A 461,373-nucleotide genomic window follows, 5' to 3' on the forward strand; every position below is an offset into this window, starting at 1 on the left:
AGGCCGAGCCGAGCCTGGTGCGCCTGGAGGATCTGCCGCGCGCCGTCTCGCGCGCCGGGCTGCGGCGCTGGATGGAGGAGGCCGCACCCGCACGCGGGACGTGGTATGCGCCGGAAAAGCCGCTGGCCGATGCGGCCTATGCAGCCGTTGTTGAAAACTGCGGCATGGAGGAATTGCCGCTTCGAAATACCGTGCGCTATGGCGTCGCGGTGCGCCGTGCTGATCTGCGCCTTTTGCCGACGGAGGACGCCTGGCTCGATACGCCGGGGGATGTCTGCTACGACAGCCTGCAGGCGACGGCGGTCGATCCGGCGGAGCCTCTGGCTGTATGGGCGGAGAGCCGGGACGGCAGGTTTTTCTTCGTTTCCATGCGCTATTACCGCGGCTGGCTGGCGCAGGAGGACGTCGCCCTTTGCTCCCGCGAGGCATGGCTTTCCTATGTGAAGCCTGCGGACTTCCTCGTCGTGACGGCGAATCGCTACGAAGCGCCCGAAGCGGCAGGCGGACAGATCTATCAGCTCGGCAGCCGCATACCGCTGGCAAAGCGCGGCGGGGCGCTGCTTGCCCGTCTGCCGCAGAGGGCGGCGGACGGCAGGCTCGAGGAGCTTTTTCTGCCGCTTCCTTACCGTGAGGGGGATGCGCAAGGCGTCGACAGGGCGGCGGACGATCCCGCTGCCCTGCCGCTCCATCGCGGTTTCCTGCCCTATACGGCAAATAATGTCCTGCGCTCGGCCTTTTCTTGCCTCGGCGATGTCTACGGCTGGGGCGGGCAGGACGGCAGCGTTGACTGCTCGTCCTTTGTCGCCGATGCTTACCGCACGGTGGGCATCGAGCTGCCGCGTGACGCCGACCGGCAGGAAGCGGCGTTTTTCGGCGCGGCGTCCGACACGGAGCCGGACGGCAGGAAGAGCGCTGTTTTCCCGTGCGCCGTCGATCTGGAAAATCTCTCCTCGAAGGCGCGGACAAGGGAGCTGCTCGCCGCGCCTCCGGCAAGCCTTCTCTTTCGCTCGGGGCATGTGATGCTGCTTCTCGGCGAGGATGAGGGAAAGCCGTACATCATCCACTCCTTAAGCGGCTGCTGGGAGAGAACGCCGGCAGGCATCGTGCGCCGCCGCATACGGCGCGTGCTCGTCAGCGATGCGTATTTTCTCACGGGCAGCGGCGGCACGAATCTCGACGCCTGCACGAGCATCGGCAGTTTCGTTTCAAGAGAGGGGAAATAGCTGCGCCGATTGTCTTGTATGGCAAAGGACCTTTGTGATACAATAAAATAGGTTCTTATATATTTATTGTATCATAAAGGGGATGATCTTGATGAAGAAATGTGTGGGATGCGGGATACCTTTGCCGGACGACACAAGCTTTTGCAGCGAATGCGGCGCTGCCCAGACGGCGCCTGCGCCGCAGGCCGCGGATGCCGCGCCTGCGGTGACGCATTGCCCGCAGTGCGGCGCTGCCGTGGAGCCGGGGGCGAAGTTCTGCGCCAGCTGCGGACAGAGCATCGCAGCCGCAGCGGTGCCGGCTGCGCAGCCGGCGATGGGGAATGCGGCGCAGGGCCAGGGCGCCCGTAATTTTGCGCCGCAGGGACAGCCGCCGCAGGGCGGAGCGCAGTCCTTCGGTGCGCCGGGACAACCGAAGCGCTTCGATGCGCCTAGTCAGCCCCATCGCTTTGGCACGCCGCCTGAAAGCGGCCAGCCGCAGCGCTTTGATGCACAGCCTGCCGGGGGACAGCCGCAGCGTTTCGGTGCGCCGCCTGCAGGTCAGCCGCAGCAGTTTAGCGCACAGAATGCGCAGGGCGGCATGGGCGGGCGGCCTTCTTCCAACCCGCTGCCGGGCGGAGCGAACATCGATGCAAATTCCATCAAGGAAAAGCTCTTCTCCTTCGAGGGGCGTTTGAACCGTCAGCCGGCGATTCTGCGTTTTCTGGCTGTAATGTTCGCCACCATGGTTGTCACAAGTATCGTTTCCGGGATTTTCTATGTTATCGCCGGTATTGCGGGAGAGGTTCTGTCGAGCGCGGGGACGGCTATTGAAATCCTTAGAGCGCTGATTGTCTTTGTGCTTTACATTCCGGCGATCGTCATCAACTTCTCGCTCGCCGTCCGCCGCTGCCATGACATCGGGCTTTCCGGCTGGCTGACTTTGATTTTCCTGATCCCTGTGGTCGGCACCTTCTTCCTGCTGTTCCTCTGGATCAAGCCGGGAACGCCGGGCGATAATCCGTATGGTCCGGATCCTTTGCAGCAAAGGTTCTAACCGCGCAGTTTTGGCGGGCGGCTCTTTTTCTGCCGCCCGCATAGGAAATAGCCGCGCGGTTATGGGATGCGTGCCCGCTCGGCTGCATGGAAGCGAGGGAAAAGAATATGCCTAAGTTTTGCACAAAATGCGGCGCTGCCCTTGCCGAAGGCCAGCGATTCTGCAACAGCTGCGGCGCTCCGCTCGCCGGCGCGGGCGTGCAGACCGGCAGTGCATATCCGCCTGCGCCGGGTCAGCCGGGTCAGCAAAGCGGCTATCCGCAGCCTGACGCACAGCAGGGCGGCTATCCGCCGTATGACGGACAGCAGACGCAGCGGCAAGGTGCGCCTGCCTCGGGATCGAGCAAGACGCTGTTTCTGCTGGGCGGTGTTGCGGCGCTTTTGGTACTGCTTCTCCTCGCCGGCGGAGGCTATGCTTTTTATGCGTACCAAAAGCAGCAAACGCAGGATTCGCCTGTGGTGATTGATCAGGAAGATCCGAAGAAAGCCGATGAGACGCCTTTGGACAACAACGTCGCTGTGCCCGTGAAAGACATCCTGCAGGCATCGCAGGAAGAGCTGGAGGCCTGCGGGGATACGCTCGAGGGGGATATCATCGCTACTTCTTATGGGCACAGCCCGGACGGCTTTCTCGCCGTGAAGCAGCTGCCCAGGACGCCGATCTTTGTCCTGCTTGACCGAAAAAATCACCGCGTCCTGACCTGCTGCCCCGTGAACATGAGCCTGCGGGAATTTGCCAAAAGGCGCGAACAAAGGAATCCCGCTCCCCTGATCGTGCGTTTCGGCGCGTCCAAGCCCGATCTGGGCAGGGATCGGGACAAGGGGAAATGGGAGCATTTCAACCACCACATGGATATCCTGGCGAACTACGAATACGACGGTGCGGGCGAACTCGTCTACGGCATGCAGTATTCCGAGCACGGCCTCCATCACACGAGCTACGATGTCCCACTCTATGAGCAGAAACATGTCGATATGATGAATCTTTTCCTCGCCGAAGCCTACGAGCTTTATAAGCGTTCGCAGGGCACGTCCGCCGATGCGGCGATGGATTTGCAGCGGAAGTAAGAGGAAAGAAATAAAAAGAAAGGCTATGCATAGCCCGTTCGGCTTATGCACAGCCTTTTTCTTATGCTCCGCCCGTTCCGGCCAGGCGCTCGACTTCTTCCAGCGGCAGCTGCGTCGCGGCGGCAATTTGGGAAAGCGTGAGTTTGCCCAGCCCCAGCAAAGCCAACGCCGTCCCACGGGCAGATTCGAGGCGCCCCTCGGCACGCCCGGCCTCACGTCCCTCGGCACGCCCAACCTCACGTCCCTCGGCACGCCCGGCCTCACGCCCCTCGGCACGGCCCTCTTCCAATTTCCTCTCACCGAATTTCTCCATCAGTTCGCACATGGCGTTCACCCCCTCTGGTTTTCCCTTAAAGTAATCCATCCGTTTGGCAAGCTCTTCATAGTGCATTCGTTCGGGGCTCTCGCAGAAAAAATCCTGCATGAGCCTGCCCAGCGGCGTGTCCTCGCGATTTGCCCCGTTGACATAGAGAATATGCGCCCCGTCGTCAAAGGTTTGCTGAATTTCCTGCACCATTCGCTCCACATGATAGAGCGGGTATCCGGCATGATAGATATCGTTTTCCGTGATGAAAATCACCCATGTTTCCGGCAGGTCGGAGAAATCCGCCCCCTTTGCCAATTCACGCGAATCCATCATACTGCTATTATATCGCGCCCGGCGCGATATTGCACCCTCGTTTGCCCGTTGGACTTCGCAATCGTAAAGCTTCCCGTCGCTGTCCTCTGCCAGCACATCAAAGCGAACACCGCGTCCGTAGAGATTGTCCGCGCTCTGCTGTGTGACCACCTGCTTGACAATAAGATCGTCGCGCCCGAGGAAAATGCGCAGTAAAAGCTGCATTCCCTCGATGTTGTCGTCGAAACATACATTGAAAAACGTGTCATCGATCAAACGGAATTTTTGGATCAAGGCAAGATATTCGCTCGGAACGCCTCCTTTAAGCATGCTCATGGCATCCGCTCCCTCTCTCTGTGATACTATCATATTATGTGCTGTGGTAAGCGTTGTCAATATATGCTTTGCCTGCTGCTCCCTTCGGATTACTTTTCCTTGCATTGCAGGACAATTCGCTTTGACAGAGAATCTTAATCTTTAGCAGAAGAAACGATGTTTGCTTTTTGACGTGGGGAACAAGATCGGGGGAAAATGATGAAATATTGCAGAAACTGCGGCACGGCGATTCCCGAGGGGTCTGCCGCCTGCCCGAATTGCGGCACGGGCGTGAATCTTGTGAAGCCGCAGAGCGCACCGCAAGGCGCCGTGCAGCAGAATTGGCAGCAGGGCGCACCGGGGCAGCCGAACCGTTATCCGCAGCAAGGCGCACCGGGTCCGTCGCCGAACGGCTATCCGCAGCAGGGGGATTCATCCGGCAAGAAGGGGCTTTTGCTCGGCTGCGGCATCGCGCTTGTGCTCGCCTTCTTTTTGTTCGCTGCGGGCGGCATCGGCTACTATCTGTATCGCACGAACAGCGATGCGGACACGGCGAAGACGCCGCCGGCACAGACATCGCAGCCCCCCGCACAGGAGCCGGCTGGCGCCCCGTCCGGGCAAAGGAAGTTGGAGACGCAGCAGAATGCGGCGGCATGGAACGATCTCGTGCGGGAAAAAGATGACATCGACATTGCCATCGGCGAGGTGGCAAGCCGCGCCAATCGTCATTTGAGCGCCTATCCGGACTTTCGCAACGCCCCCGGCCTGATGAACGACGCACGGGCCGTCATGGAGCGCGCGCGCAAAGCGGAGAGCCGCGCGAGCATGCTCGAAGGCGTAGATCCGGCGAGACGCAACGCGCTGCGCTCTCTCTTCGCGATCGAGGTGCATCGTGCGCAGGGACTTTACAAGGGCATGGTCGACAGCTCGAACGGCGGCGACTACAGCTACGGCTTCGGCGACGGCACGACCGCCTCGTACGCTTTCGATGAGGCGAACGCGCAGTTCAACAGCCTTTACCGATGAACCGGAGGCACGATAAAAGGCGGGCAGCTGCAATGGCTGTCCGCCTTTTATCGTGCGGTGCAAGGAATGAATTGCTGCCGGAAAAATGCAGCGACATACGCAAGAACATGGGAGATGAACTTGCCGCGGCTGATATGCTCGGCAAGCGGAGCCTTGGGACGTCAGCCTGTAATGGCCACGTGCAGGTCGATTTCCTTGATCAGGCCCTGCTCGTCGACGACGAAGGTCATGCCGTATATTCCATCAAACCAATACGTATGCTGCGGGCTGGCGCTGTTCGATACACTGCCCTCGCCGTACATCGCCCGAACGTTCTCGTAGGGGTCTCCGACGCGGAAGCCCGAAGGCGTCTTGAGGGATCGAGACCGGCACAGGATGGAAGATATGGGCAGATCGCCCGACGGCCCCTTATGGCTTTTCAGATGTCTCCCTATGAACGTGATATCGGGATACTTGTACTTGTAATATGCGACGCGGAAGTTTGAAATCTCCCTCTCCTCTTCCTTGAAGTCCCTGCCCAATACGGCGCTGGCCTTTTCGAGCGGCATGTTGATCTTGAACTCGGCCGTGAACGCCCGGCTCCCCTGCGCAAGGGGGTAGATCAGTACCGCCTCGGATTCGGGCATCGTATGCGCACTCGCCGCGCCGCCGCCAAAGACAGCGCCTGCAAGCAGCAGGACGCCGCAGAAACAGATGCGAAACAGTTTTTTCATTTTCCTTAAATCCTCCTCTGCACATAAAGCTTCCGGCAAAATCTTTCTGCCGCTTCCATACACCATATATTATACTGGATGGACGCCCATTTCATCCTGTACAAAATGACAGGATGAAAAGAAAAATCATACCGGCTTGCACGCCATCGATGCGGAGCAGCCGCTTTTTCCTGCCGTAAATCCGCGAAACCCTCAAAAACTTGCCGGCGTCTGAGGAAGCGTTGATAAATTCAGCACCGGCATCTTGGTGCATCTTTTCCGCCCTGCCTGCGTCGGCAAATCCTCCGCATAGCCCCGCTATGCGTCCGGTTTTCCTCCTTGGCAAGTCGAAAAATCTGCACCAATCTGACGGACTTTATTTTATCAGCGCTTCCTTGACAGGCAATTGTTTCGTATGATATACTTTTCCCGTGGGGTTGAGGAATTTGCCGAAAACGGCCTCACCCTCAGGTTTTTTACGTGGACAAATGTTTCCTTGCTGTTATTGGCTTGAAAGGACTTTTTGGGGGTGCTGTTGAAACAAAAAAATTCCCGTCACTTTACAAAATCGGCCCCAAAAGCCGGAAGCCTCAGAAATCCGTTTCTGAGCCCAGTGTTTTCAAGGGCTGCGGGGGACAGTCTTACATGTACATACATACCGCTTGCGGTATTGAAACAAAGCATTTCCAGCTTTTCCAGCTTCCGGGAAGCGGCTTACATGTACATACATACCGCTTGCGGTATTGAAACGGAAAAGTTCTTCCCGTTCTTCCTCTTCTTCTTGCTTACATGTACATACATACCGCTTGCGGTATTGAAACTATTCGAAGCACTCCCCAAACGCCAGCACTTTCCATCTTACATGTACATACATACCGCTTGCGGTATTGAAACCTTCCGAGATGAAGCCATTCCTGCAACGCTTTTCCCACTTACATGTACATACATACCGCTTGCGGTATTGACAGCAAAGCCCACCGGCGATTTGCCGGTGGGCTTTGCTTTTGCATATCTATTCTGCTTTGGTGTCAGCGATGCCGCTGATGCGTCAATACTGCTGCATGTCGTTTAGGAGTGCGAGCTTCATTTCATAATAGGCGGGGCTCATGTCGAGATAGTGGGTATGGGGGTTCTCGAAGCGCTGTTCTTCCTGCCAGATCTCTTTGTCGAGCTGCTCTTTCACATAGCTGCGGATTTCCCCGAGGGACGGCCGCTGTGCCACGCATTTGCCGTCTTTTATGACGTCGTGCTGCAGTTCGCGCGCTGTGCAGTTGGTGAAGAAGCGGCTCTTCCATGGCTTCTTGGGGTCGATATAGCGGTAGGGCCGGCTCATATCGACGGTTTCTTCCGCCAGGGCGATGAGATCGGCGATGGCATGGCCTGCTTCGTCGTAGATGCGGTAGATTTTCTTCCGCCCGGGGTTCGTGATTTTTTCGACGGTTTCGGAGACCTTGATCTTTGGCAGGGTCTTGCCGTCTTTTTCTATGGCGGCGAGCTTGTAGACGGCGCCGAAGACCGGCTCGCTCTTTGAGGTGATGAGCCTTTCGCCTACGCCGAAGCCGTCGATCTTGCCGCCCTGCGCGTTGAGGATCGAGGAAATCGTGTACTCGTCAAGGCTGTTCGAGGCGATGATCTTGCAGTCTGTGAGCCCGACAGCATCGAGCTGGGTGCGCACGCGTTTCGAGAGGTAGGCCAGATCGCCCGAGTCGATGCGCACGCCCTTGAGCCGCTTGCCCAGCGGGGCGAGCACTTCTTTTGCCGCGCGGATGGCGTTCGGGACGCCGGAATGCATGACGTCGTATGTATCGATGAGGAAAACGGCGTTGTCGGGATACGTCTCGGCGTATTTTCGAAAGGCTGTGTATTCGTCCTCGTGGTACATGATCCAGCTGTGCGCCATCGTGCCGCTGACGGGGATGCCGAAGAGCTGGCCTGCGAGCACGGTCGCCGTCGAGCCCGCGCCGCCGATGTAGGCCGCCCGCGCGCCGTAGACAGCGGCGTCGACATTGTGCGCCCGCCGCGCGCCGAAGTCGGAGACGCCGCGTCCGCTCGCCGCACGCACGATGCGGCGTGTCTTCGTCGCGATCAGCGACTGGTGGTTGATCTCGGCGAGAATGGCTGTTTCGACAAGCTGCGCGTCGATGATGGGAGCCGTCACGGTCAATATGGGCTCTTCGGGGTACATGATCGTTCCCTCGCGAAAGGCGCGGATGTCCCCTGTGAAGCGATAGTCTGCGAGATAGTCGAGAAAGTCCGCGTCGAAGAGGGAGAGATCGCGCAGGTAGGCGATGTCTGTCGCCGAAAAGTGCATGTTCTCGATATACTCGATGATCTGCTCGAGCCCGGCGAAGATGGAAAAGCCGCCGCCGTCGGGATGGCGGCGGAAAAACACATCGAAGGAAGCGCGCGTCTTTCGCGCCTCTGCACCTTCACGGAAGTAGCCATACGCCATGGTGAGCTCATAGAGATCCATCATCATCGTGATATTGCGTGATTCAAACTGTGCCATTGCCGTGCGTCCTTTCCTGATGGAAAACGCCGGCTGCGGCGCATATTTTTTGCGCCTTTCCAGCCAGCGTTTTCTTCTTGTTATTTCCTCTGAACGAATATCCTGTCCTTTTCCGTTTTAGAGCCTCCGGTCCACACTGCCGGGGCTTCGGACGGGCGCAGGGGATGTCGGAGCCGCGCCTCCTGCGAGGAGGTCGATGAGCGTCGGCATTTCCGTTTTGCCTGCGATCTTGTAGGAATCCGCCATCGAGAGCAGGACATCCACGCCCTGCCTGCCGTAGTTGTTCACCCTGCCGTTCGCACCGCGCAGCTTCGCTTCGCGCTCGTTTTCGGGAAGCTTTTCCCAGGCTTTGGACGAGGTGAATTCGCGCCATTCGTCGGCAAGCGCGCGCAGGACGATGATATAGGTGTCGTCGAAGTCGCATTTTGCGTTCTTCGCGTTTTCCAGCTCGTCCATTGCGCGGTTGTAGCTCGCCTTGAGCGCGGCGAGGCGCTCTTCGAGGAACGAAGGCTTCTTCTCGCCGACGGCGTCGTGCGCCTTGCCGTCATGCGCACCGTCTTTTGCCGCTGCGCTCTCTGCGCCTGCGGTCTGCGCGCCGGCCGCGCCCGACGGCGCCTCCTGTACGCTCGCCGCATCTGCGGCATTGGCTGCCGGGGCGGCGTTGGCCGCGGCTGCTTCGCCCGTGCCTGCAAGGGCGGCGGGTGCGGCTCCGTCGCTGAAGCTCGACGCGCCTCCTGCAGGGGCGGAAGCCCCGTCTGCTGCGGCTGCTGCGCCCGCTTCGCCCGAAGCTGCGCCGCCCGCATTGGCTGCGGCGGGTGAGAGACCGGCCGCATCGCTTCCCGACAATGCCTCGATGGCGACTTTCAGCTGCGCTTCCATGAGGATGCGGCGTGCAGCTTCCTTCGTTTTGGCGCGCTTCAGCGCCGCCTTGAGTTCCTCGCGCGCATCGTCCGCTTTTTTCGCCTTCTGATAGAGAGCATCGTCGTTTTCCTTCAAGAGACGGAGCTCTTCCGGCGTGAGCTTCTTGCCGCTGCGCGCCTTCTGCGAAATGATGGCGAGCCGCGTCGTGTCCGTGACCTTTGTGAGCGTGCCGGCGGATTGCGGCCGTCTTTGGCGCGCTTCCTCCGCGATCTGCTGCTTGCCGTCGCGCAGAGAGATCGCCTGCCCCGTGCGTATGCGATAGTTGGCTTCCTTCTTCAGGCGCCACATCGAGGTATAGTCGCTGATCTTCCCGATCCATTCAAACATTGCGTGCCCCTCCTTGGGTATGCATGGATATATCCCTATATCCTCTTTATCGGTGGGGAAGGACGACGGCTTAACCCTCCGCCGAAATTTCCTCTTGTCCGATAGGAAATTTCTTCCCGGGCAGGGCGCTTTTCGGCAGCCGGGTTCATTCCTCGTCCTCGATGAACTTGCCGAGCACGTAGAACGTGCCGTGCGCCTTGGCATAGAGCTTGCCCTCAGCGTCGACGATCTCGCTCTCCAAGGTCATCGCGTGGCTGCCGTCGTGCAGACAGATGCCCGTCGCCGTGATCGTCTTGGCGAGCGGCACGGCGTGCATGAAATCCATGGAGAGCGACATCGTCACGACCTTCTTGTTGCGTGCGAGTGCAGCCGCGCCCATCGCTGTGTCCGCGAGCGTCATGAGCACGCCGCCGTGCACGATGTTGTAGAGGTTTGTATGCTGCTGCTCTATCGTCAGCCGCAGCTCCACGGTCCCGTCGGGCAGCGGCACGACTTGTGCGCGGATATAGTCGATGAAGGGATTGTGGTGGTAAAAACGGATGATCTCTTTCTGTCGCTCCGTCAAGGGAAAATCCATAAGATCACCTCCTTTGCTCCGGGGCAGCCTTGTCCGCTTCGGCATCTTCCACGGCAAGCGCCCTGCCATGCCGCCGGGGCGCGGGCGTCCGCGTCACGAGGTAGGCCGTTGCGTAGGCCGTAATCGGGATGGCGAAGAGCAGCCCGATGCTGCCGATCAGCGAGCGCACGATCTCCGTCGCGATCATATCGAGGTTTACGACATGCACGAAGGAAATGTTCGGCTGCGCCGAAAGCAGCAGGATGAGCGGCAAAGCGCCGCCGATATAGGCGAGAATCAGCGTGTTCGCCATCGTGCCCATGACGTCGCGCCCTACGGTCAGGCCGGAAGCGACGAGCACCCGAAACGTCGTCTTGGGCGCGAGCAGCTTCATTTCGTGCTGCGCGGATGCGATGGAAACAGCGACGTCCATGACGGCGCCGAGCGCACCGAGGACGATGCCCGAGAACAGGAGCTCGCGAAAATCGACATCCTTCAGATAGAGTGCCTTGAGCATACCCGCCTGCTCCTCGGCGATGCCCGTCAGATAGGTGAAATGAATCGCGGCGAGGGCGAGAAGCCCCGCGACGAAGATGCCGCCGATCGTGCCGATGATCGCACCGGCGGATTTGACATTGGCGCCGTTGACGACGAGCTGCGTCGCGAGCGTGATGGCCGAACCGATGAGGAACGTCCAGAGCAGGATGTGCGACGGCGAATAGAGGATGAAGGCGATCAGCCCCTTGGCGATGAGCAGGACGGCAAAGAGCAGCACGAGAAGCGACCGAAGCCCCGTCATGCCGCCGAACAGGATGAGCACAAGCGCGAAGCCGAAGAGCAGCCAGAGGACGCCGGGCAGGCGGTTGTAGTCGACAATGGCATAGGAGCCGGCCACCTCGCGCACGATGACCGTCTCGCCCTCTTCGGGATGAATGTCAAAGGCCGGATTGTTGAGCGTCTGATGGACGATCTTTACCTCCGATCCCTCTGCCGGACCGGAGGCAAGGCGAAGCGTGACACGGTACTGTGCGCTGCCTGGCGCAAAGGCCTTTGTGGAAGGCGCCATTTCCTCGACGGAGAGGATCTCCGCCTTGTACGTCGGCGGATCGTCGTCCTCCCCGGCCGGCAGGTGAAAAAGCCCGTAGACTGCGGCGATGAGGCAAAAGCAAAAGACGAGGAACAAAGAAAAACGGCGCGGCTGTATTTTCATGGAGACATCTCCTAACGGCAGGGGCGGCGCGGCTGAGGAAAATCTATGCCGGATTTCGGACAAAAGATGCAGTGCCCCGAGGATTCATAAAGTTGCTTTATATTATAGCAGATCCGGCGGAAAATTTCTTGCCTGCCGGCGTCTTTGTACTGCGTATATGGACGACAAAGGCGAATTTGTGCGGAATGTGCAGAGCGCACGGACGCTTCGGCGCGGCGATGCTCATGCATCACATCAAAAGGCAGCTCACCGCACGCGCTCTGACAGCGTGAAGATTAGGAGCGCCGCCCAGATGCAGGCGCAGGCGGAGAGCTGCGCTGCGCCGAAGGGCTCGTGGAAGAAGAATATGCCGAGGAGCAGCGCGATGGTCGGGCTGATGTACTGGAAGAAGCCGAGGACGTTCAGCGGCAGGAGGTTTGCACCGTAGGAGAAGAGGATGAGCGGCGTGGCGGTGGCGGCTCCGGCGCCGATGAGGAGGAGCGTCGTCTGCGGCATCGCCCAACCAAACTGGCTTGTCGGCTCGCCGGAGAGCCAAACGGCGTAGGGCAGGAATACAGGCAGGACGAACAGGGTTTCGAGGGTGATGCTCGAAAAGGGATGCAGCGCGAGCTTCTTTTTCATCGCGCCGTAGAGTGCGAAGGTCACGGCGAGCACGAGCGATACCCACGGCAATTTGCCGAGCTGCATGGTCATGAGCATGACGCCCAGGAAGGCGAGAAATACGCTGAGGCGGGTGGAGGGGGTGAGCCGTTCCTTGAAGAGGACGACGCCCAGAGCCACGTTCATCAGGGGATTGATGTAGTAGCCGAGGCTCGTGTCGATGACATGCCCGTTGTTCACCGCCCAGATGTAGGTCAGCCAGTTGAGGGTGATCATGACGGAGGCGCCGAAAAGGAGCAGCGCGCGCCGCCTATCTTGGCGGAGCGCGCTGCAATCCTGGAGAAAAGCCTGCCAGCGTTTGGAAGCGGCGAGTACGAGCAGCATGAAGACGAAGGACCACGAGATGCGGTGCGCGAGGATTTCGGCGGCGGAGGCCGCCGAAAGGAGGTTCCAGTAGAGCGGAAGGAAGCCCCAGATCAGATAGGTCGATATGGCGGCGGTTATGCCGCGCTTTTTTTGTTCCATGAGATGAAAAACTTCCTTTGTCGGAGGTGAAGCGTGGATGCGGCGAAAAGGGTCAATGCGCGCGCGGCATTGTCCGTCGATCCATCGCAGCCATGAGCCGTTCTACGGGCAGCACCTTCAGGAGTGCAAAGCAGATAAGGCATTCGGGTACGAGGTATGTCGCGTTGAAGGTCAGCGAGTAGATGAGCGGGCTGGTGCCTGCGGGTGCGTAGGAGGCGAAGAAGACGACGCCGCTCACGATATGGCAGAGAAAGCGCGCGAGGAAGGCGAGCGCCGTCGAGGCCATGCGGTGCGCGGGAAAAAGCGCCGCGAGCGAGAGCGCCATGTAGGGCAGCGGATAGTCGAAGAGCACCTGGATGGGGTGCAGCAGGTAGGGATCCTGCATCATGTTGAAGAGGCCGTAGAGGAAGCCGGCGAGGCAGCCTGTGCCGACGCCGTAGCGATAGGAGACGAAGAGCAGCGGCACCATCGCGCCGAGCGTCACGCTGCCGCCCTGCGGCATGTGGTAGAGGCGGAACTGGTGCAGGATGATCGTCATCGCGAGCATGAGGGCGATGGTGACGAGCATCGGCGTCGTGAGGCGCACGCGGCGGAAATAGAGGTGCGCCAGGATGGCGAAGAGCACGACGAGCAGAACGACGAGGCTCGTCGGATGTTCGAGTACGGTTGCGGCATTTTGTATCAGCGTGTCCATAAGAGCTCCTTTCATGTAAGGGAGGCGCACAATGCCCGCAAGGCGGATGTTCGTGCGTGTCGTTTATTTATGGTGCGGTCCGCCGAAAGGACGGTTTCCGAATTCATTATACTGCATGACGCTTTATTTGTCTGCATATCCTAGAGAATTGGCAGTTTCTCTGCCGCAGTCTGCGGCCTTGCCCTTGCCGCCGGGCTTGCGCAGGAGCTTTGGCGGGCGAGGCGGCGGCTTGCCAATTGGCAGGATTTTCCCTTGCTGAAAGCGTTTCTTTGTGGGATAATGGTGAACGCAAAGGAGAAGATGGCTATGGCATATTATGTCGGACAGGACGCGGCGGCGCGGCAGATCCAGGGGATTGATGCGCTGCGGACCCTTGCGATTGTCGGGGTCACGCTGTTCCATATGTTTCCCGATGTGGTGAAAGGAGGATACCTGGGGGTATCCTTGTTTTTTGTTCTCACGGGCTACCTGCTCGCCTACACTTCTGAGAATGAGCGTCTGGCGGGTGATTTCCGGCTCTTGCGCTATTATGGGAAGCGCATCCGGCGCATGTATCCCGCGCTTCTTGTCATGATTTTTGCTGTCGCAGGCATCTATGCGATTTTCCAGCCGGAAGCCGTGGGCGACATCCGCGAGGAAGCGATTTCCGTTGTGCTCGGCTACAACAACTGGTGGCAGATCGCGCAGAACGCGGACTACTTCGCGCGCATTGCCAACGCTTCGCCGTTTACGCATCTCTGGTTCATGGGCATCGAGCTGCAGTATTGCCTTCTTTGGCCGCTCTTTTTCCTGCTCTATGTCGTGCTTGCCCGTGCCTTTGGGAAAAATGCCGGCGTCGCCGTATTGGCGCTCTTCGGTCTCGGTACGGCGCTCTTCATGCCGCTTCAGTACCGGCCGGATCTGGATGTGACGCGCCTTTACTACGGCACGGATACGCGCATCTTCGCCCTTTTGATGGGGGCGGCGATGGGGCTTTGCCATGCGGGGCATTCCGCGCCGAAGATCCGTGCGCTCTGGCAGGAGGTGCTGGAATTCGCGGCGTTTGAGTTCCTTCTCATCGCGGTGCTCGTCGCCTACGCGCTTCTCGGTGGGGAAAGCGCCTTTTTGTACCAAGGCGGCATGTTTTTGCTGACGCTTGTATTCTGCCTCCTGCTTGCCGTCACGACGGACAGGGGCATGACCATAGGAAAGTTTCTCGATGCGAGGATTTTTCGCTGGATCGGACGGAGAAGCTACGGCATTTTTCTCTGGCAGTACCCCGTGATCTATTGGTTTCAGCAAAAGGGCTGGGACAGCCGCCCGGACTATCCTTTCTGGGCGCTCCTCCTCATCGTGCTCTTAGCGATGTGGACGGAGGCGCTGACGAAGAGCGTCATGAAGCGGGAGTTGCCCGCTATCGGCGGCCGCCTTGTCTATTTGCAGGGCGTGTTTTTTCTTGCCGTCACGATGGGCGGCGTGCTTTTGATGGGCTTTGGCTGCAGGGGACTGGCGGCGCCTGCAGGCTACAGCGCGCGAGCGGAAAGCCAGGCGGAGCTCAAGGCGAGGCTCGAGCAAAACGCGGCGGAGCTGGAACGCCAGAAGGAGGCAGCCGCCAAGGCTGAAGCTGCGAGGGAAGCGGAGGAAAAGGCGGCTCGTATGCAGGCTGTGCGCCTCAATGATGCGGCCTGCATCGGCGATTCTGTCATGCTTTCGGCGGCGGGGAGCCTGCAGGAGGTTCTGCCCGGCTGCGCGGTTGACGCTGAGGTGTCGCGCTATGTGGGCGGCGGTATAGAGGCGGCGCAGAATTTGGCCGCGCAGGGGCGGCTCGGCAATCTCGTCGTCGTTTCTCTGGGCACGAACGGCCCGATTTCCGGAAATGAACGCTATGAGGCGCAGACGAAGCAGCTTTTGGCTATGCTCGGCCCTAAGCGCCGCATCTTCTGGGTCAATGTTTACTGCCCGCATCTCAAGTGGCAGGATCCGAATAATGCCTATATCAATAAGATTGCCGCCGAGCACAGCAATGTAACAGTGGTCGATTGGTACGGCCTGATTTCGGGACATCCCGAATGGCTCTCCGGCGACGGCGTCCACCCGAACAACGCAGGCGTCGAGCAGTACGCAAAGCTCATCCACGACACGATGGCCGAGACGCTTGCGGCGAGGAGATAAGGCAGACAATCGCTGCGGACCTGCAGCGATTGTCATTTGATTTAGCCGTTGATGGGAACGGTGCTTGCGACATGGTGTTAAATATGGTACCATGTAGAAGGGGAAGAAGAAATTGAGCAGATGGGAGAAACTTATCGCACGCATCCGCAATAATCCCAAAACCGTATCTTTTGATGAAGTGGAAAAAATACTGCTGAGGCTTGGCTACTGCAGGAGGCAGCCGGGAGGCGGCTCCAGTCATTATATCTTTCGGAAACAAGGATGTCCGATTATTACGATTCCTAAAAACGAACCCTATGTGAAAGAAATGTATGTCAAATTGGTTATTGAGGCGCTTGCGATGTTGGAAAAATAAAACAATAAGGCAGTTTAAAAGGTTTGAATCATAATGATGGAGGGATCGGCACGTGAAAAAAGATATGCGGTATTATATGGCGCTTCCGTATCGCGAGATTATCGAGGCGGATCCCGCCGGAGGATATGTGGGACATATCATGGAGCTGAAGGGCTGTATTACGCAGGCTGAAACAAAAGGTGAGCTTCTTGTCATGCTGGATGATGCGAAAAAATGTTGGCTGGAAGCGGCGCTGGAAGAAGGAATAGACATTCCAGAACCGATGAAAGAGGAGAATTTCAGCGGCAGGTTCAATTTGCGTTTGCCGAAGAGCCTGCACCGGGATTTGGCGATGAGCGCAAAAGCGGAAGGAGTCAGCCTGAATCAACTGGCTATGTGTTTGATTGCCAGGGGCCTGCAATCCCCTGCAGCAAAGTGACGAAAGGATTTTTTATGGGGAAGATTCTTCTTGTTTGGCGGATGTTTCGCGACGATTTGCTTGTCATGCTCGTGGCGCTCCGGCATCGCGGGACGCCGCGGGCTGTCAAGGCGGCATTTGTCGCCGGGCTGATTTATTTTTTCAGTCCCATCGACCTCATTCCGGATACGATCCCATTTTTCGGGATGCTCGATGATGCGGCGGTTTTGCCGGCAGCTGTCTTTGGCCTCAGCCGGCTGCTGCCCTCGTATGTGCGTCGGGAGTGCGAGGCGGATGCGGAGCGGCTTGCCCGCCGTCTGCCGCTGATCCTGCTCGGACTTTCGATGTTTCTCATCGCCTGGGCGGTCTTCCTCGTCTGGGGCATCATCGCCATGCTGCGCTGAATGGGAAAGTATTAGCCAATGCAAAAGGCTGCACACAAGCCGGATTCGGCTCGTGTGCAGCCTTTTGAGTTTGCCCGCGCCATCTGCCATTCTTGTCGCTCCCGTGTGGATATAGTATAATATGGATGAGAGGTGGCAAGTGCATGAAGACGACAAAGCGCAATTATAAAGATTCGCTTTTCCGAGATATTTTCAACAATGTAGAACGCCTGCCGGAAATTTATGAGGCGCTTCTCGGCAGCAAGGCGACGCCTGACGATATAATGCTCACTACAATTGATGGAACACTTTTCACGGGCGTCAAAAATGATGTCAGTTTCATCGTTGCGAAGAGGCATGTGCTTCTTACCGAACACCAAAGCACCCTCAATGCGAATATACCATTGAGGCTATTGATGTATCTTTCAGAAATTTACCGTCGCTATGTGGATCATGATGCCGTTTATAAAAAAGAATTGCTTCCGCTTCCGGCGCCGAAATTCTATGTATTCTACAATGGAGAGGAAGACATGCCCGATGATTGGGCATTGCATCTGTCCGACGCTTTCGCAGGACGCAAGGGGGATTTGGAGCTTGCCGTTAAAGTTTTTAACATCAACGATAAGACGAATCGTCCGATTCTGGAAAAATGTCATGCTCTCAAGAGCTACAGCGTATTCATCGCCAAGGTACGAGAGAATGTCAAAAACGGCAGTACGCTCGAAGCTGCCGTGGGCGAAGCTGTACGCTATTGCATTGCCAATGACTATCTGGGGGAATATTTTCGTCAAAAGCACAAGGAGGAGGTTTTCGATATGTTGAATTTTGCCTGGGATCAGGAAAGAGCCTTGGAAGTTCGCGCCAAAGAGGCACGGGAGAATGGCCGGCAGGAAGGCTTGTCGCAGGGTGTGCTCGAAACGACGATTGCCTCCATCCGCAATGTGATGAAAAGCATGAATTTCTCCGTGGAAAAGGCGATGGATGTGCTGCAGATTCCCATGGCAGAGCGTGAAAAGTATGCAGCTTTGGTCAGCGGCGGTCAACGTTAGCCAATCACGCTTCACCTTCGGTTCGCGTTCTTGGAACGTTTTCGCATACGACCTATTGACCAATCCGCTGCGCCCTGCGGGCTTGCTTCTTGGATAGGCCAGCAGCGGTCAACGTTAGCCAAATGCAAAAGGCTGCACACAAGCCGGATTCGGCTCGTGTGCAGCCTTTTGAGTTTGCCCGCGTGGTTTTTATTCGCTCAGGTAGTATTCGATATGCACGTCGGCGCTCATTTCGAGTGTGCCGGGAGCGATCGGGGTGGAGGCTGCCTCGGAGGAGAGCATCTTGCTGTTGAGGCTGCGATTGGCGAGCGGATAGGTGCTCTCGGAGACGGATTTGAGACCGACGACGCGGCGGCCGAGGGCGGCGGCGAGCTCATCGGCCTTGGCACGGGCGTCGCGCACGGCGGCGTTGAGCGCGTCCTTGCGAACCTTGCTCGTGTTCTTCGCGCTGAACTCCAAAGAGGAGATGCTGTTTGCGCCGTTGTCGAGGGCGAGGTCGATGACCTTGCCTACGGCCGTGATGTCTTCGACGAGGACGGTCACGGTGTTTTCAGCCTGATAGCCTGTGATATCGTTTTCATGGCCTCTCTGCTGGCTTTCGTAAAGCGGATGGAAGTAATAGCCGCGCGTCTGGATATTGGCCTGCGGGATGCCGTTCGCGACGAGGGCGGCCTGGATGGCGGCGGCCTTTCGGGCGTTTTCGGCCTGCGCTTCCTTGGCGTCTGCCGACTGCGAGACGACGCCGACGGAGATGGTGGCGCGGTCAGGGGAGACGACGGCTTTGCCTGACCCGTCGACCATGAGGACGGGCGGCTCAGCCGGAGCGGCTTGGGCGGCTGCCGGCAGCAGGAGTAGGAGACCTGCAAAGAGGGCAAAGAGTACGGCGTTCTTGTTCATGATGTTCTCTCCTTTTCGGACTGATTTCCCACTGCGGCGGCTCTGCGGCTGCATGAGCTGTCCATAGGGACGCCGCGCTGGGATATGCTTCCATTATAGCACAGCGCTCCGGCAGGGTGCGTTAGAAGTTTGTTGGAAAGGCGCATGGGCGGCGGCTTGACGGCATGGATAAGGAAACGTATAATGACCTCAGATACAGATATGCCCGGAAGGAGTGGATGGGGCGATGAAGGTTCCCAAGGATGCATTGTTGGCAATCGGGATCGGCTTTGGGGCGCTGTGCCTTTTTATCGGCGGCACGATTTACGGCCTTTATTATTTTTTCACAGGCGGCTGCGATGAGAACAGCGAGCCGTATACGGCGTACGAGGTGCGGCAGATGATGGAGGAGGAATATGCTCTTCCCATGGATCTGGAATACCTCGGTGAGACTGTCGTGAAGGATAAGCCGTGGAAGCGCGTGGACTACAGTTTCCGCGACAAGGGGCGGGATTTTGTTTTTACCGTCCATGCGAACGTCAAGCATATGCAGGATCCCTTTGACGTGCGGGGCGGGCGCTTCTGGTACTCGGACTATCCCAGCCGCTGCCTCGACAGCTTGAACGGCAAGGTGCAGAGGCTGGCGCAGAAGCACGGCGTGCGCTTTATGACGCCGGAGGAGAAGGCGGCGCGTCCCGGCTATGACAGCAGCGAGGATATGATCCTCGTTTCCAATGAGAGCCAGCTGCCGGGGGCGGCGGAGCTTTTCCTCGAAATCGCTGATCTTTACGATGTGGGGCGCTTCGGCGAGGACGGCGCTTGGCGCGATATTGCCGTATGCTATCTGCCGCCGGGGGAAGACGACCTGGACAAGGCGCAGCTGCTTGAAGTGCTTTTGCTGCGCGGCAAAACGGATGTTTACGAGGCGAATGACATCTCGGAAAGGACGCTCACGCACAGCCAGAACCCGTCGGAGCCGTTCCTGCACATGCTGATCAACGGCTGGGAGGAGAAGGATTGGCCGGCGGGGGCGGGCAGCGGCAGCCTGGACGATGCCTCGCCCGCTCCGCTGCAGCCGGCTCCGGGCGGCTCGGACGCAAGGAGGAGGCCGAGCCGGGTCTGACCGCAGAAGCGTGCTGTGCGTCGGGCAACCGCACTTTCGCCGTATAGCCGTGGCTCTGCAATCTATGGTATAATGGAGGGGAAACAGCCGCTTGTTCGTATGGGCAGGCGCTTTTGGAGGTGAGGCAACATGCAGGAGTTTTCCTTTTGCTGCCCGACGGAAATCGTTTTCGGGCGGGGGACGGAGGAGCGTACAGCGGAACTGCTGAAAAAGTACGGGGCGCATCGCGTATTCGTCATCTACGGGGGCGGCAGCGTCGTCCGCAGCGGTCTTCTGGCGCGCGTCGAACGCGTGATTACGGCGAACGGTCTGGCCTTTCGCGTGATGGGCGGCGTGCGGCCGAATCCAAGGCTTTCGCTCGCACGGGAGGCAATCCGCGAGGCCATTTCCTTTGAGGCGGATTTCATCCTCGCTGTGGGCGGCGGCAGCGTCATTGATACGGCAAAAGCTGTGGCGCACGGCACGGCAAACCCACAGACGGACATCTGGGAATTCTGGGAGGGCAAGGCGAAGCTGGAAAAGAGCCTGCCCATCGGCGTCGTGCTGACGCTTCCCGCAGCGGGCAGTGAGACGAGCGATTCCGCCGTACTGACGAATGAGGAGGCGGGCAAGAAGGGCGGCCTCCATACGCCGCTGAACCAGCCGGCCTTTGCCATCCTGAACCCCGAGCTGGCCTTTACGCTCTCCTCGCCGCAGCTCGCAGCGGGCATCGCGGATATCATCATGCACACGTTGGAGCGCTACATGACGCATGTCGACGGCAACGAGCTCACCGACCGCATCGCGGAGACGCTCCTTTCAAACGTCGTGAAATATGCTCCTGTGGTTCTCGCGCATCACAAGGATTATGAGGCGATGAGCGAGATCATGTGGAGCGGAACGCTCTCGCACTGCGGCCTGACGGGGCTGGGCCGTCCGAAGGATTTCTCCGTGCACAAGCTGGGGCACGCGCTTTCCGCACGCTACGATACGAACCACGGCGAATCCCTGACGGCGCTCTGGGCTTCGTGGGCGCGTGCCGTCTACGAGAAGCGGCCGGAGCGCTTCGCACGCTATGCGGAAAAGGTTTGGGATGTCGATGCAGGCTCGCCGGAAGAGCGGGCGCGGGCCGGCATCCGAAAGACGGAAGAATTTTTCCGCTCGCTGAAGCTGCCGGTTTCCCTCGGCGAGCTTCCCTCCGGCGTTCTGGACAAGGCCGCGCTCAAGGCTCTGGCTGATAATGTGACGGACGGCGGCAAGAAAACGGTCGGCTCCTTCCGCCCGGTGGACAAGGCGCTCGCACTGCAAATATACGAAGCGGCGAACCATTGAGCACGAAGTCGCCGCTCTTTTGCCCGCTTCGGGGTCTTCAAAGAATTTAGCTTTTGTTTAGGAAGACGTTATGGCACTTTAAGGAATCTCTGATAAACTATACGCACAAACGTCCACTTTGTGGACATTGTGCGCCGTCCTTACAGAAACCTAACCAATCGGTCTGCGCCTTCGGCTTGACCTCTTGGGGCTTCATGGTAAAATAAAATTTGTCAGATTGATGCTTTGCTGACGCCATCGCCAGAAGCGGCATTGAAAGAGAAACCTGCCGTTTCGCGCGGCGGCTGAATATATGTCCTGAAGGGATTCCTTGAGCGATAGCTTCTATAAGCAGGCTATGGCTGTTTTAGGATAAGTTGATGACAAGAGAGGAGCGAATGATGATGAAAAAGAAATGGTGGATTGCCGTCCCTGCGGCAGGCGTTTTGACGCTGGGCGCCTTCGGTGTCTATGGCATGGGGCTCTTTTCCGCAGCGCCGGCGGTTCCGGCTGCCGGACAGGGATCCGTTGTTGAGCAGCTCCGGCCTGTGGCTGTCGCAGAGGCTGCCGCGGAGGTTGTTGCACCCGAAAAGATCTACGTCACCTACCAGGAGGTGAAGGCGAAAGCATTCGAGCAGTCGGGCTTCAAGGAAAAAGACATCACGAATTACGAAATCAAGTTCGACAGCCGGGGCTTCATGCCCATCTATCAGGTCGAAGTGGAGACGAACGCAGGCGGCGTCGACTTGCAGTATGACGCGAGGACAGGCGAGCTGCTCGGCACGCAGGAATCGACCTGGAGGCATACGCGCACGAAGAAGCTCATCCGTGACAACAAGGTCATCGGCGACGACAAAGCCATGGCACTTGCCCTGAAGGATGCAGGCGTCACACAGGAATCGCTCGACCGCTACGAACTCAAGCTTCGTACAAAGAATAACGAAATGACCTACGAAGTCGAGCTCCACATCGGCCAGCAGGAATACGAATACGACATCCGCGCCTCGGACGGTGTGATCTTGAAAAAAGAATACGATATGGACTGAGGGAAGCATTTCTTTCGCTGCGATGAATGGTCGCGGTTATCACAAAAGAAGCGCATTTCCAAAGCACAAAAACACCCGGCAAATTTTTGCCGGGTGTTTTCGTCTGTTCAGGATGATGCAGGAAAATATGGGAAGTTCCTGTATCTGTCGAGTTTTACTCGGGAACATTCGTCAGGAGCTCCAAATTGCGTTCTTCGTTCATCGTGCGGCACATTTCGATGAAGGTGTCGAGGGGGACGTCTTTGAGCTGCTCGTTTGTGCCGCGCACGTTGATGGAGACGGTGTTTTCCGCGGCTTCCTTGTCGCCTAAGACGAGGATGTAGGGATCCTTGTAGTGCTTGAAGCCTTTGATCTTCTCGCGCATGTTCTTGTCGGCGTAGTCGACTTCGAAGCGGATGCGGCTCTTGAAGAGCTTTTGCGCGACCTTCTTCGCGTAGTCGTTGTGCTCGGGGCGGATCGGCACGATGCCGACCTGCACGGGGCTGAGCCAGAAGGGGAACGCGCCTTTGAAGTTTTCGATGAGGACGCCGATGAAGCGCTCCATCGAGCCGAAGATGGCGCGGTGCAGCACGACGGGCTGTTTGTGGCTGCCGTCGCTCGCGATGTACTTGAGGTCGAAGTTCTGCGGCAGCTGGAAGTCGAGCTGCAGGGTGCCGACCTGCCACTCGCGGCCGAGCGCGTCCTTCATCTTGAGGTCGATCTTCGGGCCGTAGAAGGCGCCGTCGCCCTCGTTGACTTCGTAATTGCCCTCGCCGTACTTGCGGTCGAGGATCGCCTTGAGCTCTTTTTCCGCGACGTTCCAAGTCTCGATGTCGCCCATAAAGTCGTCGGGGCGCGTCGAAAGCTCCGCTTTGCAGCTCATACCGAGCGTCGAATAGATTTCGTCGGCGATGTCCATGATGTCGCCCATCTCAGCGGCGATCTGGTCTTCCATGAGGAAGGTGTGGTCGTCGTCCTGGCGGAAGAGCTGCACGCGGAAGAGGCCGTTGAGCTCGCCCGATTTCTCCTTGCGGTGGATGACGTCGACCGTGTTGTAGCGGATCGGCAGGTCGCGGTAGGAGCGCGTCTTGCGCTGGTAAATCTTGATGGCGTTCGGGCAGTTCATCGGCTTGATGGCAAACGTGTCATCCGCCTCGATGTCGCCGTCCGCGCCGGGAATCAGGAACATGTTTTCCTTGTAGTGCGCCCAGTGGCCGCTCGTTACCCACAGGCGCTTGTTGTTGATGACGGGCGCGGAGATCTCTTGGTAGCCGTGCGCTTCGTGAATGCCGCGCCAGAATTCCAGCAGCGCGTTGAAGAGTTTCCAGCCGCGCGGCAGCCAGTAGGGCATGCCGGGCGCCGTTTCGTCGAACATGAAGAGGTCGAGCTGTGGCCCGATCTTTTTGTGGTCGCGTTCCTGTGCGTCCTTGATGAAAGCGAGGTGCGCCTTGAGCTCTTCCTTCGTCGGGAAGGCGTAGGCGTAGATGCGCGTGAGTGCATCGCGCTTCTCGTCGCCGCGCCAGTAGGAGCCGGACATGGAGCGAAGCTGCCAGGCGGCAGACAGCAGTGCGGCGGAGTTCTCGACGTGAGGACCGCGGCAGAGGTCGACGAAGTCATCGCCCGTGCGGTATGTCGTGAGAGTTTCGTCGTCGGGCAGATCCTCGATGAGCTCGACTTTGAATTTCTGATCGTGGAAAAGCGCGAGTGCGTCCTTCTTGGAAATCTCCTCGCGCTTCCAATCTTCCTTGCGCTTCAAGATCTCCTTCATCTTCTCTTCGATGGTCTTGAGATCGTCGTTCGTCGCCGCACGCGGCAAGAGAAAGTCGTAGTAGAAGCCGTCGGCAATCTCCGGCCCGATGGCGTACTGCGTCTCTTTGCCGAAAACTTCAATGACGGCCTTTGCAAGCACATGCGCCAATGAGTGGCGGTAAACGTGCAGGAATTGTTCTTTGTCCATGATGTTTCATCCTTTGCTAGACATTTGCAGGCTGCGGTGCGCATAAAGTAGGCGGCCTGCATAGTTTCTTCTATTATAGTGCAAAATGCAGAATCTGTCACGAAACACTTTAGGCATGGGGTTCGAGGCAGAGATGATTCAAGGGAAAAGAAAAGCCCCTGCGCGGGCAGGGGGCGGACTAGTCATAAGGACCTTTGCAGGCGGCGATATAGATGTTGTTGTCGTCGAAGCGATAGATGAGACGATCTTTCTCGGTGATGCGCCTGCTCCAATATCCGGCGAAGTCGTGGCGGAGGGCTTCGGGCTTGCCGATTCCTTCGTGCCCGTTTCGTTCGATGTCGTTTAGGAGCGCATCTACCTTACGGGCGATCTTGCGGTCTTCCTTGACCCATTCCATGAAATCGCTCCATGCAGTGCGCGAGAAGATTCTATTCGTGAAGCAGTTTCGCCATTTCTGCAACGGATTTCGTTACGGTGGCAGAGGCTTCCAGTTCATGGATTCCGTTCAAGATGTGCTGACGATTGGCGGCGTTCTTCATGAGAAAGACGTTTTCCATCAGGTTATTGTAGGTGTCCATACCCATCATGACCAGGTTCTTCTCGTTTTTGCGCGTGATGATGATCGTTTCGGCATCGTCCGTCGCGCGGTCGCAGTAGGTTTTCAGATGGCTGCGAAGGGTGGAATAGTTCACGGCTACCATGTTGTCACATCCTTTCTTTTTGATTGTACTATATTTTGTACAAAAAAAGGAAGTGCGATTTATGCGTTGAAGTGCGATTTATGTGTTTATGAATGTACCCGTGCTCCCTTTATTTTAGAGCAGCTAGCGCGAGTATGAGAAGCAGCAGGACGAGCAGGCCGCCGCAGCCGACGCGACGATTCGTCGGCGATGTCGGCGCGATGCTGCCGGCGGGCGGCTGCCCTTGCGGCGGCGCTGCATGGGCGGCTGCGGGCTGCGGCGTCTGCTGAATCAAGGGCTGCCGGCACTTGGGGCAAGCGTCCCATTGCTTGCGCATACGGTGTCCGCAGTAGGGGCATTCGGTGGTGTTCTGCCCGACGGGCTGATCGAGTCGGGTGGTGTAGGAAAGCCCCGTGCCGGGGATGCCGGCCGATAGGTTCGTCCCGTTCTTGCCCATCGTGATATGCGCGCCGCGTGTACCGATGGATACGCTCGAAAAGCCTTCTTTGCCGATGTTTACCTTGACGCCCGGCAGAATCTTGATCGATTTGCGAAATCTCCATCCCATAGATAAGACGCTCCTTTCAGATGCTTCGGTATCTCTTTCTATGATAGCAGATTCTCCGGCATAATGGGAGGGGTTCCTTATGGATTGCACACATGACGGCGAAGAGGGAGGCGCGCACGGGCATGGCGCCAAAGCATGCCGGCGATTCGCGGCGGCAGGGGAAAGCGTATACATCTTAAACACACAAACGTCCGCTTTGTAGATATGGCGCGCGGGCTTTACATGTATACATAATACCTCGGCAAAAGAGTATACATTTTCTTCCTCATGCGTTATTATATATGAGTGCTAAGGGGCACGATAGTTTTTCTTTATGAAGTTTCAAAGCAAAGGGGTAAATACGCATGACGGAAATGCAGCAGTATGTAGAGGATATTCTCGCTTATGTCGAAAAGAAGGATCCGCAGGAGAAGGAGTACCACAATGTCGTTAAAGAAGTCCTGACGTCGATCGTGCCGGTCTTGGAGCAGCATCCCGAGTACAAGAAGCACAAGATCCTAGAGCGCATGGTCGAACCGGAGCGCGTCGTGATGTTCCGCGTGCCCTGGGAGGACGACAAGGGTGAGGTGCAGGTCAACCGCGGCTACCGCGTGCAGGCGAACAGCGCTGTCGGCACCTACAAGGGCGGTCTGCGCTTCCATCCGAGCGTGACGCTCTCCATCCTGAAGTTCCTCGCCTTCGAGCAGACGTTCAAGAACTCCTTGACGGGCCTGCCGATCGGCGGCGCGAAGGGCGGCTCGGATTTCGACCCGAAGGGCAAGAGCGACAACGAGGTCATGCGCTTCTGCCAGAGCTTCATGACGGAGCTTTACCGTCATATCGGTTCGATGGTGGATACGCCGGCGGGCGATATCGGCGTGGGCGGCCGCGAGATCGGCTACCTCTACGGCCAGTACAAGCGTATCGTCAACTCGTTTGACTCCGCCGTCCTGACGGGCAAGGGGCTCGGCTACGGCGGCAGCCTCGCGCGTACGGAGGCGACGGGATACGGTCTGCTCTACTTCATGAAGGAGATGCTCGAGGACAACGGCCAGAGCCTCCAGGGCAAGACGGTCGTTGTCTCCGGTTCGGGCAATGTCGCAACGTATGCGATCGAGAAGGCGATCGAGTTCGGCGCCAAGCCTGTGACCTGCTCCGACTCGAACGGCTACGTCTACGATCCCGACGGCATCGACCTCGCGCTCGTCAAGGAGATCAAGCAGGTGCGCCGCGGCCGCATCAAGGAGTATGTCGAAAAGCGCCCGAACGCCCAGTACCACGAAGGCTGCAAGGGCGTATGGACGGTCAAGTGTGATATCGCCCTGCCGTGCGCGACGCAGAGCGAGCTTGACATCGACGGCGTGAAGGCACTCGTGGCGAACGGCGTCATGGCCGTCGGCGAAGGTGCGAACATGCCGACGACGCTCGATGCGACGGAATATCTCTTGGAAAAGGGCGTGCTCTTCGGACCTGCGAAGGCTGCAAATGCCGGCGGCGTCGCCGTCTCCGCGCTGGAGATGAGCCAGAATTCCGAGCGTCTGCACTGGACGTTCGAGGAAGTCGACGAGCGTCTCAAGGGCATCATGAAGAACATCTACCGGAACTCCAAGAAGAATGCGGAGAAGTACGGCCAGAAGGGCAACCTCATCGCCGGCGCCAATATCACGGCATTCCTCCATGTCGCCGATACGATGATCGCTCAGGGCATTGTCTGAGAAAATAAAACAGGACAGCTGCTTTTATAAAAGGAAGCGGAAGCAAAGAGAAATCCCCCTGCCGCAGATATTGTGCGCAGGGGGATTTTTCCTTTGCCGGCGGCGCATCTTTGCGCCTGGGGACGTGCAGGAGGGCGGCAGAAAAGCGCGTTGCGTTTGGGCAAGGTGCAAAAAAACAGCCCATCCTCATGGACGGGCTGCAAATGTGTCGTTATTTCTTTGCCTTATGGACGGGCGGCACAATCATGGAGCAGGCGTTCTTTCAGAAGAAGAGCGAGAGCAGCGTGCCGACGTTGGCATAGGAATTCATGCTCGTCAAAGAGCCGGCGGATGTGTAGGCAAGCGCGCGCTGGTAGTTCTGCCCGAGCATCTGCTGTGCGGAGGGGAAGATCTTGTCGCGCTGCGTCTTAGCGAAGTCGACTTTCTTTTCTGCGGCTCCGGCAAGGCCGTTCTTGCCGAGGATGTTCTCGACGCGGTTCGGCTCTTCCTTCAGCGCCTTCGTCAGCGCTGCGTCGTTGACGGCAAGCGTGCCTGCCGTGGAGTTGACCGTGATGCCGATCTGCTTCAGCGTGTCGGCTTTGTAGGAGGCGTCCCCGAAGAGTTTCTGCATGCCGGAGGCACGGCTCGAGACTTCGGAGTAGTCGCCGAACATTTTGATCGTGTCGTTGTAGTCCGATACGAAGTCCTTGACATTCTTCAGTGCGGCTTCCGTGTTCTTTTTTGTGTCATCCTCTGTGGCGCCGACGACATGGTAGTCCATCTTCTTGAGCGTCGCGGCGCTCTTCGAGAGTTCGTCCATCGCCGTATCGAACGTCTTGTAGAAGCCTTCCGAGGCCTCTTTGTAGGAATTCAGGACGGCGCGCGTATGAGCCTTGAGGTTGAATACGGAATACATGCTGCTGCCGAAGCCCTGTGAGCCGAGGAGGGACGAGAGGCCGCCTGTGGCGCGTGAGGTTTTGCCGCCAAACAGCGGGTTTGTACCCTGTGGGCCGTTGCTGCCGCCGAAGAGCGCGTAGCCGCTCTTTTGGGCAAAGCGGTACAGGCCGTAGTTTGTATTTGTCATGGAATATATCGTTGGCATGATGAGCCGCTCCTTTCGAGGATGCAAAAATTTTCAGCGAAAACAATCCATTTCATACTATATCGAAAGATGAGCGGATTTTCTTTAGGTTTTTTGAAGCAGAAAAGTCCGTCCATCCATTTATAGGTTCGCCGGAACGGTTTATCCATCGGGAATTCCCCTTGCGGAGCGCTGTTTCTTGTGATATAATCACTTAGTCACAGGACAGTTGGTTCGAATTTTATTTTGAGCCTTCCCTGCTCCCGTTAGGGAACTGCGGATGAAAGGAAGCCCGTGTCAGAGCGGTGCTGCCTCATTCGTGCTTCCTTAGGAGCCACAGACCATAGAGGAGGTGTTTTTGTGAGGAAATACGAGGTTATTTTCATCGTGAAGCCGATGGAGGAGGATGCGACGGACGCAGTGATCCAGAAGTTCGTCAAGCTCATCCAGACAAACGGAGGCGTCATCGATAAGGAAGACCGTTGGGGCAAGAAGCGTCTGGCCTATGAAATCAAGGACTATACGGACGGCTACTACTGCTTGCTCAATGTCACGGCCGAGCCGGCCTGCATGAAGGAGTGCGACCGCGTGATGAAGATCACGGACGATCTCTTGAAGCATATGATCGTTCGTGCCGAGGAGCTCGCCGCCGCTACCCAGGAAAAGGCTGACGAGGGTGCAGAGGCAAGCGAAGCAGAGTAAGCTTTCAGGGGAGGAAATGCCATGAACAAGGTTCTGTTGTCCGGCAATCTCGCTCGTGACCCCGAGGTGCGCTATACGCAGAGCGGCAAGGCCGTTGCGTCGTTCCCGCTCGCGGTGAACCGCCGTTTCGGCAGGAACAACGACCAGCAGCCGTCTGCCGATTTTATTTCCATCGTTGCATGGGAGAAGACCGCGGAGTTTTGCGGCAATTACCTGACGAAGGGAAGCCGCATCCTCGTTGAGGGGCGTTTGCAGGCGAGAAGCTACGATGCGCAGGATGGCTCGAAGCGCTATGTGACTGAAGTCGTTGCGAACGATATCGAGTTCGCCGGTTCGCGTCCGCAGGGCGCAGGCGGCTCCGATGCCGCGCATGCTCCCGTGCAGGGCGGTCCGCCGCCTGCCGGGCAGGAATCCTTTGGCCCTCCCGTAGCCGAAGAGGAGATCCCATTCTAAACAGGGGAGGGAATTGATTTGATCAGACGTGACAGAGGCAGACGTTCGCGCCGCAAGGTTTGCACGTTCTGCGTGGATAAGGTAGAAGTCATCGACTATAAGGATGTTGCGAAGCTGCGCCGTTTCATCACGGAGCGCGGCAAGATCCTGCCGCGCCGCATCTCGGGCAACTGCGCGAAGCATCAGCGCCAGGTGACGCTTGCCATCAAGCGTGCGCGCAATATCGCGCTGCTGCCGTTTACCGCGGAGTAAGGTAAAAGAGAGCCGAAAGGCTCTCTTTTTTATGTTTTGGCCGGATGTTCATTTTTGTTGGGGGTGGGAGTATGCCGGAGAATATGGGACGCGCGCTCGTCTGTTTGTCTGAGCCGGCGCATTTTCGCCTGCGCCTGTTTCTGGACGGGCTGTTGATCGGCGCTTTGACCGGGGCGGTCATCGCCCTTTACCATGTGCTTTTGGAAGGAGCCGACTGGCTTCGCCCCGAAGTCTATGCGTTTTTGCGGACGGCAGGCCCGCTTTGGACCGTGGGGTGGTTCCTTTTCCTCTGGGGGCTGTCCTTTATCGTTTGGCGCATGATGCGGCTGGATTCGATGGTCGGCGGCGGAGGGATTCCGGATATCAAGGGGATTTTGCGCGGGGAGACGCGGCTTCGTTGGGCGCGGGTTCTCGTGGGGAAGTTCGTCGGCGTCGTACTGAGCATCGGTGCGGGGCTTTCGCTCGGGCGCGGCGGGCCGAGCGTGGAGCTTGGCGCTTGCGTGGGCGCAGGTGTGAGCCGCACGGCCGGACGCTCGAACAGCGAGGAGCGCTTCCTCCTGACGGCGGGCGCTGGGGCGGGATTCGCCGCCATTTTCAACGCGCCTTTGGCGAGCCTCGTCTTTTCTTTCGAGGAGCTGGCGAAGAACTTCTCGCAGCAGGTGCTCATGGGGGTGCTCGGTGCGGCGATTGCGGCGGGTTTCGTGACGCAGGAGGTCTTCGGCGTCGGGCCGATGTTTGCGGTCGGCCCTGTTGCGGCTGTGCCGCTTGGTGAGATGTATCTTTTGCTTTTTGCGCTCGGCATTTTTTCGGGCGGCCTAGGACGGCTCTTCAACGCTTTTTTGCTCCGCTCGCTTGCCGCCTGGGCGCGGCTGCGCGTTCCCGACTGGCTGCGCGTCGCTCTGCCGTTTCTGGCGGCGGGGATCCTTGGCTTCTTCTTGCCGGATATTCTTTCGGGCGGCAATTTCCTCGTCAACCGTCTCGTGTTGGGACAAGTCATGCCTGCGGCGCTCTTTTTGCTGCTGATCGGCAAGTTCCTTTTCACTGGTGTTTGCTATGGTTCGGGTGTGCCGGGCGGCATCTTCCTGCCCGTGCTCGTGCTGGGAGCGCTTTCGGGCGCAGTTTTTGCGGCGGGGGCGGCGGCGCTCGGTTTTTTGCCGCCGGATCTCTGTCCGACGTTCATCATTTTTGGCATGGCGGGCTTTTTTTCGGGCAGCATCAAGGCGCCGGTGACGGGCAGCGTCTTTATCATGGAGATCACGGGCTCTTTCGAACATCTTCTGGCTGTCGTCTGCGTTGCTGCCGCCGCCGTGCTCGTGAACGACCTGACGGGAGGCAGGCCTGTATATGATGAGCTTTATGAGCGTTCGCGCCGCCTGTGCGAGGGTGAGGCGGCGAAGCGGGGACGACACGTCATGGCGGAAATCCATGTCGGTGCGGGAAGCCGTCTTGCGAACCGCACGATCGCGGCAATCCCGTGGCCGCCCCGGGCGCATGTCCTCAATGTGCGCCGCGGCAGTGAGGAGCTTTTGCCGCAGGGAGCCCTGCGTCTTCTGGCAGGCGATTTCCTCTATGTGCTGACCGACGAGGGAGATTTGCAGACGCTGGAGCAGGCGGCTGCAGAGGGAAGTTCGTTGGCGCAGGGCAGCGCAGAAAGGCACGGCGAGGAGCTGTAGGAGCGCGGCGTTGTCGAAGGGATGGAGGTATGGGATATGGAAAAAACGATGTCCGGGGATAAAGGGGGCGAGAAGGTTCGCTTCCTGGGGCATCTCGATGAGGAAACGGGACGCGAGCAGCTTTTGCGCGACCATCTGACGGGCGTTGCCGATCTTGCGGGACGCTTTGCCGCCGCTTTCGGCGAGGAGGCGATGGGGAGGCTCTTGGGCTTGTACCACGATATCGGCAAGTATTCGCACGAGTTTCAAGCGTATCTGCGCGCGGACGAGGAGGAGAAGAAAAGGCGCAGGGGGCGCATCGACCATTCGACGGCAGGGGCGCAGGAGATCGTGAAGCTGCGGCAGAGAGCGGATGATGAGCAAAGCAGAAGGCTTGCTAGAGGCATGGCGCAGGTGATGGCGTTCTGCATCGCAGGGCATCATGGCGGCATACCGAATCAGGGGACGCCGGCAAATACAGCGGAAGAAGGCACGCTTTTGGGCAGGCTCAAGCGACGGAATCTGCCCGATTGCCGTGCTTATCACGAGGCCGACCTGCCGCAGACCCTGCCGCCGTCGCTCCTGTTGGCGCAAGCCGCGCGTGCGCCGCTTTCCGCGATGCTCTATACGCGCATGCTGTTCTCCTGTCTCGTCGATGCGGATTTTCTCGATACGGAAGCTTTCATGTCGGCGGGGAATGTCGAACGGGAAGGTTTTGCTTCTTTGGAAACATTGCTCGGACGTCTGCAGAAGAGCCTTGAAGAGAAATTTTTGCAGCCGAAGACGGAAAAAGAGAAGCGGAAGTTGGAATTGCCGATCAACGAAAAGCGCTCCGCGCTCCTCGCCGAGAGCATCGCCGCGGGCAAAGAGGCAAAAGGGAATTTATATCGGCTGACCGTACCGACAGGAGGTGGAAAGACGATTTCTTCCTTGGCGTTTGCCCTGCATTATGCCGCTCATGCCAAGAGGAAGCGCAGGCGCATCATCTACGTCATACCGTATACGTCGATCATCGAGCAGAATGCGGCTGTCTTTCGGGATCTGTTGGGGCCGGACAGTGTCGTCGAGCATCATCAGAATGTGGATTATGACGATGTGCAGGATACGGATATGAACCGCAAGCGTCTGGCGACGGAGAACTGGGATGCGCCCGTCATCGTGACGACGAACGTGCAGTTTTTCGAATCGCTTTTTTCCAATCGCCCGTCGAAATGCCGCAAGCTGCACAATCTTGCCGAGAGCATCGTGATCTTCGATGAGGCGCAGATGATTCCGATTGATTACTTGCGTCCTTCGCTTGCCGCAATCGAGGCGCTCGTGCGGCACTATGCATGTACGGCGGTGCTCTGCACGGCGACGCAGCCGCCTCTGGGACAGTTTTTCTCCGATGATATGCAGCCACTGGAAATCTGCCCGGCGCTCATGGAAAATGCAGCATTTTTCCGGCGCACGAAGATCGAGCTGCGCGAAGAGGCGATGACGGAAGAGGAGCTTGCCGAAGAGCTGGCGGCTCATGAGCAGGTGCTTTGCATCGTCAATGTGAAAAAGACGGCGCAGAGTGTCTTCGATTTGCTGCGGGAAGACGAAGGAACGTACCACTTGTCCACGAATCTCTATCCCGTGCATCGCGAGCAGGTACTGGAAGAGATTCGCGCACGGCTCAAAGACGGCAAGCCGTGCCGCGTCATTTCGACGAGCCTCGTGGAGGCCGGCGTCGACCTCGACTTCCCCTGCGTCTACCGCGAGATCAACGGCCTCGATAGCATCGTGCAGGCGGCAGGCCGCTGCAACCGCGAGGGCAGGAGCTCGGCAGAGGAAAGCGTAGTGCATGTATTTTCTCTGGAAAAGCTGGCGAGGAATGCGCAGCTGGCGGCCGAGATCACGAAGAATGTGGCACGAAGCTTCAGCAAGGACTTGGCAAGTCCCGAAGCGATTCGCCGCTACTTTGAAGAGCTTTACGATTTGAGCGGCAAGAATCGCCTGGACAAGAAAGACATCATGGGGCAGTCGGGGAAGTTTGCCTTTGCCAATATTGCAGACGACGTTCGCCTGATCGAGGATCGTACCAAGCCGATCTTCATTCCGCAATCTGAGGAGGGACAGGCTCTCTTGGCGCGGCTGGAACGAGGAGAGAGATCGCGTTCGCTTATGCGCAAGGTTGGACGCTACATCGTAACCGTTTATACGGGTTATGCCGAAGCGCCGTTCGAACAGCTTGCCGCGCAGGGAAAGATTCGCATGCTCGATGAAAATCTCGCTGTGCTTGTGGATATGAAGGCGTATGACGCGCAAAAGGGACTGTCGAATAATGTTGGCGAGGGCGAAGGCGTGTTCCTGTAGATTCGCTGCATGGACTCGTGTTTCTCCGTACAGACGAAAGCGGGGAGATTTGAAAAAATCTCCCCGCTTTCGCTCGACCATGTGACTTAACAAAAATTTCAATCCTCGTGAGATATAATCTTCACGACAACATCATTTTATTATTTCTATGTATTTCTGTCAATTTTCTTAGTGATTTATAGAATTTTGGATTGACAGGTGTAATTCTTTGTGCTATTCTTTATTTAAATATTACTTATCAAAAGAAAAATATATGGAGGTGATTTTATGGCTTATGGCGTTCGCCTTGAGGTTTGGGGCGAAGCGGCTTGCTTCACGCGGCCGGAGTTGAAGGCGGAGCGCTTTTCCTACGCCGTCATGACGCCGAGCGCAGCGCGAGGGGTCTTGGAAGCCGTGTTTTGGCATCCGGGCCTAAAATGGCGTATAGATAGGATGTTTATCCTATCTAAAATTCAGTTTACCAACGTCCGCCGCAATGAGCTCAAGGCAAAGATTCCTGTGCGTACGGTGAAGGCTTTTGCGGAGAAAGAGCGTGGGGAACTCTATCAGTCCACGAAGGAGGATATCCAGCAGCGTGCCGCCACCATCTTGAAGGAACCGCATTACATCATCGAAGCGCATTTCGAGATGACGGAGAAGGCATCGGCATCGGACAACGAGGGGAAATTCCGTGAGATGTTCTGCCGACGCGCACGCAAGGGACAGTGCTATCATGCACCGTATCTGGGCTGCCGTGAGTTTCCCGCGCGCTTCCGGCTGTACGAGGAAGAGGAGCTTCCGCCGACAAATGGGGAAACGAAAGATCTGGGCTTTATGCTCTATGATATCGACTACTCGGATCCTAAGAATCTTCAGCCGATGTTTTTCCAAGCACAGCTTGTGGACGGCGTGCTCGATCTTAGGGATTGCGAGGTGTATCGTTGAATGCTCCAAGCACTGGTTGAAAGATATGAGACGGAGTGCAAAGAGGGACGGTTGCCCAGAGATGGTTGGGAGAAGCGTAATGTTTCCTTTGCGCTCTTGCTTTCCAAAGAAGGAGAATTGCTTCAAGTATTGCCGCTCATCCAGAAGGTTTTGCGCGGCAAGAAGGAAGTGAATCGACCGCAGGAACTTATTGTTCCGGCAGGAGAAACGAGGACGGTTGGCATAGCCCCGTTTTTCCTTTGCGATAATTCGTCGTATTTTTTAGGCGCTGATCTGAAAGGAAAGCCCAAGCGTACGGCAGAATGCTTTGCGGCTGCGAAGGCCCTGCACGAGGAGATTCTGGATGGTGCCGGGTCGGACGCTGCTCGCGCTGTCATCGCTTTTTTCGGGCACTGGCAGGGCGGTGAATCGATGGTGCGCACGCATCCGGCTCTCGCGTCTTATGCCGATGAGATTCTTGCCGGGGCGAATCTCGTATTCCGTGTGGCGAGCACCTTCGTGCACGAAGAGCCGGCCGTGCGTGAGGCGTGGGAAATGCATCTCGATGCGAGCGGCGCTGAGGAAAAACGCCGCTGCCTCGTGACGGGCACATTGGCGCCGATCGCCGTCAAGCATCCGGCGCTCAAAGGAGTCAGCGGCGCCCAAGCAACGGGAGCCATGCTCGTCTCCTTCAATGCCAATGCCTACGAATCCTACGGTCACGACGGCGAGCAGGGCGGCAATGCTCCCGTGTCGAAGAAGGCGGCGTTTGCCTACGGCACGGCGCTCAATGCCCTGCTTGCTGATCGCGAGCATACGAAGATCATAGGCGACACGACAATGGTCTATTGGGCCGAGGAGGAGAGCGAGGCGGCACAAGACCTGCTTTGCGGCATGCTTTTCGGCGATGAAGATAAGATGACCGATGATCTGCTGGACGCCGTGCTGAAAAAGGTGCAGGCAGGGGCGACTATCGACTACGAGGGCGTGGCAATCTCCTATGCCAACCCTTTCTATATCCTGGGTCTGGCGCCCAATGCGGCGCGGCTTTCTGTACGCTTCTTCCTGCAAGGTTCTTTCGGGGATTTCTTGAAGAATCTCGCCCTGCACATGGAGCAGATGAAGATTGTCCGCCCGAGCTGGGAGACGCGCGGCAATGTGCCGTTGTGGGAGCTCTTGCGTGAAACGGTGAATCCCAACGCCAAGGTGAAGATGGCTTCTCCCATCATGGCAGGAGCCATGCTGCGGGCCGTTTTGACCGGCGGCAAGTATCCCGTGTCCGTATTCCAAAACATTTTGCTGCGCATTCATGCAGAGCAGGGGGAGCGGAAAATCAATGCAAGGCGCGCCGGCTTTTTGAAAGCATATTTGATGCGAAATCGAGGGAGGAAGATCGCTGTGGCATTAGATGAAAACTCGACCGATGTTGCTTACTTGCTCGGACGCTGGTTCGCCGTTTTAGAAGAGGTGCAGGAGAAAGCGAATCCTGAGATCAAGGCGACGATTCGCGACCGTTTCTTTGATTCTGCCTGTGGAACGCCGGCGCACGTGTTCCCAATGCTGCAGAAGCTCGCGCTTCATCACTTGAAAAAGTTGGAAATGGCTCCCAGAGTTTATTTGGACAAGAAGCTGTCGGAGATCATGGGAAAGCTGGATGCTAAGGATATGCCGCGTCATTTGCCGCTTGAGGAGCAGGGCGTATTCATCCTTGGTTACTATCATCAGAAGCAGAAGCGGTACGAAAAGAAGGAGGAAAAGTAAATGGCGGAAGCAATCAAAAATCGGTATGATTTTGTCATTCTTTTTGATGTAGAAAACGGCAATCCGAACGGCGATCCCGATGCGGGCAACATGCCGCGCGTCGATCAAGAGACCGGACACGGACTGGTCACTGACGTTTGCCTCAAGCGGAAGATTCGCAACTACGTGGAAACGGCGCAGGAAGGGAAGCCGGGCTATCGCATTTACATCAAGGAAAACGTGCCGCTCGCTCAAAGCGACCAAGAGGCCTGTGACCACCTCGGCATCAAGGACATCAAGAAGGTCAAGGCGGCGGATCCTGGAATCGACGGCAAGATTCGCGACTTCATGTGCAGCAATTTCTTCGATATCCGCACCTTCGGCGCCGTCATGACGACCTTCGTGCAGGGAGCGCTGAACTGTGGGCAGGTGCGCGGTCCCGTGCAGCTCGGCTTTGCGCGCAGCATTGATCCCATTCTGCCGCAGGAGATCACCATCACGCGCACGGCGATCACGACGGTGAAGGACGCGCAGACGAAGAAGACGGAAATCGGCCGAAAGTTCATCGTACCCTATGCACTCTACAAGGTTGAAGGCTATGTCTCGGCAAACCTCGCGCGCAAGACGACGGGCTTTTCTGAAGAGGACTTGACGCTCTTGTGGCAGGCGATTCTGCGCATGTTTGAGCTTGACCGCTCGGCGGCGCGTGGCAATATGGCGACGCGCGAGCTCATCGTCTTCCGCCACGAGAGTGAGCTCGGCAATGCGCCGTCCTACAAGCTTTTTGAGCGCATTCATGTCAAAAAGAAGGCGGCGGAGGAGCCGGCACGCAGCTATCAGGATTATGAGGTCACCGTTGACGAAGCAGATCTGCCGGAAGGTGTGACCTGCACGCGCATGAGCTGATGGCATATCGCGAAGAGGAGTGGCTGGATGTCGCCGGCATCCAGCATTTCCTCTTTTGCCGCAGGCAGTGGGCGCTCATTCACATCGAGCAGCAATGGCAGGAAAACTTGCGCACAGTTGAGGGGCAGATTGTCCACGAGAAATGTCATGACGGCAGCCTGCACGAATCGCGCGGGGATTTGCTCGTGGCGCGCGCTCTGCGCATTTCCTCGGCAAAGCTCGGTGTGAGCGGCGTCTCGGATGTCGTGGAATTTCACAGGGAAAAGACAGGCGCGCGACTGCACGGGCAGGAAGGCTTTTGGCGTCCCGTTCCCGTTGAATACAAGTGCGGCAAGCCGAAAGACGGCGAGGAGGATGTTTCACAGCTCGTCCTGCAGGCGCTTTGCCTTGAGGAAATGCTTTGCTGTCATATCCCTGTCGGTTACCTCTTCTATGATGAAATCCATCGACGGCAGAAGGTGGAAATCACGCAAGATTTGCGAGAGTTCGTTCTGCATACGCTCGCTGAGATGCACAAGGAATATTCCCGCAGAGCGACACCCAAGGTCAAGGTGACGAAAAAATGCCGCAGCTGTTCGCTGAAAGACCTGTGCCTGCCGAAGCTGGAAAAAGCGGTGGATGTTTCCGACTATTATGCAGCTGCCTTGAAGGGGGTGTGAGCTATGCGTCATATGCTCAATACCCTGTTCATTTTGACCGAAGATGCGTATGTGGCTTTGGAAAATGAGAATGTCGTTGTACTGCAGGAAGAAAAAGTGCTGGGACGGATTCCGCTGCTCACTTTGGAAAATATCCTTTGCTTCACCTATAAGGGCGCGAGCCCTGCCTTGATGGGCGCGTGCGCCCAAGCGAAAATCGGGCTTTGCTTTTTCAGTCCGCGCGGGCGATTCCTTGCGCGCTCCTGTGGGGAAGTGCGAGGTAATGTGCTCCTGCGCAAGGAGCAGTATCGCCGCTCGGAAGATGATGCGGAGAGTGCGAAACTCGCGGCGGATTTCCTTTTCGGGAAAATCTTCAACACGCGTACCCTTGTCGAAAGGATGAAGCGCGACCATCCGCTGAGCTTGGATCTGACGGCGCTTGCGCAAGTGAGCGCGGAACTCAAAAGCAGCCTGCAGAGCTTGCATCGAGTGCAGTCGCTTGATGAAATGCGCGGTATTGAAGGAAATGCCGCACGTCTGTACTTCTCGTTGTTCAATCAATTCATTTTGCAGAACAAGGACGCATTTTCCCTGGAAGGCCGCCTCAAGCGTCCGCCTCTCGATCGCGTCAATGCCATGCTGTCTTTTCTTTATACCGTGCTGGCGCATGACTGTGCCTCCGCGTTGGAAGGCGTGGGACTTGATGCGTATGTCGGCTTCCTGCACCGCGATCGCCCAGGCAGGGAATCCTTGGCGCTCGATCTCATGGAGGAACTGCGAAGTCTCTTTGTCGATCGTCTCGTACTCACGCTGATCAACAATCGCATCATCAAGCCGGAGCATTTTGAGAAAAAAGAGAACGGCGCCGTCTGGCTCAATGATGCTGGCCGTAAGGTCGTCCTCAAGGAATGGCAGGACAAGAAGCGGGAACAGATCACGCATCCGTTTCTCAAGGAAAAACTCCCTTGGGGCTTAGTTCCCCATGCCCAATCCCTCCTGCTGGCACGATATTTACGCGGCGACTTGGAGGAATATCCGGCGTTTTTGTGGAAATAAGCAGGAAAGATGGAGGGGGCGGCGGAAATGTTGATTCTCGTGACATACGATGTCAATACGGAAACACCTGCCGGCCGCACACGCTTGAGAAAAGTGGCGAAATGCTGCGTGCGCCACGGACAGCGCGTGCAGAATTCCGTGTTTGAATGCGTTCTCGATGAAGCGCGCTTCTGCACCTTGCGGCATGAATTAACAACGTTGATTGACCAAGAAAAAGACAGCCTGCGTTTTTATAATTTGGGCAATAAATACGCAGGAAAAACGCAGCACGTCGGTGCAAAACCAAGTTATGAGGCTGAAGGAACTCTGATGCTGTAGCAAGCATCTCCTTCGCGAGAATAGCCGCAAAATCTCTGTGCGAACCCGTATCACACAGAGGACTTTGCGACGAAAAATGCCTGTAACAGCACGGCCAAAAATGAGGTTCGCGAAAAATATAGCGCGCCCGCTGTAATTAAGCCCGTGTAAACAGGCACAGTCGCGCCCCACACGGGGCGCGTGGATTGAAATCACTCCTGTTGTTGTCTACGCCTAAAGGCTTATGATGTCGCGCCCCACACGGGGCGCGTGGATTGAAATTCGTACCCGCTCCCAAACGGCTACTGGGATAACTGTCGCGCCCCACACGGGGCGCGTGGATTGAAATGGTGATGCGCTTGCCATAGAGTTCTATCTTGTCGAGTCGCGCCCCACACGGGGCGCGTGGATTGAAATCGGGTAGACAACACAACAAAAAAGCAATTCCAGGGTCGCGCCCCACACGGGGCGCGTGGATTGAAATAAGTGCCTTGATACGTTCTTTGTATGCCGTGATGGTCGCGCCCCACACGGGGCGCGTGGATTGAAATCAGCCTTGCCAGCAGGTTTGGGGCTTGGCAATATGTCGCGCCCCACACGGGGCGCGTGGATTGAAATCTTTTCGCGACACGCCCTGCTCCGTGTGTTTGCCGTCGCGCCCCACACGGGGCGCGTGGATTGAAATTCGGGGCATTTCGCAACGTCATTTCGATTGGATAGTCGCGCCCCACACGGGGCGCGTGGATTGAAATGACAAGTATGGACAAACCTATTTAGACCAGCTTGGTCGCGCCCCACACGGGGCGCGTGGATTGAAATGATGATTTTGACTTGCTTCTTTTTGTGCTCTTCGTCGCGCCCCACACGGGGCGCGTGGATTGAAATTAGTACCCCTTGCCTCCTATGGGATAACGCTCAGCGTCGCGCCCCACACGGGGCGCGTGGATTGAAATACAGATGCCGATGCCGCTTTTGAAAAGCTCGTCGCGTCGCGCCCCACACGGGGCGCGTGGATTGAAATAAACGGCGGCTGCATGACGAGTGAACCTTGGAGAGTCGCGCCCCACACGGGGCGCGTGGATTGAAATAAAGAGGATGCGCCGCTTGTCGTCGGTGCTCATCGTCGCGCCCCACACGGGGCGCGTGGATTGAAATAATTGTTGTTTGCACGCTCTCCACCTCCCTTGCCGTCGCGCCCCACACGGGGCGCGTGGATTGAAATCAAATCCCGCAGCCGTGAGGGCATCATTGCTCGGGTCGCGCCCCACGCGGGGCGCGTGGATTGAAATTCGTCGTAGGCCTTGCGCTGCTTCGGCGTCATCGTCGCGCCCCACGCGGGGCGCGTGGATTGAAATTGTAAACAGCTTCTCGCCGCCCGCGTCCTCGACTGGTCGCGCCCCACGCGGGGCGCGTGGATTGAAATCGGATGCTGGACGCGCAGGAGCGGGAGATGACGGGTCGCGCCCCACGCGGGGCGCGTGGATTGAAATAATCTCGTGGGCGCACCGGCGAGCATTAAGCGCTCGTCGCGCCCCACGCGGGGCGCGTGGATTGAAATTTTAACGGGCTGTCGGTGCGCTACAACATCATCGGCGGTCGCGCCCCACGCGGGGCGCGTGGATTGAAATGGTGCTGCGTGGGCGGCTCTGCCGCTGACGGTTCGTCGCGCCCCACGCGGGGCGTGATACGCAGATTAGTGCGACGCTCAAAACGCGCGAAATACGGGCCTTGGCGAGCCTCCGGTGAGGCGCACCTGGTCTAAGATACGCGACCAAAACATTTTGCGCAGCTGCTTGCTCAGATGCTCGTAGCGGTCGATGAGATTATCAGCTGCGACGGTCTCCAAGTAGGCGAGGTTGACTGTCGTGCGTGGGCGCAGGGCGGCGATCTGTGTGTCGATCTCGGCGTAGCGCACGTCAAACTCGTCGCGCTGAATCAAGCCCTCGACGTAGAGCTCTTTGAGGCGTGCCTGTTTTGTGCGCAGCTCCTCAGCAGTGACTTGCGCATCGGCATCGTCCTTGCGCGTGAGCTTTTTGACGTCGGCGAGGTACCGCTGCAGCTCAAGCTTGAGCGAGGTCAGCAGAGCCTCCTCGACATGGTCCTCGCGCCAATAAGTCTTGTGCGGGCAGCCCCTGCCGTGCGTGTGGTCGCGGCAGGTGTAGTAGGTGTATATCTTGTTGTTGAGCTTGCGATTGCGCGGCGTCAGCAGACGACCGCACTCCGGGCAGCGCAGGAGCCCCCAAAAGAGATACGTCATTTTACTGCTGGGATTGCGCGTCCGGCCGGCAAAGACCTTTTGGGCTTGAGCAAACAGCCCCTCGTCAATCAGCGCCGGACAAAAGCCCTTGATGCCGTAATACTCGCCGAGGTACGCGCGGTTTTGCAGAGCACGGCCGATGGAGCCCTCCGTTTTGGCGTAGCCGTATTTCTCCCTCAACATTTTAAAGGTACTCAAAACGGTGCGGTGCGTGACAAAATGCTGAAACATCTCGATCACCATGGGCACGGCGGGCTCGTCAATGTGGATCCGCTTGTCCTCGCCGATGACGTAACCCAGCGGCATGTGCCCTGTGATGACTCTGCCCTCGCGTAGGAGCCCCTCGTGGATGTAGCGGACTCTATCGCCGGTCTGATCGCTCTCGTGCTGCGCAAGGGAGAGCTTGAGGTTGAGCATCAAGCGTCCGTTGGTCGTTGTGGTATTAAAGATCGCCTCTTGCGAGCACTCCCAGAGGACGTTATGCTGGTCTAGGATATCCTGCACGGCATAGTAGTCGTGCACATTTCTAAACCACCTGTCTAGGCACTTGAAAATAATGATGTCGATGGTGTCCGCCTGCACGTCCTCTAAGAGGCGCTGCAGGCCTTTGCGACGGCTGAGAGCTTTGCGTGCCGTCGCGCCCTCGTCGGCGTACAGGCCGACGACGTGGTAGTTATGCCGCTCGGCATACTGGCGCAGGTCATACTCTTGCTCGGCGAGACTGTAGCCGTGGCGTGCCTGTTCATCTGTTGATACGCGGATGTAGAGCGCCGCGCGTTTTTTTGTGGCCATAAAAAATACACCTCCGGGGCAGTGGTAATAGACCCCGAGGTGTGATATACTTTTGCTTGGATTGGCGAGTATATCCCTCGGGATTGCTTGCTTCTGCCGCTCATTGTGTTGGCGCACGGTGGGCGGCTTTTTAATTTGATTTTTGTATCGCTTTGTGCGATAATAAGCGTGTAGGAGCTGACTTGTGAAGGATAAGGCTGGGTTCCCGAATGGGAGTAGGCTTAAGGCTTAGAATCCTTTGCCCCTGGGGTTGGCTTCCCTACTTTGGATTTAAGGCTCTGGACGATGTGTTCAGGGTCTTTTTTGATCTGCTCCACAATCAAATTGATAGCTTTATCGCTGTATGAATAGTTTGGATTTGTGTTTCGATCATAGACGTAGCAGAGACTAGGGTCGCCTTTCAGATCATAAAACTTGACGAAAAGGTTGAAGACGAACGCATTGAACGTGTGTCGTTTGCTTTCGTCTGCTGTAAATGGATTTACAAAGGGGATGTTATCTTTCTCAATGACCGCTTGTATACGCTCTAGACATTCTCGCCTACGATAGGGGCATGATTTTTGCATGTCGTGGCGTTCTTTCAAAATGAAGGCAGCGTGTTCAGCGTTCTTTGAGATAGAGAAACTGGCAGCGGCTTGACCTTGCTTTTTCGTTATATAGAAATCGTGTTTAACTGGAATGGCAAAATTAGTATTATCCACTGTGTTGATTGTTCTGCCGATTGATGACATGATTGTCAGAATGTGTTCAGCCAAGCTGTCTGGGTATCTGGCGCGTATGGAATCCTCTGTTACTTCTTCCATTCTTACAGAAAGCGTAAGAAAGTTGCTGCCTAGTTTATCGGTGATGTCGATATGGAAAAATTGTAGTAGTTTGTTCATATAGTTGATGACGCAGGATTGAAATAGTGGTACATATATTTGCTCATATTCCTCTGTGATGAAATGTGTGCTTATGTTGCGCAAGTCGATAATTTTTTCAAGATTGATCCGCAGAGGATCTTTGTCGTTTGTGAATACTTCTTTAATGCAGGCGTTCAGCGACTTTGTGCGTGGCTTATCGTCTTTGTAATAAATAGCATCTTCGCCACAAGATTGCATGATGTGGGCTTTGAGCAATAGCTCCCACGCGTTGCAGATAAAGAAGCTGAATCCTTCGACTCTGTAACGAATGGTGGGTTTATTGTAAAGTTCGATCGCGACAATAAAAGCCTCTTGGCTTTTTCCGAGAAGTTTTTGTGTCAAGGTCATTTCGTTACTGTGCACTATCTCGCTCCTCTGATTATGACATCTGCTTCTGCCGCGCATCGTGTTGGTAACACGGCGGGCGGCTTTTTATTTGTCGGCGTCCTCAGTTTAATTGAGGGTGTTGTGTTATATACATCTAAAACGAATAACCTCTGTGCCTAGGTTAGCACAGAGGTTATCGTTGGTTTGGGGGTACGGTAGAACCGATTCCCAAATCGCTCTGCGCTTATTATAGCATATTCCTGTGATATTGGAAAGAGGAGGGCATATAAAATTTATTTACTGCCCTTATGATAATCCCGCCGCAGCCGTCTCTCCGCCCGTGCAATCACTCTAAATCGTGCAGATACGCGACGGCTTTGCCCAAGATGCGGATGTCATCGCAGTCGCCTTTGTGATATACCATGGGCTTGTACTTGGGGTTGGATGATACAAGGGTGACTTTTTTTGTTTTGTTGGCACGCTCAGTTAAATTGCGGGTGCGTTATATCGGCTGTCTAATGACAGGAAGCGCTTGGCGATTTAATCATTGGCATAAGCATTCTTCATAAGCAGATCTTTGTGCGCAGATGCATAACTGCGAATCGTATTAAGTACGAGCTCATCCCAGGATTCAGGAACAATCGTATGCACAAAAGCTGCACCATCCTCGCTATAAATAACCTCATTTCTGGCATCGTAAAATACTACTGTATAGCAAGTTATGGTCTTATCAGATAGTGATATAGTTTCCAAGGATTTACTAGATCGTACGTCATAGAAGTTTTCATCATTGAGAAGGTTTACCAGTTTCTCTGCACCCTCTGGCGTATATACTACTTTTTTCCAATACGTAATTTGATTAGTGTCGACGGAGCTTGCCCTATTCAGATAATCATGATTTAATTCATACTTGATGCTTTCTGAATCAAAAAAATATCCGGTTTCAGCATCAGAATCTATCCACTCCCATGTTGCAGCATGAACCAAACTTACAGATAAAGATGTGATAAAGAACAAGGGTAATAGAAAGAGAAAAATGTTTTTCATGATACGTATCTCCTTACTGTATTATATTTGTTTGGTAAGATAGACTCTATTCTTTATGTTGACGCGTTTGAAAAAGCCGAAATTGCTCCAAACATAAAATATCCAAGTGGGATCGCCGACATCTGAGCAGAAAGTGAGGAAATCTTTTTTTAATTCGACTTGTTTATAAGTCTGCGACTGTTTTAATTGTTGATAAAAGCTCCTAAATTTATGAAGCCTAGCATAGGCAGATGCGATTCTGTCTGCAGGATATTTGTTCAAGGTGAGTTTTTCCATACAACGAGATAAGTTACCCAAAGTTACTTCATCAAAAATTATTGGTGCAAGATCTAGTAGTATATCGAAAGAGGTAACTTGTAAATCTTTATGGTTTGTATCGTTTGGGTCGACTAACGACCAAGCCATAAAAATTCGTTCGTCAAGAGAAAGCATTTCGAGAGCATCTTGGTAGATTTCCCTACTGCCGGCACCGTCATACTTTATTTTTTGTGACAGCCGTGACCGTGTAAGATGAAGCTCTTCATGAATCATCCAATGCCCGCATTCAGGGCATCGCATGGTATCGGCAATGGCTTCGTTTTGTGCGGGTATGTAGCGAAGCCGATGAGATAGGCAGTTTCTATTGGTGCAACAAAAAACGCCTGTGGGATTTGCTGTGTATCCTGTTAAATCAGATGTTTCGATAATACGAACCTCTTCCTTAGAAAAGTAGCCCGTTTGCACACCGTTCGAAGGATTTATTGTGCGAGAACGCTTAAAGATAAAGTCAAGTAGTCCCATGATGGCGTCTCCTGATGTCAGTGTTTTTACAACGTCACGTTATACATAACAACCTTACCGACAAGCTGTAAGTCCTCACAGTCCCTGTAACTAAAAACAATGTCGCGGTAGGACATATCGCTGCTGTCGGGACGGAAGATGAACTCCTGGTGCTCTTTATCATTGAAAAAACGCTTGACAGTGTAATCACCGTTATTGCTGACAACCACAATATCGCCATTCTTGATTTGCGATAGTTCGATTTTTGTGAGTACGGCGATAATTGCGCCATTACGAATAACGTTGTTCATGCTCTCTCCGTTGACGGGCATGAGGAGAATGTTTTTATTGCGCGCATATCGTCCAAGCATACAATCGGGAACAGTCACGAGCGGTAGAGCGGTCAGTCCTTCGATGGTGGTGAGACTTCCTGCAGCAACTGAAGCGGGCACATAACGATAGGGAGCGGATGGGAGGGCACTGGGTTCTTCCGAGGGATTGTCTTCCAGAAAATAGCTTTTCCCTACATCAAAGTAATCGGCTATTTGTTGGATAAGCCCCATTGTTCGTGGCATAGATTTTCCCAACACCCATTTCCCTACGGTGCTTTCGGAAACATTGAGGATTTTTGCTAATTCATTTTGATTTAAATCGTGCTCTTTAAGCATTTTTCTAAGGCGTTCGCTAAATAGATCACGCGCTTTTAGCGTCTTGTCAGATAGAGACATCGCTTGTACACCTCCATAGCCTAAGTATAGAATAAAATTCTAGTTTTTGCAATATAAATATAAAAATATAGAAAAAAATTCTTGATACTAGAATTTAATTCTATTATACTGATATCAGAAAAGAAACGGGAGGTGATTATATTGTTCCCCAAGATATCCCTGAAAGCAGCTCGTGTAAACGCGAATCTCACGTTATTGGAAGCTGCAAAGCTTTTGGGAGTGGGAAAAGACACTCTTATAAAGTGGGAACGTAATCCAGATCGCGTTCAACCACGATATCAAAAACGCATATCTAAGGTGTATGAAATGCCTATCGATGTGATTTTTTTTGGGATCTGACTAGAATCTAATTCTATATCATCACCCTCGCGATCCAGCGGGGGCGGCGCAGAGAGGAGAGAAGTGCGATGAAATCCGAAAAAATCTATCGGCTTGAGAATGCGAGCATAACAAAAGCCCTGCGCGTTGCGTTCGTGCAGGGCGAGGGGACACAGGAGAGTCCATGTCGGCTGATGTGGCGGTTTTATTTGCCGGATGGTCGCTATGTTGGCGAGATTCCAGCAGACGGTCAGGATGACACGAAGTCAGAGGCATCGCCAGCGACGTATTCGGCGACGATGAGATGACACAGCGCCAACATGAATTTCTTCATCTCAGGGATATTGTAGTCGGGATGTTTTTGAACGGCGTGGGTTTGGTCATTGCCAATCCATGATATAGCCTTCGCCAAGTTTCGTATTTTTTCAAAAGGGATTCGAGCGATGGAACGCCCGAGGGGTTCGTTCAATATTTCTTCTTCCTTATCAGGAGATTGTTGGATGAGGTACTGTTTTACCAGTATTTCAAGGGCTTTACGGTACGCCATGCCACAGATTTTGTCTAAGCCACCGATCTCGGCAACAGATGCCTGCTCGTAGATTTGATAAAAGTCCGGATAGTGCTGCTTTATCTCAGGCGGGATAGGCAGGGGTGGCAAACGGAAGGGCGGCTTTGGAGCCCTTTGTGAAGATAATTCTCCCCAATTGTTCTGATGGATTATGTGAAGCGATAAGAATAGGTGTTTGCATACAGGACAGGCAAGGATGAATCCAAATTCATTCCCTTCGGCAGCCCTTGTTTTTGCGAGCAGAAGTGGAGAGATTCCCTTATTGCACCACGGACAAATATCTGGAAGTTCAAACAGGCACTCTTCATCGTCGATCATTAATTTTTCTATCATGTTGGATATCTCCTTTCATCGTGATTATACCACGGCGAGGAGGGGGTAACAATGAAAGGAAGGATCAGGGATGCAGTACGGCGAGGAGATGCCGTTTGAGAGGAACGGCCACAGCGGATATCAGATTCGTTGGAATGAGAGCGTTGTGGCGGCGCTTCAGTGAGCCGAAACGCCCGCGAGGGCGTCCGCGGGAGATTGCCTACCCGCGCTGATGAGGCAGGCAGAAGCGTCCTGCATAGATGCACGCGGACGCCATGAGGCGTCAACCAAAGCCGTGCAGGGCGCAATCCTGCAAACTGTATGGAGGTGAAACCTATGACCGAGACGCAGGCGGCGCATATCTGGCGTGTGCTGCTAGAGCTGAGCGGCCTGAAAGATTTTGAGATCGAGATCCGCAAGGCCGAACAGCCGGAAATGGAAGAGGCAAAGGAGGAAGCGTCGTGAGGATTTATATAGCGCATCCGTACACGGGCGACGAGGTGCGCAATCGCGAACGCGCGCGGAAGGCGGAAGAGTTGCTGCGCAAGGCGACGCCGCAAACGGCATTTTACAATCCCGTCGGCAGGATGTCCGAATCGAAGCAGTTTGCTGCGATGTCCTACTCCGACATCATGGTGATCTGCCTAGCCGAGCTTGCGCGATGCGATGGCGTCGTATTTTGCGGCGACTAGGCAAAGAGCAAGGGCTGCCGCCTTGAGGCGCAAACGGCCAAAACGCTGGATTTGCCGCGCTGGTACGGGGTGGATGCCTATGTCAAGATGTGGAGGTGCGTCGAGATCGAGGCGCAGTACGAGGAGGTAATCTTATGACAGAGACAACACGCATGCAGGAGCTCATCGAGATTTTTTGTGACGCTGATCGGCGTCGGGGACTCACAGCGGAGGAGATCGAGCGGTATTGCCCGACCATCGACGATGCTATTGAGGCGGTGGAGTAATGGGCGAGGATCTTAGAACAGTATTAAAGAAATATGATACCGCCTTTTGTAGTGTGAATCTTGATAACGTTAGCCTAGTAATCGTACGAGGCAAGGATGAAGATATTGCCAAGTCTACAATCGACATTCTTACTCTGGCGCTTGAGCAGATACAAGATCCGTGGAAAAGGCTTTCGCTCCTCTCTGACGTTGCTATTACCGCGAAGAAACTCGCGATGAAAACGATTGAAAATATGTCTAAGGACAGATGAAGTTGAGAACAAGATAACAATAAAAAGAAAAAGCGCCCGAGCGGCGGCAACCGCTCCGAGCGCAGATGAATAACATTTCACCGTGAGTATATCACAAACGAAAGGGGAAAATCAAGATGAAGCTGCTCAGACTGACCTATGAGAACTTCAAAGCGCAGACGCAGAACATCGTCCTAAACGAGGCCGACGTTGACATCTTCGGCGCGAATGGCGCGGGCAAGACCACAGCGTTTGACGCTTTCACGTGGCTGCTCTTCGGCAAGGACAGCAAGGGGCGCGAACTGTCGGACGACATCAAGAAGCGCTCGGCGCAGGACAACGGCGAAGAGCATAGCGTCGAAGCCGTTCTGCAGCTCGACGGCGGCGAGGCCGTCAAGCTCAAGCGCGTCTTTCATGAGAAGTGGACGAAGAAGCGCGGCAGCGCGACGGAAACCTTTTCGGGGCACGACACGGACTTCTTCATTGACGACGTGCCGGCGAAAAAGCGCGAGTACACGGAGCGCATCAACGCCATCATGGATGAGGCGCATTTCAAACTCCTGACGGACCCGCTCTATTTCAAGAACCAGCTCGGCTGGCAGGAGCGGCGCAAGATTCTCCTCGACATCTGCGGCGACGTCTCGGATGATGCGGTCATCGCCGCGAACAAAGAGCTTGCCGTCCTGCCGGAGATGCTATGCGGCAAGAGCATCGACGACTATCGCAAGATGGTGCAGGCGTCACGGACGAAGACGAACGACGAGCTGAAGAAGATTCCCGTCCGCATCGACGAGGTGCGGCGCGGCCTGCCCGACGTGGAAAGTGTCGCCGAAGAGCCTCTGCGCTTGGAGCTGAAGAACTTGCAGGAGCAGAAGGATGAGATCGCCCGAAAGCTCGCCGCGCTCCATGCGGGCGGCGCATCTGCCGAGAAGAAGCGCAGGATCGCCGAACTGGAAGCGCGGCAGATCGCCGTCAAGAATCGCTACGAGCAAGAAGTTAACAAGGCTGCACTGGACAAGCGGAAGAAGCGCGGTGAGCTGGAAACGGACATCGAGCGGGCACAGAGCAGCGTCGCCATACTGAACGGGCGCATGGAAGCCCTGCAAGCCGACATCGAGGCGAGGGGTGAGGCCATCCAAAAGACGCGCGACGAATGGCACGCAGAGAACGGCAAAACCTTTTCCACTGACATCGAGGCCGCTTGCCCGACCTGCGGGCAGAAGCTCCCGACGGAGAAAATCGAGGAAGCCCGCAAAAAGGCGCAGGCGGACTTCAACCTCAAGAAGTCCGAAACCCTTGCGGCGATCACCGCACGAGGCAAGAACCTCGCCGCAAAGCTCCAAGAATACGGCGAGGAACTGGAACGACTGCAGGGCGAGGCAGAAGCCAAGCAGGAAAGAATCCAGTCGATGAAAGCCGCCCTCGCCGCTCTTGCGACAACGGAAGACACGCTTGCCGACTGCACGCAGGATGCGGAGTACCTTGCGGCGGAGCGGGAGGAGAAGCAGCTTCTCACCGAGATCGAGCAGCTTGCCAAAGGAGTGGAGACGGAAGCGTACAAGCTGGAAACGGAGAAGAAAGCCATCGATCTCGACATCGCCGTGCGGACGGAAACCCTCGGCAAGCTGCAAGCGTATCGGACGGGACTCGACCGCATCGAGGAACTTACGGAAGGGCAGAAGAATCTCGCCGTCCTCTTTGAAGTGATGGAACACGCGCTTTACTTGACTGACCTCTTCATCAAGACGAAGGTCGAGATGCTCGATGCGCGCATCAACAGCAAGTTCCGCATCGCCGAGTTCCGCCTCTTCGAGACGCAGGTCAACGGCGGCGTGAGCGAGTGCTGCAGCGTCCTCTACGACGGCGTGGAGCGCATGAGCAACAGCCAAGAGATCAAGGTCGGTCTCGACATCATCCGAACGCTCAGCGAGCACTACGGCACGACGACGCCGATCTTCGTCGACAACTGCGAGAGCGTCAGCGAGCTTCCCGCGATGGACGGACAAATCATTCGCCTCATCGTGAGCGCTGACGACAAGAAGCTGCGCATCGTGCGCAAGGACAAGGAACAGGCGGCAGCCTGAAAAGGAGGAAACGAAAATGGCAAACGAAATGCAGACCGTACAGAACGCTCCGCTAGGTGTCACGGCAGGATTCCAGAGCGCTGAGGGCTTTGCCCTTTTACAGCGCATGGCGACGATGTTCTCAAGCTCGACCTTGGTGCCGACGCAGTTCCAGGGCAAGCAGAATTTCAGCAACTGCGTCATCGCACTTAACATGGCGCAGAGGCTCGGCGCAGACCCCTTGATGGTCATGCAGAACCTCTATGTTGTTCACGGTACGCCGAGCTGGTCGAGCAAATTCATGATCGCCATGTTCAACCAGTGCGGCCGATACGAATCCATTCACTACGAGGAGACGAGCGAGAAGGGCACGGACACGCAGGGTATCATCGCATGGGCAAAGGAGAAGTCTACGGGTGAAATTCTCAAGGGGCCCGCAGTCACCATCAAGATCGCCAAAGAGGAAGGCTGGTACGCGAAGAACGGCAGCAAGTGGAAGACCATGCCCGACCAGATGCTCCGTTATCGCGCGGCGGCGTGGTTCATCCGCACGACTGCTCCGGAATTGTCGATGGGCTTGCAGACCGTCGACGAAGTGCATGACACTATCGACGTCACACCGAGGGAAATCGTGGAGAAGCCCATCGAAGAAATCCAGCGAAACGCCAACGCCGAGGAGCTTGTCCCGCAGATGGAAGAGCCGCAGACTATCCCACATGCGCCAAAGGTGGATATGCCGAAGGAAGCAGCTACCCCGAAGAGGACGACGGTAGCGCCGAAAGCAAAGCCGGATGAAGCCGCCGCAGACGCGCAGGGCACGCTTGAAGGGCCGGGCTTCTGATGCTCGGCATCGACTGCTTCACCTCCGGCTCTTCGGGCAATCTCTACCGCGTGGACGACAGCCGCACTCGCATCCTCATCGAGTGCGGCGTCAGCCTGAAAGAAATTCAGAAGCATCTCGGATTCAGCCTGTCCGCCTGCGCCGCCTGCCTCATCACGCACGAGCACAAAGACCACAGCAAGGCGGTCAAAGACCTCCTGCTTCGCGGTGTGCCGTGCTATATGAGCAGGGGCACGGCACAGGCGTTGCAGGCAGAAGAAGAGCCGTGCGTAGAAATCATCGCGGACAAGGAGACGCGGCGCATCGGCAGTTGGAACGTGACCGCGTTTGGCGTGCAGCACGACGCGAAAGAGCCGCTGGGGTTTTTGCTCGACAACGGAGAAGACCGCGTGCTCTATGCCACGGACACATACTATCTGCGCTACCGTTTCCCGCCCTGCACGGTTCTCCTCGTGGAGTGCAACCATTCCTACGAGATCGTTGACCGCCGCGTGAAGGAAGGGAATCTCGACCGGACGCTTGCCAAGCGCCTCGTCAAGTCGCACATGAGCCTTGAGAACTTCATTGAGTTCCTGCGAGCCAACGACATGACGAAAGTGCGGCAGATTTACCTGCTGCATCTATCCGACGGCAACAGCGACGCCGAAAGTTTCCGGCACCAAGTGCAGCAGGAGACGGGGGCAGAGGTCTATATCGCATAAGGAGGACATCATGGCACAGTTTGAAATCAAGAAAATCAAGCGTGATGGTACTGAGCTCACGTTTGACTACCGGAAAAAGAAAGACAGTCATTTGAGCGCGCACACCTCGAAGTTTTGCGAGATGGCGCGGAAGGAGTTTTACGACACATTCGATGCTCTCGCCACTGGTTTCTGCCAGGGCTTGAAGCTTGTATTTGTCGATCGGGCGGTCACGATGCGATTCGTACCCGTCGGCGTGACCTATGGCGAGGATAAGGATCTGAACAAGTTCGCTATTATCGTCTGCGATTACATCATTCCGGGGACAGTCTTGAAGGTTACGCTCAAGTCACCGCCTTACTGCCTGGCGTCTACGCAGGAAGAGGGGAAGATTGCGGGATATTGGGACGTAGATACGTCGCGTCTCTTGACGAAACTGCGCGAGGAGGCGCAACTGTTCCTCGCAGGGCAGCGGGCGCAGGTCGGCTTGTTCGATGCTTCTACAACAGCGCCTGAGACAGAAGATGCAGAAGGCATGTCGGACGAGCTGCTTGATGAGACAATCCCCTTTGCAAAAGATGCAGCGCGGATCGGCGGCAACGTGTTTCCCATGAGAGGATAAGACTATGGCTGAACGCAGGATGCTTTCCATAAAAATTACATCATCGGCTCGCTTTTTGCGCATGTCGCACGCTTCGCAGGCGCTCTATATGCACCTCGTGATGAACGCGGACGACGACGGCGTAGTAGAGGCGTTTTCTGTCATGCGTCTTGCGGCGGCCACTGAGGAGAATTTGCAGGAGCTTGCGGATCGAAAGTTTATCCGTCTCCTCAATGAGGATCTTGTCGCGCACATCCTCGATTGGGACGAAAACAACAAGATTCGCTCCGACCGCAAGCGCGACAGCATCTACAAGGACTTGTTGGAGCAGGTCGAGACGGAAGAGGAGAATGCAGCCGTCGCGGTCGTCGAAGCGGCAGCCGAACCCGATGCCGAAGAATCCAGTAATGACGCGCCTGCGGCGAATCGCGGGCAAGTGGCGGCGGATTGCGGGCAACTGCCAGCGAATCGCGGGCAAGTGGCGGCGGATTGTCCGCATAGGATAGGTAAGGTTAGGTTAGGAGAGGATAGGGTAGGTACTACTAGGGATTTAGACAGCATAAGCAAGGACAGAGATATAGACACACACTTATGCGCTGAGGCGCCGAGTGCGCCCGTCTCCGCTCCTGCCCTTTCGCTTGTAAAAAATTCCCAGGAGGACACAGCGGCACAGCCGAACCAAGGCGGTGGCATCCGTTCTCCTGCTGTACCCTATGCCGCCATCATGGACGAGTACAACGCGATCTGCGTCTCTCTCACACCCATCAAGGTCATGAGTGAAAAGCGCAAGAAAGAGGCTAAGACCCGCTTCTTACGGGAGTTTCGTGGCGATATGGGAGAAGTCCGTGCTTTTTTCCGCAAGGTCGAGGCGAGCGACTTTCTCTGCGGCAGGAACGGGCATGGTTGGACGGCAAGTTTCGACTGGCTCATGAAGTCCGCGAATGCCATCAAGGTGCTTGAGGGCACCTACGACAACAAGAGGCCGAGAGCGCCAGACATTGAGCGGATTCCGCAGGTGGATGTGGCGGCGCGAGCTATTGCGATACTGGAGGCTGAACACCATGACGAACGAGGTTGAGATTGTCAAGACGCTGACGCCGTACCTTCTGGCTTTCCCACACTGCAAAGCCAACGAGGGAACGCTGGTGATTTACGCGAGGGCGTTGTCGGCATATAACATCGCGGAGATTAACGCTGCCATGCTCAAACTCATGAAAATCTGCAAGTTCTTCCCGACGGTGGCGGAAGTCTGTGAGCAGATCGAGAACCTGCATCAGTTTGTCAAGGGCGAGGCAGGTGAGCCACTTTTGCCATCTGCGGACGAAGCATGGCACGAGGCATGGAGCTTTGCGAAAAAGTATTTTATCTACAAGCCTTGGCCGTTCACACATCCAGCGGTCGAACGAGCCGTGAAGAGCTTCGGCAAGGAAGAGCTTTGTCAGCTTAAGCCGGATGAAATGAACACGGCGAGAGCACAGTTCATGCGCATTTACAATGCGATTGTTGAGCGGCAGAGAGACCGCAAAAAGAATCGGGAGACGTTGAACGCTCTACCGAAAAGGCATGTGGATATGTTGCTCGGGGAATTGGCAGGTAAACTGTCGGTGTTGCCGGGCGGTAGGAAGGAGGCAGGTGCATGAACAAGGCAATCCTCTTGGGGCGGCTGACAAAAGCCCCGGAGATCAAGTACACGCAGAGCGGCAAAGCTGTCGCATCCTTCACGCTCGCCATCGACCGACGAAAGGGCGCGAACGGCGAGAAGCAGGCGGATTTCATCGCGTGCGTCGCATGGGAGAAACTCGCCGAGACTATCGGCAACTACTGCGTTAAAGGGCAGCAGATCGCCGTTGAGGGGCGCATCCAGTCGAGGAGCTACGACGCGCAGGACGGCTCGAAGCGCTATGTGACCGAGGTTGTCGTGCAGAGCATGGAGTTTTGCGGTAAGAAGAGCGACAATGCAGGGCACGGCGCGAACGATGCGACGGATTTCCGAGGCGAGGAAATCCCGTTTTGAGGCAGAGGAGTGAACACCATGAACGAGTACGTCCCATGCAAGAGGCGCGACCCGACGGCCTGGGAAGCCATCGGACGAATACGGCGCGAGGAGAAGGAGCGCAGGAAGCGGGAGGCGCAAGAGAAAGAGCGCGAAGCTGACGAGGGGAGGAGCAGGGATGCGAGAGTATAAGGCCGTCGTCTTTGGCGAGCCGGTGGCGCAGGGCAGGCCGCGCTTTAGCCGGCAGGGCGGCTTTGTCAAAGCGTATGACCCTGCCAAGAGCCGCGACTACAAGCAGTATGTCCGGCTTGTCGCCGCTGAGGAAGCGCCCGAAGTGCCCGTGACGGGTGCGGTGCAGCTCTCGCTCAAGATTTACAGGGCAATCCCCAAGTCGATGAGCAAACGCAAGAGGGAGGCTGCGATCGCAGGACGGCTGCGCCCGACGACAAAGCCCGACGTGTCCAATATCCTCAAGGGCGTAGAGGACGCGCTCAAGGGCTTGTGGTACGCGGACGACAGCCAGATCGTTGGCTATGGGGCGCTGGGCAAGTGGTATGACGATAAGCCGCGCATCGAGATTGTGATGTGGGAGCTCGAGGAGGTGCAGCATGACAAAAAACATTTATGCGGCATATCGAGGCGATGAGTATATCGGTGAGGGCACGGTCGAGGAGATTGCCGCAATGGCGGGCGTGAGCTACGCTACGGCGAGATGGGGGACGAGCCCGACCGCACGACGGCGGGACGCGGCAAAAAGAAAGAATCGCTCCAAGGGAATGCTAATCTTGGAGCTTGTCGGTACAAAAGGAGATGACATATGAGGCACGGAGGACAGAGAAGCCGCCGGTTTATGCGGCGCGAGGAGGCGCGTAGGGCACATCGGCTGCTGGCAGCCCTGGGGCGGCAGGCAGAGTGGCAGAGGCGTAAGGAGCGCGAGGTGGAGCAGGCAGAGAGGGGGCAGACGTGTGAGCGTGTCTAAGAGGCATCGGCGGTTTTTGGAGAGGCTTGAGGCGCGCCGTGAGAGCAAGCGCCTGATTAACGAGGGGCGCAAGGCGAGGCGTGAGAGGCAACGAGAGCCTCGCTCTATGTTGACGCGCGAGGAGAGGCTCACGATGGTGTATGCTTTCCGGTATGCGCTCAAACAGCGTGTGCCGGGGCTGGACAATGTGCAAGCGGCAATGGAGCCGTATCTGCATGAGTTTAAGCCGGGGACGCTTGAGCACATGACGGCTGACATTGATGCGCAGTGGGCTTTGGCGGCGTACGATCCGTCAAGGTACAGCCTTGTGCGCAAGGAGCAGGAGGATTTTAGGGCGATGCTGATGCGTGAGATCGAGGGGAGGAAACAAGGATGAATGACATGCAGGGAATATTTAAGAGGCTGCGCGAGGTGCGAGGGCTGCTCGTTGAGTGTGAGCAGGAAATACAGCGGCTCAAAGAGGAGAATGCGCTGCTGAAGTGTGAGAATAAGCGCATCATCAACGTGATAAAGACGCAGCCGTGCACAAGGTTTTGCGATGCGCCGGCGATGGCATGGATCGCAAAACTTATTGAGGAAACGCATGAGGTTGTGCAGGAGGCGCATATTATCTCGCAGCTCACGGATGAGGAGATGTTAAAAAAGCTGCTCCAAAACGCGCAAATGCGTCTCGCTCTGGAGTTGACGGACGTGATCACGCTATGCACGTCGTGGCTGGATGCTCTGGGTTATGACGAGGAGGCGCGTGGGAAACTGCAAGAGCGCGTGAATGAAAAGAATCACAAGCGGGGGGATTGGGAATGAGTGAATATGGGATAGACATGAAGGCCTTCGTCCGGGATCGGCGACTGAAGGAGGAAAGTTGAAATGGACATAAAGCGATACCAACAGATGAAAATGGGAGAACTCAGAGAGCAACCCAAAGAAGTGTTGCAAGAATTGGCACGACTGAAACAGAAAAACGGAAATGCGTCAGCACTTGCGAGAAAAGCACAGGGAATCCTGTTTTGTGTGAACGGCTGTCAGTTTACGCGATCGCACAATCCGAGCAATACCCATCGAGACGCAAGGCGTCACGGGATGGGACACAATTAAGCAGGTTTGAAGGGCTGTGGAGGTGACGGTAGAGGCTCAAGGAGATCGGGCTATACGGTGAGATTGACAAGGTGGCGCATGCCATGTGGGAGACAGGCGCGGAGGTCATGCGATGGTGGATGGGCGCAGACCATCGCGTGAGAGAGGATGATCGGCAGATCACATTGTTTGGTCTGCGGCTGGATGAGAGGGATGTGTGATGGTAAAACCGATACTGGATGCTTGTTGTGGGAGCAAGATGTTTTGGTTTGATAAGCAGAATCCGCGTGTCGAATTTTGCGATATACGAGAAGTGCCGCGACATGAGTTTTATCCGCAGCGTTACATCGAGATTAGTCCCGATACAGTATGTGATTTCCGGCATCTGCCGTTTACGAGCTCGAGTTTTTATCTTGTGGTATTTGATCCGCCGCACCTTACGCACGCGGGGCCGAAATCATGGACGCGTCTCAAGTATGGATGTCTGGATAAGGGCTGGCCACAGTTGCTCCATGATGGATTTTGGGAGTGTATGCGGGTGCTGAAACCATATGGGACGCTCGTGTTTAAGTGGAGCGAGGTGGACATTCCGTTGCGTGAGGTGTTGGCGGCGATTGGTGCGACGCCTCTTTTCGGGCACCGCAGCGGGAAGAATATGAATACGCACTGGATGTGTTTCATGAAGATGCCTGTGGATGAGACGGATGTATGAGAGAGGTGACAGTCATGATTGAATACAGTTACACTTTTAACAAGTCCGATCGCTATACGGGGGAATATGCCAGTATAGAGGAGGCACTGGCTGAGGCGAGGCAAGAGGCAGAACTTTATCCAGAGGGGGACAAGCCGCATTTGGTTTACATCGGCAGATATAAGCCGTTTAAGCCAGTGATTGAGGCAGAGTGTGTCCTTGAGGTACTGCAGCGTGATGCATACGATGTTGCGGGCGATGCGGCGGAGGGATGGCTGGACAATCTCACGCTCATAGAAATTGAATTGCTGGGGAAGCGTCTGTCAAGAGTGTTTAGGCGATGGGCAAGGCGGTGCGGGCATGAGCCTAATTTTGGCGGGATAAGTAATATTCGCCCGTATGATTTGCGGACTGGGCGAGAGATTTGAGCACAAAAAAGAGCGGCGGAAACGCCGCTCTTTCGGTGCGTGTGGTGACAATGTAGGAGGGCGGATGAAATGAAAGAAGGATTGACGGACGAGGAGTTTCGCAGGCTGGTCAATCTGTGGCGGCGAAGCAGCAGAATCGTAATGATTGTGACCGTATACGAGCGCCCGAAGGATAGACCAAGAAGTTATGTGGCGCGGGCGCATATTTTGGCGCATGGGGTAAAGGCGCCGTATGCGTCGCGGGCGATCTATATCGCCCGCGATACGCTCGACGCAGTACGGGCGGCTATCCCGGAGGATATGGTCAAGATGTGCCGCCAGCCGACGGACGATTCGACGATTGTCGAATCGTATATGTGACATCTGCATTGTCCGATTCGGACACAAAATGAAGAGGACGCTAGAACAGGAGGCATTAGCGTGACAGACGGCGACTGCATCAAGGAGACGAAGCGCATACTGGGACAGTACAACAAGATGAAGGTCGCCGTGCAGAACCTCGCGGAAGAAATTGAGGCGCGAACGGCCGCCCTGCAAGGCGAGTCCGTCGCCATCGCCCGCTATGGAGACGAGCCGATGGGCGGCACGTCGGAGCTGACGGCTACGGAGGCAGCGGCAGAACGGCGCATGAGGGCGGCGCAGGAGATCGCGGAGATGAAAGAGCGCAAGCGGGACATGGAGCGGACACTCAGGGCGGTGGATCGTGCGCTTGCGTGCCTCTCGGCTAATGATGAGCGTCTCGTGCGCGGGCGGTACATCGACGGGTATGCTTGGTGGCAGGTGGCGCGCGAGGCGGGGTATACGGAAAAGTGGGCGCGGGTGCGAGGTGAAAAGTGTGTGCAAGATGTAATGCTGATGATATTTGGTGTAGTTAAAAAGATGGAACAAATGAGATTGGATTTTGATAATAAAAGAGGTTTTTGCAGTAAAATATAGAATCTATGTAATAGATTCTATATTTTACGTGCGTTATCGTGCAAATATCATAAAATTATGATATACTATAATAAATAATATTTAGTATGAAATCAGGAGGGATGGAGATGTTTTTCTTTTTTGACCATACTCCGGAGTTTGTGGGTAAATATACTGCTGTCGATGTTGCGAAATATTTGATCCGCAAATGTGCTTTGGATGGTATGCCTATCAGCAATTTGCAACTCCAAAAGATTTTGTACTATGTGCAGGTACATTTTCTTCAAAAAGAGAATCGTGTGCTGTTCTCGGATGAAATAGAAGCTTGGGCGCTCGGTCCCGTCGTTCGGGAAGTATATATGCGCTACTGTGGATATGGATCGGCAGAGATTTATGAAACAGATATGCCGAGTGCTTCATTTACCCATAATGAAAAGATTGCCATAGATTCTATTGTAAAGGAAAAACGCGCTATAAAAATATGGAATCTTGTCAATGCAACACATGAGCCAGGGAAACCTTGGGATCGTATTTATCGGGGCGGTTTGGGTAATAAAGAAATCATACCAAAGGCTGTGATTGCTCAGTATGCCTGACAAACAAATGAAATTACAAGAACTCTTAAGAGATCTTGCCAAAGACGATACTAGTATAAGCGAACACGGAGTTTTTGAAGCTTATATACGGGAGTTGCGGTATATTTATTCGGATGATTTTCGCCACCTATACTCAGATGTGTTTGGAATTATTACAGGAATTGATAGAGATAGCGCTCATGATCTTAGTATCTTGTCTCGAAATATCAATGCATTGTATAAACAAGCGATTGAAAATAATAAGGACGGAGGCTTGGTAGAGGACACGCTTTGTAAAAAAATTGCAAAATTGTACGATCATGTTAATCTTGATATTGCACGTATCGATTACACACGAAGGATTGCCGATGAACTCAATAGAAAGCATGAAGATATTGCTAAAGGATTGGAATCCATACGTGTGAAAGCAGGGGAGATGCAAAAGGATTATATAACAATCCTTGGCATATTTTCCTCCATCATAATTACCTTTGTAGCAGGGATGGCATTCTCTACTTCTGTTCTTGCTAATATAGATAAAGCATCTATATACCGATTGGTGTTTATTGTATCCTTGCTTGGCATGGGGCTTTTTAATTTGGTAAATCTTTTGCTGAGATTTGTTCAAACCGTTAATAAAGGCTATGATGTGGAAAATGACGGGAACTCTAAACGTATACAACAAATCAACTCTATGATAGTTTTTCTTATCTTACTTGATTGTATTGCTTGGTTGATTTATTGGTGGAGATTTGGATAATCTATGAAACGGTTTGTGGATAAGTCATACAGCGATTTACTTCCGATTTACTTCCGATTTGCTTCCTTGTTTTCACCGAAAATCGTGCTATACTAGTACCATCGAAAATTGCACAAGGGCACAGGGGCAAGCTGAGGCGACGCCCCGGAGGACACTGCTGCGGCGGTGTCCTTTTTGTATGCCCCAAAAGAGAGGAGACACCAGATTTGATTGATTACACGTCTACAGCAGAGTCGTTGATTTTTTTTGCGGCAGTGGCTCTACATTGATCGCAGCGGAGATGAACTACAGTTATCGACAGGTGACGCGGCTCCATGGTGGCGCGTTACGAGCGTTTGCAGAAAAGATGTCCTAGAATGTCCTATTGGGTCTGTGATATAGTATAAGCTGAGAATCGAGGGTGCTGCACGAGTGTGGCGCCCTTTTTGTATGCGCTGAGGGAGGTGACGACGTGAAGCTGACGGCGAAGCAGAAACGATTTATTGATGAGTACTTGGTTGATTTCAACGTAACACAGGCAGCAATTCGAGCCGGGTATAGAGCTGGCAGTGCGCATCAATGCGGTTGGCAAAACATGAAGAAACTAGAAATCCAAACTGAAATCTCGCGTCGTCAGAGAGCTGGCGCGTGTGGCGTTTGCCGACGCGGCCAGTCATGTCCGAGTGCGTTTGCGCGAGGTGCCGTGTCCCGACGGTACGAGGGCGCGGGTGCCCGTCGTTGAGGTCAAGCCGACAGCGGAGCTGACAGACGACCAGCGTGCGGCTATCGCGCAGATCAAGCAGGGCGCAAACGGCATCGAGGTCAAGATGTACGACAAGATCAAGGCATTGGAGCTCTTAGGGAGGCACATCGGCATGTTCAACGACAAGCTCGAACTCAAGGCCACAGTTACGGAGAATCCCTTTGCAGGCTTGTCTACGGATGAGCTGAGGCGGCTGATTGAGGGTGGATAGCAGGCTGAGGCGGCAAGCGGAGCTGGAACTTGCACGGCGCGAGTTCTTTTTTTATTGCCGACTGCGTGCGCCCGACTTTTACAAGCCCGAGCGCGCCTATCTCCGGGAGCTCTGCGATGCAATGCAGGCGTTTTACGAGGACGAAGACGAGGTGCTCGTCATCAATGAGCCGCCGCGCCACGGCAAGAGCCGCACGGCGGGGCTTTTCGTCGAGTGGATTCTCGGTAAAAATCCGAAAGAGAAGATCATGACGGGTTCGTACAACGAGACGCTTTCTACAGTGTTTTCAAAGAACGTCCGCAACAGTATTCAGGAGATCAAGGCGGACGCGGGGCGCATCGTCTATAGCGACATATTCCCCGGCATCGCCATCAAGCTGGGCGACGCGGCTATGAATCTGTGGAGCCTTGCAGGCGGCTATAACAGCTATCTCGCGACATCGCCGACGGGCACGGCGACTGGCTTTGGGTGCTCGCTCATGATTATTGACGATCTCATCAAGAACGCCGAAGAGGCGTACAACGAGACGGCCAAAGAGAAGCATTGGGACTGGTTTACGAATACGATGCTCTCGCGTCTTGAGGAGGGCGGCAAGATCATCGTTATTATGACGCGCTGGGCATCGGACGACCTTGCGGGTAAGGTTCTTGCGCATTTTGCGGATCGCCGGCTGCGCCACATCTCCATGAAGGCGCTGCAGGACGATGGGCAGATGCTTTGTGACGCAATCCTCTCGCGCAAGTCTTACGACGACAAGGTGCGGGCGATGGGCGCGGATATCGCGAGCGCGAACTACCAGCAGGAGCCCATCGACATCAAGGGCAGGCTCTACAGCACGCTCAAAACGTATGCGGATGTGCCGCGAAACGGGGCAGGACAGTCGCTCTTTACGAGCGTCCGAGCTTACGTCGATACCGCCGACACGGGTGACGACTATCTCTGCGCTATCGTTTACGGCGTGTATGCCAAAGAGGCGTATGTGCTCGACGTGCTCTATACGAAAGCGCCGATGGAGGAGACGGAGCCGAAGACCGCCGCGATGCTGCACCGAAACGGCGTCAACGTCTGCGACATCGAATCCAACTCCGGCGGCAGGGGCTTCGCACGCGCGGTCAGGCAGCATCTCGCCGGCACTTACAACAGCAACAAGACTGCGATTCACACGTTCAGTCAGACGAAGAACAAAGCGGCGCGCATTCTGTCCAATGCGACATGGGTGATGGAGCACATCTACTTCCCTGTGAACTGGCGCGACCGCTGGCCGGAGTATCACGCCGCCATGACGCGCTACCAAAGAGAGGGCAAGAACAAGCACGATGATGCGCCGGACGCTACGACAGGTGTTGCAGAGAAGATTACAGCGCCTGTCGTCGCGGCGCGCCGCAGCAATATCTACTGAGGAGGGTGAGCCTTGGACATACAGAACCGGGAGAAAACATATCAGCTCCTGCGCGATGCTTATTTTGGTGACGGGCAGTTTGAGGGCGGCGGCGCACTCGTCAAGCATGAGCGCGAGAGCGCGGGGAACTATGTGAAGCGTCAATCCTTGGCGTATTATCTCAACTACACGGGGCCTATCGTCAATGCCTCGGTCGACCCGATTTTTCGCAATGAGATCAAGCGCGAATACAACGATACGGCGAAATTCAAGATGTTCCTCGACGACGCCGACCGCACGGGGGCTGACCTGCAGAACTACATTCGCCGCCTTGCTGTCATGGCGAAGCTCTACGGCGTCGTCTACGTCGTCGTCAACAATGAGGCGGAGCTGGGCGAGACGGTGCAGGCGAACCTCGACAAGCGTGCGCTGCCGTACCTCGTTGCCGTGCTGCCGCAGGAGGTTACGCACTGGCGCTTCGATGAGCGCGGCAGGCTCGTCGCGTTCGGCTACAAGAGCACGGTCAAGGATTCCGAGGACAAGGCGCGCGTGCGTTATTACCTGTGGACGGCGACCGATTGGCGCGTGCTCGACGAGAATAAGCAGCTGCTCCGCCAGGGGGCGCATGCACTCAAGCGTTTGCCCGTCGTGCAGTGGTTCGGGCGCAGCAATGACCCGATGGAGGTCTTGCCGTCGCCGGAGTTCTTGTCTGTTGCGCAGACGAACTACCACGTCTACCAGCTCTGCAGCTGGCACACGCAGATCTTGCAGAACCAGACGTTCAACATTCTCACGATGCCCGACAGCGGCGAGACGGAGATCACCATCGGCACGAACAACGTGCTCACCTATCCGCCAGAGAGTCAGCATCCGCCGGCCTTTATCGCGCCCGACGCTGCGCCTGCGCAGGTGTTGACGGAGCAGATCGACCGCCTGATTCGCGAGATGTACCGCATGAGCGGCATCGATTCGGTCATCGGCGTGCAGACGGCGAAATCGGGCGTCGCGCGTCAATGGGATTTCGAGCGCACGAATCAGCGCCTCGTTGACTTTGCGATTCAGTGCGAGGAAGCGGAGAAAGCTATCGTCGCGCTTTATGAGGCGTGGACGGAGGAAAGCATCGGCTACGCTTGCGAGTACCCGCGCGACTTCAAGATTGCTGACGTGACGGAGGGCTTGCAGCAGTCGCAGCTCGCTCTCGACATGGATTTTGCGAGCAAGACGTATCGCATCGAAATCGCGAGGAAAGTCCTCGAAGCTTACCTGCCGAACATTGAGCCGGCGACGTATGACGCGATCATCGGGGAGCTTGAGAGAGCGGCGGCGGTCACCGAGCAGGCGCGGACGTACGGGGAGAACGAACATGAACCTGAAAGCGACGTATGAGGTCGTCGTGTGTTTTGAGCTGCACATTCGAGAGCTGCTTGCTCAAGGTGTCCCCGTGGAAGAAGCGGTGCGCCGTGCCTATGCACTCTATCCCGTCATGCAGGTCATGGCAGACGAGGCGCAGGCGCAGATCATCGCCGAGGCTGTGCGCGGCTACGGCGGGGCGCTGCCCGACGGTGTCAGTGACCGGCTTTTCACGCACAGCTGGGCGCCGGATAAGCTCACGCTCTCCGAGCGCACGACGCGCGGCGGTCTGCTGGTGCGGGCGCTCGTCGCACAGGCGATCACGCAGCAGCTGCGCAAAAGCACGACGTATCGGCAAACGGCACTTACGATTTTTGACGGCTACCAAAAAGGTGGTCTGATCCCCACACAAGACCTGCCGAAGTTTTTGCAGGAGATTGTCACGGCAGGCCGCCGCGCTGACATCCCGCGCGCCGAGCTCCTGCGGATGCTCAAGCCCGTCAAGAAGGAAATCGCCAAGCGGACGACCGCAGGGATGCGTGCCGCCTATGCGCAGCTTGCTCAAGCCGTTGAAGCGCAAAATGAGAAAGCGCTGGAAAACGCGATCTACGTCGCGACGCAGGAGCGCACGCGCTACTTCGCCGAGCGCATCGCGCGGACGGAGATGGCGCGTGCGTACCATGACGGTTTTCTGGCACGTTGGGATGCCGATGAGAACTGCATCGCCTACCAATGGCGGCTCTCGGGACGGCATCCCGTCTACGATATATGCGACCTCTACGCCAAAGCGAATCTCTACGGGCTTGGCGCAGGGATTTTCCCCAAGGGCAAGGTGCCGTTGATCCCTGCTCATCCGAACTGCATGTGCGTCCTCAAGCCCGTGATTCGTGGGATGCTCGACAACGAGACGCCGCATGAGCGCATTGAGGATGGTGGTATGGAATATCTGCGCAGCGTCAACCCGCATCAAAGGCGGATGCTCCTTGGCGTGCACGGCGCAAAGGCTGTGATGGATGGAAAAGTCAGCTGGACGGAACTCGCGCGGGGCTATGGCGGTAAAAAAGTTGACAGCAGGCTATCGTCAGAAATCCCATCGAGTGATATAATAAAGAAAAAGGATTTTGCGGATTTGCAAGCCTATATCGGAAAGCTGGACAATAAGACTGTGCGTGAGTGGTACGTTTATCACGACAAGCGGATTCACGCACGAATCAGCAAAGATCTTTCGACGGAGGAGCAAGCGCGGCAGGCTTTTGAATTGCGTAACCAGTATAGGCGACAAGCACGCGATCTGATGGCGGATCAGACGCTTAGACGAGAACTTGATAGGGATAGCCCAATGAAAGAATGGGAAGTTCTTATCTCGGAGAAGATGAACAATAAAAATATGAGCAGAAAAGAGGCAATCGAAGATATTTATAAAACTTCGATTAAGAGTAATGAGGGCGTAAATAAAAAATTCGGATTGGAGTGATTGCGATGTCTAGAAAGTATAAGTACTCGTATACAGTCTGTAAATTTTTTGCCCCAGAATGGTTCAGCAAACAATGCGCCGCATTGGAAAAACATATCCCGAAACTTCGAAAAGACAGGCTTCTTGAAGATGTTGATTCCAGTGCATGGCAATTCTACTCCTCGCCACAGGGCGAATTGGTTGTGAAAAACGACTATCAAGTTGATGCGCTGTATATCGAATCCGATTTTGACATCGAGCCATATTTCAAGAGCGCATAAAATCTACGGTACCGCTTACGAAAACGTAAGCGGTTTTTTCATGCCCTCCGTGCTTGACGGCAGGGCATTTTCTATGCGGTGAAAAGAGCCGGGCGCTCATCACAATATATGCACAGGAGGCAAAGAAGATGGAACTGAAAGACGTATTTGCGGCACTGGAGGCTGCAACGGACGGCGCTGCACTCGTGCAGGCAGTCAAGGATGAGCTTGCGAAGATTCGCAAGGAGGCGGCGGATGCGCGTGTCGCCAAGAACAAGGCGGAAAGCGATCTTGCTGCGCTCAAGACGCAGCATGGGGAGCTTGAGACGAGGCACAAGGAGCTGGAAACGAAGCTCGCTGCATCGGAGGAGACGAAGACAGGGGCACAGTCGGCGATGCAGAAGCTCGAAACGCAGATGGCGAACCTCACGAAGAAGTATGAGGAAGCCGAGGCGGCACGAAAGACTGCCGAGGAAAAGCGCGTACAGGCGGGCATCATGGCGCAGACGGTCGACGCGTTCACGAAGAGTAATGCCGTCGACCCGCAGGAGTTTGCAAAGCTCGTCGCGCCGAGCATCAAGGTCGCGGACGACGGTTCGTATCGCTACATGAAAGCGGACGGCACGGAAGGCACCATCGCCGATGGTGCAGCGGAATGGCTCAAGGACAAGGCTTGGGCGGTCAAGGACACGCAGCACGCCGGAAGCGGTGACGGCAGATCCGGTGATAATGGCGCAGGTGGCGCGATCGCGGAGCAATTCGCTGCCGCGCTTGGAGGTTAAAGAAAAGGAGTAAAGAAATATGGCAATCAATACGCTTGAAATAGCAAAAATTTCCAGCAGGAGCTCGACAAGCAGATGCTTGTCGGTGCAACGTCGGGCTGGATGGAGACGAACGCGGCGAGTGTTAAGTATAGCGGCGGCGCTCGCAAAAACATCAAGTCTTCTGCGATGAGGCTGTGCGTGCGGGGTTCGAACTTCGCGACGGCACGACACTGCTCTTGCAAGATGCAGAAATTCAGTCGGTGCTTGAGGATTTGCGCGTGCAGGAAGTCTTTTCGGCGGCTCTCGCATGGGACAGGCTCTACGGCGGTGCAGCAATCTTGATGCTCGTCAATGATGGCGGCACGTTGGAAGATCCTCTGAACGAGGAGAGTATCAAGACGGTAGAGGGCTTGGAAGTGTTCGAGCCGCCCGAGATACAAGTTCATGATAGCTATTATTACGACGATCCGTATAACCCGAATTACGGCAAGCCGGAGTTTTACACGCTCATTGGCTACAACGGCAATTCGTTCCTAGTGCACGAGAGCCATCTGCTTGTATTCAAGAGCGGCGTTATTCCGACGCAGAAACGTCGGATGCGCGACGGCTGGGGCGGCAAGGTATTTGACGAATTGCGGGAAAACCTCTTGCAATACAGCGCGGGCAACAGTCTTGCACTTATGGCACTTTCGCGAATGTCGCAGGGCATTTTGAAGCTGGAAGGGCTGACGAACAATCTTGAAAACAAAGAGACGGAGAAATTTGTGCAGGTGCGTTTGCAGCTCATCGACATGGTGCGCCATCTGATGAATACTATCGCCATTGACAAGGAAGACGACTACGATCTCAAGAACATGAGCCTTGCAGGGGTAAAAGACATCATCGAGCAGTTTGAAACGGCGCTTTCGGCGGCATCGGATATTCCTGTCACGGTGCTCTTCGGGCGCAGCCCCGGCGGGCTGAACTCTACGGGTAAAGCAGACATGGAGAACTACTATAATCTTGTCCGACGCATACAGGCGCACGTCTCTTGCGAAAGGATGCGGATGACGACCTCGATGCGCTCAAAGAGATGTGGGTCGGTGAAAACCTCGACCTTATTCGCTCGATTGATGATGAGACAATGCGCAGGATTCGCCAGATTCTCACGGCTCGCATTACGGGCAGCGTCAATCATGCGGGACTGGCGAAAGACCTCATCGCCGAAATACAGGCGATCACGGAGAAGGAGAAACGTCGTGCCGAACTGATTGCCCGCGACCAGCTCGGCAAGCTGCACGGGCAAATTAATCGCAGGAAGCAGGAATCGCTTGGCATTGATGAATACGAATGGGAAACGTCGCACGATGAGCGTGTGCGCGATTCTCATAGGGCACTGCAAGGCAAGGTATTCTCATGGAACAATCCGCCGCCCGAAGGTCATCCGGGCTATCCGATTCGCTGCCGTTGCATTGCGCTCCCTGTAATTGACTGGGATAGGCATCTCGGCGAGCCGCAGAAGGGGAAACACGAGGAAGTGACGGATGTCACTCCGCAGGAAGAAGCTGCGATTATGCGGTATATCGGTGGCGAAGCATATCGCTTGAATGAAAAGTTGCGCAATAAAATATCTTTGACGGCAGATGAAAAGTCTTGGGTGTCATCTCTGGATTTGGCTTTAGGAAAAATGCCGAGATATAGCGGGACAGTACAAAGAAGTTTGACGTTCTATGGCGACGATCAATTACAAGAGTTTTTATCGAAGTACAAAATAGATGCAGTAGTCAGCTATCCTGCATATACCTCTATGACAGCTAGTAAAGAAGCCTATAATCCTCATGGACAAGTTAAGCTATTTATACTACAATCAACACAGGGGAGGGATATTCGGGCGTACAATGGCGCGGAGCAGGAAATTCTTTATCCTAGAAATAGTCGCTTTTGGGTTAGAACTATTGAACGTGTTGGCAGACAGTTCCATATTTATTTAGAGGAGATAACCGATGACTAAAAAGGGACTTTTTACAGATCGGCGTTGGCGCGATCCTCCTGCGGTCGTTTGTCTTGGGTATAGGGGGGGCTCAAAGAATGAAGCTCTATCGTTCGCGAAACTCATGCTTGAGAAAGGGCATATTACAAAGGAGCGTTATCAAGAGAAACTTGTCGAGATCGAGAAAAAGTATAAAGGGCATGATCCTGATGAGCTGATATAAGCAGGTAGCAGTAAATACAGAAAAAGCACTTTGCAAATTACGCAAGGTGCTTTTCTTATGCCCAGAATCCATGAAAGGAGGTGAAGCGATGCAGAGATTTGACACAACGACATTTCATGCGACGAAGACCGATGAGGGATTTATCGCCGATACGCCTATCATCGGGCGGACAGGTCTACTCAGATATCAGAATGCCGATGGCTCGGAGCGATGGGAGTACCGGCCACCGGAGGAGGCTTTCAGCACGGCGAGCCTTGCGTCTATCCGAGGCAAGCCGATCACTGTCGGGCATAAGGCGATGGTGACGGCAGGCAATGTGCGGAGCGTGCAGCCTGTCGGCACGGTGCTCACGGAAGGGAGGCAAGATGGCACGGAAAAGCAAAAATAGCTCGGCGAGCTACAGGCGAAGTACAATGTCGCCAGCGACTTGGCGAAAGCGACCTTGGGCGAGATTTGCTCAAGGAGATGTGCGCAAGGAATATCCCTCTTGTCGGTACTCTGGGGCAAGCCCTTCTGGAAGGCAAAGAAGGCGCGATCCGTCACGCATGGAAAAAGATTGCCAATGTAGATGCCAGCATGGCGCTCAAGGGCGAGACGGCGGCACAGCGCGCAAACGATGACGAAGTAGTGCAGGCGAAGTCTCGCGAAAAACAGGGCGATGAAGTACAGGCGAAGTCTGCCCAAAACGAGGGCGAGGCAGTCGAGGTGAAGTCTGCCCAGGAGCAGGGAAAGAAAAAAGCCGCCGATAAGGGCGGATTGGGGCTTCCTACTGGCTATACGACGGAATCGGGCAGGCCTCTTTCGGAGGCGGATGCGAAAGAATTTATTATCAAACCGAACGGGAGCAGGAACTTTGGGGAAATTCCAAAGGAGATTGAAGAGGCGACGGGCGGAATAGTAAAGGCTGCTCCTGTGCGTTTACAGGTGGGGCATCCTGGGCTCGGCTATATCCACCTTTGCCAACACGCTTCCCAAATGCAACAAAAAGGATATGGCGTGATGGATTACATCAACCATATCCTTCAGAATTTCAACCAAGTGTACAGTCAGCAAACGGATAAGCGCCCGAATCGTTTCGCGCTTTATTGTAATGGCGACGAGAGTAAAGGGTTTATGCCGATTGAGTTGGAACTTGAGCAAACGGCGGAACAATACTATCTTATCATTTCCGCAATGCCACATCATCCCAAAATAAAAGGAACCCTGCTCTTTGACGGGAGCGCTACATCGTCTGCTGTTACCACCGACAGCACCCTTTCGAGAGAAGCCAACAAAGATGGTGGTGTTGACCCTCTGATCGCCCATGGGAAGAACAAGATTCCTTCTTCTGCCTCTAATATACTATCGGAACAGGAGAAAAGCAAGGAAAAATCTGTACAGGCGAAGTCTGCCCCTTTGACAAAGCGGGAACAGGAGGCGCTTACGGGCACGAGCGAGGAGGCGAAAAAGGCCTATCGCATTGTCCGCGATAAGCTCGCAAAGAGCAAGAACAAGGCTGTGGCGCGTGCAGCGAAGGTCGGCGCGACGCTCTTCGCCCGTCATGCGGATATCTATGCCAAGGCGATCGCAGAAAAGACGGGAAAGAAATTCACGGCGCTGGATTATTACCATACGTTTGCCATACAGGCCGGACGCGAGGGGATGCAGCGGGTGGACTGTATCGGCGCACCGTGGAAAAAGAAAAAGAAGCCGTCCGCACGCAGTATGCGGGGACGGCTCTGTGGATGAAAGCGCCGAACGGCGAGACGACGAATCTGACGGAAGATCAGTGGCTCACGGTGCGCACGCCGGCGTTTAAGGCGTGGTTCGGGGATTGGGGAAGCGGAAGCGGAAAAGCAGAAATATTTACATACCGAACCCGTCGAGGTTGCCGAGGGACAAATTGTAAAGACTGAAGGCGTCACTGCGATGGAGGCGGCGTTCCAATGGGCGGAGCAACATTTGCCCGTGCAGGTCAGTACGCGGTTCGGCACTGTGGAAATCAATCGCGCGAGCATCAAGGATTCACTGGGCCATAGGTTTTCACAAAAAAACTGGATGCAATCACATCTTTGCCTGATGGAATGAAGGTGGCAGCTTTCATTGGTGAGGCGCAAGACTTCGGTGGGGCAGTCCTTTACAATGGATATTTCTGCTATCCGATGATGTATCAAGGGGAAAGACAGGTTGTATTTTGCCGCGTGAGGCGGGATATGAACAGCAACAAGCTCTATGTGCATGAGGTCTTTACGGAAGACGAAATAAAGGACAATTCCTTTCAGACCGTTGCTCAGAGCTTAAACTCCAAGCCACACGGGGGGAATGTCCTTTACAAGTCCATTTTAACAGATTTTTTAAATAAAGACAATACTGTTTCCAAGATGGTGGATGAAAATGGTGAGCCGCTGCGCTCTGTTATTGATAAAGCAGAATCTTTTCATCAGCGTGCGTGGGTCGGCTCGGCGGCGGATTTTGACAAGTTTGACTTGGGCTATGTCGGCACGGGCGAAGGTGCGCAGGTGCATGGATGGGGGCTGTACTTCGCGCAGAGAAGAGAGGTGGCGGAGGGTTATAGAAAAAAACTTTCTAACAGCTTAACGATTATCTATGACGGAAAAAAACAAGAAGACATTACGGGGGACATTAAAGATGCAATTCAGCCTTTTTCTATGCAACTAAAAAAGCCCTCGGACTTGAAGGATGTTTCCGACGAACATCCATCCGAGAGAAAAGAAAATGAGAAAGGTGTTTCCTCCCAACGTATCCGGGTTATTGACCCGGGCGAAGGAAGAAAAACACCCTTTCTTGATCATAGGTTAGCAGGCGGTCTATCTGTTGTCAAGGATTGTTTATAAGGTTTCGATGAGAACGATGAACCGAGACCGCGAAGCACGGAAGGAAAAGAAGCTCGGATGTGCGTTCAAGACCTCCACTAAAGGAGGCGCACTCCAAGCTTCCAAGTCGATTATTGCAGGTTATTTTGAAAAAGTCAAGGTTATTGGCGGGAGCCGCGAGACAAAGGGTGGCGATCGATCCTACGCGCAATGTGGACGAAAAAGCGTATGATTTCCGTTTTGTGGTATGCGAATGCATGAATCCGTCTCTCTGCTGCGATCCATGACTGGAAAATTGATAGAGGCAAATCAAAAAAGGTGCCGATTCTGTCACAAATCCTGATCTGCAAACAGGTAGTGACAGAGCGACACCTTCTATTGATCTCGACTATACCATAAGGATGAAGGCATGTCAACGCATGGAGACGTTTTGCCGCAGTGGATGCGGCCGTTGCTAATTCAGAGAGGAAGCGACAAATGCCGGGGCAGATCGCGGATGATGCTGGAATGAGAAGACCCGGCAGGTACGTTGCCAAGGTCTGCCGTAAAACGGTCCTCTGCCACTGCCGAGCCTTCTATGCTCAGAATAGCAGAATTGGCTGATGAATACAAGAGGAAGTTTTCGACAGAAAAAGGACTGCACGCTGGGTCGAATCCCGCAAGGGAACGGCCGGGAGTCATGATGCTCCTCTAACGAGACAGTCCTTCAAGAGGCAATGCCGCGTCCATGCTTACAGGTCACCCCAGCCGGACGGATGAAACCGCCGACAGCCTAACGCCTTCGGTCATTCAGCCTCTTTCATTTCCCATGATACCAGGGGAGTCCGGGGATGTCAATCTGATTTCGTATGGGCCGTGCGCCGGGGAAAGTTTATACCTGCATGATGATTATGCTCTAAGGCGTACAGAGAAAATAGAAAAGGCATCAATTTCTCTGCAAATCCTGATCTACAAACAGGGGGAGAGAAATCGACACCTTCATCTAGACACAATATACCACAAGGACGGAAGGATGTCAATGCAGCGAAACAAAAAGCTATATGAAAGCAAGTGTGAGGAGGAGGACGGCTTTCTTGTGTCGAAATAATATAAGTCACATGCACAAACGTCCACTTTTCGGACATTGTGCGGCGCCCTTACAGAAACCTAACCCATCGGTTTGTGCCGGCGGCTTGTCATCTTGAGGCTTTACGCTAAATGCCTTCACGTTTGGCGTAGTATGATGCAATGGCTGTGTCGCTAAAAAAGCAACAGGGGAGGAGGGAGCAGCATTGAAGCACTATCTTGCACATGTCCGGCGCGATGGCTCGGCGGAGCAGACGGTACCCGAGCATCTTCGGCGTGTGGGGGATCTTATGGCGGAGTTTGCCGCAGGAATTGGGCTTTCGGCAACAGCGCGCCTGATCGGTCTGTTGCACGATCTCGGCAAGTGCACGCGGGAGTTTGCAGATTATCTTGCTTACTGCCGCCAGAATCCGGACGACCATAGCCGTCGAGGCACAGTCGACCATGCCTCGGCAGGCGGGCAGCTGCTGCGGCGGTATGGTGTGCACTCGGAAGAGGGGCAGCTTGCGGCGGATATGGCAGCGCTCGTGATCTTTTCGCATCATTCGGGACTGATGAATTATGTCGACAAGAAAGGCTGTGCCGATTTCCTGCGGCGCGTGGAGAAAGAGGGCTTGTTGGAGCGCGTTGATCTCGCCTATTATTACCGCGAGGTCATCGGAGAAGAGGCGCTCGATCGTCTTTTTGCGGAGGCGGTCGTTGAGTTTTCTGCGCTCGATGCGAGAATTGAGTCCTGCGCATCGGAGGAGACGGAGAATTATCACTTTGCCTGGGGCATGGTGCACAAGCTTCTGTTCAGCATGTTGGTCGATGCCGATCGCTTGGACAGCGCCGAGTTTGAGCTGGATGTACGATGGACGCAAGAGTGGCATACGGAGATGCTGTGGGATGAGTTTTCCGTAAATTTAGAAAAGAAGCTCAAGAGTTTTCCTATGCCGCAGAAGGAGACGGCGAAGAAGATTGCCGGGCTTCGGCAGAAGATCAGCGACGATTGTCTGAGGGCAGCGCAAAACACTCCGGGAACCTACAAGCTTTCCGTGCCGACGGGCGGCGGCAAGACACTTGCCGGCATGCGGTTCGCGCTGCGCCATGCACAGTTGTATGGAAAGAAAAGAATCATCTTCGTGATTCCCTATACTTCGATCATTGAGCAGAATGCCAAGGAGATTCGCGATATATTTGGGCGCGATGAAGCCATCTTGGAGCATCATTCCAATGTGCTGCCGGAAGATATTGCAGGGGAAGACAGCGAGAGCATGGACTGGCGTCGTCTTTTGACGGAGCGCTGGGATGTGCCGGTGATTTTCACGACGCAGGTGCAGTTCCTCAATGCGCTTTTTGCAGGTGACGGCAGCTCTATGCGGCGGCTGCATGCGTTGGAGGACAGCATCCTCATCTTTGACGAGATCCAGACGCTGCCCGTGCGCTGCACGCATCTCTTTAATGCGGCGATGAATTTTCTGCAAGAATTTTGCCGCGTCACCGCTGTCTTGTGCACGGCTACACAGCCGCCGTTGGAGCGAATGGAGTGCCCGCTGGCGCTTGGCGGCAAAGCGGAACTGACGACGGATGCGGCGGCAGTGTTCGAGGGATTTCGGCGCGTTCATATCGAGAACTGCTGCCGCGATGGGGGATCTTCTGTTGATGAAATTGCCGCCGAGATCTTAGAGAGTGCTGAAGAACGCGGCGATGTACTCGCCATCGTGAACCTCACGAAACAGGCGCGGGAGCTTTATCAGGCTGTGCTTCGTGAGGCTTCGTCCGCAGAGCATGAAACGCAGGTGGTTCATCTGAGTACGAAGATGTGCCCGGCGCATAGAAAGAGAGTCTTGGATGAGGTGCGTGCGGAGCTTGCACGGCACAGAGAGGAGCCGGAAAAGCGGCTCATTTGCATCAGCACGCAGCTCATCGAGGCGGGAGTCGATGTGTCGTTTCCCGTGGTTTATCGTGCGTTGGCAGGCTTCTCGTCGATCGCACAGGCAGCGGGGCGCTGCAATCGCCACGGAGACGGTACGCAAGGGCTCGTGCGCATTGTGGAATTTGCCGATGAAGGCCTTCTGCATTTGGAAGATATACGCGAGGGCAAGAAAATCGCTCGGATTCTGCTGCACAAGAATGAGGCGGATGCCATCCTGTCGCCGGAGGTCATGAAGGAGTATTTTCTTAAATTCTATCAGGGACGCATGCCGCGGGAACTGCGCTATCCGCTCGACAAGCGCTATACCCTATTCGACCTCCTGAGCGCGAATGGCGCAGGCCAGCAGGTTCGAGAGGAGAGAGGCGAGCCCGTTTTTTTATTCATGCAGGCGTTTCGGGATGCAGGGCAGGCATTTGAGGTCATCGATTCGTATACGGAGAGCGTGCTCGTGCCCTATGCGGAGGGGAAGGATTTGATGGCAGCTTTTGATAAAAAGGCGGTGGACAAGAAGCTCTTTTATCAGGCTGCGAGGCGGGCGCAGCAGTATATGGTGAACCTCTTTCGCCATGAGATGGAGACGCTCGAAACCCAAGGGGCGGTGCGGCAGACGGAGAGCGGCGTGTTTGTCTTGCACGAACCGTATTACCGGGAAGATTTCGGCGTGCAGTTGGAGCAGGAAACCACATACTACATGATGTGAAGGGGTGATATGATGCGAAACGTGATCGAGTTCCAAGTCTACGGCAGGATGGCGCTCTTCACCGATCCGATCACGAAGATCGGCGGGGAACGCTCCTCGTATGCCGTACCGACGTATCAGGCGCTGAAAGGAATCACGGAGAGCGTCTACTGGAAGCCTACTATTTTCTGGATCGTTGACGAGGTGCGCGTGATGAACCGGATCGTCACGCAGGCGCGCGGCGTTCGTCCTTTGAACTACGGCAAGGGTAATGATCTCGCGTTCTACAAATACCTGAGCGATGTCTGCTACCAGGTTCGTGCGCATTTCGAGTTCAATCTGCACCGTCCGGATCTTGCCAAGGATCGAAACGAGAACAAGCATCATAATATGGCGAAGCGCATGGTGGAGCGCGGCGGGCGGCGTGATATCTTTCTCGGCACGCGCGAGTGCCAGGGCTATGTGGAGCCGGTCAAGTACGGGGATGGCGAGGGTTACTACGACGGCGCAGGCGAGATGCCGCTCGGCACGATGCTGCACGGCTTCGACTATCCCGATGAGACGGGCGAGGATCTGCTGCGAGTCAGATTTTGGCAGCCTGAGATGAAGGGCGGTGTCATCCGCTTCCTGCGCCCCGAGGAGTGCACGCTCGTGCGCAAGATCCGCGAGGCGCAGGGCAAGCGCTTCACCTTGGAGGACATCCGCTTGATCGAGGACGAGGCGGCGGAATGGAAAGGAGGGGTATGCCTCAAGCGCAAGATCCGCAATCGCTTGCAGGATGCGGGCGAGAAGATTCTCGTACAGTCCGATGACCGCACCGATGATGAGTTTGACTGCATCCGCTCGCGTGTCGAGGGGAATCCTGAGACGAAGAAGTTCATGGAAATGAAAGTGAAAAAGGTACAGGCACAGTTGGAAGGTTTCTTATCCGAGTTGCCGTCGCTGGTGTCAAAAAAACTGCGAAAATGTGCATAACGAATCTATTTTTTTAGCTACAATGCCGTATTTTTCAAGCCTTGACGAGTGTTTTTGATGTGCGAAGTTTGAGTTAGCATTTACAAATTCCAGCTTTCGCAAGGTCACGAAGAAAGGTTCGTTCCCCAACGAGGATACGGTGTTCAAGCTGCTATATTTGCGGGTATGGGAGCTCTATGAGAAATGAGGTGGTCGCAAGATACCAAACTGGGCACTCGTACGCAGCCAGTTGTTGATGGATGAGCGCATGGCAAAATTGATCGAGTGCTATGACAAGGCCTGCTGAAAAACCCCATTTACACAAACTACTTGACACACCCATGGAGATCAAAAGTTGAGGTCACATCTAGTCTTCTGGATAGCCTGTAATTTTTTCAGGTGGCATTTCACACGCTGATTCTCTTCACGGTCAATTATTTCCATAAGCCACTTGATGGCCTTTTCTATATAGTCGTAGTTACTATCAGAATTTGCAACATCAATTGCAAATTCTGCAAATTTATTCGCATGATAAATTTTACGTTTATCATGCGAATAACACTTTTCTAAAATGTCAATCGCCTCTATCCTTTTTCTACGCCCCGTTTCAGTTACATCCTCTCTATTTGCTTCAAACAAAATGATTGCCCCCGTATTCTTCATGCTAAAATTATTTGGTTTCTGCCGTTGCGCCTTATCAATCAACGCAAAAGCCTCTTTAAAATTCTTTAAATAAGCACTGCACAGTGCCCATTGCTGTAAAGTATACGGACTATGATCATATTCATATAGGGCTTTATAGATTTCATTAGCTCGCTTCCCGAAAAGTATATGATAGAATTTTGCATCATAAGCACTACGTCGAAACAGATTATATTGGTATATCTTATAAGGAGATATCTTTCTTAAAAATTTATATATTACTACACTGTATGCATCTTTTAATTCGGGTACTTTGGTTAAGGCTTTCTTTGCATGATGCAGGAAAAGTTTAGACCGAATATCATAATAATCTTGATCATCATCAAAACGCTCAACGGATACATCCATTTCTCTCAGTAAACCATTTGCCTCATTAACATATTGACGAGTTTCTTCATACGATTTACAGTCAAAAAATGAGAATAAGATATCCGTTGACAATGCTGATCGATTTTCAGATAAATATACTGCAAGCGACACCGCCGAAAAAGCACGTTTACTTGCATCTAAAACCTTGATCAATAAAGTTGCCACTCTATTATGTTTTAGTGATCCTCTTACATTCTTGAGCATCATCTCCAATATTGAGAACCTTTCATCATCAGAATCTTTATATTGAAAATTTGACTGCCTTATATCCCCATCAATTCTATTATAGAATCTGCGTGCTTGTTCATCGGTAAAGTCCTTTATAAACATTTGTTTAAAATCAACGTTCTCCAGCAAATGTTTCGATATCTCGAATGTATAATCGGTCGCTGTTGCAATAGTACGTATATCTTCTGTTTGAGCAAGCATCTTATAGGCCAACATATCCATTTCGCAATTATCGATAAATATTGTTACCTTTAATCCCTTTACGTTGTTAATTATGAACATGCTTTTTTCAACAGTTAAATTCGTGACGAAAATTTTATTCAAGCTGTTTATTTTAAGCGCTAATTGCATTAATATCGTAGTTTTCCCAGAAAAATGAGTCCCAATGATAATAGTATTCTTGCTTGAAATATATTCATTATATACATCATTAACTATATCTAATTCAATTGCTTGATTGGACAAAATCGAGTACCATTGTGTTATCCCTTTGATAAAGTAATCTTTTGATTGAACTGCAGGAACCTGATGAATAGTAGGTATAAAATAGGGTTCTAGATTATTTTTTTGATAAAGCGCAACATTATCTGCATCCTCTTCACTTTCAAGAACAGGTATATTCTCATCAATCCAATCAAAAATTTGCTCCGTATTTCCAACAACTATATTACACCCCAATGCCCTAAATACAGCAATTTGCTTTTCATCCTCCGTTCTACATTGCACCCATATATCATGAGAAGAGTACTCCAATATTTTTTTTACAATTCTCAGTACACCTGCATCATGAAAACCATAGCCCCAGAAAAACGTAGGTGTATCTCGTATCTTTTGAATTGCTTGTTGAAAAAGATCACTATTTGCTTGATCTACAGTTGCCAAGTCAAATTTCTTAAAGAACAACGGTTTCTCTCGATTCATGACTTCGCCATGCAATGGAATATAACACAATTCGGCCTGTTCCTCACGATTCGCGCCATAATAAGTGATACTTTTCAAATAATATCGGTTTCCTCCTTCTGTTATTAAGTGAGGGATATTATCAATATTTGTTGTAATAAACGATTTAATAGATAACCTGTTAAGAAGTAAATACTTCATATTTATGGTTTCGACCTTAAACTTATTGCGCAAATACTCTTGAAATTCAGGTCCATCCACCAGAGTACTAATTATTTCAAGGTCATCCCCAAAATTTTCATATGACAAATCAAATTTTTCGCACATCTCACGGCATAATTCTGCTGCAACGGGAAGTTTATGTCCTTCAGCATTCGGCAAACAAGAAAACCCTGCACCCGTAAATAAATTGATTCCGGATAACATTTTTTCTTTAAACAAATTCTTCCGATCAATCTGGATTTCCATGTGTAAACCTCCCTATTTTTCTTCAAGACTCTCTCATTTTTGCAGTTTTTTGTGGCAATCCAATAAAAACAACTTGACATACTACCAAACATTCGCAAAATCAAATTATGCCCTCATTGTAACGCTTTGTAAAACATTTGTCCAATATTAATCGATTCACAAGTTCATAAAATACTGCCCTCTCAGAGAGGCAGGGCGCACGCAGTCGTTTAGAGAAGCGGCATGCAAAGAATGGATCGATGTGCGGACATTCGGTCAGGTCTTGGCATTCAAGGAAGACAAAAAGAAAGGTATCGATGCTGTTTCTGTCGGCGTGCGCGGTCCCGTGAGCATTCATACGGCGGTCAGTCTCGATCCCGTTGCCGTCACGGGAGTGCAGATCACGAAGAGCGTCAACAATGAGCCGGGCGACAAGAAGGGTTCGGATACGATGGGCATGAAGTATCGCGTGGATTTCGGCGTCTACAAGTTCCAGGGCAGCATCAACGTGCAGCTGGCGGAGCAAACAGGATTCAGTGAGGATGATGCAAGGAAGGTCAAAAAGGCGCTTTGCACGATCTTTGAAAACGACGCCTCGTCTGCGCGCCCCGAGGGCAGCATGGAGCTGAGCCTGTTCTACTGGATCGAGCACGACAGTAAGACTGGCAAAGCATCGAGCGCAAAGGTGCATCGAAGCGTTGCAGTGCGAAAAAAAGAAGGCGTGGATGTGCCGAAGCACTGGGAAGACTATGTGATCGACGACAGTGCGCTCTACGCGATCGAGGGACTTCATATCGAAACGTATGTGGACAGCGCTTTGGCGGAACAACAAGAAGGGCAGGAAACTCTATTCTAGGGAATGGAAAGAACAGGAAAAAGGGACGGATTTCATTCGTGCGAACGTCGATCACACGGATGAAATCCGCCCCTGAATCGTTGCTTGAATACTGCAGGAAAACGAGCTTCGCGAAAAAAGGCGCGCGAGACGCATATTTCCTCTATTGCAAACAACGGCGTCGTGCCTCGCAAGAGGCACGTGGATTGAAATGCGAGCGTGCCCGTCATGAGCATTAGAACGGGATGTCGTGCCTCACAAGAGGCACGTGGATTGAAATTGCGCAATGCGCTCATACGCCTGCGCCTCATCGTGTCGTGCCTCTTGCGAGGCACGTGGATTGAAATCAGTTGCCGCGTAGAAGCCGCTCTTTCTGCACAAGTCGTGCCTCTTGCGAGGCACGACGGATTGAAATTCACGCATTTGGCGAAGAAAGCGCAGGCGCTTATCAAGATTCTTGAAGCGAACCCTTTTCAGAATCCACCGCCTTATGAGAAGCTGCGCGGCAGTTTGCAAGGTGCATATTCAAGGCGGCTGAATATACAGCATCGCTTGGTGTACGAAGTTTTGGAGGAAGAAAAGACCGTCAAGATTATCCGCATGTGGACACAGTACGAGTTTTAGAAACGGCAATCCTAGAAGAAACAGAATATTGAGTTCGAACAAAGGGAGACGCTGTGGTATGACTAGGGAAGAATTTGGAAATCGTCGATTTAAAGTCAAGGCGATTCAACGTGTTGCTGGACAGTATTACATCTATTTAGAGGAGATGCCTGATGACTAAGAAAGGGCTTTTTACAGATCGACGTTGGCATGATTCGCCGGGAGCGGTTCGAGGAGAGTATGTTGGAGGGTCGAAGAACGAGGCTCTCAGACTAGCGAAATTCATGCTTGAAAAAGGGCATATCACAGAGGAACGCTACCAAGAGAAACTTGCCGAGATCGAGAAAAAGTATGAAGGGCATGATCCTGATGAGCTGATTTAGGCAGGTAGCAGAAAATACAGAAAAGCACGTTGCAAAAAATGCAAGGTGCTTTTCTTATGCCCAAAAACCATGAAAAGGGGTGATGCGATGCAGAGATTGGATACAACGACATTTCAGGGACGAGAAACGATGAGGGATTTATTGCCAATATGTCTCGTTTGATTGCTGCATTGCGGCAGACGTTCGATTCATTGCGAACCGAAGTCGCATTCATCATAGCGTCAATCGCGAAGGAGGCGGCAAATATTTTCCTGCCGTCACGCAAACCTTCTGTTCTTTTGATATAATGGATTTAGAGATATACGACAAGGAGAGTGATTCAAGTGCTGACCTATTTCATTGCCATCCTGCTCATCGCTGTCGCGGTCGTTGCGTTCGTCGCATTCGCTGTCATGGCGTTCGAGTCGGTTCTGACGTTGGTCGCCTTCCTCTTTCGCCTCTTGTCCGTGCCGTTTGACGTCCAGGCGTTTTTCAAGCGTCGGAAAGCATCTCACAACGGATTCGAGGATGCTTTCGGAAAGTAGCTCACGGTTGGTGCGCCTGCTCCGCCTCGCTCATGTTGAGCCATCGACAGAAGCAAAGGATGCAGCATCATGGGGCAAGCTTCATGTGCATGAGAGCCTTACGGAAGACGAAATAAAGGACATTCCCCTTCAAGCCGCTGCCAAGTTTTTAAACTCCAAGCCACACGGAGGGAATGCCCTTGAAAAAGAGAAGCTGGCGTGCGTCGGTATATAGGTGTCCCCGGCCGTGTCGCTGAAGCGAACGACAACCACGCCATAACCACCAGGTATTCTCTTTCACTTCCAGTATACCGTATGAAAGGGATCTCGGCAAGCGGAACCGGAAATAGAAAAAAGAAAGCTCTGCATGGATGCAGTCCTACGGGAACGGCTTTCCCGCGGCCACTGCATGGAACAGAGCTTTCTCTGCGTTCATTGTAGCAAGGATTTTCAAAAGGTAAAGATGGGGGCAGTCGCGATATGCGGCTTAGCCCAGCATTTCGATTTTCGGCTCCTCGTCTTTTTCCAGGCATTCTTTCGTGATCGTGACGCGGCGGTGTTCGTCGGAGCGGGGGATTTCAAACATCACGTCGAGCATGGTGTCTTCGATGATGCCTTTGAGGCTTCTGGCGCCGGTCTTGCGCTCGATTGCTTTTTTGGCGACGGCGCGGAGAGCGGTTTCTTCGAAGACGAGTTCCACGTTGTCCATGGCGAGGAGCTTTTCGTACTGCTTGACGGGCGCGTCCTTCGGCTCGGTGAGGATGCGCAGGAGGTCGTCCTCGGAGAGCGTTTCGAGTGTGCAGATGATGGGCAGGCGCCCGATGATTTCGGGGATGATGCCGTACTGCATGAGGTCTTCGGGACGCACTTTGTGTATGAGTTCATCGAAGCGCTTGGCCGCGTCCTTTTCCTTGCCTTCGACTGGCGCGCCGAAGCCGATGCCCGCCGCATCTTTTTTGAGCCGCTTGGCAATGACGTCTTCGATGCCGACGAAAGCGCCGCCGACGATGAAGAGGATGTTCGTCGTGTCAACTTTGATCGTCGGCGCTTCGGGGTGGCGGCGCTGGCCGCGTGCCGTGAATTCGACGACGGATCCTTCGAGCATTTTGAGGAGCGCCTGCTGCACGCCCTCGTGGCCGGGATCGGCGGTGATGGAGTTGTTCGCGCCGGATTTTCTGGCGATTTTGTCGAATTCGTCGAGGTAGATGATGCCGTGCTCGGCTTTTTCAATGTCCTTGTCTGCCGCATAGTAGAGGTTTCGTACGGCGACTTCCACATCGGCGCCGACGAAGCCGGCTTCGGTGAGGCTTGAGGCGTCCGTCACGGCGAACGGGATGTCGAGCAGGCGTGAGAGGTGCGAGAGGAGCGCCGTCTTGCCGCAGCCTGAGGGACCGAGCATGATGACGTTGGATTTCTCGATGTCCGTTCCGTCTTCGTTCATGTAGCCGTATTTCATGCGTTTGTAGTGGTTGTAGACGGCGACGGAGAGAATCTTTTTGGCGCGGTCCTGATTGATGATGTATTCGTCGAGATAAGCCTTGATGATATGCGGCTTGTTCTTTTTCAGGATGTCGTCAAGCTGGTTGGCGAAGTCCTGCTTTTCTTTTTCCGCGTTTGCATCTTCGTGCTCTTCAATGAAATTGTATATGTCCTTGACGCAGTTCTTGCAGATAGCAAAGCCCGTGTTCGGGTCGAAGATCGGCATATCGTATTGGTTGTGGACGGTGATCTTGCGCTTGCAGAAGCTGCATGTATGTTTGATGGGTTCCTGTTCGGCCATGTGGTACCTTCCTTTTCGATGTTTGTGCGGTCCGGAAAAAACGACGAGGGCTTTTTGTGAAAAAGCCTATCCTCCTAATTATGCGCGAAACAGGGAGATTTTTCAAGAGCGGATTTCCCCTTGCGGCGCATGGCGGCCTGTGCTATAATGATGAAACGGCAGGAGACTGCCTGCGGAAAGGCGGCAGGTCCGCATTTCGCGAAGCAGGAAAAAGGCTTTGACCCAGCGATGGGAGAAGGTCGGACCAAATGCCCGCAGAGGGTGTTTGTAAGTATTACCCAATCTGGGGAGAAGTGAGGTGTATAGAATGAAGGAAGGAATCCATCCGGAATTCTTCGAGACGACGGTGACTTGCGGCTGCGGCAACAAGTTCACGACGGGTTCGACGAAGAAGGAGCTCCGCGTCGATGTCTGCTCGAAGTGCCATCCGTTCTTCACGGGTCGTCAGCGCGATATCGCTGCCGGCGGCCGTATCGAGAAATTCAATAAGCGCTACGGCAAGCAGTAAGGGCTGGGGCGGGGCAGAGATGCCCTGCCTCTTTTGTTTGCGGCCGACGGCGCGATGGTTTGCTGCTGCGGCTGTGCTTTTGGCGGCGCAGCAGATATGCACAGAGGAGGAAAGGCTTTGAAGGAAAAACTGATGGTGGGCGGACAGGCTGTCATCGAGGGCGTGATGATGCGCGCTCCCGGCCGCACGGCTACGGCGGTGCGCCTGCCGGACGGCACGATTTCTGTCGAGTCGAAGGCGGTGCAGTCGTTTGCCGATCGCTTCCCGATTTTCAAGAAACCGTTCCTCAGGGGTACGGTTTCGCTGATCGAGTCGCTTGTCATCGGCATACGCTCCCTCTCGTGGTCGGCGAAGATGGCGGGCGAGGAGGAGGAGCAGCTTTCCGACAGGGAGCTTGCGGGTACGATCGCCCTGGCGTTCGTGCTGGCCGCTGTACTCTTCATCGCTTTGCCGACGGGTGCGGCGAAGCTCTTCCACACGTGGTCGGACGATCCGATTTTTTTGAATCTCGCGGAGGGGTTCCTGCGCCTGTTTATCTTTTTTGCTTATATCTGGGGCATTTCGCGCATGAAGGACATCCAGCGCGTGTTTCAGTATCATGGAGCGGAGCATAAGACGATCTTCTGCTTTGAGGCAGGGCTGCCGTTGACGTCGGAAAACGCACGGCAATTCTCGCGCTTCCATCCGCGCTGTGGCACGTCGTTCCTCCTGATCGTCATGCTCGTTTCCATCTTTGTGTTCGCATTTCTCGGCTGGCCGGATCTCTGGCTCAGGATTACGAGCCGCATTGTGCTCCTGCCTGTCGTCGCGGGCATTTCCTTCGAGGCGATCCGCCTGGCGGGGCGCAGCCAGAATGCTTTTGTGCGGGCGTTTTCTCTGCCCGGTCTTTGGCTGCAGCGCCTGACGACGCGCGAGCCGGATGATTCGATGCTTGAGGTGGCCATCGAGTCGCTCAAGGCTTCTCTGCCCGAGGACAAGATTCCGGCAGGCAGCGGCAATTACCTTGCGGATGTGGAAAAGGGCGCCGGGACGGAAGACGCGGCGGACAGTGCGGCGGATGCCGCGGAGGAGATTCCTGCAGCGGCGGCGCAAGTCGAGGAGGCGCAGGGCAGGGATTCAAAGGCGGCCCTGGCGGCGGACGGAAGATGAGGCGGCGCTGCAGCGAGCGGCGTGTTTGTAAGGAGGGTGACAGGCTGTGCTGGATAAGCTCCAGGCCGTAGAGGATAAATACCGTGAGCTGGAATCTCTGATCAGCGATCCGTCGGTGCTGGCCGATATGGAAAAGTGGCAGCGTCTGAGCCGGGAGCATGCCCAGCTTGCCCCCATCGTGGAGAAGTACCGCGAGTATAAGAGCGTGTGCGAGGGACTGGCGGAGGCGAAGGCCATTTTTGCCGAAAATCCCGACGATGATATGCGGCGTCTCGCGGAGGATGAGATTGCTGAGCTGCGCCCCCGGCAGGAGGCATTGGAGCGGGAACTGCCGATTCTCCTGCTGCCGAAGGATCCGAACGACGAAAAGAATGTGATCATGGAGATTCGCGGCGGCGTCGGCGGTGAGGAGGCGGCGCTCTTTGCGGGCGACCTCTTCCGCATGTACGCGCGCTACGCCGAGCGGCGCGGCTGGAAGGTCGATGTGATCGAGCGCAATGCGACGGAGATCGGCGGCTTCAAGGAGATTTCCTTTTCCGTGGACGGCGCAGGCGCGTTCAGCTGTCTGAAGTACGAGAGCGGCACGCATCGCGTGCAGCGCGTGCCTGTCACGGAATCGGGCGGGCGCATCCACACGTCGGCTGTGACGGTCGCCGTGCTGCCTGAGGCCGAGGACGTCGAGGTCGATATCGCGCCGCAGGATCTGCGCATTGATACCTACTGCGCTTCAGGGGCGGGCGGCCAGTATGTCAACCGCACGGAGACGGCGATCCGCATCACGCATTTGCCTACGGGAATCGTCGTGCAGTGCCAGGATGAGAAGTCGCAGCTCAAGAACAAGGAAAAGGCGATGCGTGTCCTGCGCGCGCGAATTCTTGAGAAGGCGCGTGAGGAGCAGGATGCGGCTGTCGCTGCCGACCGCAGGAGCCAGGTCGGCTCGGGCGACCGAAGCGAGCGCATACGCACCTATAATTTTCCGCAGGGACGCGTGACCGATCACCGCATCGGGCTGACCCTGCATAAATTGGCGAGCGTGCTCGACGGCGACATCGAGGAGCTTCTGCACGCTCTGATCACGGCCGATCAGGCCGAGAAGCTGAGAAGGGCTCAGTGATATGACGGAGAAGATCTGGACAATCGGCAGTATTTTGCGGTGGACGGAGCAGTACTTCGGCAAAAAGGGAGTGGAAACGCCGCGCCTTGACGCCGAGGTGCTGCTTTCGCATGTGCTGGGCAGGGAACGCATTCACCTCTATGTGCATTTCGATGAGCCGTTGGAAAAGGCGGAGCTCGCACGCTTCCGCGAGGCTGTCGCGGAGCGGGCGCGGCATAAGCCTGTGGCCTATATCACGGGGCGGCGTGAGTTCATGGGGCTGGATTTTTCCGTTTCACCCGCGGTTTTGATTCCGCGCCCCGATACGGAGATCCTGGTGGAGGCGGCGGCCGAGCGCCTGCCGATGGTGACGGCGCAGGCGCCGCTTCGCTTTGCCGACATCGGCACGGGGTCGGGCGCGATTGCGCTTTCCGTGCTGTCCCTCTGCGGGGGGAGTTCGGCGGACGCCGTCGATATCTCGCCGGAGGCGCTCTCCGTCGCACAGCGAAATGCCGCGGCTCTGGGGCTGGACGGGCGCGTGACGTTTCACCGGGGCGATCTGCTCGCACCGCTTGCAGATGAAGCGTATGCGGCGATCCTGTCCAATCCGCCCTACATCCCTGCGGCGGAGATCGACGGCCTTGCGCCCGATGTGCGCGGCTATGAGCCGCTCCTTGCCCTGCGGGGCGGCGCGTCGGGCCTGGAGTTTTACGCGCGTCTTTTGGAAGAGGCGCCGCGCTGCCTGCAGGCAGGCGGCTTCCTCGCCGTGGAAGCCGGCATCGGGCAGGCGCAGCGGATCCGTGCCATGGCCGGAACGGGTTGGGGCAGGGTTGAGATTCTGCCGGATCTCGCAGGTATCGAGCGCGTCGTCGTGCTCTGGAAGGCATAAAGGAGAACACGTTGCAGACAAAGATTTTACAGCCCACGGCGGCTGCTCTCGCTGAGGCCGCCGCAATCCTTCGGTCGGGCGGCCTCGTGGCTTTTCCTACGGAGACGGTCTACGGGCTTGGCGCAAACGGGCTGGATGCTGCAGCCTGCGCGGGAATATACGAGGCGAAGGGGCGCCCTTCGGACAATCCGCTGATCCTCCATATCGCGGACCGCGCCATGCTCGACGCCGTGGCGCTCGATGTGCCCGATGCAGCGGAGAAGCTGCTGGCAGCTTTCTGTCCCGGCCCTTTGACTTTGATCCTTCGCTGCAGCGACGCCGTGCCCGCGCGTGTGACGGGCGGCCTCGCGACGGTCGGGGTGCGCATGCCGGGGAACGATACGGCGCTCGCCCTGATTCGGGCGGCCGGCGTGCCGCTTGCCGCGCCGAGCGCGAATATCTCGGGCAGGCCGAGCCCGACGACGGCGGAGGCCGTCCTCAGCGATTTGGCAGGGCGGATCCCGCTGATCCTCGACGGCGGGGCTTGCCGCTTCGGCGTCGAGTCGACGATTGTCGATGTGACGGGAGCGGCGGCGACGATCCTGCGCCCCGGAGCCATCACGCGCGAAATGCTCGCTGAAGTTCTCGGCGAAGTGCGTCTCGACGGCGGCCTTCTCGCGCAGGAACGCGCCGCGCAGGCGCGAAACGGTGCGGCGGGAAGCGGCGCACCGGGCCATGCGGCCATGGAAGCTGCGGCAGGAGAAGCGCCGCGCGCGCCCGGCATGAAGTACACGCATTATGCGCCGCGCGCGCCGCTGACCTTGCTGCAGGCGCCGCCGGAGGAGCTTCCTGCCGCTTTCTGCGCGGCTCTTGCCGAGGCAAAGGGGCGGGACGTCGGCCTCATCGTGACGGACGAAACGGCTGCGGCCTTGGCGGACAAGATTCCGGAGAGCCGCATGGCGCGTCTCGGGCCGCGCGGGGACATGCGCACCGTCGCCGCCCGTCTTTACGAAGCCCTGCGCTCTTTCGACGAGAAGCCCGTCGACATGCTCTTCGGCGAGGCTTTCGACGAAAGCGGCCTCGGTCTGGCCGTCATGAACCGGCTGAAAAAGGCCGCGGGCTACCGTATTCGGCGCTGCGGGAAGTGATTTCCGCGGGCATGGATGGGAGGACTGCCGTCCGGCCGAAGCGTTTGCCGCATTGCGCCGCGTTCCAGTCGGTGCAGGGGCAGGCTCTTTTGGCCCTTGCCGGCGGCGCGCCTATTTTACAGGGACTTTTTTTGTGCTATAATGGCTTTATTGGTAAAACTACGCGCACAAACATCCACTTTGCGGACATTGTGCGCCGCCCTTACGGAAACTTAGCCAATCACTCTGCGACTTCGGCTTGAGTTCTTGGGGTTTCAAAAGTGCGGTGCTTGGCCGCGAGGCTATGCACCATGGGATTTGTGCATAGCCTCGCGCTCTTGTCGTTGTTGTGCAGTGGGGCGAAAGCCGACGATGTGTTGCGCTGAAATGGGGCAAAGAGGCATTGGGAGGTGCTTTTCATGGCGGATTATGGACGCAGGCTGCCGGTTTATTTGCTGCTCGACTGCTCGGGCTCGATGATGGGGGAGCCGATCGAGGCGGTGCGTCAGGGCGTCAAGGCGCTCTTGTCGGAGCTTCGGGGCGACCCGCAGGCGCTGGAGACGGCGTATCTTTCGGTCATCACCTTCGCGACGCAGGCAAAGCAGGTGTCGAAGCTGATGGAATTGATGCTCTTCAAGGAGCCGCGCATCGAGGCCGGCGGCTGCACCGTGCTCGGCGGCGCACTGAAGCTTCTGATGGAATGCGTCAAGACGGAGGTGCGCAGGAATACGGAGACGCAGAAGGGCGACTGGCGGCCGCTCGTCTTTATCCTGACCGACGGCAGTCCGACGGATATCGAGGACTTCAACGAGGCGGTGCAGGAGCTCAAGACGGCGAAGCTCGGCAATATCATTGCCTGCGCGGCAGGCGCTGACGCCGATACGAGCTATTTGAAGCAGATCACGAACAATGTCTTGATGATGAACAATCTTTCGGCCGGCGATATGGCGCAGTTCTTCGCCTGGGTTTCCGGCTCCATCAAGATGTCCTCGAAGAGCCTTGACGCGAAGCCGGGCGACCAGATCGAACTGCCGCCGCCGCCGAAAGGCTTTACGATTGTCCCTTGACGGGAGGCGGCGTTGATGGCGCAGATCATTTGGCATGACGAGAAGAAGCGCGGCGCGGCGATCCCTGAGGAGGGAGCGGCGCTGGTCGTCGGAGGGGCGGCTGCTCCTCTGGCGGACGGCAGGCGGGTGATCCTTGACAAGAAGATCCTGCACGAAGAGAGGCAAGCGGCAGCGGAACCGCCCGCTGCGCCGGAAGCCGCCGGCATAGCGGGACGGATCGGGGCTGCGGGCAGCCCGGATGCCGCACCGGCTGTGCCGGCGGCCGAGGGTGCGGCTGTGCCGGCAGCATCGGCTGCTCCTGCCGCGCCCTCGGCTGCGGCGGATGACGACGCGGCTGCCGCTGGTACTGCTGCCGATGAAACGGCTGCCAGCTCTGTCGCCGCCCCTGCCGCCGATGCGGCTGACATAAGCGCGGCGAGCGAGCCGGAAGCCTTGAGCGATGAGGCGGTGCTGGCGCATACGGCCACCCTTTGGCAGTACAAGCCCGTACCGGCGGATGAGCCGGATGCCGCGCCGGAGTATAAGTGTGGGGAAGAGCGCGTGGGAAGCGCCGCCTTCATCGCGGCCAGGGTGCGCGGCAAGAAGCACAAGCACGAGGGCACGAACTGCGACGATTGGTTCGCCATGGCGCATCTCGAGGATATCGCCGTCATGGCGGTCTCGGACGGCGCGGGATCGAAGCGGTATTCGCGCGTCGGCGCGAAGGCCGCCAGTGAGGCCGCCGTCGGCTGCATCTATGAGCGCCTGCGCCGGCTGGCGGAGGAGCACCCCGACGATCGTGCGGCCTGCGGTCTGCCACTGGCGGAAGCGCCTTTCAACGACGCCTGCGGCCGGCTCGTCGCCATCCTGCACGAGGGCGTGCAGGAAGCGCGCAGAGCGATCGAGGCCGCCTTCTATATGCGGAGCGGCAGGCCGGAGTACAAAGAGCCGCTCGGCAGGGAGCTGGTCTTGGCGGACTTTGCCGCGACGCTCCTCGTGACGCTTGTAGTCCCCATTCCCGAAACGGGCGAGCAGCTCGTCGTTTCCTGCCAGATCGGCGACGGCATGACCGCCGCTCTCAATACGCAGCTGCCGTACAAAGAAGCGACGAAATTCCTCGGACAGCCGGACAGCGGCGATTTTTCCGGCGAGACGGATTTCTTGACGAGCCCCGCCATGGCGGAGCTTGCAAACCTTCAGAAGAGGACGCTCGTCTCGCGCAGAAAGAACGACGTCATCCTGATGATGACAGACGGCGTGTCCGACGATTATTTTTCCGAGCAGGGCATGTGCCTCCTCTGGCTCGACCTCGTGGCGAACGGCATCCTTGCGCCGCAGGGAGAGCGAGCGAAGGTGTTCACGCGCGAAGAAGTGGAGCTTCTGCGCGCCCTGCCCAAGCCGCAAGCATTCCCCTGTGTCGGGGACAAGGAAAAGAGCGTCGCCCTGCAGTATGCAGCCCGCCTTGCGAAGGCCATGCAATGCTCGCAGGAAGAGCTGTGGCACAAGACGCATTTGCTCGCGCTCGCCGCAGAGGATACGAGCCTGAAGGAGATCGGCACGCGTGCGGAAAAGCTGCAGGCTTGGCTGGACAACCGTCTGGAGCGCGGCTCCTTTGATGACAGGACGCTTGTGATTCTTTCGTTTGGAGATGATGGCGCTGCCTAGAACAGCAGAGGCCGTCCTGCAGGACGGCAGGAAAATACCGTACGTCATTACCGACAACCCGCCGAAGGGTGGCATGAAATACACCTATTTTGCGCCGGACAAATCGTACGTCGTGCAGTTCTTCCTCGATCCCGACGGGGTCGACGCGAATATCCGCGACCGCATCGAGGCGATTATCGGCCGCTACAACCCGACGCTTTCCGAGGCGGAGGGCGGCGCGAAGGGAAATACGAAGGAGACCGCTGCCTATTTCAGGAACCTCTTCTGCTGGCCGACGGCCGTCGTTGAGCGCCCGGAATTCGGTCTGGTTTGTCCCGCCTATCCGGCGAATTTCTTTTTCGATAAAAACGCTTCCCGCCAGATCGATCTTTCCGGCAAGGACAAGAAGGGAAACTGGTTCACGGGACGCGTGCGGAAGTATCTGGCGCCGGCCGAGCTCGGGAACTTCCAGACCATGCTGCGGCTTTCCATCTCGCTTGCGCGTGCGGTGCGCCGCATGCATCAGGCGGGGCTGGCTCACTCGGATCTTTCCTGCAACAACGTCCTCGTCGATCCCAAGAGCGGCAGCTGCGTCGTCATCGACATCGATTCCCTCGTGGTGCCGAACCTCTTTCCGCCGGAAGTGGCGGGCACAAAGGGCTATATAGCGCCCGAGGTCTTGAAGACGATGGAGTTTTCAAGGGACGATGCCCGCCGTTTTATACCGAGTCTTTATACCGATCTTTTTGCACTGCCTGTTCTCATTTACCAATACCTCCTGAAGCGCCATCCGCTTGAGGGGCCGAAGAACTACGACATGCCCGCCGAGGAGGCGGACATGTTGATTTATGGGGAAAAGGCGCTGTTTGCCGAAAATCCGACGGACACGTCCAATCGCCCGTCCGATCTGCGGGTGACGATCCATGATCTCGGCCCATATTTGGAACATCTCTTTCTGCGGGCGTTCGTCGATGGCCTGCACGAGCCGGGGGAGCGGCCGACCGCTTTGGAATGGGAGAAGGCTCTCGTCCGGACATGGGATCTGCTGCAGCCCTGCGCGAATCCTTCCTGTACGGAAAAGTACTTCATCCTTCACGACCAATCGCAGCCGCGCTGCCCCTTCTGCGGAACGGAGATTCCGGCGCAGCAGGTGCTCCAGCTGAAGCGGCTGCGCCGTCTGCGCGGCAAGGACGGCCAATGGCTTCCGTCCGGCCTCTTGAATCTCTATGACGGCCTGCCGCTTTTCGAGTGGCACTTCAAGGAAAATGTCTTTCCTGATGAAAAGGCGGAGAATCGTGAGCTGGCGGCCTATATTTCCTTTCAGAAGGGTTCGTGGTACCTTGTGAACCATGCTCTGACGGATCTTCGTTCGCCGGCCGGCAGGCTCGTTCCGCCGGGGCAGGCACTGGCCATAAGACGGCATGCGCCCTTCGGTCTTGCGGAGCGGCAGAACGGCACGCTGTGGAGCGTCAAATAAAGGAAGCGCCACCCGGTGTTTCCTCGAAATAGATGAAAAAGCAATAGGAAATTAAAGGAGCAGTTTATTTTATGAAAATCAAAGGATTGACCGCGGAAGAAGTTCGTATCTCACGCGAGAAGCACGGTACGAACGGCATCACGGAGCAGAAGGGAGAAAGCTTCTGGGAGAAGCTGAAGGGAAACTTTGACGATCCCATCATCAAGATCCTGTGTTTCGCGCTCGCCATCAATGTCGTCTTTGCCATTCTGGGCCAGGTCGCCTGGTATGAGTCCGTGGGCATTGCGCTCGCCGTGATTCTCGCGACGACGGTTGCGACGTATTCGGAGTATCAGAACGAGAACGCGTTCCAGAAACTGCAGGAGGAAGCGTCGCTCATCAAGTGTAAGGTCTATCGCGACGGAACGCTGACGGAGATCCCCATCGACGAGATCGTCATGGGCGATTTCGTGCTGCTGCAGACGGGCGACAAGATTCCGGCGGACGGCGTCATCTGTGACGGCTCGATCCAGGTCGACCAGTCCGTCCTGAACGGCGAGGCGAAGGAAGCGACGAAGACGCCGGCGGCAGAAGGCGACGAGGAAGCGGAGCAGAGCGTGGACTTCCTCCATCCGCACAAGGTGTTCCGCGGCTCCGTCGTCTGCGGCGGCAACGCCGTGATGCGCACGACGACGCTCGGCGACAAGACGCTCTACGGAAAGATCGCGGGCGAGCTGCAGGCGGACGAGGACCGCGACACGCCCTTGAAGGTGAAGCTCTCGAACCTCGCGAATCAGATCAGCAACTTCGGCTACATCGGCGGCGTGGCGATCGCCATTGCCTTCATGTTCCAGCGCCTCGTCATCCACAATGGCTTCGAGATGGCGCGCATCATGGCGTACTGTTCCAACTGGCTCGTCGTCGCCAACGACCTCGTCGATGCCGTCATGCTCGCCGTTATCATCATCGTTGTCGCCGTGCCCGAGGGCCTGCCCTTGATGATCGCCATCGTCTCGGCGCAGAACATGGGCAAGATGCTCAAGGACAACGTGCTCGTGCGCAAGATCTCGGGCATTGAGACGGCAGGCAGCCTGAACCTCCTGTTCAGCGACAAGACGGGCACGATCACGAAGGGCCAGCTCGAAGCCGTCGCTTTCGTCGACGGTGCGGGCACGCAGTACGCCGCCTACAAGGAGCTCGGCGCGGGGCTCAAGAAGCTCGTGAACCTCAGCGTGCGCTACAATACGAGCGCCGTCATCAACGGCAAGGAGGCTGTCGGCGGCAACGCGACGGAGCATGCGATCTTCGGCTTCGTTGCTGAAGACAGCGCGGAGATGGACGAGAAGATCAAAAACGCCGTGCCGTTTAACAGCAAGAACAAGTATTCCTTGTCCGAGGTCGCGGGCGAGTACAGCGTGACCTTGGCGAAGGGCGCGCCGGAGAAGATCCTCGCGCTCTGCGACTCATATTACGATGAAAACGGCGAAAAGAAGCCGCTGACGAATGCGGCGGCGATCACGGACTGTATCGACGCTTTGGCGGCGCGCGCCATCCGCGTCCTGGCGCTCGCCGTCTACGAGGACGCGATTCCTGCGGACGGCACGCTGCCCGCGAGCGGCCTCGTCTTCGTCGGCGCTGTCGGCATCCGCGACGAGGTGCGCCCCGAATCCGTCGAAGCGATTCGCCGCGTGCACAGCGCGGGCGTGCAGGTCGTCATGATCACGGGCGACCGCCAGGACACGGCGGGCGCCATCGCCAAGGAAGCGGGGCTTCTCACGCGTGACGACGATGTCGTCATGACGAGCGATGAGCTTGCCGCGCTCGACGATGCGGCGGTCAAGGAGCTGCTGCCGCGCCTTCGCGTCGTGGCGCGTGCGCTTCCGACGGACAAGAGCCGTCTCGTGCGCCTCGCGCAGGAGATGAACCTCGTCGTCGGCATGACGGGCGACGGCGTCAACGATTCGCCGGCCTTGAAGAAGGCGGACGTCGGCTTCGCCATGGGCAGCGGCACGGAGGTCGCGAAGGAGGCAAGCGATATCGTCATCCTCGACGACAACTTCAAGTCGCTGGCCCGCGCGATCCTCTACGGGCGCACGATCTACAACAGCATCCGGAAGTTCATCATCTTCCAGCTGACGATCAACGTCGCCGCTGTTATGATCTCCTTCGTTGCGCCTCTTCTCGGCATGGAAACGCCGCTTTCCATCACGCAGTTCCTCTGGATCAACCTCGTCATGGATACGCTCGCGGCGCTCGCTTTCGGCGGCGAGCCGGCTCTTCGCCGTTACATGGACGAAAAGCCCAAGCAGCGCGACGAAAGCATCATCAGCAAGTACATGGTCTCCTCCATCGGCGTCGGCTCGCTGTGGTGCTTCGGCCTGAGCCTCTTCTTCCTCATGAGCGGCGCGTCGCACGCATACTTCCGCCCCGACGAGGCCAATCACTACCTCTTGACGGGCTACTTCACGTTCTTCATCTTCATGGCGGTGTTCAACGCCTTCAACGCGCGCACCGATTCGAAGAATCTTTTTGACAACATCTCGAAAAATCCGGGCTTCCTGCGTGTCATGGGGCTCATCGTCGTCATCCAGGTTGCCATGACGTACCTCGGCGGCGAGATTCTGCACTGCTATGGTTTGACGCTCACGGAGTGGGCATTTGTGCTCATCATGGCGGTGACGATTGTGCCGATTGATTTGGTTCGCAAGATGATTGTGGGCAAGGCATAACGAAATATTTGCAAGGCGGCGTCGGTGGAAAGCATCGGCGCCGCCGCGCTGTAGGAGGGATATGAATGGGCATGAACATCAGCAAGGGACAGAAAGCCGATTTGACGAAGAACAACGCGGGGCTTCGAAGCGTACTCGTCGGCATGGGCTGGCAGGCGAATTCGAGCATCGATCTTGACACGGCGGCATTTTTGCTCGGTGCGCAGGGCAAGGCGGCGGGCGATGCGGACTTCGTGTTCTACGGCAACGCGCGCCATGTGTCGGGGGCGGTCGAGCACATCGCGGCTCCTTCGGGCGGCGACCGGCAGCAGGTGCGTGTCGACTTCGCCGCCGTGCCCGCCGCCGTCGAGAAGATCGCCCTCACCGCGACGATCTACGACGCGGACGCAAGGAGGCAGAACTTCGGGCAGGTCGCGGGCGCGTACATCCGCCTCCTCGATGCGGCGAGCGGCGCGGAGCTTCTGCGCTACGATCTCGGGCAGAACTTCTCCGTGGAGACGGCGATCGTCGTCGGCGAGCTCTACCGCTACAAGGGCGAGTGGAAGTTCAACGCCGTCGGCGCGGGATTCAGCGGCGGCCTGGAGGCGCTCTGCAAGAACTTCGGCATCGAGGTTGGCGAAGGGCAGGGAGCCGCACCGCAGCCTGCGCCGCCCGCACCGCCGCGCCCTGCCGCGCCGTCGCCTGCGCCCGCTGCACCGCCCGCGCCGCATTCGCCGCTGAACCTCGGCCGCCCCGGAGGCTCGCCTGCACCGCATCAGCCGCTGAACCTTGGCAGGCCGGGCGCGGCGCCCGTACCGTCCGTGCCGCCTGTGCCGCCTGTTGTACCGCAGCCTGCACCGACGGTGCCGAAGAAGGTCGAACTCAAGAAGGGACAGAAGGTCAGCCTCGTCAAGGGTGGCGGCGGACTCGGCGAGATCTCCATCAACCTCAACTGGCACCAGCAGCCGCAGACGAAGAACAGCGGCTTCCTCGCCTCCATCTTCGGCGGCGGGGGAGGCGGCGGCATCGATCTCGACCTCGGCTGCCTCTACGAGCTCAAAAACGGTGAGATCGGCTGCGTGCAGGCGCTCGGCAACGACTTCGGCAGTCTCTCGCACAGCCCCTGGATCGCGCTCGACGGCGACGACCGCACGGGCAGCAATGCCGCCGGCGAGACGCTGCGCGTCAACGGCAAGATGGCATCGAAGATCAAGCGCATCCTCGTCTACACCTTCATCTACGAGGGCGTCGCCAACTGGCAGCAGGCGGACGGCGTCGTCACCGTCAAGTGCCCGGGCAGCCCCGACATCATCGTGCGCATGGACGAATACGGCTCGTCGAAGGTCATGTGCGCCATCGCCATGCTGGAAAACATCAACGACACCTTCAGCGTCGAAAAACTCGTGCATTTCTTCAACGGCCACAAGAGCATGGACAAGGCGTACCATTGGGGCCTGCGCTGGACGGCGGGCAGCAAGGACTGAGCGCGGCGGGAAATTTTCTTTTGCCTCATAAAGGGAAAAGGCGGCGGCAGGGCGAATTACTTTTAGAGATTAAATGATTTGCCGCGGCGCGGAGAAATCAGGAAAATATAGAGAAAACAACCATTTCCGGCCGCAGGAAAAAGGAATCGGGGAGGCAGCAGCATGAGCGTAAATCTGCAAAAGGGACAGAAAGTAAATTTGAAGAAGTCGGACGGGCAGGCGCTCTCGCGCATCCGCGTCGGACTTGGCTGGGATCCCGTCGAGCAGAAGTCGAGCGGTTTTTTCGGCTCTATCTTCGGCGGAGGCGGCACGCCCGACATCGACTGCGATGCGAGCGTGATCGTCTGCCAGGGCGGCCGCCTGGCGGGGAAGGGCGATGTCGTCTACTTCGGCAACCTCAAGCATTCGTCGGGCGCGATCGTCCATACGGGCGACAACCTCACGGGCGACGGCGACGGCGACGACGAACAGATCCTCGTCGACTTGACGGCTGTGCCTGCGGTCTACGACAAGCTCGTCTTCGTCGTCAACATCTATGACTGCAAGTCGAGGAAGCAGGACTTCGGCATGATCGCGAACGCCTTCATCCGTATATGCGACGAGCGGACGGGCGAGGAGTTCTGCCGCTACAACCTCTCGGAGAGCTATGCCGGCATGACGGCGATGATCTTCGGCGAGATTTACCGCCATAACGGCGAGTGGAAGTTCAACGCCATCGGGCAGGGAACGAAGGACATCAGCCTCAATCAAGTGAAGATGCGCTATGAGTGAGGCAGGCCGGCTGCACTTTTGCAAGTCATCATGCCCTTGCGGCTTGATATAGAAGGAAGCGCCAAGGGCGTTTCAGGGCAAAGTTCATATCACAAGGAGGAATTTCATCATGGCAGTTAGTTTGAAAAAGGGTCAGAAAGTCGATTTGACGAAGGGCAATCCGGGACTCTCGAAGCTCCTGATCGGTCTTGGCTGGGATGTCAACAAGTACGACGGCGGCGGTGATTTCGACCTCGATGCCTCGGCGTTCCTTCTCGGGCCGAATGAAAAGGTGACGAGCGATGGGGATTTCGTATTCTACGGCAACCTCAAGCATGCTTCGGGCAGCGTCGAGCATACGGGCGACAATCTGACGGGCGAGGGCGAGGGAGACGACGAGCAGCTCAAGGTCGATCTCTCGAAGGTGCCTGCTTCCATCGACAAGATTGACTTCACGGTCACGATCTACGAGGCCGATGAGCGCAAGCAGAACTTCGGGCAGGTGTCGAACGCTTTCATTCGCGTCGTCAACGAGGCCAACGGCGAGGAGCTCATTCGCTTCGATCTCGGCGAGGACTTTTCCGTTGAGACGGCCGTCGTCGTCGGCAGGCTCTACCGCCAGGGACCCGAGTGGAAGTTCAACGCTATCGGCGCGGGCTACAGCGGCGGTCTCGGCGCGCTCGGCAAGGCTTACGGCGTCAATATTTAAGACTGCATAAGCAGGTTTGGACGGGAGGCCCGGGCTTTTCGCCCCGGGCTTCCTATGATTTTTCCCGGCTCTGTTATGAAAGAGGTGCGATGATGGAATACAGGATCTTATACCCCGAGGCGTTTCCTGTTGTCGAATGCTCTCTGCGCCGCGGCGAGGCCATCAAGGCCGAGTCTGACGCCATGATTGCTATGGATGCGACCATCGATGTCGAGGGCAAGATGGAAGGCGGCGTGCTCGGCGGCCTTGTGCGCAAGGTCTTTACGGGCGAGAGCTTCTTCCTGCAGCGTCTCGTGGCTTCGCGCGGGGACGGCAGGGTTCTGTTCGGGCATCCTTTGCCGGGCGGCATCATGGATATCGAGCTGGACGGCACGTATGGCATGATTGTCCAAAAGGGCGGATTTCTGGCCTCGACGGAAGGCGTTCAAGTCGATTCCAAGGTGCAGGGCCTTATGCAGGGCTTTTTTTCGCAGGAAGGCTTTGTATTGCTGAAGCTTACGGGCCAGGGGCTTGCCTTTTTGAGCAGTTATGGCGTCATTCATGCGATCAATCTTGAGCAGGGACAGGAGATTGTTGTGGACAACGGTCATCTTGTCGCCTGGCCGGATTACATGAATTATACGATCGAGAAAGCGTCGAACGGCTGGATTTCGAGCGTCATGTCGGGCGAGTGCCTTGTCTGCCGCTTCCGCGGTCCCGGTCCCGTCCTGATTCAGACGCGGAACCCGTCGGGCTTCAAGGGCTGGATCCAATCCATGATCACCACGAAATAGGGGGTATTCGTATGGCAGTAAATCTTTCCAAAGGGCAGCGCGTGAGCCTGGACAAGGGCATGAAGATGGCCTTGATCGGCCTCGGCTGGGACGTCAACAAGTATGACGGCGGCGCCGATTTCGATCTCGACGCATCGGCCTTCCTGCTTGGCGCAAATGAGAAGGTGCGCCGGGACGAGGACTTTATCTTTTACGGCAATCTGGACAGTACGGACGGCTCGGTGCATCATACGGGCGACAATCGGACGGGCGAGGGCGAAGGCGACGACGAGGTTCTGATCATCGACTTCTCGAAGGTGCCGCCCGATATCAGCAAGATTGCAATCACTGTCACGATTTATGAGGCGCAGGAGCGCGGGCAGAATTTCGGGCAGGTTTCCAACGCCTATGTGCGCGTCGCACGCATGGCGAATGCACAGGATATGACGGGCGCGGAAGTCCTGCGCTTCGACCTCATGGAAGAGTTTTCGGTGGAGACGGCGCTCGTCGTCTGTGAAATCTACCGTCACGGTGACGAATGGAAGTTCAATGCCGTCGGCGCAGGCTACAGCGGCGGTCTGGCGGCGCTTTGCCGCGCTTATGGCGTAAATGTTTGAGGGATGTTTTTGAGGGGGGCTCTTCAGCCCCCTTTTTTCTGGAAGGGCGTCTGCACCCGGCTGAAGTTGGGAATAAGGATGGAATATGATGAAAACGATCCAGGAATTGATAGACGCAGGAACCGGCGAGAAGATCACTCTCGCTGCCGGTGAGTACAAGGGCCCGCTTCATGTGCGGCGCCCTTGCCGCATCGACGGCTCCGGGGCGACGGTATGGGCGGACAGCGGTCCGGTCGTCGTGCTGGAAGCCGACGGCGTGCAGCTGGAAAACATGCGCATCGAAGTCGTACGCCCCAAGACGGAGGAGGACAACATCGCCTTATCCGTCCAGGGCCGGAACTGCCGCATAGCGCAAGTGGAGCTGCACGGGGCGCATGAGGCGGCGGACGGGAGCGCGGCTCCCTGGCATCTGCCGGAATCCGTCGATTTGGGGCGCTTTGCCGCCGAGAGGGAAAATTCCTTTGTCATCGAGCTGGAGGCGGGCGCCGATGCAGCTGTGGAGAGCTCCATCGGCGGCGCGAAGATCACGCCGCAGCAAGTGAAAAAGGGCAGGAACCGTCTTCTGCTGACGCTGCCGGAGATGCGGCGGGAGACGCTGGTTTACGGCGACATCCTCGTCCGTACGCCTGAGATCCTGCGGCGCATCTGTGTGACGGGCGAGGCGGACGAGAGGGCGGCGCAGCATTTGGAGAGCTTGGCGCTTCCCGAGGCGGCGAATGCCTCGCTGGCGGCAAAGGAAGCGGCTTTCGAGATGCCGGGGCATATCCCGAGCGCGGGAGGCGGGGCGGGATTGGCCGCGTCGCCTCCCGTGCCGCCGGAGCGAAGCGGCGGCGAAAAGCCGCAGGCAGCGGACCGCAGGGAACGTGCCGGGACGGCGGTCACGGCGGTGCGCGGCCAGCGAATGGCACTGGGGAATGCGGACTGCCTGGAATTCGTCTACGAGGATCAGGGCCATGCGGCGGGCGTCGATCTGGACGCTTATGTCTTTTGCCTTTCCGCTGCGGGCAAGGTTCGCGGCGACGAGGATCTGGTTTTCTTCGGCAACCCCGAGGCGGCGGACAAGAGCGTCCGCGTGGAAAAGCCGGGGCAGGAGCCGAGGGCCGTCATCGATATGGCGAAGCTGGCGGCAGGAATCGACCGCCTCGTTCTTTGCTTTTCCATCTATGAGGAGGACAAGTCAGCGCAGGATTTTTCCGCCGTGCGCCAGCCCGCGGTTCGCGTCTTGAACCACGGGGAGGAGAAGTGTCTCTTTCCGCTGGACGGCCTTCGGGCGGAAAAGACCGTGAACGCAGCGGAAATCTATCGTTACAAAGGCGAGTGGAAGCTGAAATTCGTCGGCGCAGGCTATGCGTCCGGTCTGGAGCGTCTCTGCCGCGACTATGGGATCAATGTTGAGTAAGACGGGGGCTGGACGCCGCCCGCAGGGAACGGGGAGTTGCAGTACATGGAAGAAATAAGCCGGGAGACTTTGCAGTATATGGTGGGCGGACTTCTCTACATGCCGGCCTATCAGGGAAATATTGTGCAAAAAATCCGCGGTCGCGAAGTGCAGGCGATGACGTCCGTCTGCTTCTGTCTGGAAGACGCCATCAACGACGGTGCGGTGGAAGAGGCCGAGATCGCGCTGAAGGATACGCTGCATGCGCTGGGGGAGCTTTACCGGGAAGGGGCCGAGGGGAGGCCGCTCCTCTTCGTGCGCGTGCGCACGGCGGATCACCTGGAACACTTCGTGCGCTTTTTGGGCGAGGACAGCGAAGTCCTGACGGGCTATATCCTGCCCAAGGTGAATCTGGGCAATGTCGAGGCCTATATGGAAATCATGCGTCAGGTCAACCGGGACGCCGGGCATAAATACTATATCATGCCCGTGCTGGAAAGCCCCTCGATTGCCGATACGAGGAGCCGCGGCACCGTTTTGGGCGAGCTCAAGGCCATTTTCGACGCGAACAAGGAATACGTGCTGAACATCCGTGTCGGCGGCAACGATTTCAGCAACCTCTACGGCGTGCGCCGCTCCATCCGTCAGCCCATCTATTCCGTCGGCGTCGTGCGCGACATCCTCGTCGATATCCTGAACGTCTTCGCGCGTGACTATGTCGTCTCGGGGCCGGTCTGGAACTATTTCGGCGATGATGCGGCAGGCGAATGGGCCGGAGGACTGGTGAAGGAAATCGAGCTGGACCGCCTCAATGGGTTTATCGGCAAGACCGTTATCCATCCGGCGCAGCTTCCCTTCGTCTATGAGAGCCTCAAGGTATCGCGTGCCGACTACGAGGATGCGAAGACGATCGTGAATTGGGACGACGGGAAGGCCGGCGTGCGGAAAAGCTATGATGGGACGCGCATGAACGAGGTCAAGACCCATGTGAAATGGGCGAAGCGCATCATGGCGCTGGCGGGAATCTACGGCGTGAAGGAAGAGCAGCCGTAAATTCGTTTGAAAAGAGCAAAGGGGAATAGTATGCGGGTATGGTTCAATCAATGGTTCAGCACGGCATACCATTTGATCCGGATGATGAAGGACGGTTCGCCGAGCAGGTTTTCCTTTATCGGTTCGAGCAGGAACAGCGATGCGCTTTACAAGCTGCAGTGCGAGGAATGGTATCAGGAACCGGATATCCCTGACGGTGAGGCCTATGTGGAATTTGCTCTCGACTTCTGTCGGGAGCATCGGATCGACGTGTTCTTTCCGCGGCGCGGCCTGACACTCCTCTCGCATCAGCGCGAACAGTTCAGGGAACAGGGGACGGTTTTGGCGGCGGGCGAGGCTTCCGTCATGGAGATGCTCGACGATAAGGCGGCGACGTATGAATTTTTCCGTGCGAGGGAGCCGGCCCTTGTGCCGGAATACCGCCTGGCCCGCTCCTATGAGGAGTTTCGGGCGGCCTATGAGGAGCTGCGGCGCCTCTGCCGCCGCGTTTGCTACAAACTTGCTGAGGACGAGGGCGCGACGACGTTCCGCGTCATCGACGAAACGCTGCTGGAGCCGGGGGACATCCGCCGCAAGCCGGGCATGAAGGTCACTTGGGAGATGGCTTCCGCCTGCCTGAGCGGCTACGATTTCCAGGTGCCGATGCTGCTCATGCCGTATCTTGAAGGGCAGGAAATCAGCGTGGACTGCCTGCGGACGAAGCAGGGCGACATCATCATTCCGCGCTTCAAGACGGACCATCGCTATTCGGAGATCCGCTATGACGAGGAGCGCATCGCCGAGAGCCGGCGCATCCTCGACGCCTTGGGGCTCGATGTGCCGGTGAACATCCAGTTCCGCAGCGACGGAGAGCGATATTATCTCCTCGAGATCAACCCCCGAATGTCCGGCGGGCTGCAGCTTTCCTGCCTCGCAGCCGGCATCAATGTGCCCGATATCGCCGTCAGCCAGATGATCGGTGTGGAAAAGGCATGGCAATATGCGGACAGGAGCAAGGTCTATCGCGTGGCGAATCTGGAAACGCCGCAGCTTTTGGCATGCTTTTAAGGCTGCCGCCGCAGCAAGATGCGGCGGCAATGATTTTCTGCGCTTTGGCGCGGCAAGGAGAGGTATGGTTTCGACGATGAATTACACGGCAGACGATGTGCTGCGCGTTGCCCGGAGGCAGAACAACAAGAAGCGGCAGTATCTTCTCGTCAATCCTTTGCAGGGAAAGCATGTGCCGGTATCGCCGACGGCGGCGCTTTCCATGATGGCGGCGCTGGGCGCGAAGGTCAGGGAGGCGTTTCCTGCGGCGCGGCTTGTCATCGGCTTCGCCGAGACGGCGACGGCGATCGGCGCCGCCGTGGCGGAGGCGCTTTCGCCGGACTGCGTCTACATCCAGACGACGCGCGAGGCGGCGCCCGGCGTAACGAAGTGGCTCGATTTCCTCGAGGAACACAGCCATGCGCCCGAGCAGCGGCTGGCCGCCGACGGCCTGGCGGCGCGTCTTGCCGCGACGGATACGGTGGTCTTTGTCGACGACGAGTTGTCAACGGGCAGGACGCTCTGCAATATCCTCGCCCAGATGAAGCGGGAGCTGCCCGTCCTGCGCGAGAAGAAGCTCGTGGCGGCATCCCTGCTGAACCGGCTGACGGAGTCGGACACGGCGAGGCTCGAAGCGCAGGGGGCGGAGTGCATTTGCCTCGTAAAGCTTCCGGAGGCGGATTATACGGCGCAGGCGGAACGCTTCGCGGTGCGCGGGGCGGCGGAGTGTACGCAGGCTGCGGGGGAACCGATGTATCGGAGGATGCCGGCAGAACGCTTTGCCACGCCCCGGCAGGGCGTTTTCATCGGCGAGTACGTCGCTTTCTGGGAAGCCGTCGGCAGGAACATGGCCGTTCAGCTCGGGGAAGACGCGGCGGGCGACGTCCTCGTGCTGGGGACGGAGGAGTGCATGATGCCGGGCCTCCTGGTCGGGAGAGCGCTTGAGCGCAGCGGCGCCCGAAGCGTGCATTTTCATGCTACGACGCGCAGCCCCATAGGCATTGCGGCGGCAGAGGGCTATCCCGTGCGCTCGGGCTGGCGCATACGAAGCCTCTACGGCGACGACCGCGAGAACTATATCTATAATTTGCGCCGCTATGATGCGGTGCTCATCGTTTCGGATACGCTCTGTCCCGAAAGGGAAGCGCTCCGAAGCCTGCTGCACGCCCTGGAAGAGAACGGCTGCAGGCGTGTATTCTATCTTGGCGGAAAGGAGGCGGCAGATGTTTAGCACCTATCGGGCAGAGGATGTAGAAATCCTTTTGAAGGATATCACGGGGCAGGTGGAGCCGCAGCCGACTGCGGAACGGGAGCGCCTGATCCAGTCGGGGCGGCACTATTCCGAGATGCTGCCTCTCGAGTACGAGCCTTCGGAAAAGTACCTGAAAGCCTATTTCGATGCGCTGCAGCGCTATGCCGCCATCACGGCGGAGGCCGTTGCCGCACTCGGGGAGAAGATCTACAAAGAAAAGGGCGTACAGGCCGTATTGGTATCACTGGCTCGCGCGGGAACGCCCATCGGCATCCTGCTCAAGCATTACCTGAAGAAACGGTATCAATGCGATGCGGCGCATTATACCATTTCCATCATTCGCGGCAAGGGCATCGACAAGAAGGCCGTGGAGCATATCCTCGGACGCCATGCGCCGGCGTCGCTTCAGTTCGTCGACGGCTGGACGGGCAAAGGCGCGATCCAGCGCGAGCTTGACAAGGCGCTGGAGGATTTCCCCGGGGTGAGCCCGGGGCTTGCCGTGCTCTCCGACCCGGCCTATGTGGCGGAAAAATGCGGCACGCACGAGGATTTCCTCATCGCGAGTTCCTGCCTCAATTCGACGGTATCGGGCCTTCTGAGTCGCACCTTTCTGCGCACGGACATCATCGGCCCGGACGATTTCCACGGGGCGGCGTTCTACAAGGAGCTGATGGCGCAGGATCTGACGTACGATTTCATCGGGGCGGTGGAGGAACAATTTCCGGCAGAAGTCTCGCTTTTTGCCTGTGATACCAAACGAGAGAAAAATTCGGGTCTCTGCGAGGTGCATCGCATTGCTGAAACTTTTGGTATCACGGATATCAATCTCGTAAAGCCCGGCATCGGCGAAGCGACGCGCGTCCTCCTGCGCCGTCTGCCTTGGAAACTCCTCGTGCACAGCAAAACGGATGAGAAGCGGCTGGGCCATCTCTACCAGTTGGCGCAGGAGAAGGGCGTGGAGGTCGTGGAATATCCGCTGGAAAATTATCTCGCCTGCGGCATCATCCGCTCTCTGGCCGATAATTGAGGAAGGTGTATATGAAGGATATCGTATTTGCTTCCGATCTCGACAATACGCTGCTCCATTCGCTGCGCCGCAGGCGCGAAGGCGATATTTGCGTAGAACGCAACAAAGGCAGAGAACAGGGCTTTATGACGCCCGGGACGATACGGCTGCTGGAAGAAGCGGGGAAAACGCTGACGCTCATTCCCGTAACGACACGCTCCATCGAGCAGTATCGGCGCATCGAATGGCCGCACGGCACAGAGCCTGAATACGCCGTGACGACGAATGGAGCCGTGCTCCTCCGCCGGGGGAGGATCGACGAAGCATGGCGCAGAAACCAGGAGGCGCGCATCGCTCCCTGCCGGAAGGAACTGTTGGCGCAGTATGAAAAGCAGTCGAAAAAAGAAGCGTACATCCGCTGCCGCCTCGTGGACGAATCCTATCTCTTCGCCTATTGCGCCGACGGCGTATCCGTGGAAGAGACGGCGGAGAAATGCCGGCGGGAAACACTTCTCACCGTGCAGCACTCCGGCAGGAAGATCTACTTCTTCCCGCCGGGGCTCGATAAGGGGCTGGCAGTCAAGATGCTGCGCGAGCGCTTCCCCGGGAAGAAAATCTGTGCCGCCGGCGACAGCTGCATCGACGTGCCCCTGCTTCGGGAAGCCGATCTGGCCTTTGCCCACAGGGAGCTGGAAAGCGCGGCTTTGGGTGAAGCGGCGCATATAAGGCGCCAGGAAGGCGAAGGAAATTTCGCGGAATGGCTGCTGGAACAGCTGCTTCTGCCGATGCTCTGAGGCGCAGGATCTCGACAAATACGACTCGATCTTTTTTCTTGTCTTGTACGGAACGGAAGCGTATAATGAGAATCAAGCTAAATGTATTATGAAACAAAGGGGGGAATTTTATGGAGGTTAATGCAAACTTGGCCCAGGATGTGTTCAAGGATGCGGGGGAGAGCGTCATTTTCGTCATGCTCTCATTGAAGCGCGAGGATATTGAGAAGGAGCGGGAGATCATCGCCGACATGGCAGATCGGATGGAGGCGATTCAGCGCTCGATGAACATCCGCGTCGCACCGGAGACCGTGAGGATCTCGTTTGGCTTCAGCAACCGTGCGTGGGACTATCTCTTTCCAACGGCAAAGAAGCCGAGGGAACTCGAGGATTTCAAGGGAGTGAACGGCGCACACCACACCGCGCCTGCGACGCCTGCCGATCTCTTTTTCCATGTGCGTGCGGGCCAGGCGGCAACGAGCTATCTCGTCGTCGATCAGCTCATGGGATTCCTTCGTCCCATCGTGGACGTGGTAGATGAGACACACGGCTTTCACTATCTTGAGGGCCGTGCAATCATTGACTTCATCGACGGAACGGAGAATCCCGTCGGTGAGGAGGCAAAGGAGTGGGCGATCATCGGTGCCGAGGATCCGGAGTTCATCAACGGTTCCTATGCTTTTGCACAGAAATACGTTCACGACCTCGACGCCTGGAGGGCACTCCCGACCGAGGTGCAGGAGAAGTATGTCGGCCGAAGGAAATACAGCGATCTCGAGCTCTCCGACGAAGAGAAGGATCCGCGGGCGCACAACATCATCTCGCAGGACAACCGCGACGGCGAGGAGCACAAGATCGTGCGCATGAACGTCGTCTTCGCGAATCCCGGCGAGGGGGTGCGCGGCACCTACTTCATTGGCTATGCACGCCATTGGGATGTGACACGTCAGATGGTCACCAATATGTTCACGCAGGATGATCGTCTGCTCGAGTATTCGACCGCCGAGAAGGGACAGCTCTTCTTCATCCCGTCGAAGGAACTCCTGGGACGCATCGCCGAGGGGGAATTGTTTTAGGGGATCGTTGGATATAGCCGTATTTCCATATACACTGGGAAATATGGCTATAAGCCAAGAGATTTTATGCTGATCGTATCAGCTCTTGATGTACCATTGATTTTTTGAGGAAAGTGAGTAACGTATGGCTAAATTGTTGGAAAAAGCAGAAGCTGAAGCGGAGCATTTGGAAGAGGAAGTTGTGCAGATGGGCAAAAAGGCTGCACAAAACAAGATACGCATCGTCGGGGTGATTGCCTCCGGCCTGTCCATTTGTATGTATGTCTCCTATATTCCGCAGATCATTGGGAATCTGTCCGGACATCAGGGCGACTGGATTCAGCCGTCCGTCGCATTCATCAACTGCACGATGTGGGTTGGATACGGGTTTTTCAAAAAGCAGCGCGATTGGCCGCTCGTTCTCGCAAATCTCCCGGGCATCGTATTCGGTCTGACGGCTGCGATTACCGCCCGTCTCTAAATGTGCAAACGCAGCAGCCGATATAGATGATGTGAATTTCCGTGAAGAAGCAGCCCGCCCGTATGGACGGGCTGCTTTCTATGTATGTCGATGGCATTGTCCGCTGCCCGGGCGCTTTTTGCGCCCGCAAGTTTGCGATTGACAGGGGAGGCAGGAGATGGTATACTATCTTTTGTTGCGGAGCTCGCTTTGAGCGTGACGCTGTAATTTCATATTGCCTGCGATTTTTCGCAAAGGATTCAAGCATTGGAGAGTTGTCCGAGTGGTTGAAGGAGCACGCCTGGAAAGCGTGTATACGGGGAAACCTGTATCGAGAGTTCGAATCTCTCACTCTCCGCCAGTTTGCTGCCTGCGCGTCGTCCCTGAGGGGGCGGCGCTTTTTGTTATGCGGGATGATGCGCCGTGCAGGTGGTTTTCCTCCTTGGCAAGTCGAAAAATCTGCACCGATCGGGCGGACTTCATTTGATCAACGCTTCCTATGATCAGCGCTGCCTAAAATATATAAAAATACTCATACTGGCTGAAACGTATAATTTTTTGAAGCGCATAAACCCCTGGAAAAGCCATATTTGTGGGAAAAACCGCGCAAGTGTTTCATGGGACTATCATCGGAAAAATGACGAGCGCAGTTATTTTCGCGCCGCTTCCATAGATGAGAGCTATTTTCTCATATTGTAAATATAAGAAAAAACCAAAGAAAAAGAGGATTATGGAGGGGGGACATAGAATAACCATAGAGCAGAAGTACTAGTTACGTTTTGGGCAAGTGCAGCACATTCATTTGCCCGAGAAGAAAGGAAGTGTCCGTAATGAGCTTATCGAGGAAGCTGCTGCTTTTCCTCTTGAGCCTTCCGGTGTGTCTTTGTCTGACAGGCTGTGGCTTGGCGGGCGTCGGAGGCTCAGGCAAGGTGATCTATGCGAACCACAACGACGCGGACGCCTTTGCCATGCAGCTGCGCGAGGCATTCGCGGCGAAGGCGAAGGACGCGGGGCTCGACGTGGAGTTCCGCGATGCCAAGGGCGACGCCAACTTGCAGATCGACCAGATGAATGAGGCGATTGACTCCCATGCAAGCGCCATCGTGCTCCTCGCGATGGATGGGACGAGCATTGTGCCTTCGGTGGAAAAGGCGAGGGAGGCAGGCATTCCGGTCGTCATCATGAACCGCAGTGTGAACGATCCCAAGGTGGTCGGCTCGATGTCGAACGATCTTGAGGCCGGCCGGATGCAGGGCGAGTTCATGGCAAAAAACCTGCCGCCCAACGCCAAGGTCGTCTACCTCGAAGGAGAGGCGTCCCTGGAGGGTGCCGTCAAGCGCTGGGAAGGCTTCAAGGAAACGTGCCTTGCGAAGCGCCCCGACATCCAGCTGCTGGCTATGGTGGACGGCAGTTGGAGCAAGGCGGAAGGCATGAAGGCCATGACGCTTTGGCTGAGCTTCTATCCGGAAATCAACGGCGTTATTGCGGGCAACGATGAGATGGCGCTCGGTGCGATCCAGGCGCTGAAGGCGGCGAACCGGCTCGAGGGATGCCTCGTTTCCGGCGTTGACGCGACGCCCTCGGGACTGGCCGCCGTCCGCTCCGGAGAGCTTTCGCAGACGATCCAGCAGGATGCCGAGGGGCAGGCGGCAGGAGCCGTCTCGCTGGTCAAGGCCTTCCTCGACGGAAAAGCCCCGACGGAAAGCCTGGATATCCCGTTCACCTCCATTACGCAAGACAATATTGCGCAGTTTTCGAAGTAGGGGGTGGATGAATCATGTTGAGTAAGGGGAATTTCACTTTGGGCAGCGATATTTTGAAGGATTACAGCGTCAAGACGAAGGTGGCGATACTTTCCGTCTTCCTGATCTGCATCATCCTTCTCGTTGCAGCGGTAGGCATCTATTCGAGCCATTCGGCGAAGCAGGCGCTCGATGATATGTACCATCACAATCTGATGACGACGCAGTATCTGAACGATGCAAACAATCGTCTGCGCAGCATCAATGTCAATGTTTCCTATATCGTGCAGCAGAATTTCACGCAGGAGAACCGCCAGATTCTGCTCGATGACATCGCGGGCAACCTTGCGGGCATCCGCCATGACATCGAGGAGCTCAAGAAGCTCGATCAGAGCCAGCGCGCCAAGGAGGCCATCACCGCGCTAGAAGGGGATCTCGACACGGCGGACAGCGCCGTGAAAGCGGTAAGTTCCCTGGGGGTGACCCCGGAGGACAAGGCGGCGGCTTACGACAAGCTTTCCTCCATCACGGCGATCGGCGCCAATATGCAGGTTCTGACGCCGGACAATGTGTTCCAGGGCAAGCTGCTTTTTGAGACGAATAATATCCAGTACGCGCGCACCTTGAAGATTTTTGCGGCGATCATTTTCGTGAGCCTGATTCTCGGCATCCTTATGTCGCGCATCATTGCGAACAACATCTCCGCGCCGCTCAACACTTCGATCGAGCACCTCAACGCCGTGGCGGCAGGGGATCTTTCCCGCGCCATTCCGGATTCCCTCTCGCACCGCGAGGATGAGATCGGCGTTGTCGTCAAAGCCCTGATGAAGATGCAGGGATTCATGAAGCAGGTGCATGAGGAAGCGGAGAGGACGAATGTTGTTGTCGGCGAGCTTGAGGGCATGATCGAGGCCATGAACAACGAGACGCAGGATATGTCCGCAGTGACGGAAGAGATGTCGGCGGGCATGGAGGAGACGGCGGCTTCGACGGCAAGCATGCAGCAGGTCAGCAACCATTTGAGCGAGGAGATCCGCGGCACGGTCGGCGTGATGAAGAAGAGCGAGGCGTACACGCAGGAAATCAGCACGCGTGCGACGGAGCTCAAGATAAAGATGGAGCAGGCGCAGGAGGCTTCCCAGCGCGTCTACGAGTCGTCCAAGGGGTCGGTGGAAGCGGCCATCGAATCGGCGAAGGTCGTCGAGCAGATCTCGCAGCTCACGCAGGCGATTACGGATATCGCCGAGCAGACGAACCTCCTCGCGCTGAATGCGAGCATCGAGGCGGCGCGTGCCGGCGATCAGGGCCGCGGCTTCTCCGTCGTTGCGGGCGAGGTCGCAAAGCTTGCCGAGCAGTCGCAGGGGACGGCGGAAAAGATCAAGAGCCTCACGGGGGAAGTGACAAGCGCCATGCAGGCGCTGTCCAAGAGTGCGTTCGATCTCTTGGCACTTCTCGATGGGGATGTGCGCAAGGATTATGCGCAGATGGACGATACGGCTGTCCGGTACAAGGAGGATGCGGAATACTTCCTGAAAGCGGCGAAGGAAAGCACCAAGACTTCGGAGGTGCTTCTGCAGTCGGTGGAGAACATGAACCACTCGATGGAGGAAATCGGCCGGGCGACGCACGAAAGCGCCGACGGCAACACGCGCATCGCCGAGAATATCGTCGGCATGGCGGAGAAGTACGCCGACATTCTCGACAAGGTGCAGAGCTTCAAGGAAGGCACGGAGCGACTGAAAAATCTCGTGGCGGCATTTTCGGGCTGAGGCTGATTTTTCGCCGGCTCGGATCACGCCGAAAATAAGACGGGAATCGGGAGCGGCACAGCAGCGCCGCTCCCGGTTTTTTGCGCGGCAGACGACATTTTGCCGGGTGGGCCGCCGTCTGCCCGAGACGAACGCACGGAGGATGGAAAACTTTTCCCGTGCTATTGACAATGCCTATGGGGAATGATATTCTGGCAGTCGGAAGCCCGGAGATATGAAAACCGTATAGAATGGGATCAGGTGTCGCAAGACTTAATAGGGAAGCCGGAGGAGCCGGCGCGGTCCCGCCACTGTAACAGCGAGCGAATCCGCAAGATGCCACTGGGGAAGCCCGGGAAGGTGCGGAGGAGCGATGAACTGGAGCCAGGAGAACTGCCTGATTGACGATTGCCGTTTGACCTGCGAGCGATGGGGAGGGAATCTGGCTTTATCGGCCGGCTGCTTCCGCCTTGGGGCGGAAGGACAGTGCGGCGCATCTTTTTGCGTCCTGATGAAGCGGTGATTTTGAGCAGCGCCCTTTCCTGGCGGGAGGGGCGCTGCTTTTGGTTTGCGCCTGTGCCCTGCGGCGCCGTCGGACGGGCTCTTTTCGCCGCCTTTGCGGCGATGCGCAGGGCTTTTTTTGCGGCCGCTCTTTACAGGCGCGGCCTGATGGAAGGCGCCGGGCTTTTGTAATTCTTATGGCGACGAATCTGTAGCCGGCAGGGAGGCTAGGGCAAGATGGGGCGTCCTTTTCCGAGCATTTCAAGCTGATTTCGGACGAATCCGTTTCAGCGGGTCTGTTTTGAAAGAAAGGAGTCTTTTTCATGTTACTTCTCTATCGTCTGCACCGCTGGATCAGTGCGATCTGTGCAGTGTTTTTCCTCCTGCTTTGCCTCACGGGGCTACCTCTTCTCTTCAAGGAGGAGATCACGCAGTGGAACCGCGTCGAGCCTCTGCCCCATGCGGGAGACTCCTCCTACCATGTGCTCTGGCAGGGAACTTCTGCCGGACTCGACAAGGTCCTGGAAGAGAACCCCGACAAGAAGGTGCAGGCCATTTCCGCCATGCCCGAGCATGGGCTTCTGCTCTACCGCATCGCTGACAAGGGCAGTCACGGGCGCACGGGGCGCATGAGCATGGGTGGCACGCAGATCGCCTATTCGCCCATGACGGAACAGGCCGTTCCGTGGCGCAGCGGCGCAGTGAAGTCGCCTGCCGTCGCGAGCCTCATGCACACGCTGCACATCCTGCACCTGCGGCTCGCCATGGGGCAGGGCGGTATGATCTTCCTCGGCATTATGTGTTTCCTCAGCTTCCTCTCCATTCTCGGCGGCCTGCTGCTCTATCCGACCTTCATGCGCCGCCGCCTTTTCGGCGGCACGCGCGGCGGCGTCTCGGCGGGCAGCTCCTTCGACTGGCACAACTTCCTCGGCGTCGTCACGGCGGTCTGGGCGGGGCTTCTGACCTTGAGCGGCGTTGCCATCGTCATCTTCTCCGTGGGCTACGGCGCTTACCTCGCGGATGTCGACGCCCACGCGCCGCAGGGGGATGCTGCGAGCGTCCGCTACGAGGATATGCTCGCCTATGCGAAAGAAGCCTTCCCCGAGCAGGATGTCCTGAGCATGGAGGCCGCGACGGGCAAACTCCCTGCGACCCTCTACCTGACGGATGCGGCGCACCCCGCGATGTTCATGGGGCAGAAGGTGCTCTTTTCCCGTACGGCAGACGGCGAGCTCCTGCACTTCACTGAGCCGCTGCCGCGCTACTTGGCCGTCTGCGCCTCGCTGCTCGACCTCCACATCCATAACCATTCGACGATTCTCCTGAAAATCATCTGGGCGCTGCTCGACATCGTGACGATCGTCGTCATCGTCACGGGGTTCCTCGGCTGGTGGCAGCGCACGCACAGGCAGAAGGAGCGCCGGCCCGTCTTTGCGGACGACAGGGGACGTTCGCTGCTGGCTTCCGTCTGGAAGCTGCCGGCGCTCCTCGCAGCGCTCTCCCTCATCGGCATGACGGCGCCGCTCTCGGATACCTTCCTCGGCAATACGGGCGGCACGCTTGCCTGGCTCCTAGTCCTCGCCGTAAGCGCCGTCGCCTGGCTCTTCGCCAAGCGGCCGTAAGTTGCACGCACAAACGGCTGCTTCATTGTGCGCCGCCTAGGAAAATTCTTGTTTTCAAAGCGGCTTTTTTGCAGTATACTGTAAAGTACAGTTGGCAGCGGAGGGATTCCGCTCTTGCGATTTACGGAAAGGGAAGGGATTCTTATGCGCTCTTATCGTCTGCGCAGGGTGTTTCTTGCGCTGGGTCTTGCCATGCTTTTGGCGGCGGGGACGGCTTCGGCTGCGCCGATCCTCTCCGAGAATTCGCATGGGCGCGATGTGCTGAAGCTGCAGCAGGAACTGCAGCGCGCGGGGTATCTTGACGACAAGCCGGACGGGATTTTCGGCAGCCGCACGAAGAATGCTGTGATAGCGTTCCAGCGCGCGAAGAGCCTCAAGGAGACGGGCGTTGTGGATCGCGAGACTTGGGCGCGTCTGCAGAAGGAGCCGGCGGACGCCGGACGAATCGCGCTGCCGGTCGGTGCGGGCGGCGTGAAGATCCAACCGCCGCAGACGGCGGACAGGAAGCCTGACCTGAAGCCGCATGTGAACAAGGCGCCGGAGAGCAAGCCGTTCCTCAAGCGTGCGAACGTGAACAAGGTCATCGCGACGGCACGGAAGTATATCGGTACGCCGTACAAGTTCGGCGGCACGACGCCGAAGGCGTTCGACTGCTCCGGTTATCTGCAGTACGTGTTCGAGCAGAACGGCATGACGATTCCGCGCACGGCGGACGAGCAGTTCAAGCTCGGCAAGAATGCGCGTGTAACGGATCTGGAGCCCGGGGATCTCGTGTTCTTCGAGACGTACGAGAAAGGCGCTTCGCACTGCGGCATTTACCTCGGCGGCGACAAGTTCATCCATGCGTCGACGAGCAAGGGCGTGCGCATAGACGAGTTGTCGAATGATTATTGGAAAACGCATTATTACGGCGGCAAGCATATCATCGAGTAAACGTCCGGTCTTATAAGCATATAAAGAAGGAAGCCCGTTCCGCAGATGCGCTGCGAAACGGGCTTCCTTTTTGTTTTACCATGAAGCCACAAGAGGTCAAGCTGAAGGTGCAGACCGCTTGGCTAGGCTTCTGTAAGGGCGGCGCACTTTTGTCCACAAAGTGGCCGTTTGTGCGTGTAGTTCTTGGTTATTGTGTCTTTTGCGGGCTGGCGTCGGGGACGGGCGCGGGGCCTACAGGGCCTGTGCTGCCCCGGGCGTCTGTGTCCGCATTGATGCCGGGGGAGACTGCACCGCCGCCCGAGGAGCTGCCCGACGATCCTGTGCCGCCGGAAGAAGAGCTGCTGTCGCTGCTGCCGCTTTGGGAAGAAGAGCGCCTGCCGGATGATGAATCGCTGTCCGCCGCAGCGGGCGTCTCGCGCCCCTGGGACTTTTTCGTGCTGCCGGGTCGATTGGAGTCGGAGCTTTCGCGTTTCGGCGCACGTCCGATGGAGTAGTCGCCTTCGGGAACCTCCGTCGCCCCCGCAGGGATGGAGCGCTCATACTCGTGGCTGGCGCGTTCCATGTTGGCGCGCATGGTGGAATCCAGGTCGATGTCGAGTGTGCTGGCCACGGTCTGGCGCAGTTTCAGGACATCGGGAATCCAGTAGCTGATGCCCGAGATGTAGAGCGGGCGGCCAGGCACCATATCCGTCTTGAGACCGTTCTTCTGCGCTTCCTTCAGCGTGCCCGCGAATTCGAGGAGCTGGCGGAAGGAGAGGTCGGTCTCGACGGAGCCCATGACCTCGCGGATGATGCTTGGCAGATGGGCGATGATGGACGGCGATGCGACCTTGTCCATCACGGCTTTCATGAATTTCTGCTGGCGGCCGATGCGCCCGATGTCGCCTTCCTCGTCGCGGTAGCGCACATAGGTGACGGCCGTTTTGCCGTCCATGTGCTGCATTCCCGGCTGCAGGTCGATGACGAGGCCGCCGTCGTCGTCCCAGGGATCTTCGTAGAACATGCGCTTTTCCACGTCGATGTCGACGCCGCCGATGGCATCGATGATGCGCTGGAAGGAATGCGTGTTGATGATGACGTAGTGGTCGACGCGCACGCCGATGAAATCCTCTACGGTGTCCTCGGTGAGTTTGTGGCCGCCGTAGGCATAGGCCGCATTGATCTTGTCATAGCCGTGTCCCTTGATCTTGACGCGTGTGTCGCGCGGCAGAGAGAGGAGGGCGGCCTGGTTCTTCTTGGGGTCGATGGTCGCGATCATCAGTGTGTCGGAGCGGCCGACATCGTCCGCGCGCTGGTCGACGCCCATGATCATGATGGTTGCCTTGTCCTTGGCTGTCAGGAGATGCTCCTCCTCGGGCGTCAGCTCTTTCTTGTCCAAAAGGCTTGTGGAAGCGAAGAGCGCGCCTGCACAAGCGGCGAGTACGAACACGAGGAAGATGACGAGGTAGAGCCAGATGCGCCGGGTCTTTTTCGGCGGCGGGGTGGGCGTCGAAGTGTTCTGCAAGATCATACCTTCTTTTCAAAGCATTTTGAGAGAGCCGCCTTCGTCTGAAGGACAAGCCTTTGCGGAAGTCGGGCGGAAAGCGGCAAATGCCGCACCCATTTCTTATCATTATAAGAGGTCTTGTTTCTTTGCGCAATTATTATTTTTGCCGTTCGCCCTGTATTAGCGATATTTTACAATGAAAGCCCAAGAAGTCAAGCCCGGAGGGCGCAGACTGATTGGCTGCTTTCATGTAAGGCGGGTGGACATATGTACAGCATGGTGCTGTGATGATGTTATTGGCGGAAACGGATACAAAAGGAACCATGTTGGTTTGTGCGGCGGCTGAACATATGTCCGGCAAGTTTACAATGAAAGCCCAAGAAGTCAAGCCCGGAGGGCGCAGACTGATTGGCTGCTTTCATGTAAGGGCGGGTGGACATATGTACAGCACGGTGCTGTGATGATGTTATTGGCGGAAACGGATACAAAAGGGACCATGTTGGTTTGTGCGGCGGCTGAACATATGTCCGGCAAGTTTACAATGAAAGCCCAAGAGGCCAAGCCGAAGGCGCAGGCCGATTGGCTGCTTTCATGTAAGGGCGGCGCACAATGTCCGCAAAGCGGACGTTTGTGCGTGTAGTTTACAATGAAGCCCAAGAAGTCAAGCCGAAGGCGCAGACTGAACGGCGGGGGAAGCGTTGTTTTTTGAATTTTTTGGCTTTTGCGTTATTTCCTGAATAAATGCACCACTTTGCTATTGTAAAATAACGCCATATATATTATCATAATAGAGTAACAATTCCCGCGTGCTATTCGGGGATAGCCGCAGGGAATGGAACGGGAGCTTCACGCCGTTCTCGTACAAAAGATGGAGGTGTTAGTAAATGAGTACGGAAGAAGCAAAAAGCCAAAGCGACAAGATTCATGAGGCTGAGTTGGCGTTTGACCGAAAACGACGTACCTTCGGCATGATTTGCGGACCGATCTGCGCCATCCTCGTCATCATGACGCCAATCGCGAATCTCCCGTGGGAAGCGCACAAGCTGCTCGCCATCATGACGCTGATCGCGCTGTGGTGGATCACGGAGCCGATTCCGATTCCGGTGACGTCGCTTTTGGGACCGACGCTGGCAGTTATTTTTGGTGTTACAACGGCGAAGACCGCGTATGAGGCGTTCGCCAATCCCATGATCTTCCTCTTCATGGGCGGCTTCATCATCGCCAAGGGCATGATGATGCACGGACTGGATCGAAAATTTGCCTTTGCGCTCCTATCGATGTCCTGGGTCGGCTCGAATCCAAGACGAATCTTCCTCGCGGTCGGCCTTGCCTGTGCGCTCTGCTCCGGCTGGGTCAGCAACACAGCGACGGCCGCCATGATGTTCCCGATTGCGCTCGGTCTTTTGGAGGCAATCAAGGAAATGTTTGCCGCGAACGGCAAGAAGATTGAACTGCACGAGTACAAGTACGCTACGGGTCTCATGCTCATGACGGCGTATTCGTGCTCCATCGGCGGCGTCCTGACCCCGATCGGCACGCCCCCGAACATCATCATGCTCGGCTTTCTTGACCAGATGGCGAATATCCACATCTCCTTCTTTGAATGGATGATCTGGGGCTCCGTCGCCATGGTCGTTTACTTCATTATTACGTATCTGCTCCTCGTCAACATGTTCCCGGCCGACGTCAAGCGCATCGACGGCGCCGAGGCTTTCATCGCCGAGAAGCGCCGCGCACTCGGCGGCTGGACGCGCGCCCAGAAGAACACGCTCGTGGGCTTCTGTGTCGCCGTCGTGCTCTGGGTCACGCCGGGCATCTTGAACATCATCTTAGGACCCGATTCGCCGATCCTTAAAATGTACGGCAAGCTGTTCCCGGAGGCCATTGCGGCCATGGCGGGTGCGCTTCTGCTCTTCTTCCTCCCCGTGAATTGGAAGGAGCGCGAGTTCACGCTGAACTGGAAGGACGCTGCCGCCGGCGTCGAGTGGGGCACGCTGATTCTCTTCGGCGGCGGTCTCGCGATGGGCGGCATGATGTACAAGACGGGTCTTTCGACTTGGGTCGGCGACTGCATCGTCGGTTGGATGGGCGGTGAGCCGTCGCTCTTCATGATGGTTGCGATCTTCTCCGTCATGGCGCTGCTTCTTTCGGAGCTGTCGTCCCATACGGCGGCGACGAACATGATCGGTCCTTTGGGCGTTACGGCGGCTATGGCAGCCGGCTTCAGCCCGATTCCGGTCGCAGTTGGCATCGCGCTTTCCTCGTCGCTCGGCTTCATGTTGCCGGTGTCGACGCCGCCAAACGCCATCGTCTATGCGTCCGGCTATGTGCCGATCACGAAGATGATCAAGACGGGCGTCTACATCGACTTTATCGGTATTTTCTGCGTTACGATACCGATCGTGCTGTATCTCGTCGAATTCGTCGTCGGAGCACGCTGAGCAAGAAAAAAGAGGGGCTCTCCTGCGGGAGGGCTCCTTGCTTTTTGGGACGCGCCGCAGCGCGTCTTTCGTGCGTCCCGCTGCCGCGCGGCCGGACGTGGGAGAGGGGGCAGACCCGGAAGAAGGAGGAAGCTATGGCAAAGGAGATCGAGCGGAAGTTTCTTGTAAGGCAGGAAATTTGGCAGCCGCAGGACGAGGGGACGGAGATCGCACAGGGCTACCTCGCGGCGACGAAGGAACGCGTCGTGCGCGTGCGCCTTGCCGCAGGACGCGGCTGGCTGACGGTGAAGGGGCCGACGCAGGGCATTGAGCGCCTTGAATGTGAGTATGAGGTGCCGGTCGAGGATGCGCGCGCCATGCTCGCGCTTTGCGAGCGTCCTTTGATCGAGAAGCGGCGCTATCGGGAGCGGCATGGGGAACATACTTGGGAAATTGACTGCTTCACGGGCGAGAACGAGGGGCTTGTCGTGGCCGAGGTGGAGCTTTCCCGCGCCGACGAGGCTTTTGTGCGGCCTCTCTGGCTTGGCGCAGAGGTGTCGGCGGACAGCCGCTACCAAAACGCAAGTCTCATCCGCCTGCCGTTTTCCCGATGGAAAGAGGAGAGATGAGGGCGTGCCGCCGCGCGTCCGGCGCGTTTCGGGCATGGCTGCCGACGTCGTTCCGGTCGGGAATTTTTTCGAGCTGCTTGTGATTTCGGGCTTGACCTCGTGGAATTTCGTGGTAGACTGAGATTTAGTTTCATGGAATCAGAAGGAGATGTCATTATTATGAAAGCAGAGTATCTGCGGGGGATTTTTTATGCCCTTGTCTTTGCTGTTCCCGCCTATGTTCTCGGCAAGTTCTTTCCGATTATCGGCGGCCCGGTTTTTGGAATCCTGCTCGGCATGCTTTTTGCGCGCTTGGGAAGGCCGAAGAACTTCGAGCCCGGTATCAGCTTCACGGGCAAGAAGATCTTGCAGTATGCCATCATTTTGCTCGGTTTCGAGATGAACCTCTACCATGTTCTTTCCGTCGGCTCGCAGTCGCTGGCGGTCATGGCCTCGACGCTTGCGACGGCCTTCCTCGTGGCCTGGGGCGCGGGCCGGCTGCTCGGCGTCGAGGGCGATGCGCGGACGTTGATCGGCGCGGGCACGGCGATCTGCGGCGGTTCGGCCATCGCAGCAGTCGCGCCCGTCATCGGGGCGAAGGACAAGGATATCGTCTTTTCCATTTCGACGATCTTCCTCTTCAATGTCCTGGCGGTGTTCATCTTTCCCTTCCTCGGGCATTTTATGGGCATGAGCGATCTCGGCTTCGGCATGTGGGCCGGCACGGCCATCAACGATACGTCGTCCGTCGTGGCGGCCGGCTATTCTTACAGCCACGAGGCAGGCAGCTATGCGACCATCGTCAAGCTGACGCGCGCTCTCTGCATCGTGCCGGTCTGCCTTGCCTTTGCGCTCTTTGCAGCGAGGGACAGCAAGGAGCAAGGCAAGGGGTTCAGCCTGAGGCGTGTCTTCCCCATGTTCATCCTCTGGTTCGTCGTCGCCTCCATCGTCAACACGACGGGCGTCCTGCCCGAAGCGCTTTCGCATTTCCTTGGTGAGGCGGGCAAGTTCGCCATTGTGCTGGCGATGAGCGCGATCGGTCTCAATACGGATTTCGGCGCGCTGCTCAAAAATGGCGTCCGGCCGATCACGCTCGGGCTTTTCTGCTGGATTGCAGTCGCTGTTGTCTCGCTCATCGTGCAGCGTTTCATCGGCATCATCTGAAATGGGCCATACGCCTTGAAAACGACGCTGCAAAGCGGTTTTCAAGGCGTATTTTGTGTCTCCGGCGTTTGACAAAGCTTGCAATCTTGCTTATACTTTCAGTAAGGTCGGTGGGCATGTACGGCAATTTTGTGCCCACGAAGATTATCCACATTGTCCACAAACCTGCGCTTGTCTTTTCCACAGGGGATGGAACAGCGAATTTTTCTTCTCCGGGAGGCGGCTTTTCCACAGCTTTTGGACATAAAGTGGATAAAAATGTGGATAAGTCTCTTGCTGAGGCAAAAAGCGGGGGACGGGGAGGCGATGGGATGGTATCCGAATGGGAAATACTGCTGCGCCTGACGCTTTCCTGTGTCCTGGGCGGCATCATCGGCTACGAGCGGCAGTCGCGGCGCAAGTCGGCAGGGCTTAGGACGAATATGCTCGTCTGCCTGGGTTCCTGCCTCGTCATGCTGATTTCGGAGGCGATTTACCAAGGGGTCGAGGGGCGGACGAATGCCGATCCGGCACGCCTTGCGGCGCAGGTCGTTTCCGGCATCGGCTTTTTGGGCGCAGGCGCCATCATGAAGGAAGGGCTGACGGTCACGGGACTGACGACGGCGGCCTGCCTCTGGGTCGTCGCAGGCGTCGGACTCGCCGTGGGCGGCGGCTACTATACGGCGGCGCTTCTCGCGACGGGGCTTGTCTTTGTGACGCTCGGTGCGCTCTCGCGCCTCGACGAGTGGGTAGGGCATGAGAATCACTTCGTGCTCACGGTGTTCACGAGCGACGAGCCGGGGCAGCTCGTGCATATCAACGAGTGCTTGGAGGATCTGCAGATGACGATCCGCGCCGTCAAGGCGAAGGGGGCGGAGGACGAGGCGGACGGCGCTAGGAACCGCCTGATCTTCGAGTTTGAGCTGTACAACCGACCGGGAATCAAGAGCGTCATCGTCGCCGATGCTGTCCAGCGCATACGGGGCGTCACGGGCGTCCATATCGCCTGAGCTGTTTGGAAGTGCGCCCTGGCGCGTGTTTTGAGGTGAGTTCCTCATGTATATGTTTGCTTTCGTTAGACGCAATCCGAGTATTTTGGTATAATATACAAGCGCCCTGTTTTGGCACAGGACGTTTGTACATTATATATATTTATCTTTATGAAAGGGAGTGTGTATTATGAATCTTTCTGTCCGTATCTTTATTGCCCTCATACTGGCCGTCGTTGTTGGCCTCGTTCTGGGCGACGAGTACATCGGCTTCATCAACTGGTGGATTGCACCGATCGGTACGATCTTCATCAATCTCATCAAGATGATGATTGTTCCCGTCGTCTTTTCGTCGCTCATCGTCGGCGTCACGAGCCTTGGCGACACCAAAACGCTCGGGCGCATCAGCGCCAAGACGGTGGGCATCTATCTCTGCACGACGGCCATCGCCATCGTCATCGGCTTTGCCGTGGCGGGCGTGATTCATCCGGGCGTCGGTCTGGAGATGAGCGGCACGGCGCCTGAGGTCAAGGAAGCACCGTCCATCATGCAGGTCTTCGTCAACATGGTGCCGACAAATCCCGTCGCTTCTATGTCGAAGGGCGATATCCTGCCGGTCATCATCTTCGCCATCTTCATCGGCGTGTCGATCACGCAGGTGGGCGGTGAGCGCGGCAACCAGCTCATCGGCTTCTTCGACGCCTGTGCTGAAGTCTGCTACAAGGCGATCGGCATGATCATGGCGTTTGCGCCCTTCGGCGTCTTTGCGCTTCTCCTGCCCGTCGTGGCGAAGAACGGGCCGAAGGTGCTGCTGCCCCTTCTGACGGTTATCCTTTGTTCCTTCATCGGCAGCATCATCCATGCTGTTCTCGTCTACTCGACGATGGCTTCCGTCTTTGGCAAGATGAGCCCGCTGAAGTTCTTCCGCGGCATGTCGGAGGCGATGATGCTCGCCTTTACGACTTGCTCGAGCTCGGGCACGCTGCCGGTCAACATGAAGAACTGCGAGGAGAAGCTCGGCGTATCGCGCAAGATTTCTTCCTTCGTGTTGCCGCTGGGCGCGACGATCAACATGGACGGCACGGCGCTTTACATGGGCGTCTGCTCGCTCTTCATCGCGAACGTCTTCGGCATCGACCTCACGTTCCAGCAGATGGCGATGATCGTCCTGACGGGTACGTTGGCCTCCATCGGCACGGCGGGCGTTCCGGGCGCGGGCCTGATCATGCTGGCGATGGTTCTGCAGGCAGCACAGCTGCCGGTCGAGGGTCTGGCGCTTGTCGCGGGCATCGACCGCATCCTCGACATGATCCGCACTTGCCTCAATGTCACGGGCGACGGCGCCGTCGCTGTCGTCGTCGCTTCTTCCGAAGGCGAACATTCGTCCTCCCAGGGGTAAGGAGATGAAAGGGAAGACTTTCATGCGGCAGGCTCTTCTCGCGGCGCTTCTTTTGCTCTTTGCTGCCGGGACGTCCCTGGCCGCGCCGATGAATGCTGCGGTCTCGGAGCCTTCTGCCCGCGAGGCCGGGACGGTCGAGGCGAAGAAGGAAAGGCCGCCGCAGGAACGACAGGCGCAGCGCCATGTCGTCATCCTGCTGCCGCTTCTCGTCTCTTCCGTGCCGGACAGCGTGGCTGAGGAAATGAAGGGCCGCTTGGCGAAAGAATTCCATGTGCCGCTCAACGAAACTCTGCAGGCCGTGACGTATGCGGATGCGGAGGAGATGAGCAGGGCTGCCGACATCATCTACAGAGGCAAGGATTCTCTGGCGGACCGCATATTGGAGGCTGCTGATGCGACCGGCGCGGATTATATCGTCGGTCTCGTTGTGACCTCCTATGATGAGCGCACCTATATCAACTGGAGGGATGAACAGATCCTGCACAGCTATGCCGCCCTGCGGCTTGTGGGCTACGACAAGGCGCGCGGCCTTGTCGTCGATATTCCCGCTTCGCGCAGTTACAATGGCGAGTATACCAAGAGCGGCACGGCGAGGATTCTCGCCCTCTTTGAGCTCAACCGGGTCTTGGAGAAGGCTGCTTTCAAGGAAAGCCTATTCCCGCTCGCAAAATGGCTGGATAAGGCTGAGAAATAGGGCGTCCAAGAGAGGATTGCATCGAAACGCAGAGAGACATGCTGTGCTGCCCGTGGGTGAAAGAATCCTTTGGGACAGGCAGAAAGAAGCCCTCCCGTTCCCCCGTCGGCCAAGATTTCGCTCAGGCGAAGTCTGGCTGCAGGGGGAACGGGAGGGCTTTCGTCTGTGATTCTGCCGCTTGTGCAAGGGGGCGGCATGGCTATGCGTATATGCCGCTGAATACCTTCTGGGCAGGGCCAGTCATATAGAGATGGTTGTCGGCAGCCCATTCGATTTGGAGCTTGCCGCCGTCCAGTTCGACTTCGGCTTTCCGGCCCGTGCGGTTCGTGAGGGCGGCGGCGACGAGGGTGGCGCATGAGCCTGTGCCGCAGGCAAGCGTCACAGCGGCGCCGCGTTCCCAGACGCGCATGCGGATATGGGCGCTGTCCTTGATTTCAGCGAATTCGACGTTCGTCTTGCGGGGAAAGCAGGCGTGGTGCTCAAGCACGGGGCCAAGCTCGAAGATGGGGACGGCCTCGGCATCGTCGACGAAGATGACGCAGTGCGGGTTGCCCATGGAAACGCAGGTCATGGAGAATTGTGCGCCAACGGCTTCTATGGGCTGCTCGATGACGGGTGCGCGGCCGAAGCCTGTGACGGGGATGCGCTCGCCTTCCAGGATGGGCTCGCCCATGTCGACGCGCACGCCGTCGAGCGTGCCGTTTTGGAAGATGAGGCGCGGCACAAGGATGCCGGCGCCTGTCTCGACCGTAAATTCTTCCTTGCGTGTGAGGTTTTCGGTGTGGACGACGCCGGCGAAGCAGCGGATGCCGTTGCCGCACATTTCGGCTTCGCTGCCGTCCGCATTGAGGATCTGCATCCGGAAATCGGCTGTGTCCGACGGCAGGACGAGGATCAGGCCGTCGGCGCCGATGCCGTAGTGACGGTCGCATACCGTTCGGGCGAGAGCGGGCAGATCCCGTCCCGCGAGCTCCTCCTCAAAGCAGTTCACGAGCACGAAATCATTGCCGCAGCCCTGCCATTTTGTGAATGAAAACGCCATTTCAGCCTTCGGTGCAGACTGTCCATCTTGCCTCCTCATTTCTTGTAGCCCGTCTGGCGGTCGACGAGGTTTTCGAGCGGTTCGCCGCGCAAAAAGGCCGCGAGGTTTCTGGCCGCGATCTGGATGATCTTGTCCTGCGTTGCGGGCAGATGGTAGTCGCCCGAGATATGCGGTGTGATGTAGACATTCGGCGTGTGCCAGAGCGGATGGTCGGGCGGCAGGGGTTCGGGATCCGTCACGTCAAGCGCTGCGCCCGCAAGACGGCCGCTCTGCATCGCCTCGATGAGGTCGGCCGTGACGACGGCGGTGCCGCGCCCGATGTTGAGGAAGTAGGCGCCTTTCTTCATGGCGGCGAAGCAAGTCTTGTCGAAAAGGCCTGTCGTCGCGGCGGTGGCGGGCAGTGTGGAAACGACGATGTCCGCGGCTCCTAACAGTTCGTGGAGGTCGTCCATCTTGCCGATCTCGTCGACGCCGAAGGGCTTTGCGCCTTCACGGCGGCGCACGCCGGTGACATGGGCGCCGAGGGCTTTCACGCGGCGCGCGAAGGCTCGCCCGATATCGCCGATGCCGAGGATCAGGACTCTGGAATCCTCGATGGAAGTGACCTCCCCCTCATCGTGCCAGAGACCTTTTTTCTGGTTGTCGTAGTAGGGGTAGAGTTTTTTCATCATGGCGAGGAGCTGGGCGAGCAGGTGCTCGGACAGGGCAAGCCCGTAGGCGCCGGTCGCGTTCGTCAGCAGCACGTCTTCGCGCAGGATACTGTCCTGGCAGTAGGCGTCGGCGCCGGCGCTGTTGAGCTGGAGCCAGCGCAGTTTTTTGGCTGCTGGCAGGAGCCGGCAGGGCAGATTGCCGATGACGGCATCGGCGTCGGCGACATCCGATTCCGTGACATTTTTGCTGCGTATGAAATGGAGTTCTGCGTCCGCCGCATTCTTTTGAAGCCATTCCCTATGGCGCTCTTTTGTTTCCATGACAACGAGGATTTTCATGACTGCCTCCTTGGAAGCTCTAAGAATCACTGCTACATTCCTTTTCATTATATCATAGGGTGCAAGCTTCGGAAGGCGGGGTCCTGGAAAAACATCCGGCCGCCTGAGCAGAGTCGGGCGGCCGGATGCCTTTGTCTATGGCGGGGATGCATTTCTGCCGGGCGATGCATTCCCCGGGAAAGCTTTGTCGGTTTAGATTTTTCGTACGAAGAGGGCGCGCAGGGCGTTCAGCACGGCGAGGATCATGACGCCGACATCGGCGAAGATGGCGAACCACATGTTGGCAATGCCGATGGCGCCGAGCACGAGGCAGATGAGTTTTATGCCGATGGCAAAGACGATGTTCTGGTGTACGATGGCCATGCATTTTCGCGCTATGCGGATGGCTTTCGGCAGCTTCAGGGGATCGTCGTCCATGAGGACGACGTCGGCGGCCTCGATGGCGGCATCGGAGCCCATCGCGCCCATCGCGATGCCGATATCGGCACGGCTCAGGACGGGCGCGTCGTTGATGCCGTCGCCGACGAAGGCGAGTTTTTCCTTTGCCGGCTTGTCCGCGAGAAGCCGCTCGACTTCCCTCACTTTGTCGGCGGGCAGCAGCTCGCTCTTCGCTTCGTCAAGGCCGAGTTCGGCGGCGACTTTTTCGGCGACGGTACGCGCATCGCCTGTCAGCATGACCGTCTTCTTGACGCCGGCTTGGTGCAGGCCTTCGATGGCGGCCTTGGCCGTAGGCTTCAGGATATCCGAGATGACGATGTGGCCTGCGTATGCGCCGTCCACCGCCATCTGCACGATCGTGCCCGGATGGTGACACGGTCGGTATTCGATGCCGAGGCGCTCCATGAGTTTGCCGTTGCCGGCAGCGACGGCGACGCCGTCCACTTTGGCGGTGACGCCGAAACCGCTGATTTCTTCGATGTCCGTGACGCGCGAGCGGTCGATCTCCTTGCCGTATGCCTCTTGGAGGCTGCGGCTGATGGGGTGCGAAGAGGCGCTTTCGGCGAGAGCCGCCAGCTCTAAAAGGCGCTTGTCCTTCATCGTGCCGTGATGCACGGCGTTGACTTCGAATACGCCGCGCGTCAGGGTGCCCGTCTTATCGAAGACGACTGTGCCGACCTCGGCGAGCATCTCGAGGTAGTTCGCTCCCTTGACCAGCACGCCTTCGCGGCTTGCGCCGCCGATGCCGGCGAAAAAGCTCAGGGGAACGCTGACGACGAGCGCGCAGGGGCAGCTCATGACGAGGAAGATCAGGGCGCGGTAGATCCATGTATCCCAAGCGGGATCGAGGCCGAGCGCGGCAAGACGCACGAGCGGCGGCACGAGGGCGAGGAGGACGGCGGCGGCGACGACGATCGGCGTGTAGACGCGCGCAAATTTCGCGATGAAGGTCTCCGAGCGCGATTTGCGCGAGCTGGCATCTTCGACAAGCTCGAGGATTTTCGAGGCCGTCGATTCGTCAAATTCCTTTGTCGTGCGGATTTTTAGAACGCCTGTGAGGTTGATGCAGCCGCTGATGACGCTGTGTCCTTCCTCTACGTCGCGCGGCAGGCTCTCACCCGTCAGGGCGCTCGTGTTGAGGGTGGAGTTTCCTTCGAGGATGATGCCGTCGATGGGGATTTTTTCTCCCGGCTGCACGACGATGACCGTGCCGATTTCCACCTCGTCGGGGTCGACGCGTTCGAGGCGGCCGTCGTTTTCGACATTTGCATAGTCGGGGCGGATATCCATGAGCTCGCCGATGTTCTTGCGGCTGCGCCCGACGGCATAGCTTTGAAACCATTCGCCGACCTGGTAGAAGAGCATGACGGCGATGCCTTCGGTGTAGTCGCCATCCTCGCAGACGGCGAGGATCATGGCGCCGATCGTTGCGATCGACATCAGGAGGTTTTCATCCAGCGGCCTGCGGTTCCATACGCCTTTGGCGGCTTTCAGCAGGATATCGTAGCCGATGATGAGGTACGGCACGAGATAGAGAAAGAAACGCGTGATCCCGCTGATGGGAAGTTGGCTGAAGACAATCATCATTGCTGCTGCCAGCAGGATGCGGATGAGATTTCTTTTTTGTTTTTGGTTCATGAGGACACCTGCCTTCCTGCCGTTGCGGCAGCTCTTCTTCTGCGATGGGAAAAGGAGGAACGCCTCGGCGGCGCTCCTCGTCCGTTCTTAAAACTCGATATTGCAGTCGCTCTCGACCTTGCGGCAGGCGGTGAGGACGCGCGGCATGACTTCGCCCGGCTCGCTGCCCTCGGCGAACTCGACCTTCATCTTGAGCGCCATGAAGTTGACCGTGGCATCCTTCACGCCCTCGACCTTCTTCGCGGCATCCTCCATCATCTGTGCGCAGTTCGCGCAATCGACTTCGATCTTGTAGCTCTTTTTCATATTGGTTCCTCCTTGATTGTTGGATAATTGATTAAGTAATTGTTTAATTGTTGACCTTATTATATCCCCTTGGACAGAACTTGTCAAGGGGGATTTTGCAAAGATGCAGGAATATTTTTTGCCGCATGGCAGAAGCCTGTTGACAGATGTGCGTTCGGCTTTATTCCGTGAAAACAAAGCCGCCCCTTTCCTCCCGGACGGCTTTCGGCTGTGCGAAAACTTTATCGGGGACGGAAGGGGCGGTTTCCTGCTATTTTTCCAAGGGATGTGCAGTATCGGCTTATTTCTTTTTGTAGCCTTGATAGTCGGCGACGCGCAGGATTTCCTCGGCGCGCCGGATGGCCTCCTTGTCCGGTTCGGCGACATGGGACAGGGGGTAAGGGATCTGAAGGCTTTCGTACTTCGCTTTGGCCATGCCGTGGTAGGGCAGGACCTCGAAGCGTTCGACGTTGCCGAGGCCGGCAGCGAAGCGGGAGAGGCGATTGAGGGAAACGGCGTCGTCCGTATAGCCGGGAACGAGCACATGGCGCAGCCAGACCGGTTTCCCTTGCTCGGCAAGATACCGGGCGAAGTCGAGAATATTTTGATTCGTCGTTCCTGTGAGCTTCTTGTGTTTTCCTTCATCTATATGCTTGATGTCGAGAAGCACGAGATCGCTCCGGCTGACCGCGCGCATGACGGCGGCGAAGTTTGGCCCGCCGCGCTTGAAGGGTTCGCCTGCGGTGTCAAGGCAGGTGGATACGCCCTCCTCTTGGGCGAGGCGGAAGAGCTCGGCGACGAAGGCTGCCTGCAGGAGCGGCTCGCCGCCCGATACGGTGACACCGCCGCCGCCCTTCCAATAGGGACGGAAGCGCAGCGCGGCGGCAAGCACCGCGGCAGCGCTTTTTTCTTCTCCCCCCTGCACACCCCATGTCTCAGGATTGTGGCAGTAAAGGCAGCGCAGACGGCAGCCGGCGAGGAAGATGATGTAACGGATGCCGGGGCCGTCCACGGAGCCGAAGCTCTCGACAGAGCTGATGCGCCCGAGATGCGGGAGCTTACATCCGTTCATGGAAGGTACGCGCGATGACGTCGAGCTGCTGCTCGTGCGTGAGGCTGATGAATTTCACGGCGTAGCCGGAGACGCGGATGGTGAAGTTTTGATACTCTTCCTTTTCGGGATGGTCGACGGCATCGAGCAGCTTTTCGCGTCCGAAGACGTTGACGTTCAGGTGATGCGCACCCTGTGTGAAGTAGCCGTCGAGTACGCGGACGAGCTGGTCGATGCGCTCTTCTTCCGTATGGCCGAGCGATTCGGGCGTCATGCTCTGCGTGTTGGAAATGCCGTCGAGCGCCCATTCATAGGGAAGCTTGGCGACGGAGTTCAAGGAAGCGAGAAGTCCTTCCTTTTCCGCACCGTAACTCGGGTTCGCGCCCGGTGCGAGCGGCGTCCATGCCTTGCGCCCGTCGGGCATGGCTCCCGTGTACTTGCCGTAGACGACATTGGAGGTGATGGTGAGGATCGAGGTCGTCGGCTCGGAGTTGCGGTAGGTGTGGCGCGCGCGCAGCTTTTCGAGGAAGGTCTTGAGGAGCCAGCGCGCGATGTCGTCGGCGCGGTCGTCATCGTTGCCGTAGCGCGGGAAATCGCCCTTGACCTCATAGTCGACGATGAAGCGGCGCTCATTATAGATGGGGCGCACTTTTGCGTATTTGATGGCGGAGAGGGAGTCGACGACATGCGAGAAGCCTGCAATGCCCGTGGCGAAGGTGCGGCGCACATCCGTGTCGATCAGCGCCATCTCGGCGGCCTCGTAGTAGTATTTGTCATGCATGTACTGGATGAGGTTCAGCGAGTTCACATAGATGGAGGCGAGCCAGTCCATCATGCGGCTGAATTTATCAAGAACGTCGTTGTATTCGAGGAATTCCGTGACGACGGGAGCATAGGGCGGCGCTACCTGGTCGCCTGATTTTTCGTCGACGCCGCCGTTGATGGCGTAGAGCAGGCACTTCGCGAGGTTGGCGCGCGCACCGAAGAACTGCATTTCCTTGCCCGTCTGCGTTGCGGAGACGCAGCAGCAGATGGAATAGTCGTCGCCCCATTCGGGCTTCATCACGTCGTCGTTTTCGTACTGGATGGAACTCGTGTCAATGGAGATTTTTGCGGCGTAGCGTTTGAATGCCTCGGGAAGCGCCGCCGAATAGAGAACCGTGAGGTTCGGCTCGGGCGCAGGCCCCATGTTTTCGAGCGTGTGCAGGAAGCGGAAGTCGTTTTTCGTGACCATGTGGCGCCCGTCCATGCCGATACCGGCAACTTCGAGCGTCGCCCAGACCGGGTCGCCGGAGAAGAGCTCGTTGTAACTCGTGATGCGCGCGAACTTGACCATGCGGAACTTCATGACGAGGTGGTCGATGAGCTCCTGTGCCGCTTCCTCGCTGAGACGGCCTGCCTGAAGGTCGCGTTCGATATAGATGTCGAGGAAGGTGGAGATGCGGCCGACGCTCATGGCCGCGCCGTTCTGGGTCTTGATGGCGGCGAGGTAGCCGAAGTAGAGCCACTGCACGGCCTCCTGCGCCGTTTTGGCCGGCCCTGAGATGTCGAAGCCGTAGAGAGCGGCCATCTCCTTCATGCCCTTCAGGGCGCGGATCTGCTCGGCCAGCTCTTCCCGGAGACGGATGACGTCATCGAACATCACGCCGTCCGAACCGACCTCGGCGCGGTCCGCTTCCTTCCAGGCGATGAGCTGGTCAATGCCGTAAAGCGCGACGCGGCGGTAGTCGCCGACGATGCGCCCGCGTCCGTAGGTATCGGGCAGTCCCGTGATGATATGGCTGCGGCGCGCGCGGCGGATCTCGGGCGTGTAGGCGTCAAAGACGGCCTGGTTGTGCGTCTTGTGGTACTTCGTGAAGATCTCGTGCAGGCGTGCGCTCGGTTCATAGCCGTAGTTTTGGCACGCCTCTTCCGCCATCTTGATGCCGCCGTAGGGCATGAAGGCGCGCTTCAGAGGCTTGTCGGTCTGCAGGCCGACGATTTTCTCAAGGGACTTGAGCTCGGCCGCAATATAGCCGGGACCATGTGAGGTGAGGCCGGCGACGATGTCCGTATCCATGTCGAGGACACCGCCTTTGCGGCGCTCCTCGCGCTGCAGCTCCTGCAGCTTCTCCCAGAGACGGCTCGTCGCTTCCGTCGGGCCTTTGAGAAAATCTTCCTCCCCGTCGTAGGGGGTATAGTTTCTCTGCACGAAGTCGCGGACATTGACCTCCTCCTGCCAAAGACCGCCGTTAAATCCCTGCCACTCTTCCTTGGTCATTGTAAAACCTCCCGTCGGATAGGACGCTCCCTATGCAGGCGCCGTCATTTGCTGCGGCTGGCGGCAGATGACGGCGCGAAGCTGCGCCCATAGACCTAGTAGATATTCTCGTTCCATCATACTAAAAAGAAAACAATTCTGCAAATAACATTTTATACATGTATGTATAAATATACCTTATGGGAAAAAGGGAGAAGATTCATGTTTCCAGCAAGCAGGTTTTATGATTTATTATTTTAGTATAAATAAAATTGATATAACAGCGGCTTTTTCTTTCGGGACAGAGAGGGGAATTTTCCGTTCTTTCACGCCTTCAAAGCGGGACGCATGCTTTTTATGGGGAAAAAGATAGGGGCTCTGGCGATATTTTCCCGAAAAACAGTTGACAATGGGACTAAAAGTGGATATATTATCTGTATGGATAGAAAACTGCCAATATATGGAGGAGGTTGTAAATGTTTGGCATGAAAAAGGCGCTTGCTGCGCCGAATGAAGCGCAGGCTTTGGCCGGGGTTGTCCGGAGGATTGTGGACAATCACGAGAAGAATGCATTTTTCACGAAACTTTCGGGCGGTGAGCCCTTCGCAGCGGAACTCAATCCCCTGCTTGAAAGCGTCAACGAGGAGATCGAGTACCAGAAATTCCGTATTCGCACGATCAATGCGGCTGTCCATTCCGGCGTATGGTACATGAAGATCAACGCGGATTTCAGCATTGCCTATGCAATCTGGTCCGATGAATTCCGCAGGATGATCGGCTTTCACAGCGAAGCGGATTTTCCCAATACGGTCGAGGCATGGAGCTCGCGCCTTCATCCCGAGGACGCGGACGGTACGCTCACGGCTTTCACGCAGTGCGTCAAGGATCTGAGCGGCAGCACGCCCTACGATGTGAACTACCGCATGAAGGTACACGACGGAAGCTATAAATGGTTCCATGCTTCGGGCAACGTGATCCGCGACAGGAGCGGCCATCCGGTGGAAATCATCGGCGTCTTTGTCGACGTCGATGAGGAAATGAAGAACAAGGAATATCTCGACTATACATTGAAGCGTTACGAAGCCATCGACAGCATCCTGTCGGAAGGCTCCTGGAACATGCGCGTCGTCGGCGACGACCCGACGAACCCGAACAACGAGTTCTGGTGGTCGGATCGCTTCCGTCATCTTCTGGGCTTCCACGATACGACGGACTTTCCGAATCGCTTGAACTCATGGGCGGACCGCCTGCACGAAGAGGATAAGGCGCGCACCTTGAAAGCCTTCCAGGATCACATCATGGACTACAGCGGCAGGACACCGTTCGATCTGGAGTACAGGCTCAAGACGAAGGCCGGGGAATATCTCTGGTTCCATGCCGTGGGCAAGACGATCCGGAAGCCGGACGGCACGCCGGTGCTCGTTGCCGGCGCCATCGAGGACATCACGCTGCAGAAGACGGGCAAGGAGCAGTTCTACAAGGAATTCGGCTCCATGCTCGACGGCCTCTACAAATCGATTGACGAAATCACGCACAGCGTGAACGAGACGTCGGAGCGCACGGAGGAAATCTCCACCGTGCAGGAGGAGATCACGAAGGCCGCCGAGGATACGAAAGAGCGGACGGAAAATACGCTCAAACTGACCGAGCTCATCATGAACATCTCGAAACAGACAAACCTTCTCGCGCTCAACGCCTCCATCGAAGCGGCGCGCGCAGGCGATGCCGGGCGCGGCTTTTCCGTTGTGGCGGAAGAAGTCAGGAAGCTTGCCGACAGCAGCCAGGAAGCCGTCGGCAAGATCGTCGACGCCCTCGCCACGATGGAGAAATCCGCCAATAATATCATGGAAAAAATCGCAAGCATCAACCTGCTCATCGAGAACCAGGCGACCAATATGAAAGAGATCACCGCTTCTGTGGAAGAAGCCAAAGCGATGTCGGGCAGCATCGAGGAAATCACAAAGAAGATCTGATGCTCCCCGACGATCCGGGGAAATTCCGTCAAGACGTGCAATCCCCCCTGAAAGCTGATATACTGGCTTACAGGGGGGATTTTCCTATGAAAATCAAGAGCATAGACCATGTCGTACTTACGACAGGGAATCTGGAAAAATGTCTGACCTTTTACGCCGGCCTGCTCGGTATGGAGCATCAGGAAAAGAACGGCCGGCACGCGCTCCTCTTCGGTGCGCAGAAATTCAACATCCACACGCGAAAGGGCGAGTTCCAGCCGGCCGCAGAGAATCCGACCGAGGGAAGCATCGACATCTGCCTCGTTGTCGAAGGCAGCATTGAGGAAATCGCAGCCGAGATGAAAGCGAAGGGCCAGCCGATCGAGCTCGGCATCGTAAAACGGACAGGAGCGCTTGGCCCCATCGACAGCATTTATCTGCGTGATCCCGACGGCAATCTTGTGGAACTGTGCGTCTATCAGAAATGACCCGGCGGAAGTATTATTGAAGAGAGCATTTATCTGAGACGTTTGAGCAAGGAGGAAATCCGATGTTTATTCCCAAATGCGGTGCGCCGCTCCTCATCTGCGCCTTGCTGCTTTTCATGGGCGGCGCCGCTTCGGCGGAGGAGGCCGAACATGCCGAGGCGGGCGAGCAAAAGGTTCATTCAGCGATTATCAAAATGCCGGTGAAGCTATCCGATCTTTCTGAAGGAGAAACCGTCACACCGGAGTCGATGCTCGAAGTTGAGCCCGTCACCCTGCGCACCCACGATGAACAGCTCACCCTGGAACTGCCGCCCTTCAGTGAGCCGTTCGTCGCCTATGGGCTTGGCAACGGAGCCACGATGTTTATCAACACGAATTTTTTGAATGCAGGCGCTCCCTTGCAGATGACGGCGCTCATCCTTCACTTCCCTCCCGGCGCAGAGCCACAGCGTCCTGTCGAGCAGAGCCTCAAAGAGATGGTAGATGGTTTTATCAACTCGTATCGAAACAATCCCAGGATCAAGAACCTGAAGATCCTCAACAGCGAATCGAGAGCAGCGAAAGCTCCGCCCGCATGGCACCTTACCATGCGGGCGGAGCTCGAGGAGTCGGACACCGTTGTCGATGTCCTGGTCATCGATTCGAAAAAGGGAGACTGGTTCATCCAGCTGAATTACGACCCGAACGACAAAAACATCGTCAACCACGCGCATTATCTGCTGTCCTCTGCTAAACTCAGCGAGAACTCCGAGAAATAATCGCCGTATAAAAGGCGATCAAGGGGTGTCCCCGTTCAGATTGTCGGGATAATCCACGCCGCGCGTCTGCTTGTAGACAATCTTGAACATGTAGTAGGCGTAAGGATGGTAGTCGTCGATATACCCCATATAGCCGTGGCTCTTTATGTAGCGGGATATTTCTCCATGATCGAAGGCGGGGATGGAGACCCACTTCCCACCGTTGGAATAAAATTGGGGATTTTCACCGCCGTTTTTCGCCTGACGGAATTGGCGCAGCCTATACACGCGCGAATCGCCGTCGGGATCCCGGACGTAAGCGATGTAGCCGGTCGCATACGTATAGTAATTCTCGTCCTCCGCGCTGAAGGTGCAGGAAGTCAAATCCACGTATTCACGGTAATTGGCGTGGTAATACGAAACGGGATAATTGGGGTTGTTGTCGAGATACTGCAAAGATGCGGAAGCCGTGGAAAACTGCGCGAGGAAAAGCAGTGCAAAAGCTGCGGCAGTAAAAAATGTGTAAAAACTAAGCGGACAAACGTTCTGCTTGTACACATCGTGCGCCGCCTTTACAGAAACATTGCCAATCGCTCTGCGCCCTTCAGGCTTGAGTTCTTGGGGTTTCGTGGCAAAAAAACTTTTCATGATGATGCCTCCTTGGTGGATGCTGTGGGCAGTAAGGAACTGCTCAATCGTGTTCTCTCTAACACATCGTATATATTCATATTATACATGAATGTGACTGCTGTCAAAAGGATGTTTTGATTTCCTGTCGTTTCGCTATATGTGATATAATGAAGGCTAGAATGAGGTGGAAAAGGGGCGAGTCGATGAGGCAATCCCTGGAAGAGCGGAAGCGGGCATACGACGCCGTCTGCAAGAATGTGCTTGCTGTTTTGGCCAATATCCTCAAGGAATGCGTCGAGGAATTTCAGAAGGAGTGGCGGAAATGTGCAATTTGAGTGAAGGGATCTACAGGGATGGCGTAGAGGCCGGCGTAGCGCAGGGCGTGGCTCAAGGCATGGAACAGGGCAAGAAAGAGAGTGTGAAGGATATGGTGCTGTCTCTGCTCAATGAAAACATGCCGCTTGATTTCATCATGCGCGTGACGAAGCTGCCGGCAGAGCGGGTGCGTGAGATTGCCGCGCCGCATGGGTATGTGATTTGATGAGGAAAAAAAGTGAGGTCGGATGCCGGGATTGCCGGCAGCTTGAAGGATAGGGAGGTCGTGTTGGATGAAGAGGCTTGTTGTTTTAACTGTGTTGGCGGCGTTGGCGCTTTTGGCGGGCGGCTGCGGAGGCGATGGACAGGCGGCGGGGGCGCCGCGGCAGGTATCGGCGGCTGAGGCGCAGAAGATGATGGCGTCGGAGAAGGACTATGTCATCGTCGATGTGCGGACGAAGGGCGAATACGCTACGGGACATATTCCGAAGGCGATTAACATCCCGAATGAGAGCATCGACAAGACTCCGCCTGCAGAGCTTAAGGACAAGAATCAGCTGATCCTCGTCTACTGCCGCAGCGGCAAGCGCAGCCACGATGCGGCGCAGAAGCTCGCTGCCATGGGATATGGAAACATCGTCGACTTTGGCGGCATTGTGGACTGGCCCGGCGAAGTGGTGAAGGACTGAGCGGTTGATTGTGATATGGAGTGAAGGTGAGAAGTACCGGGACAGGAGGCGCTTGTCATGGTTTTGTACCATGGAAGCAATGCGACGGTAGAGCATCCGCGGCTTATCAAACAGAATCGGTATCTGGGGAACCACTGATAAATTCAGCTACCCATCTTCACACATCTACACTGTCCTCTCGTCGTCGACAAATCCTCGACGTAGCCACTGCTACGCCTACGGTTTGTCTCCTAGACAGGAACAGCGTATCTGTGCAAATCTGGGCAACTTCATTTTATCAGCGTTTCCCTGGACTTTGGATTTGGCTTTTATGCCACAACGAATCGGGCGCAGGCTGTAAATTTCGCCGGCAAGGTTGCGGACAGACGTAAAGCAGGGGAAGCAATCCTGAATATATATTTCGTGGATGAAGTGGAGGCTTTTCGACAATGCAGGCTGCTTCGCTTTGAACGTCCGGATGAGGCGTGGCTTGATTTTGTTACAGCGAACCGTCAAGGCGCCTATCGCGGCAGGCAATATGATCTGATTTATGGACCGGTGGCAAACGACGATGTATATCGTGTCATTGCGCTTTACATGACGGGGGTGCTGGATAAAGAGCAGGCATTGACTGCCCTGAGAATTAGAAGATTGTTTAACCAGTTGGTCTTTGCGACAGAAAAATCCCTGCAGCATCTGCATTTTGAGGGGAGGGAGCTTGTATGAACGAGGAGCAGTTCAGTGCAATGCTGGCCATCCTTGTGCCGCCCATTATTGAACGAATTATAGAAAACAGCAATATTGACGAAAGGGAGGCGATTTCCTGCTTTTATAAGTCCAGACTCTATGAGGAACTTTCGGATGAAAGGCTGAAACTTTGGCATTACAGCCCCTTGACACTCTACACGATGTATCAGGATGAACTTTTGACCGGCGCCTACGATTACCCCGAGGGGGCGTGAGGATGGGAAGAGAAACAGAGTTTTTGATTTATTGTATGGAGCGGTATCGCTATTTCAAGGGACTCTCGGGTGCAGAAGCCGCAAAAGTTTTTGACAAATATGACGTTTATGGTTATATTATGAAGTATTTTGAATCCCTGCATACGATGGGGGATTCTTGCATCGTGCAGGATATTGACGACTACATCAGCGGACTGGCCCGGCGAAGTGGTGAAGGATTGAGCGGTTCGAACCTTTGGAAGGATGTGTGATGGATGAAGGAAAATCTTTTCCTTTGCTACCCGCGCTGCAGTACGTGCCGGAAAGCGCAGCGCTGGCTGGAAGAACATGGCGTCAAAGTGGAGGTGCGTGATATCAAGGAGGACAAGCCGGATGCGGATGAACTGCGCGCCTGGCATGAGCGCAGCGGTTTGCCGCTGAAACGCTTTTTTAATACCAGCGGCCTCAAGTACAAGGAACTGCAGCTCAAGGACAAGCTTCCCGCGATGAGTGAGGAGGAGCAGTACGGGCTTCTGGCTTCTGACGGCATGCTCGTCAAGCGCCCCCTCTTCATCGGCGGGGATTTTGTTCTTGTTGGCTTCAGGGAAAAGGAGTGGCAGGAGCGCCTCGGCTGCTGAATCGCGGATTCTTTGCTTCGGAGCGGTGCGTATCCGATGGCAGCGTGAGGGTATGCGTCTGCGAAGTATGCTATGCGGGAAACGAGGCCTGCTTTTTGCCTGCGCATGAAGAAATTTGCTGCGGAAAAGGTGCGCGGGATCGCCGCGCGACTATGTGATTTGAGGAGAACCGGGAACGATGACGATATTGGAGGCTGCCCGCCGCAAGGCGGAGCAGGGGGAGAGGCTCAGCCTGGCTGACGCCCTGGCGCTTTATGAGGAAAACGATCTTCTTTTTCTCGCGGACGCGGCGCGGCGCGCGAAGGAGCGTGCGAGCGGCAGGAGCGTTTTTTTTAATGTGAACCGTCATATCAATCTGACGAATATCTGCACGTCGGGCTGTCCCTTGTGCGCCTTTCAGGTGGCGGACGGGGACAGCCATGGCTATGTGATGGAGGCGGCGGACGTAGCGCGCGTTCTTGCTGAGGCGAAGGAGGTCAAGCGGCTCGGCGAGATCCACATCGTTTCGGCGCTTCATCCGACAAAGCCTTTCGACTACTACATCAATATCGTGCGCCAGGTCAAGGCGGCTCTGCCCGATGCCGACATCAAGGCGTTCACGCCCGTCGAGATCGTGCATTTTGCCGAGATGACGGGTAAGAGCGTCAAGGAGGTGCTCGCGCTTCTGCAGGAGGCGGGGCTTTCTTCGCTTCCGGGCGGCGGCGCGGAGATTCTCGCGGACCGCGTGCGCGCGATCATCTGTCCGAAGAAGGCGACGGCGGCCCAGTGGATCGAGACGATGAAGGCGGCGCACTCGCTCGGCATACGCACGAACGCGACGATGCTCTACGGTCATGTGGAGACGATCGAGGAGCGCCTGCAGCACCTCGTCACGCTGCGCGACATCCAGGACGAGACGGGCGGCTTCCAGGCGTTCGTTTCTTTCCCGTTCCATCCGGCGAATACGCAGCTTGCGAAGGACTATGCGCTGGAGCGCGTCGGCTCGTGGGAGGACATGAAGATGATGGCGCTCTCGCGCCTCATCCTCGATAACATCCGTCACATCAAGGCGTTCTGGATCATGCTGACGATGCCCGTGGCGCAGCTCGCTCTGGGCTTCGGCGCGGACGACCTCGACGGCACGATCGGCGAGGAGAAGATCATCCATGCGGCGGGCGCCAAGACGGGCACGGGCATCACGCGCGAAAGGCTCTGCCGCATCATCCGCGAGGCGGGCTACGAACCTGTGGAGCGCGACACGTTCTATCACGCGTTGGCGAGCGGAGAGGGGGAAGCGTAATGCGCCTGACGGAAAAGGAGGGCGAGGCTCTTCTACTCGCACAAGATCCGATCGCGCTCGGCCGTGAGGCCGATGCTGTACGGCGCGCGCGCTTCGGCAACTGCACGACGTTCATCGTCGACCGCAATATCAACTACACGAACATCTGCCGCAACGAGTGCAGCTTCTGCGCCTTCTACCGCAGGAAGGAGGCGGCGGACGCCTACCTGCTCTCCTACGAGGAAATTCTCGAAAAGGCGCGTGAGACGGTCGAGGCGGGCGGCACGCAGCTGATGATTCAGGGCGGCCTGCATCCGGAGCTGGGGCTTACCTATTACGAGGAAATGCTGCGCCTGTTGAAGCGTGAATTTCCCATGCTGACGATCCATTCCTTCACGGCGACGGAGATCCTCTACTTCGCAGAGAAGGCGGGACTTTCCGTCGAGGAGACATTGAAGCGCCTGCAGGCGGCGGGGCTTGACAGCCTGCCGGGCGGCGGTGCGGAGATCCTCGTCGACCGCATCCGCAAGAGGATTGCGCCGAAGAAGATCATGACGGACGATTGGCTGCGCATCATGAAGACGGCGCACACGATCGGCATGGAGAGCACGGCGACGATGGTCATCGGCTTCGGCGAGACGATGGCGGACCGCATCGAGCACATGGAGAAGATCCGCCGTCTGCAGGACGAGACGGGCGGCTTCCGCGCCTTCATCACATGGACGTTCCAGCCCGGACATACGGAGCTCGGCGGCGAGAAGGCAAGTTCGTGGGACTACCTGACGACGCTGGCGCTGACGCGCCTCTACCTCGACAACATCGCGCACATCCAAGGCTCGTGGGTCACGCAGGGCGAGCGCATCGGGCAGCTGACGCTGGGCTTCGGCGCGGACGACCTAGGCAGCATCATGCTCGAAGAAAACGTCGTCAAAGCGGCGGGCACTCGCTACGATATGTCGATCCGAAAGATGGTGCGCCTGATCCAAGGCGCGGGCAGAGAAGCCGCGCAACGCGATACGGAGTACCGTGTTTTACGGAAGTACGGATAAATTCAGCACAGCCACCTTGAGGCATCTTTTCCGCACCATCAGCGTCGGCAAATCCTCTGCATAGCCCTGCTATGCGTCCGGTTTGTCTCCTTGATTGGACGAAAAATCTGCATCCATCTGGCAGACTTCATTTTATCAGTACTTCCTGAAAAACCTTCAGCGAAAGGAGCGAATAAATGGCACAGCAAGAAATTCCTGCCGCATCGTTCGGCATCGTCGGCGGTTCGGGCACGCTTTCGAGTGATTTTCCCGCGCGTCTTCCCGATGAGGACGTCAAGATCCTCGCCGACAATCTCATCTTCGACACGCCCTACGGCAAGAGCCCCGCGTTCCGCCTGTTCTCCGTCGGCGAGGTGCGTGCGCTCTCGTGCCGCATGCACGGCTGGCGCTCGGGCGTGACGCGCGCCGACGCTTCGCGTCAGGTCTTCTGGGTGTTCCGCGAGGCCGGCGTCGTGCGCGTCCTCTCCGAGGGCGGCGTCGGTACGGCGAATCATTTGCTCGATCCGCGCGACTTCCTGATTCCCGACGACTACCTCGACCTCTCGAACCGCAAGGATGTCATGCTCGACGGCAGATATCTGCTCATCATGCGCGACGCCCTTTGCCCCGAGCTGCGCGAAGCGCTTCTGGCGGCGACGAAGAAGCGCTTTTCGGGCCGCATCTTCGACCGCGGCATCTACGCCTGCACCGACGGACGCCACTTTGAAAGCTCCGCCGAGGTCGCCATGCTCAAGGGTCATGCCGACATCATCGGGCAGAGCATCTGCCCCGAGGTCTACCTCGCGCGTGAGATCGGCGCGTGCTACGCGGGGCTTTACTACGTCGTGAACTACGGCGAGGGCATCCGACCCAAGTGGTCGTACGGCACGATGAAGGAGATCTTCTACGACGACGCGCCGATGATCGGCGAGGTGCTCGCAGAAACGATTCGGGAAACAGCGGCGAAGGAGCGCCATTGCGAGTGCCTCGCGCTGCGCAAGGAGACGCTGCTGAAGGACGTCTACAACGAGGCGTCGGATAAGGGCTAGGGAAAGAAGGGCAGGCCTTTGGATATAAAAATCGTGGCGTATTTTCTCGGACGCATCGCGCAGGCGCAGGGCCTCGTCTTTCTTCTGCCGCTTGCCGTGTCCCTTTGGCGGGGAGAAAATTTCGCGGGGGCGGCTCTTTTTTTCGCGGCGGCCTTGAGCGCCGGAATCGGCACAAAACTTAGGTGCTATGGAACCGATCCGGGCGACCGCCTTTCCATACGCGAAGGAATCGCCATTACGGGCGGCGGCTGGATGCTGGCGACTTTTCTCGGCATGCTGCCCTATCTTTTGGGCGGCTATCTCGGATACCTCGACGGTGTTTTTGAAAGCATTTCGGGCTTTACGGGGACGGGAGCAACCGTTATAACGGACATCGAGGCCTTGCCGCAGGGCATTCTTCTCTGGCGCAGCCTCACGCATTGGCTCGGCGGCCTCGGCATCATCGTCATCTTCATCGCGCTCCTGCCCGCCACAGGGCAGAGCGCCATCACCATGTACAATGCCGAGTCGAGCTCGCAAGGCTCGGAACGCGTCCTGCCGCGGCTCAAGAATATGACCTCCGTCCTCTTTCGCATCTATGTCGTCTTGACCACGGTGGCATACTTCATCTTCCTTCTGTGCGGCATGGAGCCTCTCGCCGCTCTCAATCATGCGATGTCGACGATCGGCACGGGCGGCTTCTCCACCTACAACGCGAGCGCGGCGCATTTCCAAAGCCCGGCCGTCGAGCTTTGGATGTCGCTCTTCATGTTCATTGCGGGCGGCAGTTTCGGCCTCTATTACCGCGTTTATCTGAAAGGACCGCGCGTCCTTTGGACCAATTCGGAGTTCAAGGCCTATCTCGGCATCGTTGTCGCCGCCGTATTCCTCATTGCGGGCGATCTTCTGCGGAGCGGTCTTTATGATTTGCCGGACTCCCTGCGTTTTGCCGTGTTCCAGGTCACTTCCCTTTCGACGACGGGCTTTGTATCTGCCAACTACGAGCTTTGGCCGGGGTTTTCCAAGGGCGTCCTCCTCCTCCTCATGCTCATGGGCGGCTGTGTCGGATCGACGGCAGCGGGGCTCAAAATCGCGCGCGTCATCCTGCTCTTCCGCATGGTCCGAGCCATCGTGCTGGAAAAGCTCCACCCGCGCGTCGCAATTTCTGTGCGCATGAATGGGGGTTCCGTCTCGGAGGCCGTGCTGCATCGTACGGCGGTATTCTTTTTTCTCTACATCCTGACCATCGCCTTCTTCGCCGTGCTCATGACGGCGGACAACATCAAGACCTTCGACGCCATCGGCATCAGCGTGACAACTGTCGGCTGCATCGGCCCTGCGTTCGGCATCGCGGGTGCGACGGAAAACTATGCGGGTCTTTCCGACTTCACGAAAGGCATCCTCTGCTTCGCCATGCTGCTCGGCCGCCTCGAATTCTTCACCTTGCTCGTCATGCTCTACCCGTCGTTTTGGCGGTCGAAGGGAAATTGGTGACGCGCGGTGAGTGCAAAGTATGGCGTGATGATAACCATTGTTGTAGAATGGCGTTTTTGTTATGGTGAGTACGAATGTAAATATTTGCATGGACGAGGATTTGAAGCGCGCGAAACGGCGCGGCTATGATATGGCAGTGCTCACGGAAATCATCAAAAAATTATCAGCGGGGGAACCACTGCCGGAGAAAACTGCGATCACGGTCTCACGGGCAGCTACGGCGGCTGTCGGGAAGGTCACATCGTGCCGGATTGGCTGCTGATTTATGAAATTGCTGAGGAAACGTTGATTTTGTATCTCATGAGAACGGGATCGCACAGTGATTTATTTTAACGGAAGGAGCGGTCAGTCATGGAAAGCAAAATTGCAGAACTCATTCACTTGAAAACTCAGCCCGTAGCCGTGCTTCATGCGGATGCGGCGCCTGAAGGGGCCATGCAGTTCAAGGAAGGCGTCTGGGGCTGCTCGGTCGCTTTGCTTGTGGCGGCAAGCAAGGGAAGGACGGCCGCGTTCGCCGAAAAGACGACCGTCTGTCTTGGTGCGAAAACGGGGCTGGGCTTTCAGGACTACCCGCACGGCTGGATCGAATACTTCCTCTCGACGGGCGGCGAACAGATCGGCAGAGAAGGCGAGTTCTACAAGAAAACACCGGAACTGGCGCGGGACTTCATCGAGAACATTAAGCGTCATGACGGCAAGCCCTATGTCGTCTGCAAGCCCCTGCGCGATGTCCTGCCCGATGAACGCCCGCTTGCGGTGATCTTCCTCGTGAACGCTGATCAGCTCTCAGCTCTTGCCACGCTGGCGAATTACGACAAGAGGACGCAGGACAACGTCAAGCTTCTCTTCGGCGCCGGCTGTGCGCAGGCGGTACTCTATCCCGTGACGGAAGAGCAGGAGGGCGGCAAGAGCTGCTTCATCGGCATGACCGACCCTTCGGCGAGGAAGTGTATCCCGAAGGACGTGCTGTCCTTCAGCATACCGTACAGCCGATTCCTGGAAATGGAGCGCGAGGCGGAGGGAAGTTTCCTCACGAAGGAGACATGGGGGAAGATTGCGGCGCGGTTGAAGTAGCGGAAGCGTGCAGGAATATGATCGGCAGTCCCACACGATGCGCCGTGATCTTGCCCGTGCTGTCCGCGGCGGAAATCTCTTTGAGAAGAAGATCGTGTTCTATGAGAGAAAGGAAAAAGCCTGCGCGGAAATTTGCGGGCAAGCCGGTTTCATCAAGCGAGCGGCCATCGTTTGCTGTAAAAAAGAGCCTCTGCACAATGCGCTGCCGCATCGTGCAGAGGCTCTTTCCTGTATTTGCAGCGGAATCTTTGCAAGAAATCAGCAGCTGCCGATCTCATCGAGCGCTTTTGCCGCGCCTGTTTTGCTGAGGTTTACGCTGCGGTTTTCGCCAAGTCCCGTGAAGATGACGAGGCAGGCGTCGGATTTGGCGTGCTCCTTGATATAGGCGTCGTCGAAGGTCATGAGGCGGTCGCCTTTTTTGACCTTTTGGCCGCTTTCGACAAACACCTCGAAGCCCTGGCCGCCGAGGGCGACGGTGTCGACGCCGATATGCAGCAGGTACTCTGTGCCGTCGGCGGCTTTCATGCCGATGGCGTGCTTTGTGTCGAAGACGAAGACGACTTCGCCGTCCTCCGGGGCATAGACGGTTTCTTCCGTCGGGTAGACGAAGTAGCCGTCGCCCATCATCTTGCTGGCGAAGGCCTCGTCGGGCGCTTCCTCAATGGGGTGGACGGCTCCCGCGACGGGCGTGAAGAGCGTATGCGTGCCGGTTTCTGCGGCGGGCGTTTCCGCTGCCGGAGCCGCTTCTTCGGGCGCTTTTTCCGCTTCCGTTGCTGCAGGCGGGGCTGCACCGGGCTCCACATCGGGCGCCGTTTCGAGGTACGATTCGAGGTTTGCCTTGATGACGGTGACCTGTGGGCCGTAGATGACCTGCACGCCCGTTCCCTTGACGATGACACCGACAGCGCCGGTAGCCTTCAGAAGCTTCTCGTCTACGAGCGCCGGGTCTTCGATGGAGCAGCGCAGGCGCGTCGCGCAGCAGTCGACGGAGGTGATGTTCTTTTTGCTGCCGAGGCCGCGGGCAATCGCTGCGCTCTTGGCATCGTCCGAGGCGGCTCCTGTGCCTTGGCTTGCGCCGCCCTGCTGTGCCTGGTAGTCGGCCTTGGAGTAGAGCTTCGTTTCCTCGTCATCGTCTTCTCTGCCCGGGGTTTTGAAGTTGAAGTGGCGAATCATCCAGGAGAAGATGAAGTAGTAGAGGAAGAAGTAGATGACGCCGACGGGAATGATATACATCCAGCCCGTTTTTGCCTCACCCTGCAGGATGCCGAAGATGAAGAGATCCAAAAGACCGCCGGAGAAGGTCAGGCCGACGGCGATATTAAGCATGTGCGCGATCATGTAAGCCGCACCTGCGAGAACCACCTGCACGGCGAAAAGAGCAGGCGCGACGAAGAGGAAGGAAAACTCGATGGGTTCCGTGATGCCCGTAAACATCGAGGTCAGGGCGGCGGACAGGAGGAGGCCTCCCGCGAGCTTCTTCTTTTCGGGACGCGCCGCGCGGTACATGGCGAGAGCTGCGCCCGGCAGGCCGAAGATCATGAAGATGAATTCGCCGGAGAAATAGCGCGTTGCGTCAGAGCTGAAATGCGCGACATTCGGCGAGGCGAGCTGGGCGAAGAAGATGTTCTGGCCGCCCTGGATGAGCTGGCCGTCGATCATCATCGAGCCGCCGACGCCCGTCTGCCAGAACGGCAGATAAAAGACGTGGTGCAGTCCGAATGGGATCAGGGCGCGTTTGATGATGCCGAAAACCAGCGTGCCGATATAGCCCGTGCCCGTCACGAGGCTGCCGAGAGCGAAGATGCCCTGCTGCGCGAGCGGCCAGACGAAGTACATGGCGATGCCGACGAAGAGGAATGCGACGGTGGAGATGATGGGAATGAACCGCGAGCCGCCGAAGAAGGAGAGCGCGTTCGGCAACACGATCTTGTGGTACTTGTTGTGCAGCCAGGCGACGCCGAGTCCGACGATGATGCCGCCGAAGACGCCCATCTGGAACGAAAGGATGCCGCAGCTTGGGGCGATCGTTCCCTCAAGCACCGAGGGCGCAATGGAGCCGTCGGGGAGGATTTGGCCGCCGAGCTTGAGCATGGCGTTGCAGGCCGTGTGCATGACGAAGAAGGCGATCATGGCCGAGAGGGCCGCGACCTCCTTTTCCGCTTTGGCCATGCCGATGGCGACGCCGACGGCGAAGATGATCGGCAGATTGCCGAAGATGGTGCTGCCTGCACTCGCCATGATGGTGAGGAGCGCGTAGAGTGCCGTGCCTTCGCCGAGAATCGCTCCAAGACCGTACGTTTCTACGGTCGTGGGATTCGTAAACGACGCGCCGATGCCCAGGAGGATACCGGCGATCGGCAGTACGGCGACGGGCAGCATGAAACTTCGCCCGACGCGTTGGAGTACGCTGAAAATTTCGTCTTTCATAAGGGCAAAACCTTCCTTTCCTCCGCGCTTTTCCGGAAACCGCCTGCAGCTCCCCTCTCTTCCGGCGTATTCCCTCCGCTCGGCGTGCCTGCAAAGATGCAAAAAAGCATCAGCCAAAGGGGCGCAAAGGCTCTTGACTGATGCTTGCTGCGCCGTCTGCGCGCGGAAATTCCATGAAACATTACATGTAGATTATACCGTAGGAAGCTTTGTTTTGTAAAGGGAAGGGAGTGCGCCTGCCCGGTTTTTCCTGCAAAAGAAATTCTCCGGCGCTTTCTCTTGCAGGAATATTCGCGCAGGCAGAGAACTCCATAGTGAGAAATAGGAGCGTTTTGCTGCGGCATGTTTCAGCCGCATTCTTGCCGAGGACATCGGGCAGGGGAAAAGTTTGATGGGAGGAGATATTATGCGGCGTGTTTTGTCGATGGTCTTGTTCGTGCTCTGCCTTTCGTTTGCGCAGGCGGCTGCTGCGGCGGCTTATCCGGATTATTTGGGCGGCGACCGCAATTACCTTTTATGCGGCGGTCATATGGGCGTGGGCTACTATGTGGACAAGAGCTCGCTCGTCGTGCAGAAGTATGCGCCGCCCACATATCGGATTGCCGTCAACGTGCTGGTCGTGGAAGACGCCGATAGCGGCAATACGAAGCCGTATCGCGTGGATACGCGCCAGTACCTCTATCAGTGGGATTCGCGGGCGATGTATCGCTGGGGCGAGGATTCGTGGCAGTACATACCGCCGGTTGGCAGCAATGCCGAAACGGGACATGAGTTCAGCGGGGAGATGGCGTTCTACATCGCTTATCACATGAAGTTTTACGGTGGGCAGAGGTGGTACAACCGCCATAGGGGAAGCTATGATTATCCCAATTTTTCCGATCATCTCTATGCCGTGGTAGACGGTTCGAATTGAAGCGTCTGTCCTGAGGCATGGGCAGTAAAAAATAAAAAGCCGAGGCGGTGCAGATTCCTGCGCCGATCTCGGCTTTTAGGAAACGCTGATAAAATGAAGTCGCCCAGATTTGCGCAGATGCGCTGTATCTATGGCGGTCAACGTCAACCAATCATGCGGCGCACTTCGCGCTTGCATTCTTGGGACGTTTTCGCATACGAGCCGTTGCCCAATCACCTGCGTCCTTCGGACTTGGCTTTTGGACGGCTCAGCAAGGAGACAAACCGCAGGCGTAGCGGTGCTACGTCGAGGATTTGTCGACGACGAGAGGACAGTGCAGATGCGTGAAGATGGGTGGCTGAATTTATCAGTGATTCCTTTATTTTCTGCGTCCGAATCCATCGAAGGGAGCGCCGGAGCCGTTCCGCTTCGGTCAGTGAATCAGGCCGTTGGCGCGCAGGACTTCCTGGATGCTCGCGGCGCTTTTTTTCAGCAGGGCGAGTTCATCGTCGGGCAGGTGAAGCGGCAGGCGGCGCGTGACGCCTGTTTTGCCGATGATGCTCGGGAGCGAGAGTGCGACGTCCTGGAGGCCGTATTCGCCGTTCAAGGGCATGGAGACGGGCAGGACGGCGTGCTCATCCGTGACGACGGCTTTGGCGAGGCGGCAGGCGCCCATGGCGATGCCGGTGTTCGTCCAGCCCTTGGACGTGAGCACATCATAGGCTGTGTTCACGACGTTTTTGGCGACGGCCTCCTTGTCCAGGGCGCCTTCATGCTCGAAGAGGCTGTCGAGATCTTTCAGCGGCATGCCGCCGATGCCGACGGAGCTCCAGGCGGGAAAGGCGCTGTTGCCGTGCTCGCCAAGCATGTAGCCCTGCACGTCCGTCGCGTCCACATGGTAGTGCTGGCCGAGGATGCTCTTGAAGCGCAGCGTTTCAAGCGTCGTGCCTGTGCCGAAGAGGCGCCCTGCGGGATAGCCGAATTCCGTTGCCGCGACATAGGTCGTGATGTCGAGAGGGTTTGTGATCATGATGAAGACGGCCTCATGCGTGTACTTCGTGACTTCGCCCATGACATCGCGTATGACGGCGATGTTCTTCTCGGCGAGCACGAGGCGGTCGTTTCCTTCGCCGGGCTGGATGCTCGGGCCGGCGGCGCAGATGATGACGTCGGCGTCGCGGCATTCCTCGAAGCCGCCGGAATAGACATGGATGCTCGGCGTGTAGGAGCAGGGAAGCGCGTGCACGGCATCGAGGGCCTCGCCGTGTGCGACCTCCTTCCGGATGTCGATGCAGGCGATTTCCGAGGCGATCTGACAGGGGATGGCGCGCGCGAGCACGGCGGAGCCGACGTGGCCGAGACCGATGATGGCAAGCTTTAAGGGTTTCAACATAGATACACATCTCCTTGAAGAATTGCGGTGGCAGATGTCATCGCTGTTATATGGCTGCTCTTTGGGGGCAATAACTATAGTATACACCCAAAGAAGAGGGAAGGAAAGTATGCGGCCTGAAAGGGAATGAGAATCATTTTATATTGATAAAATAGGAATTGACGGTATTGCCCGACGGTGGTATTATACGGGCAAAGGGCTGACGGCCTTTGCCAAGCTATTTGTTGCAATTGATGGAGGAGGATATCATCATGGAGCTGAAAGGATCGCAGACAGAGAAGAACCTTTGGGCAGCGTTTGCCGGGGAATCGCAGGCTTACACGAAGTACGGTTATTACGCTTCCCGCGCGAAGAAGGACGGCTTTGAGCAGATTTCGGCGCTTTTTGCCGAGACGGCAGGCAACGAGAAGGAACATGCCAAGATCTGGTTCAAACTCGTGGCGGGCATCGGCGATACGGCGGCGAATCTCGAGGCTGCTGCGAACGGTGAGCACGAGGAATGGACTTCGATGTACCCTGAGTTTGCCAAGGTGGCGCAGGAGGAAGGCTTCACGAAGATCGCGCGTCTCTTCGAGAGCGTGGCGAAGATCGAGAAGGAGCACGAGGAGCGCTATCGCCTGCTGCTCGCGAATGTCAAGGACGAGGCAGTATTCAAAAAGGGTGAGAAGATCATCTGGCAGTGCCGCAACTGCGGCTATGTCTGTGAAGCAGCACAGGCGCCGCAGGTCTGTCCCGTCTGTGATCACCCGCAGGCTTATTTCGAACAGATGAAGAAGAATTACTGAGAAACGGTTCGCTTCCGGCATAAGAAAAGAGGCTCGCCCATATCGTGCGGCAGACGATGTGGGCGAGCCTCTTTTTATGCCGGCAAGCGCTGGGATGTGGGCGCTTCCTGGTTTTCTCAGATGCGGAGGCTGAAATTGGCGATATAGCCGAGTTCCTCGGCGTGATCGTGGAAGAAGTCGAACATGGTCAAGAACATCGTGCGGTTTTCCTTTTTCATGGCGTTTGCCATGATCCGGAGTGCTCCGGCAGGTCCTTCGTCGCGCAGGATGCCTGGCGGGTCGAGGAGTGTCATCGGGCCGCATTTCTGTTCTGTCCGGAAAGCGTGGCTTTCGATCCTTTCCTTCCAGCCGCTGCGGGTCAGCGGTTCGACGTGGACATTGATCGCCTGGGAAAGGCCGGAGATGAGTTCCTTTTGTACGGCAGCGTCGTCCGTACGAAAGACGACATCATGCGTGACGAGAACGCCGCCGGGTTTCAGCACACGTGAATACTCGGCAAGTGCGCGATCCTTGTCTCCGCCGATGAGCATCGTCAGCATGGCCTCGTTGATGACGACATCGAAGCTGGCATCTGCGAACGGCAGATCGAAAGCGTTGCCGTGGACGACAGAAATCTTGTCCTCGAGCCCCTGGCTCTTGATGTTGGCGCGTGCCTTTTCGAGCGCTGCGTCGTCGAGATCGATGCCGACGACCTCACAGTCATACGTCTTTGCAACATGGATCATCGTGGTGCCCATATTGCATGCCACTTCGAGCACCTTGAAGCCCGGTTGGATTGCCGCCTTGGAGAGAAGCCAGTTCGTAGCTTCGACGCCGCCGGGACGAAGCTTCGTCTTTCCCATTCTGGCCAAAAAGGTGTGTCCTGCCTCTCGCATGGTATCATCTCCTTCGTATAATCACATACCTTCGATTGATTCTCATTATAAATGCAAGATGGTCACGTGTCAATAGTTTTCATATCTAAAAAATAGGAAAAAGAGCGGCGTTTCATTCAGGAATGCAAAAAAAGAGGGCGCCGCATCATGCGGCGGGAGGCCGCGTGCAGCACCCTCTTTTGCTTTCGGTGTGGTTCAGTCCTGGTTTCTGTTCGCTTCTTCCAGGGCTTCTATGCGTCGGTAGACCTCGATGAATTCGAGTGCGACGGTTTTGAATCCCTCCGCGCTCATCAGCTGATCTTCCGCGTGGGCGAGGAGGAGCGTCAGAGGAGCAGCGCTGCCGGCGGATTCTTTCGTCAGGAGTTCGCCGTGCGCTTTGTGCCCGTCGAGAAACGATTCGTCGCCTTCTTCGATGCGCCGTACGGCCCTATCGAAACTGCCGTGCTTGGCCGCCGCAATCGCTTCGATATAGGCGCTTTTTGCCGCACCGACGGCGGAGATGATGCGAAATGCGATGAGCTCTGTGTCTTCCATGAAAATTCACTCCTTATTTGTTTGCCGGATCAAGGGAGAACGAAAAGGGCAGCAGCTCTTCCGGCGTGACGATTTTTTTCGCGCCGCTGAGATTGGCGAGGATGATGCGCCCGATGCTGAATTCGGCGATGACCTGGCGGCAGGCGCCGCAGGGAGAGCAGGGAAGCGTCCCGTCGGCGACGACGGCCAGGGCGGCGATTTCCCGCACGCCTTCGGAGACGGCCTTGAAGATGGCTGTGCGTTCGGCGCAGTTCGTCAGGCCGTAGGAGGCGTTTTCGATGTTGCAGCCGGAAAAGACGCGCCCGTCGGCTGCAAGAGCCGCCGCGCCGACGGAGAAGCCGGAATAGGGCGCATAGGCGCGTTCGCGTGCTTTTTTTGCATGGGCGATGAGCTCCGCGTCCGTCATGGAATCATCCTTTCGTTTTTTTGCGGCATCCGTCGTCTGTGCCGATTTTCGGCGCGGACGCGCTGAAGCTGTCCTCCGTGACACGCGCGAAGAGCTTCGGCCTTGGGGCGGGCGGCTCTTCACCGAGCGCAAGGGCGGAGCGATAGAGGTCTGCGGCAGCTGCCAGGCGGTCTTCTTCGTTTGTGTAAAGGATGGCGATGGGTTCATTCGTTTCGGCATAGTCGCCGGTCTTTTTCAGCAGGCGGATGCCCGCCGCCATATCGATGGAGCTTCCTTTTGTCTCGCGGCCTGCGCCGAGGAGGCAGGCCGCTCTGCCGATGGCTTCGGTATCCATCTGGGTGATAAAGCCGTATGCGGGCAGGGCTATTTCCTGCCGGAAGGCCGCCTGGGGCAGTTTTTCGGGTCGGTCGAGGCAGGAGACGTTGCCTCCCTGCGCTTCGGTCATGGCGCGGAAGGTGCGGAAGGCGCTGCCGTCGGCAAGCGCCTTTTCGGCGAGCTTCCGGCATTCGTCGAAACCGCCGCGTCCGATGAGGCGCAGCATATCGGCGGCGAGCGTGAGGCTCGTCTCGCGAAGATCGGCGGGGCCTTTGCCCTGTAGGATCTCAACGGCTTCGGCGATCTCGAGTGCGTTGCCGATGGCAGCGCCGAGCGGCACGTCCATATCCGTGACGATGGCGGCGGTCTTCCTGCCCGCGCTCTTGCCGATGCTGACCATGCTGCGCGCAAGTTCGAGCGCGTCGCTTTGCGTTTTCATAAAGGCGCCGCTGCCCATCTTGATGTCGAGCAGGATGGCGGAGCTTCCCGCCGCAATTTTCTTGCTCATGATGGAAGAGGCGATGAGCGGGATGGAATCGACAGTGGCCGTCACGTCGCGCAGGGCATAGAGCTTCTTGTCCGCCGGGGCGAGGTTGTCGGATTGACCGACGAGGCTCAGCCCCGTGCGCCGCACCGTGGCGAGGAAATCCTCGCGCGAGAGCGTCGTTTGAAAGCCGGGGATGGATTCAAGCTTGTCCACGGTGCCGCCCGTATGGCCGAGGCCGCGTCCGCTCATCTTGGCGATGCGCGCGCCGCAGGCTGCGGCGATGGGGCAGGCGATGAGCGTCGTCTTGTCGCCGACGCCGCCCGTCGAGTGCTTGTCCACCGTTGCTGTGCCGAAGCCGGAGAGGTCGACGCGCTCGCCCGAATCCGCCATGGCGAGCGTCAAATCGCCCATTTCGCGCTCCGTCATGCCGCGCAGGCAGATGGCCATGAGCATGGCGGACATCTGGTAGTCGGGAATCGTGCCGCAGGTGAATCCTTCGATCATCGACTGGATTTCCGCTGTGGAAAGTTCCTCGCCGTGCTTCTTCTTCGTGATGAGGTCGTACATACGCATAAAAATCCCTCGCAGTCAGCTTTGCTTTTCGTTCTGCTCCGTGCTCTCCGTACACGCGGCACTGCGCAGCTCCGCTATGATGTCTGAGAGGCGGATCGAGCGCAGCTTTTCCTCCATCGCTTCCTGGACGGCGGCGAGATGGCCGTCGAGTGCGCGGTGGATATTGCGGCCGACGGGGCAGGCGGGGTTCGGGTGTTCGTGAAAGTGGAAGAGCTTGCCGTCATCGAGCAGTTCTGTCGCGCGGTAGATGTCGTAGAGCGTGATTTCTTCCGGGGAACGCGCGAGGTGCGAGCCGCCGCGCCCGCGCCGTACTTCGATGATGCCCGCCGTTTTGAGCATGAGGAGCAGGCGGCGCACGACGACGGGATGGACATGGATGCTGCCCGCGAGAAATTCACTCGTAATAGACCGCTGCCCTTCGAAAAAGGCAAACCCTGACAGCATGTGGACGGCGATGGTGAAACGGCTCGAAAGCTGCATGGCGGCAGAAACTCCTCTCTTGTCTATGAAGGAAGCACGGCGAAATACTGCACCGCTCGGACGGGCGGCCTTTTCGCCGTGCTTCCTTGAGCCTTTAGTAGTGGGCAAGCGTCTGCCTCACAGGGAAAACGGTGCGAACGAGGACAGCCAGCCGATGAAGCGCAGCGTCCAGCCGAACCACATCATCACGCCGAGCGCGATGAGGCTGAGACCGGCGAGCTTCTGCACGGCGGGCAGGAAGCGGTAAAGGGAGCGCACGCTTTTTTCCAGACGGCGCCAGAGAAGCGCGAGCACGAGAAACGGCACGGCAAAGCCGAGCACGTAGAAACTGAGCAGCCAGAGCCCCTGGCTGAGGGTCGCCTGCTGTCCCGCGTAGATGAGGATGGCGGCGAGGATCGGGCCCGTGCAGGGCGTCCAGCCGACGGTGAATGACATGCCGAGCAGGAAGGAGCCGAGAGCGCCTTCTGACGGGCGATGCAGGAAAGGCCGCCATTCGCGGTAGAGAAAGGACGGGCTGATGATCCCTGAGAGGAAAAGCCCCAGGAGTGCGAGCAGCACGGCGCCGGCCTTCTCCACGAGGGCGAGATGCGTGAGCAGAAAACGGCCGAGCACCGTCGCCGTCGCACCGAGCGCGAGGAAGACGACGGCAAAGCCGAGCAGGAAGGCGAGGACGTTGCGCGCGAGAGTGCTGCCGGAGCTGCTTGCGCCCCCTTCTGCCGCTGCTGCGCCGGCGTTGCTCGAGCCTGCAAGAATCAGCACGAACGTCGGCAGCATCGGCAGAACACACGGAGAAACGAAAGATACGACGCCGGCAAGAAATGCCGCGCCAAAAGAAATGGCTTCCATAATTATTACTTTGCAGCTTTGGCGAGCGCCGCCTCAAGCTCTGCCGCCGTCGTGCCGCCAAGCTTCTGCATGACGATTTTGCCGTCCTTGCCGACGATGTAGGTCGTCGGGATGGCGCGGATTTCATACTGATCCGCCACCTTGCCCTCCAAATCGAGCAGCACGGGCATCGTATAGTTGTTCTGCTTGAAGAAGCTCTCGACCTTGTCCCCGGGCTCCTGGAGGTTGATGGCGTAGAACGCGACGTCCTCCGCATGTTTCTTCGCGAAGGCGTCGAGCTCCGGCATTTCCTCGCGGCAGGGCGGGCACCATGTCGCCCAGAAATTGATGACATAAAGTTTCTTGTCGTTGGCGAAGTCGATCTTGACCTCCTGTCCGCCGAGATCCTTAAGTGAGAAAGAAGGCGGCGTCTGCCCCTCCTGCAGCGCCCCCGCCTCGGCGCTTGCCGTCTCCGCTGGGGCAGGCGTCTTCTCCGCCTGCGCGCCGCAGCCGCTCATAAGAAAAAGTGCCAGGAATGCACCGGTAAGCCATGTTGCTTTCAATGAAATTTCCTCCTTAATTTGGAAAAAAGATTTCAAAGGAAGGCGTTCAATTATCCGCCCCCTTTGCTACATATAATATTTTACTATGAATTTCCAAGAGGTCAAGCCCGAAGGGCGCAGAGCGATTGGTTAAATTCATGTAAGGGCGGCGCGGTGCAGCCTGCTTCGGGCGATGCCGGGCATAGAAAAAAGGAACCGGCCGAAGCCGATTCCTTTGCTTTTGTCATGGTGGAGACGAAGGGGATTGAACCCTCGACCTCTCGGATGCGAACCGAACGCTCTCCCAGCTGAGCTACGTCCCCATGTCGTACTCAAATAGTATACTGCAAATTTTTAGGAAATGCAAGAGAGAAAATGTAAAAAAATCAGCAGGAATATTTCGGAAGAGGGCGAACATTAAAATCAAGGATAAGTATGTTTTTATAGTAATTAGAAGAAACGGTTTATTCCTTAAACCACCCCCGAACGGGGAAAAGGGAGGCAGTAATGTGGATAAGCGGGAAAGCATGTGGGAGCGTTATCTCCGCAATGGTCTGAGCCGCCGCGACTTTCTCAAGGGTTGCGTCGCGTTGACATCTCTGATGGGGCTCAGCACCGACATGGTATCCAAGGTGGTCGAGGCGGCGGAACAAAAGCCGCTGCCGGTTGTAATCTGGCTGCACGGCCACGAGTGTACGGGATGTGATGAGTCGTTCATCCGGTCGGCCGCGCCGCTGGCGTCGGATGTTGTGCTGAACACGATCGCGCTTGAGTATGACCATCTCTTGAGTGCAGCTTCGGGTGAGCCTTTTGAGGCGCATCTGGAGGAAACCGTCAAGAAGTACAAGGGGCAGTATATCCTCGCCGTTGAGGGCGCTGTCGCGACGAAGGACAACGGCGTCTACTGCATGTCGGGGGGGCATCCCTTCATCGACACGTTCCAGCGTGTGGCGAAGGATGCGGCAGCGATCATCGCCTATGGCACCTGCGCCGCATCGGGCGGCATCCAGGCGGCGTCTCCGAACCCGACGGGATCTGCCGGCATCAGCCACTATGCGGGCGGCAAGGCGGTCGTCAATGTGCCGGGCTGTCCACCGATTCCGGAGGTCATGACGGGCGTCATCATGCACGTCGCGCTCTTCGGCACGATTCCGGAACTCGATATCGAGAACCGTCCCAAGCAGTTCTTTGGCAACCGCGTACACGATACCTGCTACCGCCGCCCCTTCTTCGATGCGGGCATGTTTGCCGAGCGCTTCGATGATGCGGGCTCCAAGGCGGGCTGGTGTCTTTACAAGCTCGGCTGCCGCGGCCCCGAGACGTACAGCTCCTGCGGCAATCTGCGCTGGTTCCAGGGCATGAGCTATCCCATTCAGTCGGGTGCGCCCTGCATTGGCTGTACGAACACGAATTTCTGGGACGATGCGCCGTTTTCGCAGCGCCTGCCGAAATACGGCCCCTTGGGCAGCATAGACAAGATCGGCGTCGGGCTTGCCGTCGGTACGGCGGCCGGCGTTGCCGTACACGGAGCCATGAGCCTCGCGCAGCGTGCGAAGGCAGACAAGGCCATCGAAAAAGAGGAGCAGGAGAAGAGAGAGCAGGTGCATAAATGAAACATGTAACGGTCGATCCGGTAACAAGAATTGAAGGGCACCTGCGCGTCGAGGTGCAGGTCGACGAGGCCACGGGCAAGGTCACCGACGCTCTTTCGAGCGGCACGGCCTGGCGCGGTCTGGAACTCGTCATGAACGGCCGCGATCCGCGCGATGCCTGGGCGTATATCCAGCGCATCTGCGGCGTCTGTACGACGGCTCATGCCTTGGCGTCCGTGCGCGCCGTGGAGGATGCGCTCGGCATCCGCATACCGCCGAATGCGAACTATATCCGCAACATCATGGCGGCCTGTCTCACGGTGCAGGATCATATCGTGCATTTCTATCACCTGCACGCGCTCGACTGGGTGAGCCCTGTCGAGGCTCTGGCGGCCGATCCTGCCGCTGCGGCGAAGCTGCAGTCGACGCTTCTGACCATGCGCCTGCCGTTCGCCGGTCCCGCGGGTCTCGATACGGAAGCGTATCCGAAGGATTTCCCGAACGCGACGCCCGAATACTTTGCGGCGTTCAAGAAAAAGATCGAGCAGATCGTCCAGAGCGGCCAGCTCGGCATCTTCTCGGCAAACTGGTGGGATCACCCCGATTACAAGCTGCTGCCGCCTGAGGTTCATCTCATCGCGGTTGTCCATTACCTCGAATTGCTTGACAAGCATCGCGAGATTGTCACGCCGCATGTCGTATTCGGCGGCAAGAATCCGCACCCGCATTATGTCGTGGGCGGCATGCCCTGCGCCATCTCGCTGGACGACGGCAATGCGCCCGTCAACACGGCGCGGCTTGCCATCGTCGACCGTGCCGTGAATCTCACGCGCACGCTTGTCAATGAGTACTATATACCGGACGTCCTCGCCATTGGCGCCGCCTATGTCAAGGCGGGCAAGGTCGACGGCGGCGGTCTTGCGAAGCACTGCGTCCTGGCTTTCGGGCAGTTCCCCGAAGAGGGCTACACGGGTACGCGCAACGGCGATTTCATGCGGCGTCTTTTGATTCGCTCGAACGGCGTCGTGGAGAACTTCGGCGCAGGACTGGATGCCGCCACCTTCACGCCGATTCGGGCGGAAGATTTGTCCGATCCCGTTGCTGTCACCGAGGGCATCGAGCACTCCTGGTACGAGTACGAGGGAGAAGAGGGCGACCTCCATCCTTGGGCCGGACAGACGAAACCGAAGTATACGGCTCCGAAGGTCGGCACGATGACGAATTGGCAGGAGCTCAACGAGAAGGGGAAATATTCCTGGCTCAAGACGCCGAAATGGCGCGGCAAGGTCGCAGAGGTCGGCCCGCTGGCGCGTTATATCATCATCTATGTCAAGGCGAAGAAGGGGCTTCTCCCCGAGCCGACCTGGGCAGAAAAGCTCATGCTCGACCAGATGGATGCCGTCTCCAAGGCCATCGGTCTGGCGCCCGAGGTGTGGCTGCCGACGATGGTGGGACGCACGGCGGCGCGCGCACTGGATTCTCAGCTCAATGCGGAGATCCAGAAGTATTACTTCGACAAACTTATTGCAAATATCAAGGGCGGCGATCTCGCCGTCGCGACTTCGGACAAGTGGGATCCCGTGACATGGCCGAAGGAGGCCAAGGGTGTCGGTCTTTACGATGCGCCGCGCGGTGCGCTGTCGCATTGGGTCGTCATCAAGAACGGCAAGATTGCCAACTACCAGTGCGTCGTGCCGACGACTTGGAACGCCTGCCCGCGCGACGATACGGCAGGGCACGGTGCTTACGAGATGGCGATGATGGATACGCGTGTGGCCGTTCCCGACAAGCCGCTGGAAATCGTCCGTGTCATCCGCTCCTTCGACCCGTGCATGGCTTGCTCCACGCATGTATTCAATGCGAAGGGCGAAAAAATCCGGGTTATGACGACCGACCCCTATGCCGGCATGAAGGTAGACGAATGAACGATCGATGATCGTGGAAAGGAAAAACTGCCGGACGGACGCGGCGCTCGCCGCGCGTCTTCCGCGCAGCAGGGACATGTGGAATGAGAGAAGTCAAACGCAGGATTTACTACGTTTTTAGCCCCTGGCTCAGGGCCTTTCACTGGATCATGGTCGTCTGCATCTGCGTCCTCTTCGCAACGGGACTGATGATCACCGAGCCTTGGCTCATCTACTCCGTCGAGCCGACCTTCAGCGGCATGACGACCGACAATATCCGAAACATTCATTTTCTCGCGGCGTTCATCTTTATGGGCGCCTTCATCCTGAGGATTTACGGTTTCTATGTGAACCGCGGGGACCGACTGTTTCCGCGCTTCTGGGAAGGGCTTTTCTGGCGGGCGATCGGCGATGTAATACTGCATTACATCTTTGTTCGCTACGAGCATAAGTCTTATCTGAGAAACCCCATCGCGCGCATGTCGTACACGCTTCTCTATGTGCTCGTCGCCATCGAGGTCGTGACGGGCTTCGGCATGTACGGTGCAAACGAGCCGGACAGCGTCTCCTTCCTCCTTTTTGGCTGGGTGCTGACGCTTCTGGGCAATGAGTTCATGGTGCATCTCGTGCATCATTATGTCGCTTGGTTCATCATCCTCTTCGCCATCGGCCATCTCTACATGGTCATCCGTGCGGAATTCATGGAAGGCGAGAGCGAGGTTTCGAGCATGTTCTCGGGACGCAAGATCCTGACGCATGTACCGCTCGACGACTATCAGATCAACCATCCCGAGGAGGAGAAAACGGGACGCCGTGCGAATTGAGGCGGCTGTTTGAGGAAGGATTCTGCAATGAGGCTGCTCGGCTGGGCAGCCTTGCTTTTGGGAGATGTTTTTATGTGCAAAGAATGTGGCTGCGGTGCAGCTAACGGCAATACACGCCTGCAGTTCACCGTTTCCGGCTATACGGAGGAAACGGCGGGCGAGGTGGAAAAGACGCTGCTCGGGCTTCCCGGCGTGCTTTATGTGCATATCCATGCGCATGACGGTGAGACGACGGTGGATTACAGCCCGAAGAAGACGAAGCTTACAGACATCCTCGGCGTTTTCGAGGCGCGCGGTCTTGCGGCGGCACTTTGAGATTTTTTCTGCAGGCAGTCTTTGCCCCGAGTTCCCTTGTGGGCGGATTTGTGTTAATATGACAGGAAGATGCAGATTGGGACTTGGAGGGATTGCCCCTTCCGGCCGGCCGCCGGAGGGGGCTTTTCGTTGCAGGGGGGCGATAGAATGCACGAGATGGCGATTGCCGAGAGCATCCTTGATATAGCGCTTCAAACGGCAAAGGAGAACGGGGCAAGGCGCATCGGCAGGATCCGTCTTCTGCTCGGCGAAATGGCAGGCGTGGAAACGGAATCGCTGCGCTTCTGCTTTGCGGCCGTCACGCAGGGGACGATCGCCGAGGGAGCGGAGCTCGCCATAAAAGCCGTGCCGCTCGTGGGCCGCTGTACGGCGTGCGGCAAGGAGCAGCATGTCGAGAGATATGCGTTCCTCTGCCCTGTCTGCAAAAGCGGAGCGTTGGAAATCCTTTCGGGGCGGGAGCTCAAGGTGGAATCTCTGGAGGTGGACTGAAAGAATGGAAGTCAAGGTCATGCGAAACGTCCTTGAAATGAACGATGCAGTCGCGGCGAAAAACGAGGAACTCTTTCGCTCACGGCGCGTTTTTGTGCTGAATCTCATGGGTTCGCCGGGATCGGGCAAGACGTCGCTTTTGGAATATACGCTCGAGGCGCTGAAGGACGAGATGCGGCTCGCCGTCATCGAGGGCGATCTCTTCACGACAAAAGACGCCGAGCGTATCGAGCGGCACGGCGTGCCTGTCATCCAGATCAATACGGCCGGCGGCTGTCATCTCGACGCGCCGATGGTGGAAGAGGCGCTGGCCTCGCTCGACCTCGACGCGCTCGATCTCCTCGTCATTGAGAATGTCGGCAACCTCGTCTGCCCGGCGGAATTCGAGCTCGGACAGGACCGGAAGGCGGTCGTCCTCTCCATCACGGAGGGCGACGACAAGCCGCTGAAGTATCCGTTGATGTTCAAGGAGGCGGATATCGCACTCCTGAACAAGATCGACCTTCTGCCCTATACGGATTTCGATATGGAAAGCGCCGTGGGCGATATTCGGACGATTCATCCGGGCATCGAGGTGCTGCCCGTTGCCTGCCGTACGGGCGAGGGGCTTCAGGCTTGGCTCGATTGGCTCCGGCAGCAGGTGCGCAGAAAGCGGGAGGCGGTTTGATGGGAGCGGACTTTCTTGACGTTTCGCCCGAAGAAATGGCAAAGGCCATGGCGGAACTTACGGCTGCGCCTGCCGTGACCGTCCTCGGCATCGGCAACGTCATCCTGCAGGACGAGGGCTTCGGCGTCCGTGCGCTGGAGCTGCTCCGAGAAACGTACGATTTCCCGCCCGAGGTGCAGCTCATCGACGGCGGCACGCTCGGCGCGGAACTGCTGTCCTTCATCACGGGAACGGAGCGCCTTCTCGTGCTCGATTCCATCAACGGCGGAGAGGCGGCGGGCACGCTTTTTCGCTTCGAGAACGAGGCCGTTATGGCGCATTTCCAGGACAAGCTTTCCGTGCACGAGGTCGGCATCCAGGATGTGCTGGCAACGCTTGAGGTGACGGGCCGCCCGATTCCCTCTGTCGTCGTGCTCGGCGCACAGCCCTATGCCGTCGGCGCAGGCGTTGCCCTGACGCCCGCGATGGCTGCGCTTCTGCCCGAGATGGAGCGGCGTGCGCTCGAGGAGCTCGCCCGCTGGGGCATCGTGCCCGTGAAAAAGGTGCAGCGGACAAGCCTTTGCCATACGCGCGTGGCGGAGGCCGGGGCGGCGGATGCGGCATGGAACGGCATGACGGCGGATGCGCCTGTCGGCTCTGCAGAGGACGGGCCGCCCGCCTCGGCCGCAGGCCGGCAGGCGTCGTCGCCTTTGGCGCGCCGGATTACGGCACAGGAAATGATCGCGAGAGGGGGCGAAGGCTGATGTGTCTGGCTGTACCGGCAAAGGTTCTCGAAATCACGGGCAGTTTGGCGCGCGTCGCAGTGAACGGCGTGGAGCGCGAGGCGAGCCTCATGCTGCTGCCGGAGGCGAAGCAGGGCGACTATGTGCTCGTTCATGCAGGCTTTGCCATGCAGCTTGTGGACGAGAAGGAGGCAGAGGAGACGTACGCGCTTCTCTCCGAGATGCGGGGCGCTGCACGCACCGTGGAATTGGATTAGGAGGGAGATCGTGGCAAAGCTCACGCCCCGGGAAGAAAAAGAGGCCGCACAGGAGCTTCTCGCGGACATCGGCCGTCTCGCTGCGGGCAGACGCCTGCGCTATATGGAGGTCTGCGGCACGCATACGGTTGCGATTTTTCGTGCGGGACTGCGCCAGCTCCTGCCGGAAAACGTCGAGCTCGTGTCGGGACCCGGCTGTCCCGTCTGCGTGACGAGCGATGCCTATATGGACAAGGCCATCGCTTATGCGAAGCTGCCGGACGTCATCCTCGCGACCTTCGGCGACATGCTCAAGGTGCCGGGAAGCTGTGGAAGCCTTGCCGATGCACGCGCTGCGGGGGCAGATATCCGCGTGGTCTATTCGGCGCGCGACAGCCTCGCCATTGCGCGGGAAAATCCGGAAAAGAAGGTCGTCTTTCTCGCCGTCGGCTTCGAGACGACGGCCCCGACCGAGGCGGCTGCCGTTCTCGAGGCGGAGGCTGAGGGCATCGGCAACCTCCTGTTTTTTTCCGCGCAGAAGCTCGTGCCGCCGGCGGTGGAGCTTTTGCTCGCCGATCCTGCGGTGCGTGTCGACGGTCTCCTGCTGCCCGGTCATGCTACGGTTGTCACGGGCACGGGCGTCTTTCGCTTTCTGGCCGGCAGGAAGCCCGGCGTTGTCGCGGGGTTTACGCCGCTCGGCATCCTGCGCGCCGTCTGGCGGCTCGTGCGGCAGACGGCGGAGGGGACGGCGCGCATCGAGAACGAGTACGGCTCTGTCGTGCGTCCGGAGGGCAATCCTACGGCGCTCGCCGTTCTCGCGCGCGTCTATGAGGAAACGGACGCCGAATGGCGCGGCCTCGGCATCATACCGCGCTCAGGGCTGTGCCTGCGCGAGGCTTTTGGCGCTTTCGACGCCGAACGCGTCCTGCCGCTGGCTCTGGAATGTGTGGAGAAAAAGACGGCGTGCCGCTGCGGCGAGGTGCTCAAAGGCGCCGTCCGTCCGACGGACTGTCCGCTCTTTGGCAAGGGCTGTACGCCCGAGCACTCCGTCGGGCCGTGCATGGTTTCCGTTGAAGGTGTCTGCGCTGCTTGGTACAAATATGGCAGGGGGAGGTTTCACTTTGGAAAATGAAAAGATTTCGCTTGCGCACGGCGCGGGCGGCGAGCTCAGCCGGCTCTTGATGGAAAGCGTCATCCTGCCCGAGTTCGGCAACGATTTCCTGCAGCAAATGCACGACGGCGCAGTGCTCACGCTTGGCCCGAACATCGCCTTTACGACGGATTCCTTTGTCGTCGCGCCGCGCTTCTTCCCCGGCGGCGACATCGGCAAGCTCGCCGTTTGCGGCACGGTCAACGACCTTGCGGTGACGGGCGCCGTGCCGCGCTATATCTCCTGCTCCCTGATCCTTGAGGAAGGGCTGGAGATGGAAGAGCTGCGCCGCGTCCTGCGCTCGATGCGTCTCGCTGCCGATGAGGCAGGCGTCGCCATCGTCACGGGCGATACGAAAGTCGTCGGCAAGGGGGCGGTGGACGGCGTTTACATCAATACGGCCGGTCTCGGCGAGATCGAGGGGGAGGCCATGGCGCCGCAGCGCGTGCGCCCCGGCATGGACGTCGTTCTTTCGGGCACGCTCGGCGACCATGCGGCGACCGTCATGGCGGAGCGCCACGGCATCGAGATCCCGCAGAGCCTGCAAAGCGACTGCGCCCCGCTCGGCGCCCTCGCTTCCGCTATGCGCCGCGCAGCTCCGTCCTTAGCCTGCATGAGGGATGCGACGCGCGGCGGCGCGGCCGCAGTTCTCAACGAAATCGCCGCAGCGGCGAAGGTCGGTATCATCATCGAGGAAGAGGCGCTGCCCGTGCGGGAAGAGGTCGAGGGCATCGCTGCCTTTCTCGGCTTCGATCCCTTGGAGCTTGCCAACGAAGGCAAGATCATCGCCTTCTGCGCACCCGAGGATACGGAAGCCGTGCTTTCCGCTATGCGCCGGGAGCGCTACGGTGAAAACGCCTGCTGCATCGGCCGGACGACAGCCGAAGAACCCGGCATCGTCGCCATGGAGACGGCCTTCGGCGGCCTGCGCATCGTCGACATGCCGTCGGGCGCCATTGTTCCGAGGATCTGCTGACCCGGCCTAGAGCCAAGCCCGACGGGGGCAGCCGATGAACTGGCGTTGACCGATGCGGGCTGCCCTTTTTTTCCATTGACGGGTGATGATGTTTTTTTTATAATAGAAAAGTAATGTGCCAAGCATTGACTAAGGAAGGAAAAGAGACGATAGGATGCGAAAAATTGCTTTGGCGGCCGGCCTTTCCGTGCTGCTGCTCATCTTGCTGGCGGCTCCCTGTCTGGCGAGTGACGAAGGGCTGCGTTTCGTGGATGCCGAGGGCGACACGGGTTATTATGTAGATATTTATTCCATTTCAATCGACAGCAGTCATGAATATACGGCGAATGTCGCCATCATCAAAGCGAAGGACAATACGATGTATGCTTATCGGATGCATTTTGATTATGGCGCGAAGACGTATCAAGTCCTCTATTCGGCAACGATGACTTACGACGAGCGCGAGATTTCCGAAAGCTCCAGCGTGCCGCAGTCGCCCCGCGTCTATGCTCAGGGCTCTCCGCTCGCTGCCATCGTCGATTATCTCTACGCCTGGCAGCAGGGCTACGAGAAGTAGGGCGGGGGATTTGACGCTTTCGCCATGAAGTTCGGAGGAAACGGGCGCAAGGGTTTCTTGCTGCCGGCTGCGTCCATAGAGGAAAAGCCCCGCGCTGCAAAGACGGCAGCGCGGGGCTTTTCCTCTATAGGGATGGATTCGAGGCATTACGGATGCCTTCAGCCGCGCAGCGGCGCTCTTGCGGCTGTCGTGGAGATGGCGTATGATAGGTATGGAACGAAGAGAGCCGGGAGGTGGATTTCTTATGGCGATTGCTATGCCGAAGGCTCCGACGCCGCCGACACCGCCGGTGTCGCCGGGGCTGGAGCAGGCTTCGGGGGCTGTGGGCGGTTTGCCGGATTTTGGCGCTTCAGGACAGGCGGCCGTCGAAGGCGTGCAGCAGGAAGCCCGGGATGCCGTTCGCGCTGGGCAGGAGGCTGCCGCTAATGCCCGCGCGGCGGGCGAGCGCCTTGCAGGCACACCGGAGCGGAAGAACCAGAATACAGAAAAGCAAGGGCCGGGCGACAGCAAACTGCCGCTGAACGAAGCGGCGGGCAAGGACAAGGCGGCAGACGGCGCAGGAAGCCGGACGACGGTGCAGCAGCCGGCGAATCTGCCGCAGGCGGCGCAAGGCGCGCCGGAAGGGGCGGCGAAGACGGAAACGAAAGAAGCGTCCGGCCTGCTGCCGCCGGACGCGCATTCTTCGAGCGCTGTTATGGCGTATTGGCCGCTTCTCCTCATCGTTTGCCTTGCGGGGGTGTTTTTGCTTGCGCGAAAACTGAGCTCCAAAAAGCCAGGGGAACCGACGCCCCTTGAACGCGCTGCGAAGGAAGCAGAGCTGCTGGCAGAAATCGAGGCGCAGCGCACCGCAAGAGAGAAACGGCAGGCGGAAAGAGCCGCTGCCGTCGCTGCTGCGGGACTTGCCGCCATCGCGGGTGCGAAGCCTGCCGCAGCGGGGGCGGCAGCCTTTGCCGCTGCTGCTGTGCCGCCTCCCGCATCGCTTGCAAAAGCGGTGGACGCGGCGGGCAGTGCGCCCCGCGCAGGCGGACGCTACCCGTCTGTCCGCAGCCAGGCCGGACGGCGGACGGCGAATGACGCCCCGGTGCGGGCAGGCGCTGCGCCGCACCCTGTGCCTCCCGCTGAGGAGGCGCCGCCCGCAGCGGGAGGCATGGCGTCCTTGGCGCAGGCGCTTTCCGCCTTTCGCGAGGCCGGCCGCATGTTGGAAGAGGGGAGAGACCGTGCGGCAGCCGAGGAAGTGCGTCAGGCCGAGCGCATTGCATCCCTGCAGCAGGAGGAGGCGCAGGGCAAGGACGGCAAGGGCAATTTCGAGATACGGATCTGAGGCCGTCGGCTGCGCAAGAAGCGAAAGCGCGCGGCTTTGCCACTTTTGCTGCGTGTATGCTATAATGTGGGAATATGATGAATCAATGATTTTGGCGGCGGGCGACGCCGTCGGATGGGGGACATGACATGCTGGACATCAAATTTGTCAGGGATCATATCGACGAAGTGCAGGCCATGCTGGAAAAGCGCTGCAATTCGCTGCGCCTCGACGGCTTCCGGGAGCTTGAGGAAAAGCGCCGCTCGCTCCTGCAGCAGGCGGAGGAGCTCAAGGCGCGGCGCAACAGCGTGTCGAAGGAGATTGGCGCGAAAAAGAAGCGGGGCGAGGATGTCGCGGCCATTTCCGCCGAAATGCGCGAGGTCGGCAACCGCATCAGCGCTTTGGATGCGGAGACGCGCGAGGTGGAAAACGAGCTGCACGATATCCTGCTCAATATTCCGAACATGCCGAAGGATGATGTTCCCGTCGGCAAGGACGACTCGGAAAATCCCGAAGTGCGCCGCTGGGGAGAGCCGCGGAAATTTGATTTCGAGCCCAAGGCGCATTGGGATCTCGGCACAGCGCTCGACATTCTCGACGCCGAGCGCGCCGCGAAGGTTACGGGCGCACGCTTCACCTTTTACAAGGGCCTCGGGGCGCGTCTTGAACGGGCCTGCATCAACTTCATGATGGATCTCCATGCAGCAAAGCACGGCTATACGGAAATGCTCGCGCCTTACATCGCGAACGAGGCGAGCATGATCGGCACGGGGCAGCTGCCGAAGTTCGCCGAGGACATGTTCAAGCTCGAAGGGCTCGACTACTACCTCGTGCCGACGGCGGAGGTGCCGACGACGAACTACCATCGCGACGAAATCCTCGACGGCAGGAAGCTGCCCGAGCGATACACGAGCTATACGGCATGTTTCCGCGCCGAGGCGGGCAGCGCCGGACGCGACACGCGCGGCCTTATCCGTCAGCACCAGTTCAACAAGGTGGAGCTCATCAAGTTCACGAAGCCCGAGGAATCCTGGGAGGAGCTTGAGAGCATGGTCGATGCGGCGGAAGATGTGCTGCGCCTCTTGGAGATTCCCTACCATGTTGTGCTTCTCTGCACGGGCGATATGAGCTTCACCTCGGCCAAGACGTACGACATCGAGGTCTGGATGCCGGCGCAGAATACATACCGCGAGATTTCCTCTTGCTCGAACTGCCTCGACTACCAGGCGCGCCGTGCGAACATCAAGTTCCGCCGCGAGCCGAAGGCGAAGCCGGAGTTCTGCCACACGCTGAACGGCTCGGGACTCGCCGTGGGACGCACGGTTGCGGCGATTCTGGAAAATTACCAGCAGGCCGACGGCTCTGTGCGCGTACCCAAGGCGCTCCTGCCCTATATGGGCGGCGTCGAGGTCATCGAGCCGCCCAAGGCTTGAAGACGGCGGGGATTCCCGAAGAGAAGGAGGCGGAACCATGGCGAAGCGTGCAGTCTGGGCGGAGGTCGATCTCGACGCTGTGGCGCATAACTATAGGATCATCCGGGCGGCGGCTCGGGGCGGCGCGAAGCTCTGCGCCGTCGTCAAGGCGGACGCCTACGGGCATGGCGCTCTGCCTGTCGCGCGGAAGGCCGTCGAGTGCGGTGCGGACTATCTCGCTGTCGCCGTCGTCGAGGAGGCGGCGGAGCTGCGCCGCGCCGGCTTTACGATGCCGCTCCTCATCCTGGGGCTCATCGACGAGGCTGAGGCGGCCGAAGTCGTATCGCTTGGCGCGACGCAGACGGTCGCGAGCTTCGCGCTCGCCGAGCGCCTTTCCGAGGAGGCGGCGCGCCAGGGCAGGATTGCCAAGGTGCATCTTGCCATAGATACGGGCATGGGGCGCATCGGCGTCACGCCCGAGGAGGCGGGCACACTCGCGCGTCGGATTGCCGCTCTGCCGGGCATCGAGCTGGAGGGGGCGTACTCGCACTTCGCCATGGCGGACGCGAGCGACAAGAGCCATGCGCGTGAGCAGCTCGCGCTCTTCCAGCTGGCGCTGGCGGGCATCGAGGCGGCCGGCATCCGTCTTGCGCTGCGCCATATCGCCGAAAGCGCGGCCATTCTCGAGCTGCCCGATACGCATTTCGACATGGTGCGCGCGGGCATCATCCAGTACGGGCTGTGGCCGAGCGAGGAGGTCGTGCATGAGGCGCGGCTGCGCCCGGCGATGAAGGTCGTCGCTAAGGTGCTGTTCCTCAAGGACGTGCCGGCAGGCAGCACCATCGGCTACGGCTGCGCCTGGCGCGCCGAAGCTGCGAGCCGCATTGCAACACTGCCCATAGGCTATGCCGACGGCTATGTCCGCGCCTTCTCCGGCAAGGCGCATGTCGAGATCAACGGGCAGCCCGCGCCCGTCGTCGGCCGTATCTGCATGGATCAGTGCATGGTCGATGTGACGGGAATCGAAGGCGTCGAGGTGGGGACGGAGGCCGTCGTTTTCGGTTCGCCGACCTTGACCGCCGACGACCTCGCCGCTTGGCTGGGCACGATCAACTACGAGATTCCCTGCCTCATGTCGCCGCGCATCCCGCGCGTCTATCGATGAAAGGCGGCAACGGCCCGCCGGGATGGAGGAAAAGCTGGCGCATATCATTTTGCGCCGGCTTTTCGCGCCTTGTGCATCTTTTTGCCAAAGCGCGGGACTTTTCTCGCATCCATGTCGGGCGATCATACTGGAATAACTGCTGCGGATAGAGTATAATATGAGGAGTATTATGGCGGCGTGCAGTCGGTGAAGGGAGAGCGGCATGAAGGCTTATCGGTTGGAGGTTATTTTGCGCGGCAGGGGCCCTGAGGTCCGCCGGAGGATTCTTGTGCCCTCGGAGCTGACGTTCAGCCAGCTCGCGCTTGTTCTCGATTTGTCCATAGGGTGGGGGACGGAGTGGTCGTCGATGTATTCCCTGCCGGACAGGGACCTGGTATTTGCCGAGACGGAGGGCGTGAAGCGAAGAGGGATGTATGACGCCGCTTACAGCTACATTGCCAACTATATAGAAGAAACAGAGGGGTTTGTCTACCTTTGCTTTACGGAAGCCGGGGAAAAGCACTACGCGGATGTGTTCCTGGAAAAGGCTGTCGAGCCTTGGAAAGGGCGCGCTCCCGAGGTGTTGGAATGGGACGGCTTATATCCGGCGCAGAAGAATAAGGGAGCGAAGGGGAAAAAAAGCCCTTGCAGCATGGCGCAGGCCAACGAATATTTGGCTTCGTGGTGCCGCATCGATCGGCGCAGATACGACTTCCGCACCAAGAAGGAGCTTCTCGAAGATGTGAAAGCGGGGAAGCTGGGCTTCTTCACGCGGCGGCGCACAGGAGAACGGGCGCATATGTCACCGGATTCGGTTGTGCTGGGCGCGGTCATGAAACAAGGCATCGCGGACGCGAGCGATGAGGAACGCATGCCGCCGACATTGGCGCTGATGCTGGAAGGCTTCCCGAAGGACGAGCTTTTGACGATGGCGGAAGGAAAAGGCCTGGCGGCGCGCCAGGGCACGCGCAAACAGGCGCTCATCGAGATGCTGGCGAACCACATGCTGCAGCCCGCCGTATTGGAAAATTACTTCGTCTGTCTCGGCGATGCGGAACTTCTGACCGTGCAGCGTTTTTTTGCCGACCCGGATCGTTTTGCGGACAAGGCAGGCGATTCCTTCGAAATCCTTTCCACCGCCGGCTACATCGCCGAGACGCTGGAGGGCGAGGCAGTCATGGCGCGCGAGACGGCGGAGGCGCTTCTGCCCCTCGTTGCCGGGACCAGCCCCGAACTGTACGAAAAGCGCCGCCGCCGCAGCTGGCTGCTCGACTGCGTCCTGGCCGCGAATGTGCTCTACGGCGTGACGCCGCTGGAAGTTTTGGTGCGCCTTTACGGACAGGGCAATGTCGGCAAGCTTTCGCCGGAGGAGCTTAGAAAAGAGCTGCAGGCAGTGCCGCCGGAGTTTCGGGCAGGCTCCCTGCGCCGAGGCAAGGCGTTTGTCGCGGCGGGCATTGATGAGGAGGAGATCGCCGTCATTCTCGATGAGCAGGGGGACGGAGATTTCTATATCCCGAGCACGCAGGAGATCCCAATTTTTGCCCGGGGCGACGGCCTTACCCAAGCGGAGGACAACGAGGCGCTGTATTCGTTTTTCGAGGAAGAACTCGGCTATGACGAGGAGGAGGCCGAGGACGTGATGCGCCGCATCCTCTGGAGCTTCCTCGCGGGCGCTCCCGTTTCCTTTGTGCGCGAGCTGCTCAAGGGAGACGGTTTCCTCGATGGGGTCAAGAAGGAGCAGGACGTCATGCTGCGCCGCCTCATGAACCGGATGCACGACAACACGCGCAGCGTTGCCAACCGGGGCTTCACAGTCAATGAGCTCAAGGAACGGCAGCGGGAGAAGCGGGAAAGAAAGGCGCAGCGGAAAAAAACTGCGCAGCAGAAAGTCGTTTTTTTGAAGGATAGGAATAAGGGGAAATCAGATTGAGCAATTTGGATGTAGGTATCGTGGGCTTGCCGAATGTCGGCAAGAGCACGCTTTTCAACGCGATCACGAAGGCGGGCGCCGAGGCTGCTAACTACCCTTTCTGCACGATAGAGCCGAATGTCGGCGTCGTGGACGTACCCGATGCACGTCTTCAGGCGCTGCATGAGATGTATCAGTCGAAGAAGACGACGCCGGCCTCCGTGCGCTTCGTCGATATCGCAGGGCTTGTCGCGGGCGCTTCGAAGGGCGAGGGGCTGGGTAACAAGTTCCTCGAGCACATCCGCCAAGTCGATGCGATCGCCCATGTCGTGCGCTGCTTCGAGGATACGAATATCACGCATGTCGCGGCGACGATCGATCCGGTGCGCGATATTGAGACGATTCTGACGGAGCTTTGCCTCGCGGATCTCGAGGTGCTGGAAAAGCGCATCATGAAGCTGGCCAAACTCGCCAAGAGCGGCAGCAAGGAGGCGAAGGCCGAGGACGAAATCCTGCGCCGCATCAAGGCGGTGCTCGAGGAGGGGAAATCGGCGCGGAGCCTGGAGCTTTCCGAGGACGAGAAGGAACTCATCAAGGAGATGAACTTCCTCACGCTGAAGCCGATGCTCTATGTCGCCAACGTCGCCGAAGAAGAGGCGGCGAAGGACGGCGAGGGCAACGCGCATGTCGCTGCCGTGCGCGAGTACGCGGCGCGGGAAGGCTCGGAGGTTGTCGTCGTTTCGGCGCGCGTGGAGTCGGAGATCGCCGAGCTGGACGGCGAGGATGCGAAGGCGTTCTTGGAGGAACTGGGGCTCAAGGAGAGCGGGCTTGACCGCTTGATCAAGGCGGCCTTCGAGCTGCTGGGGCTTTTGACGTTCCTGACGGCGGGGCCTGACGAGTGCCGTGCCTGGACGATCGTTGCGGGCACGACTGCACCGAAGGCGGCGGGAAAGATCCACTCGGATATCGAGCGAGGCTTCATCCGCGCCGAGATCGTGAACTACGACGACCTCATGGCTGCCGGCAGCACGGCAGCTGCGAGGGAGAAGGGGCAGGTTCGCCTCGAGGGCAAGGATTATGTGATGCAGGACGGCGATGTGACGTACTTCAGGTTCAACGTGTAGGCCTGCCCTTCCACGGCAGGGCGAAGAGGGAACGGGGGCGGCTCTATGACGGCGGAACGGCGGATTTTTTTGGCGGTGCTCATGACATCGTTCATGGGACCGTTTCTGGGAAGCTGCATCAACATCGCGATCCCGACGATCGCGGCGGAGTTTTCGCGTCCTGCGCCGGAGCTTTCGTGGCTTTCCACGGCATTCCTCCTGGGCGCGGTGTCCCTGCTTCTGCCCTTCGGCCGTCTGGCAGATGTCCTCGGGCGATGTCGCATCTACGGCGTCGGTACGGCAGCGATGGCGCTCATTTCGCTCGTCGCGGCCTTCTCGCCGTCGCTGCCGTTTCTCATCGCCATGCGCGCTTTGCAGGGACTGGCGCTTGGCATGGTGTTTTCGAGCGGCATGGCGCTCCTCGTGGTGTCGCATCCGCCGAAGGAGCGCGGCAGGGCCATCGGTTATTCGGCGGCAGCCACTTACATCGGCTTGTCGCTCGGCCCGGTGATCGGCGGGCTCGTCACGCAGTATATCAGCTGGCGGCTTCTTTTCATCCTCGCGGCGGCCGTGATCGCGGTGAGCAGCGTGCTCGTGCGCGGTGTCCGCGAGGATTGGTACGGGGAAAGAGAAGGCGGTTTTGACGTGCCTGGAGCCGTGCTGTACGCACTGGCGAGCACGCTGACGCTCTACGGTCTTTCCTCGCTTGCCGAGGCTCCGTGGATGCGCGTCCTGCTCGCCGTTGGGCTCGTATTCCTCGTGCTCTTTCTCTGGCGGGAGAAGAGGGCGCGTGCGCCGCTTCTGCAGCTCACCCTCTTCAAGAACACCGTCTTTGCCATGAGCAATCTCGCCTCGTTTTTGAACTACAGCGCGACGTATGCGATCAGCTTCCTGCTCTCGCTCTATCTGCAGCTCGTGCGCGGGCTCGACGCTTCGACAGCGGGGCTCATCATGCTGCTGCAGCCCTTGACGATGGCGATCTTGTCGCCCGTGGCGGGTGGGCTCTCCGACAAATATGAGCCGCGCCTCGTCGCGACTTTCGGCATGGCGCTGACGACACTGGGCATCGGCGGCTACTCCATGCTCGATGTGGATACGCCGTTTGCGCTTGTTGCAGCGAACTGCGTCCTCGTCGGCATCGGTTTCGGCTTCTTTTCGCCGGCGAACAACAACGCCATCATGGGCTCCGTTTCGAAGTATCTTTACGGTGTGGCCTCGTCCATGGTCTCTGTCATGCGCATGTCAGGGCAGGCGGTGAGCATGGCCGTGGTGACGGTTCTGCTGTCGAGTGCGGCGCTTCACGAGGCGGGCGACTGGACGGGCGGCCTTGCGGCGGCGATCCGCCTGATTTTTTCCTGTCTCACGGTATCGTGCGCCGCCGGCATCGTCGCTTCGCTGGCACGCGGCAAACGGGAGCGCCGGGAGGAATGAGTGCGGCTTAAGCAAAACGCATGGTTCATTCGATAGAGAAGGAAAGTGGGGTGCATTGGATGGAGATGCAGCGCTATGCGGTCGGCAATATCGTGCGCATGAAGAAGAAGCATCCGTGCGGCAGCGATCTTTGGCAGATCATGCGCACAGGCGTCGATTTCGGTCTCAAATGCCAAGGCTGCGGGCGCTTCGTGCAGATCGGGCGTGAGAAATTCCTGCGCCTCGTGCGCGGCGTCGTGGAAGAATGAGTTTGAACCGGGGGGGGATTGCAGTGGCAGGGGGAAAAAATGAAAACCGCACTTTTTCGCATGCACCACTGCCTGCCTCGTCCGGCACGGCGGAAAAGCAGCTGATCGCCATCGGCGCCTCGACGGGAGGGACGGAAGCCATAGCAGCGATTTTCAAGGATCTCGCGCCGCCTTTGCCGCCGATTGTCATCGTGCAGCACATCCCGCCGCTTTTCAGCAGCTATTTCTCGCGCCGCCTCGACGCGATTTCCCGGATCTCGGTCAAGGAAGCGGAAGACGGCGACGTGCTGCAGAGCTCTCACGCTTATGTGGCGCCGGGTGGACAGCACATGAAGGTCGTGCGCCAGGGAGGGCGTCTCGCTCTCGCCTGCGCGAAGGGCGATCCCGTGAACTGGGTCTGTCCTTCGGTGGATGTGCTTTTCTTTTCCGTCGCCGAGATCGTCGGCCCTGCGGCTGTCGGCGTCATCCTGACGGGCATGGGGGCGGACGGCGCGAAGGGGCTCTTTGCTATGCGCCGCAAGGGTGCGCTGACCTTCGGGCAGGACGCGGCGTCGAGCGTCGTCTACGGTATGCCGCGCGCGGCCTTTGAGCTCGGATCCGTCGAGCGGCAGATGCCGCTGGCAGCTATCGCCGGGGCGATTCGCGTGGCTGTGCGGGGGTAGGAGACGCATCTTCGTCTGCGTCTCCTTTACTTACGATGAAAGTCCCGCAGAAAGAAAAGAGGAGGAGGAACCTCCTCTTTTCTTGTGGGAAGGAAAATCTCCTTAATTTTACCAAAAAAATTTCCGATAGATACGATTAGGAAGGAAGCACGGATAAAATGAAGTCCGTCAGATTGGTGCTGATTTTTTGCCCTGTCAAGGAGAAAATCCTCTGCATAGTGGTGCTATGCGGAGGATTTGTCGACGCAGGGAGGGTGGAAGAGATGCGCTAAGATGGCGTGCTGAATTCATCGTGATTCCTTAAGTCTGTCCGGCTTTATGCCAAACAAGCGACGTTCTTTACCGTCCGCTGTCCGCGAAACCGAAGGATCGGGCAGGAAGCTCTCTGCCGAAGAGAAATGGGACTGCCTTGGTTTTTTCTTGTCCGGATTTTGCGATGGATTTTTATTTTTGGAGGAAATGGAAATGAAGCTAAAACCCAAAATGCTTTTAGGCATCGGTGTGCCGCTGCTCCTGGTTTTTATCATCATGGGAGCTATTATTTACATGCTGGCCAGCGCCGGTCTCAAGAACGCAGTGGAAGTCGCTATGGAGCAGCGCGCCGGCCGTTATGAGGCGAAGATCAACGGAAATATTCAAGAGAAGCGCGCCATCGTGGAGACGATCGCACAGAACTGGAGCGAAAACATGCCCCAAGGGCAGGCCCTGCAGGAGGCCGTTTCCGAGATCGGCTCCAGGGACGGCGTGTTCGATTTCTACGTTGGCTTCCCTGACGGCGTCTGCATAGCCAGGGAGCCGATTACGGAGGACTTCGATTCCCGTACGCGCCCTTGGTACAAGGTGGCGGCCGCTGCCAACGACGTCCAGCTTTCGGAGGTCTATCAGACGGATTCGGACAACTCGGAGGTCGTGACGCTCTGCAAGGCGATTCGTAAGAACGGGGAGCTCATCGCTGTCATCGGCATGGACGTTAAGCTTGATGTCCTGACAGGCGTCCTGAAGGATGTGAAGGTGGGCGAGCATGGCTCGATTTTCGTGCTCGGGCCGGACAGCGAGTTCATTTATCATAAAAAGTTCACCATCGCGGATCCCCCGCTGAGTGAGATGGACGGCGGTGTGCACAAGGCGCTCGCAGCACGCTTCACCGCGGACGAGCCGCAGGCCTTCGAGGCGGAGTTCGCCGGCGTGGACAAGTTCTATCGCTCCATGCCGATCGGCTCTACGGGGTGGCACATCGTCATCGAGGTGCCGCAGGATGAGGCGTTTGCGGCGGCAACGCACATCTCGTATGCGATTTTCTTCATCTGCCTTGTGGCGCTCGCGCTTCTGGGCGGAATCACCTATATCATTCTGACCTCGGCCGTCACGCCGCTGAAATTCCTCTCCGAGGCGGTCGGCTATATCGCCAACGGCGATCTCACGCACAAGCTGCCGGCGACGAACCGCGCCGATGAGATCGGCGATCTGCAGAACAGCTGCAGCAAGATGGCGGTGACGCTCCATGAGATGGTAGAGAACACATCGAAGGCGTCCGAGCAGGTATCGGCTTCGGCGCAGGAGCTGACGGCAAGTGCGAACCAGACGGCGCAGGCCTCGCAGTCGGCGGCGGAGTCCGTCGTCGCCATCGCCGAGCAGGCGGCGCACCAGAACGACATTGTGGAAATGGCCGCCGAGGTCGCGGAAAACATGGGCGAGCAGACGCGCCAGATCGCGAAAGTGGTCGACGCTTCGGCGAAAGTGGCGGACGAGACGGGCCGCGCCACGAAGGAAGGGCGCGAGGCGCTCGGCAACGCCGTCCAGGGCGTCGAGAATCTCGCCTCCGGGGCGATCAAGGTTGGAGCGGCGGTGCAGAGCCTCTACGACGGCTCGAAGAACATCTCGGAAATCAACGAGGTCATCACGAACATCTCGGGGCAGACGAAGCTCCTCGCCTTGAATGCCGCCATCGAGGCGGCGCGTGCAGGCGAGCAGGGCAAGGGCTTCGCCGTTGTGGCGGACGAAGTGCGGAAGCTTGCCGAGCAGAGCGAGCAGGCGGCGCAGGAGATCAGCACGGTCATTGGCAAGAACGCCGCACAGATCGAAAGCGCCTTCGAGCTGACCAAGAGCCAGGAAGCCGAAGTCAAGGAAAACGTCGGACAGGTACAGGCGGCGGACGAGAAGTTCGCGAGCATCGCCTCCTTCGTCGAGTCCCTGACAGGAGAAGTGGAGAAGCTCACGAAGATTACAAGCGTGATCGAGAAGGACTGCGCGAGCACCGTAAAAACCGTGCAGGAGGTCAGCGGCGTATCGCACAGCGTACAGCAGAGGGCGGCCGACGTCTCCGCCGTTTCTGAGGAGCAGGCGGCCTCGACGCAGGAAATCGCCGCCGCGAGCCACACGCTGGCCGACCTGGCACAGCAGCTGCAGGAGGGCGTGGCCAAGTTCCGGCTTTAAAAGACAAGAGAAGAGGCGTACCATGAACGAATGTATCGAGATTATAAAGAAGCGCCGCAGCACGCGCAGTTTCCAGGCTTCGATGCCGCCGGCGGCACTCGTGCGCGAGGTCGTCGAGGCCGGGCTTTATGCGCCGTGCAGTATGGACAGCGAATCGACGCGCATCATTGTCATCACGGACAAGGATCTCAGGCAGAAGCTCTCTGAGCTCAACTGCTCGCTGGGCTATTGGAAAAAGGGCTTTGATCCATTCTACGGAGCGCCTGTCATCATTCTCGTCGTCGCCGACAAGGACGATGTGAACCATGTTTACAACGGCAGCGTCCAGCTTATGACGATGATGCTGGCGGCGGAATCCCTGGGGCTTCAGACGTGCTGGGTGCATCGCGCCAAGGAGGAGATGGAAAAGCCGCTGGGACAGGAAATCCTCTCGCGGGCCGGAATCTTTTTCCGGCCGGGGCAGTTTGCCGGCATCGGCCATCTCGCGATCGGCTACGGGGCGGAGGAACCTGCACCGCCTGCGCCGCGCAAGGAAGGCCGCATCTCTTACATCAGCTAGGGAAGACGCTTTCTCGGCTGCAATAAAGAAGCCCGCCCCTTTCCCCGGCCGTTCCTGTGCGGAAGGCTGAAGAAAAGGGGCGGGCTTCTTGCTGCTTGCTGCAAACGCCTGCCGCATGGCGGGCAGGAAGAAAACGCCTGACGGCCGCCGCTTTTTGGAAAGGAGCTATCCCTTGAGCCCGGTTCCCGTCAAGGGAATGACGACGCGGTAGTTGTCCGGCTTGGCCGTGCCGAAAATCTGCATGGCGCCCGCAAGCGCTGCGGCGCTCGTCGTTTCCACATAGATGCCGCGGCGTCCGAGCAGAGCCTTGGAGCGCAGGATGTCCTCCTCCTCGACGATCAGCACGTCGCCGCCGCTGTTCGTGACAGCTGCAAGCATATCGTGCAGGCGTTTCGGCTCCTCGATGCGGATGGACTCGGCAATCGTTTCCTGCTTCTCGCTTGCGGGAAGATTGTTGAAGGCTTCGTAGAGAGGCGCACAGTTTTTGCTCTGCACGGGCACGAGGCGCGGCAGGCGGCCGATCTCGATAAATCCGTAGTAAAGGCCGAGGAGCATGGTACCGTTGCCGACAGGCATGAAGATGTATTCGGGGACGCTGCCGCCGAGCTGCTCGTAAATCTCATAGGCCATGGCCTTCATGCCCTCGAAGAAGAGCGGATTATAAACGTGCGAGGCATAATAAGCGTCCCCGAGGTTTTCTTTGACGGCTTGGCAGGCGCCCATGCGGCCGCCCTCCGTCTTGACGATTTTCGCGCCGTAGGTAGAAATCTGGCGCAGCTTGTCGGGCGAGGTTTCCTTGGGTACGTAGACGGTGCAGTCGATGTTGGCTGCAGCGGCATAGGCTGCGATGGAGGCGCCGGCGTTGCCGGCGGAATCGAGGGCGATCTTCTCGATTCCGACATGGTGGATTTCGTTGATCAGCGTATAAGCGCCGCGATCCTTGAAGGAGCCTGTCGGCAGCAAGTTTTCCGTCTTCAGGAGGAATTCGATGCCGTTGATGTTGATGCTCAGCAGATCCGTGTGCATGTGGCCGATCGAGATGTCATGCACGGTTTCCTCGGTTGGCGTCTTGTTCAGATGGAACATGCCGCCGCATTCGCAGCGGTAGTTCATGGAGCTGATCGGATATTTTTTCTTGCATTTCTCGCAGTAAAAATACATAGGACATCCCCGCTTTCTCATCCAATAGTCTCTTTTTTGTATTATTCGCTTTTTTCAGCGTATTTCCTTTCCATCATGGAGTTTTCACGGCTTTTTTTCCTTCCTATTCTGCCGGGAGTTTTGAAAAGCAGTTGTCAAATGAAAGAAAATAGTGTATCATAACGAATAGGCAGTTGCCGCAACTTTTTAAAGGAATCGAAACAGGAAGCGCGGAACGAGAGTGTTTGTGTTGCTCTCGTTTTTCTTGTTCCTGTTCTTCGAATAATGATACGGTTGTTATCTATCAATTTCTGGGAGAGGATTATGACAAACAAGATTTATGCCTTGGTCGGCCCGCATGCTTCCGGCAAGACAATGCTGATCGGGCAGCTCATGCAGATGGGCATACATTATATTCCGACGTATACGACCCGTGAGCCGGGGAAGATCGATTCCGATCCGCGCTTTTTCCGCTTCATCGGCAAGTCGGAATTCTTCAAGTCGGAGTTCATCGTGCATATTACCTATAAGGGCGACTATTACGGCGTTCTCAAGAAGGATGTCCTGAATGCCCTGCAGGAGCATAAGATCAGTCTCATGATGCTTGAGGCGAACGGAATCAAGCAGCTGTCGAAGCTTCTGCGGGATAATCTGGAGACGATTTTCCTTATGGTCGATTATGTGAAGCTTGTCGAGCGTATGCTTCGGCTGGGGCATAAGAACGACGCGATCAAGTATCACTTGGAATATGCGGAAAACAACAATGAGTTCGATAACTGGAAAAATACGACATACGTGGTGCGGAACACCCAGGATTCGGGTACGGCACTCAACCAGATTCTGGCGATTCTCGGCCTTACGCAGATCGTGCCGCCTGAGAAATTCAAGGAACTCATACAATGAAAATCCAGCCCGCAAGGGCTGGTTTTTTTATCGGACAGTGAGAAGCGGAACATGGGCATGCTCGGGAGAGATTGTTCGAGGAGGAAGATCTCTTGCCGGGGCGCTGCCGAGCTATAGCCTCCGTGCGCTGTCTTTGCCGGATCTTTCGCTGCGCTGGATGGGGGCGAGACGCGGAAGTCTGAAGAATTTGAAGATGGGGGTGGGAAGATGAGACGGCTCTTTTTGTTGTTTGTTTTGATGCTTTCGGCGCTTTTCTGCTTCTGCGCGCCATGGGACGCCGGCAGCTTCGGGGAAGTCGGCCATGCCGCAGGAAGCCCGGCAGAAGATGCGGCAGGCTATACGGCAGAGGGGCAGACGCCGGGAGAAGATGTGCCGGAAATCACGCTCATCGTAAACGGCAGCCATCTCGACACCGCCGGCCTGCCGCTGCCGGCGCAGGAGAAGAATGGTGTCTGGCTCGTGCCGCTTCGCCTCGTGGCGGAAGCGCTCGGTTATACCGTTGCATGGGATGGGCTTTTGGGCGACGCCGTGGTGGAAGGCCCCATACAAACGGCACGCTTCCATCCGGGCGAATATATCGCGCAGTTCACGGGCAGGCTGCACAATATCGGCCTCTCCGGTCCTGAGGAGATGGCGGCGGCTCCCTTCCTGCTGGACGGCAGCCTCTATGTACCGGTGACGGTCTTTGTCCGCTTTTTCAACGAAGTGGAATATGGCCCGGCAAGCATTGAGATCACAGAGCAGAAGGCGGAGCTGATGGAATAAGCCGTGCTGAGGATCTGGACGGCGGAGGCGAAAGCTGTGCGAACACAGCTGCGATGCGGTGTTTGCAGGTGCCGGGTCGGCCTCTTTGGCGACGGGCAGGAGAATGGAAAAAAATCTTGTGAGATTTTTCAAAATATTATTGACAAATCGGGAAGGCTGTTTTATAATGAACATGTCAAATGAAAGGAAACACTGACTGCGAGGATGCCTGCGGAACGAGGAGAATCTCTAGTAGGCAGGCTAGCAACAAAACAGTGAGAGAACCGATGGGGAAGCCGGAGGTTCCCACAGGAAGCACATCATCGTGGAGACGAGCGAAATGTTTCCATGGACGATGAACAGGTTTACGGTGAGAAACCAAAGAACGGCAAGCCGGAAGGCAAGGCGGCAGGGGCAACCGATGGCCAGGAAAAGTTGAAGGAGTGCCCGCGGAACTGATGTAAGGCAAGAAGCGGGTGAAGATCAACACAAAGTACTGAAAATCCCAGGAGTCCAATAGGCGGGGACGACGGGTCTAGCTACAGGCTGGACGTGCCGGTCCATCCGAGAACACGCAGGAGCGCGAAGGCGCAAGGGCACGAAGAAGTGCAGAGGCACGAGCTGCAAAGCGCTGAGGCGTAGGGCACGAAGCTGCAACGGCACAAGGGTGCAGAGATGTGAGGCGTGAAGTGGACGGACAGCCAAAAGGGATATGGCGGCATCGGCAAGGCCTGGATGTGAAGAGAGAAGTTGTCCAGACGAGTTCAGAGTTCAGGACAAGCTGTGCGCAAGGAGAAGAATGGCGCATGGAGAACCCCAATCGCTCATGCCGCAGGAAACAAGCAAGGTTTCCGACAAGCCAAAGGCAAAGGCTTCATGGCTCCGGAAAAACCAATACGGTCTCACGGGGGTTTCCTTTCGACGATAAGAGGCTTCGGGCAATATGCTCGAAGCCTCTTTCCATTTGTGGTGCTGAATCTAGTTTGTGCTTTCTCATTTGCGCTTGAACCTGCCGCCGACAATGTCGTGGACGGCATTGATGGTCACAAAGGCGCTTTCGTCGATGTCGAGGACGATCTTCTTGAGCTTGTCGACCTCGAGACGCGTGACGACGGAATAAAGCACCTTCTTCTCATCGCCCGTGTAGCCGCCCTTCCCATAGAGGAGGGTGACGCCGCGGTTCATATTCTCCATGAGCGCGGTGTTGATTTCCTCCGGCTCGTTTGTGACGATCATGACGGCATACGATTCGTCGAGCCCCTTGACGACGACGTCGATCATTTTGGCGATGACGAAGTAGGCGATGAGGGAATACATGGCCTTGTCCCAACCAAAGAGCAGGCCGGCGCTCGAAAGAATGAAGAGGTTGATGAACATGACGACCTCACCGACGGAGAAGACGGATTTCTTGTCGAGGATGATGGCGATGATCTCCGTGCCGTCGAGCGAACCGCCCGCGCGGATGATGAGGCCGACGCCGAGGCCGTCGATGATGCCGCCGAAGATGGCTGCAAGAAAGGGATCGTGGGTGACGGTCGGGAAGGGAGCGAAGTAGGCCGACCAGAAGGCGAGAAAGAGGATCGCGGCCAAGGTGGCGACGGTGAAAGACTTGCCGATCTGTTTGTAGCCGAGGTAGAGGAACGGCAGGTTGAGAACGACGAGGAAAATGCCGAGCGGCGCGTCCGTGATGGCCTGGGCCATGATGGAAAGACCGACGATGCCGCCGTCGATGATGTTGTTCGGGATGAGGAAAAGTTCAAGTCCTACGGCTGCAATGACAGCGCCGATAAAGATCATCAAATACTTTTGCAGTATGGCACGGAAACGCTTCCGGCGGCTCTTTTCCGGGCGCGGCTTGGGGCAGCAGGGAATTTTTCCGGCTGCGGCGTCGGCGGCGGCCTGTGCCGCTTTGGCAGCCTTTGCAGCTTCATTGGCCGCTTGTGCGGCATGAGCCGCTTCCGAGGCTGCAAAAGCAGCATGTTCCGCCCCGGAGGCATTTGCACTGGGAGCGTCCTTTGCATCCTGCTGCGGCTCAGGCGATATTTTCACGGCGGAGATTTCCGCATCTTGTGTCATTCGGTCGCTGCAGCTGTCTTTGACAGCCGTCCGTTCCCGATCATCCGGGCGTATTTCTCTGTCCTTTTCCATGCGGCACTTCCTCTCCTATGAATCCACTCCTTATGGAAAAAATCCTGTACCTGTCCCATTATACGAAAAGAATGCCTGCGTTGCAAACGCTTCTTGGCATTGTCAGCATACGCTATAGGGCAGGTCTCTTTCTGCTTTAGCCGCTATCGGGAAATGTTTTGTGCCAACGACGATGCGGCAGAGAAGATGGAGCGATCTGTGGGGTTGTGTGGCATCTTTGGTGAAAATGTTTTGCTGTATGTATAAAACGATACCAATGGCGGAATTGTGCGAGAGCAAAATAAAATACGGGTGCATGAAATCGCAGTCTTGCCTCATGAACCCGTATCTTCATGCGTTAGCGCGAGGGGCGCTTAAAGCAGGGAATGTTCCTTCGCTAAGGCTTTGATCTTGTCCTTTGACAGATTTGTGATGCGTGCGATCATTTCGATGGAGAGTTTTTCCTTGAGCATGGAAATAGCCGTTTCTTTGCGTGTTGTCTCCATGCCGCGTTCCACACCCTGTTCATAGATGCCCGTACTTAAATTGCACATGGTTCTCAACTCCTCTTCCATGTCGGTGGTCGTATCCATATCGAATTCGTCTTTCAGGACTTTCTTTTTCCTTGCCGGCGGCATGTTTGTGTCCTTGAACAAGAGCTTCAGGAAGCGGATGAGCCAATCTTCATTGGCTGTTTGGTCTTCCCCCAGGTAGATCGTGACGATGCTCATCAGGTCGTAGTCAGCGCGATTTTCTTTATGACCGTTCAGGATGTGATGCTCTTCTAAGTTATAACGGTTGATGGCGCTCGTGCCGTCCGGAGAGTCCATGCAGAGCCAGATGGTATAGACCTTTTTGATGTCGTCGTACGAGGAACCGGTGAATTCCGTTTCCTTCTGCGAGGAGATCAAGCGGCTCGCATAGTAGACTGCCCGGCGTAAGATTGCGTATCCCAGTTTCGATCTGCGCTGCGTCCGCTGCGCCTCGACGTTGATGATCAGAGTGATGAGCTCGCCTGATTTCGGGGCGCGTGCGTGGAAAAGGATGTCGAAGCGAATCCATCCTTCGGTGATGCCGACACTTTCGGTGGCACCTCCGAAGAACTCTTTCGGCGATGGAGCGTCCTTCTTTGCGGCATTCGTGCTGTCCCGGTCGACGCCAATCCCGCTGATCTGCGGCGTGCCCTCGATATACTTTTCGGCAATGTCCGCGAGGGAGGCTTCTGCAAATTCCGGCACAGTCCTCTTGAGGAGGCGCGCCATGATGGCTCTTTGTGCAAGCAGGCGCTTTGCATGCTGGTCGTAGATCGGGTTTTGGTAAAGCGTAGGGCTCTTGTCTGAGGAATTTTCATCTTGCTGCATGGGGTCACCTTCCTTGCTTTTATTATAGCATCGAATATACCTTCTAGCCAGTGAAACGATGTAAGGCGTGAGGACATGTACAGCAGGATGCTCTGATGATGCTTTTGCAGGAAGCGGGTGAAAAGCAAATCGGACGCATGGCGAAGCTATGCGTCCGATTTGTCGGCGAAGAGCGGAAAAAGATGTGCGGAAATGGCAGGGCGGAATGCATCGGTGCTTTTTCAAGCTGTCAGCGCAGGAAATTGCGCCAGAGGGTGAAGAGGACGAAGAGGACGAGCAGGAAGAAGACGAAGGCGCGCGGCGGCTCTTTTCCTTCGCCGCGAAGGATCCAATGGATATCGTCGCGCAACAGGAAGAAGAGGAGGAAGGGGCCGAGCAGGAAGATGGCCTCGTTGGCCCGAAACGCGGCGGAAAGATCGCCCGCGGCGAGAGCGAGCATAAGACGCGTGACGCCGCAGCCGGGGCAGTCGAGCCCTGTGACGAGGTGGAAAGGGCAGGGCAGGCTGAGCCCCGTCGCACGACAGAAGACGAGGTAGGCGAAGCCGAGGGCGAGAAGTGCCGCATAGCGGAGAAGGACGCGCCTCATGCGCGGCTGCCAGTCGGGCATCGGCGCAAGGTGTGAAACGAGGCCGGCGGCAGTGCCCTTCAGGTGAAACGCTATTTTTGACAAGCGAGAAAGACCCCATGGGACGAAACGTCTCATGGGGTCCGGAAAGCGATTCTTCAAGATCAATGAACGCGGGAAGAAGGATCTTCGGTCTCTTCTTCCGGGAAGACAACGCCCTGCACCTGCACATTCGTTTCAATGACCTTGAGCCCCGTCATGGACTCGATGGCGCGCCGCACGTTTTTCTGCACTTCGGTTACAACCTGGCGGATATCGACGCCGTAGGTCACGACGAGGGTGATGTCGACGGCGGTTTCTTTCTCGCCGACCTCGACCTTTACGCCTTTCGAGAAATTCTTGCGGCCGAGCATTTCGGCAATGCCGCCGATGAGCCCGCCACTCATGCCGGCAACGCCGTCCACGTCCATGGCCGCAAGGCCGGCGATGACGCTGACGACCTCATCGGCTATGCGAATGGAGCCAAGTCCCTTGTTGCTCGTTACGAGCGGAGCTGTATCTTCTGCCATGATGAAAACCTCCTTATAAGCTGTACGCGCGAATGTCTTAGGTGAAACCGTATCGCGGAAATGGGAACAAGCGGCAATGGCGCCGGACGTGTCAGAAGGCCTGCGGCATGTTGCCGCCTCCGTCATAGTCGATGATCTCGTTGAGCGAGTTTTGCATCAGGGCATAGCTGATGATACCGAAGCCGAAGAGGGCGAGGACGAGATAGATGATCGGGAGGTTGGTGTCCACGGTCATAGCACGGCGCTGCTTCGCCATGATGATGGTTTCGCCCATCTTGTAGAGCCAGTATAAGCTGTAGATGCCGCAGGTAACCAAGGTGAAGACGATGACCATGCCGCCGGAGGCCGTCGTGCGTTCGCCTGCAGCTGCATGGGCTTCCTCGGTGAGCTGGTAGAGCCAATAGATGCCGTAAATTCCAGCGGTGATAATAGTAAAGACAATGGCGAGGGGAATGCTTCTTTTTGTCATAGAAAAGCTCCTTTCACAGTTAGAAAAAATCAACGAAGAGGTTTTTGCAGGGAAACGGGACTTCCCGCTCCCGCAGGACTTGCAGCTATGGGCAGACGTTCATCCGTGCCGCCTCTTTGGCGCAGGAAGTCGTTGAGTGAAAGCTGCAAAAAGACCATCGTAAAGTTGTAGGTACGCAAAAATGCCAGCAAAAGATAAAGCAGCGTCGGATTCCGATCCTTGCGCTTGTAAACGACCCAGAGAATGATGCCGGAAAGAACGGATTGGAAGGCGGCGACGAAGATGAATACAATAATGAATAGGAACAGCATCGCGCCGAAGGCAACGAGGGTGTCTTCCGTGGTTTTTGTCAGCGGTGCGGCTTCGACGGTATCGGCTAAGATTTGCAGGACGTAGCTGATGGTTGTGAACACCACATAGATGACGGTCATGGCGATGGTGACGCGCAGATATGTCGTATTGCTGACGGAGTCGGGAGGAAGCCCGTTTTTCTCGCGCAGCTCGACGAGTTCGCTGCCAATTTTGTAGAGCCAGTAGTAAAAGTAAAACGTGCAGGTAAGGATCGTATAGAGGACGACTGTACCGCCGTCCGGCGTCTGTGGTTTTCTGGAAAGCGCGTGGATTTCTTCGGTCAGTTTGTACATCCAGTAGAGTCCGTATAATCCGCAGGTTATGAAGCTTAGGACAAGCGGCAGGATGATGTCGCGAGGTTTTATCTGCATGGAATCCTCCTTTCCGGGAAAGCAGCTTTGTCGGGATGAAATTTCATGCCGCTGCGGGCAAAGATGTACGCTTGCTGCAGATGGTTTGCGGCAAGAATAGTATAGCAGAAAATGAATCCCATAACAAATATTTCACTGTGCTTAGAGAGAAGAGGCGGCGCGCCGGGCGATTTTCTGGAAGAGCGGGATGGTTTGCGAGCGGTCACGGCAGTTCTCGTCCATGACGACGAGGATCATGTCGTCGGTTTCCCCGCGGGCGATGCCGCCGTCGGCGTAGATGCCCGTGATCTCGCCGGTTTTGTTCGCTAGGCGGAAGGAGGGAAGCGCTGCGGGCAGACATTCCTTGTCCGTCTGACGCGCGAGAATCGCGAGCATCATCTCATCGTGTTCCGGATCGACGCATTCATGACGATAGATGCGTGTGAGCAATGTGCCGATGTCCCTGACACTCGAGAGGTTCGGCAGACCTTGGTTGCCGAGCATCATCTTGTGCTGCAGGCGCGTTTCGGCATATCCTTTCTGCTGGATATAGCTGTCGATGCGCCTCATGCCGAGACGGTCGATGAGGATGTTCGTCGCCGTGTTGTCGCTGTCCGTGATCATGCGTTCCATGAGCTGCAGTGCGGTTAGCGACTTGCCTCTGTCGTACCAGGTGAGCCTGCCCGCTCCGTCGACGATGTTTTCCGGCGTGATGGAAAGGGGTTCGTCGAGGGCGAGGCGGCCGTCCTTGGCGTCCTGCATGGCGCAGGCGAGGACGAAGAGCTTGATCATGCTGGCGGGCTGCATGGCATGGTCTTGGAAGAGCAGAGGCTCCTGCTCCTGCCGCGGGCGAAGAAAGAAGATGGAGCAGCTCGATGCCTTTTCTGCGAGGATCGCAGCGAAGTCCCCTTGGAGAGCAAGCTGGTCGTCACCGCGCTCGGGAAGCGGCGGTGCGGTTCTGTACGCGCTCTTGACGGAGGGCGGCGCCGCTGCCGCCCGTGCTTCGGCTTCGCCGCCGACCTGCTTGGCGCGCACGGCAGCTGTCAGGGCGTTCCATCGGCTGCGACAGGATTCGTGCAGAGTACGGCAGGTTTTCTCCAGCGAGACGAGAAGGGGGGACGGCTTCTGCGGGTGCTGTGTGTGCCAGGTGTATTCGTTTACGCCAAGACTGATGAGTGTGAGCAGGACGGTGAGAAGCATTGTCCCGAGAAGAGCCTTTTTCAGCGCGGCAGCAGCCATTGTACAGGGGGTCCCTCCTTTTTGTTGCTTGCAGGTGCGGGCAGAGCTCGACGCAGATCATGGTTTTACTTCATGGAAGGGCGGCGCACAAACCTATGAAGTGGCTGTTTGTGCGTGCAGCTTACCACGGCTGAGGCGTCATGGGAGTGACGACGCCGAAGCTGAAGCCCGCTCCCTTGAGCATCTCGATGATTTGGGGCAAAGCCTCGACCGTTGTTTCCTTGCCGCTCGAGCAGTGCATGAGCACGATGGCGCCCCTGTCTTTCGGACGGTTGGCAAGTGTGTAGCTGACGGAGCCGATGAGTCTTTGCGCGGGGATGTTCGTGCCGGTTGCGTCCTCGTCGCTGACGTTCCAGTCGTGGTTCACATAGCCGTTTTCCTTGAGCATCTGGCGGTAGCCGTCCACGAACATGCTGGCGGCGCCGCCCGGTGCGCGGATGATGAGCGGGCGTACCCCGAGGAGTCCGTAGATGATGTCATCCGTGTGTTTGATCTCGGCGAGGAAGTTTTCTTTGTTGGGATAGAGGGTCTTGTAATCATGGCTGTAGCTGTGGTTGCCGATGGCATGGCCTTCGGCAAAAATCCGCTTCAGGACGTCGGGATGCTTCTCTACCATTTTTCCGATGACGTAGAAGGTGGCATGGATGTTGTTTTTCTTGAGGATATCGAGAATGGCGACGGTGTTCTTGTCATCGGGGCCGTCGTCAAAAGTCAGGTAGGCGATATTCGGCATCATGTAGGGAGTGAGTGCAGGAAGCTCCACAGGAAGCCCCTTTTGGCGGCGCTCATCGAGCGTGTAGATATCGTAGAGGGGCTTGGAGGCGTCGGCAAGCTGTATGTTGTTGAAGTCGTCCGAGGCTTTGATGTAGTCTCCGGGGGGCGGGGTCTTTTTCGCCGGAGCGGTTTTTCCGTCGGCGGAGCCGCTGGTGTTTTCCATCTGGAGCTCCTGCGGGAAGCCGGCAGCCGTCTCGTCTGCATGGAACTTGCCCCAGGCAATGCGCCAGCCTGCCGTGCAGACGAGCGTCAGCAGGACGAGGAGAAGAAAGATTTTTGTATGGTAGTGCTTTTTTTCGTTGGCGCCCCATTCATTTCGTAGTTTTTCCAAAAATTTCAGCAAGGCGAAAATCATCCTTTCCCAAAAATGTCGAATTGTCAGAGGAGCTGCTCGAGCGCATCGATGAGGCTTGCCATTTCCGCGTCGGTTCCGATGGTGATGCGCAGATGGTCGTCAAGGCGCGGCTTTTTGAAGTAGCGCACATAGATGCCGCGTTCGCGCAGCGCATGGAAGATTTTTTCGGCGGAGGCGCCGGGTTTTGCTGCGAAAAGGAAGTTTGTTTTCGCATCCGTGACGATGAAGCCGAGACGGCGCAGCTCCGCCTTTGTGTGTTCGCGCGTCCGGATGACCTTTTGCAGCGTTTCTCTGAAGTATGCCTCATCCTCGATGGCAGCCTTGCCTGCAGCGAGTGAGAGCGTCGTCATCGTGTAGGAGTTGATAGAGGCCTTGACGTCCTCCATGGCGGCGATCAGACGCTCGCCGGCGAACGCATAGCCGATGCGCATCCCGGCAAGCGCACGCGACTTCGACATCGTGCGCACGATGACGAGGTTTTCGTATGTTTCGAGAAGCGGCAGCGCCGTTTCGCCGCCGAAATCGACATAGGCTTCGTCGACGATGACGACGGAATCCGGGTTGGAAGAGATGATTTCCTCGACGCCTGCAAGCGGCAGCTCGATGCCTGTCGGCGCGTTGGGATTGGCGAAGACGATGCCGCCGTTTTCGCGTGCGTAGTCGGCAGGATCAAGAGTGAAGTCTTCTGAGAGCGGCACGGTGTCGTAGGGGATGCCGTAGAGCTCTGCCCAGACGTCGTAGAAGGAATAGGTGATGTCCGGGAAAAGGATCGGCTTCCTGCCTGCGAAGAAGGTCAGGAAGGCAAGAGCGAGCACGTCATCCGAGCCGACGCCGACGAATACTTTTTTCGGGGAAATGCCGTAATAGGCGGAAAGCGCGTCTTTCAGCGTATGGCAATCGGGCTCGGGGTAGAGGCGCAGACGGCTGTGCCCGACGGAGGCGATGGCCTCGGCCACGCGCGGCGAAGGTGCGTAGGGGCATTCGTTCGTGTTCAGCTTGATGACCTCGCCCGCAGGCTGTTCGCCCGGTACATAGGGCGTGACGCGGCGAATATTATCGAATAGGCTCATGGGCTTCCCTGCTTTCTGCCAGAATATACTCCTTCTATTCTACGTCCTTTTTGCTTCGAGGGCAAGGGGCAAGAAGACGGCAGGAATGCGGGACTTTTTGGAGAAGTCTCCCAAGAAAGGTGCATGGACGACAGAAGGGAAGGAGGAGAGCCGGATGGAGGTAAGAGAAACGGCGCAGGCGCGCATAAACAGGACCATCGAAGCATTTCGGCGCAACCGCTACGATGTTTCTTTTTTTCGGGAGCGGACGGCGGCTGCGGATTATCTCGCGGCAGAAATCGAGGGAAAGCGTGTGGGCTTCGGCGATTCGGAGACGCTGCGGGCGCTTTCCCTCTATGAGAAGCTCAGCGAAAAGAACGAGGTGATCGATCCGCCGCGCAGGGCGCATGAGGGCGGTCTGGAGGCTTTTTTGCAGGCCGGGCGCGAGGCGTTGCTGACGGATATCTTCATCCTTTCGGCCAACGCCATTACGGAGGAAGGACAGATCGTCAATATGGACGGAGCGGGAAACCGGATTGCAGGCTCGCTCTTCGGGCATGAAAAGACGTATTTCGTCTGCGGCGTCAACAAGCTCGTGCCGAATGTGGAGGCTGCCATCGAGCGCATCCATAAGATTGCCGCGCCGCTGAACGCAAAGCGCAAGAAGAAGCGCACGCCGTGCGCGCCCAAGGGCGATACATGCTATGACTGTCAAAGCCCCGAACGCATCTGCAACGCCTTGACGATTCACTACAAGAAGATGAGCTACCGCCCGATGGAACTCGTGCTGATCGAGGAGTGTCTGGGGCTGTAATGAGGATGATTTGCTGAGTGCATTTGCACAGCATAGGAACCAGCATCTTACATGTTGTCAAAAGAGGAAGGCGTCAGCCTCAAGCAATATGTCGCAAATGTGTTGGCGTACAGCGCCGGGCAAAAGATTTGAAAAAAAGGCTGCCGCATGAAGACATGAAGTATTCATGCGGCAGCCTTTTTTCAGGGTGCGCCCGGCGGCGCACGTTTCTAACCGGTGAAAGACCGGAGTCTGCCCGGTAGCGGGAAAGACATAGCCAAAGACAAGGGTGTTCGTCGTGAGGCGAAATCTGAAGGAAGTCGGCGGCAAACCTCTGGCCTGACGAACAGGAACCGTATAGGAGGCTATCGTTGGGGATAAGGCCGCACTACAGGTCGAAGTCCCATAGCTACACGGAACCAACGGTGGTAGATGCGGCAGGTAGATGGAGGGAAAGAAACGTGTGGTACCCGGGGAGGTCTGCATAGAACGCTCTGAAAAGGGCAACCACAGCCGAAATGTTGTGCTGAATATGCAGAAGTCAGCAGAGGCCATAGTAGCCGAGAGGTGAAGGGCCGAATCCGTAGGAGTATCCAAGTACAACCGGGAAAGGAGGAGCGACTGGAAATGGCAGAAAACCGGAAAGAAAAGGGCTGCCCGCAAAAGGAACGTGCGGAACACGAAGAATATGTGGGAGCGTCAAGGTCGTTCCGTCGGATATGGGAGGAAAGGAACCGTGTACAGCCAGAACTCTTGGAGAAGATACTGAGCAGGGAGAACCTGAACAGAGCTTTCAAGAGAGTGAAGAAGAACAAGGGAGCCGCGGGAGTCGATGGCATGACCATCGAAGAAACGCAGGCACACTTAAAAGAAGGAAGCCATGCGAAAGAACTGGTAGAACGAATCCGGCGGGGGAAATATACCCCGCAACCAGTGCGAAGCGTGGGAATCCCGAAGCCAGACGGAGGAGAGCGGAAACTCGGCATCCCCACCGTCATAGACCGTACCATACAACAGGCAATCACACAGCAGCTCGTACCCATCTATGAGCCGCTGTTTGCCGAAGGAAGCTATGGGTACAGGGTACAGACCGGGAAGAAGTGCCAAAAGCGCCATACGAAAGGTGAAAGAATATGCGGAAGAAGGTTACACCTATGCGGTAGTACTAGACCTATCCAAGTATTTCGACACCCTGAACCACGAAATTCTGCTTCAGTTACTGAGGAAGAACGTAAAAGACGAGCGAGTCATGCAGCTCATCAAGAGATACCTCAAAAGCGGAATCATGGAAAAAGGCGTAGTCCGAGAGAGAAAAGAAGGCTCCCCGCAGGGAGGGAATCTGTCGCCCCTGCTAGCCAACATCTATCTCAACGAGTTTGACCAAGAATACGCGAAAAGGGGAGTCCCCTGCATACGGTATGCGGACGACATCGTCCTGCTCGCAAAGAGCAGGCGAGCCGCGCAGCGAATCCTGGTTAAAAGCACAGCCTATCTGGAGGGGAAACTGAAGCTGAAAGTCAACCAAGAGAAAAGCCGAACGGTCAGCGTGTTCGCAACGAAGCACTTCAAATATCTCGGATTCACGCTGGGGAAAAACGGAAGCGGCGTCTATGTACGAGTCCACCCGAAAGCGTGGAAGAAGATGAAAGCCAAACTCAAAGAACTTGCGTCCCGGAGGAGGGTGCAGAAACTGCCGACATCTCTGGCCAAGATAAAAGTATATATGCGAGGTTGGCTGAACTACTACGGGATAGCGAGCATGAAGAATCGCATAGACGAACTGAACCAATGGCTGTGCCATCGCGTAAGGATGTGTATCTGGAAGCATTGGAAGAAGCCGAGGACGAAGATTCGGAATCTATGCAAGTTGGAAGTCCCCTTTGAAACAGCCTACCAAGCAGGAAACTGCCGGAAAGGCTATTGGTGGACAAGCAACACGGTAGCGGTCAAGATGGCAATGACAAAAGAAAGACTGATACGCTTCGGCTTTTATGATTTAGCCGAGGCATATCAGTCTGTACACGCAACCTATTGAAACCGCCGTGTACCGAACGGTACGCACGGTGGTGTGAGAGGACGGCGGCTAATCACCGCCTCCTACTCGATCAATTATCTCTGTAATGAGAGCCGCATTGTACGATTTTTATGGTGCCGTTTTCGATACGATAGACAAGACGATTCGCGTGATCTATACGCCTGCTCCAATAAGGAGCTAAGTCGCCGCTCAATCGCTCTGGTTTGCCGATTCCCTCATAGCCGTTTCGGTCAATATCTCTGAGGAGCTGCTGGATGCGCTTGAAGGTTTTCTTATCCTGCTTTAGCCAATACTCAAAATCTTCCCACGCTGCATCTGTAAATGCCTTAATCATCGAGATTGACCTCATGAACTGTGCCGCCGGTCGCTTCCATCTGAGCGATGGACTTTTTCAGTCGCTCCATATTTGCTTCGCTGTAAAAGGGATCGACGGATACTTCAAAAGGAATACGCTGCTCCCGTGTGACTTTTGCAGCGAACATCGTGAAGGCGGATGCCATCGTCAGGCCCATTGCCTGACATGTTTGCTCCATCTGAGTTTTCAAAGATTCGTCCATAGAAAAATTTATAACTGCTTGAGCCATAGGATTCACTCCCTTCGCCATTGACTCTATCATACCATGTTTGAGGCTTTATCTCAATATTTAAGAACCAACAAGAAAATTCCGATGAAATAGAGACGGATAGCGAAAAACTTCGCATGGAGCGGTTTTCTCAGTACACGGAAGGGATGAGAAAATGAGTATGAGGATAGGGAGCGCCTTGAGCGGACGTGAGACGAGTGCTTCTTTCGTACAGGCGCCTTCCGCCGCCATGGCTCTGAAGGGCAGGCAGGAGGAGAAAACGCAGCTCGGTCAGACCGCTGAGGTGCTGATCAGCAGGAAAGCGCGCATCCTGCAGCTGACGGAAAAGGACGCGAAGGAGATCCTGCGAGACGAAAAGGATTTTGAGCCCCTGACAGCGCGCGACAGGATCGCCGATGTCGATAAAACGCGGCAGGGCGTCAAGGCGGAAAAGGAGCGCGTCGTTGCGATCAAGGAACTGCTCAAGGACGATACGCTGACGGATGATGAAAAGAAGGCGCTGAAAGAGGAGAAGGAAAAGCTCCTGTCGCATATTGTCGCGACTTCGTACGACGATCAAATCTCGATGATTTACGATTTGAAGAGGGAGCTGGAAAAGAAGGCCGCCGCAGCGCGCGAGGAGATCGAAAGCGACCGTCTGCGCGCGCCTCTGCCGAAGGATGAGGACGAGGACTTTGACTGGTTTAATGCCAGTGCGGATGAGCTGAATGAAAAGATCAAAAAGGATTTTGAAAAAGCAATCGCTGCCATGAAAGGCGAGCGTGTCGCGGATCCTCTGGGGATCAGGGACAGGCTGCAGAGAGAGTTTGACGAGCTGGATGCCAGCGCCTCGAAACTTGATATATGGCTTAAGCATGTGCAGGATTTGGCGGAATGGTTGGAATGGAAGCTGCTGAAGTTCGGCGAGATCGGCCGCCAGGAGGCTTCGGATGAAGCCGTGCAGGAGATGAAGGAAGAGCAGAAAAAGCTCGAAGAGATCAATCAGATGAAGGAAGGGCTCCTGCCGCTGCCGCCTGAAAAGGCGCAGCCGGAAGAAGATGCCGACGCTGCGAAAGAAAAGGAAAAAAGCAAGGGCAATGCCGTCGTCCCGACGGCACCGCCCGCCGCCCGCGCCGCTGTCCGCACCGCCATCGCACGCTATATGGCGAAGCATTGACACGAAAAAAGACCTGTCACTGAAAGCCGCTTCTCGGCTTCCGGTGACAGGTCTTTTTCTGGGGGTGCGCCCGGCGGCGCACGCTTCTAACCGGTGAAAGACCGGAGTCTGCCCGGTAGCGGGAAAGACATAGCCAAAGACAAGGGTGTTCGTCGTGAGGCGAAATCTGAAGGAAGTCGGCGGCAAACCTCTGGCCTGACGAACAGGAACCGCATAGGAGGCTATCGTTGGGGATAAGGCCGCACTACAGGTTGAAGTCCCATAGCTACACGGAACCAATGGTGGTAGATGCGGCAGGTAGATGGAGGGAAAGAAACGTGTGGTACCCGGGGAGGTCTGCATAGAACGCTCTGAAAAGGGCAACCACAGCCGAAAGGCTATGCTGAATATGCAGAAGTCAGCAGAGGCCATAGTAGCCGAGAGGTGAAGGGCCGAATCAGTAGGAGTATCCAAGTACAACCGGGAAAGGAGGAGCGACTGGAAATGGCAGAAAACCGGAAAGAAAAGGGCTGCCCGCAAAAGGATCGTGCGGAACACGAAGAATATGTGGGAGCGTCAAGGTCGTTCCGTCGGATATGGGAGGAAAGGAACCGTGTACAGCCAGAACTCTTGGAGAAGATACTGAGCAGGGAGAACCTGAACAGAGCTTTCAAGAGAGTGAAGAAGAACAAGGGAGCCGCGGGAGTCGATGGCATGACCATCGAAGAAACGCAGGCACACTTGAAAGAAGGAGGCCATGCGAAAGAACTGGTAGAACGAATCCGGCGGGGGAAATATACCCCGCAACCAGTGCGAAGCGTGGGAATTCCGAAGCCAGACGGAGGAGAGCGGAAACTCGGCATCCCCACCGTCATAGACCGTACCATACAACAGGCAATCACACAGCAGCTCGTACCCATCTATGAGCCGCTGTTTGCCGAAGGAAGCTATGGGTACAGACCGGGAAGAAGTGCCAAAAGCGCCATACGAAAGGTGAAAGAATATGCGGAAGAAGGTTACACCTATGCGGTAGTACTAGACCTATCCAAGTATTTCGACACCCTGAACCACGAAATTCTGCTTCAGTTACTGAGGAAGAACGTAAAAGACGAGCGAGTCATGCAGCTCATCAAGAGATACCTCAAAAGCGGAATCATGGAAAAAGGCGTAGTCCGAGAGAGAAAAGAAGGCTCCCCGCAGGGAGGGAATCTGTCGCCCCTGTTAGCCAACATCTATCTCAACGAGTTTGACCAAGAATACGCGAAACGCGGAGTCCCCTGCATACGGTATGCGGACGACATCGTCCTGCTCGCAAAGAGCAGGCGAGCCGCGCAGCGGATATTGGACAAGAGCACAGCTTATCTGGAGGGGAAACTGAAGCTGAAAGTCAACCAAGAGAAAAGCCGAACGGTCAGCGTGTTCGCAACGAAGCACTTCAAATATCTCGGATTCACGCTGGGGAAAAACGGAAGCGGCGTACATGTACGAGTCCACCCGAAAGCGTGGAAGAAGATGAAAGCCAAACTCAAAGAGCTTGCGTCCCGGAGGAGGGTGCAGAAACTGCCGACATCTCTGGCCAAGATAAAAGTATATATACGAGGTTGGCTGAACTACTACGGGATAGCGAGCATGAAGAATCGCATAGACGAACTGAACCAATGGCTGTGCCATCGCGTAAGGATGTGTATCTGGAAGCATTGGAAGAAGCCGAGGACGAAGATTCGGAATCTATGCAAGTTGGGAGTCCCCTTTGAAACAGCCTACAAGGCAGGAAACTGTCGGAGAGGCTATTGGTGGACAAGCAACACGGTAGCGGTCAAGATGGCAATGACAAAAGAAAGACTGATACGCTTCGGCTTTTATGATTTAGCCGAGGCATATCAGTCTGTACACGCAACCTATTGAAACCGCCGTGTACCGAACGGTACGCACGGTGGTGTGAGAGGACGGCGGCTAATCACCGCCTCCTACTCGATCAATAATCCATGTGGAAAAAACTTCTCGGCATTTTTAAATACCGAGAAGCGAATGTGCTGAGGCTATTCGAGATATTCGAGCTTCGCCTTGACGATGCGCTTGACGGAGGCGTCGAGACGCTCCTCCGGAATTTCGCCGCTTCGTACGGCTTTCAGGATGCCGTTGTAGACGGCGGTTTCGTGCGCGTAGTCGTGGCAGACGAGTATGAGGTCGGCGCCTGCGAGAATCGCTTCGACGCCTGCGCGCTCGAAGGTGTAGTGGCGCGAGATCGCGCCCATCTCAAGGTCGTCGGTCGCGATGACGCCGTCATAGCCGAGCTCTTCGCGCAGGAGTTTTTGCAGGATGGCGGGCGAGAGGCTTGCGGGATGCTCCGCGTCGAGTGCAGGGTACATCGTATGCGTCGCCATGACGAACCAGCCGCGCTTTTCTTTCGCGGCGTTTCTCTTTGCGATCATCGCGCGAAACGGCACGAGGTCGCCCTCTTCGAGCGCGGTGCGGTCGGCGTGTACGGTGACCGTGTCCTCGTGCGTGTCGCTCTCGCCGCGCCCGAGGCCGGGGAAGTGCTTGAGGCAGGCGAGCAGGCCGGCGTCGGCATGGCCTTCGAGGGCGGCGGCGACGAAGGCCGTCACCGTGGGTGCATCGTCAGCATAGGAGCGACCGTTCGCAGCGCCGAGGTCGGCGACGGGAGCGAAGTTCAAATTGAAACTCATCGCTTTGAGCCCCTGTGCAGTCTGAAAAGCCCAGCGGCGTGCTTCGGCCGGGTCGCCCGTGCGCCCGATTTCTTCAGCGGCGGGCGGCGGCGGGAATGCCTCCTTCATGCGCGCGACGGCGCCGCCTTCTTCGTCGATGGCGATGAAAAGCGGCAGGCCGGCGTTCGAGGCGCTCTTCTGCAGAGCATCGTTCAGTGCGCGCACCTGCTCTGGGCTCTTCATGTTGCGGTCGAAGAGGATGACGCCGCCGATCTGGTATTCTGTGAGCATGAAGCGGCTGTCCGCATCGAGCTCCGTTCCCTGTATGCCGATCATCACGAGCTGCCCGACCTTCTCGGCATCGCTCATCTCCTGCACGATGGCCGCAGCCTTCTCGTCGGGGGAGAGATTTTGCTGCGCGGGGCCCGTGTCGGCAGCTTTCGGTGCAGCATCGTCGGAGCGCGCAGAGCAGCCCGTGAGGAGGAAGCTGGCGAAGAAAATAGCCAAGCCGAAGAGCGTGAGGGGAAGGCGCGTTTTCGTCAATTTGCACATGGTGGACGTCCCCCTTTCGTTTCAAGGAAGTTATGCCGCTTTGCGTGGCGGCTGAACATATGTCCTAAAAATTTATTTTATAAAAAATCCCGTGCCTTGGCAAGCTGTTGTGCCTGCAAAAAAAGGGGCGGCCACAGTTTCCTGTGACCGCCCTTTTGCGTGTGTATCCAAAATTCTGCCGACCTTACTGGATCTCGATCTGCTTCACCTTCTCGGCGGCAGCAGTTTTCGGCAAATCCACTTTGAGCACGCCGTCCTTGAACTCCGCCTTGATGGCGGCATTGTCGATATCGTTGATGTAGAAGGAGCGGCTGAAAGTGCCGACGCTGCGTTCGCGGCGGATGTAGTTGCCTTCGTCGTCTTTTTCCTCCTTGGACTCATCCTTTTTGGCCGAGATGGTCAGGTAGCTGTCCTGGTAGTGGAGGGAAATGTCTTCCTTCTTTACGCCCGGCAGCTCTGCTGTAAGCTCGTAGCTCTTCTCCTTGTCCTTGACATCGACTTTGAAGGAAGCGCTGCTCGCGCCTGCGAACGGCGCAAGAGCGTTCTGGAAGAACGGCTCGCGGAACATATCGAAGAAGCCGCCGAAACCGTCATCGTGTCTTGCCAAATCTTTTCTTCCCGCAAAAGGTACCAAACCAAACATTATGAAAACCCCTTTCCCATGGGCTGTCGCCCTTAAAGATCTTTTATGTTTTGCTGAGGGGAGCCTGCCTGTGCCGGCGCGGCAAGGAAGCTCCCGGGGGATTGCCCCGGCTTCTTTTCCCCTTTGCAATTCTTATTCTATCACAAAAGGTCAAAAAGTCAATAGGTTTAAAAGTCAAAAAATAAATTTTTTTGAAAACAGGGAAAGGGGAACGGGATTTCAAAAAAGAAAGCCCGGCGGTTCCCCGAATTTCCGCGGCATTTCGCTTGAACGGAAATTTTGGCGGAGGGAAACGGACGGGCTTTTGGATGCCGGACAAAACGCTTCGTTATGGGCGGGACGGCATTCCATGCACGATTCTTTTGTCTGGCAGGCAAGAGGACGAAAATGACGGAAAAAATCAGCCGAGCAGCACGCTTCGGTTGTCGAGGACGGCTTGACCGGCCTGGCAGGCGGGGCAGAAGCAGATCTTGCTACCGGCGGCTTTTGCGTCTTCGCCAAGCTTGGCGAGTTTGGCGGCTTCTTCTGCGCCGAGGAGGTCTTTTGCCTCAGCGGATTTCATAAAGGCGAGCGTTGCGTCGAGGCTTTGCACATCTTCTTCGAGTGCAGCGACAAGCTCTTTTGAGAGCTCCTTTTCTTTCGCTGTGCCGAGGGAGGCGAGCCAGTTTTCGCAGAGCGTTTTGAGCCTTTCGCAGCAGCTCGGTGCGGCGGCGATTTCCTTGACCTTTTCGATGACGGCTTGTTTATCCATGGGAATCATCCTTCCTAAAATGTAATCTTCTCTATTACGATTATAGATGAAAAGCTGTTCTTTTTCAAGATGTTGTTGACAATGCCGTGAAAAACTGATTTCATATATTCAAGAGAAGGTACGGGGTTGCCGGACGGTGCGCGTCTGTCTTACGGAAAGCGGCCGATGGCTCGGGGCAGGGGATGCTTTTTTTGTCAAATTGCTCCAGGGAGAGAAAGGGATGCAGAAAATAACTTGGGTGCTGCCGCTTTTGCTGCTGCTGTTCCTCTTGGCGGGGGGATTGCTGGCGAATCATTTTGTGGATTATGCCCTGCGGCGTATGCCGGGCAAGCCTCCTGCGGCTGCGGCGGTTATCATGGATGTGGATTTGCCGCCGCCAGCTCCTCTTGCGGCGCGGTCCGAGCCGTGGGAATGGCAGGCTCCGTGGGGCGTGCGCTGCGCTGCGACGGCGTTTTATGCTTCGCCGTCTGCGCATCGCTGGATTATTTTCGTGCACGGCTATGGACGCGACGGGCGTTATACATGGGATTATGCGCGTCCTTTTCTGGCGGCGGGCTGGAACGTACTGGCGCCGGATCTGCCGGCGGCGGGGCGTTCGGAGGGGGAGTACATCACGATGGGCGTGCGGGAAAGCGCCGCTGTCGTCGCCTGGGCGCAGGAGATTGCTGCGCGAGACGGAGAGGCTGAGATTGCGCTGCACGGCCTTTCGATGGGGGCGGCGAGCGTGATCTTGGCTGCGGCTTCCGCGGATTTGCCGCCGCAGGTCAAAGCCGCCATAGAGGACTGCGGTTATACGGACGCTTACGAGATGTATCGGCTGGAGCTCAAGCGCCTTTACGGCTTGCCGGAATTCCCCGCGCTTTTGTGCTTCGACGCCATGGTGCGGCACAAAACAGGGTCGAGCCTGCGGGAAGCCGCTCCTCTTGCGGTCGTTTCCCGCGTGCGGGTGCCGCTCCTTTTCGTTCATGGGACGGAGGACGGGCTGACGCCGCTGGCGATGGAAAAGGCTCTCTACGAGGCTGCGCCGTCGGCCAAGGCGGAATTCATCGTCACAGGGGCAGGCCATGCGGCGGCGCGGCAGCAGGATGCAGAGGCGTACGACCGCGCGCTGTTTTCGTTTTTGGCGCCGTATTTCCGAGAGGGCGTTGACTGAGGAAGCGCTGTTGGAAATCAAGACGGGCGTATTTTTGGAGAGAGGATGATTTTTTTGAAACGACTTCTCGTTGTTGGACAGGGGCCGGCAGGTATTTCGGCCGCCATTTATGCCAGGCGCGGCGGTGCGGCGGTGACGGTGCTGGGAAAAGGCACGGGGGCGCTCGCGAAGGCTGAGCGTATCGAAAACTACTATGGATTTGACGAGCCGCTGTCGGGCGCGGAGCTGGCACGGCGCGGCATTGAGGGGGCGAAGCGGCTCGGGGTGGAGTTCGTCGCGGATGAACTCGTCGGCCTGCGTTTCAAGGATGCGATGGACGGTTTTCTGGCGGAGCTGCCGGGCGGGACACTCGAGGCGGAAGCCGTCGTGCTCGCGATGGGGGCTTCGCGCCTTGCGCCGCCGATTCCCGGGCTCAGGGAGTTTGAGGGGCGCGGCATCAGCTACTGTGCAATCTGCGATGCATTTTTCTATCGAGGCAAAGAGGCGGCCGTCCTCGGCGCCGGGGATTATGCGCTGGCTGAGGCGCAGGCGCTCCTGCCCCATGCGGCGAAGGTGCACCTTTTGACGAACGGGGAAAAGGCTCCCGAAAATCTGCCGGAAGGGCTTGTTCTGCATACGGAAAAGGTCAAGTCCGTAGAGGGTGCGGAAAGGGTGGAGCGCGTCGTCTTTGAGGGCGGCGGGACGCTCTCTGTCAGCGGCTTTTTCGTCGCTTTCGGCACGGCGGGCAGCACGGCCATAGCGAAGAAGATCGGCATTTTGCTCGAGGGCGTCTACCTCAAGGTCGACGCTTCCATGGCGACGAATGTCCCCGGTATATTTGCGGCAGGCGATGCGACGGGTGGTTTGCTCCAGGTGGCGAAAGCCGTCCACGAAGGAGCGGCGGCGGGGCTGTCCGCCTTGAAGTTCCTGCGCGGCAAGAAAGCATAGTCCGGCTCTTTCCGGGCTGAAATAAATAGGACTGCCACGAACCCCCGAGAGGTCAAGCCCGAAGGGCGCGGACCGATGGGCGAGGTTTCCGTAAGGGTGGCGCACAATGTCTACTACGAAACGGCGGTTTGTGCGTGCAGCCTGCGCAAGTGTGTGAGAGAGGAGTTCATAATGTTTGACTTTTTCAAAAGCCGAGGGAAAAATAGTGAGGAGCAGCGATCGTCCCTGCGCGACAGGGTGAAGGCGAATCCCCTGCCGCAGGTCAGCGCCGCCGTGCGCGGCGCGGCTGCCGTAGGCGATGGGAAGGCTGTAAATACAGTGCAGGCACAACACGGGACGGATGTCGCCGTCCTGTACCTGCGCCGATCCGAAATCACACGGGAAGGGCTGGCGGATTTCAGCGCCCTGCCCGACGGCATTGCGCTCATCCTCGGGTTCGTCTCTCCCGATCTGGATCTTGCGGACGTCGGGGCGGCCGTCCATCAGGCCGTCGGCAGCGATGTGCGCGTCGTTCTGATGACGGATGCAGGCGAGCTTTGCCGTCCGGCGGGCAGCACGACGCTTTACCAGGAAGCCGGCGACGGGCGCGCACGCGTTCTCCTGCAAGCCTATTCGCGCCGCATGATCGAGGATACGTTCACGATGAGCATTCCGCTCCACGACGGGGATCTCAAGGCGGAGCGCATAGAGATGACCCTCGATGAGCGTCTTTCGGCGATAAAGCGTGAAATTGAGCGGTATGATCCGCCGTTCCGCATCAGCCTTTATCATACGTTTGCGCTTGTTTACATCGATGGGCTGTCGCGCTCGGAGACGTTTCTCATGCAGGCTCTTTACGAATCGAGGAAGTTCCCCTGCCCCTATATCGGCGGATCGAGCGCACCCGACGCCCGGGGGCGCGCCTGCGTGTACGACGGACAGGAGAGCCTCGAGGGTCACGGCGTCATCACGCTGGTGCGCCTGCGGCGCGGTTACCGCTACGGCATTTTCAAGACGCAGGCTGTGGAAAGGACAGGCACGTCCTTCATCATCGATAAGGCATCGACGGCTCTTCGCTCGATGGAAACGGTTCAGTTGGATTCGGGCGAGACGCTGCCCGCAATCGACGCCCTGAAGCGCATGCTCTCCGTATCGTCGGCAGCCGAGCTGGACGAGGCGATGCAGCATTATACGTTTGCCTCCGACATCAACGGTGAAGATTTCATCCGTTCTGTCAGTGCGCTTGACCATGCGCGCGGCCGCGTCAACCTCTACTGCGATATCGTGACGGGCGAACGGCTGCATCTGATGCGGCGCGGCTCGCTCGCCGACACTCTCGGGCACGGTTTGGCGGAATTCTGCAAAGGAAAGCCTGAGCCGCTGGGCGGCATCTTGAACGATTGCATCCTGCGCCGCCTCGCCTATGCGGGCGAAACGGCGCATATTGACCAGTTCCGCGGAATGCCTGTCGCGGGCTTTTCGAGTTTCGGCGAAATCGCGGGACTGCATGTAAACGAAACGCTGACGGCGATTTTCTTCTATCATGTGCCGTCCGGCGTTGGATTTCTGGATGATTACATCGACAACTTTGCGAGCATCTATGCCGACTGCGAGGCCTTTTTCTTCCGCCGCATGATCGACCGGCAGGCGCATGTGGGCGCGCTCAAGGACAATCTCGTGCAGATGTTCCACGAATACCAGGGGAAAATCCCGGGGATCATCTCCTCCATCGCGCGCATCTCGGACGAGGTTCGTGCCATCCAGGCCTCTTTGAAAAATCTTTCGGACGGAACGGCAGAGCAGAAGCAGCTCTTCGGGCAGATCGTCCAGCAAGGCAGCGATATCGCGCCGACACTGGGCAAGCTCGCGCAGGGCACGCAGAAAATCAGCGAGGTCATGGGGCTGATCACCGGCATCGCCTCACAGATCCATCTGCTCGCTCTCAATGCCACGATCGAGGCGGCACGCGCGGGCGAGACGGGACGCGGCTTTGCCGTCGTTGCGCAGGAGGTCGGCAAGCTCTCGGAAACGACGCGGGAAAACCTGGAGGTTTCCGATGAGGCCGTGAGAAGCCTACTGCATGAGGTGAAATCCATCGACGATATCATGGCGAGCAACGAGGAAATCAGCAAGAAGGTGACGTCCTTCGACCGTCAATTCAATGAGCAGGTGGCGAAACTGGAAGAAACGCTTGCCGATAGTCTCCGTCATATCGCCGAATCCTCGCGCTCCGTCGGCGAACTTGAAAAGGTCAGCGCCACGGCCAATGCGCGCATTGACGACATCAACCGCATGATCAAGAACATCGAGCGCGGCGCCTAGATGGGCGCGTGAAGGAGCAGGCTCACAAAGGATCCCCGTCAATGCATAAAAAGAACTGCCGCATAAGCCGGATTTTGGCTTATGCGGCAGTTCCTTCTTTGTGGGGCAGCCGGTCGGTTTGTTCCGTTGGTTTTGGGCGAGCCGGCTTCTCGGCAGCCTCAGTCGAGCATGCTTTCGACCATTTCGCGCGGCACGAGGCCGACGGATTCCTTGGCCTTTTGGCCGTCTTTGAAGACGATGAGCGTTGGGATCGACTGTACGCCGAATTGGACGGCCAGCTCGGGCTGCTCGTCGATGTTGACCTTGCCGACTTTCACGTCAGGGTGCGCTGTCGCGACCTCGTCGACGATGGGCGTGAGCATGCGGCAGGGACCGCACCACGGCGCCCAGAAGTCCAGGAGTACCGTGCCCTTGGCATCGGTGACCTCGCTCTTGAAGTTTTCTTTTGTAATTTCAATCGGAGTCATTTCATTCCCTCACAGTTCCGGAAAGCGCGGATAAATTCTGCGCCCATCTGACGGCGCTCGTTTCTCCGTGCGTTCCTTTTAAATTTCGTTGCTTCTTCTGGTATTATAGCACATCTGCGGCGCCCATAAAAGCATGGTGGAACCGGTGTGCGGATCTGGGCTGCTTTTGCGGGCGGCGGGCGTGGCTCCTTTTCTTGGCATTGGTCTCCTTGCAATCCTGCGTTTTTTCCTCTACAATGATGGGCGAAAAGAAATTCTCTTGTGAGGTGCTGCAGCGGGCAGCGATTTTATGAAAGATTTTGTGAGGTGGAGATTTTATGACGAGACTGGAAGAGATGCTGGCGGCCAACAAGGCCTATTGCGAGAACCCGCCGGTGGACTATACGGGCGAGGATGTGCACGAGAGCAAGCTGCCGCGGAAGAAGATCGCTGTGTTCACCTGTATGGACACGCGGCTCGTGGAGCTTTTGGAGCCTGCTCTGGGATTGAAGCGCGGCGATGCGAAGTTTGTCAAGACGGTCGGCAACACGCTTGTCGGTCCCTTTGACGGCGTTGTGCGCAGCCTCATGGTCGCGACGTATGAGCTTGGCATCGAGGAAATCTTCGTCGTCGGCCACGATGAATGCGGTATGGCGAAGACGACGGCGCAGGGGCTGCTCGACGCCATGCACGCGCACGGGGTGAAGGACGAGGACATCGCTCCTTATCGCGAGGAGCTTGTGCATTGGGCGGACAGCTTCAGCCACCCTGTGGAAAACGTGCGGGAGGTCGTGCAAAAGCTGCGGGAAAACCCGTTTCTGCCGAAATCGCTCAAGGTGCATGGGCTGCTGCTCCATCCGCGAAGCGGCAAGATCGATCTCATCGTCAACGGCGATGCATGAGCATGGAAAGCTGCCTGGCCCCCCGTCCCTCACTGTGATATCCGTTACGGCAAAGGAGCCTTTTCCCGTATACAATAGAAGAATAGAAGGCGAAAGGGGAGAGGGATATGACAGACGAGGAAATCATTGCGGCTTTTCATGCGATTTGGGACAACTATCCCGAGAGGGCAATGCTCACGCAGAAGAGCCGGGAGATCATCGCGGTGAATCCGCAGTGGGCAAAACGTGGCGTGAAGCCCGGCACGTTGTGTTCGGAGATCGGGCAGCCCAAGAACCACAAGGGCTGTCAGTGCGATCGCGCGGCGGATACGGCAGCGCCTGTGGGCGTTGCTTTTGAGGGGCATCACGGCAAGGGATTCAAGTTCTGGGTTCCCGTCGAGGGACGCCCCGACTGGATCGTCCACTTTGCTGTCGGCAGTTCCGTCTCGTATCCTACGGCGGCGAAGTTGGCGGCCGAGGGATGAAGCCTCAGGTGCGAGGCGCACAGCGCTTTTGCGCCGTATAGGATGCTCAAACAGGCAAAAAAGAACCCCCTTATTTCGGCAAGGTGCAGATGCCCTGCCGAAATAAGGGGGTTCTTTGCCTGTCAATCGTCGGTTCATCCTTCCGGGAAGAGGGGAGCGGGCGGCCTGTCGGGCGTGTCCTCCTCAAGGCTGCCGAAGCCGAAGCTCATGGGCATGTCCTGTGCGCCGAGCATGAGATTTTCCTGCTCGATGCCTTGGTTTTGGAGGATGGCCTGCACCGTGCGCAGCGCAAGATCCGGGCGGTTGTTTTCCTGGCTCAGGTGCGCGAGAAAGACGGCGCGCGGTCGCTTCTTAAGGCGAACGAGAGCCCAGGCCGCCGCGCTGTTCGAGAGATGGCCGCGGTTCGAGAGGATGCGCTGCTTCAAGCGGCGCGGGTAGGAGCCTTTTTGCAGCATCTCGCGGTCGTGATTTGCCTCGAGTACGAGAAGATCGGAGCCTTCGATGGCATGGAGCACGTCGTCGGTCAGAAAGCCGAGGTCGGTCGCGACAGAGCATTTTTCGCTGCCGCAGACGGTATAGCCGACAGGCGCGGCGGCATCGTGCAGCGTCCGGAAGCTGCGAATGGTCACATCTCCCAGCCGGATCTCGTCTTCCATGGGAAAAAAGCAGTCGTCCGGTGCCTCGATCGTCTCACGAATGGCAGCCAGCGTGGCCGGACGTGCGAAAAGAGGTAGGCGATACTGCTTGAGAAGGGTCGTAAGCCCCTTGATATGGTCGCTGTGCTCATGTGTGATGAAAATGCCGTCCAAAGAGGAGGGCGTGACGTCAAAGGCTTTGAGCGACTGTGTGATGCGGCGCGCGCTGATGCCGGCATCGATGAGGAGGCGCTTGCCGTCGAGTTCGATATAGGCTGCGTTTCCCTTGCTGCCGCTCGCGAGCAGGGAAATGCGTCCCCCCTTGGCGCAGTCCGCTGCCGCAGCCGTCTTTGTCACGTCCTGCGCCGCCTTATGGCTGCTTTCGGCAGGCGCCCTCTTGAAAGCGGCAGTGCTGCTCAAGGCTGCCGCCTGATCGGCATATTTGCCGGCGGTGAGGAAAAAGGACGCCGCGCTTGAAAAGCCGCCGCTCAAAAGCGTTTTACCCCATGCGGCAGGATGAGCATGGATTCCGTCTTTTTCTCCGCGAGAAGAGCGGAAGAAGAAGGTTCCTCTTTCGGTTTTTCCACCATGCCGCTGACGAGTTGGTTGACTTCCTGCAGGTGAAGAAGGCTTTCGAGCAGATCGAGATCTTTCTTCGTCGCCAGTGTTTCGAGTGCCGAGGCCACATTTTGCAGGAACTGCTGCAGCTGATACGTCTGTTCGTCGCGCTTGCGCTCGCGCACGGCGGCCGCTTCGCCGCTGTCGCGCTGCGCCGTATCGAGCGAGGCGAGCTGGGTGGAGATGGCCTCATGCTCCTTTTCGATGCCTTCGGCAATCTGTCCCGCCGTCTCGATCAGTCCGGCCTCGATCGCTGCATGGCGCTTCAATATATCGGAAAAACCCTGTTCCTGTGCATTGGCCACATATTGCAAAGTGAGAGCCAGGGAGTTTTTCAAGTCCTGCGCGCCCTTTTGGCTTTCCTCACGAAAAGCTGCCATCTGGCGTGAGATTTCCTGCTCGACGGCGCTGCTGAGAGCTTTCGTGTCGATGCCGGGATTCGGGCGGAAGGCCGCGAGATCCTTCGTGATGTTATGCGAAAGCGTAGCCATCTCCCGTGCGATGCTCGCTTCGATCGCGTCCATGCGGCGCGCTACCGTGCGCTCCACATCGTCAATGCGCTCCATGACGGCACGCTCGCGCCGCGCGGCGTCGTGCTCCTGCTGGCGCCGCGTCGCGTGTGCGTCGCCGATCGCCTGCTCGAGCTCGTCGAGCCGCTTTTCCAGGTCTTTCTTGTCCTCCGAGGTGATCAGTCCCGCCCTCGAAAATATACTCTTCCCCATAGAAAAGTCCTCCAAACGAAATCCGCGGGGCAGATTTTGGGATGCCCGCATTTAATTCAATGATATCATACTATTTTATTGGAAAATTTTCAACAAGGGAGTTTTCGCCCGAGATGGGCTTACTTTTATCTGCCGCAAGGACTTTTTTAGGCAATCCTTGCTTTTGCTGTTGTGAGGCATGGGTTTTCATAGTACAATAAATAGCGAAATCGAAGGGGCTGCGGCAGAGTCTGCCTGCAGTCGGCATAAGCGACCATTAGGAGGCATATGATATGGCATTGATGGATACTTTGGCGACGACGGACAGGGAGCTTTGGCAAGCGATTGACGCGGAGCTGGGACGGCAGCGCAGCAAGCTGGAGCTCATTGCTTCGGAAAACATTGTGAGCCGTGCCGTCATGGAGGCGCAGGGCAGCGTGCTGACGAACAAGTATGCGGAAGGTTATCCCGGCAAACGCTACTATGGCGGCTGTGAATGTGTTGACGTTGCGGAGACTCTTGCCATCGAGCGAGCGAAGGAGCTTTTCGGCGCAGGCTATGCCAATGTGCAGCCGCATTCGGGAGCGCAGGCGAATATGGCGGTATTCTTCGCGCTGCTCTCGCCCGGCGACACCTATATGGGCATGAACCTCACGGACGGAGGTCACCTCACGCATGGCAGCGCCGTCAATATGTCGGGCAAGTACTTCAAGGTCGTTCCCTACGGCGTGGATAAGGAGACGGAGTGCATCGACTATGAAGCGCTCGAAAAGCAGGCGAAGGAAGTGTCTCCGAAGCTCATCGTTGCAGGTGCTTCCGCCTATGCGCGGACGCTTGACTTCGAACGTCTCGCTGCCATCGCCAAGGCTGCAGGCGCCTACTTCATGGTTGATATGGCGCATATCGCCGGGCTTGTTGCGGGCGGTGAGCATCCGAGCCCGCTGCCCTGGGCCGACGTCGTTACGACGACGACGCACAAGACGCTTCGAGGGCCGCGCGGCGGCATGATCCTCACGAAGGATGCCGAGTTCGGGCAGCAGTTTAACAAGGCCATTTTCCCTGGCATTCAGGGCGGCCCTTTGATGCACGTCATCGCGGCCAAGGCCGTGGCGCTCCACGAGGCGCTGCAGCCCGCCTTCAAGGAGTACGCGAGGCAGGTCGTCAAGAACGCCAAGACGCTTGCCGCCGCATTGCAGGAAAAGGGTTTCCGCATCGTCTCGGGCGGCACGGACAACCATCTGATGCTCGTCGATCTCAGGAGCAAGAACATCACGGGCAAAGAGGCGCAGAACCTCCTCGACGGCGTCGGCATCACGGCGAACCGCAACACGATTCCGTTCGAGCCGCTTTCCCCGTTCGTTACGAGCGGGCTTCGCCTTGGTTCGCCTGCGCTTACGACGCGCGGCTTCAAGGAAGAGGACATGAAGGAAGTCGCCGCGATCATCGCGCTCGTCCTCGACAATCCCGAGGACGAGGCTGCAAAAGAGCAGGCGGTCGGACGTGTGGACGCCCTTTGCAGGAAGTATCCCCTTTACGAGTGAGGAGGCGCGGCTATGACAGATACAAAGGAAAAACTCATGGTTCATATCATCGACCATCCGCTTGTCCAGCACAAGCTCACTCTTATGCGCATGAAGGAAACGGGTACCAAGGACTTCCGCGAGCTTTTGGAGGAAATCGCCATGCTCATGGCCTATGAAATCACGCGTGACCTGCCGCTCGAGGACGTCTCCATCGAGACGCCCGTCGCACCCTGCCGTGCGAAGCGGCTGGCTGGCAAGAAGCTCGGCATCATCCCCATCCTGCGCGCAGGCCTCGGCATGGCCGAGGGTGTCCTGCGCCTCGTGCCCGCAGCGCGCGTCGGCCATATCGGCCTTTACCGCGACCCGAAGACGCTGCAGCCTGTCGAGTATTACTGCAAGCTGCCGAGCGATGTCGGCGAGCGCTTGTTCATCGTCGTCGATCCCATGCTGGCAACCGGCGGCAGCTCCGTGGCGGCGCTTGATCTCCTGAAGGAAAAGGGCGCGAAGAGCATCGTGCTCCTCTGCCTCGTATCTGCGCCCGAAGGCGTGCGTGCGGTCAACAAGGCGCATCCCGATGTCCCCATCTATGTCGCAGCCGTCGATGAGCGTCTCAACGAGCGCGCCTACATCGTCCCCGGCCTCGGCGACGCAGGCGACCGCATCTTCGGCACCTTGTAAACCCGACGGATCGCTATGCCTTCGACAGGAACATCGTCGGCACGCTGATTTATTTCCACGGCAAAGAGATCTTCTCGGCTGAACCTGAGGGGAAGACTGGCCTCAACCGCTTCTTCAGCAGGCTCGAATACTTCTTCTGAACCAAATAGGATAGGGGCTGTCGCTTTTGGCAGCCTCTTTTTTGTGCTATAATTTAAGGAAAGACGCTGCATTGCACGGGGTACAGAAACGGCGGTGACGAAATGGAAGAGATCAAGGGGATGGTGGCGACGGCCATTTCCTATGCGAAAATCATGGATGAGCGGGCGCGTGAACAGATTCGCCGCATGTGCGACTACGATTTTACAGCGGGCAGCCGCATCCGCATCATGCCGGATGTCCATGCGGGCAAGGGCTGCACGATCGGTACGACGATGACGATTCAGGACAAGGCTGTGCCCAATATCGTCGGGGTCGATATCGGCTGCGGCATGTATACGGTTCATCTTGGCAAGCAGGCGATCGACTTCGCCCGATTTGATGAGGCGGCGCATTTCGTGCCGTCGGGCATGAGCGTTTGGGAGGAAAAGGCGGCGGACTTCGATCTGACGCCGCTCCATTGCCATGGCAAGCTGAAGCGCCTTTCCTGGATCGAGCAGAGCATCGGCACGCTCGGCGGCGGCAACCACTTCATCGAGATCGACGAGGCGAAGGATGGCACACGCTGGCTTGTCATCCATACGGGGAGTCGCAATCTCGGCAAGCAGGTGGCGGAGATCTACCAAAAGCTCGCCGTGGAACTTAATTCGGGAGAGGAGTCGCTGGCCGAGCGCATAGAGCATCTGATCCGGGAGTATCGGGCGACGGGGCGGGAAAAGGAGATCCAGAAAGCGCTGGAAGAGCTCAAGGCAGCGAGCCGGGTGCTCGATATGCCGGAGGATCTCTGCTATGTTTCGGGCAAATATTTGGAGCAATACCTGCACGACGTGGAGATCTGCCAGGACTTTGCACGCAAAAACCGTGAGCATATCGCGCGCATCCTGTTGGAACGTGCCGGGCTTGAGGGCGGCGAGGCGTTCCATACGATCCACAACTACATTGATACGGAGGAGCGCATTCTCAGGAAAGGGGCGATTGCCGCCCATAAGGATGAGCTGGTGCTGATCCCCGTCAATATGCGCGACGGCAGCATCCTGGCGCGCGGCAAAGGCAATCCGGAGTGGAATTTTTCCGCGCCGCACGGGGCGGGACGCATCATGTCGCGCATGGCGGCAAAGGCGAGCCTCGATCTGGAGGAATACCGTCGGGAAATGTCCGGCGTCTATACGACCTCCGTCGCGGAAGGCACTTTGGATGAGGCGCCGATGGCGTACAAGTCGCTGCATGATATCCTCGACGTCATAGGCGATACGGTGGAAGTCATCGACGTCATGAAGCCGGTCTATAATTTCAAGGCCGTGGAAGAAAAGAAATGGTAAGAAAAACGAAGGGCTGCCGCGCGGCAGCCCTTTTTGTGTGACATCGTTCAGGCGATATAGTATAATCAAGGAAATGTATTTGCTTTTGCGGTGCTTTTTGTTTTTGCCGCAGGCTGTTTTGTATGGACAGGAGTTCCTTTTATGATACATGCAATTATTGATATCGGCTCGAATACGGTGCGCATGGCGGTTTATCAGCTTTCCGGCGCTTCGGTGGAGCAGGTCATGAAGAAGAAGGATACGACGGTGGGGCTGGCATCGTTCATCCGCGACAATGTGCTTGAGCAGCGCGGCATAGAGCGTCTGATCTACGCATTGCAGGATTTCCGAAAGCTTCTGGCGGCGCTTCGCATCTCATCGGTCACGATTTTTACGACGGGAGCTTTGCGGAATGCGGCGAACAGCCGCGAGGCTATCGGGGAGATCAAGGAGCGCACGGGTCTCGACGTTTATGTGATTCGCGGCGAGGAGGAGGCGGAGCTTGATTTCATCGGCGCGACGCACGATTTGGCCGCGGAGGCCGGGCTGCTCGTCGATATCGGCGGCGCCAGTACGGAGATCGTGCATTATGAGGCGCAGCAGATCGTGCGCAAGGTGAGCCTGCCCGTGGGTTCTCTTTATTTGCACACGAAGTTTACGAAGGATGTGCTGCCTTCGGGGACAGAGCTTTTGGCGATGCGCGAGGATGCGGAGAGCATTATTGCTGCGGCAGGCGGCTTCGACGGGGTTTGCGGCCTGCCCATCTGTGGAATCGGCGGCACGTTCAAGGGAACGGCTGCCCTTTGTGCAGCGCTTTTCGAAGGCGCGGACGGACATACGATAGAGCCCGCCTGGATCGGGGAGGTGCTCGGACGTTTTGCGCGCGACAGGGAGCTTTCGGAGGAGGAGGCGATCCTTCTGATGCGCACAGTGCCGGATCGAATGCATACGATTCTGCCGGGGCTCGTCATCGCGGATATCCTTGCCCGAAGGTTTGCCGCGCCCACGATTGCCTACAGCGATTCGGGCGTGCGCGAGGGCTATATCTATGACCGCATCTTGAAGCGTTGAGCGCCGTGCGTGGATATGCGGCAGGAAAGCGCTTGTTCACGCGCGCCCGGGGGAGGGGAAGGCGCGGTTTCATTCCAGGGGGAAAGGATTGACGAGGCAGGATGACGAGGAGAGGAAAGGCCGGGGAGGATACCCAGGCCGTTTTGGAACGCCTGAGGCGCGAGAGCTTTTCCGGGGAGGCGGCGCTGGAGGATTTGCTGGGCGATGCGCCGGAAGACGGCAGAGCGCAGCAGCCTCCGGCGGTTGCTGCGCCGCCCGGGGATGACGGGGAGCGCACGGCGTCTGCCATGCCGCAGCGAGAACGGAAAGGCGAGGAAGCGACGCAGAAGCCGGAGGATGAAGGGGACGCGCCTGCGCCGCGCCAGAGTGCGGCGGAGCTTTTGCAGGACTTGCTCGAGGATGAGGCAGAGCGGCAAAAGGAGATGGACGAGGATAAAACGGATACGAGGCGCTTGGCGATGGAGCAGCGCGGTTTCGTGCAAGGTTTTTTCGAGACATGGTTCTCGCCGGAGGGCCGTATGGGGAAGACGCTCTTTGTTCTCCATTTCGTCGGTGTATTGTTGGCAGGCTTCCTGTTGGGGGCGTCCATTTTCGGCGCGGCGGCGATTGTTTTGGCTTGGCTCGGGGAAGGGCGCGGCCTGCCGTCGGAGAGCATTTCATTGGCGGCAGGGTTTGCCGCTGTCTTTTTGGTCAGCGTGCCCCTGCTTGCGCTGCTGCTCGTTTTCCTGCGTGCGGGCATGCGGCGTTGGCATGATCTCGGTTACGGCGATACGGCATGGCTTCTCCTCGTCGTCTGCCCGTTTCTTCTCATCGCCCTTGCCGGCGAGGCTTGTTGGCTGATTACATTCCTGCAGCTGCCGTCGCTTCTGGGGATTGCTTCCGACAGTGTGCTTCTCCACAGTGCGTGGCCTTTTGGCGGGACGGCGCTTGCTCTTTTTGGGGTGCTGCATCTCTATATGTTTTTTGCCGAGGGAGATTTTTCGAGCAATGCCGCTGGCCCCTTTGAGAGTGCGGGACGTTTGCGTCCGCATATCGGGGAGCGGCCGGAGCTGGCCTGCCCCTTTTTCCAGAGCATGATGCAATTCAAGGGGAGGATGAACCGCAAGCGTTTTCTGCTGCGTCTCCTCTTCCTGCTCTTTTTCCTCTGCCTGCTCGTATTCGTCGTTTTGGAGACGGCGGAGCGCCTGCCGCCGTTTCTGGGGGCGAATGTGGCGCTGTACGGTACCTGCGCTTCCGTGGCGCTGGCATTTTTCCTGCCCACCGGCATCATGGTGCAGCGTCTGCACGATATCGGCAGGAGCGGCTGGTTTGTCGGCGTGCCGCTTTTTCTTGTATTGGCCTTCATCGTCCGCCTCGCGCTCGCGCATGGCGATATCACGTTCCTGGCGCGGGAGCCCTTCGGCTTGGAAATCCTCGCCGCGGCATTTCTCGTCGAGGTCTACGAGGTGTTTCTTTTCGCCGCTCTGATTTTCGTCAAGGGGCCGGTTCGCATCAATGTCTACGGCGATTCGTGCCTGAAACGGTTATAGCGGCTTCCTGCGGCTCTTGGCCGCCGCTTAGCGAAGAAAGGCGGCGGCTTCTTTTTTTGCCAGCGTGTCGCAGATTTCATTGTATTTGTGGCCGGCATGTCCTTTGACCCATTGGAAGGTGATGGAACGTCCGGTGATGAGTGCGTCAAGCTCCTGCCAAAGCTCCCGGTTCAGCACGGGGGCGCCGTCGGCTTTCTTCCAGCCGCGCCTTTTCCAGCTGTGGATCCATTTCGTAATGCCGTTCTTGAGGTATTGGCTGTCGGTCGAGAGCAGCAGGGGACGGTCTTCGGGGATATGGCGCAGGGCTTCGATGGCAGCGGTCATTTCCATGCGGTTGTTCGTCGTGGACGGATGGCCGCCTGAGAGCGTCCGCATCGCTGCGTTCGCCTCGACGATGCAGACGGCCCAGCCGCCGGGGCCGTTCGGATTTCTAAGGCAGGAGCCGTCCGTGTAGACGTGGCAGGCGTCGCCCTGCGGCTCGGTCGGCTCGACGGCGTCTTTTGTACGGCGGGCTCCGCTGCTTCGGCGAAGCGTGCCGCCCTGATTTGCCGGGGGCAGCGTTTGGACGCTTCCCTCAGGGGCAGGAAACAGGGCATGGAGCGGCTGCGGTTCTTTGAGCCAAAGGAGCGCGGCTTCTTGCGTCGGGAAGCTTTTGTAGCGCGCTCCGGGGAAGCCGTCGACTTGGGCGCGGCAGTCGTCCCAGGTCTGGAATATGCCTGTCTGCCGCCCGTTCCTCACGGCGTAGAATTTTTTCTGCATGATTGCGTCCTTTCCCAATCCATCTTTTTGACTATAGGCGCTGTAAAAATGAGACTATGAGTTCTGCACAGCTTATCCCCAGTTTTTGTGGATAAGTCTGCAAATAATGAGCACCTTCGTGAAGTTATCCACAAAATTCTCAGCCTTATCCACAAAAAAGTGTGCATAAAGGCGAAAAAAGTCGCCCTAAGGGGCTGGAAAAGTGCGGGGAAATCGTGTATAATACACAAGGTAACTATATCAATGCTCATGTAACTCAGTTGGTTAGAGTGTCACCCTCACATGGTGGAAGTCGGGGGTTCGAGTCCCTCCATGAGCACCAGAGTTTTTTGCCGCCGCGCACTGCGCGGCGGCTTTTTGCTGCTTTTTTAGTTTTATTCGCACGCGGCGCGATAGAGCCTTAACGCTTGCTTCGTCGTTTGCTCCAGGTTGCGCAGGGCCGTTTCCTCTTCCATCGCTTCCGTGACCGTCATGGGCAGATGGAGGATCGGAAAGTAGGCGTCGATGCCGCTTTGATTCACCGCTTCGGCGTCGGGCAGGGCGCAGCCGCAGAGGGCGATGGCCTTGAGGGCGGGACTCTCTGCTTTGGCGAGCCGGGCGACTCCGATGGGAGCCTTGCCCATGGCGGTCTGTGCATCCATACGGCCTTCTCCTGTCAGGAGGAGGTCGGCGCCCTTGAGCGCATCCTTGATGTTCATGACGTCGAGGACGAGGGTGATGCCAGGCTTGAGCTCGCCGCCGAGGAAGGCGTGGAAGGCAAAACCGAGACCGCCTGCCGCGCCGGCACCCGGAAGCTCCGCGCCGGAGATGCCGCGTTCTTTTTCTGCAAGCAAGGCAAAAGCTTTGATTGCCGCATCCATTTCTTCTACGATGGCGGGTGTTGCGCCTTTCTGCGGGCCGTAGACGGCCGAGCAGCCGTTCGGGCCGCAGAGGGGGTTCGTCACATCGCAGGCGATGTGGAAGCGGCACTCTCTGAGCGTCGGATGAAGGCCGTCCAACCGGATCTGGCGTACGGCGGCAAGATCGCCGCCTGTGATGCCGACCGGCGCACCCTCTGCATTGAGGAACTTCGCTCCCAGGGCTGTGAGCATGCCGAGGCCGCAGTCGTTCGTCGCGCTGCCGCCGATGCCGATGATGAATTCACGGCAGCCGCGCTCCATGGCGGCGAGAATCAGCTCCCCGAGGCCGTATGTCGTCGTGCGGCGCGGGTCGCGTTCGGCGGCGGGAACGAGGGGCAGGCCTGCTGCGTCGGCCATCTCGATGACAGCCGTATGCGTGGCGGGGAGGAGGCCGAAGCGGCTGTCGACCGGCTTTTGCAGCGGCCCGGTGACGCCGAGGCGCACGATCTCGCCGCCGAGGCCGTGCGTGAGCGCATCCACGGTGCCTTCGCCGCCGTCCGCGAGCGGAAAGACCCGCACTTCGGCTGCGGGAAAGACTTCACGCGCGGCGCGTGCGGCAGCTTCGCCCGCAGCCATGGAGGAGAGGCTGCCCTTGAAAGAGTCGATGGCGATGATGATTTTCATGGAGGTTTCCCCTTTCGTTGTTGGGAAATTCCGGGTGACAGACAGAAGCGTCCGGCATCCTTTGCTGCCGGGCGCTTTTGCCGTACGATTTTACTTCACCCCGTTTTCCCTGCCCCAGTCGCTGATCTTCTTGTAGGTCGGCACGGGCACATGATAGCGCTCGCCGAGGGCGACGACGCGGTTCACCAGCCCGTCGAATTCGGAAACGCCGCCCTTGTCCACATCCCGCTGCATGCTCGTCTTCAGCCCGGGGGCGAAGGCGTCGATGAAGGCGATGCCCGTTTCTACGAGATCCTTGTCGAAAGTGATGCCCATGGCCCGGCCGAGCGCATCGACTTCCCGGATGAGGGATATATAGGTGTCGCGCACGGCGCCCGGTTTCTGAAAAGCCTCGCTCGTCACGTTGTGGTAGAGCCCCGCCGCGCCCATGGGAGAGACGAAGGCAAACTTCGTCAGGGCGTCGCGGCGGATGTCGAGGCTGTAATGGCCGCGTATGTCCGCCGCCTGCAGGAGCCTTTCCAGCGCTTTGGCCTTTTCCTCCAGGCGCTTGTCCGCGTCGGGGCGGAAGCCGAAAATCACGCGCAGAATCTTCTGCGGCTGCTCGATGACGCCGGGTTCCTTCAAGCTGCCGAAGACGTAGATGCAGCCGTCGAGGCAGGTGAGGCCGGGCAGATCCGCCTGCATGACCTCGCCCGTGCCGAAGACGTTCAGAATCGGAATGATGAGCGTGTCGGGCGAGGCCGCCTTTTTGGCGAAGGCGACGGCATCCGGCAGACCGTAGTATTTGCAGCAGACAAAGAGCACGTCGGGTGTTTCGTCGTAGCTGTCCGTTGTCTGTGCTCGGATGTTTTTGATGTGAAGCGTGCCGCGGTGCTGCGATTCGATCGTCAGGCCGTTTTTCTGCAGCGCCTCGAGGTGGCGGCCGCGCGCGATCAGGGTGACGTCGTTTCCTGCGAGCGCAAGATAGCCGCCGAGCACGCCGCCCGTGCCGCCTGCACCGAACATTGCGAATTTCATGATGGAATCCTCCCTCCAAATCGTTGCCAACGGTTTGTCCCATTATATCACAGGTTCTTTTGTTATGGAGCGAAGGGGCCGGGCAAAATGGGGCATAAGGCGGATAAATAAAGATTCCCCGGAAATTTCCCCTTCCATGACTTGGGAAAATCGAGCGCTTATGTTATAATAAAAGCCAAAGGATAGAGAAGGAGGCTTTCACCGTGGGAGAAATACCGCAGATTGGCTGGATCGTCATGGCTGCTATCGGTTTTTTTGTTGGGCAATATATCGTGCTGGGTATATTCCATTATCTTGGGTTTTCCATTCGCGTGCTTTCTTCGGGGAAGATGAAGAACATGTTCGTCTTGGGATTTGCCTTCGTGATGCTGGCGGCATGGCTACCGGTCGGCGTGCTTTGGATCCTCGGACAGCGCTTCGTCGATGCGACGGGCTATCCGCATGCGTTCATCGCCATTGCGGCCACGGCTCTGACGGTGACGATTCTCTACATCGTCTGCCGCCGCATGGAAGGTCCCGTGGAGCTGACGGATGAGGCGGAGCTCGCGGCCTTTAAGGAGCGCGCCGTGGCGCGTGCACGCGAGGAAAAGATGAAGCGCGACGCCATGATCGCCAAAGTCAGGGCTCTGCAGAGCTGATTGGGATGAAAATAAAACAGAATCATGGACAGACATGTTATTGAAATCCCCGGGATAGGACTTGAAATAAAGCCTATCCCGGGGATTTTTTATTTGAGGAAGCATAGATGAATTCAGCACTGCCATCTTGGCACATCTTTTCCGGTTTCTTTGCGGCGGACAATCTTCCGCTTGGCTAGGTTCCTGGAAGGACGGCGCGCAATATACAGAAAATGGACGTTTGTGAGTGTAACTTGTGCTAATCTGGCGGACTTCATTCTATTGCTGTTTCCCGAGGAACTTTTTAGTGACAGGCCTTAAGAAAACCACACACTTGTTAATATATTCTGAGTTTTTTTATTTATCGGATAATGATAAAATGAGGCCGAAAGGAGGTGAAAGAGATGCTGATTGCCGGCATGGATATTGGCTCCACTAATTGCAAAGTCGTTCTCTACGATACGGAAGGCAATCTTTGGCAGAAGTTTTCTCGTCCTTGTCCGTTACAGCGGCATGATGGATATCAGGAGCTTGATGCAGAGGATGTTTGGCAAGCTGTCGCGGGTTGTTTGGCAGATGCGTTTGCCTCTTGCAGGGACATCGGCGCAATTGCTGTGACTTCCTTCGGCGAATCCTTTGTTGTGCTGGATGCAGAGGATGCACCGTTGTTTCCCGTTATGTTGTATGGTGACCCGAGAGGAGGGGAACAGGCGGCAAGAATGCAGCGCGAGCTCCCCGCAGATGAGGTCGCGGCGACCGTTGGAGTTCCCTTGCACCCCATGTATTCCTTGCCCAAACTCCTTTGGTTGAAGGAAAATCATCCCGAGGTATTTCGGCGTGCCCGCCGGATTCTGTTGATGCAGGATTACATCGTTTACCGTCTGAGCGGAGTCGCCCAAATAGACTATTCGCTTGCATCTCGTACAGCAGCCTTCTCCATTCGCAAAAAAGTTTGGTGCAAAGAGCTCTTGAGCTATGTCGGAATCCCGGAGAGCCTTTTTTCGCGTCCGGCGCCTTCCGGAACCGTGGCGGGAAATTTACGCCATAGCTTGGCAACTGAATGGAAAGCGGCGCAGGAAGTGCTTATTGTGTCGGGCTGTCATGATCAAGTGGCAGCAGCCCTGGGCTCTGGGCTTTTTGCTCCAGGGACGGCAGTGGATGGCGCTGGGACTGTGGAGTGTATGACGCCCATACTGGACAGCTTTCCGGATTCGCAATTGTTGGCTCAAGGCGGTATTGCTGTAGTGCCGTATGTGCTTCCTGAAAAGTATGTATGCTACGCATTCTCGTTTACGGGGGGAGCTTTGCTCCAATGGTATTGCAGAAACTTTGCCCGACAGGAAATGGAGGCTTCCCAAAAGGAAGGTCGGAGCGTGCATGATCTTATGGAGGCGGGAATGAGTGCGTCTCCCGGGACACTTTTTGTGCTGCCGCATTTCAACGGGGCGGCAACGCCTTATATGGATGAAGGAGCAAAGGGAGCGATTCTTGGGCTTTCCTTGGAGCATAGCGGCAAGGATGTTTATAAAGCGATGATGGAGGGAGTTGCCTATGAAATGGAGGTGAACCGCCGCTATTTGCTGAGGGCTGGGATTTGTGTCCAATCTTTGCGTACATCCGGCGGTGGAGCAAAATCTGCATTGTGGACGCAGATCAAGGCGGATGTTTTAGGTGTCCCCGTTACTTCCATGCGGACAGAAGAGGCGGGAGCGACGGGGTCGGCCATGCTTGCCGCTTGTGCCGTGGGCTGCTTTCAGGATCTCCAGGAGGCCGCTGCCTGTTTTGTTCATGAAAGGAACACGTATGAGCCGAATAAGGCAAGGAATGCCATTCATGCGGAGCGTTTTGCCAGGTATTCGCCGCTTTATTCTATGATGAAGTCTTTTCGCGAGGAGGGCTGATGATGCTGGTTGACATGAAGGGGATTCTTTCTGGCATGGAGGAAAAACATACGGCTGTAGGCTCCTTCAACGCACCGAACCTTGAGACGGTTTTAGGGGTTGTGGAAGCGGCCGAAAGAGTAGGCTGCCCTGTCATACTCATGCACGCACAGGTGCATGAGGCTCTGATTCCGCTGGAAACTATCGCTCCTATTTTGCTCCATGCGGCGAAACAGGCGGCTGTTCCCGTCTGTGTGCACTTGGATCATGGAGAGACTCTGGAGTATATACAAAAGGCAATCGATCTCGGCTTTACATCTGTGATGTACGATGGCTCGCGCTTGCCTTACGAAGAAAATCTTGCACGAACAAAAAAGGTTGCGGGTGTGGCGCATGCGGCAGGTGTTTCGTTGGAAGCTGAGCTTGGTGTGATTGCCCGAGATACGGAAGAACCTATTGGGCGCTGCACTGATCCCGAAGCCGCAGCTGCATTTGCCGAAGCTGTTCCACTGGAGGCATTGGCCTACGCTTTTGGAACGGCTCATGGCATCTACAAAGATCCTCCGAAGTTGGATTTTCTGCGTTTGGAGGATATTCATGCAAAGACCACTGTTCCTTTGGTTATGCATGGGGGATCAGGAATTTCTTTTGACGATTATAGGCATGCCATCCAATGCGGCATACGCAAGATCAATTACTACACGTATATGGCCAAAGCTGCGGGAGAGGCTGTGCGAGAATGCCTTGCCAAAACGGAGGGCGTTGCCTATTATCATGAAGTTGTTTCTTGGGGGCGGACGGCAATTTCTGCCCATGTCGAGAAAGTTTTACGAGCCTTCAATGAGAAAGCGGAGCAGTAAGGGAAAATGGCGTTAAGAAAAAGGAGATGGATGGAAATGAAAATGAGAGAGAAATGGTCGTTTCTTTTGTTGGCAGTGGTTTTTGCTGTCAGTACCCTGCTGTCCGGCTGTGGTTCATCCGATAAGGACGGCTCTGCTGGTTCGGATGGGAAAGGCGCCATCAAGCTCGGGTTTGTTTGTATGAATCTCGGTAACCCATGGTTTGTTTCGGTCAAGAAAGGATTCGAGGATGCCTGCAAAGAAGAAGGTGTGGAGGCTCTGACCATCGATTCGCAGTATAAAGTCGATAAGCAGGTCAATGATATGGAAAGCCTTGTAAGTGCCGGATACAGCGGCATCATGATTTCACCGATCGATCAGAATGCCACGAAGAGTATTGTTGACAAGGCGAAGGCTGAAAAAATCGTTGTGAGCTGCGTAGCGCAAAGTCAGGATAACGTGAACATGCGCTATATTGTCGATGAATATTCCTATGGTGAGGCGATTGGCAAGCAGGCCGCGGAGTGGATCAACAAAACTCTCGGCTCCAAGGATAAGGTAAAGGTGGCCATCATTTCCCAGGATAATGTGGATTCTGTGATTCCACGCGGCAATGGCGTTGAGGAGACAATCAAGAAGATGTGCCCCAATGTAGAAATTGTCTCTCGGCAGGCTGGCGATACGCCTGAACTTGGCATGAAAATTATAGAAAGTGTTCTGCAGCAGCATCCCGACCTGAACGTTGTGGTGGCGACAAATGATTCCGGCGGACTGGGAGGATACCAGGCAATGGTCGGAGCTAATATTTCCGGGGATGACCGCGCGGTGTTCTCGGGGGATGCGACTTCGGAATGCCTGGCGGCAATGAAGAAGCCGAATTCCATTTATCGCGGCACGGTTGACCTCTTTCCCTATAAGGCTGGTTATGAGAGCGCAAAGATGCTGATTAAGTACATCCGTGAGGGCATTCCAGCTACGCAGGAGACCATTGTGTTTGATCCCGTACCAGTTCCGGCGGAAGATCTCTTGAGTGGAAAATACGTCCCGAAAGGCTGAGTGCAGAAAAAAGGAAGCCTCGGGTTGCATGCCTGAGGCTTCTTCTTTAAGGGAGTATCGTTATGGAAAAAAAACCGATTTTGAAAATTCATCATTTATCCAAGACTTATCCCGGTGTTAAGGCGTTGGATGATATCAATTTTACGATTTACGAAGGGGAGACCCATGCAATTTGTGGTGAAAACGGCGCGGGAAAATCCACCTTCATCAAGATGCTCGCCGGTGCGGATACGCCTACACAGGGAATTATCGAATTTGATGGCAGGAAATATGAGCATTTGACGCCGCAAGAATCCATGGCTTTAGGCATTAGTGTGATCTATCAGGAGTTCAGTCTCATTCCGTATCTTTCCGTTGCTGAAAATATTTTTTTCGGCAGGGAAGCAACGAATGGCGTTTTGCTGGACAAAAATGAGATGAATCGTCGGTCGCGCGAGCTTTGTCAAAGCATGGGTATACAGCTTGATATCCAGGAAAGAGTCTGTGATCTGGGTGTGGCATATCAGCAAATTGTCGAAATAATGAAAGCGGTATCACGCAATGCGCGCCTTTTGATTATGGATGAGCCAACAGCGCCGCTTACCTTGAAAGAAACAGAGATTTTCTTCCGCATTGTGCGCAGGCTGCAGCAAAAAGGCGTGACGATTATCTTTATTTCGCATCGACTGGAAGAGGTGTTTGAACTTTGCCGTAGGGTCACTGTGTTTTGCGATGGAAAATATATTACGACACGGGATATTGGGGAACTTAACAAGAAGCAATTGATTTCTTATATGGTGGGGCGTGAGTTGGCGAATGATTTTCCCGCTTCACGCAACCCGGTGGGATCGGTTCTGCTGAAGGCCGAGGGATTGACGAATCGGAAAGTGAAGGACGTATCTTTTGAATTGCATCAAGGAGAAATTCTTGGTTTTGGTGGACTGGTTGGTGCTGGACGTACGGAAATAGCACGGATAATTTTTGGCGCGGATTCCTGCCAAAAAGGAAAAATGACATTGAAAGGCAGGGATTATATGCCTCGTTCACCGGAAGACGCGTTGCGATCAGGTATTGGCCTAATACCCGAAGACCGCAAGCGGCAGGGTATTGTGGCGGGGCTGAGCGTGCGGGAAAATGTTATTTACAGTGTCCTGAAACAATGCTCATCTCGTTTCATACATTATGTGAACCATACAAAAGAAACAGACTGGGTACAAAAATATATACAAGATCTCAATATAAAAACGCCGGATATGGAGCAGCTTGTTCAGAATTTGTCGGGGGGAAACCAACAGAAGGTCGTATTGGGGAAAATGCTTGCGACGGACTGTGACATCCTGATTTTTGACGAGCCCACACGTGGTATTGACGTTGGGGCAAAGTATGAAATCTATGAACTCATGCGGCAAATCACGGCACAGGGAAAGGCCATTCTCATGATCAGTTCGGAGATGCCGGAACTGATCGGCATGTCTGACCGCATCGTCGTCATGTGTGATGGCTGCATTTCTGGTATTCTGGAAAAAACAGAATTTTCCCAGGGAAAATTATTGGAACTGGCTTCCAGCCAAGAACCTCAGGAGGGATACGCATGAAGAGGAACAATGTCGTCAGTTGGCTGTTGAACTATGGGATCATCCTGATCCTTCTGCTGCTTATTGCAGGATTTTCAGTTGCCACGACAAATTTCATGAAAGTTTCGACGATGTTCACGATTTTGCGGCAAGTATCAATCATAGGGATTATTTCCGTTGGTATGACTTATGTCATGCTGACGGGAGGAATCGATCTTTCTGTCGGTTCGGTCGCAGGTGTATCTGCCGTCACAGCAGCTATCCTTATGCTGAATGGCATCAACATTTTTGGCGCTTGCCTCATCGTTTTGGCAATTGCCGCGATTTATGGGATTGTCAGCGGTTTTTTTATCACGCATTTCAACATCCCTGCTCTGATTGTTACGTTGGGAGTCATGACATCCTTGCGAGGCCTGGCGTATATCGTGACGGACGGTATGCCGGTTTTTGGCTTCAATCCGAGTTTTGGCGAGTTTGCCAACAGCAGCCTCGGCCCCGTTCCGTACCCGGTTCTATTGGCGGCCCTTGTTTTTGTACTGGCTTTTATCAGTTTGGAAAAAACGGCATTCGGGCGTCATCTTTACGGTGTGGGGGGGAACGAGGAAGCGTCCCGTCTCTCCGGTGTAAACGTTGTACGTGTCAAATATATGGCCTATGCAATCAGTGGGTTTCTGTCCGGCCTTGCCGGCCTTGTCCTGCTTTCGCGCACGAACAGCGGGCAGCCTGCGGCTGGACTTGGCTATGAGATGGATGCCATTACGGCTGTTGTCCTTGCTGGTGTGAACATCATGGGTGGTGAGGGGCGCATCGGTATGGTTGTCATTGGTGTGCTCATCATGGGCGTTCTGGGCACGGGCATGATCATGTGCAACATCAACGATTATGTGCAGCAGTTCGTCAAGGGGCTCGTGCTGATTGGTGCGGTGGCGTTCTCTGCTTACTCGAAGAAGGCGCGTATGCGCATGATGAATAAGTAAGTTCAGATAAGGAGGAAGAAAAAGATGAAAAGGTCTGAAATCAACGACATCATTGATTATACTGTCGAAGCTGCCGGAAAACTTGCCTTTCCGTTGCCTCCCTTTGCTTTTTATAATAGGGAGCGTTGGGAAATGCTCCCTGCCGATGAGCGGGAACTGATCGACAATATGCTCGGGTGGGATATCACGGATTTTGGCTGCGGTGATTTTTCTAAGATTGGTCTGACAATCTTCACTTTCCGCAATGGAAATTTCCATGATAAAATTACTTATCCTAAACCATATTGCGAAAAACTGCTCTTTGTTCGCGATGGGCAAATTCTGCCTTTCCATTTCCATTGGCAGAAGATTGAGGACATCATCAATCGCGGCGGCGGCGACTTGCGGCTCAAACTGTTCAATGCGGATGAAAAAGAAGATTTTGCCGATACGGACGTTCTTGTGTCTATTGACGGACGGAAAATGAAGGTGCCCGCTGGGGGCGAGGTAGTTCTGCACCCCGGGCAGAGCATTACTTTGAAGCCTTACCAATATCATCAGTGGCAGGGCGTTCCAGGAACCGGTGATATCGCCTTGTTTGAAGTTTCATCAACCAATGATGATCGCGTGGATAACCGGTTTCATGAGGCTGGCTCCCGTCTGCCGGAGATAGAGGAGGATGTGCCGGCTAAGTATTTGCTTTTCAAGGATTATGAGCGTTACGCAAGCATACGGCAAAGTTGAGCTGAATGTTGTGCAGGGAAATCTCCTGGGACAGGCGGTTTCCCTGTTCGCTTTTCACGGATACTGCTATAATATTTTTCAAAGGTATCTGAATCAATCCTATGGGGCGTGATCCTGTGAAACGGCTTTTTTTTTCTCCAATCAAATTTTCTTTGAAATATTTGTTTTGCTATGCGTTTGTTTTGCTTTTCATTTTTCCTGTTGCCTGTATACAGATTGTTTCCTATTTGAGCAATATTCAAATTGTGAATCATATCATGCAGGATGCCGCCAATCGTCATCTGTATCAGATGCAGCAAAACTTGCAGATTGCGCTTTCCTCTTATGATTATATGCTGTATCAGCTTTATACGGACAAGAAACTTATGCATTGGTTGGAGGCGGACGAGGAAAGGGCAGATGCTGCACGGGCGCGGCTTGAGATTACACAGCTCCTGCGCACGGCAATACATGGGCAGTCTTATGTACAAGTTATCACGATTGTCACAGAAGATGGGCAGGTGTTTCTCTTTGATCGTCTGAAAGGATCGCAGGAAAAACACAACTGGCTCAACGATTCTTCTATGCCGCTCTCGTACATTTATCAACAGGTGGTGGAACACAGAAGGACGTATGCATTTTCTACAACGTCAGGAAAGGACTTTTCGGGGCAGATCTACCATTATTTTCATATTGCCCATGCCATACGGGGAGGAAAAAACGGAGCACCGGTGGGCATCGTTATTTTGAGCCTTGATGCAGATGTACTCAATAAAGAGTGCAATGCGGATTTGGCTTATCCGCTGCAGCAGGAACAAAGAAGCTTTTGCTTTATCCTTGATCGCAGTGACAATATTGTATCTTTCCCCGATCCTGCCTTGATTGGCCACAATATTCCCTGTACTGAGCGCCAGAATTTAGCCGAGGCATGTCGAACCTTTTTATATACTAATGGGGTATTCAGAGAAAATGGCTTGGATGTGCAGATCCTGCATGATGATCGCTTTGGTTGGAATCTCGTCCGAGTATCGGACGAGCATGATCTCATAAGTTATATCGACCGACAATATCAAATTGCAGTCCTGGGAATGCTTTTAGTAGCAATCCTGTTAGGCAGCATGGTTTTTTTCCTGAACCGCAAGGTAATACACTCCTTGAATCAGCTGCTGCAGGATATGCGCTTTTCGGATGACGATGTTTTGGTCATGCCGCTGCGACAGCGTTCCTTTATCAGGGAAATCGATGGTCTCCATGCGAAATTCTATCACATGCTGCATAAGATTAACGCTTTGATTGAACGCATCAAGATCATGACGCTCCAACAAAAGGATGCTGAAATCCGTGTGCTCGAAGCCCAAATCAATCCTCATTTTCTCTATAATAGCTTGGATATGATCAACTGGATGGCGATTGATGCCGAAGAATACGGCATAAGTGATGCCGTACATTTGCTTGCGCAGATTTTGCGCTATGCAATTACGGGAATCAATCAACCCACCCAGCTTGTACAGGAAATCGATTGGATGAAGAAATATCTCCATTTACTGCAGATGAAAGCAAAGGGATCTTTCCAATATAGAATTGAACTTGAATCAGGACTGGAAGAATGTCTTATCTATAAGATGCTTTTGCAGCCGTTTATGGAAAATGCCATTTTGCATGGATTTTCTCGTACAGGGAGGGCAGCAAGATTGGAGATTTATATGCATAGGAGAGGGGCGCGTATAGAAATCATAATAATAGATAATGGCGTAGGCATATCACAGGACAAGTTGAACAAGATACAACAGATGATACAAGATCTAAAGAATCCAGATGTACATCATATTGGCATCTATAATGTTTGCAATAGACTTCATTTGTATTATGGGAAGGAAGCCGAGTTGAAGATTTCAAGTGTGGTGGGGCAGGGAACAAAAGTATCCCTTGCAATCCCGCAAATCCAGGAGGGAGGGCAATGAAAATCGTCGTGGTTGAAGATGAGATTCGCAGCAGAGAAGGCTTGATTCATCTATTGGAAAAACTGGATCCGCGCTACGAGGTCGCTGGTTGGGCAGAAAACGGGGAAGAGGGATTGAAGCTTATACGTAAGCATGATCCGAATTTGGTCATCACAGACATACGGATGCCGGTATTGGATGGCATTGGCATGCTGCAGGAGATGAAACGGGAAAAGTGCAGGGCAAAGATCATTCTTTTAAGTGCGTTTGCCGAATTTTCCTATGCACAACAGGCAATTTCGCTTGGCGTTGATGAGTATTTGTTAAAACCCATTACAGTAAACGGGCTTATGGATGCGTTGGATAAGGTTTCAAGCAAAATGGAGGACGAGGAGGGGGCTTTGAAACAAGCTCCGACAAGTCGGCTGGTTCAACAGGCATTGAAACTTATTGATTCGTCTGAAGGAATCGTTTTGCCGCTCAAGGGAATTTCGCAGAAGCTTAAGGTAACGCCTGAGTACTTAAGCGCTCAATTCTACCGGGAAACTGGAAGTCATTTTAGTCAATATGTCAAGATGAAACGCCTGGAACGCGCCAAGCGCCTTTTACGCAATACAAGAGTGACTATTGCCGATATTGCCGTGCGATGCGGATACCAGGATGCCAGGTATTTCAGCAGGATGTTCAAACGCTGTACAGGAATGCTGCCTGTGGAATATCGACGACGGGAGTCTTGAATCGGGTGTGCTGCTTTATACTGAGGGATAAACAAAATATCCGGCAGGAGGGAGTTTGTTATGGATATGAAACGGAGTGCCGCAGCAATACGGGATGGATAAACCTGTCTGGGTATTGAACTGGGGTCGACACGTATCAAGGCGGTTCTTGTGGATCCTGGGTGCCAAATCATAGCCAGTGGCAGTTTTACATGGGAAAGTCTATTTGAAAATGGCATATGGACATATTCGCTTGATGCGGTATGGCTGGGTGTGAGAGAATGCTATGCGCAGCTTGCTGCCGATGTAGAGGCCCGTTATCATATGTCTTTGGCAAAGATCGGCGCCATTGGGGTCAGCGCTATGATGCATGGGTATCTTCCTTTTGACAGAGCCGGCGAGCAACTCGTGCCGTTTCGCACATGGCGCAATAATATTACGGAAGAAGCGGCGGACGTATTGACGGAAGTATTCCGTTACAATATCCCCCAGCGTTGGAGTATCGCACATCTTTACCAGGCAATTCTCCGTTCGGAAGAACATGTAAGGGGCATCGCCTTCTTTACGACATTATCCGGGTACGTACATTGGAAGCTTTGCGGCGAAAAGGTTCTTGGCATTGGTGATGCTTCCGGGATGTTCCCTGTGGATGAAAAAAGCGGCACGTATGATCAACAAAGACTGGATGCCTTTTCCCGCATGGAACTTGTCAAGGATTATTCATGGGAAATTGGCAGTATATTACCGCGTGTCCTGCGTGCTGGTCAAAATGCAGGGATCCTTACATCTGAAGGAGCAAGACTTCTTGATAAAAGCGGCAAGCTAGAAGAAGGTTCTTTGATGGTTCCGCCAGAGGGAGATGCGGGAACCGGGATGGTCAGCACAAATGCGGTTCGAAAGCGCATGGGCAATATTTCTGTTGGGACGTCAGCCTTTTCCATGAACGTGTTAGATGCGCCTCTCAGGGAGATCCATCGGGATATTGATATTGTCGCGACTCCGAATGGCGTACCCGTTGCCATGGTTCATACCAACAACTGCTCCTCGGATATCAATGCGTGGGTGGGAGTGTTCTGGGATTTTGCAAAAGGCCTCGGGACAGATCTGAATCAAGATCAGCTTTACAAGATGCTTTTTTGTATGCATCTAAGGCGGAATCCGATGCAGGTGGACTGATAAGTTATAATTGCCTGTCTGCAGAAAACATTACCTACGTGCAGAAAGGACGACCTCTTTTTTGCGCACACCGCATAGCAGGCTAAGTTTACCTAATTTTATGTTAGCGCATCTTTATGCGGCATTTGCTCCGTTGAAAATTGGCATGGATATCCTGGTAGGGGAGGAGGGCATCAAGACGGATGTCATGATTGCGCAAGGAGGTCTTTTCCGGACACCAGTCATTGCCCAGCAGATTCTGGCAAATATGCTCAATCTCCCAATAACGCTTATGGAAACAGCAGGCGAAGGCGGGTCTTGGGGCATGGCAGTACTTGCTTGTTTCGCAAAATATGGTGAGAACAAGTTGTTGGCAGATTTTCTTGATGAAGTCGTTTTTCAAAAGCCGAAAAGTACGACACTTATGCCGGAGCCGATGGGGGGTGTTGGCTGCGAGCAGTTTATGAAGCGTTACAAACAGGCGTTGCCGATTGAACGAGCCGCCAATATTCTGGACGATGATTGACGAGGAGGCCTTGTGCATGCTGGAAGAACTTAAGCAAGAAATATATGAAGCGAATATGTTGTTGCCGAAGCTTGGCATTGTCATATTCACCTGGGGCAATGTATCTGGGATTGATCGTGAAAAAGAGCTTTTTGTTATCAAACCATCGGGCGTCCCGTACGAAAAGCTCCGTCCTGAGGATATGGTCGTTGTCGATATGGAAGGCAATGTTATTGAGGGGGAACTGAATCCGTCAAGTGATACTCCCACGCATAGAATTCTTTATCGGGAGTTTCCTGATATTGGCGCCGTTGTGCATACGCATTCCTTTTGGGCTGTTTCCTTTGCACAAGCAGGTATTGGGGTGGAGGCGATGGGAACCACACATGCCGATACTTTTTATGGGCGTGTGCCTGTTACAGAGGCTTTGACAAAAGAGGAAATAGAAAATGATTATGAGGAGAATACGGGCAAGGCCATTGTGTGTACTTTCCGTAAGCAAAAGATTGATCCGTTGGCTGTCCCCGCAGTCTTGGTGAGACAGCATGGCCCATTTGCATGGGGAAAAACTGCAAGTCAGGCTGTCGAAACAGCAAAAATCCTGGATGTTGTTGCTGAGATGAATTATCATACGCTGCAGCTCGCACATGACAGCAGGCCTGTGCCGCAATATCTTCTTAACAAACATTATTCGCGAAAACATGGTGCTAATGCTTATTATGGGCAGAATAATAGAAAATCCCTACAGTGAGTTATTGATGCATAACATCACTGCAGGGATTAGGAGCTTCTGTCAGCCGAGAGCCTTGAAGGCCTGCTCGAGGTCGTAGAGGATGTCGTCGATGTGCTCCGTGCCGATGGAGAGACGGACGGTGCCGGGGGTGATGCCGCTGGCGGCGAGCTCCTCTTCGTTCATCTGGGAATGCGTCGTGCTGGCCGGATGGATGGCGAGGGACTTCACGTCGGCGACGTTGGCGAGAAGGCTGAAGATCTTCAGATGGTCGATGAACTTCTGCGCTTCCTTTTCTCCGCCCTTGATGTCAAAGGTGAAAATGGAAATGCCGCCCGCGGGAAAGTAGCGTTCGTAAAGCGCGTGGTCAGGGTGCGAGGCGAGTGCGGGGTGGTTGACCTTGACGACATGCGGGTTCTTTGCGAGATACTGGACGACCTGCAGGGCATTTTCCACATGGCGTTCAACGCGCAGGGACAGGGTTTCGACGCCTTGCAGCAGGAGGAAGGCGTTGAAGGGCGAGATCGCGGCACCCGTGTCGCGCAGCAGAAGAGCGCGCAGGTAGACGACGAAGGCGGGCGCCCCGACATCCTTGGCGAAGGAAAGCCCGTGATAGCTGGCGTTTGGTTCGACAAGCCACGGGAAGCGTCCGGAAGATACCCAATCAAATTTGCCGCTGTCGATGACAATGCCGCCGAGCGTCGTGCCGTGGCCGCCGATGAATTTTGTCGCCGAGTGGATGACGATGTCGGCGCCGTGCTCGAAGGGACGCAGCTGGTACGGCGTCGCAAAGGTGGAGTCAACGACGAGCGGGATGCCGTGCTTGTGGGCGATGGCAGCGACGGCTTCGATATCGATGAGGTTGGCGTTGGGGTTGCCGACAGATTCGATGTAGATGAGCTGCGTATTGTCTTGGATGGCGTCCGCAAAGGCGTTGACGCCTTTTTCAGGGTCGACGAAGGTCGTTGTGACGCCGAAGTCGGGGAAGGTATGCTCGAGGAGATTGTATGTGCCGCCGTAGAGCGTCGTCGCCGCGACGATGTGATGCCCGGCATGGGCAAGCCCCTGCAGCGCCGTCGTGACCGCCGCTGCGCCTGAAGCGAAGGCGAGTGCCGCAATGCCGCCTTCGAGTGCGGCGAGGCGCTTTTCGAGCACGTCCTGCGTCGGGTTCATGAGGCGTCCGTAGATATTGCCCGCATCCTTGAGGCTGAAGCGGTCGGCCGCATGCTGCGCGTTGTGGAAGACGTAGGATGTCGTCTGATAGATGGGGACGGCGCGTGCGTCCGTTGTCGGATCGGCCTCTTCCTGTCCGACATGGAGCTGCAGCGTCTCGAATTTGTATTTTCTTTCTTCGCTCATGATGATCTCCTCTTTCTGCGGGGAATGTACTGCAGGAATCACGGATCCATCCGACACCAATCTTATGGTATCTGTGACTCCTATAATCGCTTTAACATACCAAAACGATATGTTAAAGCGATTATAGCACAATAACATACTTTGTCAATAGGATTTATAAAATATTTTTTCCGCCCTTACGGGAGAAAGGAAAGAGCAGGCGTATTTATATGCCGAGGCCGCGTTCCAGGTACTTTCGCTGCAGGAGGAAGACGCCGCGCACGAGTTTGTGCTGCTCGCGCCTGTCGAGATACTCCAGGAAATTGACGCCGATATGGTAGACGGGCGTCGCAAGAGCCGTGCGGTCGATGGAGCGCATGACGACGGCCTTTGTCTGCAGCGTGCCGATGACGGGAAGATCCGGCACTTCGATTTCGAGCTCGGTGCCGTTCTCGACTTCTTCTTTCCAGACGAAAGCGGCGCCGTTGCCGCTGATGTCGACGAGCGTCGTTGCCTTCGCCTTGTTTTTGCCGCCGTAGTCGTTGAAGAAGGTCACGTGCATGGGAATGGGTGAGGGCACGCGCACGAAATCACGCTTTTGCTGGCGCACGACAAAGGCGGGGCGCTCCATGAACCAGAGGTGATCCGGAAGCGGGCTGCTGCCGCAAAAGGTGCTTTCAAAACGGTAGGTGCATTTGTCGCTCGGGGCAGCGCCGCGAAACTTCGCGTTTGTGCCGGGGCCGTGGGCATAAGCCTCATCCGTCATCATCATCTCGAGTATGAGCCGGTCAAGGGTGATTTCCTTGAGACGCGCGATCTTGACCTTGGTCTTTCCTTCCTCGAGCAGGTAGATCTTGCTGTCGATTTCCAATGTTTCCTCGGGCGTCCGCTGGTCTTTTTCGTCGAAATCCTGTGGGGTCATGGCTTCACCTTCTTTTTATATTTTGGTACGGGGTATCGGTTGATTTTCAGCGGTGTGTCGCTGTGGGGAAAGCGGAGGGACGGGCGCTCAATCGGCGCTCCCTGCGTCAGCGGCCTGTGCTTTCGAGGCGGACGGGGCAGGGTGGTCGAGTGCAGCCTCGTCTGCCAGGGTGCCGTCGGGCAGATAGCAGCGAAGGTGCAGGTGCTCTTTTGAGGCTTCGAGCGTCATGTAGTTGCCGCGCTCGGGCTGAGCGAGCATCTTCTCGTCAAAGCGCGGGTTTTGCGGCACGTCGTAATAGCAGTTGCCGCAGTTTCCGGTGTCGATGTAAAGGGGGCCGTCGGCAGCGGGGGCGAAGCGGAGAATCCGGCCGAGGCGGCGGTAGGTGTGTTGGTGTGCCGTGAGGACGACGGCGGGGCGGAGTTCGTCGAAAAGCGGCATGAGGGCGCGGCCCGTCGTGCTGATGTCACCGGTGACAGGATCCGCCGGGTCGGGGTAGTCGTATTCGATGACATCTTTGTGCATGAGCACGATTTTCCAGGGTTTGCGGCTCGCCGCCAGATCGGTGCGCAGCCAGGCGGCCTGCTCGGCGAGGAGGCCGGGGCGCAGGGCGTCGACTTCCTCCCACTGCGTGTTGAGCGCTGCGAAATGGCACGGTCCCCAATCGAAGGAGTAGTACCAGCCGTAAAAGCGTGCGCTGGCGTTGCCGGGCATGGGGAAATAGTTGAGCCAAGCGTGGGGCAGACGGCACTTCCAGCCGAGGTCGTAGGTTTCGTGGTTGCCCATCAAGGGAGCGCAGGGGAGGCGACGGATCAGCCCTGCAGCCCCCGCAAACCATTGACGCCATTGGTAGGAAGATTCTCCGTTGTCGACGAGGTCGCCCATCATGATGAAGAAGGCGGCGTCGGGATGTCGGGCGGCTGCATTTTCGGCGGCGGCTCGCCATGTGCGGTAGTCATCCGAGCATTGGGAATCGGGAAAGATCAGCGCCTTACACGTGTTTCGCTCCGCTGTTTGCAGGGGCAGCCAGGCCGTCGCCGTATCGCCTGTGCGCAGGCGGTATTCGTAGCTTGTGCCGGGCGCAAGGCCCGTGAGCAGGGCGGTGTGGGAAAAGCTTTGCTCGCCGTCATCGGCAAAGAGGGTTTCCCGGGCGGGAACGGAGGCGATGTCTTGGCCGTTTGCCGCAAGGCGCACGTCGACGACGGCTTCCGCCTCCCCTACGGCGGAATTCCAGGCAATGGCGCGTGAGACGGCGTTGTCCTGCGCGACGAGCTGGCGCACGAAGAAGGCGTCCAGTCCTTCAGCGGCAGAAGCTTTCGGTACGCCGCCAAAGACGGAGGGCAGGAACGAGCCGAGACCGAGGCCGAGGAGGGAGCGGGCGCCGATTCCCAGGAAATGACGGCGAGAGACAGCGACAGGGATGCGAAACATGAGCGGCCTCCTTTGAAAAAGTAAAGGGATGTCTTTCTAACCATACCTTGAATTACGCGATGGGTCAAGCGTTGCGGAAGCCCTATTTTACAATGAAAGCCCAAGAGGTCAAGCCGAAGGCGCAGAGCGATTGGCTGGTTTCATGTAAGGGCGGGGCACAATGTCCACGAAGTGGACGTTTGTGCGTGTAGTTTACAATGAAAGCCCAAGAGGTCAAGCCGAAGGCGCAGAGCGATTGGCTGGTTTCATGTAAGGGCGGGGCACAATGTCCACGAAGTGGACGTTTGTGCGTGTAGTTTACAATGAAAGCCCAAGAGGTCAAGCCGAAGGCGCAGAGCGATTGGCTGGTTTCATGTAAGGGCGGGGCACAATGTCCACGAAGTGGACGTTTGTGCGTGTAGCTTACAATGAAAGCCCAAGAGGTCAAGCCGAAGACGCCCCTTCTTCTGTGCATGGATTCTCCGGGGCAGGAAAAAGCCGCCCGCATGTTCAGCGGACGGCGCTTTTTCTCAGGGAACCAGTGGTACGATGCCGGTCTCGTCGTAATCGATCAGCTCATTGAGCGATTTTTGCAGGAGGGCGTAGGCGCCGATGGGGTAGGCGACCATGGCCACCACAAGATAGATGAGGGGAAGGTTTCCATCCTCTGTGAGACCGCGGTTCCTTCTGGCGAGGTTTACGGTATCGCCCATGCGATAGAGCCAATAAATCTGGTAGACGCCGAAGGAGATGACGGTGAAGAGGACGGTCTGAGCGGACGGGGCAGTCGTTTCTTCACCGGCAGCGATGTGGGCGCTTTCGGTCAGCTTGTAAAGCCAGTAAAAAGCGTAGATGCCGCAGGTAATGATACTGAATACGATGTCGAGAGGGATGCTTCTTTTCACCATGATAAGACCAACCTTTCACTCGGGAAACAAGAGGGAAGCCTAAGTTAAGCCGAAGGAGCAGACGGAGGGGCTGCGTTCCTGTAAGGGCGGCGCATAATGCCCACTTTCTGGACGCCTGTGCGTGCAGCTTCCGCCGTGCGCTCACGGATGCGGCTTCTCCAAGGGAACGGGCGCAGCCGGAGTTCCTGGCAGAGGTGCGCCTGCATGAGCGGGGGCGGCCTCTGCGCCGCCTTGCAGAAGATCGTTGAGCGAGTGCTGCAGGAAGGCGAGCGTGAAAATCGAGGTGCGGGAAGCTGCCAAGGCGATATAGAGTATGCGCGGATTTGGATCGCTGCGCTTGTAGATGAGCCAGATGAGTCCCCATAAAATAACGCTTTGGACGAATCCGCAGAGGACGAGGATATCTATGCCGATGATGGTGGAGAAAAGCAGTGCGAAATTCATCGGCAGCTGGGGGAATGATTGCTGTATGTCGGCAAACTGGCCTGCCGCGAACAGTACAGCATCGAGGAAATAAAAGACGGCAATAAAGCATGTCAGGATGACGGCGGCAAGCATGTACGTCTTCTTCGGTACGGAATCGAGCGGCAGGCCGCGTTCCCGGCGCACTTCCACGAGCTCGCCGCCGAGACGGTAGAGCCAGTAGTAGGCGTAAAGGCCGCAGGTTACGATGGAGAGCAGGACGACGATGATGCCGCCCGGCGTCTGCGGCCTGCGGGAAAGTTCGTGCGTCTCGTTCGTCAGACGGTACAGCCAATAGAGGCCGTAGAGACCGCCGGTGAAGAAGGTTAGGACAATGGCCAAGGGGATATTGGCGGGACGAATTTGCATGGAGACCTCCTAAATCATGAATAAAGCCCCAAGGGACAGGAAGCCCCCGGGGCCTTGGAAAAGCGGGGATTCGCAGGACGTTTGTTCAGCGCACGCGGGCGGCAGGTTCCTCGACCTCTTCCTCGGGGAAGACGACTCCCTGCACCTGCACGTTCGTTTCGACGACGCGCAGACCCGTCATGGATTCGATGGCACGGCGCACATTCTTCTGCACCTCGGTTGCGACATGGCGGATGTCGACGCCGTACGTCACGACGAGGGTGATGTCGACAGCAGCTTCTTTTTCGCCCACCTCGACCTTTACGCCCTTCGAGAAATTTTTACGGCCGAGCATTTCGGCAATGCCGCCGATCAGCCCGCCGCTCATGCCGGCGACGCCGTCCACGTCCATGGCCGCAAGTCCGGCGATGACGCTGACCACCTCGTCAGCAATGCGGATGGAGCCAAGGCCTTCATTGCTCGTCACGAGCGGAGCCATATCTTCTGCCATAACAAAAACCTCCTTCTGATATAAAAGGGAAAGCATTTCTATATAAAAATAGTATAGCAGAAAATGGGAAGCACCGCAATGAAGGAGCGGGGATTTTGGACGGGGGCTTTTCTTTGTTTGAAAAGACGCTTATAATTATAATCGATATTGTATAATTTTGAGGGAGCCGCTTTGAAGGCGCCCAGGAAAGAAGTGAAGGTTTTGCTCTCTCCCAAGGGATACGAGGATATTGAAACAAAGGTGCTGGCAGGCGAACGGCTTTCGCGCGAGGATGGGCTGCGGCTCTTTGCCTGTACGGATATCGCCTGGCTTGGCGCTCTGGCTGATCACGTGCGGCGCGAAAAGTGCGGCGATATCGTCTATTACAATGTGAACTGCCATGTGAACCTTACGAACATCTGTCGTGCGCACTGCAAATTTTGCGCTTTCGGGCGCGATGCTGAGGATTCGGGCGCCTATGAGATGACAGCGGCGGATGCTGTTGCCGCCGTCGAAGAGGCGATGAAGGATCCGCATCTTGCGGGCTTGCATGTCGTTTCGGGACTGCACCCCGGCTGGACGTTTGAGGACTACCTGGAGCGGCTCCGCACCTTGCACGAAACGTTTCCGAAGCTTTATCTCAAGGGGTTCACGGGTGTGGAGATCACGCATTTTTCCAAGATTTCGGGTCTTTCCGTGCGCGAGGTGTTGGAGAAGCTGCAGGGAGCGGGACTTTGCGCCATCGCGGGCGGCGGGGCGGAAATCCTTTCGGATCGCGTGCGGCAAGAGCTTTGCCCGAAAAAGGCGACGGCGGCGGAGTGGCTGGAAGCTGCACGTACGGCGCATGGCCTCGGCATCAAGTCGAACGCCTCGATGCTCTACGGCCATATTGAAACGCTCGCCGAACGCGTTGATCACCTGCTGGCACTGCGCTCCCTGCAGGACGAGACAGGCGGCTTCCAGACCTTCATCTGTTTCCCGTTTTTGCCGAAGAACACAGCGCTTGCCGCGGAAAAAGGCCTTGTGCAGACTTCCCTGTGGGACGATCTCCGAACGATGGCGATTTCTCGCCTCATGCTCGATAATTTCACGAACATCAAGGCCTACTGGGTTATGCTGACCGTTCCTGTAGCCCAAGTCGCGCTCGGCTTCGGTGCGAACGATATCGACGGCACAGTACATAAAGAAACGATTTTGCACGATGCGGGCGCAAAAAGTCCGCGAGCCCTTTCCGAGAACCATATCATCCGCATCGTCAAGGAAGCCGGACGCATCCCGGCGGCCTGTGACTGTAATTTCAATGTTCTTCATGTGTATGAGTGAGGAGGAGAAAATGATGAAAAAATATGCTGCTTTTTTGACAATTTGCCTTGTCCTGCTTGCGGCAGGCGTTTGCTCGGCAGGGCGTCTGCCCGACACGGACTACGCGCTCGGCGGCGTACAGTACGGCAACGATGCGGACTATGTGAAGAGCGTTTACGGGGAGCCGGATTGGATCGATTACCATGAGGGTACACCGGGATCGGGTGATATTTCGCTCTGGATTTATCATTACGGCGACTCCTTCGTCGTGGCGTTTGCAGCTTCGAACATGCATGTGGCTTCCCTGATGACATCGGCGGACAACGGGATCGCGACGCCGCGCGGCATTCATGTGGGCAGCACGCTGACGGATATTCAGCGTGCCTATGGTACACTGCCGCAAGGGCATCGAGCGAATCAAGGCTGGTGCTACTCTTACGGCTGGGGACTGATCTCACTGGACTTCTATGTGGACGGCAAGGGCAAGGTCTATAAGATTTGGACAGGCTATTCCGACTGAATCTGTCCCTGTTGTATCGATTGGCGGACGGGCGTTCAACTTTTTTGAAAAAAAGGAGTTGACAGTCCGTCCGCTTTCGTGTATCATACTATTTGCTGTTGCTTCAAGCGACGGCGGTCGCTCGAAAAAACTTCAAAAAAGGGCTTGACAATCACTCAGGAGTGAGATAAGATAGTCGAGTCGCCTGCGAAGAGCGAGCGGCAAACAGCCGGAGCAATTCGGCGGTGTTCCTTGAAAACTAAACAATGCAGAAATGAATCATCTATATGATTCAAGCCAGATGTCCATCAAGAGAGATCTTGATGAAACATCGATTGTGAACTACAAATTGTAAAAGCAATCGACAATTTCTTTATGCGGTTCGAAAGAATCGTATCCAAAGATAAAAAAGAGCCAATCATGGCTCTCTGCTAAAAAAGTAATTTTCTCCACCACGACTGTCCTACAGTCCGAAGCGGAGAAAAAAACGCAGAGATTTTTTCGCTAGGCAAGGCGCAGCGAAGCGACGACCCGCAAGCGTACTCGTGTACGCTGAGGACGCGGCGCGAAGCTGCAACGAAGCATAGCGGAAAAAGATCAAGTTTTGTAAAGCGCAGAGATTTTTTCGCTAGGCAAGGAATGATGGCGAAGCCGCGTCCCGCAGACGTACTCGTGTACGTCGAGGACACACGGCGAAGCCATGACGCAGCATAGCGCAAAAAGATCAAGTTTTTTCGGAGAGTTTGATCCTGGCTCAGGACGAACGCTGGCGGCGTGCTTAACACATGCAAGTCGAACGGGAACCTTTATTTCGGTAAGGGTGAGAGTGGCAAACGGGTGAGTAACACGTAGGCAACCTGCCGACAGGATGGGGACAACATTCCGAAAGGAATGCTAATACCGAATGAAGTCCGAGGGGGGCATCCCTCTTGGATGAAAGATGGCCTCTGAACATGCTATCACCTGTCGATGGGCCTGCGTCTGATTAGCCAGTTGGCGGGGTAACGGCCCACCAAAGCGACGATCAGTAGCCGGTCTGAGAGGATGAACGGCCACATTGGGACTGAGACACGGCCCAGACTCCTACGGGAGGCAGCAGTGGGGAATCTTCCACAATGGGCGAAAGCCTGATGGAGCAACGCCGCGTGAGTGAAGAAGGTCTTCGGATCGTAAAGCTCTGTTGCAGGGGACGAAAACCGGGTTTGAAAACATTGAGCCTGGGTGACGGTACCTTGCGAGGAAGCCACGGCTAACTACGTGCCAGCAGCCGCGGTAATACGTAGGTGGCGAGCGTTGTCCGGAATTATTGGGCGTAAAGGGAGCGCAGGCGGGCTGCCAAGTCCATCTTAAAAGTGCGGGGCTCAACCCCGTGAGGGGATGGAAACTGGCAGTCTTGAGTGCAGGAGAGGAAAGCGGAATTCCCAGTGTAGCGGTGAAATGCGTAGATATTGGGAGGAACACCAGTGGCGAAGGCGGCTTTCTGGACTGTAACTGACGCTGAGGCTCGAAAGCCAGGGGAGCGAACGGGATTAGATACCCCGGTAGTCCTGGCCGTAAACGATGAATGCTAGGTGTAGGAGGTATCGACCCCTCCTGTGCCGGAGTTAACGCAATAAGCATTCCGCCTGGGGAGTACGGTCGCAAGACTGAAACTCAAAGGAATTGACGGGGGCCCGCACAAGCGGTGGAGTATGTGGTTTAATTCGACGCAACGCGAAGAACCTTACCAGGGCTTGACATTGAGTGAAACGTGTAGAGATACACGCCTCCCTTCGGGGACACGAAAACAGGTGGTGCATGGCTGTCGTCAGCTCGTGTCGTGAGATGTTGGGTTAAGTCCCGCAACGAGCGCAACCCCTGTCCCTTGTTGCCAGCACGTAAAGGTGGGAACTCAAGGGAGACTGCCGTGGAGAACGCGGAGGAAGGCGGGGATGACGTCAAGTCATCATGCCCCTTATGTCCTGGGCTACACACGTACTACAATGGGATGGACAGAGGGAAGCGAGGGCGCGAGCCGGAGCGGATCCCAGAAACCATCCCCCAGTTCGGATTGCAGGCTGCAACCCGCCTGCATGAAGTCGGAATCGCTAGTAATCGCAGGTCAGCATACTGCGGTGAATACGTTCCCGGGCCTTGTACACACCGCCCGTCACACCACGGAAGTCATTCACGCCCGAAGCCGGCGGGCCAACCGCAAGGAGGCAGCCGTCTAAGGCGGGGGCGATGACTGGGGTGAAGTCGTAACAAGGTAGCCGTATCGGAAGGTGCGGCTGGATCACCTCCTTTCTAAGGTGCTGAGCTGTCGAAGAAGCAAGCCCGAAGGGCGCAGCGGATTCGGAAACAGCTCGTACGCGAAAACGTCCCAAGAACGCGAGCCGAAAGGCGAAGCGTGATTGGGAGACGTTGACCGCGCCGAGCCGTTGCAGCTTGATCTTAAGTCGAGGCATAGGGCTGGCATAAGCCTTTCTGCATTGTCTAGTTTTGAGGGAATACCTTCTCTCAAAGTCGTACCTTGAAAACTACACAGAAGACAAAATGAAAGAAAATCATCGAAGGCTGTAGAAATACAGCAAAGATTTTCCGAACATTTTAGGATCACAAACCAAGACAAGAACATCAGAAATGATGCCTTGAAGGCGAAACACACGATGAAAGTCGTGGAAAAGTCAAGCTACGAAAGGCATACGGTGGATGCCTTGGCGTCAGGAGTCGAAGAAGGACGCGATCAGCTGCGAAAAGCCGTGGGGAGCCGCAAATAGGCCTCGATTCACGGATATCCGAATGGGGCAACCCAGTGCGAGTCATGTCGCACTACCCGAAAGGGAGACAAACCCGGTGAACTGAAACATCTAAGTAGCCGGAGGAAAAGTAAACAATAGTGATTCTCTTAGTAGCGGCGAGCGAAAAGGGAAGAGCCCAAACCGAGAGCTTTCGGGCTTTCGGGGTTGAGGACCAGCAAAAAGGGAAAGCAGCCTAGTGGAACGGCATGGGAAGGCCGGGCAAAGAGAGTGAAACCCTCGTACACGAAAGGCTGAAGAACGGGCTGGGATCCAGAGTACCACGGGACACGAGGAACCCTGTGGGAAGCGGGGTGGACCACCATCCAAGGCAAAATACTACCTGACGACCGATAGAGGAAAGTACCGTGAGGGAAAGGCGAAAAGAACCGCGGGAGCGGAGTGAAATAGAACCTGAAACCGTATGTCCACAAGCAGTCGAAGCGCATTATTGGCGCGACGGCGTGCCTATTGAAGAATGAACCGGCGAGTTGTCCCGTCGAGCAAGGTTAAGCGGAAGACGCGGAGCCGAAGCGAAAGCGAGTCTTAAGAGGGCGAAGAGTTCGACGGGGCAGACCCGAAACCACAGTGATCTATGCATGGCCAGGCTGAAACCCAGGTAAAATTGGGCGGAGGGCCGAACCCGTGAGTGTTGAAAAACTTTGGGATGAGCTGTGCATAGGGGTGAAATGCCAATCGAACGTGGAGATAGCTGGTTCTCCCCGAAATAGCTTTAGGGCTAGCCTCGGGCGATGCATGCAGACGGTAGAGCACTGATCGGGCAAGGGGGCGTAAAGCCTACCGACCCCAGTCAAACTGCGAATGGCTGCATGGCAAGCCCGGGAGTCAGCGTGCGAGTGATAAGACCCGTACGCAAGAGGGAAACAGCCCAGACCGCCAGCTAAGGTCCCCAATGCTGTACTAAGTGGAAAAGGATGTAGGAATTCGAAAACAACCAGGATGTTGGCTCAGAAGCAGCCACCATTTAAAGAGTGCGTAATAGCTCACTGGTCGAGAGTCCCTGCGCCGAAGATGTCCGGGGCTCAAGTACAGAACCGAAGCTGCGGCTGCATAGGAAACTATGCGGGGTAGGGGAGCGTACCATGGGCGGAGAAGCCGTACCGGAAGGAGCGGTGGAGCGCATGGCAGTGAGAATGCCGGTATGAGTAGCGAAAAGGCCAGCAAGAATCTGGCCCACCGAAAGCCTGAGGTTTCCTGGGCAACGCTCGTCGTCCCAGGGTCAGTCGGGACCTAAGCCGAGGCAGCAAGCATAGGCGATGGACAACTGGCAAACATTCCAGTACCGCAGGGAGTCGTTTGAGTGATGGAGTGACGCAGGAGGGAGCTTGGGCGCGCGAATGGAAGAGCGCGTCGAAGCCGGTAGGCTGCAAGGGAGGCAAATCCCCCTTGTAAAAGCCGAGACGTGACAGGGAGGCAAACCTTTGGGTGAGCCGAAGCCAAGCGGACCACACTGCCGAGAAAAGCTTCTAGCGAGACGAACTGCGCCCGTACCGAAACCGACACAGGCAGGCAGGGAGAGGATCCTAAGGTGCGCGGGAAAACCCTCGTTAAGGAACTCTGCAAATTGCATCCGTAACTTCGGGAAAAGGATGGCCGTTCCTGGTGAAAACCCTAGCGGTTGGAGCTGGAGGCGGCGACAGAAGAGAAGCCCAAGCGACTGTTTACCACAAACACAGGTGCCTGCAAAAGAGAAATCTGACGTATAGGTGCTGACGCCTGCCCGGTGCTGGAAGGTTAAGGGGAGAGGTCAGGAGCAATCCGAAGCCTTGAGCTGAAGCCCCAGTAAACGGCGGCCGTAACTATAACGGTCCTAAGGTAGCGAAATTCCTTGTCGGGTAAGTTCCGACCCGCACGAAAGGCGTAACGATTTGGGCACTGTCTCGACGAGGGGCCCGGTGAAATTGAAATACCTGTGAAGATGCAGGTTACCCGCGACTGGACAGAAAGACCCCATGGAGCTTTACTGCAGCTTGGCATTGATGCCCGGCGGATGATGTACAGGATAGGTGGGAGGCTGAGAAAGGCGGCCGCAAGGACGCCCGGAGCCGCTGTTGGGATACCACCCTTCCTCCGCTGGTCATCTAACCGGAGTGGTTACGACACTCGGGACAGTGCCAGGTGGGCAGTTTGACTGGGGCGGTCGCCTCCGAAAGAGCAACGGAGGCGTCCAAAGGTTCCCTCAGCGCGGACAGAAATCGCGCGAAGAGCATAAAGGCAGAAGGGAGCTTGACTGCGAGACCGACAAGTCGAGCAGGTACGAAAGTAGGGCTTAGTGATCCGGTGGAATGAGAGTGGAATTGCCATCGCTCAACGGATAAAAGCTACCCTGGGGATAACAGGCTAATCTCTCCCAAGAGTCCATATCGACGGGGAGGTTTGGCACCTCGATGTCGGCTCATCACATCCTGGGGCTGAAGCAGGTCCCAAGGGTTGGGCTGTTCGCCCATTAAAGTGGTACGTGAGCTGGGTTCAGAACGTCGTGAGACAGTTCGGTCCATATCCATCGCGGGCGGAAGAAACCTGAAGGGGGCTGCTCCTAGTACGAGAGGACCGGAGTGGACGGACCGACGGTGTACCAGTCATGGCGCCAGCCGTGCAGCTGGGTAGCTGCGTCCGGAAAGGATAAACGCTGAAAGCATCTAAGCGTGAAACCAGCCCTAAGATGAAGTTTCTCACGGAGTAGTCCGGTAAGGCACCTCAAAGACGATGAGGTTGATAGGCGGGGAGTGGAAGCGTCGCAAGGCGTGCAGCCGACCCGTACTAATATGCCGAGGGCTTGACTTACTGGCCTGTCCAAGAGGCGAAAGCCGATTGGGTAACAGGCCGTATGCGAAAACGTCCCAAGAGCGCAAGCTGAAAGCGCAGCGCGATTGGCTGACGTTGACCGCTAAGTTTCGCCAACACCCTAAAATGTTCTTGTCTTCTGTATAGTTTTGAGGGTGCAACAGCATCCGAAACAATATCCAGTGGCGATAGCTGAGTGGTTCCACCTGTTCCCATCCCGAACACAGTCGTTAAGCACTCATACGTCGAAAGTACTTGGTTGGAGACGACCTGGGAGGATAGAAAGCTGCTGGTTGATGACGCACCCGAAAGGGTGCGTTTTTCTTTGGTGACTTGCCATCTGTATTGCATGAAGAGAGCTGTTTTTCCCAGATGGGAAAAAAATACATCCCAAAGTCGGATTCTGCTGGAGAGTTCTCTCAAGCACTTATATTTTACGGCTGCTTTCACGATATAATGAAATATGGGAAATTCCTTTTTCATGTTTTCTTTTTGTGGCTGTTTAAAGCAAAGCATGGTTGTCAGTGTTTTTTTGGATGAGTAGATGGAGGAGTTGTTTTTCTATGGTTTACCCCGATACGATCAAGACGGATCAAGATGTTCTGGATGCTTTCATTGCTGTCGCACCTTATCTCAATCATGTCGTACGGCAGGATATTGCTGTCGGCATAACGGATAAGGAGTCGACTTTGGCCCTAGTGCCGACTCCTAGTCTTGAGTTTTCGCCTGTGATCGGATCACCCATTTCGCCGAATACGAAGCACGTCATCGATACGGGGCGAGACTATACAGGCTTGATTGATGAGAAGGTTTACGGCCGCGGTGTCCGCAGCATGATCACTCCGATCTACGGCGTGAGCGGCGATATCATCGGATCGTTGGTGACGGCAATGGATGTCGGTCAGGACATCAAGCTTGCCCATGCGGTCGACGAGGTTTCGAAGTCGACGGAAACTGTATACCACGCAGTCGAGCAAGTGGCCGAAAGTGCGAGCGAGCTTGCAAAATCAGGACAGGAAGCTGTGCAGCAGGCAGCCGATCTCAAGGAGCGCAATGCCGAGACGATCAAGGTCATCGAGTTTATCAATAACATCGCGCAGCAGACGAACCTCCTCGGCCTCAATGCCGCCATTGAAGCGGCGCGCGCGGGCGAGCAGGGCAGAGGCTTTGCAGTCGTCGCGGAGGAAGTCCGCAAGCTCGCTGAGCAGTCGCGCGAGGCGACGGAGAAGATCCAGGCGACGCTTGCAGAGATGAACAAGGCCGTCGAGGAAATTTCCAAGACGATTGAAACGACGGGCGCAATTAGCCAGGAGCAGGCGGCATCGACGGAGGAAATCACGGCGAACCTCTCGCGTGTCACGAACGCAACGGAGGATCTCAGCACTTTCGTTGTGCGGATCGATTGAGAATAAGAGACAAAGGAAAGAAACTGCCGCACTAAATCATGTGCGGCAGTTTTTTACGGATAAAAATCCTTTTATAGAAAAAAAGTCTTTGTTTTGCCTCTACTAAGTAAGATAAAGCCAACCTTTTCCCTAGGGCATTTTTGAGAAAAAACCTTATATTTTAACCGAGTATTCACGATATATTAATACAAGGGTTACCTTTTGCTTTTTCATGCTTCGATTAGGCATGGATGCCGTTGTTTCTTCGAGTGCGTAAATAGAGGAGTTGTAGTTCTATGGTTTACCCCGATACGATCAAGACGGATCAAGATGTTTTGGATGCGTTCATTGCCGTCGCACCTTATTTGGATCATGTCGTTCGCCAGGATATTGCTGTTGGCGTAACGGATAAGGAGACGACATTGGCATTGATACCGAATGCCAAGTTGGAGTTCTCTCCTCCGGTCGGTACGCCGATTTCGCCCAATACGAGGCACGTCATTGATACGGGGCGAGACTATGTTGGCTTGATTGATGAGAAGCTCTACGGACGCGGCGTCCGCAGCATGATCACGCCGATTCACGGCGTGAGCGGCGACATTATCGGCACGCTTGTGACGGCGATGAATGTTGCGCAGGACATCAAGCTTGCCAATGCGGTTGACGAGGTCACGCAGTCGACGGAAACGGTCTACCATGCCGTCGAGCAAGTCGCTGAGAGCGCAAGCGAGCTGGCAAAGTCGGGTCAGGAGGCCGTACAGCAGGCGGCCGACCTCAAGGAGCGCAATGCCGAGACGATCAAGGTCATCGAGTTTATCAACAACATCGCGCAGCAGACGAACCTCCTTGGCCTCAACGCCGCCATTGAAGCGGCGCGCGCCGGCGAGCAGGGCAGAGGCTTTGCCGTCGTTGCAGAGGAAGTCCGCAAGCTTGCAGAACAGTCGCGCGAGGCGACGGAGAAGATCCAGGCGACGCTTGCGGAGATGAATAAGGCCGTCGAGGAAATTTCCAAGACGATTGAAACGACGGGCGCGATCAGCCAGGAGCAGGCAGCATCGACGGAGGAAATCACGGCGAACCTCTCGCGTGTCACGAACGCGGCGGAGGAGCTCAATACCTTCGTTGTGCGCATCGATTGAGAGATTCTTTGAAGCAGGGCTTTCGTATGAGGTTTTTTGCCTCGTGCGGAAGCCCTGGTTTTTCATGAGAGAATTACGGGACGTTTTCTTTTGCTCACTGGTACAATAGTTCGGTTAATTGAAATTATTGTGAATTTTTACTGGATTTTTTCCTGCTTTTCCTCTATAATATAGCTTAGGATAGCTTCACCATTTTGAAGTATATGAATCGGGAATTCCTCTGTAGTGGTTTGTAAGGAGAGGCATTGGCGGTTTAGGCTTGTCTACTTGAGGGGGTTGTGTTATGGGGACGACATGTGGGACTCCGCTGGCAGGTTACGAGAAGCAGTGTGTGGAACTGCTGCTGGAAAAGTTGGGTGCTGTCACTTTCGATTATGATATCGAGAAGGATGTCCTTCTCCTTGCCAAGGCTCGCGAGGGGATGCAGGAAAGGCGGCTGGAGGATTTTTGCAGGACGCTTTGTACGGAGAAGCGCGGCATGATCCATCCGGATTCCGTCGAACGTCTTGTGGCGCTTCTGCGCGGGCAGGCGACGGATGCGAGGGAGATCCTTCTGGACATGGCCGAGGAGCCCAAGGGGCGCTATGCGTGGTATGAGATTGCCGTGAAGCCGCAGCGCGATGAGACGGGGCGTACTGTGCATACGCTGGGAATCCTTTGGGATATCGAGTCGAGTATGGGCAAGATGGAGCAGAGCTTCGCTCGCTTCCGCTCCGAGCGCGACCCGATCACGGGCATCATGAACGGCGCAGGCTTGGAAAAGGCCGTGCAGACATATCTGTCGGGCCATGGCCGTGATGAGAGCAATGTGCTCATGGTGCTTTCTTTCGACAATATGAAGCAGCTTGCCGAGCAGCGCGGCAAACATTGGGCGGATCAGCTTCTGGTACGGATTTGCAAGGCGATCGGCAGTTTCTTCCGTGCCGGCGATGTGCTTGCCCATCTGGGCGGCGGACAGTTTGCCGTATTCGTCAAGGATATGGAGCGTACCGATGTCATCGACATGAAGGCGCGCGCCATTCAGACGCTGTTCGAGACGGAAAACGCGCAGTTTGGTGACTATGGCCTTTGCTGCCGCATTGCGAGTTCTTATTACCCGGAGGACGGGCGGGGCTTCGAGGCGCTTCTCGGGACGGCGAAGCAGCGCAGCGCCATGGAGCGCGAGGCTGAAAAGCCGGTAAAGACGATGGTCTGAGCGTGAATCAGCAAGGAAAGGTTTTGGGCGGGATCCCAGGCGCCGGCGCCGGGGTCCCGTTTTCTGTAAAAATCGGGATTTCGGGGCGAAGACGCAGGCCGACGGGAAGGTTTGTGCCTTCGCCCTGCCGCCGACTTTCTGCAAAAGCTATGGCAATCCTGTCCCCGGTAGTGTATAATGGGAACGTGTATGGGATGTTTCTTTTGAAAGGCAGGGCGTATGGAACAATTCACGCAGATGTTTTTGGAGTTTATCGACGCTTGGGGCTATGTGGCGGTCGCGGTGCTGATGGCGCTGGAGAACGCCTGCATACCGATTCCCAGCGAGCTGATTCTTGGCTTTTCCGGCTATCTGATTTTTGCGGAGCGAATGGGCTTCGTCGGGGCGATGGTTGCCGGCATGGTCGGCGGCATGGCGGGCTCGATTTTCGCCTATCTCGTGGGACGCTATGGCGGCCGCTCCTTTGTCGACAAGTATGGCAAGTATTTCTTCGTGAAGAAGTCGCATGTCGATATCGCGCAGCGCTGGTTTGACAAGTACGGCGTCAAAGCGGTGTTCTTCAGCCGCATGCTTCCGGTTGTCCGCACGTTTATCTCACTTCCGGCAGGGTTTGCGCATGTGGACATGAAGAAGTTTCTCCTCTACACGTTCCTCGGCTCTTTGCCTTGGACGGCGCTGATCCTCGCAATCGGCATGGCGCTCGGCGAGAGCTGGCAGATCATGCTGAAGGTAGGGCATGAGGCGAGCATTGCCTTTGTCGTCATTTGTGCCATCGTTATCGGTATATGCTATTTGCGCTATCGACGCAGCCGGCAGCAGAAAGCAAATATGGACGTGGAATAATCCACGTCCATTTTTTCAGGGCAAACTGCGCGTACAAACGTCCGTTTTGCGATCCGTGTGCGCCGCACTTTTATGAAAGCCGCCCAGCCCTTCGCGCCGTCGATAAATCCTCGACGCAGCACGGCTGCGCCTTCGGTTTGTCTCCCGGATCGAGGCTGCGGATCTGTGCAGCGCCGGACGAGGACGACTTCATGTTATCCGCACTTTCTTAAAGGACGCCGCCGTTTGTGACGTAGAGGAAGAAGAGCGGAAAGAAGACGGCGAGGTAAATGACGGTTGTGACGAGGAAGCTCGCGATGGCAAGATCGACGTTGAGCCGGTAGAGCCTTGCCGTCAGAACGGCGTTGATGGCCGTCGGCGCGGCGGCGATGAGCAGCAGGCTGCCGATGAGCGTCGGGTCGTCGAAGAGCAGATGGCAGAGGACGAGGAAAACCAAAGGGGTCACGATGAAGCGCAGCGGCAGGAGGTTGGCCGTCTTGAGCATATAGCTTCGGGCACGGGAGAATTCGACAAGACAGCCGACAGGGAACAGGGCCGTCCAGGCGCCGATGTGGACGAGGGTCTGAAAGGCGGCGCCGAGTACGGCAGGGCGTTCGAGACCAGAGAGGTTCAGGGCGAGACCGCCGATAAGTCCGAGCACGGGGATCTGGTTCGGCGTGAGGAAGAGCTCGCGCAGGGAGAGGTGCACGCGGCGACTGTCGGCAGACGCCTTGGCACGGAACATCGCGGCGAGCGGGAAGCAGACGAGCACGAGGAGCGCGACCTGGAAGGACGAGACGATCTGCACATAGGCGAAGCCTGTTTCGTCGTAGAGGATGAAGGCCGAGAGGCCGGCAATCGTACCGATGTTCGTGAGCATGGCGCTCATGTAGTAGGCGCCGCGCCCGAGGGGATCTCGAAAGCGCCGCGCGAAGGTCAATGCGGCTATGACGCCCGGTACGAGCATGTAGAGCGCGCTGAAAAGCGGCAGCCAAAGAAGGCTTTTCGACAGCGGCATGACCCAGAAGCTTAAGAAAGCGAGGAGCGTCGCCATGGCGATGATGTTGAACCGGATGATCTTGTTGCAAAGCGCATCGGAGACGATGCGGCGATGATAGGCCAGGTAGCCTGCGATGAGCGGCAGGGCAAGGTCTGTCAGCACATAGAGCAGGCGGAATGTTTTTTCGTCCATAAGGTTCCTCTTTTGGCAAGCATTTTTTGTATCGTAGCATGAAGGGCGCTGCAAGGCAAGCAAAAAGCCCGGAAAGGATGATAGAATGATATACCCGATGAAGCTCACGGCGCCGCTTAAGGACTACATCTGGGGCGGTACGCGCCTCAAGACGGAGTACGGCAAAAAGACGTCGCTTGCGAAGGTAGCGGAGAGCTGGGAGCTCGCCTGCCGCAAGGATGAACAGAGCATCATCGCAAGCGGGCCCGACAGGGGCATGACGCTTGAGGCTTATATCGCCAGAGAGGGCGCGAATATCGTGCTGGGATCGCATGGTTCCCGTTATTCGTATTTCCCGCTTCTCGTCAAACTCATCGATGCGCACGACGATCTTTCGGTGCAGGTTCATCCGAACGACGCCTATGCCTTTGCGCATGAGGGAGAATACGGCAAGACAGAGATGTGGTACATCATAGACGCCGAGCCGGGTGCGGAGCTGATCCATGGTTTCAGGAAGAGCATAACGCGCGAGGAATGCCGCCGCCGCATTGAGGATGGAAGCCTGATGGAAGTTGTGAAGCGGGAGAAGGTCAAGGCGGGCGATGTGGTCGTGATTCCGTCGGGGACGCTTCATGCCGTCGGCAAGGGCGTATTCCTGGCGGAGATCCAGCAAAACTCCGATACGACATACCGCGTCCATGACTATGGCCGTCTTGACTGGGACGGCAGACCGCGGGAGCTCCATATCGACAAGGCCTTGGATGTCCTTTCCTTTGAGCTGCCGGAGCTGGCCGTCGGCCAGGGCATTGTGCTTGGCATATTTGCTGAGTACAGCCTGACCATCGCTTCGCGCACGGAGTTTTTTTCTGTCTATCATTTCGCTGTGCAGGGCCGTTGCCATCTCCAGGCGACAAAGGTGAGCTTCCAGTCCATCGTTGTCCTCCAGGGGCCGATGGAGCTTTCCTGGGCGGGCGGCAAGGAGATTCTTGAACGGGGCGACTCGTATTTCATTCCGGCCGGTTTCGGCGATTATCTCGTGCGCGGCGAGGGCGCGTTCCTTCTGACCGAGGTGTAAGCGATGGGACAGAAGCTCAGGGGGGCGCTCTATCTTTCGCTGGCTTCGTCCATCTGGGGCGGCATGTTTATCGCGGTACGGCTGTCCGTTCCCGTCATACCGCCGGTGCCGCTCGTCTTTCTGCGCTATTTGACGGCGGCTGTCGTGCTCTTCGCCGTGGGACGCAGCCTCTACACGAATTGGTCGGTGGAGCGCAGGTATTGGCGGCTGCTCTTTTTCGTCGGGCTGATCGGCCAAGGGCTTTCCATCGTCACGCAGGAGACGGGAACGATGCTGACATCGGCGCAGATGGGCTCCGTCATCACGGCGTCCACGCCGGCTTTTATGGTCATATTCGCGCATTTTATATTGAAGGAAAGGCTGACTGCGGCGCGCGCGCTTTCTGTCGTGCTCGCGACCTGCGGGGTGCTCTTCATCGTCATCGACCCGGAGAATCTGCAGGCCGCCAGCCTTTGGGGCGGCGCATCGCTCGTCATCGCGGCTCTGACGTGGGCTTTGATGAGTGTCCTGCTGAAGCTTCTGGTGCATATTTCGCCGTTGGTCATCACCTTTTATGCGGTTCTTGTCGCACTCTTCCTGCTGGCGCCGTATTCGCTCTGGTGGCTTTTCCAGGCGGACTGGCAGGCGATGGCCGCGCCAACGGTCTGGGGTTCCGTGCTTTACCTCGGCATGGTTTCGACCGCGGGCGGCTTTATTCTTTGGAACAAGGGGCTTATTCTGATGGATGCGTCTGTCGGCGGGCTTTTTTTATTTTTTCAGCCCGTTGTCGGCACGCTGCTCGGCTGGCTTCTCTTGGGGGAGCAGCTCACGCTGCTCTTCTGGCTGGGCTCGCTCCTCGTCTTTGGCGGCGTGCTGCTCGCACTGCGTTCGCCCGAGAGCTGAAAAAATATGCCCCGGAAGAGGCCTTCCAGGGCAAGGGCAGCCACTTACGGCAGGGCAGGCGCCTGCCGGCTGATGGCGGCGTGGTGCAGAATGTCGTCGATGCGAAGCTCCACGTCGAGCGCTTCCTTGTGTACGGTTTCGGCCGTATCGTATTCGGCGGGAGCGTCCGTCTCCAGGCCTTTCAGAAAATGCTCCCAAGCCGTGATGGAAAGCTCCGTCGATTCGGCACGGAGCTGGCTCAGGTAGCGTGCGCCCGGCGGCACGGTCAGTGCCGAAAGTTTTTGCTGGCGCTCTTTCAGCGTCGGGATGATGCCGGTCTTTATAAGGTTTTTAAGACTGTCCGTCTGGTTTTTCGGCAGGATTCCGCTGCTGTCCCATGGCGTTGTCGTGAGCTGCTTGAAGCGCCGCTGGAGTTGGTCGAATTTCTTGTTGTACTGGTCGATGATGGGGGCGGAGTCCTGGATGTAGGCGTTCATGTCTCTCTGGCAGAGCGGCAGGAGCCGGTCGAGACAGTCGCGGTAGTTTTTGATATAGGCGACCTGCCAGTGTCCGTCTGCGCTTTGCTCCATGGCGACGAGCAGGGTGAGCTCGGTCTGTGTCGTTTCGTCCTTTGCCTTGATGCGGGCTGTTGCAGTCGAGCCGTCGCGGTCGACGCCCTCGATGGCGACGGGCGTGATGTTCTTGAGCTGTGTACGCTCGAGAAAGTTCTCGAAGTCGATGCCGAGCTGCCGTCCACGGAGGAGGCCGCCGGGCAGCTGCCATTCGCCCGAAGCCGTATAGCTGAGCAGGGTCGTCTTGATGCCTGCCGAGACCTGCGGCTTGATGAGCTGGTAGAAGCTCGTGGCCTTGGCGCGGGTCTGCGGTGTCAGGGAGGTGTCTTCTGTGAAGAGGTCGCGCGTCACGTCATCGTAGAGTTTTCCTGTCGCCAGGTCGAGGTTGACATAGCGTTCGAACTTCTCCGCATCTTGGGAGAGGACGGCGTCCCGGATTTCATCCAGGGCGTATTCCGGACTGCGCGCGTGGATGAAGAAGTACCAGAGAATGGAGCCGACGGCGAGCGCGAGCATGATGATGGCAAGCATGGTCGCTGTGCGGTTATGTGATTTGATTTTACGGGAGCGAAGACGCAGCCTCCAGTTGTAGTCATCCATGATGGCGGCTCCTTTACGGGAAGGGCGACAGACCCCTTCGTCGCAGTATTTATAGTTATCACGAAAAAAGTCACGTATATTATAGCATGAATGTCAATATCATGCAGGCGGGGTGGGAGCATGAAATGGGTCAGCCATGAAATCGTCACGGGGATGGCCGTCTATGCGGCGACGGGGGCGCTCCTGCCGACTGCATGCGCTATGGCGGGAGCCGTCCTGCCCGACTGGCTCGAGGGCAAGGGCGGCGGCGTCCGCCTGCCGTGGGCTGGGCTTTTCGCGCATCGCGGCTGGTCGCATTGGCCGCTTCTCTATGTGCTGGCGCTCCTGGCCGTCGAGGCGTCCGGCATGGAGGATGGCTGGCTGCAGACGGCGCTCTCGGGCTTGCCGGATCTGGGCGCGGGGGGATGGGGGCTGCCGGCAGCCGTGTCAGGGGACGGGGCGGCTTCCTTCGGGCTGCCCGATATCGTCCGCTTCCTCCTTGTCGGCGCACTCTTTCATATCGCTGAGGATGCCGTCTGCGGCAAGGTGCCGCTCCTTCATCCCCGAAAGAAGGTCGGCCTGCGGCTTTTCCGGGTCGGCTCTTTCGGCGAGTACGCGTTCGCCCTGGCAGCTGTCGCTGCGCTTTATGCAGCGGGACGGTGGGCGGCAGGGGGATAGATGAAGGCTGCTGTATGGATAAAATAAATTTATGGATTTCCTTCGTCCGATAAAGAAGGGAACTTCCGCCTTGGCGGGGAAGTTCTACAGACAGAAGGAAAATTCCCCCGACGGGGCGTCCCATGAGAAAAAAGAGTTCGCCGGAGAGAACGAGGCATGATTTTGGAGGGGATTACGATGGAACAAGGTTCGCAAAAAAAGAAGAACAAGCTCCTGGGGCTGTTGGCGGAAAAGTATCCGACGCTTGAATCGGTCTACGAGAAACTCATTTATCTGCAGGCGCAGCTGGGGCTCCCGAAGGGCATTGAGCATTTTATGAGCGACCTGCACGGAGAGTACGAGTCGTTTTTCCATATCCTGAACAACTGCTCGGGCGTCATCCGCGAAAAGGTCGAGTATGTCTTTGCTGACCGTATGACGGAAGAAGAGAAGGCGGAATTCTGCACGCTGATCTACTACCCGAAGGAGAAGATCGAGCGTCTCCATTCGCAGCGCAAGGATACTCCGGCCTGGTACCGCGAAAATCTCGCGCGTCTGCTCGAACTGTCGAAACTCATGAGCTACAAATATCCGGCAGCGAAGGTGCGCGGCTTCATTCCCAAGCGCTACGAGTCCGTCATCGTCGAGCTGCTTTACACGCGGCCCGAGGAGGACACGGCGCAGGCACAGTATCACCGTCGGCTTCTCGCAACCATTGTGCAGATTGACAGCGGCGCGGGCTTTATCGAAGCCTTCTGCGTGCTCGTAAAGCGTCTTGCCGTTGACCGTCTGCATATCGTCGGCGATTTCTTCGACCGGGGCAGCCGTCCCGACGCCATTCTCAACATGATCCTCGATTATCACGATATCGATATCGAGTGGGGCAACCACGATGTGATGTGGATGGGGGCGGCTGCGGGCAGCGAGGTCTGCATCGCAAGCGTTGTGAGGAACAGCCTGCGCTACCATAACACGGATGTGCTGGAACGCGGCTATGGCATCAGCCTGCGTCCGCTGTCGCTCTTTGCGACGCATATCTATCCTGACGCCAATGCAATCCGCGCCTCGGAGAAGGCCATCACGATGATCATGCTGAAGCTCGAGGGACAGCTCATCTCGCGCAATCCCGATTTCCAGATGGAGAGCCGCCGGCTCCTCGACAAGATCAACTTCAATTCTTCCTATGTCATGCTCGGCGACAAACGCTACGAATTGGAGAGCGCCTATTTCCCGACCATCGATCCGAAGGATCCCTACGCGCTTTCCGAGGAAGAGGAGCGCATCATCGCCGACCTCAAGTCGTACTTCACGGAGAGCGAGATGCTGCAGAAGCATGTGGACTTTCTTTATAAAAAAGGCAGCCTTTACAAATGCTGCAACGGCAACCTGCTCTTTCACGGCTGCGTGCCGGTCAACGAGGACGGGTCGCTTCGCGACGTCATCTTCGACGGTAAGGCGTATCGCGGACGCGAATACTTCGATTATGCCGACCGTCGTGCGCGCCGCGCCTATCTTTTCCGTGCGCAGAAGGATCTCGATTTCATGTGGTTCCTCTGGTGCGGCAGAACCTCGCCGTGCTCGGGGCGCGAGGTCAAGACTTTCGAGCGCTCCCTTCTCGAGGACGAAAGCACTTGGAAGGAGCCGTCCGATCCGTACTACCGCCTGATTAACAAGGAGGAGTTCTGCTGCTCCATCCTCACGGAGTTCGGCCAGCCTGAGAGCGGCCACATCATCAACGGCCATGTGCCGGTCAAGGTCCGGAAGGGCGAGACGCCTGTCAAGGCGCATGGCAAGGCCATCATCATCGACGGCGGCTTCTGCCAGGCCTACCATAAGAAAACGGGCATCTCGGGTTTCACGCTGATCTCGAACTCGCGCGGTTTCCGCCTGCTCATGCATCAGCAGGTCGCCGACGTGCGGCAGGCACTGAAGGAGAACAAGGACATCGAGTCCGTTTCCGAGACGCTCGAACTGCAGACGAAGCATACGACGCTCGGCGATACGGACGAGGGCAAGGAGATCCAGGAGGAGATCACCGACCTCTACAATCTCCTCGTCGCTTACCAGAACGGCGTAATCGAGCCGAAAGCGTAAGGCGGCGATTGGGATGAAAAGAGAAAAGCCCCGCGCAATTTTTTTTGTGCAGGGCTTTTTTTTTTTATTCCCATGGGGTATAATTAGGTTGTAAAGAAAAAATGAATTGGATTCGTAATTGAAAAGGATTCACGGTGGTTCTTGATGTATCCGATCGGTTTGCGCTTGGACGGGCGTCCCTGCCTTGTGGCGGGCGGCGGACAAGTCGCTGCGCGTAAGGTGCGTTCCTTACTGGAAGCCGGGGCGGCGGTGACGCTTGTTGCGCCGGAAGTCGTTCCGCCTCTCGCCGCTCTGGCGGCTGAGGGACGCATCCGTTGGCTGGTGCGGCAGGCCGAGGCGGAGATTTTTGCCCAATTGGAGGCGAGGCCGCTTCTCGTGTTCTGTGCTACAGACGATGCGGCGGTGAATGAAGCTTTTGGACGCGCGGCCGGGCAAGTCGGAGCGCTTGTCAATGATGCGGCGTCTCCGGAACTTTGCGACTTCTTTGTGCCGGCGGCGATCCGCGAGGGGGAGCTCCTCGTCACGGTTTCGACGGGCGGCGCCTCGCCGGCGCTCTCGCGCGTGCTGAAGCGGCGCATCGCGGCTTTTCTCGGCCGCGGCTGGGGCGAATGGATCGCCCGGCTTCTTCGCCTGCGGCAAAGGGCGAAGGAGCGGTTGGCGGACAGCCGGACGCGCGAGGCTTTTTGGCGTGGGGCATTGTCGGACCGTGTGCTTGATTTGGTGGAAGATGGGGAAATTGACAAGGCGGAGGCTGAGGTAAAAAATGAAATTGATCGTTTTGGGACTCAATCATAGGACGGCGCCCGTGGATGTCCGGGAGCGGTTTTCCATCCCGAAGGACGCCATCCGCAGGGGATTCCAGCATTTGGCGGAATATGCCGTACTGGAGGAAGCTGTCGTTCTCTCGACCTGCAACCGCAGCGAGCTTTATGCCGTCGTTTCGGATAAGGCGGATGCGGGCGAGGCGGCGCGTCAATTTTTCTTCGACTTGACGGGTAACGATGCGGATATCGAGGCGTATCTTTATGAATACGAGGGAGAGGATTGCATACGTCATCTCTTCCGCGTGGCGTCGAGCCTTGATTCGCTCGTCCTGGGCGAAGGGCAGATCCTTTCGCAGGTAAAGCAGGCCTATGCGCTTGCGCTCGAGGGAAATGCGACGAGCACGATCCTGAACACGCTTTTCCACCGAGCGATGGCTACGGGCAAGCGCGTGCGCACGGAGACGCGCATCGCCTGGAGCGCCGTTTCGGTCAGCTATGCGGCGGTTGAGCTCGCGAAGGATATCTTCGGCACGCTGAAAAAGTCGAGCGTTTTGATTTTCGGCGCGGGAAAGATGGCGGAACTGACGGCAGAGCATCTCGTTTCGCATGGCGTGACGAAACTTTATGTGGCGAACCGTCATTACGACAAGGCGAAGGACTTTGCCGAGCGTTTCCATGGCGAGGCCGTACCTTTCGAGCATGCCCTGGAGCGGGCTAAGGATGTCGATGTCGTCGTGACCTCGACGGGGGCGCCGCATTACGTCGTTAAGGGGTGGGAAACACGCCATCTGATGACCCAGCGCAAGGGACGCCCGCTCGTCTTCATCGATATCGCCGTGCCGCGTGACGTCGATCCCGAGGTCGAGGAGATCAAGGGCGTGAAGCTTTTTAACATAGACGCATTGGAAGCCGTCGTCGACGATCATATGGAAGAGCGTCGGCAGGAAGCCATCGAGGCCGGACGCATCGTGGAGGAGGAAATCGCTTCGATCAAGAAGCGCTTCCAGTATCTCTCGTGCCGTCCTTTGATGGCGCTTCTCTCGGAGCGCTGCGAGCGCATACGATGTCGGGAGCTGCAGCGCGCCCATTCGAAGCTGCCGGAGTTATCCGAGGAGCAGCAGCGCGCGATGGAGCATATGACGAAGATGATCGTCCGCAAGATCCTGCGCACGCCGATGATGAAGCTCAACGCTTCGGCGGGTACGGAGGAGGAAGCTTTCTACATCGAGGCTATGCGCAGCCTCTTCAAGCTTGATACGATAGGGGAGACGGGAACCTGTGAGGAAAGACACAATCGTTATCGGTACGCGCAGCAGTAAGCTGGCATTATGGCAGGCGGATTACATACAGGCGAAGCTCCGGGAGAGATACCCGGAGCTTCCTGTTGTCGAGAAGCGTATGACGACGAAGGGCGACAGGGTGCTCGATGCACCTTTGGCGAAGATCGGCGGCAAGGGGCTTTTCACGAAGGAGTTGGAGCAGGCGATGCTTGCGGGCGAGATCGATATCGCTGTGCACAGCCTGAAGGATATGCCGACGGAGCTGCCCCCGGGGCTTGTGCTTGCGGCCGTCACGGAGCGCTTCGATGCGGGAGACGCCGTTGTCAGCCCGAGGTACGGGACGCTCGCCAACCTGCCGCAGGGGGCGAAGGTCGGCACGTCGAGCCTTAGGCGGCGCGCCCAGCTGCTCGCGCAAAGACCCGATCTTGAAATCGTGAGTTTGCGCGGCAACGTGAACACACGGCTCCAAAAGCTGGAAGACGAGGATTTCGATGCGATTATTTTGGCCGTCGCCGGCCTCAAGCGCCTTGGCTTTGGCGAACGCATCACGGAAGTCCTCGACAAGTCGGTCTGCCTGCCTGCTGTCGGGCAGGGCGCCCTTGCCATCGAGGCGCGCGCGGATGATGAGGAAATGATCTCGCGTCTCGCCTTTTTGGACGATGCGGCGATGCGTGCGGCGGCGAGGGCCGAGCGCGCCTTTCTGGCACGCGTCGAGGGCGGCTGCCAAGTGCCCGTCGGCGTCTATGCGACGGCGGAGGGAACGACGCTTGCGATAGAGGCTGTGATCGCCTCGCTCGACGGTGCGCGTCTCTATCGCAGCTCGAGGACCGGCAGCGCTTCTGAGGCGGAAGCCTTGGGACGCGGCTTGGCCGAGGAATTGCTCGCTGCAGGCGGCGAGGCGATTTTGCAGGAATTGGGCCTATTGCAGGATTAGGAGGACACCATGGTATATCTGATCGGAGCGGGCCCGGGTGATCCGGGGCTTTTGACTCTCAAGGCGCTGGAGTGCCTTCTCGAGGCGGACGTCGTCGTCTATGATTATCTCGCGGACAGCCGCATTCTCGACCTTGTGCCGGAGGAGACGGAACGAATCTACGTCGGCAAGAGCGCGGGCAACCACGCGATGCGGCAGGAGGATATCAGCAAGCTGCTCGTGAAGTTGGCTCTTGAGGGCAAGTGCGTCGCGCGTCTCAAGGGCGGCGATCCCTTTGTTTTCGGCCGCGGCGGAGAGGAGGCTCTCCTGCTTGAGGAAAACGGCCTCGCTTTTTCGATTGTGCCGGGCGTGACTTCGGCTATTGCCGTGCCCGCCTATGCGGGCATCCCCGTCACGCATCGGGGCGTCGCCGTGTCTTTTGCCGTCATCACGGGGCATGAGGATCCGACGAAGGAAAGCTCCGGCCTCGATTGGGAAAAGCTTGCGACGGGCGTCGATACGCTCATCTTCCTCATGGGGGTGGGCAATCTTCCGGAGATCACGAAGCAGCTCATCCGGCATGGCCGTCCGGCCGATACGCCGGCCGCCGTCATCCGCTGGGGTACGCGGCCTGAGCAGGAAACGCTCGTGACGACGGTCGGCGCGGCGGCGAAGGAGGCGGCGGAGGCAGGGCTCAAGCCGCCGGCCATCTTCATCGTTGGCGATGTCGTGCGCTTCCGGGAAAAGCTGCGCTGGTTCGACGACAAGTCGCTGCGCCCGCTCTTCGGGATGCGCGTGCTCGTGACGCGCGCGCGCGCCCAGGCTTCGAGGCTCACGGAAGGGCTGGAGGCGCTTGGCGCGGCTTGCGTCGAAGCGCCGGCCATCCGCTTTGAGGAGCCGAGCGACGGAGGAAAAGCGCTTTCGGCGGCCATCGCGCATCTTTCCGATTACGCTTGGATCATCTTCACGAGTGCGAATGGCGTCGAAAACTTCTTCGCCGCACTCCAGGCGGCGAACCTCGATGCACGGGCTCTCGGGGGCGTCAAGGCTGCGGCGATCGGTCCGGCGACGGCGGAAATCCTGCGGCTCCACGGCGTGACGGCCGACTGCATTCCGGAAGAGTACAGGGCCGAGGGCGTTATCGAGGCGCTGCGGGATGAGATGAAGCAGGGGACGCGCGTCCTCCTGGCACGCGCCGAAGAAGCGCGGGAGGTGCTGCCCGACAGCCTGCGCGCGCTCGGCGCACTCGTCGATGTCGTGCCCGTCTACCGCACGGTGACGGCAGAGACAGACGGTGCGGAACTGGCGGCGGAACTTCGGGCCGGAAATATCGATGTCGTGACCTTCACGAGCTCCTCGACAGCGCGGAATCTCGTGCAGCTCCTCGGCAGCGCGGAGCCGCTTGCAGATGTCAAGGCTGCCTGCATCGGCCCCGTCACGGCGAAAACCTGCGAGGAGCTCGGCATAAAGCCCGCCGTCGTCGCAAAGGAGTACACGATCGAAGGATTGATCGAAGCAATCAAGGAGATGGCATAAATGCTGAACCAGAAACTGCGTCCGCGCCGCCTGCGCCGGAGCGAGAATATCCGTGCCATGGTGCGAGAGACGACGCTTTCCGTCAAGGATTTCGTCTATCCGATTTTCGTCGTGCCGGGTGAGAACGTACGGGAGGAGATCCCCAGCATGCCGGGCTGCTTCCACCTCTCGGTTGACCGTGCCGTGGAGCTTGCCAAAGAGCTCGCTGCTCTCGGCATTCCTGCCGTCGAAGTGTTCGGATTGCCCGAGTACAAGGATGAGATCGGCTCTGCCGCATGGGATGCCAAGAGCCCCGTGCAGCGAGCCATTGCCGCCGTCAAGGAGGCCGTGCCTGAGCTTGTCGTCGTCGGCGACGTCTGCCTCTGCCAGTACACCTCGCATGGTCACTGCGGCAAGCTTTCGGGGCACTCGGTTGATAACGATGCGACGCTGCCCCTTCTCGCGAAGGTCGCCGTCAGCCAGGCAGAGGCGGGCGCCGATGTCGTGGCGCCGTCCGACATGATGGACGGGCGCATCGCAGCGATTCGCGAAGCGCTGGACGGGGAAGGCTTCTCCGATGTTTCTGTCATGAGCTACGCTGTCAAATACGCTTCGGGCTACTACGGCCCCTTCCGCGATGCGGCGGATTCCGCGCCGTCCTTCGGCGACCGCCGCGCCTACCAGATGGATCCGGCGAACGCGCGTGAGGCGATGAAGGAAGTAGGGCTCGATCTCGCGGAAGGGGCGGATATCATCATGGTGAAGCCCGCCCTGGCCTATCTCGACATCGTGCGCATGGTGCGCGACCGCATCGACCGTCCCGTCGCGGTCTACAACGTGAGCGGCGAGTATGCGATGGTTAAGGCGGCTGCCGCAAACGGCTGGATTGACGAAAAGCGCATTGTCCTGGAAACGCTGACGAGTATGAAGCGCGCCGGCGCCGACATCATCATCACCTACCACGCAATGGACGCCGCGAAATGGCTGGCCGGAGCTTGACGGAAAAGGAGCGGAAGTATGCTGAATCTGGAAAAATCCCTCGAAGCCTTCAAAGACGCGAAAACCCTGATGCCGGGAGGCGTCAACAGCCCCGTGCGCTCGTTTCGGGGCGTCGACGGCAATCCGCCCTTCATCGCACGCGGTGCGGGCGATCGGATCTTTGATATCGACGGCAACGAGTACATCGACTATGTGCTGTCCTGGGGGCCCCTCGTTGCGGGTCATGCGCATCCCGCCGTTGTGAAGGCGCTGGCAGAAGCCGCAGCCCGGGGCACGAGCTACGGTGCGCCGACGCTTCTGGAATCGGAGCTCGTGCGCCTCGTTCAGAAGGCGTATCCCTCGATGGAACTTGTGCGCATGGTCAACTCCGGCACAGAGGCGACGATGAGTGCGCTTCGTCTTGCACGCGGCTTTACGGGGCGCGAGAAGATCGTCAAGTTCATCGGCTGCTACCATGGTCACAGCGACAGCCTGCTCGTTGAGGCCGGCTCGGGGCTGGCTACCTTCGGCGTACCGTCAAGCCCCGGTGTGACGAAGGGCGTCGCGGCGGATACGATCGCGGTTCCGTTCAACGATGCCGAGGCCATCACGCGCGTCATGGAAGAGCATGGCGAGGAAATCGCCTGCATCATCGTCGAGCCCGTGGCGGGCAATATGGGCTGCATCCAGCCGGCGAACGGCTACCTCGATACGCTGCGCACGCTGACGGAACGGTACGGCGCGCTCCTCATCTTTGACGAGGTCATGTGCGGCTTCCGCGCCTCCCAGGGCGGTGCGCAGGCCGCTTACGGCATCCGTCCCGACATCACCTGCCTCGGCAAGATCATCGGCGGCGGCCTGCCCTGCGCGGCTTACGGCGGCAGGCGCGACATCATGGAGCGGGTTTCGCCCGCAGGGCCGGTCTATCAGGCGGGAACGCTCTCGGGCAATCCGCTCGCGATGACGGCGGGCATCGAGACGCTGAAGATCTTTTTGCAGGAGCCGGAGCCGGGCGAGGCGGATGCGAGCCGCGCTCTGACGCTCAAGACGAAGAAACTCGTGCTGGGCCTTGAAGCCGCAGCGCGCGAGTCCGGCGTCAAGATTCAGGCGCATCAGGCAGGCTCTATGTTCAGCATCTTCTTCAATGAGAATGCGGTTCGGGACTACAAGACATCTGCCGCCTCCGACCAGGAAGCCTTCAAGGTCTGGTTCCGCACCATGCTCGAGGCGGGAATCTACCTTGCGCCCTCGCAGTTTGAAACGCTCTTCCTCTCGCTCGCCCATACGGATGAGGATATCGAGCGTACGATCGCGGCTGCGGAAAAGGGCTTTGCGGCGGTAAGAAAATTCCGGCAGAGCTGAGGAACGGCTATGCCGCTGCGGCCGCTCGGAGTGCGTTCCGCCTAAGGGGAAGCAGCGAGCCTGCGCTCCCTTAGCTGAAAAATTTTGGACAGGCGTCAAGAAGCCCGCCCTTTCCCCGGAGCAGCCAAAAGCGAGGAACTGCATCGCTTGGGCAGCATTTGGGGAAGGGCGGGCTTTGATTTATAAAGTCCGGATCGGCATGGGAGCCGGCGACAGGGGGAGCGCGCTTCGTGCAGCGCTTCCTTTTTTTGTGCAGGCGTTACATATATTCCCACATATGGAGAAGCGGTCCCGGCCCTTTGCCGAGATTGAGGCCGGAGCGTATGGCGCCCGTGACATAGGCCTTGGCGTCCTCGACGGCGATCGTCAAAGGATGCCCGGCGGCCAGCCCGCAGGCAATCGCCGTGGACAGGGAGCAGCCGGTGCCGTGGGTATTGGGGTTGTCGATGCGCGATTGTTTGTACCAGCGGGCCTGTCCTTCCACATAGAGCAGGTCGTTGGCGCTTTCCTCGAGATGTCCGCCCTTGATCAGGACGGCCGTGGAGGGGAAGCGGCGGGCAATTTCCTCGGCTGCCTTGAGCATCGAGGGTTCATCTGTGATGGAAAAGCCTGTGACGGCTGAGGCCTCGTCGAGGTTCGGCGTCACGATATCGGCAAGCGGCAGCAAATGTTCCGTGACGGCGGCCAGGGTGTCCTTCTTCATCAGATCATAGCCGCTGGTCGATGCCATGACGGGATCGAGCACGATGTTTTTGGCCTTATGGTTCCGCAGGACCGAGGCAATGGCCGCGACGACAGGTGCGGTGCAGAGCAGGCCGATCTTTACGGCATCGGGCTGGATGTCCTCGAAAATCGCTTCCAGCTGGGAAGCGACAAATGGGGCAGGCAGCTCCATGAGCTCCCGGATGCCTGTCGTATTCTGCACCGTAAGCGCCGTAACTGCGCCCATGGCATACATCTTATGCGCCGTGATGACCTTGATGTCTGCCTGGAGTCCGGCGCCGCCGCTTGGGTCGAAACCGGCAATGGCGAGGATTTTTCGGATATCTTTCATCTGGAGTTCCCCCTTGCTGCTTTCGCTCATGTTCCTTGCTACTATTATAGCATACGCCCTAGGCCGTGAAAAATTTTTTCTGTGCCCGTTCCCTACTCTTCGCGCCAGATGTCGTAGAGCGCAATCATGTTGGCGATGCGCTGCTTTTCCGTCGCCGACAGGGTATGGCTCACGGACTTTCCTTCCTTTTCCGACCAATAGGTGAAGGTGGCGGAGCGGGAGGTGGCGGCTTTGCGAAAGGCTTCCACGCCGTCCGCATCGAGGGCGAGCTGATAGCGTTCCCTGAGGGATTCGGCGTCTTTGGCGAGGCGGTCGTGGCGTCTCTTCTCCTCAAGCTCCCAGGTGTAGCGGTAGCCGTCGGCCGCGATGGTGAGGTGATCGCCAAAAATCCAGCCGCGGCTGTGGTTTTCGTGGATGGAATAGCGATAGAGGATGTTGCAGCGAAGGGCGGCGCTTGCGCCGTGACCGAGAAGCGGCTCCAGGTGCAGGCCGGGAGAGGGTTCTTTCTCGCTCGGGTAGCTGTACCAGGTATAGCCGCCGACATCGTCCCTATCCATGCCTTCCTTGAGCTTTTCTATGTGTGCCGCACGTTCCTGACGCGCTTTTTCTTCGGCGAGGTATTTTTGTTCGCGCGCCGCTCGTTCCGCTTCGCGCGCAGCCTCTTCCTCGGGCGAGGGGATCTCCTTTCCCTGCAGGAGGGCGGCGGCGTGCTCCGTTTCCTTCGGATGGGTGTACTCGTAATAGACGAGGCCGCCTGTCATAAGGGCGACGAGCAGGAAAAAGAGCGCAATATAGCGGAAGATTTTCAAGAAAAGCGCCCCTTTCATGCGGCAAATAAGGTTTCCTGAGCTTTAAGGAAGCATGCCTTTCGGGTTGTCGATGAAATAGTGTTCGGAGAGGTCGATGAGGTAGACGGTGATAAGACGCTCGAAGGCGAGGGGTTCGAGGCCCTCCGCCTGGGCGGAGAAGACATAGTCGCCGACATGCCAGCGTGCAGCCTGGCCGCTGACGAGGCGAGTGAACTCGACCTGCGTGTGGCGAATGAGCTTCTTTTTCCACTTCGCACCGTAGATGCCGCTGATATCCGTGCCCTGCATTTTTTCGGCACGCGCCGAGCGCAGGCGGACCATGACGTCGAATTCTTTGGTGTCGCCGTTGTAATGCTCGTAGATCAGATCGGCGAGGTCGCCCGAGATGACGTTGACCTCCTTGAGCTGGTAGCCGGCAGCGCCGGGCAGGCAGAGAGGGCCGAAGCCAAGGGCGGAAGCCGCGTCCCAGTAATCGTCATAGGAAATGATGGGGTTCGGCAGATTCGTTTTCGGCTCTGCCACGCGTATGGTGATCGTGCCCTCCGCAGGCTTGTCTGCAGCCGTTTTTTCGGCGGCCGCTCCGCCGGCTGTTCCCTTGCCTGCCTGGGCTGTCTTGGCCTTGTTTGCGCCGTTGGCAGAGGCCGTGGCTGCGCCGAGCGGTACGGCTGTCAGAAAAAGTGCGGCGAGTGCGGCGCCTGCCGCACGGGAAATCCTTTTGTCCATGCTTGTTACCTCCTTGTGCATCCATTCCATTATACACTGCTCTTGTCTTTTTGTCCCCTTTTTCTGTTGAACCCTTGACACCATACCTATGCTGGAATATGATACTAAAGTAGGAAGGAATCTTGTGAAGGCCTGTAAATAAAAGGAAAGCTTTTGCAGGAAATGTGTCGGGCATACGTCTGCCCGCTTTATATGAAGAAAGACAGCCAAGCATTCTGCGCCAGGGGAGGCCGGTTTCTTGGTTTTTGCGGCAGGATTTCAAAGGGGGTGCAGTGTCGTGAAGCAGTTCTCGTCGCTGCTCTACAAAGAGGAAGATCTCATGCTTTGCCTGAAGAAGGCGGAGGGTCTTGCTTCTTCCATGGGGCAGCTGTCGGATATTCTGGTGTTTCTTTTTGCCTCGGAGCTTGCCCAAGAAACCATGACGAGCTTTGAAAGCGAGACGAGGCGCATCTTCCCGCAGGCGAAGGTCGTGGGGATTGCCGCCGAATGCGGTTTTGCCAATGGCCGCATATGGAGCATGGATATCAGCGCCGTCGGAGTTGCAAGCGCCGCCGTCACCTTCGTGTTTCTGGAATCGTCGCAGGTCGTGCCGTTGGCCTTTGATTGTCAGGAGGATGTCTTGGCGGATGGCCGTGCGTTGGTCGAAACCATTTCCCGCACGCCGGATATGAAGCTCGTGGGGCTGCTGTTTGCGCATCAGCTGTCGGAGCCGAACGAATTCCTGCGGCTCTTCTCGGAAGCGCCGAACGATGTCGTCTTTTTTGGCGGCCTTCTTTCCGAGTACAACGAGGAAGGGCGCGTGATGATCGATCTGGCGGGACGGCGCATGAAGGACGGCTTGCTCGCTTTGCTGTTCACGGGGAAAGAGCTTCATGCCAAGGTGCTGCCGTCTTTGGGCTGGAGGGCGTTCGGCCCCACCGTGACGGTGACGCGCATGGCGGATCCGCGCCGTCTCGTCGAGCTTGACGGGAAACCGGCAGGGGAGTTTTTTTCGCATTATCTCGGCATATGCCAAGATTTGGAATTATCCAAGGGCATCGAGAATTTTCCCATATATATCAAGCGCAACGACGTGCAGCTTGCCCGGCGACTGATTCATATCCATGATGACGGAAGCGTGGATGTCAGCGCCGATCTGAGTGAGGGGGAGCGCCTGCGCATAGCCAGCGGAGATCCCGTCGCCATCATTCGCGAGGCGCACAGGATTCACGAGGAGGTCTGTGCGTTTTCGCCCGAGGGCGTATTCATCGTGAACTGTCTGGGGCACCATCTCATCCTGCAGGAGAATGCGGAGCAGGAATATGCAGCGATTTCGAAGGCTGTGCCGACGTGCGGCTTCTATTCCTTTGCGGAGTTTCTGCGCAAGGACGGGGCAGTCATGAAGACCAACCTGACGATGCTGACGGTCGCACTGCGGGAAGGCCCGCTGAAAGAACCGCCGATCCTGGGCCCCGTCCTGCCGAAATTTGTCGACCAGACCTCGATCATTGCCCACTTGATGCATTTCGTCGATGCCGTGACGCAGGAATGGGAAGAGGCGCGCAGCAAGCTCCTCGTTCTCGCCGAGCGCGATTCGCTGACCGGCCTGTTGAACCGCCGTGCCATGGAGCAGTCGATGCGGGATATCCTAGAGAACACGCTGACGTGCGGAACCTCCTTGGCCGTTCTGATGCTCGATATGGACAATTTCAAGGGAATCAACGATACCTTCGGCCATGCGATGGGCGACCGGGCGCTCGTTGCGCTCGCCGATGTCCTGCGCGCCTCAACCAGAAGCGCAGACATCACGAGCCGCTGGGGAGGCGATGAGTTCTTCGTCATTCTGGTGCGCGCCGACCGTGATGTGGTGGAGCGCGTGGCAGAACGCATACGCGCGGGTGCGGCTGCGCTCAAGATCCTGCCCGACGGCAGGCGCATCAACCTCAGCATCGGCGCGACGCTCTCGCGCCCGGATGATACGCTGGACCTCATCTTCAAGCGTGCAGACGAGGCGCTCTATGCCTCGAAGAGCGTCCCGGGCAAGAACAGCGTGACGTACCGCTAGGGCGGCGGAAAAGAGGCGGTCAGGAACCGCGGAGATGCTGTATTTGCGTGCCGTTGGGGGGCTTTCGGAAACAAGCGATAAAATTCTGAAAAACGTCGTCAAAAAAGGAAAAATATGATAGAATAGGATGGAATGGAAGAAGCCGTCAATATCTTGAGAGGAAGAGGGAGGAATCGTTCATGACAGTTCGTGAAGGTGACGCCGCCATTGTTGAGGAGTATGTCGGTCTCTACATCAAGACCTTGAATGATGCGAACATCGCGCTTGCGGAAAGCATCTGGCAGCCGGGGCCGAAGACCTCGATGGTGCATCCGCGCGGTGAGGATGTCGGCTGGGAGAACATCCGGCAGCATTTCTACATCGATCGGCTCCAGAAGCTCTATACGGAGCGTCATTTTGAGATTCGTGATCTTGAGATCGAGGTCTACCGCGATACGGCGATCGCTATGTACACCTGGGATTTCCACGGCAAGCTGCGTTCGGACGGCATGGAAATCGAGCACAAGGGGCGCACGAGCCAGGCGTATCGGCGCATGTCGCAGGAGGGATGGAAGATTCTTCATGCGCATGTTTCGGGAATGCCGATCAAGAGCGAGCGTGAGCCCATCTGAGACAATGACCGCAGGAATGGAATAATGCTGTGTTTGCCCCCGGCGCTTTTGCCGGGGGCTTTTTCTGTACTGCTGCCGGAAGGCGCGCCTTTTTGGGCGCACAAAAAAAGAGGCTGCCCCAAGGCGGCCCCCTTTTGTTTCATGCTATGGTTTTCCGATTCCACCCTGGAAAACAAGCCCGTCACGCGCATCGCCTGACCGACGCTTTGTCTAAGGAACACAGGGAAAGAATCAGTGGCTGGCCTACTTCCCCTGTGTTTGGTGAAACACGGCAGAATAGGCGTGTAGATCTTGATTGTCTACTTGCCGCAAAGCCATTATAGCACAGAATTCCCTGTATTGCACGAAAAATTTCAAATTGCGCGAGAAAAATCTGCTGCGACCTCAGGACTCCTGCTTTTCTGCATTCATCCCCTGAATCTCGTACCGATAAAGCAGGCCGAGAAGCAGGACGATGCCAAAGGTCGTGACTGCGGAGAGGATTACGGATTCGGTAAGCTGATACGTCACGCCCAGAGGGATGGCAATGATCAGCGATACAGCCGTAAGCTCCATGTCATCGAGAAAAAGCATTGCGAGCAGGACAACGATGGCGCCCACCAAAATCCCCATAGTTCATCACCCCTTTTTGTGTTGTAGGAATTTCGTTTTGGCGATGTAATTCCTTCTTGCCCTTTTATCGAAAAAATGGTGAGAAAAGTTAAGTCTTTTCGCCTATTAAGTTGAAGTTCTTAAACTTTTGTCCGTTTTACTCATAATGGGCAGGGTGTTAGTCCTAGGCTTTCGTGAAATTTCCTGTGTTTGCCGTCGCGACGCATCGTTTCCGTTCCCTATATTACCCAAAAGCAAGTTTCAAGGGGATCGGTCGGAATGGAATCGATGCGGTTGGTTCAAGAGGTTTTTTTCTCTGTTTCTTCGGCCGCTTTGTCTTTGGCAGCCTTTTCGGCCTTTTTCTTCTCGGCTTCTTCGCGTTCCTTTTTCATTTTTTCGTAGGCTGCGGCATCGACGTCCTTCATGTACTCGTCGGGGATATCGCGCGCCTTGGGAGCCTTGGCCCAGTAATCCCTGTAGGCGGCAAGCGCCTTGTCCTTTTCGCCCATTTCGTTGAAGATTTCAGCGCGTATCTTGTAGGTGAAGGGATTGTCGGCGGCGATTTCCTGCGCTCGATCCAGGTCGGCGAGGGCTGCTTCGCGTTCGCCCCGCATGCGCCGCACATCGGCGTGGTTCAGGAAGTTGTAGACATTCGCGCTGTCGAGTTCGACGGCATGGTCGGCGTCGGCGAGCGCGGCTTCGTAGTCGCCGGCAACGGCGCGCGCACGGCCGCGTATCGCGTAGTTTTCCGCGACGTTGTCCGGATTCTTTGCGGCGAAGGCGCGCTCCATGAGGAAGAGCGCCTCCTTCGCCATGCCGTTGTCGCTGTAGCGGTCGGCATTGTAGCGGAGCTGCTTCACATAGTCGGATTTTGCATCGAGCGCTTTGCTGCGGATGCTCTGCCAGGCATCGGAGCGTTTCTTTTCCGCTGCGGCGACTTTTTCGCGCGCGGCCTTGTCCTTCGGATTCGCGTAGGCGGCGCGCACGAGCTCTTCCAGCTTTGTTTCGGCATGGCTGCGGGAGACGAACTTCTTGAGTTTTTCATAGACGCGGCTGTCGTCAAGGTAGAACCGGCGTCCATGCTTGTCGGCACGGAAATTCCAGTCGGCGAAGCTTGCCTTGTCATGCAGGGCTTTGGCTATGCCTCCTGCGATCAGATAGGCGTTTTCCGTCGTATTGTTGTATTCCGCATCCCAGTCGGCGGTGAGCAGGAGCTGCCCGTCGATGAGCACATCCTTGCCGTTTTCGACAGTCACATGGTTCATGCTGTACGTCGTCATATAGCCCGCGAGACGTTTGATGCGGTCCGCCATGGCGGGGTGGTCGTTGTAGTTCGGTGCGTCGGGATCCTCGAAGGGATCTTGGTATTCCGAGATGTCCTGTGTCTCATAGGTCAGATAGTAGGCCATGCGTGCCATGGCGGCCGCGCCGCCGCCGGGGTTGAAACCGGCCGTCGTCATCAGGTAGAAGCCGCCTTCATCGGCTTCGAGCTCGCTCGGCAGCGTCACGTCCTTGGCGATGGCATAGGCGACGACGGCGTTGAGTTTTTGCCAGTCGAGGTTGTCGGCCGCCGAGCCGATGGCCATGCCCGCGTAGGATTCGGCCACGGCCTTTGCATAGTTTTTCGCGCTGTGCTGGCGCAGGCCGTGCGTCATCTCGTGCCCGAGCACGGCAGCGAGCTCGTCCTCGTCGTGGTGCAGCGCACGCACGAGCCCGCGGTTCACGCTGATGTAGTCCGTCGGATAGCAGGAGGCGTTGAAGGTGTCGTTGGCATTGACGCGCCAGAGGAAGGGGAGGGAATTGACATGCAGGGCGTATTCACCGTGTTGGGTGAGACGTGTGAGCACGGCGTCGACGACGGCACGGTTTTTTTCATCCTTTTCCTCGCCGTTCGTCTCCATATCCTGCTTGAGCCCGCTGATCTGGTAGTCGACATTGTTGCCGATGGCCAGCATTTCCTTGAGCGTGCCGTGATAGGACAGGAAGCCTCCGATGACCGACATGCCGATCATCATGGGGTCGAGCGAGGCGGCCTGAGCAGGCGCAGCACCCAGCGGCATTGTTGCCAAAAGGGCGGCAGCTATGGTCAGGCGGATTTTTTTCGGGGCTTTCATAGTGTGTCCCTCCTCTTTGTAGCTTCAGTGCTTCCTTAACATGAAAGGGGCAAATTTTAATTTTCCTATATAACAAAGGAGCAGCCATCCGAAGATGACTGCTTTATAGGCAATGGTGCTCGGTACTGGATTCGAACCAGTGACCCCCACAATGTCAATGTGATACTCTAACCAACTGAGCTAACCGAGCGGCATATGAAATGCAGGCCGTCCGCCTGCGAACAAGATGTATTATACCGAAAGGCGAAAAGAAATGCAAGGCTTTTTTGAAAAAGTTTTGTCCGGGGGAAGATTGCAAGTTTAATTGTCGCATCGTTCTGCCAAAGGGGAGTTGTAAAATAAAGGTAGATTTCCAAAGGAACTTCCACATACCGAGTCCCTAGTGGGATTTACCCTAAGAAGAATTTGTGGCTGCATTTAGTGTAGGAAGTATTTCATCTGCACGAAGGAGGCTGCCATCATGAAGCAAGAAGACAACAACAAGACTTGTCTATATCCATAGCAAAGTCAAGACGCGCTTACAAGTTTTGAGTTTGTCTGTCGGTATTTTCCGTTATGGCAAAACTGAAATATTTTGCAAGGCTTTCAAGGAGCTTCTTTGACGGTCATGTAAAGTGCTGTGTCTTTCTCTTATGTACAACATAAAAAGGCTGTATAATACCGAAAGAGAACCACCCAAGGCTAAGCGGCTGCTTCTTCCACTCCCATTCCGAAAAGAAAGGGGGTGGCGCGTATGACTTCTTTCGAGTTGATCGTGATTTTGATCTTCGCGACAGGGTACATCATCGTGTTAAAAAAGAAATAACCGCCCCCTCGCCAAAGGATAGCGGTTAGTTCTTAACCCATTTCTTTCGGAAGAGGTAGCCGTTTACGGTGGTTCTCTTCTTGTCTATATCATAGCAAATTGGCGAAGCGCTTGCAAGTCTTTTGAGTTTGTCTGTCGTTGTTTTCTGTTACGGCAAAACTGAAATTTGTGGAATATTTTCGCGTCTGTAATAATATATTATTACGCGAAACCGGCGTGAGCATAGCCCTGCTGCGGCAGATACTGGGACACGCCGACGGTTCAACCACAATGGACATTTACTGCCACGATAGCAACGAATTCAACGCGAAAGACCGCCGGAAAATAGAGGAAGGGTTACGGGGCTTAGGTCTTAGAAACAGCTAAGCGGGTATTTTAGGCATAAAAAAATGGAGCCGTCCAAGTAGCAGTTGGACAGCCCCTGAAGCCTTGAAAATACTAAGCTGGTCGGAGCGACGGGATTTGAACCCACGACCTCTTCCACCCCAAGGAAGCGCTCTACCAAGCTGAGCCACGCCCCGACTGCTCTAGTATAGCAGACTTCTATACAAAAAGCCAGAAAAAATTTCACCGACTTGAAATTTAGGAAGTTGGTTAATTGTAAAATGAAATCGGACACATAAAAAGGACGAGCAGACGCACCTGGGGTAGAATCTTTTCTGTGCAACCGTCCGGTGCGCTGAGGCTGCATTCCAAGCCGCCGGTCTGCTTGACGAACGGACGCTGTCTCGCATATAATGAAGAAAGCTGTTTTCTATGGATTGTGGAGGGGGATTTTGATGATTTTTAGCAAGAAGGGACTGCGGCTTGCCGGTCTTGTGCTTGGCACGGCGCTCTTGAGCGGCGTCTTTGCAGGCTGCGGTGCGAAGTCGGACAGCGATGCCATCAAGGTGGGCGCGAATTTCGAGCTTACGGGCAATGTCGCGAACTACGGCAACGCAACGCTGGAGGGGCTTCAGCTCGCCATTGATGAGGCGAATGAGGCCGGCGGCGTGAACGGCAAGAAGATCGAGCTCGTTTCTGTCGACGACAAGTCCGAGGCGGCGGAGTCGGTCAACGCTGCGACGAAACTCATTTCCGATGATGATGTGAAGATCATCGTCGGTCCCGCGACGACCGGACTTGTGCTCGCCGAGACGCAGACGGCGACGGATGCGAAGGTGCCGATCATCGCCCCTTGCGCGACGAGCCCGGAAGCGACGGTGGAAAACGGCAAGGTCAAGCCGTTTGTTTTCCGCAGCTGCTTCATCGACCCGCAGCAGGGCGCGGTGATGGCGACGTTTGCCGCGCAGGAGCTCAAGGCAAAGACGGCGGTCATCTATGTTGACAATAGCTCCGACTACTCGAAGAACCTCGGCAAGGTGTTCAAGGAGAAGTTCGAGGCTGCGGGCGGCAAGGTCGTCATGGAGGAAGCTTTCCTGCAGAAGGACCAGGATTTCAAGGCGACGCTGACGAAGCTCAAGACGGCGAATGCCGATGTCATGTTTGTTCCGGCTTACTATGAAGAGGTCGGCAAGATTGTCAAGCAGGCGCGTGAGATGGGCATTTCTTCCGCGATTCTCGGCACGGACGGCTGGGATGATACGAAGGTCGTCGATATCGCTGGTGCGGATGCCTTGAACAACACGTACTTCAGCACGCATTACTCGGAGAAGGATCAGGAAGTGCAGGGCTTCATCGAGGCTTACAAGAAGAAGTTCAACCGTGCGCCGAATGTCTTTGCGGCGCTTGGCTACGATGCGGGCAAGATGCTCGTCGATGCGCTGAAGCGCGCGGGCAGCGAAGATACAGAGAAGATCCGGCAGGCGCTTGAGGAGACGAAGAATCTCAAGGTCGGCACGGGAACCATCTCCATGGATAAGAACCACAACCCGATCAAGACGGCGGTCATCCTCGAGATGAAGAATGGCGAAAAGGAACTCAAGGCGAAGATTACGCCGGAGGGCAACTGAGCATCCGGGCAGCAGCCGGATCGGCAGTTTTCCGGATGAAGCAAAAAGGCCGCAGCGATGCGGCCTTTTCTTCGCAAAGGAAATGAAGCGACAGCTGAACTCATGTCCAGCGAGTCGCTCAAAGAAAGGAGAATTCCATGGAGCTTTCGGAGCAGATTGCCCAGCAGCTCATCAACGGCGTTTCGCTCGGCAGCATTTACGCCCTGATCGCGCTTGGCTATACCATGGTCTATGGCATCATCAAGCTCATCAATTTCGCGCACGGCGATATCTATATGGTCGGCGCGTATCTCGGTTTTTTTGCGGTGACAAATCTCGGGCTGTCCATTGTGCCCGCCCTTGTGCTTTCAATGGTCGTCACGGCAATCCTCGGCATGGCCATCGAAAAGCTCGCCTATAAGCCGCTGCGCCATGCGCCGCGCATATCGGCACTGATTTCGGCCATCGGCGTCTCGCTCTTTTTGGAGTATGCGATGATGTATTTCGTCTCGCCGACGCCGCGCACGTTTCCGCCGCTGTTCCAGGATGTGGCGTTCAGTGTCGGCTCGCTTGTCATCAACGGCCAGCAAATGCTCATCCTGGGCATCACATTCTTCCTCATGGCCGTGCTGACCTATATCGTGCAGCGCACGAAGATCGGCAAGGCCATGCGCGCCGCTTCCTACGATACCGAGACGGCGCAGCTCATGGGCATCAATGCCGACCGCGTGATTTCTTTTACGTTCTGCATCGGTTCGGCTCTTGCAGCCGTCGCGGGCGTACTCGTCGGCGTCTATTACAATTCCATCGACCCGCTGATGGGCATCATGCCCGGCGTCAAGGCCTTTGTTGCGGCGGTTCTCGGCGGCATCGGGATCCTGCCCGGTGCTGTTGCCGGCGGACTGATCCTCGGCATCGTCGAGGCTTTTGTTTCCGGCTTCGTTTCTTCGACGTTTCGTGATGCGGCGGCCTTTGCCATCCTGATCCTCGTGCTCCTCTTCAAGCCTGCGGGACTTTTCGGCAAGAATACCCGCGAGAAAGTGTAGGTGATGATATGAGCCTGAGAAAGCAGGATTTGATTTTCTTCCTCTTCGGCCTCATCCTTTTCGGTATTTTGCAGGCCTTGATTGCAGAACGCTTCATCAACGTGTTTTGGCAGCTGAACCTCTTGTTCTTCGGCATCAACGTCATCATGACGGCGAGCCTGAACCTCATCAACGGCTACACCGGCCAGTTTTCGCTCGGACATGCGGGCTTCATGGCGGTCGGCGCCTATGTCGCCGCCATCCTCACGGTGAACTTCCAGGTGCCGTTTCCGCTGGCGCTTCTTGCAGGTGCTTTGGCGGCGGCGTTTCTCGGCGTCCTCATCGGCCTGCCGACGCTGCGCCTGCGCGGCGACTACCTCGCGATTGCGACGCTCGGTCTCGGCGAAATCATCCGCGTCGTTCTCATCAATATCGACTATGTTGGCGGGGCGGCAGGATTCAAGGGCATCCCGCGCGATACGAATTTTGCCTGGGTGTTTTTCGCCGTGCTTCTGACACTGTTCTTCATTAAGAATTTCGTAAATTCGACGCATGGCCGTGCCTGCATCGCCATTCGTGAGGACGAGATTGCGGCGGAGGCCATGGGCATTCCGACGACGCGCTACAAGGTCATGGCCTTTGCCATCGGCGCGGGTTTTGCGGGACTGGGCGGCGGCCTTTTCGGCCATACGTTGACGTATCTGAGCCCGACATCCTTCACCTTCATGCAGTCGTTTTTCTTCCTGATCATGGTCGTCCTCGGCGGCATGGGATCTCTTACCGGCTCCATCGTCGGCGCCTTTTTCGTCACCATCCTGCAGGCGGCGCTCGCGGACTGGCCGGAGTTCCGCATGATCATCTTCGCAATCGCCTTGATCCTCTTCATGTTCTATCGCCCCAAGGGCATCTTCGGCTACATGGAGCTTACGGACATCGGTCCGCTGCGGCGCATCTTCCGCAAAGGGGGGCAGACGAATGGCTGAACTTTTGAAAGCGGAAGGCCTCACACAGGTTTTTGGCGGCCTGCGGGCGGTCTCGAACTTCAACATGGTGATTGAAAAGGGCGAGCTCATCGGCCTCATCGGCCCGAACGGCGCGGGAAAGACGACGGCCTTCAACATGATCACAGGCGTCTACCGTCCGACGGAAGGCGAGCTCTTCTTCGACGGCAAGAGCATCGTCGGAAAGAAGCCCTACGAAATCACGCGGCGCGGCATCGCGCGTACATTCCAGAACATCCGCCTTTTTTCTGAACGGAGCGTTCTGGAAAACGTCAAGATCGCCTATCATGGGCGCACGAAGTATACGGTGGCGGAAGCCGTCCTGCGCCTTGGCCGCTATGCTAAGGAGGAGCGGGAGATCGAAGAGCGGGCGAAAAAGCTCCTGAAGATTTTCCGCTTGGAGAGCCAGGCAGCGGAGCTCGCGAAAAATCTTCCCTACGGTGCGCAGCGGCGTCTTGAAATCGCACGCGCTCTGGCCGCGAAGCCGAAGCTCCTGCTGCTCGACGAGCCGGCGGCGGGCATGAATCCGCAGGAAACGCAGGAGCTCATGGAGATGATCCGCTGGATCAAGAAGGAATTCGGCCTGACGATCCTTCTGATCGAGCACGATATGAGCCTCGTCATGGGCATCTGCGAGCGCATCTATGTGCTTGAGTACGGCGAGGTCATCGCAGACGGCACGCCGGCACAAATCAGGGAAAATCCCGAGGTCATAAGGGCCTATCTCGGCGGGGAGGCGTGAAGATGGCAGAGACAATGCTGAAAATCGACAATATCCACGTCTATTACGGCGCGATTCATGCCCTGAAGGGCGTGAGCCTCGAGGTCGAAAAAGGGGAGATCGTCACGCTCATCGGGGCAAACGGCGCGGGAAAGTCCACGACGCTTCGGACGATTTCCGGCCTGCTTGCACCCAAGGGCGGCATGATCTCCTTCCTCGGCGGCGATATCGGCGGGATTCCCGCGCATGAGATCGTCAAGCGGGGAATCTCGCAAGTCCCAGAGGGCAGGCGCATCTTTGCCGAGATGAGCGTGCAGGAAAATCTCGAGATGGGCGCCTTTATCCGCAAGGACAAAGACGGCGTGGAAAAAGACTTCGATCTTGTCTACGAACGCTTCCCGCGCCTCAAGGAGCGACGCAGGCAGCAGGCGGGAACGCTCTCCGGCGGCGAGCAGCAGATGCTTGCGATGGGGCGCGCTCTGATGAGCCGGCCGAAGCTCCTCCTGCTCGATGAACCGTCCATGGGATTGGCGCCGCTCCTCATCAAAGAGATCTTCTCCATCATCGAGGACATCAACCGCGAGGGAACGACCGTCCTGCTCGTCGAGCAGAACGCGAACATGGCGCTTTCCATCGCGCACAGAGCATACGTCCTCGAGACGGGGCGCATCACTCTCTCGGGCGCCGCGAAGGAGCTGGCGGCCAGCGAGGACGTGAGGAAGGCCTATCTGGGCGGGTAAGGCGCCCGTCTCGGCATACAAGATTTTTCCGCTGATCTGCGTGCACAAACGTCCGCTTTTGGGCGATGTGCGCTGCCCTGCATGAAACAGAAAGGATACTGATTATGTTCGTAGCAAATCGCATGGCAAAGAATCCGATTACCGTCACGCCGGAAACGAAAGTGGACGCGGCGCGGGAACTCATGAAAAAGCATCACTTCCGCCGTTTGCCCGTCGTCGACGAGGACGGCAGGCTCGTGGGCTTTTTAAGTGACCGGGACATCATGCGCGTCTCACCGTCGCCCGCGACGACGCTCTCGCGCTATGAAATCACCTCGCTTTTGGCGAAGATGCGCATCGAGGACATCATGCAGAAGAATGTCGTCTCCGTCAACGAGGATGCGACGATCGAGGAAGCCGCGCTCATCATGTACAACCACAAGATCGGCGGCCTGCCCGTCATCTCGAGCGTCGGCGTCGTCGTCGGCGTCATCACTGAGACCGACATTTTCAAGACCTTTGTCGATGTCATGGGTCTGACCCACGGCAAGACGCGCTTCACCATCGCCGATGTCGGCGACAAGGTTGGCGTCGTGCGCGACCTCGCAGGAGCGATTTCCGACTGCGGCTGCAATATCGACAGCCTCGTCACCTGCCAGCAGGAGGACGGCAACTACGAGATCGTCGTGCGCTTCGACACCGCGGACAGCGACGCCGTGCGCAGAAAACTTGAGGAAAAAGGCTTCCATGTCGCCCATGTCGTAAAAATCGGCTGAGGGCGGGGATGAATTTATCCGTGATTCCTTTACAAGCATTCAAAGATGTGGTAAACTAGGCAAGTGACTCAAGGAGAGGTGTCCGAGTGGTCGAAGGTGCTTGACTCGAAATCAAGTGTGCAGCAATGTACCGTGGGTTCGAATCCCACCCTCTCCGCCAGTAAATTCAAGGCTTCCGAGCATTTTGCCCGGAAGCCTTTTTCTTTTGCTTTTTATTTTTGGCAGCCTGCGGCCTGCATGAAACGATCGGAGATGCAAACACGGGCTGCCAATGTGTTATTGTGCAAAAAGCCGCGTCTTATGAGACGGGAGGGACCCGGTTGGGGGACATTCTTCCGTATTGACGGGAAAAATACTGAATGATACAATAATTATGAATAAAACGGCGCCGGACTGCTTCGGCGGTTCTGCTTTATGGGCGCTCGCCGCGATTTCCGGAGAAACAGGGCGTTATGGCTCTGTTTCCCGCATGGAAGAAAGGGAGTGTGCAATATGCGAAAGAGGGTATTTTTCCTGACTTTGTTGTGCCTGTTGGCCGTTTTCGGCTCCTGCCAGGCACGGGAACTGGTTTGGTGCTATTCGGACAATATCCGCACCGTCTACTTTGACAAGGATCAAACGTGGGTCATTGACGGCAGTCTGGTGCACACGCATTACATCATCCAGCGTGCGGACGGCTCGCGCATGGAATGCACGAGCAATTTTGACGCCTACCGCAGGGAATATGAACAGTACCAGTATGAGATGGACGCTGCGGGAAATGAGATTTATCGCGACAGGCGCGGCCATGTGTTCTATATCGAAACGGCAAATGCGCCGATTTATGTGATGTACCGCAAGCTTTTGAGTTACTATCCGATTTGAAGGAGCGGCGATGAAAAAGTTTTTTCTGGCAGGGGCGGCATTCCTGCTCTTTGCGGCAAGTCTGGGATGTCAGATGTTCTCCGGCTTCACGGATGACGAAGTTTCGGGTGCGGCAGAGGAAGCGGCAGGCTTCTTTCGGGGCGATTCCGTAAACACGGAGGCAAGAGCCTCGGCGGAGGCTTCGGGGGAACAGGCGTCTAACGATGCTCTTGCAGAGGGGATCGCCGCGATTGTGGCCGGCGATGCGACGGAATACGCCGTCTATATCGACTACCCGCAGGAAGGGAACTCGGAATATGTCTATAATTCCCATGCGATGCGTTCGGCGAGCATGATCAAGGTCTTCATCCTCGGAGCGGCCATGGAAAAAGTGCGTGCCGGAGAGCTCTCCCTGAGCCAAAGTCTCATCCTCCGCGATTGCGACAAGGTGGGTGGGGCAGGCGTCCTGGGCGGCTATGCGAGCGGGACGGAGCTGACCCTTTCCGAAGTGCTTTCCCTGATGATTACAGAAAGCGACAATACGGCGACGAACATGGTCATAGACCTCCTGGGCATGGCAGCGATCAATGCGTACATACAGCAAAATGGCTACGGCGATACATTGCTGCAGCGCAAGATGATGGATGGGGCGGCGATCGCCGAGGGGCGCGAGAATTATACTTCTGCAGCCGACCTCGGTCATTTCTTCCAGCGCGTCTATCACCATGTCTGCGTCGGTGCAGGCGAGGACGAGATCATGCTGTCGTACCTGCGCGGGCAGAAGGATACGGAGTGCTTTCCGGCGGCGCTGCCCTCTGCCGTCATCGCACATAAGACGGGCGAGCTCGTCGGGCTCTATGACGACGGCGGCATCATTTATACGGGGACGAGGGATGTCATTCTCGTCGTCATGACGGAAAATTATTCGGGCAGGGATCGGGCGATTGGAACGATCCGCGAGATTGCCCGTTATGCGGCGGCGTATTGAGCCGTTTTGCCGGGAGGATGCTTATGGCCTGCAAAATAAAGAAAATCCTGGGTGCGCTCTTTTTTGCTGCCATTTTTCTTGTCGGGAGCCGCCTGCCCGCTGCAACGGACGGGCAGGCGGCGCCGGATGCGGCAGCCCCGTGCACTCCGGCAGCCGAAGCCGCCGAAGCGCCGGTGATCGTCGACAAGCCGGTTGTGTATTCGGAGGAACGCGAGGCGCTGGCGCGCGCCTATGCGGCGCTTCACTACGGCATGGATATTGCCGAAATCACGCCGCAGGCCGTTGTTGTGCACTGGACGGCGAGCAGCACATGGGAATCGGCGTATGCTCATTTCTATGAGGCGGCGGCAAGCGACGGCACGCTCAATTATGCTTCCCAGTTCCTTGTCGACCGCGACGGCACGATCTTCCGTCTGCTGCCCGAAACGGCGATGGGACGCCATATCATCGGCTACAACTGGTGCGCTGTCGGCATTGAGAATGTCGGCGGCGTCGGCGGAGAGGAAGACTTGACGGCGGAGCAGCTTGCGGCGAATGCGGCGCTGATCCGCTATCTGCGGGAGAAGTATCCGACGATTCGCTATGTGTTCGGGCATTACCAGCAGGATGCGGCGCGGGCGAGCGGTCTTTATATCGAGCATGTCGCGGGCTACCGCTCCCTGAAGTCCGATCCGGGGCCGGCGTTTATGCGGGGGCTGCGCGAAGCGTTGGAGCCGGAGGGGCTTATCTTTTATCCCGAGTGAGGCGGCTTGGATTTGCAAGCCGGCATTTGTCCAGGAGCCGCGCACGGCGGAAAATGTCTGTCGTGCGCGGCTCCTTTTCATTCGCGCTTCCTTAATGTTTTTTCAGGAAGCCTGCAAGGCAGGCGGTTTCGCGCTTGTCGCCTTTGCGGGGCGGCGCCTTGCATTCGCCCCCTTGCCAAAGGGACAATCCGTGATATAATGGCTTTACGGCGGGGACGCCCCTGACGCATGGGTGCAGGAGGCCGTGGCCCCGCGATTGAGGAGGGATCAGCATGACAGGTTTTTGGAGCAGGAAAAAGACGATTCTTTCCGGGCTGCTGGGGGTATTTGTCGTTGGCACAGTGCTTCTGGCAGGCTGTTCGGACAGCGACGCGACAGGCAAGGAGAACTCCATTGCGGCCGACCTCGCGAAGGAGCAGGCAGCGAGCACGAAGCCCCTTTCCGAGGCGCGCAATACGCCGGCGGTTCGCGTGGCGAAGTCGGTGGGGCCGGCGGTCGTCGGCATTACGAACAAAGCCGTGGTACGCGACTGGTTCAATATGCCTGTCGAGAAGGAGGGCGTCGGCTCGGGCGTCATCTTCCGGAGCGACGGTTATGTCGTCACGAATAACCATGTGGTGCAGGGAGCGAAGGAAATCACGGTTTCTCTTGCTGACGGGCGCACCTTCAAGGGCAAGCTCATCGGTGCGGATGAACTGACGGATATCGCCGTCGTCAAGGTCGAGGCCACGGGTTTGCCGACGGCGAAGTTCGGCAACTCGGACGATCTCGTGGTCGGCGAGCCGGCAATCGCCATCGGCAATCCGCTGGGCCTCGAGTTCCAAGGCTCTGTGACGGCAGGCGTCATCAGCGCCTTGAACCGGACGCTTGACATCAGCGAGCGCCGCTTGAAGCTCATCCAGACGGATGCGGCCATCAGCCCCGGCAATTCGGGCGGTGCGCTTGTCAATGCGGACGGCGAGGTCATCGGCATCAACAGCGCGAAGATTGCGGCGAGCGGCGTGGAGGGCATCGCTTTTTCCATCCCCATCAATACGGTGCAGGAGGTCATCGACCAGCTGCTGAAGCACGGCTATGTCGTGCGTCCCTATCTCGGCGTCGGCATCTTCGACAAGCAGACGGCCGCGCGCGCCGGCTATACGCTCAATGCGGACAAGGGCGTCTATGTCGAGCATATGGAGCTGAACGGCCCGGCATATCAGGCGGGCATCGAGCGCGGCGATCTGATCCTGAAGATCGATGGCACGGAGACGAACACCGTGGCGGATCTCAGGGCGGCCGTTGCTGACCACAAGGTGGGCGACAAGGTGCAGATCGTCATCGAGCGCAACGGCAAGAAGCAAACCGTGACGGCAACGCTGCAGGAAATGCCGCAGGATAATCGATGAAGATACGCATTGCTGCCGTGGGAAAGCTCAAGGAAAAGTATCTGCGCGAAGGGGTCGCGGAGTATGAAAAACGTCTGCGTCCTTACGCTTCGCTGGAGCTTTTGGAAATCCCCGAGGCGCGCTTGGCAGAAAAGCCGTCGCAGGCGGAACAGAAGGAGGCGTTGGCGGATGAAGGCCGGCGTCTCCTTCGCCTTGTGCCGGAAAGGGGGACGCTCATCGTTCTCGATGTGGCAGGCGATCTGTTGTCCTCGGAACAGCTTGCAGAGAAAATGGCCGCGCTTGCGCTTCAGGGGCAGAGCGATCTCACGTTTTTGATCGGCGGGGCGTTCGGCCTTTCCGACGAGGTGCGAAAGCGCGCCGACATGCGCCTTTCCTTCTCGCGTCTGACGTTCACGCACCAGATGGTGCGGCTCCTGCTCTATGAGCAAATATACCGCGCTTTCAAGATCAACCGCGGGGAAAAATATCATTGGTGAAATTGCGGGTATATGTACGCTGTACGTATACCCGCACGCTTTTTATGTGACATCGCCCTGAGGATATAGTATAATCGAAGGCAAGGGAAAATTTGGGAAGGGGCTATGGCTTATGGGGCTGGAGATGCTGTTCTTCATTTGCGGCATGGGATTTTTTGCGGCGTTTATCGACGCCGTTGTCGGCGGCGGCGGGCTCATCTCCATCCCTGCGCTGATGATGACGGGGCTGCCGCTGCTCGTGGTGCTCGGCACGAATAAGGCGGCGGCCGTCATGGGCGCCTGCACGAGCTTTGTTTCTTTCGTGCGGAGCGGCAAAGTGGATCTGAAGCTGGTCCGCATCCTCTTCCCGATCACGCTTCTGGGTTCGGCGGCAGGCGTGCTCGTCGTCCGCGAGGTGCCGCCGGATTTTCTGCGGCCGCTCGTCGTCGTCATGCTCATGCTCGTCCTGCTCTACAGCATCTTCCGCCGCGACTGGGGACGCGAGAACAAGTACCATGGCATGGGACGGCGCGTGCTCCTGCTCTCCGCGCTGGTCGCCTTCTCCTTCGGCTTCTACGACGGCTTTTTCGGGCCGGGGACGGGCTCTTTCATGCTTTTCGCCTTCCTCCTCGTGGGCTTCGACTTCCTCGGCGCGGCGGCCAATGCGCGTGCGCTGAACTTCGCGAGCAATTTGGCGGCGGTTCTGCTCTTTGCGCACTTTGGCCTCGTTGACTTTGCCTATGCGCTTCCCATGGGGCTTTCGATGATCGTCGGGGCATGGTGCGGCTCGCGGCTTGCCATCCGGAAAGGCGCTTCGTATGTGCGCCCCCTCTTCATCATCGTGACGACGGTGCTCATCGGCAAGCAGCTCTTCGATCTCTTGTCATGAGAAACCGAGATTCGGAAGATCGTCTGCCCGCTGGGCGTCGGCGCGTACTTTGAGCAATGGGGCTTTGACCTGACGCATTTGCACGACGCCCGATACGCCGAGAACCAGTTTGGGCAAGCACAAAAAGTCCGCCTCTTTCCGCAGCCGACGTTCGTTCGGATGAACTTAGACTGGGGAAAGAGGCGGGTGTTCGTTCGGAAGGGGTTTGGGGCTGTAATTCGTTAAGACGGTTCAAACAAACCGGATCTGAATCTTTTTGCCGAGTCCATACGCAATCTTGTTCAGTGTGGATAGTGTCGGCGATGCCTGCCCCTTTTCGATCCGGCTGATGTTGGATTGGCGGAGGCCGGAGCGCGTCGCCAGTTCTGTCTGCGTCAGGCGCTGCCGGCGGCGCTCTTTCAGGAGCAGCATTGTCAGCTGATATTCGAGCTCATGTGCTTCCCACTCTTTTTTGAATTCCGGGTTTTTCAATTGTTCGTCGAGATATCTGTCGAGGTCGTCCATGGTGCTTCACCTTCCCTTATGAAGTGTCAAATATTTTCGGCGCATTTCCTTGGCTCGCTCAAGTTCCCTTGGGGGAATTTTTTGCGTCTTTTTGATAAAGCCGTGTGTCAGTACGGCCTTGTTGCCGAAAAAGAAGAAATAAAAGACACGGCTGATGTTGCTGCCGGCTTGCGCGCGCAGCTCAAACATGCCGTCGCCCAAAGCTTCTGAATAGGGCATCCTCAGCGAAATGCCCATGTCCTGCAAAGCCTTTATCGAGCGAAGCATTTTCTGTCTCATGGGAATGTCGAGCGAGTCGAGAAATTCTTGGACGGGAATGTTGCCGGTTTCTGTTTTGTAGAATTCGATGTCCATGGTTATTCCTTTTTTGATATATTATACACCCGAGGAGGGAGTGCGGCAAGCAGGACGATAGGAAATAAAGCTGCGGCTGCGGGCTTGACAAACTGCATCGCCTTGCTATATTATGGAAGCCAATTAATAACCCTTGCATTCCCGCTGAGTGCAAGCCGGCCTGATTCTTTCGCGGAATTAGGCCTTTATTTTGTCTTTTGCAGAAGAGGAGTTTTATAGTGAGAAACGATACTGCATGTTTTATTGATGCGGGGTATTTACAGAACTTGCTCGGCAACCTGGGGAAGCCGAAGATCAATTACCAGAAGCTGGTGAAAGCCATGTGCGGGCCGAACGGTCTCCTGCGCACGTATTATTACGACTGCAAGGCCTATATGAGCGCGGTTCCGACGGAGGAAGAGAAGGAACGGCAGATGAAACAGCAGAGCTTTCACGAGTATCTGCAGCGCCTGCCGCAGTTCGAGTGCAAATTTGGGCGGCTGGAAAAGCGCCACGACGAGCTGGGCCATGTGTTCTTCGAACAGAAGCGCGTCGACGTCATGCTCGCCATCGACCTTGTGACGCTGAGCACGAAGCGACTGATTCGCCACGCGCTCTTGATGACGGGGGATTCGGATATGCTGCCGGCCGTCCAGATCGCGAAGAACGAGGGCGTCGTCGTCGAGCTTTTCCACGGCGGCCACTCGACGCACCGTGAACTCGTGCAGGCTGTCGACGTCGCTACCGTGGTCGATCAGAAATGGATTGCACGGATCAAGGCATAAACGCAAGGCATGGATTCGTTTTAGGAATAATTTAAGGAAAAAACAGTGATTTTTATTTGCCATTCGTTTTTCTTTGTGGTATTATCGGGAAGGAATTGGAAATGGGGAACCGAGGAAACATGGAAACTCAGGGGCTCCTCAATTTTCAGTTCGCTCAAAAATATTTTATATCTTTAAGGAGGAGTTTCTAGTGAAAAAAACTCTTACGGCGGCTCTCACGACGGCGCTTGTCGTCGGTGCAGCTTCCACGACGTTCGCTGCGGCCAACCCGTTCAGCGACGTCCCGAGCGACCATTGGGCCTATGACGCTGTTGCGCAGCTCGCTGACGACGGCATCATCGAGGGCTACGGCGACGGCACGTACCGCGGCCAGAACGAGATCACGCGCTATGAGATGGCGCAGATGGTCGCGAAGGCCATGGCGAAGGAAGATCAGGCCAATGCACAGCAGAAGGCTATGATCGACAAGCTCGCCGCTGAGTTCAGCGAAGAGCTCAACAACCTCGGTGTCCGCGTCTCGAACCTCGAGTCGAAGATCGACAATGTGAAGTGGACGGGCATACTGCGCTACGACTACAAGAAATCAAACTACGAGGGCCAGGAGCGTGCGAAAGACAAGCGCAAGAACGCGCTTTTGTTCCGCATGAATACGGTAGCAACGGTCAACGACCACTGGAAGGTCAAGGCTCGTATCGACGCTTCCACGGATATGGACAAGGATAATGATGCCAGCAATAACAAGGGCTGGGGCGCTAAAAAGAACCATAGCAATACGGATCGTAAGCTTACCTTGAAGCGCGCTTATGCTGCCGGCCACTATGGCATCACGGACATCAATGCCGGCCTGATTCCGCTCACGACGGAGCAGGGCGTGCTTTTCGACAGCGATATTACGGGTGCGCAGGTCGTCGTCGGTGCCGACCAGAAGTTCACGGGCACGCTGACGGCAGGTCGTATCGATCTTTCGGATACGTCCATGGGCGCAGCTATGGGCAGCTGGATGATTGACGCACAGAAGAAGGGCAAAGCTGGTGCGGGTGTGGTCGACCAGTCCACGGGCACGATCTGGGGCTTGAACCTCACATGGAAGCCGACGGACAAGGTCAGCGTTGCCGGCGAGTACTACCGTCTTACGCACAGCCAGATTTTCAAGCGCTACAACAACAATGACGGCAAGACGCAGTCCATCTGGGGCATCGGCGCCAGCTACAAGTTCGACGACAACTTCAAGGCCAGCGCCGGCTACTGGAATAACACGGGCTTCGAGGATACGCGCTACTACCTTGAGGGCGTCAGCAAGGAGACGCCGGAGCATCGCGGCTACAGCAACCATGCCTGGAACGTCCAGCTCGACTATAAGGGGGCGCAGCCGCAGAATGCGCGCACCTACGGTCTCTATGCGGCGTACCGCTATCTTGGGCAGGGCGCTGTCATCGAGCCGACCTTCAATGGCGCAGCTTGGGGCCAGAAGGGCTGGGAGATCGGCGGCCAGTACGTCTTCGCGAAGAACGTCATGGGCACGCTCCTCTTCTTCAGCGGCAACAGGATTCGCGACATCGAGGATGGTACCCATCATAAGGACAACGGCGTCAACACGATGTTCGGCCGTCTCGAATACTTCTTCTGATAAGGTTTTGCCGAAAAAGGAATCCCCGCATCGCGGGGGTTCCTTTTTTCTCATGAAATTCTCATCGAAAACATAAAATATATTAGCAAAATAAGGCTTGCATTTTAAATTCACTTATGCTATTCTGGACAAGAACCGATTGAGAAAGAGCGAACCAAGAGGAAACATGGACACTCTGGAAAACCGCTCCTCCTTCTTCGGTTCAGCCGAAATTTATTCAAACTTTTTAAGGAGGAGTTTCTGATGAAAAAGACTCTCACTGCGGCTCTCACGACGGCGCTTGTTGTCGGTGCAGCCTCCACGACGTTCGCTGCGGCCAACCCGTTCAGCGATGTTCCGGCCGACCATTGGGCCTATGACGCTGTTGCGCAGCTCGCTGACGACGGCATCATCGAGGGCTACGGCGACGGCACGTACCGCGGCCAGAACGAGATCACGCGCTATGAGATGGCGCAGATGGTCGCCAAGGCCATGGCGAAGGAAGATCAGGCCAATGCACAGCAGAAGGCCATGATCGACAAGCTCGCCGCTGAGTTCAGCGAAGAGCTCAACAACCTCGGTGTCCGCGTCTCGAACCTCGAGTCGAAGATCGACAATGTGAAGTGGACGGGCGAACTGCAGTATACGTACTACAAGCACAACTTCGAGAGCGGTGATCGTTTCCCGAACAATCATGGTGCGCCTCAGGATGAACGCCAGAACGAGCTTCTGTTCCGCCTCGAGCCTGAGGCTACGGTCAATGATCACTGGAAGGTCATGGCTCGTGTCGATGCCACGGTTGATATCGACAAGGACAACCCGGCCGATAAGAAGTGGGCATCGAAGAACCATGAGGATACGGATGCCAAGGTCACGCTCAAGCGTGCCTATGCTGCCGGCCACTATGGCGTCACGGACATCAATGCCGGTTTGCTTCCGGTCTTCACGGAGCAGGGCATGGTTCTTGATGACAATATTACGGGCGCACAGGTCGTCGTCGGTGCCGACCAGAAGTTCACGGGTACGCTGACGGCTGGCCGCATCGATCTTTCGGACACGAAGATGGGTGATGATGTTGGCGGTTGGATGAAGGACAATGGCTTCACGGTTGACCAGAAGACGGGCACGATTTGGGGCTTGAACCTCACGTGGAAGCCGACGGACAAGATCAGCGTCGCCGGCGAGTACTACCGCCTCACGCACAGCCAGATCTTCAAGCGCTACAACAACGATGACGGCAAGACGCAGTCCATCTGGGGCATCGGCGGCAGCTATCAGTTCGACGACAACTTCAAGGCCAGCGCCGGCTACTGGAACAACACGGGCTTCGAGGACACGCGCTACTACCTCAAGGATGTCAGCAAGGAAGAGCCGGATCATCGCGGCTACAGCAACCATGCTTGGAACGTCCAGCTCGACTTCAAGGGTGCAGAGCCTGAGAATGCGCGCACCTACGGTCTCTATGCGGCATACCGTTATGTCGGCCAGGGCGCTGCCATCAACCCGACGTTCGACGGCGCAAGCTGGGGCGAAAAGGGCTGGGAGATCGGCGGTCAGTACGTCTTCGCGAAGAACGTCATGGGCACGCTCCTCTTCTTCAGCGGCAACAGGATCCGCGACATCGAGGATGGTACCCATCACAGGGACAACGGCGTCAGCAAGCTGTTCGGCCGTCTCGAGTACTTCTTCTAATTTGACTCTGGTAAGAACCCCCGCATCTGCGGGGGTTCTTTTTTGCCTCTCCGGGAAAGTCTATGGTATAATGGAGAAAACAGAGACTTGCTGCTGTGCGGCTAGAGGAGAACTTATGGGTGAGGAAAACAAAGGGAAGAAATACCAGGACACCGTGTTTCGGATGTACTTCGACAATGCCGCACGGCTGCGGGAAGTGGCGGGTGCGCTTCATGAATGTACGTATGCGAGCGAAGAAGATGTAAAGATCGTGACATTGGAAGGAACATTCCTCTCACAGGTGAAAAATGATGTGTCTTTCCTGCTGTCGGGGCGTCATCTGATTCTGATCGAGCATCAAAGTACGGAGAACGAAAATATGCCACTGCGCTGCCTCTATTACGTATGCGAGCAGTTCCGCAAGGCTGTGTCTGCCAAGCAGCTTTATATGAAAAAACGGATCGGGCTTCCTGCACCGGAGTTCCATGTATTCTTCACGGCGGATACGGAATTGCCGGAAAGATGGCAGATGAGGCTTTCCGACGCCTATTTGGAGTCTGGGGCGGAAAGCAGTCTGGAACTTACCGTGACCTGCCATAATATCGCGTATAAAAGCGGCAGGAAGCTGCTCAAAAAGAGCCGCTCGCTGCATGACTACAGCTTCTTCATCAGCCGCGTCAAGGAAAACATTGCGGCAGGAATGGAGCGCAGCAAAGCTATACGGGAGGCCATTCGCTATTGTGAAGAACACGGCATCATGGAAGAGTTCCTAAAAGTGCACGAGAGGGAGGTTGTCGATATGGTAAACTTTGAATGGAACCAACAGGAATACGAAGATGCCATCCGTGAACAGGGGCGTGAGCGAGGCCTTGAGCAAGGGAGAGTCATGGTTGTTCTGGGGCTGCTCAAGCAAAAGCAGCCGCTGGAAACCATTGCGGATGCTGCGGAATTGCCGCTTGAGAAAGTCAGAGAGATCGGCCGCCTGCACAGTTTGCTTTGAGGCAGGAGAGGGGAAAAGAGAATCGTTCAGTTGAATTTTTCTGGCCTTAGGGAAGTGATGCTCAATTCAGCCCGCCGTCTTGGCAATTTTTTTCTCCGCATAGCTGCGCTATGCGGAGAATTTGTCTCTTGGATCAATTGGAAAATTTGCTGCCAAGCCGACGCGCTTCATCCTAATTCAGCACATCTTTGGATTTTGTCGCAATCTTGCTCTTTTTGGTAACAAGTATTACCGCAGATGCTTTTTTGCTTTGTTATGATAGCGTTGTCGCGAGGAACTGTGAAGTCGGTTCCCAAATGATTTTGCAAAAGAGAAAGGGCGGTATATATGGAGAACAAGATGTTTTGCTTCCAGTGTCAGGAAACGGCGGGCTGCAAGGGATGCACTCAGGTGGGCGTTTGCGGCAAGAAGCCGGAGGTCGCGGGGCTTCAGGATTTGCTGATTTATGTGACGAAGGGGCTTTCTTCTGTATCGACGGCGCTGCGAGAGGCCGGAAAGCCGGTGGCTGTGTCGATCGATGACCGTGTGACGCTGAATCTTTTCATCACGATTACAAATGCAAATTTTGATGAGGAAGCGATTGCTGCGGCCATCGAGGAAACGCTGCGCATGAAGGCCCAGCTCCTGCAGGAGCTGGACGATCGCGCGAATCTGCCGGCGGCGGCGCTCTGGCACGGCGCGCGCAGCGAGTTTCAGGCGAAGGCGGCATCGGCGGATGTCGGCGTTCTCGCGACGGAAAACGAGGACGTACGCAGTCTCAGGGAACTTGCCACGTATGGGCTCAAGGGCATGGCGGCGTACAACCATCATGCGAATGTGCTCGACTATCGCGATGAGGCGGTCGACGCCTTTATGCAGAAGGCTTTGGCACAGCTTTTGGATGACAGCCTTTCGGGCGACGATCTCACGGCTCTTGTGCTGGAGACGGGCAAGTACGGCGTTGCCGTCATGGCTCTTCTCGATAAGGCGAACACGGAGACGTACGGTCATCCGGAAATCACGAAGGTCGCTCTCGGCGTGCGCAGGAATCCGGGCATCCTGATTTCGGGTCACGACCTCAAGGATTTGAAGGCGCTGCTCGATCAGACGGAAGGCACGGGCGTCGATGTCTATACGCACGGCGAGATGCTGCCGGCGCATTACTATCCGGCGTTCAAGAAGTACGCGCATTTCGCGGGCAACTACGGCAATGCCTGGTGGCAGCAGAAGGAAGAGTTCGAGGCGTTCAACGGCCCGATCCTCATGACGACGAACTGCATTGTGCCGCCGAAGGCGAGCTATCAGGATCGCATCTTCACGACGGCCGCCGTCGGCTTCCCCGGCTGTCCGCACATAGAGGAGAAGGACGGCAGGAAGGATTTCTCCGCTGTCATTGAGCTGGCGAAGAAGTGTGAGCCGCCCAAGGAGCTGGAGCAGGGTGAGATCGTCGGCGGTTTTGCGCATGAGCAGGTCTTCGCGCTCGCCGATAAGGTCGTCGATGCCGTGAAGTCGGGTGCGATCAAGAAGTTCATCGTCATGGGCGGCTGCGATGGCCGTCATAAGACGCGCAGCTACTACCGCGAGTTTGCAGAAGCTTTGCCGAAGGACACGGTCATTCTGACGGCAGGCTGCGCGAAGTACAAGTACATCAAGCTCGATCTCGGCGACATCGGCGGCATCCCGCGTGTTCTCGATGCGGGCCAGTGCAACGATTCCTACTCTCTGGCGCTCATCGCGCTGAAGCTCAAGGAAGTGTTTGGGCTCGCCGATGTGAACGAGCTGCCGATTGTCTACAACATCGCCTGGTACGAGCAGAAGGCGGTCATTGTCCTTCTCGCACTGCTGCATCTCGGTGTAAAGAACATCCACCTCGGGCCGACGCTGCCGGCATTCCTCTCGCCGAATGTCGCAAACGTGCTCGTCGAAACCTTCGGCATCGGCGGCATCACGGATGTCGAGAGCGATATCAAGAGCATGATCGGCTGAGCATCGTGTGTGCCCAGGCAAGATGATAAAATAAGGAACGGGCTTCTCTTGCAGAAAAAGCAGGAGAAGCCCGTTTTGTGTATGTGACTAGGTGATCGATCGTGTTATTCCGTCAGATTTAAGGCCGCTTCCTCGATATAGGGCATCTTCTTGTCAATCTTCAGGATGTGCTGCACGAGCCAGTTGAGGAGGAACTTGATGAGTTTGTCGAGGGCTTCCTCCTGGTGGGCGTCGATATCGTCGAGGTCGATATTGTTCAGCTGTTCGACGAAAGCGGTGTGGGCTTTCACTTGCTCGGCCAGACCGTCGTAGTTGATGCTCTTCATGTAGCGTTCTTCATCAGCGAAGTGTTTGATCGTGTAGTCGCGCAGTTCGCCGATAATCGCGACGATGTCGTCGAATTTATCGATGCGGAATTCGTCATGCACGAGCTCGTAGGTCTGGCGCACCAAGTCGAAAAGCGTTTCGTGCTCCTTGTCGACAAGCGGAATCTGCGTGCGAAATTCGTCGGTGAAGGCGAAGGGATCGGCGGGCGCGGATTTTTTCTTGATGACGGCAGCTTTTGCGGGCTTGCCGGGCTGGGGAACGTTTTTCGGGGGCGTGCTTTCCGACGTTTCTGTTGCAGGTTTCTTTGCCGCTGCAGCTTTTGCCTTTGGCGCAGCTTTGGCGGCGGTCTTTTTTTGCTTTTCTGCCTTTGGCGTGGGGGCCGTTCCGTCCGCGCCGCTTTCTCCTGCTGCGGCAGCTTTCCTGCGTGCGGGGGCGGGTTTCCTCTTGGGGGCGGGCGTTTCCTCCGGCGCTTCAGCGCGGCTTTCTTCGGCATCGGCTGTGTTCGCTGTGGGCGCGACTGCTGTCGCCGCGCTGTCGGAAGCATGCGGCGTCTCGCGCTCTGCTGCTTTGGCTGCCTTGGCCGCCTTGGCCTTGGCTTCCATGGCGGCCGCCTTGGCTTTCTTCTGTGCGCTGGCAATCAGCATGTCGCTTGAGAGGATGTGCTGCAGGAACCATTCGTTGAGAAAGTTCATGAGCGCGGTAAGTTCTTCGTAATCGTTTTGCCAGTTCAGGGAGGTCCTGTGCTGATCGATGACCGTGCGGAAGTGCGCGTGCGCCTCCTTTTGCTCCGCAAGCTCAGGGTCATGGGACATGCCCATGATTTCCTCCTCGTATATATGCTGCTTGGCGATATGCTCTTGCATGGTGTCGAGGAGCTGTGCGCTCATGCGGTGAAAATCGTCCTCGTGGTTTTCATCGAGAGCCTGGCGCGCCTCTTCCATATCGGCGAGAAGGCGGCGATGGCCGTTGTCGATAAAGGGGATGCCTGTTTCAAAATTTTCTAGGAAACGGTACATTTTTGTGCCTCCGTTTTTAGGGAAATGCTGGTGAATGCAATATCTCCCTAAGCGTAATATACATCTTCTTATCTATATCGGGTTTTAGGAAGTTTGTCTTAATCCTGTCTTTTGACCTAGAGAAAGTTCTGCAGCACAGAAACGGCGCGGCTTTGTTCTTGATGATGCAGGGCGCATGGACTGCGCCTGTGGCGGCACAACGGCATTTTTCCCATGGATCTGCCGGCTATGCTATAATATATTTGTCAGGGAACATGGGCAGAGGAGGGAAAGCATTGGAGCAGGATTCACTTTTCCGGCGTGAGGTCGATCTGCCGTTGGCGGCGCGTATGCGGCCGAGGTCATTGGCGGACTATGTGGGGCAGCAGCATCTCGTGGGCAAGGGAAAGATGCTCTCGCGCCTTATTGCAGAGGATAAGATTTTTTCCATGATATTCTGGGGGCCGCCGGGCGTCGGCAAGACGACGCTCGCGCGCATCATCGCGGGGGAGACGAAGGCGCGCTTTATTGATTTTTCGGCGGTGACGAGCGGCATCAAGGAGATCCGCACGGTCATGCAGGAGGCGGAGAAGAACACGGCGTACGGAGAGCGCACGATCCTCTTCGTCGATGAGATTCATCGCTTCAACAAGGCGCAGCAGGATGCGTTTCTGCCCTTTGTGGAAAAGGGAAGCATCATCCTCATCGGCGCGACGACGGAGAACCCGTCCTTTGAGATCAACAGCGCACTTCTCTCGCGCTGCCGCGTCTTCGTGCTCAAGGCCCTGCAGAAGGTGGATATTCTGGGTTTGCTGCGCCGTGCGCTCACAGCTCCCGAGGGTTTCGGCAATCAGAGGGTGGAGATCGCGGACGACCTTTTGGAAGCGCTCGCCGCGTTCGCCAACGGCGACGCGCGCACGGCGCTTTCGACGCTGGAAATCGTCGTGCTGAACGGAGAGATGGAGAACGGCGCGCTCAAGGTCACGCCGGAGACGGTGGAGCAGTGTTTGGCGAAGAAGTCGCTTCTTTACGATAAGAAGGGCGAGGAGCATTACAATCTGATTTCGGCGCTGCACAAGTCGATGCGCAACTCCGATGCCGATGCGGCAGTCTATTGGCTCGCACGCATGTTGGAGGCGGGTGAGGATCCCTTGTACATCGCGCGGCGCATCGTGCGCTTTGCGAGCGAGGATGTGGGGCTTGCCGACCCGCGTGCACTGGAGCTTGCCGTTGCTGCGTACCAGGCGTGCCACTTCATCGGCATGCCTGAGTGCTCGGTGCATCTGACGCAGGCAGCTGTTTACATGGCGCTCGCGCCGAAGTCGAATGCGATGGAAACCGCCTACCTCAAGGCGAGAGCCGACGCGACGGAGCGCCTCGCCGAGCCCGTGCCGCTCGTGATCCGAAATGCCGTGACGCAGCTCATGAAGGACGAGGGCTATGGTAAGGGCTACCAGTACGCGCACAATGCGAAGGAAAAGCTCACGAACATGCAGTGCCTGCCCGACGATCTTCTGGGAAGGGTCTACTACGAACCGACCGAGGAGGGGCTGGAAGCCCGCTTCAAGGCGCGGCTTGCGGACATCAAGCGATGGAAGAAGGAGCATGGCGCGAAGTAGCGGCGGTGCGGAGGACGCGCGGCGCTTCTATATAGGGGGGAAGGCCATGGGTATTTATCTTAATCCCGGTTCGGGGATGTTTGAGCAATCGTTGAATTCGGAAATTTATGTGGACAAGACGGGGTTGATCGAGCAGACGAATCGTCGTTTCAAAAGCCAGCAGAAGTATCTGTGCGTGAGTCGCCCGCGGCGTTTTGGTAAGACGATGGCGGCGGATATGCTCTGTGCCTACTACGATCGCACCGTTGACGGCGCCGCGCTTTTTGCAGGGCTTGCCGTTGAAGCGGCGGAGAGCTTTGCGACGCACCTAAACAACAGCGACGTCATCCGTCTTAATATGCAGGAATTCCTGAGCGAAACGGATAGTATAGAGGAATTTCTTGCTTTTTTGCAGGAAGCCGTGCTCTGGGAATTATTGAAAGAATATCCGGATTTTACATACTTTCGCAAGAATAATTTACGCAATGTAATGGAGACAATCCATCAGCACACCCGACGCTTCTTCGTCATCGTCATCGACGAATGGGACTGTATTTTTCGTGAATACCCGCAAAATATGGCGGCGCAGCGGCAGTATCTTGACTTCCTGCGCGATTGGCTCAAGGATAAAGCGTACATCGGCCTCGCATATATGACGGGAATCCTGCCGATCAAGAAGTACGGCACACATTCCGCGCTCAACATGTTCATGGAGTTTTCCATGGAGAATCCGCGCCAGTTCGCGCCTTTCGTCGGTTTTACGGAGGACGAGGTGAAGGCATTGTGCACGCGCTACGCCATGGATTTTGCGGAATGCCGTGCCTGGTACGACGGCTACCATTTCGCCGAATCCGGCTCTGTGTACAATCCCAAGAGCGTCGTTGAGGCGATGCTCTCGCGCGGCTATGGTAACTATTGGAACAGGACGGAAACGTATGAGGCGCTGAAGGTCTATATCGACTTGAACCAAGGCGGTCTGCGCGATGCTGTCATCCGCATGATGGGTGGCGGCAGGCAGAGGATTGCCGTAGGGAACTTCGCCAATGATATGACGACCTTTACATCGGCCGATGACGTGATGACACTTCTCGTGCATCTGGGATATCTTGGCTATGACAAGACAACGGAAGAGGTCTTTGTGCCGAACAACGAGATTCTCAGCGAGTATGTCAACGCGACGAAACAGGGGGAAGCATGGGAGGCCGTGCGCCGTGCGCTGCAGGAGTCTGACGCGCTCTTGGAGGCGATTGCCGCGAAGGATGCGCCTGCTGTAGCGGAGGCTGTGGAGCGGGCGCATCTCGAAACGAGCTATTTACAGTACAACGATGAAAATGCTCTCGCCTATACGCTTTTCCTTGCTCTTTACAGTGCGCGGCGCTTCTATCAGCTTGTGCGCGAGTTGCCGCTCGGCAAAGGATTCGCCGACCTCGTACTGCTGCCTCGTCCGGCGTATCCCGGGCGTGCGGCGGTTGTCATCGAGCTCAAGTGGGACAAGGGCGCAAGGGCGGCAATCTCTCAAATCAAGGAAAAAAGGTACGGCGAAGCATTGGCGTCTTATGTGGGGAGAATTCTGCTCGTCGGCATAAGTTACGACAAGAAGACGCGCAGGCACAGTGCAGAGATTGAAGAACTGGTAAAATAAAGAAGCGACAAAAGGCTGCCCTGCACAAACGCAGGGCAGCCTTTTGTCGCTTTTTTATTTTCGCTAAGACAGCAGCAGACTGTCATTCGCCAATTCGTTGCCGGCGGCTTTTTCGAAGAGTGCGAGCAGGTCGCGTACGGAGAGGCGCGATTTTTCCTCGCTTTTGACATCGACGAGGATCTGTCCTTCGTGCATCATGATGAGGCGGTTGCCGAGGCGCAGGGCGTCCTTCATGTTGTGTGTGATCATGAGCGTCGTCAGGCGGCGCTTGTCCACGATGTCTTTGGTGATGTCGAGCACTTTTTCCGCGGTCTTGGGATCGAGCGCCGCCGTGTGCTCGTCGAGGAGCAGGAGTTTCGGCGAGGCCATCGTCGCCATCAGGAGTGTCAAGGCTTGGCGCTGGCCGCCTGAAAGCAGGCCGACCTTGGATTCCAGCCTGTCCTCGAGCCCGAGGTTGAGCCCCGCCAGAAGCTCCTTGAAGTGTTGCCTCTGCGCTTTGGAGAAGCTCCAGCGCAGCGTCGGCGTGCGGCCGCGCCGTGCGGCGATGGCAAGATTTTCTTCGATCATCATGCCTGCCGCCGTGCCCATCATGGGATCCTGGAAAACGCGCCCGATATATTTGGCGCGCTTATGCTCCGGCCACTTCGTGATATCGTCGCCGGCAATGACGATGCGCCCTGTGTCGACGCGGAAGGTTCCTGCAATGGAGTTCATCAGCGTCGATTTTCCGGCGCCGTTGCCGCCGATGACGGTTACGAAGTCGCCGGGCGCGAGATGGAGCGAGACGCCCTTCAACGCGAGTTTTTCCGTAATCGTGCCGGGATTGAACGTTTTGGAAATGTTTTCAATGCGAAGCATCAATGCACACCCCTTTTCATGCCGCGGATTTTTGACTGGATCAGCGGCAGGGAGAGCGCAAGCGCGACGAGCGCCGCTGTGAAGAGCTTGAGATCGTTCGGCGGCATGCCGAGCTCCAGGACAATGGCGATGACAGCGCGGTAGACGATGGAGCCGCCGATTACGGACAGCAGGCAGTTCTTGAAGCTTCGCGTGCCGAAGAGCACTTCACCGATGATGACGGAAGCGAGGCCGATGACGATGGTGCCGACGCCCATGCCGACATCGGCAAAGCCGTTGGCCTGAGCGACGAGCGCACCGGAGATGGCGACCAGGCCGTTTGAGAGAAGCAGCCCGAGGATGATCGTCATATCCGTATTGACGCCATTGGCGCGGATCATGTTCTGGTTGTAGCCCGTCGCACGGATTGCCGCGCCGAGCTCTGTGCCGAAGAAATAGTAGCAGACGACGCTGATGAGGGAGACGACGAGAAAGCCCATGGCAAGCACGGCGATTTCGCGCTCCAGACCGAAGGACTGCGCCTGCGTAAAGATGGTTTCGGTATTCAAAAGAGGCAGGTTCGCCTTGCCCATGATGCGGAGGTTTACGGAATAAAGCGCAATCATGGTGAGGATGCCTGCGAGAAGTGCGGGAATCTTGAGCTTCGTTGTCAGAAGCCCCGTGACGACACCGGAAAGCATGCCCGCGAGAAAGGCGGCGGCGATGGCGATGAGCGGTGAAAAACCGCCTGCGAGAAGGCTGGCCGCCGTCGCAGCGCCGAGCGGGAAGCTCCCTTCGACGGTGAGATCGGGGACGTCGAGGACGCGGAACGTCAGATAGACGCCGATGGCGAGGAGCGCCCATAAGAGCCCCAGTGAAACGGTTGGGATGATGAGATCCATGGAAATATATTTCTCCTTTGTGAAAACGACATAAGGGCGTGCGCCCGGAGGGAAAAGCGTGATTGGTGTACGTTGGCCGCTCAAATGAGAAAACCCCGGCGCGTAAGGCCGGCCGGGGTTTTTATCGAGAGGAGGCGCAGAGCGATTGGCAAGGCTTCTGCATGTCCGGAAAGTTTACTCGACGATTTCCGCATCCTTGAGGACGTCGTCCGGAATCTTTATGCCGAGTTTTTCCGCATTCGTCTTGTTGATGCAGACTTTGAGATCCTTCGGCATCTCTATGGCCATATCGGCGGGCTTGGCTTTCCCTTCGAGGATGTCGGCCGCCATGTTGCCGGCCTGTTTGCCGAGCTTGTAGAAGTCAACGCCGTATGTGGCGAGCGCACCGGCTTTGACCCAGTTGTCCTCGCTGCAGAACACAGGTTTCTTCGCCGGATCCGTGATGGCGAGGAGCGTCGGGACGGCCGAAGCCATGACGTTGTCCGTCGGCTCGAAGAAAGCGTCGACATCGCCGACGAGGCTGTTGGCCGCCTGCTGGATGTCGTTGACCGTCGAAATCGTTGCAGTGCGGACCTTGAGCCCGCGGCTCTCGGCATACTCGGTGATGGCCTTGACCTGCACCTCGGAATTGACCTCGCTCGAGCAGTAGATGACACCGATGGTCTTTGTCTCGGGAGCAATCTTCAGGAGCAGATCGATCTGATCCTTGATGGGGCTCATGTCGCTCGTGCCCGTGACGTTGCCGCCGGGTTTTTCATTCGAGGCGACGAGCTTCGCGCCAACATAGTCGGTGATGGCCGTGCCGACAATGGGAATGTCGTGCGTCGCATTCGCCATGCTCTGTGCAGAGGGCGTCGCGATGGCACAGATGAGGTTCATCTTTGCTGAGACGAAGCGCTGGGCGATGTTCTGGAGGTTCGACTGGTCTGCCTGCGCGTTCTGTCGGTCGATGGTGATGTTCTTGCCCTCCTCGAAGCCGCGTTCCTTGAGACCGTCGACAAAGCCCTTGCTCGCTGCATCAAGCGCGTTGTGCTCGACGAGCTGCACAATGCCGATTTTGATGTCCTTCGTGTCGGCGCTCTGTCCGCCGCATCCTGCAAAGCCAAAGCTGGCGGCGAGGAGCGAGGCGCCGATGGCAAGCGCCTTGAGCTTCCGTGGAATATGCATGATGATTCCGCCTTTCTTCCCTAAATTATTGGATGTAATACGAATATTATACATGTTTGGCGCAGGAAAAGCCAATAGCAGGAAGAAAACGGCTCGTTTGTCCTAATTTTCTTTGTGCTCTTGGCAAATCAGGCATCTTATCGTATAATATCACTACGATAACACTTTAACGAAGAAAAGGAGTGGCTGTTTTGAAGAAAATCTTATTCCTCTGTCTGTCGCTGGCCTTGGCGGCAGGACTTGCTGCGGGCTGCGGCGGTACGGCGGACAAGACCTCGTCTGAGACGCCGAAGAAAATCGTCATTGGTCTCGACGACAATTTCCCGCCCATGGGTTTCCTGGATGAAAACAATGAGATTACGGGCTTTGATGTGGATCTTGCGAAGGAAGCGGCGAAACGTCTCGGCACGGAGGTGGAATTCAAGCCCATCGACTGGTCGAGCAAGGAGGCGGAAATCCAGAGCGGCCGCATTGACGCGCTTTGGAACGGTCTGGAGATTACAGAAGAGCGCAAGAAAAACCTGCTCTTTTCGGAGCCTTATATGAACGACCAGCAGGTGATCTTCAAGCGCGCCGACGATGCCTCGATCGCGAAGGAAGACGATCTCAAGGGCAAGACGGTTGCGACCCAGAGCGCCTCGGGCACGGCAGAGGATTATGTGGACGGGCATAAGGATACGACGGGCTACAAAGACGTGAAGAAGTATGCAGACTATCTGTCCGCCTTCATGGATTTGGAGAACGGCCGCGTCGATGCGATTGTCTGTGACGAGATCATCGGGCGTTTCTATATGTCGAAGCATCCCGACAAGATTGCCGCGCTCGAAGGCCACGTCGGCCCTGTGACGCAGTTCGGCGTTGCCTACCGCAAGGATGATACGGCGCTGAAGGAGAAGATGCAGAAGGTTCTTGATGAAATGCGTGCCGACGGCACGATGGCGAAGGTTTCCGAGAAGTGGTTCGGCAAGGACATCACGAAGCTGTAAGATATTTTAAGAGGCTGTGCGCAGGCTTTGGCTGGCGCACAGCCTTTGCTGCATCTCAAGCTGTTTTATTGAGCAGGCGCGATGCTCATGGCAGAATGATAAAGAAGCATTGGCAGAATATGTGGGCAACATGATGGTCAGGCTGCTCGAGTACATTGTGGTCAAGGAGGACGGGCAGATCGTTGTTATTCTCAAGGGCGGGATTCGCTGTTGGAGGGTAATGTTCAAGAACACATAAATATCATCACTTGTCCGTCGCAATGCGTATGTGCAGGCATCTTTTGCGTTCGTACCATACTTTCAGCGTTCATAACCATTTTTATTGGCTTTTCGCAAAAATATTATAAAATAATAGGGATTTGATTACGATAAATGTATGAAAGAAATCCATTTGCAAGGAGCTTGGTATCATGAAACATCCATTTTTAAACAGAACAAATGTTTTGCGGGGGGGGGTACTTGTTCCGCGCATCCTCGCAGCACTGGCGGCAGGCGTCGTCACGCTCGGCGCACTCCCCTGCGCCCATGCCGATCCCATCGTCCGCTCCTCCGTCACGGAGGATATCGATGCGCCTGACGGCGTTGCGGGCAGCATCGACGGCAGCGCCGCGACCATCACGATCGGCACGGAGGGCGGCGGCACATCGCCCAGGATCAAACACGGCAGCGGGTTTACGTCTGTCTACGGCTCGCGGTACAGGGGTGCTGCGCCGTCATTTACGCTGCAGGGCGGCAGGGCGGTCATCCGCAGCGGCCGGATGCGGCAGCTCTACGGCGGTAATGCCAGAGTCCAGACCACCGGAGGGGCGGATGCCTCCGTGCAGGTCACGGGGAGCAGCGTCACGAGCACGGGCGGTCGGATCACAGATGTGTTCGGAGGATACGCTTCTGCACAGTCGGATTCGGGTAATGCATACGCTGCAGCACGCGGGAATGTTGTGCATCTGCAAGGGGGAGTTTATCAGACTGTACACGGCGGCCTAGCCGAGACTCGCACGAACGCGGGCAGCAGCACCGCCATCGCCGAGGGCAATACGGTCTATATCAGCGGAGGCACTTATCAGTACGGGGGTTACATTACGGCAGGCTGGGCAAAAAGACCTGACCCAGGCACCAGCATCGCTCGCAACAACACGATCGAGATCACGGGTGCGCCCGGGCCGCTGCCGAGCCTGATCGGAGGGCGTGGCGGTGTAGGCAGCGGCAGAAATATTTTAGAGAACAATGCGCTGATCGTACGCTATACAAAGGGCATCACGGCAGCCTCTGCGGAAGGTTTTCAGAGATTCGTCTTCTATGCGCCTGCAGATCTTGCCGCCGGGGAACCGATGCTCTCGCTCCCTTTCGCGGCGCCAGATGTCCAACTTGAAGGCGCTGCCGTCGAGGCGTATCTGCCGGGCAGCAGCACGGCGCATGAGCTGACCCTCCTCCAGACCGCCAGTCCCGCCGGCATCACGACGGACGCGGCGACCAAGATGACGGTCTATGAGGGCATTTCGGGCACGCTGGCGAATGCGATGTATGTGGACAGCACGGGCAAGAAGCTCCTCGTTCGACGTGACGGCGCATTCCAATTCACCGGTGGGGACAACGCAAAGTCCCTCGCTGAGACGATGGCAGGGGCGGCGGCATTCCTCGGTACGGGTGCGCATCTCTTTACAGGGCCGGGCATCTCAAGCGCATCCATTGAGGCGGCGGCAGCGAGCGGCTTCGCCCCCTTTGCCGCGCTTGACGGTGCATCTCTGCGCCATGAGACGGGTTCGCACGTCGAGATGACGGGCATGAATCTCGTCGTCGGATTCTCGCGTGAGCTAAAGCGCGGGAACGACCGCCTTCTCTTCGGTCCCCTCGTTGAGTACGGGCGCGGCAGCTATGACAGCTACGTCAACGCGGTGCACGGCGATGGCACGGTGTGGTATCTCGGTGTGGGCGGATTCGTGCGCAGGGAACACGCGAACGGCATGTTCTATGAGGGCAGCCTCCGCTTCGGGCGGTCGGACATGGACTACGCCGCTGACATCCGCATGGGTTCCGGTACGGTGCACACGTCCTACGATACGGATGCGAACTACATCGGCGCACATCTGGGGATCGGACAGCAGGTCACCGCAAAGAACGGAACAGAGCGAGAGATGTATCTCCGCTATTTCTACACGCGGCAGGACGGGGCGAGCGCGACGCTCTCCACGGGCGACCGCTACGACTTCTCCGCCGTGGACAGCCACCGCCTGCGGACGGGAATGCGGTGGACGATGCCGCAGACGGGCGGCGCTCTGATCCTCGGTACGTCGGTGCAGTATGAGTTCGGCGGCGACACGAGTGCGACCTACCATCGCCCGGGCGGGCTGTCCTACACATCGCCATCCCCGTCTCTCAAGGGATTCTCCGGCAGCCTCGAGGTCGGCTGGAAAGCCGCGATGAGCGAGAACGCCACTGCCAATGTCGCCGTCGAGGGATGGATGGGCAAGCAGCGCGGCGTATCCCTCAACGCAAGATTCGAGTGGGGGTTCTGATACGGTTTTTCCGCGCGTTTTAATTCTTTGTCCAATATTTTTGGGGAAACGGATAATTCCCTATGGAATCGCTGATAAAATAGACCTTTCGCTTTGCTTCCCTGTCAAGGAGAAAAATCCAACGGATCAGCAGGGGCCATGCGGAGGACTCCAAGGTGCGGGCGAAAAAGATGCGCTAAGAGACGCAAGCTGAATGTATCAATGATTCCCTATATGCGGTTTCTGTGTTTTCAGCAGAATATCGAGAAATTTGATTGGGCTGCATGTATAATTCTTCCTGATGTAGAATGAAAAAGAAACAGAGATTCCATTCGTCAACTCGACGTCTGGAAGTTTTGCGCCAGCCGTTGGAGGATGGCGCTGTGACGGTCGCACGTGTCAATGCGATGCTGGCATTTCCCTCTCGTATCATTTTGGTAGCGGCAATGAACGAGGTAACGTCGATGAGGATTTCTCGTTCATAACAATTCATTTTTTTTGAGGTGTCAAATTGGCACCTCAAGTTTTGTTGCCGAAAAGACTTCAGTCATTCCGCATGGCGTATTCCTCAACAATCTGGTCAATCCGAGGGCCTTGGGGACGGATCATAGAGCAGTTTTCCTATGAGGTAAGATTTGCCGTTTATTTGATGTTATGGTATGGTATAAAATGAGTAAGTGCAAGGCGGTGGCAGGATAGGGAAGTCCGCACCAAAACCCATTGGTGAAACACATCAACATAGTGGTGCTTAATTGCAGACAATCCTTCAAGACGTGTTTGATCATTTTGGAGGGGAATACTGAAAAACAGGAAGCCAATGGTGTTCTTATGCCCTACGGAAGTTGCCGACGGATGCACAAGAAGGGAAACATGGATCTTCGGGACACGGAGCAGGTTCCCGTGAAACAGGATATCGAGGAATACATTCGGCGGGAGGTTCTTCCCTATGTGCCGGATGTGTGGGAGGATGTCTCCAGGCGCAAGAGGGGCTATGAGATTCCCCTTACTCGGTATTTCTACCGCTACGAGGAACCGGGCGATGCCGAAGAAAGTACACTGCGGGGCATTGAAGCATTCGGAAAAAAGATACAGGAAGATATTGCCGCTCTGTTCGAAGATCGGAGGGATTGATATGTCGGAGATGATTTTTACTTTTGACGAAATAAAGCAGCGGTTACAGCCGGTTTTTGCAGGGCATCATATTCGCCGGGCGATTCTCTTCGGATCTTATGGCAAGGGGACAGCAACGAAAACGAGCGATGTGGATTTGCTCGTGGACAGCAATCTGCGCGGCCTGAAATTCATGGGGTTTGTGGAGGAACTGCGGGAGGCTCTGGACGATAAGGACATGGATGTGTTCGACATCACCCATATCGAGCCACGGTCGAGAATTGCCGAGGAAATCAAGCAGACGGGAATTGAGATTTATGCGCGATAAAATCATTGTTGACAAAATGCTCCGCTATGCCAACAAGGTGTGTGAATACTGCAAAGGTGTTTCCTATGAGGATTTTTGCACCAATGATATGCTCATTGAGGCTTGCGTGTTCAATCTCGGTCAAATCGGGGAACTTACCACGAAGCTAGGAGAGGCTTTCAAGAAGGAAAATACACAGGTGGCGTGGGCGCAAATCTATGGCTTGCGGAATCGTATCGTACATGATTACGAGGGCGTGAATTTGCGGCTGATTTGGGAGATTATTTCTGATGATATGCCGGAGCTGAGAAGTGCGCTGAACGGTATAAAAAAGAGGTTTGGCGAGAATGAGTAGGTATGCGGCACATATTGCACTTGTCAACAAAAACTAGACACAGAAATTCCAAAGTTCCTGTTGTAATTTTTATTTTACAACAGGAGGGAACTTTTTACTGTCCGTTCTCTAGGGAAGCACTGATAAATTCAGCACCGCCATCTTAGCACATCTTTTTTGCCCGCTTTTCGTTAGCAAATCCTCCACATAGCTTTGGCTATGCGTCCGGTTTGCTGCCTCAATCGGACGAAAAAATCTGCGCCAATCTGACGGACTTCATTTTATCAGTGATTCCCTAGAAAAACTATAATTTCATATTGACTTTTTTTGATTTGAAGCATATACTTAAATCAAGAAATTTGGATTTGAGGTGAGAGCATGGCAACTATTTATGAGGAAAGAGCAAAAATCTTTAAAGCTTTAAGTGATGAGCGTAGATTACGCATTTTAGAACTTTTGCGGAATGGAGAAAAGTGTACTTGCACTTTAACCGATGAAGTGAATATGCCTCAATCTTCGCTTTCCTATCACATGAAAATCCTATGTGAAGCAGGTATTGTGACAGGTCGTGAGGACGGTAAATGGACACATTACCAAATCAGCAAGCAAGGCAGTGAAAAGGTACTGGCTTTATTGAAAGATACGATTGCTATTGACGAAACAAATATGAGTTGTAATAAGTGTTCAAACACCTAAAAGCCGTTCCAATATGGCAACGGCTTTTTTTAGGAATATCAAATCGAAAATTCTTGATTTATAAGAAAGAGAGGTTAGGATATGCAGGCACTAAAAAGTGTTTGGGATTTCTTTCAGAATGAAATCCTCGGTATGAAATGGCTAAACCAACTGATAGGAAATCTGTTAGAAGCGTGTGGTCTATCTACTGAAACTCGGTTAGGGGGAAGCGTTCAGTTTTTCATTTACGACACCATAAAAATTATGCTATTGCTGGGCGTTTTAATTTTGATAATTTCGTATATTCAAAGTTATTTCCCGCCGGAGAGAACCAAAAAGATATTAGGGAGATTTCGAGGAATAAGGGCAAATATGATAGCTGCCCTTTTGGGAACAGTTACGCCGTTTTGTTCTTGTTCATCCATTCCAATATTTATCGGTTTTACCAGTGCCGGGCTGCCGCTGGGTGTTACGTTTTCTTTTTTAATTTCTTCTCCTATGGTAGACCTCGGCTCTCTTGTACTCCTTATGAGCATATTCGGCTGGAAAGTGGCAATCGTGTATGTTCTGCTCGGACTTATAATTGCTGTTGCAGGAGGGCGTTTAATCGAAAAACTACACCTTGAAAATGAAGTAGAGGAATACATTAAAAATGGAAAATCCGTTGATATTCCGCAGGAAGAATTGCACTTTAAGGATAGACTTCATTTTGCATGGGAACAGGATGTATCTACTGCGAAAAAGGTTGCACCTTATGTCTTGATCGGTGTAGGTATCGGGGCTATTATTCATAACTGGATACCGGAAGAAATCATTGTTAAGATACTCGGAGCTAATAACCCATTTGGTGTAATTATCGCAACTATTGCCGGAGTACCCATGTATGCAGATATTTTTGGAACAATTCCGATTGCAGAAGCACTACTGGCAAAGGGAGCATTGTTGGGCGTTGTTTTATCTTTTATGATGGGCGTTACCACTTTGTCCCTGCCTTCAATGATTATGCTTCGTAAAGCTGTAAAACCTAAACTTTTATGGATTTTTATCGCAATCTGTACGGTCGGAATTATACTGGTTGGCTATTTCTTTAACGCCGTTCAGCCAATACTAATCTGAAATGAGGTAGAAAAATACACTGCGAAAATGTAAAAGAATGTATTTGTCCTAAAATATCGTGCCAAAATCATGGGAGGTATTGTGCTTGCGTCATAAAGCACCGTACAACAGATAGTTTGCCTTATTGCTTGTTCCCGGATAATGGTGAGGATAAAAGCAATCGAAATCATTATGAGGTTTTGAAAAAACGCTTTGAAAGCGAAAAATAAATGGAGGTATTCATTATGTCATTATTTAACAGAAAAAACAAAGAAGAAAAAACGCCTGCGTGTGCTTGTAATGCCGGCTGCCCGACAAGCGAGGCAACAGAAATCAAGCTGGAAAAAGAGTGTTGCGGAAAAAAAGTGGACGGAATTTGCTGTATTGAGGTGTTGCCCCATGAGTGACCGACTTCTCCCCTATGAAACCATTGTAAAGGCACATGAGGGCGACCCCCATAGCAATAGAATGGTTCTGTTCATCAGTTACCATATGATACGATCCTTTCTCGTTTTTTTCAGCCAATCCAAGAGGAATTGACGGAATGTACGCGCCGCTTCGGTGAGGATGACGGTCTTGTCCTGTATGAGGCATACCTCCTGCCCCATATCTTTTCCGTCGCCAAGTTCTCGCATGACAATGTCTGGCTGTCTGTTCATGACGGCTGCGTAGTCGTAGCCGAGATTGATCGCAGGATTATGACGCAGCAGATCAACAATGAGGGATTCATCGGCAGTTTCGGCTAGAATCTCGATTTTGAGACCTGGCAGGAGGATGTGTTTGTCGATATTGTGACGGAAACAGTGATAGGCGCGTCCTTTACTGATGATCATTTGCCCGTCGAGATCTGTGTAGGTGATACGGCTCTTTTCTGCCAAGGGATGATGCGCAGAGAGACGAGCACAGTAGCGGGAGAAAAAGAGTACGTCCCCTTGAAAGCGTGTCTGATCAAAGGGGGCGGTGACAATGGAAAAATGAGATCGCTTTGTTAGAAGTCCCTCCATTGCATCGTCGTCTGTTGTATCGACAATGCTCAGAATAATGCTCGGATGAGCAGTATGAAAATCCTGTAGAAATTGCGCCCCCAGATAAGAAAAGACGTGATCCAGTGCAAAAATGGTAACGACACTTTTTGAATGGGTGGCGAGGGATTTCATGCTTTCGATGGATTGATATTCATCCAGCATACGTTGAACGTGGGGCAGTAGTGCTGCTGCATAATCGGTCGGAATGATTCCGCGTGGGGTACGGGTGAAAAGCGGCTGCCCAAGCTCCTCCTCCAATGATCTCATCGCTCTGCTGAGACCTTGTCTTGCAACATAAAGATGATCTGCTGCCGTCTGGATATTGCCGCAGCGATAGACTTCAATGAAATACTCCATCTGCTTTCGATTCATCTTCATACCTCCCGCCTGTTTCATCGGTATCTATTCTACTGCAACAATATTGTTGCGGCAAGCCCCGTTGTTTTTCTTGTCGTCATGAGGGAAGTACACTATACTGTGAAGCAGATCAACCAAATGATGAACAGGAGAAACACTTATGAAACTCACACAGATTCGCAATGCAACAAACCGTTTGGACTATGCAGGGAAAGTCTTTCTGATTGACCCGTGGCTTGCACCGAAACATCAGCTGTCGTTCGTCGATATTCCGGACATGCCGTTCCATGTCCCTGATCCGATGAAGGAGCATCTTCCAATGCCGTTCTATGATTTGCCAATGAATACAGAGCAGATTTTGAGCGGTGTTGACTACTACATCGTTACGCATCTGCATCCCGATCATATTGATATGGCACCGGACGGGACGGTCGGTGCGCCGCTTGATAAGGCATTTCCGGTCATCTGTCAGTCGGAGGAGGATGCCTCTGTTCTGCGGAGTTCCGGGTTTTCAGAGGTAATCGTCCTGCCGACAAGCGGTATGGAGTTCGGTGCGGCGAGACTGACCCGCGTCCCTGCCCTGCACGGCACCGTTGTTCCGTGCGGTGACGCGATGGGGATTGTGTTTGAGGCACCGGAGGAGAACACCTTCTATTTGGCAGGGGATACGGTCTGGTATTCCGGCGTAGCTGAGACACTGCGGAACTATCAGCCTGAGGTGATTGCCCTGAACTGTTGTGCCGCAGAGACCGTGGAAAACGGACGCCTCATCATGAACGATGAGGATGTTCACTGCGTTGCAATGACTGCGCCTAACGCCCGTCTTTATCTGACGCACTTGGACAACGTCGCACATGCTGCGCTTACGAGGCATACACTGCGAGGATGTTTGGCACGTCGCGGCGTGGTGAATTATGATATGCCATCCGATGGTGCGTCGGTTGAATATAAAGTCGCAACAGTCGGAGCTTAAGAAACCACTGATAAATTCAGCCACCCATCTTCACGCATCTGCACTATCCTCTCGTCGTCGACAAATCCTCAACGTAGCACCGCTACGCCTGCGGTTTGTCTCCTTGATAGATATAGCGCATCTGCGCAAATCTGGGCGACTTCATTTTATCAGCGTTTCCTTAATTCCTGTCATACGGTAAATTCTACACACAAAAGAGATTCCATTCGCTCTACCTAGCGTTTGGAATCTCTTTTTCTTTTGTAAAGAATCATTAGCCATCTTCCCCTATCCTGTGCTATAGTTTTCTTATATTTGAAACGTGGGAGGAAAGACCGTTGTTTGTAAAATCCTATCAAGATATAAATAAAGAAACGATTGACCGATGGGTTGAAGAAGGGTGGATGTGGGGAAAATCTACGTCTCATGAGGAGTATCTCGAAGCAAAGAAGGGAAATTGGAATGTTTTGCTGACACCTACGGTTTTTGTTCCGCATGAATGGTTTGGGACCCTGCAAGGAAAAAAGATTCTGGGATTGGCGTCAGGCGGCGGTCAGCAAATGCCGATTTTTCATGCGTTGGGCGCGGAGTGTACCGTGCTTGATTATTCCTCGAAGCAGATAGAATCTGAATTGCTGGTAGCTGAGCGGGAAGGCTATCATATCGATGCGGTTGAGGGGGACATGACGAAAAAATTCCCTTTGCCAGAGGAAAGTTTTGATATTGTATTTCATCCTGTTTCAAACTGCTATGTGGAAGATGTGGAATTTGTCTTTCGTGAGGCGTACAGAGTTTTGAAACAAGGCGGTATGTTGCTTGCTGGATTGAACAATGAAATCAATTATATGGTTGATAATGAAGAAAAAGAGATTGTTTGGAATATGCCGTTTAATCCATTGAAAGATGAAAAAGCTAGAGAGTACATGCTTGCGGAACGCTCAGGGATGCAGTTTTCTCATACGATGACTGAGCAAATCGGAGGTCAGCTGAAAGCAGGATTTACATTGCTTGATTTATATGAAGATACCAATGGCTTCGGCAGACTGCATGACATGAACATCAAAACCTATATTGCAACAAAATCTGTTAAATGAATAATTTATATGAAAGCAGATGATGAACAAGAATCGTCATGTTGTGCAAGGCGAGACAGGAGAACGTGAAGAGGCCATCGAGAGATCGGCTCCTTGCAGGTGATAAGTTCACAATTTTATGTAAATTTCTATCAGCAAGCAGGATTAAATCTCATAAATGAAGAAAAGTAACAAGCAAAAGAATCACTATTCCAACAAAAGAGGTGCAGCTTTGTGGTTGTTAAATCGTATGGTGCGGTGACTTTCGGGGGCGACGGCATCCGTGTGTATGCGCCGAAAAACTTGCGCGAGCTGTACGATTTTCTCTTGGGCAAGGCGGAACTGCTTCCGTTGGAGGTGAAGCCCCGCGCATCAAGCGATATGGAAGCACCTTCGGCTGATTTCGCCGATGTACAGGGGTTGGAAGAAGGTTTGGAAAAGGGGATGGAAAAAGGCGTGACGGAAGTTGTGCTCAACATGCTGAAGAAGAAATGGCCGCGGCAGGATATTTCTGAAGTGTCCCAGTGGCTGCTGGCAAAGATTGAAAACCTGGGGAAGATGCATCAGCTTCTGTGAGGCTGTGATCGCTTGTGCTGCGCGCTTTTTGCTTGGCCTGTGGGAACAGCAAGCGGGGGCGCCTTTTTCTTGGGAGGCGGCTTATGGAGTTGGAGTTTATCAAGCTGAGTCCGTTGGGTAATACGACGGTATTTTTGCGGGGGGATGTCGGGACGAGGGAACACGCTGCGCTTTTGTGCGAGGCGATGGACTACAATCATCTGGCGGCGGAGCAGGCGGGTTTCCTCGTCGCGCCGCACTCCGAGGAGGCGCTTCTTCGCATCGAGATGGCGGGCGGCGAGTTCTGCGGCAATGCGACGCTTTCGGCGGCGGCTCTGGCAGCGGCCGAAGGCGCCGAGCCGCCTTTTTTTATCGAGTGCTCGGGTGCAGCGGAACCGCTTGGGGCAGAGGCGCGTCCGCTCGGCGCCGGACGCTGGCTGGCGCGGGCCGAGATGCCGCCAGCGCATGAGCTGCGGCGACTTTCTCTTGACGGACTTTCGTTTGGGGGCGCGGCAATCTGCGTATCGCTTCGGGGCATCACGCATCTCGTCGTAGAAGCCGCAGATCTTTCGGCGGCGGATTACGACGAGCTGCTCGCTCGCCTGATGCGCGAAACGGACGCTGATGCTTACGGCGTCGTGCCGTTTGAGCGCATGGGACGCGAGCACTTTCGCATCCGTCCCTACGTCGCCGTGCCGAGTGCTGAGAGTCGCGTCTTTGAGCGTGCCTGTGGTTCAGGCAGTTTGGCGCTTGCGCTCGCTTTGGGAGACGCGGCGGAGGGCACGCGAATCGCCGTCGAGCAGCCGGGTGGCACGCTCTTCGTTGAGCGCGGCACACGGCTTTTGCTCGAAGGCGAGGTGCTCATTTCCTGCCGCGGCACGGTGGAACTTGCAGGTGTTGCGCGATAAGGAGTCGGGAGTATGGGAAGAATGAACATACAGGAAATGGCGGACTGCATTGCTGCCGCATTTTTGCAGCATGAGCAGTATCGCGCGGAGCATCGCAAGGAATATGGGGAGGTGCTCGCGCATGTATTTGGACGCTCTGCATGAGGCATGGGATGCGCTGGTGAATGACAACGGTTGGATAGAGGTGGCGGATCCGGCGGAGGGGGAACAGCATGATGCGTTTCCGACGGGTCATGCATCTGCCACACAGAAATGAGGGGCGCCAATTTTTTGTGGCAATGGAAATAAAAAGTTGATATAATCAACTAAGAGCTTCGCTGCAAGCTTTCACTATATATGCCTGCCCATCCCTGCAGGAAAGAAGCAGGCGCGAAATTGCTGTCGCTGCATCTGGAAGGCGGGGAGGGGGGAGAGGAGGATTTCCATGGGGAATTTGCAGATTGCGCGCTATTTTGCCATTCTTGACAGGCGTTCGCGCAGCTATGTGTTGGAGGCCTGCCGACCGCTGAAGATTACCTATGCGGAATACATTTTGCTGCTGCGGATTTTCGACTGTGAGGGCGCGAGCCAGGAGGAGCTGGCGCGTGCCCTCCATGCGGACAAGTCGGCTGTGGCGCGCGTAGTTAAGCTGCTCGAGGCGAAGGGCTTCATCTGCCGCGAGAAGGATGCCGTCGACCGCCGCGTGAAGCGCATCTACTTGACGGAGTACGGCCGCATGCAGCATGGCTTCCTGCTCTCTGTCATGGATTGTTGGGTCGATTGGCTGGCCGAGGCGCTGCCGCCGGAGGAGCTCGATGTCGTGGCGCGGGGGTTTCGGCTCTTGGCGGAACGCTCGACGAATGCGGACTTTCGTGAGCTCGTCAGGAAAACGGAGCATTGAGGCTTTATCGTGTGGGGAGGTATGGGCTATGAAATATGAAGCACGAGGAATCTTGCTGCTCCTTCTTGCTGCCGCACTCTTTGCTGCGGCAGGCTGCGGCGATGCACCACCTGAGAAGGCGAAAGCGCCTTTGGTGCGCTTCGAGCGCACAGCGGCGAATGAGGCGGCGGGCGCGGTGAATTATGCGGGCAGTGTGCGCGGCCGCTATGAAAAGAATCTGGCGTTCCAGGTCGGCGGCCGCATCATCGAGCGCGCGGTCAATGTGGGCGACCGCGTGCAGGGCGGCACGACCCTCCTGCGCCTTGACGCCAAGGACATCGTCGAGCGCGCGAGCCAAGGCGATGCGCAGGTCAGCGCGGCGCAGGCACAGCTCGATCTCGCCGCCTCGAACCTCGCGCGCTACCGTGAGCTCTATGCGGCGCAGGCGATTCCGGCCGTCGTGCTCGACCAATACGAGACGAACTACGAGGCGGCGGCGGCGAGTTATCGGCAGGCGCTCGCACAGGCAGCGGAGGGGCACAATGCCGTTTCCTACACATCGCTCACCGCCGATGCGGCGGGTGTGATTTCTGCCGTCATGGCGGAGGCGGGACAGGTCGTCGCTGCGGGGCAGACGGTTGTGACGCTCGTGCAGACGGGGGAGCTTGAAGTCGAGATCGCCGTGCCGGAGGATCGCCTTGCCGATGTGCCGCCGGGCAGGGAGGTCGCCGTATCCTTCTGGGCACTCGGTGCGGGTACGGTTCCCGGTACGGTGCGCGAGGTTGCGCCAATGGCGGATGCGGCATCGCGCACCTATCGCGTCCGCGTCTCCGTGCCGGAACCGCCCGCAGGGCTGGCGCTCGGCATGACGGCGAACGTGGCGGTGGGAAAGGCGCCTACGACAGCCGTACGCCTGCCGCTTACGGCGATTTACCAGCCGGGCGATGCGCCCTCGGTCTGGCTCGTCGGGGAGGACAACAAGGTATTCCTGCAAAAGATCACGGTGGATGGATACGACGGCAACGATGTGCTCGTCCGGGGGCTGCCGGACGGCGCAGTCGTTGTGACGGCGGGCGTTCACAAGCTGAGGGAAGGCGATGTGGTGAGGCTGGGTGATGCACAATGAAGAATCTCGCGGAAGTTTCCTTAAAGAATAAGGGCCTCGTCTGGTACTTCATCATCGTCATCCTCCTCGGCGGCATCTTCGCTTATGCAAAGCTCGGCCGGATGGAGGATCCCGATTTCACGATCCGTCAGATGGTCGTGTCCGTTGCTTGGCCGGGGGCGACAGCGGAGCAGGTGGAGGAGCAGGTCACGGACAAGCTCGAAAAGAAGCTGCAGGACGTACCCGGCCTCAAGGAGCTTAGGAGTTATTCGCGTGAGGGGCGGGCGGTCATTTATGTGACGCTGGACGACAAGACGGAGAAGGAAGATATCCGCCCGACGTGGCGCGACGTGCGGAACCTCTGCGAAGATGAGAAGAGCGCACTGCCTGACGGCGTTTACGGACCGTACTACGACGACCGCTTCGACGATGTTTTCGGCTCGGTCTACGCTGTGACGGGCGACGGCTGGTCTTATGAGGAGATGCGTGCACAGGCGGAAAAGACGCGGCGCGATCTGCTCTCTGTCGAAAATGTGCAGAAAGTCGAACTCATCGGAGTGCAGTCTGAGAAGATCTATGTCGAGGCGGCGCGCGAGCGTCTCGCGCAGCTCGGCATACCTCCGGATGCCATCGCTGCGGCCATTCAGACGCAGGGCAAGATGATACCGGCGGGCATGATTGAGACGGAGACGGATAACGTCTATGTGCGCGTCACGGGCGCTTTCGATGATGTCGAGGCGATTCGCGCACTGCCGATCCGCGCTGCAGGACGCACCTTCCGCCTTGGCGATATCGCGAGCGTCACGCGCCGCTATGCCGAGCCTGCGACCCCGAAGATGTACTTCAACGGCGAGCCCGCCGTGGGCATCGCCGTTTCCATGCGTCCCGGCGGCAACATCCTGACGCTTGGTGCGGATCTCCAGAAGGAGATTGCCGCGATCAAGGAGGATTTGCCGCTCGGCCTTGAGATTCACCAAGTGTCCGATCAGCCGCAGGTCGTCGAGGAGTCGATCGACGACTTCATCGCTACCCTGCGCGAAGCCGTCATCATCGTGCTCGCCGTGAGCTTTCTGACGCTTGGTCTGCGAACAGGGCTCGTTGTCGCCTGCTGCATTCCGCTCGTCCTGACGGGGGTGTTTCTCTTCATGTACGGTGCGGGCATCGACTTGCAGAAGGTGTCCTTGGGCGCTCTCATCATTTCGCTCGGGCTCTTGGTCGATGATGAGATCATCGCCGTCGAGATGATGAGCGTCAAGCTCGAAGAGGGGCTTGACCGCTTCCGGGCGGCGTCCCATGCTTTCCGCGCGACAGCGCTGCCCATGCTGACGGGCACGCTCATCACCTGCGCAGGCTTCATCCCCGTCGCCTTTTCCAAAGGCATGGCGGCAGAATTCTGCGCCTCGCTCTTCCCCGTGATTGCTGCGGCGCTGCTCCTGTCGTGGATCGTCTCCGTCATGGTCGCGCCGCTCCTGGGCTATCGCTTTATCCGCATCAAGGCGAAGCGTGCGGAGGACGGCAGTGCGGTCCTCTATCAGGGACGCTTCTATCAGGGATTCCGCCGCGTGCTCGATACATTTCTCGCGCACCGTTGGCTTGTTCTCGGCGGGACGGCTTTGGTCTTTGTCTTCTCCGTCGTTCTGCTGGGCCTTTGCCGGCAGGATTTCTTCCCGCCGTCGCTGCGCCCTGAAATCATCGTGGAAATGCGCCTGCCCGAAGGCTCGTCCATAAAGAATACGGATGACGAGGCGCAGCGTTTCGCCGCCTTTCTCGACGGCTTTGACAGCGAGTACAGGAACTACTCCGCCTATGTGGGCGAGGGTGCGCCGCGCTTCGTCTTGACGCTCGATCCCGTACTGCCTGCCGACAACTACGCGCAGTTCGTCATCGTCGCGAACGATAAGGACTCGCGCGAAGATTTGACGGCGAAGATTCGTGCGGAGCTTGCGGAAAACTTCCCGAACGTGCGCGCAAATCTCAAGTTCATCCAGACGGGGCCGCCTGCGGCGTACCCCATCATGCTGCGCGTCGAAGGAACGGACAAGGAAAAGGTCATGGCGCTCGCCAATGAGGTCGCCGATCTCGTGGCGGACGATGAGAACACACGCGATGTGAATCTTGACTGGCAGGAAAAGAGCAAGGTCATGCACCTCGCGCTCGACCAGGACAAGCTCAAGGCGCTCGGCCTTTCGACGCAGGCGGTGCAGCAGACGCTCTACACGGAGCTTACGGGCATGAAGGCGGCGGAGCTCTACGAGGGAGACCGTACGGTGGATATCATGCTGCGCCTCAAAGCGGAAGACCGTGACGACCTCTCGCGTCTTGAAGAATTGCCGATTTATCTGCCGCAGACGGGCTATGTGCCGCTCGCGCAGGTCGCGAAAATCTCTTATGGCGCGGAAAACGGCGTCATCTGGCGGCGCGACTTGAAGCCCGCCGTGACCGTGCGTGCTGACATCATCGAGGGCACGCCGATGGATGCGGCAAAGAAAGCGTATGAGGCGACGAAAGAGCTCAGGGAGAAGCTGCCCGCGGGCTATGCCGTTGAGCCGGACGGCAGTCTTGCAGACAGCGAGGACTCGATGGAATACCTTCTCGTGCCCGTGCCCGCCATGATCTTCATCATCATGACGCTCCTGATCTTCCAGGTGCGCGAGGGCCGCGCGATGCTCATCACGCTTCTGACGGCGCCCCTCGGCATCATCGGCGTCGCCTGCGGCATGTTCCTCACGGGCGAGCCGATCGGCTTTGTCGCCGACCTCGGCATCCTCGCGCTCTCGGGTATGATCATCCGCAACTCGGTCATCCTCATCGACCAGATACAGAAGCACATCAAAGCGGGCGAATCGCCGTGGCAGGCGGTCATCGATTCTGCCGTGCTGCGCTTCCGGCCCATCATGCTGACAGCGGCTGCTGCAATCCTCGGCATGATTCCTCTGATGACAAGCTCTTTCTGGGGGCCGATGGCCGTGGCGATTGCGAGCGGCCTCTTGGCGGCGACGGTTCTGACGCTGCTCGTCCTGCCCGTGATGTATGTCGTCGTCTATCGTGTGCGGCGCGAAGACTGAATACGATGCGGAAGGTACGAGGAGAAAAAATAGGAAGAAAGATGAGTTTAGCGAAATACACTAGACTATTGTACTAAGATGTGATATATTGAAAGAAGGACGTGTGGATGCAGCCTGTGTCCACACGTTTTTTTGACAGGCAGGGTGAAATATGCCGGCGGCGGATTTTGCAGCCGTGCCTGGCCTTGAAAGATCGGACGACGGCAATCGATGAAGCGGGAGGTGGGGAACATGGAAAAGAAAAGCGGCATCGCAGGGCTTTTTACGCTTGTTTTGGCGTTGGCGTATTTCCTCCTTTGCGCCCCGATGCCCATGCCCCGTGCTGAAGCAGCCAACGGCGTATTCGGTTGGAAGGCGCCCCTGGCGGAAATCGAGGTGCCGTCGGATTGGATTTACTGGCAGGGGGCGGCGCCTCCCGATGAGGAGACGGCGGCGGCGTTTTTCAGAGCAGCCGGCCACGGGGGGACGGCTCCGGAAGGCTGGCAGCATCTTGCATTCCCTTCGCCTCCGACGCTTGCTGCGGATACGCGCTATGTCTGGCTGGCGACGCGTTTGCCGGAGGATGGGAAGAGCGGCATGGCGCTCTTCTTCACTACGACAAACCAGGCCGTGCGCGTCTGGATTGACGGAAAGCTCATCTATGAATACGGCTCGATGGAGGACGGCACCTATAATTACGGGGAGCGCTGGCACTTGGTTCCGATGCCGGAGGGATATGCGGGAAAGAGCCTTGTTTTCGGTCTCCACTCCTTCGACTTGACGCATCTCGGCATCTTTAGGCATATGTATCTGCGCGACATGCGGACCAGCGTTTCCGATCTGTTTTTCTACGATATCCCGTTTGTGTTCGGTCTGTCACTCGTCTTCATGCTGAGCGCAATCGTCGGCCTTTACGGCCTCACGCTGCGCCATCGGCGGCGCGCTTACCTCTTTCTGCTGCTCTTTTTGCTGAATTATGGGGTTTGGATGATCAGCGCGTCGAACGTCAAGTCTTTCGTTCTGGATTGGGCGGCTTTTTGGTGGTATCTGCAGCTTCCGGCGATCTACGGCTTTCCCGTCTTCGCCTTCCTCTTCTTTGCGGAGCTTTTTCCCGTCAAGCCGCGGCGCACGATGCGCCTATTGGCCCTGCCGTTCGTCCTGCTGCTGTTTGTTTCGCTCCTGGGAGAAATCATTTTCTCGCGCGGCATGATCTTTTACAATATGGCGCTCTACTATCCGCTGGTGGCAATCCTGGCGCCCTGGGCAGGCTGGCTCCTTTGGTGCGAGGCGAAAAACGGCAATGCTTACTGCCGCATAGCCCTCGTGCCGGTCTTTGTCGTCTGTCCCCTGGGGCTTTTTGACGGCCTTTGGTTCTATTACCGGCTGTTTTCGTGGAATATGTACCTCACGCCGTTTGCCCTGCTCTCCATCGTGTTCCTCATCCTCAGCATCATACGCATGCGCATCCGTGATGAAGTGCGCAGCGAGGCTCTGCAGGCATCGTTGGAGCATGAGATTATGGAGGCGAAGGAAAGGGCGCAGATCGATCCGCTGACAAAATGCTTTAATCGATATAAGTTTCCCAGCTCCTTCTGCGAATGGGTGCAGGTCGCGGAACGGACGGACGGCAGCCTTGCTCTGCTGATGCTCGACATCGACTTTTTCAAGAAGATCAATGACAGCTACGGCCACGATGAGGGAGACCGCGTGCTCATCAGGCTTGCACAGGAACTGCGCGGCGTATTGGATCGCCGCCATATTTTGTTCCGCTGGGGCGGCGAGGAGTTCATCATCCTCTGCCTGCATTATACGCTGCAGGAAGCGGCGGAATTTGCCGACGGGCTGCGGGAGAAAATCGCCGCCGCGCCCATTTGCCGCTATCAGTCCATCCAGTGCAGCATCGGCGTGGCGATGTGGCACGGTGCGGCGCGCGACACGTCGGCGGCCTTCCTGAAGCGTGCGGACGATGCGCTCTATCAGGCAAAGTCGCATGGCCGCAACCGCGTGGAGCGGGAAGGCCCGGGCAGCCTGGAGCGAAGCCTGGCCGTCACGCAGGGAGCGGAGAGCGTGGAGCTCAGGAAGAAAAAAGAAGCAGGAAAAAAGGACATGGGTGAAGAATAGAAAAGAGCCGGAAAAGGAGCTTGTTCCGTGCAGGGGCAGGCTCTTTTCGTTTATCGATCAGACGGGGTTTCCCGCTGATACGTTTTTCGGAAAGGAAAATCGAATACCATGACAAACAAAGAGAAGTACCGCCAGGTAAAGCGCGAGGCCATAGCCACAGGACTGGCACTCGCCGCGCTCATCGTCTACTGGATCTTGGCCGGCTTCGGCACGGCGAATTTCCTCGACAATGGGATCCGCATTGCAGGGCTGCCGCTCTGGGTCGTTTTGGGCACGTTCGGCACATGGACGATGGCGATGCTCATCGTTGCCCTCTTGCTGCGCTTCGTCTTCCGCGACATGCCGCTTGACGACGAAGAGGCACGGAAGGGGGGCAAGGCGTGATGGAAAAGCTCAGCGTCCTCGTGCCGCTCCTCGCTTTCATGGGGCTTATGCTCGCCGTCAGTTTCGCCGTGCGCGTGCGCCGCGAAAAGGGCGGTGCGGGCTTCGTCTCGCAGTATTTCATCGGCAACCGAGCGATCGGCGGCTTCGTGCTCGCCATGACGACGGTCGCGACGTACAGCTCCGTCAGCTCGTTTGTCGGCGGGCCGGGCATGGCGTGGAAGGTCGGCTTTGGCTGGATCTACATGGCGGTCGTGCAGGTCACGGCGATCTTCCTCGTGCTCGGCATCTTCGGCAAGCGCGTCGCTTTGCTTTCGCGCCGGCTTGACGCCGTGACCATCGTCGACATCATCCGCGCGCGCTTCGGCTCGGATGCGCTCGCGAACCTTTCCGCCTTCGTCATCGTGCTGTTCTTCCTCGGCACGATGACGGCGCAGTTCGTCGGCGGGGCGAAGCTCTTCGAGGCGGTCACGGGCTACGGCTACTTCACGGGGCTCGTGCTCTTCGGCGCCGTCGTCGTCATCTACACGGCGATCGGCGGCTTCCGCGCCGTCGCGCTGACCGATACGCTCTGTGCCGTCATGATGATGATCGGCATCGTGCTGCTCTTTTACTTCGTGCTCGATGCGGGCGGCGGTTACTGGGCGATTTTGGAGACGATCGAGCGTGACCATCCGGCGATGCTGGAGCCTCTGTCTGCCGGCAATATGCCGCTCGGCCTCTACTTCACGCAGTGGCTGCTCGTCGGCATCTGCACGATCGCGCTGCCGCAGTCCGTCGTGCGCGGCATCAGCTACCGCGATACGCGCGGACTGCATCAGGCGATGCTCATCGGCACCTTCGTCATCGGCTTTATGAACATCGGCATCAACTTCACGGGCATCCTCGCGCACGGCGTCCTGACGGGTCCCGTGACGGACTACGGCACGGTCGACAACATCATCCCGCAGGCGATCGCGCGCTCGATGCCGCCCGAACTCGCGAGCATCGCCATCATCGGTCCCCTGGCGGCCTCGATCTCGACCATCTCGGGGCTTCTGATCGTCGCCTCGTCTGCGATCATCAAGGACGTCTACATGCACGAGAAAATGAAGAAGGGCATCGTTCCTTCGATGCGCCGCCTGCGCTTTTTGTCCATAGCGTCGACCGTCATCATCGGTGCGCTCGTCTTTATCCTTGCGGCCTCGCCGCCGAACCTCATTTGGCTCATCAACATGTTTGCCTTCGGCGGCCTTGAGACGGCATTCCTCTGGGTCATGCTCTTCGGCCTTTACTGGCGGCGCGCCAACAAGACGGGCGCGATGCTCTCGATGGCGGGTGGTACCGTCGTCTACTGCGCGGCGCAGGCGCTGAAGATTCATGTATTCGGACTTCATCCCATCGTACTGGGGCTTTCGTCTTCCCTCGCGTTCTTCCTGCTCGGCACATATCTCGGCAAGCCGACATCCGCAGAGATGCTGCGCGTATTCTTTCCCGCAGGGAAGGAGAAATAGAAGCAGATAGAAAGGAAAAATTTCCATGCGCTTTATTCATACCGCCGATTGGCATCTCGGACGGCTCTTCTTCGGCCGCCATCTGACGGATGATCAGGCGCACGTCCTTGACGAGCTTGTGCGGCTCGCCAAGGACGCGTGCGCCGAAGCCGTCGTCATCGCGGGCGACATCTACGATCGCGCCGTGCCGCCCGTCGAGGCGGTTGAGCTCTTCGACGACACGCTTTCGCGCCTTTTGCTCGAAGAAAAGCTCAAGGTGATCTATATCGCGGGCAACCATGACAGCGCTGCACGTCTCGGTTTTGGCAGCCGCCTCCTTGCAGGGGGCGGCGTTTTTGTCGCGGGGCAGCTGCAGGCCGATGCGCCTCCCATCATCCTCGATGATGCGCACGGCAAGGTCGCCTTTTCGCTCCTGCCCTATATGGAGCCGGCGACGGTGCGCTTCGCTTACGGCGAGGCGGCGCAGGAGCTCATGGGCTTCGACGAGGCGACCTCGTTCACTGTGGCGCGTGCGGCGGCGCTCGTGCCCGAGCGCTGCCGCAGCGTCGCCGTCGCCCACGCCTTTATCGCGGGCGGCGCATCGTCGGATTCAGAACGTCCTCTTTCCGTCGGCGGTTCGGACAGCGTGAGTCCTGCGTGCTTCGCGCCCTTTTCCTACACGGCGCTCGGGCATCTGCACGCGCCGCAGAGGGCGGGTGCGGAAAACATCCGCTATTCCGGTTCGCTCATGAAGTATTCGTTCAGTGAGGCGGGCCAGAGGAAGGGCGTGACCATCGTCGATCTCGCCGCCGACGGCACGGTAAGCGTCGAGGAAGTTCCCCTCGCCGCGCCGCATGACCTCGCCGTCGTGCGCGGCACGCTTGAGGAGATCCTCGGGGACCGCGAACGTTTTCCCAAGAGCGAGGACTACATCGCCGTTGAGCTTATGGACGAGGGGCCCGTGCTCGACGCGAACGGCAAGCTCAGGGCCGTTTACCCGAACCTCCTGCAGGTCACGCGCCCCGGCCTTATGGAGCAGGCGGGCATCCTGCGCGAACAGGGCAGGGAAAAACTCGGCCGTCCCGACGATGTGCTCTTCAGCGAATTTTTTGCCGATATGACGGGCAAGAAACTGGATGAAGCGCAGGAGAAGGCGCTGCATGAAGCGCTTGCGGAACTCTTGCGCGAGGAAAGGGAGGCGAAGATATGAGGCCGCTGCGATTGACTTTGGAAGCGTTCGGCTCGTATGGGAAGAAGACGGTCGTCGATTTCACGGAGCTTGGCGGACGCAGCTTTTTCCTCATCCACGGGCGCACGGGATCGGGCAAGACGACACTGCTCGACGCCATCTGCTTCGCCTTCTACGGCGAGGTGAGCATGGAGGGGCGCACGGGCACGATGATGCGCACGGACGAAGCGCCGCGCGAGGCGAGGACGAGCGTCGATTTCGTCTTCGCTCTGGGCGATCGGAAGTATCATATCTGCCGCACGCCGACCTATGATCGGCTGAAGCGGGACGGCTCGGGCATGACGACGGTGCAGACTTCGGCGATGCTCTGGCAGGTCGAGGCGGAGGAAGAGCGCGTGCTTGCGCAGAACGCCGTGACCGTGACGCAGAAGATGACGGAGCTTCTGGGGTTCGGCCCCGGCGAGTTCCGTCAGGTCGTTCTGCTGCCGCAGGGCGCGTTCCGCGACCTCTTGACGGCGAAGGTGAGCGATCGCGAGAAGCTTCTAGCGATGCTCTTCAAGACGGAGCGCTACCGCCGCCTGGAGGAACTGCTGAAGCTGCGCACAAAGGAAGTGGAAGCGCGCAGGAAGGAGATCAAGGCGCAGGAGGGAGCGCTGCTCGCGGCCGGCGAAGCCGAGACGCTTGAAGCGCACAAGGCTGTGAGCGAAGAGAAGGAGAAGTCGCTCACCGCTATAGAAAAGCAGGCGGAAGACGCAAGGGAAAAGCATGAGGCGGCGCAGGCGGCGGAACAGAAAGGAATCCGTGAAGCCGAACTCCTGACGCGTCTGGAAAAAGCGCGAAACGATCTTGCCGAGCACGAGAAGAAGCGCTCCGATGTTGAGCGTTTCCGTGCGCAGCTTGGCGAGGCGGAGCGTGCGGCGCAGCTGGAGGACGCGGCGAACGGTGCGGCGCGCGACCGCGAAGCGATGAAGGCGCGCGAGGCTGAGCGTGAAGCTGCGGAAAAGAGGCGCGGGCAGGCGGAGGACGCCCAGAAGCGTGCCGCGGAAACGGAGATGCGCGAGAAAGAACGCGAAGGAGAGCTTGCGGAGCGCAAGGAGAAGGCACGCAAACTCGCGGAGTACGGCGTGCTGGCCAAGGAGCTGGAAGAGACGGCAGAGCGCGCGAAGCTCCGTGAGGAAGCGGCACGGCAGGCGACGGCAGCGGCAGAAAAGGCGAAGGCGGCGCAGGAAGCTGCCTCCGCCGCGCTTCGCGCACTTGACACGCGTGAGAAGGAGCTTGCCGGACAGGCGGCAAAAGTCGAAGGCCTTACCTTGGCATTGGCGCAGAAGGAAAAGGAGCGCGCCGCGTTCGAACGTCATGCCGTCTTGAAAACGCATGCAGCACAGGCGGAAAAAACGGCCGAGAGCGCACGCAAAAAGGCGGCGCAGGCGCTTCAGGCGCTGGAGGCGAAGCGAAAGAGCCAACGCGCCTTGGAGCTCGTCTACATGGAGGGGCAGGCGGCGCTCCTGGCGCGTGGCCTTGTCGATGGGAAAGCCTGCCCTGTATGCGGCTCGACGGCGCATCCGCAGCCGGCTCTGAGCGAGGCCGTCGTGCCGGAAAAGGCGGAGGTGGAGCACGCGCGGCAAGAGGCGGAAAAAGCGGAAAAGGCGCGCGAGGAGGCGGAAAAGGCGATGGCGGCGGCACAAGCCGATCTCGCTGCGGTCAAGGGCGAGCTTGCGGCGGCGGAAAAGGAGCTGCTGCAGGCAGGCGGGGACGCAGGGCGTCTCGCGGCCGAGATCGCCTCTCTGCAGGCGGAGGTCAAGGCGGCGCAGGCGGCTGTGCAGGCACAGCAGGAAGCCGCCGCTGAACGCGAAGCGCTTGACGCGAAGCTCATGCAGACCGAAGCCGCGGAAAAAGAGGCGGCGAAGAGCGCGGAGGCGGCCAAGGGCGAGGCGGCGCAGGCCGCGGGCGCACTGCAGGAAAAGCGTGCGGCGCTGCCTGAGGAGTACCGTGAGCCGAAGGCGCTTGAGGCGGCGCTGGCGGCGGTGAAGCGCGATGTCGCTGCGCGGGAGAACGCGCTTGAGGCGGCGCGCGAGGGATTGGCGCGGGCGGAAAAGACGCTCGCCGCTGCCCGCGCCGCCGCCGAGGCAGCGCAAGACGCGGCGATGCGTGCGCAGAAAGAAGCGCGAAAGAGCGGGGCGGCTTTTGCCGAGAGGCTTGCGCGTGCGGGATTCGCTGACGAAGCGGCCTTTCGCGCCGTGCTCACGGGACCTTTTGCCACTTCGGAAGGGCGCGACAAAGTGGCAAAGCGCATCCGTGCTTACGAAAATGATGAAGCGTCATTCGTGCAGGCAGAAAAAAAAGCCGCCCTTGAGGCGGCAGGCATTGCGAAACCCGACCTCGCCAAGCTGAAAGCGGCGAAAGATGAGGCGGCGCTTTCGTGGAGCACGCGTACGCGCGAGGCTGCCGCCTTGGCGCAGGAGATCAAGGCGCGCAGGGCGCGGGAAGAAGACCTGCAGAAGCTTGCTGACGAAGCGGCAGAGCTTGAGCGCGTCTACAGCACGGCAGGGAGGCTGGCGGAGGTCGCTGCAGGCCAGAATCCCCATCGCATGCACTTCCAGACGTATGTTCTGCGCTCGATCCTCGGCGACGTGACGGATGCGGCGAATCAGCGCCTTTTGCGCATGACGCACGGGCAGTACCGCCTGGAACGAAGGGAAGGCGTCATCGATAGGCGAGGGCCCGCGGGACTCGAGCTGGAAGTCTTTGACGAGAACACGGGCTACGCACGCCCCATGGCGACGCTTTCCGGCGGCGAATCCTTCCTCGCCGCTCTCGCCCTCGCGCTTGGCCTCGCTGATGTCATCACAAGCTACGCCGGCGGCATCCGCCTCGATACCATCTTCATCGACGAGGGCTTCGGCACGCTCGACTCCGAGACGCTCGACCTCGCCGTCAAGACACTGATGGACCTGCAAAAAGGCGGCCGCCTCGTCGGCATCATCTCCCACGTCGAGGAGCTGAAAAGCCGCATCGACGTGCGGCTTGAAGTGGAAAAAGGCGAAGCGGGAAGCACGGCGAAATTCGTCGTGGGGTAGGTATGGGGTGCTGCCGTTGCTATTTTGGTGTCTATGTGGAATCAATAAGAGGAGAGGGATACCATGGATCAAGATCAGTATGTAGATAAGGTATACAATGAAGAGCGTCGATTGATTCAACAAGCGGAACGCGATAAGAGACTGGTCTTCTTTGTTGGGGCAGGAGCGTCGATTCCGTCAGGTATGCCATCATGGAAGGAAGCCATAGAGATTATCAAGGAACGGATGGATGTTGCGCCGCAAGACGATTTCCTGAAAGTTCCTCAATACTATTATGTGCAGTACGGAAAACGTGATTACACACGTTTGATGAGGGAAGTTTTTAAGCATAAAAAGACGTTGTCTCCGAATGATATACATCATGAAATTTTCAAGTTTCAAGTCAGTACGATTGTGACAACCAATTACGACTATTTATTAGAGGAAGCCGCTAAAGCTACTTATCGCGTTGTAGATGTAATTAGTCGTGATAGTGATTTGGTCTATGGGTTTGCAGAAAGTAAAATCATAAAAATGCATGGCGACTTTGGGCACGATAATTTTGTTCTCAAGGAAGAAGATTATCTGAACTATGCACAGAACTTTCGCTTGTTGACAGCATATATCAAGGCGTTGATTGCGGGTAATACGCTTGTATTTATTGGATATTCTTTCAATGATCCGGATTTGAAACAAATATTTTCATGGGTCAAGGAGATATTGGGACGCGATATGCCGCGCTCTTATATGATTGTAGCGGATCGACCGTATTCTGAGATGGAGGTCAATTATTTTAAGGCGTTTGGGATAGAATTGCTCTATGCTGCACGCAAAATCACTGATTATAAGAAGTTAAAAAATGAAGAACGAACTTTGAGAATGTTGAAATTTTTAAGAAAGGAAGAAGATATTAGCGAACTCGACAAGGTATATCAATTTCTTATACCATTTCAAGATATGAATTACGTTCACTTGAAGTACATAGAAAGAGCATTTCGTTTAATCGGGGTTCATTTGAATGATAATAAGATCATGATGGATGATGCCCGTGACAAGGGGCGAGAGATTTTAGATGGCATCCGTGCCATTGCTGCTGAACAGGTTGCCTTGTTTAGAGAACGATATGAAGTGCCTGAGAAAGATATTGAGAAGTATCAATCGATTTATGAAGTACTCGTGAAAAGCAGCGCGTATTTCCTAGCTGCCTCAGCAGATCGCGAGCATGTCATGAAAATACCTGATGAGACAGAGATTCTTCGACAAAGGGCGATTTCTGCCGATAGAATTATGCGTGCTGTCATGAGCTATAATATGGCTGAACTAAGAAGGTTCAGGCATAAAAATAAAAAACTTTTATCGGAGCGAAATCCATTGTTGTATATGGAGCAAGCCGCGTTGTCTTATCATTTGCTTGAATATGCCGAAGCTTATGAGTACCTACAGAAAGCGGCGATGGGCTTTTATCAACAGGAGAAATTTGTCTGGTATTTTATTACTCAGATGAATCAAAAATATTTGGCTAATATGATTAGTCAAGGAGTTTCTCCAGGATGTACAAGTGAAGATGGCAAAAGGATACAAAAAGAAGCGGCAAATATCAATTTAGACAAAATCTTCTATAGCTTGCCGCAGATAGGATACGCTCAGAATGAATTTTTGAGAGAACTATATACCATGCAATTATTTTATATAGACTTCATCTCAGCTCATGATAAATCGGAAGAAGCCGAGGAAGAAGCGCAAACCTCTTATGTCATGTATGTTAAAACACCGAGCATTTCGCAGCTGTGGCAACAGGTGGTGGATAGCTGGTCTTATGTTATAAAAAACTATGTTTTTGTTGATCGCTATCGTGAATTTTCACGCAGTCTCCAATTATATGCGCAGACGGTGCTGACTACGATCACAACACCAGACATACCTTCAGAAAAGGGCGCGTTGCCTATTGGCGAGTGTGGGAATATTAAAGTATCGGAACTTACGGGGGATGATGTGTTTTTTATTCTTCGCTATTGCCCTGCGGAAAATATGGAGCGGAGATTGTCAAAAGCCGATATGGATCTGATTTCTGTTGCTCAGGATGGGCAAGAACGACTGAAATGCATTTTAAACAATATTCAACAATTGGACGGCATGCAAAGGAATGAAATCTTTGAAAAGATTTTGATCTTGCTGTATTACATACCGTTGACAACTGAGCTGATTGCAATGATTTTGCATGAGTTAACACAGCGTGTTTCTGGCATTGATTTTCGTTCAAGAGCAAACAAAGTAGCTAATCTTTTTTCACGAATTGCTCGTCAGAAGTGTATTAGTAAAGAGCACGAAGAGTGCATATCTCTGCTGCATGAATATCTTGATTCGATATTGCAAGCGATTATTGGTGGTGGGAGGATTGACAAAAATGGAGCGTGTCTGGTTCTTTCACATGGACTATCCCTGTATAAGGGCATACGAAATGAAAAATTCGCGAGCGAACATATATCCTCGTTGATGCAGGAAAAATATCTTTATGTGTTGGATGTCCTTTATCCTTACGTTGATGGAGCGGCAAGAAGAGGCATTCGCTCTTTGGCAGGAAAAAAGAAATGGGAATGGGATATTGCTGCCATGGAATTGTTCTGCCGATTGCTCCGATCTGGAATATTGAAATCTACCGTTAAATTAGAAGAGGCATTTTTTGATTTTGCAAAAACGATTGAGGATGATCGTGGTAAAGGATATCCTAGCCAGTATGAGAATGCCTTAGTGTATATTACGAATGCCAATTTGAGTGGATGTTTTAAGCAGAAAGATAAAGCACGCGAGTTCGTTCAAAAGAGTGGCATATCTTTTTATGATTGGATATTCGATTGGGAGAACTTTGATTATGCAAATTTTAATGTTGATTGGCTTGCACGGTGCGCGGAAAATTTATTAAAAACGATTGGAGAAAATGTACGAGTACGAAAAAAGATTCAAGAGGCAGTACGAAAGCAATATCTGAATGGACATATAAACGCCAGTGCTATGAGGCGATATTTTGAGATCTTTGTCGTTTAGCTATATAGAGGATAGACCACCTGCGCTTTTAATACAGGGGAATGTAGGATATAATGAAGCCGTAGAATAAAACGACTCCAAGGAGGCGCGAGATATGATCAGAAGTATAGAGATCCATGGATTTAAAAGATTTGAACACATACAGATGAAAGACTTCGGGCGAGTCAACCTTTTCGTTGGACGGAATAATGTTGGAAAAACAACCTTGCTGGAAGCGCTCTTAGCCTTTTGTTGCGGTAAAAGTTTTTTGCCGTTTGCCCATATGGCGATCCTGCATCGTCGGCATGATATGATGAGCTTGCCATCGAACGTAGTCTCTTCAGCGTACAGTTTTGCTGATATGATTTTGCAGTCTTTTATGATGAAAAAAAATCCACAAAGCCTGGCTTTTTCGTTTGCTGCGGAGGTGGATGATGAAAGACACACCGTAGAGCATCTGTTTTCTCCGGGCGAAATATTTGAGGAGTTTTTTCCAAAGCATATGGGGGGGATTGGCAATCCTGAGCCATCCATCATCGATGTGCCAAATATCCAGATGCAGTCCGGCAACGGGTTCAGTATACAACTCCGCCGACAAGTGATAGGCACATGGAAGATTATGGTCGATAATGAGGAAGTTTTATATCAGATTGCAGTACCGGATATTGCTGAGGAAAAAAATCAGCGACCGTTGCTCTTAGCACGATTCAATGATATTTTATCTCACAGGATAGAGCGGGATAATCGGAGAATCTATTCGCAAATGAGCAGAGAGAATAAAATTGATAACTTTGTCGATGAATTGAACCAATCGTTCAAGAATCTGGAAATCGAGAAAATAGAGAACATCCCCTTTCCAGATGGTTCAGAGTCTCCAATTTCGTTTTTGATGAGCAACGGGGAACACATTCCGCTCTATGCAATGGGCGATGGTGTTCGCCGTTGGTATACTGTATTAGGTGGGATGTTATCTTTTCGTAATGCCATTCATTGTTTTGAAGAGATTGACAGCGGTTTCCATCATGAGGCGCAAGAGCAATTGAGCAAGAATCTTTTCAACTATGCAAACGCATACAACAACCAGTTGTTTATGACAACGCATAACATAGAATATATGGATACACTTTTGGCGGCAGCGAAGAAGCGTGGTGGTGATTGCTTGACTAAGGAGGTTCGCATCATCACGTTGCGCCAAGACGAGAAAGGAATCACGCATCGCATTATGGACGGGGAAGAGGCTCTGTGGGCGAGAAAAAATGGATTGGAGCTGAGACGATGAATGCCATGATACTCTGTGAAGGGGAATCGGATGGTATCGTTCTGAGCCAATATTTTCATTATCGCTTCGGCTTTTCTTTTGTAAAGGGAACGAAATGTGCGAATGATACTAGACGTGCTTTTCAGTATGTGAAAGATAAAATGAACCTGACAATTCAGATGGTAGGCGGGTGCACGAATTTTTGTACGGCTTTGGAGGATGTCCTGCGAGTGAATCACGTGAATACGGATGATGAGAATCAATTCACGCATATTGCTGTGATTGCCGATCATGACAGTGACCGTGAAAAAAACAACCTGCTGCAAAACCTCAATCAAGTCCTGGAAGATCTGAATGATTGGAGTCGAATGCCGACATTGCAGGAAGGGAATTGGTGTCAAGGCATACAAAACACAGATATGGTAGGACGTTTAGTAGCCGTTGAATTGCTCTTTTTGAGCATCCCGCTGGAGGAGAATGGCGCTTTGGAAACATTGCTTTTGTCTGCTTTGGAGAAGAAGGCGGGCAGCGAGTATCTTGCGCAGCAATCGCGAGAGTTTATTGATGAGTTAATGCAAAATCAAGTACGGCTTCCCAAGGAATATTTGGCATCAAGAGCTGAACAGGTGAAGGCACCATTGGCTGTATTCTTTGCCGTTGCCGCACCGACACGCATGTATCAAAAACAGCAGGCAGTCTTTGACATGATCGATTGGAGTTCTCTGGAAGAGATGCAGAGAACTTTGCAGGCGTTTGATATATTTGATGCAGAGGAGCAGGGGCATGGAGTGACTTGAAGAATTTACGATAGAGGCGAAGGGCATGGGTATTGCTGTCGGTGCCATGATGGCGATTGTGGCGCTGAAAAGATGGTTGTGCCGTCCATGGCGATATGTGTTGCGGTGAGCGGCAGAAGATAGAAGAATTGTTTAAGCAGGATGCGTGAAATCCGGCGGCGAATCCTTCCTCGCCGCTCTCGCCCTCGCGCTTGGCCTCGCTGATGTCATCACAAGCTAAGCCGGCGGCATCCGCCTCGATACCATCTTCATCGACGAGGGCTTCGGCACGCTCGACTCCGAGACGCTCGACCTCGCCGTCAAGACACTGATGGACCTGCAAAAAGGCGGCCGCCTCGTCGGCATCATCTCCCACGTCGAGGAGCTGAAAAGCCGCATCGACGTGCGGCTTGAAGTGGAAAAAGGCGAAGCGGGAAGCACGGCGAAGTTCGTCGTGGGGTAGGGGAGTTCACTCCATAATTCCTGCCATTTTCAGCAGATACTGGGCGTTGCGCGTTGTGCAGCGCCCTTCTTTTATCTTGTAGTCGAAGAGGATCTTGCCGTCTTCGTAGCTTTCCTCGAAGTGCCAGTTCGTGATGGGGGCGCTGTCGCTCTTGATATTGCAGAGCTCGAAGTCGTGCGTTGAGACGAGGGTCAGGAAGAGCGGACCGGTGAGCCGTTGGATGGCTTCCTTAGCGCCGACGAGGCGGTCGGCGCTGTTTGTGCCTTTGAAGATTTCGTCGATGACGATGAGCATGGGGAGGGACTTTTCTTTGAAGGTCATCATGTTTTTGATGCGCAGGATTTCAGCGTAGAAGGTCGAAAGGCCGTGCGCTGCATCGTCCGTCACGCGGATCGAGGTGAAGATGTAAAGCGGCGAGAGCCGCATGGCTTCCCCGGGCACGGGGGCGCCGGCGAAGGCGAGCACGCAGGCGCTCGCAATGGTGCGGAGATACGTCGTCTTGCCCGACATGTTCGAGCCGGTGATGATGCGTGTTCCGGCTGCAGCCTCGATGCCGTTCGGCACGGCATTTTCTTCGGGAATCAATAGGTGTGTGAGCCCGGAAGCCTCAAGGCGGGGCCCGCCTTCTTCGAGGAGTTCGGGGAAGACGTATTTCTCACGCACGAGGCCGATGCTGGCGAGGGACAGCAGCACTTCGATTTCCGCCCAAACCGCGAGCCATTTGCCGAGATGGCGGCTGGCTTTTTCCTGCCAGTTGAGGACGCGGCGTGCGAAGTGGAGATCCCCGAGGTAAAGGGCGTTCGAGAGCAGGAGGAAGATGATGTTGTGGCGCGTGTTGGCGTAATCGGCAAGGGAAGCAAGACGGCGCAGGGAACGCGTGGCCTCACCGTCGTGGAGCGTTTCCTGCAGGGATTTGAGCTCCGAGCTTTGGAAGGTGCTCTCTTCCAGGCGGGAGAAGAGCATTTCGTAAAGGTGCAGCTCGCGATGCATGTCTGCAAGCGGCTTCTGTGTGGCGGCGGTGCGCTTGCCGAGGAGGAGGCTCAGGATGAGCTGGATGAGGATGATGGCAGTCGGAATCTCCCAGACGATGAGCTGCATGGCTGCGCCGACGAGGGCAAGCAGAAGCGAGCTGGGAAGAACCCAGGAAATGAAGGCCGTGCCCGCGCGCTGCCTTTGGTTCAGGAAGGCAGGGGCAGAAGCCGTTTCGATGTTGTCGTTGCCGTCTGTTGGATTCGGGGCGTCAGACACAGCTGCTGCGTCATTTTCCGTTTCTGACGCTGTGCCGGGCGCAGGCTCCGCAGGGCGGCAGCACATGGGCATGTCGGTGCTCTTGGCGCCCAGCACGGTGAGGAGCGGCTTCGTATCGTGCCCGTTGGGCAGGAGTGCAGCTGCAGCTTCCAGTTCGAGGACGAGCAAAGGGCGTGCAATAAGCTCTTTTACAGCCGCCTGACGCTTTTTGGCCAGGGTGCGGTTCCGAGGAAAAGGCGAGAGCGCGGCGGCGAGCCGATCGCGTCCCGCCTTTGTGCGTGCGGCGCAGATGTACTGGTAGATGGAAGCGGGTCCGAAGAGGCTCAGATCCTGCGCCTGTGGCAGATCGTCGCGCAGATGCTCGCTGCCGGTCACGGGGAAACTTTGCCATTCGCAGGAAAAGCGCGCGAGAAAATTCGAAAGCGTTGCGATATGGCTTTCGAGCAGGATACGCTGCTCGCCGAGACGGTTGTGGCGGCGCAGCAAGGCGGCGAAGGTGAGCGCGAGCGCCGCCGCCAGCAGCAGAAGCCAGAGCGCGTTCGTATCCCAGGCTGCCGCCAGTGTGAGCAGCAGGAGAAAGAAGATGAAGAGGCGCAGCCAGGAGAGTACCTGCGATTGGCGGGACAGGCGCCGTTTTTCCGCGAGATCGGTCTCCCGTGCTGCCTGAAAGAAAAGTTTGTTCATATCATGATGCCTCCGAACAGAGATGCTTTCTAATGCATTTATCATTTTATCTATTATATCCTCTGTCTGCCGCTCCTGTCCAGTATTCATTCTCGCTAGCTTTTGGATGGAGTATTAAAATATTCCGTGAATCATGGAAATATTTATGCTATAATAGCTAATAAGAAAAAATCTGAGCCGACAAGAAAAAATACATGCGATTTTCTTGGGCCATCCGCGGGGAGCGTGGTGCGTTTGGGACATGACGTTTCGATTTCTTTTGCGGCTGCGGGTATATGCTTTGCCGATCATCCGGTTCTGCACGATTTAAGCTTTACGCTCCGTCCCGGCTCGATCGTCGCGGTGCGCGGCGCGAACGGCAGCGGCAAGTCGACGCTTCTGCGGCTCGCGGCAGGGCTTCTGCGTCCGACGGAAGGACGCGTCACGGCCTGCGGGGCGGAGGCGGAGCTAGAGCGCGGAGACTGGCAGGCGAGCATTGCCTGTCTCACGCCGGAGCTTTCTTTTTATCCGTTGCTGACAGCGGAGGAAAATCTTGTTTTTTTCCTCGGGCTGCGCGGCATTTCTCTGACACGGGAAGAAAAGCGCCAGCTTTTTCGGCGTGTGGGGCTTCCGGGAGCGGAGGATTGGCGGAAGGCGTCCGCTTCTTTTTCCACGGGCATGGGGCAGAGGCTGAAACTTGCCGTACTGCTCGCCTCGGATGCGCCCGTATGGCTGCTCGACGAACCCGGCGCAAATCTCGACGATGCGGGACGCGGGCTTGTTGCATCTCTGGCGCAGGAAGCGGCAGGGGAAGGGCGCCTCGTGCTCTGGGCGACAAACGATGCGGGGGAGGAGGCGGCTGCCGATGCAACCATCCATCTGGAGCGGGGCGAGGCTCGTCTTTCGTAAGGAAGCCGCCTGCGCCCTGCGGAATCGCGCTTCGTGGGCGTCGATGCTCATGTTTTCCCTGACGGCGCTCGCTGCCCTGTCCTTCGCGCTCAGGGGTGCGCCTCCTGCACCGCGTCTTGCGGCGGGGCTTCTCTGGGTCGTCCTTTTCTTCTCGGCGGAGGCGGGCATTGGACGCGCTTTCCTCGATGAGTCCGCCGGAGGCACGCTGCTCGCGCTTCGCATTTATGCGGGAGCGCAGGCCGTGTTCCTCGGCAAGCTGCTCTATACATTCTTCGTGCTCGCGATTCTGGCCTTTTTTGACATCGTGCTTTTCCAGCTTTTCCTCGGCTTTTCCCTGGATGGGCTGCTTTCTTTTTTCGTCTTCTGCCTTGTCGTCCTGCTCGGCATCTGGGGCATTGCGGCGGCAGGCGTCATCGTATCGGCTTTGGCTGTCGGTGCGGGGGCGAGGAACGGGCTTTTTTCCGTTCTGATGCTGCCCGTCGTTCTGCCCGTATTCCTGCCGGCGCTGAGTTTGACGGGCGATCTCTTCGGCGCAGCCGAGCCGGTGCTTTCCCTGCTCGGCGTGATGGCGCTCTATGATATGATCTTGACGCTCGGCGCTTCCTGGCTGTTCGATTTCGTATGGCAGGAGCTTTGAGTTTGCCGCCGCTGCTGCGGCGTGCGCGGCCCCGAAAACGGGGAAGCCGCAAAGAGAGGAGAGAATTCCCCATGCTTCGCTTCCTTATCGCCATATTGACCGCAGTACTTTTCGCCGCCGTCTTTTTTCTCGTGCCGCCGGCCGAGGGGCTGGGGTATTATGTGCGCATCATTTTTTTCCATATACCGGCGGCTTGGATTTCTGTGCTGGCGTTTTTTTTGAGCGCCTGGTGGGCCTTGCGGTTTCTCCGATGTCGCAGGATGACGGACGACGGCCTCAGTGCGCGCTCGGCAAAGCTCGGTTTCTTCTTCGTGCTCTTTGCGACGGCGACGGGGGCGCTTTTCAGCCGCTTGTCGTGGGGAGCGTGGTGGAACTGGGATCCGCGCCAGACGACCATCTTCGTCCTCATCCTGATTTACGGAGCGTATCTTACCTTGCGTGCGGCTGTGCCTGAAAGCCGCGGACGTGCGCTGATCTCTGCGGTCTATGCGCTGTTTTCCTTTTTGACCGTGCCGTTTCTCGTATTCCTCCTGCCGCGCCTCTACTTTTCGCTGCATCCCGAGCCTATTTTGAACGGCAGCGGCCATGTGGCGATGGAGCCCGTCATGCTTGGTGTGCTCCTGCTGGGGCTTCTTGATGCGACATTGATTTATTTCGCGCTTCTTTTTCGCGGTGCAAGGGAGGGTTGAGGCATGAAAAGAAGCTATATGCTCATCGGTCTTGTCGTGGTTTTTGTCTGTTACGCGGGTTGGGCTTTCGCCGACAGCCTGACGCCCTACGTCGATATCAAAGGGGCGCGGGAGGCGAGGGGATCCGTGCAGGTCAAGGGGCTTCTCCTGAAAGATATTCCTCCTGTGCAGCAGGGCGGCGATTTCGTCTTCTGGCTCTCGGATGAGGCGGGGGAAAAAATAGAGGTGCGATACCATGGAACGGAGCCTGACCAGTTCCGTTCGGCGTACCATATCGTGGCTGTCGGCAGCTGCAGGGACGGCGTTTTCGAGGCGGACAGACTGCTCTTGAAATGTCCGTCGAAGTATGAAAAGCTGAAGGGCGGTTGATTTTGGGACCGTCTGCCGCCTGCATCCGGCAGGAATGACTCTTGGACAAACTGGCAAGGAGGATCTTCAGCCATGACAATCGGCGCGGTTTTTCTTTCGCTTTGCCTCATCTTCGCCTTGGGCGCTTCATTCTCCTGGGGCATAAAAAAAGTATCCGCAGGGAGATCGCTGGCTCTCGCTTCGTTTTTTGCCGTGCTCATGGCGAGCGTCCTGCTCTTCTGGCTCATCCTCAGCGACCGTTTCGATATCGATTACGTATGGAGTTATTCTTCGCTGGATTTGCCGCTGCTCTATAAGATTTCTGTGTTTTGGGCAGGGCAGCAGGGGTCGTTTCTCCTCTGGCTCTTCTTCCATGCGGCGGCAGGCGTGCTGCTCGTATGGCGGGGGCGGCTCGCCTCCCGGGGACTGGCGGTGTTCTTCTTCCTGCAGTCGCTTCTCGCCGCGCTTGTCCTTTTCTACAGTCCGTTCTTTGTGACGGAAGGCTATGCGCCGACGGACGGAGCAGGCATGAATCCCCTGCTGCAGGATCCGTGGATGGCCGTCCATCCGCCGCTCGTTTTCCTCGGGTACGCTCTTCTTGCCGTTCCGTATGCCGCGTCTTTGGGGACGCTTCTTTCCGATGAGCCGGACTCTCGGGAGTGGCTTTCCTTTGTGCGCAGCTGGTCGCTCGGCGCCTGGGCGCTCCTCGGCGCGGGCATCTTCGTCGGCGCTTTTTGGGCGTACAAGGTTCTCGGCTGGGGCGGCTGGTGGGGCTGGGATCCCGTGGAGAACTCTTCTCTTGTGCCCTGGCTGGCGGCGGGCGTCCTCGTCCATATTCTGAGGATTGCCCGCGTGCGTGCGGCGAACTTGGCGCTGGCGCATCTGGCGGCGATTTTTGCCTACGCGCTTGCGCTTTATGGCACCTTTCTCGCTCGGAGTGGCCTCTTGGGCGATTTTTCCGTTCATTCCTTCAGCGGCACGAGCATCGGCCTCAGCCTTGCCGTCGTCGATGCCTTCGTTCTTCTCGCAGGGCTTGTCCTGCTGGTTCGCTATGCGGGGAGGTTTCCGCGGGGGGAGCCGTATCCGGCGCATGGAAGCCGCGAATTTTGGCTTCTGCTCGGCTGCCTTTGGCTGTGCTTCATCGCTTTTATTGTTTTCATCGGCATGTCGATGCCGCTCATTACCGCTTTGTGGGGCGATCCCGCCGCTGTCGGGACGGGTTTCTACTTCAGGACGACCGCGCCCCTTGCCGTTTTGCTGCTCTTTGCCATGGTGCCGGGCGTTCTGTTCCTCTATGGCATAGAGAAAAAAGCGGCTTCCTGGCATTTGCCCGCTCTTGCCGCTGTCCTTGGAGGTGCGGCGGCTCTGCTGCTCGGCCTGCGCGATGTGCGGGAGCTTCTTCTGGCGGCGGCTGCTGCGGCAGTCCTTGTCGCTTCGCGCCTCTCTTGGCGGCGCGGCGCACTGTCCCCGGCGGCGGCGCTTGCGCATCAGGGCACAGCTATGGCGTTGTTTGCCATGGCGCTCTCCTCGGCAGGTGCAGGCAGCACGCTGGAGTTTCTGCCGGATGAGCCGCAGCACGTTCTCGGCCATGAGATTGTCTACCGGGGTATGGAACTCGCGGAGAACCGTCGGCAAAAGGAATATGTCTTTTCCGTCGACGGTGAGGAAAAGCGCGCCCTGACGAAGCTCAGTGCACGCGGTGAGGAAGCGGCCAGGGAGCCTGCCATTGCCCATGGGCCGGCCGGCGATATCTATATCGCGCCCGCGCCCGTCGCTGTCGGTCACGAGGTCGTCCTGCGGCGCGGCGGCTTTCTTCTCGAAGGTGAGTTGGGCTACCGTCTTGAACGCGTGGAGGAAGAGCCGGATCCGGACGATACGGAGCGCAGGATTTTTCTCGTGCATATTGCCGTCACGGACGGCGAGACGGTGGAGCTTCTTGAAGCAAGTCTTGTTGCATCAGGCATGAAGGCAAGCACGGAGGCGGTTCCCGTCCTTGGCGGACAGCGCCGCCTGCGCGTCGTGGGCATCTCGGAGAACAGGAAGGAGGTCATGGTGCAGATCCTGCCCGCCATTGAGGAAGAGGCGCGCTTGCCGCTCACGGCATCCGTCAGCGAGAAGCCGCTTCTCTGGCTGCTTTGGCTCGGCGCAGCGTTTGCTTTCGGCGGCACGGCCTTTGCGGCGGCAAAGGCGACGAGGCAGGAAACGTGATTTGTCTGTTCCGTGGATCTCCAAGTTCGTGGAAAGGAGGGAAGGAGATTGGATGCAAAAGAATTTTTTCAGAAGAACACGCTGAAGTGTATCATCGGCGGCTTTGCCGCAGGCGTTTTGTTTTCCGTCTGTACGGCGGCGGGTCTTTCGTTTTCAGGTTCGCCCACATTTTGCGGACAGTGCCATGCGATGAAGATGGAAAAAGCGACATTCATGGAATCGTCGCACAGGGAGCGCGAGTGTGTGGATTGTCATCTGCCCCATGACAGCATGGTCGCTTATTTCGTTGAAAAAGGACGCAGCGGCATGATTGACGTCTACCACGAGGTCAAGCGCGACTATCCGGCGAAGATCCGCATTTCGGAGGATGCGGAAAAGATCGTGAACGGCAACTGCCTGCGCTGCCACAGCGCGACGATGTCTGTCGTCCATGCGGGGCCGATGGATGCCAATACCGACTGCATCAAGTGCCATAGGAGAGTGGCGCATGGCTCCAATCACTTGGAAGGAGGGATCAAAGTTGAGTAAGCTGCAAAAATACTTGCTGGGTCTCATTGTCGTCTGCGCCCTGTTCTTTGGCTTTGTGATCGTGCGCATCGGCATCGCCCAGCCCTCGACTTCGCTGAAACTCGCCGAGATACCGACGGAGAACAACGCCCATCTCGGCATGGAGGCCTTCAAAGAGGCCTATCCGCTTGAGTACGAGTCGTACCAGATGACGGCGAGCGATTCGCCTACGCCGACGGGCTACGGCAGCTCAGCCGTCCACTCGCGTCTGGCGGATGAACCGGAAATGATCGAGAATTGGAAGGGCTATGCCTTTTCCATGCACTACGACGATGACCGCGGCCATGTCTATGCGCTCGAGGACGTCAAGCGTTCGAAGCGCACGACGGTAGCCCAGCAGTACGGTTCCTGCATCACCTGTAAGAGCGCCTATACGAAAGACGTTTTTTTCGACACGATGGGCTGGGACTACACGCTGAAGGATTTCAAGGAGCTTGCCGACCAGGTGCCGAACGACGCTTCGATTGCCTGTGCGACGTGCCACGACGTGAAGACGATGAAACTGCGCCTCGTGAATCCCGCACAGATCGAAGATCTAGAGCGCAACTGGGGCAAGACCTGGGACGAACTCAGCGACAACGACAAGCGCGCCCTCGTCTGTGGTCAGTGCCATACGGAGTATTACTTCGAGCAGGGCAAGAAAGGCCGCGTCGTGTTCCCGCGCGACAACGGCTACACGGCGGAGCAGATGTACGAGTACTACAAGCGCACGGATCTTCCGGGCGGTTTCAAGGGCGACTGGAAGCATCCCGACTCGGGCGCGATGATGCTCAAGGCGCAGCATCCGGACTACGATGTCTGGAAGACGAGCGTCCATGCGGACGCGGGCGTCACCTGCATCGACTGCCACATGCCGTACATGCGCAAAGACGGGCAGAAGTACACGTCGCATTACATCTCGAGCCCGCTCAAGTATGTGGAGGCAGCGTGCCTCAAGTGCCATGACGAGAGCAAGGAAACGCTGATCGCCCGTGTTAAGACGATCCACGACAACACCTTCAAGCTGCAGAGGACGGCAGGCATCACGTGCGCCAAGGCGCATCTCGCCATCAAGGCGGCTGCTGCGGCCGGTGCAACGGACGAGCAGCTCGCTCCCGCGCGTGAGCTCATCCGTGAAGCACAGTGGTATTGGGACTACGTCGAAGCTGAAAACGGCGTCGGCTTCCATAATCCCGACCAGTGCATGCGGACGCTCGGTCTCTCCATCGACCTCGCGCATCAAGCGATTGAAGCGGCAAACGCCGCCACGCGCGGTGCGTTCCCGATGGACGACCTGCCGGACAAGCCGTTCGATCATCTCTGATCACGGCAGTGGGAAATACTGCGAAGAGAGCAGTATTTGCAAAAAGTCTGTGACCTTCTAAACAGCAAAAAGCCGCCGCCCCCCTATGGGGGCGGCGGCTTTTTGCTGTTTAGTTTGCGGAAACGACTTCGTTCAGCCCCTTGATCAGGGCATCGATATCGATGCCGTGGGCGAGAGCGCCCTGCTCGATGTTTTCGAAGTGCGAAGCGGCGCAGCCGATGCAGCCCATGCCGGCGCTCATGAAGACGGGCACGGTGTCAGGATACTTCTGGACGACTTCTCCGATGCCCATATCTTTTGTTATGGTCATACAACAACCTCCTTTGATTACAATGAAACCCCAAGAAGCAAGTCCATAGGGCAGAACCGATTGGTTGGTTCAATGCAAGGTGAGTGGACGCATCTGCGTCCGCTGGAAAAATGACGGTCGCCCGGCAAATTTCCTTTGCAGTGAAATTTCCAAGAAGCCAAGCCGTAAGTGCAGGCTGTTTGATTGGTTTCATGCAAGGGCGGGTACACGGCAAAGCCGTATACGAAAATCACCTTACTACTGTCTTGATTATACCACGTTTCCTACCGGATAGCTATAGCTTATTTTTGCTTCTTGAGAATATTCGCCATCATTTCATGTGCTGAAGCATAGGACTTGAAATCCTCGGGATTTTTGCGGATCTCCTCGGCTTCTTGCAGAGCAGCCATCGTTTCGGGATTTGTGGCATAAAGCTCAAAAGGGAGCTTTCCTTGGCGCAGAATCTGACGCGCCATCGCGTTGACCGCGACGGACATGTTGAGCCCCATACTGGCAAGTGCAGCATCTGTTTGGGCTTTTAATGCGGAATCCATGCGGACTCGTATCATGGTTGAAGGCATGTGTTCAACCTCCTTTTTGAGACAAAATATGGAATAAATCTACAGAAATCGCCGAATTTATCGACTCGTTCTATGACAGTAGTATATCATAAATTTGAGAAGAGATACAATGTAGCTATATTGTGCGTGTAGTTTATAACAGCCTGCGCACCGCATGAAGAATGTAGCGCATCTATCCGATATGAAAAGGAGCTGTCGCGTTTGTTTGCGACAGCTCCTTTTTCGTGTTTTGCATTTCGTACGCTATGCCTGCCAGTAGTGTGCGTGCGACTGGCGATAGGCGGCGGAATCCTTGCTCTGGATCTGCGCGTCCAACTGACGCAGCTGCTGCTGGATCGCCGCCTTCTCATCGGGTGAGGTTGCTTTGGCGAGCTGCGCCTGTATCTGCTGTTTCTTCGCCTTGAGCTTTTGAATCTCGTCGTCCACGTTCTTGTCAGAGCACATCGTTACCTCTCGGTCGCCCTCTGCGTCCTTCGCTGCAGGCACAGTGCCTGCGTCTGCCTCAGAGGCGGGAGGAGCGGCAGGCAGGGACGCACCTTCGCTTGCCGCCGCGTGGTTCTTTGCATTTGCGGACGGCTCATAGACGGCGGCGGGAGAAGCCGGCTCGGTGATCTTGCCTGGCTGCGCGGCGTCATCCGTCGGCGCGACGGCTGCCTGCGCCCCGTACGCCTGCGTGGCTCGCATCTGGTTGATGCCAAGCTGCAGGGAAGCGATTTCTTTCTGCCTGTTTTGAATGGCTTCTGGATTCGTCAGACGAAGCGCTTCTATGGGATGGTTTGTCGCATAGTCAAGCTCGCGCTCCATGCGCTGCGCAACAGACTGCGCCTTTGCGGCGAATGCGCCGCTCTCTTTCGACTGCTGCAGCGATGCGCCTGCAGAAAGCAGATCGGCGAGGCGTGCATCTTCCTGGCTCTTCTTGCCGCTCTTTTTGTCCTGCACATTTGCTGTGCCGAAGCGGTCACGAACGCTGCCGGGCGCATCGTTTTCGTCCTCGCTCTTCTTGTCCGCCCGCATCGCTTCCGCCATTTGCTTCTGCAAATCGGCAAGCTGCTGCATCATCGTTTTCAGCAGGGCGTCCTTCGCCTCCGGGCGCATCTCGTCGTTACCCTTGACTTCTTCGATGCGTGCCTGCAAGCGTGAAATGTTTTCCTGCAAGGGATTGGCTTTTTTCGAGCCGGCAGGATTCGCAGCAGGAGCGCTGACAGATGACTGCACGAGATTTTCCGTCCTGTTCTGCATGGCTGCGACGGGCAGGCCGCCGGCAGCGCGGCGATGCAAAGCAGGCGACATCATGAAATTGGAGATCTGCATGATAAAAAAACACCTCCTCATTAAAAAAACATTAGAATCTCCCTTTGTTTTTTCGTTTATTTGGGAGGAAAACTTAAGTCGGTATTTGTGTACAGTTCTTCTTTTGCTGCAAGCGCAGCCATTTGCGAAGATGTGTGAAGTCGAATAATCTACCTGAGGCGATTATTCGACTTTCGCCCTGAGAGGAGCCTTTAAGTATCTATGGATTTGTTTCGTCGGAATTTTAACAGGGATTCCTTCATTGTCAAACAAAGTGATTACGCTCCAATCGAAATCGCTGGAAAAGGAAAGCCGACGCCCGCTTTTCAGCAGGAGAGAAAACTCATGGATATAAGAAGAGGCATTTTCATTTAAGTATATACCATACGAGCCGGTAAAATCAAAATCCGCTTCATCAAAAGTCTGTTCTTTTATACTGCAATCCGTAATGATGTCACCTTTCAAACAAGCAAAGAGGCGGCGAATGTCATAAGACGCAGAGGCATCAGGATTTCTCTGATAAAATCGAGGCGGGATACAGTCTTTTGAGATACGAACAGAACTGGATTCACTGTAATCAATTTCGAATGAGCCTTGATTGCTAATCAGAATGACGGGGTGCCAAACATTTGATAATGTGAGATTTATGTACTCCATTTGGCGCAGCCATTCCAGCGTTTTATTATAATCAAAGATCTCATAGATGGGCTTTCGGGAAGAATTGTCTCCATCCGTGATACGATTCGGATATAACGAACAGATGGAGATGTCGCCTAAATCGTCGACGTAATCCTCAACAATAGCGATTTCTTTTATTTCCACACCGATCAGACCGATGAACTCGATATATTTTTGCAGATGATCCGGCTGTTGGATTACAGGAGCACTCCATTCGGTTCCTTCGAATTCATTCGCCTTAAAGTGATTGGAGCCGCCTAACGTTTGAAGGTTGTACTCTCGGATAAATTGTTCAATCTTATCCATGAAATCATCCTCCTTGCTGCATATCATGGTTTCGTAGATGAGATCGTCACCTTGCTTCAGAAAAGTTCAGGTTAAAAACCGCAGAAGGAAGACAACTGCTTCAAGATGACGGCACGCCTTTCGTAGCGGGCAGAAATTGTCGGATGTGCGATGTATATGACGAGACGTTTTACAAATAGTATAGCATAAGTGAAGATGCAGGAAGGAATGTTTTTGTGCACTTGTATTCGAGGTTTTTGCGGTGTCTCTCGTGTGCTTATCTACGAAAAGTCTAATAAAGCCTTTATCGTAGATAAGGATAGATTTTTCACCATCTCCAAGTGGCTTGATACGCTTGCCATGGAGCGCAACGTGAACTTTTCCAATATCCTGCAAAATGCTTTGATGCGTGAATTGGGCGTGAACAAAGCCTAGAAACAGGCAAATAATATTTGTGGAACGTTGGCTTGAAACCTCACTCCTTGACATTAAAATCGGCCGAGTTATAATGGAAATTGAAATTCATCATAGGACTTGCGTTGTTGTGGGAACGTGAGAGATGCACTTATCGGATTGGTTGGCAGGGAGGTTTCAGCGATGATTATTTCTGCAGATAAAAAGGTGCTGCAGGCGATTTCGCTGCCGCAGGCGCAGCCTCTTATGGGGAAGCGCGAGAAGCAGGGCGGCGTGTCGGATGCGATCGGGGAAGCCGTCGAGGCTCTTATCAGCCAAAAGGGGAAGGCCATGAGCGCTGACGAGCTGGCACAGAAGCTGCAGCAAGGCGACAAGCTTACTGAGGCCGGCGCGGAACTTACGGCTATTGAGGAGAAGAAGAACGGCGTCACGGCGGCGAAGGATCGTCTGAAAGAAATCGGCAAGCAGCTGTCCGACAAGACGCTTTCGGATGAGGACAAGAGGGCGCTCGACAAGGAAAAGGAACAGCTCAAGAGCCAGATCATGGCAGCTTCGCCGGAGGATAAGCTTTCCATGGTGCAGGAAATGAAGCGGAAAGCTGAGAAGGAAGGAAACAAAGAGGCGGTCTTGGGCCTTGGCGAGTGGGTCGGGGATATCAAGAAGGAAGTCGTTGAGGCATCTGTGAAGGAAACGCAGCTCCGGGCGAAAGCGGCGCAGGAAGAGGCGGAGAAAGCCGGAGAGGAGGCAAAGGCAAAGGAACGCGAAAAAGAACCGGTGAAGGATGAGAATATTCGTCAAAAACTGGAAAACGAACTCGAGAAAGAGACAGCCAAGACGATGGGGCAGCCTTTTTTCAGGCGCACGAAGGAGAGTGAGCCTATGGCTTGACCTCTTGGGGTTTCATGGTACAATAAAATAAAGGGAGGGGAAGGGCAGCGTCCTTTCCCTCATGTCTTTTTCGTACTGCTTTCAAGGGGGTGGAAGCGGCGTTTTGCCTTTGCGATGCGCCGCGAATTTTATGGGGATTTTATTCATCGGAGGAATTTTTGCCGCCGTTGTGCTCGTCGCCGTGCTTTTGGCGATCTTGGCACGCGGCTATGTGAAGGCCTCGCCGTCGACGGCGCTCATCATTTCCGGCATCAAGAAGCGTCCGCGCATCCTCATCGGCCAGGGCGGTGCGCGCATCCCCTTTTTTGAGCGTATGGATACGCTTTTCCTCGGGCAGATTTCCGTGGACATCAAGACGGAGACGCCCGTACCTACGAATGACTACATCAACGTGAATGTTGACGCTGTCGCGAAGGTCATGGTCGGGCGCGATGAGGAGAGCGTGCAGCTTGCGGCGCGAAATTTCCTGAATTTCACGGGAGAGCAAATCGCGAGGGATCTGCAGGATTCCCTTGAAGGCAATATGCGCGAGATCATCGGCACACTGACGCTGGAAGCCATCAATACGGATCGCGACAGTTTTTCGGATCAGGTCGTGAACAAGGCGGCGCAGGATATGAAAAAGCTCGGCATCGAGATCATTTCCTGCAATATCCAAAATGTCACGGACAACAACGGCCTCATTGTTGATCTTGGTGCGGACAATACGGCGCGCATCAAGAAACGCGCCGCCATTTCGCGTGCCGAGGCGGAGCGTGATGTCGCAGTCGCAAAGGCGCAGGCGCAGAAGGAAGCGAACGATGCGCAGGTCGAGGCGGATCTTGAGATTGCCCAGCGGCAGACCGATCTCGCAATCCGGCAGGCGGAACTCAAGAGAGCGTCCGACATCAAGCGCGCGGAGGCGGACGCCGCCTACGAAATCCAGGCGCAGGAGCAGCAGAAGTCCGTCCAGACGGCCACGGTCAACGCGCAGATTGCAAAGGCGGAGCGCGAGCAGGAGCTGAAGAAGCAGCAGGTGTCCGTGCGTGAACAGGAGCTGGCGGCACAGATTCAGAAGCAGGCGGATGCGGAGAAGTATGCCGTCGAACAGAAGGCTGCGGCAGACTTGGCCAAGCGCCAGCGCGAAGCGGAAGCCGCTCTTTACGAGACGCAGCGCAAGGCGGAGGCGCAGAAGGCGGAGGCGGAGGCTTCGCGCTATGCGGCGGAGCAGGCGGCTGCAGGCATTAAGGCGCAGGGTGAGGCGGAAGCTGCTGCGATTCAGGCGAAAGGCGAGGCGGAAGCTGCCGCGATGGATCGAAAGGCGGAAGCGCTGAAGAAATACGGCAAGGCGGCTATGGCGCAGATGATCGTCGAGATTCTGCCGCAGATCGCTTCGGAAGTGGCAAAGCCGCTCGAACGCATCGGCAATGTATCCATCATTGGCGGCAATGGTGCCTCTGCCGTGGAGCCGATGGCGGACAATGTGCCGCTTGTCATGGCGAAGACGTTCCAGACGGTCAAGGCGGCGACGGGCATTGACCTCGCCGATATCGTGCGCGGTGAGAGCTACGAGGCGAAGGTCACGAAGAATGTCAATGTCACTGGCGCCGACGCCGACGCCATAAAGGCCGCTGCCGTAAAAGCGGCGTCGATGGCCAATGCGATTCGTGACTGAGGAAGGAGTGGCATGGGAAATTGGCTCCTTGCTGAATGATTTGATGTCATCTCCTTGAGGCGGCAAGCCCTGAACCGGCCATGGCGCCGTTCATTCGGCAGAGGCGCCGGTCGGACGGAGCTTATCCGTGCTTCTTTGTGCAATTTTACCATAGGTTCTGATGGAGAATTTTCTTGCATTTTTCTGCCGCCGCGCTATAATGAATATTGCAAAGGGGAGTCCACGAATGGGCTGAGAGGGGGCTTTTCGCCCCGACCCAAAACCTGATTTGGATCATGCCAACGTAGGGAATAGAGGGTGATTTTGACCGCATACACCGCTTGGCGTGTGCGGTTTTCTTTTTTGGGAGGGACGAAGATGGTGAAGGTCAATGGCGAGGACGCTGCGGCGGACGGCAAGATGCTTTTGGATTATCTGGAGGAGGCGGGCTATGTTCCCGCGCGCATCGCCGTCGAGCGAAACGGCGAGATCGTGCCGAGAGCAGCGTATGAATCGGTGCAGCTGGCGGCGGGCGATGTCGTGGAGATCGTGAGTTTCGTCGGCGGCGGCTGAGAAAACTGCGGCCTGGCTGCCGAGAATCGTGCTTGTTCCGCAGGGATTGAGCTTTGGCGGACAAAGGCGGCAGGGAAGAAAAGAAGCCTGCTCCGTTGCCAGGGGAGCAGGCTTTGAAGAAAACAAATTGTGCGTGCGCATGAGAAGGGAGCATCCTTATGGAAACAAACAGGGAAGAAGATTTTCTCAGATTGGGCGGCAAGACGTTTCGTTCGCGTTTTATCCTCGGTTCGGGCAAGTATTCGCTCGAACTGATCCGTGCCGCCGTGGAAAATGCGGGCGCGGAGATGGTGACGCTCGCCGTGCGGCGCACGAATACGCGCGAGGGCGAGAGCATTCTCGACTATATCCCTGCGCATGTGACGCTCCTGCCGAACACGTCGGGCGCGCGCACGGCGGAAGAAGCGGTGCGCATCGCACGCATGGCGCGCGAGCTCGGCTGCGGCGATTTCGTCAAGGTGGAAATCATGCGCGATGCGAAGTACCTCCTGCCGGACAACGAGGAGACGGTTCGCGCGACGAAATTGCTTGCCGCCGAAGGCTTCACCGTCCTGCCGTACATGTTCCCCGATCTCTACGCGGCGCGCGCTCTTGAGGCGGCGGGAGCGGCAGCGGTCATGCCGCTCGCCGCGCCCATCGGCTCGAATCAGGGGCTGCAGGCGAAAGCGTTCATCAAGATCCTCGTCGAGGAGATCGACGTGCCGATCATCGTCGATGCGGGCATCGGCAGGCCGTCGGAAGCGTGCGAGGCGATGGAGATCGGCGCTGCCGCTGTCATGGCGAACACGGCAATCGCGACGGCGGGCAACGCGGCGCGGATGGCGGGAGCGTTCAAGTCGGCGATCGAGGCAGGACGCGCGGCTTATCTTGCGGGGCTTGGCCGCGTCTTGGAGCGCGGCGCGGCTGCTTCCGATCCGCTGACGGGCTTTCTGCACGATGGAGAGGCGACGAGATGAGAGAAGATGCAAGCTACTTCATCGATTCGGCGCGCTTGAGCGGCGCGGCGCTCGAAAGGAAGCACCGGCTCGAAAACGATCCAGCGAGCCGCACGGACGTCATGGCGTATGCGCCCGATATGGAGCGAATCGACTCCGATGTGCGCGAAAAGGTGCTTTCTGCGGCAGCGGAGTATGAGCCTGCCGCTTACAGCGCCGCTGACGTGGAGCGCGCTCTCGCGCATGATACGTGCAGCATCGAGGACTTCGCGGCGCTCCTCTCATCTGCTGCGGCGCCTTTCTTGGAGCGCATGGCGCAGCGCGCGCAGCGGGAGACGGGGCGTCGCTTCGGCAATACGGTCTACGTCTTCACGCCGCTTTACATCGCGAATTACTGCGACAATTACTGCGTTTACTGCGGCTTCAACCGCTACAACGACATCGCGCGCCGCCGGCTCACAGAGGCGGAGATCGCGCGGGAGATGGAAGTCATCGCGGCGTCGGGCATCGAGGAGATCCTGCTGCTGACAGGCGAAAGCCCCGCGATGAGTGACATTGCCTACATCGGCGAGGCGTGCCGCTTGGCGGGGCGGTATTTCCGCAATGTCGGACTCGAAATCTATCCCGTGAATACGGCGGACTATCAATACCTGCACGAGTGCGGCGCGGACTATGTGACGGTGTTTCAGGAAACGTATGACGCGGTGCGCTATGAGGCGCTTCATCTCGCGGGCAGGAAGCGCGTCTTCCCCTATCGCTTCGAAGCGCAGGAACGCGCCATCCTCGGCGGCATGCGGGGCGTGGGCTTCTCGGCTCTCTTGGGGCTCGCCGACTTTCGGCGCGACGCCTTGGCGACGGCGCTGCACGTCTACTTCCTGCAGCGCAAGTACCCGCATGTCGAATACTCGCTCTCCTGTCCGCGGCTTCGTCCCATCGTCAACAACGCGGGAATCAACCCGCGTAATGTGCACGAAAGGGAGCTTTGCCAGGTGCTCTCGGCCTACCGCATCTTCCTGCCCTATGTCGGCATCACGGTCTCCTCGCGCGAGTCGGCGAGCTTTCGCGACGGCATCGTGAAGATCGCGGCGACGAAGGTGTCGGCGGGCGTCTCGACGGGTATTGGCGACCACGAAGAGAAGTATGAGGGAAAGGAAGCGCGGGCGGCAGGCGACGAGCAGTTTGAGATCGCCGACGCACGCTCGCTGGCCGAGATGTATGCAGGGCTTTCGCGCGGCGGATTGCAGCCCGTGCTGAACGATTACGTCTATGTATAAGGGGAAAATCATCGCCTGCATCACGAATCGCCGGCTCGTGCGTGGGGATTTCCTCGCGCAGATCGAACGCGTCGCCGCGATGGAGATGGTGGACTGGATCATCGTGCGCGAAAAGGACTTGACGTCTGAAGCGTATCGGGCGCTTTTCGCGCAGGTCGTCCGCATCGCACATAAGCATGGAAAGAAATGCATTGCACACGGCTGGGGGGCGCTCGGCGCAGAGCCGGAGGATGCTGCCGTGCTGCAAGAGGCCGCGCTGCGGCAGCAGGGGCGCCATGCGCCTGCTGCCGAGGAACGTCGCCTGTCGCCGCGCACGGTGTCGGAGTGCGGCGCGGACGGCATCCATCTGCCGCTCGATGCTCTGCGCACATGGCGTGCGGCAAGCGCCCAGGACGGGCGGCAGCCGGCGATGGAAGAGGGCGCGGTGAAGCTCGTCGGCGCATCGGCGCACTCCGTCGCCGAGCTTGCCGAAGCCGCCTCCCTGGGATCACATTATGCGACGTTCAGTCCCATCTTTGCCACCGCCTGCAAGCCGGACGCTGCCCCTCTCGGCGCAGCCGCCCTCGCAGCCGCCTGCAAAGAGGCGCCGCTCCCCGTATTCGCGCTCGGCGGCGTCGGCATGAACAAGCTCGAGGCCTGCCTCGAAGCCGGCGCGGCAGGCTGCTGCATGATGTCCGCGCTGATGCGGTGAGCTGCGCGCGCATAAGGGCGCTGCATCCTGTGTCCGCAAAGCGGACGTTTTTGCGTGCGGCCTATTCAAAGCCGTCGCCGACAATCCCTGTATTGGCAAGGTTGTCCTGCAAGCGGATGGTCAGCAGGACCGGTCTTTTCAGCTCCGCCTGCAGCCAGCTCCGCATTTTCTGTGCGTCGCGCTGCTCCAAAGGCGCTTTTACATACACGACGATGATGTATTTCACGACATTGATCTTGTTCGTATCCTTGACATCGAGCACGGCGGAGCCCTCCATGTCCTGGATTTCGGGGAAGACGATGGAGCCTGTCGTCCTGCATTTTTCCAAAGCCTCTGTGGTATCTGTCATATGCTGATATGCCGGCTGATACAGGAGGCTCATCTTTTTGTACTTCTGCAGCAATTCCATGTCCTGATTGCCGAACGCGATCTCTTTGCTGGAATCGGGATTGGCGGTCTTGTTCTCTTCCTGCTTTTGCATAAGAAGAGCCTCGTTGTTCTGGATCAACTCCAGTGAATAGGACGCCAGATATTTGAATTGCTTCATGTCGGTTTCTGCAAGAGCCTGTTCCTCGGCTGTCAGCGCCTTTCCGATCAGACCGATCTCCACGCTGCTGTTCTGATGATTGATACGGTAGCGAATGGCCTGCCGCTCGGAGCTGTTGAAATTGTTGTTTACAAATGCGTGCAGCTCAGAGCTTTCCGCCGATCGGATCACGGTCTGATACGCCGTATAAACGCTCGGCAGCAGGGCGATGATGACGATGATGGGCACTAGGATGCGGTTGCGTTTGTGCTGGAACGGGGAATGCGCCTGTTTGACCGGGAAATGGATGATCTTCAGCACGCAGAAGGTCGCAAAGCAGATGCACAGGCCGTTGATGAAGAAGAGGTAGGCCGCGCCTAGAAAATAGGCGATGTTGCCTTGGGCGATGCCATATCCGGCGGTGCATAGAGGCGGCATGAGCGCCGTGGCGATTGCGACGCCGGGGATGACGTTGCTCAGTTCTTTCCGCGTCTGCCCGATGATGCCCGCCAAGCCGCCCAGAAGTGCGATCAGAACATCCCAGATCGTCGGCTCCGTGCGGGCGATCAATTCAGATGATTCCGTCACAATGGGCGTGACGGAAAAATACAGCGCCGATGTGATCAGGCAAAAAAAGACCTGCATGGACAGGCGGAAGAACGATTTCTTAGCCATGGCGATATCGTATATGGCAAGGCCGTAGCCGATGCCCATGATGGGCCCCATCAGAGGCGAGATCAACATGGCGCCGATGACCACGGCGGTGCTGTTCATGTTCAGGCCGATTGAGGCGATGAACATCGACAAAATCAAGATGATGAGATTCGTTCCCCTGACCTCAGCGCCTGCCTCTATTCGCTCGGCAATCGCCGGATTGCGGGCCTTGTCAAAGCTCAGACTGAAAAAATCATAGATGGAAAATGCCTGTTTCAAGAGATGTCACGCCTTTCTTGCTGGACAGAAATTATCGGTATTTGCTTTATGTATTGAAACAATCCGGGAATAGTATAGCATATACGATGATACAGGAGGAAGGGACATATATCCTATCGTGCATCATCGGGCGCGGTTCTTGGACTTTCCTGCGGAAATTGTGCTATAATAAACAGACAGAAGGAGTGGAAGTGTACGCGCCGTCCGGCGCAAACATTGTGGGTGAAGGTCCTGCTGGGAGGTATGGAGATGTTTGCAATCATCGTGGGTACGCATGGCCGATTGGCGGAGGAGCTTCTGGCTTCCGCGGAGATGATTTTCGGGGAAGCGGAAAATATTGCTTCCGTGCCGCTCGTACCGGGAGAGGGTGCGGATGATGTCGCAGCAAAGTATGAGGCTGCGCTTGAGCGGCTCGATGCTTCGGGCGGTGCGCTCTTCCTGTTGGATCTCTTTGGCGGTACGCCTTATAACGCTGCCTGCCGGCTTGTCCTCAAGAACGAGAAGTACGGCATTGTTACCGGTGTGAACCTGCCGATGCTCGTCGAAATGGCGAATGCGCAGGCGATGGACGAGGGGACGGACATCCGCTCCCTGATGGAGAAAGCGGTGGAAGCGGGCAAAAAGGGGATGCAGCTTTTTCATAAGAGCACGGTCAGCGACTGAGGCGGCGTTTTGCCGCTTTGCAGGATGCGAGGGAAAGGGCTTTACTTTTTCCGGCGATATCCTTAAAATGGAAGAAACGTGTGCAGCGGCGCACGCTGCAGGGAAAAACCGCTTAAGACGGCGCGATTTGCAAAAAAAGACCGGGGCGGCGCTTCTCTGAGGGTTCCTGGCAAGTGGATAGGAGAGATGGCAAATGATCGATACGATTGGTGTTGTGACTTCCGGCGGAGACAGTCCGGGCATGAATGCGGCGGCGCGGGCCGTCGTGCGCACGGCGATTGCCGAAGGCGTGAAAATTTTTGGCATCTACGGCGGCTATACGGGGCTTCTGAATGGCGATATGGAGGAGCTTTCGACCCGCAGCGTCAGCGATCTCATACAGCGCGGCGGCACATTTCTCGGCACGGGGCGTTCCAAGCGTTTCCATACGGATGAAGGCCGCAAGGAGGCTCTGAAAAAACTGCGCGAACGCGGCATCGAGGGTCTCGTCGTCATTGGCGGCGACGGCAGCCTCACGGGCGCTTCACATCTTGCGCGTTACGGCATGCCGATTGTCGGCTTGCCTGCAACCATAGAGAACGATGTCTGGGGTACGGACTACACGATTGGCGCCGATACGGCGGCCAATACGGTGCTGGAGGCCATCAACAAGCTGCGCGACACGGCATCGGCGCACAGGCGCATCATTCTCATCGAGGTCATGGGCAAGAAATCCGGCTGGCTCGCGATGATGGCCGGCGTTGCAGGCGGTGCGGAATATGTGCTCGTCCCTGAGGTCAAGTACGATCTTGACGCCATTTGCACGGAAATCATGGATGCTTATGAGGCGGGAAAGAAGTACAGCATCATTGTTGTGGCGCAGGGGGCGGGTTCTGCCGTCGAGATGGGCAAGTTCATCGGCGATACGACGAAGATCGACACGCGCGTATCCGTCTTGGGCTATATCCAGCGCGGCGGTGCTCCGACGGTCGAGGACCGCATGAAGGCTTCGCTCCTCGGTGAACGCGCGGCCCTTGCGCTGATCTCGGGTGCGAGCAATATCGTATTCGGCTTTGATATGGGCAAGGTCGTGAGCATCAATCTGCACGATGCAGTGACGAACCGCAAGACACTTGATCCTGAGATCGTGCGTCTGGCAAGGGTTCTCGCATAAGGGGGACAAAAAGAAGATGAAGATTGCCATTTTCGGCTACGGAAATTTGGGGCGCGGTGTGGAGTGCGCCGTACGGGAAAACAGCGATATGGATCTCGTTGCCGTCTTTACGCGGCGCGACCCAAAGACGGTGAAAATCCAGACGGAAGGCGTGCCCGTTGTCAGCGCGAAGGAGATTGAGGCGTGGCAGGGCAAAGTCGACGTGCTCATCCTTTGCGGCGGCAGCGCGACGGATTTGCCCGAGCAGACGCCGCAGTATGCGAAGCTTTTCCACGTCGTCGACAGCTTCGATACGCACGCGAAGATTCCCGAGCATTTTGCCGCTGTCGATGCGGCGGCGAAGGCGGCGAATCATGTCGCCGTCATCTCCGTCGGCTGGGATCCGGGGCTTTTCTCGCTCGCGCGCGTCTATGCGAACGCTGTGCTGCCGAACGGCAAGGACTACACCTTCTGGGGCCGCGGCGTAAGCCAGGGGCACTCCGACGCCATCCGCCGCATCGCGGGAGTGAAGGATGCGAAGCAGTACACCGTGCCTGTCGTCAAGGCGCTTGCCTCCGTGCGGCGCGGCGACAACCCCGAGCTTACGACACGCGAGAAGCATACGCGCGAATGCTTCGTTGTCTTGGAAGAAGGCGCGGATGCGGCGAAAATCGAGAAGGAAATCAAGGAAATGCCGAACTACTTCGCCGATTACGATACGACCGTGCACTTCATCACGGAAGAAGAGCTTAAGGAAAGCCACAGCGGCCTCGCGCACGGCGGCTTCGTCATCCGCACGGGCAAGACGGGATTGCAGAAGGAGCACAACCACGTCATCGAGTACAGCCTGAAGCTCGACTCGAACCCCGAGTTCACGACGAGCGTCCTCCTGGCATACGCCAGGGCGGCATACCGCCTCGCGCAGGAAGGCGCATCGGGCTGCAAGACCGTCCTCGACATCGCCCCCGCCTACCTCTCGCCGCTTTCGGCAGAGGAGCTTCGGGCAAAGCTCTTGTGAGGGAAAAGCATCGGCATTGTGAACAGCATAAGCATAGAAGGAAGGGCGCCGTCGGCTGACGGCGCCCTTCCTTCTATGCGCTGCGATAGGGAACTGCGTGAAAGGTGTGGAAGGGGCTTGTCGACGACGCGTTCCTTATCGTATGTCTTTTCCTTGCAACTTTCGCCAAAGTGTGCTGCGGCTTATGCCAAGCCGTGCGGCGGTACGCGATTGGTTCATGTTTTCTTCCCTCATCACTTCGCGTAGGATGTCCCGTGTGATTTTTTCCAAGGGTTGGCGCAGATTGAGGGTGGATGGAGAGGCAGATGGCATGTTTGTTGTTTCATCTTGCAAAATAGAGAGAACGATATCTTTCTTGATATAGATTCCTGTACTTAAGATTACGCATTCCCGAATCACGCGCTTGAGTTGATCAAGATTATATTTCCAATCGAATGCCTGCAGCAGCTTCATTGCATCTTCTTGAATTCCTATGATCTGTCGTCCGAGATTGCTGTTGAATTCATTGATATATAAAGAGGCCAGCAGAGGAATATCGCTTTTTCTTTCATTGAGAGACGGGATGGTTAAGATGGAGGCGTTAAGGATATTTTTTATATAATCAAAGAGAAGTTTTCCACTTTCCGTTGCTGGTTGTGTTGTCTCGCAAGAAAAGACTAGGCGGTGACGTTTGGCGAGACGAGTGTCTTCCATATAAGAGGATAATTTTTTTGCTGATGTTTCGGGGAGTTGATCAACTTCCTTGAAATAAATCGTGTAGTCCTGCTCGGTCAACGGAGAATCAGCTTTTTCCAAAAGGAGGCGAAGATCCCGTTCGCCTAGGTGAGCGCATTCGACAATAAGAAAGGCTTTGGCGCATGACTGGCTGTTATAAAAAATCATGCGGGCAAAAGAATTGCGGCCGGATCCTTTTGCCCCTTGAATGATCAGTGGCAGCGCGGAAGAGCTGTAAGTTCTGGCCTTGGAAATCTGTTCGTTGTAGCGAGAACTCTCGGAGCGGAAATGATCGAGTTGCAGAGTGATTGCTCGTTTCGACTCATAAAAAAAGGCATCTGAGCTAAGTTTGTTTGATTCAGAAAAGGGTCTGCTGTAAAACACATGGTACGTCTTGCTGAAAGAGTGAATTTTTCTTGCTCGTATGCGCCAGATGATATCGTGCAGTTTATGGAAGGTGACCATTTCTTCTGTTTTATGAAGTTGTTGGGATTCCTGCATGAATATTTCATGCAGCAGAGGACGATTTTTCTCTACAAGCAGAGATTCTGTGGCAAAGATGTTTTTTCCTGCATTGTCATAAATGAACATGATGTCGGAGGAGGCCCGGAAAATCTCTTGATAAAGCCTGTTTCGTTCCTCAAGGATTTGGAAGTTCCAATGCCAGTTTACGGCATCATCGAGTGCAGCGTCAATGCTTTCCTGCCCTGATGTTACAAGGATCGTGTTGAATCCAAGATGTTTGGCGAGCCTTGTTGTTACGACATCGCCGACAATCAGGGGATAGGAATCTCTTTTTAATGTTTTGAGCTGAGCGGGAATTTCGGAGTTGTCGTTGATAGTTACGACGTGCAAGGGGATTTGCATGATGTCGGATAAAACTTCTGCGTGACGTGTGATTGCAGAAAAACCGACGATGGCGAAATCCTTGTGGGAAGATTCTGCGAGACGAAGTGCGCGCAGCATATCTGAGATAGATATCTTTAGATCAACGACGGGAAGATGCGTAGTTTTTTTGATCATTTTTGCTGTACCTGCCCGGGAAAGAATGGCGAAATAATCGTTCTTTTCATGCATTGCTGCGAGGGCAGCCCCGCTTTCCATGTCTCCAATGAAACAATCGATTTTTAGGTGGGGGTAACGTTCCGCACTTTGCAGCAGCAAGTTTTGTAAGCCGGCATAAGGAAGAATGGCTAAAAGTCGAAGTGTTTCCATTTTTATCAGCTCCGATCAATGATATGTATCATTATAGCACGTTTTAGCTGATTTTAAGATTATAAAATATATTTTCCTATGAATTTATATAAATAGCTCTATATTGAAACAATATTTAAAAGAAAGCCTCTTTATATACGCAATATAAAGCATTTATACTAGGTATAGCAAGTGTGCATTTTTGAAAGGGAGGGACTGTAGCATGAAGGCGGCTGTAGTTACAGATGTTGGAAAGGTAGAAATTCAGGAGATTGAGAAGCCCGTGATTCGAGAGAATGAGGTTCTGATTCAAGTAGTAAATGCCGGTGTATGCGGGTCAGATTTGCATTTGTTTCATGGAACGCATGCCTTTCGTAAACCACCTGCAATTTTAGGGCATGAGATTGCAGGAAAAATTGTGGAAATTGGCAGCAAGGTAACAAAATATAAGATCGGCGACCGCGTGACGGTTGAGCCGCAGGTGGGATGTGGGGAATGCGATCTGTGCAGACACGGACATGTCAATCTTTGTGGAAAGAAGAAGGTTCCGGGGACTCCTCTCTGGCTCGGCACGTTTGTCGAATATTTTCCTGCACCTGAGCAAACCCTTTATAAGCTGGCGGATAGAGTTTCTTACGAAGTGGGCACGGTCATCGAGCCTCTGGCTGTTGCCGTGCATGCATTGGAAATGGTTCGTGAACCGGAGAAGGACTGCCTTGTGATTCTTGGATCAGGTACGATCGGTTTATTGCTCCTTGCAGTTGCAAAAGTTTACGGTTATAAAAAAATCATTTGTACCGATACGATGGCTTTTAATCGTGCGATGGCATTGAAGCTTGGGGCTGCGGCGGTATTTGATCCGGTGCATGAAGATGTACGGGAGCAGGTAGGCAAATTAACGGCGGGCAAAGGGGCGGACCTTGCCCTCATTGCGGCAGGAGCTCCCAATATTGTAGATCAGGCAGCAGCTTGTGTGAAAAAGACGGGTGAAGTGGGTATCGTCGCGATGATTACGGAAGACATTCCCGTATACACGTATAGTTTCGTGTTCAATGAATTGCGTTTGTTTGGCAGTATGACCTATGAGACGAAAGATTTTGCAAAGGCGGCAGCCTTGGTGAATGACGGGCTGGCAATCGAAGAATATATCACACAGGTGCTTCCCTTTGCTAAGACGCAGGAGGCGCTCGATATATTAAGTAAGAAAAAAGAAGATGTTATCAAGGTTCTCGTCAAGATGTGAAGCAGAGTTTCTGAACGATGATGTGAAAGAAGGGATTACGATGAAAAAGGTTTTGACAGGTATCTTAGTGCTTTTGTTTACAGGCTGTATGTTGGTTGGCTGTGGCGGCAACAAGGCTGCTGATGGACAGGTAGAGTTAAAATTGGGACATATTCAGTCCGAGAGTGATCTTTGGCAAAAGGGGGCAGAAAAATTTAAGGAAGAAGTAGAGAAAAAATCTAACGGAAAGATGAAAGTTACAATATATCCAAACTCTACACTCGGCGGCGATCGCGATTTAGCAGAAGGAATGCAGATGGGAACTGTCGATTTTGCTTTGATTGCTGGAGTGCTCGGCAATTTTGATAAGTCGATTTCTTTGTTGGAATTGCCGTATTTGTTTGATAATCACGAACAGTATGATGCGGTTGTAAATGGCGAGATTGGCAAGAAGATTTCAGAGAATGTCTTGAAGAGTTCCGGTATACGTATCTTGAACTGGTGGGATCGGGGGCCGCGTCAAGTTACATCGAATAAGCCGATTAATACGCTCGATGATATTCAAGGACTGAAGATTCGTGTGCCGGAGATTCCGGCGATGGTAGAGACTTGGCGTGCGATGGGAGCGTCGCCTACGCCGATGGCATGGAGTGAAGTCTACACGAGCTTGCAGCAAAATGTTATTGACGCGCAGGAAAATCCTGTGCCGTTCATCTATGGAGGCAGGATTCAGGAAGTGCAGAAATATCTCGCGCTGACAGAACATAAGTATGAGTATGTGACATTGGCGATGAGTGATAAGAAGTGGCAACAGCTCACGCCGGAGCAGCAAAAGATTATCCAAGATGCGGCGCAGGTGGCTACGGAATACGAGAACAAACTTGTTGTTGAGCAAACCGGCAGGATGCTTAAGGAGATGGAAGACGGCGGGCTGCAAGTTACGAAGCCAGACAAAGCTGCCTTTGCCGCGAAGGCGAAAGCAGCGCATGAAGCATACGCCAAGACGGTGGACTTGGAGCTTTACCACGAGATATTGCAGGCGATTGGCCGATAAGGTGCAAGGGCGGCAGGTGGTCGGCACCGCTTTTATGAAGAGCGTCGACAGCCTGCCGTTTTGAAAAGGAGACTGCCATGAAAAAGCTGGATACTATCCTCGGCAGAGCCCTTTATTGGCTTATTGCCGGTTTGATGTTCGCAATGGCTATGCTGATTTTTGCTCAGGTTTTAGCACGGTATGCTTTCGGCAATTCTTTGACATGGTCGGAGGAGATCGGCAGGTATATTTTTGTTTGGATGTCTTTTTTAGGCATGGCGACGGCGATTCGGGAAAAGGCGCATGTTGCTCTTGACATCCTGCTGCAGCATTTGACCGGAGTGTCGAAAAAGGCGGTTGTTCTATTCAATGGACTGCTTTTGCTTGTACTGTCTGGAGCACTCGTGGCAAGTGGTTTTTATCTTGTGCAGTATGGTATGCTGCAGAACAGTTCTGCTGTCCGATTGCCCATGCACTTCGTTTACTGTGTAATTCCTTTCAGCGGAGCCTTGATGTTTTACTATACCATTCGCGAGACGGCAGAAGCATGGAAAAATGCAGGAGGTGAGAAGGTGTGATTGGTGCAATCTTGTTCGGCAGTTTCGCGCTTTTCCTTATTCTCGGTATTCCCATAGCATTTGTATTGGCATTGGCTTCTTTAGGCGCCATCGGATTTGCGGAATATCCCATTTCAATCTTTGCTCAAAGGTTGTTTGCTGCGCTTGACTCATTTCCTCTTATGGCAATCCCGCTTTTTATGCTGGCAGGAACTTTGATGAGTCAAGGTGGGATTACTCGTACAATCATTGATTTTGCGCTTGCCTTTGTGGGAAATATAAGAGGAAGTTTGGCACATGTGGTGGCAATCAGCGGAATCATCATGGGCGGGATATCGGGCTCGGGTGTCGCAGATACTGCTGCTCTTGGCACTGTTATGGTACCGGAAATGAAAAAGCGTAGTTACGATGTAGAATTTTCAGCCGCAATGGTTGCGGCAGCAGGCAGTATTGGGCTCATTATTCCGCCAAGTATAGCTATTATCATCTATGGGGTAACGACACAGACATCCATCGGTGATTTGTTTTTGGCAGCAGTCGTGCCAGGCGTGCTGATCGGCATGGGATTTCTCGTTTATTCTGTCTATTATGCGCACAAGCATGGCTATCCCAAAGAGGGCGGCAGCAGTTTTTCTGATAAGGTAGAGCGCTTTCGCAATGCTGTATGGGCGCTTGTTATGCCGGTTCTGATCATCTTTGGTATCCGCGGCGGCATTTTTACGGCGACAGAGGGCGGGGCTGTCATATCGGTATACGCGCTTTTTATCGGGATGTTCGTTTATCGAGAAATCAAAGTGCAGGACTTGCCGGGTATCTGTTATAAAGCGGCTGTGAACACAGCGGCGATTTCTTCGATTATTGCGGCTACATCGCTCTTCAGCTGGCTGCTTTCGAGTGAACAAATACCGCAGGCCATCACCACGGCATTAATCGGCATTACAGACAACAAGATACTTCTTCTGCTCATCATCAATGTATTGTTGCTTTTTTGCGGCATGTTCCTTGACAGCAGTCCGGCAATCATGCTGTTGGCACCCATTTTAGCGCCGGTTGCAGTATCTTTGGAAATGAGCCTTGTGCAGTTCGGCTTGATCATGGTCATCAACCTTACCATCGGACTTTTGACGCCACCGGTTGGCACGGCTCTTTATGTTTCAAGTAATGTGTCGAAGGTGCCACTCGGACGGCTCAGTATGCGCATGATGCCTTTTTGGGGTGTGATGATTTTCGTCCTACTACTCATTACCTATGTTCCCGCTTTGACGAGTTGGGTTATGAAATGAAAAAGTTTCTTATCTGGAAAATGTTTGAAATCAACGATTTCCGAAGGAAAGAGGGTTTGAAATTATGGGAACAGAACTTCTGCTGGGCTGTATCGGGGATGATTTTACGGGCTCAAGTGATGCTGCATCCTTTTTGGCAGAAGCGGGGCTAAAAACGATTCTTGTCAACGGGGAAACAGGCAGATTGCCGAAGATGGATGCTGAGGCGCTTGTTGTCGCTTTGAAGACGAGGAGTGCGCCAAAAAAAGAGGCAGTGAAAGAAAGCCTTGCCGCTTTGAGGGCACTTCAAAAGCGGGGGGCAAAGCATATATATGTGAAGTATTGTTCGACTTTTGATTCCACTCGAGAAGGGAATATCGGACCGATTCTAGATGCCTTTATGGAAGAAATGAATGTCCCTTATACGATTCTTTGCCCGGCTTTGCCTGTCAATGGCCGTATTGTGGAGAATGGCGTACTTTTTGTCAATGGCACACCGCTGGCAGAAAGCTCGATGAAGAATCATCCGCTGAATCCTATGTGGGCTTCGCGCGTGCAGGATCTTATGCATCCGCAAAGCGTGTATCCTTGTATGGAGATCCCGCATAAGCGTTTGGATGAGGCAACTGTTGAAGAGATACGCGGGGAGATTGAAGATTTCAAAAAAAACCATCCTCACTTCTATGTAATTCCTGATTATATAAATCAAGAACATGCGAGAAAGATCGCACGAATTTTTTCTTCGCTTTCTCTTTTGAGCGGAGGATCAGGTTTGTTGACAGAATTAGCTGAACAGTATAAGGATGGAAGCTATCCGACAAAATTACTGCAGGATAAAACGGAAGGAGGCGGAATTGTTTTTGCCGGCAGCTGTTCCGAGGCGACACTGCGTCAGATCGAGGTGTTTCAGCAAGCGGGAGGTAAGAGTTTTAAGATTGATCCCAAAGCGCTGCGACAAGGCGCTCATCACCTTGAAGAAGTTTGGTTATGGGCGAAAGCGCGATTGGATCAGGAGATATTGCTTTATAGTTCAGATACGCCAGAAAATATTCGCGTTCATCAAGAGGCTGCGGTTGCGGAACTTTTGGAGAAGGCGTTTGCTCAGTTGGCGGAAAAAGCGCGGCACGCAGGAGTTAAACGTTTCGTCGTGGCGGGAGGGGAAACTTCGGGTGCCGTTGTACAGAGGCTGGGATTTCATGCGTTTGTCATCGGTAAAAGTGTAGCTCCGGGGGTGCCGATTATGATACCGACCGATGCAGCGGATATGCGAGTCGTATTGAAATCAGGGAATTTTGGGCAGGAAGATTTTTTCCAACGGGCATTGGATATGACACGGAGGTAAGAAATGAACGAAGGCTTGCAGCAAAAATTTACGGATGCCATTTGGGTGGCGAAAAGCCTTTTCGAACGGAATAAAACAAGCGGTTCTTCAGCGAATATGAGTTTTCGCCATGAGGGCAAGATTTTTATCACGGCGAGTGGTACTTGTTTTGGCAGATTGACACAGGATGATTTTGCTTGTATCGACAGTGAGGGACATTGGCTGGGAAAGAGGGAACCCAGCAAGGAATTTCCGCTGCACAGGATGTTGTTTCAAAAAAGTGAAACTATACAATGCGTCATTCATACCCACAGCACATATTCTGTGCTATGGTCTTGCTTAGATTATGAAAATTTAGCGGACATTGTACCCGATTATACGCCGTATCTAAAAATGAAGGTTGGGCGCATAGGTTGTATTCCTTATGCAGCACCGGGCAGTCAGGAACTCTTTGAGCTTTTTCGTGAACGAATCCATGAGAGTGATGGCTATATTCTGAAAAACCATGGCCCTATTCTTGGCGGGAAAAGCATTCTCGATGCTTTTTATGGATTGGAAGAGCTGGAAGAAAGCACACGTATTGCCTGGTTACTTCGAGAGGAAAAATATTATGCAGAAAAACGTAACTCTTGACCAAAACAAAGAAATCTCCGTCCGAAACCAGTTCGGACGGAGATTTCTTTGTTTTGGTCTGCAGTTCTATGCTATCATCGCCATAGTGACTGACGACAGTCGGTTCTCCTCCGTGCGAGGAGGTGATGCGCGTGACGCTTTACAATGAAGGTCCAAGAGGTCAAGTCCGAAGGACGCAGACCGATTGGCTCTTTCATGTAAGGCGGGTGGACATGGAACATGTCCGGCAAGTTTTTGAAAAGCTGTCACTCCTGATTGCAGCGCTTGCGCTTGTAGCTGACATCACTTTCCGTCTGCCTAGCTTCTAAGTAGAAAAAAGAACCGCTATGCGGCTGCGCGGCTCTTCTTTCACGAACTAAAAATTCAAGGGAGAGACCGACGCGACCAAACGCCAGTCACTTTTTTGTCATTAAAGATTTTCTGTATGCGCCTGTCAAGCGGGGCGGGGAACCCAGTACATCACAAGAATTTGCCGTAGACTCGCTGCAATAGATCGTCAAAGTACTGCCGCTCTAATGCATATGTACTGTGTAGATCCAATGGCTTATTGATGGCATCAAAAAAATCGGCCGCTCCCTGCAGCAAGGTGATCAACAATTCCTTTTCGGGAACAAAAAAGCGGCTATTGTTCCATTTTGTATGCAATTTTATAAAACCTCTGTCATATTCTTTGAAGGTCATTTCCCTTGGAGAATCCGGAAAGAGCATGGTGGCTGCTCCGTCTTGCAGGAGCTGATCGATGGCGACAGCGAGGTAGACCCAGAGATCATTAAGGGAGTCCCATTCACGGAAGGTTAATATTTCTTTATCAAAATAGCTTAGCAGAATAGCGCCGTCTATATATTTTTTGTCTACATGCCTGGCAATCTTTTTGAGCTCCTCGGCGTCCGTTACATCGATAAACCATGCCGGATCGATATGGTTCAAATCGGATATGCGCACCTTGGGTCTGATGAGAAAGGATCTGCAGGTAAACATTTTGTAATACACTCACACCTTAGAGAAAGCTGAAAAAGATATGAGCTATGCGATGATCTTTGCAGATCTTCGCATAGCCCTGTTGTGATACTCTACTTCATCAAACCGCCGGGGATGTTGAGGGTGGCGAAGTAGTCATCGAGGGTTTCGGCGCGGCGGATGAGTTCGACGCTGCCGTCTTCTCTTAAAAGCAGCTCCGCGCTTCTGAGCTTGCCGTTGTAGTTGAATCCCATGGCGTGGCCGTGTGCGCCGGTGTCGTGGATAACGATGCGGTCGCCGATGTCGATCTTGGGCAGTTTGCGGTCGATGGCGAATTTGTCGTTGTTTTCGCAGAGCGAGCCGGTGACGTCGTAGATGTGGTCACAGAAGGCGTCTTCCTTGCCGATGACGGTGATGTGGTGGTAAGCGCCGTAGAGTGCGGGGCGCATGAGGTTCGCCATGCAGGCGTCGAGGCCGATGTAGTCTTTGTATGTTTTTTTCTCGTGCAGCGCCGTCGTGACGAGCCAGCCGTAGGGGCCGGTGATGTAGCGGCCGGATTCGGCCTTGATGGCGAGGCCGGAGAGCCCCGCAGGCTCGATGATCTTCTTGTAGAGCGCTTCGATGCCGCTTCCGACGCGCTCTACATCGATGGCGGTTTCATCGAGGCGGTAGGGGATGCCGAAGCCGCCGCCGAGGTTGATGAATTCGAGCGAGATGCCGAGGCGTTTCTTGATTTCGACGGCGAGGTTGAACATGAGCTCCGCCGTGAAGAGGAAGGCTTCGTTCCTAAGCTCGCTGGAGATGACCATGGTGTGTAGGCCGAAGCGTTTGACGCCCTTTTCTCGTGCGATCTTGTAGGCGTCAAAGATCTGGTGGTGCGTAAGGCCGTACTTCGCTTCGGTCGGCTTGCCGATGATGTCGTTGCCTTCGATGAGCGAGCCGGGATTGTAGCGGAAGGAGAGGCAGTCGGGGAAGCCAGCGCACTTTTCAAGATAGTCGATGTGACTGATGTCGTCGAGGTTGATGATGGCGCCGAGTTCGTGCGCTTTCTGGAATTCCTCGGCGGGCGTGTCGTTTGAGGTCAGCATGATCTCTTCGCCCTTGACACCGGCGGCCTCGGAGAGGAGGAGTTCGGCGATGGAGCTGCAGTCCGTGCCCGCGCCCTCTTCGTGCAGAATCTGCAAAAGCCGTGGGTTCGGCGCAGCTTTGACGGCGAAGTGCTCGGTGAAGTGCGGCGCCCACGAGAAGGCTCGCTTGAAACGGCGGAAGTTTTCGCGGATGGCTTTTTCATCATATATGTGGAAAGGCGTCGGATATTCTTGGATGATTTCCTCGAGTCTCTCGGGAGAGAGGGGGAATGTTTTTTCTGTCATAAAGATGCCTCCTAAAGAGTGAAAAACCGCCTCCGAGGGCGGGATATGCTACACGCCATTATAGCAATACGCCATGAGGCTGTCAATGAAGCAGATTTGTGGTACAATGAAGGAAGAACTGATGAAAGGAAGGCAGCAGCCGTTCCTTAAAAAATGCCGGGGATTGGCGAATGGGAAGGAGGCGGTCGCTTGCGGCTCTATATTGCGGAGAAACCAAGCATGGGGCGGGAGATAGCGAAGTGCCTCAAAGGGCCGGTGCGCCGGCACGATGGCTGGCTGGAGACGGCGGAGGGCGCGGTGACATGGGGGTTCGGCCATATCCTGCGGCAGAAGGAGCCAGAGGAGTACAATGCGCAGTACAAGCTCTGGCGGGCGGAGGATCTGCCGATTGTGCCGGCGTCGTGGCAGCTCGTCGTCGCGCAGTCGGCGGCCCGTCAATTCGCCGTTGTCAAGGGGCTGATCGAGCGCGCCGATGAAATCGTTCATGCGGGCGACCCGGACAGGGAGGGCCAGCTTCTGATTGACGAGGTGCTGGATTTCGTCGGAAACAAGAAGCCTGTCAAGCGGATCCTTCTCAACGCGCTTGATGAAAAAAGCATCCGCGAGGCGAATGCGGCGCTACGGGACAACGGCGACTTCCGGAATCTCAAGCAGTCGGCTTTGGCGCGGGCGCGGGCCGACTGGCTCATCGGCATGAATCTTTCGCGCGCCTACACGCTGGCAGCGCGCCGTGCCGGGCACAAGAAGATCGTTTTGCCCATCGGCCGCGTCAAGACGCCGACGCTCGCGCTCGTAGTGCGGCGCGAGCGCGAGATCGAGGGCTTCAAGCCCGTCGATTATTTTGAGCTGCGCGCGGAGTTTCATCATGCGGAGGGCGATTTTTCCGCTGTTTGGAAACCGAGGGAGGAAGAGCCGGGGCTTGACCGCGAGGGCAGGCTTGTCGACGGGGAAGCCGCGCAGGCCAAGCTTGCCGCTTTCGCCGAGCCGCCGCATGAGGGCCGCGTCACGGGTGCGAGCCGTACGAAGAAGACGGAGGGGCAGAGGTTGCCCTTTTCGCTTTCGTCGCTTCAGGTGTTGGCGGGAAGGAAGTACGGCTATGAGCCGCAGCTCGTGCTCGATACGGCGCAGAAGCTCTACGAGAAGAAGCTCACGACGTACCCTCGCTCGGATTCGGAGTACCTGCCGCTGAACCAAAAGAAGGATGCGCCCGCCATTCTCGCGCATCTGCGTGACGGCGACGATGCGGCGCTCTCGCATTGGGCGGGCGGCGCGGATGCGAAGATCAAGAGCCGTGCCTGGAACGACAAGAAGGTGACAGCGCACCACGCGATCATCCCGACGACGGTACGGCCGCGCCTCGCGGCGCTTTCCGAGACGGAGCAAAATATATACCGTCTCATTGCACAGGCTTATATCGCGCAGTTTTATCCCGTGCATATCTACGAGCAGGCGAAGGTGACGGTTTCCTATAAGGGCGAGATGTTCGCGGCGAACGGCCGGCGCGAGCTGCAGGCAGGCTGGCGCGCCCTCTATCGCACGCTGAAGGGAAAAGGCGGAGCGGAGGAGACGCAGGGGAGTGCGGACGGCAGGGACGCCGCGCTTGAGACGGCGGGCGAGGAGGACGAAAGGGAAGACACCGCCGTTTTGCCGCCACTGAAGAAGGGCGACCGTGTTGAGTTTTTGCGCGACGCCTTGAAAAAAAGGGCGACAAAGCCGCCGGCGCGCTTTACGCCTGCGACGCTCCTGCAGGGAATGAAGGAGATTCATAAGTATGTTCTCGACCCTGAGGCGAAGAAGCGTCTCAAGGACGTTTACGGCATCGGCACGGAGGCGACGCGCGCCGCTATTATCGACGATCTCGTAAAGCGCAGATTTCTCACCGCCAAGGGAAAAAAGAAGCTGCTTTACCCGACGCCTGCGGCCTACCTGCTCGTCGACGCCTTGCCCGATGAGCTCGTTTATCCTGATGCAACGGCCATTTGGGAGGACAAGCTGCATTCGATGGCCGAGGGCGACGGCACGCTCGAGGAGTTTTTGGCGGGTCAGGTCGCTTTCACGCGCCGCCTTGTGGCGAAGGCGCTTGACGCGAAGATCGAGCGCGAAGGCGAATACCCTTGCCCGCGCTGCAGGAATGGCGTTCTCTTGCAGCGCAAGGGCAGGCGCGGCGCTTTTTGGGGCTGCTCGAATTATCCGCGCTGCCGCATGAGCTGCGATGACAAGGACGGAAAGCCCGATCTTCAGGAGCAGGGAAACCGCATGCGCGGCCCGAGCAGAGAAAAAAGCGATTCCTTTGCTGCTCGTGCGAACGGCATCGCCCCGGGAGCGCATAAAAAAACGCAGGGCTTTTCCCCGCCGCATCTATCCGAGGCGGAGATGGCGGCCTTTCTCGCCGAATATGCGCCGCTTCCTTCGGCGCAGGAGATGATGAATTCTGCTTCGTTCGGCGGAAAGCGAGAAGGAAAATGAAATGCGATTGTAGAATATTAAAATTCAGGTATATTAAAGAGGAAGCGCAGGCTGATGGGATGCGGCATGTCTGCTGCCTTGCCTGCAGCCTGCGCCTCTTGCCGCATGTCATGGAATCTTTGGAGGGGTGAATTTGGAAGATCCTTTTTTGCTTGGCATCAAGCTTTTTTTCGTTTTTTTGCTGGTGTTCGGCAATGCTTTTTTTGTCGCGGCGGAATTCTCCATCGTCAAGATGCGCGGTTCACGTCTCGATGTGCTGATCGCCGCCGGCAACCGCCGCGCCTCCTATGCGAAGGCGCTTGTGGACAGGCTTGATGTCGCGCTCTCCGTCACGCAGCTGGGCATAACGATTGTTTCGCTTGGCCTGGGTTGGCTTGGTGAGCCGGTCGTTTCCTCCATCCTGCATCCCGCTTTTTTGTGGCTTGGGCTGCCGGAAAATGTGGGCTCGACGCTTTCGTTCTTCCTCGCGTTTTCTTTGATTACCGCGCTGCATATCGTGGGCGGCGAGCTGATCCCGAAGAATGTCGCGATTCGGAAGGTCGAATCCGTCACGCTGGCCGTGGCGCTGCCGCTCCTCGTGTTTCAGCGCGTCATGTACCCGTTTGTCTGGCTTTTGAATCATGTCGCGAACTGGGTTGAGGAGCGCATGGGGTTTTCCGTCGTGACGAAGGGCGAGGATGTGGCGCATACGGAGGAGGAGATCCGCGTCTTGATGAAGGAAAGCCATCGGCAGGGTTTCATTGACAAGACAGAGCTCGAATTCGTGGACAATGTCTTTGACTTTGCCGATCTCTCCGTGCGCGAGATCATGATTCCACGCACGGAGATGGTTTGCCTCTACCTTGAGGATTCGCTTGAGGAGAACATCGCGGTCGCGATGGCGGAAAAGCTTACGCGTTATCCGATTTGTGATGAGGACAAGGACAATATCATAGGCTTTCTGCATATCAAGGATTTTTTGCAGACGGTTTACCGCAAGGAAACGCCGGATCTCAGGAAGTTGGCGCGGCACGTCCTCGTCGTGCCCGAGGCCATGGCGGTGAGCCGCCTCCTGCAGACCATGCAGCAGGAGCGTTCCCAGCTCGCCATTGTCGTCGATGAATACGGCGGCACGGCAGGCATGGTGACGATCGAGGATGTGGTCGAGGAGATCGTGGGCGATATCCAGGACGAGTTTGATACGGACAGACCGCTTGTGGAAAAGCGCGGCCCATGCCTTTACTCCGTCGATGCGAAAATGCTCCTTGAGGAGCTTGAGGAGATCCTCGAAGTCGCGATCGACGAGGAGGATATCGACAGCGTGGGCGGTTGGCTTTCGGCGCATGTCGACAATCCGCCGCGCGTCGGCCAAAAGGCCGCTTTCGGCGATGCGGAGTTTTTTGTCGAGAAGACGGAGGGCGTACGCATAACGCGTGTGCTTTGCCACCTGGGCCATGAGCTTGAGAGGGAACATGACGAAGTTGCCGACCTCACACAGCCCCGACGGGGGGAAGGAGAACGGCAGGCAGCCGCCCGCCGCAAGGATGGGCAGGGAAGCGAAGAGGCGGAAAGGCACTGAATTTACTAGGGACTTTCCGCGAGGAGCAAGGGAAAGAACGGTGAAAGAGATGGCATCAAATTTTACTTTTTTGTTGGAGCGAAAGGAATACAAGGATATTGCAAAAGCGGCCGTCGAGGCGGAGAAATGCCTGGGAAGGTCGCCGGCGTGCAGTGTGGTATTGGCAGAGCGTGCGCTGAAGCTTGCGCTTTGCTGGATGTTCACGCACGATGCCGGACTGGCGCTGCCCTATCGTGAGTCGCCCACGCGCCTCATGCACGAGCCGACGCTGAAAAGAATGCGCCCGGACGGCCTCGACGCTGTTGTCTATTATATTTTCGGGCTGGGCAACGTGACGGCCTATCGCGGCCTGCCGGTTTCCCGCGAAACGGCTGTGCTCGCGCTCAAGGGTCTCGCTTGCTCGCTGCAGTGGATGGTTCGTTGCTACGATGCGGATTTTTCGCCGAAGCCGTTCGACGAGGAGGTTCTGCCCGCATCCGAAAAGATCAAGGAGCTTGACAGGAACAAGCTTCTCGAGATTTACAAGCAGCCGTTTGAAGGCGGTGCGCTTCTGCCGCAGCGCAAGAAGAACCGCGAGATTGCGGAAGAGATGGCGGCGCGCCGTGAAGCGAACAAGAACGGCAGGCCGTTCACTGTCCCCGCGAATCTCGTCGCTGAGTGCCGCGGCCGCTACATGATGGTCGACGGCGCCCAGGCAGGATGGACGCTTGACAAGGACTGCTTCATGAACATCGAGGTGGAAGTTCCCGGAGGGCATCCGCTCACCATTGACATTCTCTACACCGATGAGCAAAAGAAGCCGTTGGCTGTCATGGCGGTCAAGGCGGCGGCAGGCGACATGAAGGAGGGCGTCAAACAGGCGAAAGTTTGGGCCGATGTCCTGGAAAAAAAACACGGCGAGCGTCCCTTCATATTCTTGCTGCATGAGGGCGAGTATTGGTTTTGCGATGAAAGGCGCGACAACCTGCGCCGCATCTACGGCTGCTTCTCACGGGAAGGGCTCGAACGCCGAATGGAATTCCGCCGCCTGAGGAATCCTGAGGCACATGCGGATATTTCCGGCGACGTCACGAGCCGTCCCTACCAGACGGAAGCTGTCTGGAGAGCCTGCGAGGCTGTGCATGAGGGCGCGCGCCGCGTCCTTATCTCCACGCCGCCGGGTACGGGAAAAACGCGTATGGCGGCGGGTATTGTCGAGGCTCTGAACGACCAGCATACGATCGGCACGGTGCTCTATCTCGCCGACCGAGAGGAGCTTACGAAGCAGGCCTACGGGAAATTCCGCATCCTGCTGCCTGATATGAAGATGGTCGATATTCTCGAAGATGCGCGCTGCGAGGCGGAGGCAAAAATCGTTTTCGCCACGGGATCGACCATGATGGACGCCATCAACGAGCATCGCTTGGAAAGCGGCGCTCGCCTTTACAATCCGGCGCATTTCGATCTGATTGTCATCGATGAGTCGCATCCGAGCGTTTATGAGGATCATGCTTCGCTCCTGCGCTACTTTGACGCCATTCTGCTCGGCTTTTCCTCCCTGCCGCCGGAAGCGCCCGGCGAGGCCGAGGTCTACCGCTTTTACGAGCTTGAGCCGGGCAAGCCGACATACGCTTACCGTTTCGAGGAAGCCTTGCGCGACGGCTGGCTCGTCGATTTTGAGGCGGTCGATGCCGCGCCTGAGGAAATCATGGATCCGTCGCTCCGCTATGCCGAGCTGACACCTGAGCAGAAGGATATTGCCGAGATGGAATATTCCGATACGGGGACGATTGCGAACAAGGATTTTGACAAGGCAGCGGTGAACAACTGGCTTTTCAGCGAAGAAAAGATTCAGGCGATGCTCGAAAACCTCCTGACGTGTGGCCGCAAGGCAAAGGACGGGAACCTCGGCAAGACGATCATCTTTGCGAAGAACAGTTTGCAGGCCAAGGCGATTGCGTTCATCTTCCAGCGCCTGCATCCGGAATTCGGGCCGGACTTTATCAAGGCATTCGACGTGCGCACACCGAATCTTGCAGAGGCGGTCAATGACTTTACGACAGAGGACGGGAAGCCGACCATAGCCGTGTCGGTCGATGTGCTCGATACGGGCTTCGATATCCCGTCTGTCGTAAACATCGTCTTTTTCCGCAAGGTTCATTCGCTGAGCAAGTTCAGCCAGATGCTGGGGCGCGGCATGCGTTTCTGCCCCGATCTGGGCGGCGAAGGAAAGGACAAGGAGGATTTCCTCGTCATAGATTACTGCAAGAACTTTTTATTCTTCGGCATGGAAGACAAGGTGAAGAGATGAAATTTAAATTTTTGCACAACAATATCAACGTGTTTGATTTGGGGCGCTCTCTTGCTTTTTATGAGAAGGCTCTGGGGCTGAAAGAAGCGCATCGTTTGGAAAAACCGGGGTTTACGCTTGTCTATCTCGGTGACGGCGCAACGCCTCATGAGCTGGAACTTACATGGCTCGCAGAGCGCACGGAGCCGTACAACCTGGGCGACAACGAGGTGCATCTTGCCTTCGAGGTCGACGACTTCGCGGCAGCGCATAAGCTGCACGAGGAGATGGGCTGCATATGCTATGAAAACGAAGCCATGGGAATCTACTTCATCAGTGACCCCGACGGATATTGGCTTGAGGTTTTGCCGAAAAAATGACGCAGAAGGATCTCCGGGAAACGCTGCCTGCGTGAGACGCCGGACAGGAGCGCAGGAAAACGCGCCGGGTTGGACTCCGGTCTCCGGGTGAAGCGGCGTTTTCCTTGGCCCCGTAAGAAAGAGGGGGAATGTGGGAATGGATAAGGAAAAGCTTGCAGAGGCATGCCGTGCCTTCGTCGTTGACGATGATTTGCTGCGGGAGACGGCCGCTGCTTTTCGGCGCGATATGCGCGAGGGGCTTGCCGGCGGCGACAGCTCTACGCTGCGCATGCTGCCGTCCTATGTCGGGCTGCCGACAGGCGCTGAAACGGGGGAGTTTGTCGCGCTCGATTTCGGCGGTACGAATGTGTGCGCGGCGCATATCTTATTGAAGGGAAACGGCGATTTCGAGATCATCAAGCGTGTTGCCCGCCCTTTGACGGAGCCGGGCGTTTACGACTATGTCGGGGAAACGGCGCAGGCGGGGGAGCTGTTTGACTTCGTTGCGGACATGGTCGATGAGGCCATTGAGAGGAAGCGCGGGACGAAGTTTTTGCTCGGGCATACGTTTTCCTTTCCATCCGAACAGACGAATCTCTACAATGCACGGCTCGTCACCTGGACGAAAGAATTCGCCACGCAGGGCGTCGAGGGTGAGATTGTCAACAATCTCCTCAAGGAAGCGCTCGTCCGCATCGGCGCACTGAATGTCGAGCCGGTCGCCGTCATCAACGATACGGTAGCCGTGCTGCTCGCTGCCGCCTACAAGCAGAGTTCGACGTACATCGGATCCATTTATGCGACAGGACACAATACCTGCTATTATGAGCCTTATCTTGGGCAGGCGGCACAGCCGATGATCCTCAATATGGAGTCGGGTGGCTTTGGCAAGCTCATTCCTTCAAAGTACGACCTGCGCATCGACGAGGCTTCGGAGAAGCCGGGAGAGCAGCACCTTGAGAAGATGGTTGCGGGGCGGTATCTCGGGGATCTTTTCGGGCTTGCGCTGGGCGATGCCTTCGGTGCGGACGGTGCAGCCTACGGCTTTACGAGCATCGACCTTTCCGCTATTGTCGAGGATGAATTCCTCGACAGGCATGTCGTGCAGGAGGTCGTCCGCCGCAAGACGGGGCAAGAGGTTACGACGGCGGAGGCCATGCGGCTGCAGGAACTGGCGGAGGCTGTCATTGCGCGTTCGGCGCGTCTCGTGACGGCGACCTTCTGCGGCGTGCTTTGGCAGATTGCGGGCAAGGGTGAGATCGAAAAGCAGCATATTGCTGTGGACGGCTCTGTCTATGAAAAGATGCCGCTGATTCAGGAACATGTTTCGCGCGCCCTGTACGTCATACTCGGGGAAGACAGCGCCAAGATCGATATCGTTCTGGAAAATGTGGGTTCTCTGCTCGGTGCGGCCATCGCGGCCTCCATGGCGGGCGAGGAGTCGTAGGCATCTTCTCGCGGCGCATATACCATACATGGCATATATGGTAATTATAATACTATTATATGCAAATGAAATTTATTGATGTGTTTTGAACGCTGGCTGTATCGGCAGCCGGCCAGAATATTCCCGGCCGTATGACCGGGGGCTGTTTTCCAAAGTGACGGGGATTTTCCTCGCCCACCCATGAAGGGGGCACGACCATGTCAAATAAAACGCGCGTTGTTGTTGTCGGTGCAGGATTCGGCGGCGTAAAGGCCGTCAGGGAGCTTGCGAAGGACAAGGAACTCGATATCACGATCATTGACCGCCGCAATTTTCATCTCTTCCAGCCGCTGCTCTATCAGCTGGCAACTTCGCTTCTCTCGACGGATGAGATTGCCTATCCCATCCGCGCGTTCTTTCGGCACAACAAAAATGTCGATCTCTTTATGGCAAAGCTCAGGGGACTTGATAAGGAAAGGAAAGTCGTCATCACGAACCACGGGGAAATTCCCTATGACTACCTGATCCTGGCGGCGGGCGCGACGACGAACTTTTTCGGCATGGAGAGCGTTGAGCAGCATTCCTTCCCGATGAAGACGCTGCAGGAGGCGCTGCATATTCGCAACCATGTCATCCATATGTTCGAGCGTGCGAACAAGCTTGAGCGCAGCGAGGAGGAACGGCGGCGCATGCTGACTTTCGTCGTCGTCGGCGGCGGTCCGACCGGGGTCGAGCTCGCGGGCTCTCTGGCCGAGGTCATCAATCTCATCATGAAGGACGAGTACCATAACCTCGTGCCGGATGAGGTCAGCGTGAAGCTCGTCGAGGCGACGGGCGGACTTCTGCCGATGATGCCGCCCGATCTGCAGGAAGAGACGGTGCGCGTGCTCCAGAAAAAGGGCATCGACGTCATGCTCAATACGCAGGTTGCGGGCTGCGATAAGCATAGCCTCTCCCTGAAGGATGGCCGCGTCATACCGACGGATACGGTCATTTGGGCTGCCGGGGTCAAGGCCGTGCCCATCATCGCAAAGCTTGGTTTTGCGACAGATCGCGCGGGGCGTCTCATCGTCAACGAGAAGCTGCAGGTCGAAGGTGAACGCGATGTTTTCGCGATCGGCGACTGCGCCTCGTTCTGCCATGGCACGGAACGCCCCTTGCCGACCGTTGCTCCTGTGGCGACGCAGGAGGCCGTTGTTGCCGTGCGGAATATCCAGCGCCTGAGACAGGGCGACGAGAATCTCGAGACGTTCCGCTACAAGGACCAGGGGGCGCTGGCAACGATCGGGCGCACGGAGGCCGTCGTCAATATGAACGGCACGAAGTTCAAAGGCTTCATCGCCTGGGTTATCTGGATGCTCGTCCATCTCATGCGCCTTGCCGGTGCACACACGAACATGACGGTGCTCATGAAATGGACATGGAACCTTGTGTCGGGTACGCGGCTCGGCCGTATTATCACGAATATCCAATACGATGAATCACGTGAGCTCAGACCGATTCCTCTGGATCCGGAGGAAAAAGGCTGATATTGACAGAGGGAGGCTTATCTATCCATGAAGAGTAAGGCCGTGGTCATGTCTTTCTGCCTTGCAGCGGCTGTCTTTTTGCCCTGCGTCCTGCCGGAGGCGGCAGAGGCGGCGAATACGATGGGGGAGACACGCGTAGTGGAACGTGCCTCAGGACAGGCTTCAGAGCGCACGATTGCGCTTGCGCGTGAATCTGCAGGGCAGGAAGCAGGAGCGATGTCCGGCACATCGTCGAGGGAGAGGGATGCATTGCCGATGGAGAAAGAAGCGATGGCTGGGGCGGCGCCAGCGGCAAGGCCGGCCGTGCGGACAGAACCGCTGAAGCTGCGCTTTGTCTGGCCCGCTGTCGCCGATGCCGTGCGCTATGAGTTCACCGTGCAGGAGGGTACGGGGACTTCTGCCAAGACGGTTTACCAGGAGGAGCATGTATTCAACAACGGCCTGGAGCTCCCCGTCAAGGGGCGCGGCTGGCTCGATCGAAATCACTATTGGCGCGTGCGCGCCCTCCGCATCGATGGTACGCCGCTCAACACCTTTTCGGAGCCGGTGGCGCTTGAAATCGGTGAAAAGGATCCGACGGGGCCTTTGCCGACAAGCGAGTATGCGCACATGGACTATGCGCCGCTTTATCCGGCGTATTCCTGGGTGGCCGTTTCCGGAGCGAAGGAATATGAGATTTCCGTCTGGAAAAGGAATGCGGCGGGTCCTGCGCTTCTGCACCTGCTCTACTCCACGGATCTCACTTGCTATGATTCCCATGGATTCACAGTTCCCGGTACATATTACTGGAAGGTGCGCGCCCTCGATGCAGCGCGGCAGCCCATCAGCGGCTGGTCGGACGATGTCGTGTTCGAAGTGACGAGACCGACGCCTGTCGCGGCGCTGGGCGACAGCATTACACATGGCGGCGGTGCCGTCGTATACGGCCCGGATCGCCGGATCTACTCGTGGGAAACGTATGCGGCGTTTCCTATAAAGAACCTCGGCTATTCCGGTGATACGGTCGAGGCTATGGAAGCCCGTTTCGACCGCGATGTCCTGCCGTTCCGACCGCAGATCCTCGTCATTATGGGCGGGGTGAACAATTATCGGGTGGGTGCACGCGCGGCGGAAATCATCCCTGTGCTTGAGCGGCTGCGCGACAAGTGCAAGGCGCACGATATCATTCCTGTTTTCTTGACGGGGACGTCGCTCAATCCCGGCAAGATTGCCAGCCTCCAGTATGCACAGAACCCGCCGCCGGACTGGTCCGACCAGCAGGCGCTCATGAATCGGTGGGTCATGGAACAGCCATACTGCGTCGACGTCACGACGACGCTTTCCGATGCTTCCGGGCAGCTCGAGGATATCTATACGACGGACGGCCTGCACCCGGACAGCGTGGCAAAGCGCTTCATTGGTGAAACCGTCAGCAACTATCTGCGGGCGAAGTTTCCCAAGATCATAGGCCCGCTTCTGCGGCCGGTGAAGTAGCCGAAACGAAAAAAGGGACATCGCAGAGGAGGCTTTCCTCCCGTGCGGTGTCCTTTTGTTTTTATGAGAGGCAGACGGCGCGCCTTCTCAAAGCGGTATACGCCCCCACGTCTCGCCGAGGAGCTCGCAGGAAGCGCGCGCGGCGGTGAGGTCGGTGATGGCGGTCTCTAAGGGGTCGAGCTGTTCCTTTTCGAGCAGCAGGAGGAGCTGCACCTTCTCGCCATAGATCGTATCTTCAAGGCGCAGGTTGTTTTGCCGCACGAAATTTTCCAGGACGGCGAGCAGCGGATAGTCGATGGTGACGGCGAGGCGCAGAAGCTTCAGGCAGCGCACGGGGCGGGAGGCGTCAAGCCCCAGGGCTGCGGCGTGTCCGTAGGCACGGATGAGGCCGCCCGCCCCGAGCTTTATGCCGCCGAAATAGCGTGTGACCACGATGACGGTGTCCGTGAGGCCGCGCTTCTTTATGGCCTCGAGAATCGGATTCCCGGCGGTGCCGCCGGGTTCGCCGTCGTCGTTCGACTTTTGGCGTTCGCCCGCCTTGCCGATCACCCAGGCGCTCGGGTTATGGCGCGCATCGTAATATTTTTTTTTGCAGGCAAGCACGAAAGCGCGGGCTTCCTCCTCGCTTGCAGCATATGTTGTTTGTGCGAGGAAGCGTGAACGCTGTATCTCGTAGGTCGCTTCGCCGCCTTCTTCAATCGTCTTGAAAGATTCCATATCTGCCTCGTCTTTTCGTAAAATTTTTGTTTTCAAACGGTGCGTTTTGGTGTATATTGTGGATAAGCTGTGTTTATGCAGGGGAATTTTAGGGGGTTTTATTCACGCTTCGACAGAAGGAAAGGTTGTGTTATTAAGGCCATGAATGGGACGCAAATGAACAGAGGGTTGAAGAACAGGCATTTGCAGATGATTTCCCTTGGCGGCATCATCGGCAGCGGCTACTTCCTCGGTACCGGATATGTGCTGGAAAAAGCGGGGCCTGCGGCGATATTGGCGTATCTCCTCGGGGGACTCATCGTGCTCTGCGTCATGCTCTGCCTTGCGGAGCTGGCGGTCGCGAAGCCTGTTTCGGGCTCGTTCGTCACGTATGCCCGCGATAATATATCTTCGACCTGGGCCTGCGGCGTAGGCTGGGCTTATTGGCTGAACTGGATGGCCTATGTGCCGTCCGAGATGATAGCGGCCGGCATCATCATGAACAATTTTGTGCCGGAAGTCAGCCAGCTTTGGTGGGCGGTCTTTTTTGGCCTTGTCGTCACCGTGATCAACCTCTTTCATGTCGATAAGTTCGGCGAAAGCGAATTCTGGCTTTCCCTCGTGAAGATCTTCGCCTTGATTGCGTTCAGTGTCGTGGCTCTTCTGATCTGCTTAGGGCTTTTTGGCGGCGAAGGCTTCATCGGCACGCGCATCCTGCTGGGAAGCGGCGGCTTTACGCCGAACGGCTGGTGGGCCATCGTGCTGACGATGGTCATCATCCTCGTGAATTTCCAGGGAACGGAGATCATCGGCCTTGCAGCGGGTGAATGCAAGGAGCCGGAGAAGAGCATTCCCATCGCTGTGCGCAATGTGACATGGCGCATCATCGCGCTTTACATCGTCCCGATATCCCTGCTGATTTCCATTCTGCCGTGGGAAGAGGCGAGCCTTGCTGAAAGCGTTTTTGCGGCGGCTCTTGCCGCGCATGGCCTGGGATCTTTGGCCTCGGTGCTCGCCTTCGTCGTCCTGACGGCGGCCGTTTCATGCTCGAACTCGGGGCTGTATTCGAGCGCCCGCGCTCTCTACGCGCTTGCCCGCATGGACATGGCGCCGGCCTTCCTCGGGCAGCTGAACGGCAAGGGCGTGCCGCGCAATTCGATCCTCGTCTCGGTCTGCGCCTGTTGGCTCGTCATCCTGCTCTATACCTTCAATCCCGATTCGGAAGCCTATACATATCTGCTGGCTGTCTCGGGCTTTACCGGGGCGCTCGCCTGGATCTCGATTTGCTGGAGCCAGTACCGCTTCCGCTGCCGTTTGATCGCCGAGGGGCTGGAGCATACGCTGCGCTACAAGACGCCGTTTTTCCCTTATGTGACGCTTTTCGGCATCTGGGTGCAGGTCATCTGCCTCGTCGTCATCGCTTTTACGGCCGATCTGCGGCAGGCGTTTTATGCGGGCGTGCCGATGCTCGTGCTGCCGATGCTTTGGCATCGCCTGCGCCGGCGCCGCCGCGCCCGGGTGGCTCGGCAGGAAACGGATGCGGTGCCGGGACAATGAAATAAGCAATAACCAAGCCTTCCTTGCGGAAGGCTTTTTTGCGTCCCGTTTCCAGTCGGGGAGTGCTGGGGGACGGCTCAGTCGTCCTTTTCCGGCGGGATCGTCAGATTGTCGCGCAAGGCGCTGACTTCCTCAGCGGTGAAGAGCCCGGAGGGAGATTCGCGGATCATCGTGTCCTCGAGGATGCGGCTTTGCTCCTTCGGTTTGCCGGTCAGAAGGCCGGCCGGGTCGGCGGCGTTTTTTGTGCGCGAGATCGCTTGCTGCTGCGCTTCGGCGTAGGCCAGCGTCTTTTGGCGGATCGAGGAGACGAGGTCGTAGTTCGCGTTCGTGAGAGCGAGCGGCGGAACCAGCGCGTCGACGGCGTCGCGCGTGCGCTTTGCATCCTCGGTGAGTTGGGTGAGGCGTACATAGACCGTCTGGATGTCGATGTCGCCTTCTTTGAAGCTCTCGAGGATGTTGTGGTACTGCTGCCAGTTGTAATCGAGCTGGCCGATGTTTTTCTTGTGCTTCTCGTACCAAGAGCTGAAAATTTCCTGCTGCTGATGGATTTCGGCTTTTTCTTCCGCTGTCATCGCGGGCTCGGGCGGCGGCGGAAAGCTCCAGAAAGCTGCGCCGCCTGCCAGGAGCAGCGTCAGGGAAAAAAGCGCCCAGATCTTGCGGTTGGGAATCCAGCGATAGAGCAGCAGCAAGACGAGGAGGACGAGTGCGACCAACAAATATTTCATGGCAAGCATAAGGAATCTTCCTTTCCAGAGGCGGAATGGGGCGAATAGCCGGGGACATCATGCGATTTCCTCCATTGTATCATGAGAAGCCACTTGCGTGAAGCGTCCAAAGTCGTTATACTGAAAGATGGTGTGGAAAGATGAGAACTGTTCGCACGGGGAGGGCTGGAAATATATGCTGACGATCGTTGTGCCGCTGACGGGCGGGCTGGAAGAGGCAAGGAAATGCGTTGATTACCTGCGCCTGCACTATGCAGGCGCAGCCTTTGAACGCGTTGTTGCCTATGGCGGCAAAGAGCGAGAAGCCGAACACCTTTTGCGGCTGCAGCCTGATATCCAGTTGCACGCCGGCAAGGAAAAGCCCTTGGGGGCGCTTTTGAACGAAGCCGTGCAGCAGACGCGGGGAGAGCAGGTGCTCTTTGTTTCTCCGAATTATATCCTTTTGGCGCCGGCGCTGCAAAATATGATGCAGGTGCTGGAAAAAAACGAAGGGGCGGCAATGGCTTTGCCGGTCTTTTCCCCCAATATGGCAGGAATCTTCTCCACTCAGGTGTTTGAGGGAGAATTGCCTTACAATGATGAGGCGAGTTTTGGGCATTTCGTGACTGACCTCGCGAGGCGGGAAACGAAAATCGCGAGCGCTTTGCTGGTGCGGGACTGCTGTGCCCTTATGAAGCGGGAAGCATTTATTTCCTTGGGAGGCTTTTCTTCCAATTATCAAACGGAAATGCTTCTTATGGCCGATCTCAGTGTGCGCACATGGGTAATGGGGCTTTCGTGCCTTGTAGCATGCGGTGCGTATGTACATATCAATCCGTATGCATACCCGAATGCTTACGGGGAGGACTGTGAAAGACTTTTCCGTGAGCACGGCCTGCGGCTGGAATATTCCTTCAGTGTACGCAGGGATCTTCTTGATATGATGGATTTCAAGAAACCGGAGCTTCATGTGCTTGAGGTTGGCTGTGCCTGCGGTGCTACGCTTCTCGCCGTACGCGATGCGAATCCTTCGGCAGCCCTTTTCGGCATCGAGTTTGATGAAGCTCCGGCAAGGATCGCATCCCGTTTTGCAAAGGTTGAGGCATTGGATGTGGAAACGCTGAAAAAGCCGGAGTGGCATGAAATGTTTGACTATATCATCTTGGGCGATGTAATCGAGCATTTGCGCGAACCGTGGCAGGCGATGAAGAACCTGGCCGCTTTTTTGAAGCCGGGAGGCGCTGTCGTTGTCAGTGTACCGAACGTCATGCATTGCTCCGTATTCCGCATGATGCTGCAGGGGCGTTGGACGTATGCGGATGCGGGCATTCTCGACCGCACGCATCTGCGGTTTTTTACGCTGTCCGAGATTGCCGCGCTGCTGCGTGAAGCCGCGCTTGAGCCGGAAATCATTCGGGCGGCAAGGGTTGCGGAAAGTGAAGAGGAGGCGCTTTTGATCGAACATCTGACCGCGCTTCTGCCGCAGCATATCGATCCGACGGAACTGCATGCCTATCAATGGAAGATTCTGGCGCGCAAAAAGGGATAGGGAGAGATTGGATGGATAACGGGGCGAGAGAGCCTAGGAAAGCGCAGGGTGAGAGTATCCGGCGGATCTGCTGGAAGCTCGTACGCGGGTATTGGTTTTCTGAGGAGAAGTGGAAGGCGCGCGGGCTTTTGGCCGTGGTGATCGGGCTGAATTTTTTTGCCGTCGGCATGCTCGTCATGATCAATGATTGGTACAACGAGTTTTATAACGCGCTGCAGGCCTATGAGTATGAGCTCTTCTGGCCGCTTGTCGGCAAATTTGCCCTGCTGGCCTTCATTTACATTGCGATTGCCGTCTATGCAATTTATTTGCGCCAGATGCTGCAGATCAAGTGGCGCACCTGGATGACGGAACGCTATCTCGACCGCTGGCTCCAAGGCCGCTCGTATTACAAGATGCAGATGCTTGCGGGAAGTACGGACAATCCCGACCAGCGAATATCGGAGGATATCAATCAGTTTGTCAACCTTGTGCTGACACTGACCGTCGGGTTTTTGAAACAGCTGACGACGCTCGCAGCATTTGCCGTGGTTCTCTGGAATTTATCGGGCGTCCTGACGGTTCCTGTCGGCAGCCATGAATTCCATATCTACGGCTATATGCTGTGGTTTTCCCTCGTCTATTCCGTGCTCGGCACGGTCGGCGCGCATTGCGTAGGACGTCGGCTCATTGGTCTGAATTTCGACCAGCAGCGCTTTGAGGCGGATTTTCGTTTCAGCATGATGCGCGTCCGGGAAAACAGCGAGAGCGTTGCCTTTTACGGCGGCGAAGCGCCCGAGAAGCAGGGCTTCAAGGAACGCTTTGCACGTGTCATCGGCAACTTCTGGGGTCTCATGCGCCAGACGAAGATCTTAAATTTCTATATCAACGGCTATGCGCAGCTCGCGATCATCGTGCCGCTGATCATGGCGGCGCCGCGCTATTTCGCCGGGGAGATGGCTTTGGGCGGCTTGATGCAGACGCTTTCGGCTTTCGGCAAGGTGCAGGACGCACTTTCTTACTTTGTCGAGGCTTACGGCTCCGTCGCCGAACTCGCGGCGGTGATTCGCCGACTCAGCGGCTTCACGCTGCATATGGACGAGGTCGACGGCGTGAAGAGCGATGTTGTAAAAAAAGTGTCGTCGGAAGGGCTTGTGCTGGAGCGGCTCTGCGTGGGGCTGCCCGATGGGAGGGAGCTTCTTTCCGGCTGTTCCCTCACGCTTTCTCCTGGGCGATCTCTTCTGATCACAGGCCGGTCGGGGGCGGGGAAATCGACGCTTCTGCGCGCTTTGGCGGGGCTTTGGCCTTTTGCCGGCGGCTCGGTCGCTCTGCCCGAGGAAGACAAGGTGCTTTTTCTGCCGCAGAGACCGTATCTGCCGCTTGGCAGCCTGCGCCGCGCCGTCTGCTATCCCTTGACGACAGCGGGGACGGGCATGACGCTTGAGAAGGCTCTTTCGCTCGTGGGCATGGAGGCGCTTGCCGGCCGCCTTGACGATGTGGAGGATTGGAGTCATATCCTCTCTTTGGGAGAGCAGCAGCGCATCGCGTTTGCACGCATCCTTCTCGTCCGCCCGGCTTGGGTTTTTCTCGACGAAGCGACGAGCGCTCTCGATGAGGCGCGTGAAAAGGAGCTTTATGAGCGAATTGCGCATGAGCTGCCGGAAACGGGGATCGTAAGCGTAGGACATCGCTCGACGCTCTTCGCCCAGCACGAGGAGGAGCTCCATCTCGATGGGGCGGGCGGCTGGGAGCTGCGTCCGATCGCCGCTCACTAGATGTGCTCGGCCACGGTCCTTGCAGACACGGCGGGCCGTGAAAATCAATGTTCTTGATGTACCAAAAAGAAAGCGGGTAAAATATTCATGAATCGCAGGAATTTCCTTCAAAATGCCGTTTTTTTCACGGCCGGGGCATGTCTGGCGCCGGGACTTCTTGTGCCGCAGGAGGCAAAGGCCGCCACGGTGGGGGGCGTGCATATCACGGAGACGAATCTGAAGTTTCTGGAACTGGAGCGGCGCACCTTCACCGACCGCATCATTCTGCACCATATCGGCGACACGGACAAGGAGGTTTCGGCGGCGACGATCCACCAGTGGCATTTGCAGAACGGCTGGTCCGGCATAGGGTATCATTTTGTCGTCCATAAGAGCGGCATGATTGAGCGCGGGCGTCCTCTCGACGCCGTGGGGGCGCATTGCTGGCACAACAACGCGACCTCCATCGGTATCAATGTCGTGGGCAATTTCGAGGTGGCTGAACCGACGACGGCGCAGCTCGATGCGACGGCGCGCCTCATCGCTGAACTCTCGCATCGCTACTCCCTGAAGCCGGCTTCCGGCGTTGTTTTTGGGCACCGTGACTTCAACTCCACGCTCTGCCCCGGCAAGAACCTTTACGGCCGGTTGGCGGGACTGCGCAGCAGCGCCGCAAGACTGTAGGAGGCGAGGCATGGGCGAGTCGTATCATTACAAGCCGCGTCGGAAACGCAGTTCGGACATTTTCGAGGATTTGCCCGAGGGGGCGGAAAAATATATAAGGAAGCCCGAAGGAAAGCCGAAAGGGAATAAAAAACGGGATTACAATACGAAGCGCAACCTTCTCCTCGTTGCCTTGGGCTTGGGCTACGCAATTTATGAACGGGATATCCCTCTCTTTATAGCGGCTGTCGCCGTGCTGCTCTTCTTCCTGCAGCCCGCGGCCGATAAATATCTTGGCCGCTTCGGCGGCATTGTATCGGGTTTCCTGCGCGGTGTAGGCGCTGCACTTTTTTTGGGCGCTATTGCACTGCTTTTCTTTTGATGGGGGCAGTTGCCAGGGGAAGTTTGGTTTTTTATGGAAAAACGTCTGAAAAATCAAGAAAAAACATTTTCCCATGACTGTATTGGCAGGAAATCCATGTATTTTGTGGAATAGTAACAAAAATAGAAATATGCAGGGGATCAAACATTCCGCGTTCACTTTTCCAGCTTGAGACGCAGGAACAGCATGGTGGTTGGCAAGGTTGAAGGTACGGGCGTGTCGGGATGTCATGCCCCTCAGGAGGGATTTTTATGAGAAAAACAGAATACTTGGCCATGATTTTGGCCGGAGGGCAGGGGAGCCGTCTTGGAGCTCTGACAAAGAAGATTGCAAAGCCGGCAGTGCCGTTCGGCGGCAAGTACCGCATCATCGATTTTCCGTTGAGCAACTGTGCCAACTCCGGCATCGACAAGGTCGGCGTCCTCACGCAGTACCGTCCGCTTGAACTGCACAACTATCTTGGCACGGGCAGTGCGTGGGATCTCGATAAGAAGGACGGCGGCGTGTTCATTCTGCCCCCTTATGCACGCGAAAAGGGTGCGGATTGGTATCAGGGTACGGCGGACGCGATCTACCAGAACCTGAACTTCATCGACAGCATGGATCCCGACTATGTGCTGATTCTCTCGGGCGACCACATCTATACGATGGACTACTCGTGGATGCTCGAGGCGCATAAGGGCCATAAGGCCGAGGCGACGATCGGCGTTATCGAAGTGCCGTGGGACGAGGCCTCGCGCTTCGGCATCATGAATGCCGACAAGGACGGACGCATCATCGAGTTTGAGGAAAAGCCGTCCGAGCCGAAATCGAATCTCGCTTCCATGGGCATCTATATCTTCAATCGCAAATTCCTGCAGCAGTATCTTGAGGAGGATGCGAAGGACGCCATGTCGAGCCACGACTTCGGCAAGAATATCATTCCGCAGATGCTTGAGGACAAGGCGCGCCTCTTCACCTACGCCTTCGACGGCTACTGGAAGGATGTCGGCACGATCGAGAGCCTTTGGCAGGCCAATATGGATCTCCTGCAGGATGAGCCTCCGTTCGCGCTTGACGGCAACTGGCGCATCTATTCGTCGAATCCGTCTCTGCCGCCGCACTATGTAGGCAGGGAAGCTCTTGTCGGACGCTCGATGATCAGCGAGGGTTCGATGGTCTTCGGCGAGGTGCATAATTCTGTGATATTCCAGGGCGTGCGCGTCGGCAAGGGCGCCCGGATCACGAACTCCGTCATCATGCCGTTTGCGAAAATCGAGGAAGGCGCTGTTGTCGATCATGCGATCCTTGCACAGGGATCGACGGTTGCGGCAGGCGCAAAGGTTGAAGGCGAGGAACATGCAATCGCTGTCATTCCCGAAGGGGAGACCGTTACGGCGGAGGCCGGCAGCAAGCAGGCCGGCTGAGCTCCACTTTATCAGATATTTTTAGGAACGGAGTGAGATATTGTGAATACGGTCATGGGACTTATCAACCTGCAGGCGGATGGGCACAGGATCAAGGAATTGACTGAGAACCGCCCCATTGGCTCCATACCGTTTGCGGGACGCTATCGCGTCATCGACTTCGTACTTTCGAGCATGGTCAATTCCGGCATCAGCCATGTCGGGATCGTGCTGCCTGCGGAGTCGCGCTCTGTCATGGATCATCTGCGCTCGGGCAAGGACTGGGATCTGGCGAGACGCCATGAGGGTCTCTTCTACCTGCCGCCGGCGCGCGATGACAAGGACACGCGCCTCGGGGACCTCAAGACGTTCTACCATAATATCGATTTTGTGGAGCATAGTGCGCAGAAGTATGTACTGCTGACAAGCGCGAGCTATATCTACAATATGGATTTTTCGCATGTGCTGCGGTTCCATCAGAATACGAATGCCGACATCACGATGGTTTACAATATTGCTGCGGAAGAGGAGCCGGATGAAGGCATCGTCATAGAGACAGCCGAGAATGGGCTCATCGAGGATATTTCCCTGAAACCCGTGATTTACCAAGGATCGAAGGTGTCGAACGGTGCGCTCCTGATGGAAAAGCGCGTCTTCGTCGACATGGTTCGCTCCACGTATGAGCACGGCGGTACGGATCTCGTCCTGGACGGCATCATCCGCCGCGCCGACCGCTATACGATGTACGGCTGTATGCATGAAGGATATACGGCCTGTGTTTCCTCCACGGCCTCGTTCTACAAGGCCAATATGGAAGCTTTGGAGCCGACGAATTGGGAAGCCCTTTTTATGCAGAACAATTTCATCTTCACGAAGTCGAAGGACGGCGTTCCCGTGCAGTACAAGGAGTCGTCCCGGGTTCAGAACTCGCTTGTGGCGAATGGCTGCGTGATCTACGGCGAGGTGGAGAACAGCATTATCTTCCGCGATGTGACCGTGGGCAAGGGCGTGAAGATTCGCAACTCCATCGTGATGGAGAAATGCGAGCTGGAAGACAATGCGTTGGTGGAGAACGTGATCTGCGACAAGAATGTCGTGATCACGAAGGGGCGGTGGCTCAAGGGAGCGCCGAACTATCCGCTGATTGTCAATAAGAATGTTGTGGTTTGAGCAGCGGGAGGCCGCCTTTTCAGGCGGCGTCCTCCAAGGGCCGCTCCGGATCCTGTCCGCCGGGTTGAATGCGGGCCGTGCATCCTGGGGTGGCCTTTCCGTCCAAGGTGATAGGGAAAAAATGGTACCGGGCCGTTGCCTGTTCGACGGTTCAAAGGCGTGTAGATTGGGCTGCACAGAGTAAGTTAGGAGGACTGATCTCATGGCAAACAAGAGGAATGAGCTGGGGCTGGCAAAGGAAGGTTTGAAACAAAAGTTTCTGGCTACGGCGCATATCCTGTGGGGCCGGGATTTTGCGGATCTCACGTCGCATGAAGTCTATGCGACGATCGTTTCCGTCGTGAAGCAGTATATCAGCGAGAATTGGGTCAAGACGAACAAGGCTTATATGAAGCGGCGCGACAAGCAGATCTATTACTTCTCGGTCGAATTCCTGCTCGGCCGCCTTCTGCGCTCCAACCTCGTCAACCTCGGAGAGATGGAGCTTTTCCATGACGCACTTGAGGAACTGGGCATCGATCTTAACCAGAGCTTTCCGGAGGAGCCGGATGCGGGGCTTGGCAACGGTGGTCTCGGCCGTCTTGCTGCCTGCTTCATCGACTCGATGGCTTCGCTTGGCTTGCCGGGACACGGCTGCAGCATTCGCTACCAATACGGTCTTTTCGAGCAGAAGATCATCAAGGGGAATCAGGTCGAAATTCCGGACAACTGGCTTGGCAACGGCTTTGAATGGGAATACCGCAAGGCGGACAAGGCGGTCAATGTCAAGTTTAACGGCAATGCCTATATGAAAGAACAGGAAGACGGCAGCCTTGCGCTCGTTCACGAGGACTACATGACGGTCATGGCTGTTCCCTACGATGTGCCTATCGTAGGCTTCCGCAACAACACGGTCAACACGCTGCGCCTCTGGAACGCCGAGGTCAACCGCGATTTCTCCGACTACGGCACGATGACGCGCGAGCAGCTGCAGGCGAAAAAGGAATACCGCAACTTCGTCGAGAGCATCACGGAGTATCTTTATCCGGACGACAGCTCCTATGAAGGACGCCGCCTGCGTCTGATCCAGGAGTACTTTTTCGTATCGGCTGGCGTGCAGAGCATCGTGCGCCATTACTTGCTCGCGGGGATGGATCTCAAGGAGTTTGCGAAGAAGGTTGCCATCCATATCAACGATACGCATCCGGCTGTCGCTGTGGCGGAGCTCATGCGTCTTTTGGTGGACGAGCAGGGATTTGAGTGGGACGATGCATGGAAGATCACCCGCGAGACGATGGCCTATACGAACCATACGATCATGCCCGAGGCGCTGGAAAAATGGCCGATTGATATGTTCCGTCCGCTCCTGCCGCGCATCTACATGATCATCGAGGAGATCAACCGCCGCCATCTCGAGGAGGTCAGGAAACGCCGCCCGAACGATGAGCAGATGGTGCGGGAGCTTTCGATCATCGAAGACGGGCAGGTGCACATGGCGCGTCTCGCGATTGTCGGCAGCCATAGCGTGAATGGCGTTGCGGCCATCCATTCGGACATCCTGAAGAACGACACGCTGAAGTTCTTCCATCGCTATTATCCGGGCAAGTTCAACAACAAGACGAACGGCATCACGCACCGCCGTTGGCTGATCAGCGCGAATCCCGAGCTTACAAGCCTCATCGATGAGACGATCGGCGATGGTTGGCAGAAAGCGCCCGAACAACTCTCAAAGCTCAACGATCATGTGGCGGACAAGGGCTTTTTGCAGGAGCTCGATAAGATCAAACGCCTGAGGAAGATCGATCTCGCCGATTATATCCATGAGCACGGCGGCGTGCGCATCGATCCGGATTCCATTTTCGATATCCAGGTCAAGCGCATCCATTCCTACAAGCGGCAGATCATGAATATCCTGCATATCATGTATCTCTACCATGAGCTCAAGACGAACAAGCGCTTCCGGATTCCGCCGACGACACGCTTCTTCGGCGGCAAGGCGGCGCCTGGTTACTACATAGCAAAGGAGACCATCCGCCTGATCAATGCCGTGGCGGAGAAGGTCAACAGCGACAAGGCTGTCAATGAGATGCTCAAGGTCGTGTTCATCGAGAACTTCGGCGTCTCCATCGGCGAAATCGTCTATCCGGCGGCCGATATTTCCGAGCAGATTTCGACAGCCTCGAAGGAAGCCTCCGGCACGGGCAACATGAAATTCATGATGAACGGCGCACTGACCCTGGGGACGCTCGACGGCGCGAATGTCGAGATCAGCCAGGCTGTGGGACGTGAAAATTGCGAGATCTTCGGCCTCCGGGCGGAAGAGGTGCTGAATTACTATGCGACAGGCAGTTACAAGGCATGGGATGAGTTCAATACGAATCCGGCCGTACGCCTCGTCGTCTCACAGCTGGTCGACGGCACATACGGCGATTTCCATTCGCTGCGTGACTATCTGATCCAGGGCAACGACGAGTTCTTCGTGCTGAAGGATTTTTCGCCTTATGACAGGGCGCATAAGAATATGAACCAGAAGTATGAGAACAGGAAGGCGTGGCTGACGTCTTCGGCTATCAACATCGCCAACTCCGGCGTATTCTCGTCGGATCGTACGATTCGCGAATATGCGGACGACATCTGGCATGTGAAGCCGGTCATCATCGCCTGACGACGGTCTGCTGCCCTTTGCGCTTTGGACGGAAGAGCGGCAGCCTGGAATTTCCTGCCGAGAAGCAGCTTTGCAGCTTCGCAGGCTGGCAGGTTCGTAGGATCTGTGAGGACAAGGTAAGCCGCAAGCCCAGACAAACGGGGAAAACCTTACCCGTTATCATGTAAGGGCGATGTGAAGCGCTTTGCGCTTCCGGAGTTTTTCTAAGCTGGGAGGAATTTTTGTGAACGTATCTGATTTGAGTGAGTTCGATTTATTCTTATACCACCAGGGTACAAACTACCATGCTTACGAGATGCTCGGAGCCCACTTCATTGAGAAGGACGGCAGGAAAGGCGTGCGCTTTTCCGTCTGGGCGCCGCATGCGAAATCCGTAAGCGTTGTGGGGGACTTCAATGAATGGGACACGCGCACGCACGAGATGAAGAAGATCGGTGACGGCGAGATCTGGGTGACATTCATCGAGGGTCTTGAAGAGGGAGAGGTCTACAAGTATGCCATCGAGCCGCAGTGGGGCGGACCGCATATCATGAAGGCCGATCCCTATGGTTTCTATGCGGAGAAAAAACCCAAGACGGCTTCGCGTCTTTATAATCTCAACAAATATAAGTGGAACGATGCGAAGTGGCAGGAGCAGAAGCGGACGAATCCTTCCTATACGAACCCGATGCTGACCTATGAGGTTCATCTGGGCTCCTGGAGGCGCACGCTTGAGGGCGAGTATCTCTCCTACCGCGAGCTGGCCGACCAGCTCATCAGCTATGCGAAGAAGATGAACTACACGCATATCGAGCTCATGCCTCTTTGCGAGCATCCCTTTGACGGCTCGTGGGGCTACCAGGCAACAGGCTATTATGCGGTGACGAGCCGCTACGGCGCCCCTGACGACTTCCGCTACCTCGTCGATACGGCGCACCAGAATGGCATCGCCATCATTATGGACTGGGTGCCGGGGCATTTTTGCAAGGACGAGCAGGGGCTGCGCCATTTTGACGGCATGACCCTCTACGAGTCGGACAATGAGCAGCGCGCCGAAAACTGGGAATGGGGTACGACGAATTTCGATTACGGCCGCACCGAGGTTCAGAGCTTTCTGATCTCGAATGCCATGTTCTGGTTCGAGGAATACCATATCGATGGACTGCGCATCGATGCCGTCGCCAATATGCTCTATCTGAACTATGGCAGGAAGGACGGCGAGTGGCAGCCGAACAAGTATGGCGATACGGGGAATCTTGAGGCCATGGACTTCATCAAGAAGCTCAATGAGGCGATTTTCAAATTCCATCCCGATGCGCTGATGATTGCCGAGGAATCGACGGCCTGGCCGCTGATCTCGAAGCCGGTCTATATGGGCGGCATGGGATTCAACTACAAATGGAACATGGGCTGGATGAACGACATGCTTTCCTACATGAGCCTCGATCCCATTTATCGCAAGTGGAATCAGGACAAAGTCACGTTCTCCTTCATGTACGCGTTCAGCGAGAACTTCGTCCTGCCCCTGTCGCACGATGAGGTTGTGCACGGAAAATGCTCGCTCGTCAGCAAGATGCCGGGCGATTATTGGCAGAAGTTTGCGGGTCTGCGCGGCTTCTTCGGCTATTGGATGGCGCATCCGGGCAAGAAGCTCCTCTTTATGGGCGGCGAATTTGCACAGTTCATCGAATGGAACTACGACGACAGCCTTGACTGGCATCTCGTCGAGGAATATCCGATGCATACGAAGATGCTCGAATATTCGCGGGCGCTCAATAAATTCTACAAGGAAAACCGCCCGTTCTGGGAAGTCGATTTCGACTGGAACGGTTTTGAATGGATTGACTGCAACGACAGCGAAAATTCCATTATCACCTTTATTCGGAAATCCGACAACCCGGATGATTTCATCGTCATCCTCTGCAATTTCACGCCGGAGGTGCGGGAAAATTACCGCATCGGTGTGCCTAAGAGAGGGGACTATGTCGAGGTGTTCAACAGCGATGCCGAGGAATATGGCGGGTCGGGCGTCAGAAACGACGGCGATCTCCATACGGAAGACTATAGCTGGCATGATCGCGAGCAGTCGCTCGTCATCACCGTGCCTCCGATGGCAACCATCTATCTGAGGTTGAAAGATACGCTCCCTTTTGTCAAACGCTCCGCATCTGACGAGGAGAAGGAAGTCCTGGTAGTTCGGAGCGTGGAGAGGAAAAAGGAAAAGAAGCCCGCGAAGCCGGCGGCGATGGATGAAGAAAAGCCGAAGGCTTCGGAAGGGAAAAAAGCCGCTTCGAAAAGCGAGGCGAAGCCGCGGGGAGGAACCGCACTGAAAACGCGCGCCAAGGTCAAGTCCGACGGGGGAAAGAAGGATACGGCCAAGGCGCATGAGCGCAAGACGAGTGCGGCAAAGTCGGCCAAGCCCCAGCAGGCAGCCGCAAAGAAAACGACAGACAAGCCGAAAAAGAAAAGCGGCACAAAAAAAGCTGCTGGACAGTGATACAGGCGAAATAATGCGATCGGAAAGCTTTCGGTTCGCCAATCCCACCACAGGGGTTGGCGCCCGGAGTTTTCCTGGTGAAATGACAGAATAGGGAAGGTGTTGCGCTGCGGGGCGGGCTGGAAGGCTCTGCAGTAGAAGGGGGTTCATATTATGCGGGTACTTTATGTTGCTGCTGAGGCTGTGCCTTTTGCCAAGACCGGCGGTCTGGCTGATGTTGCAGGGTCGCTCCCCAAGGAACTCGTCAAGCAGGGCGTCGATGTGCGTGTTGCGATGCCTAAGTTCGGCAAAATTCCGACGGAATATATCGACAAGATGGAGCATCTCTACGATGGCACGCTCAATGTCGCATGGCGCGACAAGTTCATCGGCCTCGATCGTCTTGTCCTTGACGGCGTCACGTATTACTTCATCGACAACGAGGAATATTTCTATCGCGAAGGTTTTTACGGCTATGATGATGATGCGGAACGCTTCTCGTTCTTTGCTCGAGCCGTATTGAACCTACTGGATGCGATGGACTTCTGGCCCGACGTCATCCATGCGAATGACTGGCATGCAGGGCTTGTGCCCGTGTTTTTGAAGCTCGAGCATATGGGCGACGAGCGCTATGAGAGGATTCGCACGCTCTACACCATCCACAACCTCAAATACCAGGGCGTGTTCCCGAAACATGTCATGCAGGACGTCCTTGGCCTTGACTGGAAATACTTCACGAACGGTGATCTCGAATTCTACGACGCCGTCAATTTCATGAAAGGCGGCTTGACCTATACCGATTTCATTTCGACGGTTTCGCGCACTTATGCCGAGGAAATCCAGTACGAATACTTCGGCGAGATGCTCGACGGGCTTCTCAGGAAGCGCAGGGAGGACATTTACGGCATTGTGAACGGCATTGACTATGATGTCTACAATCCAGCGACCGACAAAGATCTCTGCGAAACGTACGATCTCAACTCAATCGACCGCAAGCTGGACAACAAGGTCGCCCTGCAGCGCCAGCTCGGTCTGCCCGAAAATCGCCAGATTCCGTTGGTCGCGCTTGTCTCGCGGCTCGTGCCGCCCAAAGGTCTGGATCTCGTCGTTCGCGTGATGGATGAGATCCTGCAGCATGAGAACATCCAGTTTGTTGTTCTCGGCACGGGCGATAAGGTCTACGAGGACTGGTTCAAGGGTCTTGCCTGGCGCTTCCCGCGCAAGGTTTCGGCGAATATCCGCTTCTCGAATGAGCTCGCGCAGCGCATCTATGCCGGTGCGACCGTATTTCTCATGCCCTCGAATTACGAGCCGTGCGGCATCGGCCAGCTCATCGCCATGCGCTACGGGACGATTCCTGTTGTGCGCGAGACGGGCGGTCTCAAGGATACGGTCACGCAGTTCAGCAATAAGACAGGCGAAGGTACGGGATATCTTTTCCACGACTACAACGCACACGAAATGATGTACGCCGTGAAGCGTGCGATTCGTGAATGCAGCACGCTCGAGATCTGGATGAAGATTGTCAAGAACGCAATGCAGGCAGACTTCAGCTGGCGGAAATCTGCCCAGGAATACAAGGCGCTTTATGAAAAGCTTCTCGCGAAGTGACTTTTGGGAAAGCCTGGCGTTTTCGTCGGGCTTTCTTGCCTTTCTCTCCTATTAATTTCAAGCGGGAAAACAACGAAATAAGTAGAAGAAGGCGAATTAGAGGGGAATGGGCAAAAGGAAGTGCCCGCCCTGGGAAATAGGAGGCGATATGTATGGCACAGCGAGAAGCGGAACACAACTCTCAGGATGTGTTTTTCCGCTCACCCGTAGGCCCGGCCGAGGCATCCTCCTCCGTGCGGCTCGGCATTCGCATCAAGACAAAAGATGAAGTTTCAAAGGTCATTTTGCGCCTCTGGCGGGAGGGATTCGGCGAGCAGCTCATCGAGCTGGCGACGGATTCGGCAGAAGGTATGGAAGAAAGATTTTATTCTGCACGCATCGACATGCCTGAGAACGGCTGCCTGCTTTGGTATTATTTCATCGTGGCAACATCTGCGGGTACATGGTACTACGGCAACAACCATGAACATCTGGGCGGCATGGGCGGCATATACGATGCCGCGCCGCCGTCTTTCCAGATCACGGTGTTCAACAAAGGGGCGAAAACCCCGGATTGGGCGAAGCATGCCGTCATGTACCAGATTTTCCCGGATCGCTTCTGTCGCGAAGGGGATGCGATCGTTGAGAAAAGGGGCGCGGTCATTCATGCGCACTGGGGCGATCAGCCGTGCTACTACAAGGATGTGGACACAAAGGAAATCGTGCAGTACGATTTCTTTGGCGGCAACATCAAAGGGCTTGAAAGTAAGCTCGAATACTTGAAGGGTATCGGCATTTCCGCCATTTACTTGAATCCGGTTTTTGAATCGCCAAGCAATCATCATTACGATACCGGCGATTACCATAAGATTGACCCGCTTTTTGGTACAAATGAACAATTCCAGCAGCTTATGGAAAAAGCAAAGAGCATGGGAATCCGCATCGTCATTGACGGTGTGTTCAGCCATACGGGAAGCGACAGCATCTACTTCAACCGCGACGGCAATTATGACAGTGTCGGTGCGTTCCAGTCGCCGGAGTCCCCGTACTACAGCTGGTACAATTTCCATAAATATCCCTATGAATATGACAGCTGGTGGGGGTTCTCCACCTTGCCGAACGTGACGGAGACGACGCCGTCCTATATGGACTTCATCATCCGCGACGAGGAAAGCGTGCTGCATCACTGGATGAAGGCGGGCATCAGCGGCTGGCGCCTCGACGTCGTCGATGAGCTGCCGGCGAAGTTCACGCAGACTTTTTACCGCGAGCTCAAGGCGACCGACCCGGATGCGATCCTGATCGGCGAGGTCTGGGAAGATGCGTCGAACAAGATCAGCTACGGCGTGCCGCGTGAGTACTTGTGCGGGCAGGAGATTGATTCGGCGATGAACTACCCGTTCCGCAAGATCGTGCTGGACTTCCTGCTCAATTATGTGGATGGACGCCAGTCGATGCGTCTCTTGGAGAGTCTGCGGGAAAACTACCCGAAGGAAAATTTCTATGTGATGATGAATTTGATCGGCAGCCACGATGTGGAGCGGGCCATCACCCTCCTCGGCGAGGCGCCGTTCTACGACGGTATGCCGGCAATCCATCAGTCACGTTTCAGACTGGATGCGGAGCATTACAAGCTCGGCACGGACCGGCTGAAGCTCGCAGCCATTTGGCAGATGACGTATCCGGGCATGCCCTGCGTCTACTATGGCGATGAGATCGGCATGCAGGGATTCCGCGATCCATACAACCGCAGCCCATACAACTGGCAGAGCCCGGACGAGGATGTCCTCTCTTGGTACAGAAAGATCATCGCACTCAGGAATGAGCACATGGCGCTGCAGACAGGCGATTTTCTGCCGCTTATGGGAGAGGGCAATGTCATTGCCTATGCGCGCACGATCCGAAACGGCAGGGATGAGTTCGGCGCTCCGGCGAAGAACGAAGCCTTTGTCGTCATCATCAACCGCAGCCGCACGCAGGAAATGAAGGTTTCGCTTAATGTCGGCGATTTTGTGCAGGGAACGATGCGGGATGCACTGGATCCGGAGGAAAGCGTCACCCCCCAGCGCGGTCTTTTGACCGTGAAGCTGCCGCCGCTTTCCGCGCGGATTTATGAAGCGGTGCCGGAAGTGCGCCGTTATCCGCGCGAAGCCGGCATCTTGCTCCATCCGACCTCCTTGCCGTCGAAATACGGCATCGGGGATATCGGCGGCGCCGCCTATACCTTTGTCGATTTTCTCGCCGCAGCCGGGCAGAAGGTCTGGCAGGTGCTGCCGCTCTGCCCCGTGAGCGATTTCGGCTATTCGCCCTATCAGTCGCCTTCGGCGTTTGCGGGCAACCCGATGATGATCTCGCTCGATATGCTGATTGATTACGGGCTGCTGTCAGCGCGCGATCTGAAGGTCATGGCGGACGGCGCGACGGCCTTCATCGATTTTGAGCGCGCCTGGGCATTCAAGAAAAAGCATCTGGAAAAGGCGTGGCGCAACTTCCAGAAAGCGGAGGAAGATGCAGATTTCACGGCGTTTTGCAGAGATGAGGCGAATTGGCTTGACGGCTACGCGCTTTTCATGGCGCTGCGGGAAGATTTCGGGGGCAAGCCGTGGACCGACTGGCCGGAGCCTCTCAAGAAGCGCGAGCCTAAGGCGCTTGCCGCCGCAGCCGAAAAGCTGTCGGACGAGATTGGCCGCCAAAAGTTCTGGCAGTACCTTTTCGCCAGACAATGGCGCCGCCTGCATGCGTACGCGCGCAAAAAGGGCATCCGGATCATGGGCGATATGCCCATCTTCGTTGCGCAGGACAGCGCCGATGTTTGGGCGAACCAGGAGCTTTTCCGCCTGAACGACGACGGTACGCCGCAGCTGGTAGCCGGCGTGCCGCCCGACTACTTCAGCGCGACGGGGCAGCTTTGGGGCAATCCGCAGTATGACTGGGCAGTGATGAAGAAGACGGGCTATGCCTGGTGGAAGGAACGTTTCCGGAAACTTTGCTCCATGGTTGATATCGTGCGCGTTGACCATTTTCGCGGCTTTGAATCATATTGGGAAGTCGACGGCAAGGCCAAGACGGCAGTCAACGGCTGTTGGCGCAAGGGGCCCGGAAAGCCTTTCTTTGAGGAAATGGAAAAAGAAATCCAAGGGCTTGATATCGTGGCGGAAGATCTCGGCATCATCACGGATGAGGTCGAAAAACTTCGGGACGACTGCGGCTACCCCGGCATGAAGGTGCTTCATTTTTGCCTCTATTTCAATGAGATGCGGCGCATCGGCTTTGCCGCGCCGGAAAACAGCATCGTCTACACGGGCACGCATGACAACAACACGACGGTCGGGTGGTATGCGCAGGACCTCGACGCCCCGGCACGCGCCGCGATTGCCGAACTTGTGAATGCAAGGATCGACAGGCCGAAAGAAGTCTGCCAAAAACTTATCGAGTTTGCCTATGCCTCGAACGCGCGCCTCGTCATCGTCCCGATGCAGGACGTGCGCTGCCTCGACAGCCGCAGCCGCATGAATGTGCCCGGCACCGTAGGCATCAACTGGCGTTGGTGCCTCAAGGATTTTGCGCACGCCGAGGAAGATGCGAAGTGGCTTAAGAGCCTCTGTGAGGACTATGAGCGCTAGCGAGCGCTGCCTTGCCTTCCTGCGTCTTTCTGCAGGAAGGCGCAGGAAGACAAGGCGTATGCACTGAATACATAAATATAAAAGGAGAGCTGGAACTATGGCTGAAGAAGATTATCTCTATGTTGTGAAGAAACCCTGCCCGATCTGCGGTCTGGAGACGCGTGCGACAAAGGTGCGCTCGCGCCTCATCACGGAGACCGTCGATACCGATCTCTGCACGCATTACAAGGATATCAACCCCTACTACTACAGGATATGGCTTTGCGAACACTGCGGCTATGCCGAGGATGAGCGCCACTTCCTGAACGGCGTTTCTCCCAAGGAGAAGCGTGCCATCCAGGACTTTCTGGCGGAACGCAACTCGGCTTCGGAGTTCTCGGAGAAGCGCACGCGTGATGATGCGATCAAGGCTTTCAAGCTGGCGATATTCTTCTCGAAGTTCACGAAGGAGACGCTGGCACACAAGGCGGGTCTGAACCTCTCGCTGGCTTGGCTCTACCGTGAAGCCGGCGACAAGGAAAACGAGGACAAGTTCCTCGCCGAGGCGGGCAAGCTTTATATCGAATCACGTTCCCGGGAGGATTTCCCGCAGGGTCCGATGACGGAAGCGGACTGCATATACCTCATCGGCGCCATTCATTGCCGCCTTGCCGATTACGATACGGCAGGCAAGTACCTTTCCATGCTCATGCACAATAAAGAGCTGGAGACGAAGGAACGCGTGACTGTGGACAGGGCGAAGGATCTCTGGGCGGACATGCGCGAAAAGATGAAAGAAGAGCGGGCGGACGCCGCGGCGGAAGAAGCACAGCCGGAATGAAGGAGGGAGATATTGTCTTGCAAAAGCTAGCCAAAATATTGGCCCTTGTTCTCGTGCTTACCGTTTTCATACTGCCTGCTGCCGAGGCCGGGAAAAAGCTGAAGGAAAAAGTGGATGACACGGCGGCGCGGCAGAAGCGCATCCTGTTCATCCCCCACGACAACCGGCCGATTTCCGATAAGCAGACAGCCGATGTCGTGCGCGAGCTTGGCTATGAGGTCATTGTGCCGCCGGATGATATGCTTGGCAGCCGCACCGATCTCGGGCATCCCGAGGAGCTTTGGGCTTGGGCGGAGAATCATGCCTCCGAGGTCGGTGCCGCCGTCATCTCCTCGGATTCGATGCTCTACGGCAGTCTCGTCGGCTCAAGAAAACACGCTTATGAGCGCGGTGAGGTCATGGAACGCCTGCGGAATTTTGAAGCGTTCCGTGCAGCCCATCCGGCGCTGCCCCTCTATGTATTCGGCTCCATCATGCGGACGCCGCGTTCCGGGGAAGCCTCCGGTACGGAAGAGCCGGGTTACTACCGGAATTACGGAGCGGACATTTTCCGTTACACGCTTCTGACGGACAAGAAGGAGACCGAAGGGCTCACGGCGCGTGAACGAAAAGAATACGCCTTTCTGGAAAAACTGATTCCGGAGCAGTCCATGAAGGACTGGATGGACCGCCGCAACAAAAATTTTGCGGCAAACCAGAAGATGATCGATTTCACGAGAAACGGCACCTTTGACTACTTTGTTCTCGGCCGTGACGACAATGCGCCGTATTCACAGACGCATATGGAAGGCCGCAAGCTCCTTGAATACAGCAAGGGTCTTGGTTCTTCCAAGTTCCAGACCATGTCGGGCATCGACGAGATCGCTCTTCTGCTGCTCTCGCGCGCCGTCAACAATCTGGAGCGCAGCATGCCGTTCGTCTATGTGCGCTACAACAAGGGCACAGGCGGAACAACGATTCCTGCTTATTCGGACGAGCATATACAGGATTCGATTCGTTCAGCGGCCGTTGCTGCAGGGACGATGATCGTCGCCTCGCCTGAGAAGGCGGAATTTGTGCTCCTCGTCAACACGAATCCGGATGGCCGTACATACGAGGCCAATGACCGTGCGAATGACGGCGCGCCGCGCGACGGCACGCAGTATTTCCTTGACCTCGTCAAGGAGTATATAGCGAAGGGCTACCCCGTCGGCATTGCCGATGTAGCCTATGCGAACGGTTCGGACAATGCTCTGATGGAGGGCTTGAAGCGCGAAGAGCTGCTCTTCAAGCTTCGCGCCTATTCCGGCTGGAACACGCCGACGAACAGCACGGGCTTTGCCGTGGCTGAGGGCGTGCTCGCCGAGCATATGACGGATGAGGCGCGCGATCGGCTTCTGCTGACGCGCTACCTTGACGACTGGGCGTACCAGGCCAATGTGCGCAACACCATCGGGCGTCAGCTCGGCTGGCTGCGCGGCAGCGGCGTTTACGCAAGCCTCGACGACAAGATGATCGGCGTCCAGTATCGCGCCGACCGCATGATGCGCGAATTCGCTGATCACAATCTTCCGCCCTTGGAAGAGCTGCGGGAAATCAAGATGGTATTCCCTTGGAACCGCATGTTTGAAGCTGACGTACAGTTGGCGAAGTAAGCTGCACGAACAAACGTCCGGAAAGCGGACATGGTGCGCCTCTTGTACAGAAACCTATAAAAGGACGAAAGACAATAGCAAAAAGCGGGGCAGCGGCATGCACTCGAAAGAGTGTGCCGCTGCCCCGCTTTTTGGCGTATTTAATTCTTCTTGCGGAATTTTTCCATGAAGTCGACGAGCGCAGCGACGCCCTCATAGGGCATGGCGTTGTAGATCGATGCTCGCATGCCGCCGACGGAACGATGGCCTTTGACGCCGCCGAGACCTTGTTCCAGGGCTTCTGCGACGAACTTCTTTTCCAGCTCCTCGCTCGGCAGCCGGAAGGTAACGTTCATGAAGGAGCGGCTTTCTTTTTCCGCATGCCCCTTGTAGAAGCCTTCAGAAGCGTCGATGGCGTTGTAGAGGAGCGCGGCTTTCTTTTCGTTGCGCTTTGCCATTTCGGAGAGGCCGCCCTGCGCCTTGATCCAGGCTGCAACCTTGCCGACCATGTAGATGCCGAAGGCAGGCGGCGTGTTGTAGAGCGAATTCTTCTTGTAATGCGTTGAATAGCGCAGCATCATCGGCAGCGTCTCAGGGCTTTTTTCAAGCATCGACTTCCTCGCGACGACGAGGCAGGTGCCGGCAGGGCCGAGGTTCTTCTGCACGCCTGCGTAGATGAAGCTGAACTTCTTGAAATCGATGGGACGCGAGAGCATGTCCGATGACATGTCGGCGATGAGAGGCACATCTCCCGTTTCCGGTATATAATGGTATTCCGTGCCGTAAATCGTGTTGTTGTAACACAGATGGAGGTAGGCGGCGTTCGGGTTGAGTTTGATTTCTTCCTGTGTCGGCACATGGCGGAAACCGCCTTCTTTCGAGGAGGCAGCAATCTCGCCGACGTCGAGCCGTTCAGCCTCTTCGTAGGCCTTTGTTGCGAAGCTGCCCGAGAGGACATAACTGCCCTTCTTCTCTTTCGTTGCGAAGTTCATCGCGACCATGGCAAACGCGAGGCTCGCGCCGCCCTGCACGAAGAGCACATCGTAGTCGTCTCCAAGACCCATGAGTTCGAGAATGTCCGCCTTCGCTTGGTTGTGCACCTCGTCGTATGCTTTGGCGCGATGCGAAATTTCCAAGATCGACATGCCCGAGTCATGGAAGTTGAGGAACTCCGCCTGCGCCTCTTTGAGAACATCAAGCGGCAAGGCAGCGGGGCCGGGATTGAAATTGTAAATGCGGTTCGCTTCCATGGAAAGACCTCCTGTCAGTTCGGAAAAGTAATATGCAATACATTAATTTTACCGCTTTGCCCGCGCTTTAGTCAAGCGAATCACGAAAAAGGCCGCCAGGGGACAGGCGGCAATGTCTGCAACGCGGACGTTTGTGCATATCGTTTATTATGATACGTTTGTAGAGTGGATAAATCGGGGGAAAGATGGTATGATACTATTTATGGAATGTATATCTAGTTATTGAAGGGGCGATAAGTATGAAAATTCTTGTGGCAGACGGTGTATCCCAGAAGGCCGTGGATATTCTTTCCCCGAATTTCGAGGTCGTCGAAAAGCCGAAGCTTTCACACGAGGAGCTTCTCGACATGATCGGTGATTTTGAGGCGGTGATTGTGCGCTCGGCATCGAAGGTGACGAAGGACGTCATCGAAAAGGCGGCGAAGCTCAAGATCATCGGCCGTGCGGGCGTCGGCGTCGACAACATCGACGTGGCGGCGGCGACGGCGCGCGGCATCATCGTCATCAACTCGCCGGGCGGCAACACGATTGCAGCGACGGAACATACGATGGCCATGATGCTGGCGATGAGCCGCAACATCCCCATTGCCAACGAGACGATGCAGCAAGGCGAGTGGAATCGCAAGAAGTACGTCGGCGTTGAGCTGCGCGGCAAGACGCTCGGCGTCATCGGCATGGGCCGCATCGGTTCGGGCGTTGCCAAGCGCGCGCTTTCCTTCGATATGAACGTCATCGGCTACGACCCGTACATCAATGAGGAACGTGCCAAGGCGATGGGCGTGACGATCGGCGCGCTCGATGATGTGATCGAAAAGTCGGACTTCATCACGGTGCATATGCCGCTGAACCAGGATACGAAGGATATGCTCGACAAGACGGCGATTGCCCGCATGAAGAAGGGCGTGCGCCTCGTCAACTGTGCACGCGGCGGCATCATCAACGAGCAGGATCTCGCCGATGCCGTGAAGGCGGGACACGTCGCAGGCGCGGCGATCGACGTCTTTACGAGTGAGCCGCTGGAAGCGGGCAATCCGCTCGTCGGTGTGCCCGGCATCATCCTCACGCCGCATCTCGGCGCATCGACGGTCGAGGCGCAGATCGGCGTCGCCCTCGACGTGGCGGAGGGAATCCGCGCGGCGCTTTCGGGTGAGCCTGTTATGACGGCGGTCAACATGGCGCCCGTATCGGCCGATGTCATGCATGTCATCCGGCCCTATCTCGATCTCGCCGAGCGCCTCGGCTGTACGGTATGCTCGCTGGCGGACGGTGCGATCACGGAGCTTACCGTCGAGTACAGCGGCGACATTACCGAGGTCAACACGCAGATGCTCACGACGGGCGTCATCAAAGGCATGCTCAACCCCGTTCTCGAATTCAACGTCAATTATGTCAATGCGCCGAGCCTCGCCAAGGATCGCAGCATCAAGGTGCGTGAGGTCAAGCACAAGGAGTCGCAGGACTTCCAGAACCTCATTTCCGTCTGCGTCAAAACGGCGAAGGGCGAGACGGTCGTCAAGGGCACGCTCTTCGGCACGGAAGGGCGCATCGTTTCCATCGGCGGCTATCGTGTCGACGTCGATCCGCACGACCGCATCCTCATCTGCCCGCACATCAACCGTCCCGGCGTTATCGGCACGGTCGGCACGCTGATGGGCGAGCACGGCATCAACATCTCCAGCATGCAGGTCGGCAGGACGGACAAAGAAGGCACGAATGTCATGGTGCTGACGATCGACCACGACATCCCCGAAGAACTGCTGCAGAAAATCCTCGCCGTCGACGGCATCTTCGGTGCACGCCTGGTCAACTTCCATGCCATCTGAGGAAGAGGCGGCCGGCTTTAATCTCCTGCGGGTATGGAAGAAAAACGGCTGCTATTGATTGCGAAAATATCTTTTTGTGTCAACCGTACGTATTCTGAGCATGCTGCAATAACTAAAGCGACAAGAGCAAAGAATCCCTCCCGCGGAACGGGAGGGATTCTTTGCTCTTGTCCGGAAGGATAGGCTTATGGCCATCGCATTATATCATGCCTTGAAATCATGTCAGATCCTTTTGAGGCATTGCTTTGTCTCTCAGGCGAAGCCCATTGCCACGGAAAATAATCTGTATTATAATGGACGTTATGTTATGGCATCGTCCAGCGAGGAAAGGAAGGGGATTTTTTATGGCAGAGACGGCATGGGCTGTTCTTCCGCCGGTCATCACCATTGTGCTGGCCTTGGCGACGAAGGAAGTCTATATGTCCCTGATCATCGGTATTTTTTCCGGGGCACTGCTCTACACGGATTTCAATATTCTCGAAGCGATTCTTACGATGTTCGCGGTGATGGAAAGCAAGGTTGGGGCGAACGTGAATATTCTCGTTTTCCTTGTTATTCTTGGCATTCTCGTCGCGGCCATCACGCGCTCGGGCGCGACGAAAGCCTATGGCGACTGGGCGGCGCGCACGATTCAGGGGCGCAGGAGCGCGCTCGGCATCACGGCGCTTCTTGGCATCGTAATTTTTATTGACGATTACTTCAACTGCCTGACGGTCGGCACGGTCATGCGTCCCGTGACGGACAAGCTTTCGATCGCCCGCACGAAGCTTGCCTACATCATCGATGCGACGGCGGCGCCTGTCTGCATCCTCGCGCCCATATCGAGCTGGGCGGCGGCTGTTGGCTCTTCGCTGCCGGAGGGCAGCAGCATCGACGGCTTCGGGCTTTTCCTGCAGACGATACCGATCAACCTCTACGCTTGGATGACGCTCGCTTTCATGTGCTTCATCGTATGGTCGGAGAAGGATTTTTCCGAGATGGGGCGTTCGATCCGGAAGAATGATGAAAAATTCTACATTCCGCCGGAGTATGCCGACGTCAAGGAGGAAAAGATCGAAGGCAGAGGACGGATCTGCGACCTGCTGCTGCCGCTGGCCGTGCTCATTGCGGCCTGCGTCTACGGCATGCTTTATACGGGCGGCATCCATGAGGGCAAGAGCATCGCCGAGGCGTTTGCGGACTGCGATTCGGCGAAATCGCTTGTCCTTGGCTCGTTCATCGCTTTCGTGTTTACGGGTCTTCTCTATCTGCCGCGCCGCATCGTTTCTTTTAATGGCTTTTGCACGAGCTTCATCCTTGGCTTCAAGGCTATGGCGCCGGCGCTCTTCATCCTCTGCCTCGCATGGACGCTCTCGGGTATATGCAGCGATAAGTACCTCAACCTTGGCGGCTATGTCGGCCAACTCGTGAGCGCCAATGCCGGGGTCGTCGCCTTCCTGCCCGTCATCTTTTTCTTCGTAGGCGCAGGTCTCGCCTTTGCTACGGGAACTTCGTGGGGGACGTTCGGCATCTTGATCCCGATCGCGCTTGCTATTGTCGGCACGGACAGCCCGGCGCTGGCACTTTGCGTTGCCGCCATCCTCTCCGGTGCTGTTGCGGGCGATCATGCTTCGCCGATTTCCGACACGACGATTCTTGCCTCGGCAGGCGCTCAGTGCCACCATATCGACCATGTGTCGACGCAGATTCCCTATGTGCTCGTCGTTGTCGGCGTCAGTGCTGTTGGCTACATTGTCGACGGCTTCACGATGAACGGCTGGGCGGGGCTTGCTGTCGCGGCATCCCTGCTCGTCATCGCCATGGCTGTCATCTGCTGGAAGGTTCCTGCGCCGCTTTTCCGCAGCCGTGCGAAGTGATTGAAAAAGCAGCTGTCGCCGGACAAAACGTCTGCGGCAGCTGCTTTGCTTGAAAGGAAAATGGATCTATGCTCGTCTATATGGTTGAGCGGGGGAAATATCTCCTGCCCGAGGAAAGTCTTAGGCGCCGCCCTGAAGGAAAGCGCGGACTTTACGTCAACATCACGAATGAATGTCCGTGTGCCTGTACCTTCTGTCTGCGCACATTGAAGGATATGCCAGAGGATATGAGCCTTTGGCTCGGCGGCAAAGAGCCGGCCGTCGAGGAGGTCAAGGAGGCGCTCCTTGCTGCGCCTTGGCCCTATGTGAGGGAAGTCGTGTTCTGCGGCTTTGGCGAGCCGACGATGCGTCTGTCAGCGCTCATCGAGCTTCTGCGCTTCGTCAAGCAGCAGCATCCCGATCTGCCGACGCGCCTCAATACGAACGGTCTTTCCGACCTCGTCTATGGCCGCGATACGACAGCGGATTTCGCGGGCGGTATTCTCGATACCGTTTCCATCAGTCTCAACGCCTCGAACGCCGAGCGCTACCTGGAGCTGACGAGAAGCGAGTTCGGCATCGAGTCCTTTGAGGCGATGCTGGCTTTCGCGCAGCATATGAAAGCCTATGTGCCTCACGTCGTCATGACGATCGTCGAAAAGGTCGAGGATGCAGAGGAAATCGAGAAATGCCGCGCTCTCTGCGCTGCGCGCAGCCTCGACCTGCGCGTGCGGACGTATGAGGGAAGCTGACGGCGGCCCCGGCAGCGCTGTACGATAAGACTTAAATTAAATGTTTACTCAAATGGGACATCTATGATATAATTTAAAACATAGAGTCAGGTATGAGAGTAAATGTGTAACGAGGAGATGTAAAGGAGGAAGGATTATGAAACGGAAAGTTTTTTCGCTGCTGCTGTCGCTCTTATGCGCCCTCTGTTTTTTGAATTGCGCAACAAAGACACAGACTGCGGAGGGGGCGGAGCCTGAGTACGTGCCGCTGGTGGACGGCCTGCACTGTGAGGATTTTTTGGACAAGATCAATGACGCCTTGATATCCATCGGTTCCCCCGGATTAGATGGCGGCAAGACAAGCAGCAAATGGGATACGCCGGACCAGCGCAACGGAGAGTTTTATATTTTGCTGCCTAAGGGGACGTATGCTTTTATTTGGATAAAAAACAATGATGTGTACAAGGTGGGAACCGTTTATAATGTAGGCGATGCAGAAGCAAAAAAAGAGGCGGTTGACTTCATCATGGCCAGCTACATCGTTACAGGATTGACCTACGATGAAGGGAAAACCCTGTTGAATATGATGCAGCCCCTTAACAATGTGAAAAATATGGTAGGAAGCCAGGGGACGGTCACGAGATTGGGAAGAGTTGTGCGAACCACTCGTTTTGTGGACGATGAGCATCCGGAGCGAGAGAATATGATGATGTTTACAATACGTCCCTGATGTAAGCACGGCTCAGATCCGTATCGCCATATTGGCGCATCCGCAAGGCGCTCTATGATCGGCAGAAAGAAGCGGGCGGCGAAGATATGCAGGCGTCGTTTCGCCTGCATCGCTCCCCCTTGGCGGTGTTGGACGATAATAAACCCGCCGCGGAAGTCTCTCGGGACTTCTTGCGGCGGGTTTACATTTTAATCGTCATATACCTTTTCCTTCGTTTGCTATATTCAGTTGTCTTTGCATGGAGAACTTCAAGGCAAAGTCCCCATACTGTATGAAGATGTTCAGCCGAACCATTGTGATGGAATATCACAGTTGATGCATCATGAGCCACCGTTCAAAATCCCGGGATCGGCAGGTATGGTATCCGATGGGGGACTGCGCAATCTACTGGATGTCTCTTTTGTACGCATCGTCAAGGTGAAAGCTGCCTCGTGTTTCCCCACCCTGCTTCCGACGCTGTGCCGTTTTTCCGCGAGCCTTCGGGTATGCGGGCCGCTGCCCATCAGTCATCCCAAAGGTGCTGATTCATTTTCAGATGTGTGCACTTCCTAGCCGGAAACCTTCAGGTGGAGACGGAAAAGCTTATTCCTCAATAAACCTCACACCTTTCGTGTAACCATATTGAGAAGAGCCTCTGTCGGCTGACCGGCACTTGCCTTGCCTTGGGAGTCCGGCCTGCATGCAGGCTTGGCCTCGCCGGCGTTACCGATCCTTTCTCCTCTTTACGGTTTCATTATATCATGCGATGCTTCGGAATACAATAGCATTTATGAATTTTCTAAAATATTTTGCAGGAATGGAACGATGCGCGTCGTATAAATAACAATGTCTATATCGGTATCGGAAAGGGGTTGCTTTCGTTGAAGCTTTTCAATTTTTATGCGGCGGACGGCACGATCCATATCGGCGCGGCGGATGAGCAGAAGATGGTTGACATTTCTGCGGCGGGCTGCAGCTGGGGCTGGCCGGAGATCTTTGCCGAGCCGGAAAGACTGCTCGCGCAGATGAAGAATATTTTGCGGCACGGAAAACCTCTTGCATCCAATGCACAGCGCTTTGCCCCGGCGGCTTTGAACCCCGAAAAAATCATCTGCGTGGGGCTGAACTATCGGGCGCACTGCGCGGAAGTTCCCTTTGGTACGCCGGAATATCCGGCTCTTTTCAGCAAGTTCAATAATGCCCTGAACGGGCATGGGGGCGAGGTGCATCTGCCTGAGGGGGCAGGGGAGCTTGATTATGAGGCGGAGCTTGTCGTCGTCATGGGGCGCGAGGTGAAGAATGCGACGGAGGCGGAGGCTGCCGAGGCTGTTTTTGGCTATACGGCAGGCAACGATTTCACCGCGCGTGATTTGCAGCGCCGCACATCGCAGTGGCTGCTCGGAAAAACGCCCGACGGTTTCGCGCCGGTCGGACCCTATGTCGTGCCGGCGGAGGAGATTGACGTTTCTGATCTCCGTGTGGAGACTTTCGTCAACGGCGAACAGCGTCAGGCGGCGAGCACGAAGGATATGATTTTTTCGCCTGCCGCCATTGTCAGCTATATTTCGCAGTACATGACGCTTGCTCCCGGAGACGTCATCTTTACGGGCACGCCGCAGGGCGTGATTCTCGGCATGCCGGAGAAGGAGCGACGCTGGCTCGTGCCGGGCGACGAGGTCGTCGTGAAGATCGAGGGCGTCGGCGAGCTTAGGAATATCATCGTCTGAGCTTTTTGCTGCAGGGATGCAATACATGCACTCCTCGCTGCATGTATAGGGCAGAGGGGGTGATGATATGGGCGATCTTTTGGCGGCGTTCGGCAGCTACGGTTTCCCGATGGGCGTCACGGCATTTTTGCTCGTGCGCATCGAGACGAAGCTCAGTGCCTTGAACGACAGCATCCGCGAGCTTTCCGGCATCATTGCAAAAAAGTGAGGGGCTTTGCCCCTCACTTTTTTTTCTTTTTATTCTTATTGGCGCGCGCTTCTTCACGCCTTTGCGCGGCCTTTTCTTTGGCCTCGCTCTTTTGCTGCGCCTTTTTGTCGCGCTCCTTCAACGCATAGTCGACGCCCACGCTGGCGAGTTTGTGCTTGATCGTCATGATGGGATGGCGCAGAAGCATGCTCTTCTGGGTGGACGACATGATTTTGCGGAACTCGACGGTCTGGCTTTTGGAGAAGCAGGGGCGCTCGCAGCGGTCGCAGATCGGCTTCGTGATGCCGTAGGGACAGCGGTTCATCTTTGTCATGATGGTGGCGAGCAGCGCCGTGCACTTAGGACAGAGCTTGTCGCCGGATGTGCCGTGTTCTTTGTGGCAGTAAACGCCGAAGGTTTTTTTGATGTTTTCTTTTTCCTTTGGGATATTGTTCTTGATTTCCGGCTGCTTTTTTTTCGGCAGGAATCTGGAAAAAATACTCATATGATATCTCCCTTGTGTTCGTGGTGTTTTTGCAAGGAATTTCTTCTTTGCAGGAAGGTTTGCTTCCCATGCGCTTCCTATAGTTTAATGGCAAAAGGCAGGAAAATCAAGTCGTTTTGCGAAAGCGGAGGCAGCTTTGCCGGAATGGTGCGCCGGGTTTGCCGAAGGAGCGTATTCGTTGTATAATGATAGGAAACTTTTAGGATATATGTTCAGCCGTCACGCGGCACGGCATGGTCTTTTCCCTTGCCTCCTGCGAGGATGCCGTCAAAGCATCGTGCTGTACATAGATCCTCACGCCTTTCATGAAGGGCTCATCGGTTCGTGCCTTCGGCTTGACCTCGTGGACTTTCATGGAAAAATTGCTGTAGGGGTAAAGCGAGGGTGATGGGATGAACGAGGATAAAGGCATGGGCGCATTGGAGTTTGCCCGCGGCGCCATGGAAAGCCTCAGCGCCAAGTCGCTTGACCGTATCCTGAAGAATACGGTCAGTACGATTGAGACGAACAAGACGCAGATTTTTGATATTTACGAAGCTGCACGCGCCGAGGTTGAGACGAGCCGCCAGACGCTCGAGGATTTGCGCGAACTCACGCGTCAGACCATCAAGAAGGTTGACGAGCTTTCCGAGCGGGAGCAGCAGGAGAAACGGAAGCTGGCCGAGACAAGCGGCGATTTTGCGAATTATTCCGAGGAGATCATTCGCGGCCATTACGAAACGGTCAAGGATATCCAGATCGAGCTCAGCGTAGCGCGCGAGAAGGAAAACCAGCTGCGTGCCCAGAGGGACGCCTTGGAGCTTCGTCTGCACGGGCTCAAGGAAATCCTGCGCACAGCCGAGCACTTGGCGATTTGCATCGGTTCCGTCCTCAGCTATTTGAGCGACCAGATCAACGGCGTTGTCTGGCAGATCGAGGAGGCGCAGAAGAGCAAATTCATCGGGGCTAAGATCATCAAGGCGCAGGAGGAGGAACGCCTGCGCGTTTCGCGTGAGCTGCACGACGGCCCGGCGCAGGAGATTGCCAATCTCATTTTCCAGGCCTCGATCATCGAGCGCATGGTCGACCGCGATCCGGACGAGGCGAAGCGCGGTCTGCAGGAGTTGCGCGGGCATATTCGCACCTGCTTGTCGGATATGCGCCAGATCATCTTCGATATGCGCCCCATGTCGCTTGACGATCTGGGGCTGGAACCTGCCATCCGCCAGCTCATCAGCAAGATGCGCGAACGCGGTATGCTCGATGCGTCTCTCTCCGTGGAGGGTGAGGAGCAGAAGCTCGCGAAGTATGCGGAGGTCAGCGTATTCCGCATCATCCAGGAGTCGCTGAACAACGTGAGCCGCCATGCGGGCGTGAAAAAAGCCGAGGTGCGTATGCTTTACACGGCTTCGGCGCTGGCCGTCACCGTGCGCGACGAGGGGAAGGGCTTTGATCCGGAGGCGGAGCCGGAATTTGAGGCGCCGGAGGAGGAAGATTTCTCTGACGAGCGCGATGTGAACGATGCGGCGTCGAGAAATTCCTATGGGCAGTACGGTCTTCTCGGCATGCGGGAACGCGCCGCTATCATCGGTGCGGAGTTCAATATTCTGTCCGAGCCGGGCAAGGGGACGTGCATCCATCTGCGTCTGCCGTTTCGCCCCAATGTACTCGCGGCGGAAAAGGATTCCGGGCGATGACCGCCGGGGAAAGGGAAAAGGAGCCGGCGGATGCCGCCGCTTTTTCGAGAGCGCCGCTCGCAGAGGCCATGCGCGCCTATCGCGAGGCCGGCGCTCTTGCTTTCCATACGCCGGGGCATAAGCAGGGGCTCGGGGCGCATCGGCTTCTGCGGGAACGCATCACGCAGGAGGGGTTGGCGGAAGAGGTTTCGCTGATGCAGGAGCTCGACGATCTGCACGGGCCGGAAGGCTGCATCAAGGAGGCGCAGGAGTGCGCTGCCCGCCTTTACGGTGCGGATGCGGCGTTTTTCATGGTCAACGGTACGACCGGCGCCATCCACGCCATGCTCCTTGCGGCGCTTTCGCCCGGGGATGCAGTTCTTCTGCCGCGCAACGCGCATCGTTCCGTCTGGGGCGGGCTCGTGCTCGCCGGCGCCCGGCCGATTTATATCGAGCCGGTCGTGGATGCGGAGCTTGGCATTGCACACGGCCTTTCCACGGCTTCCGTGCGCGCCGCCGTCGCGGCTCATCCCGAGGCGAAGGCGCTTCTCCTCGTTTCGCCGACGTATTACGGCGTGGCCTCCGATGTCCGCGCCATAGCGGAGATCGTGCATGGCGCGGGGCTCTTGCTGCTCGTCGATGAGGCGCACGGCGCACATCTTGCCTTTTCCGAAGAGCTGCCGCCTGCCGCGCTGACGGCGGGCGCGGATATGGCGGCGCAGAGCACGCACAAGCTCCTGGGCGCGATGACGCAGGCGTCGCTTCTCCTCCTGCGCGAGGGGCGGGTCACCGGGCAGCGGGTGCAGGCGGCCATGAGCCTTCTGACGACGACGAGCCCGAATTATCTCCTGCTGGCCTCTCTTGACATCGCGCGCTGCCAGATGGAGGAGGAGGGCCGTGCGCTTCTCGCGCGCGCCCTGCGTCTCGCCCGCCATTTGCGCAGGGAGATCGACGCGATCGAGGGCCTGGCGTGCTTCGGCACGGAGCGCATGGGGGGCGCGGGCGCGTATGCGCTCGATGAGCTGAAGCTCACGGTGACGGTTGCGGGGCTGGGGCTCAAAGGCCCCGAGGCGGCCTCTCTCCTGCGCCATAGACATAAGATCGAGGCGGAACTGGCCGACGAACGGAACGTGCTGTTTCTCATCACCTATGCCGATACCGAGGAGACGGCAGGACGCCTGCTCGAAGCGCTGCGCGCCATGGTACGGGAGGCCGGGAGTGTGCGAGCACCGGGATTCCTGACGCCTGTTGAGGCTGCCGCCTTGCCGCCGGTTCCGCCGCTGGCGCTTACGCCGCGCGAGGCGTTTTATCGCCGCTCGGCAGCCGTTCCTTTCCGAGAGGCTGTGGGGCGGATCGCGGCGGAGGGGATTTCCTTTTATCCGCCGGGCATTCCCGTCATCTGCCCCGGGGAGCTTTTCACGGCGGAGGTTTGCGCCTATATCCGAGCCATGCAGGAGGCGGGGCTCAAGGCGGCGGGCGCGGAGGATGCCGCGCTTGCCGCCGTGCGGGTGGCGGAGGAAGAAGCAAAAAAGGCAGGAGAGGCAGGAGGGATTCATCTTGCAGGCAAAAGGAAAATTGATCATCCTCGAAGCCGGTGACGGCTCGGGAAAGGCAACGCAGGCAAGGCTGCTCTTTGAAAGGCTCAAAGCCGAAGGCCGTCGCGTGCTCCGGGTGGAATTTCCCGACTACGGCTCGCCGTCCTCGGCGCTCGTCCGCATGTATCTTGACGGCGCTTTCGGCGAACGGGCGGATGCGGTCAACGCTTATGCGGCTTCCGCTTTTTTCGCTGTCGACCGCTATGCCTCTTTTCAGGTCAAGTGGCGCGCGGAGTACGAGGCGGGCGCATTGATCCTCGCCGACCGCTATACGACATCGAACATGGTGCATCAGGCCGTGAAAATCGAGGAGGAGCGGGAACGTGAAGCGTTCTTGGACTGGCTGGAGGATTTCGAGTTTCGAAAGCTTGGCCTGCCCGCGCCCGACCTCGTTCTTTTTCTCGATATGGATGTGGCTGTGAGCCGTCGCCTTCTGGCTGCGCGCACGGCGCAGGAGGGGACGGCGGCCGATATCCATGAGCGCGATGCGGCTTACCTCGAGCGCTGCCATGAGGCGGCGCTCCACCTTGCCGAAAGGTGCGGCTGGCAGCGCGTCGCCTGCAGTGAAAACGCGTCGCCTCTGCCGCGCGAGGCGATACATGAAAGAATTTATGCGGCGGTGCAGAATCTTTTGGAGGAGGCATAGCCGGTTGAAGGGAAAGGAAAATGGGATGCTGAAGGAAGTCCTTGTCGTCGAGGGGAAGATGGATGTCGTCGCCGTCCGAAGGGCCGTCGAGGCCGACTGTATCGTGACGGGTGGTTTCAATCTCAGCAGGCGTACGCTTGACGATATAAAAAAGGCTTATGAGAGGCGGGGCATCATCATCCTCACCGATCCGGATTCGGCGGGCGAGAGCATCCGCCGCTTTCTGGCGCGGCGTTTCCCCGAGGCGGCGCACGCCTTCATTCCACGGGAGGAGGCGACGGCGAACGACGATATCGGTGTGGAGCAGGCGTCTCCTGAATCCATTCGCCGCGCCCTCGCCAAGGTGCGTACCTGCTCGATGGAGCCGCAGGAGATCTTTACGAGCGCCGATCTGCTCCTGGCAGGTCTTTCGGGCGCGCCGACAGCCGGCGTGCGCCGGGCGCGGCTCGGGGAAATCCTCGGCATCGGTTATGCGAATGCGCGTACGTTTCTGCGTCGCCTCAATCATTACGGCGTGACGCGCGAGGAATTTGACGCGGCGCTGGAAGAGGCGGCAGGAAACGAGGCGCCGGATTCACTGCCGAAGGATTTGCCGCCGGATCTTCGCTGCGGAAAGGAGGATTGCCATGATCGCCCCTGAAATCGCCAATGCCGATGTCACGCGCCATATCCTCAAGACCTTTGGCCTGAGAGCTTCGAAACGGCTCGGACAGAACTTCCTCGTCGATGGCGCTGTCGTGCGTGCCATCGTTGAAGCGGCGGAAATCGTGCCGGGCGACCGGGTGCTCGAGATCGGTCCCGGCATCGGCACCTTGACGCAGGGTCTTGCCGAGGCGGGAGCGGACGTCACGGCTGTGGAGCTCGACAAGAAGCTGCCCGCCGTCCTGGCGCAGACGCTGGACGCCTATCCCCATGTGCGCATCGTGCCCGGGGACATTCTCAAGACGGATATCCCCGCCTTGATGGGGAAGGACTCCTTCAAGGTCGTTGCCAACCTGCCGTACTATATCACGACGCCGATCCTCCTCGCGCTGCTGGAGGCGCATCTTCCCATATCGCATCTCGTGACCATGGTGCAGAAGGAAGTCGCCGACCGCATGGTTGCCCGCCCCGGATCGAAGACATACGGTGCGCTTTCCGTTGCCGTGCAGTATCATATGGCGCCGGAAATCGTGCGCTCCGTTGCGCCGCGCTCCTTTATCCCTGCGCCGGAAGTTTCTTCCGCTGTCATCGCCTGCAAAAAGCATGGGACGCCGCCCGTTTCGGTAAGCGACGAGCGCATGTTTTTCCGCGTCGTGCGCGCCTCCTTCGGGCAGCGCAGGAAGACGCTGTTCAATGCGCTTTCCGGCGTGGGCGTGCCGAAGGAAGCCGTTCGCCAGGCCTTGGCGGCCGCAGGCATCGACGGGCAGCGGCGAGGGGAAACCCTGTCGCTTGCGGAATTCGCGCTTCTGGCAGACGCTTTTTCCGGGCAGGAAAAGCAAGGGGAGGGAAAACCGTGATTTTTGACAGCCATATCCATACGGAGGTTTCTGCCGATTCGGAGATGAAGGCGGCACGGGCTCTGGCGCGTGCAGAGGAACTTGGCATCGGGCTTGTCTTTACGGAGCATGAGGACATGGATTTCCCGGGGGAGAAGGATTTCACGTTTTCCCCGGACGCATACTGGGAGAAATACGAGAGCCTACGCGGCGGCACGCTGCGCCTTGGCGTCGAAATCGGGATGCAGGCGGGGCTTGCCGGGAAGAATCGTGCTTTTGTCGAGAGCGTTCCCTTCGACCAGGTCGTTGGTTCGATCCATACGCTTGACGGCTTCGATCTCTATTATCCGGATATTTACCGGCAGCATGAGAAGGAGGAGCTTTACCGCCTCTATCTCAGGACGATGGCCGACTGCGTCCGCTCGCACGGCGCGTTCGTCGATATCCTCGCGCATATCGACTACATCGCGCGTTACGCCGTGTACAGCGATCCGGAGATCTCCTATGCGGCCTATGCGGAATTCATCGACGATGTACTGCGCGCCCTCGTGGAAACGGATACGGTGCTCGAGCTCAATACGCGACGGTTTTCGAAGCGTCTCGGCATGAAAGAGCTCGTGCCGATTTTCGCGCGCTATCGGGAGCTTGGCGGCAGGGAGGTGACGCTCGGCTCCGACGCGCATACGGCAGACGCCATAGGCGCATCTTTCGCGGAGGCCGAGGATATGGCGGAGGCTCTCGGCTTCGCCGTCGTCACCTTCTGCGGCAGGAAGAAGGAATACTGCTGAGGTTTTGCTGTACGGGAATGGGGCTGGACATCTGTCCAGCCCTTCTGCTATACTATGGAAGAATATTTTAAGGAACGATTGAAATCAGAGGAAAGCAGGGGATGGAATGCAGCAGAAACGCAGTTACCGGCGGGTGGTGCTCCTGGGCATCATCTTGTCCGCACTTTTGGCTGCGGCGCTGGCATACCATTTTGTCGGGGGCGGTCTCGGACGCCGCGCACCCGTGGAACAGGGCATGATTGCGGGCGCCTCGGAAGTCCATGTGATGATCATGGGCGTGGATCAGAGGAAGGACGATGTGGGACGCAGCGACACGCTGATGATTGCGACGGTCGATCCGGAAAAGGAAACAGCGGCGCTTCTGTCCATTCCGCGCGATACGCGCGTTGCCATCGAGGGCAACGGCTACGACAAGATCAATGCGGCCTATGCCTACGGCGGGCATGAGCTGACCAAGAAGGCGGTCGAGCAGCTTCTCGATGTGCCGGTTGACTACTATGTCATCATCGATATCCGCGCTTTTGAGCGCATCATCGATGCGCTCGACGGCATCGACATCGACGTGGAAAAGCGCATGTATTACGAGGATCCGTGGGACGACGACGGGGGACTCGTCATCGATATCTATCCCGGCATGCAGCATATGACGGGCAGGAAAGCTATACAGTATGTGCGCTACCGTGATATGGAAGGCGATATCGGGCGCATCCGCAGGCAGCAAAAGTTCATGCGGGCGGTGCTCGAGAAGGCGGCTTCGCCCGGGATCCTGCCCAAGCTGCCGCAAATCATCGAGGAGGTGCGCGAGAGCGTCAAGACGGATATGAGCCTCAGCAATATGCTGGATTTCGTGCAGGTGATCAAAAAGGTGCAGGAGACGGGGCTGGCCTCCGCTATGGCGCCGGGAAATCCCGCTTGGTACAAGGGCGTCAGCTATTGGCTGCCCGATATCATGAAGCTACGCGAGATGGCGGCTGCTGCTGCCGGCGTGCCGTTCGAGGGCGAGACGCAAAAAAGAGCCGAGGCCGATGCCGCGCAGTACAAGAAGGATTTGCCGGAAGGCTTCCGTCTTGACGGGGCGGAGATCTTGACAGACGCGGCAGGCGGGACGGAACAGGACGCGGCGAAGAAAGAAGCGCCGAAGGAGCCTGCAGCTCCTGCAAAGCCGCAGGAAATCAAGGTGCGCGTCGTCAATTCGAGCGGCATCACGGGAGCGGGGGCGGAAGTCGCCGCCGTGCTCGGGCAGAAGGGCTTTTTCATCCAGAGCGTGGAGACGGGCAGCAGGAGCGATCGCTCCGAGACGACGATCACAGCGTCGGGAAACAGCACGAATCTTTTTTACGGCATGCCGTTTCCCTGCATCATCATGGATGGCGCGCCGAAAGGAGAGGCCGTCGTGAACATCGGGCGCGATTATCTGAAGCGGTAGATGGGACGGCATGAGGCAGTAAAAGGAACAGGAGTTTCAGGTGAAGGTTATCGGTCTGGCCAAATCGTTTGGCATAGAAAATATTTTCCACGATGTGTCCTTCGAGGTGCGGCGCGGGGAACGGGCGGGCCTTGTCGGTGCGAACGGCGCGGGCAAGACGACGCTGATGCGCTGTCTCCTGGGGCAGGAAGAAGCGGATGCGGGGCAGGTGCAGCTCGATGACGGCGCGGCAATCGGCTATGTCGAGCAGCAGGCCGCTTTTGGCGAGGGAACCCTGCACGACGAGTTCCGCCGCGCGTTTCAGGATGTCATAGATCTCGCCGAAAAGAAGCGTGCATTGGAAAAGGAGATCGCCGTTTCCTCGACGGAGGAAAAGCTGGAAAGCTATGGACGCGTCGTCGACGAATTCGAGAGGCTCGGCGGCTACGCCTTCGAGAGCCGCATCCGCCGCGTCGCCTTCGGCCTTGGCTTTACCGACGAGGATTTCCGGAAGGATGTGCGCCACTTCTCGGGCGGCCAGAGGACGCGCATCTGCCTGGCGAAGGCGCTCCTGCGCGAGCCGGATTTTCTCTTTCTTGACGAGCCGACGAATCATCTCGATATAAAGATGATCGAATGGCTGGAAAGTTTTCTGCGCGAATATCCGGGCGGCGTGCTCATCATCTCGCATGACCGCTTCTTTCTCGACCGTACGGCAACGCGCATCCTCGACCTCATGGGTGGGACGGTGACGGCGTACGAGGGCAATTACACCTACTTTCAGAAGGTTCGCGCCGAACGGCAGAAGGCGCTTCTCTCGGCTTACGAGAAGCAGCAGGAGCATATCCGCCGCACGGAGGAGTATATCCGCCGCTACCGCGCGGGCATTAAGGCGAAGCAGGCGCGCGGCCGCGAGAGCCAGCTGCGCCGCCTCGAGCGCATCGTTCTGCCGCCGGAGAAGGCGAGTTTCAGCTATTTTGCTTTTCATCCGCCGGCCGAGTGCGCCGAGCGCGTGGCGGAGCTGGAGGATGTCTCGGCGTCTTTCGGGCGTCACGAGGTGTTTTCCCACTTGTCGTTCCTCGTGCGGCGCGGTGACGGCGTGGCCGTCGTCGGACCGAACGGCGCGGGCAAGACGACGCTCCTGCGCGTCCTGCTGGGCGAGCTGCCGACGGCGACGGGAAGCGTCAAGATTGGCAGCCGTGTGAAGATCGGTTATTTTTCACAGCAGCACGAGGGGCTGAATCTTGGGAATAATCTCGTCGAGGAGCTGAATTTCACCTTCGGCATTCCCGAGGATGAGGCGCGCAAGTACCTCGGCGCGTTCCTTTTCCACGGAGACGAGGTCTTTCGCCGGATCGGAAATCTTTCAGGCGGCGAGCAGGCACGCCTGGCCTTTCTCAAATTGATGCTGACGGGCGCGAATTTCCTCGTGCTCGACGAGCCGACGAACCATCTCGACATTCCGGCGCGTGAGGCTGTGGAAGAGGCTTTGATGGCCTTTCCCGGCACGTTCGTCGTCGTTTCGCATGACCGTTATTTCCTCGATAAGGTGGCGAATACGACGGTGGAGCTTGCGGACGGACGGCTTACAGAATATGAAGGAAATTACAGCTACTACCGCATGAAGCAGGAAATCGCGGCGAAGGAGGCGGCGGAAGAAGCCGCTGAGAAGCAGAAGAAGGCGGCGGGGAGAAAACCGACAGGGGATGCGCCGGACGAGGACAGCTGCAAAGAGGCTGCCAAGGCGCCTGCGACGGGGGCGGCGGAAGCGAAGGCATCGGCTCTGGAGCGCCGTATGGCGGGGCTTTCGGACGCCAAGCGCGCGGAAATGCTCGCGCGGGCCGAAGCCGGAATCGCCATGGCTGAGGCGGAGCTGAAAGGGATCGAGTTCGAGATGAACGAACCCGGGGCGCAGGGCGATCCTGCAAAGAGTGCGGCCATCGCCGCGCGCTATGCCGCCAAGGAGAAGGAGATCGAGGAGCGCTATGCGGAATGGGAGGCGCTCATGGGATAAGCCATGTGGAGCCGGAAGAGTCGGGGAGGTGCAGGCGTGGAAAAGATTGAAGGATCGGTGGAAAATGTTGTTTTTGCTTCGGCTGACGGGCGGTTTGCCGTCTTTCGCCTGCGCCTGCCCGGGCGGCGCGGGCTTGTGCCCGTTACGGTCGGCGGTGCACCGCCGCTTGTGGGGCAGGAGGTGGAGGTCGCCGGCGAGTGGGTGCGCCATCCGCGCTTCGGCGAGCAGTTCAAGGCTTCTTCCATGCGCGTTGCCGCACCGACGAATCTGGCGGGCATCGAACGCTTTCTTGCCTCCGGTGCGATTTCCGGCATCGGTGAGGCCATGGCCCATCGCCTCGTGCAGAAATTCGGCAGGGAGACGCTTGACGTCATCGAGAAACAGCCGGCGCGGCTGACGGAAGTCGCAGGCATCGGCAGGAAAACGGCAGAAAAGATCCATGCGTCCTACATGGAAAAGGAAGAGATGCGCGAGATCATGCTCTGGCTCGAGACGCACGGCGTTGCGGGTGCGTATGCGGCGCGCATCTTCGAGCAGTACAGCTCTTTTTCCATCGAGGTCATGGAAAAGCATCCTTATCGTCTGGCACGCGAGGTGCAGGGCATCGGCTTTTTGACGGCGGATGCCATCGCGAGGAGCGCCGGCATCGCCGAGGACAGCGAGGAACGCATCGCGGCGGGCATCGACCATGCGCTGTATCAGATCGCCCAGCAGGGCCATTGCTGCATCCCGGCGGAGGCTTTGCAGGAGCGTGCGGCCAAACTTCTCGGCGTCGCGACGGAAGAGGTGCGCCATGTGCTCAGGGAGCAGCTTCGCTTTGAGCGTCTCGCCGTCGAGGAGTTCGGCGGCGAGACGCTCGTTTATCCGCCCTGGCTTTACCGCGCGGAAAAACGCACGGCGGAAGTCCTGGAGCATTTGCAGAGAAAGGCTGATGTCATGCCGGTTGCGGAGGCTGCCGCGCTTGTCTCCGATTGGGAGGAGTCTTCCGGCATAGCGTTGGCGCCGGAGCAGCGGGAAGCTGTGGCCGCGGTGCTCGACCATGCGGTATTCGTTCTGACGGGCGGCCCGGGCACGGGAAAGACGACGGTCGTGCGCGGCATGATCGCCGTCCTCGAGAGCCGGGGGCTGCGCGTCCTTTTGGGCGCTCCTACGGGGCGTGCGGCCAAGCGCCTGGCTGAGGCCACGGGGCGCAAAGCTGAGACTGTGCACCGCCTGCTCGGGGCGCAGGGCGGCATGACGGCGGACGGGACGCCCATTTTCGACAAGGATGCGGATGAGCCGCTGGAGGCCGATGCCGTCATTCTCGACGAGGTGTCGATGATGGACATCGTGCTCATGCAGCATTTCCTCGAAGCCGTGCCCGAGGGCGCGCGCGTGATTCTCGTGGGCGACGTCGATCAGCTTCCAGCCGTCGGCCCCGGCTCTGTCCTGAAGGATATCCTGCGCTCGGGTGCGGTGCCGAGCGTTTGCCTGCGGGAGGTTTTTCGCCAGAGCGGCGAGAGCACGATCGTGCTCAACGCCCATGCCATCAATCGCGGACGGCTGCCCCGCTTCTCCCCGGGCGGGGATTTCGAGTTCTTCGAGCTGGCCGATGAGGAGGAGGCGGCGCGGCGCATTGTGGAGCTGTGCCAAAAAGACCTGCCGCAGGAGGGGTTTCGCGTCCTTGAGGATGTTCAGGTGCTTTCACCCATGCATCGCACGCCCTGCGGCGTCGATCATCTCAACCGCCTGCTGCAGGAGGCGCTCAACCCTCCCGCGCCGGATAAGGCGGAGTTTCGGAATAGTACGATGGTTCTGCGCAGAGGCGATAAGGTCATGCAGACGAAAAACGATTATGCCAAGGGCGTTTTCAACGGCGATATCGGTTTTATCGTGGACGTCGCAGCCGAGGGGGTCAAGGTGCGCTTTTCCGAGGAGCTCACAGCGGACTATGAGCCGAATGAGCTCATGACGCTTTCCCTTGCTTATGCGATGAGCGTGCACAAGAGCCAGGGCAGCGAGTATCCGGCGATTGTTTTGCCGCTCGTGAACGCACATCATATCATGCTGCAGCGGAATCTGCTCTACACGGCGGTGACGCGCGCGCGCCGGAAGGTCGTTGTGATCGGTGCGAAAACGGCGTTGGCGGCGGCTGTCGCGAACGACAGGACGCGGCGGCGCTATACGCTTTTGGCCGAGCGGTTGGGCGGGACGGACGGCGAAAGCCCGCTCGTGCGCCAGATATGAAGGCGTTTTTTGACAGCCTGCGCCGGATGGTTCTTTCCTTCGCCTTTCCGGCGCATTGTCCTGCCTGCGGCGCTTATGCGGAGGAGAGGGGGGCTTGGTGCGCCGCCTGCCTTTCGCGCACGGTGCGGCCGCATCGACTGGCGCTTTCGGACAAACAGCTTGCCGCGCTTGACGAGGCATGGGCGGTCGGTCTCTATGACGGGCCCCTGGGCGATTTGGTGCGGGCGCTTAAGTATCGGAAAAAGCGCGCCGTCCTGCCGCAGATCGAAACGGCGCTCGGGGCGGCGGGTTTGCCGTTTGGCGGCAGTTTTGATTTTGCCGTTCCCGTGCCGCTTCATGCGGCGAAGGAGCGGGAACGGGGCTTCAACCAGACCGTGTTGATCTTTTCGCCTTGGCTTGAGGCGACCGGTATTCCGCTTCTTCCGGTGCTGGCAAGGGGCCGGAAGACGATGCCGCAGTATGGCCTCGGGGAGCGGGAGCGCATGGCGAATGTTCGGGACGCGTTTTGCCTTACCGAAGGCGAAGCGGCGGGGCGGCTTTCGGGCAAGCGCCTCCTGCTGCTCGACGACATCATGACGACGGGTGCGACGCTGACCGCCTGCGCCGGGGTGCTGAAAACGGCCGGTGCGAAGCGTGTCGCCGCTCTCGTGCTCGCAAGCGATCGCTGAGAGGGTTTCGGCTGTTGGAAACGTGCTGCATCGTCGATGCTGCAGGGCAAAAAAAGAAAGCGGGACTGCCGCGCGGGAACATACTTCTCGGGCGGCAGTCCCGCTTTTGTGCTTTCGGGAAAAAGCCGGCAGTTTTTCAGATTTGCAGGACGTTTGACGGGTTTCATAAAAAATGTCCTAAAAGGGCTTAGGAATCCGATATTTCCCGCCGATAGAGTAAATACAGCGGCGCAAGCTGCTGCACCGGAAAATGCTGTTTATGGAAGAAAGCGAGGAAACCGATGAACGGGAACTTGAAAAACTGCGCCTCCTGCGGCAAGCTGTTCATGGCCCAGCCCAAACAGAAGCTCTGCCAGGATTGTTCTGAACGGCAGCGTGAGGAGGAAGAGCGGCTGATAAACTATGTGAATGCGCACCACGATGCGGCGACGCTCGACAAGATCTGCGAGGGGACAGGCGCACCGCGTCGGGAGGTCTTGCGGATGATCCACGAGGGACGCTTCCTGCAGACGGATGTCGAGGTCAGCTACCCGTGCGAAAGCTGCGGCACGCTGATTACGCGCGGCCGCTACTGCGCCGGCTGCATGCGCGACTTCAAGTCCGGCACGGAGCAGGTATGAGCGCAGCCGCAGGCGGTGGGAATGCGGTCTGCATAAAGAACTTCTCATGAAGAGGAGCTTAAGGTTGGAGAATCTTTTTTCGATACTAAGCATGAAAGGCGAGTTGCAAGAGCGTGGAGGCTCTTCCCTCGGCTAAGAAAAGGAAAGGTGGTGAGTGCGATGTCCATTCAGGTTCAAGGCTCTGTGCAGTCTCTTTACGGCGCCTATGCGGCGAACGAGGCTTTTTCTGCAGCACAGGCGAAGGACAGGCGCCAGCCCGTATGTCAGCATAAGGATGCAGTTGTGCTCTCGCAGGAGGGCAGAACTTTCGGCGAGATTTTCAACCGCTTGAAAGCGGATGGGGGAAAGGTCAGAGAAGACAAGGTCGCTTTTTATGAGAAGCAGATCGAGTCAGGGAATTATAATGTTGCCGCGCGTGATATAGCGGACAGGATGATCAATCAGCGCTTCTGAGGATTTGCCTCGGGCAAAGGGGGATATGAAATATGTGGCGGGAACTGGAACATGCCATGCAGTCGATTGCCGCTTGCTACAAGGAACTCCTGGGAATCGGCACGCAGAAGCATAAGGCGCTTGCCACAATGAACCTCAAGGCGCTCGAGGCTGTCGTGAAAGAGGAAGAGCGTCTGGTCGCGAAAATCGAACGGCTCGAGGGGGATCGCAAGGAGATCTTGGCGGAGCTTGCACGCAGGGAAGAGGGCATTACGCCCGACATGAAACTGCGCGACCTCTGCCGTCTTTGTCCTGACAAGACAGCAGCCGAGACTCTTCACAGGCTGCACACGGAGCTTGACAGCCTGACGCAGCAAGTGAAGGATGCGGGAACGGGCAATACGCTCCTGGCGGAAAGCGCGCTCGCGGCCGTGACGGCCAATCTCAACCGCATCGGCGGCGTTTCCGCCGGTTCCTCCTACGGGGCGGGCGGCGAGGAGAGCGTGACGCGGAAGCAGCGCTTCGATTTCCAGGCATGAGGGCGAGACATGGGTGAGATTATAAAGCTTCTCAAACAGCAGATCGACATCTGTCGACGCCTGCTCGCCTCCGTGGAAGAGCAGAGGAAAGCTCTCTGCGAGGGCTCCGGCCCCGGGATGGGCAGCGGAACGAAGCGGATCGAACAGCTCCTCGCTGAGCTGCGGCGGATCGAAAAGCGCCAGGGACGTCTCCTTCAGGGGACGGGAACGAGAAGTCTTGCCGAGCTCCTTGACAGGACGGCGGCCTCTCCCCAGCGAAGTGAGGCGCAGGGGCTTCTGCAGGAATGCGGGGACTTGATGCATGGGGTGCGCGAAGCTGTGGAAATGAACAGCATCCTGCTCGACCGCCACATGCAGTTCATCATGTTCAATATCAACGTGATGGCGGGCGTGACGGCCGAGCCGACGTATAAAGCCGAGAAGAACAAGCGGCAGCCGGCTTCGGACAACAAGATGTTTGACGCGAGTGTCTGAGATGCGTCAGCCTGTCCGGCAGCAAGGTATTTTTTTATGGGCTTGAGATTATTTCGTGGAGCGCGCGGGAGAACGGCGGTTTCATGATTACAACAAGGAAAAGGGTGAAAGAATGCGATCGACATTTTCCGGACTGAACACGATGGTTCGCGGTATTTACCAAAACCAGCTCTCCCTTGATACGGTAGGGCACAATATCACGAACGCGAATACGGAGGGCTACTCCCGCCAGCGCGTGAACCTGGCGACGACGAGGGCACTCGACCATCCCGGCCTGTTCGGCGGCCTCCAGATCGGCACCGGCGTCGATGCCGAGTCCCTGACGCGCGCCCGTGATTTTTTTGCCGATAAGCAGTATTGGCAGGAAGAGGCGACAGAGTCCTATGCGAAGCTGCGCCAGAGAAATTACGACAAGGTCGAGGCCGTATTCGACGATTCTAAGAAGAATGGAATCAAGAATGAGCTGCATAAGTTCTACAGCGCATGGAACGATCTGAGCGTCTACGCGAGTGAGCCGGCGAAGCGCATTTCCGTCATCGAGGCGGGCAAGCAGTTTGCCGATCGCCTGGAGGAAGCGGCGCAGAGCGTGCAGAAACAGCTCGATCTCGTATATCGCGAGATGGAAGCGAACGTGGCGGACGTCAACGATATCACGAAAAAGATCGTCGATCTCAACAAAAATATCGCCTTTGCCGAGGCGAACGGCTCGATGGCGAACGATCTCCGCGATAAGCGCGATCTCCTGGTGGACAAGCTGTCGCAGCACATGAGCCTGCATGTCTACGAGATGGAGAACGGCATGTACCAGATCGTATCGGGCGGAGCTTCGATCGTCAACGGCATCTCGCGGCTTGAGCTCAAGATGGACGGTCCAGTTGAGAACAAGCGCTACGGCGTCAACGACTACTCCTTGATCTTCAAGGATACGAATACGCTCTTCGTGCCGGGAAACGGCAAGCTGCAGGCTGCCGTGGACGCCATCAAGGAAGACAAGGCCTATATGGATAAGCTCGCGAGCATCGCGGCGACTTTCATGACGCAGTTCAACGATCAGCACCGCGCAGGCGCCGGCATCGATAAGGATGCGACGTCGAATCTGAACTTCTTCGGTGAGAACGACAGGTACTATGTCTGGGACAAGGAACGTCAGTCGCTTCTCGCGGCGAAGGTGACGGGCACGGCCTCGTCAACGGCGGGCACGCCGCCCGTGACGACGCATACGACGACGCTTTCGACGGCGGCGGGCGACACGCAGGAACTGCAGGGGCTGCAGATCATCAAGGCGATGAAGGTCAGCGCCGAGCTCGTGGCGCAGAATGGCGAGCTCAAAGTCGCGGCACGCGGCTTTGGCGACAACAGCGACGCGAAGAATTCCTATGTACAGAACCTCGGCTACAACAATGCGACGATTCCGCCGAACATCACGGGTGCGGGAACCGTCGTCCATAAGACGCAGGATATGAACGGTACAGCGGATGGCAGCAATGCTGTTCTCTTGACGAATATTTTCAATATGGAACAGAAGGATACCGGCCTTTCCATTTATCGCACGCCGACGGCGGGCAGCCCGACAGAGCATCGCCCGATCGGTACGGTCTCGCTCAACAACTACTATAATTCCGTGACGAGCGCACTCGGCATCGATTCGAACGCGATGGATTCGAAGGCGAAGTTCCAGGAAAACGTGATGACGCAGATCGAGGCTTGGCGCACATCGGTTTCGGGCGTCAACTGGAACGAGGAGCTTTCCAATATGATCAAGTTCCAGCAGGGATACAGCGCGAGCGCGCGCTGCCTGACGACGATGGACGAGATGCTCGACCGTCTCGTGAACAACACGGGACTGGTGGGAAGGTAAGGTGAAATAGATGAGAATTGGCAGCTTGCATATGGTCTCGCGCTATCAGAAGCAGCTGAATACCGCTGCGGAGGAGCAGGCAAAACTCATGGAACAGTCGGACGGGCAGTCACTGCACCGCCCCTCGGACGACCCGGTGCGCTACTCGAACTGGATGCGCTACAGCACGGAGCAGAATGAGAACGAGCAGTATCAGAAGAACGTAAAAGCGGGCATGTCATGGATGACGCGCACGGACGGTGCTGTATCGGGCATGTCGGATATCTTCAAGACATTGAAGGAAAAGACGATTCAAGCGGCGCAGTCGCCGCATCAGGATACGGATATGGACGCCATCGCCAAGGATATGTTGGCAAAGCTGCATGAGGTTGTATCCATCGGCAACTCGCAGCAGGGCGATCGCTACATCTTCTCGGGCCAGTCGGATCTCGTGCAGCCGTTCCTCCTCTCAGAGAAGAATGTGGCGCGAGGCATTCCCAAGACGCTCGACGATCACCAGGAGAAGTTCTTCAGTGACGCGAATGTTTCGGGACGCATGAGGCAGATGATCACGCTCCAGGGCGATGACGGCAATGAGTACTATCTGAATACCAAAACAGGCGATATTTATTCCTATGATTTTATGAAGGACGGCTACAAAAAGAAGATGGCGGCCGGACAGAACGAGGTCATTCCGGCCAACGACCGTGCGGCTACTATCGGCGGCCCCTTCAATGTTTCGGACAACTTCCTGAACACAGGGCAGATCAAGGACGCCTCCACAGTTCCTCCGGCGGGCGCCGGCATGGGCGTGGGCTGGTCGCAGAACGTCACGGTCAATGGACGGGCGGTCACGATGTCGCTCAAGACGATCGAACAGCAGGTCGTCAAGTACCAGGGAGACTTCAAACAGATCTCCATGGTCAAGAAGAACGGTGCCGTCGAGCCTACGGCCGATACGGTCAACGCGACGGCAGGAGATATCTTCGGCACAAATATTTTCGATGACGCGAACTCGGGCAATACGCTCTCGGGAACGGCGGCGATCAACGACATGCTGACCGTTGCGGCGAAGGTCGACGCCTCTGATGTGAACTGGCTGATTTCCGACGGCGTGACGCTCTCGGATGAGTCGCACAACAACGTCGTCATCTCGCAGGACAAGATTGCGGCGCGTCACAATGTCTACAAGGGCATGTCGGAAATTCTCGACGATTATGGCGTTTCCATCCAGAAGGACATCACGGACACGAGCAGCACCGATGTCGCGAAACTCGCCGTCCAGCTTATGCAGGCTTCGGCCATCTACAATATGTCGCTTTCCGTCGGGGCGCGCATCCTGCCGCCGACTTTGTCGGATTATCTGTCGTAAGCGGGGAGACCGTTTTGCCGGCTGAAAAACTGTCGTAGGAGAAGGAGGCGATGGACATGCTTTCCAATATGGTTTATCTCAATGTGCGGCATACGCTGCCGTTGCTTGGCTGGCAGACCACGCCGTTCCAATTCAAGACAGGCATGACGCCGGCACAGATGACGGGAAACAGGCGTGAGGCCGCGGCTAATCTCGGCGCGACGCAGGTGCGCATCGACATCGACAGCTATGAAAGCCGCAAGGCTTACGGCTTTCGCAAGGATGCAGACCTCTGCATCGACTTCCGCAACGCCGGGCTTGCCGGTGTGAAACGCGGCACGAGCCGGCGCTCTTCGGAAGCCTGGCAGGCCATCGACAATGCGGCGAAGCCGAACGCGAACTTCTTCCAGCGGCAGGCCAAGGGTGAGATCGAGTCCGAGATCAAGAAACAGAAGGAAATCGAGCTGAAACCAATTCCTCGCCCGCGTTTTACGGTTCATCCGGCGGAGCTCAAGGGCAGGCCTGATGTGGGGGTGCACAGCATCGACATCCGCTCCGAGCCGTTTGCGGATATCGCGTATGAACCCGGCAGCATCGATTACAGCATGAAAGTGGAGGGATCCATTCGCATGTGGACCTCCATCGGGCATTATGATATATACGCATAGGGGAGACATACATGAGAAAGATCAAGACGACGCGCTTTGGCGAGATTGAAGAGGACGAGGGAAAGATCATCCGCTTCGCCGCAGGCCTGCCGGCCTTTGAGGAGGAGAAGGAGTTCATCATCGTCCCTTACGACGAGGAGAGTCCGTATGTTTTCCTGCAGTCGGTGATGACGCCGGATCTGGCGTTCTTAATGACGATTCCTTTCATCTTTTTCCCTGACTACGAATTCCGTCTCGAGGACGATGTGCTGGAGAGCCTTGCGCTTGAGAACCAGGAGGATCTTCTGCTCTACACATTGCTGACGCTTCCCGGAAACGACTTCCGCGGGATGACGGCGAACCTTCTCGCTCCGATCGTCATCAACAGCCGCACGAATGAGGGACGCCAGATCGTTCTCGACAAGAGTGCCTACAAGACGAAGCACCGCCTCTTCCCGCGGGAGGAAGAGAAGAAGGAATCTTAAGGCGGGGAGGGAAAGCGCATGTTGGTATTGACGCGAAAGCCGCGCCAGCAGATTATGATCGGCGACGATATCGTCGTCCATGTCGTGGAGGTGCAGGGCGACAACGTCCGCATCGCCATCGAGGCGCCGCATGCGGTCAAGATATATCGCGGTGAAATATACCGCGCCATTCAGGATGAGAATAAGCGGGCAGCAGTGTCCGCGGATGTCGACCTCAGACAGGCATTGCCGCCTCGACGGGAAGACAGCGAATAAGAAAGTCATCTTTCCTGACACGTCGGCAGGACGCCGTCGGTTGCAGGGGCAGGAAGCCGCTGCAAACAAAGGATTGAATATATTTATCTATGGAGGGAGAAACTATGATAAGCAAGATTCAGGACGCGCTCGGCGCTGCTGCCGTCATGCAGATGGCGGATCTTGCCGTCGGAGGAACGGGGGGATCGACGCCTGCTGCACCGGTTACCAGCGGGATAGGCATCCCGGCGGTGGATACGTCCGGTGCGGAAATCCCGGCGGCAAGCCCGACAGGCATTGCGGAGACGCCGGCCGCTGTCGTCGACCCACATCTCAGCACGCAGATCCAGGCACAGCAGACGGCTGAAATCGCCAAGGAGAAGGCCGATCTGGCCGAGGCCCAGAAGGGAGCGGCCAAGAAGGACAAGCCGATCGATGAGAATCAGATGACGTATCTCATGAAGGAAATCAATCGCCTTATGAGCCGCATGAATTGCAATCTCGCTTTCGAGTATCACAAGGAAGTCGACATGATGAGCGTTCGCATGCTGGAGAAGAAGACGGGCAAGCTCATAAAGGAAATGCCGCCCGAGTATATGATCAAGGGCATGGAAAAAACCCGCGAATGGCTCGGCACGTTCCTGGACGAGCCGGCATAAGGAGGAAGAAATATGGGTGTAAACGGAATATACGGCCTTTCGGGCTCGGGGCTCGACATCGAGTCGCTCGTCAAGATGGGCATGATGGGCAAACAGAAGCAGTACGACAAGATGTACAAGCGCGAGATGACGAATGAGTACACGAAGACCGCGCTCAACGAGCTCTACAACCAGATCAATACGTACAACCTTTCCGAGCTCACGAACTACAAGAAACAGTCGGATATGGCGGCGAAGAGCGCCACGACCTCGAACGACAAGGCTGTCACGGTCAGCGCCAACGGCGCGGCGGCTGTCATGAGCCACACGGTCACGGTCGACAGTCTCGCAACGAATGCCTACTTCCTTTCGAATGCGCCGATCACGCGTTCCTATGTGCCGGATCCGGCCATCACGCCGCCGCCCGATCATTCCAAGAGCATCGAGCTTGCCGATATCGCTTTCAAGCGCATCGACGATGCGGGAACCTCCGGCGGAGTCAAGCAGTACCATGTTTATTATACGGACGGCACCGATCAGATCGTCAACGAAGGTGATACGGCGATTTCCTTTGAAATAAAGGACAAGGCTGGCGCCAGTGCGTCTGAGACGTACACTGTCAAGTACACGTTCAAGGATCTCATGGAAAACAAGAAGACGCTGAACGATCTTGCGAGCAATATCCAGAATGCGTCAATTGCCTCGAACGGCTCGCACCAAACGGCGCAGAAAGCCAACTTCAACGCAAGCTACGATGCGGCGACGGGCTCTTTCAGCATCTACAACAAAAGCGGCGGTGCGAACAACGTCATCGATATCAAGACGCTTGACAAGGGTTCGACGCAGCTCATGAACAATCTGCATCTCGCAAAGTTTGACCATATGACGAACTCGCTGACCAATTTGCCGGCCTTCGTGCAGGGAACTTCACAGTCGCAGGGCGGTACGGCAGGACAGGTGACGATTGACGGCAGGCAGTATACGGTCGATGAGAACCGCGTCGTTGTCGGCGGCGTCACCTACAACCTGCTGAACAAGACGCAGCCGGGAGAGAGCGTCACGGTTTCCGTTTCGCAGAATGTTGACGCCGTTGTCGACAAAGTGAAGAAATTTGTAGAGAGCTACAACAAGCTTATTGACAATTTGCAGGAAAAGTACAGCACGCAGCACGACAAGGACTATGATCCGCTGACGAAGGAACAGGAAAAGTCAATGTCGGAGGAACAGATCAAGCGCTGGAATGAAAAGGCCAAGGGAGGGCTCCTCTACCACAATACTTACTTGGGCCGACTGATCAGCAAGATGCGCGAGTCCGTCTACACGCCGGTCGCCTCAGTCGAATCGAAATACAACTCGGCTTCGACGATCGGCATCACGACGCAGGTCGGCAACAACAAGGGGCATCTGAAGCTGGATGAAGACAAGCTCAAGAAGGCTCTGGCTGACGATCCCGACTGCGTCTACCGCATCTTCGGCTCCATGGACGAAAAGGATGATTTCAAGAATTCCGGTGTTTCGATGCGTCTTTCGCAGGTCGCCTTGGACAGCATGAAGGAGATCAGCAAGGAAGGCGGAATCAAGGCCGACTGGGATGATTCCAGTACGCTCGGCAATTTGATCCGCCAGCAGAAGCAGAAGATGAAGGACTTCAAGAACCTGCTTGACGATTTCCAGGATCAGCTCTACAAGAAATATGACGCTATGGAGTCGGCGCTGCAGCAGATGAACAGCATGTACAATTCGCTCTTCGGCGCGAAGTGACGATAAGGGAAAGCAGGGAGAAAACGAATGGTGAATGCGGCTGCGGAAGCATATAAAAGACAGCAGATCATGACGGCGACGCCTGAGGCTCTGACACTCATGCTCTACAACGGGGCGCTGCGCTTTATGTCGGAAGGCAAGGAAGCGCTTGAGAAGAAGGACTACGAGACGGCAAACAATCTGATCATCAAGGCGGAAAAGATCATCACGGAATTTCGCGTGACGCTTGATTTCAACTATGAGATTTCGCACCAGCTCCTGCCGCTGTACAACTATGTTTACGACTGCCTCGTGCGGGGCAATATGGAAAGCGACACGAGCAAGATCGACGAGGCGGCGGATATCATCCGCGAGCTGCGCGACGCCTGGGCGCAGGCCATGAAAAAGGCGCGCGTTGAACGATCGGGTGAGGGAGAAGCTGCGGCGGCGGGAGCACCTTCACCAGCTGCGCCGGCGCCTGTCCCGCCGCAGCAGGGGGCGTCCTGATGCCGGATTTGCAAGCCTCTTTGGCGGAGAACATGCAGGCCTATTTTCTGCTCTCAGAGGAGATGCTTAAATTTCTCAAAGAGGACGATGTCGACCGCTTTCTTGAGCTTGAACGGCAGCGCGCCGTGATTTTCGAACGCATGGAGGAGCAGGAACTCGATGCGTTCAAGGCGACGGGAGAGGGGCAGGCACTGCTCGAGCGGCTCAAACCCATCGAGATGCAGCTGATTTACAGCACGAAGGTCTGGCTGAACAAGGCGCGCGCGCAGAACGACACGGTGCGTTCCTATGAGGTTCGGGGCTTCAATCCAAGCGGGCATTTGCTGAACCGCGAACTTTGATTTTGAATGCCGTCGGAAGCCTGGAAACAGGAATCTGGCGGCGTCTTTGGGTCTGTGCTGCAAAATTTGTGCCGTTCAGGGAAAAAAGTTTCAAAAAATGCTTAAGTAAATTGCATGTCGCGTCGATAAACTAATTGAGCAAACAAAAGAAGCAAAATTGCTCATCCACCAGTCAGCAACCAGGCGGGAGCCGGTGTCCTGTTGCATGAAGCTAGCTAGCGGCGTCATGCAGCGAAAGCGGAAAACGCCTGCTTTGCTTATTTACCCCCAAACGGGTGCGGTTCAGGGCGAAAGCCTTCAACCTAAGAGCCGGACAAGGATGCCCGGCGAAGAAGAAAACAGACACAACCAGGGAGGAAAAGACAAATGGCATTAGTAGTCAAGAACAACATGATGGCAGTCAACACGCTGAACACGTTGAACAAGAACCAGAGCGCTCTCTCGACGAGCCTCAAGCAGGTTTCGTCCGGCATGAAGATCAACGGTGCTGTTGATGACGCTTCGGGCTATGCGATTTCCGAGCGCATGCGCGTCCAGATTCGTTCGCTCGATCAGGACAACAACAACACGCAGAACGGCAACAGCATGATGAAGGTCGCTGAGGGCGCCGTTTCGAGCACGGTTGACATCCTCAAGACCCTCAAGGAGAAGGTCATCAACGCTGCCAACGACACGAACACGGATGACGATCGCGCCACGATCCAGAAGGAGCTCAACCAGAGCATCGACCAGATCAACGACAACGCGAACATCACGTTCAACGGCAAGTACCTCGTCGACGGCACGCACAACCAGAAGGTTACGGCTACGACGACGACGTTCACGAACCAGGCGATGAGCACGGCGACGGCGGGTGCCTCGGGTATTACGGCGTTGCTTGACCGCACGGGCCGCAACCTCAACATCCACTCGCAGGATACGATTACGGTTTCCTATGTCAACCAGGGCAAGACGGAGACGACGTCCTTCAAGGTTTCGACTTGCACGTTCCAGGAGATCATCACCAAGATTTCCGGCATGAGCACGACGGGCGTCAACGGTACGGCCACGGCGATCGGTGCGTCGTCCATCATCGGCACGAATGCTGCCGGCGATACGGTTTACACGGCTTCCGGCGAGAGTGCCATCACGCTTTATGCTTCGGGTACGGGCGTCGGCAAGTCCCTCGGCGGCATCACGTTCAGCATCACGGACACGCAGGGCAACATCAACAAGTCCGCAAATGCTGTTCTCGATGCGTTCACCGAGACGGTTCGTGCGCAGGATAACTCGCAGGACAACTCGATGAACTTCCAGATCGGCACGCGTGCCAACCAGGCGATCCGCGTCGGCATGACGGATATGCGCGCACAGGCTCTCGGTCTCCAGGGTTCCGACGGCGCTACGCTGAACATCGGCACGCGCGACAAGGCTAACGCTGCGATCAACGTTCTCGACAACGCGATCAGCAAGGCGCTTGACCAGCAGACGACGATCGGCGCTGTCCAGAGCCGTCTGAACTACACGAGCCAGAACCTGACGACGGCAAGCGAGAACGTCCAGGCTTCCGAGTCCACGATCCGCGACGTCGACATGGCAAAGGCTATGACGAACTACACGAAGAACAACGTCCTCATGCAGGCTGCTCAGGCTATGCTCGCGCAGGCCAACCAGTCCAGCTCCGGCGTTCTCAGCCTTCTCCAGTAATTCCTTACGGGATTCTGAAAGGCTCTGGAGCCTCCCTTCGGGGAGGCTCTTTTTTGTCTGATTAAGTTCCAGGCTGTTTATCACGATAACAAAGCATAGGTTTATCGGGAGGTTATCATGAAAATATCGGCCTGCTATATTGCGAAAAATGAAGAAAAGAATATAAAAAAGTCTCTGGACAGCATTGGAGACAGCGTGGATGAGATCGTTGTGCTCGATACGGGATCCTCGGACGATACCTGCATGATTGTGCAGAATTATCCGAAAGCACAGCTTTTTCGGTCCGTATGGCGCGATGATTTTGCGGCGGCGCGCAACGAAGCGCTTCGCTATGCAACAGGTGATTGGGTTGTTTTTCTCGATGCGGACGAAAGTTTTTCGGAGGAAACACGGAGAAATCTGCGCCGCATCATTGAGGAAAATGGGCGGGATTATGATGCCCTGGCTATAAAGATTGAGAATCTTGATATCGAGAACGGTACGGCAAAACGCATCGATCACACCTATGTCGTGCGCGCTTTTCGCCGCACGCCTGCGATCCGTTATGAAGGGCGCATCCATGAGCATATCGTACGCGAGGATGCGGAGCTTCGCCTTGGCTTTGTGCCGGAGGACGAACTCCTTGTGCTCCATACGGGTTATACGCCGAGCCGTTTGAAGGAAAAGTCGGAGCGCAACTTAAAGTTTCTTTTGCGGGAATTGGAACAGACGAAGGAGCCGCAAGAACTATATCGCTATCTCGCTGAAGCTTATGAAGGAATGGACGATACGGCGCATGCCCTGCATTACGCACGCCTCGACATCGCAGACGGACCGCGGCCCGTTCTTTTCGCGAGCCGCTGCTACCGCATGCTGCTCTATACGCTGCCTGCAGGAGAGGAGCGCACTGCCGTGTTGGAGAAAGCTGTGCGTGATTTCCCTCGCATCCCGGAATTTCATGCCGAATATGCCGAGCATCTTGCACAGGAGTTGAAATTTGCCGAGGCGATTCCGGCGATGCAGCGCGCCTTTCAGGCCTATGCTGCGCATGAGGAGGACGGCGAGGCAATGGAGTTTGACGACGCGATGCTCGTTGTGGCGAAGCAGCGCTGCGCTCTTTGGCAAGAGATTGTGAAGGGGGAAAAAACGCTGAAGATCTCGGCATGTGCTATCGTACGCGATGAGGCGCGCGACATGCCGCGCTGGCTGGAAAATACGGCGGTTTACAGCGATGAACGCATCGTCGTCGATACGGGTTCGCACGACGGGACGAGGGATCTTGCTCTTGCAGCGGGCGCTATGGTTTATGATTACGCATGGCAGGACGATTTTGCTGCAGCAAAGAATGCGGCGCTTTCCCATGCGACGGGAGAATGGATCGCCTTCCTCGATGCCGATGAGTATTTTGCCCTGCCGCATACGGTGCGCCCTTATCTGGCAGCGCTGTCCGTACAGGAACCGAGCATCGAAGCGGTCATGCTGACGATTGCGAATCTCGACGAGGATGACCATTTCAGGGAGATTCACCGCTTTCCCACCGTACGTCTTTTTCGGCGCAGGAAGGGCATTGCCTTTAGCGGGCGGATCCACGAGGCGGTTTGCAAGAAGGACGGCCGGCTTGAGATCAAACTGGAAAGAAAGCATTTGCTTGTCAACCATCTCGGTTATTCCATGGGGCGCATCATGAAGAAAATGGAGCGCAATTTCACGCTCCTGCAGGAAGATATCAAAGAAAACGGTGAACAGCCCGGTCATTACCGTTATTTGGCAGACTGCTATATCGCTTTCGGCGATTGGAAAAAGGCGCTCTACTATGCTTTGGCGGCGCTTGATTCCCCTGCGACCACGATTGGCAGCGACAGTGATATGTACAGGACAGCCCTGCGCGCGATGCGGGAATGCGGCATGGAGCCAGACGATATGCTTGCCTTGGCGGAAAAGGCAAGAGCGTCTTTTCCGGATCTGCCTGATTTTTACGCGGAAGAGGGCATGATCCTTTCTTCCATGGGCAGGCTGCGTGAAGCCGCTGCCGCCTTTGAGCACGCCTTCACCCTCTTTGCACAGGGGGAAGGGAGAAGCTGGCAGGCCTCGTACTTTGCGGCGAATGAGCCTGTTGCCCTCCGCCGTCTGGGGGAGATCTGCCTTGCACTTGGTGAACTGGAAAAGGCGAGGGAAGCCCTTGCATCTTCCCTGCGCTTGAATCCTTTCAGCGAGGAAGCGCTCGGAGCGTGGCAAAGAATGTGTGGATCGGATTCCGGCGAGTCGCTGCGAGCGTTTTTCCCGACGAGTGCAGAGGGACTGCGTTTTCTGGCACGTTGGGCGATGGCATCGGGAGAAGCGCAGCTGGCGCAGGAAACAGCTGCGGAGTTTGCAGCGCTGTGCGGTGAGCAGCTGCCTGAGAAGGAGTGCCTTGCGGCGTGGCAGAAACAGGATTGGGAGAAAATGGCGGACGAGGCGGCACGGGAAACTGCAGGCGCGATGCGGGATCTGTTCCTTGTGCTGCTTCAAGCGCTGGCGCAGGGATTCCGCCTGCAGGAACACAGGACAGAAATGCGGCCGCTGCTGCCTGAACTGCAGCAGATTTTGCACTGCTATGAGAAAGAGGAGCCGATGGAGGCTGAACTCTGGGAGCAGTATCAGGCATTTCTGCTGCCTCTGGCGCAAAGACTGCCGAGCGATGCGCTGCTGCGCTATGTGCGATTGGGTGTATCCCTGCCGCCGGAAAAAAAGAGAGAAATGTCCGTCCGTCTTATGGCGGCAGAAAAATGGCAGGCGGCATTGCTGCTGCTGGAAGTTGTTCCTGCGGATTCTCCCGTTGCAGACGATTCTTTTTGGCATGATGCGGGCATTTGTTTCTATCAAACGGGCAATTTCCCTGCGGCAAAGGAATGTTTTTCCCGTGCGCGCGGCATGGGCTCAGAAGCGAAGGATATTTCTGCCTATGAAGCATGGATAAAGGAGGTCGGGGCATGAAGCTCTCCGCCTGCGTGATTGTGAAAAACGAAGAGGAAAATATCGGCACTTGGCTCAATTCGATGAAAAAGCTCGCCGATGAGATGATCGTTGTCGATACGGGATCGACCGATCGTACGGTTGAAATGGCAAAAGCGGCGGGAGCGCGTGTATTTCACCATCCATGGCAGAACGACTTTGCCGCTGCGAAGAATTATGCACTGGAAAAAGCCGAGGGAGATTGGATTCTTTTTCTTGACGCCGACGAGTATTTCAGTCCGCAGACAATCGGCAAGGTACGTCCGATGCTGCAGAAGGTGGAAAGGAGCAAGAAGCCCATCGTCGGCGTGATCTGCCGTCTCGTCAACATCGACAAGGATCAGGGAAACCGTTTTACGGGTGCTATTTTTCAGCTGCGTATTTTTAAGAACAGCCCCGATTTGCGTTACGAGGGAAAGATTCATGAGCGCATTGTCGACAAGCGCAAAGACGAACATGAGATGTTTGCAACGCCGGAGCTTGTAATCTTTCATACGGGATATTCGCTCCATCTGATTCGCAGGAAACTCGAGCGCAATCTCGAATTTTTGCGCCAAAAGGAAGCTGAAGAGGGGGAGTCCTTGGATGACGCCCTGCACTATATGGACTGTTACTTCGGCTTGGGGGATTTCACCAAGGCGGAGGAGTACGCACGCAAGGCGATTGCGAGCGAGATTGTCTATTTGGGGCGCGAAGGCGTCGAGTATTGGGGTCTGACCCGCGCACTGCTCGCCGCAAAGCGTCCGAGGGAAGAAATTCTGCCGATTTTGAAAGAGGCGATGGGGAAGTATCCCGATCTGGCGGAATTTCCCATGGAGTATGGCTTGCTTGTATGGGAGGAGCACGATTATCTGCTGGCGGAAAGGATGTTTCGCCGCGGTCTTGAGCTAAAGGAAAAGGCGCCCAAATCGCTCCGCTCCGACAACTCCCTGCAGATGCTTCCGTTTGTCTATATGTATTTGGGAAAGCTGGCGATGATGCGCCGCCGGCCGGAGGAGGCCGCCGATTTCTTTTTGCGGGCCGTCAGGGAATATCCATACGATAAGCGGCTGTTTCTTGCGCTCTATGACATATTGGAAGGGCAGGAAGCGGCGGATATCATCGCGCTCCTCGACACGCTTTACGATAGGGAGCAGGATGCGGCCTTTCTTGTGGAGGCTCTTAGGGAACGCATGCCGACGCCGGTCGCCGCCTATTATGGGCGTTTTTTGCCGCCCGAAAAGCGCGACAAGACATTTCTTTATATGGCGGCGGGGCGCTCGGATGCGGCGGGTGTTGAATTTTCTGCACGGCTTTCCAGTTTTTCCGCTCTGCTTGCCGAGGCAAAAGGTGCGCAGCATATTCTGCCGGAAGAAGACGGCGCCTCGCTCCTATTGGCGGATGCGTACAAGGCGCGTTGGCGCAAAAAGGCACTGCCTCTCGTCAGCATCATGATTCCGACGTATAACCGTCCCGAGTTCTTTGAACTTGCGCTGCAGAGCGCTTTGCGGCAGGATTATGAAAATCTTGAGATCATCGTCTGTGACAACAGTACGGACGATCGGACGAAAAGTCTTGTTGAAAAATATCTGGGAGACAGCCGTCTGTACTACAAGAGAAACAAGGAAGCAAAGACAAAAGAAGAAAACTTTGCTCCGTTTGAGCATCTTGTACAGGGGGAATACTTGCAGTGGCTGATGGATGACGACATTCTGCTCGACGGCAAGATCTCGAAGATGATGCGCGCATTCCGCGAAAATCCCGCAGCAAGTCTTGTGACTTCGAGGCGCGCCCTGATTGATGAAAACGGCTGCTTCCTTGAAAATATACATGTGAGCGGCGTACCTGAAAGCGAGGCGGAGTATTCCGTATTCCGGGCGGAAGATGCAGGAAGGGAAACGCTCGTGAATATCCGCAACTTCCTCGGGGAGCCGTCGGCTGTGATTTTCCGGCGTGCGGATCTCAAGAACCACTACTGGCAGGCCGAGAGCCGCGGCTACCGCACGATTTCCGATATAGCGATGTGGCTGGAGCTCTTGGAGAAGGGCGACTGCATCTTCTTCCAGAAGCCCTTGAGCTGCTATCGCCGCCATGCGGCGCAGGAAGGGCAGCAGGCAGCTGTCGTTCTCTTGAGCCGCTTGGAATGGCTGCGCCTGATCGAAGAGTATTACGAGCGGCGCATCTTCCTCACGTCGGAGGAGGAGTACCGCAGGCCATTGGAATTGCTGTACGGCGAATACCTGGAGCAGCGCGATTATTTTGACCGCGCTGCGGCGGGAGAATATTGGCAGAAGTACGAGGAAGCGATGCGCGGCGTACGCCGTGTTTTGGAAAATCTAAAGAAAAAGGAGCGAGCGCATGGCAAGCGAAAAGGAAAAAGGTAAGCTGCGCGAGAAAATTGATGCGTGCCTTGCGCTACGCGATTTCGACGGTGCGCTTGCCGCTGTGCGGGAGCTGGCAAAAGATGCATCGGCAGAGGCGGAGGCTCTGGGCGCTGCTGCGAGCATCCACATTGAGGCGGGGGACTACGAGGGAGCGGCGCCGCTTGCGGCGGCACTGCTGCAGAAGGAGCCACAGTCCGTCTATGGAGCGTTCCTTCAAGCGCGGCTTTTTTTTGCCGAGGGAAAATACATTTCCGCTCGGCAAACTCTTACCACGCTTCTGGCCAGGGAAAAAGCGCTTGCCCCTGCCTATGCGGAGAAGGTCTATAATCTCCTCGGGCAGACGGCGCGTGCGCTCGGCTTTGCCGAAGAAGCGGCGCATGCCTATGAAAAGGCGGCATCGGCTGCCGAAAGCGCGGAGCTTCGTGCTATGGAATGGAGCAATTATCTCTTTGGCCTGCATTTTTTGTCTGTGTCGCAGGAAGACGTTTATCGTGCGCATCAGGCCTACGAGAACCTTTTTCAGGATGTGCGCCCGTTTCTCCATCGTTCTCTGCAGAAGCGGCGTAAGATCCGCATCGGCTACATCTCGCCCGATCTGCGCCGTCATGTCGTCCTGCGCTTTGCCGAAGCCTTGTTTACGCATTATGATGCAGACCGATTCGAGGTTTACTGCTATCAGAATAGTCCCGAAGATGAGGAGAGCCGCCGCATCATGCAGCTCGTCGATGTCTGGCGCAATATTTCACCGTTCTCGCCGAAGGAAGCGGCGCGCCGCATTTACGAGGACGGCATCGACATCCTTGTCGACCTTGCCGGTCATACGCGCGGCACGGTGCTTCCCATACTCGCTCATCGTCCGGCGCCGGTACAGATTTCCGGCATCGGCTATTTCGATACGACGGGGCTCTCCGCTGTCGATTATGTGCTTGGCGATATATGGCTGGACGGGGAGCCGCAGGGGATGAAGGAAGCCCCTTTCTTTACGGAAAAACTGCTCGTGCTGCCGCATACGCATCTTTGCTATACGCCTGCGCCTGATGCGCCGCCGACAGGAGCTGCACCGTGCCTGGCGCGCGGCTATGTGACCTTTGGCGGTTTCAATGCGTTTGCCAAGGCATCGGATGAGGCGCTCAGGGCATGGGCGCGCATTCTCGCGCTCGTGCCGGAATCGCGCCTGCTCTTGAAATCCGCGGCTTTTTCGAACGAGGAAGGGCGCATCGCCGCTATGGAGCGTCTGCAGGCGGCGGGCATAGAACCTGCGCGCGTCGAACTGCGTCCGGATACGAAGGACTATCTCGCGGAGTATCACGATGTCGATATCGCGCTCGACACCTTTCCCTATCCGGGCGGAGGCACGACCTTTGACGCGCTCTATATGGGCGTGCCTGTCGTGGCGCTCAAGGGCAGTTCCCACGGCAGCCGCTTCGGCTTCAGCATCCTCGCCAATCTTGGCCTTGAGGAATTGGCGGCGCAGGATGCGGCGAGCTATATAGAAAAGGCGGCGGCACTTGCGAAGGACCAAGAACTTCTTTGTACCCTGCATAGAAATCTGTGCGTTATGATGAAAAATTCGCCGTTGATGGATGCCGCCGCCTATACGTCTGCGGTCGAGGACGCCTATGCTTCTGCGCTTGCCGCCTATGACGCTGCGCCGCGAGTGATTTCTCCCGAGGAGGGCGCAAAGCTTTCCATCGCGCTCAAGCGGTTTTTTGCTGCGGGTGATTTGCGCCAGGCAATCGCTGCTGCAGATGCCCTTCTTTTGGGCGGCAAGGCATCGCGCGATCTATGGCGTCTGGCGGCGGGGCTTTATATCGATGCCGGGGAAGGAGAAAACGCCTATCGTGCGGCGGAACTGTATCTCGCGGGTACAGACGATGGTTTTGGGCTTCTTCTGCGGGCGCGCGCCGTCTTTCTGCTCGGATGCTGGCAGGAGGCGCTTGCTGATGTACGGCGTGCGCTTGAGCGCGGCACGCTCGCACGGGGAGAGCAGGTACTCGCATATAATCTCATCGCACGCATCTGCCGCAGCCTAGGCGAGGTGGAGGAAGCGCTGGCAGCGGAAAGGGAAGCCTTCGAGGTTTCTGAAACGCTTGAGGATCAGGCGGCCTCATGGAGCAATTATCTCTTTGCCTTGCATTATGCTGAGCGCGAGCCGCATTTTATGTTGGAAGCGGCGCGACGCTTCGGGAAGCTGTTTGCCGCTGTACCGCGCGCCAAGCACCAACGGAGAAGGCGTAAGAAACTCCGTATCGGTTATATTTCGCCGGATTTCTGCTTCCATATCGTCGCACTCTTCAGCTTCTCCTTTTTTACGCATTTCGACCGCAGCCGTTTCGAGGTCTACGGCTATTCACTCTGCGGCGAGAACGCGATGGCACAGGAACTGGCCTCGTCCGCTTCTGCCTGGCGCTATGTGGACGGCTTGCCTGCCGCAGAAATCGCAGGCATCATCGAGGCGGATGGGATCGATATCCTCTTCGACCTTTCGGGACACAGTGCGAACAACGCTTTGCCTGTGCTTGCCCATCGCCCTGCGCCCGTGCAGATTTCCGGCATCGGTTATTTCGATACGACGGGACTTCCCACGGTCGACTACTTCCTTACGGATGTGCAGATCGATCCGCCGGGTGAGAACGACGCCGGCTTTACGGAGAAACTGCTGCGCCTGCCGGAGAGCCACCTCTGCTATCGTGCGAGCCGCGCGGGGCAGGATTCGCGTATAGCGCCTTTGCCCGCGAAAGAAAAGGGTTTCATCACTTTCGGCTGTTTCAACAACTTCGCGAAGATTACCGATGAAATGCTGCGCCTTTGGGCAAAGATTCTTTCCGCCGTGCCGCATTCGCGCCTCTTCCTCAAGACGGCGGTCTTTGACACGGCGGACGGCAGGGAAGCGGCGTTTCGCCGTTTGGAAGCGGCAGGAATCGACCTCGCACGCCTCCGGACGGAAGGCCATACGGCAGAGTATCTTGAGGCCTACGGTGAAGTCGATATCGCGCTTGATACTTACCCGTATCCCGGCGGCGGCACGACGTGCGATGCGCTCTACATGGGCGTGCCCGTCGTCACTCTTATGGGAACGAGGCACGGCGCGCGTTTCGGTGCGAGCTTATTGGAAAATATCGGCCTTGCCGCTTCCTGCTGCGCGGATACGTCCGCCGCCTATCTGGAAAAGGCCTGCACTCTTGCCGCTGACATAGAGGCGTTGGCGTTCCTGCGCCGCAGCCTGCGCGCACGCATGGAGGCTTCGTCTTTGATGGATGCAGCACGCTATATGACGCATATGGAAGCGGCGTACGAAAAAATCTGGGCGCATTGGCTTGGGGATGATGAAAAGAAGCGGCGGGAGGTGCTGCTGCCCCAATGGGAAAGGGAGGCGGATGAAGCCTTTGCAGCACGCGAATGGCGAAAATTCCTCGGCAAAGCGGCGGCTCTTTTGGCTCTCGACGCTGCTTCGGACCGTCTCCTTCTGGGCATGGGGTTTGCTTCATTGCAGCTGGAGGAGGCGGCGCGAGCCCGCGTCTATCTGGAAATGGCGCTGGAAAAAGCCGGCGACAATGAGCCTGAGATCCTGCAGGTTCTTGCCGAGGCACAGAAAATGCAGGGCGACCACAAGGCGGCTTTGGCCAGCGTGAAAAAGGCGGAGGCACTCTTAGATCCGACGGAGGAAACCGGCGAATTTCGCTGTCGTCTTGCACTTGCGCGCGCCCATGCGGCGCGTCAGCTCGGCTTTGCCGCTGAAGCTGCAGATGCTTATCGTGAGGCTGCTGCCCTGGGGACAAATCTCCGTGCGCGCACCGAAGCCTACAGCTCGTATCTGCTTGCGCTGCACAGCACGCGAATCGGCAGGGAGGAACTTTTTGAGGCGCATCGAGGCTATGGAAAGCTTCTGGGAGATATCCGCCCGTTTGCTCCGCGTGCCGTGGGAAAGCATGGAAAGATTCGCATCGGTTATCTATCGCCCGATTTTCGCCGCCATGTTATGTTTTCCTTTATTTACGGACTTTTTGTGCGCTTTGACCGCAGCGCGTTCGAGGTATTCGCCTACGCGCTCAGCGAGCAGGAAGACGGCTTCACGGCAGCTTTGCGAGAACAGGCGACGGCTTGGCGCAGGATGGCGGGGATCTCTTATGCGGAAATCGCCGCAAAGATAAGAGAGGACGAGATCGATATCCTTGTCGATCTTGCAGGGCACAGCACGGGCGGCGCACTGCCCGTGCTCGCTTATCGCCCGGCTCCTGTGCAGGTTTCAGGGCTTGGCTACGTCAACACGACGGGGCTTTCCTTGGTCGATTATTTTCTTACGGACGACATCGTCGACCCGCCGGGGCAGCAGGAGGCTTTTTTCACGGAAGAACCTGTCTGCCTTACGAGCCAGTTCCTCTATACGGCGCAGAGCGATGTGCCGGAACCGGCGGGCACGCCTTGCAGGGAAAGGGGATATATTGTTTTCGGCGTGTTCAGTCATTGGTACAAGGTTACGGATGAAATGCTCTTCCTCTGGCGGGAAATCATGGAGCGTGTGCCGAAGAGCCGCCTGCTCGTCAAGTGCCAGGAGTTTTTTGCTCCTGTCATGCAGGAAGAGGCGCTGCGCCGCATGAGGAAGACAGGAATGGACATTGCACGCGTCGATCTCGAACCGGCGACAAGCGATTATATGGAGCGCTACCTCGCTGTCGACATCGCACTCGATCCGTATCCGTATCCCGGCGGCGGCATGACGTGCGACGCACTCTTTATGGGCGTACCTGTCATTACGCGGTATGGCAGGCGGCGCGGCTCGCGCTTCGGGCTGTCGCTCCTCAAGAATGCGGGATTTGCCGAGCTTGCCGCAGCCGATGACAAATCGTATGTCGAAAAGGCGGTGTCCCTGGCGCATGACGCAGCGCTTCTGGATGGCCTGCACAAGACGCTTCGCGTGAAATTTGCCGCGTCGCCCGTCATGCAGGGGGCAAATTATCTAGGAGAGTTAGAGCAGTTTTACCGTATGGCAGTGGGATGGAAAAAGGAGGAACCGGGCAAGAGATGAAAGATTTTCCGAAAATCGCGGAAGAACTCGCTGTCTTGCAGAACACGATGAAATGGGAGCCGGGTATTGCACGCATAAAATACTTGCTGCGAAGGCGCGGTGCTGAGCTTGATCGTGGAGAAAAAAGTTTTCTCTGTGGCAGGCTGGGCTACTTCCTGCACTTCGTTGATCGTTTGGAAGACGCTGCCGATGCCTATCGTGAGGCTATCGTGCTCGCTCCTTACTTAGCACAGCAGCGGAAGCTTTACAGCGACTACCTTATGGTTTGCCACTATCTGCCGCATCTCGGTGATGCAGAACTTGCCGAGAGGCATTTTGCCTACAACCAATTTTTCCGTACGGAGGAAGAACTGCAGCATGAACGCGAACGTCATCGTCGTCATGGAAAAATCCGTGTCGGCTACATCTCGACGAATTTCAAGAAGCATGTCATGAGCTGCTTCATGATGCAGCTTCTGGCAATTGCCGATCGCGACCGATTTGAAATCTATTGTTATGACATCGGGGGCGCGTCGGACGCAGCAGCCGAGCAGATGAAATCCTTCGGCAACAACTGGCGCAATATCGCAATCGCTGAGGCGAAGGAGCGTGCTGCGGCAATTGCTGAGGACGAGATTGACATCCTCTTTGACCTCAGCGGGCATACGGACGGGGGGCATGGGTTGGCGACGCTTGGCTACAAGGCGGCGCCCGTGCAGATCACAGGCATTGGGTATATGAGCACGTCAGGGCTCAAGGCAGTCGATTACTGTCTTTCGGATCATTTTCTTGATCCGCTGGGGCAGGGGAGCGCATATTTTTCTGAGAAGCTGCTGCGCCTTTCACATTCACACTTTTGTTATACGCCGTTCGAAGAACTTTTCAAAAGCATGCCCGACTGGCAGCCGCACGGGACGACGGTCTTTGGCTGCTTCAACAACTCCGCAAAGATTTCCGAGGAAATGTTGCGGCTCTGGCGGACGATTCTCGAACGCGTGCCGGGTTCTAAGCTTCTTCTCAAGGCATGGAAGCCCAAGTCGCTGCGCAAGAAGGCGCTCTCTGTCGGATACCGTATGGAACAGATCGAGGTGCGCCCCATGACGCTCGATTATGTGCACGAATACATGGATATGGACATCGCGCTCGATACCTATCCCTACACTGGGGGCGGCACGACGTGCGAGGCGCTCTACATGGGCGTGCCCGTCGTGACGCTCGCCGGCACGCGCCACGGCACGCGCTTCGGGCTGTCGCTTTTGGAAAACGTTGGGCTCGGCGACCTCGCAGCGAAAACGCTGGAGGAATATGTGGAAAAAGCTGTGGCGCTTTCCGAGGACAAGGATCTGCTCACGGCACTGCACAGGAACCTGCGCCCCATGATGCAGAAGTCGCCGTTGATGGACGGCAGGAGCTATGTGCGGGAAGTGGAGGGGATGTACGAAAAGATATGGCAGGAATGGCTGGAATAGTTTAAGGCGCTTCCGTGCTTTTCCGATATAAGAACGTATAATGGATTTGAGGCTTTTAGGAGGAATATATCTTGTCGAAGTGGAGCAAAAAGAAGAAGCAGTATGGGGCAGCCGCATCGCCGGATGATCTGAAGCGGGAGCTTGCCGAGCAGATGGAGGACGAGGAGTACGGTGAGGCGCTTGGTACGGTTGCGGATATGATTCAGGCAGGCATACAGGACGCCGATGCTTTTTACGATGCGGCGTACAGTTACTTTATGAGCGGCGATTACGAGCGTGCGGCACAGTGGGTGGACAATACGCTGCGTTTTGCGCCGCAGCACATCAAGGCGCGCATCCTGCTCGCACGCATCTGCCTTTTGGAAGAGCGTACGGAAGACGGTCTTGCCATCTTTGAGTTCGTGCTGAAAAACTATGCAAATGAACTTTCGCCTGATGAGCGGGAGGATCTCGCCGAGGTGCTCGATTACTACGGCACGACGCAGGAAGCGGAGATCAGGGCAAGCTATCCTGCAATTGCTGCGTTCTTGCATCTTGCCCCGGCAGCGAATATGGAGACGGCGTCCTTCCAACCGCTTGTAGCGCCTCAGGTGCAGCCTTCGCCCAAGGTTATGCAGCCGCAGGCGGCGCCTGCCGCAGCGGAAGACGATTCTGCAGCCTCTGCTGAGCGCCTCTGCAGGGAAGTTCTCGCAAAGGAGGTTTCCCTTGCAGAGAAGCTTTGTCTCTTGAATTCTTTCGCCGGCGGCTTCTTCCTTGCGGGTGATTTCCCGGCGGCAAAGCTTTTGTTGAAAAAGGCATTGGAAATGGACGCCCATGACGAGGCTTCCCTGCGCAATATGTGCTATACGCTCGTCGCGTGCGGCGACAGAGATATGGCTCTGCAGCTTGTTTCCATGATGAAGGCGCCGGACTTCGGCATCCTCGCTGCTGTCCGTGGCTGAGATGCGTTCCTTTTCGGAAGAAATGGCGAGAGCCTATGCGTTCTTACAGCAGGGGCAGGCAGGGCTTGCCGTTGATATCCTGCGCCGCCTTTCCGGGACGCCGCTTTCGCCGCGCGCCGTTTTCGAGGTGAATGCGGCCATGGCTTCCGCCAGTGCATCCCTGGGCGATATACCGCAGCTGGTTGAAGCATATCGCCGGGCATGCGCCTCGGGGGGTGCTTTGCCGGAGGAGCACAGGGCAGCATACAGCAACTATCTCTTTGCCCTTCACTATCTGCCGGGTGTGAACGATGCCCGGCTTTTTGCTGAACATATCGCTTTTATGAGACTGTTTCCCGATGTAAGGCAATATGAGCATGGAGCGGAAAATCATAGGCACAAGAAAATCCGTCTGGCGTATCTTTCTCCGGACTTCGGCATGCAGACGAACACATTTTTTGTCGTGCAGCTTCTTGCCTGCCATGATCGTGAACGTTTTGAAGTTTATTGTTACAACGCACGCCCTCACGGGGGAGAGGTGGAAGAACAGCTGCGTTCTTTTGCCGATGTTTGGCGCGATGTGCCTGACTGGCAGGCGGCGGATATCGCGGCTCGTATTTATGAGGACGAGATCGATATCTTCATCGACTTATCGGGACATGCGGCTGGCGGTCATACGCTTGTGACAGCGGCATATCGCCCCGCCCCGGTACAGGTCACTGCTATCGGCTGGTTTGATACGACGGGGCTTCCTGCCGTGGATTATGTGCTTGCCGACCGTTGGGCTGTTCCGCCGGGAAGCGAAAAGTTTTTTCTCGAAAAGCCGCTGCGTCTGCAAAACCATTCGTTTCTTTGCTATACACCGCCGTCCAGCGTGCAGCATGTAACGCAGCAGCGCAAGAGGCATGAATCCATTGTTTTTGGCAGTTTCAATAACTTCTGCAAAATCACGGAGCCCCAGATGGGGCTTTGGCGTGAGATTCTGTGCCGAACACCGGGATCCCGGCTGATACTCAAGAACACGGGAGAACGTATGGCAGAGGAACGCCGCCTGCGCCGCATAGCGGCACGGATCGGCTTTTCCGAAGGAGAGGTGGAATTTAGAAGCGGCACGAGCGATTACCTCGCGCAGTATCTCGACATCGACATCGCCCTCGACACATACCCCTATCCGGGCGGCGGCACGACGTGCGATGCGCTTTTTATGGGCGTGCCTGTCATATCGCTTTACGGCGAGCGCTTTGGCTCGCGCTTCGGCTTGAGCCTCCTTTCCGCCTTAGGACTTCCCGAACTCGCTGCGGCAACTGTCGATGAATATGTGGAAAAGGCTGCAGCGCTTGCCGCTTCACCTGAAACCCTGGACGCGCTTCATGAGAGTTTGCGCGAGCGTATGAAAGCATCGCCATTGATGGATGGTCTGGGATATACGCGCGAAGTTGAGAGCCTCTATGAAAAGGCATGGCAGGAGTGGATCCAATAGAAGGAGAAGTTGTAATGAGTTTGCAATATTATACAAAAATGCTGAAAGGCCTTTGGCAAACGGGGGCTTTGACAGCAGAAGAGGTTTGCGGCAAAGATGTTCTGCTTATGGGCGCTTCCTGCTTTGGTGGAATGGCTGTTGCCATATTGCAGCAGCCATTTCTTTCTGCGGGTGCAAAGGTTGATTACATACCGTTTTTCAATGATACTGTTGGAATATCAGCCACTTTGGCAGAATTGGGAAAAACTCTGGGCGGCAGGTCGTATGACTTTGTTGTTCTCTTTGAGGGAATGGAAAGGGAACCGCATTTTGTCAAGAGTGCTGAGGCAGTGGCGAAATGCTGCCGCATCGGGGGCAAGCTGCTGCTCTTCCTCGAAACACCGGATGCTTTGGAAGAAGAACGCGGCGCAGCGAGTTGCCTGGAAACATCCTGGGCTTATGATCTGCAGGATGTTTCTAGTCTGTTTCCGGGTTTCTCCCTGCTTTTTCATATGCGGACGAATCCTGCTTTGCTGCTTGCTGCTAAGCTGGAAAAGCGGCGGGAAGCAAAGCCTTTGCATCCAACGGCTTTCAGTCGGCGTTTGAAGCGCCATGTCAGTGAAAAAAAGGGGCTGCAGGCAGGCTTCTTTCGTGATTTTCAGGAACTTGACCGCATCGGTGTGGAAGAGTTTACGGACAAATGCCGTTATCGTCATAATTATCTGCAGAAGTATGAATTTTTCCTGCGCGGCTTGAAGGATAAACCGCTGCGGCTTTTGGAACTCGGCGTATTTCAAGGCGGAAGTGAGCGCATGTGGAAGAGGTTCTTCCCGCAGGCGGAAATCTTTGGTGTGGATATTGATGAATCCTGCCGGATGCATGCGGCGGAGCGCATTGAGATTCGGATCGGCGATCTCTCGAAGGAAGAAGTTCTCGAGAGCCTTAAAGAGATTCGCCCGCATATCATTGTGGATGACGCCTCGCATATCTGGAGCCATCAGATCAAGGCTCTCTTTGCGCTTTTTCCTGCCCTGCCGAGCGGCGGCGTCTATATCCTTGAAGATTTGGAAACGTCTTTTCACCTGGAAGCGTTTCCGTCATACTGTGACGCCCCCTTGGACGCTTACACCGTAGCGGAACGCATCGCGCGCGTGGCGGCGAGCCGGAAGCCCTGTACGGAAGAACCGTTTGCGGAAGAGATTACAGAAATCGGCATGGCGACGGAGCTTGTGGCGACGATGCTTTCCAGCTGTATTTTCATCAAGAGATAGGGGAATGTCATGAACAAGATCGTCGCTATATCCTTGATTGCAGACAGTGCCGACATCATCGAAAGTTTTGTGCGCCATACTCTGACGTATGCGGATGAAATGCTCGTGGTCGATCACAAGAGCAGTGACGGTACATGGGGAATTCTGGAGGCTCTTGTGCAGGAAGGACTGCCGCTTTTGCTTGAACGGTATGAGCCGGCGGAGCTGTGCCATGAAGAGATCATGACGCAGCTCATGCACAGGGCAATCAAGGAATATGGCGCTGATATCGTTGTGCCGGTCGATGCCGACGAGTTCCTCGTCACAGAAGATGCGGCAAAGCCTTGCCGTGCAGTTCTTTTGCGCCTGCGGACGGATACGACCTTCTTTGCGTGGCACTGGATGTATGAGCTGCAGGAACCGGAAAAGGCGGTGACGGATTTTTTGCTCATACGCCCGCTTAGACGAAAGAAGCAGCATGAGGCGGTGCAGAAGGCGATCATTGGCCGCGATGTCATTGAAGACTATCCTTTGCTTGCACAGGGAACGCATTACCTCTATCGCCTAGAAAACGGCAGGCGGGTATCGGCTCCTGCTTTGGAAATCAGTTTCCTGCATTTCGCACATTTTCAGTGGCGCGGACCACTGCACACGGCTGTCAAGGCTCTGAACGGCTGGATTGGAAATGCGGCGAAGTATTCTTTGCATACCATGCGCTGTTACTATTGGAAGGAGCACTTTGACGCAGTGTTTCGCGGGGAGACGCCGGCAGTCGCACTCGCTTCGGAAGAGTGTGAGACTGTGCGTCAGCTTGTTTTGCCGGATAGAGAAATCCGCCTTTTGTATACGAAGGGAGGCGCTTTTTCGCCGCTGCAGAGCCTTATGTTACTGGCGGAGCAGCTGGCTGGGGATTTTGCTCAGGAACGTGTCCTCGCACGGCGAAAATGTGTGAGTGTCATCTTGCCGTACATGGGGGAAGCTGCTTCATGGCAGAAAGCCCTTGCCAGTGTCGTACAGCAGACGTATCCTTATATCGAGATCCTTGTCCTTGATATGGTTGGAGCTGCTGAATGGCTGGGACAGGCGATGGCTGCGCTGCCCTTGCCGCACAGCATTGTGGAGGCGCGAACCTCCGGCTGGGGAGAGAAATTGGCTCGGGCGGCGCTAGGGGAGTATGTCCAATGGGTTTTGCCGGGGGATGTCCTTTTGCCGGAAAAAATCATGCTGATGGTGACGGCGCTCGAACTTGACCCTGAATTGGATCTCGCCCTTTCGGATTCTGTAAATACTGTGACGGATGAAGGTGTTGCTTCGGAGACTCTTCCAGAATATGCTTTCCGCATGCAGCAGGCGCATTGCATTGTGGCGTCCGGCACATGGCATGCAAACTTTATTCTGTCGACAGGAACCACGCCGGAGGGCGGTCTGTCCTCCGTGCTCTCCCACCGCTCTGTGTTTGAACGCTGCGATTGGTTGGAAACCGCATTTTTCCGAGGACGTGTTTTTTCTTTGGCGGCTTTTTTCCTGCTCTTTCGGGGCAGGCCGAACGTTCAGGTTGACGTTTTTGAACTGCCGCTTTTGCGCCGAGAGAGAGAAATCGACAGGGAGGACATTCTTTGGCGTCTTCTGGAATGGGCGGCGCTTCTTGGAGCGGAAGCCGAAGCCTTTGGTATGGAGGGGATCCTGCAAGCGCGGAAGCTGCTGGAAGAACGACGCACGGTGCTGTTTGCGGAGCCTGAGCTGCGCTTGTTGGCCCATGTTCCTCGTTTGGAGACTGTGCTGGATGAACTGCTGCAGCTTCTTCCTGAAAGCAGGGAGAGCTTATGAAACATTTGACGAGTATCGTGATCCTCAGTTGGAATACGCTTGATTTTACGCGCGAATGCATCGAGAGCATACGTCGTTTCACGAAAGAAGGGACGTATGAAATCATCGTTGTCGATAATGCCTCGGAAGACGGATCACGCGAATGGCTGCGGGAGCAGACGGACGTGCGTCTTGTCGAGAATGCGAAAAACGAAGGCTTTCCCAAAGGATGCAACCAGGGCATGGCGCTTGCCCTTGGTACAGAGATTTGCCTGTTGAACTCCGATACGCTTGTGACGCCGCGTTGGCTCCCGCAGCTCCTGTCCGCACTTTATAGTGATGAAAGCATCGGGGCGGTGGGACCGGCCTCGAATGCTGTGAACAATTATCAACAAATTGATATGGACATTGTCCCAGCGGAGAAAGAGGGGCGCCCGGATGATTCTCTTCTGCCGGGGCGTTTTTCGTCAGAGGTTTTCGATTTTGCCGAGCGATACAATAAAACCGAGGCGGAAAAATGGCACCTGCATTTTTGCCTCTCAGGCTTTGCACTGCTTTTCAAGCGGACGGTTTATGAAAAGCTGGGCGGTTTTGATGAAGCGTTTTCCCCGGGAAATTTCGAGGACGACGATTATTGCTTGCGCATTCGTCAGGCGGGCTGGCAACTGCTCTTCTGCGAGGATACATTTATCTTCCACTATAACCATGGCTCTTTTATTGCGCGTGACGAGAAGAGCATGCGGGAGCATATGAAAAAATATGAGGAATTGCTGGAACGCAATTTCCGTTATTTCCAGAAGAAATGGAATGTCGATGACGATTATCCGAAGAACCGGATCACAGGCCTTTGGCGTCATTTGCCGGAGGGGCTTCCTGCGGCTGGTCGCATTCTCGATATCGACTGTGCCTGCGGTTTATCCCTCTTTCGGCTGCAGACGCTTTTTCCTGCGGCTGAAATCAGCGGCCTTACGCGTCATAAGGGGGATGCTGCTGTCGCTGCGTTTTCTTTCCCCGCTGCGTATTGCCCCGAGGTTGAGGCGGGAATCTTTGCACATCTCAAGGGAAAATATGATGTCATCATGCTGCATGACTGCATGGATGATGTGCGTGACGTGGAAAAATTCCGCGAAAAGCTCGGCCGTTATATGAATCCCGGCGGCGCAATCCTTTATGAATATGAGGGCAGAGCTGTTACGATGCGGTTTCATGCAGTGGAACCGTCAGAGGAAAAAGAAGAAAAGAACGAAGAAGAACAACTCTATTTATCGCATGTTCGTGCCGTCCGCGGGAAGATTGAGAGGGGAAGGGATCTTAGGAAAGCCGCAGCAGCGCTCGACAAACTGTCGGCTGTTTATCCCCAGCGCCTTGAGTATCTGTTCGCACGCGTCGCGCTGCTGCTCAAGCAAGGGGAGGACAAGCAGCTTTGCCGCGCCATGCTTGACGGCATGGATCAGGAATTTTATGCGCGTCCGGAGCTGACGGATCTTTTCCTGCTCAAGAGTCGCACCTTTCCGTCCGGCTCCCTTGGCGAGCGTCAGTGCCTTTTTTCCCGCGAGTATTACAAGACGGGTAAATTGCCGGCCGAGGCTTTTTCGAAACTTGCCGCTTGCCGGGAGAACTTCCGCATGACGGGCGATGCCGCTGCACTTCGCGCACTGGCAGAGCAGTATTACGTCGTGCGGGACTGGAACATGTACTTCGTGCTGCTGATGGCGGCGCTGAAGCTCGAAAAGCGCCTTACGGCTTGGGAAAAGGAAATTCTGGAAGACGCAGGCCAGGTGTTTCGCTGGCAGAAGACAGTCAATGTCGCCTATATCGCAAAGATGCTGCTGGGGGAAAAAACCTATACGTTCCTGCTTCCGTCGGAAACGGAAGACGAGGCCGTGCGAAGCCGCGACTTGGCGCGTGCTCTCGTCATACTCGGACAGCAGACGGTTGTTTTTCTGCCCGACGGCAGGGAAGAGCCTCTCAGTGCACCGTCGGCAGCAGCTGCCGCCCGCAATGCGGTTATGGCGGCGGCGGTTGAGGATACGTCCATCGTTGTCCGCTGTCCCCGTATTCTGGAGGCGGGACAGGCGCAGGATACGATGCCGGCGGCGATGCATCTCATAGCCTTTTCGCTCGAGCAGGACGCCGCGCCTGTCGTCTGTGCAAGCGACTGTCTGCTCGACCGCCTGCAGGAAACGGCGGCGTTGCGCCGCGATCTGCAGCGCCTGTCGTTCTCTCTGCCGCCCCAGTTTGCCCATGGGCTTGGGTTTGCCTGGTTGGGGCGCTATCGTGACTATGCGTGCCATGTTTACGGCGAGCGTCTTGTCGAGCGCATCGAAGAGCCTGCCGCCTGCGATTTTTCCATCGTCATTCCCGTGCGCAACTCCGCCGACACCCTGCGCCATACGCTGGAAACCTGCCTTGCACTTGAAGAAGCCGGAAGCTTTGAAATCGTCGTCAGCGATAATTCCGATGCGGGAAATGACGCGGTGAAAACCCTCTGTGAAGAGTTGGCTGCGCCGCAGATCCGCTATATTCGCACGCCCTTCGTGCTGGAATTGTCCAAGAGCTTCGAGTATGCGATTCTCCATGCGCGCGGGGAATTCATCATCCCGCTTGGTGCGGACGACGGAATCTATCCATGGGCGCTGTGCTATCTGAAAAAGGCGTTGGAAGAATATCCCGGGACGGAATGCATTGTTTGGAATCGCGATTTCTATACTTGGCCGGGATTTTTCGAAGAAGGCCGTCAGGATCTGGCAATCCACCTCTATGATAAGGAACAGCCGCTTTACGAAAAGTGGCCGCTTTGCAGAAATCTGCCGTTTTGGATGGAACACATGGGGACTGTGCTCTACAACTTGCCCCTGCTCTATATCAATTCAGGCTTTCGGCGGAGTTATATGATCTGGCTGCTGGAAAAGACGGGAAGGCTCTGGGACGGACCTTCCCAGGATATGTATATGGCGGCGGTGCAGCTTTTTCTGCGGGAAGATATCCTGCATATCCGACGCTCTTTGACGATGGCCGGCATGTCGGGACATTCAACGGGAGCAGGAACGCAAAATATGCAAAATGAGCTGACGGTATATGCGAGAGAAAATTTGGCGCAGCGTGTGCCGCTGTCACGCCAAATGGGAGAATATGTCTTGGCAGCAGGCGAGTATACGATTCCCTTTATCGCACGTGCGGGTTTCCTGAGCTTTTATATGAGCATCAAGCGTCTGTTCGATCGTGGAATCATCGACGAAGAAGCCAATCCGTTTTTGGAAATGGCATGGTTATGGCCGCGCTTTTTAAGACAGATCACGTCTCTCGATATACACTTTGAACGCGAATGGGGCTATGCTCTTTTCGCTGCGCATCTGGCGGGGGAAGATTGCCTGCGGGAGGTGCGTGCTGCCTATAAGGCGTCATGTGCAAGATTCGTGACATCGACAGGAGGTACAGGACTGGAACATGATGCCAAACTCGGGTTTGATGCACAGAATATGGCATTGAATATGGATGCTGCCGCCCTCGGCTGCGATACGGTCGCTGCAGCTGTCCGTTTCGGGAGTGGGCTATTGCATCTTTAAGGGAGAGAGGAATCTGAGGAATCGATGAAAATGCAGCAGGGAAAAAGAGATATGAATGTATATATGGCGCGGGTTCGAGCCATACGTCACAAAATCGAACACGAAAGGGACCTGGCAGATGCCGCAGCAGCGCTCGACAAACTGTCGGCTGTTTATCCCCAGCGCCTTGAGTATCTGCTCGCACGCGTCGCGTTGCTGCTCAAGCAGGGGGAGGACAAGCGGCTTTGCCGTGCAATGCTTGACGGCATGGATCAGGAATTTTATGCGCGCCCGGAGCTGACGGATCTTTTCCTGCTCAAGAGCCGCACCTTTCCGGCCGGCTCCCTGGGCGAGCGTCAATGCCTTTTTTCCGGGGAGTATTACAGAACGGGGGAATTGCCGGCCGAGGCTTTTTCGAAACTTGCCGCTAGCCGGGAGAACTTCCTCATGACGGGCGACGCTGCAGCGCTTCGCGCACTGGCAGAACAGTATTACATCGTGCGTGACTGGAACATGTACTTCGTTTTGATGATGGCTGTGTTGAAGCTTGAAGAGCGTCTTGGAGATTGGGAAGAAGAGCTTTTGGAAGACGCTGGCCAGACGTTTCTCTGGCAGAAGACGGCGAATGTCGCCTATATTGCAAAGATGCTGCTGGGGGAAAAAACCTATACGTTTTTGCTTCCGTCGGAAACGGAAGACGAGGCCGTGCGAAGCCGCGACTTGGCGCGTGCTCTTGCCATACTCGGCCAGCAGACGATCCTTTTCCTGCCCGACGGCAGGGAAGAGCCTCTCAGTGCGCCGTCGGCAGCAGCTGCCGCCCGCAATGCGGTTATGACGGCGGCGGTTGAGGAGATGTCCATCGTTGTCCGCTGTCCCCGTATTCTGGAGGCGGGACAGGCGCAGGATACGATGCCGGCGGTGATGCATCTCATAGCCTTTTCGCTCGAGCAGGACGCCGCGCCTGTCGTCTGTGCAAGCGACCGCCTGCTCGATCGTCTGCAAAAAGCGGCATCATTGCGCCGCGATCTGCAGCGGCTGTCGTTCTCCCTGTCGCCGCAGTTTGCCCATGGGCTTGGGTTTGCCTGGCTGGGGCGCTATCGTGACTATGCGTGCCATGTTTACGGCGAGCGTCTTGTCGAGTGCATCGAAGAGCCTGCCGCCTGTGATTTTTCTATTGTCATTCCCGTGCGCAATTCCGCCGACACCCTGCGCCATACGCTGGAAACCTGCCTTGCACTTGAAGAAGCCGGAAGCTTTGAAGTCGTCGTCAGCGATAATTCCGATGCGGGAAATAACGCGGTGAAAACCCTCTGTGAAGAGTTGGCTGTGCCGCAGATTCGCTATATTCGCACGCCCTTCGTGCTGGAATTGTCCAAGAGCTTCGAGTATGCGATTCTCCAGGCGCGCGGGGAATTCATCATCCCGCTTGGCGCAGATGACGGAATCTATCCATGGGCGCTGCGCTATCTGAAAAAGGCGCTGGAAGAGTATCCATCGATGGACTGCATTGTTTGGGATCGTGACTTCTATACTTGGCCGGGATTCTATGAAGAAGGGATGCAAGCGCTGACTGTCGGTCTCTATGACAAGGAACAGCCTCTTTATGAAAAGTGGCTGCTGCGCAGAGAACTGCCGTTTTGGATGGAACGCATGGGGACTGTGCTCTACAACTTGCCCCTGCTCTATATCAATTCAGGCTTTCGGCGGAGCTATATGATCTGGCTGCTGGAAAAGACGGGAAGGCTCTGGGACGGACCTTCCCAGGATATGTATATGGCGGCTGTGCAGCTCTTTTTGCGGGAAGATATCCTGCATATCCGATGCTCCTTAACGATGGCCGGTCAGTCGGGTCATTCAACGGGAGCAGCGACGCAGATCGGGCAAAATGATCTGGCTGCACACGCGAAGTCGGATTTAGCGAAACGCCTGCCGCTGTCATGCCAAATGGGCGAATATGTGCGTGCGGCGGGCGAGTGCATGATTCCTTATATTATACGCGCAGATTTTTTGGCCTTTTATATGAGCATCAGACGTCTTTCCGATCGGGGGATTGCAGACGAGAAAGCACAGCCGTTTTTGGAAATGGGCTGGCTGTTGCCGCGTTTTCTTGAACGGATTGCCTCGTTCGATATGAGTTTTGAGCGCGAATGGGGCTATGCGCTTGCCGCGGGGCGTCTGGGCGGGGAAGATTGCCTGCGGGAAGTGCGTTCTGCCTATGGAGCGGCATGCACAAAACTTGAAGCGGCAGGAAAGCTAAAGTTTGGGCGCATTGCAGAACTCGGATTTCATGCACGGAGCATGAAACTGGATGTAGATGCTGCCGCCCTCGGCTGCGATACGGTTGCTGCGGCTGTCCGTCTTGGGAGTGAAGTTCTGCATCTTTGAAAAGGAAATGAAGAATGGAAAATACATATTATCGTGCCGAGCGTGCTGTCATTCTTGCGGCGGGACGCGGTGAACGGCTGCGTCCCCTGACGGATCAGATGCCGAAACCCATGGTGCGTGTCGGCGAAAGGCGCATCATCGATACCTTGCTTTGTGCAATACGAGCGGCAGGCATTTCGGAAATCTATATTGTACGCGGTTATTTGGGGGAGAAGTTCGAGATCCTCCGAGAGGAGTATCCCGAAATCAAGTTTATCGACAATCCGTTGTGGCATGAGGCGAATAATGTGACGTCCGTCCTTGCGGCGGGAAGGCTCGTGGAAAATGCCTTCATCATTGAGGGCGATCTCTTCCTGCAGAATCCTGCCTTGCTTCATCCGGTGCAGCAGACATCAAATTATCTGGCGATTCCCGTTGAAGAAACGGACGATTGGTGTTTTTTCCCCGATGAAAACGGCATTATACGTCGTATGTCCGTCGGCGGCAGGAATTGCTGGAAGATGGTTGGCATATCCTATTGGACACCGGAGGATGGGAGAAAGCTTGCACGCTCGATGCAGCGTCTCTTTGACAGTCCCGGCGGGCCTGCACGGTACTGGGATGAAGCGGCGCTTGCCGATGATATGGATGACTTTGCGATTCATGTGCGTCCGTGCCGTGAGGAGGATGTGCAGGAGATCGATACCGTGGCGGAGCTGGAGGCTCTCAGGCAGCTTGCCATGGAAAGCTAAGGAGGCAGGCCGAAGGCGCAGACCGATTGGATAGGTTTCTGCAAGGTGTGAGGACATAGATCCTCAAAGTTTATGGGGAAAGAGGCTGACATGGAAAAAATTGCTTATGCGTGCTTCTGCACGGATGTGCTTCATGAAGGGCACAGGAATATCCTGCGCGAAGCCAAGAAACGCGGTACAGTTGTGGCAGGCGTCCTATCGGATCGCGAGATGGTTCGTTACAATCGATTTCCCATCATATCTCTTGAAGAGCGCATTGCACTTCTGGAAAATGAACCGGAGGTGTCGCGCGTCATTGTACAGGATACCATCATGTACGATGGGGTGATCGCGGAACTTCGGCCGGATTTTGTTATACATGGGGATAACTGGCGCGGGGGACCGATGTCGTCGATTCGCCGCAATGTCTTGAAGAATCTGGAAAGAATGGGAGGGGAACTCATCGAGGTTCCCTATACATGGAACCCTGCGGTTAAAAAAATCGATGAACGTATGAAGGAAAGGCTTGTCATGCCTGAATTCCGGCGACGCCGCCTGCGTCGCTTGCTGGATATTGTCCCCATCGTCAAGACCATCGAGGTGCACGACGGGCTTACGGGACTTCTGGCGGAAAAGACCGTTGTCGAACACGAGGGGGGGCTTGACCAGTTTGACGCTCTTTGGATCTCAAGCCTTTGCGATTCGACGGCGAAGGGAAAGCCTGATATCGAGCTTGTCGACATGTCGTCGCGCATCCGCACGATTGATGACGTCATGGATGTCACGACGAAACCCATCATCCTCGATGCCGATACGGGCGGTCTCATCGAGCATTTCGTTTATCATGTGCATACTTTGGAGCGCATGGGGGTCTCAGCCGTGATCTTGGAGGACAAGATCGGGCTCAAGAAGAACTCTCTCTTTGGGACGGAGGTCGAGCAGCAGCAGGATACCATCGAACATTTTGCGGCAAAGATTGCGGCGGGAAAGGAAGCGCAGCGTACAGATGATTTCATGATCATTGCGCGCATCGAGAGCCTGATTTTGGAAAAGGGGCTGGCGGATGCCCTGGAGCGTGCCGAAGCCTATGTTGCGGCAGGTGCAGACGGCATCATGATACATTCGCGCCGGAAGGAGCCCGCCGAGGTATTTGCCTTTGCCGATGCCTTCCGCAAAAGGCATCCTGCCGTACCCCTTGTCGCTGTGCCGACTTCTTATTGTGCCGTGACGGAAGCCGAGCTGCAGAGCCATGGCATAAATATCGTAATCTATGCGAATCAGCTCACGCGCAGCGCCTTTCCGGCGATGGAGCGCACGGCCAAATCCATCCTGCAGCACCATCGAGCGCTTGAAGCTGATGCAGGGCTGATGCCGTTCAAGGAGATTATCCGTCTGATTGATGATATTTAAGGGAAGTGGGAACCCATGGGAGCGACAGGACAGGCGGCTTGGGAAACTGCCGAGGAGGATGCACTGTTTTGCTGGCTCACGGACGCCGTGCGCACAGAAAACTATACAGAGGAATACTGTGAGAAATTAGAAGCGTACCAAAGCGTCACGGCAAACGAGGCGGCGGTCTTTTACTTCGCGGCACGCCTGGCTTTTTCTCTTGACGAGCTGCACGAAGCGTACCGGTTGGCTCATGAGGCGTATAAGAGGAGAAAACTCAGCCATAAAATCTGGCAGCTTCTCTTTCAGCTTGATGATGCTCTGGGGTTTGATGAGGAGGCGATATTCTTCAAGGCGCTTTGCCAGCAGCATATGGATATATCCGTAGGCGTCCCTCGTTTTGACAATCCTGCTTACCAGGACAGTCTTTTCAAAGGATTCCTCATGGTGCAGGCACCGCCCTTTCGCTTTGATTTTGCGGAAACGCCGGATGGAGAGCAAACGTTGCTGCTCATGAGCTCCGTGGGGCAGTTCCTTTTGAGCGAGCCTGGTACGGACGTCTCCTATCGCTATTATTGCGGGGTTTATAATGCTTGGGATTTTTTCCATATACGAGCGAACAGCCTGGATTGGATGAAACGCGGCGGCGCATCGCTCCTGGGGGATTACAGTGGATTCGTTTTCGATATCATGAAAGCGCGGCGCATGGAAAGAACCGCTGAAATCCAGGGGGAATGCATTCTGCCTGCAGCTGCGTCCGCAGAAAATCAGAGACTTTTGCTGCGAGAAGGAAAGACGGAAGGAAGTGTTTTCCTGGGTCGTGAGGAATTCCGCTTCCTGAGGCTTTCCGGTGAAACACATCTCGAATCAACAGAGCCTTTTGTTATGGGAGCGCCAATACGGTTAGGGCATAGTCCGAGACGGAAAAGGCTTGTGCTGAATATCCTGCTTGATGGGTTGAGCTGGCCGGCGATGAAGCTCAATGAATTCCGGCATATACCGAATCTTATAAAGTTTTTTTCCAAAGGAATTATTTTTAATAACAATTACTCTGTGTCGGAATATACCTTTGTATCGCTTGGCACGATTGAGACAGGCATGGCGATGCATCGTTCCCAGGTCGTTTGGGATAAACCGATGTTTACACTGGAAAAAGATATCGTGACGATTTCTGAGCAGATGAAAGCACTCGGTTACTATTGCGTGAACGTCATGGGGGATGGGCGCGGTATTTATGACGGGGTGACGCGCGGTTTTGATCGGCTGATCGTCAATCCCTATCTTGCCATTCCTGCCTATGAAGGCGTAGAACGCACGATCTCCCATCTTGAAGCTTTTGAGGAATGTGACAACTATGTATTTCTCCATGTGAGTGATCCTCATCCGATGTCGAGCATAATGGTGCCGCTTTCCCCTAAGACACAAACACATTTCCCGTGGCAGGGGATGATTGTGCAGGATGAGGAGGATGGTGTTTCCGTGCGCCTTCCTTTCAACGATGTTTATATCTACGATAATCCCTATCGTATCGAGGCAATGGATCGAGTGCTTGGGCAGCTTTTTGCCTATATAGAGGAACATTATGCGCCGGAGGATTTCATTATTCATGCTTACTCCGACCACGGCAGTGCGGTTTATACGGAAGATCCGTGGTACTTCTCGGAAGCACAGTGCGGTGCAGCATTGCTGGTGCGGGGCGCCGGAATCCCACAGATCGGGTTTGCCGAGGAGCTTACCGGCAATCTCGATATCTATCCCATTATGGAAAAAACCGTAGGCTTTTCTGCGCCGCCTGGGCAGCTTGACGGCAGTCTGCCGCGTGCTTTTGGCGGCGAAGGCCGCCGCTATGCAATCAGTAATTCCATTTATCCGGGACAGACGTATAAACTCAGCATACGTACAATGGAGCATGAATTCCGCCTTGAATCGGAAAAACCGACGCATCACGACGGCACGGTGGATATGAGCCTTTTTTCCAGTCATATCTATACGCGCGATGCAGCGCATAGGGAAGTGTTTGACGAAGCGCTGCATGCGGAATTTCTTTCCCTTGCGCACAGCCACACAGTTTCGTTCCATGAACGTTGGGAGGAAGATCGATGAGTTGTTTGGAACCTGTCTCTCTGCCGCTCGTGAGCATCCTGATGCCGACCCACAACCGTCCGGAATTTTTCCGCTTGGCGCTTGAAAGCGCCCTGGCGCAGACGTATGCGAATATCGAAATCCTTGTCAGCGACAACAGCGACGACGAAAACACGGCAGAGCTTATGAAGCACTATGCGAAGGATACGCGCATCCGCTATAAGAGAAACCGGGGCTTTGACAGCGAAAGCAACTGGCTTTGGCCGCTTGGCGAGGCGCGCGGCGAATATTTTGCTTACCTCTTCGATGACGATTTGTTTGCCCCCGAGAAGATTGCACGCATGGCAGCGATCTTTCAAGAAGAGGAAGGGATTGTCCTTGTGACCTCGAGGTGCATGGAAATTGATGCGCAGGGGCGTGAAATATGCGGGAAGGCAAGGTGCAGGGAGGGTTTTGCCGCCGGCCGCGTCAAGGGAAAGCAAGCGATAATGGCAATGGTGGACGGACAGGTAAATCTCGTCGGTGAATTTACGGCAGCGCTCGTGCCGCGTCGTTTCCGGAGCTTTGTAGAGGCTGTTTTGAGAGCGAGAACGGCATTGCCGGATGTGGAAGTATGGGTGCGCATCCTGCAGGAAGGAGACCTTTATTTTTTCTCCGAACCGCTGGGTTTTGTGCGTCGTCATGCGGGACAGAGAACGACCAATCCTTATGTGCATATTGACGGTGTTTTTCGTTGGGCGTGGCTTATCGGGCAGGAGCTGCGCACGGCGGATCAAGCGCAGAAGCGCTTCTTGCTCGAAAAGTTGGGGGAGCTTCTTTTTTATGGCTTTGATACATGGCAGCGGGTGCAGCATATTCTGACGCGGGAGAATATTACAGAGGAAGGCGTTGAGCAACGTTGCTGTGAAAGGGATTTCTTTGCGCTTGTCGACGCCTGGGCCAAAGAGCTCCACGCGCTTGGGAAAACAGAGCTTTCCTTTTTGCCGCGTTTTGCAGGCATTGCTGATTTCTGGGGAAGCCCTCGGGGAAAGCGGTGCTTGCTTCTCCTTGAACTTGACGGTGCGATGGATGTGTCTGCCCTGCGCTTTTTGGTGCAGGAGGCGTCGGGAGATTTTGATATCTGTTTTTTAGGCGAAGGAGAATTGCAGGGCAGGAGATTTGCGCAGGAGAGCGGCAGCTCTCTTTTGGAAGGGAGACCGGGTGAAAACGTATTCCTTTGCAACACCGCAGTGCGGCTGCACCCTGAGGCGGAAATCATCGTGCGAGTGCCGGCCTCCTGCCGTCTGCAAAGTGGCTCTTTGCGGGAACTTGTTTCTTGCTTTGAGCATTTGCAAAAGGAGGCGCGTTACAGCGTGGGATGCGTCATTCCCCTGTCTGGGGGGGAATTTCATCCCGATTCAGGGCGGGTCATAGATATTCCGTCGGAAAGCGCCGCTGTTTATACTTTTGCGAATTATGATCCGGCACCGTTGGGAGCGTGTCTTCTGACGCGTCTTTTCTGGCTGCAGCTCGGCGGCTTTTGTCGGGAAGAAGAACTTCGGGCATATTGCACAAAGCATGGCTATGGCATTGCCGTGGCGAAAAAAGCTGCTGCCCATTGGTATGCTCCCGGGGGAAAGAAAGGAGAGAATCATCTTGAAAAATAAACTGAACGAGCTGGTCTCCACGATGCGCGAGCTTGCCCTTTATGCGAGTTCCCTGCCGCAGGAAAAGGAGAAAGAAATTGCAGCAGCAGCACAGGATATAGCGACGGCCGCAGGTCATATCCGGGAACATCTTTCCTGCCTGCAGGAAGATGCAACTCTCTCGGGACGTTATCTGGAAAATATAGTCGCGTCGGCTGGACGTATAGGAAACGATGTTTCCCGCTATGCAACCCGCATGGCCTTTGAGCTCGTGCCGTTCATTTCAGAGCTTTGCCGCTTTCTTCCCGTGGAGCTTGGGATGCTGGATTGGGAGAAATATACAAGACGGCGTGAGGAGGCGTCGCACCGGCTTGAAAACTTTTATGTGCGGGAGCCGCGTTTTCGTGTGAGCATCATCCTTACGGCATTCAATAAATTGGAATATACAAAGATAGCCGTTGAAAACATTTATCGTCATACGGATTTCGAGCGTCTCGGCGTGGAATTGATCACGGTGAACAACGGCTCTTCTGATGGTACAGCGGAATACTTTGCGTCCTTGCCGAACGAGAAGAAAATGGATCTTGCTGTAAATATCCCGGGACAACAGTGCTGCCATTATCTTGCCGAGGGGAAGTATACCGTGGGCTTTGCCAACGACGTCGTTGCGACGAGCCGCTGGCTCGACAACCTGCTCGCCTGCATCGAGTCGGATGAACGCATCTTTTGGGTTGTGCCGACATGTAATGCGGACGGTATCTCAAACAACCAGGGGACGGAAGTCTCTTATCAAAATACGTTTAGGGATATGGACAAGATGCAGGTCTTTGCGGCGCAGCATAATCATGCAGACCCATCCAAATGGGAGGATTTCAGCCTGCTTATGCCGTTCCTGTCTATCTATCGCACACTGCGGCAGCAGGAGTTTTCCCTCTGCGATCTCCGTTATGCAAAAGAGCTCCTCTTTATCGATGACGATCTCAGTACGATGCTGCGGCGTACAGGATATCGTCAAGTGCTTGCACGCGATACCTTTATGCATCATTTCGGCTCGGTTACGCTTGACGAAAACCGTGCAGTCTATGAAGAAAAGATGGAGGAAATGCGCAAAGTTTATCAAAAAAAATGGGGTGTCGATGCCTGGGATTCGCGCAAATACTTTCGTTGCTTTGAAGAAATTCTGCCGCCGATATCTGCAGGGGAGAAGACCTCTTGCCTCGTACTGGAACCTCTTTTTTGTATAAGTATGTTCCGGGTGCTGAACCATTTCCGCAGGCAGGGAGCTGCAGGCGCACGATTTGTTGCTGCCGGGATTGATCGCCGCTACGAACCGGATGCAAAGCCTTTTTTTGACGTGTGCGTTTTTCGGGATTCTTGGTCGGAAGTCCTTGCGGAAATCGAGGGAGAATTCTCTTTAATCATAAGCGGCTGCCTTTTGAACGATATGTTTCTGGGACATATTGAGCCGTTTCTTGAGAGGCTATATGATCATTTGGCTCCGGGGGGGCATATCATCCTGCCGGTGAGCAATCGCCGCAGTGCCGGCTTCCTGCAAAGTCTGCTGCGCTATGAAGGCGAGCCTTCCGCCGAGCACACGGCGTTCGAATTCATGGGGTTCAGTCCTACGCGCTTGAAGCAGCAGCTGAAGAAAAATGAAAAGCTTTGCCACAGCAATATTGTGCGCATTCAGGAGGATGATCCATCACAGGTGAAGTTTGTGGAGAGATTGCTCGAACTCGTCAATGAAGAGATTCATCCGCTCACGGAGGAGCGGATGGAGGCTTTGCGCAGCGACTTGCAGGTGCAGTTGTTTTATTTGATCGTTTGGCGCCAAGCAGAGGATTGATTGGAGCTGCGTAAGGCGTATCGGAGGGAAGAGTCATGGCGTTGATGTTGGAAAGCCGGGAGGAAACAAGCTATCGTGAAAATAGTGAAAAGTCCCGGCAACTGTTTTCTGTATTGCTGGAAAAGAGCAGGCGCGGTGAGTATGATGATGGATTCCTTGCCGTACTCGTCGACTATCAGGCGCTTTTTCCCGCTTCTGAAAACTTCGATATTTTCTATGCGCGCTATGCGCTCGCGCATGGCAATGCAGCAGTGGCGCTTGAAGCGGCGCAGAAGGCTTATGCCAAGAAAAAGTATCATTACGAGGTATGGAAGATTCTCATAGAGTGCTATAAGCGCCTCGGTGATATGCGAAACCTTCTTATTATTGAAGGAGTCGCAAGTCGTGTATATCGTATTCCGATTGATGTACCCATTGAACGGGCAAAGCTCAAGGACTCGCTTGACCTTCTGTCGCTTGCGATGGGGACACCGATGCACGCACCTTACGTCATAGGGCGTGCGCACCTTGGGGAAAATGGTTTGGAGGCGCTGCCGGGAGCCTTTGTCGGGGAATTTTTGCCGAGTTTTGCAGAGACGTGCGGTGATTATCGTTATTGGAGCGGCATTTTTGTGGATATGTCGACCTTGGACGCAAAAGCAAGTCTCTTCGAACGGCTTAGGAATGAACCGGCGCTTGTGGCATCTGCGGAGGAACTGATCTTTGATGTCATGAAGTCGAAGCAAGTGGAGGCGCAGACTGTGGTTGATGTGCCGGGTGCGGGAGATTCGAAGGCGGCAGGGCGGCAGGATATCATCGTGCCGTTGGCCGGTACAGAGACGGGGCAGAAAATTCGTTTTCGCAATCCTTCCGTCGACGAAATTTCCATGCGCCTTGGCAAATGGGCCTACAGTTTCTTCCGTCTTGGCGAGCGGACGGAGATCGAGTCCGCTGCCCCTTTCATTGTGGGGAAACCGATCCGTCTGGGGCATAGTCCCCGGCGCAGAAAGCTTGTTTTGCATCTGCTCGTTGACGCTCTTTGCTGGCCTGCCATGAAAAAATATCATTTTGAACAGATGCCGAATCTTATGCGGTTTTTTTCCAAAGGAGTCATTTTCAACAATAACTTTTCTGTGGCAGAGTATACATATCCTTCCCTTGCAACAATCGAAACGGGACTATATCCGCATCATTCCCAGATGTTCAATTCGACCTGCATGGGGGAACTTTCGCCTTCGTTTCTGACACTTTCCGAACAGATGGAGCGTCTGGGGTATTATTGTGTGAATGTTTGGGGTGATTCGAGCGGCATTTATAATGGTGCAACGCGCGGTTATGACAGGCTTCTGCTAAATCCCGGCGGTACCGGTCTTTATGCCTATCGCGGGGTTCAGTATGCCATTGAGACGATGCGTGCTTTTGCCGAGTGCGATCAGTTTCTTTTTCTGCATGTACAGGACGCTCATCCGGCCACGTCGGCTAATTGGCAGATGCCTTTGGCAACGCAGACATTGCTGCCTTTGCTCGAACGTCTCGATAAGACGCCTGAGGACGTGCCCAGTGTTGATCGCGTGCGTTCGCCCCTTTATGTTGATGCGATTCTTGAGGGAATGTGGCGTGTCGATCGAAGCTTGGGCGAGTTGTTTTCCTATATAGAAGAAAATTATGAAGAGGACGAGTATGTCGTGCAGGTCTATTCCGATCACGGGGGGGCTGTGTTCAATGATACGATCGATTATATCAGTGAGAGTCTCACTGGTACGGTATGGATGCTGCGCGGTGCGGGTGTGCCGCAAAAGGGCTTTGTTGATGAGATGACGAGTATACTCGACATCTACCCAACGGCAGCGCATCTTGCGGGCTTTGCGCCGCCGGATGATCTTGACGGCAGCCTGCCGCAGGTTTTTGGAGGTGCGGGACGCGAGCACACGGTATCCTATTCGCTGTTTCCGGGAAAGCCGTACAGAATGGCTGTTCGGACGAAGACACATGAATTCCGCCTTGAATCTGAGGAGATTGTCGATGAGGACGGCTCGGTGGATCTCAGGCGGCCGAGACAGCAGCTTTTTTGCCGGGGTGAGAAACGGCGCGAGATTCGGGACGATGCACTTCAGCAAAGCTTTTTGGCCTTGGCGCGTGAGTATACAGCTGCTATGGATACGCGCGGGGAAGTTTGGCCGGAGAAGCGCGCCCTGCGTGCCTCCTGGTTCGGAAACGAGGGGACGGGAGGGGAAAGGTGATGGAACGGAATATACGGGAAGTCTCCTCTTTAGAAGAACGATATTACCAGGAAAAGTGTGCGCGTGGTTATGCACTTTTTGAAGCCTTGAAGGAAAAGGAGGAGAGGCGCGAATACGATGATGCATTTCTCGCTCTGCTTGTCGACTATAGAGAGCTCTTTCCGCATTCTGAAAATGTGGATATTTTTTATGCGCATTATGCCATTGCGCATGGCAGCTACAGCGTGGCATTGGAAACGGCGGAAAGGTCGTACGCCAAGAAGAAGTGCCACTATGAAATCTGGAAGATTCTTATCGCTTGTTACAAGTATTTCGGCAATACATGGCAGCAGCTCATGATCGAGGGTATGGCAAGTCATGTATATCGTCTGCCGGTCAAGGCTGCGCTGCCGCGGGAAAGGCTTCAGGAGTACCTTGATCTTCTGTCGCTTGCCACAGGAGAACCTGTCTATGCACCTCTGGCGAAAAGTCGGACACATTTTGAGAATGGTGCGTTGACAGAAAGCTGCGGTGTTTTTGCAGGAGAGTTTTTGCCGTCTCTGCGTGAAGTGCAGGACGTCTATCGCTATTGGGTCGGCGCTTATATCGGGCGCGGCGGTTTGGACAACAAGGGGAGACTGCTGGAAATACTCAAAGATGATTCACGTTTTTGCGCTATGGGAGGAGCGGATTTCGTGTTCGATATCATGAAGTCGCGCCTTGTGTCAGATCATGTCGCCATAGATGAAGGATGTGAGGTTCTCGTGCCGCTCATCGGTACGAAGGAGAGCCAGGAGATTCACTTTTCAGGAGAAAAGCTGGAAACGAATGCCGCATTTCTCGGCAAATGGGCCACGAGCTTTTACCGGATCGGTGAAAAGACGCAAATCACTTCCTGCGAGCCGTTTCTTATGGGGGAGCCCATCCCGCTGCTGCATAGTTCCCGGCGTAAAAAGTTCGTTTTGCACATTTTGGCTGACGGTCTTTGCTGGACGGCGATGAAACAGCACGGCTTTTCCTTGATGCCGAATCTCATGAAATTCTTCCTGAAGGGCATCATTTTTAATAATCATTTTTCTGTGGCAGAGTATACGTACCCTTCGCTGGCAACGATTGAGACAGGATGCCATCTGCATCGCCTGCAAACGTTCAACTCTACTTGCATGAACGAGCTGGATGAGGGCTATGTCACGTTGTCGGAGCAGATGAAAAGGCTTGGCTACTATTGTACAAGTCTTTTGGGCGATGGCAGCGGCATATATAACGGCGTGACGCGCGGTCACGACCGCCTCCTCGTCAACGCCTGGGAGCTTTCCGCCCACGAAGGCATGGAACGGACGATTCAAAGCCTCAAAGCATTTGCCGAATGTGACAGTTTCTTATTTCTGCACTTTACCGATACGCATCCGTGGCCCTCATGCTCTGTGCAGCTGCCGCTTTCTACGCAGACCGGTGCAGCGCTTGCTGAGCGCATAAAAGGCGCAGGCGCAGCCGTGCCGAGCGTGTATTTGCCGCATGAACCGCTTTTTGCAGCGGCCGCACGTGAAAGCATGGCTTCTGTCGACCAAAACCTAGGCATGCTGTTTTCCTATATCGAGGAAAATTACGCAGAAGACGAGTATATCGTGCAGCTTTACTCGGATCATGGCTCTGCCGTACTCGTTGATGAGCCGCCGTATCTCATGGGAACGGCACAGACAGGAGCTTCCTGGATGCTGCGCGGCGCGGGTGTGCCGCAGAAGGGGCTTGTCGATGAGCTGACGAGTGCATTGGACATTTATCCGGCTGCAGCACGGCTCGTTGGTTTTGAGGTTCCTGCAGGATTGGACGGCAATCTGCCGGAGATCCTAGGAGGAAAACAGCGGGAATATGTCGTCAGCAACTCGATCTTTCCCGGGCAAACCTATAAGCTTTGCATACGTACAGCAGAATATGAATTCCGGTTGGAATCGCAGGAGGTTGTCGATGAGGACGGCGGTGTTGATTTGCGCCGGCCAAAGATGCAGCTTTTCCGCCGCACAGACACGGCGCGGGAAATCGAGGACGGGGCGATGCTGGGACGTTTTCTTTCTGTCGCGCGGCAGCATACGGCGTCGTTTGATACGCGCGGAGAGATTTGGCCGGAGAAGCGCGCCTTGCGCAAGTCGTGGTATCCGGGGGCATAATGTGGTTAAGAAAATGGAAAATATTACGATATAAAAACGATAGGATGTGTTTAGGCATTATGCCTTGAACGTGGGTTTTGCAGGATGGAGCGTGTATATATGAAGAATGGAACTAAGAAAGTTTTTTTTATTGCTGAAATCGGTATCAATCACAACGGCGACATGAAGCTGGCCAAGGAACTGATCGACGTATCGGTCGATGCGGGCTGTGATGCCGTGAAATTCCAGAAACGCACGGTTGACAAGGTCTATACGGCGGAATACCTTGCGGAACCACGGGAAAGCCCATGGGGAACGACGCAGCGCGAGCAGAAGGAAGGGCTTGAGTTCGGTCTTGAGGAGTACCGGGAGATCGACCGTTACTGCAAGGAAAAGGGTATTGAATGGTTCGCTTCGGTCTGGGATCTCGATTCGCAGTTTTTCCTGCGCCAGTTTGATCTCAAGTACAACAAGGTGGCGTCGGCGATGCTCGGCAACATGGAACTTCTCGAGGAAATGGCGAAAGAAGGCCGTTACACATATATATCCACGGGCATGAGCACATGGGAAGAGGTGGATGCCGCCATCGAAGTTTTCCGCCGCCATGCGTGCCCCTTCGAGGTACTGCACTGCAACAGCACGTACCCGATGGCGGTTGAGGATGCGAATCTTCTTTTGATTCCGGAACTGCGCGCGCGCTATGATGCGCCGGTCGGTTTCAGCAGCCATGAGACTGGTTATGTGGCGACGCTTGGCGCCGTGGCGTTGGGCGCAACGTCGATCGAGCGCCATATCACGCTGGATACGGGAATGTATGGATCGGACCAGAAGGCTTCCATCGAGCCCGGCCCTTTGAAGCAGCTTGTGGCGGATATCCGTGCGATGGAGTCTGCGCTTGGCACGGGCAAGAAGACGCTGAGCCCGGCGGAGATGGCCGTGCGCAAGAAGCTTCGGGGTTGAGCCGTGGGAAAGATACGTTATGTTTTTGCCGATATCGACGGTGTTTTGACGGATGGTACGGTGCGCTTCGACGAAAAAGGGCGCGAGAGCAAGGCAATTTCTTATCGCGATCTGGACGCCATCGGTATTGGGCGAAAGGGCGGGCTGGAATTTGCTTTTGTGACGGGCGAGGATACGCCCATCGCCCACTTTATCGCAAAACGCTTCGGCGTCAAGGAGGCTGTTTTCGGCGCAAAGGATAAGGGTGTGTCCGTGCGCGCTTTGCTCGAAAAATTGCGGCTTTCTCCTGAGGAAATCTGCTATATCGGCGATTCGGCGCGCGACATCCCGGCAATCGAACTGGCGGGGATTGGTGCGACGGTGCAGGACGGGGTTCTTGCTGCCCGCCGCGTTGCTGATATTGTAACGGAATGCCGCGGCGGCGCCGGGGCTCTTTTGGAATTGGTGGAGCTGCTTTTGGAAAGGAACCGAGAATGAAATTATCGGATTATGTCATGCAGTTTCTCGTGGAGCATGGTGCTCCTGTCGTATTCATGCTGCCGGGCGGCGGTTGTATGCACCTCGTCGACTCGCTTGGGCATACGCAGGGGCTTCGGTATGTTCCATGCCTGCATGAGCAGGCGGCTGCCATAGCGGCGGAGAGTTATGCCCAGAATACGGGCGGGATTGGAGCTGCGCTTGTGACCACAGGCCCCGGCGGTACGAATGCCGTTACGGGACTTGCTGCTGCATGGATTGATTCGACGCCGGTTCTTTTCTTTTCGGGGCAGGTCAAGCGCAGTGACCGTCTCGGCACGAGCGGCGTGCGTCAGCTTGGCTCGCAGGAAGTCGATATTGTGCCTGTGGTGCAGAGCCTGACGAAGTATGCCGTGACCGTTATGGAGCCGCTTGATATTCGTTATGAGCTTGAAAAAGCGTATCATCTGGCGATGACGGGGCGGCGCGGTCCCGTTTGGCTCGACATCCCGCTTGACGTGCAGGCGGCTGAGATCGATGAGCGCCTTCTGCGCGGCTATACACCGCCGCAGGAGGCATCGGGTTCGTTGACGGAGGAGGAGCTCCTTGAGGTGCAGCGCCTTTTGGAAGCGGCAAAGCGTCCCGTCCTGCTCGTGGGCAATGGTGCGCGTGCCGGCGGGGAAGAATCGCTGCGACGCTTCATGGAAAAGACAGGCATCCCCGTGCTCCTGACATGGAAGAGCATCGACCTCCTGGCGCATGATGATGCGCAGTATTATGGCTGCCCGGGCGGCATGGGGCATCGGGCGGCGAATTTCATCCTGCAGAATGCCGACTGCCTGTTTATTTTGGGCAGCCGGCTTGACAGCAGCCTTACGGCATGGAATCATAAGAATTTTGCGCCGCGGGCAAAGAAGATCATGCTCGATATCGACGTGCATGAAATCGATAAAATGCAGATGGATATCACTTTGAAACTTATTGCTGACATCAAGGAGGCACTGCCCCAACTCGCTGCCCGGTCCTATGCGATGGAGGCGGCACTGGCCGATTGGCTCGGTTATTGCCGCCGCATGAAGGAGAAGTATCCTGCGGTCAGTGCGGAGATGTACGCAGAAAAGGACTTTGTGAACGCCCACTGCTTTATCGAAGCGCTTTCCGAGGCTCTTACCAAGGACGATGTACTTGTGCCGGAAAGCTCGGGCTCTGCGGGTGAGATCACATACCAGGCGCTGCGCGTCAAGAAAGGACAGCGTGTGCGAAATGCGGCAGGGCTTGGTTCCATGGGCTTCGGCGTGCCCTATGCCATTGGTGCGTGTCTTGCAGCCGATGGACGCCGCACCGTGCTGGTTGACGGCGACGGCGCTTTCCAGCTCAATATCCAGGAGCTGGCAACTATTGCGCTGCATCGTCTGCCCATCAAGATTTTCCTTTGGATGAACGGCGGTTATGCGAGCATCATGGGCACGCAGCGCAATTACTTTGACGGGGCCTATGTGGCAGCAAACCGTGAGAGCGGCCTCGCGATTCCTGATGTGGGCGCCGTGGCTGCTGCCTATGGTTTCCAAGTCTTTCGTATGGAACATGCGGCGGAGATGAAGCCGTGCATTGCGGAGGCTCTTGCCGCCGAGGGGCCTGTGCTCGTGCTCGTCAGGACGTCCCCCATGGAGACGGCAAGCCCGCGTGCCAAGTCGGAAAAACTGCCGAACGGCTCGATGGTCTCGAAGCCGTTGGAAGACATGTGGCCCTATCTTCCGCCGGAGGAAGTCGCGGCGAATATGATGGCAGGAAAAGAGGTAGAGATTTGATGGAGGCCAAAGAGCGGATCCGCGCTGTTTTGGAGCGCGAGAGAGATAACAAGACGCCGGAGGCGGCGAATTTCCTCGCGCGCCTCAAAGAACGGCCGAAACTCTGCCTTTGGGGGCTCGGCAGTCACGGACACAATTGGCATGGCTATCTGCAGTCGCTCGGCATTGCCGTCGACTATGTTTTTGATCGTTCGAAAGACGCTCTGCATCATTGGCTCGGCAGCGGCAGGAAGATTTCTTCCTTTGAGGAAATGAAAAAGCATCGGGAAGAAATGACGGTGCTCGTGACAATGCGTTCTCCGGCAGATGCTTTGGCAAACCTCAGGGAGAATGGTTTTGCCGCCTGTGCGGCGACTGTCAATTTTTTTTCTTTCGATACAAGCCTGCGTTATGCAGGGAAACCCGAGAAGTTGAAGGAGATGGAAAAGGCCGTCGGCCGGGTGCTCGATCTCTGCGCGGACGAAGCGTCGCGGGAAATTGTCTGCCAAACGGTTGCGAAGTGGTTTGATGAGGCGCACGAAGAAATCGACTGCATTCCGAACCAATACTTTGTGAAGGGAATCATGCCTTTAAGCGAGGCGGAACATTTTGTTGACGTCGGAGCTTTTGACGGCGATACGATCGAGGCGTTCCTTGCCGCGACGGGCGGCAAGTATGCGCATATCCATGCTTTTGAGATGGAAGTGGGGAATCGGCAGAAATTATTGCAGAGGATCGGGACGGATCCTCGCTGCGATGAGAGCCGCATTACGGTCTATCCGTATGGACTCTCGGATAAGCAGGAACGTGTTCGCTATACAGCAAACGGCTTCAGCTCCGTCATCTGTGAAAACGGCACGGAGACGGCAGAGCTGCGCCGCTTAGATGATGTTTTGGGCGAGGCTCGCGTGACCCTGCTGAAAATGGATATTGAGGGAGCGGAGCCGTATGCGCTTGCCGGCGCAGCCCGGGTGATTCGGCGTGAGCGCCCCAAACTTGCAATCTGCACGTATCATCGTGCGGAACATTTATGGCAGATTCCCAAACAAATTGGGGAGCTGCTTCCCGACTGCCTTTTTTACTTTCGGCATCATAGCTTGGACGAGATGGAAACCGTCTGCTATGCGATTCCT

General features: G+C 56.4%; 417 protein-coding genes, 6 tRNA genes, 3 rRNA genes, 1 other RNA gene, 8 pseudogenes, 2 CRISPR repeat arrays and 2 riboswitches (2 of these 439 only partly in view). Of the genes and pseudogenes, 336 read left to right on the forward strand and 99 right to left on the reverse strand.

What is annotated here, in order from left to right; all coding sequences use genetic code 11:
- The 3 genes from ACRTGH_RS05225 to ACRTGH_RS05235 all read left to right on the forward strand — a co-directional run.
- Positions 1–1,223, forward strand: partial view of an SH3 domain-containing protein gene (locus ACRTGH_RS05225; protein WP_368847497.1) — the 3' portion only. The gene continues 238 nt to the left of window position 1, outside the view; the window shows 1,223 of its 1,461 coding nt (coding positions 239–1,461); its start codon lies beyond the left edge, outside the window; the stop codon is at positions 1,221–1,223.
- A gap of 91 nt (positions 1,224–1,314) precedes the next feature.
- The gene (locus ACRTGH_RS05230) at positions 1,315–2,256 is read left to right on the forward strand and encodes a DUF805 domain-containing protein (protein WP_368847498.1); all 942 of its coding nucleotides are present in this window, start codon (positions 1,315–1,317) and stop codon (positions 2,254–2,256) included.
- A 107-nt stretch (positions 2,257–2,363) separates the two neighbouring features.
- The gene (locus ACRTGH_RS05235; RefSeq protein ID WP_368847499.1) at positions 2,364–3,323 is read left to right on the forward strand and encodes a zinc ribbon domain-containing protein; all 960 of its coding nucleotides are present in this window, start codon (positions 2,364–2,366) and stop codon (positions 3,321–3,323) included.
- 61 nt (positions 3,324–3,384) lie between these two features.
- On the opposite strand, the gene ACRTGH_RS05240 is transcribed toward ACRTGH_RS05235, so the two are convergent.
- A complete protein-coding gene (locus ACRTGH_RS05240; protein ID WP_368847500.1) occupies positions 3,385–4,278 on the reverse strand; it encodes an Rpn family recombination-promoting nuclease/putative transposase in 894 nt (297 codons plus the stop codon).
- 198 nt (positions 4,279–4,476) lie between these two features.
- Here ACRTGH_RS05240 and ACRTGH_RS05245 point away from each other — a divergent pair, with 198 nt between their 5' ends.
- Positions 4,477–5,283, forward strand: a complete 807-nt coding sequence (locus ACRTGH_RS05245) for a zinc-ribbon domain-containing protein (protein WP_368847501.1) — start codon at positions 4,477–4,479, stop codon at positions 5,281–5,283.
- A 161-nt stretch (positions 5,284–5,444) separates the two neighbouring features.
- Here the strand turns inward: ACRTGH_RS05245 and ACRTGH_RS05250 are convergent, their stop codons facing one another.
- The 8 genes from ACRTGH_RS05250 to thiT form a co-directional block, all read right to left on the reverse strand.
- Complete coding sequence (locus tag ACRTGH_RS05250) at positions 5,445–5,996, reverse strand: hypothetical protein (protein ID WP_368847502.1); 552 nt, start codon at positions 5,994–5,996, stop codon at positions 5,445–5,447.
- Positions 5,997–6,087: 91 nt separating this feature from the next.
- Positions 6,088–6,249 (reverse strand): hypothetical protein, encoded by a 162-nt coding sequence (locus ACRTGH_RS05255; protein ID WP_368847503.1) that lies wholly within the window; start codon positions 6,247–6,249, stop codon positions 6,088–6,090.
- A gap of 366 nt (positions 6,250–6,615) precedes the next feature.
- Positions 6,616–6,943: direct repeats of the CRISPR family, unit length 37 nt; unit sequence CTTACATGTACATACATACCGCTTGCGGTATTGAAAC.
- A gap of 80 nt (positions 6,944–7,023) precedes the next feature.
- A complete protein-coding gene (locus ACRTGH_RS05260; RefSeq protein ID WP_368847504.1) occupies positions 7,024–8,484 on the reverse strand; it encodes a nicotinate phosphoribosyltransferase in 1,461 nt (486 codons plus the stop codon).
- Positions 8,485–8,601: 117 nt separating this feature from the next.
- Positions 8,602–9,732: a hypothetical protein gene (locus ACRTGH_RS05265; RefSeq protein WP_368847505.1), complete on the reverse strand. Its 1,131-nt coding sequence runs from the start codon at positions 9,730–9,732 to the stop codon at positions 8,602–8,604.
- Positions 9,733–9,877: 145 nt separating this feature from the next.
- Positions 9,878–10,309 carry a PaaI family thioesterase gene (locus ACRTGH_RS05270; RefSeq protein WP_368847506.1) on the reverse strand — a complete coding sequence of 144 codons (432 nt, stop codon included), beginning with the start codon at positions 10,307–10,309 and terminating at the stop codon, positions 9,878–9,880.
- Between the two features lie 4 nt (positions 10,310–10,313).
- Complete coding sequence (locus tag ACRTGH_RS05275; RefSeq protein ID WP_368847507.1) at positions 10,314–11,498, reverse strand: YibE/F family protein; 1,185 nt, start codon at positions 11,496–11,498, stop codon at positions 10,314–10,316.
- 246 nt (positions 11,499–11,744) lie between these two features.
- Positions 11,745–12,623: an EamA family transporter RarD gene (rarD, locus tag ACRTGH_RS05280; protein WP_368847508.1), complete on the reverse strand. Its 879-nt coding sequence runs from the start codon at positions 12,621–12,623 to the stop codon at positions 11,745–11,747.
- Between the two features lie 52 nt (positions 12,624–12,675).
- Positions 12,676–13,317 (reverse strand): energy-coupled thiamine transporter ThiT, encoded by a 642-nt coding sequence (gene thiT, locus ACRTGH_RS05285; RefSeq protein WP_368847509.1) that lies wholly within the window; start codon positions 13,315–13,317, stop codon positions 12,676–12,678.
- A 306-nt stretch (positions 13,318–13,623) separates the two neighbouring features.
- Here thiT and ACRTGH_RS05290 point away from each other — a divergent pair, with 306 nt between their 5' ends.
- From ACRTGH_RS05290 to ACRTGH_RS05310, 5 genes are all read left to right on the forward strand, one after another.
- A complete protein-coding gene (locus ACRTGH_RS05290) occupies positions 13,624–15,468 on the forward strand; it encodes an acyltransferase family protein (RefSeq protein ID WP_368847510.1) in 1,845 nt (614 codons plus the stop codon).
- 112 nt (positions 15,469–15,580) lie between these two features.
- Entirely contained in the window at positions 15,581–15,823 is a 243-nt protein-coding gene (locus ACRTGH_RS05295; protein ID WP_368847511.1) for a type II toxin-antitoxin system HicA family toxin, read from the forward strand.
- Positions 15,824–15,875: 52 nt separating this feature from the next.
- Positions 15,876–16,241 (forward strand): toxin-antitoxin system HicB family antitoxin, encoded by a 366-nt coding sequence (locus tag ACRTGH_RS05300; RefSeq protein WP_368847512.1) that lies wholly within the window; start codon positions 15,876–15,878, stop codon positions 16,239–16,241.
- A gap of 14 nt (positions 16,242–16,255) precedes the next feature.
- The gene (locus ACRTGH_RS05305; RefSeq protein WP_368847513.1) at positions 16,256–16,624 is read left to right on the forward strand and encodes a YkvA family protein; all 369 of its coding nucleotides are present in this window, start codon (positions 16,256–16,258) and stop codon (positions 16,622–16,624) included.
- A 143-nt stretch (positions 16,625–16,767) separates the two neighbouring features.
- Positions 16,768–17,652, forward strand: a complete 885-nt coding sequence (locus ACRTGH_RS05310) for an Rpn family recombination-promoting nuclease/putative transposase (RefSeq protein WP_368847514.1) — start codon at positions 16,768–16,770, stop codon at positions 17,650–17,652.
- A gap of 189 nt (positions 17,653–17,841) precedes the next feature.
- Here the strand turns inward: ACRTGH_RS05310 and ACRTGH_RS05315 are convergent, their stop codons facing one another.
- Positions 17,842–18,549, reverse strand: a complete 708-nt coding sequence (locus ACRTGH_RS05315) for an SIMPL domain-containing protein (RefSeq protein WP_368847515.1) — start codon at positions 18,547–18,549, stop codon at positions 17,842–17,844.
- Between the two features lie 226 nt (positions 18,550–18,775).
- Here ACRTGH_RS05315 and ACRTGH_RS05320 point away from each other — a divergent pair, with 226 nt between their 5' ends.
- The 3 genes from ACRTGH_RS05320 to ACRTGH_RS05330 all read left to right on the forward strand — a co-directional run bounded on the left by ACRTGH_RS05320 (position 18,776) and on the right by ACRTGH_RS05330 (position 21,987).
- Positions 18,776–19,651: a hypothetical protein gene (locus ACRTGH_RS05320; protein WP_368847516.1), complete on the forward strand. Its 876-nt coding sequence runs from the start codon at positions 18,776–18,778 to the stop codon at positions 19,649–19,651.
- A 129-nt stretch (positions 19,652–19,780) separates the two neighbouring features.
- The gene (locus tag ACRTGH_RS05325) at positions 19,781–20,962 is read left to right on the forward strand and encodes an iron-containing alcohol dehydrogenase (RefSeq protein ID WP_368847517.1); all 1,182 of its coding nucleotides are present in this window, start codon (positions 19,781–19,783) and stop codon (positions 20,960–20,962) included.
- 383 nt (positions 20,963–21,345) lie between these two features.
- Entirely contained in the window at positions 21,346–21,987 is a 642-nt protein-coding gene (locus tag ACRTGH_RS05330; RefSeq protein ID WP_438474770.1) for a PepSY domain-containing protein, read from the forward strand.
- A gap of 154 nt (positions 21,988–22,141) precedes the next feature.
- On the opposite strand, the gene thrS is transcribed toward ACRTGH_RS05330, so the two are convergent.
- From thrS to ACRTGH_RS05350, 4 genes are all read right to left on the reverse strand, one after another.
- A complete protein-coding gene (gene thrS, locus ACRTGH_RS05335; protein ID WP_368847519.1) occupies positions 22,142–23,923 on the reverse strand; it encodes a threonine--tRNA ligase in 1,782 nt (593 codons plus the stop codon).
- A gap of 178 nt (positions 23,924–24,101) precedes the next feature.
- Positions 24,102–24,383, reverse strand: coding sequence for a Txe/YoeB family addiction module toxin (locus tag ACRTGH_RS05340; protein ID WP_368847520.1), 282 nt, complete (start codon positions 24,381–24,383; stop codon positions 24,102–24,104).
- Entirely contained in the window at positions 24,352–24,624 is a 273-nt protein-coding gene (locus ACRTGH_RS05345) for a type II toxin-antitoxin system Phd/YefM family antitoxin (RefSeq protein ID WP_368847521.1), read from the reverse strand. The genes ACRTGH_RS05340 and ACRTGH_RS05345 overlap by 32 nt, the downstream gene beginning before the upstream one ends.
- Before the next feature lie 109 nt (positions 24,625–24,733).
- Complete coding sequence (locus tag ACRTGH_RS05350) at positions 24,734–25,171, reverse strand: DUF4236 domain-containing protein (protein WP_368847522.1); 438 nt, start codon at positions 25,169–25,171, stop codon at positions 24,734–24,736.
- Positions 25,172–25,515: 344 nt separating this feature from the next.
- On the opposite strand from ACRTGH_RS05350, the gene gdhA reads away from it, so the two are divergent.
- The gene (gene gdhA / locus ACRTGH_RS05355) at positions 25,516–26,865 is read left to right on the forward strand and encodes an NADP-specific glutamate dehydrogenase (RefSeq protein WP_368847523.1); all 1,350 of its coding nucleotides are present in this window, start codon (positions 25,516–25,518) and stop codon (positions 26,863–26,865) included.
- A gap of 262 nt (positions 26,866–27,127) precedes the next feature.
- Here the strand turns inward: gdhA and fliD (ACRTGH_RS05360) are convergent, their stop codons facing one another.
- The gene (gene fliD, locus ACRTGH_RS05360) at positions 27,128–27,946 is read right to left on the reverse strand and encodes a flagellar filament capping protein FliD (protein ID WP_368847524.1); all 819 of its coding nucleotides are present in this window, start codon (positions 27,944–27,946) and stop codon (positions 27,128–27,130) included.
- A gap of 339 nt (positions 27,947–28,285) precedes the next feature.
- Here fliD (ACRTGH_RS05360) and rpsF point away from each other — a divergent pair, with 339 nt between their 5' ends.
- The 11 genes from rpsF to cas2 all read left to right on the forward strand — a co-directional run bounded on the left by rpsF (position 28,286) and on the right by cas2 (position 38,885).
- The gene (gene rpsF / locus ACRTGH_RS05365) at positions 28,286–28,627 is read left to right on the forward strand and encodes a 30S ribosomal protein S6 (RefSeq protein ID WP_368847525.1); all 342 of its coding nucleotides are present in this window, start codon (positions 28,286–28,288) and stop codon (positions 28,625–28,627) included.
- Between the two features lie 21 nt (positions 28,628–28,648).
- A complete protein-coding gene (locus tag ACRTGH_RS05370) occupies positions 28,649–29,080 on the forward strand; it encodes a single-stranded DNA-binding protein (protein WP_368847526.1) in 432 nt (143 codons plus the stop codon).
- Positions 29,081–29,098: 18 nt separating this feature from the next.
- Positions 29,099–29,332, forward strand: a complete 234-nt coding sequence (rpsR, locus tag ACRTGH_RS05375; RefSeq protein ID WP_009646569.1) for a 30S ribosomal protein S18 — start codon at positions 29,099–29,101, stop codon at positions 29,330–29,332.
- Positions 29,333–29,403: 71 nt separating this feature from the next.
- On the forward strand, positions 29,404–31,005 hold the full coding sequence (locus ACRTGH_RS05380; RefSeq protein ID WP_368847527.1) for a ClC family H(+)/Cl(-) exchange transporter: 1,602 nt from the start codon (positions 29,404–29,406) through the stop codon (positions 31,003–31,005).
- 36 nt (positions 31,006–31,041) lie between these two features.
- Positions 31,042–33,324: a CRISPR-associated helicase Cas3' gene (gene cas3, locus ACRTGH_RS05385; RefSeq protein WP_368847528.1), complete on the forward strand. Its 2,283-nt coding sequence runs from the start codon at positions 31,042–31,044 to the stop codon at positions 33,322–33,324.
- 267 nt (positions 33,325–33,591) lie between these two features.
- The gene (gene cas5c, locus ACRTGH_RS05390) at positions 33,592–34,248 is read left to right on the forward strand and encodes a type I-C CRISPR-associated protein Cas5c (protein ID WP_368847529.1); all 657 of its coding nucleotides are present in this window, start codon (positions 33,592–33,594) and stop codon (positions 34,246–34,248) included.
- Entirely contained in the window at positions 34,249–35,988 is a 1,740-nt protein-coding gene (cas8c, locus tag ACRTGH_RS05395; protein WP_368847530.1) for a type I-C CRISPR-associated protein Cas8c/Csd1, read from the forward strand.
- Positions 35,989–36,873, forward strand: a complete 885-nt coding sequence (gene cas7c / locus ACRTGH_RS05400) for a type I-C CRISPR-associated protein Cas7/Csd2 (protein WP_368847531.1) — start codon at positions 35,989–35,991, stop codon at positions 36,871–36,873.
- On the forward strand, positions 36,873–37,532 hold the full coding sequence (cas4, locus tag ACRTGH_RS05405) for a CRISPR-associated protein Cas4 (protein ID WP_368847532.1): 660 nt from the start codon (positions 36,873–36,875) through the stop codon (positions 37,530–37,532). The genes cas7c (ACRTGH_RS05400) and cas4 overlap by 1 nt, the downstream gene beginning before the upstream one ends.
- A 3-nt stretch (positions 37,533–37,535) precedes the next feature.
- A complete protein-coding gene (gene cas1c, locus ACRTGH_RS05410) occupies positions 37,536–38,567 on the forward strand; it encodes a type I-C CRISPR-associated endonuclease Cas1c (RefSeq protein ID WP_368847533.1) in 1,032 nt (343 codons plus the stop codon).
- A 27-nt stretch (positions 38,568–38,594) separates the two neighbouring features.
- Positions 38,595–38,885 carry a CRISPR-associated endonuclease Cas2 gene (gene cas2, locus ACRTGH_RS05415; RefSeq protein ID WP_368847534.1) on the forward strand — a complete coding sequence of 97 codons (291 nt, stop codon included), beginning with the start codon at positions 38,595–38,597 and terminating at the stop codon, positions 38,883–38,885.
- Between the two features lie 159 nt (positions 38,886–39,044).
- Positions 39,045–40,492: direct repeats of the CRISPR family, unit length 33 nt; unit sequence GTCGCGCCCCACACGGGGCGCGTGGATTGAAAT.
- 77 nt (positions 40,493–40,569) lie between these two features.
- On the opposite strand, the gene ACRTGH_RS05420 is transcribed toward cas2, so the two are convergent.
- From ACRTGH_RS05420 to ACRTGH_RS05440, 5 genes are all read right to left on the reverse strand, one after another.
- Positions 40,570–41,913, reverse strand: a complete 1,344-nt coding sequence (locus ACRTGH_RS05420) for a recombinase family protein (RefSeq protein ID WP_438474777.1) — start codon at positions 41,911–41,913, stop codon at positions 40,570–40,572.
- A 221-nt stretch (positions 41,914–42,134) separates the two neighbouring features.
- Positions 42,135–43,178, reverse strand: coding sequence for a DUF3644 domain-containing protein (locus ACRTGH_RS05425; RefSeq protein WP_368847536.1), 1,044 nt, complete (start codon positions 43,176–43,178; stop codon positions 42,135–42,137).
- A gap of 504 nt (positions 43,179–43,682) precedes the next feature.
- Positions 43,683–44,189 carry a hypothetical protein gene (locus ACRTGH_RS05430; protein ID WP_368847537.1) on the reverse strand — a complete coding sequence of 169 codons (507 nt, stop codon included), beginning with the start codon at positions 44,187–44,189 and terminating at the stop codon, positions 43,683–43,685.
- Positions 44,190–44,210: 21 nt separating this feature from the next.
- Entirely contained in the window at positions 44,211–44,969 is a 759-nt protein-coding gene (locus tag ACRTGH_RS05435) for a hypothetical protein (protein WP_368847538.1), read from the reverse strand.
- Between the two features lie 26 nt (positions 44,970–44,995).
- Positions 44,996–45,676, reverse strand: coding sequence for an XRE family transcriptional regulator (locus ACRTGH_RS05440; protein WP_368847539.1), 681 nt, complete (start codon positions 45,674–45,676; stop codon positions 44,996–44,998).
- A gap of 132 nt (positions 45,677–45,808) precedes the next feature.
- Here ACRTGH_RS05440 and ACRTGH_RS05445 point away from each other — a divergent pair, with 132 nt between their 5' ends.
- Positions 45,809–46,015, forward strand: a complete 207-nt coding sequence (locus ACRTGH_RS05445; RefSeq protein ID WP_368847540.1) for a helix-turn-helix transcriptional regulator — start codon at positions 45,809–45,811, stop codon at positions 46,013–46,015.
- Between the two features lie 229 nt (positions 46,016–46,244).
- On the opposite strand, the gene ACRTGH_RS05450 is transcribed toward ACRTGH_RS05445, so the two are convergent.
- Positions 46,245–46,895 carry a hypothetical protein gene (locus ACRTGH_RS05450; protein ID WP_368847542.1) on the reverse strand — a complete coding sequence of 217 codons (651 nt, stop codon included), beginning with the start codon at positions 46,893–46,895 and terminating at the stop codon, positions 46,245–46,247.
- Between the two features lie 162 nt (positions 46,896–47,057).
- Between ACRTGH_RS05450 and ACRTGH_RS05455 the strand changes: the two genes are divergently transcribed.
- The 41 genes and pseudogenes from ACRTGH_RS05455 to ACRTGH_RS05655 form a co-directional block, all read left to right on the forward strand.
- Positions 47,058–47,121, forward strand: an RNA gene (locus tag ACRTGH_RS05455) — hammerhead ribozyme type II.
- Between the two features lie 89 nt (positions 47,122–47,210).
- On the forward strand, positions 47,211–47,339 hold the full coding sequence (locus ACRTGH_RS05460) for a hypothetical protein (protein WP_368847543.1): 129 nt from the start codon (positions 47,211–47,213) through the stop codon (positions 47,337–47,339).
- A complete protein-coding gene (locus tag ACRTGH_RS05465; RefSeq protein WP_368847544.1) occupies positions 47,336–47,566 on the forward strand; it encodes a DUF4406 domain-containing protein in 231 nt (76 codons plus the stop codon). The genes ACRTGH_RS05460 and ACRTGH_RS05465 overlap by 4 nt, the downstream gene beginning before the upstream one ends.
- Before the next feature lie 134 nt (positions 47,567–47,700).
- Entirely contained in the window at positions 47,701–47,832 is a 132-nt protein-coding gene (locus ACRTGH_RS05470; protein ID WP_368847545.1) for a hypothetical protein, read from the forward strand.
- Entirely contained in the window at positions 47,832–48,083 is a 252-nt protein-coding gene (locus ACRTGH_RS05475) for a hypothetical protein (RefSeq protein WP_368847546.1), read from the forward strand. Before ACRTGH_RS05470 ends, ACRTGH_RS05475 begins: the two co-directional genes overlap by 1 nt.
- A 116-nt stretch (positions 48,084–48,199) precedes the next feature.
- Positions 48,200–50,146: an AAA family ATPase gene (locus tag ACRTGH_RS05480; RefSeq protein ID WP_368847547.1), complete on the forward strand. Its 1,947-nt coding sequence runs from the start codon at positions 48,200–48,202 to the stop codon at positions 50,144–50,146.
- 16 nt (positions 50,147–50,162) lie between these two features.
- Positions 50,163–50,966, forward strand: a complete 804-nt coding sequence (locus ACRTGH_RS05485) for a recombinase family protein (RefSeq protein ID WP_368847548.1) — start codon at positions 50,163–50,165, stop codon at positions 50,964–50,966.
- Positions 50,966–51,667, forward strand: a complete 702-nt coding sequence (locus tag ACRTGH_RS05490) for an MBL fold metallo-hydrolase (RefSeq protein WP_368847549.1) — start codon at positions 50,966–50,968, stop codon at positions 51,665–51,667. Before ACRTGH_RS05485 ends, ACRTGH_RS05490 begins: the two co-directional genes overlap by 1 nt.
- A 10-nt stretch (positions 51,668–51,677) precedes the next feature.
- Positions 51,678–52,268, forward strand: a complete 591-nt coding sequence (locus ACRTGH_RS05495) for a hypothetical protein (RefSeq protein ID WP_368847550.1) — start codon at positions 51,678–51,680, stop codon at positions 52,266–52,268.
- A gap of 4 nt (positions 52,269–52,272) precedes the next feature.
- Positions 52,273–53,325 (forward strand): hypothetical protein, encoded by a 1,053-nt coding sequence (locus ACRTGH_RS05500; protein WP_368847551.1) that lies wholly within the window; start codon positions 52,273–52,275, stop codon positions 53,323–53,325.
- Positions 53,309–53,887 (forward strand): hypothetical protein, encoded by a 579-nt coding sequence (locus ACRTGH_RS05505; RefSeq protein ID WP_368847552.1) that lies wholly within the window; start codon positions 53,309–53,311, stop codon positions 53,885–53,887. Before ACRTGH_RS05500 ends, ACRTGH_RS05505 begins: the two co-directional genes overlap by 17 nt.
- Positions 53,884–54,261 (forward strand): single-stranded DNA-binding protein, encoded by a 378-nt coding sequence (locus ACRTGH_RS05510; RefSeq protein WP_368847553.1) that lies wholly within the window; start codon positions 53,884–53,886, stop codon positions 54,259–54,261. Before ACRTGH_RS05505 ends, ACRTGH_RS05510 begins: the two co-directional genes overlap by 4 nt.
- 18 nt (positions 54,262–54,279) lie before the next feature.
- Positions 54,280–54,432 (forward strand): hypothetical protein, encoded by a 153-nt coding sequence (locus ACRTGH_RS05515; RefSeq protein ID WP_368847554.1) that lies wholly within the window; start codon positions 54,280–54,282, stop codon positions 54,430–54,432.
- Positions 54,419–54,886, forward strand: a complete 468-nt coding sequence (locus ACRTGH_RS05520; RefSeq protein WP_368847555.1) for a RusA family crossover junction endodeoxyribonuclease — start codon at positions 54,419–54,421, stop codon at positions 54,884–54,886. Before ACRTGH_RS05515 ends, ACRTGH_RS05520 begins: the two co-directional genes overlap by 14 nt.
- Positions 54,849–55,061, forward strand: a complete 213-nt coding sequence (locus ACRTGH_RS05525) for a hypothetical protein (protein ID WP_368847556.1) — start codon at positions 54,849–54,851, stop codon at positions 55,059–55,061. The genes ACRTGH_RS05520 and ACRTGH_RS05525 overlap by 38 nt, the downstream gene beginning before the upstream one ends.
- On the forward strand, positions 55,058–55,219 hold the full coding sequence (locus ACRTGH_RS05530; protein WP_368847557.1) for a hypothetical protein: 162 nt from the start codon (positions 55,058–55,060) through the stop codon (positions 55,217–55,219). Before ACRTGH_RS05525 ends, ACRTGH_RS05530 begins: the two co-directional genes overlap by 4 nt.
- A complete protein-coding gene (locus ACRTGH_RS05535) occupies positions 55,212–55,595 on the forward strand; it encodes a hypothetical protein (RefSeq protein WP_368847558.1) in 384 nt (127 codons plus the stop codon). The genes ACRTGH_RS05530 and ACRTGH_RS05535 overlap by 8 nt, the downstream gene beginning before the upstream one ends.
- Positions 55,592–56,023 (forward strand): hypothetical protein, encoded by a 432-nt coding sequence (locus ACRTGH_RS05540; protein WP_368847559.1) that lies wholly within the window; start codon positions 55,592–55,594, stop codon positions 56,021–56,023. The genes ACRTGH_RS05535 and ACRTGH_RS05540 overlap by 4 nt, the downstream gene beginning before the upstream one ends.
- A 63-nt stretch (positions 56,024–56,086) precedes the next feature.
- Positions 56,087–56,314: a hypothetical protein gene (locus ACRTGH_RS05545; RefSeq protein WP_368847560.1), complete on the forward strand. Its 228-nt coding sequence runs from the start codon at positions 56,087–56,089 to the stop codon at positions 56,312–56,314.
- Positions 56,315–56,513: 199 nt separating this feature from the next.
- The gene (locus tag ACRTGH_RS05550) at positions 56,514–57,005 is read left to right on the forward strand and encodes a class I SAM-dependent methyltransferase (protein WP_368847561.1); all 492 of its coding nucleotides are present in this window, start codon (positions 56,514–56,516) and stop codon (positions 57,003–57,005) included.
- Complete coding sequence (locus tag ACRTGH_RS05555) at positions 57,002–57,412, forward strand: hypothetical protein (protein WP_438474786.1); 411 nt, start codon at positions 57,002–57,004, stop codon at positions 57,410–57,412. The genes ACRTGH_RS05550 and ACRTGH_RS05555 overlap by 4 nt, the downstream gene beginning before the upstream one ends.
- Before the next feature lie 69 nt (positions 57,413–57,481).
- Positions 57,482–57,772, forward strand: a complete 291-nt coding sequence (locus tag ACRTGH_RS05560) for a hypothetical protein (RefSeq protein ID WP_368847563.1) — start codon at positions 57,482–57,484, stop codon at positions 57,770–57,772.
- 60 nt (positions 57,773–57,832) lie between these two features.
- Positions 57,833–58,348, forward strand: coding sequence for a hypothetical protein (locus tag ACRTGH_RS05565; RefSeq protein ID WP_368847564.1), 516 nt, complete (start codon positions 57,833–57,835; stop codon positions 58,346–58,348).
- A gap of 107 nt (positions 58,349–58,455) precedes the next feature.
- A complete protein-coding gene (locus tag ACRTGH_RS05570) occupies positions 58,456–58,923 on the forward strand; it encodes a Panacea domain-containing protein (protein WP_368847565.1) in 468 nt (155 codons plus the stop codon).
- Positions 58,916–59,662: a hypothetical protein gene (locus ACRTGH_RS05575; protein ID WP_368847566.1), complete on the forward strand. Its 747-nt coding sequence runs from the start codon at positions 58,916–58,918 to the stop codon at positions 59,660–59,662. The genes ACRTGH_RS05570 and ACRTGH_RS05575 overlap by 8 nt, the downstream gene beginning before the upstream one ends.
- A gap of 451 nt (positions 59,663–60,113) precedes the next feature.
- Positions 60,114–60,615, forward strand: a pseudogene (locus tag ACRTGH_RS05580) (terminase small subunit).
- Positions 60,608–62,014, forward strand: a complete 1,407-nt coding sequence (gene terL, locus ACRTGH_RS05585; RefSeq protein WP_368847567.1) for a phage terminase large subunit — start codon at positions 60,608–60,610, stop codon at positions 62,012–62,014. The pseudogene ACRTGH_RS05580 and the gene terL overlap by 8 nt, the downstream one beginning before the upstream one ends.
- 12 nt (positions 62,015–62,026) lie before the next feature.
- Positions 62,027–63,379: a hypothetical protein gene (locus ACRTGH_RS05590; protein ID WP_368847568.1), complete on the forward strand. Its 1,353-nt coding sequence runs from the start codon at positions 62,027–62,029 to the stop codon at positions 63,377–63,379.
- The gene (locus ACRTGH_RS05595; protein ID WP_368847569.1) at positions 63,357–64,817 is read left to right on the forward strand and encodes a structural protein; all 1,461 of its coding nucleotides are present in this window, start codon (positions 63,357–63,359) and stop codon (positions 64,815–64,817) included. Before ACRTGH_RS05590 ends, ACRTGH_RS05595 begins: the two co-directional genes overlap by 23 nt.
- A 5-nt stretch (positions 64,818–64,822) precedes the next feature.
- Positions 64,823–65,077 (forward strand): hypothetical protein, encoded by a 255-nt coding sequence (locus ACRTGH_RS05600; RefSeq protein ID WP_368847570.1) that lies wholly within the window; start codon positions 64,823–64,825, stop codon positions 65,075–65,077.
- Positions 65,078–65,205: 128 nt separating this feature from the next.
- A complete protein-coding gene (locus ACRTGH_RS05605; protein ID WP_368847571.1) occupies positions 65,206–65,838 on the forward strand; it encodes a hypothetical protein in 633 nt (210 codons plus the stop codon).
- Positions 65,839–66,008: 170 nt separating this feature from the next.
- A pseudogene (locus ACRTGH_RS05610) lies at positions 66,009–67,070 on the forward strand (phage portal protein); the annotation flags it as partial.
- Positions 66,953–67,810 (forward strand): minor capsid protein, encoded by an 858-nt coding sequence (locus ACRTGH_RS05615; protein ID WP_368847676.1) that lies wholly within the window; start codon positions 66,953–66,955, stop codon positions 67,808–67,810. The pseudogene ACRTGH_RS05610 and the gene ACRTGH_RS05615, both read left to right, overlap by 118 nt.
- A complete protein-coding gene (locus tag ACRTGH_RS05620; RefSeq protein WP_368847572.1) occupies positions 67,803–68,012 on the forward strand; it encodes a hypothetical protein in 210 nt (69 codons plus the stop codon). The genes ACRTGH_RS05615 and ACRTGH_RS05620 overlap by 8 nt, the downstream gene beginning before the upstream one ends.
- 88 nt (positions 68,013–68,100) lie before the next feature.
- On the forward strand, positions 68,101–68,400 hold the full coding sequence (locus ACRTGH_RS05625; protein ID WP_368847573.1) for a DUF2213 domain-containing protein: 300 nt from the start codon (positions 68,101–68,103) through the stop codon (positions 68,398–68,400).
- A 77-nt stretch (positions 68,401–68,477) separates the two neighbouring features.
- Positions 68,478–69,740 (forward strand): hypothetical protein, encoded by a 1,263-nt coding sequence (locus tag ACRTGH_RS05630; protein ID WP_368847574.1) that lies wholly within the window; start codon positions 68,478–68,480, stop codon positions 69,738–69,740.
- Positions 69,741–70,081: 341 nt separating this feature from the next.
- On the forward strand, positions 70,082–70,846 hold the full coding sequence (locus ACRTGH_RS05635; protein ID WP_438474790.1) for a hypothetical protein: 765 nt from the start codon (positions 70,082–70,084) through the stop codon (positions 70,844–70,846).
- Positions 70,847–72,096: 1,250 nt separating this feature from the next.
- The gene (gene cas3 / locus ACRTGH_RS05640) at positions 72,097–74,508 is read left to right on the forward strand and encodes a CRISPR-associated helicase Cas3' (RefSeq protein ID WP_368847576.1); all 2,412 of its coding nucleotides are present in this window, start codon (positions 72,097–72,099) and stop codon (positions 74,506–74,508) included.
- 12 nt (positions 74,509–74,520) lie between these two features.
- Positions 74,521–75,228, forward strand: a pseudogene (gene cas5c / locus ACRTGH_RS05645) (type I-C CRISPR-associated protein Cas5c); the annotation flags it as partial.
- Positions 75,229–75,387: pseudogene (locus ACRTGH_RS05650) on the forward strand (type I-C CRISPR-associated protein Cas7/Csd2); the annotation flags it as partial.
- Between the two features lie 160 nt (positions 75,388–75,547).
- Positions 75,548–75,748 (forward strand): annotated as a pseudogene (locus ACRTGH_RS05655) (IS256 family transposase); the annotation flags it as partial.
- A gap of 41 nt (positions 75,749–75,789) precedes the next feature.
- Here ACRTGH_RS05655 and ACRTGH_RS05660 read toward each other — a convergent pair.
- A complete protein-coding gene (locus ACRTGH_RS05660; protein WP_368847577.1) occupies positions 75,790–78,108 on the reverse strand; it encodes a tetratricopeptide repeat protein in 2,319 nt (772 codons plus the stop codon).
- Positions 78,109–78,292: 184 nt separating this feature from the next.
- Between ACRTGH_RS05660 and cas7c (ACRTGH_RS05665) the strand changes: the two are divergent.
- From cas7c (ACRTGH_RS05665) to ACRTGH_RS05680, 4 genes and pseudogenes are all read left to right on the forward strand, one after another.
- Positions 78,293–78,943 (forward strand): annotated as a pseudogene (gene cas7c, locus ACRTGH_RS05665) (type I-C CRISPR-associated protein Cas7/Csd2); the annotation flags it as partial.
- A gap of 252 nt (positions 78,944–79,195) precedes the next feature.
- Positions 79,196–79,546 carry a Txe/YoeB family addiction module toxin gene (locus ACRTGH_RS05670; RefSeq protein ID WP_368847578.1) on the forward strand — a complete coding sequence of 117 codons (351 nt, stop codon included), beginning with the start codon at positions 79,196–79,198 and terminating at the stop codon, positions 79,544–79,546.
- 152 nt (positions 79,547–79,698) lie between these two features.
- On the forward strand, positions 79,699–79,908 hold the full coding sequence (locus ACRTGH_RS05675; protein ID WP_368847579.1) for a hypothetical protein: 210 nt from the start codon (positions 79,699–79,701) through the stop codon (positions 79,906–79,908).
- A 323-nt stretch (positions 79,909–80,231) separates the two neighbouring features.
- Complete coding sequence (locus ACRTGH_RS05680; RefSeq protein WP_368847580.1) at positions 80,232–80,432, forward strand: hypothetical protein; 201 nt, start codon at positions 80,232–80,234, stop codon at positions 80,430–80,432.
- 466 nt (positions 80,433–80,898) lie between these two features.
- Here ACRTGH_RS05680 and clpX read toward each other — a convergent pair whose 3' ends face one another.
- Positions 80,899–82,191 carry an ATP-dependent Clp protease ATP-binding subunit ClpX gene (gene clpX / locus ACRTGH_RS05685; protein ID WP_368847581.1) on the reverse strand — a complete coding sequence of 431 codons (1,293 nt, stop codon included), beginning with the start codon at positions 82,189–82,191 and terminating at the stop codon, positions 80,899–80,901.
- Positions 82,192–82,498: 307 nt separating this feature from the next.
- Between clpX and rpmE the strand changes: the two genes are divergently transcribed.
- The 28 genes from rpmE to ACRTGH_RS05825 all read left to right on the forward strand — a co-directional run bounded on the left by rpmE (position 82,499) and on the right by ACRTGH_RS05825 (position 112,651).
- The gene (gene rpmE, locus ACRTGH_RS05690; RefSeq protein ID WP_368847582.1) at positions 82,499–82,699 is read left to right on the forward strand and encodes a 50S ribosomal protein L31; all 201 of its coding nucleotides are present in this window, start codon (positions 82,499–82,501) and stop codon (positions 82,697–82,699) included.
- A gap of 132 nt (positions 82,700–82,831) precedes the next feature.
- Entirely contained in the window at positions 82,832–83,848 is a 1,017-nt protein-coding gene (locus ACRTGH_RS05695; protein WP_368847677.1) for a DUF1385 domain-containing protein, read from the forward strand.
- A gap of 46 nt (positions 83,849–83,894) precedes the next feature.
- On the forward strand, positions 83,895–84,962 hold the full coding sequence (prfA, locus tag ACRTGH_RS05700; RefSeq protein ID WP_368847583.1) for a peptide chain release factor 1: 1,068 nt from the start codon (positions 83,895–83,897) through the stop codon (positions 84,960–84,962).
- A 1-nt stretch (position 84,963) separates the two neighbouring features.
- Positions 84,964–85,830 carry a peptide chain release factor N(5)-glutamine methyltransferase gene (gene prmC / locus ACRTGH_RS05705; protein WP_368847584.1) on the forward strand — a complete coding sequence of 289 codons (867 nt, stop codon included), beginning with the start codon at positions 84,964–84,966 and terminating at the stop codon, positions 85,828–85,830.
- Between the two features lie 11 nt (positions 85,831–85,841).
- Positions 85,842–86,957, forward strand: a complete 1,116-nt coding sequence (locus ACRTGH_RS05710) for an L-threonylcarbamoyladenylate synthase (protein ID WP_368847585.1) — start codon at positions 85,842–85,844, stop codon at positions 86,955–86,957.
- 398 nt (positions 86,958–87,355) lie between these two features.
- Positions 87,356–88,003, forward strand: a complete 648-nt coding sequence (locus ACRTGH_RS05715) for a vWA domain-containing protein (RefSeq protein ID WP_368847586.1) — start codon at positions 87,356–87,358, stop codon at positions 88,001–88,003.
- Positions 88,004–88,018: 15 nt separating this feature from the next.
- Positions 88,019–89,647 (forward strand): PP2C family serine/threonine-protein phosphatase, encoded by a 1,629-nt coding sequence (locus ACRTGH_RS05720; RefSeq protein WP_368847587.1) that lies wholly within the window; start codon positions 88,019–88,021, stop codon positions 89,645–89,647.
- Positions 89,634–91,103, forward strand: a complete 1,470-nt coding sequence (locus tag ACRTGH_RS05725; RefSeq protein WP_368847588.1) for a protein kinase domain-containing protein — start codon at positions 89,634–89,636, stop codon at positions 91,101–91,103. The genes ACRTGH_RS05720 and ACRTGH_RS05725 overlap by 14 nt, the downstream gene beginning before the upstream one ends.
- A 71-nt stretch (positions 91,104–91,174) precedes the next feature.
- On the forward strand, positions 91,175–93,811 hold the full coding sequence (locus ACRTGH_RS05730) for a calcium-translocating P-type ATPase, PMCA-type (RefSeq protein ID WP_368847589.1): 2,637 nt from the start codon (positions 91,175–91,177) through the stop codon (positions 93,809–93,811).
- Between the two features lie 65 nt (positions 93,812–93,876).
- A complete protein-coding gene (locus ACRTGH_RS05735; protein ID WP_438474796.1) occupies positions 93,877–95,274 on the forward strand; it encodes a TerD family protein in 1,398 nt (465 codons plus the stop codon).
- A gap of 162 nt (positions 95,275–95,436) precedes the next feature.
- On the forward strand, positions 95,437–96,045 hold the full coding sequence (locus ACRTGH_RS05740; protein WP_368847590.1) for a TerD family protein: 609 nt from the start codon (positions 95,437–95,439) through the stop codon (positions 96,043–96,045).
- Positions 96,046–96,154: 109 nt separating this feature from the next.
- Entirely contained in the window at positions 96,155–96,733 is a 579-nt protein-coding gene (locus tag ACRTGH_RS05745) for a TerD family protein (protein WP_438474798.1), read from the forward strand.
- A gap of 92 nt (positions 96,734–96,825) precedes the next feature.
- Positions 96,826–97,506: a TIGR00266 family protein gene (locus ACRTGH_RS05750; protein ID WP_368847591.1), complete on the forward strand. Its 681-nt coding sequence runs from the start codon at positions 96,826–96,828 to the stop codon at positions 97,504–97,506.
- An 11-nt stretch (positions 97,507–97,517) separates the two neighbouring features.
- Positions 97,518–98,102, forward strand: a complete 585-nt coding sequence (locus ACRTGH_RS05755) for a TerD family protein (RefSeq protein WP_368847592.1) — start codon at positions 97,518–97,520, stop codon at positions 98,100–98,102.
- Positions 98,103–98,190: 88 nt separating this feature from the next.
- Positions 98,191–99,501, forward strand: a complete 1,311-nt coding sequence (locus ACRTGH_RS05760; RefSeq protein WP_368847593.1) for a TerD family protein — start codon at positions 98,191–98,193, stop codon at positions 99,499–99,501.
- A gap of 45 nt (positions 99,502–99,546) precedes the next feature.
- Positions 99,547–100,533, forward strand: a complete 987-nt coding sequence (locus ACRTGH_RS05765; protein WP_368847594.1) for an HpcH/HpaI aldolase/citrate lyase family protein — start codon at positions 99,547–99,549, stop codon at positions 100,531–100,533.
- Positions 100,534–100,563: 30 nt separating this feature from the next.
- The gene (locus tag ACRTGH_RS05770; protein ID WP_368847595.1) at positions 100,564–101,580 is read left to right on the forward strand and encodes an ATP-grasp domain-containing protein; all 1,017 of its coding nucleotides are present in this window, start codon (positions 100,564–100,566) and stop codon (positions 101,578–101,580) included.
- 76 nt (positions 101,581–101,656) lie between these two features.
- The gene (locus ACRTGH_RS05775; RefSeq protein ID WP_438474802.1) at positions 101,657–102,790 is read left to right on the forward strand and encodes a phosphoribosyltransferase domain-containing protein; all 1,134 of its coding nucleotides are present in this window, start codon (positions 101,657–101,659) and stop codon (positions 102,788–102,790) included.
- The gene (locus tag ACRTGH_RS05780) at positions 102,783–103,838 is read left to right on the forward strand and encodes a cysteine protease StiP family protein (RefSeq protein WP_368847597.1); all 1,056 of its coding nucleotides are present in this window, start codon (positions 102,783–102,785) and stop codon (positions 103,836–103,838) included. Before ACRTGH_RS05775 ends, ACRTGH_RS05780 begins: the two co-directional genes overlap by 8 nt.
- An 11-nt stretch (positions 103,839–103,849) precedes the next feature.
- Complete coding sequence (locus ACRTGH_RS05785) at positions 103,850–104,611, forward strand: HAD family hydrolase (RefSeq protein WP_368847598.1); 762 nt, start codon at positions 103,850–103,852, stop codon at positions 104,609–104,611.
- Between the two features lie 110 nt (positions 104,612–104,721).
- Complete coding sequence (locus ACRTGH_RS05790) at positions 104,722–105,666, forward strand: Dyp-type peroxidase (protein ID WP_368847599.1); 945 nt, start codon at positions 104,722–104,724, stop codon at positions 105,664–105,666.
- A gap of 124 nt (positions 105,667–105,790) precedes the next feature.
- A complete protein-coding gene (locus ACRTGH_RS05795) occupies positions 105,791–106,126 on the forward strand; it encodes a SemiSWEET family transporter (protein ID WP_368847600.1) in 336 nt (111 codons plus the stop codon).
- Positions 106,127–106,374: 248 nt separating this feature from the next.
- Positions 106,375–106,466 (forward strand) — tRNA-Ser (locus ACRTGH_RS05800).
- Between the two features lie 469 nt (positions 106,467–106,935).
- Complete coding sequence (locus ACRTGH_RS05805) at positions 106,936–107,868, forward strand: sugar ABC transporter substrate-binding protein (RefSeq protein WP_368847601.1); 933 nt, start codon at positions 106,936–106,938, stop codon at positions 107,866–107,868.
- Between the two features lie 14 nt (positions 107,869–107,882).
- Positions 107,883–109,616 carry a methyl-accepting chemotaxis protein gene (locus tag ACRTGH_RS05810; RefSeq protein ID WP_368847602.1) on the forward strand — a complete coding sequence of 578 codons (1,734 nt, stop codon included), beginning with the start codon at positions 107,883–107,885 and terminating at the stop codon, positions 109,614–109,616.
- Between the two features lie 221 nt (positions 109,617–109,837).
- Positions 109,838–110,010, forward strand: a riboswitch (cobalamin riboswitch).
- A gap of 71 nt (positions 110,011–110,081) precedes the next feature.
- The gene (locus ACRTGH_RS05815; RefSeq protein ID WP_368847603.1) at positions 110,082–110,288 is read left to right on the forward strand and encodes a hypothetical protein; all 207 of its coding nucleotides are present in this window, start codon (positions 110,082–110,084) and stop codon (positions 110,286–110,288) included.
- 131 nt (positions 110,289–110,419) lie between these two features.
- On the forward strand, positions 110,420–111,718 hold the full coding sequence (locus tag ACRTGH_RS05820; protein WP_368847604.1) for a PepSY-associated TM helix domain-containing protein: 1,299 nt from the start codon (positions 110,420–110,422) through the stop codon (positions 111,716–111,718).
- A gap of 144 nt (positions 111,719–111,862) precedes the next feature.
- The gene (locus tag ACRTGH_RS05825; RefSeq protein ID WP_368847605.1) at positions 111,863–112,651 is read left to right on the forward strand and encodes a C40 family peptidase; all 789 of its coding nucleotides are present in this window, start codon (positions 111,863–111,865) and stop codon (positions 112,649–112,651) included.
- Between the two features lie 187 nt (positions 112,652–112,838).
- Here the strand turns inward: ACRTGH_RS05825 and ACRTGH_RS05830 are convergent, their stop codons facing one another.
- Entirely contained in the window at positions 112,839–114,161 is a 1,323-nt protein-coding gene (locus ACRTGH_RS05830; protein WP_368847606.1) for an LCP family protein, read from the reverse strand.
- An 860-nt stretch (positions 114,162–115,021) separates the two neighbouring features.
- Between ACRTGH_RS05830 and ACRTGH_RS05835 the strand changes: the two genes are divergently transcribed.
- The 6 genes from ACRTGH_RS05835 (at position 115,022) to ACRTGH_RS05860 (ending at position 121,390) form a co-directional block, all read left to right on the forward strand.
- Positions 115,022–116,578: an SLC13 family permease gene (locus ACRTGH_RS05835; RefSeq protein WP_368847607.1), complete on the forward strand. Its 1,557-nt coding sequence runs from the start codon at positions 115,022–115,024 to the stop codon at positions 116,576–116,578.
- Between the two features lie 134 nt (positions 116,579–116,712).
- Positions 116,713–117,186, forward strand: a complete 474-nt coding sequence (locus ACRTGH_RS05840) for a CYTH domain-containing protein (protein WP_368847608.1) — start codon at positions 116,713–116,715, stop codon at positions 117,184–117,186.
- A gap of 159 nt (positions 117,187–117,345) precedes the next feature.
- Positions 117,346–118,329: a YeiH family protein gene (locus tag ACRTGH_RS05845; protein WP_368847609.1), complete on the forward strand. Its 984-nt coding sequence runs from the start codon at positions 117,346–117,348 to the stop codon at positions 118,327–118,329.
- 311 nt (positions 118,330–118,640) lie between these two features.
- Positions 118,641–119,318 carry an MgtC/SapB family protein gene (locus tag ACRTGH_RS05850; RefSeq protein WP_368847610.1) on the forward strand — a complete coding sequence of 226 codons (678 nt, stop codon included), beginning with the start codon at positions 118,641–118,643 and terminating at the stop codon, positions 119,316–119,318.
- Between the two features lie 169 nt (positions 119,319–119,487).
- Positions 119,488–120,696, forward strand: a complete 1,209-nt coding sequence (locus tag ACRTGH_RS05855) for a dicarboxylate/amino acid:cation symporter (RefSeq protein WP_368847611.1) — start codon at positions 119,488–119,490, stop codon at positions 120,694–120,696.
- A gap of 4 nt (positions 120,697–120,700) precedes the next feature.
- Positions 120,701–121,390, forward strand: coding sequence for a hypothetical protein (locus ACRTGH_RS05860; RefSeq protein WP_368847612.1), 690 nt, complete (start codon positions 120,701–120,703; stop codon positions 121,388–121,390).
- 199 nt (positions 121,391–121,589) lie between these two features.
- Here ACRTGH_RS05860 and dapF read toward each other — a convergent pair whose 3' ends face one another.
- The 6 genes from dapF to pflB all read right to left on the reverse strand — a co-directional run bounded on the left by dapF (position 121,590) and on the right by pflB (position 129,093).
- On the reverse strand, positions 121,590–122,432 hold the full coding sequence (gene dapF, locus ACRTGH_RS05865) for a diaminopimelate epimerase (RefSeq protein ID WP_368847613.1): 843 nt from the start codon (positions 122,430–122,432) through the stop codon (positions 121,590–121,592).
- Positions 122,433–122,467: 35 nt separating this feature from the next.
- Positions 122,468–123,421 carry a D-2-hydroxyacid dehydrogenase gene (locus tag ACRTGH_RS05870; RefSeq protein WP_368847614.1) on the reverse strand — a complete coding sequence of 318 codons (954 nt, stop codon included), beginning with the start codon at positions 123,419–123,421 and terminating at the stop codon, positions 122,468–122,470.
- A gap of 192 nt (positions 123,422–123,613) precedes the next feature.
- The gene (locus tag ACRTGH_RS05875; RefSeq protein ID WP_368847615.1) at positions 123,614–125,497 is read right to left on the reverse strand and encodes a heavy metal translocating P-type ATPase; all 1,884 of its coding nucleotides are present in this window, start codon (positions 125,495–125,497) and stop codon (positions 123,614–123,616) included.
- Between the two features lie 87 nt (positions 125,498–125,584).
- The gene (locus ACRTGH_RS05880; RefSeq protein ID WP_368847616.1) at positions 125,585–125,803 is read right to left on the reverse strand and encodes a cation transporter; all 219 of its coding nucleotides are present in this window, start codon (positions 125,801–125,803) and stop codon (positions 125,585–125,587) included.
- 280 nt (positions 125,804–126,083) lie between these two features.
- Positions 126,084–126,854: a pyruvate formate-lyase-activating protein gene (gene pflA, locus ACRTGH_RS05885; protein WP_368847617.1), complete on the reverse strand. Its 771-nt coding sequence runs from the start codon at positions 126,852–126,854 to the stop codon at positions 126,084–126,086.
- Positions 126,841–129,093, reverse strand: coding sequence for a formate C-acetyltransferase (gene pflB / locus ACRTGH_RS05890; protein WP_368847618.1), 2,253 nt, complete (start codon positions 129,091–129,093; stop codon positions 126,841–126,843). The genes pflA and pflB overlap by 14 nt, the downstream gene beginning before the upstream one ends.
- Before the next feature lie 455 nt (positions 129,094–129,548).
- Between pflB and ACRTGH_RS05895 the strand changes: the two genes are divergently transcribed.
- The 3 genes from ACRTGH_RS05895 (at position 129,549) to ACRTGH_RS05905 (ending at position 132,270) form a co-directional block, all read left to right on the forward strand.
- Positions 129,549–131,045 carry a methyl-accepting chemotaxis protein gene (locus ACRTGH_RS05895; RefSeq protein ID WP_368847619.1) on the forward strand — a complete coding sequence of 499 codons (1,497 nt, stop codon included), beginning with the start codon at positions 129,549–129,551 and terminating at the stop codon, positions 131,043–131,045.
- Between the two features lie 86 nt (positions 131,046–131,131).
- On the forward strand, positions 131,132–131,512 hold the full coding sequence (locus ACRTGH_RS05900) for a VOC family protein (RefSeq protein WP_368847620.1): 381 nt from the start codon (positions 131,132–131,134) through the stop codon (positions 131,510–131,512).
- Positions 131,513–131,574: 62 nt separating this feature from the next.
- Entirely contained in the window at positions 131,575–132,270 is a 696-nt protein-coding gene (locus ACRTGH_RS05905; protein WP_368847621.1) for a hypothetical protein, read from the forward strand.
- 18 nt (positions 132,271–132,288) lie between these two features.
- Here the strand turns inward: ACRTGH_RS05905 and ACRTGH_RS05910 are convergent, their stop codons facing one another.
- On the reverse strand, positions 132,289–132,897 hold the full coding sequence (locus ACRTGH_RS05910; RefSeq protein WP_368847622.1) for a hypothetical protein: 609 nt from the start codon (positions 132,895–132,897) through the stop codon (positions 132,289–132,291).
- 185 nt (positions 132,898–133,082) lie between these two features.
- On the opposite strand from ACRTGH_RS05910, the gene ACRTGH_RS05915 reads away from it, so the two are divergent.
- The 14 genes from ACRTGH_RS05915 to ACRTGH_RS05980 all read left to right on the forward strand — a co-directional run bounded on the left by ACRTGH_RS05915 (position 133,083) and on the right by ACRTGH_RS05980 (position 141,323).
- The gene (locus ACRTGH_RS05915; protein WP_368847623.1) at positions 133,083–133,214 is read left to right on the forward strand and encodes a hypothetical protein; all 132 of its coding nucleotides are present in this window, start codon (positions 133,083–133,085) and stop codon (positions 133,212–133,214) included.
- Positions 133,202–133,420 carry a monoheme cytochrome c gene (locus ACRTGH_RS05920; protein WP_368847624.1) on the forward strand — a complete coding sequence of 73 codons (219 nt, stop codon included), beginning with the start codon at positions 133,202–133,204 and terminating at the stop codon, positions 133,418–133,420. Before ACRTGH_RS05915 ends, ACRTGH_RS05920 begins: the two co-directional genes overlap by 13 nt.
- 67 nt (positions 133,421–133,487) lie before the next feature.
- Positions 133,488–133,883: a rhodanese-like domain-containing protein gene (locus tag ACRTGH_RS05925; protein WP_368847625.1), complete on the forward strand. Its 396-nt coding sequence runs from the start codon at positions 133,488–133,490 to the stop codon at positions 133,881–133,883.
- A gap of 249 nt (positions 133,884–134,132) precedes the next feature.
- Positions 134,133–134,588 (forward strand): DUF3990 domain-containing protein, encoded by a 456-nt coding sequence (locus ACRTGH_RS05930; RefSeq protein ID WP_438474851.1) that lies wholly within the window; start codon positions 134,133–134,135, stop codon positions 134,586–134,588.
- Complete coding sequence (locus ACRTGH_RS05935; RefSeq protein ID WP_368847626.1) at positions 134,585–134,824, forward strand: hypothetical protein; 240 nt, start codon at positions 134,585–134,587, stop codon at positions 134,822–134,824. Before ACRTGH_RS05930 ends, ACRTGH_RS05935 begins: the two co-directional genes overlap by 4 nt.
- Positions 134,825–134,826: 2 nt before the next feature.
- Positions 134,827–135,075, forward strand: a complete 249-nt coding sequence (locus ACRTGH_RS05940) for a DUF3791 domain-containing protein (RefSeq protein WP_368847627.1) — start codon at positions 134,827–134,829, stop codon at positions 135,073–135,075.
- Between the two features lie 3 nt (positions 135,076–135,078).
- On the forward strand, positions 135,079–135,441 hold the full coding sequence (locus ACRTGH_RS05945; protein ID WP_368847628.1) for an arsenate reductase family protein: 363 nt from the start codon (positions 135,079–135,081) through the stop codon (positions 135,439–135,441).
- 178 nt (positions 135,442–135,619) lie between these two features.
- On the forward strand, positions 135,620–136,720 hold the full coding sequence (gene mqnE / locus ACRTGH_RS05950) for an aminofutalosine synthase MqnE (protein WP_368847629.1): 1,101 nt from the start codon (positions 135,620–135,622) through the stop codon (positions 136,718–136,720).
- Positions 136,720–137,748, forward strand: a complete 1,029-nt coding sequence (mqnC, locus tag ACRTGH_RS05955; protein ID WP_368847630.1) for a cyclic dehypoxanthinyl futalosine synthase — start codon at positions 136,720–136,722, stop codon at positions 137,746–137,748. Before mqnE (ACRTGH_RS05950) ends, mqnC begins: the two co-directional genes overlap by 1 nt.
- 176 nt (positions 137,749–137,924) lie before the next feature.
- Entirely contained in the window at positions 137,925–138,776 is an 852-nt protein-coding gene (locus ACRTGH_RS05960) for an MTAP family purine nucleoside phosphorylase (protein WP_368847631.1), read from the forward strand.
- Between the two features lie 18 nt (positions 138,777–138,794).
- A complete protein-coding gene (locus tag ACRTGH_RS05965; protein ID WP_368847632.1) occupies positions 138,795–140,249 on the forward strand; it encodes a TrkH family potassium uptake protein in 1,455 nt (484 codons plus the stop codon).
- A 61-nt stretch (positions 140,250–140,310) separates the two neighbouring features.
- The gene (locus ACRTGH_RS05970; RefSeq protein WP_438474812.1) at positions 140,311–140,511 is read left to right on the forward strand and encodes a type II toxin-antitoxin system RelE/ParE family toxin; all 201 of its coding nucleotides are present in this window, start codon (positions 140,311–140,313) and stop codon (positions 140,509–140,511) included.
- Positions 140,490–140,582, forward strand: coding sequence for a type II toxin-antitoxin system mRNA interferase toxin, RelE/StbE family (locus tag ACRTGH_RS05975; RefSeq protein ID WP_438474853.1), 93 nt, complete (start codon positions 140,490–140,492; stop codon positions 140,580–140,582). Before ACRTGH_RS05970 ends, ACRTGH_RS05975 begins: the two co-directional genes overlap by 22 nt.
- Before the next feature lie 18 nt (positions 140,583–140,600).
- On the forward strand, positions 140,601–141,323 hold the full coding sequence (locus ACRTGH_RS05980) for a DUF169 domain-containing protein (RefSeq protein WP_368847633.1): 723 nt from the start codon (positions 140,601–140,603) through the stop codon (positions 141,321–141,323).
- A 258-nt stretch (positions 141,324–141,581) separates the two neighbouring features.
- Here ACRTGH_RS05980 and ACRTGH_RS05985 read toward each other — a convergent pair whose 3' ends face one another.
- Positions 141,582–143,750, reverse strand: coding sequence for a PTS sugar transporter subunit IIABC (locus ACRTGH_RS05985; protein ID WP_368847634.1), 2,169 nt, complete (start codon positions 143,748–143,750; stop codon positions 141,582–141,584).
- Positions 143,751–144,156: 406 nt separating this feature from the next.
- Between ACRTGH_RS05985 and ACRTGH_RS05990 the strand changes: the two genes are divergently transcribed.
- Positions 144,157–144,663 (forward strand): hypothetical protein, encoded by a 507-nt coding sequence (locus tag ACRTGH_RS05990; RefSeq protein WP_368847635.1) that lies wholly within the window; start codon positions 144,157–144,159, stop codon positions 144,661–144,663.
- Between the two features lie 412 nt (positions 144,664–145,075).
- Here ACRTGH_RS05990 and ACRTGH_RS05995 read toward each other — a convergent pair whose 3' ends face one another.
- Positions 145,076–146,035 carry an L-lactate dehydrogenase gene (locus ACRTGH_RS05995; protein ID WP_368847636.1) on the reverse strand — a complete coding sequence of 320 codons (960 nt, stop codon included), beginning with the start codon at positions 146,033–146,035 and terminating at the stop codon, positions 145,076–145,078.
- A gap of 251 nt (positions 146,036–146,286) precedes the next feature.
- On the opposite strand from ACRTGH_RS05995, the gene rbr reads away from it, so the two are divergent.
- Entirely contained in the window at positions 146,287–146,820 is a 534-nt protein-coding gene (rbr, locus tag ACRTGH_RS06000; RefSeq protein ID WP_368847637.1) for a rubrerythrin, read from the forward strand.
- Between the two features lie 116 nt (positions 146,821–146,936).
- Here rbr and ACRTGH_RS06005 read toward each other — a convergent pair whose 3' ends face one another.
- The 8 genes from ACRTGH_RS06005 to ACRTGH_RS06040 all read right to left on the reverse strand — a co-directional run bounded on the left by ACRTGH_RS06005 (position 146,937) and on the right by ACRTGH_RS06040 (position 152,180).
- Complete coding sequence (locus ACRTGH_RS06005) at positions 146,937–147,695, reverse strand: SAM-dependent methyltransferase (RefSeq protein WP_368847638.1); 759 nt, start codon at positions 147,693–147,695, stop codon at positions 146,937–146,939.
- A 195-nt stretch (positions 147,696–147,890) separates the two neighbouring features.
- Positions 147,891–148,229, reverse strand: coding sequence for a PTS lactose/cellobiose transporter subunit IIA (locus ACRTGH_RS06010; protein ID WP_368847639.1), 339 nt, complete (start codon positions 148,227–148,229; stop codon positions 147,891–147,893).
- A 13-nt stretch (positions 148,230–148,242) separates the two neighbouring features.
- Positions 148,243–148,635, reverse strand: a complete 393-nt coding sequence (locus tag ACRTGH_RS06015; RefSeq protein WP_368847640.1) for a cytidine deaminase — start codon at positions 148,633–148,635, stop codon at positions 148,243–148,245.
- Positions 148,636–148,639: 4 nt separating this feature from the next.
- Entirely contained in the window at positions 148,640–150,010 is a 1,371-nt protein-coding gene (locus tag ACRTGH_RS06020; RefSeq protein ID WP_368847641.1) for a thymidine phosphorylase, read from the reverse strand.
- A gap of 15 nt (positions 150,011–150,025) precedes the next feature.
- The gene (locus tag ACRTGH_RS06025) at positions 150,026–150,490 is read right to left on the reverse strand and encodes an Rrf2 family transcriptional regulator (RefSeq protein ID WP_438474817.1); all 465 of its coding nucleotides are present in this window, start codon (positions 150,488–150,490) and stop codon (positions 150,026–150,028) included.
- 117 nt (positions 150,491–150,607) lie between these two features.
- Positions 150,608–151,336, reverse strand: coding sequence for a cytochrome c biogenesis CcdA family protein (locus ACRTGH_RS06030; protein WP_368847643.1), 729 nt, complete (start codon positions 151,334–151,336; stop codon positions 150,608–150,610).
- A gap of 5 nt (positions 151,337–151,341) precedes the next feature.
- On the reverse strand, positions 151,342–151,878 hold the full coding sequence (locus ACRTGH_RS06035) for a TlpA family protein disulfide reductase (RefSeq protein WP_368847644.1): 537 nt from the start codon (positions 151,876–151,878) through the stop codon (positions 151,342–151,344).
- 226 nt (positions 151,879–152,104) lie between these two features.
- A tRNA-Ala gene (locus ACRTGH_RS06040) sits at positions 152,105–152,180 on the reverse strand.
- 186 nt (positions 152,181–152,366) lie between these two features.
- Here ACRTGH_RS06040 and ACRTGH_RS06045 point away from each other — a divergent pair.
- From ACRTGH_RS06045 to ACRTGH_RS06145, 21 genes are all read left to right on the forward strand, one after another.
- Positions 152,367–153,470, forward strand: coding sequence for a hydrogenase small subunit (locus ACRTGH_RS06045; protein ID WP_368847645.1), 1,104 nt, complete (start codon positions 152,367–152,369; stop codon positions 153,468–153,470).
- Positions 153,467–155,374, forward strand: a complete 1,908-nt coding sequence (locus tag ACRTGH_RS06050; protein ID WP_368847646.1) for a nickel-dependent hydrogenase large subunit — start codon at positions 153,467–153,469, stop codon at positions 155,372–155,374. The genes ACRTGH_RS06045 and ACRTGH_RS06050 overlap by 4 nt, the downstream gene beginning before the upstream one ends.
- 83 nt (positions 155,375–155,457) lie before the next feature.
- Positions 155,458–156,177, forward strand: coding sequence for a Ni/Fe-hydrogenase, b-type cytochrome subunit (gene cybH, locus ACRTGH_RS06055; protein WP_368847647.1), 720 nt, complete (start codon positions 155,458–155,460; stop codon positions 156,175–156,177).
- Between the two features lie 72 nt (positions 156,178–156,249).
- A complete protein-coding gene (locus ACRTGH_RS06060; RefSeq protein ID WP_368847648.1) occupies positions 156,250–156,492 on the forward strand; it encodes a hypothetical protein in 243 nt (80 codons plus the stop codon).
- A gap of 147 nt (positions 156,493–156,639) precedes the next feature.
- Entirely contained in the window at positions 156,640–156,981 is a 342-nt protein-coding gene (hypA, locus tag ACRTGH_RS06065; RefSeq protein ID WP_368847649.1) for a hydrogenase maturation nickel metallochaperone HypA, read from the forward strand.
- Between the two features lie 4 nt (positions 156,982–156,985).
- Complete coding sequence (hypB, locus tag ACRTGH_RS06070; protein ID WP_368847650.1) at positions 156,986–157,648, forward strand: hydrogenase nickel incorporation protein HypB; 663 nt, start codon at positions 156,986–156,988, stop codon at positions 157,646–157,648.
- On the forward strand, positions 157,597–158,391 hold the full coding sequence (locus ACRTGH_RS06075) for a HyaD/HybD family hydrogenase maturation endopeptidase (protein WP_438474821.1): 795 nt from the start codon (positions 157,597–157,599) through the stop codon (positions 158,389–158,391). The genes hypB and ACRTGH_RS06075 overlap by 52 nt, the downstream gene beginning before the upstream one ends.
- Positions 158,391–158,627 (forward strand): HypC/HybG/HupF family hydrogenase formation chaperone, encoded by a 237-nt coding sequence (locus ACRTGH_RS06080; RefSeq protein ID WP_368847651.1) that lies wholly within the window; start codon positions 158,391–158,393, stop codon positions 158,625–158,627. Before ACRTGH_RS06075 ends, ACRTGH_RS06080 begins: the two co-directional genes overlap by 1 nt.
- A 10-nt stretch (positions 158,628–158,637) precedes the next feature.
- A complete protein-coding gene (gene hypD, locus ACRTGH_RS06085) occupies positions 158,638–159,738 on the forward strand; it encodes a hydrogenase formation protein HypD (RefSeq protein ID WP_368847652.1) in 1,101 nt (366 codons plus the stop codon).
- Positions 159,728–160,732 (forward strand): hydrogenase expression/formation protein HypE, encoded by a 1,005-nt coding sequence (gene hypE, locus ACRTGH_RS06090; RefSeq protein WP_368847653.1) that lies wholly within the window; start codon positions 159,728–159,730, stop codon positions 160,730–160,732. The genes hypD and hypE overlap by 11 nt, the downstream gene beginning before the upstream one ends.
- Before the next feature lie 154 nt (positions 160,733–160,886).
- Positions 160,887–161,288: a hypothetical protein gene (locus ACRTGH_RS06095; protein ID WP_368847654.1), complete on the forward strand. Its 402-nt coding sequence runs from the start codon at positions 160,887–160,889 to the stop codon at positions 161,286–161,288.
- Between the two features lie 244 nt (positions 161,289–161,532).
- Positions 161,533–162,609, forward strand: a complete 1,077-nt coding sequence (locus ACRTGH_RS06100; RefSeq protein WP_368847655.1) for a hypothetical protein — start codon at positions 161,533–161,535, stop codon at positions 162,607–162,609.
- A 128-nt stretch (positions 162,610–162,737) separates the two neighbouring features.
- Positions 162,738–164,021: a serine--tRNA ligase gene (gene serS, locus ACRTGH_RS06105; RefSeq protein ID WP_368847656.1), complete on the forward strand. Its 1,284-nt coding sequence runs from the start codon at positions 162,738–162,740 to the stop codon at positions 164,019–164,021.
- A 37-nt stretch (positions 164,022–164,058) separates the two neighbouring features.
- On the forward strand, positions 164,059–165,165 hold the full coding sequence (gene alr, locus ACRTGH_RS06110) for an alanine racemase (RefSeq protein ID WP_368847657.1): 1,107 nt from the start codon (positions 164,059–164,061) through the stop codon (positions 165,163–165,165).
- A 202-nt stretch (positions 165,166–165,367) separates the two neighbouring features.
- A complete protein-coding gene (locus tag ACRTGH_RS06115; protein WP_368847658.1) occupies positions 165,368–167,074 on the forward strand; it encodes a plasmid pRiA4b ORF-3 family protein in 1,707 nt (568 codons plus the stop codon).
- A complete protein-coding gene (gene ychF / locus ACRTGH_RS06120; RefSeq protein WP_368847659.1) occupies positions 167,071–168,177 on the forward strand; it encodes a redox-regulated ATPase YchF in 1,107 nt (368 codons plus the stop codon). Before ACRTGH_RS06115 ends, ychF begins: the two co-directional genes overlap by 4 nt.
- A gap of 45 nt (positions 168,178–168,222) precedes the next feature.
- Positions 168,223–169,587, forward strand: a complete 1,365-nt coding sequence (locus ACRTGH_RS06125) for an MFS transporter (RefSeq protein WP_368847660.1) — start codon at positions 168,223–168,225, stop codon at positions 169,585–169,587.
- Positions 169,588–169,652: 65 nt separating this feature from the next.
- A complete protein-coding gene (locus ACRTGH_RS06130; RefSeq protein ID WP_368847681.1) occupies positions 169,653–169,835 on the forward strand; it encodes a DUF951 domain-containing protein in 183 nt (60 codons plus the stop codon).
- 23 nt (positions 169,836–169,858) lie between these two features.
- Positions 169,859–170,497 (forward strand): CheB methylesterase domain-containing protein, encoded by a 639-nt coding sequence (locus tag ACRTGH_RS06135; protein WP_368847661.1) that lies wholly within the window; start codon positions 169,859–169,861, stop codon positions 170,495–170,497.
- 465 nt (positions 170,498–170,962) lie between these two features.
- A complete protein-coding gene (locus ACRTGH_RS06140; RefSeq protein ID WP_368847662.1) occupies positions 170,963–172,930 on the forward strand; it encodes a methyl-accepting chemotaxis protein in 1,968 nt (655 codons plus the stop codon).
- Between the two features lie 22 nt (positions 172,931–172,952).
- Positions 172,953–173,489, forward strand: coding sequence for a nitroreductase family protein (locus ACRTGH_RS06145; protein WP_368847663.1), 537 nt, complete (start codon positions 172,953–172,955; stop codon positions 173,487–173,489).
- Between the two features lie 165 nt (positions 173,490–173,654).
- Here ACRTGH_RS06145 and ACRTGH_RS06150 read toward each other — a convergent pair whose 3' ends face one another.
- Positions 173,655–174,650 carry a pyridoxal-phosphate dependent enzyme gene (locus ACRTGH_RS06150; protein WP_368847664.1) on the reverse strand — a complete coding sequence of 332 codons (996 nt, stop codon included), beginning with the start codon at positions 174,648–174,650 and terminating at the stop codon, positions 173,655–173,657.
- A gap of 303 nt (positions 174,651–174,953) precedes the next feature.
- Between ACRTGH_RS06150 and ACRTGH_RS06155 the strand changes: the two genes are divergently transcribed.
- Positions 174,954–175,532, forward strand: a complete 579-nt coding sequence (locus ACRTGH_RS06155) for a guanylate kinase (protein WP_368847665.1) — start codon at positions 174,954–174,956, stop codon at positions 175,530–175,532.
- Positions 175,533–175,739: 207 nt separating this feature from the next.
- The gene (locus ACRTGH_RS06160; protein WP_368847666.1) at positions 175,740–176,297 is read left to right on the forward strand and encodes a copper amine oxidase N-terminal domain-containing protein; all 558 of its coding nucleotides are present in this window, start codon (positions 175,740–175,742) and stop codon (positions 176,295–176,297) included.
- 972 nt (positions 176,298–177,269) lie between these two features.
- Here the strand turns inward: ACRTGH_RS06160 and ACRTGH_RS06165 are convergent.
- From ACRTGH_RS06165 to hisC, 9 genes are all read right to left on the reverse strand, one after another.
- The gene (locus ACRTGH_RS06165) at positions 177,270–178,073 is read right to left on the reverse strand and encodes a YitT family protein (protein WP_368847682.1); all 804 of its coding nucleotides are present in this window, start codon (positions 178,071–178,073) and stop codon (positions 177,270–177,272) included.
- Positions 178,074–178,777: 704 nt separating this feature from the next.
- Positions 178,778–179,764, reverse strand: coding sequence for a PD-(D/E)XK nuclease family transposase (locus ACRTGH_RS06170; protein WP_368847667.1), 987 nt, complete (start codon positions 179,762–179,764; stop codon positions 178,778–178,780).
- 229 nt (positions 179,765–179,993) lie between these two features.
- Entirely contained in the window at positions 179,994–180,434 is a 441-nt protein-coding gene (locus ACRTGH_RS06175; RefSeq protein WP_368847668.1) for a DUF2752 domain-containing protein, read from the reverse strand.
- A 59-nt stretch (positions 180,435–180,493) separates the two neighbouring features.
- Positions 180,494–180,898, reverse strand: coding sequence for an Asp23/Gls24 family envelope stress response protein (locus ACRTGH_RS06180; RefSeq protein ID WP_368847669.1), 405 nt, complete (start codon positions 180,896–180,898; stop codon positions 180,494–180,496).
- 91 nt (positions 180,899–180,989) lie between these two features.
- Positions 180,990–181,367: a DUF4234 domain-containing protein gene (locus ACRTGH_RS06185; protein WP_368847670.1), complete on the reverse strand. Its 378-nt coding sequence runs from the start codon at positions 181,365–181,367 to the stop codon at positions 180,990–180,992.
- 29 nt (positions 181,368–181,396) lie between these two features.
- On the reverse strand, positions 181,397–182,089 hold the full coding sequence (locus tag ACRTGH_RS06190) for a DUF4234 domain-containing protein (protein ID WP_368847671.1): 693 nt from the start codon (positions 182,087–182,089) through the stop codon (positions 181,397–181,399).
- A gap of 141 nt (positions 182,090–182,230) precedes the next feature.
- Positions 182,231–183,307, reverse strand: a complete 1,077-nt coding sequence (locus tag ACRTGH_RS06195) for a serine hydrolase (RefSeq protein ID WP_368847672.1) — start codon at positions 183,305–183,307, stop codon at positions 182,231–182,233.
- 121 nt (positions 183,308–183,428) lie between these two features.
- The gene (locus ACRTGH_RS06200) at positions 183,429–184,424 is read right to left on the reverse strand and encodes a polysaccharide deacetylase family protein (RefSeq protein ID WP_368847673.1); all 996 of its coding nucleotides are present in this window, start codon (positions 184,422–184,424) and stop codon (positions 183,429–183,431) included.
- A gap of 35 nt (positions 184,425–184,459) precedes the next feature.
- Positions 184,460–185,506, reverse strand: coding sequence for a histidinol-phosphate transaminase (hisC, locus tag ACRTGH_RS06205; protein WP_368847674.1), 1,047 nt, complete (start codon positions 185,504–185,506; stop codon positions 184,460–184,462).
- Between the two features lie 154 nt (positions 185,507–185,660).
- On the opposite strand from hisC, the gene ACRTGH_RS06210 reads away from it, so the two are divergent.
- Together ACRTGH_RS06210 and ACRTGH_RS06215 are read left to right on the forward strand one after the other, a co-directional pair.
- Positions 185,661–186,299: a lactate utilization protein gene (locus tag ACRTGH_RS06210; protein WP_368847675.1), complete on the forward strand. Its 639-nt coding sequence runs from the start codon at positions 185,661–185,663 to the stop codon at positions 186,297–186,299.
- A 1,051-nt stretch (positions 186,300–187,350) separates the two neighbouring features.
- Positions 187,351–188,313: a reverse transcriptase domain-containing protein gene (locus ACRTGH_RS06215; protein ID WP_438474830.1), complete on the forward strand. Its 963-nt coding sequence runs from the start codon at positions 187,351–187,353 to the stop codon at positions 188,311–188,313.
- Positions 188,314–188,383: 70 nt separating this feature from the next.
- Here the strand turns inward: ACRTGH_RS06215 and ACRTGH_RS06220 are convergent, their stop codons facing one another.
- A complete protein-coding gene (locus tag ACRTGH_RS06220) occupies positions 188,384–188,647 on the reverse strand; it encodes a Txe/YoeB family addiction module toxin (protein WP_368848080.1) in 264 nt (87 codons plus the stop codon).
- Entirely contained in the window at positions 188,640–188,897 is a 258-nt protein-coding gene (locus tag ACRTGH_RS06225) for a type II toxin-antitoxin system RelB/DinJ family antitoxin (protein WP_368848081.1), read from the reverse strand. Before ACRTGH_RS06225 ends, ACRTGH_RS06220 begins: the two co-directional genes overlap by 8 nt.
- A gap of 154 nt (positions 188,898–189,051) precedes the next feature.
- Between ACRTGH_RS06225 and ACRTGH_RS06230 the strand changes: the two genes are divergently transcribed.
- The gene (locus ACRTGH_RS06230; protein WP_368848082.1) at positions 189,052–190,053 is read left to right on the forward strand and encodes a hypothetical protein; all 1,002 of its coding nucleotides are present in this window, start codon (positions 189,052–189,054) and stop codon (positions 190,051–190,053) included.
- Positions 190,054–190,536: 483 nt separating this feature from the next.
- Positions 190,537–191,937, forward strand: a complete 1,401-nt coding sequence (ltrA, locus tag ACRTGH_RS06235; protein ID WP_438474833.1) for a group II intron reverse transcriptase/maturase — start codon at positions 190,537–190,539, stop codon at positions 191,935–191,937.
- 134 nt (positions 191,938–192,071) lie between these two features.
- Here ltrA and nagZ read toward each other — a convergent pair whose 3' ends face one another.
- The 3 genes from nagZ to ACRTGH_RS06250 form a co-directional block, all read right to left on the reverse strand.
- Positions 192,072–193,250 (reverse strand): beta-N-acetylhexosaminidase, encoded by a 1,179-nt coding sequence (gene nagZ / locus ACRTGH_RS06240; RefSeq protein WP_368848071.1) that lies wholly within the window; start codon positions 193,248–193,250, stop codon positions 192,072–192,074.
- A gap of 184 nt (positions 193,251–193,434) precedes the next feature.
- A complete protein-coding gene (locus tag ACRTGH_RS06245) occupies positions 193,435–193,893 on the reverse strand; it encodes an Hsp20/alpha crystallin family protein (protein WP_368848070.1) in 459 nt (152 codons plus the stop codon).
- Positions 193,894–194,293: 400 nt separating this feature from the next.
- Positions 194,294–194,644, reverse strand: a complete 351-nt coding sequence (locus ACRTGH_RS06250; protein WP_368848069.1) for a heat-shock protein Hsp90 — start codon at positions 194,642–194,644, stop codon at positions 194,294–194,296.
- Positions 194,645–194,864: 220 nt separating this feature from the next.
- Between ACRTGH_RS06250 and ACRTGH_RS06255 the strand changes: the two genes are divergently transcribed.
- The 3 genes from ACRTGH_RS06255 (at position 194,865) to ACRTGH_RS06265 (ending at position 199,025) form a co-directional block, all read left to right on the forward strand.
- Positions 194,865–195,797 carry an alpha/beta hydrolase gene (locus ACRTGH_RS06255; RefSeq protein WP_368848068.1) on the forward strand — a complete coding sequence of 311 codons (933 nt, stop codon included), beginning with the start codon at positions 194,865–194,867 and terminating at the stop codon, positions 195,795–195,797.
- Positions 195,798–195,851: 54 nt separating this feature from the next.
- The gene (locus tag ACRTGH_RS06260; RefSeq protein WP_368848067.1) at positions 195,852–196,724 is read left to right on the forward strand and encodes an NAD(P)/FAD-dependent oxidoreductase; all 873 of its coding nucleotides are present in this window, start codon (positions 195,852–195,854) and stop codon (positions 196,722–196,724) included.
- 75 nt (positions 196,725–196,799) lie between these two features.
- On the forward strand, positions 196,800–199,025 hold the full coding sequence (locus ACRTGH_RS06265; RefSeq protein WP_368848066.1) for a methyl-accepting chemotaxis protein: 2,226 nt from the start codon (positions 196,800–196,802) through the stop codon (positions 199,023–199,025).
- Between the two features lie 158 nt (positions 199,026–199,183).
- On the opposite strand, the gene trxA is transcribed toward ACRTGH_RS06265, so the two are convergent.
- A complete protein-coding gene (trxA, locus tag ACRTGH_RS06270; protein ID WP_368848065.1) occupies positions 199,184–199,492 on the reverse strand; it encodes a thioredoxin in 309 nt (102 codons plus the stop codon).
- Positions 199,493–199,809: 317 nt separating this feature from the next.
- Between trxA and ACRTGH_RS06275 the strand changes: the two genes are divergently transcribed.
- Together ACRTGH_RS06275 and ACRTGH_RS06280 are read left to right on the forward strand one after the other, a co-directional pair.
- Entirely contained in the window at positions 199,810–200,373 is a 564-nt protein-coding gene (locus ACRTGH_RS06275) for a beta-class carbonic anhydrase (RefSeq protein ID WP_368848064.1), read from the forward strand.
- Between the two features lie 107 nt (positions 200,374–200,480).
- Positions 200,481–200,837, forward strand: a complete 357-nt coding sequence (locus tag ACRTGH_RS06280) for a hypothetical protein (protein WP_368848063.1) — start codon at positions 200,481–200,483, stop codon at positions 200,835–200,837.
- A gap of 134 nt (positions 200,838–200,971) precedes the next feature.
- Here the strand turns inward: ACRTGH_RS06280 and ACRTGH_RS06285 are convergent, their stop codons facing one another.
- Both ACRTGH_RS06285 and ACRTGH_RS06290 read right to left on the reverse strand, forming a co-directional pair.
- The gene (locus ACRTGH_RS06285) at positions 200,972–201,829 is read right to left on the reverse strand and encodes an MBL fold metallo-hydrolase (protein WP_368848073.1); all 858 of its coding nucleotides are present in this window, start codon (positions 201,827–201,829) and stop codon (positions 200,972–200,974) included.
- Between the two features lie 131 nt (positions 201,830–201,960).
- Entirely contained in the window at positions 201,961–202,812 is an 852-nt protein-coding gene (locus ACRTGH_RS06290; protein WP_368848062.1) for a hypothetical protein, read from the reverse strand.
- A gap of 272 nt (positions 202,813–203,084) precedes the next feature.
- Here ACRTGH_RS06290 and glyA point away from each other — a divergent pair, with 272 nt between their 5' ends.
- The 5 genes from glyA (at position 203,085) to ACRTGH_RS06315 (ending at position 209,028) form a co-directional block, all read left to right on the forward strand.
- Positions 203,085–204,332: a serine hydroxymethyltransferase gene (glyA, locus tag ACRTGH_RS06295; protein WP_368848061.1), complete on the forward strand. Its 1,248-nt coding sequence runs from the start codon at positions 203,085–203,087 to the stop codon at positions 204,330–204,332.
- A gap of 12 nt (positions 204,333–204,344) precedes the next feature.
- A complete protein-coding gene (upp, locus tag ACRTGH_RS06300) occupies positions 204,345–204,992 on the forward strand; it encodes a uracil phosphoribosyltransferase (RefSeq protein WP_368848060.1) in 648 nt (215 codons plus the stop codon).
- Positions 204,993–205,234: 242 nt separating this feature from the next.
- Positions 205,235–206,449 carry an RtcB family protein gene (locus ACRTGH_RS06305; RefSeq protein ID WP_368848059.1) on the forward strand — a complete coding sequence of 405 codons (1,215 nt, stop codon included), beginning with the start codon at positions 205,235–205,237 and terminating at the stop codon, positions 206,447–206,449.
- Positions 206,450–206,590: 141 nt separating this feature from the next.
- Positions 206,591–207,499 (forward strand): Ppx/GppA phosphatase family protein, encoded by a 909-nt coding sequence (locus ACRTGH_RS06310; protein WP_368848058.1) that lies wholly within the window; start codon positions 206,591–206,593, stop codon positions 207,497–207,499.
- A 143-nt stretch (positions 207,500–207,642) separates the two neighbouring features.
- Positions 207,643–209,028, forward strand: a complete 1,386-nt coding sequence (locus ACRTGH_RS06315) for a DUF805 domain-containing protein (protein WP_438474057.1) — start codon at positions 207,643–207,645, stop codon at positions 209,026–209,028.
- Positions 209,029–209,055: 27 nt separating this feature from the next.
- Here the strand turns inward: ACRTGH_RS06315 and rnhA are convergent, their stop codons facing one another.
- Positions 209,056–209,787 carry a ribonuclease HI gene (rnhA, locus tag ACRTGH_RS06320; protein WP_368848056.1) on the reverse strand — a complete coding sequence of 244 codons (732 nt, stop codon included), beginning with the start codon at positions 209,785–209,787 and terminating at the stop codon, positions 209,056–209,058.
- A 245-nt stretch (positions 209,788–210,032) separates the two neighbouring features.
- On the opposite strand from rnhA, the gene ACRTGH_RS06325 reads away from it, so the two are divergent.
- A tRNA-Val gene (locus ACRTGH_RS06325) sits at positions 210,033–210,109 on the forward strand.
- A 52-nt stretch (positions 210,110–210,161) separates the two neighbouring features.
- Here ACRTGH_RS06325 and ACRTGH_RS06330 read toward each other — a convergent pair.
- Entirely contained in the window at positions 210,162–211,310 is a 1,149-nt protein-coding gene (locus ACRTGH_RS06330) for a glycerate kinase family protein (protein ID WP_368848055.1), read from the reverse strand.
- 90 nt (positions 211,311–211,400) lie between these two features.
- Positions 211,401–212,327, reverse strand: coding sequence for a ketopantoate reductase family protein (locus tag ACRTGH_RS06335; RefSeq protein ID WP_368848054.1), 927 nt, complete (start codon positions 212,325–212,327; stop codon positions 211,401–211,403).
- 203 nt (positions 212,328–212,530) lie between these two features.
- Between ACRTGH_RS06335 and ACRTGH_RS06340 the strand changes: the two genes are divergently transcribed.
- The 12 genes from ACRTGH_RS06340 to ACRTGH_RS06395 all read left to right on the forward strand — a co-directional run bounded on the left by ACRTGH_RS06340 (position 212,531) and on the right by ACRTGH_RS06395 (position 225,018).
- Positions 212,531–212,965 (forward strand): hypothetical protein, encoded by a 435-nt coding sequence (locus ACRTGH_RS06340; RefSeq protein ID WP_368848053.1) that lies wholly within the window; start codon positions 212,531–212,533, stop codon positions 212,963–212,965.
- A gap of 383 nt (positions 212,966–213,348) precedes the next feature.
- Positions 213,349–214,845, forward strand: coding sequence for an FGGY-family carbohydrate kinase (locus tag ACRTGH_RS06345; RefSeq protein ID WP_368848052.1), 1,497 nt, complete (start codon positions 213,349–213,351; stop codon positions 214,843–214,845).
- Positions 214,846–214,847: 2 nt separating this feature from the next.
- Positions 214,848–215,684, forward strand: a complete 837-nt coding sequence (locus ACRTGH_RS06350; protein WP_368848051.1) for a class II fructose-bisphosphate aldolase — start codon at positions 214,848–214,850, stop codon at positions 215,682–215,684.
- Positions 215,685–215,720: 36 nt separating this feature from the next.
- Positions 215,721–216,719: a sugar ABC transporter substrate-binding protein gene (locus tag ACRTGH_RS06355; protein ID WP_368848050.1), complete on the forward strand. Its 999-nt coding sequence runs from the start codon at positions 215,721–215,723 to the stop codon at positions 216,717–216,719.
- A gap of 62 nt (positions 216,720–216,781) precedes the next feature.
- Positions 216,782–218,293: a sugar ABC transporter ATP-binding protein gene (locus ACRTGH_RS06360; RefSeq protein ID WP_368848049.1), complete on the forward strand. Its 1,512-nt coding sequence runs from the start codon at positions 216,782–216,784 to the stop codon at positions 218,291–218,293.
- A complete protein-coding gene (locus ACRTGH_RS06365) occupies positions 218,290–219,249 on the forward strand; it encodes an ABC transporter permease (protein ID WP_368848048.1) in 960 nt (319 codons plus the stop codon). Before ACRTGH_RS06360 ends, ACRTGH_RS06365 begins: the two co-directional genes overlap by 4 nt.
- Positions 219,250–219,273: 24 nt before the next feature.
- Positions 219,274–219,972 carry a D-lyxose/D-mannose family sugar isomerase gene (locus ACRTGH_RS06370; RefSeq protein ID WP_368848047.1) on the forward strand — a complete coding sequence of 233 codons (699 nt, stop codon included), beginning with the start codon at positions 219,274–219,276 and terminating at the stop codon, positions 219,970–219,972.
- A 116-nt stretch (positions 219,973–220,088) separates the two neighbouring features.
- Positions 220,089–221,912, forward strand: coding sequence for a sensor histidine kinase (locus ACRTGH_RS06375; protein ID WP_368848046.1), 1,824 nt, complete (start codon positions 220,089–220,091; stop codon positions 221,910–221,912).
- The gene (locus ACRTGH_RS06380; RefSeq protein WP_368848045.1) at positions 221,909–222,628 is read left to right on the forward strand and encodes a response regulator transcription factor; all 720 of its coding nucleotides are present in this window, start codon (positions 221,909–221,911) and stop codon (positions 222,626–222,628) included. The genes ACRTGH_RS06375 and ACRTGH_RS06380 overlap by 4 nt, the downstream gene beginning before the upstream one ends.
- A 150-nt stretch (positions 222,629–222,778) precedes the next feature.
- Positions 222,779–223,783: an FGGY family carbohydrate kinase gene (locus tag ACRTGH_RS06385; protein WP_368848044.1), complete on the forward strand. Its 1,005-nt coding sequence runs from the start codon at positions 222,779–222,781 to the stop codon at positions 223,781–223,783.
- Positions 223,784–223,844: 61 nt separating this feature from the next.
- Positions 223,845–224,288: an FGGY-family carbohydrate kinase gene (locus tag ACRTGH_RS06390; RefSeq protein ID WP_368848043.1), complete on the forward strand. Its 444-nt coding sequence runs from the start codon at positions 223,845–223,847 to the stop codon at positions 224,286–224,288.
- A 16-nt stretch (positions 224,289–224,304) separates the two neighbouring features.
- Positions 224,305–225,018 carry an L-ribulose-5-phosphate 4-epimerase gene (locus tag ACRTGH_RS06395; RefSeq protein WP_368848042.1) on the forward strand — a complete coding sequence of 238 codons (714 nt, stop codon included), beginning with the start codon at positions 224,305–224,307 and terminating at the stop codon, positions 225,016–225,018.
- 42 nt (positions 225,019–225,060) lie between these two features.
- On the opposite strand, the gene ACRTGH_RS06400 is transcribed toward ACRTGH_RS06395, so the two are convergent.
- The 6 genes from ACRTGH_RS06400 to ACRTGH_RS06425 form a co-directional block, all read right to left on the reverse strand.
- Positions 225,061–226,356: an O-acetylhomoserine aminocarboxypropyltransferase/cysteine synthase family protein gene (locus ACRTGH_RS06400; RefSeq protein ID WP_368848041.1), complete on the reverse strand. Its 1,296-nt coding sequence runs from the start codon at positions 226,354–226,356 to the stop codon at positions 225,061–225,063.
- A gap of 205 nt (positions 226,357–226,561) precedes the next feature.
- Positions 226,562–227,257: a flagellar brake protein gene (locus ACRTGH_RS06405; protein ID WP_368848040.1), complete on the reverse strand. Its 696-nt coding sequence runs from the start codon at positions 227,255–227,257 to the stop codon at positions 226,562–226,564.
- Positions 227,258–227,344: 87 nt separating this feature from the next.
- Complete coding sequence (locus ACRTGH_RS06410) at positions 227,345–228,685, reverse strand: purple acid phosphatase family protein (protein WP_368848039.1); 1,341 nt, start codon at positions 228,683–228,685, stop codon at positions 227,345–227,347.
- A gap of 509 nt (positions 228,686–229,194) precedes the next feature.
- Positions 229,195–229,572: a DUF4234 domain-containing protein gene (locus tag ACRTGH_RS06415; protein WP_368848077.1), complete on the reverse strand. Its 378-nt coding sequence runs from the start codon at positions 229,570–229,572 to the stop codon at positions 229,195–229,197.
- 141 nt (positions 229,573–229,713) lie between these two features.
- Positions 229,714–230,403, reverse strand: coding sequence for a DUF4234 domain-containing protein (locus tag ACRTGH_RS06420; protein WP_368848076.1), 690 nt, complete (start codon positions 230,401–230,403; stop codon positions 229,714–229,716).
- Between the two features lie 85 nt (positions 230,404–230,488).
- Positions 230,489–230,893 carry an Asp23/Gls24 family envelope stress response protein gene (locus ACRTGH_RS06425; RefSeq protein ID WP_368848075.1) on the reverse strand — a complete coding sequence of 135 codons (405 nt, stop codon included), beginning with the start codon at positions 230,891–230,893 and terminating at the stop codon, positions 230,489–230,491.
- Between the two features lie 192 nt (positions 230,894–231,085).
- Between ACRTGH_RS06425 and mqnE (ACRTGH_RS06430) the strand changes: the two genes are divergently transcribed.
- The 9 genes from mqnE (ACRTGH_RS06430) (at position 231,086) to ACRTGH_RS06470 (ending at position 242,817) form a co-directional block, all read left to right on the forward strand.
- Positions 231,086–232,195, forward strand: coding sequence for an aminofutalosine synthase MqnE (mqnE, locus tag ACRTGH_RS06430; RefSeq protein WP_368848078.1), 1,110 nt, complete (start codon positions 231,086–231,088; stop codon positions 232,193–232,195).
- A gap of 13 nt (positions 232,196–232,208) precedes the next feature.
- Positions 232,209–232,694 carry a hypothetical protein gene (locus ACRTGH_RS06435; protein WP_368848074.1) on the forward strand — a complete coding sequence of 162 codons (486 nt, stop codon included), beginning with the start codon at positions 232,209–232,211 and terminating at the stop codon, positions 232,692–232,694.
- A 710-nt stretch (positions 232,695–233,404) separates the two neighbouring features.
- A 16S ribosomal RNA gene (locus ACRTGH_RS06440) occupies positions 233,405–234,959 on the forward strand.
- A 378-nt stretch (positions 234,960–235,337) separates the two neighbouring features.
- Positions 235,338–238,255: ribosomal RNA gene (locus tag ACRTGH_RS06445) — 23S ribosomal RNA — on the forward strand.
- A 178-nt stretch (positions 238,256–238,433) separates the two neighbouring features.
- A 5S ribosomal RNA gene (rrf, locus tag ACRTGH_RS06450) occupies positions 238,434–238,550 on the forward strand.
- Together the 16S, 23S and 5S rRNA genes form the textbook arrangement of a ribosomal RNA operon.
- Before the next feature lie 268 nt (positions 238,551–238,818).
- Complete coding sequence (locus ACRTGH_RS06455) at positions 238,819–239,661, forward strand: methyl-accepting chemotaxis protein (RefSeq protein ID WP_368846696.1); 843 nt, start codon at positions 238,819–238,821, stop codon at positions 239,659–239,661.
- A gap of 275 nt (positions 239,662–239,936) precedes the next feature.
- Positions 239,937–240,779 carry a methyl-accepting chemotaxis protein gene (locus ACRTGH_RS06460; protein WP_368846695.1) on the forward strand — a complete coding sequence of 281 codons (843 nt, stop codon included), beginning with the start codon at positions 239,937–239,939 and terminating at the stop codon, positions 240,777–240,779.
- 283 nt (positions 240,780–241,062) lie between these two features.
- Positions 241,063–241,974: a GGDEF domain-containing protein gene (locus tag ACRTGH_RS06465; protein WP_368846694.1), complete on the forward strand. Its 912-nt coding sequence runs from the start codon at positions 241,063–241,065 to the stop codon at positions 241,972–241,974.
- Positions 241,975–242,193: 219 nt separating this feature from the next.
- Positions 242,194–242,817, forward strand: a complete 624-nt coding sequence (locus ACRTGH_RS06470) for a DedA family protein (protein WP_368846693.1) — start codon at positions 242,194–242,196, stop codon at positions 242,815–242,817.
- A gap of 208 nt (positions 242,818–243,025) precedes the next feature.
- On the opposite strand, the gene ACRTGH_RS06475 is transcribed toward ACRTGH_RS06470, so the two are convergent.
- Positions 243,026–243,988, reverse strand: a complete 963-nt coding sequence (locus tag ACRTGH_RS06475) for an AEC family transporter (RefSeq protein WP_368846692.1) — start codon at positions 243,986–243,988, stop codon at positions 243,026–243,028.
- A gap of 85 nt (positions 243,989–244,073) precedes the next feature.
- Here ACRTGH_RS06475 and ACRTGH_RS06480 point away from each other — a divergent pair, with 85 nt between their 5' ends.
- Entirely contained in the window at positions 244,074–245,042 is a 969-nt protein-coding gene (locus ACRTGH_RS06480) for a type I phosphomannose isomerase catalytic subunit (RefSeq protein WP_368846691.1), read from the forward strand.
- 3 nt (positions 245,043–245,045) lie between these two features.
- Positions 245,046–245,924 (forward strand): DMT family transporter, encoded by an 879-nt coding sequence (locus ACRTGH_RS06485; RefSeq protein WP_368846690.1) that lies wholly within the window; start codon positions 245,046–245,048, stop codon positions 245,922–245,924.
- A gap of 44 nt (positions 245,925–245,968) precedes the next feature.
- Here ACRTGH_RS06485 and ACRTGH_RS06490 read toward each other — a convergent pair whose 3' ends face one another.
- On the reverse strand, positions 245,969–247,075 hold the full coding sequence (locus tag ACRTGH_RS06490) for a hypothetical protein (RefSeq protein WP_368846689.1): 1,107 nt from the start codon (positions 247,073–247,075) through the stop codon (positions 245,969–245,971).
- A gap of 120 nt (positions 247,076–247,195) precedes the next feature.
- On the opposite strand from ACRTGH_RS06490, the gene ACRTGH_RS06495 reads away from it, so the two are divergent.
- The 8 genes from ACRTGH_RS06495 (at position 247,196) to hemL (ending at position 256,617) form a co-directional block, all read left to right on the forward strand.
- Complete coding sequence (locus ACRTGH_RS06495; RefSeq protein ID WP_368846688.1) at positions 247,196–247,732, forward strand: metal-dependent hydrolase; 537 nt, start codon at positions 247,196–247,198, stop codon at positions 247,730–247,732.
- Between the two features lie 177 nt (positions 247,733–247,909).
- Entirely contained in the window at positions 247,910–249,805 is a 1,896-nt protein-coding gene (locus ACRTGH_RS06500; RefSeq protein WP_368846687.1) for a fructose-1,6-bisphosphatase, read from the forward strand.
- A gap of 144 nt (positions 249,806–249,949) precedes the next feature.
- Positions 249,950–250,600, forward strand: a complete 651-nt coding sequence (locus ACRTGH_RS06505) for a precorrin-2 dehydrogenase/sirohydrochlorin ferrochelatase family protein (RefSeq protein ID WP_368846686.1) — start codon at positions 249,950–249,952, stop codon at positions 250,598–250,600.
- Positions 250,569–251,888 carry a glutamyl-tRNA reductase gene (hemA, locus tag ACRTGH_RS06510; RefSeq protein ID WP_368846685.1) on the forward strand — a complete coding sequence of 440 codons (1,320 nt, stop codon included), beginning with the start codon at positions 250,569–250,571 and terminating at the stop codon, positions 251,886–251,888. The genes ACRTGH_RS06505 and hemA overlap by 32 nt, the downstream gene beginning before the upstream one ends.
- Positions 251,848–252,783 carry a hydroxymethylbilane synthase gene (hemC, locus tag ACRTGH_RS06515; protein WP_368846684.1) on the forward strand — a complete coding sequence of 312 codons (936 nt, stop codon included), beginning with the start codon at positions 251,848–251,850 and terminating at the stop codon, positions 252,781–252,783. The genes hemA and hemC overlap by 41 nt, the downstream gene beginning before the upstream one ends.
- Positions 252,784–252,792: 9 nt before the next feature.
- Complete coding sequence (gene cobA, locus ACRTGH_RS06520; protein WP_368846683.1) at positions 252,793–254,298, forward strand: uroporphyrinogen-III C-methyltransferase; 1,506 nt, start codon at positions 252,793–252,795, stop codon at positions 254,296–254,298.
- The gene (hemB, locus tag ACRTGH_RS06525; RefSeq protein WP_368846682.1) at positions 254,299–255,276 is read left to right on the forward strand and encodes a porphobilinogen synthase; all 978 of its coding nucleotides are present in this window, start codon (positions 254,299–254,301) and stop codon (positions 255,274–255,276) included. It begins immediately after the preceding gene.
- Between the two features lie 18 nt (positions 255,277–255,294).
- On the forward strand, positions 255,295–256,617 hold the full coding sequence (gene hemL, locus ACRTGH_RS06530; RefSeq protein WP_368846681.1) for a glutamate-1-semialdehyde 2,1-aminomutase: 1,323 nt from the start codon (positions 255,295–255,297) through the stop codon (positions 256,615–256,617).
- A gap of 259 nt (positions 256,618–256,876) precedes the next feature.
- Here hemL and thiD read toward each other — a convergent pair whose 3' ends face one another.
- The 3 genes from thiD to ACRTGH_RS06545 all read right to left on the reverse strand — a co-directional run bounded on the left by thiD (position 256,877) and on the right by ACRTGH_RS06545 (position 259,203).
- Positions 256,877–257,671, reverse strand: a complete 795-nt coding sequence (gene thiD / locus ACRTGH_RS06535) for a bifunctional hydroxymethylpyrimidine kinase/phosphomethylpyrimidine kinase (protein ID WP_368846680.1) — start codon at positions 257,669–257,671, stop codon at positions 256,877–256,879.
- Between the two features lie 92 nt (positions 257,672–257,763).
- Positions 257,764–258,480 (reverse strand): hypothetical protein, encoded by a 717-nt coding sequence (locus tag ACRTGH_RS06540; protein ID WP_368846679.1) that lies wholly within the window; start codon positions 258,478–258,480, stop codon positions 257,764–257,766.
- Positions 258,481–258,522: 42 nt separating this feature from the next.
- On the reverse strand, positions 258,523–259,203 hold the full coding sequence (locus ACRTGH_RS06545; RefSeq protein ID WP_368846678.1) for a hypothetical protein: 681 nt from the start codon (positions 259,201–259,203) through the stop codon (positions 258,523–258,525).
- Between the two features lie 277 nt (positions 259,204–259,480).
- Here ACRTGH_RS06545 and ACRTGH_RS06550 point away from each other — a divergent pair, with 277 nt between their 5' ends.
- Both ACRTGH_RS06550 and ACRTGH_RS06555 read left to right on the forward strand, forming a co-directional pair.
- Positions 259,481–261,247, forward strand: a complete 1,767-nt coding sequence (locus ACRTGH_RS06550; RefSeq protein ID WP_368846677.1) for a sensor domain-containing diguanylate cyclase — start codon at positions 259,481–259,483, stop codon at positions 261,245–261,247.
- A gap of 179 nt (positions 261,248–261,426) precedes the next feature.
- A complete protein-coding gene (locus ACRTGH_RS06555; RefSeq protein WP_368846676.1) occupies positions 261,427–261,858 on the forward strand; it encodes a YybH family protein in 432 nt (143 codons plus the stop codon).
- A 384-nt stretch (positions 261,859–262,242) separates the two neighbouring features.
- Here the strand turns inward: ACRTGH_RS06555 and ACRTGH_RS06560 are convergent, their stop codons facing one another.
- The 4 genes from ACRTGH_RS06560 to ACRTGH_RS06575 form a co-directional block, all read right to left on the reverse strand.
- Positions 262,243–262,470: a hypothetical protein gene (locus tag ACRTGH_RS06560; RefSeq protein ID WP_368846675.1), complete on the reverse strand. Its 228-nt coding sequence runs from the start codon at positions 262,468–262,470 to the stop codon at positions 262,243–262,245.
- Between the two features lie 278 nt (positions 262,471–262,748).
- Entirely contained in the window at positions 262,749–264,563 is a 1,815-nt protein-coding gene (locus ACRTGH_RS06565) for a M48 family metalloprotease (RefSeq protein WP_368846674.1), read from the reverse strand.
- A 113-nt stretch (positions 264,564–264,676) separates the two neighbouring features.
- Positions 264,677–264,753, reverse strand: a tRNA-Val gene (locus ACRTGH_RS06570).
- A 1,059-nt stretch (positions 264,754–265,812) separates the two neighbouring features.
- Positions 265,813–265,889 (reverse strand) — tRNA-Pro (locus ACRTGH_RS06575).
- Positions 265,890–266,147: 258 nt separating this feature from the next.
- On the opposite strand from ACRTGH_RS06575, the gene ACRTGH_RS06580 reads away from it, so the two are divergent.
- The 13 genes from ACRTGH_RS06580 (at position 266,148) to ACRTGH_RS06640 (ending at position 276,847) form a co-directional block, all read left to right on the forward strand.
- Positions 266,148–267,320, forward strand: coding sequence for an ABC transporter substrate-binding protein (locus ACRTGH_RS06580; protein ID WP_368846673.1), 1,173 nt, complete (start codon positions 266,148–266,150; stop codon positions 267,318–267,320).
- Positions 267,321–267,457: 137 nt separating this feature from the next.
- Positions 267,458–268,345, forward strand: a complete 888-nt coding sequence (locus ACRTGH_RS06585; RefSeq protein WP_368846672.1) for a branched-chain amino acid ABC transporter permease — start codon at positions 267,458–267,460, stop codon at positions 268,343–268,345.
- Positions 268,346–268,353: 8 nt separating this feature from the next.
- On the forward strand, positions 268,354–269,307 hold the full coding sequence (locus ACRTGH_RS06590; protein ID WP_368846671.1) for a branched-chain amino acid ABC transporter permease: 954 nt from the start codon (positions 268,354–268,356) through the stop codon (positions 269,305–269,307).
- The gene (locus ACRTGH_RS06595; protein WP_368846670.1) at positions 269,300–270,067 is read left to right on the forward strand and encodes an ABC transporter ATP-binding protein; all 768 of its coding nucleotides are present in this window, start codon (positions 269,300–269,302) and stop codon (positions 270,065–270,067) included. Before ACRTGH_RS06590 ends, ACRTGH_RS06595 begins: the two co-directional genes overlap by 8 nt.
- A 2-nt stretch (positions 270,068–270,069) precedes the next feature.
- Positions 270,070–270,786 carry an ABC transporter ATP-binding protein gene (locus ACRTGH_RS06600; RefSeq protein WP_368846669.1) on the forward strand — a complete coding sequence of 239 codons (717 nt, stop codon included), beginning with the start codon at positions 270,070–270,072 and terminating at the stop codon, positions 270,784–270,786.
- A gap of 104 nt (positions 270,787–270,890) precedes the next feature.
- Positions 270,891–271,541: a CBS and ACT domain-containing protein gene (locus ACRTGH_RS06605; protein WP_368846668.1), complete on the forward strand. Its 651-nt coding sequence runs from the start codon at positions 270,891–270,893 to the stop codon at positions 271,539–271,541.
- A 72-nt stretch (positions 271,542–271,613) separates the two neighbouring features.
- Positions 271,614–271,701: transfer RNA gene (locus ACRTGH_RS06610), tRNA-Ser, on the forward strand.
- 332 nt (positions 271,702–272,033) lie between these two features.
- On the forward strand, positions 272,034–272,405 hold the full coding sequence (locus ACRTGH_RS06615; RefSeq protein WP_368846667.1) for a hypothetical protein: 372 nt from the start codon (positions 272,034–272,036) through the stop codon (positions 272,403–272,405).
- Between the two features lie 10 nt (positions 272,406–272,415).
- A complete protein-coding gene (locus ACRTGH_RS06620; protein ID WP_368846666.1) occupies positions 272,416–273,372 on the forward strand; it encodes a serine hydrolase in 957 nt (318 codons plus the stop codon).
- Between the two features lie 23 nt (positions 273,373–273,395).
- Entirely contained in the window at positions 273,396–274,115 is a 720-nt protein-coding gene (locus tag ACRTGH_RS06625; protein ID WP_368846665.1) for an N-acetylmuramoyl-L-alanine amidase, read from the forward strand.
- 272 nt (positions 274,116–274,387) lie between these two features.
- Positions 274,388–275,503 carry a S1C family serine protease gene (locus ACRTGH_RS06630; protein WP_368846664.1) on the forward strand — a complete coding sequence of 372 codons (1,116 nt, stop codon included), beginning with the start codon at positions 274,388–274,390 and terminating at the stop codon, positions 275,501–275,503.
- Positions 275,500–275,979 carry a 23S rRNA (pseudouridine(1915)-N(3))-methyltransferase RlmH gene (rlmH, locus tag ACRTGH_RS06635; RefSeq protein WP_368846663.1) on the forward strand — a complete coding sequence of 160 codons (480 nt, stop codon included), beginning with the start codon at positions 275,500–275,502 and terminating at the stop codon, positions 275,977–275,979. Before ACRTGH_RS06630 ends, rlmH begins: the two co-directional genes overlap by 4 nt.
- 112 nt (positions 275,980–276,091) lie before the next feature.
- Entirely contained in the window at positions 276,092–276,847 is a 756-nt protein-coding gene (locus ACRTGH_RS06640; protein ID WP_368846662.1) for a TSUP family transporter, read from the forward strand.
- Here the strand turns inward: ACRTGH_RS06640 and ACRTGH_RS06645 are convergent.
- From ACRTGH_RS06645 to ACRTGH_RS06655, 3 genes are all read right to left on the reverse strand, one after another.
- Complete coding sequence (locus ACRTGH_RS06645) at positions 276,842–276,964, reverse strand: hypothetical protein (protein WP_368846661.1); 123 nt, start codon at positions 276,962–276,964, stop codon at positions 276,842–276,844. The genes ACRTGH_RS06640 and ACRTGH_RS06645 overlap by 6 nt on opposite strands.
- A 114-nt stretch (positions 276,965–277,078) precedes the next feature.
- Positions 277,079–277,351, reverse strand: a complete 273-nt coding sequence (locus ACRTGH_RS06650) for a helix-turn-helix domain-containing protein (RefSeq protein WP_368846660.1) — start codon at positions 277,349–277,351, stop codon at positions 277,079–277,081.
- A gap of 6 nt (positions 277,352–277,357) precedes the next feature.
- Positions 277,358–277,705: a type II toxin-antitoxin system RelE/ParE family toxin gene (locus tag ACRTGH_RS06655; RefSeq protein ID WP_368846659.1), complete on the reverse strand. Its 348-nt coding sequence runs from the start codon at positions 277,703–277,705 to the stop codon at positions 277,358–277,360.
- Positions 277,706–277,923: 218 nt separating this feature from the next.
- On the opposite strand from ACRTGH_RS06655, the gene ACRTGH_RS06660 reads away from it, so the two are divergent.
- The 5 genes from ACRTGH_RS06660 (at position 277,924) to hcp (ending at position 284,711) form a co-directional block, all read left to right on the forward strand.
- Positions 277,924–278,469 (forward strand): NYN domain-containing protein, encoded by a 546-nt coding sequence (locus tag ACRTGH_RS06660; RefSeq protein WP_368846658.1) that lies wholly within the window; start codon positions 277,924–277,926, stop codon positions 278,467–278,469.
- 190 nt (positions 278,470–278,659) lie between these two features.
- Positions 278,660–280,096, forward strand: coding sequence for a putative porin (locus tag ACRTGH_RS06665; RefSeq protein WP_368846657.1), 1,437 nt, complete (start codon positions 278,660–278,662; stop codon positions 280,094–280,096).
- A gap of 243 nt (positions 280,097–280,339) precedes the next feature.
- Positions 280,340–281,767: a putative porin gene (locus ACRTGH_RS06670; protein WP_368846656.1), complete on the forward strand. Its 1,428-nt coding sequence runs from the start codon at positions 280,340–280,342 to the stop codon at positions 281,765–281,767.
- Positions 281,768–281,882: 115 nt separating this feature from the next.
- Entirely contained in the window at positions 281,883–282,746 is an 864-nt protein-coding gene (locus ACRTGH_RS06675) for an RpnC/YadD family protein (RefSeq protein ID WP_368846655.1), read from the forward strand.
- A 327-nt stretch (positions 282,747–283,073) separates the two neighbouring features.
- Positions 283,074–284,711: a hydroxylamine reductase gene (hcp, locus tag ACRTGH_RS06680; protein ID WP_368846654.1), complete on the forward strand. Its 1,638-nt coding sequence runs from the start codon at positions 283,074–283,076 to the stop codon at positions 284,709–284,711.
- Positions 284,712–284,815: 104 nt separating this feature from the next.
- Here hcp and ACRTGH_RS06685 read toward each other — a convergent pair whose 3' ends face one another.
- Positions 284,816–286,054, reverse strand: a complete 1,239-nt coding sequence (locus ACRTGH_RS06685) for a bacteriohemerythrin (protein WP_368846653.1) — start codon at positions 286,052–286,054, stop codon at positions 284,816–284,818.
- A gap of 254 nt (positions 286,055–286,308) precedes the next feature.
- Here ACRTGH_RS06685 and ACRTGH_RS06690 point away from each other — a divergent pair, with 254 nt between their 5' ends.
- The gene (locus ACRTGH_RS06690; protein WP_438474085.1) at positions 286,309–287,652 is read left to right on the forward strand and encodes a replication-associated recombination protein A; all 1,344 of its coding nucleotides are present in this window, start codon (positions 286,309–286,311) and stop codon (positions 287,650–287,652) included.
- 46 nt (positions 287,653–287,698) lie between these two features.
- Complete coding sequence (locus ACRTGH_RS06695) at positions 287,699–289,273, forward strand: AAA family ATPase (protein WP_368846652.1); 1,575 nt, start codon at positions 287,699–287,701, stop codon at positions 289,271–289,273.
- Between the two features lie 63 nt (positions 289,274–289,336).
- Here the strand turns inward: ACRTGH_RS06695 and ACRTGH_RS06700 are convergent, their stop codons facing one another.
- From ACRTGH_RS06700 to ACRTGH_RS06710, 3 genes are all read right to left on the reverse strand, one after another.
- Positions 289,337–290,131, reverse strand: a complete 795-nt coding sequence (locus tag ACRTGH_RS06700) for an ABC transporter ATP-binding protein (RefSeq protein ID WP_368846651.1) — start codon at positions 290,129–290,131, stop codon at positions 289,337–289,339.
- Complete coding sequence (locus ACRTGH_RS06705; protein WP_368846650.1) at positions 290,131–291,012, reverse strand: ABC transporter permease; 882 nt, start codon at positions 291,010–291,012, stop codon at positions 290,131–290,133. Before ACRTGH_RS06705 ends, ACRTGH_RS06700 begins: the two co-directional genes overlap by 1 nt.
- 174 nt (positions 291,013–291,186) lie before the next feature.
- Positions 291,187–292,179: an ABC transporter substrate binding protein gene (locus ACRTGH_RS06710; RefSeq protein WP_368846649.1), complete on the reverse strand. Its 993-nt coding sequence runs from the start codon at positions 292,177–292,179 to the stop codon at positions 291,187–291,189.
- A 191-nt stretch (positions 292,180–292,370) separates the two neighbouring features.
- On the opposite strand from ACRTGH_RS06710, the gene ACRTGH_RS06715 reads away from it, so the two are divergent.
- The 7 genes and pseudogenes from ACRTGH_RS06715 to ACRTGH_RS06745 all read left to right on the forward strand — a co-directional run bounded on the left by ACRTGH_RS06715 (position 292,371) and on the right by ACRTGH_RS06745 (position 297,429).
- Entirely contained in the window at positions 292,371–293,165 is a 795-nt protein-coding gene (locus ACRTGH_RS06715; RefSeq protein WP_368846648.1) for an amino acid ABC transporter substrate-binding protein, read from the forward strand.
- A gap of 16 nt (positions 293,166–293,181) precedes the next feature.
- The gene (locus tag ACRTGH_RS06720) at positions 293,182–293,403 is read left to right on the forward strand and encodes a hypothetical protein (RefSeq protein ID WP_368846647.1); all 222 of its coding nucleotides are present in this window, start codon (positions 293,182–293,184) and stop codon (positions 293,401–293,403) included.
- Between the two features lie 172 nt (positions 293,404–293,575).
- Positions 293,576–295,678 carry an autotransporter domain-containing protein gene (locus ACRTGH_RS06725; RefSeq protein WP_368846646.1) on the forward strand — a complete coding sequence of 701 codons (2,103 nt, stop codon included), beginning with the start codon at positions 293,576–293,578 and terminating at the stop codon, positions 295,676–295,678.
- A 314-nt stretch (positions 295,679–295,992) separates the two neighbouring features.
- Positions 295,993–296,142, forward strand: a pseudogene (locus ACRTGH_RS06730) (ATP-binding protein); the annotation flags it as partial.
- Positions 296,143–296,527: 385 nt separating this feature from the next.
- Positions 296,528–296,788, forward strand: coding sequence for a hypothetical protein (locus ACRTGH_RS06735; protein ID WP_368846645.1), 261 nt, complete (start codon positions 296,528–296,530; stop codon positions 296,786–296,788).
- A gap of 1 nt (position 296,789) precedes the next feature.
- A complete protein-coding gene (locus ACRTGH_RS06740) occupies positions 296,790–297,095 on the forward strand; it encodes a nucleotidyltransferase family protein (protein WP_368846644.1) in 306 nt (101 codons plus the stop codon).
- Positions 297,085–297,429, forward strand: coding sequence for a HepT-like ribonuclease domain-containing protein (locus ACRTGH_RS06745; RefSeq protein ID WP_368846643.1), 345 nt, complete (start codon positions 297,085–297,087; stop codon positions 297,427–297,429). Before ACRTGH_RS06740 ends, ACRTGH_RS06745 begins: the two co-directional genes overlap by 11 nt.
- 108 nt (positions 297,430–297,537) lie before the next feature.
- Here ACRTGH_RS06745 and ACRTGH_RS06750 read toward each other — a convergent pair whose 3' ends face one another.
- The gene (locus tag ACRTGH_RS06750) at positions 297,538–297,651 is read right to left on the reverse strand and encodes a secretion protein HlyD (protein ID WP_245529910.1); all 114 of its coding nucleotides are present in this window, start codon (positions 297,649–297,651) and stop codon (positions 297,538–297,540) included.
- Positions 297,652–297,786: 135 nt separating this feature from the next.
- On the opposite strand from ACRTGH_RS06750, the gene ACRTGH_RS06755 reads away from it, so the two are divergent.
- The 3 genes from ACRTGH_RS06755 (at position 297,787) to ACRTGH_RS06765 (ending at position 299,585) form a co-directional block, all read left to right on the forward strand.
- The gene (locus ACRTGH_RS06755) at positions 297,787–298,104 is read left to right on the forward strand and encodes an ArsR/SmtB family transcription factor (protein WP_009440323.1); all 318 of its coding nucleotides are present in this window, start codon (positions 297,787–297,789) and stop codon (positions 298,102–298,104) included.
- A gap of 81 nt (positions 298,105–298,185) precedes the next feature.
- Positions 298,186–299,199 carry a permease gene (locus ACRTGH_RS06760; RefSeq protein WP_368846642.1) on the forward strand — a complete coding sequence of 338 codons (1,014 nt, stop codon included), beginning with the start codon at positions 298,186–298,188 and terminating at the stop codon, positions 299,197–299,199.
- Positions 299,200–299,423: 224 nt separating this feature from the next.
- On the forward strand, positions 299,424–299,585 hold the full coding sequence (locus ACRTGH_RS06765) for a hypothetical protein (RefSeq protein WP_368846641.1): 162 nt from the start codon (positions 299,424–299,426) through the stop codon (positions 299,583–299,585).
- Positions 299,586–299,663: 78 nt separating this feature from the next.
- On the opposite strand, the gene ACRTGH_RS06770 is transcribed toward ACRTGH_RS06765, so the two are convergent.
- Positions 299,664–300,599, reverse strand: coding sequence for a LysR family transcriptional regulator (locus ACRTGH_RS06770; protein WP_368846640.1), 936 nt, complete (start codon positions 300,597–300,599; stop codon positions 299,664–299,666).
- Between the two features lie 121 nt (positions 300,600–300,720).
- On the opposite strand from ACRTGH_RS06770, the gene ACRTGH_RS06775 reads away from it, so the two are divergent.
- From ACRTGH_RS06775 to ACRTGH_RS06860, 18 genes and pseudogenes are all read left to right on the forward strand, one after another.
- The gene (locus ACRTGH_RS06775; protein ID WP_368846639.1) at positions 300,721–301,533 is read left to right on the forward strand and encodes an MBL fold metallo-hydrolase; all 813 of its coding nucleotides are present in this window, start codon (positions 300,721–300,723) and stop codon (positions 301,531–301,533) included.
- Positions 301,534–301,850: 317 nt separating this feature from the next.
- Positions 301,851–302,606 carry a class I SAM-dependent methyltransferase gene (locus ACRTGH_RS06780; protein WP_368846638.1) on the forward strand — a complete coding sequence of 252 codons (756 nt, stop codon included), beginning with the start codon at positions 301,851–301,853 and terminating at the stop codon, positions 302,604–302,606.
- Between the two features lie 213 nt (positions 302,607–302,819).
- A complete protein-coding gene (locus tag ACRTGH_RS06785; protein ID WP_368846637.1) occupies positions 302,820–303,161 on the forward strand; it encodes a hypothetical protein in 342 nt (113 codons plus the stop codon).
- 83 nt (positions 303,162–303,244) lie between these two features.
- A complete protein-coding gene (locus ACRTGH_RS06790; RefSeq protein WP_368846636.1) occupies positions 303,245–304,048 on the forward strand; it encodes a histidine racemase CntK family protein in 804 nt (267 codons plus the stop codon).
- A 12-nt stretch (positions 304,049–304,060) separates the two neighbouring features.
- A complete protein-coding gene (locus tag ACRTGH_RS06795; protein WP_368846635.1) occupies positions 304,061–304,192 on the forward strand; it encodes a hypothetical protein in 132 nt (43 codons plus the stop codon).
- On the forward strand, positions 304,170–304,304 hold the full coding sequence (locus tag ACRTGH_RS06800; RefSeq protein ID WP_368846634.1) for a hypothetical protein: 135 nt from the start codon (positions 304,170–304,172) through the stop codon (positions 304,302–304,304). The genes ACRTGH_RS06795 and ACRTGH_RS06800 overlap by 23 nt, the downstream gene beginning before the upstream one ends.
- Before the next feature lie 168 nt (positions 304,305–304,472).
- Positions 304,473–304,928, forward strand: a complete 456-nt coding sequence (locus ACRTGH_RS06805) for a MarR family winged helix-turn-helix transcriptional regulator (RefSeq protein ID WP_368846633.1) — start codon at positions 304,473–304,475, stop codon at positions 304,926–304,928.
- Between the two features lie 28 nt (positions 304,929–304,956).
- Positions 304,957–306,033: an efflux RND transporter periplasmic adaptor subunit gene (locus ACRTGH_RS06810; protein WP_368846632.1), complete on the forward strand. Its 1,077-nt coding sequence runs from the start codon at positions 304,957–304,959 to the stop codon at positions 306,031–306,033.
- Entirely contained in the window at positions 306,030–309,077 is a 3,048-nt protein-coding gene (locus ACRTGH_RS06815; protein ID WP_368846631.1) for an efflux RND transporter permease subunit, read from the forward strand. Before ACRTGH_RS06810 ends, ACRTGH_RS06815 begins: the two co-directional genes overlap by 4 nt.
- 231 nt (positions 309,078–309,308) lie before the next feature.
- Positions 309,309–311,177: a GGDEF domain-containing protein gene (locus ACRTGH_RS06820; protein ID WP_368846630.1), complete on the forward strand. Its 1,869-nt coding sequence runs from the start codon at positions 309,309–309,311 to the stop codon at positions 311,175–311,177.
- A 108-nt stretch (positions 311,178–311,285) separates the two neighbouring features.
- Entirely contained in the window at positions 311,286–311,561 is a 276-nt protein-coding gene (locus ACRTGH_RS06825; RefSeq protein WP_368846629.1) for a YhdT family protein, read from the forward strand.
- Entirely contained in the window at positions 311,561–313,051 is a 1,491-nt protein-coding gene (gene panF, locus ACRTGH_RS06830) for a sodium/pantothenate symporter (RefSeq protein WP_368846713.1), read from the forward strand. Before ACRTGH_RS06825 ends, panF begins: the two co-directional genes overlap by 1 nt.
- Before the next feature lie 25 nt (positions 313,052–313,076).
- Entirely contained in the window at positions 313,077–314,240 is a 1,164-nt protein-coding gene (locus ACRTGH_RS06835) for an exonuclease SbcCD subunit D (protein ID WP_368846628.1), read from the forward strand.
- A complete protein-coding gene (locus ACRTGH_RS06840) occupies positions 314,237–317,296 on the forward strand; it encodes an AAA family ATPase (protein WP_368846627.1) in 3,060 nt (1,019 codons plus the stop codon). Before ACRTGH_RS06835 ends, ACRTGH_RS06840 begins: the two co-directional genes overlap by 4 nt.
- A 63-nt stretch (positions 317,297–317,359) precedes the next feature.
- Positions 317,360–320,317: an SIR2 family protein gene (locus ACRTGH_RS06845; protein ID WP_368846626.1), complete on the forward strand. Its 2,958-nt coding sequence runs from the start codon at positions 317,360–317,362 to the stop codon at positions 320,315–320,317.
- Between the two features lie 94 nt (positions 320,318–320,411).
- Positions 320,412–321,575: an AAA family ATPase gene (locus ACRTGH_RS06850; protein WP_368846625.1), complete on the forward strand. Its 1,164-nt coding sequence runs from the start codon at positions 320,412–320,414 to the stop codon at positions 321,573–321,575.
- Positions 321,539–322,351 carry a hypothetical protein gene (locus ACRTGH_RS06855; protein WP_368846624.1) on the forward strand — a complete coding sequence of 271 codons (813 nt, stop codon included), beginning with the start codon at positions 321,539–321,541 and terminating at the stop codon, positions 322,349–322,351. The genes ACRTGH_RS06850 and ACRTGH_RS06855 overlap by 37 nt, the downstream gene beginning before the upstream one ends.
- Before the next feature lie 151 nt (positions 322,352–322,502).
- Positions 322,503–322,793: pseudogene (locus ACRTGH_RS06860) on the forward strand (SbcC/MukB-like Walker B domain-containing protein); the annotation flags it as partial.
- 6 nt (positions 322,794–322,799) lie between these two features.
- On the opposite strand, the gene ACRTGH_RS06865 reads toward ACRTGH_RS06860, so the two are convergent.
- Complete coding sequence (locus tag ACRTGH_RS06865; protein ID WP_368846622.1) at positions 322,800–324,725, reverse strand: MutS-related protein; 1,926 nt, start codon at positions 324,723–324,725, stop codon at positions 322,800–322,802.
- A 228-nt stretch (positions 324,726–324,953) separates the two neighbouring features.
- Here ACRTGH_RS06865 and ACRTGH_RS06870 point away from each other — a divergent pair, with 228 nt between their 5' ends.
- From ACRTGH_RS06870 to ACRTGH_RS06900, 7 genes are all read left to right on the forward strand, one after another.
- The gene (locus ACRTGH_RS06870; RefSeq protein WP_368846712.1) at positions 324,954–325,613 is read left to right on the forward strand and encodes an ABC transporter ATP-binding protein; all 660 of its coding nucleotides are present in this window, start codon (positions 324,954–324,956) and stop codon (positions 325,611–325,613) included.
- Positions 325,570–326,250, forward strand: coding sequence for a heme exporter protein CcmB (locus ACRTGH_RS06875; RefSeq protein ID WP_368846621.1), 681 nt, complete (start codon positions 325,570–325,572; stop codon positions 326,248–326,250). The genes ACRTGH_RS06870 and ACRTGH_RS06875 overlap by 44 nt, the downstream gene beginning before the upstream one ends.
- Before the next feature lie 14 nt (positions 326,251–326,264).
- Positions 326,265–326,939: a cytochrome c biogenesis protein gene (locus tag ACRTGH_RS06880; RefSeq protein ID WP_488657293.1), complete on the forward strand. Its 675-nt coding sequence runs from the start codon at positions 326,265–326,267 to the stop codon at positions 326,937–326,939.
- Positions 326,940–326,942: 3 nt separating this feature from the next.
- The gene (locus ACRTGH_RS06885) at positions 326,943–327,308 is read left to right on the forward strand and encodes a cytochrome c maturation protein CcmE domain-containing protein (protein WP_368846619.1); all 366 of its coding nucleotides are present in this window, start codon (positions 326,943–326,945) and stop codon (positions 327,306–327,308) included.
- Positions 327,309–327,380: 72 nt separating this feature from the next.
- A complete protein-coding gene (ccsA, locus tag ACRTGH_RS06890) occupies positions 327,381–329,495 on the forward strand; it encodes a cytochrome c biogenesis protein CcsA (RefSeq protein WP_368846618.1) in 2,115 nt (704 codons plus the stop codon).
- Positions 329,496–329,543: 48 nt separating this feature from the next.
- On the forward strand, positions 329,544–330,023 hold the full coding sequence (locus tag ACRTGH_RS06895) for a cytochrome c3 family protein (RefSeq protein WP_368846617.1): 480 nt from the start codon (positions 329,544–329,546) through the stop codon (positions 330,021–330,023).
- Entirely contained in the window at positions 330,016–331,365 is a 1,350-nt protein-coding gene (locus ACRTGH_RS06900; RefSeq protein WP_368846616.1) for an ammonia-forming cytochrome c nitrite reductase subunit c552, read from the forward strand. The genes ACRTGH_RS06895 and ACRTGH_RS06900 overlap by 8 nt, the downstream gene beginning before the upstream one ends.
- Positions 331,366–331,474: 109 nt before the next feature.
- Here the strand turns inward: ACRTGH_RS06900 and ACRTGH_RS06905 are convergent, their stop codons facing one another.
- The 4 genes from ACRTGH_RS06905 to ACRTGH_RS06920 all read right to left on the reverse strand — a co-directional run bounded on the left by ACRTGH_RS06905 (position 331,475) and on the right by ACRTGH_RS06920 (position 334,509).
- Complete coding sequence (locus ACRTGH_RS06905; protein ID WP_368846615.1) at positions 331,475–331,675, reverse strand: DUF1858 domain-containing protein; 201 nt, start codon at positions 331,673–331,675, stop codon at positions 331,475–331,477.
- 281 nt (positions 331,676–331,956) lie between these two features.
- Positions 331,957–332,235 carry a type II toxin-antitoxin system RelB/DinJ family antitoxin gene (locus ACRTGH_RS06910; protein WP_368846614.1) on the reverse strand — a complete coding sequence of 93 codons (279 nt, stop codon included), beginning with the start codon at positions 332,233–332,235 and terminating at the stop codon, positions 331,957–331,959.
- A gap of 243 nt (positions 332,236–332,478) precedes the next feature.
- On the reverse strand, positions 332,479–333,546 hold the full coding sequence (locus ACRTGH_RS06915) for a hypothetical protein (RefSeq protein ID WP_368846613.1): 1,068 nt from the start codon (positions 333,544–333,546) through the stop codon (positions 332,479–332,481).
- A gap of 162 nt (positions 333,547–333,708) precedes the next feature.
- Positions 333,709–334,509, reverse strand: a complete 801-nt coding sequence (locus tag ACRTGH_RS06920; RefSeq protein ID WP_368846612.1) for a hypothetical protein — start codon at positions 334,507–334,509, stop codon at positions 333,709–333,711.
- Between the two features lie 195 nt (positions 334,510–334,704).
- Between ACRTGH_RS06920 and ACRTGH_RS06925 the strand changes: the two genes are divergently transcribed.
- The 7 genes from ACRTGH_RS06925 to ACRTGH_RS06955 all read left to right on the forward strand — a co-directional run bounded on the left by ACRTGH_RS06925 (position 334,705) and on the right by ACRTGH_RS06955 (position 340,896).
- Positions 334,705–334,923: a hypothetical protein gene (locus ACRTGH_RS06925; protein WP_438474101.1), complete on the forward strand. Its 219-nt coding sequence runs from the start codon at positions 334,705–334,707 to the stop codon at positions 334,921–334,923.
- Positions 334,924–335,085: 162 nt separating this feature from the next.
- Positions 335,086–335,790, forward strand: a complete 705-nt coding sequence (locus tag ACRTGH_RS06930; protein WP_368846611.1) for a hypothetical protein — start codon at positions 335,086–335,088, stop codon at positions 335,788–335,790.
- Positions 335,791–335,920: 130 nt separating this feature from the next.
- On the forward strand, positions 335,921–337,444 hold the full coding sequence (locus tag ACRTGH_RS06935) for a flotillin family protein (RefSeq protein WP_368846610.1): 1,524 nt from the start codon (positions 335,921–335,923) through the stop codon (positions 337,442–337,444).
- A gap of 202 nt (positions 337,445–337,646) precedes the next feature.
- Positions 337,647–337,751: riboswitch (TPP riboswitch) on the forward strand.
- A gap of 50 nt (positions 337,752–337,801) precedes the next feature.
- Positions 337,802–337,996, forward strand: a complete 195-nt coding sequence (gene thiS, locus ACRTGH_RS06940) for a sulfur carrier protein ThiS (RefSeq protein WP_368846609.1) — start codon at positions 337,802–337,804, stop codon at positions 337,994–337,996.
- Positions 337,997–338,154: 158 nt separating this feature from the next.
- Entirely contained in the window at positions 338,155–338,952 is a 798-nt protein-coding gene (locus ACRTGH_RS06945) for a thiazole synthase (RefSeq protein ID WP_368846608.1), read from the forward strand.
- Complete coding sequence (gene thiH, locus ACRTGH_RS06950) at positions 338,949–340,205, forward strand: 2-iminoacetate synthase ThiH (protein WP_368846607.1); 1,257 nt, start codon at positions 338,949–338,951, stop codon at positions 340,203–340,205. The genes ACRTGH_RS06945 and thiH overlap by 4 nt, the downstream gene beginning before the upstream one ends.
- The gene (locus ACRTGH_RS06955; RefSeq protein ID WP_368846606.1) at positions 340,198–340,896 is read left to right on the forward strand and encodes a thiamine phosphate synthase; all 699 of its coding nucleotides are present in this window, start codon (positions 340,198–340,200) and stop codon (positions 340,894–340,896) included. The genes thiH and ACRTGH_RS06955 overlap by 8 nt, the downstream gene beginning before the upstream one ends.
- 61 nt (positions 340,897–340,957) lie before the next feature.
- Here the strand turns inward: ACRTGH_RS06955 and ACRTGH_RS06960 are convergent, their stop codons facing one another.
- Positions 340,958–342,355, reverse strand: a complete 1,398-nt coding sequence (locus ACRTGH_RS06960; protein ID WP_368846605.1) for a DUF389 domain-containing protein — start codon at positions 342,353–342,355, stop codon at positions 340,958–340,960.
- Positions 342,356–342,604: 249 nt separating this feature from the next.
- Here ACRTGH_RS06960 and ACRTGH_RS06965 point away from each other — a divergent pair, with 249 nt between their 5' ends.
- From ACRTGH_RS06965 to ACRTGH_RS06975, 3 genes are all read left to right on the forward strand, one after another.
- The gene (locus ACRTGH_RS06965; RefSeq protein WP_368846604.1) at positions 342,605–343,018 is read left to right on the forward strand and encodes a PTS sugar transporter subunit IIA; all 414 of its coding nucleotides are present in this window, start codon (positions 342,605–342,607) and stop codon (positions 343,016–343,018) included.
- A gap of 193 nt (positions 343,019–343,211) precedes the next feature.
- The gene (gene pfkA / locus ACRTGH_RS06970) at positions 343,212–344,171 is read left to right on the forward strand and encodes a 6-phosphofructokinase (protein ID WP_368846603.1); all 960 of its coding nucleotides are present in this window, start codon (positions 343,212–343,214) and stop codon (positions 344,169–344,171) included.
- A gap of 16 nt (positions 344,172–344,187) precedes the next feature.
- Positions 344,188–345,168, forward strand: coding sequence for a diaminopimelate dehydrogenase (locus tag ACRTGH_RS06975; RefSeq protein ID WP_368846602.1), 981 nt, complete (start codon positions 344,188–344,190; stop codon positions 345,166–345,168).
- A gap of 135 nt (positions 345,169–345,303) precedes the next feature.
- On the opposite strand, the gene ACRTGH_RS06980 is transcribed toward ACRTGH_RS06975, so the two are convergent.
- Positions 345,304–347,097: a sigma-54-dependent Fis family transcriptional regulator gene (locus tag ACRTGH_RS06980; RefSeq protein ID WP_368846601.1), complete on the reverse strand. Its 1,794-nt coding sequence runs from the start codon at positions 347,095–347,097 to the stop codon at positions 345,304–345,306.
- Positions 347,098–347,299: 202 nt separating this feature from the next.
- Here ACRTGH_RS06980 and ACRTGH_RS06985 point away from each other — a divergent pair, with 202 nt between their 5' ends.
- The 6 genes from ACRTGH_RS06985 (at position 347,300) to ACRTGH_RS07010 (ending at position 353,104) form a co-directional block, all read left to right on the forward strand.
- Positions 347,300–348,319: a zinc-dependent alcohol dehydrogenase gene (locus ACRTGH_RS06985; protein ID WP_368846600.1), complete on the forward strand. Its 1,020-nt coding sequence runs from the start codon at positions 347,300–347,302 to the stop codon at positions 348,317–348,319.
- 40 nt (positions 348,320–348,359) lie between these two features.
- Positions 348,360–349,352 carry a TRAP transporter substrate-binding protein gene (locus tag ACRTGH_RS06990; protein WP_368846599.1) on the forward strand — a complete coding sequence of 331 codons (993 nt, stop codon included), beginning with the start codon at positions 348,360–348,362 and terminating at the stop codon, positions 349,350–349,352.
- 77 nt (positions 349,353–349,429) lie between these two features.
- Positions 349,430–349,909, forward strand: a complete 480-nt coding sequence (locus ACRTGH_RS06995) for a TRAP transporter small permease (RefSeq protein WP_368846598.1) — start codon at positions 349,430–349,432, stop codon at positions 349,907–349,909.
- Positions 349,906–351,171 (forward strand): TRAP transporter large permease, encoded by a 1,266-nt coding sequence (locus ACRTGH_RS07000; RefSeq protein WP_368846597.1) that lies wholly within the window; start codon positions 349,906–349,908, stop codon positions 351,169–351,171. The genes ACRTGH_RS06995 and ACRTGH_RS07000 overlap by 4 nt, the downstream gene beginning before the upstream one ends.
- Before the next feature lie 64 nt (positions 351,172–351,235).
- Positions 351,236–352,492, forward strand: coding sequence for a 3-oxo-tetronate kinase (gene otnK, locus ACRTGH_RS07005; RefSeq protein ID WP_368846596.1), 1,257 nt, complete (start codon positions 351,236–351,238; stop codon positions 352,490–352,492).
- A 3-nt stretch (positions 352,493–352,495) separates the two neighbouring features.
- Complete coding sequence (locus ACRTGH_RS07010) at positions 352,496–353,104, forward strand: class II aldolase/adducin family protein (RefSeq protein WP_368846595.1); 609 nt, start codon at positions 352,496–352,498, stop codon at positions 353,102–353,104.
- 459 nt (positions 353,105–353,563) lie between these two features.
- Here ACRTGH_RS07010 and ACRTGH_RS07015 read toward each other — a convergent pair whose 3' ends face one another.
- Positions 353,564–354,031 carry a hypothetical protein gene (locus ACRTGH_RS07015; protein ID WP_368846594.1) on the reverse strand — a complete coding sequence of 156 codons (468 nt, stop codon included), beginning with the start codon at positions 354,029–354,031 and terminating at the stop codon, positions 353,564–353,566.
- A gap of 143 nt (positions 354,032–354,174) precedes the next feature.
- Positions 354,175–355,434, reverse strand: coding sequence for a diaminopimelate decarboxylase family protein (locus tag ACRTGH_RS07020; protein ID WP_368846593.1), 1,260 nt, complete (start codon positions 355,432–355,434; stop codon positions 354,175–354,177).
- Positions 355,435–355,623: 189 nt separating this feature from the next.
- Between ACRTGH_RS07020 and ACRTGH_RS07025 the strand changes: the two genes are divergently transcribed.
- From ACRTGH_RS07025 to ACRTGH_RS07055, 7 genes are all read left to right on the forward strand, one after another.
- Positions 355,624–357,900, forward strand: coding sequence for a DNA topoisomerase 3 (locus tag ACRTGH_RS07025; protein WP_368846592.1), 2,277 nt, complete (start codon positions 355,624–355,626; stop codon positions 357,898–357,900).
- Between the two features lie 133 nt (positions 357,901–358,033).
- Positions 358,034–359,458 carry a hemolysin family protein gene (locus ACRTGH_RS07030; RefSeq protein ID WP_368846591.1) on the forward strand — a complete coding sequence of 475 codons (1,425 nt, stop codon included), beginning with the start codon at positions 358,034–358,036 and terminating at the stop codon, positions 359,456–359,458.
- A 49-nt stretch (positions 359,459–359,507) separates the two neighbouring features.
- Positions 359,508–361,748 carry a DEAD/DEAH box helicase family protein gene (locus ACRTGH_RS07035; RefSeq protein WP_368846711.1) on the forward strand — a complete coding sequence of 747 codons (2,241 nt, stop codon included), beginning with the start codon at positions 359,508–359,510 and terminating at the stop codon, positions 361,746–361,748.
- Entirely contained in the window at positions 361,745–362,107 is a 363-nt protein-coding gene (locus ACRTGH_RS07040) for a VOC family protein (protein WP_368846590.1), read from the forward strand. The genes ACRTGH_RS07035 and ACRTGH_RS07040 overlap by 4 nt, the downstream gene beginning before the upstream one ends.
- Before the next feature lie 130 nt (positions 362,108–362,237).
- The gene (locus ACRTGH_RS07045; RefSeq protein WP_368846589.1) at positions 362,238–363,533 is read left to right on the forward strand and encodes a hexokinase family protein; all 1,296 of its coding nucleotides are present in this window, start codon (positions 362,238–362,240) and stop codon (positions 363,531–363,533) included.
- 197 nt (positions 363,534–363,730) lie between these two features.
- Positions 363,731–365,041: an NAD(P)/FAD-dependent oxidoreductase gene (locus ACRTGH_RS07050; RefSeq protein WP_368846588.1), complete on the forward strand. Its 1,311-nt coding sequence runs from the start codon at positions 363,731–363,733 to the stop codon at positions 365,039–365,041.
- 27 nt (positions 365,042–365,068) lie between these two features.
- Positions 365,069–366,514, forward strand: a complete 1,446-nt coding sequence (locus ACRTGH_RS07055; protein WP_368846587.1) for an SGNH/GDSL hydrolase family protein — start codon at positions 365,069–365,071, stop codon at positions 366,512–366,514.
- Between the two features lie 87 nt (positions 366,515–366,601).
- Here the strand turns inward: ACRTGH_RS07055 and ACRTGH_RS07060 are convergent, their stop codons facing one another.
- A complete protein-coding gene (locus ACRTGH_RS07060; RefSeq protein WP_368846586.1) occupies positions 366,602–367,231 on the reverse strand; it encodes an IMPACT family protein in 630 nt (209 codons plus the stop codon).
- Positions 367,232–367,372: 141 nt separating this feature from the next.
- On the opposite strand from ACRTGH_RS07060, the gene ACRTGH_RS07065 reads away from it, so the two are divergent.
- Positions 367,373–368,767: an amino acid permease gene (locus tag ACRTGH_RS07065; protein ID WP_438474112.1), complete on the forward strand. Its 1,395-nt coding sequence runs from the start codon at positions 367,373–367,375 to the stop codon at positions 368,765–368,767.
- A 77-nt stretch (positions 368,768–368,844) separates the two neighbouring features.
- Here the strand turns inward: ACRTGH_RS07065 and ACRTGH_RS07070 are convergent, their stop codons facing one another.
- Positions 368,845–369,501 carry a hypothetical protein gene (locus ACRTGH_RS07070; protein WP_368846584.1) on the reverse strand — a complete coding sequence of 219 codons (657 nt, stop codon included), beginning with the start codon at positions 369,499–369,501 and terminating at the stop codon, positions 368,845–368,847.
- 166 nt (positions 369,502–369,667) lie between these two features.
- Between ACRTGH_RS07070 and ACRTGH_RS07075 the strand changes: the two genes are divergently transcribed.
- The 12 genes from ACRTGH_RS07075 to ACRTGH_RS07130 all read left to right on the forward strand — a co-directional run bounded on the left by ACRTGH_RS07075 (position 369,668) and on the right by ACRTGH_RS07130 (position 389,119).
- Positions 369,668–371,020 carry a methyltransferase domain-containing protein gene (locus tag ACRTGH_RS07075; protein WP_368846583.1) on the forward strand — a complete coding sequence of 451 codons (1,353 nt, stop codon included), beginning with the start codon at positions 369,668–369,670 and terminating at the stop codon, positions 371,018–371,020.
- A gap of 11 nt (positions 371,021–371,031) precedes the next feature.
- Complete coding sequence (locus ACRTGH_RS07080; protein WP_368846582.1) at positions 371,032–372,774, forward strand: ABC transporter ATP-binding protein/permease; 1,743 nt, start codon at positions 371,032–371,034, stop codon at positions 372,772–372,774.
- Positions 372,775–372,861: 87 nt separating this feature from the next.
- Positions 372,862–373,437 carry a peptidoglycan recognition protein family protein gene (locus ACRTGH_RS07085; RefSeq protein WP_368846581.1) on the forward strand — a complete coding sequence of 192 codons (576 nt, stop codon included), beginning with the start codon at positions 372,862–372,864 and terminating at the stop codon, positions 373,435–373,437.
- Positions 373,438–373,447: 10 nt separating this feature from the next.
- Entirely contained in the window at positions 373,448–373,798 is a 351-nt protein-coding gene (locus ACRTGH_RS07090) for an antibiotic resistance protein MarC (RefSeq protein WP_368846580.1), read from the forward strand.
- 251 nt (positions 373,799–374,049) lie between these two features.
- Complete coding sequence (locus ACRTGH_RS07095) at positions 374,050–375,204, forward strand: glucose-1-phosphate adenylyltransferase (RefSeq protein ID WP_368846579.1); 1,155 nt, start codon at positions 374,050–374,052, stop codon at positions 375,202–375,204.
- Positions 375,205–375,246: 42 nt separating this feature from the next.
- Positions 375,247–376,353 carry a glucose-1-phosphate adenylyltransferase subunit GlgD gene (gene glgD / locus ACRTGH_RS07100; protein ID WP_368846578.1) on the forward strand — a complete coding sequence of 369 codons (1,107 nt, stop codon included), beginning with the start codon at positions 375,247–375,249 and terminating at the stop codon, positions 376,351–376,353.
- A gap of 202 nt (positions 376,354–376,555) precedes the next feature.
- Positions 376,556–378,997, forward strand: a complete 2,442-nt coding sequence (locus tag ACRTGH_RS07105) for a glycogen/starch/alpha-glucan phosphorylase (protein WP_368846577.1) — start codon at positions 376,556–376,558, stop codon at positions 378,995–378,997.
- Between the two features lie 223 nt (positions 378,998–379,220).
- Positions 379,221–381,473, forward strand: a complete 2,253-nt coding sequence (glgB, locus tag ACRTGH_RS07110; RefSeq protein ID WP_368846576.1) for a 1,4-alpha-glucan branching protein GlgB — start codon at positions 379,221–379,223, stop codon at positions 381,471–381,473.
- 153 nt (positions 381,474–381,626) lie between these two features.
- On the forward strand, positions 381,627–383,063 hold the full coding sequence (glgA, locus tag ACRTGH_RS07115) for a glycogen synthase GlgA (RefSeq protein ID WP_368846575.1): 1,437 nt from the start codon (positions 381,627–381,629) through the stop codon (positions 383,061–383,063).
- 152 nt (positions 383,064–383,215) lie between these two features.
- The gene (malQ, locus tag ACRTGH_RS07120; protein ID WP_368846574.1) at positions 383,216–386,665 is read left to right on the forward strand and encodes a 4-alpha-glucanotransferase; all 3,450 of its coding nucleotides are present in this window, start codon (positions 383,216–383,218) and stop codon (positions 386,663–386,665) included.
- A gap of 97 nt (positions 386,666–386,762) precedes the next feature.
- Positions 386,763–387,485: a DUF2225 domain-containing protein gene (locus tag ACRTGH_RS07125; protein ID WP_368846573.1), complete on the forward strand. Its 723-nt coding sequence runs from the start codon at positions 386,763–386,765 to the stop codon at positions 387,483–387,485.
- A 17-nt stretch (positions 387,486–387,502) separates the two neighbouring features.
- Positions 387,503–389,119, forward strand: a complete 1,617-nt coding sequence (locus ACRTGH_RS07130; protein WP_368846572.1) for a DUF4127 family protein — start codon at positions 387,503–387,505, stop codon at positions 389,117–389,119.
- Between the two features lie 140 nt (positions 389,120–389,259).
- On the opposite strand, the gene serC is transcribed toward ACRTGH_RS07130, so the two are convergent.
- A complete protein-coding gene (serC, locus tag ACRTGH_RS07135; protein ID WP_368846571.1) occupies positions 389,260–390,348 on the reverse strand; it encodes a 3-phosphoserine/phosphohydroxythreonine transaminase in 1,089 nt (362 codons plus the stop codon).
- A gap of 239 nt (positions 390,349–390,587) precedes the next feature.
- Here serC and serA point away from each other — a divergent pair, with 239 nt between their 5' ends.
- The 6 genes from serA (at position 390,588) to ACRTGH_RS07165 (ending at position 397,381) form a co-directional block, all read left to right on the forward strand.
- Positions 390,588–392,171: a phosphoglycerate dehydrogenase gene (gene serA, locus ACRTGH_RS07140; protein ID WP_368846570.1), complete on the forward strand. Its 1,584-nt coding sequence runs from the start codon at positions 390,588–390,590 to the stop codon at positions 392,169–392,171.
- Between the two features lie 344 nt (positions 392,172–392,515).
- Positions 392,516–394,027, forward strand: coding sequence for a Na+/H+ antiporter NhaC family protein (locus ACRTGH_RS07145; RefSeq protein WP_368846569.1), 1,512 nt, complete (start codon positions 392,516–392,518; stop codon positions 394,025–394,027).
- 68 nt (positions 394,028–394,095) lie between these two features.
- Positions 394,096–394,758 carry a TatD family nuclease-associated radical SAM protein gene (locus tag ACRTGH_RS07150; RefSeq protein ID WP_368846568.1) on the forward strand — a complete coding sequence of 221 codons (663 nt, stop codon included), beginning with the start codon at positions 394,096–394,098 and terminating at the stop codon, positions 394,756–394,758.
- Between the two features lie 136 nt (positions 394,759–394,894).
- Positions 394,895–395,467, forward strand: a complete 573-nt coding sequence (locus ACRTGH_RS07155; protein ID WP_368846567.1) for a hypothetical protein — start codon at positions 394,895–394,897, stop codon at positions 395,465–395,467.
- An 860-nt stretch (positions 395,468–396,327) separates the two neighbouring features.
- Positions 396,328–397,173, forward strand: a complete 846-nt coding sequence (locus ACRTGH_RS07160) for a fumarylacetoacetate hydrolase family protein (RefSeq protein WP_368846566.1) — start codon at positions 396,328–396,330, stop codon at positions 397,171–397,173.
- Positions 397,174–397,240: 67 nt separating this feature from the next.
- Positions 397,241–397,381, forward strand: a complete 141-nt coding sequence (locus tag ACRTGH_RS07165) for a YvrJ family protein (RefSeq protein WP_368846565.1) — start codon at positions 397,241–397,243, stop codon at positions 397,379–397,381.
- 13 nt (positions 397,382–397,394) lie between these two features.
- Here the strand turns inward: ACRTGH_RS07165 and ACRTGH_RS07170 are convergent, their stop codons facing one another.
- A complete protein-coding gene (locus tag ACRTGH_RS07170; protein WP_368846564.1) occupies positions 397,395–397,865 on the reverse strand; it encodes a nitrous oxide-stimulated promoter family protein in 471 nt (156 codons plus the stop codon).
- 392 nt (positions 397,866–398,257) lie between these two features.
- Between ACRTGH_RS07170 and ACRTGH_RS07175 the strand changes: the two genes are divergently transcribed.
- From ACRTGH_RS07175 to ACRTGH_RS07395, 45 genes are all read left to right on the forward strand, one after another.
- Positions 398,258–399,541, forward strand: a complete 1,284-nt coding sequence (locus ACRTGH_RS07175; protein WP_368846563.1) for a sensor histidine kinase — start codon at positions 398,258–398,260, stop codon at positions 399,539–399,541.
- Complete coding sequence (locus tag ACRTGH_RS07180) at positions 399,538–401,118, forward strand: aminotransferase class I/II-fold pyridoxal phosphate-dependent enzyme (RefSeq protein ID WP_368846562.1); 1,581 nt, start codon at positions 399,538–399,540, stop codon at positions 401,116–401,118. Before ACRTGH_RS07175 ends, ACRTGH_RS07180 begins: the two co-directional genes overlap by 4 nt.
- Positions 401,078–401,761, forward strand: coding sequence for a dTMP kinase (locus tag ACRTGH_RS07185; RefSeq protein ID WP_368846561.1), 684 nt, complete (start codon positions 401,078–401,080; stop codon positions 401,759–401,761). The genes ACRTGH_RS07180 and ACRTGH_RS07185 overlap by 41 nt, the downstream gene beginning before the upstream one ends.
- A 25-nt stretch (positions 401,762–401,786) precedes the next feature.
- Positions 401,787–402,401: a ribonuclease M5 gene (gene rnmV / locus ACRTGH_RS07190; protein WP_368846710.1), complete on the forward strand. Its 615-nt coding sequence runs from the start codon at positions 401,787–401,789 to the stop codon at positions 402,399–402,401.
- Positions 402,388–403,260, forward strand: a complete 873-nt coding sequence (gene rsmA / locus ACRTGH_RS07195) for a 16S rRNA (adenine(1518)-N(6)/adenine(1519)-N(6))-dimethyltransferase RsmA (RefSeq protein WP_368846560.1) — start codon at positions 402,388–402,390, stop codon at positions 403,258–403,260. The genes rnmV and rsmA overlap by 14 nt, the downstream gene beginning before the upstream one ends.
- Positions 403,257–404,027 (forward strand): histidinol-phosphatase HisJ family protein, encoded by a 771-nt coding sequence (locus tag ACRTGH_RS07200; RefSeq protein ID WP_368846559.1) that lies wholly within the window; start codon positions 403,257–403,259, stop codon positions 404,025–404,027. The genes rsmA and ACRTGH_RS07200 overlap by 4 nt, the downstream gene beginning before the upstream one ends.
- A gap of 106 nt (positions 404,028–404,133) precedes the next feature.
- Positions 404,134–405,453 (forward strand): LCP family protein, encoded by a 1,320-nt coding sequence (locus tag ACRTGH_RS07205; protein WP_368846558.1) that lies wholly within the window; start codon positions 404,134–404,136, stop codon positions 405,451–405,453.
- Positions 405,454–405,493: 40 nt separating this feature from the next.
- Positions 405,494–407,446 carry an ABC-F family ATP-binding cassette domain-containing protein gene (locus ACRTGH_RS07210; RefSeq protein WP_368846557.1) on the forward strand — a complete coding sequence of 651 codons (1,953 nt, stop codon included), beginning with the start codon at positions 405,494–405,496 and terminating at the stop codon, positions 407,444–407,446.
- 3 nt (positions 407,447–407,449) lie between these two features.
- The gene (gene recD2 / locus ACRTGH_RS07215; protein WP_368846556.1) at positions 407,450–409,672 is read left to right on the forward strand and encodes an SF1B family DNA helicase RecD2; all 2,223 of its coding nucleotides are present in this window, start codon (positions 407,450–407,452) and stop codon (positions 409,670–409,672) included.
- Positions 409,669–410,340: a ComF family protein gene (locus ACRTGH_RS07220; protein ID WP_368846555.1), complete on the forward strand. Its 672-nt coding sequence runs from the start codon at positions 409,669–409,671 to the stop codon at positions 410,338–410,340. Before recD2 ends, ACRTGH_RS07220 begins: the two co-directional genes overlap by 4 nt.
- A 281-nt stretch (positions 410,341–410,621) precedes the next feature.
- Positions 410,622–410,960, forward strand: a complete 339-nt coding sequence (locus tag ACRTGH_RS07225) for a flagellar protein (protein WP_368846554.1) — start codon at positions 410,622–410,624, stop codon at positions 410,958–410,960.
- Between the two features lie 159 nt (positions 410,961–411,119).
- Positions 411,120–411,413 carry a flagellar biosynthesis anti-sigma factor FlgM gene (locus tag ACRTGH_RS07230; RefSeq protein ID WP_368846553.1) on the forward strand — a complete coding sequence of 98 codons (294 nt, stop codon included), beginning with the start codon at positions 411,120–411,122 and terminating at the stop codon, positions 411,411–411,413.
- 32 nt (positions 411,414–411,445) lie between these two features.
- On the forward strand, positions 411,446–411,931 hold the full coding sequence (locus ACRTGH_RS07235; protein ID WP_368846552.1) for a flagellar protein FlgN: 486 nt from the start codon (positions 411,446–411,448) through the stop codon (positions 411,929–411,931).
- A gap of 9 nt (positions 411,932–411,940) precedes the next feature.
- On the forward strand, positions 411,941–412,405 hold the full coding sequence (locus ACRTGH_RS07240) for a flagellar protein FlgN (protein WP_368846551.1): 465 nt from the start codon (positions 411,941–411,943) through the stop codon (positions 412,403–412,405).
- A 112-nt stretch (positions 412,406–412,517) separates the two neighbouring features.
- Positions 412,518–414,263, forward strand: a complete 1,746-nt coding sequence (gene flgK / locus ACRTGH_RS07245; RefSeq protein WP_368846550.1) for a flagellar hook-associated protein FlgK — start codon at positions 412,518–412,520, stop codon at positions 414,261–414,263.
- Between the two features lie 10 nt (positions 414,264–414,273).
- Complete coding sequence (flgL, locus tag ACRTGH_RS07250; RefSeq protein ID WP_368846549.1) at positions 414,274–415,614, forward strand: flagellar hook-associated protein FlgL; 1,341 nt, start codon at positions 414,274–414,276, stop codon at positions 415,612–415,614.
- A 56-nt stretch (positions 415,615–415,670) separates the two neighbouring features.
- Positions 415,671–416,261, forward strand: a complete 591-nt coding sequence (locus tag ACRTGH_RS07255; RefSeq protein ID WP_368846548.1) for a DUF6470 family protein — start codon at positions 415,671–415,673, stop codon at positions 416,259–416,261.
- Positions 416,262–416,272: 11 nt separating this feature from the next.
- On the forward strand, positions 416,273–416,725 hold the full coding sequence (gene fliW, locus ACRTGH_RS07260; protein WP_368846547.1) for a flagellar assembly protein FliW: 453 nt from the start codon (positions 416,273–416,275) through the stop codon (positions 416,723–416,725).
- An 18-nt stretch (positions 416,726–416,743) separates the two neighbouring features.
- Entirely contained in the window at positions 416,744–416,980 is a 237-nt protein-coding gene (csrA, locus tag ACRTGH_RS07265; RefSeq protein WP_368846546.1) for a carbon storage regulator CsrA, read from the forward strand.
- Between the two features lie 104 nt (positions 416,981–417,084).
- Positions 417,085–417,618 (forward strand): flagellar protein FlaG, encoded by a 534-nt coding sequence (locus ACRTGH_RS07270; protein WP_368846545.1) that lies wholly within the window; start codon positions 417,085–417,087, stop codon positions 417,616–417,618.
- Between the two features lie 12 nt (positions 417,619–417,630).
- Positions 417,631–419,358 (forward strand): flagellar filament capping protein FliD, encoded by a 1,728-nt coding sequence (gene fliD, locus ACRTGH_RS07275; RefSeq protein WP_368846544.1) that lies wholly within the window; start codon positions 417,631–417,633, stop codon positions 419,356–419,358.
- Between the two features lie 27 nt (positions 419,359–419,385).
- Positions 419,386–419,844 carry a flagellar export chaperone FliS gene (gene fliS / locus ACRTGH_RS07280; protein WP_368846543.1) on the forward strand — a complete coding sequence of 153 codons (459 nt, stop codon included), beginning with the start codon at positions 419,386–419,388 and terminating at the stop codon, positions 419,842–419,844.
- Complete coding sequence (locus ACRTGH_RS07285) at positions 419,844–420,185, forward strand: hypothetical protein (protein ID WP_368846542.1); 342 nt, start codon at positions 419,844–419,846, stop codon at positions 420,183–420,185. Before fliS ends, ACRTGH_RS07285 begins: the two co-directional genes overlap by 1 nt.
- A gap of 366 nt (positions 420,186–420,551) precedes the next feature.
- On the forward strand, positions 420,552–421,871 hold the full coding sequence (locus tag ACRTGH_RS07290) for a flagellin N-terminal helical domain-containing protein (protein WP_368846541.1): 1,320 nt from the start codon (positions 420,552–420,554) through the stop codon (positions 421,869–421,871).
- Between the two features lie 117 nt (positions 421,872–421,988).
- Complete coding sequence (locus tag ACRTGH_RS07295; RefSeq protein ID WP_368846540.1) at positions 421,989–424,823, forward strand: glycosyltransferase; 2,835 nt, start codon at positions 421,989–421,991, stop codon at positions 424,821–424,823.
- Entirely contained in the window at positions 424,820–427,204 is a 2,385-nt protein-coding gene (locus ACRTGH_RS07300) for a glycosyltransferase (RefSeq protein WP_368846539.1), read from the forward strand. The genes ACRTGH_RS07295 and ACRTGH_RS07300 overlap by 4 nt, the downstream gene beginning before the upstream one ends.
- Positions 427,179–432,230, forward strand: coding sequence for an O-linked N-acetylglucosamine transferase, SPINDLY family protein (locus ACRTGH_RS07305; RefSeq protein ID WP_368846538.1), 5,052 nt, complete (start codon positions 427,179–427,181; stop codon positions 432,228–432,230). The genes ACRTGH_RS07300 and ACRTGH_RS07305 overlap by 26 nt, the downstream gene beginning before the upstream one ends.
- On the forward strand, positions 432,227–433,678 hold the full coding sequence (locus ACRTGH_RS07310; protein ID WP_368846537.1) for an O-linked N-acetylglucosamine transferase, SPINDLY family protein: 1,452 nt from the start codon (positions 432,227–432,229) through the stop codon (positions 433,676–433,678). Before ACRTGH_RS07305 ends, ACRTGH_RS07310 begins: the two co-directional genes overlap by 4 nt.
- A 71-nt stretch (positions 433,679–433,749) precedes the next feature.
- A complete protein-coding gene (locus ACRTGH_RS07315) occupies positions 433,750–434,619 on the forward strand; it encodes a CDC27 family protein (protein WP_368846536.1) in 870 nt (289 codons plus the stop codon).
- 22 nt (positions 434,620–434,641) lie between these two features.
- Positions 434,642–436,078, forward strand: a complete 1,437-nt coding sequence (locus ACRTGH_RS07320) for an O-linked N-acetylglucosamine transferase, SPINDLY family protein (RefSeq protein WP_368846535.1) — start codon at positions 434,642–434,644, stop codon at positions 436,076–436,078.
- 14 nt (positions 436,079–436,092) lie between these two features.
- Positions 436,093–437,328: a class I SAM-dependent methyltransferase gene (locus tag ACRTGH_RS07325; protein WP_368846534.1), complete on the forward strand. Its 1,236-nt coding sequence runs from the start codon at positions 436,093–436,095 to the stop codon at positions 437,326–437,328.
- A gap of 9 nt (positions 437,329–437,337) precedes the next feature.
- Positions 437,338–439,134, forward strand: a complete 1,797-nt coding sequence (locus ACRTGH_RS07330) for a glycosyltransferase family protein (RefSeq protein WP_368846533.1) — start codon at positions 437,338–437,340, stop codon at positions 439,132–439,134.
- Positions 439,131–442,679 carry a glycosyltransferase gene (locus ACRTGH_RS07335; protein ID WP_368846532.1) on the forward strand — a complete coding sequence of 1,183 codons (3,549 nt, stop codon included), beginning with the start codon at positions 439,131–439,133 and terminating at the stop codon, positions 442,677–442,679. Before ACRTGH_RS07330 ends, ACRTGH_RS07335 begins: the two co-directional genes overlap by 4 nt.
- Before the next feature lie 51 nt (positions 442,680–442,730).
- Positions 442,731–445,043, forward strand: a complete 2,313-nt coding sequence (locus ACRTGH_RS07340; RefSeq protein ID WP_368846531.1) for a glycosyltransferase family 2 protein — start codon at positions 442,731–442,733, stop codon at positions 445,041–445,043.
- A gap of 14 nt (positions 445,044–445,057) precedes the next feature.
- Positions 445,058–445,774: a sugar phosphate nucleotidyltransferase gene (locus ACRTGH_RS07345; protein WP_368846530.1), complete on the forward strand. Its 717-nt coding sequence runs from the start codon at positions 445,058–445,060 to the stop codon at positions 445,772–445,774.
- A gap of 90 nt (positions 445,775–445,864) precedes the next feature.
- The gene (aepX, locus tag ACRTGH_RS07350) at positions 445,865–447,163 is read left to right on the forward strand and encodes a phosphoenolpyruvate mutase (RefSeq protein WP_368846529.1); all 1,299 of its coding nucleotides are present in this window, start codon (positions 445,865–445,867) and stop codon (positions 447,161–447,163) included.
- Positions 447,164–447,178: 15 nt separating this feature from the next.
- Positions 447,179–449,245, forward strand: coding sequence for a sulfatase-like hydrolase/transferase (locus ACRTGH_RS07355; RefSeq protein WP_368846528.1), 2,067 nt, complete (start codon positions 447,179–447,181; stop codon positions 449,243–449,245).
- The gene (locus ACRTGH_RS07360) at positions 449,242–450,870 is read left to right on the forward strand and encodes a glycosyltransferase family 2 protein (protein ID WP_368846527.1); all 1,629 of its coding nucleotides are present in this window, start codon (positions 449,242–449,244) and stop codon (positions 450,868–450,870) included. The genes ACRTGH_RS07355 and ACRTGH_RS07360 overlap by 4 nt, the downstream gene beginning before the upstream one ends.
- The gene (locus tag ACRTGH_RS07365; protein ID WP_368846526.1) at positions 450,860–452,695 is read left to right on the forward strand and encodes a glycosyltransferase family 2 protein; all 1,836 of its coding nucleotides are present in this window, start codon (positions 450,860–450,862) and stop codon (positions 452,693–452,695) included. The genes ACRTGH_RS07360 and ACRTGH_RS07365 overlap by 11 nt, the downstream gene beginning before the upstream one ends.
- Before the next feature lie 35 nt (positions 452,696–452,730).
- Positions 452,731–454,914, forward strand: a complete 2,184-nt coding sequence (locus ACRTGH_RS07370) for a sulfatase-like hydrolase/transferase (protein WP_368846525.1) — start codon at positions 452,731–452,733, stop codon at positions 454,912–454,914.
- The gene (locus ACRTGH_RS07375; RefSeq protein WP_368846524.1) at positions 454,914–457,058 is read left to right on the forward strand and encodes a sulfatase-like hydrolase/transferase; all 2,145 of its coding nucleotides are present in this window, start codon (positions 454,914–454,916) and stop codon (positions 457,056–457,058) included. The genes ACRTGH_RS07370 and ACRTGH_RS07375 overlap by 1 nt, the downstream gene beginning before the upstream one ends.
- 99 nt (positions 457,059–457,157) lie before the next feature.
- Positions 457,158–457,997 carry an N-acetylneuraminate synthase family protein gene (locus ACRTGH_RS07380; RefSeq protein ID WP_368846523.1) on the forward strand — a complete coding sequence of 280 codons (840 nt, stop codon included), beginning with the start codon at positions 457,158–457,160 and terminating at the stop codon, positions 457,995–457,997.
- Positions 457,998–458,000: 3 nt separating this feature from the next.
- Positions 458,001–458,474, forward strand: coding sequence for a KdsC family phosphatase (locus ACRTGH_RS07385; protein ID WP_368846522.1), 474 nt, complete (start codon positions 458,001–458,003; stop codon positions 458,472–458,474).
- On the forward strand, positions 458,471–460,261 hold the full coding sequence (locus ACRTGH_RS07390) for a thiamine pyrophosphate-binding protein (RefSeq protein ID WP_368846521.1): 1,791 nt from the start codon (positions 458,471–458,473) through the stop codon (positions 460,259–460,261). Before ACRTGH_RS07385 ends, ACRTGH_RS07390 begins: the two co-directional genes overlap by 4 nt.
- Positions 460,261–461,373 carry the 5' portion of an FkbM family methyltransferase gene (locus ACRTGH_RS07395; protein ID WP_368846709.1) on the forward strand. Its footprint extends 15 nt past the window's final position, so 1,113 of the gene's 1,128 nt are visible here — the first part of the coding sequence; it begins with the start codon at positions 460,261–460,263; the stop codon falls past the right edge of the window. Before ACRTGH_RS07390 ends, ACRTGH_RS07395 begins: the two co-directional genes overlap by 1 nt.

The organism is Selenomonas oralis, assembly GCF_051603425.1.
Taxonomy (GTDB): Bacteria; Bacillota; Negativicutes; order Selenomonadales; family Selenomonadaceae; genus Selenomonas; species Selenomonas sputigena_A.

What these genes read in the sequence shown, in the direction of transcription:
- ACRTGH_RS05230 (WP_368847498.1), top strand. Translation starts at nt 1,315, where the DNA reads ATGAAGAAATGTGTGGGATGCGGGATACCTTTGCCGGACGACACAAGC.
- ACRTGH_RS05235 (WP_368847499.1), top strand. Translation starts at nt 2,364, where the DNA reads ATGCCTAAGTTTTGCACAAAATGCGGCGCTGCCCTTGCCGAAGGCCAG.
- ACRTGH_RS05240 (WP_368847500.1), bottom strand. Translation starts at nt 4,278, where the DNA reads ATGAGCATGCTTAAAGGAGGCGTTCCGAGCGAATATCTTGCCTTGATC.
- ACRTGH_RS05245 (WP_368847501.1), top strand. Translation starts at nt 4,477, where the DNA reads ATGAAATATTGCAGAAACTGCGGCACGGCGATTCCCGAGGGGTCTGCC.
- ACRTGH_RS05250 (WP_368847502.1), bottom strand. Translation starts at nt 5,996, where the DNA reads ATGAAAAAACTGTTTCGCATCTGTTTCTGCGGCGTCCTGCTGCTTGCA.
- ACRTGH_RS05255 (WP_368847503.1), bottom strand. Translation starts at nt 6,249, where the DNA reads ATGCACCAAGATGCCGGTGCTGAATTTATCAACGCTTCCTCAGACGCC.
- ACRTGH_RS05260 (WP_368847504.1), bottom strand. Translation starts at nt 8,484, where the DNA reads ATGGCACAGTTTGAATCACGCAATATCACGATGATGATGGATCTCTAT.
- ACRTGH_RS05265 (WP_368847505.1), bottom strand. Translation starts at nt 9,732, where the DNA reads ATGTTTGAATGGATCGGGAAGATCAGCGACTATACCTCGATGTGGCGC.
- ACRTGH_RS05270 (WP_368847506.1), bottom strand. Translation starts at nt 10,309, where the DNA reads ATGGATTTTCCCTTGACGGAGCGACAGAAAGAGATCATCCGTTTTTAC.
- ACRTGH_RS05275 (WP_368847507.1), bottom strand. Translation starts at nt 11,498, where the DNA reads ATGAAAATACAGCCGCGCCGTTTTTCTTTGTTCCTCGTCTTTTGCTTT.
- rarD (WP_368847508.1), bottom strand. Translation starts at nt 12,623, where the DNA reads ATGGAACAAAAAAAGCGCGGCATAACCGCCGCCATATCGACCTATCTG.
- thiT (WP_368847509.1), bottom strand. Translation starts at nt 13,317, where the DNA reads ATGGACACGCTGATACAAAATGCCGCAACCGTACTCGAACATCCGACG.
- ACRTGH_RS05290 (WP_368847510.1), top strand. Translation starts at nt 13,624, where the DNA reads ATGGCATATTATGTCGGACAGGACGCGGCGGCGCGGCAGATCCAGGGG.
- ACRTGH_RS05305 (WP_368847513.1), top strand. Translation starts at nt 16,256, where the DNA reads ATGGGGAAGATTCTTCTTGTTTGGCGGATGTTTCGCGACGATTTGCTT.
- ACRTGH_RS05310 (WP_368847514.1), top strand. Translation starts at nt 16,768, where the DNA reads ATGAAGACGACAAAGCGCAATTATAAAGATTCGCTTTTCCGAGATATT.
- ACRTGH_RS05315 (WP_368847515.1), bottom strand. Translation starts at nt 18,549, where the DNA reads ATGAACAAGAACGCCGTACTCTTTGCCCTCTTTGCAGGTCTCCTACTC.
- ACRTGH_RS05320 (WP_368847516.1), top strand. Translation starts at nt 18,776, where the DNA reads ATGAAGGTTCCCAAGGATGCATTGTTGGCAATCGGGATCGGCTTTGGG.
- ACRTGH_RS05325 (WP_368847517.1), top strand. Translation starts at nt 19,781, where the DNA reads ATGCAGGAGTTTTCCTTTTGCTGCCCGACGGAAATCGTTTTCGGGCGG.
- ACRTGH_RS05330 (WP_438474770.1), top strand. Translation starts at nt 21,346, where the DNA reads ATGAAAAAGAAATGGTGGATTGCCGTCCCTGCGGCAGGCGTTTTGACG.
- thrS (WP_368847519.1), bottom strand. Translation starts at nt 23,923, where the DNA reads ATGGACAAAGAACAATTCCTGCACGTTTACCGCCACTCATTGGCGCAT.
- ACRTGH_RS05345 (WP_368847521.1), bottom strand. Translation starts at nt 24,624, where the DNA reads ATGGTAGCCGTGAACTATTCCACCCTTCGCAGCCATCTGAAAACCTAC.
- ACRTGH_RS05350 (WP_368847522.1), bottom strand. Translation starts at nt 25,171, where the DNA reads ATGGGATGGAGATTTCGCAAATCGATCAAGATTCTGCCGGGCGTCAAG.
- gdhA (WP_368847523.1), top strand. Translation starts at nt 25,516, where the DNA reads ATGACGGAAATGCAGCAGTATGTAGAGGATATTCTCGCTTATGTCGAA.
- fliD (WP_368847524.1), bottom strand. Translation starts at nt 27,946, where the DNA reads ATGCCAACGATATATTCCATGACAAATACAAACTACGGCCTGTACCGC.
- ACRTGH_RS05370 (WP_368847526.1), top strand. Translation starts at nt 28,649, where the DNA reads ATGAACAAGGTTCTGTTGTCCGGCAATCTCGCTCGTGACCCCGAGGTG.
- ACRTGH_RS05380 (WP_368847527.1), top strand. Translation starts at nt 29,404, where the DNA reads ATGCCGGAGAATATGGGACGCGCGCTCGTCTGTTTGTCTGAGCCGGCG.
- cas3 (WP_368847528.1), top strand. Translation starts at nt 31,042, where the DNA reads ATGGAAAAAACGATGTCCGGGGATAAAGGGGGCGAGAAGGTTCGCTTC.
- cas5c (WP_368847529.1), top strand. Translation starts at nt 33,592, where the DNA reads ATGGCTTATGGCGTTCGCCTTGAGGTTTGGGGCGAAGCGGCTTGCTTC.
- cas8c (WP_368847530.1), top strand. Translation starts at nt 34,249, where the DNA reads ATGCTCCAAGCACTGGTTGAAAGATATGAGACGGAGTGCAAAGAGGGA.
- cas7c (WP_368847531.1), top strand. Translation starts at nt 35,989, where the DNA reads ATGGCGGAAGCAATCAAAAATCGGTATGATTTTGTCATTCTTTTTGAT.
- cas4 (WP_368847532.1), top strand. Translation starts at nt 36,873, where the DNA reads ATGGCATATCGCGAAGAGGAGTGGCTGGATGTCGCCGGCATCCAGCAT.
- cas1c (WP_368847533.1), top strand. Translation starts at nt 37,536, where the DNA reads ATGCGTCATATGCTCAATACCCTGTTCATTTTGACCGAAGATGCGTAT.
- cas2 (WP_368847534.1), top strand. Translation starts at nt 38,595, where the DNA reads ATGTTGATTCTCGTGACATACGATGTCAATACGGAAACACCTGCCGGC.
- ACRTGH_RS05420 (WP_438474777.1), bottom strand. Translation starts at nt 41,913, where the DNA reads ATGGCCACAAAAAAACGCGCGGCGCTCTACATCCGCGTATCAACAGAT.
- ACRTGH_RS05430 (WP_368847537.1), bottom strand. Translation starts at nt 44,189, where the DNA reads ATGAAAAACATTTTTCTCTTTCTATTACCCTTGTTCTTTATCACATCT.
- ACRTGH_RS05435 (WP_368847538.1), bottom strand. Translation starts at nt 44,969, where the DNA reads ATGGGACTACTTGACTTTATCTTTAAGCGTTCTCGCACAATAAATCCT.
- ACRTGH_RS05440 (WP_368847539.1), bottom strand. Translation starts at nt 45,676, where the DNA reads ATGTCTCTATCTGACAAGACGCTAAAAGCGCGTGATCTATTTAGCGAA.
- ACRTGH_RS05450 (WP_368847542.1), bottom strand. Translation starts at nt 46,895, where the DNA reads ATGATAGAAAAATTAATGATCGACGATGAAGAGTGCCTGTTTGAACTT.
- ACRTGH_RS05460 (WP_368847543.1), top strand. Translation starts at nt 47,211, where the DNA reads ATGACCGAGACGCAGGCGGCGCATATCTGGCGTGTGCTGCTAGAGCTG.
- ACRTGH_RS05470 (WP_368847545.1), top strand. Translation starts at nt 47,701, where the DNA reads ATGACAGAGACAACACGCATGCAGGAGCTCATCGAGATTTTTTGTGAC.
- ACRTGH_RS05475 (WP_368847546.1), top strand. Translation starts at nt 47,832, where the DNA reads ATGGGCGAGGATCTTAGAACAGTATTAAAGAAATATGATACCGCCTTT.
- ACRTGH_RS05480 (WP_368847547.1), top strand. Translation starts at nt 48,200, where the DNA reads ATGAAGCTGCTCAGACTGACCTATGAGAACTTCAAAGCGCAGACGCAG.
- ACRTGH_RS05485 (WP_368847548.1), top strand. Translation starts at nt 50,163, where the DNA reads ATGGCAAACGAAATGCAGACCGTACAGAACGCTCCGCTAGGTGTCACG.
- ACRTGH_RS05490 (WP_368847549.1), top strand. Translation starts at nt 50,966, where the DNA reads ATGCTCGGCATCGACTGCTTCACCTCCGGCTCTTCGGGCAATCTCTAC.
- ACRTGH_RS05495 (WP_368847550.1), top strand. Translation starts at nt 51,678, where the DNA reads ATGGCACAGTTTGAAATCAAGAAAATCAAGCGTGATGGTACTGAGCTC.
- ACRTGH_RS05500 (WP_368847551.1), top strand. Translation starts at nt 52,273, where the DNA reads ATGGCTGAACGCAGGATGCTTTCCATAAAAATTACATCATCGGCTCGC.
- ACRTGH_RS05505 (WP_368847552.1), top strand. Translation starts at nt 53,309, where the DNA reads ATGACGAACGAGGTTGAGATTGTCAAGACGCTGACGCCGTACCTTCTG.
- ACRTGH_RS05510 (WP_368847553.1), top strand. Translation starts at nt 53,884, where the DNA reads ATGAACAAGGCAATCCTCTTGGGGCGGCTGACAAAAGCCCCGGAGATC.
- ACRTGH_RS05515 (WP_368847554.1), top strand. Translation starts at nt 54,280, where the DNA reads ATGAACGAGTACGTCCCATGCAAGAGGCGCGACCCGACGGCCTGGGAA.
- ACRTGH_RS05520 (WP_368847555.1), top strand. Translation starts at nt 54,419, where the DNA reads ATGCGAGAGTATAAGGCCGTCGTCTTTGGCGAGCCGGTGGCGCAGGGC.
- ACRTGH_RS05525 (WP_368847556.1), top strand. Translation starts at nt 54,849, where the DNA reads ATGACAAAAAACATTTATGCGGCATATCGAGGCGATGAGTATATCGGT.
- ACRTGH_RS05530 (WP_368847557.1), top strand. Translation starts at nt 55,058, where the DNA reads ATGAGGCACGGAGGACAGAGAAGCCGCCGGTTTATGCGGCGCGAGGAG.
- ACRTGH_RS05540 (WP_368847559.1), top strand. Translation starts at nt 55,592, where the DNA reads ATGAATGACATGCAGGGAATATTTAAGAGGCTGCGCGAGGTGCGAGGG.
- ACRTGH_RS05545 (WP_368847560.1), top strand. Translation starts at nt 56,087, where the DNA reads ATGGACATAAAGCGATACCAACAGATGAAAATGGGAGAACTCAGAGAG.
- ACRTGH_RS05550 (WP_368847561.1), top strand. Translation starts at nt 56,514, where the DNA reads ATGGTAAAACCGATACTGGATGCTTGTTGTGGGAGCAAGATGTTTTGG.
- ACRTGH_RS05555 (WP_438474786.1), top strand. Translation starts at nt 57,002, where the DNA reads ATGAGAGAGGTGACAGTCATGATTGAATACAGTTACACTTTTAACAAG.
- ACRTGH_RS05560 (WP_368847563.1), top strand. Translation starts at nt 57,482, where the DNA reads ATGAAAGAAGGATTGACGGACGAGGAGTTTCGCAGGCTGGTCAATCTG.
- ACRTGH_RS05570 (WP_368847565.1), top strand. Translation starts at nt 58,456, where the DNA reads ATGTTTTTCTTTTTTGACCATACTCCGGAGTTTGTGGGTAAATATACT.
- ACRTGH_RS05575 (WP_368847566.1), top strand. Translation starts at nt 58,916, where the DNA reads ATGCCTGACAAACAAATGAAATTACAAGAACTCTTAAGAGATCTTGCC.
- ACRTGH_RS05595 (WP_368847569.1), top strand. Translation starts at nt 63,357, where the DNA reads ATGAACCTGAAAGCGACGTATGAGGTCGTCGTGTGTTTTGAGCTGCAC.
- ACRTGH_RS05600 (WP_368847570.1), top strand. Translation starts at nt 64,823, where the DNA reads ATGTCTAGAAAGTATAAGTACTCGTATACAGTCTGTAAATTTTTTGCC.
- ACRTGH_RS05605 (WP_368847571.1), top strand. Translation starts at nt 65,206, where the DNA reads ATGGAACTGAAAGACGTATTTGCGGCACTGGAGGCTGCAACGGACGGC.
- ACRTGH_RS05620 (WP_368847572.1), top strand. Translation starts at nt 67,803, where the DNA reads ATGACTAAAAAGGGACTTTTTACAGATCGGCGTTGGCGCGATCCTCCT.
- ACRTGH_RS05625 (WP_368847573.1), top strand. Translation starts at nt 68,101, where the DNA reads ATGCAGAGATTTGACACAACGACATTTCATGCGACGAAGACCGATGAG.
- ACRTGH_RS05630 (WP_368847574.1), top strand. Translation starts at nt 68,478, where the DNA reads ATGTGCGCAAGGAATATCCCTCTTGTCGGTACTCTGGGGCAAGCCCTT.
- ACRTGH_RS05660 (WP_368847577.1), bottom strand. Translation starts at nt 78,108, where the DNA reads ATGGAAATCCAGATTGATCGGAAGAATTTGTTTAAAGAAAAAATGTTA.
- ACRTGH_RS05675 (WP_368847579.1), top strand. Translation starts at nt 79,699, where the DNA reads ATGACTAAGAAAGGGCTTTTTACAGATCGACGTTGGCATGATTCGCCG.
- clpX (WP_368847581.1), bottom strand. Translation starts at nt 82,191, where the DNA reads ATGGCCGAACAGGAACCCATCAAACATACATGCAGCTTCTGCAAGCGC.
- rpmE (WP_368847582.1), top strand. Translation starts at nt 82,499, where the DNA reads ATGAAGGAAGGAATCCATCCGGAATTCTTCGAGACGACGGTGACTTGC.
- ACRTGH_RS05695 (WP_368847677.1), top strand. Translation starts at nt 82,832, where the DNA reads ATGGTGGGCGGACAGGCTGTCATCGAGGGCGTGATGATGCGCGCTCCC.
- prmC (WP_368847584.1), top strand. Translation starts at nt 84,964, where the DNA reads ATGACGGAGAAGATCTGGACAATCGGCAGTATTTTGCGGTGGACGGAG.
- ACRTGH_RS05715 (WP_368847586.1), top strand. Translation starts at nt 87,356, where the DNA reads ATGGCGGATTATGGACGCAGGCTGCCGGTTTATTTGCTGCTCGACTGC.
- ACRTGH_RS05720 (WP_368847587.1), top strand. Translation starts at nt 88,019, where the DNA reads ATGGCGCAGATCATTTGGCATGACGAGAAGAAGCGCGGCGCGGCGATC.
- ACRTGH_RS05725 (WP_368847588.1), top strand. Translation starts at nt 89,634, where the DNA reads ATGGCGCTGCCTAGAACAGCAGAGGCCGTCCTGCAGGACGGCAGGAAA.
- ACRTGH_RS05730 (WP_368847589.1), top strand. Translation starts at nt 91,175, where the DNA reads ATGAAAATCAAAGGATTGACCGCGGAAGAAGTTCGTATCTCACGCGAG.
- ACRTGH_RS05735 (WP_438474796.1), top strand. Translation starts at nt 93,877, where the DNA reads ATGGGCATGAACATCAGCAAGGGACAGAAAGCCGATTTGACGAAGAAC.
- ACRTGH_RS05740 (WP_368847590.1), top strand. Translation starts at nt 95,437, where the DNA reads ATGAGCGTAAATCTGCAAAAGGGACAGAAAGTAAATTTGAAGAAGTCG.
- ACRTGH_RS05745 (WP_438474798.1), top strand. Translation starts at nt 96,155, where the DNA reads ATGGCAGTTAGTTTGAAAAAGGGTCAGAAAGTCGATTTGACGAAGGGC.
- ACRTGH_RS05750 (WP_368847591.1), top strand. Translation starts at nt 96,826, where the DNA reads ATGGAATACAGGATCTTATACCCCGAGGCGTTTCCTGTTGTCGAATGC.
- ACRTGH_RS05755 (WP_368847592.1), top strand. Translation starts at nt 97,518, where the DNA reads ATGGCAGTAAATCTTTCCAAAGGGCAGCGCGTGAGCCTGGACAAGGGC.
- ACRTGH_RS05760 (WP_368847593.1), top strand. Translation starts at nt 98,191, where the DNA reads ATGAAAACGATCCAGGAATTGATAGACGCAGGAACCGGCGAGAAGATC.
- ACRTGH_RS05765 (WP_368847594.1), top strand. Translation starts at nt 99,547, where the DNA reads ATGGAAGAAATAAGCCGGGAGACTTTGCAGTATATGGTGGGCGGACTT.
- ACRTGH_RS05770 (WP_368847595.1), top strand. Translation starts at nt 100,564, where the DNA reads ATGCGGGTATGGTTCAATCAATGGTTCAGCACGGCATACCATTTGATC.
- ACRTGH_RS05775 (WP_438474802.1), top strand. Translation starts at nt 101,657, where the DNA reads ATGAATTACACGGCAGACGATGTGCTGCGCGTTGCCCGGAGGCAGAAC.
- ACRTGH_RS05780 (WP_368847597.1), top strand. Translation starts at nt 102,783, where the DNA reads ATGTTTAGCACCTATCGGGCAGAGGATGTAGAAATCCTTTTGAAGGAT.
- ACRTGH_RS05785 (WP_368847598.1), top strand. Translation starts at nt 103,850, where the DNA reads ATGAAGGATATCGTATTTGCTTCCGATCTCGACAATACGCTGCTCCAT.
- ACRTGH_RS05790 (WP_368847599.1), top strand. Translation starts at nt 104,722, where the DNA reads ATGGAGGTTAATGCAAACTTGGCCCAGGATGTGTTCAAGGATGCGGGG.
- ACRTGH_RS05795 (WP_368847600.1), top strand. Translation starts at nt 105,791, where the DNA reads ATGGCTAAATTGTTGGAAAAAGCAGAAGCTGAAGCGGAGCATTTGGAA.
- ACRTGH_RS05805 (WP_368847601.1), top strand. Translation starts at nt 106,936, where the DNA reads ATGAGCTTATCGAGGAAGCTGCTGCTTTTCCTCTTGAGCCTTCCGGTG.
- ACRTGH_RS05810 (WP_368847602.1), top strand. Translation starts at nt 107,883, where the DNA reads ATGTTGAGTAAGGGGAATTTCACTTTGGGCAGCGATATTTTGAAGGAT.
- ACRTGH_RS05820 (WP_368847604.1), top strand. Translation starts at nt 110,420, where the DNA reads ATGTTACTTCTCTATCGTCTGCACCGCTGGATCAGTGCGATCTGTGCA.
- ACRTGH_RS05825 (WP_368847605.1), top strand. Translation starts at nt 111,863, where the DNA reads ATGCGCTCTTATCGTCTGCGCAGGGTGTTTCTTGCGCTGGGTCTTGCC.
- ACRTGH_RS05830 (WP_368847606.1), bottom strand. Translation starts at nt 114,161, where the DNA reads ATGATCTTGCAGAACACTTCGACGCCCACCCCGCCGCCGAAAAAGACC.
- ACRTGH_RS05835 (WP_368847607.1), top strand. Translation starts at nt 115,022, where the DNA reads ATGAGTACGGAAGAAGCAAAAAGCCAAAGCGACAAGATTCATGAGGCT.
- ACRTGH_RS05840 (WP_368847608.1), top strand. Translation starts at nt 116,713, where the DNA reads ATGGCAAAGGAGATCGAGCGGAAGTTTCTTGTAAGGCAGGAAATTTGG.
- ACRTGH_RS05845 (WP_368847609.1), top strand. Translation starts at nt 117,346, where the DNA reads ATGAAAGCAGAGTATCTGCGGGGGATTTTTTATGCCCTTGTCTTTGCT.
- ACRTGH_RS05850 (WP_368847610.1), top strand. Translation starts at nt 118,641, where the DNA reads ATGGTATCCGAATGGGAAATACTGCTGCGCCTGACGCTTTCCTGTGTC.
- ACRTGH_RS05855 (WP_368847611.1), top strand. Translation starts at nt 119,488, where the DNA reads ATGAATCTTTCTGTCCGTATCTTTATTGCCCTCATACTGGCCGTCGTT.
- ACRTGH_RS05860 (WP_368847612.1), top strand. Translation starts at nt 120,701, where the DNA reads ATGAAAGGGAAGACTTTCATGCGGCAGGCTCTTCTCGCGGCGCTTCTT.
- dapF (WP_368847613.1), bottom strand. Translation starts at nt 122,432, where the DNA reads ATGGCGTTTTCATTCACAAAATGGCAGGGCTGCGGCAATGATTTCGTG.
- ACRTGH_RS05870 (WP_368847614.1), bottom strand. Translation starts at nt 123,421, where the DNA reads ATGAAAATCCTCGTTGTCATGGAAACAAAAGAGCGCCATAGGGAATGG.
- ACRTGH_RS05875 (WP_368847615.1), bottom strand. Translation starts at nt 125,497, where the DNA reads ATGAACCAAAAACAAAAAAGAAATCTCATCCGCATCCTGCTGGCAGCA.
- ACRTGH_RS05880 (WP_368847616.1), bottom strand. Translation starts at nt 125,803, where the DNA reads ATGAAAAAGAGCTACAAGATCGAAGTCGATTGCGCGAACTGCGCACAG.
- pflA (WP_368847617.1), bottom strand. Translation starts at nt 126,854, where the DNA reads ATGAACGGATGTAAGCTCCCGCATCTCGGGCGCATCAGCTCTGTCGAG.
- pflB (WP_368847618.1), bottom strand. Translation starts at nt 129,093, where the DNA reads ATGACCAAGGAAGAGTGGCAGGGATTTAACGGCGGTCTTTGGCAGGAG.
- ACRTGH_RS05895 (WP_368847619.1), top strand. Translation starts at nt 129,549, where the DNA reads ATGTTTGGCATGAAAAAGGCGCTTGCTGCGCCGAATGAAGCGCAGGCT.
- ACRTGH_RS05900 (WP_368847620.1), top strand. Translation starts at nt 131,132, where the DNA reads ATGAAAATCAAGAGCATAGACCATGTCGTACTTACGACAGGGAATCTG.
- ACRTGH_RS05905 (WP_368847621.1), top strand. Translation starts at nt 131,575, where the DNA reads ATGTTTATTCCCAAATGCGGTGCGCCGCTCCTCATCTGCGCCTTGCTG.
- ACRTGH_RS05910 (WP_368847622.1), bottom strand. Translation starts at nt 132,897, where the DNA reads ATGAAAAGTTTTTTTGCCACGAAACCCCAAGAACTCAAGCCTGAAGGG.
- ACRTGH_RS05915 (WP_368847623.1), top strand. Translation starts at nt 133,083, where the DNA reads ATGAGGCAATCCCTGGAAGAGCGGAAGCGGGCATACGACGCCGTCTGC.
- ACRTGH_RS05920 (WP_368847624.1), top strand. Translation starts at nt 133,202, where the DNA reads ATGTGCAATTTGAGTGAAGGGATCTACAGGGATGGCGTAGAGGCCGGC.
- ACRTGH_RS05925 (WP_368847625.1), top strand. Translation starts at nt 133,488, where the DNA reads ATGAAGAGGCTTGTTGTTTTAACTGTGTTGGCGGCGTTGGCGCTTTTG.
- ACRTGH_RS05935 (WP_368847626.1), top strand. Translation starts at nt 134,585, where the DNA reads ATGAACGAGGAGCAGTTCAGTGCAATGCTGGCCATCCTTGTGCCGCCC.
- ACRTGH_RS05940 (WP_368847627.1), top strand. Translation starts at nt 134,827, where the DNA reads ATGGGAAGAGAAACAGAGTTTTTGATTTATTGTATGGAGCGGTATCGC.
- ACRTGH_RS05945 (WP_368847628.1), top strand. Translation starts at nt 135,079, where the DNA reads ATGAAGGAAAATCTTTTCCTTTGCTACCCGCGCTGCAGTACGTGCCGG.
- mqnE (WP_368847629.1), top strand. Translation starts at nt 135,620, where the DNA reads ATGACGATATTGGAGGCTGCCCGCCGCAAGGCGGAGCAGGGGGAGAGG.
- mqnC (WP_368847630.1), top strand. Translation starts at nt 136,720, where the DNA reads ATGCGCCTGACGGAAAAGGAGGGCGAGGCTCTTCTACTCGCACAAGAT.
- ACRTGH_RS05960 (WP_368847631.1), top strand. Translation starts at nt 137,925, where the DNA reads ATGGCACAGCAAGAAATTCCTGCCGCATCGTTCGGCATCGTCGGCGGT.
- ACRTGH_RS05970 (WP_438474812.1), top strand. Translation starts at nt 140,311, where the DNA reads ATGGTGAGTACGAATGTAAATATTTGCATGGACGAGGATTTGAAGCGC.
- ACRTGH_RS05980 (WP_368847633.1), top strand. Translation starts at nt 140,601, where the DNA reads ATGGAAAGCAAAATTGCAGAACTCATTCACTTGAAAACTCAGCCCGTA.
- ACRTGH_RS05985 (WP_368847634.1), bottom strand. Translation starts at nt 143,750, where the DNA reads ATGAAAGACGAAATTTTCAGCGTACTCCAACGCGTCGGGCGAAGTTTC.
- ACRTGH_RS05990 (WP_368847635.1), top strand. Translation starts at nt 144,157, where the DNA reads ATGCGGCGTGTTTTGTCGATGGTCTTGTTCGTGCTCTGCCTTTCGTTT.
- ACRTGH_RS05995 (WP_368847636.1), bottom strand. Translation starts at nt 146,035, where the DNA reads ATGTTGAAACCCTTAAAGCTTGCCATCATCGGTCTCGGCCACGTCGGC.
- rbr (WP_368847637.1), top strand. Translation starts at nt 146,287, where the DNA reads ATGGAGCTGAAAGGATCGCAGACAGAGAAGAACCTTTGGGCAGCGTTT.
- ACRTGH_RS06005 (WP_368847638.1), bottom strand. Translation starts at nt 147,695, where the DNA reads ATGCGAGAGGCAGGACACACCTTTTTGGCCAGAATGGGAAAGACGAAG.
- ACRTGH_RS06010 (WP_368847639.1), bottom strand. Translation starts at nt 148,229, where the DNA reads ATGGAAGACACAGAGCTCATCGCATTTCGCATCATCTCCGCCGTCGGT.
- ACRTGH_RS06015 (WP_368847640.1), bottom strand. Translation starts at nt 148,635, where the DNA reads ATGACGGACGCGGAGCTCATCGCCCATGCAAAAAAAGCACGCGAACGC.
- ACRTGH_RS06020 (WP_368847641.1), bottom strand. Translation starts at nt 150,010, where the DNA reads ATGCGTATGTACGACCTCATCACGAAGAAGAAGCACGGCGAGGAACTT.
- ACRTGH_RS06025 (WP_438474817.1), bottom strand. Translation starts at nt 150,490, where the DNA reads ATGCAGCTTTCGAGCCGTTTCACCATCGCCGTCCACATGCTGTCAGGG.
- ACRTGH_RS06030 (WP_368847643.1), bottom strand. Translation starts at nt 151,336, where the DNA reads ATGGAAGCCATTTCTTTTGGCGCGGCATTTCTTGCCGGCGTCGTATCT.
- ACRTGH_RS06050 (WP_368847646.1), top strand. Translation starts at nt 153,467, where the DNA reads ATGAAACATGTAACGGTCGATCCGGTAACAAGAATTGAAGGGCACCTG.
- cybH (WP_368847647.1), top strand. Translation starts at nt 155,458, where the DNA reads ATGAGAGAAGTCAAACGCAGGATTTACTACGTTTTTAGCCCCTGGCTC.
- ACRTGH_RS06060 (WP_368847648.1), top strand. Translation starts at nt 156,250, where the DNA reads ATGTGCAAAGAATGTGGCTGCGGTGCAGCTAACGGCAATACACGCCTG.
- hypA (WP_368847649.1), top strand. Translation starts at nt 156,640, where the DNA reads ATGCACGAGATGGCGATTGCCGAGAGCATCCTTGATATAGCGCTTCAA.
- hypB (WP_368847650.1), top strand. Translation starts at nt 156,986, where the DNA reads ATGGAAGTCAAGGTCATGCGAAACGTCCTTGAAATGAACGATGCAGTC.
- ACRTGH_RS06080 (WP_368847651.1), top strand. Translation starts at nt 158,391, where the DNA reads ATGTGTCTGGCTGTACCGGCAAAGGTTCTCGAAATCACGGGCAGTTTG.
- ACRTGH_RS06095 (WP_368847654.1), top strand. Translation starts at nt 160,887, where the DNA reads ATGCGAAAAATTGCTTTGGCGGCCGGCCTTTCCGTGCTGCTGCTCATC.
- ACRTGH_RS06100 (WP_368847655.1), top strand. Translation starts at nt 161,533, where the DNA reads ATGGCGATTGCTATGCCGAAGGCTCCGACGCCGCCGACACCGCCGGTG.
- serS (WP_368847656.1), top strand. Translation starts at nt 162,738, where the DNA reads ATGCTGGACATCAAATTTGTCAGGGATCATATCGACGAAGTGCAGGCC.
- alr (WP_368847657.1), top strand. Translation starts at nt 164,059, where the DNA reads ATGGCGAAGCGTGCAGTCTGGGCGGAGGTCGATCTCGACGCTGTGGCG.
- ACRTGH_RS06115 (WP_368847658.1), top strand. Translation starts at nt 165,368, where the DNA reads ATGAAGGCTTATCGGTTGGAGGTTATTTTGCGCGGCAGGGGCCCTGAG.
- ACRTGH_RS06125 (WP_368847660.1), top strand. Translation starts at nt 168,223, where the DNA reads ATGACGGCGGAACGGCGGATTTTTTTGGCGGTGCTCATGACATCGTTC.
- ACRTGH_RS06130 (WP_368847681.1), top strand. Translation starts at nt 169,653, where the DNA reads ATGCAGCGCTATGCGGTCGGCAATATCGTGCGCATGAAGAAGAAGCAT.
- ACRTGH_RS06140 (WP_368847662.1), top strand. Translation starts at nt 170,963, where the DNA reads ATGAAGCTAAAACCCAAAATGCTTTTAGGCATCGGTGTGCCGCTGCTC.
- ACRTGH_RS06145 (WP_368847663.1), top strand. Translation starts at nt 172,953, where the DNA reads ATGAACGAATGTATCGAGATTATAAAGAAGCGCCGCAGCACGCGCAGT.
- ACRTGH_RS06150 (WP_368847664.1), bottom strand. Translation starts at nt 174,650, where the DNA reads ATGTATTTTTACTGCGAGAAATGCAAGAAAAAATATCCGATCAGCTCC.
- ACRTGH_RS06155 (WP_368847665.1), top strand. Translation starts at nt 174,954, where the DNA reads ATGACAAACAAGATTTATGCCTTGGTCGGCCCGCATGCTTCCGGCAAG.
- ACRTGH_RS06160 (WP_368847666.1), top strand. Translation starts at nt 175,740, where the DNA reads ATGAGACGGCTCTTTTTGTTGTTTGTTTTGATGCTTTCGGCGCTTTTC.
- ACRTGH_RS06165 (WP_368847682.1), bottom strand. Translation starts at nt 178,073, where the DNA reads ATGATCTTTATCGGCGCTGTCATTGCAGCCGTAGGACTTGAACTTTTC.
- ACRTGH_RS06170 (WP_368847667.1), bottom strand. Translation starts at nt 179,764, where the DNA reads ATGCAGCAAGATGAAAATTCCTCAGACAAGAGCCCTACGCTTTACCAA.
- ACRTGH_RS06180 (WP_368847669.1), bottom strand. Translation starts at nt 180,898, where the DNA reads ATGGCAGAAGATACAGCTCCGCTCGTAACGAGCAACAAGGGACTTGGC.
- ACRTGH_RS06185 (WP_368847670.1), bottom strand. Translation starts at nt 181,367, where the DNA reads ATGACAAAAAGAAGCATTCCCCTCGCCATTGTCTTTACTATTATCACC.
- ACRTGH_RS06190 (WP_368847671.1), bottom strand. Translation starts at nt 182,089, where the DNA reads ATGCAGATAAAACCTCGCGACATCATCCTGCCGCTTGTCCTAAGCTTC.
- ACRTGH_RS06195 (WP_368847672.1), bottom strand. Translation starts at nt 183,307, where the DNA reads ATGGCTGCTGCCGCGCTGAAAAAGGCTCTTCTCGGGACAATGCTTCTC.
- hisC (WP_368847674.1), bottom strand. Translation starts at nt 185,506, where the DNA reads ATGAGCCTATTCGATAATATTCGCCGCGTCACGCCCTATGTACCGGGC.
- ACRTGH_RS06210 (WP_368847675.1), top strand. Translation starts at nt 185,661, where the DNA reads ATGGAGGTAAGAGAAACGGCGCAGGCGCGCATAAACAGGACCATCGAA.
- ACRTGH_RS06215 (WP_438474830.1), top strand. Translation starts at nt 187,351, where the DNA reads ATGGGTACAGGGTACAGACCGGGAAGAAGTGCCAAAAGCGCCATACGA.
- ACRTGH_RS06220 (WP_368848080.1), bottom strand. Translation starts at nt 188,647, where the DNA reads ATGATTAAGGCATTTACAGATGCAGCGTGGGAAGATTTTGAGTATTGG.
- ACRTGH_RS06225 (WP_368848081.1), bottom strand. Translation starts at nt 188,897, where the DNA reads ATGGCTCAAGCAGTTATAAATTTTTCTATGGACGAATCTTTGAAAACT.
- ACRTGH_RS06230 (WP_368848082.1), top strand. Translation starts at nt 189,052, where the DNA reads ATGAGTATGAGGATAGGGAGCGCCTTGAGCGGACGTGAGACGAGTGCT.
- ltrA (WP_438474833.1), top strand. Translation starts at nt 190,537, where the DNA reads ATGGCAGAAAACCGGAAAGAAAAGGGCTGCCCGCAAAAGGATCGTGCG.
- nagZ (WP_368848071.1), bottom strand. Translation starts at nt 193,250, where the DNA reads ATGTGCAAATTGACGAAAACGCGCCTTCCCCTCACGCTCTTCGGCTTG.
- ACRTGH_RS06245 (WP_368848070.1), bottom strand. Translation starts at nt 193,893, where the DNA reads ATGTTTGGTTTGGTACCTTTTGCGGGAAGAAAAGATTTGGCAAGACAC.
- ACRTGH_RS06250 (WP_368848069.1), bottom strand. Translation starts at nt 194,644, where the DNA reads ATGGATAAACAAGCCGTCATCGAAAAGGTCAAGGAAATCGCCGCCGCA.
- ACRTGH_RS06255 (WP_368848068.1), top strand. Translation starts at nt 194,865, where the DNA reads ATGCAGAAAATAACTTGGGTGCTGCCGCTTTTGCTGCTGCTGTTCCTC.
- ACRTGH_RS06265 (WP_368848066.1), top strand. Translation starts at nt 196,800, where the DNA reads ATGGGCGAGGTTTCCGTAAGGGTGGCGCACAATGTCTACTACGAAACG.
- trxA (WP_368848065.1), bottom strand. Translation starts at nt 199,492, where the DNA reads ATGACTCCGATTGAAATTACAAAAGAAAACTTCAAGAGCGAGGTCACC.
- ACRTGH_RS06275 (WP_368848064.1), top strand. Translation starts at nt 199,810, where the DNA reads ATGACGAGACTGGAAGAGATGCTGGCGGCCAACAAGGCCTATTGCGAG.
- ACRTGH_RS06280 (WP_368848063.1), top strand. Translation starts at nt 200,481, where the DNA reads ATGACAGACGAGGAAATCATTGCGGCTTTTCATGCGATTTGGGACAAC.
- ACRTGH_RS06290 (WP_368848062.1), bottom strand. Translation starts at nt 202,812, where the DNA reads ATGGGGAAGAGTATATTTTCGAGGGCGGGACTGATCACCTCGGAGGAC.
- glyA (WP_368848061.1), top strand. Translation starts at nt 203,085, where the DNA reads ATGGCATTGATGGATACTTTGGCGACGACGGACAGGGAGCTTTGGCAA.
- upp (WP_368848060.1), top strand. Translation starts at nt 204,345, where the DNA reads ATGACAGATACAAAGGAAAAACTCATGGTTCATATCATCGACCATCCG.
- ACRTGH_RS06305 (WP_368848059.1), top strand. Translation starts at nt 205,235, where the DNA reads ATGGAAGAGATCAAGGGGATGGTGGCGACGGCCATTTCCTATGCGAAA.
- ACRTGH_RS06310 (WP_368848058.1), top strand. Translation starts at nt 206,591, where the DNA reads ATGATACATGCAATTATTGATATCGGCTCGAATACGGTGCGCATGGCG.
- rnhA (WP_368848056.1), bottom strand. Translation starts at nt 209,787, where the DNA reads ATGCAGAAAAAATTCTACGCCGTGAGGAACGGGCGGCAGACAGGCATA.
- ACRTGH_RS06330 (WP_368848055.1), bottom strand. Translation starts at nt 211,310, where the DNA reads ATGAAAATCATCATCGCCATCGACTCTTTCAAGGGCAGCCTCTCCTCC.
- ACRTGH_RS06335 (WP_368848054.1), bottom strand. Translation starts at nt 212,327, where the DNA reads ATGAAATTCGCAATGTTCGGTGCAGGCGGCACGGGCGGCGTGCTCGGC.
- ACRTGH_RS06345 (WP_368848052.1), top strand. Translation starts at nt 213,349, where the DNA reads ATGCTGATTGCCGGCATGGATATTGGCTCCACTAATTGCAAAGTCGTT.
- ACRTGH_RS06350 (WP_368848051.1), top strand. Translation starts at nt 214,848, where the DNA reads ATGCTGGTTGACATGAAGGGGATTCTTTCTGGCATGGAGGAAAAACAT.
- ACRTGH_RS06355 (WP_368848050.1), top strand. Translation starts at nt 215,721, where the DNA reads ATGAAAATGAGAGAGAAATGGTCGTTTCTTTTGTTGGCAGTGGTTTTT.
- ACRTGH_RS06360 (WP_368848049.1), top strand. Translation starts at nt 216,782, where the DNA reads ATGGAAAAAAAACCGATTTTGAAAATTCATCATTTATCCAAGACTTAT.
- ACRTGH_RS06365 (WP_368848048.1), top strand. Translation starts at nt 218,290, where the DNA reads ATGAAGAGGAACAATGTCGTCAGTTGGCTGTTGAACTATGGGATCATC.
- ACRTGH_RS06370 (WP_368848047.1), top strand. Translation starts at nt 219,274, where the DNA reads ATGAAAAGGTCTGAAATCAACGACATCATTGATTATACTGTCGAAGCT.
- ACRTGH_RS06380 (WP_368848045.1), top strand. Translation starts at nt 221,909, where the DNA reads ATGAAAATCGTCGTGGTTGAAGATGAGATTCGCAGCAGAGAAGGCTTG.
- ACRTGH_RS06395 (WP_368848042.1), top strand. Translation starts at nt 224,305, where the DNA reads ATGCTGGAAGAACTTAAGCAAGAAATATATGAAGCGAATATGTTGTTG.
- ACRTGH_RS06400 (WP_368848041.1), bottom strand. Translation starts at nt 226,356, where the DNA reads ATGAGCGAAGAAAGAAAATACAAATTCGAGACGCTGCAGCTCCATGTC.
- ACRTGH_RS06405 (WP_368848040.1), bottom strand. Translation starts at nt 227,257, where the DNA reads ATGACCCCACAGGATTTCGACGAAAAAGACCAGCGGACGCCCGAGGAA.
- ACRTGH_RS06410 (WP_368848039.1), bottom strand. Translation starts at nt 228,685, where the DNA reads ATGTTTCGCATCCCTGTCGCTGTCTCTCGCCGTCATTTCCTGGGAATC.
- ACRTGH_RS06415 (WP_368848077.1), bottom strand. Translation starts at nt 229,572, where the DNA reads ATGGTGAAAAGAAGCATCCCTCTCGACATCGTATTCAGTATCATTACC.
- ACRTGH_RS06420 (WP_368848076.1), bottom strand. Translation starts at nt 230,403, where the DNA reads ATGCAAATTCGTCCCGCCAATATCCCCTTGGCCATTGTCCTAACCTTC.
- ACRTGH_RS06425 (WP_368848075.1), bottom strand. Translation starts at nt 230,893, where the DNA reads ATGGCAGAAGATATGGCTCCGCTCGTGACGAGCAATGAAGGCCTTGGC.
- ACRTGH_RS06435 (WP_368848074.1), top strand. Translation starts at nt 232,209, where the DNA reads ATGAAAAAATATGCTGCTTTTTTGACAATTTGCCTTGTCCTGCTTGCG.
- ACRTGH_RS06455 (WP_368846696.1), top strand. Translation starts at nt 238,819, where the DNA reads ATGGTTTACCCCGATACGATCAAGACGGATCAAGATGTTCTGGATGCT.
- ACRTGH_RS06460 (WP_368846695.1), top strand. Translation starts at nt 239,937, where the DNA reads ATGGTTTACCCCGATACGATCAAGACGGATCAAGATGTTTTGGATGCG.
- ACRTGH_RS06465 (WP_368846694.1), top strand. Translation starts at nt 241,063, where the DNA reads ATGGGGACGACATGTGGGACTCCGCTGGCAGGTTACGAGAAGCAGTGT.
- ACRTGH_RS06470 (WP_368846693.1), top strand. Translation starts at nt 242,194, where the DNA reads ATGGAACAATTCACGCAGATGTTTTTGGAGTTTATCGACGCTTGGGGC.
- ACRTGH_RS06475 (WP_368846692.1), bottom strand. Translation starts at nt 243,988, where the DNA reads ATGGACGAAAAAACATTCCGCCTGCTCTATGTGCTGACAGACCTTGCC.
- ACRTGH_RS06480 (WP_368846691.1), top strand. Translation starts at nt 244,074, where the DNA reads ATGATATACCCGATGAAGCTCACGGCGCCGCTTAAGGACTACATCTGG.
- ACRTGH_RS06485 (WP_368846690.1), top strand. Translation starts at nt 245,046, where the DNA reads ATGGGACAGAAGCTCAGGGGGGCGCTCTATCTTTCGCTGGCTTCGTCC.
- ACRTGH_RS06490 (WP_368846689.1), bottom strand. Translation starts at nt 247,075, where the DNA reads ATGGATGACTACAACTGGAGGCTGCGTCTTCGCTCCCGTAAAATCAAA.
- ACRTGH_RS06495 (WP_368846688.1), top strand. Translation starts at nt 247,196, where the DNA reads ATGAAATGGGTCAGCCATGAAATCGTCACGGGGATGGCCGTCTATGCG.
- ACRTGH_RS06500 (WP_368846687.1), top strand. Translation starts at nt 247,910, where the DNA reads ATGGAACAAGGTTCGCAAAAAAAGAAGAACAAGCTCCTGGGGCTGTTG.
- ACRTGH_RS06505 (WP_368846686.1), top strand. Translation starts at nt 249,950, where the DNA reads ATGTATCCGATCGGTTTGCGCTTGGACGGGCGTCCCTGCCTTGTGGCG.
- hemA (WP_368846685.1), top strand. Translation starts at nt 250,569, where the DNA reads ATGAAATTGATCGTTTTGGGACTCAATCATAGGACGGCGCCCGTGGAT.
- cobA (WP_368846683.1), top strand. Translation starts at nt 252,793, where the DNA reads ATGGTATATCTGATCGGAGCGGGCCCGGGTGATCCGGGGCTTTTGACT.
- hemB (WP_368846682.1), top strand. Translation starts at nt 254,299, where the DNA reads ATGCTGAACCAGAAACTGCGTCCGCGCCGCCTGCGCCGGAGCGAGAAT.
- hemL (WP_368846681.1), top strand. Translation starts at nt 255,295, where the DNA reads ATGCTGAATCTGGAAAAATCCCTCGAAGCCTTCAAAGACGCGAAAACC.
- thiD (WP_368846680.1), bottom strand. Translation starts at nt 257,671, where the DNA reads ATGAAAGATATCCGAAAAATCCTCGCCATTGCCGGTTTCGACCCAAGC.
- ACRTGH_RS06545 (WP_368846678.1), bottom strand. Translation starts at nt 259,203, where the DNA reads ATGGACAAAAGGATTTCCCGTGCGGCAGGCGCCGCACTCGCCGCACTT.
- ACRTGH_RS06555 (WP_368846676.1), top strand. Translation starts at nt 261,427, where the DNA reads ATGACAGTTCGTGAAGGTGACGCCGCCATTGTTGAGGAGTATGTCGGT.
- ACRTGH_RS06560 (WP_368846675.1), bottom strand. Translation starts at nt 262,470, where the DNA reads ATGGGGATTTTGGTGGGCGCCATCGTTGTCCTGCTCGCAATGCTTTTT.
- ACRTGH_RS06565 (WP_368846674.1), bottom strand. Translation starts at nt 264,563, where the DNA reads ATGAAAGCCCCGAAAAAAATCCGCCTGACCATAGCTGCCGCCCTTTTG.
- ACRTGH_RS06580 (WP_368846673.1), top strand. Translation starts at nt 266,148, where the DNA reads ATGATTTTTAGCAAGAAGGGACTGCGGCTTGCCGGTCTTGTGCTTGGC.
- ACRTGH_RS06585 (WP_368846672.1), top strand. Translation starts at nt 267,458, where the DNA reads ATGGAGCTTTCGGAGCAGATTGCCCAGCAGCTCATCAACGGCGTTTCG.
- ACRTGH_RS06590 (WP_368846671.1), top strand. Translation starts at nt 268,354, where the DNA reads ATGAGCCTGAGAAAGCAGGATTTGATTTTCTTCCTCTTCGGCCTCATC.
- ACRTGH_RS06595 (WP_368846670.1), top strand. Translation starts at nt 269,300, where the DNA reads ATGGCTGAACTTTTGAAAGCGGAAGGCCTCACACAGGTTTTTGGCGGC.
- ACRTGH_RS06600 (WP_368846669.1), top strand. Translation starts at nt 270,070, where the DNA reads ATGGCAGAGACAATGCTGAAAATCGACAATATCCACGTCTATTACGGC.
- ACRTGH_RS06605 (WP_368846668.1), top strand. Translation starts at nt 270,891, where the DNA reads ATGTTCGTAGCAAATCGCATGGCAAAGAATCCGATTACCGTCACGCCG.
- ACRTGH_RS06615 (WP_368846667.1), top strand. Translation starts at nt 272,034, where the DNA reads ATGCGAAAGAGGGTATTTTTCCTGACTTTGTTGTGCCTGTTGGCCGTT.
- ACRTGH_RS06620 (WP_368846666.1), top strand. Translation starts at nt 272,416, where the DNA reads ATGAAAAAGTTTTTTCTGGCAGGGGCGGCATTCCTGCTCTTTGCGGCA.
- ACRTGH_RS06625 (WP_368846665.1), top strand. Translation starts at nt 273,396, where the DNA reads ATGGCCTGCAAAATAAAGAAAATCCTGGGTGCGCTCTTTTTTGCTGCC.
- ACRTGH_RS06630 (WP_368846664.1), top strand. Translation starts at nt 274,388, where the DNA reads ATGACAGGTTTTTGGAGCAGGAAAAAGACGATTCTTTCCGGGCTGCTG.
- rlmH (WP_368846663.1), top strand. Translation starts at nt 275,500, where the DNA reads ATGAAGATACGCATTGCTGCCGTGGGAAAGCTCAAGGAAAAGTATCTG.
- ACRTGH_RS06640 (WP_368846662.1), top strand. Translation starts at nt 276,092, where the DNA reads ATGGGGCTGGAGATGCTGTTCTTCATTTGCGGCATGGGATTTTTTGCG.
- ACRTGH_RS06650 (WP_368846660.1), bottom strand. Translation starts at nt 277,351, where the DNA reads ATGGACGACCTCGACAGATATCTCGACGAACAATTGAAAAACCCGGAA.
- ACRTGH_RS06655 (WP_368846659.1), bottom strand. Translation starts at nt 277,705, where the DNA reads ATGGACATCGAATTCTACAAAACAGAAACCGGCAACATTCCCGTCCAA.
- ACRTGH_RS06670 (WP_368846656.1), top strand. Translation starts at nt 280,340, where the DNA reads ATGAAAAAGACTCTCACTGCGGCTCTCACGACGGCGCTTGTTGTCGGT.
- ACRTGH_RS06675 (WP_368846655.1), top strand. Translation starts at nt 281,883, where the DNA reads ATGGGTGAGGAAAACAAAGGGAAGAAATACCAGGACACCGTGTTTCGG.
- hcp (WP_368846654.1), top strand. Translation starts at nt 283,074, where the DNA reads ATGGAGAACAAGATGTTTTGCTTCCAGTGTCAGGAAACGGCGGGCTGC.
- ACRTGH_RS06685 (WP_368846653.1), bottom strand. Translation starts at nt 286,054, where the DNA reads ATGTACCGTTTCCTAGAAAATTTTGAAACAGGCATCCCCTTTATCGAC.
- ACRTGH_RS06690 (WP_438474085.1), top strand. Translation starts at nt 286,309, where the DNA reads ATGGGCAGAGGAGGGAAAGCATTGGAGCAGGATTCACTTTTCCGGCGT.
- ACRTGH_RS06695 (WP_368846652.1), top strand. Translation starts at nt 287,699, where the DNA reads ATGGGTATTTATCTTAATCCCGGTTCGGGGATGTTTGAGCAATCGTTG.
- ACRTGH_RS06700 (WP_368846651.1), bottom strand. Translation starts at nt 290,131, where the DNA reads ATGCTTCGCATTGAAAACATTTCCAAAACGTTCAATCCCGGCACGATT.
- ACRTGH_RS06705 (WP_368846650.1), bottom strand. Translation starts at nt 291,012, where the DNA reads ATGGATCTCATCATCCCAACCGTTTCACTGGGGCTCTTATGGGCGCTC.
- ACRTGH_RS06710 (WP_368846649.1), bottom strand. Translation starts at nt 292,179, where the DNA reads ATGCATATTCCACGGAAGCTCAAGGCGCTTGCCATCGGCGCCTCGCTC.
- ACRTGH_RS06725 (WP_368846646.1), top strand. Translation starts at nt 293,576, where the DNA reads ATGAAACATCCATTTTTAAACAGAACAAATGTTTTGCGGGGGGGGGTA.
- ACRTGH_RS06735 (WP_368846645.1), top strand. Translation starts at nt 296,528, where the DNA reads ATGGATCTTCGGGACACGGAGCAGGTTCCCGTGAAACAGGATATCGAG.
- ACRTGH_RS06740 (WP_368846644.1), top strand. Translation starts at nt 296,790, where the DNA reads ATGTCGGAGATGATTTTTACTTTTGACGAAATAAAGCAGCGGTTACAG.
- ACRTGH_RS06745 (WP_368846643.1), top strand. Translation starts at nt 297,085, where the DNA reads ATGCGCGATAAAATCATTGTTGACAAAATGCTCCGCTATGCCAACAAG.
- ACRTGH_RS06755 (WP_009440323.1), top strand. Translation starts at nt 297,787, where the DNA reads ATGGCAACTATTTATGAGGAAAGAGCAAAAATCTTTAAAGCTTTAAGT.
- ACRTGH_RS06760 (WP_368846642.1), top strand. Translation starts at nt 298,186, where the DNA reads ATGCAGGCACTAAAAAGTGTTTGGGATTTCTTTCAGAATGAAATCCTC.
- ACRTGH_RS06765 (WP_368846641.1), top strand. Translation starts at nt 299,424, where the DNA reads ATGTCATTATTTAACAGAAAAAACAAAGAAGAAAAAACGCCTGCGTGT.
- ACRTGH_RS06770 (WP_368846640.1), bottom strand. Translation starts at nt 300,599, where the DNA reads ATGAAACAGGCGGGAGGTATGAAGATGAATCGAAAGCAGATGGAGTAT.
- ACRTGH_RS06775 (WP_368846639.1), top strand. Translation starts at nt 300,721, where the DNA reads ATGAAACTCACACAGATTCGCAATGCAACAAACCGTTTGGACTATGCA.
- ACRTGH_RS06790 (WP_368846636.1), top strand. Translation starts at nt 303,245, where the DNA reads ATGGAGTTGGAGTTTATCAAGCTGAGTCCGTTGGGTAATACGACGGTA.
- ACRTGH_RS06795 (WP_368846635.1), top strand. Translation starts at nt 304,061, where the DNA reads ATGGGAAGAATGAACATACAGGAAATGGCGGACTGCATTGCTGCCGCA.
- ACRTGH_RS06800 (WP_368846634.1), top strand. Translation starts at nt 304,170, where the DNA reads ATGTATTTGGACGCTCTGCATGAGGCATGGGATGCGCTGGTGAATGAC.
- ACRTGH_RS06805 (WP_368846633.1), top strand. Translation starts at nt 304,473, where the DNA reads ATGGGGAATTTGCAGATTGCGCGCTATTTTGCCATTCTTGACAGGCGT.
- ACRTGH_RS06810 (WP_368846632.1), top strand. Translation starts at nt 304,957, where the DNA reads ATGAAATATGAAGCACGAGGAATCTTGCTGCTCCTTCTTGCTGCCGCA.
- ACRTGH_RS06815 (WP_368846631.1), top strand. Translation starts at nt 306,030, where the DNA reads ATGAAGAATCTCGCGGAAGTTTCCTTAAAGAATAAGGGCCTCGTCTGG.
- ACRTGH_RS06820 (WP_368846630.1), top strand. Translation starts at nt 309,309, where the DNA reads ATGGAAAAGAAAAGCGGCATCGCAGGGCTTTTTACGCTTGTTTTGGCG.
- ACRTGH_RS06825 (WP_368846629.1), top strand. Translation starts at nt 311,286, where the DNA reads ATGACAAACAAAGAGAAGTACCGCCAGGTAAAGCGCGAGGCCATAGCC.
- panF (WP_368846713.1), top strand. Translation starts at nt 311,561, where the DNA reads ATGGAAAAGCTCAGCGTCCTCGTGCCGCTCCTCGCTTTCATGGGGCTT.
- ACRTGH_RS06835 (WP_368846628.1), top strand. Translation starts at nt 313,077, where the DNA reads ATGCGCTTTATTCATACCGCCGATTGGCATCTCGGACGGCTCTTCTTC.
- ACRTGH_RS06840 (WP_368846627.1), top strand. Translation starts at nt 314,237, where the DNA reads ATGAGGCCGCTGCGATTGACTTTGGAAGCGTTCGGCTCGTATGGGAAG.
- ACRTGH_RS06845 (WP_368846626.1), top strand. Translation starts at nt 317,360, where the DNA reads ATGGATCAAGATCAGTATGTAGATAAGGTATACAATGAAGAGCGTCGA.
- ACRTGH_RS06850 (WP_368846625.1), top strand. Translation starts at nt 320,412, where the DNA reads ATGATCAGAAGTATAGAGATCCATGGATTTAAAAGATTTGAACACATA.
- ACRTGH_RS06865 (WP_368846622.1), bottom strand. Translation starts at nt 324,725, where the DNA reads ATGAACAAACTTTTCTTTCAGGCAGCACGGGAGACCGATCTCGCGGAA.
- ACRTGH_RS06875 (WP_368846621.1), top strand. Translation starts at nt 325,570, where the DNA reads ATGCAACCATCCATCTGGAGCGGGGCGAGGCTCGTCTTTCGTAAGGAA.
- ACRTGH_RS06885 (WP_368846619.1), top strand. Translation starts at nt 326,943, where the DNA reads ATGAAAAGAAGCTATATGCTCATCGGTCTTGTCGTGGTTTTTGTCTGT.
- ccsA (WP_368846618.1), top strand. Translation starts at nt 327,381, where the DNA reads ATGACAATCGGCGCGGTTTTTCTTTCGCTTTGCCTCATCTTCGCCTTG.
- ACRTGH_RS06905 (WP_368846615.1), bottom strand. Translation starts at nt 331,675, where the DNA reads ATGACCATAACAAAAGATATGGGCATCGGAGAAGTCGTCCAGAAGTAT.
- ACRTGH_RS06910 (WP_368846614.1), bottom strand. Translation starts at nt 332,235, where the DNA reads ATGCCTTCAACCATGATACGAGTCCGCATGGATTCCGCATTAAAAGCC.
- ACRTGH_RS06915 (WP_368846613.1), bottom strand. Translation starts at nt 333,546, where the DNA reads ATGCAGATCTCCAATTTCATGATGTCGCCTGCTTTGCATCGCCGCGCT.
- ACRTGH_RS06920 (WP_368846612.1), bottom strand. Translation starts at nt 334,509, where the DNA reads ATGGATAAGATTGAACAATTTATCCGAGAGTACAACCTTCAAACGTTA.
- ACRTGH_RS06925 (WP_438474101.1), top strand. Translation starts at nt 334,705, where the DNA reads ATGCAGGAAGGAATGTTTTTGTGCACTTGTATTCGAGGTTTTTGCGGT.
- ACRTGH_RS06930 (WP_368846611.1), top strand. Translation starts at nt 335,086, where the DNA reads ATGATTATTTCTGCAGATAAAAAGGTGCTGCAGGCGATTTCGCTGCCG.
- ACRTGH_RS06935 (WP_368846610.1), top strand. Translation starts at nt 335,921, where the DNA reads ATGGGGATTTTATTCATCGGAGGAATTTTTGCCGCCGTTGTGCTCGTC.
- thiS (WP_368846609.1), top strand. Translation starts at nt 337,802, where the DNA reads ATGGTGAAGGTCAATGGCGAGGACGCTGCGGCGGACGGCAAGATGCTT.
- ACRTGH_RS06945 (WP_368846608.1), top strand. Translation starts at nt 338,155, where the DNA reads ATGGAAACAAACAGGGAAGAAGATTTTCTCAGATTGGGCGGCAAGACG.
- thiH (WP_368846607.1), top strand. Translation starts at nt 338,949, where the DNA reads ATGAGAGAAGATGCAAGCTACTTCATCGATTCGGCGCGCTTGAGCGGC.
- ACRTGH_RS06955 (WP_368846606.1), top strand. Translation starts at nt 340,198, where the DNA reads ATGTATAAGGGGAAAATCATCGCCTGCATCACGAATCGCCGGCTCGTG.
- ACRTGH_RS06965 (WP_368846604.1), top strand. Translation starts at nt 342,605, where the DNA reads ATGTTTGCAATCATCGTGGGTACGCATGGCCGATTGGCGGAGGAGCTT.
- pfkA (WP_368846603.1), top strand. Translation starts at nt 343,212, where the DNA reads ATGATCGATACGATTGGTGTTGTGACTTCCGGCGGAGACAGTCCGGGC.
- ACRTGH_RS06975 (WP_368846602.1), top strand. Translation starts at nt 344,188, where the DNA reads ATGAAGATTGCCATTTTCGGCTACGGAAATTTGGGGCGCGGTGTGGAG.
- ACRTGH_RS06980 (WP_368846601.1), bottom strand. Translation starts at nt 347,097, where the DNA reads ATGGAAACACTTCGACTTTTAGCCATTCTTCCTTATGCCGGCTTACAA.
- ACRTGH_RS06985 (WP_368846600.1), top strand. Translation starts at nt 347,300, where the DNA reads ATGAAGGCGGCTGTAGTTACAGATGTTGGAAAGGTAGAAATTCAGGAG.
- ACRTGH_RS06990 (WP_368846599.1), top strand. Translation starts at nt 348,360, where the DNA reads ATGAAAAAGGTTTTGACAGGTATCTTAGTGCTTTTGTTTACAGGCTGT.
- ACRTGH_RS06995 (WP_368846598.1), top strand. Translation starts at nt 349,430, where the DNA reads ATGAAAAAGCTGGATACTATCCTCGGCAGAGCCCTTTATTGGCTTATT.
- otnK (WP_368846596.1), top strand. Translation starts at nt 351,236, where the DNA reads ATGGGAACAGAACTTCTGCTGGGCTGTATCGGGGATGATTTTACGGGC.
- ACRTGH_RS07010 (WP_368846595.1), top strand. Translation starts at nt 352,496, where the DNA reads ATGAACGAAGGCTTGCAGCAAAAATTTACGGATGCCATTTGGGTGGCG.
- ACRTGH_RS07020 (WP_368846593.1), bottom strand. Translation starts at nt 355,434, where the DNA reads ATGACAGAAAAAACATTCCCCCTCTCTCCCGAGAGACTCGAGGAAATC.
- ACRTGH_RS07035 (WP_368846711.1), top strand. Translation starts at nt 359,508, where the DNA reads ATGGCATCAAATTTTACTTTTTTGTTGGAGCGAAAGGAATACAAGGAT.
- ACRTGH_RS07040 (WP_368846590.1), top strand. Translation starts at nt 361,745, where the DNA reads ATGAAATTTAAATTTTTGCACAACAATATCAACGTGTTTGATTTGGGG.
- ACRTGH_RS07050 (WP_368846588.1), top strand. Translation starts at nt 363,731, where the DNA reads ATGTCAAATAAAACGCGCGTTGTTGTTGTCGGTGCAGGATTCGGCGGC.
- ACRTGH_RS07055 (WP_368846587.1), top strand. Translation starts at nt 365,069, where the DNA reads ATGAAGAGTAAGGCCGTGGTCATGTCTTTCTGCCTTGCAGCGGCTGTC.
- ACRTGH_RS07060 (WP_368846586.1), bottom strand. Translation starts at nt 367,231, where the DNA reads ATGGAATCTTTCAAGACGATTGAAGAAGGCGGCGAAGCGACCTACGAG.
- ACRTGH_RS07065 (WP_438474112.1), top strand. Translation starts at nt 367,373, where the DNA reads ATGAATGGGACGCAAATGAACAGAGGGTTGAAGAACAGGCATTTGCAG.
- ACRTGH_RS07070 (WP_368846584.1), bottom strand. Translation starts at nt 369,501, where the DNA reads ATGCTTGCCATGAAATATTTGTTGGTCGCACTCGTCCTCCTCGTCTTG.
- ACRTGH_RS07075 (WP_368846583.1), top strand. Translation starts at nt 369,668, where the DNA reads ATGCTGACGATCGTTGTGCCGCTGACGGGCGGGCTGGAAGAGGCAAGG.
- ACRTGH_RS07080 (WP_368846582.1), top strand. Translation starts at nt 371,032, where the DNA reads ATGGATAACGGGGCGAGAGAGCCTAGGAAAGCGCAGGGTGAGAGTATC.
- ACRTGH_RS07085 (WP_368846581.1), top strand. Translation starts at nt 372,862, where the DNA reads ATGAATCGCAGGAATTTCCTTCAAAATGCCGTTTTTTTCACGGCCGGG.
- ACRTGH_RS07090 (WP_368846580.1), top strand. Translation starts at nt 373,448, where the DNA reads ATGGGCGAGTCGTATCATTACAAGCCGCGTCGGAAACGCAGTTCGGAC.
- ACRTGH_RS07095 (WP_368846579.1), top strand. Translation starts at nt 374,050, where the DNA reads ATGAGAAAAACAGAATACTTGGCCATGATTTTGGCCGGAGGGCAGGGG.
- ACRTGH_RS07105 (WP_368846577.1), top strand. Translation starts at nt 376,556, where the DNA reads ATGGCAAACAAGAGGAATGAGCTGGGGCTGGCAAAGGAAGGTTTGAAA.
- glgA (WP_368846575.1), top strand. Translation starts at nt 381,627, where the DNA reads ATGCGGGTACTTTATGTTGCTGCTGAGGCTGTGCCTTTTGCCAAGACC.
- malQ (WP_368846574.1), top strand. Translation starts at nt 383,216, where the DNA reads ATGGCACAGCGAGAAGCGGAACACAACTCTCAGGATGTGTTTTTCCGC.
- ACRTGH_RS07125 (WP_368846573.1), top strand. Translation starts at nt 386,763, where the DNA reads ATGGCTGAAGAAGATTATCTCTATGTTGTGAAGAAACCCTGCCCGATC.
- serC (WP_368846571.1), bottom strand. Translation starts at nt 390,348, where the DNA reads ATGGAAGCGAACCGCATTTACAATTTCAATCCCGGCCCCGCTGCCTTG.
- serA (WP_368846570.1), top strand. Translation starts at nt 390,588, where the DNA reads ATGAAAATTCTTGTGGCAGACGGTGTATCCCAGAAGGCCGTGGATATT.
- ACRTGH_RS07145 (WP_368846569.1), top strand. Translation starts at nt 392,516, where the DNA reads ATGGCAGAGACGGCATGGGCTGTTCTTCCGCCGGTCATCACCATTGTG.
- ACRTGH_RS07150 (WP_368846568.1), top strand. Translation starts at nt 394,096, where the DNA reads ATGCTCGTCTATATGGTTGAGCGGGGGAAATATCTCCTGCCCGAGGAA.
- ACRTGH_RS07155 (WP_368846567.1), top strand. Translation starts at nt 394,895, where the DNA reads ATGAAACGGAAAGTTTTTTCGCTGCTGCTGTCGCTCTTATGCGCCCTC.
- ACRTGH_RS07165 (WP_368846565.1), top strand. Translation starts at nt 397,241, where the DNA reads ATGGGCGATCTTTTGGCGGCGTTCGGCAGCTACGGTTTCCCGATGGGC.
- ACRTGH_RS07170 (WP_368846564.1), bottom strand. Translation starts at nt 397,865, where the DNA reads ATGAGTATTTTTTCCAGATTCCTGCCGAAAAAAAAGCAGCCGGAAATC.
- ACRTGH_RS07175 (WP_368846563.1), top strand. Translation starts at nt 398,258, where the DNA reads ATGAACGAGGATAAAGGCATGGGCGCATTGGAGTTTGCCCGCGGCGCC.
- ACRTGH_RS07180 (WP_368846562.1), top strand. Translation starts at nt 399,538, where the DNA reads ATGACCGCCGGGGAAAGGGAAAAGGAGCCGGCGGATGCCGCCGCTTTT.
- rnmV (WP_368846710.1), top strand. Translation starts at nt 401,787, where the DNA reads ATGCTGAAGGAAGTCCTTGTCGTCGAGGGGAAGATGGATGTCGTCGCC.
- rsmA (WP_368846560.1), top strand. Translation starts at nt 402,388, where the DNA reads ATGATCGCCCCTGAAATCGCCAATGCCGATGTCACGCGCCATATCCTC.
- ACRTGH_RS07205 (WP_368846558.1), top strand. Translation starts at nt 404,134, where the DNA reads ATGCAGCAGAAACGCAGTTACCGGCGGGTGGTGCTCCTGGGCATCATC.
- recD2 (WP_368846556.1), top strand. Translation starts at nt 407,450, where the DNA reads ATGTGGAGCCGGAAGAGTCGGGGAGGTGCAGGCGTGGAAAAGATTGAA.
- ACRTGH_RS07220 (WP_368846555.1), top strand. Translation starts at nt 409,669, where the DNA reads ATGAAGGCGTTTTTTGACAGCCTGCGCCGGATGGTTCTTTCCTTCGCC.
- ACRTGH_RS07225 (WP_368846554.1), top strand. Translation starts at nt 410,622, where the DNA reads ATGAACGGGAACTTGAAAAACTGCGCCTCCTGCGGCAAGCTGTTCATG.
- ACRTGH_RS07230 (WP_368846553.1), top strand. Translation starts at nt 411,120, where the DNA reads ATGTCCATTCAGGTTCAAGGCTCTGTGCAGTCTCTTTACGGCGCCTAT.
- ACRTGH_RS07235 (WP_368846552.1), top strand. Translation starts at nt 411,446, where the DNA reads ATGTGGCGGGAACTGGAACATGCCATGCAGTCGATTGCCGCTTGCTAC.
- ACRTGH_RS07240 (WP_368846551.1), top strand. Translation starts at nt 411,941, where the DNA reads ATGGGTGAGATTATAAAGCTTCTCAAACAGCAGATCGACATCTGTCGA.
- flgK (WP_368846550.1), top strand. Translation starts at nt 412,518, where the DNA reads ATGCGATCGACATTTTCCGGACTGAACACGATGGTTCGCGGTATTTAC.
- flgL (WP_368846549.1), top strand. Translation starts at nt 414,274, where the DNA reads ATGAGAATTGGCAGCTTGCATATGGTCTCGCGCTATCAGAAGCAGCTG.
- ACRTGH_RS07255 (WP_368846548.1), top strand. Translation starts at nt 415,671, where the DNA reads ATGCTTTCCAATATGGTTTATCTCAATGTGCGGCATACGCTGCCGTTG.
- fliW (WP_368846547.1), top strand. Translation starts at nt 416,273, where the DNA reads ATGAGAAAGATCAAGACGACGCGCTTTGGCGAGATTGAAGAGGACGAG.
- csrA (WP_368846546.1), top strand. Translation starts at nt 416,744, where the DNA reads ATGTTGGTATTGACGCGAAAGCCGCGCCAGCAGATTATGATCGGCGAC.
- ACRTGH_RS07270 (WP_368846545.1), top strand. Translation starts at nt 417,085, where the DNA reads ATGATAAGCAAGATTCAGGACGCGCTCGGCGCTGCTGCCGTCATGCAG.
- fliD (WP_368846544.1), top strand. Translation starts at nt 417,631, where the DNA reads ATGGGTGTAAACGGAATATACGGCCTTTCGGGCTCGGGGCTCGACATC.
- fliS (WP_368846543.1), top strand. Translation starts at nt 419,386, where the DNA reads ATGGTGAATGCGGCTGCGGAAGCATATAAAAGACAGCAGATCATGACG.
- ACRTGH_RS07285 (WP_368846542.1), top strand. Translation starts at nt 419,844, where the DNA reads ATGCCGGATTTGCAAGCCTCTTTGGCGGAGAACATGCAGGCCTATTTT.
- ACRTGH_RS07290 (WP_368846541.1), top strand. Translation starts at nt 420,552, where the DNA reads ATGGCATTAGTAGTCAAGAACAACATGATGGCAGTCAACACGCTGAAC.
- ACRTGH_RS07295 (WP_368846540.1), top strand. Translation starts at nt 421,989, where the DNA reads ATGAAAATATCGGCCTGCTATATTGCGAAAAATGAAGAAAAGAATATA.
- ACRTGH_RS07300 (WP_368846539.1), top strand. Translation starts at nt 424,820, where the DNA reads ATGAAGCTCTCCGCCTGCGTGATTGTGAAAAACGAAGAGGAAAATATC.
- ACRTGH_RS07305 (WP_368846538.1), top strand. Translation starts at nt 427,179, where the DNA reads ATGGCAAGCGAAAAGGAAAAAGGTAAGCTGCGCGAGAAAATTGATGCG.
- ACRTGH_RS07310 (WP_368846537.1), top strand. Translation starts at nt 432,227, where the DNA reads ATGAAAGATTTTCCGAAAATCGCGGAAGAACTCGCTGTCTTGCAGAAC.
- ACRTGH_RS07320 (WP_368846535.1), top strand. Translation starts at nt 434,642, where the DNA reads ATGGCGAGAGCCTATGCGTTCTTACAGCAGGGGCAGGCAGGGCTTGCC.
- ACRTGH_RS07325 (WP_368846534.1), top strand. Translation starts at nt 436,093, where the DNA reads ATGAGTTTGCAATATTATACAAAAATGCTGAAAGGCCTTTGGCAAACG.
- ACRTGH_RS07330 (WP_368846533.1), top strand. Translation starts at nt 437,338, where the DNA reads ATGAACAAGATCGTCGCTATATCCTTGATTGCAGACAGTGCCGACATC.
- ACRTGH_RS07335 (WP_368846532.1), top strand. Translation starts at nt 439,131, where the DNA reads ATGAAACATTTGACGAGTATCGTGATCCTCAGTTGGAATACGCTTGAT.
- ACRTGH_RS07340 (WP_368846531.1), top strand. Translation starts at nt 442,731, where the DNA reads ATGAATGTATATATGGCGCGGGTTCGAGCCATACGTCACAAAATCGAA.
- ACRTGH_RS07345 (WP_368846530.1), top strand. Translation starts at nt 445,058, where the DNA reads ATGGAAAATACATATTATCGTGCCGAGCGTGCTGTCATTCTTGCGGCG.
- aepX (WP_368846529.1), top strand. Translation starts at nt 445,865, where the DNA reads ATGGAAAAAATTGCTTATGCGTGCTTCTGCACGGATGTGCTTCATGAA.
- ACRTGH_RS07355 (WP_368846528.1), top strand. Translation starts at nt 447,179, where the DNA reads ATGGGAGCGACAGGACAGGCGGCTTGGGAAACTGCCGAGGAGGATGCA.
- ACRTGH_RS07360 (WP_368846527.1), top strand. Translation starts at nt 449,242, where the DNA reads ATGAGTTGTTTGGAACCTGTCTCTCTGCCGCTCGTGAGCATCCTGATG.
- ACRTGH_RS07370 (WP_368846525.1), top strand. Translation starts at nt 452,731, where the DNA reads ATGGCGTTGATGTTGGAAAGCCGGGAGGAAACAAGCTATCGTGAAAAT.
- ACRTGH_RS07375 (WP_368846524.1), top strand. Translation starts at nt 454,914, where the DNA reads ATGGAACGGAATATACGGGAAGTCTCCTCTTTAGAAGAACGATATTAC.
- ACRTGH_RS07380 (WP_368846523.1), top strand. Translation starts at nt 457,158, where the DNA reads ATGAAGAATGGAACTAAGAAAGTTTTTTTTATTGCTGAAATCGGTATC.
- ACRTGH_RS07390 (WP_368846521.1), top strand. Translation starts at nt 458,471, where the DNA reads ATGAAATTATCGGATTATGTCATGCAGTTTCTCGTGGAGCATGGTGCT.